Raw genomic sequence first — 461,373 nt, 5'->3', positions numbered from 1 at the left:
CCCGGGCGACATCGGTCAATACTCCCGTTCCAGGAACGCAGAAATCGACGCTGCGGACTCAGGATCGATCAACATCTGATGCCTAGAATGCCACGGCAAATTCCAATGAGGCCGGCATGACAGGCGACGAAGTTCGAGATCAGGCTCAATCCGGTGGCGGCGTGGGACTGTCCGACGAAAACCTTGCGCTCCACCGAAGCGCCATCCAGAGCCGCATTACGTTTCAAGGCCTTGCGACCCCGGCCATTCGAGGGGCTGTCGTGGGACTACTTCCTCGCGGATGTCGAGCTGGAAGCGCGCGCTGCGCGCATCGGGATGCGCGACACGACCATCGGGTCGTACTGCGACACCATACAGTTGCTGCCTGCGGCCGCGATCGTCCGCCTGGATGCAGCGCTTTCCGTCTACTTCCTGCCTCCCGAGCCCGAGAGCGAGGCTCACGTCGATTACCTCTTGCGACCGCTGGACGCCGCGACGGCAAAGCGGATGCGGCAGCGTCGGCATGCCGTTCACGCCATGCAGGCCGTGGCGCAACAGCAGGAAGAGGCCAGAAAAAAAGCGGCTGCGCCGGACGAAGAACTCAAGTCGCAATATTGGCCGTGTCCGCATGCGGCGCTGAGTACCGAGCCCGACGACTTCCTGCTCTGGATCAAGGATCAGACGCCCGACACCTGGCACGTCATCGTCGACAGCTGGGATCACAACAGCGACGATCGGGATAGCGTGATCGAATTGATCTTCGAGCAGCCGAACTGCGACCTCCGCACGGCCGCGCAATACTTTTTCATCGCGGCATTGGGGCTCGCCAACGAGGAGCCGGCGCAACTCAGTTCCGGCTATCGGCGCAAATGGCATCTCATGAAGCGCGTGGCCGACAACTGGCAACGCGGGCATTATCTGCGCAATGAATTGCAGCCCTCAGTTCAGCCGTCCGACGTCCAATACTACGATGAGTTGGTGGCGCGCCGGGAGGCCAGTGGTCGTCCGCTGCCGTGGACAGTGCCCGGACCGAAACTGCGCCGGTTTGGCGGACGGCAGGCGAATTCAGCGTATTTCTACGAGGACTGCCATTTGAGGCTGGGCTTTACGGCTTGGAAACAGCAGCGCGAGCAACTAGGGTGCGGCAGGGACTTTCCGCGCTGTTGCCAAGAATGATCACGCCTCCTCAATTCGACAGGCGCTGCGCCTCGAGGCCGCGGCTGTAACGCGACATCGCAAAGCAGAACACGAAGTAGATCACGCCGACGAACAGCGTACCCCCCGGTCGCTTGGCATCGCCCCGAGGCAAAGCGCCTACGCGGTCAAAGGGCGACCGGACGCTGGACGATGGTGATGACGAGGAGCCCGCGGAACCGAGGCGGCGTCTCGCTTAAAGCGGACTATGGCTCACGGTGTGGCGCATCTGGCGACAAAAGCCCTCCACGAACTGCGCGAGCGCCTCGAAATTGACCAGCAGCCTTTCGGCCTGCTCCCGGTCAACCGATCCAGGGGCAAACGATTCCGCCAGACGCCGCTGGCGATCTGCGCGATCCCGGCACGCTGCGGCCCTGCTTTCGGCAAACTCCAGTTGCTCGTGTCGGCGGCCGAGCTTGTCTTCTTCCTCAAGCAGCCGCTTGTTGAGCATCGATCTCGTGTTGGTTGGAACGTCCGGGCGCTTCAGCAGATCCAGATAGTGGTCGATGTTTGCGCGCGCGGTATACTCGTTCACGTATGTGCCTCCCGCCAGTCGCAGTCTCGGTCGGCGAGGCTTGGCTTCAACATTCAGGAGTTGCTCGATCTCCGCCAGGAGTTGGCGAAGCTCATCGGTCGAAAACCCTTGCAGGGCATCGTGGACCTGGTTTCGGGTACTCTCGGGATAGGAGGCGTTGTCTTCGGCCATTGGCGTACGGCAAAAATCAAGGTAACGCCCTGTCCGGGCCGAACCAAATCAACAAATCAACGGCAGCATTTGCGTTCAGTCCAGATCGAACGACGCCCGCGCGAACAATGATTTCTGTCATCGCGCGCGCTCGCGAATCCAATGGCGCTCAAGATAAGTTACGGGCGGAACATCGCCTAGTGCACTCTGTGCCAGCCGCGCCTTTGCGCCAAGCATCGGCCAAGTCTTGGTTGCCGCATCGTTAAAGCCAGAACAGGCCGCTCCAGAAATCAAAGCACACGGCTGCGGATGCGAACAGGCCGGCACCGAAGGATGCAGCATGTAAGGGAGGCAAGCGACGGAGAATCCGGACCGCTCAGCCGTGCGCGCGCTGCGCCTCGAGGCCGCGGCTGTAGCGCGACATCGCAAAGCAGAACACGAAGTAGATCACGCCGACGAACACATAGACCTCGACGCTGAAGGCCTGCCAGGCCGGATCGACGATCGCGGTCTTGGCGGTGGTCAAGAGATCGAAGATGCCGATGATCAGGACCAGGCTGGTGTCCTTGAAGAAGGCGATGAAGGTGTTGACCAGCGGCGGGATGACGTGGCGGATCGCCTGCGGCAGCACGATCAGCGCGTTCTTCTCCCAGTAGGACAGCCCGAGCGCGTCGGCGGCCTCATATTGTCCGCGAGGCACCGCCTGCAGACCGCCGCGCACCACTTCCGCAAGGTAGGCGCCGGCATAGAGGATGAAGGCGATCTGGGCGCGCAGCAATTTGTCGATGTTGACGCCGTCGGGCATGAACAGCGGAAACATGACGCTCGCCATGAACAACAGGCTGATCAGCGGCACGCCGCGGATCAGCTCGACATAGAGCACGCAGAGCGAGCGGATCGCCGGTAGCTTGGAGCGGCGGCCGAGCGCGACCAGGATTCCGAGCGGGAAACCGAACGCCAATCCGAAAGTCGCCAGGATCAGCGTCACCGGCAGCCCGCCCCAGCGGTCCTGCGTGACAAAGGACATGCCGAGAAAGCCGCCCCACATCAGGCACCCGATCGCGATCAAGGCCGCAGCCCACAGCAGGAACAGCTCCTTGCGCCAGAAGCTGCGGCGGCTCGAGACCACGAACAGCGCAATGAAGATCACGACCGCGAGCGCTGGCCGCCACTGCTCGCTGAACGGATAGGTGCCGAACAGGATGAAGCGGTACTTCTCGGGGATCACCGCCCAGCAGGCGCCGACGCCGCGCAGCGCGCGGCAGGCGCTGGTGTCGTTGCCGGAGACGATCCAGACCGCGTTGGCGATGCCCCATTGCCAGAGGCCGATGCACGCCTTGCCGAGCACGAACAGCAGCAGCAGCGTCATGATGCTCGACGTTACGGACGCGAACAGGTTGGCGCGCAGCCAGGCCACGATCTGGCCGCCGAGCGTGCGCTGCGCGCGGCGCCGGCCGATCGGCAGCGGATCCTGCGGGAGATGTGCGACCGAGCTCATGTCAGCGCTCCACCAGCGCGATCCGCGCGTTGTACCAGTTCATGAACAGGCTGATGCCGAGGCTGATGGTGAGGAACACCATCATGATCAGCGCGATCGACTCGATCGCCTGCCCGGTCTGGTTCAGCGTGGTGTTGGCGATCGAGACGATGTCCTGGTAGCCGACCGCGACCGCGAGCGACGAATTCTTGGTCAGGTTCAGATACTGGCTGGTCATCGGCGGGATGATGACGCGCAGCGCCTGCGGCAGCACGATGTGCTGCAGCACGAAGCTGCGCTTCAGCCCGAGCGCCTTGGCGGCGTCCGACTGGCCGCGCGGCACCGCCTGGATGCCGCTGCGCACGATCTCGGCGATGAACGCCGAAGTATACGTGACGAGCGCGATCAGCAGCGCGAAATATTCCGGCGCCAGGGTCAGCCCGCCGACGAAGTTGAAGCCGCGCAGCTCGGGCAGCATGACGCTCCAGCTTGCGCCCAGAAGCCACGACACCAGCGCCGGCAGCGCGATGATGAGGCCGAGCGCGTAGGGCCAGACCGGCCGCGCCTTGCCATCGAGCATCTGCTGCGCGATCAGGCGGCGCCTGACGATGAGGAAGACGATCACGCCGGCGACCAGCGCAACGAGCGTCCAGCCATTGGCCTCATGCAGCGGCACCGACGGCAGCACCAGGCCGCGGTTGGACAGATAGACCCCGTCGACCGGCTTCCACGCCTGGCGCGCCGCCGGCAGGCCCTGCATCAGCACGTACCAGAACAGGAGTTGCAACAGCAGCGGCAGGTCGCGCAGCACCTCGACATAGACGGCGGCGAGCCGCGCCAGCAGCCAGTTCGACGACAGCCGCGCGATACCGACCAGCGTGCCGATCACGGTCGCCAGCACGATGCCGATGACCGCGACGCGCAGCGTGTTGACGACGCCGACGATGAAGGCGCGCAGGTAAGTGTTCTTTGGCGTGTAGTCGATCCAGCTGTCGGCGATCGGCATGCCGGCTTCACGGCCGAGGAAGGCAAAGCCGGTCGAGATGCGCCGCACCGAGAGGTTATGGACCGCGTTGGACCACAGCCAGGCGACGACGGCGACCGCGATGGCGACCACTAGGACCTGCCAGAACAGGCCTGCGACGCGGGGATCGCTGAGCGAAAGCCGCCAGGGCCGGGCGGGAGGGCGTTTCGGCGTCGATGTCGTCACAGCACAAGGACCCCAGTGAGAAGCGATCTTCTGCCATGCGCAAGAGCGTTTTCGAGCGAAGTGGATACCCGGTTCGCGTGAAGAAGACGCGTCAACCTCAAATCCTGCGCGCGTCATATGTTGCACCAATTTAATATTTGTGCAACATATGTTTCATGGCCCAGGCCCAGCCGAAACCATCGCCCCTGAACGAATTGTGCAGCGCACTGCCGTCGCTGCCGATGCGCTTGCAGGAGGTCGGCCGGTTCGTCGCCGCCAATGATTACGACGCCACCACCCGCTCGATGCGCGAGCTCGCCTCCGTCGCCGGCGCCGATCCTGCCTCATTCACCCGTCTTGCCAAGGCGCTCGGCTATTCTGGCTGGGACGAATTGCGCGCCGCACTCACCGAGGCGCGCCGGCCGGCGCAGGGCTCGCCGTTCTCCGGCCGCGCCAGGAGCCGCCGCGCCGGGCCGAATGCCGATGTCAAACTGGTGCACGACAAATTGGAGGCCGAGGCCGCGGGCCTTGCGCGGATTTCAGCGAGCGCGATCGCGGAAGCCGCGCGTGCGCTGCACTCCGCTGACAGGATCTGGATATCGGGGTTTCGCAGCTGCCGCAGCGTCGCGGAACTGCTGACCTATCAGCTTCGCCTGTTCCGCCCCGATGCCGTGCAATTGGTCGGCGGCTCCGGCCCGTTCGATCTCGACCACGGCGCCTTCCGCTCAGGCGACGCCGTGGTCGTGATCGGCTTTGCGCCCTACACCCTGGTCAGCGTCGAGACGGCGCGCGCGGCGCATCAGGCGCATGCTGCGCTGATCGCGATCGCCGACACCATCACAGCTCCGATGGCCGAAGGCGCCGATCATCTGCTGCTGTTCGAGGCCGCCTCCTCCCCCGGCTTCTTCCCGAGCCTGACCGGCGCGATCGCAGTCGCCCAGTCGCTGGCGGCCGTCGCTTTCACGCTGGGCGGCGCGAGCGCAAAACGCAAGCTGGAGGAGACCGAGGGCCGGCTTGCCGAGATGTCGCAATATTTCGTCGAGAAAGGATGACTGTCATGGCAGCCAACAAGAGCCGCGTGATGCATCGCAGCCTGCGCGAGACCCCGCCGAAAGCGGTCGGCGGCGACGGCGTCTGGCTGATCGCGGAGGATGGCCACCGGATTCTGGATTCCTCCGGCGGCGCCGCGGTGTCCTGCCTCGGCCATCAGCATCCGCGCATCCTGGCCGCGATCGCCAAGCAGGCTTCGAAGATCGCCTATGCCCATACCGGCTTCTTCTCCTCCGAGCCCGCGGAAGAGCTCGCCGAGCGGCTGGTCGGCCACGAGCCCGGCGGCCTCGGCTATGTCTATTTCGTCAGCGGCGGGTCGGAGGCGATCGAGGCCTCGATCAAGCTGGCGCGGCAATATTTCATCGAGCGCGGCGAGCGGAAGCGTGCGCGCTTCATCGCGCGCCGCCAGAGCTATCACGGCAATACGCTCGGCGCGCTGTCGGCCGGCGGCAATGCCTGGCGCCGCGAGCCCTACGCGCCGCTGCTGTCGCCCTCGTTCAGCCATGTCACGCCGGCCTTCGCCTATCACGAGAAGCGCGACGACGAATCGGAGGCGGCGTTCGTGGCGCGCCTTGCCGCCGAGCTCGAAGCCGAATTCCAGCGGCTCGGCCCCGATACGGTCGCGGCGTTCATCGCCGAGCCCGTGGTCGGCGCCACCGCCGGCTGCGTGCCTGCGCCGGAGGGTTACTTCAAGGCGGTGCGCGAGATCTGCAACCGCCACGGCGCCCTGTTGATCCTCGATGAGGTGATGTGCGGCATGGGCCGCACCGGCACGCTGCATGCCTGGGAGCAGGAAGGCATCTCGCCCGACATCCAGGCGATCGCCAAGGGCCTCGGCGGCGGCTATCAGCCGATCGGCGCGATGCTTGCCAGCGGCACCATCGTCGACACCGTGCGCAACGGCTCCGGCGCGTTCCAGCACGGCCACACCTATCTGGCGCATCCGCTCGCCTGCGCCGCCGCGCTCGAGGTGCAGAAGGTGATCGCTGAGGAGAAGCTGCTCGACCAGGTCAAGGAGCGCGGCCGCCAGCTCGAGCAGCGGCTCACCGAACGGTTCGGCAATCATCGCCATGTCGGCGACATCAGGGGCCGCGGCCTGTTCTGGGGGCTCGAGCTGGTCGCCGACCGTGCCACGCGGCAGCCGTTCGATCCCAAGCTGAAACTGCATCAGCGGATCAAGTCCGCGGCCTTCGCCGGCGGGCTCGGCTGCTATCCGTCGGGCGGCACCGCCGACGGCCAGCGCGGCGATCACGTGCTGCTCGCCCCGCCCTATATCGCAACGTCCGGCGACATCGACATGATCGTCGAACGACTAGGCACCGCGGTGGACAGCGCGCTGAAGGATATCGGTCACGGAGCATGATCCGGAAAAACGGGCACCGGTTTTCCCGCGACAAACGCGAAGCGTTCGCGCAGGGATCATGCTCAAACGTTAGGAGGAGGAGGAAAGCATGCTGAGGGGTATCATCACTCTAATCGTTCTCGCCGCGGGCATCGCGGGCGCAAGCGCCGCGACGCTCGACACCGTCAAGCAGCGCGGCACGTTGGTGTGCGGCGTCTCGACCGGCTTTGCCGGATTCTCGGCGCCGGATTCGCAAGGCAACTTCAAGGGGCTCGACGTCGACTATTGCCGTGCGCTTGCCGCCGGCGTGCTCGGCGATCCCGCCAAGGTGCGCTACGTCGCGCTGACCGCGCAGAACCGCTTCACCGCGCTGCAGTCAGGCGAGATCGACGTGCTCTACCGCAACTCGACGCAGACCTTTCTGCGCGGCACCACGCTTGGGCTGCGGCAGGGACCGGTCAATTTCTACGACGGCCAGGGCTTTGTCGTGAAGAAGGACCTCGGCGTGAAGGAGCTGAAGGACCTCAAGGGCGCCACCGTGTGCGTCGCCCAGGGCACCACGCATGAAGTGACGCTCGGCGACTATGGCCGCGCCAACGGCATCGACTGGAAGCCGCTGGTGTTCGACCGCGTCGACACCATGTACCAGACCTTCTTCGGCGGCCGCTGCGATGCCATGACCCAGGATGCTTCCGCGCTCGCCGGCGCGGTCGCGACCGCAGCCCCGAAGGCCGATGACTACGTCGTGCTGCCGCAGACCATCAGCAAGGAGCCGCTCGGCCCGTTCACCCGCAACGGCGATGAGGTCTGGAGCGACATCATCACCTGGCTGCATTACGGCCTGATCGAGGCCGAAGAGCTCGGCGTCACCCAGGCCAATGCCGACGAGATGGCGAAGTCGCAGGTCCCGGCGATCCAGCGCCTGCTCGGCGCGTCTGGCGATCTCGGCTCGCGCCTCGGCCTCGACAACAAATGGCTGCTCGCCGCGATCAAGGCCGGCGGCAATTACGGCGAAATCTTCGAGCGCAATGTCGGCAAGGCCAGCCCCTTGAAGCTCGAGCGCGGCCTCAACGCCACCTGGAGCAAGGGCGGGTTGATGTACGCAATTCCGTTCAAGTGACCGAAGTTACCTCGCCCCGCCTGCGGGGAGAGGTCGGATTGCGAAGCAATCCGGGTGAGGGGGCGCCTCCGCATACCCTCCTCTCACCTGTTACGACGATAGAGCCCCTCACCCCAACCCTCTCCCCGCGAAACAGCGGGGAGAGGGAGAGCAAGAAACATCGATGCGCATCACGCTCATTCACGCCCTGAAACACTCGATCGTGCCGATCGAAGCATCGTTCGCACGGCATTGGCCGGAGGCGCGGCTGATGAACCTGCTCGACGATAGCCTGTCGGCGGACCTCGCGCGCGACGGCAAGCTTGACGAGCGCATGACCGAGCGATTTCTGACCATGGGCCGCTATGCGGCAAGCACCGGCGCCAATGGCATCCTGTTCACCTGCTCGGCGTTCGGGCCGTGCATCGAGGCGGTGGCGCGCGCGCACGCGCCGATGCCGGTGCTGAAGCCGAACGAGGCGATGATCGAGCAGGCGGTGGCGAAGGGCAAGCGGATCGGCCTGCTCTCGACCTTCCCGCCGACGCTGGTGTCGATGCCGCCGGAATTTCCGCCACAGGTCACGCTGGTGCCGAAACTTGCCGATGGCGCGCTGGCGGCGCTCGACCGCGGCGACCGCGCCGAGCATGACCGCATCGTCGTCGAGGCGTCCAAGGAGCTGCGCAACTGCGACCTGATCGCGCTCGCGCAGTACAGCATGGCGCCGGCGGCCGAGCGCGTCGCCGAAGTCACCGGCCGCGAGGTGCTGACGACACCTGATAGCGCGGTGCTGAAGCTAAAGGCGATGCTGGGGGTTTGATCTCCGTCATTGCGAGCCACCCGGTCGGCGCGAAGCGCCGCCGGATGACAGGCTCCGCGAAGCAATCCATTTCACCGCATACGCGGATCGATGGATTGCTTCGTCGCTTCAGCGCAAAATTGCTTCGCAGTTTTGTCGCGAGCTCCTCGCAATGACACAAGGTCGCGGCTCACGCCCCCGCGTCGTGCACGTTCAGATCGACGCCTTGCGGATCCCTAATCGTCGACACCGTGATGAGCGAGATCAGCGACAGCACCGCGATGTAGACGCCGACGCGCCAGGACTGGCCGTAGGTGCCGATGATCCATTGCGCGATCATCGGCGCGAAGGCGCCGCCGAAGATGGCGCCGAGCGCATAGCCGATCGAGACGCCGGAATAGCGCACCTTGGCCGGAAACAGCTCGGCATAGAGCGCCGCCTGCGGGCCATAGGACAGGCCGAGCGCGATGGTGAGCCCGACCGCGCTGACGAAGAACAGCAAGAGGTTCTTGCTGTCGATCAGGAACCACATCGGCACCGCCCACAGCACCATCAGGGTGTAGCCGATCTGGAAGCAGCGCACGCGGCCCATTTTGTCGCCGAGGATACCGCCGAGCAGCGTGAAGATGAACCAGCTCACCGCCGCGAGCGTGCCGATCAGCAGCAGCTGCTCCGACGGCATCTTCAGCGTATTGGCGCCGTAGCTGATGATGAACGCGATCAGGATGTAGCCGGCTGCATTGTTGGCCATGAAGATCAACGCGGTGCGCAGAATCTCCTTGCTGTGATTGCGCATCAGGTCGCGCAGCGGTGCAGAGGATTCCTTGTGCCGCCGCTGCATCGCCTGGAACACCGGAGACTCTTCGACCGTGCGGCGGATCACGATGCCGACGACGATCAGCACGATCGACAGCAGGAACGGAATCCGCCAACCCCATTCGATCATCGCCTGCTTGCCAAGCGTCGCGGTGAGCACCCACAGCACGCCTGTCGCCAGGATCATGCCGAGCGGCGTGCCGATCTGCGGGAACGAGCCGAAGAAGCTGCGCTTGTCGACGGGTGCCGATTCCACCGCCATCAGCGCCGCGCCGCCCCACTCGCCGCCGGCCGAGAAGCCTTGCAGGATGCGCAGGAGAATAAGGAGTGCCGGCGCCCAGGCACCGATCTGCGCGTAGGTCGGCAGCAGGCCGACCAGCGCGGTCGCCGCCCCCATCAACAGCAGCGTGACGACCAGCATGTTCTTGCGCCCGAAGCGGTCGCCGAGATGGCCGCAGACGATGGCGCCTAACGGGCGGAACAGGAATGAGAGGCCGAGCGTCGCGAACGAGACGATCTGCGCCAGCAGCGGATTGTTCGCGTTCATCGGCGCGAAGAACAGCGCGCCGAACACCAGGCCCGCCGCCTGGGCGTAGACGAAGAAGTCGTACCACTCGATGGTGGTGCCGACGAGCGTTGCAGTGAGGACCTTGCGCTCCTCATCCGACAGTTCAGCGCCGCGCGAGCGCGCGGACAGTTCGATGGACATGTCGCCTCCCCAAAACCCGTTCTTGAACCTGTTCTTGGCCGCGCGGGTGTGGTCGGCGGCGATGCGCCTGCCCCGCACGGATGCTGGGCCCGGGATTAGCAGAGGTTTCCGCACCACACGAGCAAAATAGTTGCAGCCGCAACGATATTCGGCGAATTGTGCTTTTGGCCCCGGTTCCCGACCCCGCTACCTCGACCGCGATCGGCGGGCAGCTATCCCGAAACGCCGATTGTGCATCGCAGCAAGATCGCTACGATGCGAGGATTCCCAAGAGGTTGCTAAGTGTCTGACATCAATGCCGATGCCTGGGTTTCCTCAGGCCACCGCCCGATGGGCTTTCCGGAATTCGTCGTCGTTATCGCCTCGATCATGGCGCTGAACCCGCTGGCGATGGACATGATGCTGCCGGCGCTGCCGAACATCCGCTCCGCGTTCCAGATCGCCGATGCCAACCGTCCGCAGATGGTGCTGTCGATCTTCCTGGTCGGCTTCGGCGCCGGCCAGTTCGTGATGGGCCCGCTATCGGACCGCTTCGGCCGCCGCCCGGTGCTGCTCGGCGGCATGACCGTCTACACCATCGCCGGCCTGCTCGCGATCATGGCGCCCTCGTTTGAGACGCTGCTGCTGGCGCGCGCGATGCAAGGGCTCGGCACCGCGGCGACCCGCGTGATCGCGACCTCGATCGTGCGCGACTGCTACGCTGGACGCCGGATGGCGAGCGTGATGTCGCTGGCGATGATGGTGTTCATCGCAGTCCCCGTGATCGCGCCGTCATTCGGCCAGGCGGTGATGCTGCTGACGCACTGGCGCGGCATCTTCGTGCTGCTGATGATCTACGGCGTGATCGCGCTGGCCTGGAGCGCGATGCGGATGCCGGAGACGCTGCCGCTGGAATTGCGCAAGTCGCTGGCGATCCCGGAAGTGCTATCCGCGTTTCGCCAGACCGTCACCAATCGCCAGACGCTCGGCTACGCGCTCGCCGCCGGCGGCGTGCAGGGCTCGCTGTTTGCCTTCGTGTTCTCCTCGCAGCAGATCTTCACCGAGATCTTCAAGCTCGGGCATTACTTCCCGGTCGCCTTTGCGGCCTGCGCGGTCGGCGTCGCGATCGCCGGCTTCCTCAATTCGCGTATCGTCGGCCGCATCGGAATGCGCGTGATCTCGCACGCCGCGCTGACCGGCTTTGCCGTCGTCGCAGGCGCCCTGCTGCTGGCGGTGAAGACCGACACGCTGTCGCTGCCGCTGTTCATGGTGCTGTCGGGCCTGATGATGTTCGCGTTCGGGCTGATGATGGCGAATTTCACCGCGCTCGCGATGGAGCCGCAGGGCAAGATCGCCGGCACCGCCTCCTCGCTGTACGGCACGATCACGACGCTCCTCGGGATCGGCGTCGGCACCACGATCGGCCAGGATTACGACGGCACGCTGGCGCCGTTCGCGACCGGCTTCTTCCTCTGCACGCTGGCCGCGCTCGCCGTCGTCTTGGTGACGGAGAAGGGCCGGATGTTCCGGCCGCATCATCATCCGATTTGATCTTCGTAGCCCGGATGAAGCGCAGCGAAATCCGGGACGCTTTTACCTGCGGCACGAACCCCGGATTACGCTGACCCTGTCATCGGGCGCGCGTTCGCGCGACCCGTTGGCGCCATCCGGGGTACAATTCTGACTGGTTACATCACTGTAGCCCGCATGAGCACAGCGATATGCGGGGCTGCTGTTCCCGGATGTCGCTTCGCTCATCCGGGCTACAATTCTGATTGGTTACATCATCACTGTAGCCCGCATGAGCGGAGCGATATGTGGGGCTACTGTTCCCGGATGTCGCTTCGCTCATCCGGGCTACGATTCTGAGATCGCGTCAGGCTTCGCGAGTCCGTCCGACGCTGCTTTGCGCCCGGGCGGGCGCCACCGCACGCCGCGTCGCCGCGAATCCCTCCATCCCCAGCTGCCACTGCAGGCCCACGATCGCGCCCTTGGTCGGCTGCAGCAGCGCGAGCGCGCTGAACAGCGTGAAGGGCAGCCAGATCGCCAGTTGCAGCCAGGCCGGCGGCGCGTAGTTCATCTCGAGCCACAGCAGCGCCGGCACCACGACGTGGCCGACCACGACGATCACGAGATAGGCCGGGAAATCGTCCGCGCGCTGCGGGGTGAAGTCCTCGCTGCAGACTTCACAGTGATCGGCGACCTTGAGGAAACGGCCGAACAGATGGCCACGCCCGCAGTTCGGGCACTTCATGGTGAAGCCGCGCCACATCGCCTTTGGCAGGGAAACCGTCTCGGTCATCGTCGTTTTCCTTTCGCCGTCGTCCTTGACCTGATCTGGATGATCCATACAATATGCATTCGAGCACCTACAATCAAAGACAAAGCGTCGAATTGCATGGATTGGATCCCTACAGTTTCGGAATGGCACGGCCCGATGTTTCTGCGCATCGTCGATGCGCTGGCCGCCGACATCGCGAGCGGCCGGCTGGTGCGCGGCCAGCGGCTGCCGACCCATCGCGCGCTGGCGTCAGCGCTCGATATCGATCTGACCACGGTGACTCGCGCCTATGGCGAGGCGCGGCGGCGCGGACTGCTCGACGCCCGTGTCGGCCAGGGTACGTTCGTCTCGGAGACCACCGCGCGCGCCGCGTCCGACCTGCCCGCGCCCGTCAACATCGACCTGTCGATGAACCTGCCGCCGCAGCCGGTCGAGGCCAATCTCGACCTGCGCATCGCGCAGGGACTTGCGACCATCCGCTCCGAAGCCGGGTTCTCCGCCTATCTCGGCTACACGCGTCCGGGCGGCACCACTGCGGAGCGCGAGGCCGGCGCCGCATGGCTCGCGCCGCGCGTGCCGCAGGCCTCGGCCGACCGCATCGTGATCTATCCGGGTTCGCAGGCGATCATCTTCAACACGCTGTTGGCGCTGACATCGCCGGGCGATGTCGTGGTGACGGAGGCGTTGACCTTTCCCGGCATCAAGGCCGCGGCGGCGCGGCTCGACGTCCGCCTGGTCGGGGTTGCGATGGACGCCGAGGGCGCGCGGCCCGAGGCGCTCGACGAGGCCTGCCGCAAGCACAAGCCGAAGGCGGTCTATCTGGTGCCGACGCAGCAAAACCCGACCACGGCGACGATGAGCGCGATCAGACGCAAGGCGATCGCCGATATCATCAGCAAGCGCGGCTGCGTCCTGATCGAAGACGACGTCTACGGGCCGCTCGAACCGCAAATGGCGCCGATCGCTACGCTCATTCCGGAGCGCACCTACTACGCCGCGAGCATCGCAAAATGCATCGCGCCCGCCTTGCGCGTCGCCTATCTCCTGGCGCCCGATGCCGCCGCCGAGCAGCGCATGCGCGCCGGCATGCAGGCCACCATGCAGATGCCGCCGTCGCTGATGGTCGCGCTGGTCACGCAATGGCTGCGCTCCGGCGTCGCCGCCGACATCATCCGCGCCATCCGCAACGAGGCCGCGGCGCGCCAACAGCTCGCGGCCCGCTTCCTCAAAGGCGTCAGCTATGCGGCGCGGCCGGCGAGCCACCATCTCTGGATGCCGCTGCCGAAACATTTCGACGGCACCGACCTGCTGTCGCATCTGATGCGCAACGGTCTCGCCGTGGTCGGCGAAGACGCCTTTGCGGCAGGCGATGCCGCGCCGCGCGGCCTGCGCGTGTCGCTGGGTGCGGCACGCAACCGCGCCGAACTGAGCCAGGCGCTGCAGGTGCTGTCGAATGCGGTGCGCACGCCCGTCGGCGCTACCCAAATCGTATAATTCCGGCGATCGCCGGGAATAAACTCGCCCCAAAATGATTATGGTGCGCGGGAGCGCGCGCCGCTAAAACTCTGCGCTCAGGGCATCAGGCAGGGGCAGGCTTTTCAATGTCGTGCTGGTATGATCGGGCAGTCCACCGTGCTGTGCTGTCGCTTCGCGGAGCAGTGACCGCGATCGGTTGTCTTGCAATTGTCATATCAGGCGCGGCGCGCGCCTCCGATGCCCCTGCCCCGGTGCCGGAAAAACTCGAACGCATCACCGCATTCTTTGATAACGAGGTTGCGACAGGAAAGATTCCGGGCGCGGTCATCCTGATCCAGCAGCACGGCAAGCCGGTCTACCTGAAGACCTTCGGCTATCGCGACGTCACGACCAAATCGCCGATGCGGCCCGACACGATGTTCGCGCTGCATTCGATGACCAAGCCGATCACCAACTCCGCCGCGATGATGCTGGTCGACGAGGGCAAGCTGTCGCCGCAGGACCCGCTGTCGAAATACATTCCGGCTTTCGCCGACGTGAAGGTCGCCATTGAACCGGACGGTGGAAACGATCCGGCCAAGGTTGAGCTGGTGCCGCCGATCCGGCCGGTGACCATTGAAGATATCATGCGGCACACTTCGGGCATCACCTACGAATATATCGGTGCCGACTGGATCCAGAAGATCTACCGCGCAGGACATCTGTTCGACGGCAAGTTCGACAACGAGGAATTCGTGGCGCGGCTGGCCAAGCTGCCGCTGTCGCGGCAGCCGGGCACGCTGTGGCGCTACGGCCATTCCACCGACGTGCTCGGCCGGGTGATCGAGATCGTCTCGGGCAAGACGCTCTATCAGTTCGAGAAAGAGCGCCTGTTCGATCCCCTGAAGATGAACGACACCAGATACGTGCTCGATGCAGAGACCGAACGGACAAGGCTCGCGGAGCCGCTGCCCTCGGACACCATCCTGATCGAGGGCGAGAACGACCGGCGCGCGCATCCGGAATGGGAATCCGGCGGCGGCGGCCTGGTATCGACCATCCTCGATTATGCGCGCTTCGCGCAGATGCTGCTCAACGGCGGCGAGCTGGACGGCAAGCGCTATCTCAGCCCCGCAGCCTTCAAGACCATGACGACGGACCATATCGGGCCGGGCTCCGGTGTCGGCCGCGACTATTGGTACTTTCCCGGCGACGGCTTCGGCTATGGCTACGGCATCGCCGTGCGCACCGATCCCGGCATTGCCAAGCCACCGCCGCCCGGCTCGATCGGCGAGTTGAAATGGGACAGCGGCAGCGGCACCTATTTCGGCGTCGATCCGAAGCTCGACATGATCTACATCATGCTCGAGCAGACCCAGAACGAGCGCCAGCGCATTACGCCCGCGTTCCGCAAGCTGGTCTACGACGCGTTCAGCCCGGATTGAGTCCCCACCGTCATTGCGAGCGCAGCGAAGCAATCCATGTCTCCGCATGGGGATAGATGGATTGCTTCGTCGCTTGCGCTCCTCGCAATGACGCGGAAACCTTCCCGCCTTACGACTTGCGCCGAACCGGTTCCTGCCTGCGCCGTGCTGCGGCCGCGATCAGGCTCGCGGTGCATTCGTCGCAGACGAACGCACACCCGTCCGTAAACAGGCCGACCCGTGCATCGAGGCCGATCGCATCGTCGTCGACGATCCCATCGATGATGCCACCGCAACACACGCATTGGTGGTGCGACGCCAATTCCCGTTCCATGACGCGCTCTCCAGCGGACGCGGCTTCCCTCACGCTATATACTATCGTATATATCGCGACGACAAGGCAGGCGGGTGAACAATCCGGTCGGGAACCCTGCAGACAACAACCATCGACCGGAGACGATCGCCAAGAAAATCCTGCCTGGTCCAGCCAGGTTCATCGAGGAAACGCGATCATGATAAAAAACAATGGCGCCGCGGGACGTCCGCGCGCAACGGGAGAACTGCTCAAGATCCGCCGCGCATCGCTAGCGGCCATCATCCTTGCGCTCGGTGCGGCCGGCGCAGTGCGCGCCGAAACAGCTGCGGTCGGCGTTCCCGACAAGAGTTTTCCGGAGAGCGTGACCTCGACTTCCGACGGGACGCTCTACGTCGGCAGCTTCAACCATGGCGGCGTGACGAAGATCTCGGGCGGCAAGGCCGAGCAGCTGGTCAAGCCGGGCGCCGCCGACAGCCGCTCGACGCTGGGCGTGCTCGCCGACGAGAAGAGCGGCACGCTCTATGTCTGCTCCAACGACATCAGCGCGATGGGCGTGGCGGGGCCGAGCGACACCAAGGGCGCCTGGCTGAAGACCTTCGATCTCAAGAGCGGCGCGCCGAAGGGCAGCTTTGCCCTGAGCGATCCGAAATCGTTCTGCAACGACATCGTGGTCGGGGCCGACGGCACCGCCTATGTGAGCGATTCCTTTGCGCCGTTCGTTTATAGCCTGAAACCCGGCAGCACGGCGCTGGCGACGTTCGCGACCGATCCGCAGCTCGCGCCCGCCAAGGACGGCGTCGGGCTCGACGGCATCGCGATCGGCGCCGACGGCAATCTTTATGTCACGACCTTCATTCCGGCAAAACTGTTCAAGATCGAGATGATGGACGGCAAGGCGGGCGCGGTGACCGAGTTGAAGCCGTCGCGGCGGCTCGACCACGCCGACGCGTTGCGTGCCCATGGCGGCAGCTTCCTGCTGATCGAGGGCAACGGCAAGCTCGACAAGGTCACGGTGAAGGGCACCGAGGCTACCATCGACACCATCAAGGATGGCCTCGCCGAGCCGGTCTCGGTGACGCAGGTCGGCGATGTCGGCTGGGTCGCCGAGGGCAAGCTGTCCTACGTGATCGGCGACAACAAGGGCAAGGACCCCGGCCCGTTCAAGCTGACGCCGGTGGCGTTGCCGAAGTAGCGGCGGGCTGGGTTATGCTTCGCAGCAAACTCGGTGTATCTCCCCGGCTTGCGGGGTCGAGACGAGCGAAGCTCCTGTTAGGTCGGGTCGCATCGATAGATGCGATCCGACTCCTCACGGCGTTCGTGCTTAAAGGCCGCGCCGTACTGGATGCCTGTGCGGGGTATGGCACCGGAGAGATGAGAGCCCGCGGCCCCTCCAACACGTCGTCCCTGCCTACTGCGCATTTGCGCACGGGAGCAGGGACCCATACTCCGCGGCGGACCTTGTTGAAGGAATTCGTCGTTCCAGCATCGCCCAGCAATTGTGATTATGGGTCTTTGCTTTCGCAGGGACGACCATGCCGGCACGATTTCTGAATAATGGAAAATTACCACTGATTTGCCCGACGAGTCAAGTTGCCGTGTCCGCCGGTGCCGTGTCCGCCGGCAGCCACCGGCTCCTTTGCATGGGGTTGTTTTCGATATTTTGGCAGTGCGCCCCTGCGTCTCGGCACCGATGCGGTCGCCCCGCCGTCACCACGTCATCCGCTAGATCACATAGAACCCGTGCGTGCCGTCGCGGCGCAGCTGCTCGACGAGGCCGTACTCCCAATCGAGATAGGCCTGCATCGCCTGCTCCGCGACGCCGGTGCCCTCATAGGGTCGCCGGTAGCAGTGCGCGGGATCGGGCCGCGGCACGATGCGCGGCGGGCCGACTTCGAGCCGGCCGTCATAGCCGCCGTCGAGCACATAGACCTCCCAGCCCATCTGCGCGAGCCAGGACGCCGTCATGTCGGCGCGGATGTTTTTGTCGTCGCTCAGCACGATGCTCGCGCCGCGCACGGGCGCGGCCATGTCGATTTCCTGCACCAGCTGGCCGCCGGCATAGTGGCGGAAGCCGGCAAGGTGACCGGTCGTGTATTCCTCGGCATCGCGCACATCGAAGCGATACAGCGTACGGTGTGCGTCCTCGTCCAGCGCAGCGAGTTCATCGATCCCGATGTGACGGACGCCGGCGCGATAGGCGACGTCGCGCGCATTGTCGCCTGCGCCCTCGAACGGACCGATGCCGCCGCGCTTGCTGGCGCCGTGCTCGAGATCGTGCTTCGCCAGCGTCCAGCCGATCGTGCCGTTGCGCAGCGCCCGCACCTTGTTGGGCAGTCCGGCATTGATCAGCGACTGCGTGCCGATGATCGAGCGGGTGCGGCCGGCGCAGTTGACGATGATGGTGGTGTCGGGATCCGGCGCCGCGCCGCCGGCGCGCAGCACCAGCTCGGCGCCGGGCACGCTGACCGAGCCCGGGATGTTCATGGTGGCATATTCGTCGAAGCGACGGACATCGAGGATCGCGATGTTGGCCTTGTCCGAAATCAACGCGGCGACCTCGTCGGCACTCAGCGACGGCGTGTGCCTGCGCGACTCGACCAACTCGCCGAACGCCTTGGCGTAGGAATTGACATCCTCAAACACCTCGTAACCGGCCGCCTTCCAGCCTCCTAAGCCGCCGGCGAGCGCGGCGACATTGCCGTAGCCCAGCGCCATCAACTGCTCCGCGGCGGCAGCGACCAGCCCCTCGCCATTGTCATAAAGAACGATCGGCACGTCCTTGCGCGGCAATCGCAGCTCGGCTTCGAGCGCGATCCGGCCGGCCGCCATGTTGGCGGCAAACAGCGGATGGCCGGTGGCGAATTCCGCCTCATGCCTGACGTCGAGCAACGCGATCTCCCGGCGCAGCAGCAGCGTTGCGCGGATGTCCTGGGGCGTGACGGAAGCAAGTGTCATGGAATGCTGGCCTGACAGAAGAAAACGGCAGGCTTGCTCTAGGCCGAAATCACGTCTCGTCAATAGCTTTAACCGGCCCGCAACCCCGATCTTCACGAGCGGGGGTCCGGGGAACGAAAGCCCGCCATCCCGCTTTGCTCAACCGGGATGCACTTGCTACGTTCCCAATCGGCCCCGTTGGCGCCCGATCAGGCCTTCCGGACAAGAGAAGGTAGCGGGGCCAGCCTGAAGTTCTGGGAGGATGACCATGAGATCCGTCGGAAATGAACCCTTGTCGCGTCACGCCCTCGCCTTCGTGCTGGCCGGCGGACGCGGCAGCAGACTTCAGGAGCTCACCGACAAACGCGCCAAGCCCGCGGTCTATTTCGGCGGCAAGTCACGCATCATCGATTTCGCGCTATCCAATGCGGTGAATTCAGGCATCCGCCGCATCGCGGTGGCGACCCAGTACAAGGCGCACAGCCTGATCCGGCATCTGCAAGGCGGTTGGAACTTCTTCCGGCCGGAGCGAAACGAGAGTTTCGACATCCTGCCCGCAAGCCAGCGCGTCTCCGAAACGATGTGGTATGTCGGCACGGCCGACGCGGTCTACCAGAACATCGACATCCTCGAAGCGCACGGCACCAAGTACATCCTGGTGCTCGCCGGCGACCACGTCTACAAGATGGATTATGAGATCATGCTGAAGCAGCATGTCGAAAGCGGCGCCGATGTCACGGTCGGCTGCCTTGAAATGCCGCGGGCTGAATCCAGCGCCTTCGGCATCATGCATATCGACGAGACCGGCCTGATCCAGTCCTTCCTCGAGAAACCCGCCGATCCGCCACCGATGCCCGGCAAGCCCGACAAGTCGCTGGCCAGCATGGGCATCTATGTCTTCAATTCGGAATTCCTGTTCGACGAGTTGCGCCGCGATGCCGTTGACCCGAACTCGGCCCACGATTTCGGCAAGGACATCATCCCCTATATCGTGAAGCACGGCCGGGCGATCGCGCATCAGTTCAACGATTCCTGCGTCCGCTCCGGCGACGATCCCCGCTCCTACTGGCGCGATGCCGGCACCGTCGATGCCTACTGGGGCGCCAATATCGATCTCACCGACGTGGTGCCCGAGCTCGACCTCTACGATCGATCATGGCCGATCTGGACCTATGCCGAGATCACCCCGCCCGCCAAGTTCGTGCATGACGAGGACGGACGACGCGGCCAGGCGGTGACCTCACTGGTCTCGGGTGCCTGCATCATCTCGGGCGCGTCGCTGCGCCGCTCCTTGCTGTTCACCGGCGTGCACGTCAATTCCTACGCCAATATCGAGAATGCGGTGATCATGCCCTATGTCAATGTCGGCCGCGGAGCACGGCTCCGAAACGTCGTGATCGATCGCGGGGTGAGGATTCCGGAAGGGCTCGTGGTCGGCGAGGATCCCGAATTCGACGGCAAGCGCTTCCGCACCACCGAGAGCGGCATCACGCTGATCACGCAGTCGATGATCGACAGGCTGGGGACATGACGCCCATCCGCGTCCTCGCAGTCGCCTCTGAAGTCTACCCGATCGTCAAGACCGGCGGCCTTGCCGACGTGGTCGGCGCACTGCCGGCGGCGCTGAAGCAGCACGGCGTCACGACGCGGACGCTGGTGCCCGGCTATCCCGACGTGCTCAAGGCGCTGGCTTCGGCGGAGACGCTGCTGCACTGGCCGGAATTCTACGGCGGGCCGATCCGCGTGCTGGGCGGCACGCATGATGGCCTCGATCTGTTCGCGCTCGACGCGCCGCATCTCTATGCGCGGCCCGGCGATCCCTATGTCGGCCCGGACGGACGCGACTGGCCGGACAACGGCATCCGCTTTGCCGCGCTGTCGCGGATGGCGGCGGAGATCGGCCAGGGCGCGATCACCTCCTTCGTCCCCGACATCGTGCATGCGCATGACTGGCAGGCGGGCCTCGCACCCGCCCTCCTGCATTATGCCGGGCAACCACGGCCCGGCACGGTGATGACCGTGCACAACCTCGCCTATCAGGGCCAGTTCTCGCCGGACATGCTTGCCGCGTTCGGCCTGCCGAGCGAATCCTACGCGCTCCACGGCGTCGAATATTACGGCACCATCAGCCTGTTGAAGGCCGGCCTGCAATTCGCCGACCGCATCACCACGGTGTCGCCGACCTATGCGCGGGAGATTCAAAGCGACGAGGGCGGCATGGGGCTCGGCGGCCTCTTGCGCGAACGCGCCGACGTGCTGAGCGGCATCCTCAACGGCATCGACATATCGGTGTGGAATCCGGCCACCGATCCCGACATCGCGGCGCGCTTCAGCTCCGAGCAGCCGGCGGATCGCGCGGTGAACAAGGCGGCGCTGCAGCGGCGCTTCGGGCTTGATCCAATGCCGGATGCGATGCTGCTCGGCGTCATCAGCCGGCTGTCATGGCAGAAGGGCCTCGACCTGCTGCTCGAGAACATTCCGACGCTGCTCGGCGAAGGCATTCAGCTTGCGCTGCTCGGCAGCGGCGATCGCGACCTGCAGGATCGCTACGCCGCGCTGGCGCGCGACAATCCCGGACGGATCGCGGTCGTGATCGGCTACGACGAGGCGCTGGCGCATCTGATCCAGGCCGGCGCGGACGCGCTCGCGGTGCCGTCGCGCTTCGAGCCGTGCGGCCTCACCCAGCTGTGCGCGCTGCGCTACGGCGCGGTCCCTGTTGTCGCCAATGTCGGCGGCCTTGCCGACACCGTGCTCGACTTCGACGAAGTCGCGATCACCGGCGATGCGCCGACCGGCGTCAAGTTCGCACCCGTCACCTCGGATGCGCTCGCCCACGGCTTGCGCAAGGCAAACCTGCTGTTCAACGACAAGGTGACATGGCGCCGGCTGCAGCAGGCCGGCATGGCCACCGATGTCTCCTGGCACAATCGCGCCGGCCGCTACGCCGCGCTCTATCGCGAGCTCGCGACGACGCGGCGCTAAGCCGCCGCGATCAGTTCAGCAGATCGCAGGACGCGACGCGGTTGATGTCGGCGAGGCGCCGGTCGGGATTTCCCTTGAGATCAAGACTTGCGACGAGATCGAGCAGCCGGCCATAGGCGCGGTCGGCGACCGCAACGGGCAGCGGCTCCTCGTCGAAGGTTTCGACGTAGTTGCCGACGAGTCCGCTCAGCAGCCGGCAAACGCCGCGTTGCTCCGGGTCGTCCTTGCTCAGAATCTCGAGTTTTTGCTGGAAGGTCCTGAAGGTTCGCAACCCATGGGGCTGTTGCGAAAGCCAATTGTGCAAATCAGGATACAGATCGGTCATATCAGCCTCTTCAAAATGGAGAAGAAGCTACCGGCTTATACAGCTCATCACGGTTCCGCGCCATCGCGATTTTTGCATGCATCCTCTGCCCTGCCGCGCAGGCCGTGTCATTGGACTGGCACGTCCTGCGATTAAAGTCGCGCGAGGGCCGGCAAGATCCTGTAGCGCGCGATCTCGTGCGGATAGTCGCCGCGATTGGCGAGCAGCACGATGCCGAGCCTGCGCGCCGGCACCAGGCCGACATAGGCTGAGGCGTTATTGAGACCGCCCGGCTTGTCGATCACGGTGATGCCGTCCAGCCGCACATGCTCCCATGCCATCGCCTGGCCGAACTTTTCGTCGACGCGAAAACTCTCCCGCTCGGTCATCTGCAACGCTGCGCGCAATTCGGGATCGATCACCGCGCCGTCGAGGCAGGCGCCCAGCAATATGCCGAGATCGCGCGCCGATGAGAACATCTGGCCGGTGCCTGGAAAATCGTAATAGCGCTGCTGATTGCCCGGCGGACCGATCGCCGTGCCGTCGTGGGAGTAGCCCTGAACCACGCGCTGCATCAGCTCGGGCGCCATCCTCGCGCGGTTGTCCTCGCTGCGGTCCGGAACGAAGGTCGACGTCATTCCGAGCGGATTGAGGATGCGGCTCCCGATCAACGTCGCGATCGGCATCTCATAGCGCCGCTCCAGCACCAGCTGCAGCAGGACATAGCCGGCATGGCTGTAGATGCGCTGCTTGCCCGGCTGCTCTCCTGCCGGCGGCGTCCATGCATTGAGCATCGCGATGAACTGATCACGGCTGAAGGTCCCGACCGGCCATGGCGGATGATCGGTCGGCAGCAGCAGCCCCGACGTATGATTGACGAGTTCGCCGATGGTGACGCGGCTGACGTAGTCGCCGTTGAGCTCGGGCAGATACTTGCCGACCGGATCGTCCAGCCGCAATTCGCCGCGCTCGGTGCCGAGCGCGACCAGCGTCGCCTCGAACAGCTTGCGCAACGAGGCAAGGTTGAACAGCGTGTCCGGGGTGACCGGCCGCTTCGCTGAGTCATCAGCGAAACCGTAGTTGAAGAACGCGACCCGGCCCCCGGCATAGACCGCCGCGGCGAGACCGCCCGGGTCGGTCGCGGTCGCGGTCGGCGCGAGTTCCGTCGTGACGATGTCCCTGATCTGCGCGTCCATGTCGGAATCCGCGCGCGCTACCCCAAGCACGCTACCAGCGACCACGAACAGGACGGCCGCGATCCGGACGGTGAGCCATTGTCTCATGAAGAACGAAATCGGCACGATGTTGCGATGCGACCTGCAGACAATCTGTTCACCATCGATAGATGGCGACATCACGATCCTAGCGGTGGAACCCAAGCGTCCGAATTCACGATTGCGCGTCTTGCGCCGTTACCCGCCCGGCTGGGGACGGGGCGGCCCGATCGCTGTTCCGGTGGTCACTTCCGGAAGCCGCGATCGCGACCGCCCTCCCACTCCAGCCACGGTGCGGGAACTGCAATCGAACTAAAAAATGCGGGACGTTTGAAATGACGGGAGTGGGCTTCGACGAAACGGCAAGATCGGCGCTTGCCGATCGGGCCAAGGATATTTCTGACTTCGTCACATTCCGCTCCCAACCGGGGACGTTTCTTCCTAGCAACCAATTCGTCAATCGAAGGTTGCATAAGCCGATCGGATTCGATTTTCAAGACACGGTCGTCCGCGACGTTTTGTCCTGTTCCAGATGCCGGATGCGCGCGATGACTGTTTAACCATTGGTTAACCATCGATGCGCGGCGCGACACCTATTTGGCGCGCAAGCGGACGATCGACCGCGGCAACGACGCCAACAGCAGCACGAGGCAGACGCACAGAAGCACGATGTCCTTGAACAGGAACTCGCCGGCCAGGTTCCAGGCCATCGGATCGGTCGACAGGCTCCATTTGACCACCCCCGGCGTCGTGAAGAAGAACGACCACGTCACCGCGAAGGTGAAGACGCCCATCAACGAGCCGATCGCCGAGAGAAGCGGGCTGAACGCGCCGGCGACGAGCAGCGCCGCAATGCCGAACTCGGCCACCCCGAGCACATAGGCCTCGCCCCGGAGACCGAACACCGACAGCCACGAGATGAACGGGCTGTTGCTGATGAACTGCGCGATGCCTTGCGCCGACTGCAGCGTGAATTTCTGCATGCCGAACGACACGAAGATCACGACCATGACCCAGCGCAGGATCGCGAGCGCTCGATAAGACCCCTCGCCCTGTTCGGCGATGTTGAACGACAGATTCATGTGGTTGTTTCTTCCCTCGCTGCGGAGCCACCATCGGCCGCTGTCGCGGCGTTCGTGGCAAAACTACGCGGCGCGCCGCGCGTGCGTTACGCGCGGGACAACGTCTCGGCCTTCACGATGATGTGCAGACGAGATGAGGAATAATCGCTGCGAGAGATGTCTTCGGCGCGAAGCCGCAGTGCGCGCCGCGTCGGCCTCACGCGCGCTGGCGCAGCGGCCGCGCGGCGTTCTTTGCCGGCACCGGCATGGTGAAGCCGTACAGGAACAGATCCACCACCATGTCGGCGAACTCCCCTGGATCGATCCCGCCCTTCGGATCGTACCAGGTGTGGCTGAAGTTCAGGATGCCGAACAGCATCATGCTGTAGATCTTCTTGGTCCGCTTGACGATCTTGCCTTCCTTGTCGAGCTTGACCAGCAGATCCGAGACCGTGTCGACGAGTTGGCGCTCCAGCGCCTTGATCGCATCCTGCTCGGTCTCGCCGAGGAACGAGAGGTCGTTGAGGATGACGCGCTGCTCGTCGCTCGAACGCGCATTCAGCGCGACGATGGCCTGGATCGCGGCGCGGAACTGCTCCAGCGTCGTCGCCTTTTCGGCCATCGCGGCTTCGACGTCCGCGATCATCTCGCGGATATGGGCGTCGAGGATCGCGAACAGAATCGCTTCCTTGGAATCGAAATAATGGTACAGCGCGCCGCGCGACAGCTTGCAGGCATCCGCAAGGTCGGCGATCGAGGCACGCATGTAGCCCTGCCGCGCGAACAGGCCGCAGGCAGTGGTGAGAATGTTCCGCTGAATCTCGTCGTAATTCTCTGAGCGCGTCCGCGCCATTGCCGTCTCTCTCATGCACCATCGGCGCCGCCGGAATCGGGCGACTGCCTCTCTCTATACTACCGCCGCCCCACGCTCTCCTCCCCTTTGCGGGCACCATCCACCAGACTCTTCCATCGCCCGTGCGACGAGCGACCTGCGTCAAAAAATAATTTGAACGACCGGTCGGATTATATTAGACTGCCTTCTATCAAGCAAGCGGATTGCGCACGCCGGGAGCAACCCGGCGGCATCGCGGGAGGTTGCGCGTGGATTCTCAGAGGATCGATGCTGTCGTGATCGGAGCCGGCGCCGGCGGGCTGTGCGCCGCGGCGCTCCTCGCCCATGGCGGGCTGCATACGCTCGTCGTCGACGACAAGGACCGGCTCGGCGGACGCGCCTCGACCGAGGAGATCGACGGCTTCAAGGTCAATATCGGGGCGATCGCGATCGAGTTCGGTGGCGTGTTCGAGGAAACCTTCCACACCGTCGGCGCCCCGCTCGACATCCGCGCGCCGGAGCCCGCGAGCTCGTTCTTCATCGACGGCAAGGTGATCGATGTCGGCCGCGGCGGCTGGTCGCTGCTGCTCGGGCAACTGACCAAGCAGGCCTCGCGCATCCTGGAGAAATTCGCCGACGCCCGCTCCGGCAACCTGCCCGACGGGCGGCAATCGACCGAGGACTGGCTGAAGGGCTACACCAGCAACGCCACCGTGCACGCGCTGTTCCGCAATCTCTGCGCGGCGATCTTCGCCTGCAACGCCGCGGAGCTGCCGGCCCGCGCCTTCCTAACCTATTTCACCAGCAAGGGCGCCTTCAAGAAATTCGGCTTCTGCCCGCAGGGCACGATCGGGGTCTGGAACAGCCTCGGCAACGCTGTCAGGCGCAATGGCGACATCTGGCTCGAAACATCGGCGACCACGATCCACACCGCGAACGGCAAGGTCGAAGGCGTCACCGTGCTCAGGAACGGCGAGCGGGTGCGGATCGACACCGATCTCGTGATCAGCAATGCGGGACCGAAGGCCACGGTCGCGCTTGCCGGCAGCGAGGCGTTCCCGGCGGATTATATCGCCAGGGTGAAGAACGACCTCCGCCCAGCCGCCAACATCGTCATCAATGTCGCGAGCCGCGAGCCGCTGATCAATCATCCCGGCATCGTCACCTTCGGCAAGACGCGCCGGCTCTGCAACATGGCCAACCTCTCGGCCACCTGTCCGGAATTGGCGCTGCCCGGCTGGCACCTCTATGTCGCCTATGCCGTGCCGGTGCCCGCGCTCGGCGATTTCGACTCCGATGCAGAAGTCCAGCTCGCGCTCGAGGATCTGCGCGAGCAGTTCGCGAATTTCGACCAGGCCAAAATCCTGTCGATCCGGGTGATGCGCGACGACTGGCCGGCACAACGCAGCTGCGCCGGCTACGATCTGCCGCGCGAGACCGGTATCGGTGGCCTGTGGTGCGTCGGCGATGCGGTGAAGCAATATGGCAATGGCGGCACGCAGGCCTGCGCCGAGACCGCCAAGATCGTCACCGATGCGATCCTCGCCGCGCGCCCGCGCTTATCGGCAGGCCGGGTCTGAGCACGATGCCGACGACCATCCCGCATCCGATGCCGCAAGCAGCGCCAGTCGCCGTGCCAGAGCAGTGCCTGCTCGAATTCCGCAACATCCGGATCGTCTACGACAATGCGATCGAGGCGATCCGCGACGTCTCGATCGCGGTGCCCGAGGGCAACATCGTCGCCCTGCTCGGCTCCAACGGCGCCGGCAAATCGACGCTGCTGAAGGCGATGTCCGGCATCCTCTATACCGAGGAAGGCGTGATCGAGAACGGCAGCATCCGCTTCCGCAATGACGAGGTGCATCGCCTTGCGCCGGACGAACTGGTCCGCTGCGGCATCGTGCAGGTGCCGGAGGGCCGCCGCGTGTTCGCGGCACTCACCATCGACGAGAACCTGCAAATGGGCGGCTACACCAGGACCAGCGCCGAGGCGCGCGAGCGCCGCGACAAGGTGTTTACGCTGTTTCCACGACTATATGAGCGGCGCGACCAGATCGCCGGCTACATGTCCGGCGGCGAGCAACAGATGCTCGCGATCGGCCGCGCGTTGATGACCGATCCCGTGCTGCTGGCGCTCGACGAGCCGTCGCTCGGCCTCGCGCCGCTGATCATCGACCGCATCTATGAGGTGATCGTCCGGCTGCGCGACGAACTGAAGATGACGGTGCTGCTGGTCGAGCAGAACGCGCAGCGCGCACTCGACATCGCCGATTACGGCTACATCCTGGAGACCGGCCGCGTCGTGCTCGACGGCACGGCGGCGAAGCTCACCGCCAATGAGGACGTCCAGGAATTCTATCTCGGCGTCTCCACCGCCGGCCGCAAGAGCCTGCGCGACGTGAAGCACTACAAGCGCCGCAAGCGGTGGCTGTCGTGACCGCGCTGCTCACGGTCGAGAACCTGTCAAAGCGCTTCGGCGGCCTGCAGGCAGTCGCCGATGTCAGCCTGCGCGTCGCGCCCGGCGAGATCTGCAGCGTGATCGGTCCGAACGGCGCCGGCAAGACCACGCTGTTCAACATGATCTCGGGCGTGCTGCGGCCGAGCGGCGGCCGCATCAGCTTCGACGGCATCGACCTCTCGACGATCTCGCCGTGGAAATTCGCCGCCGTCGGTATCGGCCGCACCTTCCAGAATCTGGCGCTGTTCAAGCACGGCACCGTGGTCGAGAACATCCTGACCGGCCGCCACACCCATCTGCGCTCGACCGTGCTCGATGCGGTGTGGTTTTACGGACGTACCCGCAAGGAGGAAATCGCGGCACGGCAACGCGTCGAGCACATCATCGAATTCCTCGAGATCGAGCACATCAGGGACGCCGTGGTCGGCACGCTGTCCTACGGCCAGCAGAAGCGCGTCGAGCTCGCCCGCGCGCTCGCCTGCGAGCCGAAGCTATTGCTGCTCGACGAGATGGTCTCCGGCATGAACCAGGAGGAGACCGAGGACATCGCGCGCTTCGTGCTCGACATCCGCGACGAGCTCGGCATCACCGTCGTGATGATCGAGCACGAGATGCGCATCGTGATGGACATCTCTGACCGCGTCCATGTGCTGAATTTCGGCCGCAAGATCGCCGAAGGCGCACCTGGTGAGATCAGGCGCGATCCGGCAGTCGCGGAGGCCTATCTCGGCGGTCAGCGCACTGACGCGATGACAAAGGCAGGCGCGTGATGTCGACGCTGGACAGCCTGCGCACCGCTCATCCGCCGCTGCCAGCCAGCGCCGCACGCAGTGTGCCCGCAGCCGGCATCGACGCGTTGCAGGCTACGCTTGCGGATGCCGCCATCACCATCCCGCAATTGCTACGGCAGCGCGCCGCGATGCACGGCGAGGCGCTGGCGCTGCGCGAGAAGGACTACGGCATCTGGAATCCCTATTCCTGGCGGCACTATTACGACACCGCGCGCGCGGTGGCGCTCGGCCTGCTCTCGCTCGGCATCAAGCCTGGCGACCGCATCGCCATCGCCGGCGAGAACACGCCGGAATGGTTCTATGCCGATCTCGGCGCGCAGATGATCGGCGCGGTCGCGGTCGGCATCTATCCGACCAATCCCTGGGTCGAGCTGCAATATATCGTCAAGCATTCGGGTGCCCGCATCGTCGTCACCGGCGACCAGGAGCAGACCGACAAGGTGCTGGATGCGATGGCGGGCAATGGCGGCCTGCCGGATCTGGAGGCCATCGTCTGCATCGACATGAAGGGCCTGCGGCATTACCGGCAATCGGAGCTGATGTCGTTCGCCGCATTGTGCGAGCGCGGCAGGGCCTACGCGCAGCAGAACCCGGAGGCCGACGCCACGCTCGACCGCCTGATCAGCCAGGGCGCGCCCGACGACGTCTGCATCCTCGTTTACACCTCGGGCACGACAGGTCCGCCCAAGGGCGCGATGCTGACCCATCGCAATCTCGTCTACGCCGCCTATGCCTACGCCAGGACCGTCGGCATTGCCGACAAGCCGTTCGAGGCGGTGAGCTACCTGCCGCTGTGCCACGTCGCCGAGCGCTGCTACGGCACCGTGACCCATCTGGTGCTCGGCGGCACCGTGTCCTTTGCCGAATCGATCGACACGGTCGCGATCAACATCCGCGAGATTGCGCCGACCTTCTTCGTCGGCGTTCCGCGCATCTACGAGAAGCTGCAGCAGGGCTTTCTGTTTCGCCTCGGCGAGAGCGGTCGCCTGCGCCAGAGCTTCACCAGGGCCTGCCTCGCCTGGGGCCGCACGCTGTCCGACCGCCGACAGGCCGGCAAAGACAATTGGCTCGATCGCGCCGCCTACGGGCTGCTCTATCTCCTGATGTTCCGCAATTTGCAGCGCCATCTCGGCTTCGCCTACAGCCGGCACCGGCTGTGCGCCGGCGCCTCGATCTCGCCGGAGACGCTGCGCTTCTTCGACATCATCGGCCGTCCGGTGTCGCAAGGCTATGGCCTCACCGAAAGTGGCGGCGTCGCCTTCATCCAGACCGCAAGCCATCACCGGATCGGCGGCTGCGGCGTGCCGCTGCCGCAGACCGAATGGAAGTGCGACACCGACGGCGAGATCCTGCTGCGCAACCCCGGCGTCTTCAAGGGCTACTTCCTCGACGAGAAGGCCTCGACCGCCTCGCTGGAGCCCGGCGGCTGGCTGCGCACCGGCGACATCATCGATGTCCTCGACAATGGCGAGATCGCCGTGGTCGACCGCAAGAAGGCGATCATCATCACCGCTGGCGGCAAGAACATCGCGCCGTCCGAGATCGAGAACGCGCTGAAGGATTCCGAATTCATCAAGGAAACGATCGTGGTCGGCGAGGCCAAGAAGTATCTCGGCGCCATCATCCAGGTCGACTACGACAATGTCGGCCGCTGGGCGCGCGACCGGGCGCTCGCCTACACCAACTACAAATCGCTCTCGCAGCTTCCCGAAGTGAATGAGCTGGTCGAGCGCGTCGTCAACGAGACCAATAAGCGGTTCGCCCGGGTCGAGAACATCAGGCGGTTCGCCATCCTGGAAAAGGAGCTCGACCATGACGACGGCGAGCTGACCGCCACCCAGAAAGTACGCCGCGCAATGATCGAGAAGAAGTTCGCCCGTGAACTCGCCATCATCTACCGGGCGGAGGGCTGAATGCAGTATATCATCCAGCTGCTGATCTCGGGGCTCGCGATCGGCGCGATCTACGGGCTGATCGCGATGGGCTTTGCGGTGATCTACAAGTCCACCGGGCTGGTCAATTTCGCCCAGGGCGAGATGACGATGATCACCGCCTATACCGCCTGGACGATCTCGACCACGGTCAGCGGCAATGTGTTCGTCGTCGCGGTGGGCGCGATTCTCGCCGCTGTCCTGCTCGGCCTGATCATCGAGCGGCTCGTGATGCGGCCGATGCTGGGCGAGCCGGTATTCGCGACCGTGATGGTCACGATCGGGCTCGCCGTGATCCTGCGCTCCGCCATCAACTTCATCTGGGACGCCTATCCGCACGGCCTCGACATCGGCATGGGCCGCGGCATCGTGCATCTCGGGGGCATCGGCGTGCGTACCGGGCAGATTGCGGTCATCGCGACGCTGCTTCTTCTGCTCGCCGCGATCTGGGCGTTCTTCCGTTACAGCAAGGTCGGGGTTGCGATGCGCGCGGTCGCAGCCGACGATCGCACGGCGCTGTTGATGGGCATCAGCGCAACAAGAGTTCATGCGCTGGCCTGGGCCGCGTCTTCGGTGATCGCCGGCATCGGCGGCGTGTTCTTCGCGCTGTCTTATGATCTATCGCCGGCGATGTTCCAGCTCGGGCTGAAGGCGTTTCCGGCCACCATCCTCGGCGGCCTCGACGCCGTGCTCGGCTCCGGCCTCGGCGGCCTCCTGATCGGCATCACCGAAAACCTGGCCGGCGGCTATATCGGCTCCGGCATGAAGGAGGTCGCGGGCTTTGCCATGATCATCATCGTGCTGATGATCCGCCCGTTCGGCATCTTCGGCGAACGCGACATCGAGAGGGTGTGATGCGCACCGGCGATTACAAGCAGAGCTACGGCGAACTGGTTGCGCTGATCGATTCCCCGCCGGTGTGGCTATGGTCGGCCGTGTTGCTGCTGGCGCTGATCACCGCTCCTTTTGTGCTGAGCTCCTACGCGCTATCGTTCCTGATGATCATCCTGATCACGGTCACCGGTGCGCTCGGACTCAACATCCTGACCGGCTACACCGGCCTGATCTCGCTCGGCCATGTCGGTTTCCTCGTCACCGGTGCCTATGCCTATGCGGTGCTGGTCTCGAAGTACCACATGCCGCCGCTGGTCGGCTTCTTCGGCGCCGGCGTGGTGCCGGCGCTGGCGAGCCTGATCGTCGGCGCGCCCTCGCTCCGGCTCAAGGGACTTTACCTCGCCATCACCACGCTCGCCTTCTCCTTCATCATCAACACCGTGATCCTGGAGATGCGCTGGCTCACCAACGGCGCACGCGGCATTCAGGTGCAGCGGCCCGAGATCCTCGGCATCAGCTTCGACGGCGACGCGGCCTTCACCTATCTCTGCCTCGGCATCGCGGCACTGACGCTGTTCGCCACCCTCAACATCCGCCGCAGCCGGGTCGGCCGCGCCTTTGTCGCGATCAGGGACAACGACACGGCGGCGCGTGTCATGGGCATCAACCTGCATGCCTACAAGCTGTTCGCCTTCGTTACCTCGGCGTTCATCACCGGCATCGCCGGCGCGCTGTACGGCATCTATCTCTCCTTCGTCAGCGTCGAGGGCTTTCCGTTCCTGCTCTCGATCGAGGCGCTGGCGATCCTGATCGTCGGTGGACTCGGCTCCGCGCTCGGGGCGGTGCTCGGTACCATCCTAATCGTGCTGCTGCCGGAGGCGACACGGATCGTCTTCAGCCTGTTCAGCGCGCAGATGGATGCGACCTTCACGACCGGCGCGCAGGAGCTGAAGAGCATGCTCTACGGCCTCGTCATCATCCTGTTCCTGCGCTTCCAGCCGCGGGGGCTGGTCGGCGCCTGGCACGGCATCAGGCGGGCCTGGGTGCACTGGCCGCTGCGCTACTAATCAAAAAAGACGCAACACCATGAGGAGGAGACAATGATCAGACACCTGGCAGCAGTTGCGCTGCTGCTCACCACGGCCTGTCTCGCGACCGGCCCGGCTACTGCCGCCGATCCCGGCATCACCGACAGCGAGATCCTGATCGGCGACGTGGAGCCGCTGACCGGCCCGCCGGCGCTGCTGGGCGTCGCCGCCTCGATCGGCCACAAGATCGCGATCGCCGAAGCCAACGCCGCCGGCGGCATCAACGGCCGCAAGATCAAATATGTGCTGGAGGACGACGGCTACGTCACCGCGCGAACCATCCAGGGCGTCAAGAAGGTGATCGACGTCGACAAGGTCTTCGCGATGCTAGGCATCTCCGGCTCGGGCCAGTCGATCGCTGTGATGCCGGTGCTGGAGAAGTCCGGTATCCCGACCGTGATCGACGTCGCGCCGGTCAAATTCCTGTGGGAGCCTGCGCGCAAGAACGTGTTCGTGGTCGGCCAATCCTACGAGGAAGGCATCATCCATCTCGTCAACTTCCTCGCCGACAAGAACCCCGGCAAGAAATGGGGCCTGATCACCCAGGACGACGATTACGGCATCACGGTGCGCGACGGCTTCGATTCCGTGGTCAAGGCCAAGAAGCTGAACGTCGTCTACAGCGGCAACTACAAGAAGGGCCAGCAGGACTTCTCATCCGACATGCTGCAGCTGAAGGATGCCGGCACCGAGGTGTTTTTGGCCGGCGGCATCATCGCCGAGAATATCGCGATGACAAAGGAGCTCGAGAAATTGAACATCAAGCCGGTGACCGGCATCTTCTGGCCCGGCCGCATCGAGCCGGTGCTGAAGCTGATGGGCCCGGCGGGCGATGGCATCTACGCGGTCGACTATGTCGAGCCATTCGCCGGCGCGGCGGGCAAGGCGTTCCTGGAGAAGGCCAGGCCGCTGGTGTCGGAGGCCGAGTTCAAGGGCATCAACCGCTACACCATGACCGGCTATGCCGCCGCGAAAGTCTTGATCGCGGCAATCGAGCGCTGTGGCAAGCAGCCGACCTGGGCCTGCACCATCTCGGAACTGGAGAAGACCAGGAATGTCGAGACCGGCGTGATGGCGCCGATCAGCTTCGGTCCCGGCGTCCGCTTCTCCAACCAGAAGCTGCAGATCATGCAGGCCGATGCCGCGACGCTCAGCTTCAAGCCGGTGAACTAGAGAGATGAAGGTCCTGATCGTCTTTGCCCATCAGGAGACGCAGTCGTTCAACGCTGCACTGCTGGCGCGGTCGGTGGCGGAACTGACCGCGCTCGGGCATACGGTCAGGATCTCCGATCTCTACGCCATGCGGTTCAACCCGGTAGCGACCGCCGAAGACTTTGGCGCGCGGCGGTTTCCCGACCGGCTGCAATATGACCGCGAGCAGAAATACAATCTGCAGCACGGGGCGCTCAGCGGCGACATCGCCGCCGAGATCGAGAAGCTGCTGTGGTGCGACCTCCTGATCTTGCAGTTTCCGCTGTGGTGGTTCTCGGTCCCCGCCATCATGAAAGGCTGGATCGACCGCGTGTTCGTCAACGGCGCAATTTACGGCAGCGGCCGCCGCTACGACACCGGCGGCCTTGCCGGCCGCCGCGCCATGGTCGTGACCTCGACCGCCGCCTATCCCGGCATGTGCGCGCCCGACGGGCTGGTCGGTGCGCTCGATGTGGTACTGTGGCCGATCCAGAACGGCATGCTGGCCTATGCGGGCTGCAAGGTGCTGCCGCCGTTCGTGTCGTATTCAGTGAACTTCGTCGACGAGGCCACGCGGCACCGCTATCTCAACGACTATGCCGAACGGCTGCGGCGGCTCGAGACCACCGAGCCGCTGTTCTTCCACCCGCTCGCGGATTTTGGCGAGGACTGGCGGCTGAAGCCGGGCATTGCGGCGCAGACTGTCGGCCAGGGCGCTCGTGCCCAGAAATGACATGACCCGGACGTAGGTCTGCTCCCTCGCCCCGTTCTTACGGGGAGAGGGTTGGGGTGAGGGGCCGCATCCGCAGACGCGCTGCCAGAAACGCTCGTGGAGACTCCCCCTCACCCGGATCGCATCTCACGATGCGATCCGACCTCTCCCCGCAAGCGGGGCGAGGTAAGAAAGAGCGCCGGCGTCACATCCTTTTCGCCACTTCCTCCAGCATCACCTCGGTGGCGCCGCCGCCGATCGTCAGCACCCGCGCGTCGCGCACCATGCGCTCGATCGGGGTGCCGCGCATGAAGCCTGAGCCGCCGTGCAGTTGCAGGCAGCCATGCACGACCTCGTGCAGCACCTCGGGCGACAGCGCCTTCACCATCGAGACCTCACGCAGGCAATCCTGCCCGGCCGCCGCGAGCTCGGCGGCCTGATAGGCCAGCGCCCGCGCCGCCGCCGCCTTCGCGGCAAGCTGGGCGAGCTTCAGCCGCACGCCCTGCTGATTCCAGAGCGGGCCGCCGAATGCCTGCCGCGTCTTCACGTAATTCGTCGTCAGCTCGATCGCCTTGGCGGATTCGCCCGCGCAGATGCCGCCGATGCAGATGCGCTCGTTCTGGAAGGTCTCCATGATGCCATAGAAGCCCTTGTTCTCCTCGCCGAGCAGGTTTTCCGCCGGCACGCGCACGTCCTGGAACGCGATCTCGGCGGTGTCCGAGCAGAGCCAGCCATGCTTGTCGAGCTTGGTCGCCGTGATGCCCGGCGTGTTGCGCTCGACGATGAACAGCGAGATGCCGCGGCTGCCCTTGGCATGCGGGTCGGTCCGCGCGGCGACGATCAGGATGTCGCCATAGACCGCGTTGGTGATGAACATCTTTGCGCCGTTGATCACCCAGCTGTCGCCGTCGCGCCGCGCCCGCGTCTTGAGGCCTGCGACGTCGGAGCCCGCATCGGGCTCGGTCACCGCGATCGAGCAGACCGTCTCGCCGCGGATAATCGCCGGCAAATACTTCTGCTTCTGTTCCGGCGTACCGCGCAAGGAGATGTGCACCGCCGACATGTCGGTATGCACGAGGATCGACGAGGTGAAACCGCCGAAGCTGGAGCGCCCCAACTCCTCGGCGAATACCATCGAGGCCAGCGGCCCCATGTCGGTGCCGCCATGGTCGACCGCGTGGCGCATGCCGAGAAAGCCGAGCGCGCCCATGCGGCGATAGATCTCGCGCGGGATCTTGCCGTCGCGCTCCCACGCCTCGGCATGCGGCACTACTTCCTTCTCGACGAAGCGGCGCACCTGCTCGCGCAGCATGCGCAGCTCCTCGGGCAGATTGGGCTGCTCCGAAAAGTGGAACTCGGCCTCAGTGAGCTGGCGCGGATCCGACGTCATGACGTTCATTGTGGCGCCCTCTCATGGCCGATGTGAAGATGCTTGCGCAAAAAAGCTGCCAGCGATGCGATCGCCTCGCGCGCCTGCGAAATCTCCGGGAACATCTGGAAGACGTGGATCATGCCGTCCCACACCTGGAGCTTGACGTCGACACCGGCAGCCTGCGCCCGGGCGGCCAGTTCCGTCGCATCGTCGCGCACGGTCTCGCGGTCGCCGACCTGCACCAGCAGCGGCGGCAGACGGGTGAGATCGGCATAAAGCGGCGAGGCCAGCGGATCGCGGACATTGCCGTCCTTGCCAAGGTAGTTCTTCGCCAGCGCCAGGATCATCGCGCGCTGGTGGATCGGATCGGCCTCGGCCCTGCTCTGATAGCTCGCGCCGCTCGCGGTAAGATCGGTCCAGGGCGACATCAGCGCGGCGGCGGCGGGCAGCGGCAAGCCACGGTCGCGCGCCGCCAGCATCGCGCACAGCACGAGATTGCCGCCGGCCGAATCCCCGGCGAAGGCGATATCCGCCGGATGCAGCCCCTGATCGCGCAGATATCGATAGGCAATCAGCGCATCCTCGAGTGCCGCGGGGAAACGATGCTCCGGGGCAAGCCGGTAATTGATCGAGAGCACGCGGCAGCCGGATGCATCGGCGATCCGTGCGGCCAGGTCGCGATGCGACGCGACCGAGCCGATACGGAAACCGCCGCCGTGAAAATAGAGGATCACCTTGTCGCGCGATGCGCCCATCGGCACGAGCCATTCGCCGTCGACCCCGCCGGCGGCGACCGGTTGGCGCGTCACCGGCACCGAGCAGCCGGCAAAGGCGGCGTCCCAGTCGTCGCGCATCTGCGCCACCGATGTATCGCGGGTCCAGCCGCGATAGATCGCGCGCAAACGCTCGATCGCGCGATCGACCGGCGTGATTGCGATATCGTCGTCCGCGCTGCCCATTTCAGCCGCCGATGCCCATGCCGCCGGAAACGCCGAGCGTCTCTCCGGTGATATAGGCGGCCTGGTCGGAAGCCAGGAACAGCGCGGCAGCCGCGACCTCCTCCGGCTCGCCGAGGCGGCCGAGCAGCGTTGCGCCGGTCATTGCCTGCAGGATTCTGTCGCCGCCCTTTGCCACCGCCTGCTCCAGCATCGGCGTGCGGATCGGTCCCGGCGCGATCGCGTTCGCAGTGATGCCATAGCGTGCATTCTCCCGCGCGATGCTCCGGGTGAACGAGATCACGCCGCCCTTGGCCGCGGAGTAGACCGCGCCGCCCTTTGAGCCGAGCCGCGCCGCTTCCGAGGTAACGTTGATGATGCGGCCAAAGCCCGCCGCCTGCATCGCCGGCAACGCGGCGTGGGTGCAGGCCAAGACCGAGGTGAGATTGACCGCGATCAGCCGCGCCCAATCCTCCGCCGTGGTATCGGTGAAGAAGGCATGCTGATCGATGCCGGCATTGTTGACGACAATGTCGAATGGGCCGTCCTGCGCCATCACAGCCTGCACTGCCGTGGCATCGCTGACGTCTAATCCTGCAACGCCGGCGCCGGTCTCGCGCGCCAGCTCCGAGGCCGCGGCGACATCGAGATCGGCGATCACAACCCTGGCGCCCGCGCCGGCAAAGCTGCGCGCGATCGCAGCACCGATGCCCCGCGCGCCGCCGGAGACGAAGGCGCGGCGGCCATCGAGACGTCCGAATGGCAAGCTCGCCACCTCAGCGCCCCGTGAATACAGGCTGGCGCCGCTCGATCACCGCGGCGAGCCCTTCGCGTGCATCGGTCATCCCCGAGAGTTCCGCGACGGTGCGCGCCTCTTCCGACAGGCATTGCTCGATGCTGGTGCCGGTGCCGGCCCAGACCAGCCGCTTGGTCGCCGCCAGCGCCTTCGGCGCGCCGGCCGCAAGCTCGCGGGCCAGCGCGAGCGATGCATCGGCGAGCTCGGCATCGGGCACGACCCTGGTGACGATGCCCATCTGCAACGCTTCGGCAGCCGGGATCACCGGGTTGGTCAACAGGATCGACATCGCCCGCCGCAGGCCGACCAGCCGCGACAGTGTAACGGAGACGCCGGCATCCGGCGCCATCGCCACCCGCGTCGCGCCAGCGAGGAACTTTGCCGATTCCGCCGCGATCACGATATCGGAAGCGCAGACCAGGCCGAAGCCGCCGCCGCCCGCCGCAAAGCCCTGCACCGATGATATGACCGGCGCCTCCAGCCGCAGCAATCCAGTCACCGCATTCTGCAGATACGCCGTCGCCTGACGGATATAGTCCGGCAGCTTCTCGCCCTTGGAGGCAAAGGCGCGGACGTCGCCACCGGCGCAGAAATTGGTGCCCTCGCCGCTCAGCAGCACGACGCGCAGATCGGAATGACCATGACAGACCATGATGGCATCGCACAGCGCGCGGAGCAGCTCGACACTCATGCCGTTGGCCGCATCGGGGCGGTTGAGCCGCAGCCGCGCGATGCCGTCGGTGATGTCGAGCAGAACGGGGCCCTTGTCGATCATGGCGCGTTTTCCTCTAGACCAGGAACGAGAGCGTGTAGATCGCCTTGTCGTTGTTGACGAGGATGACCTTCTTGGCGGCCATCCGCAATTCGCCATCGACATGGCGCAACCGGTATTCATTGCGCGCCGCCCACAGCGTGTCGTCGCGCAGGCTCGATTCGAAAATGAGGCTGTTGCTGGCAACCGCGATGTCGCCGTCGTCAGGCTGCTCATCCATCAATTCGATGTTGGAGATCAGCCGTCGCAAATTCGACTGCGGCGTCTGGGTGAAGTGCTTGCCGGTCATCAGCTGCCGGACGCGCAGCGCGATCCGCGAGCGGTTGTCGTAGATGATCGACATCTGCCGTTCCGGGTCGATGTCGGCGCCGTTGGCCGGCACCCAATAGACGCCGTCGTCGGTCCAGAGCTTTTCCCAGGCCTCGTATTGATGCTCGTCCTGCAGCCGCGCCTCGCGATAAAGGAAGGCGGTGATGGCGCTCATCAACGTGGCGCTGCTCTCGCGCGACAGCATCAGCTAGGCTCCATCAACTTGCGATAATGGGTCCAGATGCCGCGCGACGGCACCTCGTCGGTGACGTGGCCGACCGTGAAGCCGAGTTCGTCCTGCCGCTCGCGCTTCTCGCCGCGGCCGAGGAAGATCCACTCGGGATTGCGCGCCAGCACGCCGCGATGGCAGCGCTCGTACATTTCGGAATCGTCCGCCAGCAGGAAGCCGGCTGGGCCGACCGAGCCCATGGTCTGCTGGCGCAGCCTTCGGTTCAGATCGGGCGCGCCCTTGAACTGCAACGCGGTGACGTGCTGCACGCTGTCGTCGACGCCGAGCGGCTGGATCACGAACATCTGGATCTCGGCGATGAACAGGTTCGGGAAGATCATCACATGCGGCGTGCCGTCGATCATGATCTCCCGCGCGGCGGTGTCGCCATGGGCGGCCTTCATGCGCGCCGTGTAGTCCGGCAACCGGTCCTCGCTGGTGCCGAACCAGCTCATCGGCGCGTCGCGCTTGCGGAACTCGGGCCGCAGGTCGATCTCGGTATGGCCGTTGCCGTAGTCGCGCGTCAGCGCGGTCGAGGCTCCGCCATAGAGTTTGCCGATCATGCTGTCGGCGACGCCGAAGATCGAGGTGTGCACGAAGGCCGGGTGATAGCCGTCGCACTCGTTCTCCAGGATGAACTTCCAGTTCGCCTTGACGCGATGCTTGAGGAAGCCCGCCGTGATCTCGACCTCGTTCTCCGGCGAGGTGCGCACCAGCCGGTCGATGGTCTCGGCGGCGCCGCCGAGATGCTCCTTCAACGTCGGGCCATCGGCCGCGAACGAGCCGAACACGAAGCCGCGGTAAGACTCGACGCGCGTCACCCGCCCGAGCGCAAGCTGCGACTTGTCCTGCCCCTCATAGCCGTCGGGGAAGGCATAACCGACCAGGCGGCCGTCATTGGCAAAAGTCCAGGAGTGGAACGGACAGGTGAACGAGCGGGCATTGCCGCGCTCATAGGAGCAGATCTGGTTGCCGCGATGCGAGCAGCGATTGAGCAGCAGATTGACCTTGCCCTGCTCGTCGCGCGTCATGATCACGGATTGCGGGCCGATCGACTTGACGACGTAGTCGTTGGCGTTCGGGACCTCGCTCTCATGCCCGACATAGACCCAGGTGCGGTACCAGATGTTCTTGAGCTCGGCCTCGAAGATGTCAGGGTCGGTGTAGAGCGATCCGTGCACCCGGTCGGGCCGGATCAGCCGTTCCCATGGCGGGACGCCGGTCATCATGTTCATCGCTCCGTCTCCCTCGCCGGCCGCTTGCCGCGGATGTCTATCGGCCATTCAATAATAATCCGACCGACCGTTCGGTGAATTAATAGCATGAGCGCCATGGACCGGCAAGCTTCTTCGTGAGCGTCGCCGCTGGTCGCGGAAGGCGTGCAACGATGCATCCCGGCGGCGGTCGGCGACGAAACCACGCTAGCCCTGCGCCGCACCACCGTCGCGCTCGCGACCCGCGATCTGCTGCAGCATCGACTTCGGCGTCGTCGCAAGCTCGATCTTGAGCTGGTCGCAAATCGCCCGCCGCAGCAGGCGCTCGATCTCGGTCGCAGCATTGGGACTAGCCGCCCGTGCGTGCTCCCCGCTCGCCCAGAGCAGAAGTTGCCCCAGCCGCCGGTCGCCATCGTCGCGCAATGCCTCGATCGCGGCAACGTCGGACGGGCCGCCCTGGATGCGCGGCGTCGAAGGAACCTCCGGATGCGTCATGCTGCCGGCCAGTCGCTCGACCGTCGCGAAAGTATCGTCCTGCAGACGCACTTGCTCGAGCAGCGGCCCGGCCTTCCAGTCGGCTGCGAGCTTCAGCCCGTTCAGCGCGTAGACTGCAGAGAACACCTGCCCGCGAACGAAATCGTCATTGCTGTTCGGCACGACGTGGCTTAGCAGCGCATCGATTATGCCGTCGATCAACCGCTCGAAGGATGCACTCATGCCGCGGCCTCCAATGCGCGCTCGAAGGCCCGCACGATCGAGGGCATCTGGCTTGCCATCACGGCGAGCCGCATGTCGTTGAAGCGATCGACCTCGAAGGCGCGCACCGCGCACATCTGGATCGCTGCCGCCTGATACAGCGCATAGGCCTCGTAGAAGGCGAGGCTCTTGTCCGAGACGGGAATGCCGGAGGCGCGCTGATAGAGATCAATCACCTCCGTGCGCTCGAGCACGCCATAGAGCTTTCGGCTCCTGGCGTTGAAGGTCGGCAGCATCGCCCAGGCCAGATCTTCATGCGGATCGCCCAGGTGCGTGAGCTCCCAATCGAGGATGGCTGTGATCCGCCCGTTGTGCTCGATGAAGTTCCCGATCCGGTAGTCGCCGTGCACGATGGTCCGGCGCGGCGGCCGCGGACAGTTGTCCTGCAGCCAGCGTCCACCCCAGTCGAGCAGCGGATAGTAACGCGCCGTCGGCCGCGCCAACGAGGCGCGCCAGCCGGCGATGGCGCGGACTTCGGCACGTTCTCCGCTGTGATGCCGCGATGCGAATGGCGTCGCATCCGCGTCGACCCGGTGCAGCGACGCGAGGATCTCGACGAACTGCCGGGCGACCGCGCGCTTGTGGTCCGGATCGAGTTCGCTCGCCGCCCAGGGCGCCGGCACGTCGCCCTCGACATGCGCGCAGATGAAGAACGGAAAGCCGATCTCGGCGCCATCCTGTTCTGATGACACCAACGCCGGCACCGGTACGCCGCTGCCGGCCAGCGACTGCAGCGCATAAACCTGGGGCAGCACCGAGTAAGGCGCAAACAGCCCGCTCGGTGGACCGACGCGCAGGATCAGTTTGCGGTCGCCTTCAGCCGCAGTGCGGGCCACGAACGCATAGGTGATCCAGGAGAAACCCGATGACTTGCGGCCGAAGCCCACAATCTCCGTCCGGCTCCCGGATATCCGCGACAGATGCCGCCCGAGTGCTGGCCGCACCGCGTCGTCATTGACCACGACCGGGCGAACAGGCTCCGGCACATCTTGATGGGATCGTTTCGTAGCCTCCGGCATCAATTGACCGACCTCGTATAGCCTTGCCACTTCTCCTCGCGCAGCGCCGACTTCATGATCTTGCCGGAGCCGGTCAGCGGCAATGGCTCGAGGCGGATATCGACAGAACGCGGGCACTTGTAGCCGGCGATCAAGGTGCGGCAGTGCGCGATCACCATTTCGGAATCGAGACTCCTGCCGTCCTTCGGCACGACGATCGCATGTACCGCCTCGCCCCATTGCGGATCGGGCACCGCGATTACGGCGCATTCCTTGACGTGCTCATGCTGGAAGATGGCGTTCTCCACCTCGCCGGAATAGACGTTCTCGCCGCCCGAGACGATCATGTCCTTCAGTCGGTCGACGATATAGACAAACCCGTCATCGTCCATCCAGGCGCCGTCGCCGGTGTGCAGCCATCCGTTGCGCATCACGCGCGCGCTTTCCTCAGGCTTGCGCCAATAGCCGAGCATCACGCCGGCGCCGCGGATCGCGATCTCGCCCACCGTCCCGCGCGGTACCTCATTGCCCGCGGGATCGATGATGCGGATTTCAACGCCTGGCGCTGCCCGCCCCGCCGATTTGCGCTTGCCCGCCAGCGGCCCTTCCAGCGCGTGATACTCCCACGGCAGGATGGTCGCCAGCGCTGCGCTTTCGGTCATGCCGTAGCCCTGGTGAAAGCGCCAGCTCGGCAGCACGCGCATCAGCTTGACCAGCAGCGCGTCGGGCATCGGCGAGGCGCCATATTCGCAATCCTTGACGCTGCTCAGGTCATATGTGCCGAAGGATGGATGATTGAGCATCATGTTGAGCATGGTCGGCACAAACAGGCAGTAGTCCACTCTGTGTTCGGCGATGGTCCTCATCGCGAGCTCGGGCTCGAACTTCGGGATGGTGACGTGGGTACCGCCCACGAGCGTGAGCGCGATCATCGGCGAAGTGCCGGCCAGATGGAACATGCCGGCCGAGTGCAGATACCGGGTATCTTCACGGAACCGGAGCGCATAGATCCAGACCAGCGATTCATAGATGATGTTGGCATGTGACAGCATCACGCCCTTGGGAAACCCGGTGGTACCGCCGGTGTAGAAGATGCCCGCGAGATCGTTGTAGGCGCCGGAGGCGTCCTCGATCGGCGCATGCGCAATGAGTTCGTCATAGCTTTGCATACCGTCGGGCACTTGCCCCTCGTCGAGATAGACCATAGCGGCGAGTGATTTTGTGCCGCGCAGCGCGGACGCAATCTCGGCAAAGGCCTTGTCGACCAGCAATAGTTTTGGCGTGGAATCGTTAATCGCATAGGCGTTCTCGGCGACCGCCCAGCGCGTGTTGAGCGGCACCGCGACCGCACCGGCCCAGGCGATGGCATAGAGCGCCTCGATATAGAGGTCGCTGTTGTGCGCGAGGATGGCGACGCGATCGCCGGCATCGACGCCGAGCCGTCGCAGCCCGCCCGCGGCACAGGCAACGCGATGGCCGATCTCCTTCCAGCTCCGCGACCGTCCGGCGTGGATGGTGCCGGGTGCGTCCTTGCGCAACTGCACCGCCGCTATCAGCGCCTGCGTCAGCTTCATGTTTCCTCCTCAACCGCCATGCGGCCGCGCACGCCTGCGGATGTTTCCGTCACGCATGAGGCCGATACGCCGTCCGGAAATTCCTGTTGATAATCCGGACAGACGGTCTATTATTGCATAGCCGATGCGAGGGGTAAAGCCTTTCAAGGCTTCCATCGCCGGATCAACCAGCCCCGCAAAAGAGGGCGTCATGGGAGGGGAAGATGCGGAAGCCAATCGTCACGCTTGCCGTGTGGGCGTTCGCGCTCGCCGGCGCGCTCGGAACGGCGAACGCCCAGAAGGCCTATGGTCCCGGGGTCAGTGACAGCGAGATCCTGCTCGGCGCCAACGCGCCCTACAGCGGACCGGCATCGATCTATGCGAGCTTCCCGAAAACCATGCTCGCCTATTTCACGATGCTGAACGAGAAAGGCGGCATCAATGGCCGCCACATCAACTTCCTGACCCGCGACGACGCCTATAGCCCGCCCAAGACCGTCGAAGTGACGCGCGCGCTGGTCGAGAACGACAAGGTGCTCGCGATCATGGCGCCGTTCGGCACGCCGACCAACGCCGCGATCCAGAAATATCTCAACAGCAATGGCGTTCCGCATCTGCTGGTGCAGAGTGGCGGCACCCGCTGGAACGATCCCAAGCAGTTCCCCTGGACGACGCCCTACTCGCCGACCTACGTCAACGAGTCCCGGATCATCGCGCGCTACGTGCTGCGCGAGAAGCCGGATGCCAGGATCGGCGTGCTGCTGCAGGCCGACGACATCGGCAAGGACTTTGTGCTTGGCCTGAAGGAAGGGCTCGGCACCAAGGCCGACACCATGATCGTCAAGGAGGCGATGTATCAGTCGACCGAGCCCACGATCGATTCCCAGATCGTGAACCTGAAAGCATCAGGCGCCGATACGATCCTGATCGCCGCACAGAACAAATTCGCCTCGATGGCGATCCGCAAGATCCACGAGCTTGGCTGGAAACCGCTGATCTTCCTCGGCTCGACCGCGAATTCGATCGCCGGCGTGCTGGTGCCGGCAGGCATCGAGGCCTCCACCGGCATCCTGACCACGACTTCCTACAAGACGCCGAACGATCCGGCGTGGGCCAATGACAAGGGCATGACCGACTATCTCGCCTTCGCCGCGAAATATATGCCGGGGATGGATCCGAACGACGTGATCGCGGTGACCGGCTACACCACGGCCCAGCTCGGCGCGATCATCCTGCAGCGCTGCGGCGACAACCTCACGCGGGAGAACGTGCTGAAGCAGGCCACCAATCTCAGCGGCATCGAGCTGCCGATGCTGCTCCCGGGCATCACGATCCAGACCGCGCCGCAGGACTACGCGGCGATCACCGAGCGCCGTTTCGCCCGCTTCGACGGCAAGACCTGGGTGCTGTTCGGCGACATCGTGGGCGCCGGCCCGGCCAAGGACTGATCCCGCGCTACCCATCCGACCGAACCGGCTCAAACACAAGGACAAGAACAATGCTGACAGCCCAGGACGATCTCATCGGCCACCAGACGCCGCAGCCGTTTGCCAAGGCAGGCGGCGGCGATGCAAGGTTCACCGAACGCTACTGGTACACCGCGCATCCGATCGACGGCAGCGAACTGCTGATCGACATCGGGCTCGGCTATTACCCGAACCGCAACGTGATCGACGGCTTTGCCGGCATCACCATCGGCCGGCGTCAGCACAATTTCCGTGCCTCGCGCCGGCTCGGGACCCGTCCGCTGGAGACGGAAGTCGGCGGGCTCAGGATCGAGATCGTCGAGGGTAACAGCCTGCATAGGATCTCGCTCGCCGACAATCCGTCCGGCATCAGCTTCGCGCTCGAATTCAAGGCGAGCTTTCCGGCGGCGCAGGAGAAGCAGAATTTTCGCGAGCGCAACGGTGTCGTCGAGGAAGACCTCGCGCGCGTCTCGCAATTCGGCCGCTGGCGCGGCTGGATCGTCGCCGACGGCAAGCGTTACGAGATCGAGCCCGAGCTGTGGTGGGGGCAGCGCGACCGCTCCTGGGGCCTGCGATCCGAGATGCGCACCGACGAGACCAGGCCGCCGGTCGCGACCCATCGCAATTTCTTCTGGACCTGGTCGATGTTCCAGTTCCCGGAGTCGGCGCTATCGATCTTCATCAAGGAGCGCGCGCCGGGCAAGCCGCATTACCTCTCGGGCACCGAGTTCCACCGCGAAGCCGACGGATCGGTGTCGCATCGCGAGGTGACCTCGCTGGAGCACAAGATCGAGTGGGCTGACGATCCGCTCGGTCAGACCATCGCGTCGGCCGACTTCACCTTCACATTCGATCGCGGCGAGCCGCGCCGCGTCAGGATGCATGGACTGCCGACGCGATTCTATCTGAAGGCCGGCATGTATGGCGGCCTGCAAGGCTGGACCCATGGCGACGACCGCGGCGAGAGCCATGCCGGGCACGACATCTGGAACCTCGACGATGCGGCGACGCGCGCCATCGCACGGACGCTGTCGGATCATGTCGTCCGGCTCGAGAGCGGCAACGAGACCGGATTTGGCATCAGCGAATACGGTGTCGCCGCCGGCTATCCGCTCTATCCCGGACCACAGAAATTCCCAGCGATGTGATCGGAATGGACGGGCAACGCAAGCGCGTCGCGGAAGGCAGCGAATTCACTTGCGATCAATGGGACAATCAGGCAGCCGAGGCGCTGGTCTCGCTCGAGACGATCGCCCCGCTCCGCTATCGCAGCCGCTTCGGCGACGGCAATCTCAATGGCCGGTCCTATGGCGGCCAGATCCTTGGCCAGGCGATGATGGCCGCGACCCTCAGCGCGCCCGAAGATCGTCCCGCCGCGATGCTGCAGCTCCTGTTCCTGCGCGGTGCCGATCCCGGCCGCCGCATCACGTTCGACGCGCAGGTCCTGCAGGACGGTAAGCGGTTCTCCTCACGCCACGTCGTGGGCAGCCAGGGCAACGGGCGCACGGTCCTGAGCGCGCAGGCCACGTTCTGCGCAGCGCAATCGGGTCCGCGGCACGCAGCGCCATTCACCCCCTCAGAGGATCCGGAAAGCCTGCCAGATCTGACCATGATCCCCGACGGGCTGATGGCGCAGTTGCGACCGCTCGGTCCTTATTCCCAGCACATCAAGCCCAGCATGGATTTCCGCATCCCCGAGATCGAACGTCAGCTCTCGGCCGCGACGGCAGAGCCGCGCCTGCGCTTCTGGATCAGATCCAGGCAGCCGCTCACCACTGCTTCTCGCGCCCAGGCCGCGGTGTTCGCCTATCTCTCGGACTGGTGGCTCAACTTCTCCAGCGTCGGCGGCCATCTCGGCGATCTGCAGTCGCGCGCGCCACTCTATCTGTCGAGCCTCAACCATTGCATCTGGTTTCATCGCGTATTTTCGCCTGACGCCTGGATGCATGTCGAAACCGAGAGCCCATGCGCGGATGGCGGCCGCGGGCTGTCGATCGCGCGCGTCCACGACCGTGACGGCGCGATGCTCGCCACCGCGATCCAAGAGACGCTGATGGTCCATCCAGAGGGCGATGCGTAGACGCCACGACGGTTGAGCTGATGCCGCGATCGCGGCTTAGTTGCAGTGCCGAGCTACGGCAAGTTCCACCCGGTGTTGAATCCTGGCAACACCGGCCAACAAAATGAACAAACGTTCAGCTTAGCTCGATCGCGACCACGACTGTGCCGCATCCCTGTCAAATCCTGCCTGCGGGTGGCGCAACAAAAACACTTTGGGGAAAACCTACATGCAGCAGGCACCGCTGGCCGCACGGAGTGCGGAATCGTCTGGATATGTTCTCTACTTCCAGCTCGCCAGCAACGGCACGAGGCGCGCGTGCAGTCTGACGATCCAGGCGGAAAGCGCCAACGAGGCGGCGCGGATCTTTCGCGAGAACTGGGGCACAATCGAATCCATGGCCCGCGACGGCGTGAGCACGGGAGTGGTCGGCAAGACGCCGGTCAGCCTGGCGTTGTCGTGAGGCGCATCGCGCGGCCTACGGCAAACCGTACACCTGAGATGTGACAGGACGACGGCTGCAGCCTTAGGCGACGATCGCACGGCCATTTGACGCGCAGACGCGACAAGCAGGTCACGAGGTTCAGGGCTCGCGCACACGCGCGAGCCCTGTCGTGTCTTAGAATGATTCAAATCCATTCCGGTTAGAGAGATTCAAGTCTGCTCCGGTTCTTTTCGCGCACGCCGACTGCTAGAGGCGCGCCGTGAACGAGTTCGCGTGAATCGGAAGTCCAAGAGTGCCTGTGAATGCTGATGGCCGGGTTGTCGGCGACCGTCGAAATGCCGCCGACAAGGGCCGCACCCATCTGCTGATCGGCGCAGCATTCCTGCTCGCCGATGTCGCCTCCGTGGCGACGCAGGCAAACGCCCGATCGAGCGTCCCGTTGCCGCCTGTTTCGGTCGACCAACCGACGCCGAAGCGCAAGCCGGCCGCCGCGGCAAAGCCGGCGCAGCGAACGCTGGCGGCCGCCGCGGCACGGCAGCGCAGCCGGAATGCCCAACCGGCGCCGCCGACACCGTCGGAGCGCGCGGCAGCTGCCGCCGCGGCGCTCAACGAAGCCAAGCTGCACTACCGCGCGATGCCAAGCCCAACCACGCTGCGCAGCGGCGGCTCGCCGCTGGACACCTCGCAGACGGTCAACGTTGTGCCCGAGCAGGTGCTGAAGGATCAGCTGCCGCGCAACCTCGACGATGCGCTCGCCAATGTCAGCGGCGTCACCCAGGCCAATACGCTGGCCGGCACCCAGGATGCGGTGATGCGCCGCGGCTTCGGCGACAACCGCGACGGCTCGATCATGCGCAACGGCATGCCGCAGGTGCAGGGCCGCAGCCTCAACGCAGCGGTCGAAAGCGTCGAGGTGCTGAAGGGCCCGGCGTCGCTGCTGTACGGCATCATGGATCCCGGCGGCATCGTCAACACGATCAGCAAGCGCCCCGAGCTCTACCAGCATGGTTCGGTGACCCTGCTCGGCTCGACCTATGCCAACTCCAGGACCGGAGCCGACGGCACCATCGACATCACCGGCCCGATCGGCGATGGCGGACTCGCCTATCGCTTTATCGGCTATGGCGTGAGCGAGGATTACTGGCGCAATTTCGGGCGCCATCGCGAAATGCTGGTCGCACCGTCGCTGGCCTGGTACGGCGAGAACACCACCGTCCAGCTCAACTACGAGCACCGCGAATTCATCACGCCGTTCGACCGCGGCACCGCATTCGATTCCGTGACCAAGGCGCCGCTGGCGATCCCGGCGACGCGCCGGCTCGACGAGCCCTTCAACAACATGTGGGGCACCTCCGACCTGATGCAGGCGTCGGTCGAGCACCGGCTGAACCAGGACTGGAAGCTGTTCGCGGCCTACAGCTACAACACCGAGACCTTCAGCGCCAACCAGCTTCGCATCACCGGCGTCAACGCCAAGACCGGCGTCGAGACCCGCAGCAATGACGGCACATGGGGCTCGCTCAGCAATGCCAGCTACGGCACCTCCTATCTGCAGGGCAATGTCTGGCTCGGCAACATTCGCAACGAGGTGCTGTTCGGCGGTGACGGCCAGTACCGCACGATCTACCGCGACGACCTGATCCGGCAGGCGACGCCGAGCTTCAACTTCTACAATCCGATCTATGGGCTGATCACGCCGGGGACGACGGTGTCCGCCGCCGATAGCGCGCAGACCGACAAGCTCGGCCAGTGGTCGCTGTTCTTCCAGGACACGCTGCATCTGACCGAGCGCTTCGCGCTGGTCGGCGGCGTACGATACATGGATTACGACCAGCTCGCCGGCAAGGGCCGCCCGTTCATCACCAATACCAATGTCTCGGCCGACAAGGTGCTGCCGCTCGGCGGCGCCATCTTCAAGCTCACCGACCAGGTCTCGCTTTATGCGAGCTACACGCAATCGCTGAAACCCACCTCGACCATCGCGCCGCTTACCGGCGGCGTCGTGATCGGGTCCAACATCGCGCCCGAAGAGGGCACCCAGTGGGAGACCGGCGTCAAGTTCGACTTCAACAAACAGATCTCCGGCACACTTGCGCTCTACGACATCGACAAGAAGAACGTGCTGGTTTCGCAGCTCAACGCCACGACTGGTATCGTCGAGTACCGTACGGCAGGCAAGGTTCGCTCGCGCGGCGTCGAACTCGACGTCACCGGCAGGCTGACTGACAATTGGAGCATGATCGGCAGCTATGGCTATACCGACGCACGCGTAACCGAGGACCCGACGCTTGCCGGCAAGGCCCTGCAGAACGTCGCGCTGAACACCGCATCGCTCTACCTCGTCTATGATTTCGGCACCACCCTGCCCGGCCGGCTTCGCCTCGGCGGCGGCGCGCGCTATGTCGGCGACCGGCCGGGCGATGCCGCGAACAGCTTCGTGCTGCCGGCCTACACGGTCGCTGACGTGTTTGCGACCTACGAGACCAAGGTCCAGTCGTTCCCGGTCATCTACCAGTTCAACGTCAAGAACCTGTTCGACACGGTCTACTACCCTTCGGCCAACAGCATCCTGACGGTCGCGATGGGCGACGCGCGGCGCTTCTCGCTCTCGGCGACGGTGAAATTCTGATGAGTGACGTTTGGCGCCCAATCAAGGCTGCACTGCTGCAGGTCCATTCCCTGGTTGGCCTCGTGCTGGCGCTGCTGTGGGCCGTGGTCGGCCTCACCGGCGCGACGATGGCCTTTGAGGATGAGATCGAGGCCAGCCTGAACAGTCGGATGATGCGCGTCGAGGCCAGTGCGGCCCGGCGGCTCACGCCGGACGAGTTGATCGCGCGGCTGGCGGCGGCGGGCGATTTCGGCAAGGTCTCGGCCGTGACGATGTCGAGCGATCCATCGGCCGCGGCCCGCATCCGTTTTGCTCGCAGCGAAGGCGGCACGCGGCCGTCCTCGGTCTATGTCGACCCCTATGATGGGCACGTGCTCGGCTCGCCGCGCGGCGAGGACTTTTTCGCAACCGTCCGCAAGCTGCACCGCTGGCTGCTGTTGCCGGGCGACGGCAATGGCATCGGCCGCAAGATCACCGGCTCAGCCGCGATCTGCCTGATCGTGATGCTGATCACCGGCCTCGTGCTGCGCTGGCCGCGTCGTGCGCGCAGCGTCAAGACGTGGCTGAAGCCGAATCTGGGACTGCGCGGCCGCGGCCTGTATCGCTCGCTGCACGCCGTGATCGGGACCTGGGTGCTGCCGGTCTATCTGGTGATGACGCTGACCGGCCTGTGGTACTCGTTCGAGTGGTACAAGGCCGGCGCCAACTGGCTGTTCGCGCGGCCTCAGGCCACAGCCGCGGCGAACGCGATGCAGCCCAAACCGCCGCGCGGCGGCGCGGCTGCAGAGAGCAAGGGTGAAGCCAAGACCGAAACCAACGCCGAGGCAAAGCCGCTTGCCTTCGATCACGTCTGGTCGGCGTTCCTGCAGCAGGAGAACAACAGTTACGGAAGGGTCCTCCTGACCATGCCGGCCGGCGCGGGCACGGCCGTGCGCGTGCGGTCATGGCCGCGGGACTCGTCGCGCGAGGCCGTGCGTGACGAATTCCGTATCGATGCCCTCACCGGCCGCGTCATCTCATCGGATCGCTACGCCGACAAGACGTTTGGCGAACGCGTCCTCGCCAGCGTGCTCGACATCCACCGCGGCGCCATCCTGGGATGGCCCGGCAAGCTCGCCTTCATGCTGGCCGCCGCCATGATGCCGCTATTCGCCGTGACCGGCCTGCTGCTTTATCTGTCCCGTCGCAGGCACCGGCGGCTCGCGCGGCAGCCGGTCGGCCACCTCGTTCCGGGCGAATGAAGCCGTTCTATCAATTTGTCGCTCAGCCGAAATCGCACGCCGCGAGCCGGACACGTAACTCGGCGTCCGTTTCGGCCGCGAGCTCAAGCAATCCACGATAGGGATCGCCCGATATCCCGAGCACGGTAGCGAACGCAGGCTCGGTCTTGAGACCGCCCGCCCTCAATTCCCTGACGGCTCGCCGCAGCCCTCCATCATCAAGCGCAAGCAGCCGCCGTTCGACCTCGAAATGGATCCAGCCTCGTTGTTGCTCCACCGGACGCAGATCACCGTACAGTTCGAACGGCCAGCCGTCGCACACAAAGCGCGCAATCACCGGCCGCGTTCCCGAGGTCCACCGGAAGAGGACGAAATCATCGCGCGCTTGATAGTGAGCCCAAACGATGTCCGCGAATGCGTTCGGGTCGGACGCATGGCAGACGATATCGATGTCGCTGCCGGGCACGGCGAGGCCGAGCGGCAGCGTTCCGACGATACGGGGATCGAACGGCTTCAGCAGTTCCATCACGGCGGAGCTGGTGACGGCGGATGCGTAGTGCCCGACAGTCATCGCGTGGCATGCCCTCAAGATCGCAGCGACGCATTACCACACGGGCGTGGAACGCGCGAACCTCTGCAAATGGCGGGCTCGAGGGGAAGCGGGCCTAAAAAAGTCGCGGGGCGATCTCGACCGCGTTACCGTGGTCGAAAATCGCCCCGCCAAGGCGGACAGGCAAGGCTGCTCGCGCGCCAGCCTGTCCAGCCGATGTCGGAATGATCCGTTCGATCGATTAGCCGAACTGGTTCATCGTGTTGTGGGCGCCGCCCGCCTTGAGGGCAGCCTCACCGGCGAAGTACTCCTTGTGATCGTCGCCGATGTCGGAGCCCGCCATGTTCTGATGCTTGACGCAGGCGATGCCCTGACGGATCTCCGCGCGCTGCACGTTCTTGACGTATCCAAGCATGCCCTGCTCGCCGAAATACTCCCTCGCGAGATTGTCGGTCGACAGCGCAGCCGTGTGATAGGTCGGCAGCGTGATCAGATGATGGAAGATGCCGGCGCGCTTGGCCGAATCCGCCTGGAAGGTACGGATGCGCTCGTCGGCTTCCTTCGCCAGCGGCGTGTCGTCGTACTCCGCCTTCATCAGCTCGGCGCGGTTATACTTGCTGACGTCCTGGCCGGCTTCCTTCATCGCGTCATAGACCTGCCAACGGAAGTTGAGGGTCCAGTTGAACGACGGCGAGTTGTTGTAGGCCAGCTTCGCATTCGGAATGACCTTGCGGATGCGATCGACCATGCTGGCGATCTGCTCGATATGCGGCTTCTCGGTCTCGATCCACAAGAGGTCGGCGCCGTTCTGCAGCGAGGTGATGCAGTCGAGCACGCAGCGATCTGCACCGGTGCCGGGACGGAACTGGTAGAGGTTGCTGGGCAGACGCTTCGGACGCATCATCTTGCCGTTCTGGTTGATGATGACGTCGCCGTTGCGTGCGTTGGCGACCGTCACTTCCTCGCAATCAAGGAAGCTGTTGTACTGGTCGCCGATGTCGCCGGGCTTGTGGCTCACGGCGATCTGCTGGGTCAGGCCGGCGCCGAGCGAGTCGGTGCGGGTCACGATGATGCCGTCTTCGACGCCGAGCTCAAGGAACGCATGGCGGCAGGCGCGGATCTTCGCGATGAACACCTCGTGCGGCACGGTCACCTTGCCGTCCTGGTGGCCGCACTGCTTCTCGTCGGAGACCTGGTTCTCGATCTGCAGGGCGCAGGCGCCCGCCTCGATCATCTTCTTGGCGAGCAGATAGGTCGCCTCGGCATTGCCGAAGCCGGCGTCGATGTCGGCGATGACCGGCACGACGTGGGTCTGGAAGTTGTCGATCTTCTCGATCAGCGCCTTTTCCTTGGCCTTGTCGCCTTCCTTGCGGGCCGCATCGAGCGCGCGGAAGATATCGTTCAACTCACGCGAATCCGCCTGACGCAGGAAGGTGTAGAGCTCCTCGATCAGGGCCGGCACCGAGGTCTTCTCGTGCATCGACTGATCCGGCAGCGGGCCGAACTCGGAGCGCAGCGCCGCGATCATCCAGCCGGAAAGATACAGATAGCGGCGGTCGGTATTGCCGAAGTGCTTCTTGACCGAGATCAGCTTCTGCTGGGCGATGAAGCCGTGCCAGCAGCCGAGCGACTGGGTGTACTTGGTGCTGTCGGCGTCATAGGCCGCCATGTCGGCGCGCATCAGCGCAGCCGTGTAACGGGCGACATCCAGACCGGTCTTGAAGCGGTTCTGCAGGCGCATCCGCGCCACGGCTTCGGCGGTGACGCCGTTCCAGGTGTCCTTGCCCTTGAGCAGCGCTTCGGCCGCCTCGATCTCGCTCTGATACGAAGCCGGTCCCTGGATGGCCCGGTCGCTGATCCCGCGCGGTTGGAAGTTCATGTCCGTGATCCCTTCGGTGACGAAATAACTGCACCATTTGTGACGCGCGGCGTCATCGGGAGCTAGACCTGGCGCGGAAAACTTGTCATAACTTACAAGAAACCGATGTATTGTTGTAAGAACCTTACAAACCTTGGATAAGGCGATGGTAACCTCAAGCGCCCGTTCCGTTTTCATGGGCCCGCGGCTACGCCGGCTGCGGCGCGACCTCGGGCTGACCCAGGCCGACATGGCCGCCGATCTCGAAATCTCGGCCCCCTATGTGGCGCTGCTGGAACGCAATCAGCGCCCGGTGACGGCCGACATGCTGCTGCGGCTTGCCCGCACCTACAAGATCGATCTGGCTGATCTCGCTGGCGATGGCGGTGCCGATCACACCGCCCGCATGCAGTCCGTCTTGAAGGAGCCGATGTTTGCCGACATCGACATCCCCGCGCTCGAGGTCAGCGACCTCGCGGTCAGCTATCCCGGAATGACCGAGGCGTTCCTGCGCCTCTACACCGCCTATCGCGAAGAGCAGCTGGCGCTTGCGGAGCGCAGGGCTCCGGACATGGCGATCGCTTCACCGGGCCAGGAGAACTTTGACGCCAACGATCCCGTTGCGGAGGTCCGACGTTTTCTCGCCGCGCGCCGCAACAATTTTGCCAGCCTCGACGATGCCGCCGAGCGGCTCGTCCACGAACCTTCCGGGCCCGCCGGATTTATCGAGCGGCTTCGGGAGCGACATAAACTCCAGGTCCGCTATCTGCCGCCGAACGTCATGCTGGGTTCGATCAGGCGACTGGACCTTCATCGCAGACAATTGCTGCTGGAGGACTCGCTCGATACCGCGGGCCTCAATTTTCAGCTGGCCAAGCAACTTGCCTATCTGGAACTGGAGGGCGAGATCGGCGCCGCCGTCGAAGCCGGCAAGTTCACGACCAAAAGCGCCGAGCTGCTGGCGCGCCGTGCGCTTGCGGCCTACGCCGCCGCCGCACTCATCATGCCGTATTCGGTGTTCGCGAAAGCGGTCGAGGCCCGCCGCTACGATCTGGAGGCGCTGGCGCGTCAATTCGGCACCAGCTTCGAGCAGGTCGCGCACCGCGTCACGACCCTGCAACGGCCGGGTCTCGAAAAGGGTCCCGTTCTTCCTGATCCGGGTCGATCCGGCCGGCAACATTTCCAAGCTGCTTGACGGCGCCGGCTTTCCGTTTGCAAAGCACGGCGGTGCATGTCCGCTATGGTCAGTGCACGACATCTTCAAGACGCCGCGCCAGATCGTCACCCAATGGCTGGAACTGCCCGACGGACAGCGGTTCTTTTCGATCGCCCGCACCGTGACCGCCGGCGGCGGCGCGTTCGGCGCCATCCGCGTCGAGCGGGCGATCGCGATCGGCTGCGCCGCCGAACATGCGGGCCAGTTGATCTACACGCGCGACGGACAGGGACCGAATGCCGACGAGCCGACGCCGATCGGCGTCGCATGCCGGGTCTGCCATCGGCCGAGATGCGCGGCGCGGTCGGCGCCGCCGATCGGACGCGAGATTCTTCCGGACGATTTCAGGACCTCGAGCGTGCCGTTCGGGTTCTCGGCGGATTGACGAAGTCGATCACCCCTGCGGCCGGTTCGCGTCATACAGCACCCGCACGCGGATCGTGCCGTCAATGGCTTTCAAATCGGCCAGCAGTCCCTCGCCCTCGCCGCCGACCACGTCGGTCTCGAGCACGACATAGCCGACTTCCGGATCGGTCTGCAGATATTGCGCCAGGATATTGATCCCGTGCCGGGAGACCGCGTCGTTGACCTGGCGCATGACGCCGGGAACGTTGCGATGAACATGGATGAAACGGGTGCCGGTCGGTCGCGCCGGCAATTGCACCTGCGGAAAATTGACCGCGCCGAAGGTCGACCCGACATCGGAATAGTCGATCAGCTTGCGCGCAACTTCGCCGCCGATGCGATCCTGCGCTTCTTCCGTCGAACCGCCGACATGCGGCGTGAGGATGACGTTGGGAAGACCTTGCAGCGGCGAGACAAAGCGCGCCTCGTTCGACACCGGCTCGACCGGAAACACGTCGACCGCAGCACCCGCCAGCCGGCCCTCGCGCAGCGCGCTCGCCAGCGCATCGAGATCGACCACGGTGCCGCGCGAGTTGTTGATCAGATAGGCCTCAGGCTTCATCAGCTGGAGCTGGGCGGCGCCGATCATGTTGGCGGTGGCCGGCGTCTCCGGCACATGCAGCGATACGACGTCGCTGGCTGCGAGCAACGCGTCGAGCGATTCGGCGGGCTCGGTATTGCCATGGCGGAGCTTGTCGGTCTGATCAAAATAGATCACGCGCATGCCCATGGCTTCGGCGAGGTTCGACAGCTGCGAGCCGATGTTGCCGTAGCCGACGATGCCGAGCGTCTTGCCGCGCACCTCGCGGCTGCCTTCGGCGGACTTGTCCCAGCCGCCGGCATGTGCGGAGACCGAACGCGGAAAGATCCGGCGGAACAGCATCACGATCTCGGCGATGGTCAGCTCCGCCACACTGCGGGTGTTGGAGTATGGCGCGTTGAATACGGGGATTCCCAGCTTCCGCGCGGCATCGAGATCCACCTGATTGGTGCCGACCGAAAAGCAGCCGACAACGAGCAATCGGTCGGCGGCCTCCAGGATGTCCCCGGTCAACTGGGTCCGCGAGCGAATTCCCAGCATGTGGATGCCCGACAGCGCCTGCCTGAGTTCTTTTGGTCCCAGCGCCTTGGGCAGACGCTGCAGCTCGGTATAGCCGTTCGCCTCAAACATCCGGGCCGCGGATTCGTTCACGCCCTCCAGCAGCAGCACGCGTATTTTGGTCTTGGGAAGCGACAGCATCATCGAGATCCGGATTCGTAAGGTTCGGGCAGATCCTGCCACGAGCGCAGTTTCGACGGATCGCGTGATAGCATGGAAAACGGTCGCGTCAGAAGCCGCCGTGGGCTGCCCGCTCTGCGATTCCCGATGAAGCCTCTCGATCCGCGCATCCAGGCGCGGAGCGGGAACCCGTTCATCAAAGATCCTGGCCAATTCGCCGGCAGAAGCCGCGTTTGCGGCTCCTGGGGCGCTCGAACGCCTGCTCCGGCTCACGGGCCGGAGCTCCATTCGTGCTCAGCGTGGCGCCGAGGGCTATTGTCTGGAGCGGCGGGTTCGCTTCCTCCCCGTTCCGGCGCCGCAAGCCTGCGGCAGTCTCACTGGCAGGGATACCGCCGGCCGTCCTTTGCCTGGAACGTATTCGACGCCGCATCGTACGAGCGATAGCGCTGGGCGCAGGACGCCGCGTGCTGCTGGGCGGCGGCAGCTTCCTGCTGCGCGGCGGCGCTGGCTGCGCCGGCCGCGATGACGCCGCCGATGAGGCCACCGACCAGTCCGCCGACGGCAGCGCCGCCGCCATTGTCATAGCACTGCCCGTAACGGCACCAAACCTTCTCGGTCAACGACGGCACTGCCGCCGCAACGCCGGTACCGTGCTGCAACGGAGCCGAAATGGCGGAGGCCGAAAACACCACGGCACCGGTGGTCGCCATCAAAACAACTTTCACAAAGCGAGCCCTGCGCATCATATCTCCTGCTTCATTGCTGTGGGCGCAGGCCGGCACCTGCGTCCCGATTCCCTCGACTTGGATGAACTCGTCTGGTTCCGGACCGGACGACACCCGGACACGCGCGGCCGGTTACAATTCGCGCGTCAGCCCGCTTCACAGATGGGCGAAGTTCATTGGCCGGCCGCGTTCACGACGCGGCAGAGGTTATCGCCGACACCTGGAGCCAACTGTCCCGGCGGCAAGCTGAAGATCGCATCGACGCGGCTGCCTTTGCCGTCCTTGCGGACGACGACTTGCAGCGTTTGTGGGCGGCCGGATCCGGTGGTGTCCTGCTGGGTGGTCAGCGTGCCGAGTTTCTTGTCGACGTTCACACCGACAAAGCCCTCCGCCAGAACGGCGCGGGACACCTTGTCGAGGGCGGCACCGGGATTGACCGACGGGAAGATCATCCAGGTCTTGTGCGTCATGCCCGTTACCATGGGAACGCCGGTGCTCTGGACGTGATCTGCGCAACCATCGGCCAGCGCAGGCATGGACGAAAGAACTGTAAGCGCGAGTACGCAAGTAATCCTTGTAAGCATGCTTTCATAACCCGTTTGAGTTGGTCGTGACGATTTAGGCCAAATGGGCTACGAGTCCATGGACGACGTCGCATTCCGGATGCAGGCGTTCGGATTGTGGCTAGAGCAGTCGATCGCGAATGCTGTGCATCCGCTGGTGCTCTCGAACGTTGGCGCGGCGGATTGAATCGGAACGTTCGCGCGATGCCGGCGAGCGGATGAGATCAAATGTCAGCTTTCGCGGCTCGATTGCGCGACCTGGATATTCTGTTCGCTATTCGGATATTGAAGAAATTGCGAGAAAGGGCACGCGACCCGAAATCACCAAAGCTGTGCTAGTGTGGTGATGCGGTCTATGCGTGTGGCGGACACCCTGAACAGCGGAAAACCGGTCTGATGGATCGGGCAATCCGCGAAACAGCAATCATCCGATGGTTGGGATTTGATGGTCGAAGACGTACTCGCTGCACCTCCCACGCGATCGGGATCTTCGTTCGAAGAACTCCTTGAAATGCTCCACCCCCACGGGATCAATGCGCATTCCTCGCCGCGGCCTGACGAATCGTTTCGCTGGCATGCGGACATAGCCATCGGCGCGGAACTTGACGTCGTGCGGGCCGATCTGTCGGCCGGTTGGGATTGGCGCTATTCTTACGAGAAATCTGCCGGAGAGCTTGCAATAAGCCTGCTGAATGCCGGCCAGGCCGAAATGCTCATCGCAGGAAAGAGTATCCAGCGGACCCCCTCCGAGATCGCCATCGTGCCCCTTCCGACGATGCAAGCGCAGCGGGTCGAAGCAGTCGATGGACGATACTCAAGCGTCACGCTCACCTTGCATACGGGCGCAGTTACCAAGGTGCTGTCGGCGACGTTCGGGAGCACAGCGCTGGAAGATCTCAATCTGACGCCGATCGTCGACTTGTCGACCGGCGTTGGACAGACCCTTCTTCAGCTTGTCCGCACGAGCACCACCGGTCTGTATGACGGGATCCTGGTACGCTCTCCGAAAGCCAGCGCGCTGCTATCGGAAGCAGCCATACAGCTCATCCTTGAGAACGTTCCTCATCGGTTGACGGACCGGTTGAGCCGCCACCCGCGGGATGCGCCGCCGCGCTACATCAGGCGTGCGGTCGAGTATATGCGGGCCAATCCGCATCTGCCGCTGACGATCTCGGATATTGCCGCAACGGTTGGGGTCAGCAGCCGGTTGCTGCAATTGGGCTTCCGCAAAATTCACGGCACGACGCCGGTCGCCTATCTGCGGCAAATTCGGCTGGAGGCCATCCACGACGAACTGTCGCGACCGGAGAACATGCTCCCGGTCAGCGAAGTTGCCCTGAAGTGGGGCTTTACGCATATGGGCCGTTTCGCTGCGGTGTACCGCTCGGCCTTCGGCCTGTATCCGTCCGATACGGTCCGGCGCGCGCGAGGTTTCTTAAGCTAGGCAGGCGGTTGTCGAGCCAGGCTGCGGCGGATCAGCAAATAGCCGTCCCAGACACCTTGTCGAACAAGTGCGTTCGCTCGAGATCGAGCGCGACGTCGATGACATGATCCGGCTCCGCGGCGACGCCGACCGGCATTTGCGCCGTGAACGCGAATGGGCCGACGGTCCCGATCACCAGAGTGTGCGGCCCGAGCGGCTCCACGTCTTTCACAAGGATTCGGACGGAAGAGCCTGTCGATGCGTCTTGCCGCAACACATGGTCGGGCCGGACGCCGAGCACCACGGGCTTGCCGACGCTGCCGGCATAGGCCGCCTCGCGTGACTTCGGCACTCTCAACGCAGTGCCCGACGGCTCGGTGAAAATGAGCGCGCCGTCGCGGGCAACTAGCTCGCCATGGATGAAATTCATGCTGGGCGCGCCCATGAAGCCGGCGACGAAGAGATTGCTGGGCTTCTCGTAGATCGTGATCGGATCGGCCGCCTGCTCGATGCGGCCGCGGTTCATCACCACGACGCGGTCGGCCATGGTCATGGCTTCGACCTGGTCGTGCGTGACATAGACGATCGTCTTGGCGAGACGGCGGTGCAGCGCCTTGATCTCGGTCCGCATCTCGATGCGAAGCTTGGCGTCGAGATTGGACAATGGCTCGTCGAACAGAAACACATCCGGGCTGCGCACGATGGCGCGGCCGATCGCCACGCGCTGGCGCTGCCCGCCCGAGAGCTGTTTGGGCCGGCGCTGCAAATATTGTTCGAGGTCAAGCACGCGCGCAACGTCGCTGACGGCCTTCTCGATGCTGGCGCGCGATTCCCCGCGCACCTTCATGCCGTAGCCGATGTTCTCTCCGACCGTCATATGTGGGTAGAGCGCGTAGTTCTGGAACACCATCGCGCAATTGCGCAGGCCGGGACGCAATTGCGTCACGTCGCGATTGCCGATGCGGATAGTTCCGCTCGTCACCGCCTCCAGTCCTGCGATCATGCGCAACGTCGTCGTCTTGCCGCAGCCGGACGGGCCGACAAGCACGACAAACTCCTCGTCGGCCACGTTGAGGTCGAGCCCTTCAATGATCTTGTAGGGCCCGTATGCCTTGCTGACATTCTCGATCTCGACGTGCGCCATGGATTCCTTTTCCGTCCCTTCGTCGACGGCAAGTAAAGTCCCGGACGATGCTCGCGCATCATCCGGGACGTCTCGCTGGAAAGCTAGTTCTTCGGCGGAAGACCCATCGCCGCGCGATAGGCCGCGAGCTGCTTGGCCCGGCCGAACTCGTCGGTCAGCCGATTCCACTCCTTGGCCATCGCGTCGAGCGCCGCCTGCGGCGTGGTCTGGCCGGCCAGCGCCTTGCCGAGCTCGATCTCGACCACCTCGGTGTAAGAGAAGTAGCCGGGCAGACGCATGTCGAGCGCGACGTTCTTGGCATTGATGGAGTCGGATTGCGCGCCGAGATATTCCTTGGCCTCTTCCGGCGAGAAGATCTTGCTCCACAGTTGCAGATTGGCCGTGTGCGATTTGCGATAGGGATTGACGCCGCTGCCGCCGGTGATCGCCACCCGGCCCGACACTTCAGGACTTGTCAGTGTCTTGACGAAATCCCACGCCGCCTTCTGGTTCTTGCCGGCCTTCGGCACCGCGATCTGCCAGCCGCCGAATGCCATGAACGGGCCCGGAAGCACGCTCGGGAACTTGTCCCACTTCTTGGTCTTGGCGTTCCAGATCTCGTCCGAACCGGGCAGCATCGCCGAACCGACCTTGCCCGAGATCTTCGACTGCTTCGGGTCCGCGGCGATGACACCGGTGTCGCCCCAGCCGATCGATTCCGCAACCTGGCCGCCGGCCACCGCCGCGTTCACCTCGCCGAACGAGAAATTCAGCGCGTTGGGCGGCCCGAGCTTCGATGCCCTGATGTATTCCTCGAGCCCCTTCACCCAGCCCGGATTGTTGATCTGCGCGTCCATCGTCTCGGGATCGAAGAACATCGCGCCCGGATAGTTCGGATTGTTGGTGTAGGCCGCCGCATGGCTGAAGAAGAACCAGAACTGCTGACCGCCGCGGCGGAAGGCTTCCGCCGTTCCCCACAGCCCCTTGTCGGGCCGCTGGAAGAACTCGGCAATGTCGAGATACTGCTTCCAGGTCTTCGGCGGCGCGAGGTCGTAGCCGTATTTGGCCTTGAAGGCGTCCTTCTCCTTGGGATCGCTGAACAGGTCGGTGCGGTAGGTATAGGTGTGGACGTCGCCATCCATCGACTGCGAGTAGATCTTGCTCTCCCACACCATCAGCCGTTCGCGATAGGCCGGCTCGATATCGTCCCAGTCCTTGCCGGACTGCATCTCCCTCGGCATCTCGCTGAGATAGGGCACGAAGTCCGGCAGCCACGCCGGCGCGAAGCTGACGAGGTCGAACGTCGCGTCCGACGCCGTCAGCGATGTCGCGATCTTCGGATAGAGCTCGGACCACGGGAATTCGACGACATTGACCTTGCCGCAGGTCTTCCTGGCCCATTCGTCCGCGCCGAGCTTGAGCGCAGAGGCGATATACGGCCCGGTCTGCGACGCCACCGTCAGGGTGACGCCGGTATAGTCCGGGCTGCAGGCAGCATTCGCCTGGCTCGCGGCACAGGCCATCGCGAGCGAGGTGGTCAGCATCAGGAACGTCCGTCGCAACATCGTCTAGTCCTCCCTACAAGGTTTTTTGCTATTTGATGGCCCCGAGCAGCAGGCCCGACCGCATCATCCGGCTGAGCAGGCCAGCCATGATCATCATGGGAACGATGGCGACGAGCGCCGCAGCCGATATCGCCCACCATTCGTCGCCGCGCTGGCTGTTCTGTCCCGCCACCAGGATCGGCAGCGTCTGCCATCTGGAATTGGTCAGGAACAGCGCGAACAGAAACTCGTTCCAGACGAAGGCCAGCGTGATCATGAACGTCGCCAGCAGCCCGTTCATCGACATCGGCACCACGATGCCGAAGAAGATGCGCCAGCTCGGCACATTGTCGACCATCGCCGCCTCCTCGACCTCGATCGGCACAGCCTCGAAGAAGTCGCGCATCAGCCAGACGACGATCGGCAGCGAGAAGGCGACGTAGCAGAGCGTCAGGCCGACAAAGCTGTCGATCAGCTGGAAGCCCAGCCGCCCGATCTCGCTGTAGAGCAGATACAGCGCGAAGGCGGTGACGATGGGCGGGAACATGCGCTGGCTGACGAACCAGAACAGGATGTCCTCATTGCCGAGGATCGGTCCGGGCAGCGGCAGGCGGTTGGCGGCGACGGCCACGATCAGCGCGATCGGAAAGGCCAGCAACAGGGCCTGCGGGCGGGTGAACCCGAACGTCGTGTTGAACAGCAGGTAGCCGCCGAGCGCGAGCAGGAAGAACGCGAGGCCCGCGCCGAAGCGGACCTTGAATTCGAAGCGCACCAGCGCATAGGCCGCCATCGCGCCAATCGCCGTGGCGATCGCTGCCGCGGATAGGCCAACGATGGTCGAGTTCAGGAAGGTCCGGAAGAACTCGCCGCGGATGCCCTGATAGAGATCGATGAAGGGCTGCAAGGTCGGCGTGAAGTCGATGAACGGCAGATAGGTCGGCCCGCCGACGACGCCGGGCGGCGTCTTGAATGCGGTCACCACCACCCAATAGAGCGGAAACACCGTGATCAGGCACCAGATGAGAACGCCGGCCGCGACCAGGCGGCGGCGCCATGGCGACAGTCCCGTCAAGCCCTGGCCGCTCATCGGCGCTTCTCCAGATGCGGCCGCAGCAGCGCCAGATAAGTCACGCCGATGATCGTGATCGCGATCAGGAACAGGAAGCTGAGCGCCGATGTGTAGCCGAGATTGAACTTCTTGAAACCTTCCTGATAGGCGAACAGCGTCAGCGTCTCGGTGTCGACGCCCGGCCCGCCGCCGGTCATCACGAACACCGTGTCCATGATCTTATAGCTCTCGATCAGGCGGATGAAGACGACGGCGGCCGAGATCGGCAGCATCATCGGAAAGGTGATGCCCCAGAACTGCTGCCAGGCGCTGGCATTCTCGAGCTCGGCGGCCTCGTAGACATCTTCGGGAAGCGTTTGCAGCCCGGCGAGCATCATCAGGATGACGAACGGGGTCCACTGCCAGACCTCGACCGCGATGATGCAGGCGAGTGCCCAATGTCCATTGGTAAGGAACGGCAGGTTGACCAGGCCGAACTTCGACAGGAACTGATTGAGCGGTCCCATCGTCGGATTAAAGATCATGCGCGCCACCAGCGCGACCGCGACGGGCGCCAGCAGCATCGGCAGCAGCAGGGCGACGCGGAACAGCCGCTCACCCGGCACCCGCGCATTCAGCGCCAGCGCGACGCCGAACCCGATCGCGTATTCCAACCCGACCGCGATCAGCGCAATCAGCGTCGTGGTGAAGAGCGCATTCCAGAACCGCGGCTCCTGCAACAACGCCGCATAATTGCCAAGCCAGACGACGCGCGGCGGGATCGGCGGAATCAGCCGGTAGCTGAGCAAGCTCGTAGTCAGCGAATAGATCAGCGGAAATATCGAGATCGCCAGCACGACGAGCACCGCCGGCCAGATGAAGACATGCTTGATCGGATCATTCCGCATCATCGCAGCATCATCCCCTCAGCAGCGCTTCGATCTCCGCGCGCCGCGGCATCGCGGGCGCGGTGCCCGGCCGGGTCACCGAGATTCCCGCCGTGGCCGCACCGAACCGCGCAGCCTCGAGCGGATCGACGCCGTCCGCGAGCGCCGCCGCGAAGCCGCCGACGAATGCATCGCCCGCGCCGGTGGTTTCGACGACCTTGCCGGACGCGAAGGGCGGCACGTGCAGCGAGCGATCCCGCGCATGGAATAGCGCGCCGCGTTCGCCGAGGGTGATCAGCGCGGTCCCGGCGCCTTTGGCCAACAGGGCGTCGCCGGCGCGGCGGGCGCCGGCGAGGTCGCCCACCGCGATGCCTGTGAGCGCTTCGGCCTCGGTCTCGTTGGGAACGACGTAATCGCACAGCGCAAACAGACCATCGTCGAATTGGATGGCCGGCGCCGGATTGAACACCGTGATGCTGCCGGCGGCGCGCGCGATCTCGAGCCCGCGCCGCGCTGCATCGACCGGCTGCTCGAGCTGCGTCACGAACACGCGGCTGTCGCGGATCGCGTCCGCCACCGCGTCGACATCGGCCGGGCCGATACCGCCCGCTGCACCCGGCACGACGATGATGGCGTTGTCGCCGCGCGTCTCATGGACGTAAATGAAGGCTGCGCCGGTCGGCGCTTCCGCCGTCCTGGCCACGCGCGGCCGGATTCCCTCGGCCTCCCAGGTCTTGATCGCAAGCTCGCCGAAGGCGTCGCTGCCGATCCGCGAGATAAAGCTCACGCCGGCGCCGGCCCGCGCGGCCGCGACAGCCTGGTTGGATCCCTTGCCGCCGGGCCCCATCGCGAATCCCGAACCGGCGATGGTCTCGCCGATCGCCGGCATGTTGCCGGCGCGGAACGCCAAGTCGACGACGAAGACGCCGAGGACGGCGACGCCACTCTTGCTCATCTCGTCACTCCCCGTCCGGCCCGATCACGCCCTTGCTGAACAGGAAGCAGCCGTAGAAGCGCCGCTCGCCCGTCGCGATCACGCAATAGGCCGTCTTGGCCTTCTCGTAGAAAGCGTGGCGCTCGACGCCGACCAGCGGCCATGACCGTCCCTCCGCGCGATCGATCGCGGCCTGCACCTCGCGCTGCACGGGTGGCACTTCCTGAGCCTGGCCGACAATCTCCATGCGGATCGCTGCATCGTCGACAAACGTATCGAGCGGCATCACCGACAGCATCGCCTCGATCGCCCTAGCCGCGCTGACATTGTCGATGCGCAGCAACCGGCCGAGAACTGTCTGCCGCGCGATCGAGTCGGCTGGAAAATTGGTATCGCACACCACCAGGCGATCACCATGCCCCATCGCCCGCAGGGCATAGAGTACGTCGGCATTGAGCAGTGGATCGATGCCCTTGAGCATGTTGCGTCCCTCCCTCGTGTTCAAACTCGCCGGACTCTGACGGTCCGAACCCCATCGATATCACCGTGAGGTGACGTCGCTAGTCACCGTACGGAATCCAGATGTTCTTCACCTGCACCGCGTGGCGGAGCAGGATCGGGCCCTCGCTCGCGGCCTTGTCGTACCAATCGAGCGCGAGGCCATGATCGACCAGCGTCCGTTTGAGATTGCCGATCGACAGCCGTTCGGCGGCCGCTGAGGCGTCCTGCGATCCGAACGCCCAGAGCGCGTCGACATCGTCGTGCTCGGCAAGCACCTTGACCAGCTCGCTGTGATCGCCGGTGACGATGTTGACCACGCCGCCAGGCACGTCCGAGGTCTCCAGCACCTGGTAGAAGTCGGTCGCGGCGAGCGGATGCCGCTCGCTGGGCACGGCGACGACCCGGTTGCCCATCGCAACCAGCGGCGCCACCAGGCTGATGAAGGCAAGCAGCGGCGCCTCGTCGGGACAGGCGACGCCGACCACGCCGATCGGCTCATGCATCGCGAGCGCCACGCCGCGCAGCGGCGGCGCGTGGACGGATCCTTCGAATTTGTCCGCCCAGGCGCCATAGCTGAACAACCGCTCGATGCTCGCATCGACTTCCGCGCGCGCCTTCGCAGCCAACACGCCGGTCATGTCGGCGATACGCCGGGCGAATTCGTCGCCGCGCGCGGAAAGATTCTCGGCAAGGTAATAGAGGATCTGGGCGCGATTATGCGCCGTCGCCCGCGCCCAAGACTCGGCGGAGCGCGCCGCGGCCACCGCATTGCGGATATCCTTGCGATTGCCCTCGCCTGCCTCGCCGAGGCGCCGGCCCTTCGGCGACAGCACCGGACGCGAATAATTGCCGTCCGGGCGCACCTGCTTGCCGCCGACGAACAGTTTCGCCGTTCGATCGATCGGCGGCACATCGAATCCGGCGCTGGCGCCAGAAGCCGTCGCCAGCGGCGATGCCTTGGCCCGCGCCTTGCGCCCGCTCCAGGCCTTCGGCTTGAGGTACTCATACATGCCTTCACGGCCGCCCTCGCGGCCGAAGCCGGACTCGCGATAGCCGCCGAAGCCGACGCTGGCGTCGAACAGATTGGTGGCGTTGACCCAGACCACGCCGGCCAGCAGCTTCGGCGCGATATCGAGCGCCAGACCGATCGTCTCGCTCCACACGCTGGCGGCAAGGCCGTAGCGCGTGTTGTTGGCGAGCATCACGGCCTCGTCAGGGGTGCGGAACGTCATCGCCACCAGAACAGGGCCGAAGATTTCTTCGGTCGCAACCGTCGAGGATGGATGCACGTTCCAGAGCAAGGTCGGCGGATAGAAACATCCTTCCGCCGGGATGGCACCGGACGCCTGATATTTCTCGGCGCCTTCCTTCACCCCGGTCTCGACCAGCGACTTGATCCGTTCGAGTTGTACCGGTGCGACCACCGCGCCCATGTCGATCGCCTTGTCGAGCGGCATGCCGACGCGAAGCGTCTCCATGCGGCGGATCAGGCGCCGGCGGAAAGTCTCCGCGATCCCCTCCTGCAGCAGCAGCCGCGAACCGGCGCAGCAGACCTGGCCTTGGTTGAACCAGATCGCATCCACCACGCCTTCCACCGCGCCGTCGATATCGGCATCGTCGAACACGATGAACGGCGACTTGCCGCCGAGCTCCAGCGTGAGGGACTTGCCGGTGCCTGCGGTCGACTGGCGGATCAACCGCCCGACCTCGGTCGAGCCGGTGAACGCGATTTTGTCGACGCCAGGGCTTTCGACCAGCAGCGCGCCGGTGGCACCGTCGCCGGTCACGACGTTCAACACGCCCGGCGGCAGGCCGGCCTCGGCCGACAGTTCGGCGAACAGCAGCGCGGTGAGCGAGGTGAACTCCGCCGGCTTCAGCACCACCGTATTGCCCGCGGCCAGCGCCGGCGCGATCTTCCACGCCAGCATCAGCAGCGGAAAATTCCACGGAATGATCTGCCCGATCACGCCAACCGGCACCTGATCGGTGAATTCGCGCTCCTGCAGCTGCGCCCAGCCGGCGTGATAGAGGAAATGGCGCGCAGCGAGCGGCACGTCGAGATCGCGGGTTTCCCGGATCGGCTTGCCGTTGTCGATCGCCTCCAGCACGGCGAACAGCCGGGCGTGACGCTGCAGCATGCGCGCCAACGCATAGAGATGACGCGCGCGACCGTGACCGCCAAGCTTTGCCCACGCTGTCTGCGCGGTGCGTGCGGCGCTGACCGCCGCCTCGACATCGGCAGCAGCGCCCTGCGCGATGCGCGCCAGCGTCTTGCGCGTGGCCGGCTCGGTCGTCGTGAGGTGTTTGCCGGCGTGCGGCGCTGTGAACTTGCCGGCGATGAAATGCCCGAACGTGGCGCCATGCCGCGCCAGCCAGGCGCGTGCCTCGCCGTCCGCCTCCGGCGCGGGGCCATACTCCATGGTCTCGAAATAGCTTGCGACGCTCATCGCTGGAGTTTCATCCCACGGGGTGGCGATTGAAGGCCGAATAGTGGCCGGTCAAGTGATGCTCGAGCTGTCGCTCGATATCGGCGAGCAGGCTGGAGGCGCCGATACGGAACAGGTCCGGCTCGAGCCAGTCGCGGCCCAGTTCCTCCTTCATCAGGAACTGATAGTTGAGCACGTCCTTTGCCGTCGAGATTCCGCCAGCCGGCTTGAAGCCGATCTGGTAGCCGGTACGCTCCTGATAGACGCGGATCATCCGCAGCATCGCGAGCGTCACCGGCAGCGTCGCGTTGACGCCTTCCTTGCCGGTGGAGGTCTTGATGAAATCGGCGCCGGCCATCATGCAGACCATCGACGCCTTGGCGACATTGCGCAGCGTCTTGAGATCGCCGGTGGCCAGGATCGTCTTCAGATGCGCGTCGCCGCAGGCGGCGCGGAAATCCTGCACCTCGGCGTAAAGCGCCCGCCAATCGCCGGTCAGCACATGCTCGCGCGTGATGACGATGTCGATCTCCTGCGCGCCGTCGCGGACCGACGCTTCGATCTCCTTCAGCTTCAGATCGTGCGGCACGAGGCCTGCGGGAAATCCGGTCGAGACAGCGGCGACCGGGATGTCCGATCCGCTGAGCGCTTCGACGGCCGTCGCCACGAACCGATGGTAGACACAGACCGCGCCGGTATGCAGCTCACGGCCGGCAAAGCCGAGCCGCTCGAGAAGGTCGCCGCGCACCGGCGCTTTGGCCTTGGCGCAGAGGCGCTTCACCCGTTCGGTCGTATCGTCGCCATTGAGCGTCGTCAGGTCGATGCAGGTGATCGCCTTGAGAAGCCACGCCGCCTGCGCGTCCTTCTTGACCGTGCGCCGGCCCGGCAGGCTCGCAACGCGGCGTTCGGCGGCCGACAGATTGATCCTGATCTCGTCGACCCAATCCATCTCGAGCGCGCGGCCGCTGTTGCGCGGGAGCTGATGCCCGCCGCCCGGGGAAGGCGACTGCGCGGCCAATGGGGACGGATTCTGCATGAAGACGCTCTGCGTCATGGAGGCGCCGTGCGTCCTAGCGAATCGACGAGATCGCCAGATAGACTGAATGTGTCGATCGCAACATGTGATCCTCCCCTGACCTTGCCGCGGGGTTTGCCGACTGCCTGAGGACGACATCGTCCCCGACCTTCGATCAGCCCGCCGGACTGGATGTTATTATTGTAACAAATCGACGTTGATAAACTCACAACATTGTAAGATCATTGTCAATCGGATAAGCAAGCCCGGCGATCAAAATGGCTGAAACATCGAACGCACGACCAAGCGAGACGCGCGTGCAGCGCCTGCAGAGGCTGCGCCGCGCCGTCGAATCGAGCGGCACGCTGCATCTGAAGGACGCCGCCGAGCTCCTCAAGGTTTCCGAAATGACGGTCCGGCGCGATCTCGCCGGGCCGGACGCCGCGCTGGCGCTGCTCGGCGGCTACGTCGTCAATGCGGCGTCGCCGACCGGGGTCAAGTACACGTTCGAGCAGGAGATCGATCAGCACACCCAGGACAAGCGCCTGGCCTGCCGGTCTGCCGCGGCCTCGATCAAGGAAGGCGATACGATCTTCATCGATTGCGGCACGACGATGCAGTCGCTGGCGGACTGCCTGCCGGAGGACCTGCCGCTTTCGGTGATCTGCTATTCGATGAACGTGGCGTCGATCGTCACGCGACGGCCGGCCACGCAGGTGATGCTGATGGGCGGCCTCTACCATCCGTCGTCGCAGTCCTTTGCGTCGGACGACGGCCTATCCTATCTGCGGCGGCTCGGCATCAACAAGGCCTTCATCTCCGCGGGCGGCGTGCACTGGACCCGCGGCGCGAGCTGCTCGAATTTTCACGAGGTCGCCGTCAAGCAGGCCGTCATCGAGACCGCGATGGAAAGCATCCTGGTGATCGACGCCAGCAAGCTCGGCAGCCTCAAGTCGGCGTTCTTCTCCGATATCGGCGCGTTCTCGCGCATCATCGTCGGCGGCGCGGCGTCAGCGGACATGCGCAAGCACTTCCGTAGCCTTCCCGTCGAGTACGTGACCAGCGCAACCTGATCCGAGCGGGGGCTGGCACGCCCGGATCAGGCTGCTCACGATGCGCGGGCTCGCGGGACCACGCATCGCACTCCTGCGGCTCAGTTGCAGGCAGGCTTCGCCTTGTTGCAGGCGTCGGTCAGCTCCGGCGGCGGCTCCTTCTTGAACACCGTCTTGTAGGATTCCAACACGTTGGACTGCGTCACCGGCAGCGACTGCACACCGATCCAGCCGGGCGTTTCCTTGCCGAGCAGCGCGTTCATCATGGCCATCGCTTCGGCGACACCCTGGTCATAGGGGCGCTGCGATCCGGTCGCCTTCAGCGGGCCACCCTTGGCGATCTCGATCGCCGATTGCAGGCCGAGATCGACGGTGGCGACCGGAATGTCGATGCCCTGCGCGCGCATCGAGCTCAGCGTATCGAGCGCCGGCTGGTCCCAGACCGCGAACAGACCCTTGATATCCGGATTGCCGGTGAGGAAGTCGCCCGCGATCTGCGACACCTTCGGCGGGTCGGTGAAGTCGACCTGCTTCATCTTGATGTCGGGACGATTCTTCTGCATCCACTCACGGACGCCCTTGGTGCGCTCGTTGGTGCTGAAATAATCGACGCCGAAATTGACGAGGCCGATGGTGCCGCCCTGCGCGACGCAGGACGCCAGGATCTGGGCCGCGATCAGGCCGTTGCCCTGGCTATCCGCCGAGATCATGGAGGCATATTCCTCCGGATGCTTCAGGCCGGTCGGGATGCTGTCCATCAGCACGAGCTTGATGCCGGCCTTGGCGATCTTCTTGTAGGTCGGCGCGGTCGCCGTGAAATCGACCGGGATCGAGATGATGCCATCCGGATGCTGCTGGATGGTGTTCTCGATATCGGCGATCTGCTTGTCGACCTGATATTCGGCGGACGCGACGCCGGTGACGGTCACACCGTACTTCTTCAGCGTATCGGTGATGCCCTGGATCTGCAGTTGCGCCCAGTCGAGATTGACGGTCTGCATGGAGATGCCGACCTTGAAATGCTTCTCCCTGATCTTGGCGGCATCGGCGTCCGACAGCGCCAGCACTTCGGGCGAGGCGGCCTTCTCGCCGTGCGGCCCCTGACCGACGATCGATTTCGGTCCAAGCGTCGCGAGATCGATGCCCTTGACGCAGGTTGCAGGCACTTCGGCGCGGGCCGAGGCGGCGATCGAAATGGTCGTCGCCGCGATCAACGCGGTCAGCGGCAGGGTTTGTCGCAAGATCGGCTTCATTGTTTCCTCCCGTTTTGGTCGCCGATTGACCGGAGGCCGGCGACCTTGCCCCTACCCTTGCAACGCCTGACCTTGCGGCCCATGCGCTGCACCGTCGTGCTCTAGCGTTTCGTGAAGGCGACCGCGGCCACGATGATCGCTCCCTTGATGACGAGCTGCAGCGGCGAGCTGACGCCGAGCAGCACGAGGCCGTTGTTGAGTGTGCCGATGATGAGGCTGCCGAACAGCGTCCCCAGGATGTAGCCGCGCCCGCCGAACAGGCTGCAACCACCGAGGATCACGGCGGCGATGACGTCGAGCTCCATGCCCTGCACGACGTCGGGCCGCGCGGCGTGCGAGCGCGCGGACAGCACCAGCGCCGCGAACCCGGCCAGCGCGCCGGTCAGCACAAAGGCCGCGGTCGTCACCCACTTGGTGTTAATGCCGGAATACAGCGCCGCGGTCGGATTGCCGCCGACCGCATAGATGCGGCGGCCGAACACGTTATAGTGCAGCAGCAGGATGCCGACGATCATCGCCACCAGCGTCCAGGCGATCGGAACCGGTATGCCCAGGAACGAGCCTTCGCCGAAGATCGCAAAGTAGGTCTCGTTGGTGATGATGACAGGCTTGGTATTGGTCACCATCATCGCCAAACCGCGCGCCATGCTCAGTGAACCCAGCGTCACCAGGAACGACGGGATCGAGAGCTGCGTGGTCAGGATGCCATTGAGCAGCCCGACCAGCGCGCCCGTGCCGAGCCCGGCAACAGCGCCGACGATCCAGCTGTTGTTGATCTGACTCATCGCGAGCGCCGCGGCCATGCCCGACAGCGCCAATGTCGATGCGACCGACAGATCGATCTGGCGCGCGATGATCACAAAGGTCATGCCGACCGCGATGATCGAGACCAGCGTGGTCTGGCGTCCGATGTTCAGGAAATTGTCGACCGACAGGAACCAGGGCGAGGACAGGCTGAACACGACCAGCAGCACCACGAAGGCGATGTACAGCATGTAGGGCCGCTCGCCCCGCAGCAGATTCTGCAGCAGCTTGCGGCGTCGATCGGATCGGGTCGACGAGGCGACGAGGTTGGGCGCGGTCAGTTCGGTCATGCGGGCAGCTCTTGCAATACACCTTGTTCGGAAGCCTGGTAGATCTGCAGCAGATGATGGAGCTCTTCGGCATCATCGATCTCCCCGCGCACCAGCGTTCGCGCCACGCGTCCATCGACGATCACGGAGATGCGGTCGCAGAGCTCGATCAGTTCGACGAGGTCCGACGAGACCACCAGGACGCTGGTGCCGTCGCGGGCGGCATTGCGGATCACGCCGTAGATCTCCTCGCGCGCGCCGACGTCGACGCCAACCGTCGGCTCGTCCAGCAGCAGCACGCGCGGCCGCGGATCATTCCATTTTCCGAACACGACCTTCTGCTGGTTGCCGCCGGACAATGTCCTGACCAGGCTCGAGGCGCCTTGCGCCTTCACCGACAGCCTCGCCACCGCAGCATCCGCACGCCGGGCGGCGGCGCGCTGCTGCATGAAGCCCCAGCGCGAGAATTGCAGAATCCGCGGCAAGGTGATGTTGCGCTCGATCGAATGATCCAGCACCAGGCCCTGCATGTGCCGGTCTTCCGGCACCAGCGCGACGCCATGGTCGATCGCATCGGCCGCGCCGTTCGGCGGCCACGGCCGGCCCTCGATCGCCAGTGTGCCGCTCTCGACCGGCCGAAGGCCGAAGATCGTCTCCAGGATCTCGGTGCGCCCGCTGCCGATCAATCCGGCAAGGCCGTGGATCTCACCCTTCATCACGGACAATTCGACGGCCGACAGGCGATCGTTGGACACGCCCGACAGCGACAGAACCGGCGATGGATCGAACGAACGCGCAACTGCAGGTTCAGCGCGCGACGCCGCGGGCGCCAATCGATCGGTGCCGATGATGGAGTTCACCAGCCGCTTCATGTCGGTCTCGGCGGTGACGAACGTGCCGGCATTGGCGCCGTCGCGGAGCACCGTGACACGCTGCGAGATCTCGAACACCTCGTTGAGCCGATGCGTCACATAGATCACGCCGACGCCGCGGCGCGTCGCCTTGCCGATCGCGTCGAACAGGATACGAACTTCATCCGAAGTCAGGGACGATGTCGGTTCATCGAGGATCAACAGGCGCACCTCGCCCATCAGCGCCTTGGCGATCTCGGTCATCTGGCGGTAGGCGAACGGCAGCGAGCCGACTGCTGCCTTGGTATCGAGGGGAATGCCGAGCTCGCTCAGGAACGCCCCGGCCCTGGCCATCAGTTCGCGCTTGCGGACAAAGCCGAACCGCGTACGCGGCTCGCGGCCGAGCAACAGATTGTCGGCGACGCTCAGCGACTCGACGAGACTGAGGTCCTGATAGACGACGGCGATGCCTGCCTCGCGCGATCTAGCCGGACTGTCGAACGTAGCTGGTTTGCCGGCGATCTCGATCGTGCCGCTGTCGGCCGCGTGGACACCACTAAGGATCTTGATCAGCGTGGACTTGCCGGCCCCGTTCTCGCCCAGCAGCGCGTGCACCTCGCCGGCCCGGACCTCGAGGTTGACGTCGCGCAACGCCCGCACGCCGCCGAAGCGCTTGTTGATGCCACCGACCATCAACAGCGCCGTCGACGGCCGAGGCTCGGCTGCGATCGAACCGGACAATTCCAAATTTTCCTCCCGTCGACCGCGCGCGGCGCTGGTACGATGGTGACATATTGTTATTTTTGCAACTTATCTTGTTATAATTCTATCACATCGGCCGACCTGTCAATGGGAGATCGCGCCGGCGGGCGCTCGAATTGAAGGCGGCGATCGGATCCTGCACCGCCATACGTGCGGCCGGCCTCCGCCAAGCACGATGGCAGCCGGAAGGTTGTGCTAAGCTGCAATTGCTCTCTTCATCAAAAACCAACGCCGGTGAATCACGATGAAACTGAGTGCTGCGATTGCCATCGCCCTGATCTCGTCTTGCCTGCCCGCCGCGGCGCAGCAAGCCGGTGCCGACCTCTACGCGCAACGCTGTGCGCAATGTCACGACAGCAGCAACGCGGCTGTTCGCGCGCCGAGCCGCACCGCGCTGCAATCCAGATCGTTCGACGAGGTGCTTGGTGCGATCACCACGGGCCCGATGGCATCCTTCGCGCAGGGACTGACCAGCGACGAGCGGGCGGCGATCGCCTCACTCGTCACCGGAAAGGCCGCGTCGCTCGTGCCAACCGAGAGCGCAGGCCAATGCGCGCAGAACGAGACCGGCTTTCCGCAGCCGATCGATGGGCCGCGGTGGAACGGTTGGGGCACGGATATCAACAACAGCCGGTTTCAGCCGGCGGCAATGGCCGGCCTCGCGCAAGACCAGGTCCCGCGGCTGCGTCTGAAATGGGCGTTCGGATTTCCTGACACGTCGAACGCCAACGCGCAGCCGGCCGTCGTCGGCGGCTTGCTGTTCGTCGGTGGCGGCGACCGCAAGGTCCACGCCCTCGACGCCAAAAGCGGCTGCACGCGCTGGGCGTTTCCGACCGAGGCGCCGGTGCGGACGGCCATCAGCTTTGCCCCGCTGGACAACGGCCAGCCTGCCATCTTCTTTGGCGATGTGCGTGCCAACGTCTACGCCCTGAATGCCGCGACCGGCAAACTGATCTGGAAGAGCAAGGTCGACGATCATGTGGCCGCCCGGATTACCGGTGCGCCAGTGTTCTATTCCGGCGTCGTCTATGTCGGCGTTTCATCGATCGAGGAGGCTATCGGGTCTCGTCCCACCTACCAGTGCTGTACGTTTCGCGGCAGCGTCGTTGCGCTGAAGGCCGAGACCGGCGCGCAGATCTGGAAGGCCTATACGATTCCCGAGGCACCGCATCCGACACGGGCGAACGCCCTCGGGACCCAGCTGTTCGGTCCGGCCGGCGCGTCGGTCTGGTCCGCGCCGACGATCGACGTGCAGCGCCAGGCGCTCTATGTCGCGACCTCGAACAGCTATGCCGACCCGGCAACCGACACCAGCGATGCCATCCTCGCGTTCGATCTCGCGACCGGCCGAATGCTTTGGCACCAACAGGCCACACCGAAGGACAGCTTCGTCGTTGCGTGTTTCGGCACCGATCAGAGCAATTGTCCGGAAGACCGCGGCCCCGACCATGATTTCGGCCAATCACCGATCCTGGTGAGCCTGCGTAACGGACAGCGCGTGCTGGTGATCGGCCAGAAATCCGGCGTGGTCCACGCGCTCGATCCCGACCACGAGGGCAAGATCCTGTGGCAGACGCGGATCGGCAAGGGTGGCGCGTTGGGCGGGACCGAATGGGGTTCCGCCGCCGACCAGGACCGAATCTATGTCGCCAATTCGGACGTACGATTTCTCAGGGACGGCACGCGACGTCTGAATTCAAGCGAAGGTGGCGGCCTGTTCGGGCTCGATCTTGCGACCGGAAGGATCGCGATGCAGGTGGCGCCGGTGGCCTGTGGCGACCGCCCCCAGTGCAGCCCCGCTCTCTCCGCGGCGGTCACCGCCATTCCCGGCGTCGTGTTCTCGGGCGGCGTGAGCGGCTTCCTGCGCGCCTACGCGACCGATGACGCACGGCTGCTCTGGGAAATCGACACCGCCCGCGACTACGCCACGGTCAACGGCGTTGCGGCCCATGGCGGCGCCATGGACGGACCCGGCCCGGTCGTCGTCGACGGCATGCTGTATGTCAATTCCGGCTACGCGCAATGGAGCGGCCTGCCCGGCAACGTTCTGCTGGCCTTTGAGGTCGGCAACCCCTGACGGGTATTTGCGCCGGCAAGCTGAGCACTACTCGCGGCGGGCTATTCGTGCTTTGATGTCGGACAGGATCAGCCGAGAGGTCCGAAGGGAGACCGTGTGGTGCTTGGTGACGTGCTACGCATTTTCACGTCAGGGGCCGCTTCCCTCGCGCGCTCCAATGGTCCCGAATCGCCGATATCAGGGACCGGCGTCCCGAAATCGACCGACATGGCAGCCGCGCTTCAAATCGATGCGCATGTCGTTGCGCACGAAAAACACAGAAACTATAAGTGCTTGAAAGAATGGTCGGAGTGGCAGGATTCGAACCTGCGACCCCTGCGTCCCGAACGTAAGCAGCAACCGAAAAAATCAACAAAAACAATGAAGGCCGATCCTGATTGACCACTGTTATCGCTGTTTGTTCACTGTGTTTCGGTGGTCAATCGGTGGTTGGCGAAGTCTAATCCCGGACACCAGACCCGCGCACGAGTCTGCCGGGATCACCAGCAGCACAAACGATCAAAAGCATTTGTGGGGAGATACCGGGCGAGAAGCCGGCGGCGATTTGCCTGACCGCCAATCTGAAGCCGCGCTGCGCCCTCCTAGGGCAGTGGCCGCACCAGCAGACGCCCCCGACACGGTCATCGGGCGCGTCGGGGCCGCATTCCAAGCTCGCGCCGTCGGGCGCGCTGACAACGGAAGCAAGAAAGATGACTTCCAGCGTTGCCCGCCGTTCCGCGCCTAAGCAGAACCATTAGGGATTACCCCCGCCCTCGGCTCGCCGAAAATGATAGAAAAAAACTCAGGCAATGCCCTTCGCTATCTCGCGCATTTTCATGCTGCGATGCCATACAATAACGGTAGCGGCCTTGGCGCGGGGAACGCCAAGGCCGCTCTAAACTCCCGGTCGGGGGGCAACCTATCGCGGGAGCTTATGATGACTCCCGGCATTGCCCCTTGTTCCTGGTGCGTCACCCCACCCGCAGATTTTCGGCGGATGTTTTTCCGCGATTGTCCTTCGCTTCGTAGCTGACTTTCGCGCCCTCGTTTAGGCTGCTCAGCCCAGCCCTTTCGACCGCAGAAATGTGCACAAAAACATCCTTGCCTCCGTCATCGGGCTGGATGAATCCGTAACCCTTCGTCGGGTTGAACCATTTCACAGTACCTGTAGCCACAGACAAAACTCCCTTTGGTCCTAATGCGGGAAACCTAAGCGCTGAGCGTCAGGTCCCGCAAGGATAAAGACCGAAACAGCCGTTAGCAAATCAGCAACCAAACCGGCTCACGCTTCTCTGTGGGACGGGACCGATTGGGGAATTCGCACGGTCACGTTTCGGGAGGAACTGGCGCACGGGCCCTGGCGCCGGCTCTTCTTCCTTAACCGTGTGCTAACGAGACAACGGTCAATCGGTCCACGGGCCTGCTAGTCTACGGATACTGGGGATTTCAGGGCCCAGGGCTGGAAGAACAGGGCGCCGCCGGGATGCTGCATTTCAAGCCCGGCGGCTAGTTTCCTTGGGAGGTTAATCGGGGCTGGTGTCATTCGAGCCGCAGAGAAAGCGCCGGCAGCGGCTTATTGCCCTGCTCGCAACCTGTTCGCCCCTTGAGCGGTAGAGCCGGCGTTGAGGCATCCGCGGCAGTCCGGTCCATGAAGTGGATCAGATTAACGCCTGATGACCACTCCACATAACCAACTGCTGCAAAGGCAACTGCTCCCACGATGAGAACACTGAGCACTGAAGCGGCGGCTGCTGACGGCAAGCTTTGGCTGCTGAAAAACGGCATCACGATTCTCCGCCACCGAGTCGCCACCGGTTTGTGCGTGTATTAGGCCGATTAGCGATGATCGAGTGTGAACGGCCTCACATATCACGCGCACTTGATGCCGGAGCGTTCGGCTTCACGTCATTGGCCCGTGGCACAGCCCCTGCAGTTTGCTTGGTGCTGGGGATTTCAGCGTCCCAGTTCAGGAAGGAAACGCCGCCGGGCGTGTATTTTTGAGACCGGCGGCGTCATTTCCGAGACAGGTTTTAATTAGATCCAGTCGGCCACCCAATCAGGCAGACGATCCGAAAGCGGCCTGTCGAGAAGGCCGGCGACCAGCACGGCGAGCGCCACGCCTTCGATGGCACCCTCGGCGAACTCGCCTTCCCTTCCCATTCGAAAAGAAAGACCGACAAAAGCTTGTCACCTTTCGGTGCGCGTTCACCGCCTGGGCCGGATTCTGATTAATGGAACAGCAACGTCGTTTGCATAAGATGCAGTTCATTCGCTGCAGGACGCTCGAAAATGACCGAGTACGTCATCAGGGTAGTTGGGCTTCGCCAGTGGCTCGTGTTTGCCGATCGGCGAAGCATCGCTTTTTGCGCCGACGAAGATGAGGCGGTGAAAGCCATGACTGAACATAGCGCGCGCCGCCGTCGACCACTCAAAACAATGGAAATTGCGCCAAGGGAAAACCCGCCGGCGTGAACTGGCGGGCTGAATGATTTATCTTCGTGATTCGATCACCAGGTGCCTTAATTGAGATTGCAGGCAGCCGTGTTGGTTGGAGCTAAGCTCGTCTCGCGGGAAAACGCCAATTCCGCCGCCGCTCGCACTTCGTCGGGCGATGAGGGGCGGCCAGATCCAATGGCTTTTCAGTTGCGTGGTGCGTGCTGATCGAGCGCTGATCATTGCGCGCCGTAAACAATGCGGACATTTGGCCCGTCGACTTCCGTCATGACTGTGCCCGCATAAAATTCCGGTCGCCCGACAGGAAGACGATTGGGCAATTCGTCTCTTCTGACACAGCCTACTCGTAGCGGGAGGATTACCCGCACCTTCCTGGTACAGCCGGTGCGCACGCTGGCCTAGGTGGCTCGCGGGCATCCCCTCTTCGGCTTGGACATATCGACCACCGCCTTGTTCGACTTGTATCGAGTGGCACGCGTTGTTTTGCAGAGCCTCTTAACGAGCGATCGAGATAATTCGTCAAAAGTATCGAAGCGCTCTATGTTTTGGGCCGCCCGAGATTCTTCGGAGACCCGAAACCAAGGGCCATTAAACAACAGCGATGCCGACGGCAGCAGAAGATAATCGAGGGGCGATTGGTTATTTTCGTCCAGTCTCAAAATAATCACCCACCCCTCTAGCCGGCGCACGCGATTACGCATCATCCAGCGTACCACTCGGCCCCCATATTTGCACCATCTGGCGACCCGAAAGCTGACGTTCTCAGCCCTATTCAACCTCAAACACTTGGCTGAGCGATCAAGTCTAGCAAACGAGCCTGCCCGCTTGAGGGCAACACGAAGACGAGCTGCATTTTGAAGATGAAATTCGACCCATTGCTTGTACGCGGCGAGTTTGTCCCAATAGTGTTGATTGCCCGTGTAGCCAATCAGTCGATAAACGTTTTTAAGCGTGCCGAAATGAACCGAAAACGAGGTGACTGAGGGCATGCCGGGGCACTCGTTGATAATCCTTGAACTCAGCTTACCCTTCTTCATCAGCAGCTTTCGAAGCCTCAGCAGCATTTCCTCCTCTGGGATTTTGATGAGCCGCCGTGCCGCCATAACCTTCTGCACGCGCAGGAACACGTTTCGCTCGACAGTAGGCTCGATGATGCCTTCCTTCCTGATCCAGAGGGACTGTGGGTTACGCGCTCTCTTTGTCTCTAGCTTTTCCGTCGTGCGATTGTAAATGAAAGTACCGATATATGCTTCGTTTCGAAGAAGATCACGTATCGCATTCTTGCACCACGGAGCGCCTCGGCTATTTACAATGCCTCGCCGATTGAGTTCGCGCGCGATACCTCTTGGCGATTTTCCACTCAAATACTGCTCGTAGATCCATCTCACGACCTTGGTCTGAGCCGGCGTTCCCCGGCAAAGTCGTACGCGATCTGACGCCAGAAATTTGCGCTCGCCCCGACCAAGAAATCCCTTTGGAGTTGAGTGTTCGTCTACGACCAGTCGCTGCAATCCATAGGGAACTGAGCCGCCCATCTTGAAGCCTAGCCCCGCCAACCGCAAAGCTCCCGCATGGACCTTACCTGAAAGCTCCCGGCTGTACTCCGCCGCCATCACCCGCTTGATATTTTTGACAATGCTCGACAGAAGGCTGCCATCATTGTCGAATTGCTCGGCGCAATAGGCTACCTTGATGCCTGCCTTCCGACAGAGGAATTCATAGTGCGCGCTCTCGTCGACGTCTTGAAACCGTCCCCAGCGACTAACATCCAGGATCAGCAGGTGACCGAAGTCAGCTTCGCCAGACTGGACGTCACGGATCAGCGCGGTCAAACCGGCTCGCTTCTCGATTTTAAGACCGCTTTCGCCATCGTCGCGGTAGGTGCGAACGAGTGTGAGCCCATGAATGGCGGCGTAAGCTGCGATAACAGCCGCTTGGTTTTCAGTCGAGTATTTCTGGAGGTCAGTGGACATTCGGACGTATTGTGCCGCCCGATGTATCTTCTGTGCTTGAGGTAGATGGTCCTTGCGCACAATGAGCGAGTTGGCCATTGCGCTCCTCCCGAAATGACGATTATCTGCATCATCTCATTCAAGCCATTGAGCGATCACAAAACTAGGACCGCAGCTCGCGCCACACAAGCGATATGGTTGCCTTTGTAGCACCAACCAGATGTGAATTTCCGCGGCTGCCGCGCGGGTTTCGAAGCATGTTCAGCAGGCGCGATCGCAGAGGATAGCGGCCCCAAAAAAGCTGCGCCGTGATTCTCGAAATATCGTGTCCTGGCCGGTCGGCCTAGCCGAACAGGAAGCCTAACAGCGGCTGCAGCGAAAGGTGCGCGCTAACGTGCCCCACGATCGAGGCCGCAAGGCCAAGGCGCCAATAGAGATAGCCCCAGAGCAAGCCGCCGCACCCATGAAGCGCCACTTCGCGAACCCAACTCAGGGGCGTCGGATCAAGAGTCATCAGATACGACAGATAATATAGGGGATAGGCCACCAAGGCAGCCCTGAGGATCGCGCCCCAGTAGCACCATAACCACGGGCGACCGGCGGCGATCGCGAAGAGCCAGACTAACGCGGACATCACGATCAGGCGGAAGATCACCTCCTCGAATACAGCACGCGCCGAGAAAGGTATGATCAGGACCGTCGCTGAGTAACAAGCACCAGCGCGGCCTGCTCTGGCGGAATGACTGTACGGAAGGCCAGTCCATCCGCAATCGCCATGTAGGCGCCGAACACCATGCCGACAACGAGAGCCATCGTGATCGGCCGCCGGCAACCGTGCGGCAATATCTGTAGGCCGAGAGCGCTCCACTGCATTTCTATTTCAGACCCCCAGCAATCGACGCTAGCAAACTCCTACAACCGCCAATGCGTCCCAAGACGAAAAGCCGCTCGGGACCGCGTGAGCGAAGGCAGAAGCTCCCAAGTTTGCCGTTGAACTGACGCCCGGATAATTTCCGCCGTAGAACGCATGCCAGCCTCCGGTTGAGGGGATCGAAGAGAACTCGATGCCATTTGAGCCGGTTGCGGGATTGGCCGAGACATCATTATTCCAGTTGCCAGCATTGATTCTTAACCACGCATGCTGGACGTCGAGATCCCCGGCTACGCCGACAATGTCACCATTGCCCGCTTACTTTTACGCAAGCTCACGTCGGCAATAAGACCGCATAGAGCTCGAGGCGATCGACAAGTGGATCGAGAAGCAGGCCGATGAGCCTTCCCGCCCCCAGGCGATCCGCAGGCTGCTCTAGATCGCGTCGACGTCGTCAACCGCAGTGCGGCCCAAGACTGAAAGCCAACGCCAGCGCGCTCGCGACATGGCCGGCAAAGCAATCGACAAAGTTGCGGACAGCACTGCCAGTTCGGAGGAGCAAGCCGACCGCAAGCGCCGGCTCGTCAAGGGCCCCGAGGAATTCCAAAAGGTACGACGCGATCAAGACGGCGGGAGTCACGTTGGAGAACTGACGGACAAGCGGTATGTGCAGCTCAAGGAGATTCCTCCTGTCGGAGTTCCGGCGCGACATCGCGAGTACCGTGCAGCACCGCACGATCTCGACGCGACGAGTCCCTGGAGCGTATCGCACGGTCGCGAACACGCCCTCGATGGGTTAGTCTGCAAGATGCACCTTGACGCCCGCCGCGCAGCCCTGGCGATGACTCCCAATCTGGGTAATCTGCATATGCTTCGCTCGCATTCACCTATACCAATGTCTATTCGAGCCAGCCACGAAGATGATTGTCATAACGCACGCACGCAATCAATCTGGCTTTATGGATATGTACACTCAAGCTTACCCCTTATGCGAGGAGGCGCAGGAGCGCACATCTGACTTTGGTGCAGCTACCACCTTATATTCCCGTTTGATCGATGACCTCAGTCAGTTGAATTTTGCAGACGCGGATGACCGTCGGGCATTCCCTCCGACCCTACACAGCGTATTGGCACGGCATGGGCTATTCGGGCTCACTACACCAACAGAGCACGGTGGGTTAGCCCTTCCTTTGCAAGAGGCCATCGACCTCATCTCCGCGACTGCATCCTTCGATGTCTCTGCTGCCTCTACCCTCGTGATCCATAACTTTCTGGCCCTGCCCTGCATCGAAGCGGCACCGCACATCCCTGAACAAAGGCAGGTCATGTGGGGCGCAACACGCGGCGATCTTTGCGCTTTCGCTTTAACAGAGCCTGGAGCTGGCTCTGCCCCGCGACATATAGAAGCGTCGGCCTTCATGCATGAAGATAGAGTTCGCATCTCTGGCCGCAAAATCTGGATCGGCCTCGCTGACTGGGCTCGTTGGATCGTTTGTTTTGCGCGAGCCGCTGGTCCCAATGCGAAAGGACGGGTCGTTGGCGTTCTAGTTGATAGGCAGGCTCCGGGCCTAAAGGTCACGCACGAGCATCGCACACTCGGTCTGCGCGGTATTATTCAAAACACCCTAGAGTTCCACGATGTCGAGCTGCCGAGCGCTTACGTGCTCTCTCGCGATCAAGACGGCTGGGGAGCAGCAGCATCTAGTATGAACCGCGGGCGCATCGGTGTGGCTGCTATGGGTCTTGGAGCCCTTGAGCGCGCTATTCAGGTCGCAGCCTCATATGCAAGCCGTCGTCGACTAGGCAAGCTGCGCATGATCGAGAACAGCTATATCGAGCAATCATTTGGACAGATGGTACTCCGACGGGAAGTCGTGAAGGCAATGCTGGGTGCATCCTGCCGACTTGTCTCAGCGCAGGGCGCACCGAACGTCCACCTTGCGTCAGCAACGAAGGTTTTGTCCTCGGAGTGGTGCGGCCTCGTTGCCGATCAATGCGTCCAACTGTTAGGTGGCCGCGGTTACGATGAGGGGACTCCTGTAGCTAAAATCTATCGAGACGCTCGCATTCTCCGCATCTTCGAGGGGCCGACTGAGACGCTCCTATCACATCTCGGCCGCTGCCTTCTCTCTCGAGCCACACGTGACGAAATAGCTGATCTTTTTCTGTCACTTGATGCGGCACCATTCCACGCTGCTGCAATTGAGGAACTCTCTGGACTCAATGAGACAGATGGCGCCGTACTAATCTATGCGGGTTGGCTCACCACATTAGGACTGGCACAAGCCGTCATGTCTACTGGTTCGTTCTCGGCCTCAGATTGTCTCGCGGCTGACCTCGTCAGTTCCGAATTGAACACCCTCCGTACTCGCAAGCCGGCAAGGCTATCTTTCGAAGGCCGTACTCGCGCTAGCAGGACTCTGAATACTTTCCTTCACGACGCAGCTTCTTCCATCCGTTCACCAGTCCTTACAGACGATTACCTCAGATTGGTACAGTATGTTTGAGACCCCATGTGAACGGTTCGAGGATGCTGATCTGGAGACGATCCAACACTCGACAGCGACGAGCTTTCGGTAACACTGACCTAGCAAGATTTAGCGATTTAACTCAGCAAAGTTCATCTCATCGACAGCAAGCCGTTTTTGTCGCGGAGTCAAAACTACCACTCGAGGCTTGGGACAAACGCGCCGCATGATGCGTCGCTGAGGCGAGGCGAACTGGGATGTGTAGTCGCCTGGACAACAACAATTGAGATTGGGCACACTTAGCGACGCGCACACTTCGAGTATCGATTGAACCAAGGACGCACGGCATCCGGCTTATCGGTGCCCCTATTTGTCTAGAGAGGGCCGTGGCGTCGCATCGCTACGCGTGGGCAGTCTCGGATATTCGATCTTTGGCAGCTGCCCAGTTAACGAATTTAGAAACGCTACAATGTCGTTTTCCTCTTTATCGCTGAGCTTCGCGCCGAGCTGGGTCTCACTCATCACGCCAACCGCTTGCTTAAGGCTCCAGGCCTGGCCCGAATGGAAGTACGGTGCCCGCAACGCGACGTTGCGCAACGGCGCGGCGCGGAAAACGTATTCGTCGCTGGCTACCTTGGTAACCGCAAAACGGCCCTTGTCGGCGGATGGCAGCAGCGTTCCGTCCGGCCTTTCAACCACGCCGAACGGGAAGTAATCCTGTCCACCGACGTTGATTCCATTGTGGCAAGACGAGCATCCTTTTTCCATGAATAGCTTTAGTCCCGCCTTCTGCTGATCATCGAGAGCATGCTCATCGCCCTTCAGGTACTGATCAAATGGGGCAGCAGGTGTAATCAGAGTCGCTTCGAAAGCCTCGATCGCCTTGGCGGAATTGTCAAAGGTGACGGGCCTCGCCTCATTCGGGAACGCTTTCTGGAACATGACGACATAGTCGGTCATCGAATTCAACGTGTTGAGCACCCTGTCCGGCGTGGCATTCATTTCGACACTCGCCTGGATGGGGCCTGTGGCTTGCGCCTTGAGATCTGCCGCGCGCCCATCCCAGAACTGCGCCACATTGAACACTGCGTTATAGACGGTAGGTGCCCGACGTGGACCTCGCTGCCAGCCATGACCCACTGACGTTGGACCAGCATCTACGCCGCCCGCGCCAAGGTTATGGCACGTATTGCAGCTAATGATCCCGCTTGCCGATAGCCTCGGATCGAAGAACAGCGTCTTGCCAAGTTCGACCTTTTCGTGGGTGACTGTGTTGTCCTTTATCGCAGGGACGATCGAAGGAATCGGTTTGAAAGCCTCCCTGGCAGCGCTCATCAAATCGTCAGTTGCGCCCGCTGCTGAGGAGACCAGGATCCCAATGCTCAGAACGCACACTTTGTAGACCAGGGAAAGCTCTCGTATCGCTGACTTCTTCATTGCTTGCATTACCAATTTCATAGATGCCGGAAACGGCCAAAAAGCTGCATGCGGCCACACTCGAGGAAAGACACAGCTCCACCAGAAGGACGCCGCAACGGCAGATCTCGAAGCCGGCCGTCTGGGGTGCCACCGACGAACAATGAAGAGGCGGTCAACTACAGCGGTTTTGATCCAGGATCGTCAAACACCCAGCCTCATTCGCCCACCCCTGCACTTGCTGCCGGCGCAAAGACGTCTGCGTGAGATCTGGGTCGTCGAAGCTGTTGATATTGTCAAAGCAATCCATCCGATCCTCCTCTGCCAGATCTAGGCAAATCAAGCCGGACTTGTCAGTCTAGCTAGAGACCTTCCCATGCTATGGGCCTTAGCTGTCGATAAGCTGACGACCCCCGGAACAATTCACAATGTTGGCCTTGCACGGCAACTCTCGTGTAACGCCGTTCGGGTTTTTCAAGCGGGTAGACGGCACAATTACGCGGCAACTGAGCGAGCGCAACACCGCCATTAAGAACCTCAATGCCATGATGTCCCTCAAGGGCCTTGAAGGCGAATAGCTGAGCGGCGGCTGTCACGGTGTTCGCGTAATCGGATGGTGGCAGCTTGATGGCTGAGCAGCAGCGGATGTTGAGGAACGTCGCATTGAGCCGCTTTACCGGCTGGTAGGTAAGCGAACTTCGCTCTCCTAGGTGGGCGTGCGCCGTTCGCGCTCAGCCCTATTTGCAGCCCTGAGTCGCTCTCCAATGTACTCAGAGATATCGTTCATCTCAGCCTGCAAGTCGGCTTCAGAAATATCCTGCTCTTTGGCTGCCTCGACAAGGCGCTGAGTGAGTTCGGCCACATCCTGCGACGCGCCGGGAGTCCGATACTGCTCGACGGCATGAACGCTATTCTCGATCCAGAAGTCGATAAATTCGCGAACTTCACTCACTGTATACCCTTAAGCCAGACCAATGGCCCAGCGTTAACTCCAGTAACGGAACGGAGCAAGGCCGTCTTAGCGGCGTCGGCGTATACCAAGGTTTGGCGGACGCGAGGGAGTGACAATCGAACAGCGGATGGCCGATGATTGAACGTGATCAGAAAAACAAAAGGATTGCCGCAATCGCGATAAGCAAAGGCCGAACAGAACGCTTCCTGCGCTGAAATTAAACTCGCCCATGACACCCCTTCGCCTCGAACACATTGTGGCTTAAATAAAATAGACCATCGTCTATAACGGGTTGTCCCTCCCGCACTTCAGCTCGATTAGATCAAGCTGATCGGAACCTCCGACATTCATAAAGTTCGCCCACCGCAAGTGCCATAAGAGATATCGAGGTGGCGTTGAGGGAGTTGTCAGCGCAGCCAGATGGAAAGTTATCAGCACCGCCGTCCGCTCTGCTCTCAGTAAGCCGGCTGTTGGCAGGTTCCAAGTTGAACGTGGCACGCACCCATCGGTAAGCAGCAGTCCGGCTCGCTTGTCCGAGGAAACTCAGATGTTCAGAGCGGCGAATGAAAGCGAGCGCCCATGGAACCGGACTCGTCATAATTGCCTTGCTCGGTTACATCACGGCCCCAGGAGCACGTCAGCGGGCGATCACGAGGCGGCCAAGCCACGAGCAAGGCGGGCGGATCCAACGGCGAACCTCCAAGAGGCCGACTGAAACTGGCAGTTTTCTCGCACATTGACCTGGGTTATCTCGACGACCTCCAACCGAGAGCCTTCCATGTATATACCATGCCCCTTTCGAGATGACGACCTCGAGAACATTCGAGCGACAATCCGCTGCGCCCGATTGGCCAACCTGATCACGGCCACGTCGGGCGGGCCCCTTGCGACGCCGCTTCCCCTCTTCCTCGATGAGAGCGAAGGCGAGCACGGCACGCTGTACGGGCACCTTGCGAAGCGCAATCCGCAATGGCGCACCGCCACGATCGGAGATGCGATGGCGATCTTTACTGGCCCGGAAGCTTACGTGACGCCATCCTGGTATCCCAGTAAACGACAAGCTGAGCACGTGGTGCCGACATGGAATTACATCGCGGTCCATGCCCATGGGCCGATTGGGTTCTTCGAGGATCCCGATCGCCTGCTTGAGATCGTGACGCGCCTTACGAATATCCATGAAACGTCACGTGCGACACCTTGGGCCGTCAGCGATGCTCCCGTGGATTTCATTACCGCCCAGTTGCGTGAAATCGTCGGCGTACGCATCCCGATCACCCGGGTCGAAAGCAAGCGCAAGATGAGCCAAAATCGCCCCATGCCTGATCGCATTGGTGTCGCCACCGGCCTAGCCGCGAGCAAACTGGCGCGGGACCAGGAAGTTGCGCCTCTTATCCTAGTTCAGGCCTGAGACGATAACATGCATGGCCGTTACCAACAGCGGCGGTCGACACATAGACTTACATGTGCAGTTCTCACAGAGAACAGCGGCATCAGTCTAGCCGTTGCGCCGCTCAAGACATTTTTTTCCTCGTCGCATCAGTGGTTGCTGGCACTAGATAGGATGGGCGACAATTGAGCATTGCTCCAGTCCTCTCAGTGGAAAGTCGTTGAAGCCCCGACTTTCGACTTAGCGACTCAGGTAGAAGCCCATTCGCCTCACTAGCCGGACAGATCACGGAGGGAACACCCCAGTATCAATTGCGCCCGAATTTCACGAGCGGATCAGTCGGCCCGCACTTACCGGACCTTGTAGACTCGTGTCCGTATTCTGACAGAGGCACAATCTCGTGTCATGTCCAGTACAGCGCGCCTAGCACGCGTTCAGACCGTCGAAAGCCCATTCGGCCTTGATGGCCGGCTGGCATGACCATTGCTTCAAGCAAATCGATCCAGAAATAGAGCCGTCAAAGCAGCAATGCTCACGCCCTCCGCCTCCATCTCGCCTCGGAATCACAGTCCGCCCGTCGAGCGCACTGGCGCGCGTTGCTCCCCTGACAACTCTGTATGGGCCTAACCCACTAGGACCGCACCGGACCAACAAAACAGCCAGTCTCGAACACGAGAATATCGCACGATTACTTGTCTAGGTTCACGCATGAAATCCGCCGTTGTTTTCGACTGGAATGGTACGCTGCTCGATGATGCCAATGCCGTGCTGCAAACCATTAATGCAATTCTGAGCCGCTTCGGTCGCGCAGCCGTCGATATGCACAGGCTTCGAGAGGAGTTCGAACTCCCTCTTTCGGTTCTTTTCCGCAATCTAGACATGTCGGAAGATGAAATCGACGTCGTGAATAGTAACGACAGCGCCATTTTCCACGATGCCTACGAATTTTTGGCGCGCAACGCGGCCTTACGCAAGGGCGCACGAAACGTTTTGCTCGCTCTTGATCAGAGATCAGTTCAAACCGTCATCGTTAGCAATCACATTGTTGAACCGATCCGCACACAAGTGCGAAGACTCGGAATCAAGACTCAAGTTAGGGATATCTTGGCATTTGAGAGCCGCGCCACCCAGTTTAGGAGCATGAGCAAGGAAGAACGGCTGCGTTTGTATATGCAGGCCAATGATCTATCCCCAGAAAGAACCGTCATCGTAGGTGACATGCCAGTTGAGACTGAGATTGCCCGCAATCTCGGTCTTATTAACGTATCAATCACGGGGGGATTTGTTTCCGAAGCGCGCCTGTGCGCCGCAGGGCCCGACTACATGATTCATGACCATCATGAATTATTACCGGTTTTGCAAAAGCATTGCATTATTCAGCGCAGTTAAGTGACCATAAGAACACAGCTGAAGATCCGCCGTTCGCCCGATGCTGCTATCCGCTTCGTCTTCACGATCCGATGATATTCGAAGAGTGAGATCGAAAACCGAGTTCTTTTACTCGGTCGAACCGCGGATCAAGTCCGATAGCTCGTGTCAAATATCGCGATCCGCTTAGTGCCATCTGGCGCTACATGTTCGGTCTTTCGCCTGGCATGATGCTTGCTGCAGATCATTCGTTACCAAGGGGCGGGGAAGAAACTGAAAGGCCTTGGAAAAACGACATGAGCACAGCGGCTTTGATCGGTGACGTCATTCCGGGCACCGATGTTGTGAAACGTGCAGCGCGCATCGGTGCCGAAGTCAAAAATATCGAGCTATCGGGCGATCTACCGGACCACACGATCGTCGCAATTAACAGCTTGTTGCTCGAGCACAAGGTAATCTTCTTTCGCAATCAAGGACATCTCAACGACGCCGAGCAGGAGCGCTTTGCCGCTCGTCTCGGAAAGCTAGTGCCGCATCCGATGCTCGGTGCTACCAAGGGAACGGCGTCGCTCCTCGAACTGGACTCCACTCGCGGCGGCGGTCGCGCCGATGTTTGGCATGCCGATGGGACCTTCGCCGAAGCCTATCCCAAGATTTTGGTCTTGCGAGCCGTTGTAATGCCAACGTTCGGAGGCGATACCGTGTGGTCGAACACAGCTGCCGCTTACCTTGACCTGCCGCCCCCGCTACAACGGCTTGCCGATGAGCTATGGGCTGTTCACAGCAACGTTTTCGATTACGCTGGGATCGCGCGCGTCCGTGACGTTGACAAGAAACACTTTGACGATGTGTTCACCAGCAGGATTTTTGAGACTGAGCATCCCGTCGTGCGTGTCCATCCCGAAACAGGCGAGCGGACGCTAGTGCTCGGCGTCTTGGTGAAGCACTTTATTGGGGTGCCCAAATACGACGGACAAAAGCTGTTCGAGCTGTTCCAGTCTCATATCACCGCGCCCGAAAACACTGTGCGGTGGAACTGGTTAGAGGGCGATATCGCGATATGGGATAACCGCGCGACACAGCATTACGCGGTCAACGATTACGGGGACCAGCATCGCGTCGTACGTCGGGCCACGATCGATGGAGACGTGCCCGTCAGCGTGGATGGCCGGAGAAGCGTACCGCGCATGAAGTGATCAACGACCAGCGCCCTCGCATCCGAAAGTGGACAAAGCCTGGCTACCGGAGTTGTTTGGGGCCGGACCTGGGAACGCTAAACGATATCTCAACTGTCGAGAAACCTTGAGCATCACTTCCCTTCGCCAGTGGCCGGTACGTGGCCCTCACGTTTCAGTTTAGAAAACCCTCGATCCGTGGCCATAAAGCGCGCCAACATGGGGGCGATGAGCTTAGTCGGTTCGACCGCTTGACCACCTTGACGCCTAAGGGCTTCTGCATATGCAATGAGGTCACGATGCACGGCCGCCGGCAGCTCCGTACTCACTTTGACCGGCTTATCGTCTGGAAGCTCTGCTATTTTGAGCTTTGGCATGTTGTCACTTTCCATACGGCGCAAGTATGAGGTCACGATTGACCAGAACACGAACCGGAAAGCCAGGTCGCACGGTCAGGGTACGCTGGATGCCGAGACTGCGGCGAACGACCTGCTGTCCCGTTTGATTCAGTGAGTCGGAGGCCCCGTGTCGCAATGCTTGGATAATTGCGCTGTCGTTGCTATTTGTGTCGGAGCCTGCGCCTAGTTCCGTCCCAACAGCTAGAAGCGTCGATAGTGCCGCAGCCTGGAATAGTTCTGCCCAGTGATTGTCGACTTGGTCTTCCAGACCCGCATAGCCTGCGTTATCAGTGCCAGGCTGCCGCTCAAGAACGATAGAACGTCCGTTCGGCATGATCAGCCGCGTCCAAACCAGCAGGACGCGCGACTGACCGAACGTGACCTGACTATCGTACATACCGATTAGACGCGCTCCCTGGGGCACAAGCAGAAAGCGGCCTGTCGGCGTGTCAAAAATATTCTCAGTTACCTGCGCTGTGACCGGACCTGGGAGGTCTGATCGAATCCCAGTGATTAGGGCTCCCGGAATGACCGTCCCAGCCTGCAAGATGTATGGCGAAGCCGGCCCGCTGATGCGGTCCGGGCTGACCGTGCGACGGTCCACAGAAGCGTTCGCGAAGGCAAGCTTCCGGTCCTGACCGTTCTGCGCCGATCCGTCATCGGCAGAGTTCGTCGCGCTTGGAGACGCGACGCGGTCGGTTCCAGCGGCCGCAGCGGCGGGCGCGCGCATTTCACCACCATTGTTCGCAGCGAACAAGCGGCTGATGCGGGCTGCTTCAGTCTCTTGGTCTCGGCGCTGCTGTTCTGGATCTGAGCCGATGGTTGGCGACCGCCCCTGAGCAGCAAGGATCGGCCGTCCAAGGTCCCCGGGGAGTGGCGGACCGAGCAGCGGAATCGATTGGCGTGGAGCGCCCGTGTAGTCCTTCGGCAGCGTCGCGATCCCGTCGGCCACATTATGATGGTCTGTGCTGTAAAGCTCCTCGGCCGCATGGTTTGGGGAGCGGTTACTCTGCAGCGACCACAAAACAGTTCCGCCAATCACGAGCATGATAACCGCGCTCCCGCCGGTCAGAACCTTCCGTGACAACCGTGTCACGCGCGCATGCTCTGCCCTCAAGCGGAAACTTCCGGATTGCCCGTCTCGCGCCTGCGGCTGAGTCGCCTGATCGCGATCGTTTCCGTCCTCGGTATTCATGACGACGGCCTCCCGTCTTTCCTGACAATCCTGACTTTCTGCTGGTGCTCACCGCCAAGCCGCAGTTCGGCAGCCGCGAACAGCCGATCGACGATCAGGAGGTTGCCGTAGGCGCGGTAATTGGCAAGTTCGGTCTTGCCGTCTGAACCGATGATAAAGAGCGGTGGCATCTCGCCTTGCACGATGCCCTGAGGGAATTCGACATAGACCTTGCGGCCGTCGTCATAGACGGCCAGCGGCCGCCACGGCGGGCTGTCGCCTTCAATTGCGTAGCGGGAAATGCGTTGCGCGGGCTCCGGAAGGATGGGTCTCAGAGCGACTGCACGCGATCGTTCGCGCATTGTTTCCGGATAGTACCAGGCAACCGATGGCATGTATGGCCGCTCGCGCGAGCGGAGCTCGATCAGGTAGGTGCGCCGGTCTGTATTGACCACAAGATTGGTCTCGATCGATGCGCGGGTCGGCTTGACGAGGATATGGACCCGGCGCGTATCGCCGCTTCCGCTTTCGGTATCGCCAACGACCCAGCGCACGGTATCTCCGGCGGCGATCGGCCCAGATCCGGTCAGCTGCTCTCCCTCCTCAAGCGCTATATCCGTAATCTGTCCCGGGGCGGCGTAAATCTGATAAAGCGCCCCGGGGCTGTAGGCATAGATCTGCGCTGCGTTGAAATACCCCCGCTTGCGCGGTTCGACCCGGGCTGCGCTGTTTGCCGTCTCAATCCGGCTCACGGGTTCAGGCTCTTCCTTCCCGGCCGCCTTGCCCCCGAGAGCCGGCCTCCAGAGGGGCGGCACGTGTAGCGGTTGCGACTTGTCGTCCGGAGGCGCTGGCGATGCTGGCATCGAAGGAACTTCCGCATCATAGCTGATCTGTGGCGGTATGTAGGTCGCGCACCCACCGAGCGCCGACGAACAAAACAGAAGAGCAGGTAGAAGTGCTCGCTTCGCGGCCACCAGGTCGTACCGACTCGAATTGAACCCACTGCGCACGATAGGATGCTTCGAATAAACGTCAGACGGCGTCTTGGTCACTGACTCAACTCCTTTGACCAGTTGATGGCGCGGACATAGACCCCAAGGGGATTCTTGCGCAGTCGTTCGGCATCGCGCGGCGTCTCGATCACGATCGAGAGAATTGCAGTCCAGCGCTCGGTCGAGCTCAACGAACCGTTGTCGTAGGTGCGTTGAGTCCAGGCGACCCGAAAGCTCTCCGACGACGCGCGAATGACGCTCGAGACATCCACCGAGATTTGGGCCTTCCCCAACTTGGCGAAGGGGTCATTGGTGCGCGCGTAGTCGTTCAGTGCAGCCGCGCCACGATCCGTCGTAAAATCATAGGCCCGGAGCCAATTCTGGCGCAGAACGATGCCGTCGGCTGGCAGGCCTCTGACGTCCTCAATGAAGCGCGCCAGATGGTAAGCGATCTGAGCGTCAGTAGGTTGATAGCCGATGTTGGCCGGCGCAACCCTTTGGGCCTGGCCGAGATGATCCACTTCAACCACCCAGGGCGTGATCGAGCCTTGGCTCGATTGCCAAACAAGGCTACCTGCGAGACCAGCCGATAGCATTAAGCAACCGAAGGCCATCAAGCGCCAATTCTTGGCCTGCGCGCGGGCAGATCCAATGCGTTCGTCCCAAACCTGCGCTGCCTTTTGATACGGCGTAACCGGTTCGGGCATGCGCCCGTAATGAACGGAAGGTCGTTTGAACATCGAAAGTTGCCCTTGAGATCAAGTGATGGGTTTCGAGTCGTGCGGTATCCGCCTTTGAGTGGCCCGCGCAGCGGGTGGCGAGGTGCAATGGCTGCGTGTCAGCGCTCTCCTTCAGACAAATCGACGGAAGAGCCGCTGCCACCGTGATCGCCTGAGCGGACCGCGTGGCCGGCCGCCGACGCACCGTGCCGAATGGTCTCGGCAGGCTTCATGCGCCGCGCCCAATCGGGCTGCCCTTCGGCCGAAGTGCTGGTGGCCTGCGCGCCGGCTTGCCCACCTCCACCAGCCGCAGCCGTTGCACGACGCAACGGGCTCATGGCGGCCGAAGCGCCGGCTTCCGCGACGCCGGCAATGCCGCCGCTGCGGTAGGCCGCTGATGCTCCGCTCATGGCAGCACCGCCACTACGCGCGGCGCCGGCAATCGCGCCGCCAGCGAGACCAGCGCCGCCCGCGGCAAGTCCCGCGCCCGCCGCAACAATGCCGCCGGCAGCAACGCCTGTTCCAATTGCGGCGCCGGCGCCGAGCTGTGGTCCGCCTGACACAAGGCCGTTTGCGATACCCGGACCGAAGATACCGAGGCCGAGCAAGGAGAGTGCCGCGAGCACCAGGGTCATCGCGTCTTCGATGGTCGGCTGGTCGCCGCCGAAGCCGGTGGTGAATTGAGAGAACAAGGTCGAGCCGATGCCGATGATGACGGCCAGGACCAGGACCTTTATCCCTGAAGAGATGACATTGCCGAGGACCCGCTCTGCTGCGAAGGCAGTCTTGCCAAACAAACCAAAGGGAATGAGCACGAAGCCGGCCAGCGTCGTGAGTTTAAATTCGATCAGCGTGACAAAGAGCTGGATCGCCAGAATGAAGAAGGCAAGCAACACCACGACCCAAGCGAACAGGAGAACGACAATCTGGACGAAATTCTCAAAGAAGCTGATGTAGCCCATGAGGTTGGAGATCGAATCGAGCAACGGTCGGCCGGCGTCGAGTCCGACTTGCGCGATCTTTCCAGGTCGCAGGAAATCGGATGCGGACAGGCTTGCACCCGATGCTTTCAGTCCAAGACCGGCAAAGCTCTCGAAGACGATACGCGCCAGGCCGTTCCAGTTGCCGATGAGGTAGGCGAAGACCCCCACGAAGAGCGTCTTCTTGACGAGGCGCGCGGTGATGTCCTCGTCCGTTCCCCAACTCCAGAACAACGCTCCGAGGGTGATGTCGATCGCGGCAAGCGTCGTTGCGAGATATCCGACATCACTCCCCAGCAGCCCGAAGCCGTTGTCGATATAACGCGTGAACGTTTCCAGGAACTGGTCAATGATCCCCGTACCAGTCATGGTTTCCTCGCCTCAGGTGTAGCCAGGTTCGGAGATCCCTGCGGGATACGGCTCTGATCCTTTGGGGCAAGCGTCGAACTGGCCGAGTCATCGTGGGCGGGAGCTACAACGCTGTCTTTCTTGCCAAAGAAGCGGCGCCGGTTTTCGGCCCAAACTTGCTGGCAATGGCGATAACCCGCTGTTTCCTCCGGCGTGACGCCGCGGCAGCGTGCGAGATCGGAGGCGGTTGCATCGGTCGTCTGCCCCGCCTTCGGTGCCGGCAGAGACTCGTCTCCGCTACGCAGTTGAATCGTGCAGGCAGCGACGGCCACTAGGCCGATTGTCGTAAGCAGCGACAGCGCCTTGAATGCCTTTATGTTGGTCATCAGTGAAACATCTGCACGGTCGAGGATTGATAGCCCTGCCCCGGTGTAAGGAACCGCCTGAGTTGTTCTCGTCCTTGATCCTGAGCCGAGGCGCGTTGAGCGGCTTCAAGGCTCTGCGCCCTGCCCTGCGCCGCCACGACAGCAGTAAGATCGGCGAGCTGCTGCGCGTTCAGTGCAAGGATCTGATTGCCAGCCTGCGTTGCCTGCAGCGCGCCGCTGGCACCCTGGCTTGACGTTACGAGTGCGGACGTCTGGATACGATTGGTGTCGAGGTTGCCAACGATGCCGGCCTGGACGCGCAGCGCGTCTTGCGTTGCGGCATAGGAATTCTGCCAGCGCGATTGAGCGTTGGAGATCAGCAACTGGTTCGACTGGCTGCCGGTCGCCGGCGCGTAGCTGGTCGAGAACGCACGATCGATCTGCTGGACGTCGTAGGCGATGCGCTGGGCCTGAGCCAGCAACTGCTGGGTCCGCTGGATCGAGGATTGCAGTTGCTGCAGCGACGAATACGGCAGGTTTGCCAGATTCCTTGCCTGATTGATCAGCATCTGTGCCTCGTTCTGCAGCGAGGTGATCTGATTATTAATCTGCTGGAGCTCCCGCGCGGCCGTCAGGACATTCTGGACGTAGTTGGTAGGATCAAAGACGATCAGCGCCCGTGCGGGCAGCGTAACGCCAAGCAGCAGCGCGAAGGCGGCCGTGGTCGCCAGTAGGCCAAGAGGTCTCATAGCGATTTCTCCAGATTGACGAGATTGGGGATCAGATCTGTCGCCCATGCGACGCCACGGTGCTGGAGCCAAGCCGGCACGAAGCCGTCGGGTCCATACTCGGCCAGGAGCTGCGCGATGGCAGCCTGGTCTGTCTTGGAAGAGGCTGCGGTGAAGGCGAGCGCAACCTCCCCAAGACCGAGTTCGAACATCCGGTTGCCCCGACGCGACTGGCAGTAGTAGTCGCGCTTAGGCGTTGCCCGGCTCAGAAGCTCGATCTGGCGGTCATTGAGGCCGAAGCGGCGATAGATGGCGGTGATCTGCGGCTCGATCGCCCGTTCGTTCGGCAGCAACAGGCGCGTTGGGCAGCTTTCGATGATCGCCGGCGCGATCGCGGAACCATCGATGTCCGAGAGCGACTGGGTGGCGAAGACGACGGACGCGTTCTTCTTCCGGAGCGTCTTCAGCCATTCGCGAAGTTGGCCAGCAAAGTCCTCGTCGTCGAGGGCAAGCCAACCTTCATCGACAATCAGGAGTGTCGGCCGGCCATCGAGACGATCACCAATACGATGGAAGAGGTACGCCAGCACAGACGGCGCTGCAGTCGTTCCGATCAAACCTTCGGTCTCAAACGCCTGGACCGAGGCTTCGCCAAGGCGCTCGAATTCGGCATCAAGCAGGCGACCGGAGGGACCACCCAGACAATAAGGTTGCAGGGCACGTTTCAGAGAGTTCGATTGGAGCAGGACTGACAGGCCCGTCAGGGTGCGCTCCTCCCTCGGCGCCGAAGCGAGAGATGTCAGCGCCGACCACAGGTGATCCTTGACCTCCGGGGTGATCTCGACTTTTTCCCGTGCCAGGATCGCGCCGATCCATTCAGTCGCCCATCCGCGCTCGGAAGGATCATCAATCCAGGCCAGCGGCTGCAGGGCGACGGGTTGTTCACTTCCGTCAGACAATGCGCCGCCGAGATCATGCCAATCACCGCCCATGGCGAGGGCGGCCGCGCGAATCGAACCACCGAAATCGAACGCAAAGATTTGAGAGTTCGGGTAACGCCTGAACTGTAGCGCCATCAGCGCGAGCAGCACTGACTTGCCAGCGCCTGTCGGCCCCACCACAAGGGTATGACCGACGTCGCCGACATGGAGTGAGAATCGGAACGGCGTTGATCCCTCGGTCTTGCCGAACAAAAGCGGCGGACTCTTGAAGTGCAGATCCCTCGCCTCGCCCGCCCACACAGCCGACATCGGAATCATGTGAGCGAGGTTGAGGGTCGATACAGGTGGCTGCCGCACGTTCGCATAGACATGCCCCGGCAGACTGCCGAGCCAGGCTTCGACGGCGTTCACCGTCTCGATCATGCAGGTGAAATCGCGGCCCTGAATGACTTTCTCGACCAGCCGCAGCTTTTCGTCGGCAGCATTGGGATCGCGGTCCCAGACCGTAATGGTTGCTGTGACAAAGGCTTGTCCGATCTGATCCGACCCCAGTTCCTGCAACGCCGCGTCGGCGTCGATCGCCTTGTTGTGAGCGTCGGTATCGAGCAGCGTCGAGGGCTCGTTGGTCATGACCTCCTTAAGGATGGTGCCGATGGACTTTCGCTTGGCGAACCACTGGCGACGAATCCTGGTCAGAAGCTTGGTGGCGTCGCTCTTGTCGAGCATGATCGCGCGCGTCGACCAGCGATATGAGAATGCCAGGCGATTCAGGTCGTCCAGGATTCCCGGGGTCGTCGCGCCCGGAAAGCCGACAATCGTCAGAACCCGAATATTGGCTGCCCCCAACATCGGCTCAAGCCCACCGGTCAGCGGCTGGTCCGCCAACAGCGCATCGATGTACATGGGAATTTCGGGCACGCGAACGCGATGACGCTTGGTCGAAATCGTCGAGTGCAGGTAGGTCAGCGTGTCCTGATCATCGAGCCAAGCGCATTCCGGCATGAACCCTTCAACGAGCTGAAGCACGCGGTTGGTTTGATCGACAAACCCGCGGAGCATGTCGCGAGCGTCGCCCCCAACGGTCCGATCGCGCCCCTCATAGAGCAGTCGCTCCGCCCTGGCCGCTCCCTCCTCTGGCGGCAGATAGAGGAACGTCAGGAAATAGCTGGACTCGTAGTGCGCACCCGCCTCCTCGAATTGTGCCCTGCGCTCGGCGTCGACCAGCGCAGACGCGACATCCGGAAAAGTGTTCGGTGGGTATGCCCCCGCAAAATGGCGCTGCGCCTCCACGAATACGGCCCAGCCCGATCCCAGGCGACGCAAGGCATTGTTCAAACGGCCGGCGACGGCGACAAGTTCGGCCGGCACCGCGCTGTCGAGATCGGGGCCGCGGATTTTCGCCGTCCGTTGGAACGAACCGTCCTTGTTCAGGATGATCCCCTCGCCGGCCAGCGCTGCCCAAGGCAGGAAGTCAGCAAGGCGAGCGTCGGAACGGCGATATTCGGCAAGATTGATCATAACCGGGCGCTCAAGTGTTGAGATGGCTGGGAATGCGCAGATGTCGGCGCACCACATCGACAAAAGCGGGATCACGCTTGGCGGCCCACACGGCAGCCATGTGCCCGATTAACCAGAGGACAAGACCCGCGATCCAGAGCCGCAGTCCGAGTCCAAGGGCTGCCGCAAGCGTGCCGTTGACGATCGCGACCGATCGCGGCGCGCCGCCCATCAGGATTGACTCAGTGAGCGCGCGGTGAACAGGCACGACAAAACCTGCAACCTGATCGTCCATCAGATCACCACGCCGCCGCCGAAGGAGAAGAACGACAGGAAGAAGCTCGAGGCGGCAAACGCGATCGAAAGACCGAACACGATCTGGATCAGCCTACGGAAACCACCTGACGAATCCCCAAACGCGAGCGTGAGTCCGGTCACAACGATGATGATAACGGCGATGATCTTGGCGACCGGTCCTTCCACCGACTGCAGGATCTGATTGAGCGGCTGCTCCCATGGCATGTTCGAACCGGCAGCCCATGCCGGCGCCGACGCCAAAAGAACCATGCCGGAGGCGGCGAGTAGAGCGGCGTCTCGAAGAGCTCGAAATTGCTGACGCATGTCAGTCTCCTGCTGATGAGATGTTGTAGTCGCCGGCGGCACCAAGCCCGGTGACGACGGCGAGCTCGGCGAGCCGACGGTCAGCACCGCGCCCCGCAAGCACGGCAACGAGGTTGATCGTCTCTGCAATCAGCGCACGCGGAACCGTGATGACGGCTTCCTGGATGAGCTGCTCAAGCCGCCGCAGCGCACCGAGTGCGGTGCCCGCATGAATAGTGCCGATGCCACCGGGATGTCCGGTGCCCCAGGCCTTGAGCAGATCGAGTGCTTCGGCACCGCGGACCTCGCCAACCGGGATACGATCAGGACGCAATCGCAGCGAGGAGCGCACAAGATCTGACAGCGTTGCCACGCCATCTTTGGTCCGCAGCGCTACCAGATTGGGCGCCTTGCATTGCAGTTCGCGCGTGTCTTCAATCAGAACGACTCGATCGGAGCTCTTTGCCACCTCGGCCAGTAGGGCATTCGTCAAGGTTGTCTTGCCGGTCGACGTCCCGCCCGCGACGAGAATGTTCTTCCGTGCGGCGACCGCGCTCCTCAGGAACTTCGCCTGCTCCGAAGTCATGATCTCCTTGGCGACGTAGTCGTCGAGCGTAAACACGGCGACGGCGGGCTTGCGGATAGCAAAGGCCGGAGCTGCCACGACCGGAGGCAAAAGACCCTCGAAACGTTCTCCGGTCCCAGGCAGTTCGGCCGAAACTCGCGGCGAACCGGAATGCACCTCCGCACCTACGTGATGCGCCACCAGGCGCACGATGCGCTCCCCGTCTGCCGGCGACAGCGTCTCGCCAGTGTCAATCAGGCCACTCGACAGCCGGTCGATCCACAGCCGCCCATCCGGGTTGAGCATCACCTCGATGATCGCTTCATCTTCGAGGTAGCCGGCAACCGCTGCGCCAAGCGCGCTACGCAGCATTCGCGCGCCGCGCGAATTCGCTTCCGACTGAAAGGATTGGATCGCCAATGTCGCCCCCATCGAATGAGGACCTGCAAAGAGGGTCCTCAGATGGGGATGATTAGAAAAGGCACCGATGGACTTGGCGCAACAAGCGCTTTCGGTAATCGTAGACTGGCGTAGAAAAAGATAGACTGAGAACTGAACTTTTAGGTCTACTCAATCGTATCGCTTCGCCGCGAGTTGCTGCTCACCACTCCGCGTCGTCATCTGCGGGCAGGAGGATGACCGAATTCTCGTACAAGCCAGCTGAGTCGACAGCGTTGGAAACAATAGCTGGCATGAAGAAAGGAATTGATCTCATCCATGAAACAAAGGATCGGCGCCAGGGCAGCGCGAACCAAGCCAACGCTGCGATTTGCAGTGCTACGTTGAGACCGAACGCAACTTGATAAGCTTGGAGGGTCCTATGGCCATCATTTATGGACCATTGTTCCAGGACCAGACCCGTCGCGTATTGGGCCAGAAATGCCCAGCCAAAATGCAAGACGTTCAAGGCCCCGTTAGCGCGACCGGCAAGTTCCGGCGGATAGTAATCCGCTATCACCGCGAAGCTGACCACGGTTGCCGTTCCGACTATCGCGAGAACTGACCAGGGCAAGATGGATGGCAAAGGCACGCGCAGAACCAAGGTTAGCTCCGCTGTGATAAACAGTATTGCGACCACCGCTAATATTGTCTCGGCCCCGAGACCTCTTCGTTTAATGTAATGAACAATCGTACCGAATAGCCAGGCTCCGCCACTAAGTACAATCGACATTATGAACAGCTGTCCTACGAGGCTCGCACGATCGAGACCTTCTACGTCCATCAGCCATGGTGAGGCCCACAATCCCTGCAGAGACCAGGCCGAACCAACGCACGCCGCCGACAGCGGGGCAATACGCCAGAAACGTTTATCGCTGAAAACCGCACTAAGGTTGGCGGACATTGACGGGGTCGAAGGGACAACAGCTCGCTCGGGGACCACGACATAGATGAGCATGGCCGTCGCACCGGTAGCGGCCGCCAGGATCTCAAAGAGTTGCCGCCATCCCATCAAGGTGAGTAGATGCTCGGCGGGAGCCGTGGCGGTTACCGCCCCCAGTGATCCGAGCATCACCATGTAGCCATTAAGCAGGGCAGATCGTTCTCTGGGGAACCAAAGGACTATGGATTTCAGGCCCGCCGTCAAAGCCGCTGCCACGCCCAGCCCGATCATCGCGCGTGCGATCAAGAATGACAGGAAACCCGTGGATACCGCGAACAGTCCAGCGCCCATTGCTGCGAGCAAGAGCAGCGCACTCTGGACGCGACGCGGACCAAAGCGGTCCAGCAAAATGCCAACTGGGATCTGGACCGCCGCGAGAACAAGGAAATAGACGGACGTAAGCAACCCGAGGTCGGCCGTCCCAAGCCCGGTATCCGAACTGAGACGACTGGCAATTAAGGCGTTGATGGTTCGAAACAGATACGAAAGATAGTATCCAGCAGCAAACGGGAAAAATACGCGCCCAGTGAGACGCCATGCCCCTGAAATTTGCATGCTGGCCCTTCTTGCTCCTCAGCTCATTCGAGCCGATAGCGCGTCCAGCTTTTCATGGGCTTGGCTAAATTGCTGCGATCGTGGGCTGGCGTAGAAAAAGAAGGACCGGCGAAATAGTTTATCTACATGGTTCGATCAGGTTTCTTCGGCCGGTTCCTGACGGCCGATATCTTCTGGAATCTCGCGCAGAAAGCTTTGCCCCTTTTGTAAGCGGCGCCCGAGCGCCTCGACAAATCCTTCAAACCGTTCCCGGCCCTTTGCCTGCGCTGCAACCTGCGCATCGTTGGGTAGCGGCGGCGTGATGGTCAGCCAGAAACGGATGAATAGGGCCAAGGTCTCGGCGGTCAAGCCGACGTCACGTTCCAGCCTCTGCATCTGGCGGGAAAGCCGATCCAGGCGACGGGTAAACGCCGCCTCCCGCCTGTCCGCTCCGTCCGGCGACAGAAACGAAGCAACCGCCGCTTCCACAATCGCAGACCGGGAAAGCTTCTTGCGATCGGCGAGCTCCGAGATCTGTTTCCGCAGCTCTGGCGGGAAATAGACGTTCATCCGGTCGCGCATATTGCCTCAGAGCTCCATACCGTCATTCGGGTCCAGGGCGACTTGACGGGCGAAACCGCGCATCTGTTGGCGTATGAGCCGGGATTGACGGACCGCATCCTCGTCATCGTCTAGAACGACAGCAAATTCCTCTGCTGGTGTCGGTTCGGTCGTCTCCTTGGCGATCGCGACGTGATCGGGGAGTTCGGGCTCACGACGGAGTCCGCTGTTCGCCGTGTCTTCCTCGGCTTCCGCAGCTTTGTCAGTTGGACCTGCCGTCGCCTTCAGCGATCCGAGCGCTGACCATCCGTCTGTTCGCAATGATCGGCCGGCCGTCGCCGGATCAGGCGGCGGCAAAACCCGCTCGGTGAACCGCCGATCCTCGTAGTAGCGGACCTTCTTCGCCCGGATCGGCGGCGTACCCGCCACCATGACGATCTCGTCCATCGGCGGAAGCTGCATGACCTCGCCGGGGGTGAGCAGCGGCCTTGCTGTCTCCTGGCGCGAGACCATCAGGTGCCCCAGCCATGGGTTCAACCTATGACCGGCATAGTTCTTCATCGCTCTCATTTCGGTCGCCGTACCGAGCGCGTCGGACACACGCTTCGCTGTCCGCTCGTCGTTGGTCGCGAAGCTGACTCGGACGTGGCAGTTGTCGAGGATGGCGTTGTTTGGCCCGTAGGCCTTCTCGATCTGATTGAGCGATTGCGCGATCAAGAAACTCTTGATGCCGTACCCCGCCATGAAGGCAAGCGCGGACTCGAAAAAATCGAGACGCCCGAGTGCGGGGAACTCGTCGAGCATCATCAGAACGCGATGCCGCCGGTCGCGGGCGTGCAGATCCTCGGTCAGGCGCCGGCCAATCTGGTTCAGCACCAGGCGGATCAACGGCTTGGTCCGAGAGATGTCGGACGGCGGCACCACGAGGTAGAGCGTCGTCGGGTTCTGATCGGCGATCAGGTCGGCGATCCGCCAATCGCACCGGCACGTCACCCGGGCCACTACTGGATCGCGGTAGAGCCCGAGGAATGACATCGCGGTAGACAGGACGCCGGACCGCTCATTCTCGGATTTGTTGAGGAGCTCGCGGGCGGTCGATGCGACCACAGGATGGGCCCCCTGCTCGCCAAGATGCGCAGTGGTCATCATCGTTTTCAGCGTCGCCTCGATCGGCCGCTTAGGGTCGGACAGAAAGACGGCGACGCCAGCTAAAGTCTTGTCCGCCTCGGCGTAAAGGACGTGGAGGATGGCACCGACCAGGAGCGAATGACTGGTCTTCTCCCAATGGTTGCGCTTATCGAGCGAGCCTTCGGGGTCGACCAGAACATCGGCCACGTTCTGGACGTCGCGAACCTCCCATTCACCGCGCCTCACTTCGAGAAGCGGATTGTAAGCTGAGGACTTCGGGTTGGTCGGATCGAAAAGCAGGACGCGACCATGCCGCGAGCGGAACCCGGCGGTCAGTTGCCAGTTCTCCCCTTTGATGTCGTGAACGATGGCCGAGCCGGGCCAAGCCAACAGCGACGGGACGACGAGACCGACACCCTTGCCGGATCGGGTGGGTGCAAAACACAATACGTGCTCCGGTCCATCATGGCGAAGGTAGTCGCGGTCGAGCTTGCCCAGCACCACACCATCCGGACCAAGAAGTCCGGCCGCTCGAACCTCCTCCAGACCAGCCCAGCGCGCCGAACCATAGGTCTCGACGTTCTTGGCTTCACGCGCGCGCCAGACTGACATACCGATCGCTGCCGCGATCGAAATGAAGGTCCCCGACGCCGCGATGAACGCACCCTCAACGAAGACCTGCGGCGCATACGCATCGTAGACGAACCACCACCAGAAGAAGACTGGCGGATAATAGATCTTGAAGCCTGACAGTTCGAACCAGGGGCGCCCAAGCTCCGGTTGCCAGGCGAGCCGCCAAGCCGTCCACTCAGTTGCTCCCCAGATGGCCAGCAAAACGATCAGGCCGACAACGATCACCTGTCCCCAGAGGATCTTGGTTCCGGACATCGCGAACGCCCTTCCGTAACTGATTGGATAGATTGCTAGAGGCCGAGGTCGCGCTTCCGACCAAAGCCCCACTCGATGCTACCGCCGTCCTTCACGACGCCGGTGACGTGTTGGCCGAGCCTCCTTTCGAGTTCGCGCGACCAGGGCACAAGCTGGAAGCCGAGCCCATTATCGATCATGGCGAAACGTCCCGAGGTGAGCGTCAGCCGCTGGCGATACGTGCCTGCCACATGCTCCCCGGACGAGGCCTTCATATGAGGCAGGCCGGCGTCGGCCGAGACCTTTGCTGCTACCTCGTCCAGTTCGCGCCGGCGCAGCGTGCTCAGGAGGTCGCGCTGCAGGATGATGCGTTGGCCCTGCCGCCGCGCTAGGCCCTCCTGGATCAAATGCTCGGCACGGGCTTCCATGGCGTCACGGGTCTCGCGGCCGAATCCTCCCATGGCGAGCGGCATGGGGTCGCGCTCGACCAGCCGGTGGTCGAGCCAGGTTGCCCCCTTCGCGGTGATCTGCTCACCAAGACCGAGATCAGAACGGGTCGCGAGCACCACGGTGGGATGGGGTTCGCCGGCTTGACCGAAGCGTCGGAGTTCGACGATGCCGCCGACCGGCGGTGCGTGGTCGAAAGCCTCGAGCCCCCGGAAGCGCACGTGGTGCGCGCGCCCGTCTGTTCCGTCGATCAGGGCATAGGCCTCGCCAGTCAGTTCGTCGTGCAATCCACGGTCAACCAGCTGTCCGATAATCTGGGACGTCGGCTGTCCGCTTTCGATGACGTAGTCGGCAACGCCGCGCGCTTCCCCACGCTCGGTGAAAACGCGGTGCATGGTCTTGATGATGTCGCCGCGCATGCCGAGGTCGCGCAAGGTACGCTCGGCCTCGAGAGCTACCATCCATTCCCCTGGTGCGGCGGAGGCGGCAAGCCCCATCTTCTGCAGGTGTTGAAGTCGACCGACCATCAGGCGCCGGATCTCGGGATCGGACTTGCCGGGATTCTCCGGGCGAAGATCGATAGTGCCGGTCTCATCGGCCGCCAGCCGGACCTCGCGATCGAGCCGCGTCCATCGTTCCGCCGTAACTTCCCTCTCCAGCGAATTGCGGATTTCGTGCTCCGGTTTTGGACCCAGTTCGATGGCGACCAGTTCCTCGGCGCGTGAGCGCAGGCCCTGGCTGATATAGTCGCGGGAGATCACGAGATCCGCCCCTTCCTCATCTACTCCCCGAACGAGAAGATGGACGTGAGGGTTGTCGGTATTCCAATGATCGACGGCCACCCAGTCGAGCCGCGTGCCGAGATCGGTCTCCATCTGCCTGGCGAGATCGCGGGCAAAGGCCTTCAGGTCGGTCATGTCGCCGGCGTCCTCCGGCGAGACGATGAACTTGAAATGATGGCGGTCGTCCTCGCACCGTTCTGCGAAAGCCGCGCCGTCAGCACGATCGCTGCCGGCATCAAACATCTCGGCCCGCTCACCGCTCCGGGTCACACCGTCGCGTTTCAGATAAGAGAGATGGGCGGCCAGAGGCGCCGAACGGAAGGCACGCCCTTTGTGACGAACCACGCGCGCCTTCACCACGACGCGCCGGGTCGGGCTGAACAATCTAGCGCGACTAAAGGCGAGCCGGCCGCGGCCAAACGTCGAGCGCCCATAGGCCACGGAGCGTCTGCCAGCCGCAGCCTGCCCCGAGGTGTGACCGGCTTTCTTCGCGGCACGTAGCACCTGGTTGATGAAGCTCTTTTGCTTCGGCGCACGGGTACTGCGGATGCGCCCAGGCCGAATGCGCAGGTCACTGTCGCGCACGCTCACGGAACGGCCTCCCAACGATCAAAAGCGCCTACAGTGCCGAAAACGCCTTTGATTGCATTCGTCAAAATGCAAGGCGCGGCACGCGCCCCGACCGACCGGCACGCCGGAACCCAAGCCATGTCAATGGCTTGCGGTTCGGCCGGCGAGCCCCTTTTATCTCGCCGTCCAGCTGTCGTGCTTGTGCGCTCTCCTCGCTCTTTCGCCAATTGCTCGCTGTTGCACGCCATGGCTTGCGAACCTGCCGATATGGTCATTGCGATCCTCCCGCCTTCGACCCAGGGACGAACACACCAATAGGCCGGGGGACCATGGGCGAGACATCGTGCACCGAGATTGCAGCCTTGGCGCCACTCGAAGGCATGAGCTCTGCCGATCGATCGCGCATTCTCGTCAGATCAACCCATGCGACGAACAACGTTTCAGCCGTCGATGGACGCCTGCCGGCGGTCCTCGCCGCAGGCAATTCGATGCCAAGCAGAGTTGCAAGCTTTGCCACATACGCTTGCGTCTCGGCTGGCAAAGCGTCGCCCGCAAGAAGCGCTTCATAGCGAGATGGTCCCGCGTTGTACGCCGCAAACATACCGGGCGAGCCATAGCGATCGAGCAATTCACGCAGATACGCAGCCCCAGCCAGAATGTTGTCGTGTGGATCGTAAGGATTGCTGCCTAGACTATAGCGCTTGCGAAGTTCCCCCCAGGTCGCCGGCATGATTTGCATCAGGCCAATTGCGCCCTTGGGCGATCTGGCATGCACGTCTCCCGCGCTTTCGACGCTCAGCACCGAACGTATCCATGCTGACGGTATCGCAAAGCGTTGTGCGGCTTCGTCGATGAAGCCCGCGAACGGGTGTGTGCCCTGACGGATCGCTGGAAATGCGATCGGCCCGTCCTCAGCTGAAGCAGCATTGCCCGATGCGGTCAGAAGGAGCACCAGGGGCACCACACGCGCGACGGATCGAGCCAAGCAGGCCACCGTGCTCGCGCCCGTCCAGGGTAAAGCTGCTTCGTGCCGGCCGCTCGGCCGGCCTTGACCACCCCTGCGCGCGTCGACCTTGATATCGATCGGAACGGGGGAATGGTCCCGCAATGGACCGAACAAAGGAATGGCGGCGATGTGAACACGTGGAACACGCACGCTCATTCCTCCCGCATCCAGACTGGGAACGCACGTCCGATTACGGCGGAAGCCGGGATAAATCCAAAATATCGACCGTCCAGGGAGTCGCTGGACTGCCAGTTCATCAGAAAGAGTTCGTCTTTGCCGACGACGCGACAGCCCTGCCATTTCGGCAGCGGCCGGCCGCGTCCGTCGCGATCGCGGGCCTCGCCGACTGTAATGTCATCAACCGAAATCGTGAGGCCGGATCTGCAGACAGTCTGTCCGGGCAGCGCGAGCACCCGTTTAAGCATTGGGACGCCGATGGGCAGATAGCCGTTAAGGTCGAGGAAGGTCGCAAGCGGCTCTGGCGGCTGAACGGCGACCAGTTCGGTAACCTGGAAGCCCGTTGCCGGTCGTAAACGATAAAGACCGGTTGGCACGCTCGTCGATGCATTCCAGATGTAGAGAGGAAGCGGCTCCAGAGCGATAGTCCCGACCAGCGCAGCGGCGACCCCAAACGTCGTTGTCAACGTCATCATGCGGCGTCTCATCGCGTCACTCTCCGGCGATGGAGCCACGCCTGGTGGCGGGTTTTCGTGTAGGGACGCGGGTTTTCATTGACGGACAGACGGTTGTGGACGTGATGCCAGTGATCTGGAGCGACGTCGGCGGGATCGATGCTGAGCGCCTCGACTGCGTCGATCATCTGCAGCACGCGTTCGACCTTTGGCCAGCCGGAGAGCCGCAGCAAAATTTCTCCGCCGGGCTTCACATAGGGCACAGTCGAGCAGCGTTGTCCCGGCGCGACCGAGCGCAAGATGTCGATCCGCGAAATGATCGTACCGAAGTCGTTGGAGGTCCAACGGACAAATGCAAAGATGCTGTCAGGCGCGAATGATAGGACGCGCCGATGACGATCAATCTTCCGTTCCTCGACGATACGACCGAACCGAATGCGGTTTTCGATTCGCCTTTCGAGCCACAGCAGTTCCACTTCGGTGAGATCGCTCATGCTACCGCTCCCCGACGCTCGAGCTGGGAGCCGTATGCTTTGAGTGTCGTTAAGCACGCGTGACGCTCCTGAAGGTTAGCAGGACTGGCGCCGCGGCGTTGCCAGTCACCTCTCATGCAAGTCGTGGTCTGATCCGCCAGACGAAATCCGGAGCATTTCCGGGTAATCGGGATACTGACTTGTGGCCCCTCGCCGGCCGCATTGCGGCGACGACGCCTCGCAATGATTCGCGAACGGAGCGCGCGGCGCGCGGCGTCGATCGACGGTGAAAGCGAACGGCGGACTTCTATCCAGGTCCTGACGCCTCGCTGGAGGCGACGAACATTTGCGTGGTGGATGGTGACGGCAAGCTCGTCCGGGGGACGACACTTGAGACGGCCCCTGACGCAATCGAGCTGGTCCTGGCAGAGTGAGGAATCCACCTCAAGCGCGTCGACCTGGAAGCGTTCTCGTACAGCGCATGGCTGTTCACGGCGCTCGTCCAAAGGCGCCTCCCCGCGCTTTGCATCGAGACGCGCCATGCCGAGGCGGCGCTGAACGCGACCTACCGGAACGACACCAAAGATATTGCGCAGATAATGCGGACCGGCTGGTTCCGCGCAGTCCACGTCAGGCCGGAGAGCGTGCAAACGTTGCGGGCGCTGCGGGTCGGGCGGACGGCGCTGCTCGGCAAGCTGCTGGATATGGTGAACGCGATCCGCGACTCGTTGCGCACGTTCGGGCTCAAGGTCGGCGACGTATCGGCAGGCCGCCTTGAAGCCATCAAGCATTGCGCTTGTTAGCCTGACCGCCCATTCTCCAGATTCCGGCATGTGGTGGCTTTGGTGCCAACCACGTATCTCGCCGAGTTCTCCTCGACGAGCGAGCTGCCGCAAGGGAACACAAGGAGTGTAATACGGTGACGCCGATCTTGGCGTTCGCGCGGTACTACGCGCGACCGCATCTGTAGGTTCGAGAAACGAGTTGCATTGCAGGAAAGCGTGGCGCGTGGGAGAGCAAGTGCAAGAGGCATCGCTGCAGACATGGCCTATCTGTTCAAAACGTGCGGATCCACGATAAGAAGTTGGGGTCAGTAGGTTAGTGAAGTGAACGCGGTCGTAAAGCGCGGAGAAACGAGCAATTGAGCTCAATTTCGGACCTCGACAGCAGGAGGATTGGGTTCCCGATGGCACGAGGGTCGCGGTCCTCGATAGCACGAGTTGATTCACAGATTGTTCTTTGAATTTGGAATGAGACCGCGCATGCGCAGGCACGCCGTGAAGGGACCACCAAGCTTCGGTACGAAGTTCAGCCGCTCGGTACCGTTCGGATTGCGCGTGAGTACAAGCTGATAGCCGGGCAATGTCTGGCGTTGGACGATCTGACATACGGCATCGGCAAAGTGCTTGAGCTCCATGAGAATGCCGGACTTGGCATGGAGATCCACAAAGGTCGGGAAGCTCGAGCCGCCGTGGTGGCGCCCACCGTGCTTGCGCACGTGCGAGTAAAGGCGATGGTCGAGTCCGCCTGTCAGGTTGAAATAGGGTGCGACCGATCGTCAGCACGAGCCCGTGATCAACCACACCCGTATAGAACCAATCAGGCAGGATCAGCTCGAGACCAAATGAACGCCCGTTGACATCGACCGTCTCCTTCCACTCGTTGATCCAGGAGCAACGATGCGGTCGCCATTCTGTCGGCTGGCGGATCGAAGTCTGCACTGTCATTGACTGCGGTCTGTCGAGCCCGGTCTTTAGCTGGCCATATTCCCGCGCGCTGGTGTCGCGAGCGACAAAGGTCGAAATCTCGTAACGCGTTGCAGCCATCAGGCGCGACATTTTCAAACCGGTGTCACGGGCTTCGACGATTTGGCGCACGGCCCAGATCGGCACATCTGCATCCGAAATGGCCGCCATGCCGTGTTTCCGCATGGCTTCAACGCGAATTACGATCGTGCCTGCACAGAAATCGATTGGCACGATGCGGTTTGTCTTTGCGCGTGAGAAGAAAGGATAAGCCACGAGATCCTGCGCATCGCGCGGCGCGAGATTGGCAGGATGGGCGCGAAACGGGGCAAGCTGCTCGCGCTCTGAACGGCGGCGGTGCGCCGAGGATTTGCTAATGGACATTGCTTAGCGCCGCTCTTTACCTGCATAAGGAATTGGCGCATGCCGTTTTGCGGGCATTACGGTGCCGGTACCGGGATCGGAAGTCGATTTCTTCTTGCCCAGTTCGGCCCAGGCTGTCAGGTCAGCTACCGAGTAGACCACACGCCCACCGATCTTGTGATATTCCGGGCCGGTTCCGTACGTTCGATGTTTCTCCAAAGTGCGGCCGGACAAACTCAAAAAGCGCGCGGCTTCGGACGTTCGTAGGTAACGCGGCGTCTTACCCGCGTTCGGATCGGACATTTGAAAAGCTCCGTGATCGTCTGGAGCGCGAACGAGGTTCGCCGCGCGTCGACGGCCACCATCGCGGAGTAGCAGCGCTTAGGGGGATGCCGAAGATGACGGAGTGATTTCCGATACCCCTACGGAAGGCCTGTTCGTCCTCGCGCCCGGGCCACAGAAGCTTGCGATAGAAGCCGCCCACCACCGATTGCGCGGGCGAGCGCGGATAGCGGAGCTCGAGCGCTTGCCCCTGCTATTTGGATGATTGATCCCAAGCTTGGGCTTCGCGCGCGCCCGTTCATCGTGCGCCAGAGTAACCGGGCTACATATGCCCGTTAGTCGCCATCAAACGTCAACTCGGCTACTATGACGAACCGACTACCTGCGGCTCCCTGGACCAGATGCGGTGCTCCACCGAATCGACGCGCAGAACCGCAGTCCAGTCATTGGGCGCGACGCACCTGCCCGGCCGCAAGATCGAACCGTAGCCGAGACGCTGAACTTGCGAGAAATGCGGCTGCTGCGATCAAGATCGGCCGCGCTCATAGCGTCGCCGGAGCCGGTAGGATCGTTCGACAACAATAGGAACGATCGCTCGGCTCAGCTCCCGTATAGCGCCGGATTCAAGGAGATCATGGCTGAAAATCCGCGTCCCCGACGATCTACTTATTACGCAGGAGGAGCGAGCGGGTTTAAGCCGCCCAAGCGCTGCGATCTCTCAGCAAGCACTGCCGTGCTCGGACAGATTGCTGAAGCGTCGGGATCGAACTGGGGGCCTGCTCAAGAGCGCCGCGCAGCCTGGCAATCGTAAGCCGCTTCAGGCGAATTGCGAAGCGCCCCGCCGGATGGCGGGGCGCTTCACTCGGCTCAACTCACTCGCCGTTCTTGCGCGGCCGCGACCAGAGGAGGGTGTAGCCTTCGGCGCCTTCGTCGTCGAACAGGTTCGCGTAGATCGGTGCGTTGAAGGAGGGATCGTCGAGCTTGAGCGAGAGGTAATCGCGGCCCTCTTCGGAGCGCTTCGACCAGGCGGCGCCGATCTCGGCCCGGCCCACATAGATCCGGTGGCTGGGGGCGTTGTCGTTTGAGCGGTTGGTCTCGGCGACGATGCGGACGCCCTTGGCTTGCAGGCTCAGGGTGACGATCTCGCCCTGGAAATCGTTACCGACCTTCTTGAAAGAACCGATGTTAGCCATGTCACTTCTCCTGTTGTGTTTCGAGCCCGCGACTACCGCGGCCTCGATGGCGATCTAAAGGCCGGGGACGATCGGCGACGCACCCCTCGCGGGCCGGAGCGCAGCGGAGGACGCCGTTGTGGCGACTTTCTTGCCTCGCGAGGAATGGGCGAAGCCCAGGGGAAGAAAGTCGCATCAACGGCGTTGCGGCTCAGACGATCGAGGCGAAGCCGGTCTTCGGCCAGATCAAGCCATCAAGGAGGCCACGTGCGTCCGCGTGCTGAACCGCAATCTCAAGGAGAAGACTGGCGAATCTCGGTTGAGCTGCACAAGATGTCGGAACGATTCAGCGAAGAGAAAGAAACAATCTGCCGCGAAGGGCGGTATCGTCCACGAAGAACGATCGATAGCGACGCCACGCGCCGCTGCGACCACGTGGGCCGGGCGGAGATCGCCAGCCTGGTCGAAGCGCTCCGAAGAGGGCCGCGATTACCTCTCGCTCCAAGTCCCTTGACCCACATTCAATATGCCGATCCAGGCGAACCCGTTCGACGAGGAAGCTGACGAAGGATCATCCCTCGCGTGCGGCGACCGCAAGAACGGTTGAGACGGTTGCTCCACCAGCCTAGCCGGCTCGAACAGGCGGGCCTCTGCGAGCAAGAACCGTCAAGCGCGTCCACCTCGTGCCGCCAATGCAAAACGCGCCCAAGCAGGCGAAGGCCTCACGCCAGGCCAGCGACGACACCCCGATCTGGGACAGGGCGAACACCACATTGTAGCCGGCGATGGCAGCTGGAGCGGCGAATATGGTCGCAATCACGAGGCGCAGAGTCAGCGATCGGGTAACAGCGAAGGCGACCTCACCGGCGGCAAGTGTCAGCGCGCCGGCCACACTTCCGACGAGCAGCGCGCCGATGACGTCGGCGCCACCGTGGAACGCTATCATCCTGCAAATGAGTGCGACGAAAAACGGCAAGGCATACACTGCCAGCGCGAATATCGCCCAGCAGAACAAGCCGATGCCGAGCGCATTGAGAACAAGCCCAAGGGCGGGCATGGTGGCGGCTCCATTTGCATGGATTTGCAAGTCGCGCCTTCCACCACCACCATGGCGCAACTTCGGATATAAAGTCTGAACGAGGCGGAGTTGCGGCGCGCACAACTCCGCTTTGATGGTAGGAGACAAGAAGACGGCGCTCACGCGCCGCCGAACCTCCAAACGGGGATGCCGAAACGCTTCGCCTTGTCGGCGAGGTTGTCCTGGATCCCTGAACCCGGAAAGTGCATGACGCCGATCGGTAACAGTTCGAGCATGGCGTCATTGCGCTTGAAGGGTGCCGCCTTGGCGTGCTTCGTCCAGTCGGGCTTGAAAGCGATCTGGGGCACCTTGCGACTGGTCGCCCATTTGGAGGCGATCAGTTCGGCCCCTTTGGGCGAGCCGCCATGGAGCAGGACCATGTCGGGATGCTTGGCATGAACCTTGTCGAGGCGATCCCAGATGAGGCGATGGTCGTTGAAGTCGAGCCCGCCGGTGAGTGCGATCTTCACTCCATGCGGCAACATGACCTCGGTCTCGGAACGATGCTTGGCGGCGATGAAGTCGCGGGAGTCGATCATCGCTGCGGTGAGCGTGCGGTGGTTGACCAACGAGCCCGATCGAGGACGCCAGGACGAACCGGTGTGGACCTCAAATCGTTCGATCGCGTGGTCGCGGAAGAGTTCCAGGCAATTTCTGCGCTCGATCAGCGTGATGCCCTCCGCGGTCAGGCGCTCGAGCTCAACCGATCGCACCTCGGACCCGTTCTGCTCTCGCTGGCTCTTGTGCTGCGCTTGTTCATTGTCGTCGAGCTGGCGTTCCATGCGCTCGACGGCACGATGAAACAGGTTGACAGTCGACCAAAGGAGCTCGTCGAGGTCCGGCTCAAGCCGCGTATCGCTCAGAGTGGCAACCAAGGCGTCAAACAGATCGACGACGGCGCCGGCGATCATCTTGCCCTCGGGAAGAGGTCTTGGATCTGGCCGGTCGTCGAAGGGACGATAGCCGAAGAGCTGCAATTCGCTCAGGACGTGGTCGGTCGGAGACTGTGCCGGTTCGATGTCGTCATGGTCGGTCATGGGAAGAGGTCCTTTGCCGGGTTGGCCGCGCCCATCGCGGCCTTCGTAGCGATCACTCAGACGGCGGGCGGAACGGGCCGGCACCCGTAAGCGGCTCGTCCGCCGAAGCCCGGCAGGGCGTAGGCGGAAGCGTCAGGGCCGAAGCGGCAGCGGAGGATGGCGGAGGCCGGCTATTTTGCTTCGCGATGCAAAGCGCGCCGATCGGATCACTGGCGTACCTTCCCCATCGCCTGCGCGCGGCGGAAAATAGCCGGACGCAGCCATTGCCGGACCGGACCGCTTGCCGTCCGATCGCGCTCTAGAAGGCCGTGGTCGCGTGCTCTTCCGGCATTGGCCTAATCTACGACTGACCCATCGCGATCGATCGATGGATAGCGGCTTATTCAGCGGCCAGCGTGGGCGAATGGAGGAAGCGGTCGACGTCTTCTGGTACGAGTTGAAGCCGCAACACTGCTCGGAGGGCCTCACGGCCGAAGATGTGCAGATCTTCATTGAAGTCGCCCAGCCGAGGCGACAATGCGATCGCTTCAACGCCGGCATCTGCCGCGCGCTGGGTGAGGATAGCCTGTACGGCATCTCCGGCGGCATCGGCGTCGCGGGCGATGTAGAGGCGACGTAGCCCGGACGGCAGCAACATGGCCGAAAGGTGATTGGCCGACAACGCGGCGGTCATCGGCAAGGTCGGCAGTACGTAACGCAGCGACAGCATGGTCTCGATGCCTTCGCCCGCAGCGAGCACGTCGTCCACCCGGCCGAAACGCACGGCATTGCCGAGCAGGTCGCCCATCGCCCGTCGTGGCGTGTCGATCGGAGCTTTGCCGAGCCGGACGCGATCAAAGCCGTCTGGATCGAGCCATGTGCGATGCACGCCGGAGATCCGTCCATCGAGATCCGTGACGCGGGCTATCATCGCTGGCCATGTTTCGGTCGGCAAATGCTCGTCCGGTCGATAATAACAGCGTGGGTGGAAGCGCAAACTGTCGCCATGGTGGATGCGGGCTATTCCGCGACGCTGCAAATAAGCTTCGACCATCGTACCGTCGATCGGGCTGGACATGGCAAAGAGGCGACGGGCGGCTTCCTGCGATCCGGCCGGCACTGCTGGATCCACGAGTTCTGGGGCAGGTTGTCGCTCGGAACGAGGTAGCATCAGAAAGCGTCTCGCCTCCCCGGTCACTTCGCGAAAGTCTCGCAAGGCCAGACTTTCGCGGATGATGTCGAGGAGGTCACCATGTTCTCCGGTCGCGGCATCGGTCCACTTACCGGCGGGACCTTTCGGCGACTGCTGCAGCCGTACGAACAACGAACCGCCCGGCGCGTTGTGGACGTCGCCGACCACCCAATACCGTCCCACCCGCTTGCCATTGGAGAGATAGTGCCTGCATACCGCCTCGGCCTCTCGCGCGAGGCGGCGTGCCAATTCAGAGGCATCGCGCGGCATCACGCGGCCTCCCGCCCACCAATGCGCGCAACCGGATAGCTGTCGAGCACCTTCGACAGGATCTCGACGCCGCTTGCGTCCGCGGGCACAAACATCCGCAGCTTCCAGGAGATAATCTCGCCAAAGAGCCCATAAGCCCGCAGACGATCGCGCATGGTGTCGTTGAATCCCGACAGCTCGATGCGGGCTGCGCCCATCACCCGCACACGGCGAAGCTTCAGCCCCTCCGCAAGATCGAGGACGATCTGTCCCTCCATCAGCGCGGCAAAGGCGGCGTCCGGCGCCATCGAAGGCGCATCAGCGGCAAGGACGTTCGCGACCCAGGCGGCGGAGACCTTGCGGCCGATGATGCGTTCGCCCGCATCGGTCTGGAGACGATAGACGCGGGTCGATTCGTTCGGCAGCCGCTTCCAGATGGGTAGTAGCAAGCCCGCCACGATGTGGATCGTACTTTCCGTGAACTCCGGTACCTCGGCGAGTTCCATAAGCCAGGCGGCGGCAAAGCGTTCCCGATCCGCTTCGGCCCAATGGCTTTCCGCCATCATGTCGAGGGCGACGCTGTGCTGCTCCATCGGCCGTACCAGGCGGATGCGCCGCTCGATCTCGCCATCGTCGAGCATGAAACTCGGGGCCGGAAGCTGCACGGCAGCACGGCCCGAGCGCTCATTGAGCAACAGGATCGCGTGATGGTCGGAACGGCGAGCCAGGGCGTCATCGAGACCGATGGGATGATTGCGCTGGCGCTGGACGATGGTGAGCAGCCGGGTCTCCGCACCAGTCCCGGGGTGGGTGTAGATCGTCCGCCGGTCGGTGACGACAAAGCTCTCGGCGCGGAGCGTTTCCAGTCCAATGTCGTAGGTGCCGGAGCTAACCGCGCCCTCGATCCGAGCAGTCAAAAGCTGATCGAAGGCGGTGAACAGAATGTTCTGTAGGTCGATGGTGAGCGCCAGCAAGCGATTGAGGAACGTCGTGATCGGCGGCAGGTCGTCCCTCAGCCCATTGGCATCAGTCAGCTTCAGGCCGGTCGCATCCTCAAATCTCGCGAGCGAGCAGCCGTCGACCTTGCCTCGCAAGAGCAGGACATAGAGTTGACGCAAGGCATCACGCCCGTACTGGCTTTCGAGATTGTCCTCGGGCCGGAACAGGCCCTGCCCTCCGGTCTGGCGCTGACCGCGCGTGATGGCGCCCAGTGTGTCGAGCCGGCGGGCAATGGTGCTGAGAAAACGTTTTTCGGCCTTCACGTCTGTGGCGATGGGACGAAACAGCGGCGGCTGTGCCTGATTGGTCCGGTTGGTCCGGCCAAGCCCCTGGATCGCGGCATCGGCCTTCCAGCCGGGCTCGAGCAGGTAATGGACCCGCAACCGTCGATTCCGGGCTGACTGGTCGGCGTGGTAGCTCCTTCCCGTGCCGCCCGCGTCGGAGAACACGAGGATGCGCTTGACGTCGTCCATGAAGGCCGTGGTCTCCGCGAGGTTCGCCGAGCCAGCTCGGCTCTCGACCACCAAGCGGTCGTGCTTGCGAACGATGCGGCGCGAACGGCCGGTCACTTCTGCGACAAGTTCGGTCCCGAAACGCTGGATGACCTGATCCAACGCCCCGGGAACAGGCGGCAGCGAGGCGAGCTTTTCGATCAAGCGATCGCGGCGGGAGACGGCATCCCTGCTCTCAACCGGTTGACCATCGCGATAAACAGGCCGCGAGCAAAGATGACCGTCCGAGTCGGTGAAGGGCTCGTAAAGCTGGATCGGAAACGAATGGGCGAGATAGTCGAGCACATATTCGCGAGGCGTGATGTCGACCTGGACGTCGCCCCACTCCTCGGTCGGAATCTCGGCGAGCCGACGCTCCATCAGCGCTTCGCCCGTTGACACGATCTGGATCACGGCGGCATGGCCGGCGTCGAGATCACGCTCGATCGATCGGATCAGCGAAGGCGTCTTCATCGAGGTCAACAGATGTCCGAAGAAGCGCTGCTTGGCGCTTTCGAAGGCGGATCGCGCCGCAGATTTTGCCTGCGTGTTCAGCGTCCTGGTTTCGCCGGTGATGTTGGCGGCCCGCATCGCCGCATCGAGGTTGTTATGAATGACGCTGAACGCGCCAGCATAGGCATCGTAGATGCGAACCTGCTCCGGCGTCAGCTTGTGCTCGACCAGCTCGTACTCGATGCCCTCATAGGACAGCGAGCGGGCGGAGTAGAGACCGAGCGCTTTAAGATCACGCGCCAGCACCTCCATGGCCGCCACCCCACCCTCCTCGATCGCCTCGACGAACTCGGCGCGCGTGCCGAACGGAAAGTCGGCGCCGCCCCAAAGGCCGAGGCGTTGGGCATAAGCAAGGTTGTGCACCGTGGTGGCGCCCGTCGCCGACACATAGACCACGCGAGCATTCGGCAAGGCGTGCTGGAGCCTCAGCCCGGCGCGCCCCTGCTGAGAGGCCGCCTGGTCGCCGCGCTCGCCTTTGCCCCCGACCGCATTCTGCATGGCGTGGCTCTCGTCGAAGACGATCACTCCGTCGAAGTCGGAGCCCAACCATTCGACGATCTGCCTGACGCGCGAAAGCTTCTCGCCACGCTCGTCGGTGCGTAGCGTGGCATAGGTGGCAAATAGGATGCCCTCCGAAAGCCGGATCGCCGTGCCCTGGCGAAACCGCGACAGGGGCGTAACCAGCAGGCGCTCCATGCCGAGCGCCGACCAGTCGCGCTGCGCATCCTCGATCAGCTTGTCGGATTTGCTGATCCACACCGCCCGGCGGCGGCCCTTGAGCCAATTGTCGAGCAGGATCCCGGCGACCTGCCGTCCCTTGCCCGCACCGGTGCCATCGCCCAAGAACCAGCCGCGACGGAAGCGGACCGCGTTCTGAGCGCCCTCGCAGGCGGCGGCCACGACATCAAATGTCGCGTCGACCGTCCAGAAGCCTGCCAGCAACTCGCTATGTGCTTCGCCAGCATAAATGACGCTCTCGAGCTGGGCGTCCGACAGAAGTCCATCTGTCATCACACGCGACGGCAGGTGCGGACGATAGGTCGGCTTCGGCGGCGCGACGGACGCCATCGCCGCGGACTGCACGAGTTCGGTCGGATGCGGGCACGATCCGGGAATAAGGATCGACTGCAACCCGTATGTCTCATAAAGGGCATCGGTCAGTCGGGCTTCTTCCGGCGGCGACCACTCGGCTGTCGCGTAGTCGAGCTCCAAGCCTTCTGGCGCCGCGCTTCCCGAGGTGGACGGTGAACACAGTGCAGCGGCGGCGCTCGATTTCGACTTGGCGGATTGACGGCTAAGGTCGGCCGCTACCGACGTCGCGATGGGCAGCCTGGGAGGCACATGCTGGGTCACCCAGTCAAGCAAGGTCCCGACATGGCTCGCCATGCCCAATGAAGCTGGAAAGGCCTTCGGATCAACCGCCGCCAGCTTGTCGATCACAAGCAGCCTTGTGTCCGTTTGTGTTCCATGCCTGGCGTACACGGCGCCGTCAATGGCGGCAGAAAACGCCACCCGACCGCGTTCCTGGAGGCGAACAAAGGCTTCCGTCCATGCCGGATTCTCCGGCGCGAGGCTCGCGCCAACGATCGCGACAAGACGCCCGCCGTCGCAAAGCCGTGCCAAGGCCGAGGTGATGTGCCGGAGGGCCGCGTCCGGCATCGGTCGTTCGACATTCGCCAGCGCCGAGAACGGCGGGTTCATCAAGACGACGCTCGGGGCGACGCTCGCATCGAGATGGTCATCGATTTGGGCGGCGTCGAAGCGGGTGACTTTAGGATTGGCGAACAGATGATCGAGCAATGTCGCGCGCGCCTCGGCCAACTCGTTCAACACCAAGGCGCCGCCCGAAAGCTCGGCAAAGATAGCGAGCAAGCCCGTCCCCGCAGAGGGCTCGAGAACGCGATCGGCGGGCGTCACGTCCGCCGCCGTAGATGCAACAAAGCCGAGCGAAATCGGCGTCGAGAATTGTTGGAGTGCCTGGCTATGCTCGGAACGCCGCGTATGGGTCGGCAGACAGCTCGCGATCCTCGCGAGCATCGGCAGCATGGCGGCCGTCGAGCCAGCGCGGGCGCGCATGGCCGGTCCGAACTTGCGAAGGAATAGAACGGTCGCCGCCTCGCAGACGTCATAGGCGGTCTTCCAGTTCCAGGCGCCGGCCGCGTCCGAGCCGGCGAACGCCGCCGCCATGGCGCTGCGCAAGACGGCGGCATCGATACGACGGCCGCGTTCGAGCTCGGATAGGAGATTCTGTGCGGCGCGGAGGGCGGCGGAGGTGAGACTTGCAGCGGCACGCATCGAGAGCGGCGCGGCGGCGGCGCCGCCGGCGAGAGATTCGGTCATGTCAGTGTCTTTCGGAGAGCGGGAATGGGGCGAGCCGGCTGGCGCTCTCTCTGGACCGTGCCGGCTCAAACCCGTCCCGGCCGCTCTCTGCCTCTCATGACCCGGCCGACCCTCACGGCTCGCCCAAAACCCTCGGCCGGGCGAACAAGGCGAAATGCACTGCCGGCACGGCGTGGGCTAACCCGCCGGCCTCACGGCGTGACCTGAGCGATGAACTCCTCGAGGAGATCGTTGGTGACTTGCCGAGGATTTGATTGGCCGAGATCACAACGACCGCGCCGCCAAAACCATCGGCACGCATCCACTAACAAGCAGAAACGGCCGATACATGCTCCGGCGTCAGCGAACGCCGCACGATGTCCTGAACGATGAATTCCCGCTCATTGGAAAGCCGAAAGCCGGGCACGAAGCCGGGCGCGGGATGAGGATTGCGATGGAAGGCGTGCGAGACGGCCGGAGCCGTCCCGCGATAGGCTTCATTCGGCGGCATCGAGCTGTGGTTCGTCGCCGCCGCCGCCGTCCTCCTGCCCTTGGTTGGCGAGGAATTCGGGGAGCGGGCCAGCCTCCGCCTCCTGTTCCATTGGCGCGGCGGTGGCGTCGACAAGACGCAGCAACTCCGGCAACCAGCCCGAACCATCGAGAAGACGCTCGGCCTCCTTGGCCATATCGGTCTTCTTCAGGTGATCGATCAATTGCGCCGAGGATTCACCTCGTGCCTCCCGCACCGCCTCCAAAATACGAGGCTTGGTGACGCGGCCGAGATAATTATCGACTGTCGGTCTCCAGCCGGATTGAACCATGTCGAGGCCGACGGCGCGTGCCAGCACATCGGCCTGGCGGAGCCGAGAGCTGAGGCCGTCGGCGGAGACACGGCCCTGATTGTAACGGTTGGCCGGCTCATGGACGGCGTTGACCGCAAATGACGCACAGTGAGCGAACAGGGATGCCTGTGCGGCACCGTCAAGGACCGTGAGCGCATCCCACAGGTCGTTCTCGCTCTTGGGCAGCTGCGCCCTCCAGGACTCGTGCCGGGCCTCAACGGCCTTGGCAGACGCGCTTTCCCTGAGCCCGGGGGCTTGAGCGGGAAAGGTCGGCGTGCGCAGTCCGATCTCCAGACACGTGCCGGACGATCCGTGTCGGTAAAAGGCCGTCAGCACGAAATTGTGCAGCACCGCCTGGAACGCGATTGCCGGATTTTCTGCCAGCGCATCGCGCAATGCCAACGTACGATGCGCCGTCAGTTCGGTGATGAGCCGATCCGGCAATGGCCGTGCCACATCCTCATCGCCCTCCTCCGGCTCGCTCGATGCACCGGCGAGCGAAATCGTCGTGCGCTGAACGGACGCGCCGGGCTCCTGCCCTTCAGTCAAGGTTGTATTGGTGCCCTGCTCGCCTTCGACATCGGCCGCAGGCACCTCGTCCTCCGGTCGGAGATAACCCCGATTGACCGAAAGCCGCCCTTCGCCATCGATGCTGACGAAGACGCCCGCCCTGGCCATCTGGTCCGGCTCGAAGACGCCCGGCCGGTCGTTGAACGCTTCGAGCGTCTGCTCGAGTTCGCCGAGCCGCGCGTCCACCTCCTCGGGCAGTTCGTCCGCGCCTTCAAATCTCGTCTGAAGCGCGTCGTATTCCGCCTGGAGAGCATCGAAGCGCGCCTGCTCCTCGGCGTTGAGAGCTGCCGGGTCTGCGTCGAGCCGACGGAGGCCATGGTCATGGCCGTAGGGAAAGCTGGCGGCGGTGACCTCGATCCACTTCCAGCCTTCGGCGGCGATCGTCTCGGCATCCGTCCGCAACTTCTCAGCCACGAGACGCTCCAGCAAAGCGATGTCCTCGAGCCAGCCGCCGCCATCTTCTTCGAACAGATCACGCAGCACCTTGCCGCCGGCCGCTTGATAGGCCGCGAGGCCGACAAATCGGACGCGCTTGTCGGATCCCCGCACCGCGCGCTCGGTCAGAAGACGCCTGATCTGATATGGTTCGTCGTAGCCCGACTTGCTGACGTTCTCCCAGACCTGTTCCTGTCGGGCGTGATCGTCGGTAACGGAGAACGCCATCAGCTGTTCGAGCGACATACCCTCGTCGGCGTAAATGTCGAGCAGCTTCGGGCAAACGGCCGCAAGCCGCAGCCGCTGCTTCACCACGTTGACCGATACGAAGAAGATGGCGGCGATATCCTCCTCGGACCGCCCTTGCTCGTGCAGGGTGTGGAATGCCCGAAACTGGTCGAGGGGATGAAGCGCGAGGCGGTGCACGTTCTCGGCGAGCGAGTCCTCTTCCGCGGTGACCTCGCTACCCATGTCACTGACGATGCAAGGGACTGGCGCCGTCTTTGCCAGACGCTTCTGCGCTACCAGAAGCTCGAGCGCGCGATAACGGCGGCCGCCGGCCGGCACCTCGAACATGCCGGTTTCCTGGCCTTCGCCGTCGAGCACGGGCCGGACGTTGAGACTTTGCAGCAGCGAGCGCCGAGCGATGTCCTCGGCGAGATCCTCGATCGAGATGCCGGCTTTGAGCCGCCGTACATTGTTCTGACTCAAGACGAGCTTGCTGAAGGGAATGTCGCGCGACGGCGACAGCTTGATCTTCTGAACGGCCTTTGCCATGTCAGTTTCTCCGAAAACGGGCGGCCGGGAGCCTCTCTCTCGGCCTCCAACCCGTTCGCGAACAGGCCCACCCTCCTCTCGCTCTCGCTTTTGCAGCGAACGATGGCGATGATTGGCGGCTGCCGCGCTGTCGGAAAACTGGGTCGCGCCCTCGAATCTTCTTGGGTCTCGATCTCGGATGCGATCCGGATCGCCCCTCCGCTTTCGAAGTCGAGGTCGTGGAAGTGCCTCTCCATCGACGACCGGGGGACCATCACCCAGTTTGGGCTGAGACGTGGGCGACCGCTCTACCGCCCAAGCTCCGCCGCGGATCGTCGCCCGCGACGGACATGACCGTTTCCGCGAGAGGGCAGCGCGCGAACTCGCGAACCGGCAAAGCGCAGACGGGCCGAGCCGGAGAGCGCAATCTCCGGCTCGGCCGAAACTACGCCACGCGGTCGAGCAACTTCTTAGCCTTGGCCTCCATGTCCAGGCGGACATCCTGGTGCGGCTTGTCGCGCGCGAGCGCGGTGATGCCTTGCACGAAATCGAAGATGCTTTCAGGCGGGCGGCCTTCCTCCACCAGCACCGCGTCGATCACCTTGCCTGCCTCGGCCCTGGAGAAGCCGCGGCGGCGCAGAAACTCGGTGCGATCCTCATCGCTGCGTGCCACGATCCGCTCGCGGGCGGCTTCGATGCCGTTGACGAAGGGCATCGGTGAGGAGTTGGCGAAGCTTAGCAGTGCCGGGGCTGCCTCGTGAGCAAAGCGGGAGGCTGCGTACTTGGAATGGCGGATGGTCATCTCCTCGAAATCTTCCACGCCCCACAGATTGCGATTTTGACAAACCGCACGAAGATAGAAGCTCGCCATGCCGAGCGTCTTCGCACCAACTTCCGAGTTCCAGCAATAGAAGCCCCGGAAATAGAGGTCGGGCGAGCCGTCCCGGAGACGACCGGCTTCGATCGGGTTCAGGTCATCGACCAGAAACAGGAAAACGTCCCTGTCCGATGCATAGAGGGTCGTCGTATCCTTGGAAATATCGACGCGGGGATTGTAGATGCCACTTGACCAGTCGAGCACACCGGGGACCTTCCACCGTGTATCGCCTGTGCCGTTGCCAGCGATGCGCTGTACGGCCTCAACCAGCTCGTGGTCGTAGATCCTGCCATAGTCGGGACCGGTGACGGCACGAAGCTCCACCCGGTTATCCTCGGTCTCGAGCGTCTTGATCTGCTCGGCCCGATTGGCGGTCAGGCCATATTGCAGGTTGATGGCTGCGAGGGCCGCGGGGAGCTGCCGCAGGTAGGCGGCCGGAGCGCCAACCTGGCTTGCAAGCTGGCCGAAGCTCCAGTGGGTCGGCGCGACTGGCCTGTCCGAGCCGGGCAGCATCAGGGCCAGGCGCTCGGGATCGGCACTTCTTGCCTCGACATGGATGAGCGCGCTTTCGACCACGCGCGTGCGGCTGCGGTCCGTGCGATCGCGCACCGTGCGGGCCAGGTCGTTGAGCGACAGATAACGTTCATCCGCCGGACGGCAGAACCACTCCGAGGACACCCGACCAATGCGCTCGCCGCGGCTGACATCCACTTTGTAACCGCAACTGGCGTTGCGGCCGGCATCAACAATCTGCGTATTCATGGGAGCAATCTCCATGACAGGCGCCGGAAGACTCTCCTCCGACCTTCAACCCGTCATGGCCAGGGCCGCTCCCCTCTGCCTCTCCTATATCGTCAGTCCAACGCCCGCGGCCAAGACCTAACCAGGACCCCCGGCATCCAGTCCCGCCGCAGCTTCCGTCAGGGATGGAAGCCCGCAGGGTGAAAACCCGGCGCAAGGCGGGGTTTCAGCGCCAGCCGACAGCCCGGTCCCGCAGGGAGACGCCAATAAACTCAGCCAACGCCTGCAAAGACATCTAACCGGAATCGAAGGCGGCTTGATAAAGCTGCTCGATCTTCGTGACTTCGTCTGGTGTCAACCGGGAGAATTCGTTGTCACGGGCGCGCTTTGACAGCCGCCCTTCATTCTGTTGCAACAATCCAGGGAGGCTGTTGAGAGTCCGCTCCTGCATGTCGACCATGTTTTCGACACCCGAGCGGAATCTATCGAAGCTCCGCAAGAACCGGGCTTCGCTCGGAAGATCCTGTTCGATGGTCCTCTGCGCGCATGCGTACAGAAATTCCGCGCGCGGCGTTGCGTCGGAGAAGCGATAGAAGTCAGCTGTATCGTTCAAGACGTTGCCGTGTGGGGTCGGCTCGCCTCAGGCGCGTGACGCGGCATGTAGATGCGCCATTTCCCTTGCTCAAGGATGCGGTGCTTTGTTCCGATGGCCGAAAGCACGCGTGGGACCGGGACAGCTGGCAGGCGTCATCAGCGCTGCGCGGCCGGCGGGGATCGCGACCACTGGCAGTCTCAGATCATGAAAAACGCTCACCGGACCTGAAAACTTTGGTCGCATGGGCTCGAACCGTGAAAAACCTTCCCGATCGTGATTTCCGACCGCAATCTCACGAAAAAGCTTTCCCAAGGAAAAATATGCGGAAAATCCCCACAAGCCACGATGCGCGACCCGCCGGCGCCGGGAGCAGGGATGGCGCCATTTGTTGCAGGGCGCGGTACCTCAAGCCAAAATGTAATGTTCGTGCTACGTAATCGTCGAATATGTAGCACGAAGACAACAAATGCCGACTCCTCATAATCCGCCGCCGTTCGACGAGCCATGCGCAAGCTTGGCGCTGACATCGACGACGCCCGCCGAGGCCGGCGGCTGCCGATGGCCGTCGTGGCCGAGCGCGCCTTCACGTTCCGTTCGACCCTGCAAAGAGTCGAAGCCGGCGATACCAATGTCAGCATTGGCATCTATGCCGGCGTCCTTCAGGCGCTTGGTCTGCTCGACGGTCTGAGCCAGATCGCCAACATCAGCAACGATCGCGTCGGACAGGCACTGGCCAGCGCCGAACTGCCCAAGCATGTCCATATCAAACGCAAGCCATCTTCAGGGAGCCTTTCGGACAAACACGAGAGATCAAGTCGCCCTTCTAGGCTGCATGACGTCCATTGATTGGGTCCGGCCCGCAGCGTTCGAAAGGCCCTGTTCCTTCATCGCCAGCCTCTGCCCCGACGAGCCTTGTCGGATGCACGGCACTCATACGGCCCGAAACCTGCGCTGGTCCGGAAGCGAATGCATCGTGCCAGATCGATCCGTGCATGCGAGTGGCCATCCAGCGCCGAAGGGATTCTCGCTGGCTCGTGCATAAAAAAGAACCCCGCCCAGGACCGGGCGGGGCTCTGAAGGATCCGCGTCTCACTCGCCGTTCTTGCGCGGCCGCGACCACAGCAGCGTGTAGCCCTCGCCGCCTTCGTCGTCGAACAGGTTCGCGTAGATCGGCGCGTTGAAGGAGGGATCGTCGAGCTTGAGCGAGAGGTAATCGCGGCCCTCTTCGGAGCGCTTCGACCAGGCGGCGCCGATCTCGGCCCGGCCCACATAGATGCGGTGGCTCGGAGCGTTGTCGTTGGAGCGGTTGGTCTCGGCGACGATACGGACGCCCCTGGCTTGCAGGCTCAGGGTGACGATCTCGCCCTGGAAATCGTTGCCGACCTTCTTGAAAGAACCGATGTTAGCCATGTCACTTCTCCTGTTGTGTTTCGAGCCCGCGACCACCGCGGCCTCGATGGCGATCTAAAGGCCGGGGACGATCGGCGACGCACCCCTCGCGGGCCGGAGCGCAGCGGAGGACGCCGTTGTGGCGACTTTCTTGTCTCGCGAGGAATGGGCTTTAGCCCAGGGGAAGAAAGTCGCATCAACGGCGTTGCGGCTCAGACGATCGAGGCGAAGCCGGTCTTCGGCCAGATCAAGCCATCAAGGAGGCCACGTGCGTCCGCGTGCTGAACCGCAATCTCAAGGAGGAGACTGGCGAATCTCGGTTGAGCTGCACAAGATGTCGGAACGATTCAGCGAAGAGAAAGAAACAATCTGCCGCAAAGGGCGGTATCGTCCATGAAAGAACATCGAGAACGCGCCGCGCGCCACCGCGACCACGTGGGCCGGGCCGAGATCGCCAGCCTGGTCGAAGCGCATTGATGAGGGCCGCGATTACTTCTCGCTCTCATCACCTTACCCCCGCATTCAATATGCCGATCCAGGCGGACCCGTTCGACTAGAAAGGTACGAAGGATCATCCCTCGTGCGTGGCAGACGTGAGAATTGGTTGAGACGGTTTACTCCCGACAGGCGCGGATAGTGGCGACCTCGGTCTCGATCTCGATGCCGCCGAGATGCGGCTTGGCCCGCGTTGTGCTGTCTTGTGCTCGTAGTCAACCGCCGCCGGAACCACGGCGTCTATTCCGGCCGGGTACCACGGCGTCTCGTCAGCAATCGGTGGCGGCAACCAGCGTGCTGGCGGCGGCAGGTAAATACCTGAGCCAGTAATCCTCAATTCTCGGGGCGTCAGCGCCAGAACAGCGCAAGCAACAGGATGACTGGAAGCGGGATGCCCAGGAGCCACAATAGCGCGCCTCTGCCGAATGTCATGGTCAATCCTCCTCCTTTCTAGGCATTCAAACCTCAAACAGGTCCGCGGTTCCAACGGATTGGAACTTACGTAGGAAATTGATCTTGAATCCAAAGTTCGTATTTGAGGAGGTAAACATGGCCGCACGCGCGGTACCGCACGCCTTCTTCGCCTGGACTTGGTCACCTGTCCTGGCGGGCGTATTTGCTTCGTTGGTCGTCCAAATCCTATTGACCATGCTGGGTTTTGGCATTGGCCTACTCGCCATCGATACTCCGACGGCCGCGTCCGCGCCTGCTAGCGCCGGCTGGCCTGCCTTCGTCTGGTGGGCCGTTTCGGGGATCATTGCCGCCTTCGTCGGCGGCGCCATCGCAGCCGCCAATTCGCCCGATCAGAGCGGTTTGGGCCGTGTCGGACATGCCTTGGGAGCGTGGGCGGTTGCGACCGTGATCGTGGTGGCGGCAGCCGCGATGATACCTGCTTCGGCTGCCAGCATCGCGGGCAACCTCGCCGGCCCGAGCTATGCGGCGAACGCCCGCATCGCATATTATTCGAACAACCCGACGCGTGAAACCGTCGGCTCGACGAGCAGGCCGGGAACGCAAGCTCAAATGGAGGAGGCGCGCAAGCACCTCGCCTATACCATGCTTGCCAGTTTCTGCGCGCTTCTGTTGGGCGCTGGAGCCGCCTATGCCGCCGGAATGGCAACCACCGCCCGAGCTGTCGAAGATGCCACAAGACCGGTTACTTGAGAACGCTTAGCTATCTGGCTCCTGTCCGGCAGGCAAGCCGCCAGATCGCCAAGCGCAGCCACGACGTCTGATTCCTCACCGCTGAACTCGACGAGGAAAAGTCGGCGATACCAAGCCCAACACCGTGGCGCATCGCAAGGGCGTCAACTGCAAGAGCGCAAGCTGAAGGAGGTACACATGAGACGCACTATACTAGCAATCGCGTGCATTTTGCTGGCGACACCAGGACTGGCGCAATCCGTCAGTGAGAAGACCGGCGTCAACTCCGTGCTCGGGGTCAGCCCCTCGACGTCCGATTTCGTCAAGCAGGTCGCGATATCGGACATGTTTGAGATCGAGTCCAGCAAGCTGGCGCAGCAGAAGGGCAACGCGGCGGAGAAAGCGTTCGCTTCCCAGATGGTCACAGACCACACCAAGACCAGCACTGAGCTGAAGGGACTAGTCTCCAGCGGCAAGTTGAAGGCCGAATTGCCCAGCGCTCTCGATTCATCGCATCAAAGCAAGCTCGACAAGCTCAAGGGTGCCAGCGGCAACGACTTCAGCTCCGAGTTCAATTCGATGCAGGTCAGCGCCCATAAGGATGCCGTCGACCTGTTCGAGCGTTATGCCAAGGGCGGCGACAATGCGGATCTTAAGAATTGGGCCGGCAAGACCCTGCCGGCGCTTAAGCATCACCTTGAGATGGCGCAGGATCTCGACAAGCCCGCACCTACGGTCGGCGAGGGCAAAAAGTAGCGAAAAAAGGGAACCGCTGGCAGGCGGTTCCCGCTGCGCTGATGCCAAGGAGGCTCCTTGTAAAGACTGCAGACATTTGGGGCAGCAGCTACGTCGATGCCGCCATTGGCACTGGGACATACTGTCAAGCTGGGAAGCGCGCTCATGTCACAGCGGTTTGTTGCCCCCCGCGCCGAGAGCGGCAGGCGGGGCCGAAGATCTTCCGCCACCTCCAGCACGACGCCAAGCGGATGCAATCCGGGCGGGGCGCCGCCCAGACAGAGGAAGATGACACAGCCATTCAATGCGCGCGCCAAATGGGCTGGCCAACGAGCGGCCCGGCTGATTTCTAAGCTGCCTTGCGATTGATCGCGGCTTCCGCCAGCTTGTTTAGCGCGGCGTCGGTTTTCTTTTCCTCCTCAAGGGTCTGCTCAAGGAGCTGGACCGCCGGCTTCATGCCCAGTTGTCCAGCCCAGGCAATCAACGTGCCGTAGCGCGATATTTCGTAATGCTCGACGGCCTGAGCACCCGAGAGAAGGCCGGCATCCAGCGCCGGAGAATCTTCGAAATCCTCCATCACTTCCTCGCCCTCCTCGACCAGTCCGAGGATAGCGGGGCAGGTTTTGCCCTTGGGGGCCTGTTTCATCATTTTGAAAACTTGCTGCAGACGCTGGACTTGTCCCTCCGTCTCGCCGGCATGCTTTTCAAATGCTGCGCGCAGTTGGTCAGAATTCGCGGCCTTTGCCATTTTTGGCAACGCAACGAGTATCTTCCTTTCGGCGTAGTACATGTCCTTGAGCGTCTCCAGGAAGAGGTCTTCAAGTGTTTTATTGCGGCCCGGCATGGTTTCCTCCTCAGTTGTGATGCGAGCCAACAGCGCCTTTCCTCAAAGGTTCCACGAGTGAAGGTCAGCACCCTTTTCGGGTGCAGGCCATGGATGATCTGCAGCAGCCCCACGCCCTCGCACCCGGCGCCTCTTCTCGAAACAGCGTAGCTGAATGGCGTGTGGGATTTCGTCTGCGCCCCAATTGCAATAGGAGCCTTGTAAATCCCACCTGTTGTTCCGAATACATGCGCTGCCAGCAAGAGGGACCGATGCCGTTTTGGGAGTGACAAGCGTCAAAAGGAACTCGGCCATGAGATCACGCTTCCTCATTACGGACTGAATGAAGAAACAGTGCCAACCATCCAACGATCCTATCGGGTTCGCGAATTCGTGGAGCCGCTGGGCTCTTTCACGGTCCGCGTCGATCTCATTTTCCGGCGCACGTACCAAGCCGCTACCGCGATAGTCAACCAGGCGAGGGAGGCGCCGACGAAGACGGCGGGGATGTTGTTGCGTAAGATCAGCGTCGAAAAACCGACCGCAAAGGCCAGCATGCCAAGCGCGCCTAGCGCAGCGCCGGCGGCATCGACGGCGGCGGCCATTTGCCCACGGCGCTCGCCGGCAAGACCCGCTTCGCGCTTGCGGCGGATTTCGTGCTTCTCAATCAGCGTCGCGCTCGCGCAGAATATGGCTGGAAGGGCAAGAAAAACGCCACCGATGACTGCTCCATAGCGACTGCTGATGAGGCCGGTAAAGACGGTCGCAGCGCCGCCGAGCGCGAAGCGGACAAGATATTCGTACCAACGGCCTTGCTTGAGAGATGACGGCGAAAAGCGAATCGGGCTCACGTCTGACCTCCGGTGAAGCTGAGCAACCCGAAGGCCGCGACCAGCCAAATGACCAGTGACAGCAACGTGGCCGTCAACGCTCGCAGCTTTGTGCGGACAAGCAGATGGCAGACGACGACACTGTAAATGGCAAGCGCAATCGCTCCCGCACTCATTGCCTGGGCTTGCAAGGCGGCGTAGTTGACCCCGTGCTGATACAGCGCAATTCCGAGCGTGGCGAGTGCTACCGAGGGCGCCGCTCCGAACAGGCCGGCGAAGCTCTTTGGACGCAGAACATCCCCCAGCATCGCGAAGGCCGATACGACGGCGCCGCCGAGAAGGAAGCGGATGACGTACTCGGTCATTTGGATTTCTTCCAGAGTTTCAAGAGCGGCCCGCCGGTCCCATAGACCGGATCCTTACGCGGCGCCGAAACCTTCGGAATGGCTTTCAGCGCCCGCTGACGGTCTTCGACGCTCGTGCACTCGTCGTATGTACCGGTCGGCGGGTATGCCCCGATGACGAGGAACTCATCGCCCGCGGAAAGGCACTGATGGCCTGTGCCGGCGGGAAGAACCGCGATGTCCCCAGCCTTCAGGGTGAAGATCTTCCCTTTGTTGCCGCCGAACCGAACGCGGCCCTTGCCGCGCGCGATACCGAGCACCTCATGGATCCTGGAGTGATAATGCACGTAATCGTAGATGCCATCCCGCCAGCTATCTCCCCATCCGTTCGCTTCAAACAGGTCTTCGATCACGGCCGCAGCGTCCAGGCTCTCATCGAAAGCGACGGCGTTTCGATAGATAATGAGCGGCCATCGCGGGTGATTTGGAATGAGACCTTAAAGCGAACCGTAACAGGCTTTCGCGCTCGCGCGAGATCCACAGCCTTCCGCTTGCCGGGGCGCTTCAGACCGGTTGCGCGCTCCATGTATCCCTTCAGGTCTTCAAGAGTCGGCATGATCATCCTCCTTTGAAATTCCGTTCGGGTAGCCGGTCCATAGCCTGAGGACCCGTTCAAGAACCGCCCCGAGCGCGAAGCCGGCAACGACATCGCTCGTCCAATGGGCAAGGATCACGATTCGGGTGAGCGACAGCCCGACCGCAATCGCGCGGATCGCCCGCCGGAGACCGGCCGGCAACTCGCTCGCCGCCGATGCCAGCGCGCCCATGTGCAGCGCATGGCCTGAGGGAAAAGCATCTTTTCGTTTGCCGGAAAGCGAGACGCCATGCATATGCCCAATCACCGTCCGACGATCCGGCCGAGTTTGGTCGAATACGAGTTTTAGATCATGGGGCAGCAGCGACGCAGCGACCGTCACTGGCAGAGCATGGTTGCCCGCTCGCCGCAGCGGCGCCTCACGCCCACGGGAAGCAAGCCAGCCGGCGGCTGCCAGGACCAGAAGAACCTTCTCGTCGGCGCCCCAGGTCAGGGCGCGCGCCACCTGCTCCGGAGCAGGCGCCGTGTTGCCCGCTATAGAACGCGCGATGACGACATCCGGTTTGGTCGGTCGGACAGTAACTGAAACGCTTGGCCTGTGGCCCAGGCGCCTTGGCGAAAATCTAGCTATCTGGAACATGTCGCAAAGATCGGAAAGGTAAGTACCTTTCCCAACGCTCCGCGCGCCGCCAAGGTCCTCTGTCAAATCCAGACTTCCAAACGGCGAAGCCTAACGGCGAATTTTGCGGGCGGGAGTTCTACGCCAATAGGAACAAACGACCTGCAGCCCGCCTTCGCCGCTTTTCTCCGGCTTCGGCGGAAGCCTGAGAAGGCCGCATCCGCCAGTTGTTCCGGGCTGCTGCACAAAGTGCGGCAAGTGACGCATACCAAAAGCGGAGTGAACTTCTCCCGCGGGCCCGATGGTCCCCTGCGCGGCGAAGAGCCGACTTGAGGTCTTCCCTGCTTTCTCCCAGCGCCTGTCTTCGGCCTCGATGCGCTCTTAATGCCGCGCGCTCGGCCTCGAGGGCACCCGCCTTCTCCTCGTGATCCCGTCGGGTCCTGTCCATTTCCGCCTGCGGCTTCGCGGCCCTCTCCCACCTCTCACGCACCTCGGCGCACACCTCGTTTGCCCGGTGCCGCTCGGTCTGTCACCGTCGCTGCTCCTTCGAGCTCCTGCGCCGCCTTGCGGGTTTCCTTGCCGCTGATCCCAGGAGCGTTCGTTTCTTCGGGTTCGCCCAAGATCCGCTCGCCTCCGCCGGCGCCTCCGCCCCCGCCGAGATCTGCCGGCGAAGCGAGAGGCGAAGCGAAGCGGCCATTCGATCAGCAGGAACGCGAGCACGGTGCCGGGCTTCGGTCGCGGCGACCACGTCTGCGACTTCCATCTCTTTCGCGACACTCTAGTGCAGCGATCCCCCCCGTCCCAGGACTCGAACGCCGCTCATCGATGGCGCGGCAATCGCCGCGTCGTAGACTCCGCGCGACGTCTGATGAATCCCTCGGCATAAGACCGGTCGAACCCACCAGTGACGAATGGCCGGTGCCGCTCCCGCGTCAGGAACGACGCCGCAATTAGACCGTTCAACATGCGTTGCGACGTTATCCCAAGTGAGGCGCCAAGGAGCGTACCTCTCGTCGAGGACCGCTGATCCGCGAAGTTATCGGCGCCCTATCTCCGCAATCAGTGAACCCGATTTCCTCAAAAGTGATCGTGCCCTCGCCGGTGCCACGTGGTGCGCGACGGTGATTGCGGAACGAGCTGAAAAAGCGGCCGCTGACACGGAATTTGGTCTGGTAATCAAACTGCAGAAATCGCTTGAACCTCACGTTGCGTCAGGGCGTAGACTTGAAACTGTCGGTCACCTTTCAGCAAATTTTGGAGACGGATGTAGCACGAAATGGAGTCATCGAATACTTGCGCGATCGTGAATGCTCCTCAACGGATGCACGGTTAAGACAGGCCCTTCTTGGATCTGCATTAAGTCACGGCGACGATCTGCAAATTAGCCAAAGACTTTCCTCGCATGAGGCAACATAATTCGGGCGCGGTAAAACAATTGCGAGGTCGCGAGTCTTGCTGCTGTCTCCAGCTAACACCTAGCCTCGAGATGGCAGAATTGACGTCTGCTGATGATCGGGCAGGTCACATCCATCAGCCGCGCAAGACTTCCCCTCATCGTGAGCAGAGTACCGCAAGGTCACGCGTCGATACGGATGTATTGTACCGCCACACATGAGATGGTCACTTCGCGAATTTACCCGAAATCTCCTAAACGATGACCACATACGAGAGATACTGAAGCAGCACCGTTCGTACTCTCACGCGAACGGCGCAAGCGGGCGGCGCGGCGTCATGCCAATCATCGTTCTGTTCACAAGCAAATCAATACAGGAGACATGTATGAACCTAGTGAAGACAACCTTAATCGCATGCGGCCTTTCGGCTCTCCTTGCATACCCCGTCATTGCGCAGAGTCTCGCCGCTGATGCCAAGGCTCGCAAAGGCATGCAAACTACGAGCATTCAGAGCGGCATGAGCGACGATGAGGACTCGTCGCCAAAGCTCAGGACACCGGGCGCAAAACTGGGTAGGAAGTCGATCAAGGGCGCAAAGAAACCCCGGCGGCAACCGCAGGACAAGGATACACTTGATGAATTCCCGACCAGCAATACGCCAATAAGTGACAAGCGGCACTGACGCGAAGCCCGGTCCGGACAAACCTTCGGTCGCGCGCCGCGGCCGGAGGTTCAGCTCACATCTAGGCCGGCTATCGACGTTGCAAATGACGGGGCACGCACGTCGATTGGGACTGCCAGATCTTGATCACTGGCTTCTTGCATGAGGACCGATACCTTGCGATCTCGTACGACCGCGTCGGGTTACCGACATGCATGTCCGGGAGCGCCCAGGCAGGTAGCTGACGTGGCCTGAAAAGGGAGCACGTCTTTTCCATCGTTCTATTTTGTTTGGCACGCTGATTGCTGAGCCGCGCATGGCTTGGTTGCTCAATGACGGCCCTCAAGCCGCTTCGTAGCGCAAGTGCGGGCGGCTTCTGCCGAGCCGCTGCACGCTTTTCCGTGGTGTCGTCCCGGGCGCCGCGCTTCTTGAGCTCATGGTCTACCTGTGAAGAGGCTCCGCAGCTGACTGTCTGGCACGCGAGTTGCTGGGAGACGTCTGGGCTTGGCTCCTCATACATTCGCGCCCCCAAGAGAGGGCTAAGCCTCCACCCAGACTAGCGCGGGTGGTCCCCCCAAGCCGCCCGCGCGCATTTGCCTCAGCCGAAGGTCTTGCGAGATCGGCCGTGCGCACCGCGGAGATCATTGTCATGATCGTGGACAGACCTTGAAGCCCCCCATCGCGGTTCTCATAAGCCAACCAGTCGCGCTCGCTTAGGTCGCCCCGCGCGAACAGGCCAAGTTGGTTTGCGGATTCGGCGCTCACCTACGACAAAGACGGGTTTGACGACGACGATTCTGAAATGTGATGGGCTTAGATGAGCCCGCAAAGGCGCATAATACGTCTTCAACAAACGGCGGCGGCGACCGGCTCAGTCTTACCCGCATGGGGTACGACCAAATGCCCGGCGGCGGTATTCCGCGCAGGTGGACATCATGCAACAATGTCGCGCGGCGATCAGGATGGAAGAGCGCGTCAATCAAGGTGAGAGAGTTTCGCCGGGCTCGTGACGTAGGGAGGGCGTAGCCCGACCGGAGTTACGAGCCCGGCGTCGGCGCGATCCGCGAGGGACCGCGCCGACTGGTGATCGCGGCCGGCAGGTTATGCAAGTGGTTCTTCCGCCAAGAGGAATCACTCGCTTGCCCGGCCGACACATCACAGATCACCAAATGAGGCTCTACATGAAGTACCGTCAGACCGATAGCCCGCCAGTGGCGGCGGCCAAGGCGTCATTCAGTGCGTCGACCGCCTATCGGATCGAGAGAGATCCCCGACTTCCATCGCAAAAGAAGGCTCCCCGCGGCCGGCGACGACCCGACCCGCTGAGCGACGTGTTCGATACCGAGATCGTCCCGATCCTGAAGGCGGCACCTGGCTTACGCCCGGTGGCGGTCTTCGAGGAGATGCTCCGACGTCATCCTGATCTCGGCACCGGTATCCGTCGTACCCTGGAACGTCGTATCCGTGCCTGGCGGGCGATCCACGGCGAGGAGCAGGAGGTGATCTTCCGCCAAACCCACGAGCCCGGCCAGCTCGGCCTCTCCGACTTCACCGACATGGGCGAGTTGGGTGTTACGATCGCGGACACGCCGCTGGATCATCGTCTGTATCACTTCCGTTTGGCCTATTGCGGGTTCGAGCACGCCCACGTCGTGCTTGGCGGCGAGAGCTTCGTTGCCCTGGCCGAAGGCCTGCAGAACGCTCTCTGGTCGCTCGGTGGGGCGCCGCGGGAGCATCGGACCGACAGCCTGTCGGCCGCATTCTGCAATCTCGATCGCGATGCACGGGACGATCTGACGCAGCGATACGAGGCCCTTTGTGCCCACTACGGCATGCGTCCCTCCCGCAACAATCGAGGCGTCGCCCACGAGAATGGCTCGATCGAAGGGCCCCACGGTCATCTCAAGCGAGCAATCGCGGACGCCTTGCTGCTGCGCGGAACTGTCGACTTCGACGATCTTGCTACCTATCGCGGCTTCATCGACGAGATCGTCAGCCGCCGCAACGCCCGCAACGCCAAGCGAATCGATAGCGAGCGCGTGGTGTTGCAGGAGCTGCCCGATCGCCGGACCTCGGACTACGAAGAGGTGATCGTCCGCGTGACGTCATCGGGCGGCTTCACCCTACGCAAGGTGTTCTACACGGTGCCATCGCGCCTGATCGGTCACCGGCTGCGGGCGCGGCTCTATGACGATCACCTCGACGTGTTCGTCGGTGGCACGCACCTCCTGACCTTGCCGCGCGGGCGACCGCATCCCAATGGCAAGTACGATCAGGTCGTCGATTATCGGCACGTGATCCATTCCCTGCGGCGCAAGCCAATGGCGCTTCTCAATCTGGTTTATCGAGACAGGCTGTTCCCGCGCGAGGGCTATCGGAGAACCTTCGACCGATTGCGCGAGCGCTGGCCGGACAAGAAGGCCTGCCGGATCATGGTCGATCTTCTCGCGCTCGCTCATGAGCGCGGCTGCGAGGCCGAACTCGCCGATCAGCTCACGGCCGATCTTGACGCCGGCCGACTGCCCGAACTCAACCGGCTGCGCGCTCACTTCGCTCCCGACCCCGCCCACCTGCCGAACGTCGTGGTGCAGCTCGCGCCGCTTGCCACCTACGAATGCCTCATCGGTACCGCCGAGATCGGAGGTGACGCATGAGCGTGGCCAACACCGTTGATACCGCGCGCCTCAATCTGTTGCTCAACGAGCTCCGGCTGCCAGCCATCAAGGTGCTGTGGGCGCAATTTGCCGAGCAATCCGACAAGGAAGGTTGGCCGGCGGCCCGCTTCCTCGCCACCGTTGCCGAGCACGAGATCGCCGAACGCGGTCGCCGGCGCACCGAGCGCCATCTCGTCGAGGCGCGGCTGCCAGCCGGGAAGACCTTCGACAGCTTCGACTTCGAGGCCGTGCCGATGATCTCGAAGGCGCAGGTGATGGCGCTCGCCGCCGGTGACAGCTGGCTGGGCAAGGGCGCTAATTTGCTCCTGTTCGGGCCGCCCGGCGGCGGCAAGAGCCACTTGGCGGCAGCTATCGGCCTGGCCCTCATCGAGAACGGATGGCGTGTCCTCTTCACCCGCACCACCGATCTCGTCCAGAAGCTTCAGGTGGCGCGGCGTGAGCTCAACCTCGAGGCGGCCGTCAGCCGCCTTGATCGCTTCGATCTCCTGATCCTCGATGATCTTGCCTACGTCACCAAGGACCAGGCCGAGACCAGCGTGCTGTTCGAACTCATCAGCGCACGCTACGAGCGCCGCTCGATGCTGATCACCGCCAATCAGCCCTTCGGCGAATGGAACAAGGTCTTCCCGGACCCCGCCATGACGCTCGCCGCCATCGATCGTCTCGTTCACCACGCCACCATCGTTGAGATGAACGTCGAGAGCTATCGCAGGCGCACCGCGCTCGAACGAAAACGCGGTCCGGGACGCCCGCCCTCGCACGCGACACCCAAAACTGTCGCTGATTGACGCTCCGCGACAATCAGAGCTCAACAAAACTCTTGCGCGCGACAATCTGCGCGGCAATCATCACTCCGCCGCGACACTGACTCGCCATCCAGATTGCCGCGCCTTCCCATCCAGATCGACGCGCTACATGCAACAAGTTGAGAGAGCCTTGGTTTGCTGAATCGCGATAGACTGCACAGATCAGTGAAATTACCCCTCGTCTGCTTCCCAAGGTGCGCATCTGGTCTCCGAAAGCGACATCGAACTTGCTCTTGACTTCGTCCGGGCTCGGGCCGCGGGACCAGTCGAGGGCATTTTTGGGCCGGGCTCGATGACGTGGCGGATCGACCGGGAAGCCATCACCTTTTTGGGCGCCGGTCGCGCCTTGCTGCTTCAGCTGGCGCATCCCTGGGTCGCCGCGGCCGTCCTCGAGCACTCGCGGAGCTTTGCGGATCCGATCGGTCGCTTCCATCGAACTTTTAATGTGGTGTTTACGATGGTGTTCGGCTCGCTCGACGCGGCTGTTACCGCTGCCCGGCACCTGCACCATCGCCATACCATGATCGTCGGCCGTCTGCCCGAAGCAATCGGTCGGTTCGAGAGCGGCTCGCCCTACCGCGCCAACGAGGTCGCAGCGTTGCGCTGGGTTCACGCGACGCTCGTCGACACCGCTCTGACCGTCCACGACCTGATCCTGCCGCCATTCTCCGTCGAAGAGCGCGAGCGCTATTGGGCCGAAAGCCGGCTGTTTGGGGCGTTGTTCGGGCTGACGTCGAGCGACTTACCGGCGGATTGGGATTCATTCGCGGCCTACACCGCGGGGATGATGCAATCAGATACATTGTCGGTCAGCACCGCCGCACGCGAGGCGGCCCGACAGATATTCACCGGTTCACGACCATGGTTGCGTCCGCCGCGCTGGTACCAAACCCTCAGTGCGGAGCTGCTGCCGGACCGATTGCGCACCGGCTTCGGATTTGACTTGGACGAACGCGACAGGAGGGCCGCAGAGCGTGCCGTCGCGCGGATACGACGCATCTATCCCAAAATACCGACCCAGCTTCGCTACGTCGGCCCTTACCAGGAAGCGCAAGCGCGACTGCACGGAAGGCGGCAGCTGGGCTGGACAACGCGGTGCCTCAACAGGGCTTGGATAGGGCGCCCCCAGTTGGACGACCGCTGGAACAGGTGAAGCTCTCCGACAGCCGCGGACCTTCGGATGCGGCCGACCGCCGCCTGCCGCGATCCCAACCTTACCGGATCGAAATCGGACTTCTCATCGGCGAGTCCCAACAACGGTGGGTTCGGGCGAATGCTCGCAGCTTTGAAGTTATATCCAGTCCTGAGTTCGCCCCTGACTTTGGATTTGCCCGGTTGGGCGATGGATGGCAACGGGAGCTGGCGCGGAGCGCTCCGCATAGCGCACGCCAGATCCCGTAGCGGTTGGCAGTTGAAGGCGAACTCGAGGCGTCTACCATCCGGACTGCGAGTGTGGTCGTGCATCCGGCGAGCCCTCGAGGAAGAGCCCTGCGCCGCAGATACCGGCCAGGAAGTGGAGGCTAAAGCCGATCTCGGAGCGCCACTCCCGCAACGCCGCTCACGCTGGAAACGGTGCCCGCATCGTTGCCCGCCTCGGCGCACGCAAGCGATTTTGCGGCGATCGCCAGCCGTTTTGACGGCTCTTGGACGCCAGCCTCCGCTAGGCTGCCGGCGTCGCCAATCGCAATGCTCAAGCTGGTTCTGATCATGCTGCTGGTGATGATGATACCGGCATCCAATCGTCGGCATGTCGACGAGCTGATTATCATCATGGTGCCGCTGATGATCGGCGCCGGATATGCCGGAGCCGTTGTTGCCGGACCTGGCTGCTAGACTCTCGCGGCGCTGTTTTTCCTGGCGAAAAGAGGCGCCGCGCGTCCACCACCTCTCTCGGAAGCATCCTCAATGTTCTGCGTCGAACGAGAGGTGAGTAAAATAGTTGGCCACCAAACCGACCAGTGGCGCGAATTATCAATCAGATGGTTGCAGCAGCGCCCAGCTGTGAGGCTCAAGCTAAATGATCTCAAAGTACCGCCGACGTTCAAAGTCGGTGACCCGATGTTGAACGGCTTCCCATTCCCAACGGCGGGAGCAAGAAAAGGCTTCAACAAACCTTTCTCCTAAGACATCAATGGCTGCCGGAGATTGTGCAAACCGGTATGTTGCCTCTGACAGACTTTGAGGAAGTCTCCCGGATGGAAGGCAGATCTCCGCGCCTGCATCGCCGACGGTCGAAGCCGGGAGCGCCGCATTTGTCTCGATACCCAACATGCCCGAGCCGATGGCGGATGCGAGAGCGAGGTATGGGTTCACGTCTGCCCCAGGCAGCCTGTATTCGAGGCGATGTGCAGACGGCCCTCCCGGGATGACCCGTACCGCGCAGGAGCGATTGTCAACTCCCCAGCTCGGGCAAATTGGTGCCCAGCAGCCAGGTACCAATCTCTTATAGCTATTGACGTTCGGCACAGCGAGCACACAGAAATCATTCATGTATTTCAGTTGTCCCGCGATGAATTGCGTCATGAGCTTCGAGACGTTGCGAGACGCGTCACCATCGTAAAAAGCGTTCTGTCCATCGGAGGACACCGAGATGTGAATATGGCCGGACTGTCCGGGCCATTTCTCGGAGACCTTGGCCATGAATGTAGCCATCATGCCTCGGGTTTGCGCCCAGGCCTTTATCATCGACTTGAATATGATTGCTCGATCGGCAGCTTCCAGGGCATCACAATGATGAAGTGACGCTTCGACCACGCCAGGTCCTGTCTCAAAGTGCAGCCCGCTGAGAGGTATTCTGGACTTCTCACAAAGCGACAGGATCTCGCCGAACAGATCCTGGTGCGCGAGAGAACGCGCAATCGAGTAGCCGAACGGGCCCCGCGTGAACGGAGCCCATTTGTCAAACGGCTTGTCCTCGATCGCATCAGCGTTCTCCTTGAACAGCATAAACTCAAACTCGAACCCGGCAGTGCAGTCGTACCCGTGGTGAGCAGACCTACGCAGGACCCTACGCAGAATGCCGCGCGGACAGACGGTCTCATGCGCGCCCATAAACTCGGCGAGGTAGAGATAGTGATCGCCGACATAGGATACTGAACGGCCGGTACTTGAGAGAATACGCAGATCGGCGTCTCCGAATGCCGACAGCGGCTTTTGCGTGAAATTCACCGGAATGACCCGGTCGGAACAATCCCAAGCAAGCACCGCTTCGGAGAACTTGATGACCTTGTCCCCACCCGAGAGATCTTCTCGGAGAACGTGTTTGCCTCGAAGAATGCCATCGAAGTCGCTGACACCGATCATCGCGGCGGCGGTTGAATTCGCGCAACTTGCCCGGCTGTCGGTCACTGGTTTGCTTCCTGCGCCACCAAATCGAACACCTGGTTCATCCGCATCGCGCGCAATTGGCGATAGTCATCCTCGAGCTGGATCAAGTCGTTGTTCACGAGGTACACAATGCCTGGCGTCGACGCCAAGTCGATCGTCGGAACCAGTTCTTGACCTATCGGAACGAATGCAATGGCATCCGCGAAGCTTGGGAGCTTGCGGATTGCATCGAGCCCGGAATAACCGGTCACGACGCCGCCCATGTCGGAAATCAGCGAGACACACAGGGCATGAGCCTGCCGCCTGTAGACCCCGCGTCGCCTCATATACTCGGCAAAGCCCTTGGGATCTGCGTAGCGCCAAGCCGTGAGCGTCAAATGGTTATGGCCCAAAGCCATCGTCCGGGCTTTCGCCGACATGGTTCCTTGCAGCCTCGCTCCGAAGTCGACCAAAACCGGTCCCCGACCATCGACTATGATCTCGGCATGAGCGGGCCCGTCGGCAATCCGAAGCGCCCGCAACGCACGAACAAGATAGTCCGACAGCTCCTGAACGATTGGCTCCTTACCACCCAGCAACCGCTCGAGCGAACAGACCGACGATGCTCCCTCGATAGGGACGGTGTCATAGGTCCAGGCCTCCGTGACGAAGGCATCTCCGTCGATCGAGACGGCATTTACGGTATATTGCTGGCCGTTTATCTTTTCCTGCGCAAGCGCCAGTTTATTGAACGCTCCGACCCGGTTCGTCTTGCCGACGATGGCAGTTACAGCGCGCTGAACATCAGTATCCGTCGAGCAGAAGAACACGTCCTCGGTGCCTGTGCTGTTCAGTGGCTTGATCACAATCTCATTGAAATTCTCCGCACGCTTCCAGCTTGCGATCTCTCCAGCATTGTCGGACACCACTTGCCTGATCGATCGCACACCTGCCGAGGCCAACGCTTCGCAAAGGCGCGATTTGTCGCGCCGCGCGGCTGACAAGGCGGTCCCATTTGAGGGTAGGCCCAGCCGCTCCGAGATGGAATCGGCCAACTCAACTCCGGTCTCGCACCCCGCTATGACGAACTCCAGCTCCCTGCCATGGAGAGCCTTAAGGTGATATTCGACGATCTCCTCGCACGCCATGTGCTCGGGCGGACGAATGACTTCATCATACAGATCCGCATTGAAATGGGATTGGAAGATGGTTGGAATCTGTGCAGCCGACATCACATGCACTGTTCCAATTCCATACTGCTTGAATTCTTCCGGCAGAAATCGGCCAGTCGAATACGCGTCGACGATTACACAATTCCGTTCGTTCATGCGGACCTCCGGTACTGCAAGCAGACATTGCCGACGGCGACAGCCGTAATAAGAACATTTCCAACGAACGTATGTGGCGACGGCACGATGCGAGAATCAAAGTACTGAAACAGGAACGTGACGACAGGAGCGGTGGACAGGACCATGTTGACCGTGAAGGGCTCCACGCGGCGAATGCCCTCCTGGATCAGGAACAAAGGAATAATGATCGTGGATAGCCCAATCGTTGCGAGCGCAAGCCAATGCTGCGAGATCTCGAGCGCGATGGAGGAATGGTCGACCAGTCCCAGCAGCAAAAGGATCGTACCGTAAAACCGATGCGCCAACACTTGTCGACCGGAAAATCCGCGGTCGAACAAAAGCTTGACGAGTATGTTAGTCAGGGCGAGCGACAGGCCGGCCACGATCGCCAAGATGATACCGAAGGACGATCGAGCTCCCCATGCCACACCAGCGTTGCCGGTTGCCGAGATCCAGATCATATAACCACCGATCGCCGCGATCGTGACGCTCACGACGATATCGGATGCCGGAGGGACGCCCTGCCGCCTGATCAGCGCGTTCAACCACACCGTTGCGGCGGGTCCTAACGCAACCATGAAGGCGACGACGATCGCAGGCTCGGCGTATTTCAGGGCGATAAACAACCCAATCCAGCTGATTGCGGTCACGATATTGAGCGAGACAAACACCAGGAGCGCCGACTTGGCGACCCGGGCCGTTGCTCCCTCGTGACCGGCCAGGAGATTGAATGTCAGACACACCGCGGCAAAGGACACAAGGAGAGCAACGAACACATCCGCCTGCTGAAAATACGATGCCGCATAAACCTCGCCTGCCGCGCTCAGGACAACATAAAGCGCCACAAAGAGAACTCCCAGAGCGAAGCGTCCTGTCAATTGCCCGCCCTTCCCCTGCCGGTGGCGCGCCGCAGCGCGTCCCCCGAACCATGCTCGTGCACCGGTTCCCAGAGACTCGTCCTTCGACCTAAGCGGACCGCGCTTGGTTTGAAACGTCACAATCCGCCTCTAGTGTTTCTTGGCGTGGCAATACGCAACGCACGCTTCTCCAAATGCCGTGAACAGCCGCCCGCTCAGGGGATCGGTTGAGACGTGCCATTCGGGGTGCCATTGCACGCCGATTTGCAGCGTCGGCGCGCCAACGACGGAAGCGGCTTCGACCAGACCGTCAGGCGCCCACGCCTCCGGCCTCAACGCGCTGGCAAGCGCCTCTATGCCTTGATTGTGCAGGGAGTTCACTTGCACTTCGGAGGCGCGCGCGATCGGAAAAAGCGCACCGTCGGAGCATACCCTCACGCTGTGCGCGGCATCGTACTGGCGGTCTCTTGGACGATCCGGCTTCTCGCCATGCATCAGGGCACTTCCCAGCCTCCATTCCGCCAGCGATGGATGGAGTGTGCCGCCGAAATAGACGTTAAGCTCCTGCAGCCCCCGGCAGATGCCCAGGATCGGCATTCCGATCGCGATGGCCCTATCGATGGCTACCGCAGACAGCCTGTCCCGTGGGCGGTCGCGGATACCATCCTCAACATCCTGCTGATCGGCTGCTGGATGGGATGCAGGCGCTTTCAAGACGGCCGGATCAAGATTGGATTCATCTCCTGTCAAGACGAGGCCGTCGAGCGCGTTCATGATCGCCCGGGTGGCATCGCCCCGCGCATCTTCAGCGTCGATCGTCGGCAATATGACGCAGGCCACGCCCGCATGATGAAGGAGAGCCTTGACGTATTTGCGTCGTAGCCAGTCGCGATGCACGCCATCGACCAAAAGTCGGTTCGAGGTGACGCCGACCACGGCGCGGGCTTCGTCTGACCGTTGCAATGTCACGCCACCTGCCCCTTTGCATGGCCATCGGCCACCGACTGCTCATACAAGCGTCGATTTCGCTCCTTCAACTGAGTCATAACACTGGGTTGACCTTGCGGCCCCTTGACGAAGAGCCCTCCCCAGCTCGCGGCAACCTTTGCGTAACCCGGATCCTGCATCCGGATCTTCTGGGCTTTGTGCAAAAGCCAGAACGGGATGCCCGGCGACAGGTGATGCTCGAGGTGGTACTCATCCAGATTCTGTCCAAGGATGGCGCGCTCGAGGAAATTCCCTTTCCGGTTCCTGGTCAGATAGACGTTCTTCGTTTCGGTCTCGCACATCGGCGAGTGCTCGGCGAGTTCGACAAACCACCCGAGAACCTGAAACGTGGTGAGATAGGGCACGATCCAAAACAGGATCACGATGTGGAGCAGCCCAAGAGCATATGATCCGCCCAGGATGCTGATCCAGAAGAGATAGAAGCCATACTTGTCGACAAGGATGCCTGAGCGGCTCTGGTCCTCGGCATCCGTGATCGAAAACCGATTGGTCCAGAGATACTTCAGATAGGCCAGTGTCGCGCCGCCGAATATCGGCTTCCAGATGATGTTGAAGGCGTACCGCTCGGGAGGCTGGACGTCGTAAACACCATTGGCCATGAAGAATTTCAGGTCGGGATCCTTCTCCGGGTCGCCGAGATACGGATGATGCAGATAGACATGCGAGATCCGGTAGGCCCAGTGGCGCTGGAACAGGGGATAGGCGGCGAACAGAATGCCGAGGACATAGTTCCAGGTCGTGTTCTTCGCGAGCGTGCGGTGAGCCGCATCATGAGCGATCGTCGTCAGACCGCGCTGGTAGGCGCCGATCAGAAGGACGGCCACCGGGTACAGCCACCAAGAGACGCAGACCGTCGCGAGCGTGCAAGCGGCAATCACAGCGTAATCTTTGGCGATATAGACCATTCCCGTTACATTGTCGGGCCTCAGTTCTGAGAGTTGCCTGTTGATCTCGCGGCTGAACTGAACCGCTTCATAACGGGACGACCTCAGTTTCCAAGCGTCTGTCTGATTCATGAGAACCTCTTCCTGATCGCCTTACAAGTTGTCAGATTGCGGAAAGCGCCCTGTCCAGATCGCGCACGATGTCGTTGACGTCTTCGATGCCGACGCAAAGCCGGATCGAACCGCCAAATATGCCGGCGGCTTCGCGCTTCTCCCGCGGAACGGTGGTGTGGGTCGTCGAAACAGGATGCGTCACGAGCGTCCGGGCATCCCCCACATTCGAAACGTGATACATCAGGTCCACGTTCTGGATGAACTTGCGCCCGGCCTGTTCGTCCTCCACCTCGAACATGACCATCGCGCCGTGTCCGTATGCGGGATTGAGCGTCTGGTCGACGGTTTCCCGGTCGGCTCCTTCGAACAGCCCCGGGTAGAAGACACGACGTACTTTCGGATGCGCCTTAAGAACGTCGGCCACGATCCTGGCGTTTGCGCAGTGCTGCTTCATGCGAAGGGGCAGCGTTTCAAGGCCCTGGATCAGCTGAAAGCTCGCAAAGGGGGCAATGGCCGCGCCAGTGTCGCGCAACCAGGTCATGCGAGCCTTCAGAAGAACCTCGCTTTTTCCGAGATCGTCGACATCTTGCAAGGCGTTGCGCCAGATGATCCCGCCATGCGCTTCGTCAGGACTGTTGAACAATGGAAAGCGGGAGGCTCCCCGGTAGCTGAACTTGCCGTTGTCAACGAGCAGACCGCCCAGCGTCGTGCCGTGGCCGCAGATATATTTCGTGGCGGAGTAGGTCGTAATCGCCGCACCGAGATCTGACGGCCGACATACCAGCGGGGTCGTCGTATTATCCACGACCAGGGGAACGCCGTGCTTTCGGCCGATCTCAGCCAGCTGTTTGACCGGAAGCGGAATCAGACAGGGGTTTGAAATCACCTCTCCGAACAGGCAGATCGTGCGGTCATCGATGGCACGTTCGAAAGTCTCGGGCCTGCGAGGGTCCGCCGTCCTGACGCTGATACCAAGACGCTTTAACGTGTTGTGGAGCAGGTTCCACGTATTGCCATAGAGGTACGGTGAGGCGACGACATTGTCCCCCACTTCTCCGCTTGACAGGTTGACGATGGCAAGGAACGTCGCCGCTTGACCCGATGCGACCGCGAGCGAATCACGTCCCATGTCGACCGCGGCATACCTTCTTTCCAGCGCACGGGTCGTCGGATTGATGATCCTCGTATAGGTGAACCCATCCGCCTTGACGTTGTAGACATCCGCAATGTGATTCAGATCGCCATCGAGTTCATAGGCCGTGTTCTGATAGATCGGCACTGCGACAGCTTTGGTCACCGGATCACGTCGGTAGCCCGCGTGCAGAACAGCAGTTTCGGCAGAGAACGGGAGCTGCGAGGTCCTTGCGAACGGCGATGACGTCTCGATGCGGCGCTCGCAAGCCTCCCGGGCCGACGCCGCCCCCGCGCACGGAACCGGACCGGACCGAAAGTATGTACGAAAGGCACACCCCAATTGCTCGATCCAACTGGGTTGGATCTCGCCAATGCAACCGACCCGAAAACTCCGCGTCGCGAGGTGCAACTTCGAGTAGATATAAAGGTTGTGGGCCGCCAAATGGCGATATAGCCCGTCAAATCCTTCCTGATCGGCGATGCCGGATGGCGCACTGAAGGCGACGCAGACCGGCGACTGCAAGTCGGCAGACAGCAGGGGAGACACTACCCCTTCGAGTTCTTGGACGAGATCGTCTCTAACCTTCTCATACCTGCGGCGCCGGGCATCGATGCCCTCCCCCTCCAGAATCTCCAAGGCCCTCGTCGTTGCCTGAACGATGTGGGTGGGCGGGGTCGATCGCCACTCACCGGAGCGCTCGAGCGAGAGCCATTGGTCTCTCACGTCGAGCACAAACGACCTCGGTTCTTGGACTGCGTTTTTTAGCAGCTCGCGAGACGCGATGACAAAAGCGACCCCTGGCGGCCCTTCAATGCACTTGTTGCTCGACGTCACCAGGACGTCTATCCCACCACAGCTCAGGTCAATATCGATCGCGCCAAAGGAGCTCATGCCATCGACGATCGTCTTGATACCACGCCGCTTCGCCTCTTCGACGATCGCGTCCAGCGGATTGACGATTCCGGTCGTCGTCTCGCAATGCACGAGACATAGGTGGGTAATGCCGGGATTTCGCCTCAGATGCTCAGCAACTTCTTGGGGGTCCAAAGGCTCGGTAGCTCGTTTGACAAGCTTCAGCGCGTCGACGCCCCACAGCCGCAGGATCTTGAAGATGCGCTCGCCATAGATGCCGTTTATGCAAACGAGCGGCTTGTCCCCCTTGGACACGAACGAGGACAGAGCAGCCTCCATTGCAAAGGAGCCGCCTCCCTGAATAGGGACTACGGAATAATCCCCGGCCTTTCCCAGCAGATTGAGCATCAGCCGCCTCATGCGGGCGGTCACTTCCTTGAACTCGCAATCGCGCGATGCGAGATCGAGCTGCATCTGGCTCCTGACCGCCAGCGAAAGCGACAACGGACCAGGCGTCAACAGAGAGCGCTGTCTTGTCACACTATTCCCCTTAAGTTGTTTTCGTCGCGAATCTGGAGGGGTGCCGCGACTTGAGTCACCTTGCGTGCAGCCCCTCGCGTCATCTGCTATTGGGCGAAGCGCCATCGGCGCAGACGCGCTTCGCTTGACAACTCATCGAAAATTCGGCCGATCACGACATGCACATCAATCCGCAGATGCACAGCGATGCCCGCACGGCGCCAAGGCCCCATCGATATCATTCAGTTTTCCTAGGAATTCGCTCTGCCGCCGCATTTGCGCACCGAGGCGGCGCGAAGCGCAACTCTTGTCCAGCCGTCCTGCATGCAACGATCCAGCGTCTTCAACATCTTGCCTAGCAAGCTAGACGTGTCGGCTGATCGGCTTACGGCCGACCTGTGCCATCCAGGCGAACGTTGAAGTTCAGATAAAAGTGCACGTCGGACCGATCGCACGCGGATGTCAATTCGCGCGTGGCGCCCGTTATGCGTGCCGCTGCTGACGCGCCGGATCCTGCGTGAGGCTTGAGACATTCGCATACTGTCACTCGCTGGAGAGTTCGGGACGTTGACGACCTTTGCCGTCTATTTTCAGATCGTACAACTTGACGTTAGGTGCGTTTCAACCCTCTTCCGAACTCTTCTCATGTGATTTTTTCTAACGTGCACATCCGCGCGGAGCGATAAGCGAAGGCTGGCAGAAGATTGCAGGGAGCGGCGGCAAGCTATGCTCAGAGTGTCCACAGTGCGACGTCAGGGGTGAGGACGTTCTGCCGCGAGGATTTGGCTCGATTCACGTCGCGCCCTCGCCGAACTCCAGATCGGGATACAAGTTATCCGCCTTTGCTACTTTCCTTGAAGGTCGATGCCTTGGAAGTGCCTGCCACCGCTCTACATGTCCGCCATCATGTCATCATTGCGTCTGAACGGGGGGTCCCCTGTCTCGTCCAGTCAGGCTCGGGCTTGCGATTGGCGGGACCTTTTGCAGCGATCAGCTCGACAACTTTTGCTGAGCCCCGGCGGAGCAAACCGCCGAGTGCGGGGCGAGCCATGCGAACAGATCGACATCGTTGCTGTCTGCAGCAATGCTGCGATGGTTTCCCAGTGTTGTCCGCTGTCGTGGACCGGAGAGAGGCTATTCTTTCTCGTAACTATTTGGGGCCTGATCCCGCGCTCGTCGCCGAGCTCGATGCGGCCGTTGGTGGAGGAAACGCTCGAAGAAGGCGCGGCGCGCCCAATGCCCCCAAAATATGAGGCACATGCTTACGTGGGGAGAATAGTCGAATGCGATCTGACGCATTATGCGAACGGAAGGTGGTGGTGACCAAAATACTGCGTTGGGATGTCGCCGGAGACCCGGGGACGATGGAGCTCACCACCAAAGAGCTGTACGTGAGGGACTTCGAAGCCTGTACGTAACGTGCCCTAAAATGCTGGCCTAGGTACTGGGGCGGCACGCTGAGACAATCGCCAACGCTGCCTGCACCGCTTGGTCTTTCTCCTCGTAAGGAATTCTGGCCAGTCAGAACACTCCAGCCGAATTCACGCAGTAGAGCCTCTAACTGATCAGATCCGGCACTAGACCGGGTGAGTTGCACGATCTTCTGATCAGACCAGCGCGACAACCTTCTGAAAACCGACACTTTTCCCGATCTAGATCTCCTCAAACAGTTCGTCCAGATAGCGCACCAAGCGCTCGTGCCTGGGTCTTGCCAGGGATCTTCCAGCCGCGGTTTGGAATCCCGACGCCAGCTTGAGCAATTTGGTGTCGAAATGATCGACTGCAAATTTCCTGTCGTCATGCGGACGATTTCGAGCGCGAGGATCGCCGACGTCATAAAGCGACCGCCTTAGCCGACCTGCAAGGTGAAAGCATCGGGCCACCCCAATCATTCCGATTGCGTCTAACCGATCGGCGTCTTGAACGATCTTTGCCTCTAACGTTCGAGGAGGCACGTTTGCGGAGAAGCTATGGGCCTCGATTGCATGCGCAACGGACTCGATAGCGCTTGCCGAGAAGCCTTGTTCCCTCAGCAACTTCGACGCTTTATCGGCCGCGTGCCGAGATGCTTGAAAACGAAAGGGAGAATTCTTCTCAACCGCTGCGCAGTCGTGAAGAAGGATGCTAGGAACCAGGATCGTGAGATCGCCGCCCTCGATCGCCTGTATTGTTCGCGCGTTCTTCCAAACTCGTAGAGTATGGCTAATGTCGTGCGAGGCATCGTCCTCCCGCGGAATATGGGGAATCAACTGGCTGGCAAGTTGCTCAAGCGGTGCGAAAGCACTTGCGATCGTGTTGGGGGCCATGATCGAACTTTCACTGACCGATGGGTTGCTGTCCTTCGCATCCGTAGCAACCTCGACAGGCTTGCTGCACGCTCCGCACGGCCAGGCGTGTCAACACAATTGGATCCGAATTGCCTTGTGCGGCTAGAGTTAGTACTTTTTCCGCGATGCATGCCTTCAACGAAGACGTCCGCCTTGCTTCGGGCACCATCGCGACGGCATCATCCAGAACACCTCTCAACAAAGCACACAGTTTAGCTTGCGGGGTCATGACGCTAATCCACCAAGGAAGCTCTCTCCGACGTCAGCTTCGGCTCGCCCAACCAATGGTCCCTAGAAAGCCCCGTGGAAGAGTTCGATGCGCCGGCTTCAATGAACGGGAGGAAGTCTTAGGCACGACCACCGAGTACAAGAAATTTGATTCGGCAATGTGACAGGGTTCCAAGCTACGGATATTTGAGGTGTATCTCGCCGAGTGGAACCGTGCGTCGCGAACGTACGTATCATCGCTGCGCTACTCGCAAGCGCTTGCACGCCGGGTTGACGACATGCCCGTTCGAAAGCCGACACGGCATGAGGTGCAAAAGCGCCTCGTCTTGCTCCTCGTCGTCGTTATATGACTAACATGGCCCGTTTTTGCCAAGCTTAGGCACGGCTTGGAGAAAGCCCCTTCGTGACGCAACTCGCACGAGCGGCGCACCGCGTCGGTGCGCTTTCCTTGAGCACGATAGCCCGCATCTCTTTGAGGTCGGACCGTCTGGCACGCGAGTTGCTAGGAGTGTCGCGTGGACTTGGCTTCTCATACATTCACGCAGCCCCCGAGATGGCCAAGCTCAACAAACGCGGGCGGCCTCTCCTGGCCGCCCGCACGCCTTTCCGTCTGCGCATCGACGGCTCGCTAAATGGCTTTGGAGAAGGCCGAAGAGGCGCGTAGGAAATGGTCTCAGGGAAAGACCGCAACCAGCATTGTGCTTTCCGCTTGCGAAGCTTGAACTCCCTGCCCAAATCGTCGCCTGATCCGGTTCGTTGCAGGCTAACTCCGCGTTCCTTCATGGACAACCAGTTAAGCCAGTTGCGAGAGCATATTTGCGCGGCCGCGTCGTCATAGTGTCTGCTTGACCAGCTCGAGCTGAAGCGCGGCCAGAACGCTGATGCCATCGCGGTGTTCGATGGCCTCGCCCGCAGCCTGCGCGGCTTGTACCAGGGCGGCCTCTTTGCGTTCGGTCATCAATTTGTCAGCTTCGATCTGAGTCAGCAGCTTTTCACGCTCATCCGCCGCCAGCGCGGCAGCATCGTCGCTGTTGGTATCAATCAATTCGTTCACCTTTTCGGTCAAGGTGTCACGAAGGACCCAACAGAGCAGCCCAATTACATCGGGAACCTGGCCAGATGCCCTGCCCACAACCCGCGTGTCCGCACCGAGGACGACAGCCGTCAGATCGTGCTCCTGGAGGATGAGCGGCCATTTGATCTCACGCGCGTTGTCATCAATCATGGCTAAGATAGACGGCGCTCCACGTTCCGCCAGTCGTGCGATCAGAACCGCCGCGTCTTGCTTCTTTGCCTCACTGGGAAATGGCGCACTGCGAATCCGGTGCGCATCGGCTTCGAGCTCGCCAAGACGCAGGCGCAAGCGCTTGAGAGCCATACTGATCGGCTCGTCGCGCCCTAAAATCTCCGACAGCGCGATTTGTGGGATCGAGGTAAGACGCACGCCCGACCGCAGGCCACTGCGAGCCAGAAAGGCCCGGCAGCGTGACGCCAGGCTCTCGCAGTTCCGCATGCGGGCAGCAGCAGTCGCCTCCCGACCGATGAGGCAACGCAACTTTTCAGCGAATCCGGCGGCTTGCACGTCCAAGTCACGGATTTGCGCTGCCTCCTTGTCCGCGACGGGGCCGCCGGCGGTGCGGGCCAATATCAGCTGTTTGCGGCGGGTCTCGACGCGGTGAAGCTCGGCACGAGTCGCTCGCATTTCCTCATCAAGCGGCGACCACGTTGAGCGCGCGTCCCCTGCACGATCCACAATCGCCTCGAACCGCCGCCGGGCGCCCTCATCGGGCAGCAGGTCGATAGGGTCGATTTGAAAGCAACTTTTGCAACCTATGTCGTCATTCACGCGTCGTCTCGCAGCGGTTATGTGTCAGATACCCCGGTTTCGCTGGCAATGATTCGTAGTAAGTAATTTTTAATGCTTTCACCGCCGATTGCCGTCAGCGCAATTCCAGCGCGATGGCCCCAGCTTGGAGCGCTGACGGTACGGCGTCCTTGGTTTCAGCGGCCCCAACCGTTCGCCCGCAGCGCTTTCGTATACAGAGCATTTGAATCTCTCACGGGTGGGCGCAGGTCGATTTACGAATCTAACCGGGCCAGAATCGGATCTGGAACGAAGCGAAATCATGAGTGCGGTGGTTTTGTCTCCGCGCAGAGAGTCAAGCGCCAACGACCGCTGAATCCCATCGGCTTTCTATATCCGAGACCCCTGCCTCGCCCTCGGGCGGCCGTACCCCATCCGTTTGCGTTACGCGTACTGTGCACGGATCTCCTGTGCGGCCGCGGCGATCGAGAGGTGAGATATGGCAAATCTGCCCAACATCGCGCCCGCCGCAATGACCCACAATGTCCGAGCCGGGCGCCGGCCGGGCGATCGCGCGGGCCGTACGACAACCAGTCCTGGGCCATCGCCAACTCTGGCGACTGCATTTGCCACGGTGAGCTGAAATCCGAATGGAGGCTACCGCGGGAAATTGGGAGTTGGGCCATGAGTGAACATAGTCGGAGCCGCGATGGCCGCCCCTGAACCGCTCGTTTCCGCCCCCGATCAATGTGTTGAGATTGGATTCGGAAACTCGGGTCGTCGAAACTGTAATATGCTAAGCGAGGTAGCTGACGAAAAGCTGACGCGCAGCGCGCTAAGCGTCTGTGGCGCCGCGTTTTGCAGCCAAGCTGCCGTGATCGCTAGTACAGCGTTCTTGCGAGACAACAGGCAGGTGCGGCATCGAGCTTCCGGTGTCGAGAGAATATCACGTGACAGCTGGTCCTGGTGCCTGCCCCGTCTTTCGATCAAACTCACGAGCGATCGACACTTCGTGGCCGAGCTGCGCGATCTCGTACTTTATGTCAGGGCGCTGGAGTATCTCGTACAGGTTTCAAACTCCAAGCGCTGGACTGCAGCCAGCCGATGCTGGCGATGCTTCCGCACCTGTGTTCAATTCCCCGCGGCTTCAGCCGGGCTGACGTCGTCATCCAATCTCGGTAGCCACAGGTTTGATAAGGGGAGCCAACGCCATACGCGCAAGAAACAACGTGAAGCGAAAACTCAAGTTACTGGAAGCCCGACTTCTTCTCTGGCCTTTGTCCTGGCGTCGTAGATCCTGACCTGGAGCATCGGACGGCGCTTCTTGAGCTCCTGCGCTCCTGCAAAGGCCCCATCTCTGGTCGCAAATTCGGTTTTCAATTGACCGTCGATTTCCAGCACATAACCGGAGGCCGGCAATCGACGTGTGGACGCGACCATTTTGTTCCTTAGAGCATGAGTCCATTGATGCCCGTGCTTAACCCGAGTCGCCTTGGCCGGGCCAGCGGCTTGGTGAGGGGCAATCTTGCTAAATCGACGGTGAGATACGAGGTGATAGGTCCGACAACCACTAACCGCCAAGAATGTCGCGCGCCGCCAAGACATCGATTACAGCTTGGGCCATTTGCTCAGGCGTCTGCTCCACGGTCCTGAGATGAATTTCAGGTCTTGTCGGCGCTTCGTAGGACGCATCGATGCCGGTGAAGTTCTTGATCTTACCGGACTTCGCCTTTGAATAAAGACCTTTGGGATCGCGCCGCGCGCATTCTTCGATCGGCGTATCGACAAAGACTTCGACAAACTCCTCCTTACCGACCAGACTGCGCACCATATCTCGTTCGGCCCTGTGAGGCGAGATGAACGAACAAATGACGATCAAGCCACTGTCCGCCATCAACTTGGCAACTTCCCCGGTACGCCGAATGTTTTCCATGCGGTCGGTCGCGGAGAAGCCGAGGTCCGCGCTTAATCCGTGCCGCAGGTTGTCTCCATCCAACAGCATGGCATGCCGAGACATCGCAAACAGCTTTTGATCGACGATGTTGGCAATTGTCGACTTTCCCGCGCCGGACAGGCCGGTAAACCAAATGATGCAAGGCTTCTGGTTCTTGAGAGTGGCCCGCTCCTTGCGTCCCACTGCAAGGGGTTGCCAAGCGATGTTGGCAGCTCGCCGCAGTGGACATGCGATCATCCCGGCTGCGACCGTGCGGTTGGTATATCGGTCGATGACGATAAATGATCCGGTCTTGCGATTGATCCCGTAAGGATCGAACGCCGCGGGCAGTGCGGTTGAGACATTGCAGAAGCCGATCTCGTTTAGGCCAAGCGTCCTGGCTGCCAGGTGCTCCCGCGTATTGACGTCGATCCGATAATTGATCGCAGTAATGCTGCCGGCTGTGGTCTGCGATCCAATGCGCAGGATGTAGTTGCGCCCGACAGCGAGTTGGTCCTCATCCATCCAGATCAGATGAGCGGCGAATTGATCGGCGAGTTCCGGTCGCTCGGTCGGGCATGCCAGGAGATCGCCGCGGCTGATGTCGATTTCGTTTTCAAGGGTAAGCGTGATTGCATCGCCCGCCTCGGCGCAAGGCAGATCGCCGCCTTGAGTCACAATCCGCCTGACGCGCGCGGTCCGTCCGGACGCTGCGACGACGATCTCGTCTCCCACCGAAATGCTTCCTGAAGCTACGGATCCGGCGTAACCTCGAAAATCCAGGTCCGGCCGGTTCACCCACTGGACCGGAAAGCGGAAGGCCTGCCGGGAGCTGTCGGAGCAGATCCGAATGCTCTCGAGCTGGCCGAGCAGGCAGGGACCATCGTGCCAGCGAGTGTTGCAAGAGCGGTTGACGACATTGTCGCCGTACCTGGCAGAGATCGGGATCGGGACGATCGTATCGAAGCCGAGATCTGCGGCAAAGGCCACATAGTCGGCGACGATCCGATCAAAGGTCTCTTTGCTGTAGTTGACGAGGTCGATCTTGTTCACTGCCAAGACGAGGTGACGGATACCAAGGAGCGAACAAATGAACGAGTGCCGCTTGGTTTGGACCAGCACGCCCTTGCGGGCATCGATGAGGATGATGGCGAGCTGGGCGTTTGAGGCGCCAGTTGCCATGTTGCGGGTATACTGCTCGTGGCCGGGTGTATCAGCCACCATGAACGAGCGCCGCTCCGTCGCAAAGAAACGATAGGCCACATCGATCGTGATGCCTTGCTCTCGTTCGGCTTCAAGCCCGTCGACGAGCAGCGCGAAATCGATCTCACGGCCGGTAGTGCCGTGCTTGGCGCTGTCTCGTTCCAACGCCGTCATCTGATCCTGGTAAATCATCTTGCTGTCGTGCAGCAGCCGACCGATCAGCGTGGATTTCCCGTCATCCACTGAACCGCATGTGATGAATCGCAGCTGGTCCTTTGGCTTGGCTTGGACAGATTCCGTTATTGGTTTGGCAAGCATCAAAAGTAGCCTTCCCGCTTCTTCTTCTCCATCGAAGCGGCTTCATCGGCATCAATCAGGCGGCCCTGGCGCTCCGATACTGTCGCGGTCTGCATCTCTGCGACAATGTCTTCGATCGTTGTCGCATCGGATTCAATAGCTCCGCTCAACGGATAGCATCCCAGCGTGCGGAAACGGATCATCCGCATTTGCGGCGCCTCGCCGGTCAGAAGCGGCAATCGCTTGTCGTCGATCATGATCATCGCGCCATTTCGACGCACGATCGGTCTTTGCTTTGCGAAGTAGAGCGGGACGACCGGAATCTTCGCGCGCATGACATATTCCCAGACGTCGAGCTCAGTCCAGTTCGACAGTGCAAAGACCCGCATGGTTTCGCCCCGGCGAATCCGAGTGTTGAATAGATTCCAGAGTTCCGGCCGCTGGTTACGAGGGTCCCATACGTGCCCTGCCGAGCGGAAGGACAGAATCCGCTCTTTTGCGCGGCTCTTTTCCTCATCGCGCCGGGCACCGCCAAAAGCAGCATCGAATTCGTGGAGGTCGAGCGCCTGCTTCAGGGCGTCTGTCTTCATCACCTGGGTATGAAGCGCGGAGCCGGAGTCGATCGGATTGATCCCGCGCTCAATGCCCTCCTTATTTACATGGACGATTAGGTCGAGGCCGAGCCGCTTGGCTGTGGCGTCCCGGAAGTTGATCATCTCGCGGAACTTCCAGGTCGTGTCGACGTGGAGCAGGGGAAAAGGCAACTTTGCGGGATAGAAGGCCTTGATCGCAACGTGCAGCATCACGCTCGAGTCTTTTCCGATCGAATAAAGCATGACCGGCCTTTTGAACTCGGCGACCACGTCACGCATGATTTCGATCGATTCAGCTTCGAGACGGCGCAGATGTCTGGGCAGCATATGTTCTTTTCGATGCAGAATCGCTGTTCTTTGCCGGTCTACGGCTGCAGCCCCGATGAGAGATACCGGTGGCGAAAAAACTGCTCGCCATGACGCACGGTTAAGGTCAAGTGCGAGCGCAACCAGGAGCCGCATAACCGAGGGCGTTTCACCGCTGATGCGGTCATAACCTGCGCCAGCCATCCGGCGCGGAGATCAACCCGTCGCGGGCTCAGTACTAGCTAAATAAGCCAGCGTGTTTTGATCGCAAGCATCCAGATCACCCTAAGGCATATTGAGGACCTGCTCAAGACGTTCGATCTCGCTGCGTAGAACTTTGATTGCCGCGTCGCGATTTTGAATGGCATCCAATCCCGCGGCGCGCTCAGCTTCTGAGGTCAACAGCGCGTGTTGCAACCGAGCCGCCGTTGAGTCCGCCAGCCGCAGATCCTCCTCGACGTTGGTGTCCGACAGATTTTGCGTCTGCCGCACTATGGAGCTATTGGATGCGGAACGACTGCGCAAATCCCGCCAGGTTTGGAATATCCGGCGATGGAGTTCGGTAACCTCTCCTCCCCTATCCACCACGCCGGCTTGCTGCGCATGCAGCAGCTCCTGCTCATATCCGAGCTCTATCAAAAGCTCGACCCCGATCAGGTCGGTCACCGTTTGCATCTCTTCAGCGCTCAATTGGGATTGCCATGCTTTGACAGAGCTTTCGTCGACCGCGTTTCGCTCCAGGATTTTTCGGTCTCCGAAGCTGCTGGATCGAAGATAATCTGCTTGTTCCATTCCCGCGGACGCGGCGACCGCTGGATCACAGCCAAGCGCCACCAATAGACGCCGGACTTCCTGATCGGGACGCGCCACGAGCGGTTCGTATTTTATTAGCTGCGTCCGCGGCCGAGCGCGGTGCGCGGCGAGCCTGGGAAGGCCAAGAACCAGATCGGCTAGTGACGATATAACGACAGCGGGCAGGCGGAGCATGAGATCAGCGAGAGCAGATACGCTGACCGGATAGGAGTTTTCTGCCCGCAGCGGGATACCCCACGTTGATTTCAGTGAAGCGGCGATGGCATAGGGATTGCGCATCAGAAGGATGTGTGGCGCCTCTGGATAGACAGCTTCAAGAAATTCCAGCGCCGTCCAGTAGCGTGGTGTCTTGTCTATGATGATGCGCTTGCCCGCTGCCGCCAGATACTGGCTGTACGCAGTGTCGGCAAAGGCCCGGCAGACCAACGTGCGATCTATCCGTCCCAAAAATTCGGATGTGGCAGCCTCGATCAGCGGGGATCCTGCCGGATGTCGCTGATCGACCCTGCCAAATGCCTCAAGTGCCAGCATAAACCAGGGCTCAGGCGGAGCCACAATGTCAGGATGGTGCTGGAGCAAGTGCGCCAGGAGTGTCGTCCCGGATCGCGGGAGGCCGAGAAGAAAGCAAACCGCAGGAGAACGGTCGAAACCATCGCTCATAGTTCAGACCCTCATTAAGCGTCCCCCCCGCCGCAGCACTCGTTCGATTGAGCGAGTAGCGCCGGCCGTGAGATCACGTGAGGCGGTCGCTTGCGCTGAACGCATCACCTGAGAAGATTTGCGCTTGCAATTGATCTTGAGAGCTGTTGACTTCGGCGACTTGGCGGGATCACAGAAGCATTTCGCTGTCCCCATTGCTCACACAATTAAATCGAAGTCAAAGGTCAGCTCAACTCTATGAAGATTGGCTACCGACATGGGAAGGTTGGGAAGAACTATACGGGACGTTTACTGGAAAAATGCCTGCGCCTTAGGGACGTGTTACGTCGGCCACGTAAAATGCGACGTGCGTCTCCGCGATGCTCGGCATGCCCCAGAGAAATTCGGCAGGGAACGGACAGGTCGCCAGTGAAGCAAGAAGCAGACCATAATCGCGGCTATCTCACTGGCAGGCGCAGCGATCCGACCGGCGTGCAGCATCGATCCGACGCAAGTTGCCCGTGAATGCCGCTGCTGGACTCCGAGCAGCTACGGCTTTCTTACGCACGCTACCCATCCGTCCGGACCGTACCAAGTGTTTGATTTGCTTGCTCTTACGGCGTTGTACCTACTGCCAATTCGCGCTAAGGGAAGCCGGTGAACGATGGAACCTGACCTACGATGCCGCCGGATTTGCCCGGTCTAGCCAGCGCGCTTGAAAGTGTCTCTACTGAGGGACTGGAGCCGGCCCGGCCGTTCATGTGGGAGATCAGGTCGATCAGTGCGTGTCTCGAAGAGCTTGCCAGATTCCGAGCTTATGTGCTTGGCATCACTGGGCCACAGTGGATGATCCTGATGGCAGTGGCCTACTTAGGCAAGGAAAATGGTGTCTCCGTCAACCTGGTGTCAAAGTTGATGCACGTCGACCCTTCTTTCGTCACGACGCACTCAAAGGTACTAGAGAAAAGTGGATTCCTGCGGCGTAAGCACTGCGCGAGCGATGCTCGGGTCGTGCAGATGACGCTGACGGCCAAAACTCGCAAGCGCCTATTGACTTTGGCGCCGCAACAGCAAGGACTGGACGAGCTCGCTTCTGATGAATTCGGGGTAAGCGGATCAAACGAGTTCATTACCAAGCTGGCCGCGGTCAGGCATCGTCTGGAGAAGGTTCGCCGTGAGAGCGTCTCCGGCCTTCCGAAGACCAAACGCACGACCGTCAGAAATGACGCTCCGTAGCCATGTCAACGCTTCCAGTTTTCGAGTCATTCCTGAAGCAGCGCGGACGAAGGTGGTTGTGGTCCGTTTATACGGCCGAAGGTGCCCGCGTAATGACGGGTTCAGGACGGAGCCGCTCCGCCGCCAGCTATCAAGCCAATCGCGCGCTGTTTCTGTTACTGCTGGGTGCACCGTATCGTTCCGAAGTTCGAGCGACCCGGCGGGCCCGGCCGGGTACGCTTACGCCCAAGCCGTAGCCCCCATGATCTTCGAGTAACACCCACTCGCAAGAATGCTCATCGGCCACAGCCAATGGCCCAGCGGAGACGCGTCTTGATTTAAAGAATCGACCTCAGGCCATTACGCAACTTTCTCCTTGGTCAGCCGAGAGGAGCCGATCACAGTAACAACAGCTGAATTTTGCACTTAGGCAAACCGGCCAGGAAGTGCGTATAGGCTTAGTTTCGTGATGTAGCCAGTTTATGCCGAGATGGCAGCAACTACCAGGCTCCTTTCAAGGCTTCGTCAAAGATGCCGCGCGCTGGAGGCCGACCGCAATCGTGAAGCTGTAGCGAGCACTGAGTGAAATGCTCATCTCTCTGCAAATCTCAATCCTGCGCCCCCACAAAACCGCGAGCGGACCACCGATCACGGACACACGTTCTGCGCTGTGCCGGCGAAACTCCTTCGAGCGACAGGCCGTTGGTGACGCAAACGACAAGTTCTTGTCGGATCAGCTGCTGGAACTCTGCCACCTCATCAGTCCAAGGCGCTCAGGGCCTCTGGCAGGAACACACCGGGAAGCACACCAGACGTTCACGAAGAATGCAGGCTGTACTCACCGAGCACGCAGGCTTCGACACTTCACATTATAGCGCTTCACAACCTACATTCTCGGTATCAGCAGCAACGATCGCGCAATGAAATCAAGGGAAATCAGCTCTGGGCTCGAAGTTTGTTCCTTCAGAAGTTGGGCTATATTCATGGCCGGAATTACTGCGCTTTAAACAGCGACCGGTGCCGGGCCAGGCAGGATTCGAGCCGCATACCGTTCTGCGGAAATCCGCGAAGCGCAGTTGCGACACAAATCCAACAGCCAATAAGGGCGGCCCGGGAGCCGCCCTACTGACCAATCACCAGCACATTCCATAAGCTAACGCTGATGTCCCAATCCGATGCCAAGATGCAGGGCCTTCTGGCGTAGCGCACCGACAGAGCGTTTGGTCATTTTTGATATCTTTGTGACCGGCGTTCGAGCCTTTGAATGGACCTTGAGCTCTTTGATATCTGCCTTGGTCCACTCGCGCCGCTTAACGCGTTTCTTGGTTGCTTTTTTCACAATGAATGCTCCTTTTGAGAGGAGCGGCTTGTAACATAGTTTTTTCAAAGCGACGACCGTAAAAAAGAGGCAACATAGCACTCGCGCAAAGATGCAAGCTCGCTCATATGTTCAGAAGACAATATCTCAGGTATTAACGACGGCTGGCCGGTTGTAACATTTCGTGGAGGTTTGGTATCAAGAGACTTCGCCACAAGTTGACGAATGCAGCTCTCCTCATCGACGCACAGCGTTCGAAACCAAGCAGGTTATAGCAAGTCGTTGAAAACTTTTGACAAGCAAATTGCGATTAGTCCGAGAACTGCTCAGGTTCGAGGTTTGAATCGATCTTAGAGGGATCAACCATGCAAGTCCCTGTGAGACACCGTCGCGATCTCTTATAATGGTCGCTCCCGCCACAGTCGGAAAGCTGATCGTCTAGCTGCAGAGTTTCGTTTGCGCTGATCGAGGCAACCGGATCGGATCTCGTCTTCCATTGCGGATCTCGACAACCTATCGAAGTGGTACAATCCTCTCGCATGAACAGCTTTCATTTTTCTTGACGTAGCGCGAGAGCGGCAAAACCATCATTTGCACTCGCAATGATCTCTTAGAAAGAGAGATTTCGGACGACGTCGATATCGACGGCCAGCGCTTTTGGCTCCAGTCGCCACACTCGTCCAAATTCGAGCGTTCCTCGTTGTCCGACGGTCGACCTTGCTGGAGAATGCGACATCGCCGGCCCGATTGATTACGCGATCGAGATAGCGGTGATCGATGAGACTGCAGCTAATGGGACGTCGTGGGCGAGGCAGCGGCTGAAGCCGCGACTGCAGCTATCGTGGTCTCGGACACACAGCTCGCCATCGATAGCCGGACAGACCATCGAGCAGCCTTTGTTGATCATTGAGCGCATTGCTTTTCTCAACAAGCTGCTTGCTGTCCGACTTCGCGACTCGCATGTTCTCGCCAGTTGCGGCAGTGGCCGACTGGATGCGCGAGCTAGCACTCGCGCGGACAGCGCTGACGACCGCTACAACGAATGCCCTGGTCCATTTTCACTATCTGGATCGGCACAGACGGTTCGTTGGGCTCTTCATCGGTGATTGCGCGCCAAGCCGCCCCGTCGAGATCGTCATACTGACCACTCTTCAGCGACCACAGAAAGCCCAACAGGCCGAAGAAGCCGAGCGAAAGAGCTAGCGGAACCAGATAGACCAGGACTTCCATCAGGCCGCCTCGCTTCTTCGTGCCCGTAGCGCATTCAGCATGACCAGTACCGACGAACCTGACATAGCCGCAGCGGCAATCAGCGGCGTCACCAAGCCGGCGATCGCAATGGGCACAGCCAGGAGGTTATAGACGACCGCAAGCCAAAGATTCTGCCGCATCAGTCGCAGCGCCCTGCGCGAGCCTCTGACCGCCGTCATCACGGGCTCGAGACGCTCACCGAGGAAGACGACATCAGCGACTGCCTGGCTCATATGGGTGGCAGTGACAGGCGACATCGATGCATGCGCTGCAGCGAGCGCGGGCGCATCGTTCAAGCCGTCGCCGACCATCAACACCTTGTGCCCCTGGCTGGTCAGGTCTTCGATCCGAGCGACCTTGTCCGGCGGCGAGACGTTGGCGCGCCACCTTTGAATGCCGAGCGTCTCGGCGGCCCGCCGGACAGCTGGCTCACGATCCCCCGAAACGATCTCGACCATGATACCAAGGCACGCGAGGCTCGCGACGACCTCGGCTGCGTCTGGCCGTATCCGTTGCCGGACGGCAAAGACGTGCCTGACGTCGCCATGGCTGAACGCGACGACGGAGGCCTCAGGATCACGGCACAGGATCTCGTTCGCGAGGCTGTCGACACCGCAGAAGGCGGGGTGGCCAAGTCGGATTGGCGCTCCCTCATAGTAACCGTGGACCCCTCGTCCCGGCTCCTCTTCGATATCGGCGAGCGGCTCGCTTGCACCGGCAGTTCGTGCGACGGCGGCGGCGATCGGATGGCGGCTCGCCAGCGCGAGCCGGCCTGCCAATTCGATGACATGGTGGGGAATAGTAGCGAGGTTGGCAACATCGAGCTCAGGCAGCGTCAGCGTACCGGTTTTATCGAAGATCACTCGGTCCACCTGCGCAATACGCTCGATCGCATCCCCCGCATTGAGCAGCACGCCGGAACGGAATAGTGCGCCGGAGGCCACGGTCTGCACCGCGGGGATAGCCAGGCCCAGCGCGCAGGGGCAGGTGATGATCAAGACTGCGATCGCGGTGACGACCGAGTCATGGAAGGCGACGCCGGAGGCCAGCCAACCAAGCATCGTCAGCAAGGCCGTAGTGTGAACGATGGGCGCATAGAGCCGCGACGCGCGCTCGGCGAGGCGCAGATAGCGCGAGCGCGCTTGGAGGGCATGATCAAGTAGCCTGGAGATCTCGGCAAGCAGTGTGCCGTCCGAGGCCGTCGCCGCGCGGACGCGCAGGGTGCCGGATCGGACCAATGTGCCGGCGAACACCGCGCTGCCTGGAGCCGCAATCGCCGGCAAGGTCTCGCCGGTAACGAGGCTTTGATCGACCTCGGAGTGTCCCCCGATCACGCTGCCGTCGACGGTACAGCACTCGCCGGGTCGGACCAGCACGATATCTCCCGGTTTGATCGCCGCCACAGGAACGGTTCTGATTTCGGTAGGACTTATGAACTTCGCTGCAGTTTCCGCCTTTAGTGCAGCAAGGTTGCTGGCGAAGGCGCGGGTGCGCCGCCTCATGTTCTGGTCGAGATAGCGGCCTGCGAGCAGGAAGGCGATCAACATGATTGCCGCATCGAAATAGGCGTGCTCGGCATGAGCGATGGTCTCGATCACCGAAGTTGCCAAGGCGAGCAGGATCCCGATGCTGATCGGCACGTCCATATTGGCTCCGCGTGCCCGAAGCGCCGCAAAAGCGGAAGAGAAGAACGGTTGTGCACAATAGGCCGCCGCGGGCAGGACGATCAGCGCGGAGAGCCAATGAAAGAAGTCGCGCTGCTCCGGCAGCATGTCCGAGACATTTCCGGACCACACCGGGATCGACAGCATCATCACGTTCATTGCGGCAAAGGCGGCGACGCCGAGCCGTCGCAACAAGCTCTGCGCCCTTTCCGCCTCCAACGTCTCCGCACTGTCCCGCTGGAAGGGATACGCCCTATAGCCTAGTTCGGCGAGCCGCTTGACAAATAGCGCTGGATCGAGCGCTCCAGCCTTCCATTCGATCACCAGCCGGTTTTCGGTAAGGTTCACGCGTGCCGAGGTCACATCCGGAATGCTCGACAAATTGCGCTCGATCTTGCCCATGCAGCCCGCGCAACTGATGCCCTCTACCGCGAGGTCGAGTTGGACGAGGTCCGCGCCCGCCCTTTTCAGAAAGTGAGAAAAATCGATGTCTTTCTGCATGGGGCATGTACTCTCAGTTCAAGACGACGCGGTTTTTCGATACAAACATGCGGCGGCCACCGGCGTCGCCTTCGATCACGAGATCCCACTGCCCGACGGCGACGCCCGAGGCGCTGCCCCGGAAAGTTCCAACATCGGCCTGCGAGACATCAATCGCCCGATCGGCCCGGCGGTCGACCGGGCGCTCGAGCCGGGCCATGAAATTCACTCCAGCGACAGGCGCGCCTGCGCGGTCGCGCGCTTCAATCGCAAGCACAGCTTCACCGTCTGGCCGCCGGTGGATATGTACCTGAACCTGCCAACGTCGCTCGTTCTGCTGTCGTGCCGCGATGATCTCACGCTCATAGGTGAGGCTAGCGCTATAGGCGCTGTCGACCTCTGTCCCCGGCAAGGTCGTGATGGCAAAGCGCATCATTAGCATATTGGCGCCAATCACGGCCGAAAAGAAGGTGAGAAGGGCAATCAGGACGAAGCGTCCGGTGATGGGCCGCGCGACGCGAATTGATGCGGTCATGGTCAGATCCGGTCAGTGCTGGCTAGGGGAGAACGAAATGATCCATTGCGGAAGCGACCTCGCCAAGGCCAATATCGGTGACCCGAAACCTCACCGGCATCGAGTGTCCTGACTTGTCGTCAACCGGCGCTGTCAGCAGTACACGCAGTTCTGTCGTAGTATCGCGAGCCAAGACGATCATCGGTCGATCCACGGTCACGGAATCGGCGCCGACGACGTGGACGGACGTTTCGGTTGGGCCATCGACGTCGATCGCGATCACGCGATCGACGCCGCGCTTGTTGAGCAAGCGCACCGTATAGCCGTTGCGAACCGAACCGTCGCTGAGCTTGACCGCCACGGGATTACGGTCGTGTAGGATGCTGAGATCGAGCAGAGTTCTCGACGATAGCCCATAAAGCATCACGGCGCAGACGACCACGATCAAGGAAGCATAGACGAGCGTGCGCGGGCGTACCGGCTTGAATAGCTCCGGCTTGCCGTCCATCCGACGCTGAATATTGATGTCGTTGTCATAACCGATCAAGCCCGTGCTGCGCCCGATCTTCCTCATGACGGCATCGCAGGCGTCGACGCACAGCCCGCACTGGATGCAGCCCAGCTGGGCGCCATTGCGGATGTCGATTCCGGTCGGGCAGACCGCCGCGCATTGATTGCAATCGATGCAGTCGCCGGCCCTTTCGCCGCGCGCGCGCAGATCGAATGATTTCTTCAATGAGCAGCGCTGCTCGCCGCGATCGTATTTGTAGGTGACATTGAGCGCCCATTCATCGGTGAGCGCGGCCTGGATGCGCGGCCAAGGACACATATAAACGCAAACCTGCTCGCGCATGTAGCCAGCCAGCAGATAGGTCGAAGCGGTCAGGATCCCGATCCAGATATAGGCAATTGCTGGCGCTTGGAACGTTGCCAGATCGCGCACCAAGGTCGGCGCGTCGGCGAAGTAGAGCACCCAGGCGCCGCCGGTCCACCAAGCGATCATCAACCAGATCGCGTGCTTCAGCACGCGCTTCGCCGCGCGCCCCATCGTCATAGGGCGTGCGGCGGCCTTCAGCCGCTCGCGACGGTCGCCCTCGAGCCAGCGCTCGACCGCATGGAACAGGTCGGTCCAGACCGTTTGCGGACAGAGATAACCACACCAAATCCGACCGCCCAGCGCGTTCATCAGGAACAGTGCAATGGCGGCAAGCACGAGCAAGCCGGTGAAGTAGTACAGCTCCTGCGGCCAGAGCTCGATGAAGAAGAAGTAGAACCGCCGGTTCGAGAAATCGAGCAACACCGCCTGGTCGGGAGCGCCAAGGCCACGATGCCAACGCACGAATGGCAGCAGATAGTAGATGCCCAGACACACCACCATCAGCCGCCATTTGATGGTGCGGAAAGTACCGCGGACGCTCTGCGGATAGACCCTCCTACGGGCTACATAGAGTGGCCCATCCTCGTCGATCACCGGGTCATCGCGCGAAACGGTCTTGTTCACGGCAGGTTTCATGACGACCTTACATCGGACGCGGGTGACTCACGTTGATCCGGGCCAACGGCGCCGCAGGTATTGCGGCGCACCTCGCCTATTGTCCGCCGCCGAGTGAATGCACATAGACGGCAAGTGCCTTGACGGTGACGGGATCGAGCCGCCGGCTCCAAGCCGGCATGATGCCGGCGCGGCCATAGCTGATGGTCTCGACCAGCGTCTCCTCATCCGAGCCGTACAGCCAAATCCGGTCAGTCAGATTCGGCGCGCCGAGTGCCTGATTGCCCTTGGCGTTCTCGCCATGACAGACCGCGCAATTCTCGGCAAAGATCCTTGTGCCGGCCGCAGCATCGAAATCGGCTGCCGTGGTCAGGCCTGACAGCGATCGCACGTAATTCGCTACGGTGACAATCTCGGTTTTCGTGAGGATGCCGTCGCGGCCGAAGGCTAGCATTTGTCCCTCATGCGCCTTCGCATGTCCGGAACGTGCGCCGAACTGGATGGTCTGCAGGATCTGGTCGAGCGATCCGCCCCACAACCAGTCATCGTCATTGAGGTTCGGATACCCCTTGGCACCCGCGCCGCCGCTGCCATGGCAGGGCGCGCAATTGTCCGCGAACACCGTCTTGCCGCGCCCCCGGGCCAATCCCAGCAGGACCGGATCCTTCTCGATCTCGGTCAGAGACGCCTTGCCGAGCATGGCCATCTTCTCGCCGCGCAGCTTCTCAAGACTGGCAAGGTCATTGATGACGCTGGCGCGGGTCGAATAGTCAAACACGCCGGTCGTGTAGCTTGAGAGGAGTGGCCAGGCCGGATAAACGACCCAGTAGCCCATGGCCCAAAGGATCGTGGCGTAGAAGCTCAAAATCCACCAGCGCGGCAGCGGTGTGTTGAGTTCCCTTATACCATCCCATTCGTGCCCCGTCGTGGAGCGGCCAGAGATGTGATCGATATCGATGTCGTTATGCTCGGTCATGATCTGTCAGTCCCGGCGCAGCGGCATGCGCGCTGCAGAATCAAAACGCCTCTTGTTGCGGGGCCACAGCGCGTAAACGACGATGGCTACGAAGATGCCGACGAACAACGGCGTCCAGAGCGTCACGACGAAGCTTGAAGCCAGGCTCTCGATGGAAATAATGGCTTTCATCCAAGGATCCTTCAGCGCAGATTGGCTTTTTCGTCGTAGAGCTTGAAATCGATCAATGTGCCGAGCATTTGCAGGTAGGCGACAAGCGCATCGAGTTCGCTCGGATTGCCGGTCCCGCCGTCGAAATTGCGCACAGCCGCCCTCGGATAGCGCTTTTGGAACGATGCGACGTTCGGGCTGTCAGGATCGAGCTGCGTCTTCAGGTCAGCGACAGCGTTCTTGATCTGGTCCTCGGTATAGGGGACACCGACCGCCCGATTGGTGCGCAGATGTGCGACGATGTCGGCCAGGTCGATCTCCGTGTTCGCCAGCGACGGATAGCCTGGCATCACCGATTGCGGCACGATGGCGCGCGGATTGTTCAAATGCGTGACGTGCCATTCATCGGAATATTTCCCGCCAACACGCGCGAGGTCCGGGCCGGTCCGCTTCGAGCCCCATTGAAACGGGTGGTCATACATGCTCTCAGCGGCCAGCGAGTAATGTCCGTAGCGCTCGACCTCATCGCGTAGCGGCCGGATCATCTGCGAGTGACAGAGATAGCACCCCTCACGTACGTAGATGTTGCGGCCGGCAAGTTCGAGCGGCGTATAAGGCCGCACACCGTCCACCGCCTCGATCGTGCTCTTGAGGTAGAACAACGGCGTGATCTCGACCAGGCCACCGACCGCTATCACGGCAAGGATACCTGCGATCAGGATGATCGAGTTCTTCTCAAAGATCTTGTGTCGGTTCCAGAGCGACATGCGATGACCTATTCTGCGGCCTGGAGCGCTTGAGCGTCCTGGATTTGACCGGCTTCCTGTGCATTCACCGTCATCCAGAGATTGGCGGCCATGATCAGCGCGCCGATCAGGAACAGTGCGCCCCCCGCGGCACGGATGATGTAAAAAGGATGCATGGCCTCGACCGACTCGATGAACGAGTACTCGAGGAAACCAAGCGAGGTGTAAGCGCGCCACATCAGCCCCTGCAGGATTCCGGACACCCACATCGCGGAGATGTAGAGCACGATCCCGATCGAGGCGATCCAGAAGTGCCAGTTGACGAGCTTGAGGCTATATAGCTCGCGATTCCAAAGCCAGGGAATCAGACAATACAGCGCGCCGAATGATACGAAGCCGACCCAGCCCAGCGCGCCTGAATGCACGTGGCCGACCGTCCAATCCGTGTAATGACTGAGCGAATTGACGACCTTGATCGCCATGGTGGGACCTTCAAACGTCGCCATGCCGTAAAAGGCAACGGAGACCACGAGCATACGCAGCACCGGGTCGGTGCGCAGCTTGTCCCAGGCGCCCGAAAGCGTCATCAGGCCGTTGATCATGCCGCCCCAGGAGGGCATCCACAGCATGATCGAGAACGTCATGCCAAGGGTCTGCGTCCAGTCCGGCAGCGCCGTGTAGTGTAGATGGTGCGGACCAGCCCAGATGTAGAGGAAGATCAGCGCCCAGAAGTGGATGATCGACAGACGATAAGAATAGACCGGGCGCTCGGCTCTTTTTGGAATGAAGTAGTACATGATCGCGAGGAAGCCGGCGGTCAGGAAGAAGCCAACCGCGTTATGGCCGTACCACCACTGAAACATGGCATCCTGCACGCCGCCCCAGGCGATGTAGGATTTCGAACCGAACACCGACACCGGCAATGCGGGATTGTTGCCGAGGTGGAGCACTGCAATGGTGACAATAAAGGCGAGATAGAACCAGTTGGCGACGAAGATATGCGGCTCTTTCCGTTTCAACAGTGTCGCCAGGAACACAATGAGATAGGTTATCCAGACGATGGTGAGCCAGAGATCGGCGTACCACTCCGGCTCGGCATATTCCTTCGATTGGGTGATACCGAACAGATAGCCAGTGCCCGCGATCAGAATGAAGAAATTATAGCCAACGACCACAACCCATGGCGCAAGATCGCCAGCCAGGCGGGTACGGCAGGTCTTCTGCACGACGTAGAACGATGTCGCGATGAGCACGTTTCCGCCGAACGCAAATATCACAGCCGATGTGTGCAGCGGGCGCAGCCGGCCGAAGCTCGTCCAGGGCAGATCAAAATTCAGTGCAGGCCAGGCAAGCTGCGAGGCGATCAGCAAACCAATGGAAAAGCCTGCAATGCCCCAGAACATCGCAAGTACCGAGGCGAATTTGATCGGACCAAGATTGTAGTTCGGTCGGCCATTGATCTGGGCCGGCGGGAGTTGCGCCGGCCGTTCATAGTATCGGTTGAGGATGACGGCTGCAGCGATCAGACTGGCGGCAGAAGCCAGCAATGCGTGGAACGTAAAGGCAGAATCGTGCCCCATCGCCCCGGCGATATAGAAAACGAATGCAGAAACTGCGAATGCCGACATCAGGCCTGCTTCACCCATCGTGGTGGATTTCGAGGCGGAGGATGGGCTTGTCATGGCTAGGCCTTCCTTGAACGCGGGATGCTTGGGGAGATCATTTCCGGCGAGCTAAGCGATCGGGCTCATCAATCGCGAAAGCGCTGCGGGCGGCCGTCATCGACCTCACGACCGAGCGCGCGCAGGGTGTGTTCGTTGGGGCAGTCTTTCAGCGGATTTCGATGCATACCAGCTTGGAGGTCGGCGGCGCAACGTCCTTTGGCCGGACATAGGCCGCACACCCGCTGCAGATCGCGCAACACGTCACCATGGCAGGCGGCAAGCGCATGTTCGGAAAAACCAGCAAGCGCGAGGCGCTTGCGCAAGAGTTCGGAAGCGCTCGGACTCTGCGCCAGGGTTCGAAACGCGGACGTTGACAGATTAAGCTCGCGCGCGATCGCATCGATGTCCTGCGGGCTCAAGTAAGCAAGCTCGGACTTTCGAGACAGACTCGCTCGTAACCGGCCAAGCAAGCTCCTAAACCGCCAAGGACCACCGATATGTGCAGGTTGGCTGACCATGTGTCATATCCCTCGAAGCAGCCATAGCTGCAGGAGGCAGATTTGTTTTTGACCTGCATCAAATTTGACCAACGTCGGAGCAAATCATTCGATCCGGATCGCCCTGCCCGGGACGATGCTCTGCGGAGCAGCGCACCCAGCTGGCTGAGCGACGGGCCGGCAAGAGTTGCGGCAAGGTCATTTCGTATTCCTGCCCCGGGCAACAGGACGCCTGCTACATTGGCAACAACATCGCGAGCTTGTCGACGCTCGGAGCGACGTTTTACAAGATCGCGCTTGAACTCGGGGATGGAACATCGGCGCTAGCCGAGTTCAGGCTAGCCGGCCCATGAAGGAGGCAATGCAGACGGGGCTCGAAGCTCCATCGCATCGGCGAAAATGGTCCAATCGCGGACCCCCTTTTGCTTGCAGAAGTCGGTCTCCGCCTGGAGCGCAGCAGCACTCAGCGATGCAGCATCGACCTTGAACGCCGCCTGACACGCACGATGCTCGTGGCCCGTATCGTCGCAAACGGTCTTAATGAAGCGAACGTTAAATGAAGGCATGACTACCCTCTTTTTAGGTGGGTTTACTCATCCTTGCCTATTCTGCCATTCGTGCCAGGAGAGCATTTGATTTGCCTCAAGCAGCATCCCAAATTATTGGCCACAGCCAGACCTGCGCCCCCGTGATCGCAAGCAAGAAAGCGAAACGGCCCCTGTCTCGCTCCTGACGGCCCACCCTGCCGCCGCAACGGCAAAGCCAATGATCAGACTCACCGCAGCCAAGGTTTCGAAAAGGCTAAGGTTCAGGGCTTCCGCACCAAAGCCGACGGCTGCGATCAGCGCCGGCAAGGCCACCGACAATGCGAGGCGAGCAATCAATTTAACATCTCCTTCCCGCCTCTCACATCTCTACTGACAAACGTTGTCACGGTGCGGTGAGCGTGGGGTGTACTTCAACATTCGCATGATTGCGCGTCCTGCATTTTGATTTCCATCAACTCGGCTGCATTCAGGTTTGTCGGGACTGAAGCGCGGCCTAGCGAGCCACCCGCGATGGAACATGCTTGCCCATCCTGACCACTCGCGGCGGCCGCGCCGCCGTCCATCGTTCCAGACGCGCATCGCGCTTTTTTTGACTTGGATCAATACTTCCACGGCTAGCTGCCGATAAAAACATTATCCCAGTCATAGGTCAGACACATGGCTCACAGAACGACTTGGCGCCCCATGATCGTTTCGTGCCCAAATAGAGGCGACCGGGTTCAAGGACTGCTGCCGGACGACGCAGCCGAGCCCGCCAACGACCTGCACCAGATCACCTGCATCGCTTGCGATGGTGTCCACTTTATCGACCCGCGGACCCTCGGAGCCGAGCGCAGCTAGCCATCCGCGCGCCCCTCCAATTAATGCCATGGCCAGGAGACGACTCGCCAACAATGGATGTTCGACATGACAGGCCTCGGCAAACTTTCTCCTGCGGCGGGCACAATTGCAGGATGGTCCGGATCAGTTTGATCAAAAGCGGAAAACCGCCTCGCAGCCGCCAATCCCGATATTTGCGAGAACGTCAAGCAATGCCTTTGCCAAGAGCACCGAGGCGACGATCTCCGCAATCGAGACCGCACGCGGCGTGTGCGATATTGGGCTGCAGCTGTTCCCGCGGCTGGACAAGCGATGGCGCCCGGACTGTCTGGAAGGTGATTGAATTTGTCAGTCGGCAGCGATGAACACCGTCCAGGGCGTAATAGCAACGTGACCTGGGAGCGGATCGAGACGGCGCCCTTCGATCGGGACCTGGAGATTGGCGTGATCGAGGGTAATACCATTCATCGGCTGGTCTTCCCCTGCCGCCGGATCTTCGGCGGCTGGATCAGAGCGACGAGCGGGGAGCACGTCGCTGTGCAGCCCACGCATTGGCGCATTTGGCTCAAATAACGATCGCGCCTTCCTGCACAATATATCGACCGTAAATCGGCACGCGTCTGCCTTCGGTGGTCTCCTGCGACCAAACGATGTAAGTTCGATTGAATGAGAGGGTCTACCGGCAGATATGTCCGACCACATCTGGTATCGTTATGGCACTGCGGCGGCAGCCGCCGCGCTCGCCCTCGTGCTCCGCGCAGCGTTAAATCCGTATCTCGAGGATCGCTCATTTACGATCATCTACCTTCCGGCGATCGTTTTTGCCGCTTTCGCCGGCGGGCGCGGACCGGCGAGCTTCGCTACCCTGCTCTGCCTTGTCGTCAGCGTCGCAGTACTTGGGAAAGGCCTCATCACCGTTTCCGCGAACACGATCGATATTGCAGCCTTCGCGGTACTTGGTCCCATGCTCGGCTTCATGGGCGACCGGCTGCGGCAGGAATCGGAGCAGGCGCGGTATCGGCAGGCCCATCTGCAATCGATCCTGGACACCGTACCGGAAGCCATGATCGTGATTGACGAGAAGGGCATCATTCGCTCGTTCAGCGCCGCGGCTGTGCGTTTATTCGGCTGGATGCCGGATGACGTGGTTGGAACGAATGTATCCAAGTTGATGCCGCAGCCCTACCGATCCGAGCACGACCGCTACATTGAACGTTATCTGACCACCGGCGAGCAGCGCATCATTGGCGTCGGGCGCATTGTGGTCGGCGAGCGGAGCGACGGCTCGACCTTTCCGATGGAGCTTGCCGTCGGCGAGGCCAAAGTGCGCGGCGAACGCTTCTTCACCGGCTTCATCCGAGACCTGACCGAACGGCGGGCGCAGGAACGCAGGCTCCAGGAGTTGCAGTCTGAACTCGTCCACGTGTCTCGGTTGACCGCCATGGGTGAGATGGCATCGTCCATCGCCCATGAAATCAACCAGCCGCTCTCCGCCATCACGAATTACATGCGCGGCGCAAAAGTTCTGCTGGCGGCAGACAAGCCAAACGCCAGTCGCATCGGTGATGCACTCGAAAACGCTGTCCAACAGGCTCTGCGCGCCGGCGATATCATCAAGCGCCTGCGGGAATTTGTTGCCAAAGGCGAGACGCAGCATTCTGTGGAAAATCCGCTCACGCTTCTTGAAGAGGCTGTGGCGCTGGCCCTGCTCGGCGCCAAGGAGCAAGGCGTGCGGGTAACGATGCGCAGCGATCGCGAACTGCCGTCAATGATCGTAGACAAGATCCAGATCCAGCAAGTCGCGCTGAACCTGATACGCAATGCAATCGAGGCGATGGCTTCCTGTCCGCGCCGCGAATTGACCGTCGGAGTTAGCAAGGTCGACGGTCTCGCCAGGTTCACCGTCGCCGATACGGGTTCCGGCATCAGCCCTGATGTTGCCGACCGCATGTTCCAGCCCTTTGTCACAACAAAGGAGCACGGCATGGGTGTTGGACTATCAATCTGCCGGACAATCGTCGAATCCCATGGCGGTCACATCGTCGCGGAAGCCAATCCGGGCGGAGGCACGATCTTTCAGTTCACGCTGCCATTTGCGGAGGTCGGTGAAGAAGCATGACTGCGCGGCGCATTCTTGTGATCGACGACGACGACGCGATGCGGGATTCTTTGGCCTTTCTGCTTGATATTAGTGGTTTCTGGGTAGCAACCCACGAGACGGCGACCGAGTTTCTCAATGACATCGCGAGCGGTCCAGTCGACTGCGTCGTATCGGATATCCGCATGCCAGGCATGAGCGGCCTTGAACTGGTGCGCAAGCTGAAGGCCGATCGCATCGACTGTCCGGTCGTCCTGATAACCGGTCATGGTGACGTATCGCTGGCGGTTGAAGCGATGAAGGCGGGTGCGGTCGATTTCATCGAGAAGCCGTTCGAGGACGAGGTACTGTTGCGCGCCATCAACGCCGCTTTGGAAGCGCGGCCTATGAAGCCAGCCGATGACGCAGCGAAACTGCAGGCGGAAGCCCGCCTTGCGGACCTCTCTTTGCGCGAGCGTGACGTCCTGCGGGGACTATTGGCCGGCAAGATCAACAAGGTAATCGCGCACGATCTTGGCATCAGCCCGCGAACGGTCGAGGTTTACCGTGCCAACCTCATGGCCAAGACCAGTGTACGCAGCATGTCCGAGTTGATGCGGATCGCCATTGCCGCCGGACTCTAGCAGGGTCGCGAGCACGCGCTATAAGCGACGAGCGTTGGTGCGGCAGATCTTAGACGAATTTGTCGATAAATGATCCTCAATCGCGTGGGCGCGGAGCGCATTGCCCGGCAAAGACTTGCGCACAGGCCAGGACCACAGACCGGCAATGACGAAAATCAAGGCGGGCCCGGCGAAAGGTGCACGCGCACGTCGCGCTGGCGTCCGCCCACCCCTGTCCTCGCATGTCGCTGATTGACTTTCAGCAGCAGTTGGAGCATTGGCGCAACCGGCTCGACCGCAGCCAACCAGCGGCGCATCAGATTCCGTTGCAAGCTGGGCGCTCCTCTCGCTGCATCTGTTTTCGAACATGAATTTCGAGCAATGGACGCATCCACGATCTCCGGCCACCTCAATCCCCCTCATCTGTGCAGCAAAACTCGCTCTGCACGAATCGTGCAGGATTCATGGTTGACATGACCGATGCAACACATGCCATGCTGGCTCTACTTGGCATCGGACCTGCACGAACTGTCCGTCGCCGATTTGATCTTGCCTCGACAAATCAACGACCGTGCATGAAGCAGATCAAATGCGCGGTCAGATTTATGCTCCGATGGGCAGCAATCCTTTCACGTCCGGAGAACCGCAATGTTCGGGAATATATTGGTCCATCTTCCCACGGAGCTCCCGGTACGGGCTACGGTGAACGGTTCGATTTCCTTCGCACAGATCACGGGCGCGCACCTTGACGCTATGGCAATCGGTTACGAGAGGACCATTATTCCGCTCGCTGCACTCGGCGGGGCGGCCGTTACTTCGGTCTTTGAAATCGAGCAGGCGCATGCGCTGGAGCGAGCCGAAGCGGCGCTTCGTATCTTTGATCTGCAGGCGAGGAGCGCCGGCATTTCCTATGCAAGCCGCGCCCTCAGTGCACTTCCAGCGGAGGCACGTCGAAGCATCTGCGCCAGCGCGCGCGTGCACGACATGACGATCGTCACACAGCCCCAGAGCGGCTACGACAGCTATGACAACGTTATTCCCAAGGAGATCCTGTCCCAGGCCGGCAAGCCAGTTCTGTATCTGCCAAGCGTCTTCCACGGCGCTCTTTCGGCCAGAAGGGTCGGGATATGCTGGGACGGCAGCCGCCCTGCGGCCCGCGCGTTGCACGACGCGATGCCGCTGCTGCGCGAAGCCGGCGCGCTGACCATCATCGCGATCACTTCTGCCCACAAGATCCCGGCAGAAAGTTCCACCGAGCACTTGGAACAGTATCTTGCACGGTCAGGGCTTCCTGCAAAGGTCGTGTCGCTTCCAGCATCCAAGTCGGTGCACCGCGCACTCTTGTCGCTTGTCGCGGACGAAAGCCTCGACCTGCTGGTGATGGGCGGATACGGCCGCTGTCGGCTGCGCGAAAGGCTGCGCGGGGACCTCTCAGCAGACCTGCTTCGTGCAAACTCCGTCCCGGTCTTGATGTCACACTGAAGGCAAGAATTTTCGACGCGACATGCCGCTGGTTGCGGTCTGAACGCGGCCAGTCACCGGCGGAGGGAGGCACCGGCCGACCGCCGATCTGAAGAACAGGAGCGCCGGCTGTTTGGCTTTCGTGCACCCGCCCTCGCTCGCGAGGCGTAACCGCTGAGCATGCGCCGCCGTTTTCGAATATTGCACCTACGCTACCGATCTCGATGAGCGTGGACAATCTTGTCACCGCTCTACCCGACGATGTCCGAGCTCAAGCTGAACGACCGGTAACCCGGCATGCAGCTTTCCAATCCAGACGCAGCCCGGTCGACTTTGAGCCGTGTTCGATCAACCAAAGGGCTGCGCCGCACGTATTCTTACGTATAAATACTTAGTGGGTTCTACTTAGGGGAAACATCCAAATTTTCCACTTCGTTGGAAACGGCCAATCTGCGTCCTATCGACGTTTCGAAGATCGAGTCCGCCATGTACGTACAGGCCGCGAGTATTCACGAGATCAGCCATCATCCGAGCAGCGTCTTGCGTGGCCAGCCTCGTACCTATGGACCGTTTGGTATGGTTGCGACCCCGATGCGGTTCGCCCGCAACAGCGAGATCTATGGCGAGGACGAAGCAGCGGAATACCTATATCAGGTGGTATCGGGTGCTGTGAGAAGCTACAGGATTATGGTGGATGGACGTCGTCAGATTGGCGCGTTTTATTTGCCCGGTGACATCTTCGGCTTTGAGGCAGGAGACAGCCATATCTCTTCGGCGGAGGCGGTCTGTGAAACGCACCTTTTGACGGTGAAGCGCAGTGCCCTCATCGATCGCGCCAGCCACGAGAGCGAGCTCACACGGCAGCTCTGGGATGCGATGGCGCTTGAACTCCGCCGCTTTCAGGAACATCTGATGCTCCTGATCAGCAGCGCTGAAGAGCGCGTCGTGACATTCCTGCTCGATATGTCACGCCGCGCGACGAAGAACGCTGCGATCGAACTGCCCATGTCGCGGCAGGATGTTGCCGATTACCTTGGTTTGACCATCGAAACAGTTTCACGCACGCTCACTCAACTTGAGCAGAATGGCGTGATCGCGCTGCCGACTTTGCGCCGAATCGAGCTACGGAGCGACAAACTGTCCAGCCGCTTTGCGCAGGATCTGGGGTAAGCTCGAGAGGCGCTGGGAAATACGCAAACCCTAAGCATCGAACGTCCGACAAATCGCACTGCACGACGGACGCCCGAACCTCTGCTTGGGCGATCTAGATGGATGCAGGATCGGCATTTACATTGTTCCTCCGTGGAGCACCGCAATGATCATCGATCTTTTGCTTCGAGAGCATCGCAACATTGACCTGCTTCTGGTCGCCCTCCAACGCGAATTGGAGATTTTTGAGCATGGGATCCGTCCAGACTATGAGGTAATTCGCGCGATTATCAGCTACTTCGAGGTTTACCCGGAGGTGTACCATCATCCTCAGGAAGACCTGATTTTCTCCAAGCTTAGAACTCGCGACCCGGACGCGGCTGCAATCGTCGGCGATCTCGCGCACGAACACCGGGAAGTCATCGACCGTCTGCATCACTTCGCTCAAGCTATCGATGGTATCCTCGCGGATCGTGAACTCGTTCGGCAAGACGTCAGCAACATCGTACGCGACTTTATAATGCGGGAGCGGCACCACATGATGTGGGAAGAACGAGACTTCTTCCCCGCCGCCGTTAAGGCTCTATCGGCTGAGGATTGGACCGAAATCGCATCCGCCCGCACCAATGACGGGGATCCGTTATTCAGCAAGACAGCGGAAGCGACATCCGATGCGCTAAGAGCGCATATTCTAGAATTGGAGCAAGAAGCTGAAGCCGAACGGAGCTCGGTCGCGTTTTCGTCCGCAATGGCCGGCAAGCCGCCAGATGGCGCCAAAGCCGATGGACCGTAGTTGATCGCCGACGTGTCACGATGGGAAGTGGACGTCATGATCGTCCTGTTGAAATGAAGATGATAATCTTCCCGGCGCGCATACGCTGCGCACGGCCGCCGAAATCCATACACTCCGGGTCCGGCAGGTTCCATGACCTGTGCGTCGCTAGGGTAATGGCAATATGGCTTGGCCTACGCCACGCTGATCACGCGCCAAACGAACCCCACGCCGACCGATCGGAATGGATGGTTGCGGCCGCTCGTCGAGCGCTCCGGCCAGCACAGGGAATGACCTTAACCGATTGCGGCTCGGTTCGCTGACCGGATTTGATCACCAACGAACTACAGAGGCCCGCGCGGATAGATGCTGCTCATTGCGGCCGGGCGAGCGCCTCATTGCGTCCCAAAGTGCGATGCATACGCCACGGGCATGCCCTACCAATTTCGGCATGATGGCCACGATCGTCCGACGCGATATTTGAGCCAGCGCAAAGCTTATCTGCTGCGTGTCCGGTAATCTGGCCCAAGGAGGAAGAAAGGCATCCGAATGCGACCGGACTTGGCAGACTCCTACGGGCAGCACCGGCTGCCACGCTACACCAGCTATCCGACGGCCCCCCATTTCTCAGCATCGGTTTGCGAATCCGACTACCAAACGTGGCTCAAGTCGTTGGACGCCCAGCAATCCGCATCGATCTACGTTCACGTGCCGTTTTGTCGAAAGATGTGCTGGTATTGTGGCTGCCACACGTCTGTCACGAAACGCCAGGAGCCGATCGCGATCTATGCAGCGGGACTGCGGACTGAAGCTTACCTCGTTGCAGAAACGTTTGGTCGACGGCAACCGATCTCTCATATCCACTTCGGGGGCGGTACCCCGACGATCATGACACCTGAAGCATTTGCTGATCTCGTCGGTTCGTTGCGCCATTCCTTCGCTGTCCTGCCCGATGCGGAGATCGCCGTAGAGATCGATCCACGCACGTTGAGCGAGCCGATGGCCGAGGCGCTGGGCTTTTGCGGGGTCACCCGGGCGAGCCTTGGTATCCAGAGCTTCGATCCAGTTGTTCAGCACGGCATCAATCGTCTGCAGAGCTTCGGACAGACCGCGACCTCGGTCGATCGGTTACGCCGCGCCGGCGTCGGCCGGATCAATTTCGACTTGCTCTATGGCCTGCCCCGGCAGACGGTCGCTTCGTGCCTCGACACCGTCGCCAAGTGCCTCGAGCTTCATCCGGACCGGTTTTCGGCCTTTGGCTACGCGCACATTCCTTCGTTCAAGAAACATCAACGCAGGATCGATGCGTCCAGCCTACCCGACAGCGTCACGCGCCACCTCCAGGCCGAAACCATCGCGGGAGCTTTGGTGGATGCTGGATACGTTCGCGTAGGCGTCGATCACTTCGCCTTGCCGAACGACAATCTCGCCTTAGCGAGGCAGGAAGGCGGGCTGAGGCGCAACTTCCAGGGCTATACTGACGATTGCGCTGACGTCCTCATTGGTCTGGGCGCCAGCGCCATCGGCCGTATGCAACAGGGGTTTGCCGCAAACGCGGTCTCGACCAAGGACTACCTTGCTCGCATCTCCCAGGATCGGCTCGCCATCGCAAGGGGCTATCTACTGACCGATGACGATCGCTTCCACGCCGAAATCATCGAGCGAATCATGTGCGACTTTGCGGTTGATCTTTCCGAGACATCCCGTCGTTACGGCCGAGATCCGAGATTAGCCGTTGTCGATCATTCTCGTCTCGGCAGCCTTATCGCCGATGGCGTCGTGGCGATTGATGATGGCCGGCTCACTGTAGCCCAGGGCGCAGAGTTCCTGGCCCGGTGCGTCGCATCAGTCTTCGACGCTCACCTCCTTAGGTCCGGCGCTACACATAGTCATGCGGTCTAGCGACTAAGCGAAACCCAGCGTTTCAGAATCCGAGCTCAGTATCCCCGCAACTGGGCTATGCTTTAGGATGACGACCAATCACACCGCTGAAGAGCACGCCGATCGGCATCCCGTTCGCCGCTCGTCTGCCAAGCTGTACAAGATCTCAACCAAAGCTTGGAACCCGCGGACCCAAGACTGGCGTAAGCAGGGCCTGCATCAATAGCAAGCCCGCTCATTCTTTTTCCGTCGGCAGTTTCGTATAGTCGCGTTGATCTAGCCCACCGTTTCCGGCAGGAACGCCTACCAAGGTGCGCTTTGGTGCCGGCCCATGACGGCCCGACTACCGCCCACGTCGCTCAACTCGGCAACACGTTGCGAAAATACTCATCAGCGACAAACCTTAGTGTAGATTTTTAATCCCAGGCAATATCGGCGGCATACCACGGCATAATTGAGCTCCGCTGAGCTTTTGTTTTAACTGTGGTCAGATTTTCGGCGGATGCCCTCGCCGTGATCGAACCATCGGCTGTCCTCCCTCCGCCGATGGACGTCGGTGCGATGCATAGAGCGTCGCTCCTCCCGGACACACTTCGCCCGGCCGCTAAAGGCGGCCGGGCTTTTTCGTTCCCCAAGTCCCCTCACGATCACCGACTGCGCAAAGTCCCACAAGCGATCGGCTTTCTCGACGAGAGACAACAGGCCAAGGCTCAACGGTCGACGGGAGCGGATCCAGCGCGCAGCTCGCGGGCGGCAGCGACCATGTTGACCAGTGCTGGGCGAACCTCCTCCCATTTCCGCGTCTTCAGGCCGCAGTCCGGATTGACCCAGAGCTGCGAGTCCTGCAGCCGCTTGCGAGCCAACGCCATGAGTCCCGTCATCTCGCTTGTCTCGGGCACGCGAGGAGAATGGATGTCGTACACGCCCGGCCCGATTTGATTTGGATATTTGTAGTTCCGAAACGCGTCAAGCAATTCCATCTTCGAGCGCGAGGTCTCGATCGAGATGACATCGGCGTCCATTGCAGCAATCGCATCGATGATGTCGTTGAATTCCGAGTAGCACATATGGGTATGAATCTGGGTTTGATCGGCGACGCCCGATGAGCAGATGCGGAAGCAATCCCCGGCCCAGTCGAGATAGGCCGCCCACTCCGATCGACGCGGTGGCAACCCCTCGCGCAGCGCTGCTTCGTCGATCTGGATCATGGTCGCACCCGCATTCTCGAGATCCCTGACTTCGTCTCGGATCGCGAGCGCAAGTTGGCGGCAGGCCTCGCTTCTGGGAATATCATCGCGAACAAACGACCAGTTCAAAATCGTTACCGGTCCGGTCAACATCGCCTTCATCGGCTTGTTGGTTAGTGATTGCGCGTAGCGCCACCAGTCCACGGTGATCGGCTTCGGCCGCGAGACGTCGCCAAACAGGATCGGTGGCCGAACGCAGCGCGAGCCATAGGATTGTACCCAGCCGTTTTTGGTAAATGCGAAGCCGGCGAGTTGCTCGCCGAAGTACTGCACCATGTCATTGCGCTCAAACTCGCCGTGCACGAGCACGTCCAGGCCAATGTCCTCCTGCCAACGGACAACACGCGCAGTCTCCTCCTTGAGAAACTTGTCGTATTGCCCGTCGCTCATCGAGCCTCTCGCGTGCGCCGCGCGGGCATTACGCACCTCTGCGGTCTGCGGAAACGATCCGATCGTCGTGGTCGGAAACGCCGGCAGTTTGAAGCGCTTGCGTTGGATCTCGGCACGGCTGGCAAATGGGCTGACGCGCCGTCGCATGGTCTGATTGATCGCACTCATCCGGACGGCGACATTGGCGTCACGGATCTTCGGGGAAGTTCCGCGGCGGGTGGTAACGCGCTCCGATTCCGCAAGAGCGTCGGCAACATCCTGATCGCCTGCGAGTGCCCGTGCCAAGGTCGCAAGCTCGCGAATCTTCTGAACCGAGAACGCAAGCCAGCTCTTGACATCGGAGGCAAGTTCCGTTTCGAGTTCAACATCGACCGGCACGTGAAGCAGCGAACAGGATGGGGCGATCTGTACGCGATCCTTGCCGAGCTTCGCAATGGCGGGATCGAGCCGCTGGCGCAGCGCCGACAAATTCGTCCGCCACACATTGCGACCGTCTATCACGCCGAGTGACATGACGAGTTCACTTCGCCCGGCAGCAATGATCTGATCCAATAACTCCGGCGCCCGAACCAGATCGACATGCAGGCCGGCAACAGGTAGGCGCAAGGCGGTGTGAAGATTGTCGCCAAGGTGGCCAAAATAGCTGGCAACCATGATCTTGATGGCCGGCCCTTCCTTGGCGAGCCGGTCATAGGCATGCAGCAAAGATTTTTTTGCCCCCTGATCCAGATCAAGGACCATACAGGGCTCGTCAAATTGAACCCATTCTGCTCCGCGTTTGGCCAATTCCTGCAGAACCTTGATATAGATCGGTATCAGGTCATCCAGGAGTGACAGTGGCTGGATCGCGGGATCCGCACTCTTGCCTAGCTTCAAGAAAGTGGCCGGACCGATCAGGACAGGGCGCGTCTGAAAGCCAAGGGCCTTGGCTTCCTCATACTCCTCGATAGGCTTGCGAGAGGAGAGTCTGAAAGTCTGCCCCCGATGAAATTCCGGAACCATGTAGTGGTAGTTGGTATCGAACCACTTGGTCATCTCCTGCGCGGGTGCGCCATAGCCGCGAGGTCCGTGACCGCAACTCGCATCCTGACTGCCGCTTTGTGAACCGCGTGCCATGGCGAAATACGTCTTGAGAGAAGCAGGCTCGGCTTTCGAGGCATAGACTTCCGGGATGGCGCCGACCATGACACTGGTGTCGAGCACCTGATCGTATAGCGAGAAATCGTTCGACGGAATGATGGTGACACCGAGGGATTTCTGGCGCGCCCAGTTCGCCGCACGTAGGCCGGCTGCGTCCTCGAGCAATTGCTGTTCGCTGATTCTTCCGGCCCAATAGCTTTCGAGCGCGAGTTTAAGCTCGCGTCTTGGACCGATGCGCGGCGTTCCGAGCGTGGCAACCGGAAGCGAGAGAAGAGACATAGCGTTAACCCCATGTTGGGGGCAAAGGCCATGGCGGACGCAGGCAGGAGACGTCGCGCGAGCGACGGCTGCTTGGCGCACCACCGGGACACCCCGCCCGTGGACGAACATATTGTCGGGGCAGGTCTCCTGGCTCGCGGGTCATCGCCACTGTCCGGCCTTCCCGAAGCCGCGCAGGCTTCAGTGACTCTGTTGGACAGCGGCTCGCCGCTCACAGTTGCGGGGGCAGCGCCGGCATCACCGGCTTCCCTCTTAGCTCCGGATCAAGCAGGAACCGGAGCACCTCGACGACTTGGATTATCGGCAAGACAACTCCGCCGTCAACCTCTCAAATTGATGCTGCGACGTCTCCTACGTGTTGACGATGCACGGCCACTCTTGATCGCGACGTTGAAGCCACTCTCCAATCACAGATATCGGGGTGACCATCTGCGAGGCGCGTTGGCGTCGGACCGCGTGTCAGATCATGGAAGAGACGAATGCGGCCTGGGCGATGAAGGTCACGGTGCCGAGACAGGACGCTCTTCACGCGATCCAGCTTTCAAACATTCATCGAGCACCCTTCGATAAGTCCCCCTTTCTCCACCAACAACCAGTGTGAATAGGCGCGCTATACGCTAAATCCGCCGGCATACTCAGCGAGCATGTTGATCTACGACCAATCCTGGTAGGCGCCATGCGGACGTTTTTTGGCGATACTGCGAAAAGTAAGCATAGTGAATCACCAACGAAAAGAGTAGCTCGCAATGAAAATGGCTGTTTGGAGTGCCCTCGGCGTCTTTGCTGCTGCCGTCTTTGCGGTCGGCCTGTTCGGGTGGATAGCAAGGCCACTTATGAACCCGGCCGTCAGACAGATGCTCTCGAACGTTTTGAGCAGTTCAAGCCGAAGCTAGCTCAACCCGAGGGGCTTGGCCTTCTTGCCCGGTCGGTACGACTGCATGGAAGCGCGGCTCTTCCAAATGTTGACTACGGCGACGAACTGATAGACGCCGGTCACGAAGCGGGCCATCACGCGAGCGGCGAATGTCGTCGTCCCATCGTCTGCCTGACTTTTGAACTTGCGAGCGCCAATTCCTAATCGCTCGCCGCTGATGGGCGGCTTCGCCTCGTTGTGGCCATAAAGCGCCTTGCACAACCGGTTGAGGCACTCTCGACCTTGGCAGCAGCGGCAACGACCCCGGACCACACCGGTTCGATGGCGGCAAACCTGCACTCAATTGTCGTCTGGCTTCTGGCAGCGAGGCTTTCAAAACTGCGCTGCTCGGAGATCCAGTGCGTGACAGGAATGAGCCACGAAAGTCGCTGCGAATAGGCTTAATGGCAACATAAATAAGGTGCGCAGGTCGGGAAGTCGACAAAGGCGGCACAAATCTGGTGCGAACTGCCTGCTATTGCCTGGCACGAAGAATGCAAGTCCTCGCTTGCCCAGGCTTCTCCTCCTGGGCTGGTCCAGCATTGCAAGTTGAAGCTTTGGCTGACCACTGAAGTTAGCGGCGCGTGACATCGAGGGACAGCGCCTGCTTGCGCGGGACATCAGCAGGTGCTCGCGTCACGTTGCCGCTAACTTCTAGCGATCTCGTAGAGCACGTCGAAGATTGTCCGCTTTGGAATTGACGCGTGGATGAGAACCAGATGGGCCGGCAGCAATGAAGAGAATGTCTGGAACGCGCGTGCTTTGGTTCTGTCTCGGTCGATCGCTGATCTGCCTGGCCGGGCTGGCAGCGACAAACAGCAACGTTCGCGCCAACGACAGCGCGCTTGTCGAAAGGGTCAAGTCAACGTGGCGAGCGCAAGACGGCGAGACTATAGAACAAATCATCTCCAAGGTCTCGAAGGTGGCTCACTTCGTCCCTCGGTCGTGGGGAGTCGCTGAAGGAATTGACCGAACAGAGTATGTGTACTTTTCGTGGACCAGGCACCAAGACAACAAATCAGACGAACAGTACGCAATCACTTGGAAGATCGCGACCGACGGAACGATCAGACTTGCGTCGCCATATGCCAAGCCGATTGAATTGGGCTGGCGCGCCTTTGCGCTCTCGTTGATCGCCAGTGAGGTCACCGATGGCGAAAGGGACGCAAATCTTCGCTTTCTGCACGATCCTGTTAACTTCAACTTCGTAACGACCGCACAAGGCAAGCTCGGCAATCTTCTGCGGCACGGCCGGTGCCATATCATTGAGCCCGTTGCGGTGGATTACGCGGCGAAACCGAATGACAAACCGACGAAAAAGGGTGATCTTTGGCGCGTTCTGCTTTTGGTGAACTGCAAGATCCCAGGGCCCCATTATTTTACTCGCAACGGCGTCATCGCTTTCGAGAAAAGCGAAGGACAAGATTGGGAGCCTCAATCTTTTTTTGCCAAACGTATCGCAGCCTTTCCTGCAGGCTCTTGGTTCGATCGCATAGAGCCAAATGAACGAGAAACAATAGAGAGGGCGCGAAAGGCCTCGGCCAATGATCGCACAGAGCAAGATCGCGGCGCAGCTCCTTGACGCTGAGCGCCTCTGAGTAGCGGCCAAAGCAAACACGCTCGGAAACGTTGACGTGTGCTGTTCTGTCTTTGCAACAGACCGGCAGCCTCTCTCGCAGCTTGTCACAGGAAAAGGCACACAGCACTGTTGCTCGCGGCCCATTGTGCGAGAAAATCGATGCTATGATCAGACGACCACGTGCCGGCTTACGAGAACCGATTTAGCCTTCCCCGCACATACGCAGTGCGCGGACGCCAATCTACGACGAGGCCAGCTCGAAATCCCATTCTGCAGCGGACTTCGCCCAGCAGGCGTGCGCGCAGCGCATCGCTTCAACGGAAAATGGCACCCGCAGGAGCGTGAGCATAGCGACGCCGAAGGCGGCACGCGGGACCGAGTGCAGCGACGAGACCGGTTAAATGGGTACCCGGGAACGGGGCAGTGATAGCGACGCCGGCATTCTTGATGGCGGCGGGCGCCTTTCCCGAGTACCCCCGGCGAGGAGCTCCGCAGCCGTGCGCAATGGATGGACCGTAGACTTGAGACGGAGGATCTAGATTTCCTCGGGCGCATTCGTCTGCGCGTCATGAATCCTGATCTGAAGCATGGGAAAGCGCTTCTTTAATTCTTCCCTACCCGCCCGGGCGCCGTCTCTCGTTGTAAACTCGGCTTCGAGTCGGCCGTCCACTTCAAGCCCGTAACAAGAGACCGGCAATTCACGGCTGGCTGCAACCATTTCGTTCCCATTGTGCAGTGAGGTGCTTGAGAACGATGCGTAATGAGTCGCCCAAACCGCACCAGGGTAAGCTGCTCGAGTGCGATGACGCATGTCGTGGATTGATGCCTCGCACTGGCTGGCGCCTGGGATGGGAATTCGTCCAACCAGGCGGCGCATGCACGATCAAGCCATCGGCTTGACATAGCTACCCTCCCAGCTACCCTGGGCCACGCGCACCTCGTGCTGAGCCTCATGGTATCTGCCCTCCGACTATTCGGGCCAGTTCAACGCAAGACCGTTGCGCACAAGCAATTCAGCAAGATCCCGTCCGCGACCAAACAGGTCGTGACGGTGCCCACAATACCGGTGGAGGTTGAGCGGAACACAGTTGGTGGAGCGCTAGACGTCGCAAGCTGTTGAGAAATGATAGCGAACAAATCACGGACGAGCGCCGGCGAAATATTTCGCGGCACCAAGGCGACGGGGCCATCTTATTTCTTGTTCGACGGCCGCCACGCAGTCGGTGAGCGTGGCCGTGTGGTTATGCGCTCGAAGATCGCCAAGGTCGTCACCGACCACAGAGAGTATCCCACTTTCGAACACCTTGCAGGAGGAATTGACAGTGCTCGATTCCATGATATCGACCGCTCTTGGTTTTTACCGACGCTCACGGCGGAGCGGTAGGATCCGGTAAGACGGGATTGAGCTCCTCTTGCTCAAGCGTCTTTGCTCCGTCCCCTGCTAAATAGGCCGCGAGCACCGCAATACCGGAGTCTGGTGGACACCGCGCCGGAGCGGCCTTCCTCAGCGGCACCTGCCCCGATCTTTCGGCGATTTCGACACTCATGAGGTGGGGTCGAATCGGACGTCCGACTGCGCGCTCGATCGTGTGGAATATCCACGTCCCATCCGGATCAATGTCTGACCAGTGGAAGATCGGCGTGTTTCCAGACACCATTTGCGTAATCGCGCGCAGCGCCTGCTGGGTGGCGAGAGAGGGGTATCCGCCCACGTACATCGTCACTCCCTCTCGATCTGGATCGGCTTCGGCGACATGTCTGTTGAAGCTCGCGAAATTTTCGATGGTGAGAAGGTAGGCTGGTGGCCGCCGGAATCGGATGCGATCCGCCTCCTTGGGCGGGATGCCTAGATAGCGTGGAGAAATCTGGGACAAATCGGCGCCATCGAGATCGATCCTTCCGGCGATGAGAAGCGGTGGCGCGAAGCGCTCCAATCCGATCGTGCGCAGCGCCTCGCGGGGCCGCGCTCCGGGCGGGAGCTCGAGGATTCCGCCAAGAAGTCGGACGACCGCGCCTTCGATGCGTTCGAGGGCTTTGCTATCGCCGACCGTTCTTCGCGAGAAGGTCCGATAATCGACATCCAAATGCCTATTCTCCAGAATTGCTTGGGCGAGGGCGAAGGCGTCGCGGAGCTTGTCCACATCGGATGAGGCGAACCCGTGCCAGCTCTTGGCTCGCCCCCAAGTTTCCGCTATCGCGGCAGCCGCTTCCACCAAGCGCCAATCCAGCGCGATGTCCGCACAGAGGCGCCTACCAGCCTCTTGGGCGATCTGAGCGGCCGGAACGCGTCCGAGATAGTGGTAGAGCGCGTCCGCGGTTTGAAGTCTGACGTGCACAATCTGATCCCGCCTGGTTCCGCGTCCCCTTGCGAGACTAACGGCGCCGACCGCCTCGGCCCGCGCGATCTGCCTCAGGAAGACGTCCGCAGCCACCACGTTGGGAAATGCGTCATAGTCGGGATGTGCGATGGGGTTGGCGGTCCCACCTTCGTAGCGATCCAGCAGATCGTTCAGTAGTCCGTTCGCCTCACTGAAACGACGCACCATGGCTACTCGGCGGCCAGACGTGCGGCAAGGTCGTCGGCGGTCATCAGGTCCGGATCGATCGCACGCAGTTCGCGCTTGGCCTTTTCCTTCAACGAGACGACCGTTGCCCTCGACTGCTCGCCGATGCGATCGACCTCCACGATGGTGTCCATATGCTCTAGCACCGCGACCCGCTTCTCGAAAGGCGCGGCAATCACAAACTGCAGGCCGAGATTCTTATAGAAGCTCATCATCTGGCGCTGGTTCTTGCCGTCCATTTTCGAGAAGACCTCGTCGAACATCGCAAGCGCGAAGCCGGCCGGCTTGCCGGCGCGACGCTCGGCACTGCCGTAGACGGCCGCAAGCGAGGCGCCGATGGCGACGTAAATTGGAACCTGTTGTTCAGCACCTGATCCGGTGCCACGGCGCTGCTCCCAACGGGTCGAGCGGCCGGTACCGACGTCTTCCATGTGGATCTCGAAGGTGTAGAAATTTCTGTAATCCTCGAACTGGGTGAAATCCTTGTCGGGATCTTCGAGCAGCGCTTCGAGTGCCAGGATCGTGTCCTTGTGGGGGAAGTCATCCGATACGTCTCCGCGGAAGAGCATGTCGAGCGCCTCGGGAGAGGTCTTGCCGATCTCGATGATCTTCAGGATCGGCTGAAATTCCACCACCTGGGTACGGTGAAAGGAGTATCGTTCATTGTGGAAGGGGTGCGCGTAGAGGCTGCGGTTCAGCGACTGGAGCTCCCGCTCCATCTTTCCGATCCGAGCCGAGAGCGCATTAATGAACTCACCTCGCAGTAACATGGACGCTTTCTCGGCCGCGTCCCGCGCCTGACGTTCGTACTGCCGCAATTCGTTGGACTCTATCTCCTCGATTAACTGCGCCATCCATGGCTTGACCTCCTGAAGAGGCTCGCTCTCGATGCCGATCTGGGAGCTGACGCCGAAATCGTCGAAATAGCCGTCCAAGAACTCGCGCACCTGCCGTTCGATCCGACCGCGCTCGTCGTTCGCCGCGTCGGCGTCCTTGACGGCCTTCTCAGCCATGCTGCGATGCCGGTCGGCCTCGTTCTTGTGAGCGCGGGCATCAAGGCGCGCCCGATATATCGGCCGGCCTTTTGACGCAGAGTAGAGGGGCAGATTCTTGACGAAAAGCGACCAAGCGATCTTCAGATTGAGCTCGGAGCCGGGTACGTTTTCGCCGTCACCGAGCCTACTCTTCGCCGCCCGGACGTCGCCGTCGTGTTTGTTGAAGGCAGTCTGCTGAGTCTCGCGCTCGGCGATCCTTCGGTCCTTCAGTTGCTGCTGGGCACGTTTTTTCTGGCGAAGACCGCCGTCGCCGGCGTCGTCCAGAGCCGCGAGCTTCGCTTGAGCATCTGCCATCTTAGCCTGCACTGCGGCGAAGGCCGCAGCGCAGGTCTTCAGATCGCCCGCGGGCGCGTCGCACAGGGCTTTCAGCGCCATGAACGCGCCGTCAGCGATCTCGGCTTCCTTCGCGGCCTGGCGTAGCGATACTTCCAGCTCGTCCGCCTGCTCGTGCAGCGCGCGCAACGCGTTCGCCTGGGCAGCCTTGCCGATCTTGTGCTCCGAAGGCTCGATTGATCGATGGGTGCGGACCAGGCCATCGTCGTAGAGGCCGTCCTTCATGATGGCGCGGCCCGGCCTGTTGAACTGGTCCAGGGTGTCCGCAAGGCGCACGGAACCATACCGGCGCATGATAAACGACAGCGCGTCCGGATCCTCCGTGCGGAAGATCGAAGGAAACGTTCCTGGCTCTGGCTTGGCCCTGAATTGCTCCAGCTTGTTAAGGCTCACCAGGGACGTGCGCCGGAACTCGCGCCGCCCTTCCTTGAAGATCGCGGTCGCATCGCCGATATGCGGCCTGTCGACGAACACCGCATCCCGATCGCGGCCAAGAAGCGCTTCAGCGGCACCCGTCCAACCCGGCTCGGCGACCTCGATCAGTTCGCACAAGACGCGTGGCGCCATGCCTTTTTGACGAAGCCGGAGACATAAGCGCTCGGTGTCCGGCTCGAGGTGCGCGCGCGCCCCTCCCGAGGCGTGCTGCCGGACCCGCTCCAGCAAGTCATCCCGCTGGCTACGTAACTGCGAGGCTTTTGCGATGACCTCCTGACGCGCTTCGTCGATCTTCGCGAGTCGTTGCCCTCCCAAGATTGTCAGGGCGTTTTCGGCCGCAACCAGTTCGTCGGAAACGGCCCCAACCGAGGCGGCACCTACAGCGGCAAGCAGCCGGTCCACGGCCGGAATGAAATCGTCGAAGCCGCGCCCGCCCATGGCACACAACGGTTGCAGGCGCCGGATGGTGTCGATGCGCGCCTTGAAATCAGCTGCAGCGCGTTGCGCGGACTGCTCCGCCACCGCGGCGGTCTGCTGCAGCGACTTCCTGCCAGTCTTGGCGTCGTGTTCGGCGATGGCCTCGGTAAGCCGTTGCAGCTCATCGTCGATCGCTCTGATGTCTTCATTCAAGAATTTCAGTTCGCCGCCCGCGGCTTCGCGCTGCGCGCTCGCGAGCCGGAGCCTCACCCTGAAGTCACGGTTGATCGCGCGGGCGGCAAGCCACTCCGCGCGCTTGCCAATCCACTGCTCGCGGAACTTGGTCTCCAGTGCCTCTTCCAGCGCCGTCAGAATAGCCTTCAGTTCCTTCAGTGCCTCCAGCTTGAGGCGCATCTTCCGGATCGTGTCGCTAATGTTGCGGTAGGTCTGAATCGACTCGCGCAGTTCCTTGATACCGATCGGGCTGTCCTCAAGGATGTAGTTCCGCACGAACTGCGTGGCTGTCTGGTTGTGGTCGAGCGTCATGGCGTTGACGATCGATTTCTGCAGCGCGTTGGCGTTCTGTTCGCCATACGGCGAGTGCGGCAGGAGATGGCGCATATACTCGCGGACATAATCGCTCGCCCGATCGCGGTGATTGACGAAATTACCTTCGCCGACGGCGCAGATGATTCGGGCGCGCGCGTCCTCCCATTGCGCTGGAAATAGTGCCTTTCCACGCTGTTCGATGAAGTCATTGGACGTGAGCACCGCGCCGACCGCGATGAACAGCGCGAGCACGGTCTCTCTACTGTCGGACTTCCGGGCTTCGAGCGCCATGCCGATGGTGACGGAAGGCCGCGCTCCGTCCGTGTCTTCAAAACCGAGCGCGATGTAGGTGCGCGCCTCGTCGCGCCGGCGCTGATCCTCGCCGAGCGTGCCGAGGCAGTAGTCGACGACGCTGCGCTTCGAGCTGCCGCGCGATCTTCCGCCGTCGCCGGCAACCGCGTTCAGGCGCAGGAAGCGTCGGTTGCCACCGGTGAGGACGACCTGCGCCATATCGAGGATCGTCGATTTGCCGGAGCGGTTCTCACCTAGCACGCCCACGTGAGCGGTCACTTCGATGTCGGCAACATCGAATAGGTGCCAGTTCACCATAGTCAGGTGGCGCAGTTGCATCATGCGTCATCTCCCGCGACCTGCGGAAAGCGGGCTTCCTCGCTTTTGACGTAGCGCTCGAGCCTTTGGAGCGCGTCACCGCCGCTGATCAGCTTGATCATCGGCCGGATCCTGACCTCCCAGTCCTGCTGTTCGTCGTCGAAGTCACCGATCTCGACAAGACTACGCTGGGCGGCCTCACGCAGAATGTCGCGGAAGCGGGCTGCGGAGATGGCGCCGCCCCCACTATGCTGCGCCATCTCCCGGTACCGATCGAAGAGGTCGTTCAGCGTCGCGACGACCACGGCTCGGTCCTCGACGGCCCCGACGTTCACTTCCTGCTGCCAGTACGCGGCCAGCACGAGCATAACGATGGTTTCGTCGAGCTTCATCCGGGGCAGCGGCACGTCCTCGTCCATCGCGACGATCCCTGCCCACTGCGCCTCCGGATCGCGATGGACGCGATAACCGCAACTGTCGAAGAAGCCGTCGACCACGTCGCGGAAGCGGCCATCCATCATCGTGTTGTAGACCGTCCCGGTGCGAGGGTCCCCGGCGAACACGAATTGTCGTCGCAGCAAGAAATGCAACGCCTTCCGAAGATCGGCCGCCTTCTCCGCGCCGGCGGAGCGCTCGATGTTGTCAAATTCGCTAAGCATGGACTGCTCTGCCTTTCGCCGTCGTACCCGATCGTCTGACCACGAAGTTCGCGCACCTGAGCCACTCGCTATCGTGCGGAGGCGTGTCGGGGCTTGGCTCCAGATCGAAGCCAGCCGCGATCTGCGCCGGCACGTCGCCGGTTAGCGCATAACGTCGGGCGCAGTCGAAGGCGAGGAAATCGTCAACGGTGCCGATCTGCATGAAGCGCGCCTCCTTGGTCGCGAACGGAGGAACCTGCCCCTCGAGGAATCTTTTGACGTCCTCGGGGCGCGGCGCGATGCGAGCGATGTACTCCAGGCGAAGCTGCTTCCGCAGTTCGTAGAGCGGATCCGACGGCGGCCCGGCGAGTTCTCTTGCCTCGACAGGGCGGCGCGGCTGTCTAGCCGGCGCCTGATGGTGTTCAGACCAGGGCGACCGCAGTGGCTCAATGTTCCATTCGACGGTTGCCTCGTCGTGCCTGCCCTTGCGGAGCAGAGCGTCGAGCCGCCGCACCAGGTCGCCGGCGCGCCCGACGAGTCCCTGTGCTCCACGCTCGGCGTACTTGATAGTATTTCGAACACGTGCCTCGAGTTGTCTGCGGAAGGTCTCGATCCGATCGAACATCTCGCCGATCTGCTCGAAGATGCTTTCGATGGCCAACAAATCGTCAGCCGCAGCCATCCGGCCCTCTTCGAGATCGGACGCCATGCTTGCTGCGGCGTATTCCTCGGCCAGCACCTGCATCGTCTCGGACGTGTAGGAAATTCTGCGAGCAAGATCCACGATCGCGTCGCGAAAGCGGTACGGATGGTTGACGGTGAGGATGGACTCGAAATCCTTCAGCAGCAGCTGGTCGACGAACTCCTCGAAAAAGGCTTCCAGGCGGGTGCCCACGGTCTTCGATTCCATGACCGTCCGTCGGATACGCTTGAGGTCAGCCAAAATGGCCCGCAGACTCTTGGTGAATTGATCGGCCTGATTGCGCGCCTCGCGGACGGCGAGTGCGGCCTCGCGTTGCTTGCGGTCGGTAATCTCGGGTGTGAGCTTTTCAACGGCTTCCAAATTAAGGCGGATTTGCACGATCAAGCCGCCGAACCGCTGGGAGAGGTCCTTATTGAGGCTCGCCAGACGCTGGATCACGAGCAGGGGTCCCATGGCCATGTCCACGGTCACCCGAAGTCCGTACTCCTCCTCCTCGAGCCATCCCCATGCGACGAGCCGCGTGTAAAGTTGGCGCGCCAGGCCGAGCGCCTTGTCTCCCTTCTCGGATGTGAGTGCGACGTCGACCTTGCGGATGCGGCGGCGCCGCGCTGAGATCATTTCAGGCAGCGCGCCGAAATCGTCGCCGTCGTCCCACAAGGCGGGGTTTGCCCGCATGACGTCGTAGATCGCGTGAATGACCTGCTGCGGCGCAGGGAAAGCGGGCGCGCCCGAGAAGAAGCGCTCATGAAGATCCAGCAGACATGCCGCGTAGAGATGTTTGTGGTCCCGCGAAAAGGCCAGGAACGCGTCGTCGTGCAAATGGCGAAACAATGCCAATCAGAAGCTCCATCAATCGAACATGCCCGAGCCAGATCGGAACAAGCTAATATATTGAAAATCCTATTGAACTTTTGATGCGAGGACCGGGAGGTACAACTGGCGGTGGGCGATCGTTCTGTTTATGTTCGAATATAACGTCCTGAGAACGTACTGTCGAGGGCTTCACCGCAGTCCACGTATCCGCCTCGTTCCAATGCCGGGACTTTCGAAGACCCCGCTGAGTTCGAGGACCTGCTACTTGGCGGCTCGTCCCTGCCGCCATCACTTTATAACGTCGTAATATCAAATACTTGACCCGAGTCTGGAAATACGCCCCTGCTCAGGTACCTAAGCATGGATACCTATATACCCGAACAGAAGTACCCATGGCCTACAACATCGAGGACCGCGAGACCGACCGAATCATTCGCGAACTCGCCGCACTCAAAGGCAAGCCGATCCTCGATTGCGTTCGCGAGGCTTGCGAACATGAAATTCAGCGTGAGCGCCTAAAGACGCCGCTCTGGGACCGGCTGCAACCGCTGCTCGATCGCATCGCCAGCGCTCCCAAAACCGGTCTGACCGCCGACAAGGCGTTTTTCGACGATCTGTCCGGTGATGTCTGATGATGATCGATGCCTCAGCCCTGGTCGCGATCTTGCTGCGCGAACCGGACGCGGCTGAGCTCGTCATGGCAATTGCCGACGCCAAGGCGCCGTTCGCCTCAGCCATCGCAGTATATGAAACGGTCTGTGCTCTCACGCGCGTCAACGCATGGGGTGCGCCGGAAGCGGAGGCCGCAGTGCGGGAATTTCTCGACGCCGCATCCATCCGCGTGTGCGCGATTGCCGACGGCATGATATTGACCGCCGCTATGGCGTTCGGTCGGTTCGGAAAGGGGCGACATCTTGGCGATTGTTTCGCCTATGCCTGCGCCAAGACCTATCGCGCGCCACTGCTGCACAAGGGTGACAACTTTCCGCGAACCGATCTCGAGCTGGTCCGCAAGCGATAAGCTATTGGCAACTTCTGTAAGATTGCATCGATGATATGGCGACCATCCGCGGTGTGGAGATGAGCACCATCGCCAAGCGCGATCTTCATCTTGAAGCGCATGTTGCGTGAACAGATGCCAGCGCGGATCCAAGTCGATAGATCGTGGGCCGCAAAGAGAGTGACCGCGAACGCGCTGTAAGCCAGGTTCATTTGCTTTGATGGCATTCGCTTTCCGGGAGCAACTCGGTTGGCTTTTCGACTACACCGACGCCGGGCGAGTTCAACGCTCCGCCGATGACTTTCCTGCTGGGGTCAAGCCCTTTGCGGTGCGCGCCTACTGAGAGAGACGGTCGAGGCCGGCATACCGCAACACTTATCCTGGAAGAAATCGCTTGAACCTCACGTCACGTCAGGGCGTAGGTTGGAAATCACAACCAAGATTTCACCAACCAACGCCGAACGATGCAACACAGGCCAAATAGCAGACATGGTGCGATCAAGCAGGCGAATGTAGCGACGCCGGATTGCACGTGGTGTTGAACGGATGGACCAAGAGAGAAAGGCCGTCGGGATGAAACACCGCGCAATGATGGCTGCATTGCTCGCTGTCATCACATCTCCGGCTTGCGCAGCGAAACTCAGCGGCCCTCCGCGCATCGTCGACGGCAATACGATTGAGATCGAGCAAACTAAAATTCGGCTCTCGGGCATCGACGCGCCAGAGACGGATCAGATTTGCCTCGACGCCCACGGTCAGAAATGGGCTTGCGGCATCGCTGCTCGCGATGAGCTTATCAAGCATTCGAACGGACGAACGTGGGATTGTCATACCACCGGGCGAGATGAGTACGGCAGGTCACTCGGGAGCTGCTTCATCGCAGGCGAGGACGTGAACGCGTGGATGGTACGCTCGGGTTGGGCACTATCATGGGGTCGAAATATCCATATCTACGCCGTCTATGAGGTTGTGGCGAGCCATGCCTATGCCGGCCTATGGTCGGGGGCGTTCATCACGCCTTGGGACTGGCGTCACCGCAACAATGGAACGATCATCATTGGCGCGAGCTCGGTACCGACCGATGCCCAGGAGCTCCTGCTCGGACCCGCTTTGGCATCGGACCCGCCCTCACCCGAGTGTCTGATAAAAGGCACTGTGGGCGGCAACGGCGAGCGCATCTATCACTTGCCCGGGCAATTCGGTTACGGACAAATCGACATGACGAAGAAGCAGGGTGAACGCTGGCTCTGCAGCGAAGCGGAGGCTGAAGCCACGGGATGGCGTAAAGCCGCGCGATAAGGCGACACACATGCATGCCGACCATTCCCCGAATATATCTTGCGCGCTCACGATAAAGCCTTCGCGCCGGTCACTTTTGCTGTCGCTGTTGGCGTTTTCGGCGGTTGGCATGCGGCTTGGCGACAACATAGTTGACGCGAAGGAAGCAAAAAGGCCACCCAAGCCGGATAATATGCTCACGCCGGATGCTGCGCTGAGGCGGCTAGTCGAAGGTAATGACCGGTTTGTCCAGGGCACATCACTAGGCGGCGATTTCAAGCGCGAGCGTCAGGCTTTAGTCGATGGACAAAATCCATATGCGGCGGTTCTGAGCTGCGCCGATTCTCGCATAGCGCCTGAACTTGCCTTCGACAGCGGGCTTGGTGACCTGTTTGTCTGCCGCCTCGCCGGCAATTTTGCCAACGATGACACCCTCGCCAGTATGGAATACGCGGTCGCTGTGCTGAACACGCCATTGATCTTGGTACTCGGGCACGATCGTTGCGGCGCGATAGACGCCACGATCAAGTCGCTCAACGACGAAAAGCCGGCGCCGGGACATATTCCATCGCTCGTCGCTGCGCTTGCGCCTGCGGTACGGGAATCCCACCAGCAAACCGGTGATGCGTTCGCCAATGCCATCCGGCAGAACGTAGTCGATAACGTCGATAAACTTAAATCGGCAGGCCCGGTTCTGAACGCGGCAGTTGAGCAGAACAGACTAAAGGTAATCGGTGGTCTGTACCGGCTCGACACCGGCAAGGTCGATCTGCTGAACTGACCCTGGCACCTTCGCAGCCGTTTGAATGCCTAACGCTGCTTCGGTTGAGTCCGCGAAATTCGCTCGTCCATCGATAAATGCACCGGATGTGATCCGCTCCACAAATTGACATACAATTTCGGAATATCTTTTTGTATGCGCGAGCTCTTTATCCTCCTCGTACTCTACCTACTTATGTTGGCAACGCGCAGCCAGCACCAACATAATTTCCTGTCGTGACCGACAGTTCCATGCCTTCGGTTAACGCCATAGCCAACAGTTGACTGAAGCCGCAGATGCGCGGCAACGGATGTTGGGATATAAGCGCTACTCTCGGCGAGGGGACAACCCTCAAAATAGCCTCGCCGGATCATCCGTCATGGCATCGAAACAGATCGGCCCGTTCAGGGTGCCCGGCTCAGCTGGGGCTGAAAATCACATATAGCAGAATTACGACCGCGACGGCTGCCCATCCGGCTGATGTAAGGAACACTGTTGCTCGCGACGGCATCGGACTGTCTCTCCTGCATCAACTAACGAAGCGAGTGCCAGTCTTGGAAACGAAGCATCGCTGGATTCGCTTTAAGACCATACCTTGCATCCGCAATAAACCGGAACTTTTCGCACGCGACAATTGCGATTACCGGCTAGAACGCAGAAAAGTCCTCTGAGCCTTCGCTGACACGCCTCGAGCCTGGCACCCAAGGATCGATGGACGCCTTGAGAATGCCACCCAAAGAGCGCTGGTAGCGCTGCGTAGCTGAGCCTTGTCAATTTGCTTTCCGAAGTGCTCCCTTCAAAAAGGAGCATCTGCGTGTGTCGGCGCGGACTTTTGAAGACCGTTTTGCCGATCCCGTAATCATCTTGCGCGGCCGCATTGCACGCCCCAGGTCTCTTCGACCAACGCATCGATCATGTCGGATACATCATCCTGCCCGACGTTAAGTGTCAGCGAAATCCGCAACCGTGCCGTTCCCACAGGCACCGTTGGCGGCCGTATCCCACGGATATCAAAGCCACGCGCCTGGAGTGCAGAGGCGAGCCGCATCGTGCGAGCGTTGTCGCCCACAACATAAGGAATAATCTGTGAGTTCGAAGAACTCGCGCGACCGCACACAACGAGCTGCCGATGTGTAAAGTTGACCAGATCGATTAGACGTCGTTGCCGCTCAGGCTCCTCCTGCAGGATTAAGATCGCCTCTCGTACCGCGACGGCCATTAGGGGGGATGGCGCGGTGGCGAAAATGAATGGACGGCACCGATTGATCATGAAGTCGCGCAATACGCCGGAAGCCGTGACAAGCGCGCCCGCCGCGCCCAGCGCCTTGCCGCAGGTGTGGATTACCAAAAGATTTTCGCGCCCCTCATAGGGCGCGGTGAGCCCCCGTCCCTGCTCGCCGTAAACACCTGTGGCATGAGCCTCGTCCACAACTAGGAACGCCTCGTAGCGCTCGGCGATTGCGACCAGATCTTTAAGCGGCGCGAAGTCTCCGTCCATACTATAGAGGCTCTCCACCACGATCCAGACGCGCCCCTTGCCGCCCCTGGCTCGCCAGTCGCCAATCCTGTCTTCGATCGACTGGAGGTCATTATGTGTGCTTATCCGGAACTCGGCTCGGCCCGCTCGTGCGCCTTCATGAATGCTGGCATGTACGAGCGAATCGAGAACAAGCAAATCGCCCTGCTGCGGCAACGTCGTTAGAACAGCAAAATTTGCGATGTAACCGCCGCCGAGGAACAGCGCCGTCTGCGTTCGGAAGAACCGCGCCGCCTCCGCTTCAAGAGCTTCGTGCTCCTCACAATTACCGCGCAGGAGCCGTGACCCGCCAGCTCCGATCGGCGTGCCGGCATCGAGCGCGGTGCACAGGGCTTTCTTCATACGAGGCGCGCTTGCCAGCGCCAGATAATCGTTTGAAGCAAAATCGGTCCCTGTGCGGGGCTTGAGGCCGCGCAGCCGATCATCTTCTTTCAAGGCTTCTAGGGCTGCGACATAACCATTAAGCGGCGTATTCATTGACCAATTATCCTAACGCCTGCAGCAGGGCGCGATCAATCGAGCCTTCGTGGCACAGATCTCGGATTGTCTCACCGGGAAGCGACGGATCTGCAAGCCAATCTAAGCGCACCGGCCGAAGAGGCCGGGCGCCTTCCAGTCCATCGGTAATAGGATCCCCGTTCGGCGAACAAGCCTCATGCTCGGCTGCCTCTCGCTTCTAACCGTCGCGATCAAGGCACCAGGATCGCTCAGCGGCGCCATCAATCGCACGCCCTTGACTCGTCCCATAACGTGAATGAGCAAGCAGGACGAGCATGCCGACGCAATCCTCGACACGGTCGCCCATGCCGGTGACGCCGACGCTACTCACCTTGATACCTCACGCGGAGACATCTGCGCCCCAATTGCCCGCACCAAAAAGCCCCCTTCCAAACGCCCGCCGAGAGAGTGAACCAGGTATGATGCGAACCATCCCACCCTCGCGTAGCTATGTTGGCAGATCGCGCGTCCTCATGCGTGCGCAAACTTCGTACAGAGCGGACGAGCGTACGTTCGCTCGGCGAGTGTGATCGAATCGTATCATAAGCGCACGCTGCGGACCCCGGGGCTCGCGAGACGATACCCAACTTCGGCGCGCCAAATCACTGATCTCCTCGGCGCGCGTCGCGGCAGCCGCGCACAAAGCGATATGCGAGTAGCCAAATTCATCGTGGACCAAACCACACCCGAACTTGGCCGGATGTGCGTCGTCCGGAAAACGGGTGCGAGCTTTGTACGAAACGGACGAATGCACATTGCTATCACCGTGGACGTGCTCAAAGTGGACCACAAGAGTAGTCCTGAACCGTCCGCGTCATGGTCATCGGACGCGAATAGTCGAGCCGTTCCGCGATGGCGGGCTCAAGTAGTAACAATTATAGTGCTCCATGCCACTGGGCGGTACAATAAATCCCTTACGTAAGGTCCGTTCCGGACATAGGAGACCGGCGACATGTACGGGCACGTCGCGCGTGCCAACATCGATCGCTATCTCAGCGTGCTCTACAGCACTGATCTCACCCACCATGAGCGACAGGCGGTCACGAAGTTGTTGCTCGGCGAGTTGGACAAGCTCGGTCATGACCCCGCGCAGCTAGAGTTTGCCGAAAAGCGAGCCGCGAACGGCCGCGAAAGGGTGAACCACGCCAGGCGCCTACGCGAATCCTATGCACTCGGCACAACAGAACGCGAAGAATCGGATAGGTTGTTGGTAGCGGTCGAAAGTCTTCAAAGCCTGCTGGATGCTTTTATCGTGGCTTGCACGAGTTCTCTGGGCAACTGAGACGGCGACTTGATCGTAAAAATGACACCAGGTGCGGCACGATATCGACTTGATCTTCGTCACATTCCTGCTTGTCCATCGCTTCTAACTCTAGCTCAAGTATGGATCTCCATGGCGGAGATCGAATTTGCTGACTGCGGCTTTATGTCGTGAACCGCTATCCGCGGGATGAAATCCACCAAAATCGACGCTGCAAGGCCGCTATCAAGCGTCACCTGAGACCAAATTGCATTCAAACACCGCGCTTAGTGAAAGATAATGGTGCGATCAAAAGCGCCTCGTTGGCGAAATGGACCAGGAGCAGCACATGACCTGTCATTTCTACCGACTGCTTTACCGATTCCTCATGCGCGCATATGCCGAAACACTGTTTCGGCGTAGCAGGCACGAGAAGCAGGAAAGACTCTAGCTGCAGTGCAGCTTGATGAGGCTTGGGAGTGAACTACGACAATCCGACCACTGGTCCAGCGCAGCGGGGCAGCCGGTGCAGGACGTGGCCGAAGCCATCTTCAGTCCCATCTGAGGATGCGGAAAGGCGTGCTGCCGAGAACAGCGCGTTAGGCCGCAACAAGCGCCGCCGAGCCGGCGTTGCGAGAGGATGTGCATCGGCATCCACAAACAACATGAAGAGGCGTGAGGAGCACGCAACCAGCGGTGTGCCGGCAAGCGGCAATAACGCGCCCCTCATCGGCAAAACCTACGGTCGCGCGCTGCAGCCGGTGTGCGGCGCCGACGCGATCATCGTTCGCGCCTCCTGTGAGGGCGGCGACAATATTCTTCCAGCGAACCGACGGTTGAATGGCATACGTGCTCGTCGGCGCTGCGATGAAATTGGGGCCGGTGATACTGCACGCCGGCCGGGGCCCCAGAACGATCATTGGTCGGCTCAAAGAGACGGCCGGCAAGTAAGAGAAGCTCCTGCAGAAGACGACAAACGTCGGATCGCGGGATGCGGCACGAATCGTATGTTGCTGCCCGAATGCCCTGCATCACGCAGGTGCACGATGATCGATCGTGCACATAATTTACGCACCGCGCCTTATGCATCGCATGACAAATGGTCCCGCTCCGGCGGGCTTTCACTGCCTATCCTCTGCCACTTGAATAGATCAACAAACGCCTTCGCCAGGGCGTCGGGCGATGTCGCACCACGCGAAAGTTTAGCGAAGTCGACGGCCTATCCTGACACTCTTCACACAAAACAGGCTGAAGAGGAGAATCAGAACGCCCGCGCGTTCGAGTAGACTTGAACCGAATGTGCTTGAGCTGGCTACGGGAACAATACACACGTTTGCTTTGCAGTGCGTAACCGCTCCCAAACCAAGGTCACAGCGGCGCTGCGGTTGGACGTCTGTCCCACGTACTGCGCGAAATACGCGCACAGAGGCTCGATCTAGAACCCAATACTCCTACCGATGGCCTCCAATGCTCCGCACTGACGCGAAACCACCTGGCAAGCGATAATAATCACTGCGCAGCTGTGTGGAGGCATTGAAAAGTTCGGCGAGATCGAGTTTCGGTCGTTCAGCTTCTGCGACGCAAATCGTTTCGCGCTTAGAGATCTCGCGCATTTGTCCGATTCGTACAAAGTTTGCAGCTGCCAGCCAGCCCACCCAATCAATAACGCCGCGCAAGCAGTGCGCTGGGGCGAATAGGTCTGAGGCAGCCTTTAGATTATCCGATCGTTAGCGTCCACTGCGGCACGATTGGAAAGGCGATTCTACTGCGATTGGAGATTGCAGATATCACGCCGGTGCTGGAGACCATTCCGGCTTTGTGCGGCGCTGCCTTTGCTATGAGGCGCAAGGCGACGGAAGCAGTCGATCACTTTCAATCAAACTCGATCGAAGCATCTCATTTCACAGCCACGTCAGGATCTGAAGGCGATATCGCGACAGGAACATCCTTGTGATCCCTACCAAGATCAAATCATGGTAGATCATCATGAGTTGATATGAGCGATTCACTCAAAGCCCAGGCGCATAGTACCGACGGCATCACGGCGCCGCTGCGGCACGCGACCTTCAGGCGCATCTGGCTTGCGAGCCTCTTGTCTAATGTCGGTATCCTGATTCAAGGCGTTGGTGCCGCCTGGGCCATGACGCAGATGACGTCGTCGGCTGACAAGGTCGCGTTGGTGCAGACTGCACTCTTACTGCCAGTGATGCTGATATCGATGCCAGCCGGGGCGATCGCGGATATGTATGACCGCCGTATCGTGGCGCTGGCCTCCCTTGGATTGGCGCTCGCCGGGGCGACCGGGTTGACGTTAGTCGCCTGGCTTGGCTTGGCCACGCCAAACCTCTTGCTGATGCTATGCCTCGTTGTCGGCAGTGGTATGGCGCTGATGGGGCCGGCCTGGCAATCGTCGGTTAGTGAACAAGTTCCGCTGGAAGCACAGCTGCCTGCGGCCATCGCGCTGAACGGCATCAGCTACAACATTGCGCGGAGCGTAGGTCCGGCAATCGGCGGGGTCGTGGTGGCAACTGCGGGTGCAGTGGCGGCATTCGCGCTCAACACGTTGCTCTATCTGCCGCTGATTATCGCGTTGTTGCTCTGGAAACGTATGAGCGCGCCCGCGCGCTTACCGCCTGAAAGATTGAGCCGGGCGATGGTGTCTGGCGTACGCTATATCAGCAACTCACCGTCGATCAAGATCGTGCTGGCCCGCAGTCTGGTGACCGGCATCGTTGGCGGTGCAATCACCGCTCTAATGCCGCTTGTAGCACGCGATCTCTTGCATGGCGACGCCCAGACCTACGGCATCATGCTTGGCGCTTTTGGTCTGGGTGCGGTGGTCGGCGCATTGAATATCACCGAACTGCGCCGGCGGTTGAGCGGCGAGGCGGCGGTCCGCGCCTGTGCGTTGTCCATGGGCGCAGCGATGGCTGCGGTTGGGCTCAGCCGCGAACCGGTGTTGACCGCAGCGGCACTCGTCCTGGCGGGAGCCGTGTGGATGATGGTGTGGGCGGTATTCAACATTGGAGTGCAGTTGTCAGCGCCGCGCTGGGTGGCCGGACGCTCGCTTGCAGCTTATCAGGCGGCGAGCTCAGGCGGGATTGCCGTCGGCAGCTGGGGTTGGGGCCGTCTGACCGACGCGGCCGGGGTCGAAACCGCGCTGCTGGTGTCGGCCGCCCTGATGCTCGCCTCACCACTCATCGGCCATTGGCTGCCCATGCCCCGTATCGGCGCGCGGGGTGAGGAGCCTGAGCCGCTCGCCGATCCTGAGGTGCGACTCGCCTTGACCGGACGCAGCGGCCCGCTCGTCGTCGAGATCGAATACCGAGTTGCACAGGAGAATGCGAGAGCGTTTCATAATGTGATGCAAGACGTGCAATTGTCTCGCCAGCGCAACGGCGCCTACGGCTGGTCGATCGCGCGGGATATTGCCGATCCGGAATTGTGGACCGAGCGCTATCACTGCCCGACCTGGCTCGACTACTTGCGTTCGCGGAACCGCTCGACGCGGTCGGAACGCACATTAGAGCAGCGGGCCATTCACTTCCACGTCGGCCCTGCGCCGGTACGGGTCCGTCGCATGCTGGAAAGGCCGTTCGGCTCGGTACGCTCGAACGACGACACGACCGAGTGCGCGGCCGGCGAAATGGGAGCGGAGATCGCAAACCCGCCAAAGGCACTCCGTAGCCGGCCACTTCGCCCCATCAAGTGAGCCAGCTTGCGGGTAGGTTGGGCCGGACGAGGGTAATCGACACGCATCACACGAAAAAACGGTACCCAGCATGGACGCTCTGTACACTGCTCTCGCGACAATCGGCGAGAGCGTCGAACCGAGAAGGCGACAATCGTGGGGAGATTTCCGGCGAGAGCAACGAAAGGTTCGCGCTTTTGTACACTCTTTTTCAAAACTCACGCTTACTGCAACTTCGGTGGCTTCGTAGTCGGCCAGCCGTACATCTCAAGCATTTGGCCGCGTCATCGAGCTGGTCCGGCAGACACACACTTTCTTGGGTTAGGAGCGTCAGCTTTGCCCAAGGCGCATTTCTCCGCTTTTCTTGTGCCGAACTTCAACAAAGTAAGGCCGAATGACGCCGCAAAAATGCAGCGTCACCCGGACAACGCAGAAATGGCGCAACCAAAAGCCGCATAATTTGCTTGCGAAGCTCAAAGTGACGAGCTGCCGCTCCGATCTCTTCTTAGATGGCATTCGAGGGTGATTCATGGGCAATCATGACCTTGTCTCCGGTAGCCTCCTCGCGCTGACCGCAACCAGCTTGGCGCTACTCTGCTCGAGCCTGCTCGTCTTTGCTTTCATTTGAGACCGTGCTGGTTGCCTTGCGCGCGCTATCGAGGGGATCACGCCGTCGGAGCATGAAGTGTTTGTATGCCTCCAAGGGACAATGTTCGCGCACGACCTGAACGATCGTCTCTGCTTTCGGCTCGACCGACCGCTTGGTCTAAGAGGCGGCGCTTCAGACGCGACAAGCTCTGTACGTTCCGGATTGATCTATTCCTTTCATAAACGCTCGGTTCAGTTAGTGTCCAGCAAGACAACGCCGTCATTGAGATAGTGGGCGGTATGGGATCGGACGCGCGGCGAAGATGAGACGGGACGGAGAAGTTTGCGTTATCGTTGCCTATTCGCATGCGAGCCGGCCCGTTCCCCTGCTGGAACGACATCGTCATGTACTGTTTCTGAGCGATGGACTGTCTGCCGACAACTCCCGAACCTGGTCTCATCAAGTCAAGATGGGCTCCTGCGCCCTCGTGGCGGTGCAATCGAACTGTTTGATGCGCGATCATGACTTTATCTCTGGTTGCTTCCTGGCACCAAGCGCCGCGGGGGTCCCCTTGCTCTGCTCGAGCTTACTCGCCGTTGCGTTCACCCTGTGAGGACCACCCCATGAAATCACTCAAGCTGATCGGCTTTGCACTTGGAGCATCGATTGCAATGTTCACCGCAGCGTTGGCTGAGGAAATCACCATCGCCGTCGCCGGACCAATAACCGGGGGCGAGTCTGCCTTCGGGCGGCAAATGAAGAACGGCGCCGAGATGGCGGTAGAGCAGATCAATGCTTCAGGCGGCGTACTCGGCAAGAAGCTCACCCTCGACATCGAGGACGATGCCTGCGATCCCAAACAGGCGCGATCGGTAGCGGAAAAGGTCGCTGCCGCTAAGATCCCGTTCGTTGCTGGGCACTTTTGCTCCTCGTCATCGATCCCGGCCTCGGAAGCCTATGCGGATGGCGGTGTACTGCAAATCACGCCGGCTTCGACCAACCCGCTATTCACCGAGCGCAAGCTGTGGAACGTGGCGCGCGTCTGCGGCCGCGACGACCAGCAGGGGCAGGTTGCCGCCCGGTACATCACGAAGCACTTCAGCGGCAAGAACATCGCGATTCTAAATGACAAGACCACTTATGGTAAGGGACTCGCCGACGAGACGAAGAAGGCACTCAACAAGGCCGGCATCGCTGAGAAGATGTACGAGTCCTATAACAAGGGCGACAAGGATTTCAATGCGATTGTCTCGCGACTGAAGCATGACAGTATCGACCTCGTCTATGTCGGCGGCTATCACCAGGAAGCGGGCCTTATCCTGCGCCAGATGCGCGATCAGGGCCTGAAGACCGTACTCATGTCGGGTGACGCGTTGGCTGACAAGGAATTTGCCTCTATCACCGGCGCAGCTGGAGCAGGTACGCTCTTCACCTTCGGACCAGATCCACGCAAGAAGTCGACGGCAGCTGCGATCGTCAATAAATTCAAGGCCAAGAATATCGACCCCGAAGGCTACACGCTCTATACTTACGCTGCAGTGCAGGTCTGGATGCAAGCCGCAACCAAAGTCGGCACCTTCAACCCAAAGAAGGTGATGGACACGATCAAAGCGGGCTCTTGGGACACTGTGATCGGCACACTGGAATACGACGCCAAGGGTGACATCAAGCAGCTCGACTATGTCGTTTATAGGTGGGACGACAAAGGCGGCTATAGCGAGACTAACCCGACCGCGTTCTGACCCATCTTAGTGCGAGACATCAAAGAGCGCCCTCAGGAGGCAGGATGGTGATCAATGTCGATCGATCGACTGCTCCAAGGCAGCAAGCTACGGCCGGAAGAAATTGAATGTCTGAACTCAGCCTATGCACGGGCCCTGCGCTCGCTCTGCTTGGTTGATCGAGACGACCCTATCGCAGAAATCATCGCCAAGAAGGTCATCGAGGTTGGCAAAAGCGGGCTTGGCGATCCAACAGAGATATCAAAGCGCGTCATCGAGCAGCTTGGTGTCCATAGACCGCCATCGGTCTAAAGCGGGCACACACATGCGCAGTTTCGATCCTATTCCCGCTCGACTAGCCTGCCACGGGTTCAACGCTCACGGGCTGGACTCAATGGGAGCCGATAACTTGGTTCAGCGCAGACGTTTTAGCGGCGGGCACGATGAGGGGTCCCTTCGCCGGACTGCAGTCATCGGTTTCGGCTTACGGAGAGTTTCGACTGTCGGACCGCGCGACGCGCGTTAGCTCAGGCACCCATCGTTCCACGAAGATGTTCGACTGGCAATTGCGGCCCCGCCCCATGGAAATCAAGGGCGGGGCCGCTCCCCCTCCCCCCCGGGGGACGCCGCGCTGCCGATGACAACGGAAAGTCTAACTGCGATCCCCTGTCATTTATCTCATACGCCCAAGCGGCTCACCTGCACTGTGGATTTCGGTCCTCGGTATTTTCCGCGACGTGCCGCAAGACCAGTTGAGAAAGCTGCACAACTAGATCTTTGAGACGGGCTATTTCCTGCCTGCACCGCGCCAACTCACATTCTTCTTCTGTCACTTTCAATGCTTCATGGCGGTCCCTAGCCGCATGACTCATGTTGGACCTCAATCCGAGCAGGTAGTCACGAACGACGGCTCAAGCACATCCCACGCCCCGAACTGTACTAGAAAGCCCGTATTTTTACGCGAGTAAACACTGTACGCAGCGATCCAAAGATCTCGCTACCTCGGCCCAGTGTGCCATTGCGGCTACAGATCCGAGCGAATCGTACAAAATCTCGCCTGGCATGACGGCACGCAATAAAGCTTTGTTCCTCTTCGAGTCCGCGCTTGCGCGAGGAGATCTTCAATTGCCCGGCTGATCCGCGGCTCACCAACCTAGAAACCACGCTCTATCTTGGGCCGCTTCGATTGCCGCTCCGTCGGAACCTTTCGCAGTCATATTCCATAGTTTTCGAAGGCTCCTCAGTGCGGCGGCGGTTCGCATCACGCACGCAGTTTTATCTCGCAAGATGTCCGCGCCCTCCTGGGCTGAACGGGGACCATTCACTCGCACTCCCAATTGAGAGGAATGGCGCACCGACTACGCCGCGCGATTGCGCCAACCCCATAGTGGGAATTGAGTTGGTTTGGAAAATGTCAGCCGAGCCAACGTCAGCAAAGCGCTCCTGAACATTGAAATCTTTCGCTTTGGGCGACTGGGGCTGTGCGCTGACGGGATTGCGCCGTCATCAAAAGGAACCGTGCAGAATGGTCGCGAGCCACGCAACTGGTGAGATAGGTGTCAATAGGTCGCGCACCCCGGCGATAGAATGGGTATTGCTTGCCGCACCAAAAGCTCATTGCGCGCCTGCGCGGCGTCGTCGTCACAGAACTTCGTCGCTGTAGTGATCTCCGCGGAGGGTACGACAAGTCGTGCGGGCGAAATCGCTCAAATGTTCACGTGTACAAGCCCATTCACCAAAGCAGATACGACACCGCACCTTGCGGATCTTGGATGACTTAGCTGCATGTAAGAGATCGGGAGCTTGGATTTTCATGGTGCACGCCGCAGCTCAAGCGACTTGATTCGCACCTAGCGTCACGTTGTAGCATTTTAAAGCAGGACGCGAAGGGTCCCGGGCAAACTGGCGGGGCTGCTCCGGCAGAGGCGAGACAATGACACGGTCGACGCTACTTTAGGAGGATCTTCGAAATCATGCCGATTGAATGAGCGACGATGACAGATGATCGCGGGCTGTCAGTGCATTCGGCGAATATCGCCTTGGTAAAAAGGGAAACTACGCCAGACTTTTCGACATCGATCCTTTCGTGTTTGGAATTTGCGGTGAATGCTTTGCCGCAAATAACCGTCGGCAGCCCTCCCTCTGTCGACGGGAGCTGGCGCGACGAGTCTCGTTCGCCCAGACTAACTTCCGCCCGGCTCTCAAAATGAGGCCGGGCTTTTTTTGCCGCATGATGTGCGGCTTTGGTGTTCCTGCTAGCCGGCGCCTGATGAGTTGCGAAGAATTCGGGAGATCAATAGTCTTGGCGGACTGCAAAATGCGAGCCGCACGGCCTTTTGACGACGCATAATCAAAAAGCTCGCGAGCACCCGCTCATGGTGCAAACACGTTTTCTCACCCACATCAGGAAGGTTAGCTGGATTTGGACAACTGCCTGATCCCATTGTTCTATTCGATGGTGTCGCGGCTTCTGAAGAGCCATTAGTCATATTCATGCGGTTGCGACCTGGATGGTCTTGAATCGTACGTAGCGTCACATTGTACGATCTTGCGGTAGTTCGCAATGATACGCAGCAGTTGATCAGCTGAACGAAGCCAAACCGGACAGTCTTGGGTAATCGTGCAAATGCCGCGCGTTCATCGTTGGCTATGCCAGCTGTCTCAGGCAGCCGGTCACTGATGAATGGGGCTTTGATTGCGCATCGTCGATATTTGTTGCCAAAGGTGGGATTATGAGGGCCGATATCGTTGATGTATGCGTGATCGGGAGTGGTGCCAGCGGCTCGACCGTTGCATACGAGATCGCCCAGCACGGTTTGCGAGTGCTCCTCCTCGAGGAAGGTCGGTCGCTTCCTCCCGACGCCTCGCTGGCGAGCGTCCAAGATGGTATGGATACCGCGCTGGTGAAGTCTGCGGCAGGTACGTTGACGCCGTTTGGACGTCCCTGGACCGTGTGCGCGCTCGGCGGCGGAATGACTTTGTACGCCGGAATAGCCTTCCGCTATCGGACCATCGATTTTGACGCGCGAGCGCACGTGGCCGGAGACGCGCTTGACCCTACCTGGCCGATCAACTACGCCGAATTACGCCCGTTTTACGAAGAGCTAGAAGGGCGCATGGGAGTGGCCCGCCTAGCCGGGGAAGACCCATACGAACCACCGAGCGATCCTCCCGTTCTGCCCCCGCATGACTACAGCGCGAAGGGGCGGCTGATCGCCGATGCCGGCGGACGCCTAGGCCTACTACCTTTTCCCACCCCATTGGCTATCAACTCCGTACCCTATCGTGGCCGGCCAGCCTGCCATTGCAACGGAACTTGCAACGAGCATCTGTGTCCTACCGGCGCGCGGGCCGACGCACGCTCGCCATTCACAGATGTCGCGCTGCCGCCAGGCGCGCTGACAGTTGCACTCGGCAGCAAGGCTGTGCGCATCGATCTGGCTAACGTCAGCCGCGCGGATTCCGTGGAATGGCTGGATACTCTCAGGCGACAACGCGCTCGGATCCGCGCACGCTGCGTGGTACTCGCCGGCAACGCAGTGCAGTCTGCCGCCCTACTGCTAAGGTCGGCTCAGCGGGCGGCGCCCAACGGCATCGGCAACGCCTCCGGCATGGTCGGCAGTGGCATCTCGTTTAAAATCAGCGGCTACGTGTCCGGTAGCACCGCAATAAGTGCAATGCCCGCGCGCCCGGCCGGTGGCCCATTCTCCACCGTTGCGATCTCCGATCACTACCTGGACGAGGATGCTCCTTCGGGACTCGGCGGAATGATCTACGAAGCGAGTCGGGTTGAGCGCACGGACCGCGACGGAAAGATAACACTACGGCTGCACTTCCTGGCGGCCGACCAACCCATGCGCAACAATGCGGTCCGACTTGCCACCAGCCTGGATCGGCTGGGTTTGCCAAAGATCATTCTCGATTACTGGACCCATCCGCTGGACAAACGCCGATTAGGCTATTTGTGCCGACGTGCGTCGAACTTGCTGACGGAGGCCGGTGTGAAACAAGTCGATTATCAGGATTCCAATTATCAGTTCGGCAGCGGACATCTGCATGGCGGCTGCCGTGCCGGTGTCGATCCGACCCAATCCGTGGTCGACCGCTGGGGCCGGGTGCATGACATCGACAATGTCTATGTCGCGGATGGCGGCTTCTTTCCCTATTCCGGAGGCGTCAATCCGACATTCACCATTCAGGCGAACGCGTTACGGATCGCTCGAAGAATAGTCACGCAGCTCGCCTAAGGGCATGATTATCAAACGGAGAGGGCTCATGTCCAACGCCAGCCCGACTACCACTGTGGCCGTGACCGACGCGCACGGATCAGCACTACGCCGCGCGTTGCGCGTCACCGCGTCGGAGAAGTGGGATCTCAATAGGCGTTTTCCGGTCGTATTGACGCGCGCCTCGGGTGCGCATGCATGGGACATCAATGGAAGGCAATATGTCGATTTCACCTCCTGTAGTGGTGCTGCGCCGCTCGGAGCCGGATACGAGCCGGTCGTGGAGCACGCAGCCGCCGAGATGCGCCGTACCGGCGGCATATTGCCCGGCCCCCTGTCCGGGCACCGGATCGAATTGGCCGAGCGGTTGGCGGAGATCTTCCCCGTCGCGGAACGTTCAATGTTCTTCCGCACGGGATCCTGTGCGACCACCGCCGCCGTCCGCCTTGCCCGCTCATTCACAGGTCTGAACCATGTGCTTACCAGCGGATATCATGGCTGGCACGACTGGCAGTTGCAGGACCGGCCCGAAATGGGGCTACCCAATCGGGATCGAGACAGCGTGGATTTCCGCTACAATCTAGACTTGCTCGACGAGCTAGCAAGTGTCCAGCGCGTCGCCGCGGTGATCATCACTCCGGAAGTCAACTTCTTCCCGCCCGAATACCATCAGGAATTACAAAGGCTGGTGCATCGGCACGGCGCCTTGCTCATACTTGACGAGGTGATGACCGGATTCCGCTACGGCATTGGCGGCTACCATATGGCGGTCGGCATCACACCCGATCTGATCACGCTAAGCAAGGGATTGGCCAATGGAATGGCGCTGTCCGCAGTCGCGGGGCGCGCGGACGTACTCGCCGCCGCGGAGAAGACATACATGGGCAACACTTACCAGCGCGAGGTTACCCCGTTCGCAGCCGCGCTAAGCACCCTGCACGCGCTGCGCGACGGGACCTTGCTGGCTCGGATGCGCGAGGTTGGCGATCAACTGATCAAGGGGCTTAACGAGGTCTTCGCCAGACAACAGGTCGCAGCATGGGCATTCGCCTGGCCGACTATGTTCGATGTCGTATTTGCTAACGCCGAACTGGGCCACGCCTTTTTCCAGGAGATGTGGGCGCGGGGCTTTCTTATGCAGTACGGCGGCCGCTTCATGCCGTCGGCGGCGCTATCCGGCGCCGATGTGCAGGCGGCCATCGAAGCTGCTGGAGAGGCTCTGCCGGCGGCGCTGTCCCGCATGGAAAACATCGGCAGCGACCCGGATCCAGTCGCAGCCGCTGTACGGTTCGCCAGGGACCATTTCGTGGCCACTCCGGGGGCGGTTCGGCGCTGGTTCACCGCACCCGGCTGCGGATGAGCACGCATTTTCCAACGGAGAACACGGCCATGCCGCTGCCCAATCCATTTTCCACATCCCCGGTGCTGCTCGGCGGCGAGAACCGCTCGGGCACCACGTTGCTGAGCATCGTGCTGGATTCGCATCTGGCTTTGGTAGTCGGGCCGGAGATAGACTTCCTCGAACCACTCAATCTCGGTCCGCACATCTTGCGCGCGATCGACCTGCTGGCGCCCGGCGATTTCCGGGTCGCGGGCATGACCAAAAACACTGTCGACCCGTTCTGGTATGATGGGGTGCATTTTGTGGTCCAGTGCCGCCGATTCGGCCTCGACTTCGATGATATCCGTGAATTGGTCAGCAAGGTGATGGCCGAGACGGGCGACGATATTGTTTCGTTCGCCGCCCGATGCCGCCTTATCAACGAGATCGGCGAGTTGCGCCGAGCACGTAGCGGGGCCCAGCGCTGGGGCTTGAAACTACAGCGTAAGATCGCCCGAACCGACGACTTCGCCCGGCTGTGGCCGCACGCACATTTCGTTCATATCGTGCGGGACGGCCGCGACGTTGCCGCCTCTCATCTGAATACCGTTCCTGATTGGGGATATCGAACGGTTGCCGACGCCGCGCGCGGTTGGCTCAAGGTGGTATCCCAGCCGCATCGAATTGCGCCGCCTGGTCGTTATCTCGAGGTGCGTTACGAGGATCTTGTAAGCAGTCCCCGTCCCACTCTGGCCCGAATTCTGGATCACCTCGGCCTGCCTTGGGATGAGGCCGTGCTACGTCACGCTGAATACGAGCACGTATTGTTCGAGCAACCGCACGGCCATCCGGCGGCCGAGGCTGCGGGCAAGCCGCTGCACCAAGGCAGGATCGGTCGTTACGTCCAAGATCTGACGCGAGCCCAGATCGAGGAGTTCGAGCAGATCGCCGAAAGTGAGCTGAGCCGACTGGGATATTTGTCGGTTCGCAGCCTGTCTGGCGACGCGTGAGCCGCCCGCGCCGGTTCGTCCCGCTGCGCGGACTGCGACGAAGCCATCTTGCGTTGCTCGTCGGCCAAACTATTTCGCTGCTGGGCTCCAATGTAACCATGCTAGCGCTGCCGCTAACCGCAATCACCTGGCTGGACGCTGGCCCGACGCAAACGGGATTGCTCTTGGCCTGCGGTCGGGCGCCGTACCTGGTGGTGAGTCTGTTGGCGGGGGTCATTGTGGACCGCCTCCCGCATCGGCGGATCCTTTTGACCGCCAATCTGGTGATGGCGGCGACGCTGGCCACGATTCCCTTGTTCGCCAGCCTTGGACATCTTGGACTGGTTCAGTTGTACATGACAAGCATGCTGGTTGGGATCGCCGCAGTGATCGCTGACGTAGCTTATCTGGCGTGCATACCCACCGTCATCGACCGCTCAGAGCTGGTTCGGGCGCAGAGCTCATTGGAGCTCAGCCAAGCGGGCGCGATGGCGGCAGGTCCGTTCCTGGCCGGTTGGCTCGTCAACGAATTCTCCGCCCCGACCGCGATACTGGCGGACTCGGTTTCGTTTCTGCTTGCCGCCGCGTTGCTGTCGCTGGTGCCGATGCGTCGCGCTCGGTGCTCAGAGGCCGCATCGAGCGCGGTGCTCGGACAAGTGGTAGAGGGGCTGGCGAGCGTGTTCGGCAATCCGATTTTGAGGGCAGTCACGTTGGCCAGCGGCACATTCATCTTTTGGCACAACGCGTATTCTGCGGTCTTTCTGCTGCATCTGACCAAGGATCTCGGGCTCGACAGCCGGGTCGTCGGCATGGTGCTCGGCATCGGCGCGCTTGGTGGAGTGATCGGCGCGGCTATCTCACCGCGGGCGGGCCGGGCAATTGGCCTCGGCCCAATTTTAATGATCGGTTTGGCGGTGAGCGCCGGAGGAATGAGCTTGACGACCCTGCTCACCCAACCCTCGTGGGCCGCAGTTGCATGCGTGGCACTTTCCCAATTCATTCTGTGGATCGGCCAAGGGATTTACAACGTGCAGCAGGTTCCCATTCGATATGTGTTGGTGCCGCAGCACTTACAGGGCCGGGTCAATGCGAGTATCCGCAGCGTGGTGTGGGGACTGGCCTCATTGGGTGCGCTGGCTGGCGGCGCGGCCGCCGCTGCAACGAGCCTGCGTACCACATTGCTCGCGAGCAGCGTGCTTGGCACGGCCTCGATAGTGTGGATTTTGCGGTCGCCGCTGCGCCACACGCGCAGCTTGCGTCGGTGACTGCGAGGGACCCGCTGATGGACATCAAAGAGTTCGGCGATCTTGATCGGCGGCCAGGCCGGCTCATGGTGTGGCGAGTCAACGTCCCCGACCCTATCAGCTGGCGGCCTGACCCGCGCCGCCCGTCCTATGTTCAAGAGGAACATCTTCGCTCTGCGGACGACGGCCGACCGGGTTGGCTTGGCGCAGCATTCGACTTGCCTGGCGAGTTCAACGCCGCCGCGCTAAGCAAAGCGATCCTCGGCTGGGTCAACCGGCACGAGGTATTACGCAGCCGCTTGACCAAGGATGGGTCGGCAATTCATCGCACAACGATTGATCCGGGCGCGGTGGCGCTTGAGAAAACCGTAGTGGGTGACCGCGTCGATGGCGACGATTTTGCTCAGCTCCTGGAAAAGCTGTTTGACGCGGAGACCACCGCGCTGCGCTGGCCGGCGTATGTCTTTGTGACGATCAGCCGGCCGACATCCACGAGCCTCCTGCTCGCCTGCGACCACTCTGTTAGCGATGCCTACTCGATGGCCTTGGTACCGTATGAGATCCGCGAACTGTACACAGCCGCGATCCATGGAATGGCCCCCCAGCTGGCAGCGGCGCACAGCTATCTGGATCACGCCGAGGCCGAACGAGAGCGAGTGACCAGCCTAACCGATGACCATCCCGCTATCGGCCACTGGCGCGAGCTGATCGCGGCGAACGGCGGTCAATTACCCGACTTTCCGCTAACATTCGATGTGCCGGAGGGTTCCTTGCAGCGCAGCGGACAAATGTGGCTGCTCGATGCGGCTGGGGCATCCGAATTCGATCGCGGCTGCAGGGCTCAGGGCGGAAACACGGCGACGGGAATTTTCGCCTGTCTGGCGCTGGCAGGAAAGACACTGGCGAACCAACGACAATTCCACGCCGTTGCGCCCTTTCACACCCGGTACGATCTGCGCTCGATGCGTTCGGTTGGATGGTATGTCGGGATGAGTCCGGTGAGCTTCCGGGTGGCCGATACGTTGCCTGAAATCCTGCACGCCGCCCGGCTCGAGCTAAAGCGCGCCAAGAAAACAGCTCAAGTGCCGTTTTCGAAGGCGATGGAGCTGCTCGGCACCACACTGCGCGACCGTTTCATGGTATCCTACATGGACAATCGGACGGTGCCTGGGTCGGACTGCTGGCCCGACTGGCGGACGAGATTTCTGATCAGCCGCAGCTCTGATGCTTGCGAGACGTACCTATGGGTCAGTCGCTGGCAGGACGGGATTTCCGCGAATTTCCGCCACCCTGGTACCGCCACCGCGCGAAGCGCGATGGATCACTATCTTGCTGAAGTGGCTGCACAGGCCCATCTGATCGGCCGCGCTCATCCACCACCGCAACTCTCCATCGACTGACGAAGGTGGCTGAAAGTCGACCAAGAACCGCCTTGGCTACAATCAGATGATCCCTGCTTGGGTGATCAGAAGCGAGGTCAAATCTAGGAGATTCGATCAAACCCTGCCTAGAGCGACACCTCCAGGGAGGCAGACGCAAGCATACGCCCTATCCGCTCTATGTTTTTGGTTTGGACGACTTTCTCACGGGTGGCGCGAGCGATCAAGATGAGTCGCCCGCCCAAGCCAGACAATTCTCATTCCTGACAGCAACAGGCACAGTACCGACCTGTATGTCGGGTTTACAACGCCGATCAACTGCGAGCTAGCATCCCCATTTCGTGCTTTTCTGAATTGAGTTTAGCGATGGCACGGTCGTTGCAAGTCTTCGTTCAATGAATGGATTGGCTTTCCGCATGGATCGGATGTTTTTTGGTCTCATGTGCTAATGCAGTTGTATTCGCAACGTGATGACGCAGAGGTTCTCATCGACGATGCTTTCTACCAGCAACGCGGAATACAAGCTGCAACTGACGAAGACGACCAGCTCGCTAAACTCACCTCGCTGGGCGATTGACTTGGGCTGAACAGGAATGCTTCAGCATGCTTTCTCATCGGCATAACAACAGCACTAAGCGCACAATCGAAGTGGCGAGTCTTAAGGATCTACGAGAACTGATGCAATTGCTCTGGCATTTATTCAAAACAGTGGATCGGCTCCCTAGAGGGCCGGAGCACGCAGCAGCAGTTCAGACGATTAAGCGCTTAGAGCGTCGGCTGGCAGTGCTGGTTCATGCATCTGAGAAGGCTCGAGCTGCTGGCCCCGGGGTCGCTGACCGTGGCGAGCTCGCTGACTAAAGACTATCTGACCATCACAAAGACCGTCGAGAGATCCTACCTATGCGAGCGTCGCCAAGACTGCATGGCGAGCGGAGATGTGAAAGAAATGTTCAGAGCGCACCTATCCGGACCACCGCATCGTTTTGCTTGGTAATCGGCCGTCGTGCAGCGGCACGCTGGAGAGAATACGCAGCAAGCCTTCCAGAGGTGTATGAGGGGCGGATAGGTGGCAGGCGCTAAAGGCGCGTATTCCTGAGCAGTATATCACCTTCCACAGCCCGGGGATAATGGGCCGCCACCTCGAACGACGGTAATAGATCAAGAATGGCTTGCATCGACAGCTGCCCTTCGTAGAGCTCTCTATCGCTATATTCCGTGTAGATGAATCGCGTGTTGCTCAAGGTCTGCATGCCGCCAGCGATGACGTCGGCCTCCGCGCCCTGGACATCCATCCAGATGCAATCGACCGTATTCACCTTAGCGTCGCTGCACCAATCGTCCAGCCGTCGGGTTTCAACCGAGAACGGGCGATCGAACCGAACCCAATCATACTCGGTAAGATGGTTTTTCGGCCGGCGTATTGAGCCGGAGAGATCCCATTCTTTTGCATCTCCATCCGCATTGCTTGGATGGAAATCGATCGTTCCGTTTCGATCACTGATCGCGATTTCAAGCAGCTTCACCTTCGCGAGGGAAGGACCCAACTTCTTTTTGAAGCGCGCGACCGCCCGAGGGTCCGGCTCAAAGCAGTAAAGCTGAGCTTGTGGGCACAGGGTAAGAAAATGCTGCGTATCGGTTCCGTCATTGCAACCGATATCCAAGATGACCGGATTCGGCTTCTGAAGAAGTGAGATGATGTGCTGATGTACTTCTACAGACGACGACACAGGTTGTTTTTCCATTGGCGCGGAGATCGGTTGAATTCGTCTTCAAATCCGCAATCACACGCCAGACGCTTCGGCACAACGTATATCAACGTATATAATCCATATGCCGGTCCTATCCCCTTGATCAGTCAGCGCTATTGAAATGCCGTCGACACCAACCAGGCCGGCCGCATAGTTGCTCCCAGCCGAATTCGTATGAGCAGATTTGGTCTGCGGGCCGACAACGAAGATCCGTGGAAAAGCTACGGAAAGAGACTTTCCGCGCTCGATTGCCGTCCATCCGTCGATCGTCCTCCGGGTTCTCGTGAATGGCCAGACCTTGCTGCGCCAGCGCGCACGATTTTGCCAATGCGCCGGCGGTACACTCGAGCTTTTGACGAAACGCAATGTCAGATTCGTAACAGCTTGGCGAGCTGTGTACATGAAGGCGTTTGCTTCCGGACGAATGAACGCGCCGGCCGAGTGCGAGATTCAGCAGAATGCAGGCGGATTACTCCGCTCATCTCTGGCCTGGCTCTTGCAGTAATTGGGCTATTCACAATGTGCCCATCTCTACTCGTTCAAATGCTCAGGAGGCTTGCATGAATTTCCGTCCGCTTCACGACCGCGTCGTGGTCAAGCGCATCGACGCTGAAGAGAAGACAGCTGGCGGCATCATCATTCCCGACACAGCCAAGGAAAAGCCCTCGCAGGGCGAAATCGTAGCGGTTGGCCCAGGCGGCCGTGACGAGGCCGGTAAGCTGATTCCGATCGACGTGGAGGTCGGCGATCGCGTGCTGTTCGGAAAGTGGTCAGGCACCGAGGTCAAGGTCGACGGTCAGGAGCTGTTAATCATGAAGGAGAGCGATATCATGGGCGTTCTCACCGATGTGTTTTCCAAGAAGAAAGCCGCCTAGTCCAGCGCTCCCACCGCTCAGCCCTGACGAGCGCCTTGCCGGGCGTATCGCAGGATGAGGAATTACACTGAGGAATTCGATTATGTCAGCCAAGGAAGTCAAGTTCGGCGTAGAAGCGCGAGACCGCATGTTGCGCGGTGTCGACATCCTCGCCAATGCCGTGCAGGTCACCCTCGGTCCGAAGGGCCGCAACGTGGTGCTTGAGAAGTCGTTCGGCGCTCCCCGCATCACCAAAGACGGCGTCGCCGTCGCCAAGGAAGTGGAGCTCGAGGAAAAGTTCGAGAATATGGGCGCCCAGATGGTGCGCGAGGTTGCGGCCAAGGCGGCGGACGCGGCCGGCGACGGCACCACCACGGCGACCGTGCTTGCGGCTGCCATCGTGCGCGAAGGCGCTAAGTCGGTCGCCGCCGGCATGAACCCGATGGATCTGAAGCGCGGTATCGACCTCGCGGTCGAAGCCGTCGTTGCGGACCTCCAGAAGAACTCGAAGAAGGTCACCTCGAACGAGGAGATCGCCCAGGTCGGCACCATTTCGGCCAACGGCGATGCCGAGATCGGCAAGTTCCTCGCCGACGCCATGAAGAAGGTCGGCAACGAGGGCGTGATCACGGTCGAGGAAGCCAAGTCGCTCGAGACCGAGCTCGACGTCGTCGAGGGCATGCAGTTCGACCGCGGCTACATCTCGCCCTACTTCGTCACCAACGCCGACAAGATGCGCGTTGAGATGGACGACGCCTACATCCTGATCAACGAGAAGAAGCTCTCCTCGCTGAACGAGCTGCTGCCGCTGCTCGAGGCCGTGGTGCAGACCGGCAAGCCGCTGGTCATCGTCGCCGAGGACGTCGAAGGCGAAGCTCTCGCCACTCTCGTCGTCAACCGCCTGCGTGGCGGCCTGAAGGTCGCGGCCGTCAAGGCTCCGGGCTTCGGCGATCGCCGCAAGGCCATGCTGCAGGACATCGCGATCCTGACCGGCGGCCAGGCCATCTCGGAAGACCTCGGCATCAAGCTTGAGAACGTCACGCTCAACATGCTCGGTCGCGCCAAGAAGGTGATGATCGACAAGGAGAACACCACCATCGTCAACGGCGCCGGCAAGAAGGCCGACATCGACGCCCGCGTTGCCCAGATCAAGGCGCAGATCGAGGAGACCACCTCGGACTACGACCGTGAGAAGCTGCAGGAGCGTCTCGCCAAGCTCGCGGGCGGCGTCGCGGTGATCCGCGTCGGCGGCGCGACCGAGGTCGAGGTGAAGGAGCGCAAGGATCGCGTTGATGACGCGATGCACGCGACCCGCGCGGCTGTCGAGGAAGGCATTCTCCCGGGCGGCGGCGTCGCCCTGCTCCGTGCCTCCGAGCAGCTCAAGGGCCTGCGCACCAAGAACGACGACCAGAAGACCGGCGTCGAGATTGTGCGCAAGGCGCTATCTTGGCCGGCTCGGCAGATCGCGATTAACGCCGGTGAAGATGGCTCGGTCGTGGTCGGTAAAGTCCTAGAGCAGGATCAGTACTCTTACGGCTTCGACGCGCAGACTGGCGAGTACAGCAACCTTGTCTCCAAGGGCATTATCGACCCGACCAAGGTCGTGCGCATCGCGGTCCAGAACGCCTCCTCCGTGGCGGCGCTCTTGATCACCACGGAAGCGATGGTTGCCGAGCTGCCGAAGAAGATCGCGCCCGGTCCCGCCATGCCTCCGGGCGGCGGCATGGGCGGCATGGACTTCTGATCGGCCTCTCAGAGGATCGACCGATGGAACCCTGGCAGCAATGCCAGGGTTTTTCGACTTCGGGCAGGCCTGTACCCGCGGGGGCTATTGCCAGCCGGAAGCTGGTTCGGCGACTGGCCCAGAAAAACCCGACGGCGAAACCATCGAGCCATTCATATCAGCGCCTAAGTTAGCTAGCCTGACGTCTTCGGGCGCCGCTCGGCCTTGAGCAGAGTGAATGGGCCTCAGCATAGCGGCGGATGAACACGTCAGGTATGCTACGGAAAGTCCGCTGATTGTGTCCCACCTCGTGCCGGAATGCCTTTTACCGATCAACCACTGACTATTGATGCCGTTCCATGAGAACATGTCCTCCGATCGCAGATTTCGCGACCTCTCAATTCGAAGCCAACGGTCCAGATCGATCCAAGGATCTGGTGTGTGTCAGGGAGCAGAGCCGAGAACGCTCTGGACGAAGCCACGAGCGATGTACATTTACTATAGCGTTGCGCCAGCCAAGCCGCGGACCTCGACACTCGGATGGACAACGTTTCTTCCGAACAGGGTGCTTGGCATTGTCGCAGCTATCTAACCAGGACAGTTGTGGCGTCGTGCCGAGATCCTTCTTGGGAAAGCAGGGGCATCTAGCGGTGGCCAGGAATAAGTACGGCTCAGGCGATAGGAAGTCGCTGCCGAGGACACCGCTGGCTAAGTAACGGATGCGTCACGAGAGCGGTCGTTACTCGAATTTCCTTCAGGTGTGGACGATCGATCCGGCTGATCGAGCTTTGGAGAAATAGCGTCGACAAAGTTCTCTGGTAGCGCCTTCATTAGTCACAACGCACCAATAAGATCACGTAAAGACGGCCCCACCGAGGGGTTCAAGCCAAGCGCGCCGAGCCGCTGGTCGTCGAAATCACGAAATGAAAATAACCCCGCGCTGCGCTCGCATCATCGGAATGAATTTGGGTTCCGGAAATGACGCGTGTGAATTTCAGCGAAGAAGCGTCAACGTCCCGACCTGATGGGTATCACGATCCTGCCCTTTTGTTTGCTCACCGGTTCCGGCTTTCAAAATCCAGCAGGATCTTCGCGAAACATCGGTTTGGACGAGCATGCTATTAGTCGCATCCTCTCTGCAAAAGCGGGAAATAGCCCCATAAAGCCGCTCGCTATCATCTGTAGGCAGGTGCGATCGTTGTCGCAAGCGCTGACGACCTCGTCCGGATTACTGGAAGGCGGCCGCTCGCGAAGGGAGCGTCGGCACTCTCGGCCCGCCAATGAAACGCCGCGAATTTACGGCCGTTCGCAACTTATTTGCAGATCATCACTCGTTGTATGTAGATCAAGCCGACGTGTCAGCCAAGGCTTTCACTGAGCGACTTAGCGGGAGCTTTCGCCGATGGTAGCCATGGATCCGGACATCTTCGCGGATTTGCTCGCTGACCGAGCGTACGACACGTTTCTTCCGCCAGTTCCTGTTGAGATCGATTGGAATGCAACTGCCTCGAGGAACGACGAGAAGGTCGTTCCGTTCGTTCAGGTAGACGTCGTACATGGAAGTCCTCTCTCCGGCTGAACATAGGCCGAAGCTCAGACTCTTTGGTGACTTGGACGACACAGTCTCGAGAAAGTGCACAAGGGCTTTGCTTTCGGCACGCCGAAGGCTGCGCAGTACGATTTCAGCCTCATCGTAAGAAGTGGAGCGAAGCCGAAGGAACACTCCGCGCTGCGACACCGTCTCGATCGTCGCGAGCCTCAGCTCTCGGTTTGGCACGGCCGTATGCTCGTCGTTGCCTCACCGGGCCGGCAAATGACGGTAGCATTCCTTACTGCTTGCTTGCCGCCTGACGCCGACGATCTAACATCTGTGTTCGGTATCTTGACCAGCTATTTTCTGATGACTCTTTTTGAAATGGAGGAAGTTGCAGACATCAAAATGTTGTATGTCGTTCAAGCGGAAGCCATACGCCGATATATGGTTCACGAGGAAGAGCGGATCGAAGGCGAACGCCTGGAACCCGTTCGAGCAATCTAACCGAACATAGTCATCCGTGCGCACCACCTCCCGAACAGCAATGCCGCAAAAATCATAGTATTCGCGGCGAGCCAACGTTGCCGTCTCGCTCGTCGAAAAGAGCGACAAAGCTAGATCAAATGGCGTTTTACAGACCAGCGTCAGAAAGTCGATCGGCGCATCCATCGTACCAAGAAAATTAAATGGCAGTATGCAAAGCACCCTTTCCTCATATCGGCGCATTATCTCATCGACCAGCCGTGTTCTTTTGAAGAACTTTCCGGCCTCACAACGGATCACTGCTCCTCTCCTGCTCTTTAACCGGCGCACACGAGGTGGACTTATATCGATGCCAAGATAATCGTTGTCGTCGTTTTTGATGCCGATAAGGCGATAGCCGCTACAACCTACTTCTATGATCAACTCGTATCGGGTCGCATCCAGAAGATCGAGGTAGAACAGTTTCTCGCGGCGGTGGAATCGACGCACCTCGGCGGTGAAATAGGTCGGACGCATGAGGCGTATGCCTTCATCGCCTAGATAAATCGCCCGATTGACTTGCTGGGATCGGCGAGTGGAGGAGTTCACCGGTGCCTCATATCATTTCGTTCGGATGAGACGTAAAGTCTGCGGCATCGCCGTCCGATGCCTGTGGTCAATTCATCGCTCAGCATTTTCGCGGATGACGCCATATCTCCCACGGTTTGCTCGGGGCAAATGAGGTCCACCACCGTACCTGGCCGTGTCCAATTCTCGTCCAGGTCAGTTACATCAATGGTAATAATATCCATCGAAACGAACCCGACGATAGGGACGCGACTCCCACATATGAAGACATGCCCTCGATTGCCGAGCGTACGCGGAAATCCATCGGCATAACCAATAGCGGCCGCCGCGATCCGCATCCGCGTCTTCACGGTGTAGGACCTGAAATAGCCAATGGCTTCTCCGCGCTCGACTACACGGGATTGGATGATTTTCGTTCGTAGACGGACAACTTGCTTTGGTTTGAAATCGGGATCATCGGACGTCGAGAAGCCGAATATTCCCCCGCCCGCTCTTATGAGATCAAAGTGAAATTCATATCCGGCAAGCAGTCCCGCCGAATTCGATAAAGAAAGAATCGCATTCGGGAACAAATGGGCAAGTCTACGAAACCGATTTAGTTGTTCGAGGCAGACCTCGTTTCGCCACTCTGCACAAGCGAGCTGGCTCATGAACAGCACGACAGGCATTTCCGATAACCCGCTTCCATTCCCGGCGATCGTGTCCAGCTCATCAATGGAAAAGCCCAACCGAGACAGGCCCGTGTCGACATGAATTCCTGCTGGCAGCGCGCGATTCCGAAGCCGGCAATGCCGAAGCCAAGCCTCCAATTGCTCCCTGCTGTTGAGAATTGGCAGCAAATTGTGCTGCTCGGCCGCCAGTTCCATGCCTGGCATAGCGCCATGGAGCATATAGATCTTTGCGAACGATGGCACCTCATCGCGCAGGGCAATGCCTTCCTCCACATCGGCTACGAAAAAGTGCGCGCAGCCGAGCGAAGCCAGGAAGGGCGCGATCCGTGCCGCGCCAAGACCGTAGGCATCGGCCTTGACAACGGCGCCGCAAGCGCTGCGAGGCGCAAGCGCCTGGCACTTGCGATAATTGGCTTCAATGGCGCTGAGATCGACGATCATGGTCGATCTCGACGTCTCGCGGCCAGCAGCTGCAAGATCATGCTGGGGATCGGCTTCCATACCATTCGTATCTGGCATTTGTCTTCTCATCACGGCACGCCGGGAAACTATCGATGGTGAGAATACAGGGATCCTATTGCGTCTTCCGCACACGCCGGTCCGAAGCGAAACCCGTTACCTGATCCGCCGCCAATGACATACAGTCCGGCGACATCTTGAGCCGGACGAGAGAACGGGACACCATCGTCTGAATAGCAATCGCAAAACACACGCGCTGATGTCACCGCAGGCATGTCAGGGGAAAACCATTTTGCCAGGATTGCGGTGGCTCGCGCCAGATCGTCCGAACTGACCTGCAGCCCGCCGGCGTCAGGCCTCACATCCCATTCTTGCGATGTGAAGCTGAACAGCCAATACCCCTCCTCGATCATGGGAATGAGGAACGCGTAATCATCGAACAGGCCGATCATTGGACAGTTCGCGGTAGGACGCGCCGCCAAGTGAAGCGCAACGACCTTTTTTACTCGTAATCGCGGCTCGTCCGCGAGATGCGCGCGCAACGGTGATCCTTGAAGCCATGGACCGATTGCCAGAATGGCTCGCCTTGCCGAGCATTCGGTATCATCGGAGGCCTGAAGAAGGATACGGTTTGGTCCCTGCCGTATCCGTTCGATAGATGTGCCCTCGCATATCGAAATTCCCCCGGCTTTGAGCCTTTGGGCCAGATCCTGAAGAATGGAACGGACCGGGCAGTAAGACCCCCGATCCAGCATCACGGCCATCTCGTCGGGAACCAAAAACCGCGGCAGCGAGGAAAGCCTCTCTGTGAGCGCGAAGGATGCTGATGGGATGGTATCGCCCACGCAATTCATCTGAGCGAGTTCTCCTGGATGACGCGTCAACCAGAACACGTCACAGTTGCGACCATCGGGCCACCGCCCATCGGGATAGAGCTCTCGCCAAATCTTCGAACCGCGATTGAACAGGCTTCTTTCCTTTTCATTACGGCCGATGTTAATCTGGATTCCTGGAGCAAACCCGCTGGCACCTGCCCCTACGGTCTCTCGTTCGAAGATGACGATTCTGTCCCGAGGATTACTACGCGCTGCAATGAAGGCGGCACTCAGGCCCATGACCCCGGCTCCAATGACCGCCAGGTCATGAATGCTGTCGGTCATCGGGCCCGCTCCCAGGCGATGGACAAAGCGCTCAGAACTTCGCCACCACGATTTTCAAGATAGTGGGTTCGATCTGGCTGCAAAAATACCATATCGCCGGCCTTGATAGCCAACTCTCCGTCATCCGTTATCACCCGCCCATGGCCGCTCGTGATGCGCCAGATTTCGCAGGACGGATGGGAATGAGGCGCCGACACCGCGAACGGATCCAGTCGGAATTCGATGAGTTCGACGGGACAAGCGGTCTCGGAATCTCGGACGGGCTGCAAGACTACGCCGGGACTATAGACCGTCATTTCACCCAGGATCATCAACTGTGCATTCTTCATCGTATACTCCGAACGACTATCGGCCGGTCCTGACGTGGCGCAGACCTGTTCGCCGGTCAGCAGGAGGCCTCGGGATCAACGCCATCCCACCTGACGGCACCGGTTGCAGGGCCGCAGTCGTAAGCTACGCGGCCGATGATTGAATTGAGGATCAGCGAAGCACGCCAAGGAACCAGGCTCAGATTTGTATCGGCGATGCCATGCTGAAAGCGTGCGCCGTTCTGGACGTACAAACGACACTTTCCGGGACCGTCAAAGCGCGCCGAGAACTGCTTGTCGACCATGATCTCTTGGGAGCCACCTGGGGCATCTAAGACCGTGAGCCGACCTGCGATCGGCTTTAGAAACGAAGGGATTTCGGTGCGATAGCCTGTCGCTAGGACGACAATGTCTGCGACAAGCTGTGAACAAGCGCCCGTCTCCTGGTGGCGCAAGCGCAAGCGAAAAGGAGAGACGCCGAGCAAGTCCTCAGCCGTCGTGGCCACGCGTATTTCTACATGCTCTGGATAGGACCGCTTATGAACTTCGCGATCGTACAGTGCATTGTAGATAGCGCGCAGCGTCGAGCCATTGACGCCGTCGCTGGCCAATATCTGTCGCTCAAGACTTTCCTTTCGGGCCGCCGCACTCTTGTCAAAGAACCAATCACCATGTTGCGGAAAGAACCATTCATTGACGAAAGGACTGTCTTCGAGGGCGAATATGTTTGCGCGGCATGTCACCCAGGTCAGAGTTCCCAACGGACCGCACGCACCACCAAGCAGGTGAAGAAATATTTCGGCCCCGCTTTGGCCGCCGCCTACGACCACAACGCGCTTGCCGGAAAGCTCACGCCGCTGCAGGAGAAGGGCACTACCGTGAAACACCTCATTTGGCGGTGCATTACGGCCCCACTCGGGGACAGACGGTACCCTGCCAACACCAACCACAATCGTACTGGTTTGGTAATTGCGGCAACCCGTTGTGATATTGAAGAGCTCGCCGCGCAATTCGACTGCGGTAACGTGCACGCCAAATCGAATGTTCGGCAGCTTCGCCGCCGCCCAGCGCAAATAGTCTTCAAATTCACTGCGGCTGACAGACGCCAGTCCCCGCACGATAGCTTGATAAAGACGCCTTTTATCATGCAAATAGGCGAGGAAGCTGTATGCGCTCGTTGGATCCGCCGGCGTGACCAGGTCTTTCAGCGGGCTGGTTTGCATGACCGAGCCTCCTATGAGCAGGCCGGGATGCCACCTGAGCGTCTCCGAACTCTCGAGGATGTTCAAGGAAACTTCCGGAATTGGAGTTGCGAGCGCTGCCAAGCTCAGATTAGCCGGACCCGCGCCGATCGCGACTACGTCATGGTTATGGCTTTGCTTGGACATCCCGTGATTCTCCGCAAGAAGCTGGTCAGTGCGCCCGGCCGGCCGAGAACACCTGTGTCGTAAGAATTACGGCATTGGCGACGACAAGCATCATCATGCTCATCAGAAGATGATCGAAGCTGCTGGCCTTCACGATTTGTGCCGCGATGCTCGGAAATCCGAATAAGCCGACGAAGTAGGAGAGCGTGAATACCTGAGACGCAATGGCCAGGGGGGTCCCATCCCGGTCGGCAAGATCGACGGCCATGCTGTTCAGCGTCGAATAGCTTAGACCGTATCCCAGCGCGAACACCATTGTTCCGATGATGTAGATCGCTGTACTGTCTACATTGACGAAAAGGATCAACAGTCCCGCAATGGTGCACATGAAGAGCACCGCGACCGCGCGTTCAATGCGGACTTTTCCAATAATCGGTGCCACCGCAAATCGCATGAAGACGGCTGTCAGCGTGAAGACAAGAAAGAACGTGTCGGCAGATTGCGCCCGCGACGCGGCGTAAAGCGTTTGGAACGTGAAAAGACCGGCGAAAACGCACCCCCCCACGCCGATCATGATGATCGGATAGCGCGTGCTCGATCTGAAGATCTCCATCACGCCTTGCAGGGTGAGACCTACATTCGGCATCCTCGGTTGAGAAGCGTGGGCGCCCCTCCTGCCTGCAAGCTCGAAAACGGTCGCGGCGACAAGACATGCGGCGGCGAACAGGGCATAAACTGCAATATAGGATCCTGCAGTCTCCGCGACGGCGCGCGCGAGAGGAGCAGCAAGTCCGATACCCAGCATTTGAGACCCTGAAAGCAGGGTAAGATACTTGATCCGAGCCTCAGACCGCACGTGCCTCAGGACTTCAAGCGGCGCCAGCATATAAAAGCCAGACCACCCAACGCCGAGAAAAAATCCGCCTGCGTAAGCGAAAAGCGTCGAAGTTGACGCGGACGCGAAACATGCCATCGCGATCGTCATCATCACCGCGGCCGCGCTGATAGTTCGCGTCAAGCCCACTGAATCCGCGATCCGGCCGACGAGGAGCGAACACAGTATTGTCGCGATCGTACCGGTCGATATGACGGCGCCAGCGGTCGTGGCGCTCTGCCCAATGGACCTCAGGGCATCCACGAGGAAGAAGCTTGAGCCATAGGATGTGGCCAGGCTGATACTGCCAAGCATGAATGGGATGGAAACTTGCAACGGGACTGCACTGGGCAGTTTGTCCGCAGGAGCAATGTTTGCGGCGCGTGTCATGCTGCAATCTTCCCCGGAAGGCATCGTTCAATATCCGCAACCTCCAGCCTGCGCCCACCGATCTGCGGTGCGGTCCCGCATCGTTGGAATGAAGGCGTCGATGCGCGTGCAGCGACGGGATGTGCGCCATGACCGAGCCAGCGCCACAAGGCTCCTGCTATCTTGGGCATCAGCGGCCAAGCCAGTATGCTGAATCCCATAAGCCAAGTGTAGGCGCACTGATGGTCCGGCGCGCCATCAAGATGATCGACCCAATCGATAACCGGCCTCGACGCTTGTGATACGCGTAGATGATCGAGCGAAAGCGCGGCGCACTGTTTTTCGTAGAGCCCATCCAGCGTGGCCATCATCGCGCCATCGACGTGACATCCAGCGAGAGCCGGCATCGCGTTTATGGATTCCGTGCAGCGGTCGATGGCCGCTGATATCCTATCGAGAACTGCATTGTAACGATGGACCAGCTGTTCTGGCACCAAATCGGTTTCAGCTTCTTCCGGGCAGATTTCGGACAAGTACACTCTAAGTACATCGACGGATATATTCGGAATTCTAGCGATGTCACCTGCCCAGATCACGTGCCCGCGACTGGTCGAGAACTTCGATCCGTTCAGCCGAAGGAAGTGATTAAAGAAAATTCGATCGAACGAGCGAAACGAGTTCTGGCCTAACGCGCATCCAGTAACTCCGACAAGCATCGGAATGGTGTTATCGATACCGGTACCGCCGATGAGGAACGCATCGGACTCGCGCGCAAAAGGACTTGGCTTGCCCGCGTCCTCCGTGTCCTTTTGCCCGCAATAGAGAGAGTGAGCGTAGAGTAACGAGGAGTAGCTAAACAATATCTGCTGGGTGTCGAAATGCCGCGACTTCCAGGCCAACCCGTGGAGTCCCGGCACGGTCAGCCGCATTTGCTGTCCTTTGCGCGCGACATATCGATGTCCTATCTCCAGAAAGCCGGCTTCGATGGCAGTATCGTCCCAAGCTCGTAGAAGCAGGTCCTTTTCCGGAATTGAAAGGAACGCGGAAATATTCTCCGGCCACTCGACAATCCGCCCGCGCCTCGATAACGGATTCAACGCTTCCTCGGGCTCGAAATGATGTCCACACCGTTCGCAGAAGAAGCTACCTGCTGCGGCCAGGCACACCGGACAGGTGGCACCGAACCAGCCTCCGATGCAGAACCGCTCTTCTCGTGGTGTGGCGGCAGAACCCGCATCGTCCATTGGTAAGTGGACCGCGGAGAAATGTAGCGAGCCCGCTGCAGATAAGGCGCCCATGAGCGCGTTGCCGACTTTCGAAAAGCGCCGCAGATTCCTGCCATACGCCGGATCATCGAAATGATCGAAAACGATACCTACCGAGGCGAGATCCTCGACGATTTTCGTATGGAAAGCGTGGGCTAAGTCGGACGGATCGACGTTCTCACGGGCCGCTCGAACAAGGACATGATTCTCGAAACCGTCGGTCGTCAGTCCCGAACGGACATGATGGCCCGCTCTCTTGAGGTGCTTCTGCACAATATCCATTCTGAGATACGGCCCCGCGGCATGGCCCAGATGTGCTCTGCCATTGGCTGTCAAGTTGACGGGAGATACGTACACATCGACGGGACGCGCATTCGCTACGTTTATCCGTGAGATCGTCGGGCTTCTTCTCATATCCGCACGAGTGACTTCTATGAACAGATATCTGGAGCGTCCAATCAAGTGCCCCGACATTGCCTCTGGAAACACCAAGGCGCACGCGGCTTGCGGGCTCGTGGACGCGATCGGGCTGCGTATTTCGAACTGCGCTTCAGACGGCGAAGACCTGCATCGTTCTGTTCGAGATTTCAGTGCAGACGACGCTCTTTCGCTGGATACTCGACGTATCGCTCCACCACAGCTAGCAACATAGGTAATCTCCTGCTGACGCTGTGAATGAAGCAAGCGGCGCGCCAACTGAAGTCGCTGTTCTGCGCGCTTTCTCAGGGCCTGAGTACGTCAGCTTTCCGACATTCGTCATGAATCGCAGACGCGGCTTCCATATTTCCGACAATGCGTTGACGGCGGCCTCGAGTGCCCTCCGGTCGACGACGTTGGGATCGAACTGCTCGGGGCCCATAGGCGCATTTGTTTGTGTTCCGGATGTGAGCGTAGCCCTGAGGCCCATTTGATTGGCGCTCGACGTCTATTTTGAGCACGTCGCGCGGTTGGGTCGCTGATGGCATCGAGGTATTCGCTTTAGCCCGGCGCACCGCCGACATCTTCCGGAGGACAGCGGCCGCCGGCCTCAAGCAAGAGGGAAAGTCCGTTGTCGTGTAGTTGAACCACTTATCGAGCTTGATCGCGAGCGTGTGGTGGCCACCCTCGGTAGGGCTCAGCGGGACAGCTTTGGCATTTTGAACAATTCCTCAGCCATTGATTAAGGCGCGGGGACATGGAGGTTCCCCGATTTTGAAGCGCGGCTCGTGTCGGATTTACCGTTCGTTCTGGTAGTGGAAGACGACGAACCGCTCCACGAAATCCTTCGCGAGGCCCCAAAAAGGCGGGCTGGGCCTTCTGACGGCCGCGTCGAAACCCAACACCGATGATGGGCTAGCGTTGCTGTCCTCCGCACGAAGAAAGTGGATGCCTTTGCCGTAATCCGATCCAGCAGCTCATTTCCGGGACATCCCAGAGCCGTTCGACCCAATCATTAATCGGTGCTGCGGTGCCGGCCGATTGGCGACGAGGTGGTCGAGATGCAGCGGCACGGGCCCGGGCCACTCTCATTGTGCGGATGTCCAACCAGGATCCGCGTAGCATCCACCACAAATACGCACAATCGGAGCCGTTCTGCTGCTGGGTCAAGCGAGCTGGCTGCAGCCGGCGGCGCAGTCTCTGCGAGCTGTTCCGCAACGGTGCTGTTGCGTGATCCGGCGGAATCGTAGTCATGAGCAACCACCCGTTCATGCGCGTGGCGATCCAGCAGGAGTGGAGACCAATGGGCATTGTCACCTAGACCGTCGTCATTCAATGACAGAAACAAAAGCTGGCTGTGTCGTTGCCATTCTGGTCGGGGGATGTCCCGATCGGTGTTGAACTACGTCGGGCCGACGCTGCCGGAATGAATGTTACGCGGCCCTCGTGACGTGGGCAACGGGCTTGATCGTCATGCGATCGTAGTGAGCTTGAAGGGCCGCACGCAGAACCGACAATTGCTTATGCGCCTTCAATCGTCGAAAGCCCTTGTTGGCCTCGATCATGCCGGCCGCGACCCATCGCAAGGCCATACCGGCATCCCGCCAGCGTTTGACGTTGCGCGTGACGCGGCGAATGGTGCCCATCATGTTCTCGGCGATGTTGGTACAGGCGAGCGATCGACGAAGTTCCTTCGGCAGCTTCAACCGGACGACAGTCAGGATTTCGTCGAGGCCTTCGAGGATGCTGGCCGCGACGCCGGGCCATTGCTGGTCGAGTCGACGCGCGAGATTGCGGATCAATTTTTCAGCCTTGTCGGCGTCATCGAGCTTCCAGGCCTGGCGCAGCACCCGACGGGTGGCCGCATGATGCTGTTTCGGCAGGCGTTCCATGATGTTGCGCGCCTTGTGGATCTGGCAGCGCTGGATCGCAGCGGCCGAACCGAAGGTGCGGCGGATCGCCTTCGACAACGCTTTCGCGCCGTCGGCGATGAACAGTCTTGGCACCGTCGGGGCGAGCCCGCGCGAGACCAGGTTGTCCAGCAGGGCCTGAACCGTTGCGGCATTCTCGGTCGCCCCTTCCACCAGAGCCAGCGGATGCTTGTTGCCTTCGCCGTCAACCCCGATCGCGGCGACCAGCACGAGATCGTCGCCGAGATGCAGCCCGTCGATTTGGACCACCAGAAGGTCGAGCGCGGACAGATCGGTAGCCATGAAGTCGGCCAGCCGCGCCGCCGACAGCGCTACGAACCTCCGCGAGGCCGCCGACTTCGAAACCCCCGATCCGGGCGGTGCCGGCACGTCACCCTCGGGCAGCCGGACAGCGCGGCCGAACCGGCGCGTCGACACATTGATCAGCATCAGGTTCATCGCCCAGCGACCGAGCCAATCCTCCTGCGCCGCCGTTTCCCAGCTCGGGATCGTGACCTCGCGGCCGTCCACGCCCCGGACCCGCGGACGCTCGACCTCGATCTTGCCGCCGTGGAAACCGATTCGTCCCCGCGTTCGGCCCCAACGGTGCGCCCGCCGCGCCGCGTCGCGACCGTGGCGCGGCCCGCAGGCCGCCGTGACATCCGCCTCCATCATCGTGCCGAGCGCCTCGATCCCTGCCGCAAGGCAGAACCGATCGAAGCTCGCTCGCACTTCCGCAAACGCGTCGTCCACAGCCCCGATCGCCGGCCAACCAGCCGGTGTGATATCTCTCGTCATGGCGTTGCTCTCCTTTGTGGAATCAGCACCCCGAGCCTACCGGCTCAAGGTGGTCAACGCCGACCTCTTCAGAAATTCAACAGAACCCGGGACATCCCCTTCTGGTCGTGGACAATCCCCATTGAGGTTCCCTGAAGGTCATTTCGCTGCCAGCAGATGACTTTGCTTGGGCTCAACCAGCCGCGTCTGCGCAGCAAGAAACTGATCATGCCTCGCAACTGCTCGTGCAGCAGAGCGTAGTCGGCCGCGATATCGTCAGCTGGCAAATCCGTGGCGCCGTCAACGAAGCCGGCATCGGCCAGGGCTCCCGGGTACAAACCCCGATTTGAAACGTTTGACATCACAAGTCGTGCGGTGTCGACGGAAATCGAGCACAGATCCAGCACTGCGATGGATTGTCTGACGGGAGCCGTAGCAGTCTATAGTGACGTGGATCATGGCATCTCCTCCATAACCGAGCCAGATTGCCCGGCGTCTAGCCCGCCACCGGCGCAAAGATAGCCGTGCAGCTCGCTAAGACAAGCATCCGCGCTCTTGAGTTCGCGCCGGTCCTGTGGGGCAATCGTGAGATTGGCGAGCTTATACACAGGATTGCGCTGCTCCATCAGCTTTGTGATCATCTCGTCCCGGTCTGCGGTTTGTATTTTCGGACGGTTGGTGTCGTGTCGCAGGTTGCGCCTGATCACGTCCTCGTTGGTATTAAGCCAGATCGAGACCGCCTTCTCGCCGACACGACGGCGGACTTCTTCGGACATGAAGGCTCCGCCACCGGTTGCGAGCACCAGCGGCCCCCGATCGAGCAGACGGCAGATCTCATTCGCCTCGAGATCCCTGAAATGCGCCTCGCCGTCCTCCGCGAAAATCCTGGTTATGGACTTGCCAGTCTTCGCCTCGATCTCTTTATCGGAGTCGACGAACGTCAGCCCCAGCTGCTTTGCGAGTGCAGGTCCCACAGTGGATTTCCCGGCCCCCATCATGCCAACGAGCACGATCGGGCGGTTGTCGAGGGCGCCAACAATCTCTGTAGCGCGTGCCGACCTCGCTGCGCGTGTCGGCCGGGTCACGTTCGACACACGAGCAGGGCGAGCGCTAACGCGATTGCCGGCTTCGGCTTCCCAATGGGGGATCTCTGCGGCACCCTCGGGGATGACAACCCTGTTGCACGCCCCTCGCACGCGCTCCAGGAGCTGCTCGGCTATAGACTCATCCGGGGGCTCTTCGCTCCCTCGCTGCAGCCGTCTGAGCTTCTGCAGCTCCTTGTACGTCTCATGATTGTCGAGCTTGGCCTTGTAGCTGTCTGCCGTGTGAAACTCGAGCTCAAAACGGTAACCGCCAGGCGTGCCGAACACTGTCTTGATGCCAGCGAAGGTCCGCGATCGCGTCCTGAACCAGTTAGTCGTGCTGACCTCGCTATACCCGCTCTCCTCGAACGCTAGAATGGCTTTCTTGAAGGCACGTGTAAAATCCCTGTCAGAGAATTCGAAGACGTGGCGTACAGCGTTGTTGAAAAGCTGGACGCCGGCCTCAGAGCTGGCCTGGATTCCGGTGAGCTCGTCTGTCATTGAGCTTGGCGATCTAAGACGCTTAGCCAAATGGGGCATCTTCACCTCGATGCCGGCCCCCTTAAGGGCTTCGGCAACCGCCTTTGCCGTCCGCGTGATGTCCTTCTCTTCGGCTTGAGCGCGGGACGCCTCCATTTGGGCGCGCTGTGCCGCCTCCTCGCGAGTCAACGTGATTGTGGTTGCGACATCTTCGGTAGCAAGCGTTAGATCCGAGGATTCGCGCAGAATCCCCCGCTCGGCAGCGAGCTTGATCGAGGCTTGCATGATCGAAGCCGCCAGCGTCGGATTGTCCTTGAGATCCTCCAAGGCCGCATCGACATCGAAACGACCTTGGTTGAGGGTAGCCGCCAAGCTCTTGGTGTATGGAGCCGACTTCAACCCGGGTGTCTCTTGCAACAGGCGCTGAAGCTGCCTGCTCTTGATCATAAAGGCGTAAGCGCCAGTGTCGGATTTGTAGGCGTCAGTTCCGACTTTGATGCCGATGCTCAGCAGGTTTTTTGCACTTTGCACGAGGTCGTGCGGCATGTAACCATCCGGTCGGGGCTCGATGCGCGTAGGGTAACGATCGACCAGAAGCTGGACGCGGTCCCGTGGGTGAGCCGTTGCCGGATAGGTCTCGGCAAGCGGCGGAAACAGCTCGCAAAGCTCTTGGCTCATTGCGAGCTGTCTCTCACTCGCAGTAGCGGCTGTTTCGGGCAGGAGTTCGGGCGGGACTTGCTGGTCGAGACCAGCCGCCCACGCCTCGAGTTCGGTGAGAAGCAACTCGGCCGTCTCGCGCGCGACGGGATGGTGTGCCAGCTCAATGTCGTGCCGCGCCTTCTCGAGCTTGTCCCGGACGTCGTGAGCACTAACCTGTTCCTGCTCCAGCAAGCCGCGAATGTCTCGCTTGAGCTCTCGGTCAATGCCTTCGTACATGCCGAATATGGCACGTTCGGCAAACCACTGCCGGGCTTCATCTGATTGAGCCAGAAAGCCTCGCTGCAGGCCGGTATAGGTTTCCAGAACGTTCCGCGTGGCGGCGAGAATCTGGCTGGCGCGACCGAAATTATAGCGACCGTCCTCAATCGCCGGGGTATGGGATTTTGGCGGCTTGAGCGAGCGGAGGCCGCTAGCTTGCTCCTCTTGGTCGAATTGCCTGACATGCTCGTAAAGCTGCGGCCGGTCGGCAATGATAATGGCCGTATCGCCATCGAAGTCGCCGTCGAGTTTTTTCTGTTCATCAGGCGGGATGGCAACCAGGGACCCCGGAGCGAAGATCTCAGTGGCCTGCAGGATCCCGATACAATCGAGCGCGCTGTCCGCCGTTACGCGGTCCTTGCCCTTGATCCAGCTCGAATGGCACTTGACGTCCTCGGCGGACATCACCAAGCCACGGTCGGCGAAGTCGGCCGGCCACATTTCATCCGGCACCACGATCAGAAAGCCCCTTGGCGAAGAAAGTCGGATCATCGACTGCCAGCTTCTCCCCCGACTTCTGGGCGACGTTGAAGCTGTATTGTATGGTCACGCACTGATCGAGAAACGCCGCAGTCGGGTCCCCGTCCGCAGCTGACCTGACGCGATCGGGGGCGAACGGGCGGAGGTTGGGCTTGTCGTAGGGCGATCGCCCGATCAGCACGCCACCACCGGTCAATGTTTCGCTCTTGAGCCTCGGCACATGCAGACAGCCATCAGCGGATGGGACGGCGACGGCGCCCGGACCATTGATATTCGCGGCTGTTACGACGCGAAACAGCTCCTCCGACGTCAGCTCTTGCTTTACCCGACTCTCAAGCCAGCTCATCGCCTTCCGCCGGGCCTCATCCGCTACTTGCTCGCTGCGCGGATAATGTTGCAAGGCCGACGCTGGCAGGGATGCTCTCCTTCCCTCGGCAAAGGCCTGCACGCGGTCAGGACCTTCCTGCTCGCTGGCGCGGCAAACAGCTGGCATAAGCTTGGCCAGCGAGGCCCGGATGAAGCCGCAGCCGTCGTGCGGTCGCAATGCAATGGGTCCGGCCGCCCCCCTCAGCTGGAAGGGATGCTCCTCGTTGGCAGGGCGGTCAGGCAGCAGCGCCAGTTTGAAGGCGCCTTCCAGCGCGGAGTCGTGGGGTGATAGACCTTTGATCGCCGGCGGCGCCGCAAAGCCTCTGCGCTGAGTATAATAATAGGCCTCTTTGAAAGGGGCCCACGCGCGCGACAGCTGCTCGAATGCTGTACCCGGCCCGGTTTCGGCATAGGGAATCGCCAGCAGCTTTCCCCCCGAAAGCTTTGCTTGCTCGTCTGGGGCGCGGGTCGCAATTTGAGACACAGTTAATCGTGGCGGCTTTAACTTGCTGCCGCCGAACAAGTCAATCCGGTATGGAATACCGTTTACATTTACCGTACGCGCCAGCATGAAGGCGCTCGGGGGTGCCGGCAATTGTACCGCGACGACGGGCAGGGCCCCCGAAGTCAGGCGATGGAAAATCGAGTACCGCGTCTCCGGCTCCGTGGCCAACGGCCGCCCATGCATGTCCACGACCGGCAACTGCATCAGTCCCGCCTCACCTTGCGGAGACCTCGGAGCGTGGTCCATGGCTCGCAATACCTGGTGCACGTCGAACACCGACGGAGGACGTTGCGCCTGGATCGCCGCCGCATCCTGCTCCATGAATAAGTCCAGCGCATCCACTGGACTATCCGCCTCGATCTGCGCAATCAGATTCCAGCTCATGCTGGACAGATCGTCTTGAATCAGGTCGCGAGCGCTTGCCAGGATCTCTCTCGTGCCGCGCTGCAGCTCTTTCTGCCTGGCCCGTAAATTTGCCCCGTTGCCCTCGACATAGGGTGACCTGAACAATCTCTCCAGCGCCGCACGGGCCTTGAGCGTCTGATAGATCGATAAAGCGGGGCTCCGGCTCGCAAGGGGCCCACGGCTCCGCTCCGCATCGCCCGCGTTCAGATGCGCCTTGATCTTTTGCTCGAGCACGGGCTGAAGGTCGTTGAGCACGTTGAGGGCCTGCCTGCGGTGCCAGCGCAGTGGCTTCTCTGGGCTGCGCGCGAGCGGCAGCAGAGCAGCACTCAGATTACCCATAGTTTCAAGGTTGTTCTCGGCGGAAAAACCAGGAGCTGAACGCAATTCAGAGAGCCGACTCAAGCCTGTCGGCGCGAGCAAACCGAGATCATCGAATAGGCCAACCTTACCCAGCGCCTTGAAAATGTTCGTGATGCTCAGAACCTCAGCCTTCAACAGGCGATCATTATCATAGTGCAGGTAGTGGGCGAGCTTGTGTAACCGATCCTTCGGCAGAGCAGCATCCGTAATCTCCCCACTCTCCTCCGCCCTCATGATCGTTCGGGACAGAGCGTTGGCGAGCATCGCCAGCTCAGGCGTGGTGAACACACTAAATCGCTGCGCTCCAGCTCCCAATTCGCGCGCGATGTCCATGGTGGACTGACAGCATATCGGCTCCCCAGGCCACTTGCTGAAGCCGTTCAGAAGGTTCGCCACTGCCTGCGGAGAGAAATTGGAGAGCTGATGCTGACGGGTTTCCTGGGCGATTGCCATTGTTGCTTTGAGACAATCCTCACTCTCCGGCCATTTGCTGAAGCCGTTCACCAGGTTCGCAAAGTTCTGACGATTGAAATCGGAGAGTGCAAACTCATCGCGCGCGCCGCGGCGGAGGACCTCACCCGCAATGGCAAACGCAGCCTTGCGACAGTCCGGCGCCTCCGGCCACTTGCTGAAGCCGTTCACCAGGTTCGTCAATCCCTGGGGGGTAAAATCAGAGAGTTCGGCGCGGCGAAGGACCTCATGCGCGATCGCGCAGGTCGCGCCGCGACAGTCCGGCGCGTCCGGCCACTTGCTGAACCCGTTCACTAGGTTTGCCAGTGCCTGCGGGGCAAAATCGAAGAGTTCGGCGCGAAGGACCTCACGCGCGATCGCAAACGTGGCCTCGGGACAGTCCGGCGCGTCCGGCCATTTGCTGAAGCCGTTCACAAGCATCGCCAAGTGCTGGTCGCTAAAATGCCGGGCACCGCGACGAAGGATCTCACCCGCGATCGCAAACGTGGCGCCGCGGCAGGCCGACGCATCCGGCCATTTGCTGAAGCCGTTCACCAGGTGCGCAAAGTCCCGATGATTGAAACCAGAGAGTGCGAACTCACCGCGCGCGCCGCGGTGAACGACCTCACCCCCGATCGCAACCGTAGCGTCGCCACAGTCCGGCGCGTCAGGCCACTTGCTGAAGCCGTTCACCAGGTTCGCAAGCTCCTGCGGAGTAAAATGAGAGAGCTGGGTGCCGCGGCGAAGGACCTCATGTGCGATCGCAGACGCGGCCTCGCGGCAGTCCCGCGCGTCCGGCCACTTGCTGAAACCGTTTACCAGATTAGCGAGGTGCTGGTGGGAAAAATGGGAGAGTTCGGCACGGCGAAGCAGCTCACCCGCGATCGCAAACGTCGCCGCGCGACATTCCGGCGCGTCCGGCCACTTGCCGAAGCCATTCACCAGGTTCCCCAGCTCCTGCGGAATAAACTGAGAGAGCCGGGCGCTGCGGCGAAGGACCTCACCCGCGATCGCAACCGTGGCGCCGCGACAGTCCGGCGCATCCGCCCACTTGCTGAGCCCGTTCACCAGGTTAGCCAGTTCCTGGTAGGTGAATTCAGAGAGCCGGACATGGCGGTCGCGGCGAAGGACCTCGCCCGCGATCGCAAACGTGGCGTCGCGCGTATCCGCCTCGTCCGGCCACTTGCTAAAGCCGTTCACCAGGTTGGCCACTTGCTGGTGAGTGAGTTTAGAGAGCGAGGCATAACGGTCGCGGCGAAGGACCTCACCCGCGATCGCAAGCGTAGCGTCACGACAGTCACGCGCGTCCGGCCATTTGCTGAAGCCGTTCACAAGCATCGCCAAGTGCTGGCTCTCAAAATGCCGGGCGCCGCGGCACAGGACCTCGCCCGCGATCGCAAGCGTAGCGTCACGACAGTCACGCGCGTCCGGCCATTTGCTGAAGCCGTTCACAAGCATCGCCAAGTGTTGGCTCTCAAAATGCCGGGCGCCGCGGCGCCGGACCTCGCCCGCGATTGCAAGCGTAGCGTCACGACAGTCCCGCGCGTCCGGCCATTTGCTGAAGCCGTTCACCAGGTTAGCCAGATTCTGGTGATTGAATTCCGAGAGCCGAGCACGGCGGTCGCGGCGGAGCACCTCACTCGCGATCGCCAATGTGGCCTCGCGCGGGTCCGCCTCGTCCGGCCACTTGCTAAAGCCGCTTACCAGAATCGCCAGTGTCTGCGGCTCAAAGCCGGACAAAGTGAACTCACGGCGGCGAAGAACCTCAGACGCGATCGCAAACGTGCCGTCGCGACAGTCTGGCGCGTCCGGCCATCTGCTGAACCCGTTCACAAGCATCGCCAAATGTTTCTGCTCAAAATCAGAGAGCTCGCTGTTGCGGCCGGCACGACGGACCACGCGAGCGATAGCTTCCGTGCCCTCACGAGTGCCCGCCTCCTGCGTCCACTTGCTGAAACCGTTCACCAACAGCGAGAGATTTTGGTCACTCGCCCCGGCAAGTACCTTGGGTTCATCGCGACAAAACTCAGCGATTCTGATGACTCCATTGCGGCATGTCTTCGACTGCTGTTGCCGACCGAATGATGTCGCGAACAGCGCAAGAGCAGCGGGCTTGAGTTCGCGCATTAATGTATTGGAAAGCTGCGACACCCGAGATGCCACCGCCTTGCAAGCTTCAAGGCCTTCCTGACCGCCAGCCTCGCGAGTCACAGCGTTGCATGCCGTGGCGTGGCCGAAGGATTCCCTGCGGCGGATATCGTCCTCGAAGTGGGTAACAAATTGGCTTCTGAACTGGGCGGCAGCCTTTTGCATAAAGGCCGCATGGATCTTCTTGTCCGCCCGCTGCAGCCGCTTGTCGTTTTCCACCACTGCACGTGAGAATTGGGCAATGTCGCGAGCGAAATAAATGGCGTCCAGAGCGGCGTTACATTGCTGTTCTGAAATCGCGGCTTGCCTGCCCTGCGGGGCGACATAATCCAGGCGCCGCCGCTTTGGCGCTGCCTCCAGGTCCGATATAGATTGCCCGTGCGAGGAAGAGGCACCTCGTGAACTCCCGGGCTGTTCGGCACGGCGGCTCTCGGCACCGGAACGCGACGCACTTTCTTCCCAATTTGGCGCGCCGCGATGCGCCAAATACCGCAAAGCTGGCTCGTCGACATGCGTATTCACGGAAGGATCGGTTGACGTGCGGCGTCGGGCATCGCTGGCCGAAGTCGGCGTTCGGGCCGAGCCCGCAGTCAGGTCCTGATTTTCAGAGCGCAAGCCCTGTAAGACAGAACTGAACTTCGAGCGATCGTTTCCGCCGCCAAGATCTGCTTCAGGGCTGGACCAGTCCATCTCTGATCCGCGGGCTTCCTTCGCTCTCCAGTCGGCTCTCGTCAAAATCAATCTCCCATGCGAGCTAGAATGCGCCGATTCCGACGGTGGCATAGAGGCCTGCGGCGTCGGCCCCAACGACTTTTGCTTCAGAGCGGAGCCCCTTGGCCGCGTTGACAGGACGTCACTCGCCACTAACCTGACGTGCGAGTCAGCTTTGTACGATTGTGCGCTCTAGCGCCGAAGATATGCCCTGGACCTGACGGAAATCTGATTAGCGTACAGCCGACTCGGGATTCATCGGAGTAGTTTCGTTGGATTGGTTAAGCCGGATGAGAGTGGTCATAGGCGGTTTGACTTGCGCATGCGCGACGCCATTAGGCTGGCCATCACCGGCTGGTGGTCTTCGACGAACGGGCATCAACCGTGTCCGCGCCATAAGTTGTTTCAGCAGACGAGCGTGTCAGGGCTTCGACGGCGTCAATCGGTGGATTCGGTCGGTCAGGATCGTCCGGCCTAGGTTCCGGGCGCCATTCACAGCGGACTCGCCGCTGATAGTCGGCTTGGTGACATCGGTTTTGGCGGCCACGATTTTGTGCCTCGCCCTCGAACTGTCACCCTGGCCGGCATCGTCGGTGTCAGGCAGGAGACCCAAGTGGCCCGGTCTCTCGACCATTCGGCCGGGAGCGGATTGAGAGCCGTGGCTGGAGACCCTGGGGATCCACCGCCGTCGATCTGGTTAAAATCCATACAGCTCTCCTTCTGTTTTGAGAACATAATCTCTTGCAGATCCGCCCGGCTTTTACTGCCACCAGTTCAGTCATAGGCCGCATCAATCGAGAGACGAGAGCCTATGCTAAGAGGCTTGGCTTTCGAAAAGCTGACGAGGGGGCAAGCCAAACGCACGCTGCAATTGTGGATCACGGCAAAGGTGACGCCGCAGATGCGCGCTTCCCGAAACGAAGTCCAGGCCGTTTGTGATTTCTCGAAGCCGAACACGCTTTCACACCAGAGGCCGTGGTGCCTGACAGTTCATCCCAAACGTGCCGGAGTGTCAGCATAGCAGCCAGGAACATTAGTAGTCCAAGGAATGCACGAGTTATCCGACGTCCGATATCTCGCGGCGAAGCAAACGGCTGGATGGGCTACCTATCGATGTCGGGCGGCCGCTATATCAACGTGCCTTCATCTTCGCGGCCGCCATGAGCTCCATTACAGCAAATTGTCGCATGCTAAAGGAGGACGCAGCTATCAGTGCGCCCCCCACTTCAACGGGGCGCGGCCGCTCTCGATTCGGCTCGGTTCCGCGAAAACCGGGAAGGACACGGGCACGGTCGGAACGGCCGATTGAAAGCCCGATGCTCAGGTCATCCTTTGTGTGACGACCGTCGATATATCATGTCCATTCAGGTTGCTGTAGCGGTCGGCGAGGCTTTTGAACAGCTCACCCATTTGGTCCGACCGAACGGTAAACTCACCATAATTGGGATCAAAGAGCGTCGTCATTCCATTCGACGTGGACGTTGCCATAGTGTGTGCGCCACCTGCGGCGAACCGTAAGCCGAGTAAATAAATCGACGGGTCGGCGGTGACTTCGTTCACTATCTGGGCAATACGCGAAGATGAGCCAAACCTATATCGCGTCTGTTCGTCAGCTGGCTCCAAACCCGCTTCGCGCAGCATTGTGCTTTTTGCCTGAAGGTTGTGAGAACCTCCCGCCCTGTCGTTTCGCAACTCAGTCTTGATATCTTCATACCGCCGCTGCCGCACCGCCGCCGAGGCATGGTTTTCAGCGCCCGGGCGCAGCGCGCCCATTCGGGATGCAGGGCTGCTGTGCTGATTGCGGAGCCACTCCGCTGCCAAACCGACGCAGATGCCGTTGACATTGGCCCCGGGCAATTCAGCCGTCCTGTATTGAAACAGGTGACGAATCGGCCTCCCCGGAGAGGACGGATTGGAATCTGAGGACAGAGAGGACGTGCTGGGGCTCGAGGAGCCCGGGCTGTAAACGTTTGCGTCTGAGGTATGAGGCCTGCTGCAGCAGAGTCCCATTCGGTCAGACAACTCCTCAGGCGGCAAGCTCTCTCGTTGCACGCACTCGGTAAGCGCTTGCGCAAAGCTACCAGTGTCAGCGGACTGATTTGATTCGTCGGCCTGATCAGAGCGTATCGATTGGCCACCAACTCGATTATACATGATGGTTCGCCTGTCTCTTCAGCGTACGTTTAGTCTAAAGCGAGTGCGGGGAGCTCACGCCCTGCCTACGAATGATATTGCTGCAAGCTGTCGACGAGCTGACGAACTGATAAGCTTTGGAAGAGCGTCGCACTCGAGCCCGATTATTCGGCGAGCCCACGCTTCAACCGCCGCTTCCGATTTCAGACGCAGGGCAGCGGCCGACAAGCACGCAGTTCTGGCCGGAGTGGTTGCCCCCGCTGAAAACAATCATCATCCCGCCCGCAATGGCACGGGCTGCTCCAGCACATGAAACATCTCTTGCGTCCACTTTATAGAGCACTCCCGCGTGGTGTGCGGATATCAGAGGCAAGACTTCCGCACTTGCGACTGGCGGAAAGCCCCGACATGTCCGCGGCCCCCTGCCTTCCGGCGATGCAGAACCAACCCAGCGGCACCGGCTCGGATCTTTTCTTCAGGAAATCGTTGTCCTCGTCATGCCGTTGCGCTCATTCGTGAGAACAATATTGCCGCTTCGGATGGCTCTAACCCGACGATGCCCACAAAGCTTGCTGGCGGCATCGGGATGTCCCGATGGATTGGTTTCCACAGATGCAGACAATACCTACTGTTATTGACATATTGCGAATGCGGCGGATGCAATTGCATCACGCATTCTTCTTCGTTCCAAAATAGGTCCTTTACGAAGCACATCTCCTCCCAGTTTGGACAACGCCGCGGCGTCGAGACAGCGACGTGCTCCCAGCTAGGACGAACTAATCCACTGATTTTGAGCTCACACCCGCAAGGCCCCTGCACAAGAAACAGGCCATGAGGGCCCGATCCGGGCACACTGGCGAACCGGCCGTATTTTACCCGGCCGGCCTCCAGCTTCTCTATAATCTGCGCTCGCACGCCCCCTCCTTTGCTTCCCGGTTCGCCTTGAAGTCCACATAGATGACATTGTCCGGAAGCTGATGAACTGGCGCCAGCTCAGTCCGCAGCGCAGCATTCCAGAACCACTTTTCAGCGAACCATCTGCTGAGAAAGCCGCAGATGTTCATCATTACTTGCTCCCCTACTATCGGTTTTCGGATGAGAACCAGATGAATGCTCTCACGGACGCTGAATACGGGCCCTGCACGCTCCGCTCCATGCGACACAGCCTACAGATGGATTTCCAAGCTCATCGCAACCCGATGGGCGAGCCCGCCGAACAACTCCGTCACGAAGTCGAGCCGCCTCACGCGCGCCCACCGCCGAACAGAGCCTGCCTTAGCAACAGCACATCTGCCTTTGGGCCTCTGACTCCTCAAAAACAATCGTTCATTGGCTGCCCGTTCGGATCATCGGACGATCTGCTCGAACATATGAAGCGGTCCGATAGCGGCCCATCAACTCGTGGCCGATGAATCGATTGTCATCCTGGCAGCTCTTTATGATCGCCTCTGATGCTTGCTTGTTCATCTCATTACGGCTCGCAAACCACGTGGCCAACGCGTGACAATTCCAGGGCTGCGCCTCGGCGCCGTACTGCCATGTTGTACCCGATAGATCGCAGCACCCGCTTCTCGCCGCGTGTGAAACAGTGCCAATGCGTCATCTATGTGACGATGCTCGAGCCGTATGAGCGCTAAATCGGCCGAGCTCGCATTAGAGTAAAGACGGCCGGCCACCGGAAATATTGGGGCTAATACCATCAAGTTCTTTCGAGCGCTTCTTCGTAAGGTAGCCGTCAGGGAAGATGACTAGTCCATCTCATCGACTCTCAACGTCGACCATCGCCGCTCCTTCAGACTATCAAGAGATGCAAATCCTAACGCACTGTCGCCAGTATAGCGCTGGTGGCGCATTCACTCTACCGGCTAATGTTTGATTTCAGGCATCGATGTCGCAAACTCTACTACAGGCAGATAATCCATTGCACCGGAGCCGACGGACATCATTTTTTCTGTGTCAAAAGAGGGCGCAACACCTCTCCGGTCATGGCATACTGATTGCTCTGGTGACGAGACACCAAATCAACAAGACGCGTTGTATCCAGGGCCAATTCACAACGCGACGTAGGTCTTGATTCGTAACGCCCCGCCTGAGCTGACGAAGCGCGATCCAAATAACCAAGCCGGATGCCTGTCACGCGGCAAACAGCTTCTCGATTCTCGATCCTTGAAAGAACACCGCGAACTCATGAATGACACGAGACTTCTAAAGAAACGCGATTCTTCGCGTGCCAGCGCGTCGTGTGGTGAATGATGCATTGGCGCACACCAAAGCAACCCATGACGAGGCAATACGTCGCTGATTTCGGCTCTTTGCAAGCGCAAAGGCGGTGGAACCTGTGGCCGCTGGTCGGGCTGCTCTTAAATGCGCTGCTCTGGGCCGGTATCTACTGGATCACTACAGCGCTCCTTTGAGCGAACGGACGCGATGCACTGGCGACAGTCACGATGAACGAGGTGGCGCACATGCGCTTCTCGAAGCCTTTTTGGGCCCGCACTGATCCAATCAGTGCGGGGGATGGAACAGACGCGCCCTCAGTTTGACAGTTGAACTCCGTTTTTAGGCAAGCTCCAGGGCGACACTTAGCGCAACTACCTCGCACCCCGTCGGGCCTTTCCGACGCAAACGTAATAGCGGACGCAAGAGGATGACATATCGGGATCGGCGAAACCGATGAGCCCATCAACATCCTGCCACGAGTCCATCAGTATCCTGCCTGGAGTGACGTCGGCTATTACCGACCAGATCCACAACTGCGGGCGGACAAGTGCTCTGCGAACCCACGCACACGAATGGCAACAAGAATCGGGCGATCGGTGTCCACTGTGTCGCGATTAGCAGATCCCACACAGCCACCTCGTCTCCCCCCGGGATCCCGACCCACGCTGTGCAGATCTGCGCATACTGCATACAAGCCAGCAACCGGCATTGCCCGGCGCTGAGCATCATCGCCCTCATAATGAATTGCGAGCCGATCGGCGGGACCGGTCGTCGAAGCGAAGTGAGTCCTCACAACTCTTAGTCGGGCCAACTATCGTCGGCGGTTCGGCGCGCTTGCCAGTCTTGGGCCCGCCGAGCGAGCTTGTCGTATTCCATCGCGATCTTAAGAAGCCTATCTCTGGGTCTTCCGTAAGCGAGTGCTTCCGCTTTCTTTCGCGTTGCTTCAGCTCGGCCCCGCCAGTGATCGGGTTCGTAGAGTTTGCTTTTCGGATTCATGGTGGTCAGCATGCAATCCGCAGATCAAGGAAATGCGACGCTAGAACTCCGTACAATTACGTAAGACCGAGGCGCACGGCCACGGCACAATCGACAGCAGCATCCCTGGTTATGCGCTGACACTCACGCCGTCCCGGCCTCACGCAAATCCCTCGTTCAGTGATACGACCTGCCATCTTCCAACCGAGACGCTCTCTCGTAGCGTCGGTGTAGATCATCCAGAACATCTTTAGCTGGCGCCCACTAAGAGGCTTGAACCGCACGCTGCGTCAGATTGTACGATCCTCGACAATTGGGACCGTCTTCGACAATCTAGCCGCTTCCTGACAGCGATGATTGCTCACCCGGCGCGTTCTCCCCGGTTAAAAGGTCTCCTTCGCCTGATGCAAGGACGACAATCGCAGCCTCACCGACTTGAAAGGATATCATGACTGAAAGCCAACGGATCGCTTTGGCCTCGCTCCTCAACGCTACCTACGGCGCGATCGCTCTTGCTGCCATATTGACAGCTGCAATTCCCGATCCCGTGCATGCGCGCGATCAAGCGCCGACTGAAAAGGAGAAAGAGGCTTGCATGGAGGACGCGTTCCGCCATTGCAGCAACCACATACCGGATCGCGTCGCCATCATTTCATGCCTCAGATCAAAGCAAGCGAGCCTCAGCCGGCAGTGTCGATATGTGGTGTCAGGTCGCGACAGCGGCACCAAAAGCAGCGATTCGAAGTGAGGATTGATAACTGAGCGGCATTTCCGTTAGCACACCGGTCGAACGGGATCTCCAGGCCACCCCAGCAATCTGAGAGCAAATGAGCGCGGCCGATCGTGAGTGGCACTTGCGCTCGCGGTTGACGGGGGCAGCGGCGTTTCGCCCGAGCAATCGCTCTCCGCGTTGCTATAGCTCAAACGATAGAACCCTATGCTAAGTCGAGGTACGCGTTTGATCCTCGGTTCGCGTTTAGACGGCCGCATTCTTGGACGCGTATTGAGTTCGTCGGCCGACGATTTCGCGTTGATACGACGCCGAATCGAGAACTTGACCCTCACGTAGCGTCAGGTTGTAGCGTCGCCGAGTGACCCACAGCTTCACTGCTCGTTTCATTCAATGAGGCGTCTGTTCCTCGCGAACGTGCCGCTGCCGCAAAGCCGCCGCCACCGATGACATGCCTCCTCAACGAAAGTCCCGGTCGAGCGCGAGCGCCTGAGGTCTGGACAGGAATCGTGTAAAGTTCGATGGAAGCGCTCAAATCGATTATTGGCAAAGTTGCTAGCGGCGCCACTCTGAGTCGGGAGGAGTCCGCGTTCGCATTCGACGGTGTGATGTCGGGTCGCGCAAGCCCCTCGCAGATCGGCGGCTTACTGATGGGCTTGAGGGTCCGCGGCGAAACAGTCGAAGAAATCACCGGCGCGGCCTCCGCAATGCGGAAGAGAATGCCGTCCGTCGAGGCAGGATGCGACCCCATTTATATCGCCAGCACGAACGACACCTCTTTGTGTGCGGTCAACGTGTGGACCTGCGCCTCCTTCATCGTCGCGGGAGCGGGCGTTGCTGTCGCAAAGCATACCAACTGCGCTGCGTCTCTAGGTTCGGGCAATACTGCAGACGTCCTCGCGCGCATCGGCGTGAAGATCGATCTTGAGCCTGACGCCGTTATGCGTTGCGTGCGCGATGCCGGCATCGGCTTCACGTTTGCATCGGCCCACTATCCGGCAATGCAGCGCGTAGCCCAGATCCGAACCGCGCTTGGCACCCACACTATCTTCAACCTCATTGGCCCTCTGTCGAATCCGGCCAGGCTTAAGCGTCAGGTTGTTGGGGTCTGCTCTCGTGAATGGGTACAGCCTCTGGCGTACGTGTTGAAAAATCTTGGCGCCGAGTCGGTGTGGGTGGTTCATGGTTCCGGTGGACTCGATGACATAACCCTCGCCGAGCCGACCTTTGTTTCCGCGCTTGAGGCGGGTACAGTCCGCACCTTCGAAGTGAGGCCGGAGGAGGCCGGATTCCCTCGCGGCCTTAGCAAGGCACTGGATAGCGGCGATCCCGACAACCTCGCGCTGCAAAGCATACTCGATGGCGCACCAGGTCGAATTCGCGACGCCTCACTTTTTACGGCTGCGACTGCATTGATCGTGGCCGGCCGGGCTTCGACGCTGCAGGAAGGCGTAGCGATTGGGCGAGAATCGCTTGATCGCGGCGCAGCAGCCGCTCGACTTAAGCACCTGATTGCGGTTTCCAACGCGTGACCGCTGAGTCTGTCGATGTTCCAATCCTCCGACCAAGGACGACATGCACAAACGTCAGAGATCGCAACCGCTAACGTGCGTCCCTTCCGCGCGGTTCGAACAGCATGCGGCGCCTGCCCGCCAAATTATCGCAATTCCCGTCAAGTATCATGGCGTGAGAGGTACCCTTCCGCTTTGGCGAAGGAGCCAGCTGCAACACGTCGTTGCGTTCGGGCCGCATCAAAGTGCGCGCTGCGCCTCAAAGGAGATAATCGATGACGGCCCCGCAGGACATGGAAGCGCTCGGCTCCATAGCACTGATCGAACACATCATTCGAAAATTTCGGGAACTGATTGACACAGATAGTTCAATTCCGTCGGAGCTGCGGGGCGCGCTACACGCTACGCTCGACGAGCATCTTCTTGATGCAAAGAAGCGTGTCCTCTTAAAGACACATTAGCATCAGGCTGCGACCAGAGGCGAAGAGCATCAGCACGGCGCCGACAACCGGATCATCCGCATGCGCTCGCGGGAACATCCGGCCGCAATCGCCTCGCCGATTCATGAGCGATGGGCAGGCTCTTTGCCGGACAGATCGGCGCGTTTTCTCGTTGGTCGCCCCTTCAAGACAGGTGGCGGCAGCTCTCATTTCGGCCTGCTATGGCTACGCCCCGCGCGATACCGTCCCGCGCGTCACCCTGGTGGCTGACGCTGTTGAGCAGTAGCGGATCTCCATGTGTGTTCGCTTCGGACGCACAGTTCCGACATCGTGCATCAATGTCGAACGCGACCGCAAGCACGCGGATTGACGCTATGGAAATGTAATTTTCGCAAGTATCGAAAATAGCAACAGCCACTATTCGCCCCAAAAGCGCCAGCCCACGACAATCCCTCAAGACTATTGCTTCAACACCTACCAGCTCTGGTAGCTCCGTTATGGGGAGCCGCGTAGCATCATCCACTGCGGCAACATCAAGCCCAGAGGGACATCCGACTTCCTACGGCTGCGCCCTGACGGGCGTTCACGCTGGATCCTGGCGCAATTGAGTGGAACAAGTGATGTACGTCGCATTGGAAGGCATCAGATAATGTCCAGCAACCCGTTCGAAGCAGCGATGATACTCGACGGCATCCGCCGCTGGGTCGAGGTCGAATCTCCGACGGAGCGGCCGGATCAGGTCAACAAACTTGCTGATCTCGTGGCGGAGGGCTATCGCGACTTGTCGGCTTCCGTTGAGCGCGTTGCGGGACGTGACGATCGAGGCGATCATTTGATCGCGCGTTCGTCCTGGGGCCAGGGCGTGCCAGGCATCCTGGTGCTGAGTCATCTCGACACCGTTCACCCGATGGGATTCATAAAGCGCCTGCCGTTCAAGGTCGAGGGCGATAAGGCATTTGGGCCCGGTATTTACGACATGAAGGGCGGCGCATATCTCGCTTACCATGCATTTCGGCAGATTTGCGCCGATGATGTTCGCCCGCCGCTGGGCATCACCCACATCTACGTATCCGACGAAGAGATCGGCAGCCCGACTTCGCGGGCGTTAATCGAGGCAGAAGGCCGCAAGGCCAAATATGTGCTCGTGACCGAGCCCGCGCGCGACGGCGGCAAGATCGTCACGGGCCGCAAGGGCATCGCCCGCTTCGACGTCTTTATCAGAGGCACGCCGGCCCACGCCGGCGCGCGTCCTGAAGATGGCTGCAGCGCAATCCGCGAACTCGGCAATGTGATCCAGGCTCTTGAGACGATGAACGATCTTCAGCGCGGGATCACAGTCAACGTCGGTGTGGTCCGCGGCGGCACCAGGCCGAACGTAATCCCCGAGGACGCTTATGCGGAAGTCGACATGCGGGTGCCGACCTTGGCTGACGCCCACAAGTTGGTACCGACGATCCTCGGCATTAAGTCGCGCACCAAGGGCGTCACGGTGAAGATCACGGGCGAGTTGAACCGCCCGCCCTATGAGAAGAGCAGCGCCGGCGCGGCGCTTTATCAGCACGCCAAGGAAATCGCCACCGAGCTCGGCTTCAAGCTGCACGACGTCTTTAGCGGCGGCGGCTCGGACGGCAATTTCACCGCGGCCCATACGGCGACCCTGGACGGCCTGGGTGTCGACGGCAAGGGTGCCCACACGCATTACGAGCAGCTTTACATCTCGTCGATTGAGCCGCGTGCCCGGCTCCTCTATCGCCTCTATCAGACGCTTCAATGATCTCGACCGGCGGGAATTGCGACGCCTACGGACAAAGAGCTGCCCTACTATCAGGCGCACGTTATCATACACTTCCGCCGGAAATCGGCATCGTCTCGCCGGCGCGGGACGGATGCGACTGAATCATCCAATGATAGTGCAACGGTCAGACCGAAATCCGTTGCGGCGCTGACGGGAGCCTTGGATCGCGAAAGCATGGACCCTGCAAGGGCGCTTATCGGCTGCGAACATATGCGGCGACTTTCTGATGCAGATCGCGGTGCAGAATACGCTCGAGGCCGTAGCATTCCGCACTAACCTCAGAGTATTGGCGGACTAATGCTGGCAAGCAAAAGGGCTTGAATCAGACGTAACGTTAAGTTGTACGATCTCGAAACTGGCACGAGGTCTCTTCTGCCGCCGGGATTGTGAAGGATTGCGAATGTCTGGCTTGATGAGAACCAAGTCACAGTGGTTGATCATGATCCCCATCTCAAAGAGCCAAGCGGCTGAGACAGCTGTGCAGCGAGGCCTGATCGCGTCGCGACGTCTCGCAGGCAGTCGCAGATGGCCCGGTATTCCAGAAGTGGTACTAACGGGCTGTCTCAGGCTGCCCAATCTGAGGACTCGTGAAATCAGAGGCGATCAACCTAAACCTCGCTGCCGACTTCTTGCAGGGGACCGTTGCCTCCCAAATCTCAAGACTGACGGCCGGCCACAGTACCAAAGGCAGTCAAGAAGCAGCTTTTCGCTCCATCCACGCCAGCTTCCCGCGCTGGCACGGCGTCCGCACGCACGAGAGCCCATGCGGCGGCAAGGATTTTCAAGAGATTTGAGCTGCAAGCGTCGTTCGGTCTGACCGCTGCGACTTCGGAAGAGATTGCCTGGTATTCTGGAGCAGCAAGTTGAAAGAGCCTGACGGCGCCAAGCAGGTCCTGCTAGTTGACCATATTGAAGGCCAATGCCGGGCCATTGTCGGCTTCAAAGATGACGATCCAAGATCGGCATACATGTGCGGCGAGCCAGTTTATCAAAGACCAGGCAAGAAGCAGTCATCGTGGTGCGCCTATCATTACGGACAGATGCACGCGACTGCCGTCGATCGGCACGGGGTGACTGATCGAGTGGGCGACATACCTAAACCGGTATCGATTGCTCGTAACCCATGACAGCCATTAAGACCCCCGCTGTTCTGCAGAGGCCGCGCGCTAATAGCCAGGGTCAGTCAGCCCGGAATGACGCGATCGAGACCTGTTCGATGCAATGCCGAGCTTCGGTTCAATTGCATCGGGAGAAACATTTAAGCAGACAATCATTAGGATCGCGGCACATTGGTTCAACGGAATGCGGCGCAAAGCCGCCTTACGCTCACCGCCTCTGCGCAATCCGCCGTATCGAGTTCATCGTTCTTCATATCGCGGTGTCTACTGACCGTATCAAATGCTCGGGAGATCGGCGTTGCCTCGGATCCTAATCATGAATGCCGGTACGTCACAAATGTCGGGGGACGGTCTGACAGCAGCTCAAATCTCCTTTACCGCCAACTCGGCTTCACGCTCAGCATGGTTTGCACAGGAGGGCGACCTTATAATCTCACCGGTTGCCATCCGGCCGGACTTGTTGTCCTTCATTGGCGCGACGCTCGATTTCGATGCCTCGAGCCTTTCGCTTCTTGTGCCTGAATGCGGCGGTACAGCCAGCGTTCTTGATGATTGCACGCTGCTGTCAAATATTGTTGTTGAGAGAATCAACAGCCACCTTCGGAAGAAATCGTCCTGGAGAATATATCCCTGCTATCCTAGTGAAGGCGTCGCGCGCTTGGCGGCACTGCTGCGTATTCCACAGAGCGGGAGCGAATTCGCTCTGCAGCGGGGGCCTGATCTATTGAACCGCAAGAGCCACTTCCGTCAATTGGCTACAAGTGTCGGACTTCCGTTGCCAAGCGGGTGCGTAACCACGAACTCAGACGATCTATTGCGGGCGATTACCTCGCTGAGGTCTGAGACCGGCAACGTAATCGTCAAGTTGGACAATGGAGCCGGTGGGGTCGGAAATGTTATCCTGACCGGTCACGACAGCGGTCCATTACCTGGGGCACGAGATACCAGGCAGATTTCTTGGCCGTCGTTTAATCCAGAAGCACTTTGGTCTGAGATGACCACAGCATCGTGCAAGACACTGGTCGTGGAATCGTACCACTTGGCTCGGTCTCCCTTCTATCTCGAATACGAAATCGAGGAGGACGGTTCGATCGCCTTCATCAACAGTGGAAGCATTCGTCTGCGTCGAAGCAGCGACCAATCCGAAAGGTCTCTCATTTGGACGGGACTTGAGCTGCCAAGCGATCTGAGAAACGAACAATGGCTGGCTGCCCAGACGCACGCCTACCGATTTGCGGAGCTCGCGCGAGGCCTCGGATACCGCGGAATGATCAACATCGATGCCATTTTCACGAGCGATGGGCGGCTGCTATTTAATGAGGCGAACGGGCGGTGGGGTGGAGGCTCGGTGTTACACAACATTGCCGTTCGGCTGCTGGGTTTCGACTACTCTGGATTCTACGTTATTTCATCCGTCAGAAATGTTCGATCACGCTCTCTTCAAGCGGCACATGACCTTTTCGTCAAGGAACGCTTTCTGTTCGACCGCAAGCGCAAGGATGGCGTGATCCCGCTTGCTGCTGATGAGGATGCAGGCACGGTCGAATGCCTCGCAATTGCGCGCGATCGGGCCGCATCACGCGAGCTACAGCACCGACTATTGACAATGAATTGAACGAGATCTCAACGTACCCTCTTGCGTCGATTGCGAACTCGCTCGTGTAGCCACTCGCTAAGACTGGTCGCAATCGATGCACAATTTCGTTCATGGCGCACGGAGTTTGCAGTCTAGAGAGATGCCATCGCGGATAATTTCCGCGAATACGGCATCGTCGCGTGCACGTCGAAAGCCGTCCCTCGAGCGCGATCGTCGAGCGGAATGTTGTGACCACTTCCGCATCGAAGCGACCAACATCAGATCCTGCAGCCGCATGGTCTTCGAGAACGCGGCGTCAGTATCGGCCGGAATCAGTTCCTCGGCCAGGAAGGCCTTGAGCGGCAGATCGGTGAGCGCCATTTGGCCGCAAGCCGCTCGACCGAAACGTCAGCGCCGATGCCGGCGAGCTGATCGTCCGACCGCTCGAGCCGTCACCTTGGCCATCAGATCCCTGAGGTCGGCAACGCCAACGACGTCTCCCTCCGGTGACGGCCGCCTTGTCGGGTTAAGTCGAGTGCTGTGTAACAGTCCTTATGGACAGCAATAAGTGCAGTGCTCAGGTTGAACGGTTCGAGGTTGTTGAGACTGGCCGGCGTCGTCGCTGGACCGATGACGAGAAGCTCAAGATCGTTTTGGAGAGTTTGCAGACATCGCGCGCCGTCTCATCGACGGCTCGGCGATATGGAATTTCGCGCTCGCTGCTGTTGACTTGGCGGCGATCGTTTGGGACCCGGGCGAGCGGTGACGAACAGCCTCAGCCCGGCTTTGTGCCGGCGATGGTGATGCCGGACCCACCTCCAGCGCGGTCGACCGTTGTGGCGACGCCGGCGAGCGGGCGCATGGAGATTGTCGTCGGCAAGGCCTATCGTGTGATCGTGGACGCCGGCGTTGATATGACCGCGTTGTCTCGCGTGTTGGACCTTCTGGAGCAGCGATGATCCCGATCGCAGCCGGCGCGAGAATCTGGATCGCGACTGGTCACACCGACATGCGCAAAGGCATGCAAGGCCTGGCATTGCTGGTGCAGGAAGGCCTCGGGCGCGATCCTTTTGCCGGCGACGTCTTTGTGTTCCGCGGTCGCGCCGGCACGCTGATCAAGGCGCTTTGGCACGACGGGGTTGGACTGTCGCTCTACGCCAAGCGGCTGGACCGTGGCCGCTTCATCTGGCCGGCGACGGTGGACGGCGTGGTGTCGCTGACCGCAGCTCAGATGGGCTATTTGCTGGAGGCGATCGACTGGCGCAACCCTCAACACAGCTGGCGGCCGCAGAGCGCGGGATAGGCTGCGCAAAAATCCCGTGAGATTGCAAAAAACCCGCGCCAAATCGCGGCTTTTGTGATTCCATCGGGGCATGGGTGATAGTCCCGAGAAGCTGCCGGAAGATATTGAGGCGCTGCGTGCGGCGTTGCTGGCAGCGCGTGCCGAACTCGCCAGCGTTCGCGCCCAACAGTCCGATGACCAGGCGCTGATCGCTCACCTGAAGCTGCAGATCGAAAAGCTGAACCGTGATCGTTATGGCCCCTCGCTCGGAGCGTACCGCAAGGCTGCTGGATCAACTTGAACTGACGCTGGAGGAGCTCGAGGTCTCAGCGACTGAGGACGAACTCGCCGCCGAAATCGCTGCCGCTCGGACCAGCAATGCGACCACCGTGGCGTCGTTCACCCGCCAGCGGCCGTCCCGCAAACCATTCCCGGATCATCTGCCCCGCGAGCGCGTGATCGTACCGGGGCCGACCTCGTGCGCCTGCTGCGGCGGTTCGCGGCTGTCCAAGCTCGGCGAGGACATCACTGAGACGCTGGAGGTGGTCCCGAAATCCTGGAAGGTGATCCAGCACATTCGGGAGAAGTTTAGCTGCCGGGATTGCGAGAAGATCAGCCAGGCGCCGGCGCCGTTCCACGTCATCGCTCGCGGTTGGGCCGGCCCGAGCTTTTTGGCGATGGTGCTGTTCGAGAAGTTCGGCCAGCACCAGCCCCTGAACCGGCAAGCTGAGCGCTATGCCAAGGAGGGCGTGCCGATCAGCCTGTCGACCCTGGCCGATCAGGTCGGTGGCTGTACGGTCGCGCTGAGGCCATTGTTCCAGCGCCTCGAAGCCCATGTGCGGAGCGCCGAGCGACTGCACGGCGACGACACCACGGTGCCGGTTCTGGCCAAGGGCAAGACCTCAACCGGCCGGATATGGGTCTACGTCCGCGACGACAAGCCATTCGGCGGGCCGGCACCACCAGGGGCGGTGTTTTACTACTCACGCGATCGTGCCGGCGAACATCCTCAGACGCATCTGGCCAGCTACAGCGGAATCTTCCAGGCCGATGCCTATGGCGGCTATGGCAGGCTTTACGACCTGGGCCGCAACGCAGGTCCAATCCTGGAAGCCGCCTGCTGGGTCCATGCCCGACGGCCGTTCTTCGTGATGGCTGATCTGGCGGAGAATGCGCGCCGCAAGGTGCAGGGCAAAAAGCCCGCGGTGATCTCGCCGCTGGCGCTGGAAGCAGTCCGCCGGATCGACGCCTTGTTCGAGATTGAGCGAGGCATCAACGGCCAGACGCCTGAACGGCGCCGGGCCATCCGCCAGGAGCTCAGCGCGCCGCTGGTCGCCGATCTGGAAGCCTGGATGCGGGAGCAACGCGCCAAGCTCTCACGGCGCAACGACGTCGCCAAGGCGATGGACTATATGCTCAAGCGCTGGGGCGCGTTCACCCGCTTCCTCGACGACGGTCGCATCTGCCTGTCGAACAACGCCGCCGAACGAGCCGTGCGCGGTATCGCCCTCGGCCGCAAGTCCTGGCTGTTCTGCGGCTCCGACCGCGGTGGCGACCGTGCCGCGCTGATGTACAGCCTGATCGTCACGGCCAAGATGAACGACGTGGATCCACAAGCCTGGCTCGCCGACGTCTTGGCGCGCATCGCCGCACATCCAGTCCAAAGGCTCGACGAACTGCTTCCGTGGAATTGGCGTGACCGAAACAAGCGAGCCGAAAAGGCAGCCTGAGTGACCGCTACGCGGTCTTCACCGGATGCTTACCCAACGACTGTCCCTCCGATGGTTGTCCTGTAGGGCATGATCGTTGGTTATCCCTGGATCAAGGCGAGCGCTTCGGCATGAAGCCGCGGCGTTGCGGTCGCCAGGACGCGCCCTTCCGAACGAATCGAGAGCGGGCATCCCTCCCAATCGGTGATGCAGCCGCCGGCGCCCTGCACGATCGGCACCAGCGCCATGTAGTCATATGGCTGAAGCCCTGTTTCGAGAACGATGTCACAGTGTCCCGACGCAAGCAGGCCATAGATGTAGCAATCGCCGCCGAAACGGCGCATCCGCGCAGCTCGCGACAGCCGCTCGAATGGCCCCATCTCGCCGTTGCGGAACATATCAGGCGATGTAGTGTAGAAGCGCGCGTCGGCGACGCTCTCGCATGCGCTGGTCCGCGCCAATCCATCGCCGAACCGCGCCACACCGGGCTTCGCCACCCACCGCTCACCGGTAAAGGGAACGTCGATCAGGCCGCAGAACGGCTGCTGCTGATGGGTCAACGCGATCAGCGTGCCGAACAAGGGAAAGCCGCTGATAAAGCTCCTGGTGCCGTCGATCGGGTCGACGATCCAGGTGAACGCGCCGCCAGGCTTGGCTCCGATCTCCTCGCCGATGATGCCATGCTCCGGAAAGCGCGCCTCGATCCTTTCCCTGAGACGCAACTCGACCGCTCGATCGGCGATCGTCACCGGGCTCGCATCGGACTTGGCGGCGACATCCAACGGCGTGCGGAAATAGGACAGCACGATGGGCCTGACCGAATCGGCGAGCTCGGCAGCGAATGAGAGATAGACGTCGGCATCGTCTGCCGTGACGGCGTGCTGGGCCATTACAGCGCCTTCATGAACAACGGCCATCGCGGATCGCGGATGAGAGAGTGCGTCCGCCTGCGTTTCCAAATGCTTTTTCTGCAGAAATCGAAATCCAGCTTTGAGATCCGGTCTGCAACATCGTACCTGTGCTCCACTTGATGTCCGCGAGCGCCTCGTGGACGATGGGACTGCTCTTACGCCTGCAGGAATTGAAAACCTCAACCGCATCGATGCGGCGTGTGCCTTTGCAGATCGCCATGCTCGGCTATCTCACCCGCACACGTGATCATCCTCCAAAAAACATCACCTGACCGAGTATGATCGGTGATGGGACCCCGTGGGATTCCCCAGGCACTCTTCGCGCCTGACTAACCCAGGCCCCCTGACCAAAAGCTGACGGCCGCGATCAATTCCGCGGATTCCGGACCTTTCGCGGGCGTGATCCACCACAATCAACTTAAAACGAGATGCGCCGCAAGCGTCCAACTTGTGAGGGTTTTCCAGCCGCGCAGCCAGTCTCTGTCCAAGCCCCTCCACCAATCGTCGTGACTTAGTGAACCTTGCCGCCGTTAGGTTACGGCAGCGGCTGCGAGTTCAAAACTGAAGGGCTGGCCGTCAACAATAAGGGCGACTTCGCCAACCTCGGTTGGCTTTTTGCGATTTCAGCCTCCGCAACGAGGCTGCAATCACGTCCGGAGTTATCCGCATCGGATGCGTACGTCGAACACACGTCCTCAATAGCGGCTGTCGCGTGCCATGGAAAACTGCCCCCCATATTGCCTCAGATGACAATGTTACCGAAGCGCCCCCCTGTGTCTCCTGAAGCAGCCGCCGCGAGCGGTTTCCGGTTCCGAACGCCACGCCGTCCCGCCGACGGTGCAGACCAAGTCGTGCCGTCCTGTTCGTACGGCTGTATGTCCGACTGTGCCGAGAAGGTGCTTTCCTTCCACACTCGGCGCCCCGTGATTGCTAGCTAAGCCACGTCAATTCAGGGTTTGACGTTGCCATTATCGACGAAGGGTGTCAGGCGTTGTCAGCATGAGGCGCACCGCAAATATGGTGTCGGTCCGCAACGGATCCTCTCGGCGGTTCGCCCGTCGTCAAGCCATTCGGCCAATCCGGCTCATAGACCACCAGAAGTGCTTTCGATGGTCCTTCGGTTTACGCCATCGCGTTTTGAACAGAAGTAGACCAGGGATCGGCGCTCACCAGTATGCACAGGTTTCACCTCGTGGCGGAGCTTACACGTTGTGACCAGCACGGCTCCAAATGGCGGTCGGAATACCTGCTGTTCGTAGGCGCTTGGATATACCACGAACTCCCCCCCTTCGAAGTTCTTCGCGAGTTGCACAATCACGGAGTACTCGAAATCGGGGTCGCTCGCAGCATCCAAATGGATGCCAACAAAAGAACCAGGAGGCATCCGATGCATTTGGCATCGGCGAATGACAAAATCTGATGATGCTCCCAATATTTTTTTCAGTACGAAGCTGCGGTCTTTTCTTTCGAGGAGTTCGATAATCTGCCCTGGGGCTGCACCATTCGCGTTGCTGGGAGGGCGACCCGGCGGGTCTACGCGCACGCGTTTTACGAAGACATTGTGCGAGTCGCCGGCATCTCCTTCCCGCACTTCTTCCTCCGGAATCTCAGTCTGCAGCTGATCGATCCTTGCCAGGTCATCTTGGGTGAACAAAGTCTGCGGACCGATCACCACCGTGCCCTTCACCAACAGCTCTATGCGATATTTCGTCAGATGTTCCTCTGAAAGCAGGCGGGGCTTTTCATTTGCTGCGCGCGGCATTCGTGGTCACTCCAAGGTGTGATCTTCAAGACGGTATTCCAAGCTGCCTTCATGCATTGAGCTGAGCGCTTGCTCCCATTGCTCGCCATCGAAGTCGTCTATTCTTGTGATTTCGATGGATTTTCTATCTAAACATCGAACATTGACACTGAATCCAGAAGGGTTCGATCGCGGCCTATAGAATGGCTTTACGCCGCAAAACCGACAAAACGTGTGCCGGGCGATATTCTTATTGAACTGGTAGGTAGTGAGGGATTCTTCGCCGCGCTCTACGCTGAGCTTGTCACCAGCCACGAGCAAGTGCAGAAATCCAGACATTCTACAGATTGAACAATTGCATCGAACTACCGAGACCTCTCGCGGCGCCCGGACGCGGAACTTGACGGAACCACAATGACAACGGCCGTGATGCTCGATCTCCGCTCGGCCATCTCCCTCAGATGGGGGAATTCGAAGTAGGTCGCGGCACCACTGCACGTTGAGCCGATAGGCTTGATCGAACTCGCCCATGAAGCGAACACGACGGTCGACCGGGACGAGCTCGCGGACGAGCCGGCTTGTCATCTCTCCGTGATATTTCTCTGCGGGATCGTCACCGCCGACATGGCTCCGGAAGTATTCGAGATCGCCGGCCTGCACATCAAAGATCCTGGTCAAAGTGGACCACAGTGCCTGGATCATTTCCGCAGCATGTAGCTCAAAAGCGACCATGTAGGCGCAACGGATTAGAAGATCTTTCGATGACAACCCATCATAGAGGCAATGCAGGTAGCGCTTCGTCGTGGCGCTGTAGTTAGGCTGTATTGCTCGGCCGAGTAATCGCGACGCATCTTTTCTAAGCAGGTTCGAGTGGAAGCTTTCGGTAGCCAGAATTTCAGGTAACGCCGCCTTACCGCCCTGGAGAAGTCGGCCATAACCGCCGGTCTCATCCCAACAGATGAAGTTGGCGACCACGCTGGTCAGCTCAATATCCCTGGTAACGTCCCGATTGCGATGCATTACGTCGAATATGAGGTTCTTTTGCGAGCCCGCCTGCAGGTACGGGAACGCCTGTGACATCGCCAGGTATTCAGGCAGCAGGCTCACAACCTGTTCTTCGGACATCTCCGCAGTGAACGGATGCGGGCCAAACCGAAGTCGTGCTTGCTCAGTCAAGTGCTCACAAAATATCTGCGAGGGCTGATCTTGTTTGAATTGAGATGCTTGAGAAGACCTCATTTGGACCCTGTTATGAGGAGAGAACGATCATTCGAGCGAGGCGGCAAGGGCTAGCGGCAGCGAGATCAAATAGTTCGCTGGTTCGACGTTTTTGGCCGCATCAAATCGTGGCGCCCCCCGCAATCTTCGCAGTATCGGCTTTTGCCTGATGGGCTTGGCCCGTTCATGAGTGTATCGAAGAAAAGCGCCGCCCAGTCGAAGCGGCGCCGCGCTGACTTCCGATCCACAAGCAATCCGATGCTGGAGTAACCCGCGCGCCACTCATCGCTCGCAGAGTCGTGGTGAAATACGGCGGCTGCCTGGCGCGAGGTCCTCAAAACCAAAGAGATTGCCGCCGGCTTTGGCTCGTTCTGCGTGCATTCCTTCGCCATCCTGTGTTCTTGCACGCTTGCAGCAATTGCTGTGCCAATCCGACACTGCTCCATAAGTTCCGAGCACGTTGAGAGAACCCTCGCGAGACTCCTCGTTGCAAATGTCTTGAAGCTGACAGGACCCTGCACGCCGGTCAGAAAACGGACAACGAAAACGGATATGCTTCCAATCCACGGGGCATGGGCTAATAGACCGAGAAAGACTGCTTGAGGACCGTCTCCTACCCGCCAAATGAACGCCGGGCGTCACGGCTGTTTGAACTTCATCTCAAGTCAGGTTTGGCGACCGCCGAAAATATGCCCGAAAGACAAGGCGCCTTCCGGTCGGTCGCTAATGTCTTGAACGACAAAGTCACGGCCTGATAGCAATTGGGCCGGCGTAGGGTTTGCCGCGACCGGCCTTCGACTGGGAAGGAAACTCGCGGTGTCACAAATGTTCGTTCAGCACGCCTCTGTCAAATCGCGTCTTAACGCGATCCTCCGTGCGACCAGCGGCAATTTCCTCGAGCAGTTCGGCTTTTTCCTATTTGGCTTTTATGCCACCGCCATTGGGAACGCTTTTTTCCCGCAGAGAGCGAAACCGCCTCGTTGCTTAACACGTTTGGCGTGTTCTGGCTGGGCGCCTTAATGCGTCCGGTGGGCGCGATTATGCTGGGCGCCTATATTGACAGGATTGGCCGTCGCCAAGGCCTGATCATTACCTTGTCGATCATGGCAGTCGGCACCGTGATTATCGCCTTCTGTCCGAGCCATGCGACAATCGGGATTGCCGCTCCCATTATCGTTCTAACCGGACGGCTGCTCCAGGGCTTTTCCGCCGGCGTCGAGGTCGGCGGTGTTTCAGTCTATCTGGCAGAGATCGCAACCCCAGGCAATCGTGGTTTCTACACTTAGTTCCAGTCGTCCAGCCAGCAGGTCGCGATCTTTGTCGCGGCGATCGCGGGTTACCTGCTGAACGAATCGATGCCGGTGGAGGCCGTGGCCTCCTGGGGTTGGCGAATTCCTTTCTTTCTCGGCTGTCTTATCGTCCCGCTCATCTTCTTCCTTCGTCGAACGCTGGAGGAAACTCCTGAGTTTCTGGCGATGAAAAAGCATCCCGCAGCAGGCGAGGTCATTGCCTCTGCGCTTGCGAATTGGCGCACCGTCGTCCTCGGGATGATGATGGCCATGCTGAGCACGGCGCCTTCTATTTCGTTACCGTCTACACGCCCACGTTCGGCAAGACCGTCTTGAAGCTGTCCACCCAGGATGCGCTCTTGGTGACACTCCTGGTCGCCGTGACCAACTTCATCTGGAATCCAATTGGCGGCGCCCTCTCCGACCGTATTGGCCGTAAGCCAGTTCTGCTCGCCATTGCTAGCCTTGCCTTGATGACGGCCTATCCGGCTTTGAATTGGCTGGTGAGCGCTCCCACTTTCGGCAAAATGTTGTCAGTGGCGATGATGTTCTCTTTCTACTTTGGCACCTACAGCGGAACTATGCTGGGCGCTCTGGTTGAGATCGTACCTGCGCATGTGCGCACAACCTGCTTCTCCCTGGCCTTCGCACTCGCGGCCGCCCTGTTTGGTACTTTCACTCCACTTGCCTCGACTTGGCTCATTGAACGAACTCATGACAAGGCTTCGCCCGGGTTCGATGTTTGCAGCCGCACTCAGCGTGATCGCTGCACTCACGATCTATCGAGGAACTTCCAAGCCATCGAGAGCCGTGCAGCCTTTGCGCCCCGAACCGCCCGACAGCGCTTTAGGCGTGCAGGCCGCATCGCGCTAGCGTGTTGCTCTCAGTCGCTGACTGCCGGTCTTCGTTTACGACAAACTCATGCCGGGCTCTGCCACGACGCCTAGCAGTCACCTTACGGCGCGTGTAGTGTTATTGCCGCGGAATGCTTGACCGCTGAAGAGGGATTCGCAGCCGTCAGTCGGCAGCGGCCGATCGTCCTATCAGCATTTCCCGGCCGAAGCGCGGAGGCGAATTCTCGCAAACCTCCTACGTGAGGACGGCACGGCTGAATGTCGCCGCGTTTCATGTCCGACATCTTTCTCTGACAGTTTTCAACGGGTCGTATCGCTGCCAAAAGCACAGCTTTTCGCTCGTTTCGTGCTGGCCCAGATCCTGCATCGCGTCCAATTGCGAGACGAGATGAGCGGCGCCAGGATGAGAGTCATGATTGCGCTATTGATCCATTCATCGACGGTGGGATCCGACGATGGCGATTGGCGAAGTCACGCGAACGGAACCGTGCGAACGTCGGTCGTGCCGCCGGCGCTATTCCTGGAGGCAAGTCTACGCTCCACGACGCGTGCGGCAACACATCGATACCAAGCGATACTTGTGCGGGGGTCTGCTGGCAACCAACGACATTTGGCGCCGCTTGCGCGAATCGGTGCGACTTCGAGCTGACCCACCACGCCACATCGCGGGCCTGCGCAAATGCAGTTTCTGAAATGAGGTACCTACACGTGCTCGATCGACTGGATACTCACACTTTCAAGCTGCATCCGCAGCGCGACGCCGTGCTCAGCGAAGTGCATGCGCGTCCGTTTATGCAGCTTATTCCACCATTCAAGGTGATCCACTACGCGTTTCTTGCGAAGGGCGATGCGGCGGCAAGCGATCGCCGCGGCTTCGTCGCATTTTGTCGGGATCGCGACCTTCCCTCACCGCAGGCCTCAGCGAAACATCACCAGATTGATATCGGACCTGTGACGCTTCGTTGGGAACAGCATGCCGAGTTCGCCACCTTCACGTGGATAGTCAATAGTCCGGCCGATCGCCAAGCGGAGGGCGCCCCGGGCGCGGTTCACTCCCTGATGCTAGCGTTGCGGCAGGAAGGGCAATTGCTGGTCGCAATCAAGTTGGACGTAGAGCAAGACGCCTGCCCATTGACACGGGCGGAACAACTTTTCGACAAGAGCAGCCTGGCTATGGCCCGCATAAAGGGCGGAAAAAGTGTCATGGCTTCTGATTTTCGCGTTGACCAAAATGGTTTCACCAGGATTCTTGTCTGCGACCTCGGCTTGACGCCGCACAATCTCGGCGCGTTGGTGCAGCGGCTGCTTGAAGTCGAGACATATCGTCCGCTGGCGCTGCTCGGTCTATCGACAGCTCTTGAGCTCGGTCCATTCGTCGATCGCATCGATAGACGTCTTGGCGAGGTACTCGAAGAAATGCAGGGCGCGGAGGGATTGAAACTCAACAACCATCTACTTGCCGAACTGACCTCGTTGGCCGCCTCGTTTGAGCGCGGTGCGACCGGAAGCCTGTTTCGGTTCGGCGCTAGCCGAGCTTATTACGAATTGGTCCAATCCCGTTTATCTATCATCGAAGGCAGCGAGATCGCGGACTATCCGACCTGGTCGTCGTTCCTCGCGCGCCGGGTGGCACCTGCGATGCGAACTTGCGAGACGACTGCGGATCGCGAGGCAACCCTGTCGGTCAAGCTGGCGCGTGCCGCTGATCTGTTGCGAACCCGCGTTGACGTCGAAATCGAACGCCAGAATCGGGACCTGCTGCATGCTATCAATGAACGCGCTGGGCAGCAGCTTCGGCTGCAGTGCACGGTAGAGGGTTTATCAGTCGCGGCGATAGGATATTATGTGGTCAGCCTGTTTGGCTACCTTGCCAAGGGAGCGCATGATGTCGGACTTCATGTAGAGCCCTCTTATCTAACCGCAGGGTGCGTGCCGATCGCCGTCGGTGTGATCTGGCTGGTCAGCTACAATACTCGCAAGAGACATCTCAAGCACCGCGACGAGCCGTCCGCCATGCGTGAGTAGGCACTCCTTTCAGCTATTAACGGGAGAACTTAGCGACGTTAATCCCCTGGCCGCCGGACGCGCTCCCTCGTACCGTCAACAGTGCGCAAATCCGACTTTGGCCAATTGCTGCGGTAGGATCGAAGATGCTGCTGCCGTCTTCCGCAAGCTATCAGTCCGCCCGCGATACGACCGGTAGCATGACAGATTATCCCCTCTCCCAGGGCAGTGATGGACCGACGGGGTGCCGCTAAATTGCATCGCTAAGACTGGCTGTAGGCGACATTTCCGGATCGGCAGGCGAGACCGCTCAGGTTCGGCGAAGAAAAATCTCGTTCTCCAGGCCAGGTGGTCCCAGCATGCCCGTGTAGTTCACACCCGAAATTGTCAAATTCGTCTCCGGCTGTGAGCGCTCGGCAGCACGTCATGCAAACGCATTCCTTCTTTGAGGTCTGGCGGCGCCCATTGGTCGCCGTGCTGCCAGCCCGTTGGGAGATCCAGCTCTGCATCGGGGACCCCGGGCACCGAGCGCACCGCGTCATATGGTGCGCCGGAGCTCGAGCCGCCTACGCCCCACAGCGGCGAAGGATCTGGTTTATTAACGCTGTCGGTTGGCGAATGTCTGGGTGAAGCAAATATCTCCAAAAGCTTCGCCGTGTCGAAGCTTTCCACTGGCGAGAGGCCAGCTTGACCCATACTCGGCCAAATCCCCTCCGGATCGACAATTTGCACCGGCGACGGAACGGCTGGATCTGGCTGATTCACACTGTCCAATGGGGATCCGACAGGCGAAACGAGCATCTCCCGAAGCGTCGCCGTGTTCAAACTTTCAGCCCGCAACTGATCCGGATCATCCGAGGCATCCCGAAGCCCCGCTGAGTTTTGGAGTGGCAGCGAGGGGACCGGTTGATCTTCCAGTAACCGCCAAAGTTCCTCCGGTTCGAAACTTAACTCCGGTGACGCGACGGCCGGATCATCCTCCGCGTGCCAAGGGGTGGCCCTACCGGAAGCGCGCTCCGCGTTGCGGTAATCACGAACCATGCCCAGCCCGCTGACAATGCTGCCGTTTCCGGGAAACCGCTCTTTGGCAAGTTTGACCAGCTCCGGATATTCCAAATTGGTCATTCGTTGGCCATCTGCGTTGAGCGCCCCAGCAAATCTGAGAAGATTTTTGACGTAGACGTTGATGGCCTTCTTGGGACGCGCGCTGGTACGAGCCGCAGCCTCAATGAGGCATTTGTCTTCGGCGGCGGGAGCCTGATCTTCACGAGGTCGGCGTGCAGCTAAGATGCCAGGCTCACGATGCTCGCGAAGCACCAGCAATGCGGCGTCCATTTCATTGTCATTACCGAACATCCCCTTGGCGTGGACTAGCAGCGCGTTGTGATCGAGCGCGGCCATCGCTTGCCCCTGAGACTCGAGCGATTTCGCCAGCCTACGAAGAACACGATCATACTTCTCGGCTGTGAGCGGTGCCCATCCCCGGCGTGCCGCAGCTGCCTGAACCGCGCCGTCGATCAGAATCTTGTCTTCCGCAGGGGGGACATAATGTCGATCTCCATCGGCCACCCTAGGCTCGCGATATTTGTGAAGCGCCCCCAAGGCGTGGCGCATTTGCTCGTCGGCGGGAAAGTACAACCAAGCGTGGTCAAGCAGGGAAGTCTGATCGAGACCGGAAATGGTCTTGCCTCGGCAGACAAGATCATTCCCAAGTTTTCGTAGAGAAAAGGCATAGTTCCGAGCCGTTTGCTCCTGCAGATTCCTGCGCACAGCGTCTGTTTCAACCGCCTCTATGAGACTCTCATCTTCGCTGGATAGCTGAGGATAGGTCGGGCGCGGAGTATCCCGGGCGACGGCGGCTTCGGCCGCCTCACCCAGTCGCTGCTCAAAATCCGTTTGCCCAGCTTCGTTCGCTTGCGCCCCCTGAGCTGCCTGCTGTCCCCCCAACAGATGATTGGAACTTCGCGGGCCCGAAGAGAATGGGTCGCAGTTTCTCGGGTCCATGGCGGTCTCATCCGTTTTAGGGAACTCAAGAAGCAGATATCACCTGCTACCCGTGACTGCTGATGAAAAGCTGACGAGCCCGAAGCCTCTGATGAGAAGCTTAGAAAGGCATTCCTTTATGTGCGTCTGTTTTCTCGCACGGTCCGCTTGACAACCGGCATAAAGCCCATCTCGAGGCGACGAAGCTTGCCTTGACCGCTCGGCAAGAGCTGATTGATGGAAGCGGCCGCGATGGCGAATGCCAAGCGGGTGATCCCGATCGCCGCGACGAGCTCGCGACGGAACCGAACGCGAACTCAACGGCACCTTCTCTGAGCGGGCAGCACCGGGCAGGTTGCACATTCTCAGTCAAGGCAGCAGGTAGGCGAGCACGGCCCGCTTTCGCATTTGGATCGGTGGTGAATTGCAGCCGGGCTCGTCAGCTTCTCGACAGCCAGCGCGAGCAGCATAAGCCGTCGAGCGTGGCGGACCGGACTACGACTAGTGTCCTGAACCAAAAGTTCATGGCATTTTATGCCTTGGCGGGCAGATTGTAAGCGCAGAAGCGTTCGATTGAGCCGAGAATGTCGTCAGCTGATTTGGTCCATCGGAACGGCATTGGGTCAGCGTTGTGATGGTCGATGAAGGAGGCAATCTCGGCCCGTAGCGCCGCCACACTGCGATAGATGCCGCGCCTAATCTTACGCTCGGTGATGAGTGCAAAGAAGCGTTCGACCTGATTGAGCCAGGATGAACTGGTTGGCGTCAGGTGGACGTGCCAGCGCGGCCTCTTTGCCAGCCAGTTGCGGATCAACGGCGTCTTGTGGGTTGCGTAATTGTCCATGACGAGGTGGACGTCCAGATCGTCTGGAACCGCAGCTTCGATCTCATCGAGAAACTTGCGGAACTCTTTGGCACGATGGCGTCCATAGCATTTGCCAATGACCCGGCCGGTTGCGACGTCGAGGGCGGCAAACAGCGAGGTGACGCCATGGCGTTTGTAGTCGTGACTACGGCGCGCCGGCTGGCCAGGTCGCATGGGCAGCATGGGCTGGCTGCGATCCAGCGCCTGGATTTGCGACTTCTCATCGACACACAGTACGATGGCGCGCTCGGGCGGAGCTACGTAAAGGCCGACGATGTCGCGAACCTTGGCGACGAAGTCGGGGTCGGTTGAGAGCTTGAAGGTCTCCAACCGATGCGGCTGCAAGCCGAAAGCGCGCCATATACGCTGTACTGTTGAGACTGACAGCCCGCTGGCCCGCGCCATGCTGCGCGAACTCCAGTGGGTGGCCCCGGGAGGCTGGGTCTCAAGGGTGCGAACGATCACCGCCTCGATCCGGGCATCCTCAATCGTGCGTGGCGTCCCCGATCGCGGACTCGTCCCAAAGACCTTCAAGCCAATGCTCGGAGAACCGCCGCCACCATTTGCCGACCGTGTCGGGATCGACAGCCAAACGGGCCGCCACGACCTTGCTCTGCTCGCCCTCAGCACAGGCCAGGACGATCCGAGCCCGCAGTGCCAACGCCTGAGCAGTGCTTCGACGCGACGCCAACGATGTCAACTCAGCACGTTCCACCTCATCAAGCTCCAGCGGAGCAAAGCGCCGACCCATCGCCAATCCTCCCCAAATCAGGAGAGTCCGCTATCATCGAGTCGATTTGGAGTCCGCCGAACTTTTGATTCAGGACACTAGAGCATTTTCCACATGATGTGGATCATCTGGTGTATCCAGCATGCCTAGAGTAGTTGGCACACATCTGCGGCGCAAACGACTTGACGAGTTTGCCGATGAGTTTGAGCAGGGCTTGGACCGTGCGGGTGGCGCCTTTGCGCAGCGCAGCTTTCAACCGGGAGAAGGCCTGTTCGATTGGATTGAGGTCGGGCGAGTAGGCCGGCAGATAACGCACGCGGGCGCCGACAGCCTCGATCGCCTCGCGGACACCGGCGATCTTGTGAGTGCGCAAGTTGTCCATGAAGACGATGTCGCCCTTGCGCAAGGTCGGCGCCAGGACTTGCTCGACATAAGCCAGGAACGAGGGCCCATCCATTGCACCGTCGATGACATAGGGCGCCGTGAGGCCATCGATGCGCAGCGCGGCGACAAGCGTCAGCGTCTTCCAGTGACCATGGGGCACGCCAGAGACGAGGCGCTCACCGCGAGGAGAGCGCCCATAGTGCCGGACCATCTTCGTCGTGACCGCAGTCTCGTCGATAAAGATGAGGCGCGGTGCACGCAGCTTGGGCTGCTCGGCTTTCAGCGCGGCACGCTCGGCAGCGACGTCAGGTCGATCCTGCTCGGCGGCGTGCAGTGTTTTTTTTGAAGGTGATGCTGTGACGGTCGAAGAAACGCCAGATCGAACCGATGCCGGCCTTTTGCTTTCTCTGAGAGCGCAGACGCGCGCGGATCTCCTCGAGCGTCAGGTCCGGCTCCGCGGCGATCAGCTCGATCAGCCACTGCTTGTGCTGCTCCAACGGCGAGCGGCTGTGCCCGGTGCCGGGCTTGGCCTCAACGTTTCCGGTCTTCCTCCAACGATCCATCCATCGGATCGTAGTCGAAGCGCCGAGATTGAGAATGCGCGCAGCCTCACGTGCGCTTTCGCCGGACTCAACAAGCTCAACCGCACGCACCCTGAGGTCCTTGGAGTATCCCTTCGCCATCGCATGCCCCGCATGTTGTCGCGGGCAACACCGAATCTGATTTGCGTGCCCGTGGGAATCCCCTTTGACTGTTCCGATTCACCTCAACTGGAAACCGCTCTAGCGTGGGACCGGCCCAGTTTCGGCCAACTCGACGCATTAGGCCGCCGGAGGCATACCTCGCGCTGAGGGCGCCGGCGTGAGGACGGCGCCAATCTCGCCTGAATCATCAGCGCCAAGCTCTCCATGCCTCCGCGCTTGTCGGAGTGAGGAGGGACGCCAGGGCGTTGACGCGTTCGGGATTTTTCTCACCAAACTCTCAAGATCAAGCATCGCGGGCTAATGCGGCAAGATCGGTCTCGAGCTTCGGCTGTTGCTTGAAGATTGCGTCAATCAATGCCTGTGCGGGCTGCTCGGCGGTCTCAACCAGCGCTGCTTTCTCGGCGCGCGCAGAGGGTGCGAACACTCGCTTCACAACGGTCGGCGAACCCTTGAGACCGCATTTGGAGACGTCCTCGACGCCGGCATCATGCGCGCTCCATTTCACAATCGGCGCACGCGCAGCCCGCAGCGCATCCGCCATTGCGCCGCGCCGAATCTGGTTGGTAGCCTCCAGCATGGTGACAAGACAGGGCAGCCTGGTATGCAGCACCTGGACACCACCTTCGGAGCGCCGTTCCGCTTCAATCGTACGCGCTGCGAGATCCAAGGATCTGACCTTGGCGACGTAGGTTAGCTGCAGCACGCCAAGTCGCTTTGCAATGCCGGGACCGACCTGCGCGGTATCGCCGTCTATGGTCTGTTTGCCGGTAAAAATGAGGTTCGGCGGCCCGTATTCCTTACCAATCTTCCGAATCGCTGTTGCCAGTGCATACGTTGTGGCTAGGGTGTCGGAACCCGCAAAGCAACGATCGGTCAGCAGAACGGCACGATCCGCGCCAAAGGTCAGCGCTTTTCGCAAAGAGTCTTCGGCCGATGGTGGCCCCATTGTAAGCACGGTTATCTCGCCGCCGAAACGATCGCGCAGCTCCAGCGCGGCCTCGAGCGCGAACAGGTCATAGGGGTTGATGATGGTAGGCACGCCCTGGCGCATGATCGTATTGGTCACGGGGTGCACGCGGATCTGCGCAGAATCCGGGACTTGTTTGATGCAGACGACAGTGTGCATGGAATTGCTCCAAAAAGTTCGACAGCTGCGAACGGAACAGCAAATGTTATACCATCGCGCCTATTTTTGGATTTCTCTAGGAATTTCGAACATTTATATGGGAGAATGCGGCCCACTCTAGCTCGCTGCTCCGGGCGAAAGAGTACCGACGCGCGTCGGAGCTGCGACAGCGCCATCCAGCTACGAATGTCGGGTGAGTGACGCCAAGACCGCTTGCGAGATCACCTCCGTCCATCAGGCGCAGGCAGAATCGCGATGCGCACGGACAGGTGGCTCCGGCGAGGTGGTCCGCCGTGGCCAAACCTCGAGGGGGCGAACGCCTTGAGTTCCTGCCGCGATCGGAAGCTTCGCCGGTCTAGAACTGGCGCGCGCCGGCGTCGGAGAGATCACCTTTTTTGATTTCGACATGGTCCAACCGGCAATAGCCTGCGGGATCTTCCCCCCTTGAGAACGGAGGCATCCTTCTGGGCTGGCGTTCGGGAGAAGATTATATCGTCGTCGATCTCTGCGGTCCCGGTCCACTCGCACTTCAACGGACGGCATTGTTTGTTGCCGGATCACAAGTGGCAGATGGCCGAGATCAAAAGCGCATTCGAAGCGAGCGACGGCGATCTCGACTATCTCGGCGACTGGCAATCGCATTCCAGATGGCGCAGCTGAGATGAGCGATCTCGGTTCGGCGACGCTCTCGCGGTTAGCTCGAATCGTGACTGCGCCGCAGATGCTAACCGTCGCTGGTAGTCAAACAGACTGGACATTCCTCGATGCTGGAAAGGGGAAATCGTCCGTCCGTTGTTTCGGCGCAGATTGATGGCCACCCCGGCAGCTCGAATCCCCCATCTAAGGTCGTGAACCCACATGCGGCTCCGCGATGTAAGTGAGCCGAGCTCCATAAGAGGCCATCCCTTGATTTATCACGACATGTGACGCACATTAAGCGACACATGTCGCGAGACCACCATGACAGCGGCCGCTGAAAAACCTGTTGGGAACGTGCCGGGCAATGACCTGCAAAAAGTGGCCGATCTGCTCGGCGGACCCCGTATCCTGTCGCGCCGCATCACAAGCGCCCTCGACGCCCATGAACTTCTGCTGGACGGACTGCCTGGATCCGCGCTGAGCCACTTCGTCCGCCCACCTCCTCTTCATTCAAACAGCTTCGCTGGAAAAAGCCTTCGGAATGAGCCTTCGCACCTTTCAGCGGCGCAAGGACGCTCCGGACAAGCCGCTCAGCCAGGAGCAAAGCGGGCGAACCTGGAAGTTTGCCGAAATTCTGGCCAAGGCCACGGACGTGTTCGGTTCGCAGGAGGAGGCCGAGCAGTGGCTCGAGCGTCCGGCCATCGGTCTTGACCAGCGCCGCCCGATTGACCTGCTCGTCACGCCGGCCGGCGTCGAACTCGTTGAACAGTACCTTACGCGCCTCGCCTACGGTGTCTATGCGTGACGTCTTCCGTAGAGCCATTGGGAGGCGGCAAGCTCATCGCCTGGCGCCTCGATCCGGCACGTTACGCGTCGACCTGGGATAGTGGCGAAGGCGCTTTCCTGGCCGGCGGCCGGTGGAACAGCATAGGCGTCCGCGTCGTCTATTGTTCTCTCGATCCGGCGACAGCGATCCTGGAAGTCGCGGTTCACAAAGGCTTCAAGACGCTCGACACAGCGCCGCACGTACTGACCGCGCATCATGTCATCGACGTGTCCGACGTTCACATCGTTCGCCCCGCCGACGTTCCGAACGCCAACTGGCTGCTGCCCGGAATCCCGGGCGCTGGACAGCAGGCGTTCGGTGATGCGCTCCTGGCCAAACACCGCGCGGTGTCCAACCACAGCTGGAATCTTCGACCCGACCAAGGCGAAAGGCGCGTACCAGTAGCACATTCAGGAAGCGTTCGCACTCGATACGCGTCTTCATCCTCGACCATCTAGGTCCTGATGGCTTCATGGCAGCGACCGCCGCACACCAACGAACGACAGTCTGGTGTTATTGCCGATAATGGCGCGTTGTCGCTTTCGAACCCACTCTAACTTGGAGACCATCGGCGAATTTATAGGCTTGTCCAGGCTCGGACAGTGGGCCGCCTTTCCGACTTGCACCACCGAGTCGATCTCTGTATTGCCACCGCCGCTCGCCCCGCATGTCACTTGTCGCCCGGATGCGGACGCGAGGCACTGCGCGCGCGTCTGGTACATGCAATCGCCGGGATATCCGACGCCTCTCCCCTGCATGCACCATGGAAATCTCGAGTTCTCGCCGGAGTAACAGTTACGTATCCCGCGATCCCAAAGGCCAACGCAGCAAACAACAGAGACACGCGCATTGGTGGCTTCTCAGTTCGACGCCCGACCGTTCCAAAGGAGCGAACGACCCGTAGTTCCCCTTAGAAGCTCATTAAAGATGGCTTGATGCTGCTGGCAGCGGACGCTGGGGTCAGCAATGAGGAGATCGCCGCGAGCGTCGGGGTTCGCGGCTCGACGGTGATCTGCCTACGCGCCGTGCATGCTTCGCCCGAGTCCACGGCCTACGATATCCGACACCTCTCAGACTTGCTCTAGGTTCTACGTTAGGCGTCACGCGCCCGCAAATCCTTTTCTCCCCAGCCTCCCTCCGGCTCGCACAGCAATCTGCCAAAGCACGATTGATCGACCTCAGAGAGGTGGCGAATCTCGTCCCAATGCCGCATTAGGCAATCAATTTGGGCAACTTTGAATTTGGAGAAAGCTAGCTCCACCACACCTTTGTCATCGGTTCTGATGGCTACTCCAGCAGGCCAGGCGTCTGTTCCACTTAGGATGCGGGTGTTTACCACCATCGGAATGACGAAGGGCGCCCCGTCATTCAAGCGGCTGGTGTCGACCATCGCTTGTCTTGATCGAGCAGAGCAAAGATTTCGTCGGCCGCGACCGGCCGACCGATGAGGTATCCTTGCACTTCGTCACAATTGGCTTTTCGCAAATAGTCGAGCTGCTCGGCGGTTTCGACGCCTTCGGCGACCACGCCGATCTGCCGGTCCTGCGTCAGTGTGATGATTGATTTTACGATCGCCGCGCTCTCTGGTCGGCTCAACATGTCTCGTATGAAGGACTGATCGATCTTGATGCGAGTGTAAGGCAGTTTCAGTAAATAGGTCAGCGACGAATATCCCGTCCCGAAATCGTCAAGTGCCACCGTCACTCCCAATTGTAGGAGTGCGTTCAGGATCGATGATGCCGGCGCGTACTTCGAGATCAGCATCGATTCGGTTATTTCGATTTCGAGACGATGAGGAGCAACTCTGGCTTGGGAGAGGGCCTGCACGATTGTCTCAAGGATGCTGACGTTATGGAACTGAGCTGCCGAAAAATTCACGGCGATCCTGAGGTCAGACGGCCAGTTCGACAGCGTCGCGCAGGCGCGTCGCACCACCCACTCACCGATTCCGTGGATCAGTCCGGTCTCTTCGGCGATTGGGATGAACTCGGTCGGGGAAATTACCCCACGGACGGGATGCCGCCAGCGCAGCAAGGCCTCAAAGCCGGTGACGCGGTCCGTTCGAATATCAAAGAATGGTTGGTAAAGAAGGAATAGCTCGTCTCTGTCGATCGCGAGCTCCAGATCCTGCTGCAACGCTCTGTGCTCGTGCGCTGATTTGTCATCGGAGATCTCATAGAAACAGATCGTTCCCGGACCCGCTTGCTTGGCGCGATAGAGCGCAATGTCGGCATTCCTCAGGAGCTCATGAGGTACGTCGCCATCGCGCGGCGCCATTGCGATGCCGATGCTGGTCGCTCCCGCGATCTCACATTTTTCGATGGCGAATGGTTCGGCGAAGGCGCCGACAAACCGCTCGGCGACTTCGAAGGCATCCTCAACCTTGGTCAGATTGGTCATAACAATGGCAAATTCATCGCCGCCGATGCGCGCAACAGTATCAGTCTGCCGTACGCATCGCTGTAGTCTCGCCGCGGTCTGCACGAGAAAGTCATCGCCAGCGGGATGGCCGAATTTGTCATTCACTTCCTTGAAGCGATCGAGGTCGAGGAGAAGAACCGCGAACTCCTCGCCCGTGCGGGCGAGCCTGTTGAGGGCACCTTCGAGGCACTCATTGAAGGCAAAACGGTTCGGCAGTTGGGTCAGCGGATCCCGTCGCCCCCTCCTTTCGGCCTCCAGTTGAGCAATCGTGCGTCTGGTAAACGCGAAGGAATTGGCGAAAACGCCGGCAGGAGTACGAAGCCATAGGCCACGACCAGAATAGCGACGAGCAGATAGGCGAAATCGTCGTTTCTGCCGAGGCAAATTGCGGTACCCACAAAGATCGGAGCCGTGAACGCAACTGCCGCCACCGGAATCGTGGCGAAGGCGAATGCGCCACCTGCAAGCATTCCAGAGCAGAGACACGTTATGACGAGCTGCCCGCCATTGGAGGCATTCGCGAAGAAAGCCACCGGCACAATTGCCCAGGCAGTTCCGAGAACCAGCGCATTCCGTACCAACCGGTGCATGGCCTGGCGCGACACGAACTGGGGCTTCGTCATCAGTCGTGATGAACGCGCTTTCAGGCCTATCGATAGCGCGCCGCAGACGACAGTCGCCGCCCAGATCAGGGCAACGTTTCTGTCTGGCGAATGCCAAAGCGCAATGGCGAGTACGGTCGCATTGACAGGCGTTGGCCATCATGATGCCCAGCGAATAGCCAAGCACGAGGGAGACCTGCTCGGCACGAATGTATCCTGCAACCGTTTCATCGGTGGCCGGCCCGCCAAATGCCGCCAATTCTCCGGCTAGGAGCTTCGAGAGCCAGGAGCTCAGATATGCTCGCATTCAGGGACCCCGCAGGACTGGTTATAACGTTTGGCGCCAGCTCCGGAAGGTCGCGGCAAATCTTTGACAAAAGATAAACTCTTGATTGTACCAGCCGCCTAGCGCCGCCTGACGGCGCGCAGGAATCATTGCTGAGGGTTTGGCCGGTTACTGCGCAACTCCGTTCGTTTCGTACAGACCTATTGCTTTGATAGATCGCTAGTTCGAGTTAACTCGCGTGATGACAGCCTCAGCGCCATCTGGATGAAACAGCGAGGTGTGAGATCGATCGGGCTCGACCAAGGTTTGGCGACGCGCGCATTCCGCGGTTGAGCCGCTTGCCCCGACGACCTTCTCTTTGCGTGGCCCTCGCAGTTCGCTGTCTTACTGCACTGCACGCCAGCCAATAAGTTTCGGCAGAGGTGCCGTTGATCCCTTTTGTTCGATCGAGCCAGCCTCCTCGACCCGTCGGTCCACGCAATCAAAACTCGACAACCCGGTTGGATGCCCGCGCAGCAAAAAGAAACGCAGGACATCTGGAGCTGATCGCCGTCAGTTGACGCCGCGATGACGCTTTCTTTCAATTTCAATGACCGCGCGCAAAACTGCCCGACATGCCTCGTCGTCGCTGACGGAGCGTCCCTTTCGTACAAGCCTGAGGCTCACCACATCCGGGCTAGGCGCTCTCGCAGGCCATCCAAGCCGACTCTTTCTTGTCGCGACAGGACACTGGCCTGGGAGCGTCGCCATGCCGAGTATATCGACCAATTCCAGGAACCGTTTGTCCGAAAAGCGCTCGTTCGGCTTCGAGCGCTAGGAGAGACCGCGCCGTGCTCGCGGCGAGCCTTATTGGGGCCGCTTCGAACACCAGCACGAAGCCGCCACCACGCTCCGGGACATCTCGGCTGGTCCGGCGCGGGTCTTATATTTGGACTAGCATTTCAGTTGCGGTCTCGCGCTAAGGAGCACCGACCTCCTATGCACACAAAACGCGAACCCCCATGAGCTAGCTCGCCGTCAGCTTGATAAACACACGCCTCACTTCATCATCGCGTCAGTCTCTGCGCGAAGGCTTGGCGCGACGCGTGAATAGAACATGTGGCCGCCCCGATAGACCACGAATTTGACCCGCCGCTCCGAGGCGAAGGGTAGCAACTGATCGAGCGCCATCTTCGAACCGAAATAGGGCGTAATAAGATCGAACAGACCGTGCCCGATCAACACGTTCATCTTCGCGTCCCTCGCGAGGATCTGGCGCAGTACCGATAGCGACTGCGGGGGCACTGCCCTTGCGGAAGCTCCAGTGCCGCCAGACCGCGCCGTTGAGCAGTGGAACCGTCCGGTCGCCAGTTGAGCCTGCGCGTCAGGACATCAACGGCCGCGCACATAAGCTTGGCCGGCTTTCTTTCCTCAAGGATCGCAAGAAGTCAAATACCCTCAGCCAAGATGACATGCTACCTAGAAAGGCAGAATGGTTGCTGCCGGAACATCGGGCGAACTGTCTATTGTTGGGCAAGGAGTTCGTCGAGCGCGCGAGTGAGTTCATCTACATCAACGTCATCGTCGCACGACTCGGTCGAGATACTTACAACGCTCTCGTCATCGCCATCCTTGGCATCCCATGATTTAGAAAGGTACAGTTCAGGTTTATTTGCACGCTGCCATTCACCATCAGCATTCCTAGTCCACTTATCGGGACGCTGGGCAGGATCAAGCACCATGTTGGCTTCATCCACCTCAACAAAACCCATCGCCGCGAGGCGGGATCGCGCTTCCAGACTGACCGGAGTGGAATTGATCAATGGTCGCTCGCCATCGCGCCGAAGTTGACATTCCAGCAGAATATCCCCCGCGTTGTCGACAAGCGGATGACTAAGCCGAAGAGCTGTGGTGGATGTGATTTCAGTTCGCCCGGGAAACAGTTCCCGCCACTTTTCGCCTTCGAATACCTCATTCATCTGAAATCCAGCTTCTGTCCTTAGAAGCCCAACGCTTTCGTTGCCTAACTCATAGCTGAAATATCGAGCGTCGTCGGTATGTCTTCTGGCCGTACCGGTGCCCTCAGCCAGACTTGCCGTACGCGCAGCTTTTGAAGATACGAAAGGCGAGTACTCTTGTGAGTTCGCCGCGATATGCTTGATTTCAGCGCCATGAAAATCCTTCATTTTGTCTTTGAATTGAGACCTTGTGATCTCGATGACAGGAGGTCGCTGAGCGAGGAAGTACGACGGTGCTGCCGCCGCAGACGAACTAGCGTTCGGATTCGGCGTCGACTGAATGTCTGCAAGCACGTCCACAAACCTCGGGGTATCTGTATCAGGTTGCGCGGCACTGTTTACTGAGTACTCGATTTCACCAATTTCCCTTGCATGCGAGAGCGATTCGATACTCGACGAGCTGATAGTCCGGTTATGCATGGTAAGTCGTACTGGAGCCATTCCGAGTCCGGCCGCAAACAACGAGCTGAGACTGTACAATATGACGCGACGCACGATTCAAGCCCCTTCGATGGTTCATTGCGTGAAAACTTGCGGCTCAACCCTGAGCTCCGTCAGTCGTCGGTGGCGGTAACCGTCGATCCTCGAGCATCTTTGATTGCTTCTCCGGCGTTTAGGATGCGCCGTTGATAGGGATCCTCCTCCCACATTCGGTCGGAGATATCCCAGATCCACTCCTCGAACGGCGAGATCGCAAATGCAACGAAGCGACGGCTATGTCCGAAGTCAAAGTTAGTGCCTACCGCGCAGGCGCGGAAGAACTCCGCCAAGCGCAGTGCTTGAGTGACTTTTTGTCCCGTCGACGATTTCTCTCTGAAAATCGTTGCGGTTTTCGCGATTTCGTAATTGAGGGGCTGACCGCTTGATACGACTCGAACAAATGCAATTCGTGCCCCATCGTCGCCACGGCGTCCAACTTTCTGGACGAACCGATGATCGCATTCTGTCCTCACGTTCAGCGAGGGTAAAATCAGGGACTCGATGGTGCGACGGGATGATCTGTGAACTTGAGGCTGGACGGCAGAACAACATGCGTCGAGCCATCATAGAGATAATGGATCGTCTTGGCGCCGGTCTCTTGAACGATATCGCAGAGCCGCGCTTTGCTGGCGTCCAAGGGCTGGTGGCCGTAATCGTTGTAGGGACCAGGTATCCCCCAACGGACCTCACCAGCGAAGAACTCGAAGAGGTGGCTATTCGTCCAGCCAAATGCCGCCTGAAGCATCAGATGTAGCCTATCAAGGAGCAGGTGACGGGTACAACAAGGCGACGCATCAAAAGCCCAAAACCTGAAACGGTTAAACGTTATACTCGGGCGCTTCGTCAACCGTAACAGCGGAAGCCTCCGGCGATCCGAAGGGCGGTGATCGCGGTCGGGCACGGGATCGGGCGGCAATTGCGAGTTGGTTTCGTTTGTTGGCCCACGGGTCGCGCCGTCTCCGAATGGCTCGAAATAGAGTGAGATTAACGGCCTGCCGGCGATTCCCTGCTGAACGCATCCAGCAATGCTATTACGTTTGCCTCATGCGACAGCTTTCGGGCGCGCAGAGCAATGAGGCCGCACGCTGCGTCATGTCAGCGTGCCGCGCGTCCAATCCGCTGTGATCCCCCGCTCAAGCCGCGTTCAGCGCCTGCGCGAGGTCCGCGATCAGATCGGACGGGTTCTCGATCCCGATCGACAGCCGGATGGTGGAATCGAGCACGCCGATCTTTTGGCGAATGTCGGCGGGAACGCCGGAATGGGTCATGGTCGCGGGCAGGCTCGCGAGCGACTCGGTGCCGCCGAGGCTCACCGCCAGCTTGAGGATTTGCAGCGCATTGAGGAATTTCACCGCCGCCTCCTTGCCGCCGACGATGTCGAACGAGAAGGTCGATCCCGCGCCCAGGCATTGTCTCGCGAACACCAGCCCCGAGGGCGAGGCCTGCTCGTGATGACCGAGATAGTGAACCCTGGCGACCTTGGGGTGGTCTCGCAGATAGCCCGCCACCAGGCACGCATTCGCATCGGCCTTTTCCATGCGCAGGCTCAGCGTCTCCAATGAGCGGTTGATCATCCAGCACGAATGCGGATCGAGCTGGGTGCCGATGGCGCCGCGCAGCGCCTTGATGCCCTTGATGATCGCCCTCGATCCGAGCGCGGCGCCCGCGATCAGGTCGGAGTGGCCGCCGACATATTTCGTCAGCGAATACAGCGACAGGTCCGCACCGTGCTCGATCGGCCGCTGAAACACCGGGCCGAGCAGCGTGTTGTCGCAGGCGATGATCGGCGTGTGTCCCTGGGCCTTGCCGATAGAATCGGCGATGCGGCGGATCATCGCGATATCGACCAGGCCGTTGGTCGGATTGGCCGGGGTCTCGATCAGGATCATCGAAACCCGCCCCCTCCCCATCGCCTCCTCTGCGGCCTGCCTGACGGAGGCTTCATCGATGCCGTCAGCAAAGCCGACCGCGCCGATCGACAGGCGCGCCAGCGTGTTCGTCAGCAGGGTCTCCGTGCCGCCATAGAGCGGCTGGGAGTGCAGGATGACGTCGCCGGGCCGGACGAAGGCGAGGATCGTGGTCGCGATCGCCGCCATGCCCGAGGAGAACAGTGCACAGCTGTCGGTGTGCTCGTAGACCGCGAGCCTGTCCTCGACGATCTCGCTGTTGGGGTGGTTGAAGCGCGAATAGACGAGGCCCGCCCCCATGCCTTCCGGCGGCTCACGCCGGCCGGCGACGTAATCGAAGAAGTCCTGGCCGTCTTCGGCGGTCTTGAACACGAAGGTCGAGGTCAGGAACACCGGCGGCTTGATGGCGCCCTCCGACAATTGCGGATCATAGCCATAGGTCAGCATCAGGGTTTCCGGATGCAGCATATGGTTGCCGATATGGGTCTTCGACGGGAACGGTTTTACCATGGTTGCCTCGCTGTTCCGATGCTCGCCGCGCGTTGCGGGCCGAATCGGTGGTACACTGGTGCTCACAAAATCGAGCCTGTATGCAGGTTTGCCGGCACCTGCTCCGGCAGCGGATTTCCAGACAGATCTAACTCGGCACCAGCGCTCAACTGCGTCAGTGGGTTTCGGGTAGGCTGGTTAGCTGGTTGCGCCTAACGGCGAGAGTACGGAGCATAGCGGGTAAGCCCTCCTGCGGACTCGTCAATTGATTGTCGCTGACCTCGAGATACTGGAGCGCATCAGAGAGGATCTCCGGCAGATTCGGCAACTCATTGTAGCTGACGTCGAGAAACTGAAGCGCAGGAGGAAGGGCCTCAGGCAGGCTCGCTAGTCGGTTATCACTCGCGTTGAGATAAGCGAGCACGGCCGGAAGGGCGAGCAAGTTGGTCCGCTGGTTGTGACTGACGTTCGGCGCCCGAGGGTGGCGGGCAGGCTAGCTATCGGGCAGTCTGGTTAGCCGGTTGAAGGAAACGTCGATTTGCCTGAGGTCGGTCGAAAATCTGGGCAGACTGGTCAGGGATAACGATCCGAGATCGAGATGTTGATCTCTCTCGGAGAGATTTAATCGCGTTAAGGCTTCTTCTCGATCCTCGAGTGGGCCCACGTCCCGTTCGGCAGCCCAATTTTCAACCGTCTGGTCTTGGTCGCCCTCCGCATGAGCTGAATCTGCCGCGTCATAGCTTGTCAGCACTCCGTCCCACTGCGCCCCGGCCTCGTTTTCCTGCCCCTCTCGTTCGTTCGAAGGGACCCCATCGCCGCACAGAATCTGCCCTGCCTCAAAGGGATCCATTCCATACTCCCTTGCCAGGACCGAGTAGACTCGGTCCACTACGATACGTTGTAACCTCTGAAGCACTTACCTGTCGGTAAGCTGACGAAGAAGCTTACGATTACTCACATTTTTGAGTCAGAGTTTCGCTGCCGTTGCGATATCGATGAATCGCGATAGTCCGCGCCACACGATCAGATTCCCTGGTTGCGCATCGTTGGCGCGGGCGAGATAGCCGCCGAGCCTGGCGATCTTGATGAGATAATGCGACAATGTCTTTCGTTGGGTGCTGACTGGATCTGTCTTTAACGAGCCGATCAAGCGATTGGATTTCAGCTTTGGTCAGCGCAAATTCCGGTGAGACATTTGGCGCTGAACGATTGAGCATCGTCATCCAAAAAATGCGCCAGCTCACAATGCAGAACAGTGAGATTAGATTCGTCAATCGCTGAGTAGTCCGCAGTTGCGAGTCCTCTGCCCTCCAGCCGGATTTGAGTATCTGTGGAAGACCTCAATCTTCCATCGCAGAGAATATCATTCGAGTTTCTCGATCGCACCCCTCGCGATTGCACCGGAACATCGGTCAGGAGTTTCCATTCAATCTTCTTTCTGTTCTTTGGCGCTCCTCTTTCATCAGCGTGGATCACTGTCAAAATCAAAGCGGGATACCGCGACGGCTTGTCAGCGCTTCCCGAACGACGATCAGGAAAGCCGCGCACCGCAATTGCGCAGAGAAATTGTTGCTCCTCGGTGGCTACTACACCTCGCAAATGAGGCCGCGATGAAATTGACTGGCCGCCGAGCCAGAGCCCACGGCGGGATAGCAAGCAAGTATTTGCAGCCAGAAGCGCTAGAATAGGTTGACAGATACTGCACTTTGCGCGAGTAATGTTACTACGCACAACTACCATGGCCCGTAAGTGTGGAGTGTGCTCATGGCCGAAGTTCTCTTCCGCGCGGGAATCGTCGCGTTAGGACTTAGCCCGATCGCAATAACAGCCGTTATCCTGCTTATTTGAAGGGTTGCAGCAACCTGCCCGCGCCCCACGCGGGCTGGTAGATGGCCCCAGCAACTGCCTCCACCGGCCCCCAAATAGTTGCTGGGGCCGCTCATAAAGAGGCGGCTCGGTTGGCGGAGTCTCGGCTTAAAGGCCTCGCAGGGCGGCTTGGCGTATCGCTGCCGACCTTACGCAAGGTCGAAACGGGTGACGCTGGAATGACCTCGGGACATTCCTTACCGCTCTATGGCTTCTCGATCTGTCGCCAGACTTAATAACTGCGCTTGATCCGGCAAGGACGAAATTGGCCTGACACGCGAAATGGCCGGGGTGCCGAAACGAGCCAGACCAGCTGCGAACATGAATCTTGACCAGCTCTGTATGCTACGTCTTCGCGCACTACGCCTTCATCATCAACCACTACGAACCCGGTGATCGAATCTTCCTTATTGGCTTTAGTCGCGGTGCTTACACCGTCCGCAGCCTGGCGAACTTGCTTATGCTTTGCGGGGTACCGACCAAGACACCAACAGGTCCCCTAATGCGCTTCCGGAAGCAAGTGGACGACATCGCTACGGAGGTCGCTCGTCACGGTGGTGCTTGAGCATGGCGCCGGATATCCACGTGATCAATATGCAGCTGAACGCTTCGAGCAGGCGATTCGCGAGAAATATGGAGTGCCGGCGCTGCCGGCGTTCGCCCGCTTGGAGGCGTTCACGAGCGCCAGCGAGAAGGCAAAACAATCAGGCGCCAGCGCCGTCATCCCGGCCAGCGCCCCAAACTTGCCTATTGCACGGATGATATTTTGCTGGGGCTCAAGCGCCTGGTGGAACGCGAGGGCGCCATTTTCGCGCGATTGATCAACGACGATCCCGAGTTGCCCTGTCGGTAACCGTGGCTCACCATTTTGGCAACCTCTCAAAGGCCTATCGGTTGCTCGGTCTCGTCCGCCTGAAAGATAAGCCTGCGCGATTTGGCTTGCGACGACGATAGCTGGCGATACTACTCATGTGCGCGACGAGCCGCTCAGACATTGACCGCTTAGTTGCTTGGACCGGCACAGCGCCGAGCATACATTCAAGCGCCTCCCGCGATCTTATTCCATATACGAGGCGCTCCAAACCCTGAGGGCCCGGGGTGCCAGACTGGTATCGGCTAATTTGCTCCAGGACTTGCCCACTTCGATCCAGCGGCATTTCCGCGCTGGCAAGGTCTCCAGCATTTTTTGGGCGATGGGTGCAAGACTCGCAGCTTCGGAGTTTGGGGCAAGGCCAGCATCTTCAAGGATTTTCACAGCGGCCTCTTGGGATCGCGTCCACGCTGCTTCGGTGAACCTCCTCTCCGAGAAGTACTCAAAACAGGTGCGAAACGTCAGAGCGCGGCCGATGATCTTATGGTTTGGTAGCCCCGTCTCACTCAGCCATCGGCGCAAATGGTCACACCACTCCTGGCTGCTGAAATCGAGAAGATTGCCACCTTCGAAGATCAAAAGCGCCGCCATGCCGGCGATTTCGCATCGCACGTCTTCATCTTGTTTTTCGAACCAGTCGCGGATTGCTTGCAAGGGCGTCCTCGGCCGATTTACGGCCCATATCTTTGTCGCGCCGGTCCGATTGAACGGGACGACGTTTTCCAGTGGGGGCATGCGCGGCCAGGGCTTCCCCTTTGCGTCCCATAAGACCCAACGCTCTGCGATCGCCTTTGCTTCTTCCGGCGACCTGGTTCGCCAAAGCTCCTTGAGCGCCTCGTCGACGTAGTATGAAACATCCGCCTTCAGGCCGCATATACGCGCGATTGCTGCGAGGCGTCCGGCGTCAAGGAGCCGGGCCGCGAAGTTGTTCTCTGCGTTCATTTTCCGAGGTCTTTCGCGCCCTCTCCAGCGCGTCCCGCTCATTCTGCTCTAAACACACCACGAAACGCTATTCACGCCGTTGGAAGTTAGCGGCAACGTGACAAGACGCCCGTCGGTATCGGCCGAGCAGACGCCCTCTTGATTTATGTCACGCGCCGCTAAACTCAGCGGCCAGCCACGGCCTCAACTTGCAATGGTAGCCAAGCCTGGAGAAGCCCCTAGGCATAGCTAGGGTTTGCATTCTTCGTGCCAAGCAATAGTCGACAGTTCGCACCATGCTGTGTTGGCTTTGTCTGCTTTCCAACATACTAAGGTCTCAATCCTTGCAGTCGAGCCTGTCCGTAGCAGACTGTTGTCGATGCCGCCGTCTCCATCGAGAGCTATGCGTCCAAATTCCAGTTTTCCGCCGCTCGCTGACTTCGCGAAGGAAGTTAATTATCTAGTGCACGAAGCGTCGTACGAACCCGGTCTGGACGCCGTTGTGAGAGCCATTACACCCGCGCGGATACTGTGGGCCGCATCGCAGCGATGGCGAACGTGAAAACACTTGTTCTCAATCATTTCGTGCCTGCGGGTGATAACAACGCGGCACCCGACGTATGGAGGGAAGCGGTTCGGACGACAATGGAGGCAACATCGTTGTCGGAAGAGACCTGCGTCAGCTTACGCTGTAAGTGAGAGGCTGGAGGCATCTACACTGGCCCTTTTTCAACTCCGCATGAAGTTCGGGCTCGGGCTACGCATGCCAGCATAACAAGGGACATGAACACGGCGAATCGGGATAGGGGGAGTCTCGCGACTCTCCCACCGGGTCACCGGCGGTCGCCCGCCCCCGGTTCCCACAGAACGTGGCGTGCGGATTTCCCGCACCGACGCTCTTCGACAGTTGGTTCACAGCACTGCAAGCGCTTGCAGCTCCCGATAAGGGAGGCGCAGCTTAGGCTTCAGCAACGGTGTCCGTTCTTTGATTTGGTTGAAGGCGTCCCAAGTGAGGCGTCGTCCTGCCCAGCTGCGGCTGCGCAGCATTCCGCGCCAGTAACGCTCCACGGCCCGATAGACTTTTACGAGGCTCCGGAGATTTCCGGCGACGCCGTAATAGCCATAGTGGCCGCGCAGGACGAGGTTGATTTCATCGGCCTGGTCACTGATCTTGTAATGCCGTATTTGCCGCATCAGCTCCTGCAGAGACATAAGGCTGCGCTTTAGCCGAGATTTCTCGGTGCGCATCCCAACCTTGAAGTTGCCTTTTTGGTTTCGCGTGCAATAGAGCGTCAGCCCCAGAAAGTAGATTGTTTCCGGGCGGTTTCTACCGCGTTTGCCCGCATGTCTTTGCGCGAACCGACCAAACTCGACCAACTTGGTCTTGGTCGGCTCTAGAGTGAGGCCGAACTTCCCCAACCGAAGACGCAAGGCCTCCTGTACGCGGGTGGCGTCCGATCGATATTGGAAGCAGATCACAAAGTCGTCGATATAGCGCACCAGTCGGGCTTCGCCCCGCAACCGACCCTTCACCACGCGTTCGAACCAGAGGTCGAGAACGTAATGAAGGTAGAGGTTGCTCAAAAGCACACTGATCGATCCGCCTTGTGGCGTTCCTTGTTCGCTCGGGTGCACCGCTCCGTCTTCCAGGATGCCCGCTTTCAACCAGCGCCGGATCAAGCTGATCAGGCGCGGATCACCGACTCGATGTTCGACAAACCGGAGGACCCGATCATGATCGAGACTCCCGAAGAAGTTCTTCAAATCCGCCTCCAACACCCAGCTGATCATGCCGCCGGCGATCACCTCATTGAGGGTCGCCAAGGCATGATGGGCGCTGAGCTTCGGCCTGCCGCCGAACGAGCAGGGTAAGAAGTCCTGCTCGTAAATAGCGGCCAGCACCTCAGCCGTGCTGCGCTGGAGCGCCCGGTCGGCGACAGTTGGAACCCCGAGGGGGCGCTTCTCCGTCTTACCGGGCTTGGGGATATAGACCCGCCGAATGTTCGGCGCCCGATATCCCTGGCGATGGATGGATTGGAGCATTGGCCCTATCCAGTCCTCGAAGCTCTCCTTCGCCGCCTCCACCGTCTGTCCGTCCACCCCGGCGGCGGAGCGCTTCGGAATCTGTAATAGATTCTTTTGCACTCGGTCGCGCGTGATGTGATGGGCCAACGAGGTGAAGCGAAGATTTGTCTCGCGCCGAGCTTTCACTGCTATTTGTTCAAGTTTCGTTTCCATGGTCAGCTGATCTTCTCTTTGCATAGAAGGCCGTAACTCCCATTGAATGGAGCCCATGTCGCCCAAGAACAATTCAACTACCGCTGACCGCTTCCCCATGTGGCCGGCTCTCCCGTCCTCGGAGTACTATCGGTCAGTCTGACTTCCACCCGGTCGTCAGACCCTTCTCACCTCAGCGGCTTGGCAGGTCTTACAAGCTTGCGCTTGAACCGGATGGATCTCCCTTGTTCACGCTGCTTCCTTTGATTGCATGCTGGCGGTACGAACCCCGGGAGCACCTCTGACCGCTCGCGTTGTCGCGGCCTGCGGTTCCGCCTTCCCCTTTGAGAGACAGGGTCGGCTACTCCGATCATGTTCGATTTCGGGGCTATTTTCCCGTTCACTTCATTCCGGCCTACAACCTCCCTGTCTACGCTTCGCAACGGCCGTTACCGGACGCCACGCAAGACTCGGTTCGCGGCTGCTCGCTAGGCTTTGCCGCGGCCGTCATCTCAGACGGCAGACTTCAACGCGCTTGCAAGGCGCAACTCCCACACCACCGTACATACGGGTCCGTATACGGCGGTTCACCGGATTAAGCGCGAACGGTTTGTTTTGCGTCCGCGCCAGAGGCTCAGATAGTGGTCTCCGTCGTGTCGGCTTCGGCCCCTTTGAGCGGCGCCGTCCGGGCTTCACCCTTTCCCGCCGCTCCAAAGGCCAGTGACCTGGATTTCAGCCGCATGGCCGGCTCGAGGCTTCCACATCCAAACGTCTTTCCAGCGTTCGGGCCTTCAGCGAAACTCGTTCCGCCTACTATGCCGTCTGCTGACTTCTCCGTCGCGATCACGGACCTTGCGGCCCGCTCAGTCCGGTCGCCCGGACACGCCGAAGATCTCCCGAGGTAAGTTCGACCGCCTTCCCTGCACGCCCGCCGGATTTACCACCCCAACCTTTGATGACTGTGGACTTTGCGATCATTGGCTCGCTCGTCCGGTTGGGTAGGCCTCGTTATCCGGTTTTTGTCCATCGGGCCGCAGGTTTGCTCCACGCTTCCTTCAGACCCCACCTCGCGATGACGCCCTTGCGCTTCGCTAACCCTTCGCCGCCATCAGGCTGGGTAAAGGACTTCCACCTCCAAGCTGTCGAACATGCTCGGCACACCAAGAAAAAACCCCGGCATTGGTGCCGGGGCTCTGTAATTCTCGTATTGTTCGATGCGGCTGGATCAGAAGTCCATGCCTCCCATGCCGCCCATGCCGCCGCCCGGGGGCATGGCCGGGCCGGCTGCGGCTTTCTTCGGCAGCTCGGCGACCATGGCCTCGGTAGTGATCAGCAGCGCCGCCACGGAGGAGGCGTTCTGGATGGCGGTGCGCACGACCTTGGTCGGGTCGATGATGCCCTTGGACACCAGGTTGCCGTACTCGCCGGTCTGCGAGTCGAAGCCGTAGGCGTACTGTTCCTTCTCGAGGATCTTGCCGACGATCACCGAACCGTCTTCACCGGCGTTGATCGCGATCTGGCGAGCGGGAGCCGACAGCGCCTTGCGCACGATTTCGACGCCGGTCTTCTGGTCGTCGTTCTTGGTGCGCAGGCCCTTGAGCTGCTCGGCGGCACGGAGCAGAGCGACGCCGCCGCCTGGGACGATGCCTTCTTCGACAGCCGCACGGGTCGCGTGCATCGCGTCATCAACGCGATCCTTGCGCTCCTTCACCTCGACTTCGGTCGCGCCGCCGACTCGGATCACCGCGACGCCGCCCGCGAGCTTGGCGAGACGCTCCTGGAGCTTCTCACGGTCGTAGTCCGAGGTGGTCTCCTCGATCTGCGCCTTGATCTGGCTCACGCGCGCCTCGATGTCGGCCTTCTTGCCGGCGCCGTTGACGATCGTGGTGTTCTCCTTGTCGATCATCACCTTCTTGGCGCGACCGAGCATGTTGAGCGTGACGTTCTCGAGCTTGATGCCGAGGTCTTCCGAGATGGCCTGGCCGCCGGTCAGGATCGCGATGTCCTGCAGCATGGCCTTGCGGCGATCGCCGAAGCCCGGAGCCTTGACGGCCGCGACCTTCAGGCCGCCACGCAGGCGGTTGACGACGAGAGTGGCGAGAGCTTCGCCTTCGACGTCCTCGGCGACGATGACCAGCGGCTTGCCGGTCTGCACCACGGCCTCCAGCAGCGGCAGCAGCTCGTTCAGCGAGGAGAGCTTCTTCTCGTTGATGAGGATGTAGGCGTCGTCCATCTCAACGCGCATCTTGTCGGCGTTGGTGACGAAGTAGGGCGAGATGTAGCCGCGGTCGAACTGCATGCCCTCGACGACGTCGAGTTCGGTCTCGAGCGACTTGGCTTCCTCGACCGTTATCACGCCCTCATTGCCGACCTTCTTCATGGCGTCGGCGAGGAACTTGCCGATTTCGGCATCGCCGTTGGCCGAAATGGTACCGACCTGGGCGATCTCCTCGTTCGAGGTGACCTTCTTCGAGTTCTTCTGGAGGTCCGCAACGACGGCTTCGACCGCGAGGTCGATACCGCGCTTCAGGTCCATCGGGTTCATGCCGGCGGCGACCGACTTGGCGCCCTCGCGGACGATCGCAGCCGCCAGCACGGTGGCGGTGGTGGTGCCGTCGCCGGCCGCGTCAGCGGACTTGGAGGCGACTTCGCGCACCATCTGGGCGCCCATGTTCTCGAACTTGTCGTCGAGCTCGATCTCCTTGGCGACGGTGACGCCGTCCTTGGTGATGCGGGGGGCGCCGAACGACTTCTCGAGCACGACGTTGCGGCCCTTCGGACCGAGGGTGACCTTCACGGCGTTGGCGAGGATGTCGACGCCGCGCAGCATGCGGTCGCGGGCGTCGACGCCGAATTTGACTTCTTTGGCTGACATATTGGTTTCCCTGAGTGTTTAGATCGGTCTCCCCCTTGGCGAGGCGCCCGGCAGGCGCTCCTCAGGGGTGAGCGGTGCGAGCGGTTGGTTAGGCGGCCTTCTTCTTGGAAGCGGGGACGTCGAGCACGCCCATGATGTCGCTTTCCTTCATGATCAGCAGGTCTTCGCCGTCGATCTTGACCTCGGTGCCCGACCACTTGCCGAACAGGACGCGGTCGCCGACCTTGACGTCGATCGGGGTCAGTTTGCCGCTCTCGTCGCGGCCGCCGGGGCCGACGGCGATGACTTCGCCTTGCGAGGGCTTTTCCTTGGCACTGTCCGGAATGATGATGCCGCCAGCAGTCTTCTCTTCAGCGTCGATGCGCTTGACCACGACGCGGTCGTGAAGCGGACGGAATTTCATGCAGTCCTCCTAAGCGTTTGCACGAGTTAGAGATTTTCAGATGTTAGCAATCGATGCCCATGAGTGCTAGTTTCGGGCCGAGCTGAGATAGGATAGGATTTTTGCGGGAGCAAGGGACTCTGGCAGAAAAAATAGGCAGCTCACGTCGAATGCGACCCAGTACATGGCGCGCGTCGGCTTCGAATATTCGACGGATGTCGGCAGCCGGCTCCCGCGAGACGGAGCTCCAGCCTTCGCGCATCGATCTGCCGCCGCCCACCCCTTCTCCAGTCGTGCTCGCGGTGAAGGATGCGGCGCCTTACCTTCCGGAGCCTCGCGACGTGATCAGATTCCTGCTTGGCCACCGAGTGACGCAAACTCACATTTCCCGCGGCTGCCCTCGCATCCCTGTCCTGTCCGCATTATTACGATTAACTCCCTGTTTGCATTGGGGATCGGGCGATTTTAAGCTTTACTCGCGTATGGAGCCCCCTTGTCGCCTAAGAACAGCTCTGACGAGGTCGCACAGGCCTTCCGTCTCTTAACAGCCTTTCGTGCGCTCTGAACTTCTGCCGACGCGTCGACGCGTCATCGAGATAGTCGAGTCTATGTCAGCGGACATCGAACCCCGGACCATTGCTCACCCATCGGTCGACCAGAGCAAGTCCTGAGAAAGGCGCGGCGGGCAATTCCTAGAGAGCTGCCATTGTGTCGCACTCGACGAACGAAAACTCTTAGTCTTGCCAAGACCCGGCGGCGGCATGGACCGCTGAAGTGATTTGCCAGATTGTAGCTGCATCGAGTTTGGCCCCGCAGGAGCCATGCTTTCAAAGGTTCAACCTGGCAGGCTTACGGCCGCCCGAGGGGCGCGAGCGAGCAAAACCTGCATGGCCGATCTCAGCCGGACGCGCCCTCCGGCTCGTCGGCACTACTATGCGGAGAGGAACCATTCGTGGCGAGGATACGTGCAGATTACAAGCGAATGTGCTGAGCCGCCTCAACGACAGTCCTACGATTCAACGACCTACTGTCGATCAGAAGGTCACACAAATCTTGCCAAAATGGGTCCCTTCGCGGAGAAACGGCTCGGTAGGCCCGAGCAACTCTCGTGCGCGCAGAGTAGAATCGGCCATTTCACCGGAAGAAGCGGAAAGACGGTCTACCACGATCGGCTCTTCAATTGGCAGTATTCGCACTTGACCGGGCTGTGAGAGGGGAACGCTTCCTTTTTCCGACCGGTTGGAAGAGAGGGCGAGGGCCGCAAGCTACCCTCTTCGTGGTTTGGGCCAACTTGTGCCTGGGCTTACGCAAATGGTGCGTCGCGTTTTCCTCGGATGTCACCATTACCGCAATGCGTTCGCGATTCTCCGGGCCCGACTTGCCCGGAAGCCATTGTTTCCAGCTCGCTTTTTTCTAGCTCTGCAGTTGGCACGACAGTTGCTGTGTTAGATTCACGATCTCTCCCCTTCGGAGATGCGCATGCAAAGTATCCTCTGGATCAAGCAGCTCTCGCTACTGTGCGTATCTCCAGTTGCACCTTCAGCGCGGGGATCATCTGCGTCACGGGTTCTTCATGTGCGCTGGACGTCTCCAACGCACCTGCGCAGGCGTCCGCCATCATGAAACGGTCACCGTGCTGCTCGACGGCCGCATCCATGAGACCATCCAAGAAAGCAGCATCAGCGAATCGCTCACGGTCCCACTCGCAAGGGGAGTAAGAAGAATGACGCTGCTGTTGGGTTCGGCGGCAAGTAGAGGATTGATGTCAGCACCGTATGGGCCGAGCGGCGCACCGCCTGGTTCACCAGCGCTCTCTCTCAACTGAATCCCGAACCGCACGTTCAGCATCTCCACGAAGGACAGGAACAGAAGCTCCGCTCTTTGACGGCACGATTGTGCCGGCACAGCTTGGAGAAGGATAACAAACTCCGGGATCAGCGTGACGCAAAGCGACGTGGGCGTCCCTAAGCTCTCATGAAGACAAAAGGTAAGAGTGCAGGCCATGGAACGGAATTTAACTCGCCGTGAAACAAGCGTCACTCCACACATTGATAGTCCTGAATGGGCCTGCAAGGCTACGATCGTGGATCTTTTTAGTTTCACCGAATGCGCAAGCCAGACGCATTCGCTCAAAGCGCTGTTCGATCTCCTGGTAAACTTTGCCACGAAGGAGGGATTCAGTGAAGTTGCCTACGGGACGCTTAATTTCGACGCGCCGCTCCAGCTTAGCGAGTGTCCACCGCCCACAGTGGCTGTGAAGTGGCCACCCGAGTGGTGCGACCGATATTTCAAACGCAAATACCATATGATCGATCCGGTGGTCCGGCGAACACCGACGCTTTCGCGACCGTTCCTTTGGGATCGTCTCGCTGATCACTATCAACTTCAGCCCGACGAGAAACGCGTACTCGACGAGGCGAGGGACGCAGGCCTGAAGCATGGGATGAGCGTGCCACTATTTGGTCCATTGGGGCAAGTATCGGTTGCGTCCTTCGCATCACCCTTCGATGACGCTGATCCTCAGGATCGCATCGGCCATCTAAACACACTAGCCTGGCACTTTCACATCGCCTATCGCGAGATTGCTCGCCCCTCTAGCAGCGGCGGTGACAAACGGGTTGCACTTTCACAACGCGAGATCACCTGTCTGCGCTGGGTGAAAGAGGGCAAATCGTCATGGGCAATCGGGAAAATCCTAGAAATCAGCGAGAATACCGTCAATTTTCATATCAAAAACGCTATGCGAAAACTGGGGGCGAGCAGACGGACCCAAGCGGCCTTTACGGCTGATCAACTCAATCTTCTCTGAATTCGTCTAATGGAGTGACTCACCGACCGGCTAAGATGCTCCGCCATAATAAATAACTGCCTTGGCCCCGCACGTAAGGACAGCCCCTTCGACCGGATTTCCTCTGCATGATGAGAAATTGATAACAATTTCTTGCGCAAACGCGAGCTCCGCTTGTGTTTACTTCATCATCGCTTCGACCTCTGTTTGAAAAGCTTGGCGCGCGAGGCACCTCGCGAATAGAACATGTGGCCTCACGGAAAACACGACAAGTTTAAGCGCAGTGCCGAGGGGCGGCTGAAAACCCTGAAGGGTCTAACACTCTGCAATGCGGGACTCTTCTCAGAACGGTTCAGACTCAAGCCGCTCCGGGAAACGCCGGGACTAAACACCTAGCTCGCTGCTCCGGACGAAAGAATACCGACGCGCGTCGGAGCTGCGACAGCGCCATCCAGCTACGAACGCCAAGTGACTTGCGAGATCACCTCCGTTCCCAACAGGCGCGGGCAGAATCGCACGATGCTCATAACTGAAACCTCTTGCCCTGGAGCGAAGCCGACCCAATTCCCACGTGGTCCTGATGCTCCCGCGCTCAAGATGGACCGCCGTCGCACGTCGCCTTACCAAACCGGCATCGCAGGCGAGTTGATCCTGTCACGCATGGTAATCTGCCGCCGAGGCCGGACGCGCCTCCGATTCGATCTCATTGGATGCGTCCCCGAAACCCCATTGTCCTCTCACGGGACCGCGCTTCAGAACCGTTTAATCTCGATTCCGTACTTCCTCAGCGCGTAGCCGATCTGGCGCGGCGTTAGTCCGAGCAAGCGCGCGGCTTTTGCCTGCACCCAACCAGATTTTTCCATGGCCGCAATGACCCGCTCGCGATCGGCCATCTTTGCGCCACTTACGAGAACTGTGCCGGGAGGCGCCGGCGAGGCCAGTTCGCTGCCGACGGGCGGGACCAGCGCAGCCGCTTCAGACAGCGAAGTGATCGGCTTGACCGGCACGGGCACGGTCGGTGCCGGCTGGACTGTCGCCTCCTCCGATGTACTTTTCCAGAGCATCGCGGAAAGGCACTGACCATGGCAACATGCAAAGTCATTTCTCACGATCGATGGTCCGGACGACAGGGTCGCGGTGCGCTCGATACAGTTCTCGAGCTCACGGACATTGCCTGGAAAGCCGCAGTTCATCAGCACATCGATCGCACTCGCCTCCAAGGTCAGCGCGCGGCCATTCTCGTTGTTGAAATTCCTGAGAAACTCGCCGGCCAGCAGCGGAATGTCACTGCGTCTTTCGCGCAGCGGTGGCAGCAGCAAGGGAACGACGCTGATGCGATAGTAAAGGTCCGCGCGAAACTCGCTTCTTGCTACAGCCTCTTCAAGGTTCTTGTTGGTCGCAGCGATAACTCGAACATCGACTTTGATAGTCTGGTTGCTGCCGACCCGTTCGAACTCCTGCTCCTGCAGGACGCGCAGCAACTTCGCCTGGAACGGCGCTGAGATCTCGCCTATCTCGTCAAGAAACAACGTCCCTTTGTCAGCAAGCTCGAAGCGCCCCTTGCGCAAGCTGAACGCGCCAGTAAAGGCACCCTTCTCATGACCGAACAATTCGGATTCCAGCACCGTCTCGGGGAGCGCCGCGCAATTCAGCTTAACGAACGGCCGCTTGGCGCGGGAAGATGATTCGTGAATGGCCTTGGCTACAAGTTCCTTTCCGGTACCGGATTCGCCGCGCAGCAGAACCGTGCTGTTCGATTTGGCAACGACTGCGATCTTCTCGAGCAACCCGCGCAGCGCCGGGCTGTCGCCAATGATCCCGTGGATCGGCAGCTTCTTACGCTCCCTTGGCGGCTGCCTAAGCTCGAACAATTGCTTTTGCAGACGGTCCTTCTCCGTCATCAGCCGCTCGCGGTCGCAGGCGACCAAGCGATGCAGCCTCACTGCCTGTCCCACTAGGTTGGCGATCATGGCGAGCAGCCGCGCATCATAATCGAGCCGGAGGTTCGACCTATCGTCACGGACTCGGTCGACCGTCAACGTACCCACGACTTTGGGGTCAATCCGGATCGGAACTCCGATGAACGACACCGGCATATTTTCCGAAGCCCCGAGCACTTCCAGGTCAGCTGCGCTGAACGCCGATTCCGCTGCCACGTTCTCGGCGACAAGAGGCCTGTCGGTCACAACGATCTGGTCGATTGCCTTCCGCGGCAGGCGCATCCGGTAGCGTTCGTCGCTGCCTTCGCTCCAACCGGCACCCACCGTGATGTCCGGCATCCCGTCATCGTCGAACAGTGAGACGATACCATGTCGCATCTGCACGAACGATTGCAGAAGCCCCACGACGTTGGCCAACGTGACTTCGAGCCGGCAGGGAGCGGTGAGTACCTTCGATATCTCGAAGATGCCGGTCAGCGCGCTTTCGCCCAGCGGCTCGCCCGAGAGCTCGCGCTCCGTCTCCGCGTGAGAGGCAGGTCTTTCGCGCGCGGAAGCAATATGCAGCATGAGGCGGTCTCCGTTTTCTTGATCATCCTCCCTCTCAACTTGTTCAAGTTTACGAACTTCGTTTTGCATGTCATGCTCAGTCTAGGGCTACGAGTTGACGAGATGACATAGAAGCGTAACACCTTCATGGCACGACGGTAACTCTAAGGTGCCGTGATTTCACTTTTTCGGAATGGGTGCGTGACGTAGCGTGGAACAAGAGCTTCAGAGCTGAAACTCAAGACAGCTGCGTTGCCAGCTTGCTCGATTCACAGATGTTGCCCACCATTGATCGGCACCTCGGCGCCCGTGACATAGCTTGCGGCATCCGAACATAAGAAGAAGATAACCTTGGCCACTTCGTCCGGCGTTCCCACTCTGCGCAGCGGAATGTTTGGCACGAGACGCGCTTCCGTATCGGGCGACAACATGTCCGTCCTGATCTCGCCAGGCGCGATTGCATTCACGCGAATACCATGCGGCGCGTAATCGTGGGCCATTTCGCGTGTGAGGCTCGCAAGTGCAGCTTTCGACGTCGCATAAGCGCTGCCGGCAAATGGGTGCACCCGCGAACCAGCGATCGATGTCACGTTGACAATCGACCCTGATGCGGCCCTTAACTTGTCAAATAGACCCCGCGCTAGCAGGATCGGGGCTACCAGATTCAAATGGAACACCCTCATCCAGGTTTCGGTTGACGTCGACAACGAGGTCAGCCGGTCTCCATCTGGCGTCTTCGGCGAGATGCCGGCATTGTTCACTAGCGCGTGCAAAGGTGCGCCCGCCAAACGTTCCCTCACCTCAGTGATCAAGCGCGGCAGCGCTTGATGATTGCTGAGGTCGACCTGGACATGATCCTCGCGCCCGGACCCCCACGGGCACCGCTCGCCGTCGAACGGCTGCCGCGCGCAAGAAATGATGCGCCAGCCTGCCTCCGAAAACAGCTTGGCGGTGGCATGACCGATTCCACGCGACGCCCCGGTCAGCAACATCGCCTTTTGTTCACCACGATGGACGCGGGCTTTATCGGCGTGAAAGGGACAGCTCAAATGTGTCTCAGGCAGCGGACCTGCGACTAGATCGTCATTTGGTAGATCGAAGCCCACGCCCGCGTCCCCTCCTGTAGCGCCGCTGGCAAACGCGTAGCAGGATTTGGGCCACTACGATGCACGCAAAGACGCTCCGGTTTTGCGTCCTAATGTCGCGCATGCCAAACGCTTGGCGGACTCGAGACACGGCGCGTGCGCTTTACGACAGCGATAGTGCATCGCCCACAGTCCTGAGTCTACTCTGTCTACTGTTCAGACCAACACTCAGTCGCGCTCTTGTGATCGCCGAGCCGAGGGATGTAGCGGACAAACAGCGCCCGTCACTCGTCGCTACAACGATCATTCAGGATGGCGGAGATGCCGGTCGTCTTTGTGATCCGAAACCTTACGCGACACCTCAATACGCCAGGTATCTCGCATCAAGAAGCTAGACTGAGACTAGGACGCTGAATGGTCCAGCCCGATACCGTAGTCCCGAAGTGCTGGTCAGCGCGAGCGAGTGGCCGGCGGCTGCAAAGGACCTCGCCGGCTCGACGTCGGACCATTCGATAACTTAATCCGCCAGCAGCCACGAAAGCCTTTCAGCTTCGGCCCGCGCGTGTCGAAGCCGAGGCCCGATGCCCACCTGTCTAACGCGGTGGCAGTGCGCTACGGCCACTCTTGTCGAGTTCGAGCTTCAGCGGATGTCTTCCGACCGCCGCATCTTTCTTTTCTCCAGTGCAAGGGGTCGCTGGAGTGTCGGTTTTAACAAGCAGTTGCCGCGCGGAAAAATACCGGCAGCACTGCTCGATGCAAAAAGCGGCCATCAGGTCGATGAAACGGGTTACAACTTTCATGAAGCCACGAGCTCTTGTGATGGCTCCTCAATCAAGATCAATCGGCTCGGATCGTTCAAATCAAACTCTATCACGCGCGGCGCACAGAGGCGCGCATAACGTGTGAAGGCGCTCGTCGGCGGAAAACGGATCACAGTGTCGCATCGCGCAAGGAGATACATCTCGATTAGGGCGGAAACGCCGCCCTCGGCTCCGAGTGCCGCACTATGCAAAGGCCCGGCTTGAGGCGCCTGGAAGCGCTTTGGGATCGTGAAGACATCGGGAAACAGTGCTGACACCTTCTCAAGTACGAGCGCGCTGTCCGTGCACAGGAATGCCCTGATCGGTTTTGCATGCGGCAACGCCTTCGCCTTATCAATGGCATCACAGACCTGTCGCAAGGCGCGCTCCGGATCAGCCCAGTAGGGCGCATGCCCCATAATATCTTCGCCGTTGCCGTGCCGGACGTGAATGCCGATCACGCTGTACGGGTCAAAGTGCTCACGGAAGATGGCATCGATCCGCGTCCGCACTTCGGATCGCGGCTTGATACTCTGAAAGATCTCTCGTTCGGCTTCCTCATCGCAGCGCCACATCAAGCAGGCGTCACATACGACCGTATTTGCATCGCAATCTTGCTCGCTTTGAAACAGTTGATCGAGTTCGTCGCGTTCCCGGAAAATCTGCTCATCCGGCCGATAGACGCAGTCAAAGGTCGGCCTATTCCACCATGCCGGGAAGAACGGCCCCGGAAATGAGCGCTCATTGATCTGGTCGTCGCAGATCACCCTTACACCGCCAATCTCTTGAACTGGTTCGAAGAAAACCGGAAACGCGTTGGTGAATGGTTGATCGAGATAACAGGACCCGCGCCAATCGATGACCAGGTTCCGTCCGGTCCGCTGCGCAAAACGCCAAGCTGCTGCCAACGACCACAGACAGTCGCCCAACCCGGTACGTCGTCGAGAAACAACGAAGCGATCATTTTGCGCACTATCAAGCATTTGCGTTACGTCCTGAGCAAGAGATATCATCGGAAACACCTCACATGTGATCTTGGCCGATGTTATGGTCGGCAGTTGCGCTGCTCGCGATTTGCGTCGGTAGAACTTCATGGCAGCGCTATCCTCGTAGCGGGTGCTCTCAGCGTTTTGTCTCTTGTCTCTGTTCAGAACGGTTGCGCCGATATATCCGCTTTCAGCCGAATGCCTATTGTCTCCTAATTATCTGAGAACTGGTGGAGTGCTTGACCCGCTTGAGGTGCTGCTGTTCGACGTAGTGATCACACAGCTACTCCGCGCGAGAAGCGTAGTGCCACCCTGCGAGAAATTATGGGGCAGCTCGGGCGAGGTTTCACAGATCCTGTCTCCCAGACACAACATTGCGCTCTCCGTTTTGATCATCTCAGGAAGGCCAACCGCCGCTCCACCTACGTCGCCTGTACTATCACGATCCGCCATCCAAGCGGCCCAGGCACTCAGCCAAGGCAACGGCGAATTCCGCCCACGCGCCGGCCACTCTATTGGAGTACCGAGCGTCGCGCACTGATCGACCGCACCGACGCACAGCTGCTTGATATCATCATTGACCATTCCGGTGGCTCCTTCGCGCCGCCTGGACCGGTGCAGCGAGCCTGTCAATTCGTCAGCGCAGGAGGCGGCGTCGAAACAATGCTGTCGACACAAAGAAGGGCAACACCGCGTATATGCAAAGCGCACCGACATGGACGGCAACGCCGCCGCTGACCGCGCGCTCAAGCATCGCTGGGCGAATGAGATCGACCGAATGTGCGAGCGGCAGCAAGCCCGCGACGTGCTGAAAGGAACTCGGCAGCTGGCTGTTCGGAAAGACCGCACCACACAGAAACACCATGGGTGTAATGATGAGCGTCTGGTAAAATACGAAGTAGTCGTAACTTGGCGCAAGAGATATGACGACCATGGCCAGGCTGGCGAAGACGAGGCCGGTAAGGGCGACCGTCGGCATCACATACAAAACGGACGGCCAGGAAGCATAACCCAGCACGGCAGCGACTATCCCGATTGCAGTTCCGGCCAGAATGGACTTAGTGGCCGCCCAGACCAATTCGCCCAGAACAATATCGCCAAGCGTGAGCTGTGTTGATAGGATTGCTTCCCAGGTGCGATTGGCGCCCATCCGGGCAAAGGTCGCATACATGGTTTCAAAGGTCGCGGATGTCATGGCGCTGGTCGCGACCATGCCCGCCGACAAAAATGCGATGTACGAGGTTCCCTCAACGCGGCCCACGATTAGCCCGAGACCAAAGCCAAGGCCAAACAGGTTAGTTATGGGATCTGCGAGGTTGCCGAGAACCGATGCAAGCGCGACTTTCCTCCATGCCAGGAAGTTTCGACGCCATACCGCGATCCAATTGTACGCGTTAGCGGGCATCAGCGCGGCAAAACTTTCACCCATCTCTCATTTCTCCATCTCGCGTCCGGTTAGCCGCAAAAACACGTCTTCGAGATTCGGCGGCCGCTGCAGAATGCGAAGGCCCGCTCGCCCGCGCAGTTGCACACGTACCTGCTCCGGATATGGTGCATAACAGAACAGCGTCTCTCCACTCACTTCGATGTTCCGCGCGTAAGGTCTGATCAACTCAGTGAGCTCATGCGGATCACCGCCATAGATCTCGATCACATCGCATCCGATATGCTCGTCGATCAAGGCTTCCGGCTTTCCTTCGGCGATCATGCGTCCACTCTCGAGCACGCACAGCCGATTACACAGGCGTTGCGCCTCTTCCATGAAGTGAGTAGTCAAGAGGATCGTCTTGCCGCGCGAAAGCAGGACACGCAGGCGTTCCCAGATCAGGTGACGGGCGTGCGGATCAAGACCAGTCGTGGGCTCGTCCATCACGAGCAGATGCGGGTCATTGATAAGAGCACGCGCCAGCGTGAGCCGCCGCTTCATGCCACCTGACAGTGCAGCGACGCGCACGTCCGCTTTGCTTTCAAGACGCGCAAACTCCAGCAGCGAAGGTACAACCGCCTCGATCTCGCTGGCGCTCATGCCGAAGTAACGGCCGAACATCCGCAGGTTCTCTCGTACAGTGAACTCCAGTTCAAGGTTATCGAATTGCGGCACTACGCCGATGCGCATACGTGCGACGCGAGCCCGCGCAGGCACAGCCGCGTCAAGCACTGTAATCTTGCCGGCATCCGGCGAGATCATACCAAGGAGCATACGCGCGATCGTGCTCTTGCCGGCTCCATTCGGCCCGAGCAGGCCGAAGCATTCTCCGCGCGCAACCGAGAACGACAGTTCGTCGACAATGATCTTGCCGCCAAATGACTTTCGTACGCCGGAAAGGTCGATTGCCGCGGTGGACATGTTCATCTTAGGCCGACAGAAGCCGTTCAGCCGACGTTGTCTTTCCTACGAGCGTTTTGGTCCAAAGCAGACCGTCGCACCACACATGCTCGACGCGTCCCCATTGGCAGGCGGCGGCGGCATCCGGGAAGAATCCTCGTCCGTTCAGGTTGGCACTCGTATTGCAAAGCAGTGGAATGCCCGTGAGCTGCTCAAATTCGACGAGGAGCTCTGCGATTTTGTGCGGAGAGTTGCGGGCGACCGTCTGCAGCCGCGCGGAGCCATCCAGATGGACGACGGCGGGGACCTTATCGCGCCATTCCGCCCGGGTCTCGTGATCGAACAGCATATAAGGATCTGGCGTGCCGGGGCTGAAGATCTCTGGCGCCCGATCCTCCAGGCAAATCGGCGCTACCGGCCGGAAGTGCTCGCGACGCTTGATGTCGTTGAGATGATCTTTCATTGTCGCCGACGTCGCTGCCGCAAGAATGCTTCTGCCACCCAATGCGCGCGGCCCAAGCTCGGCGCGTCCCGAGAGAAATATCACGGGCTTGTTGTCGGCGAGTATGGCCGCGAGTTCTCGTAGACTGCACGGCGCAGCCTCCCATTCCGACTGAATCTCGCCGGTCTGTAGCGCCGGGCCGCTGTAGACTGACCATTCGAGTGGCCCGAACCCATTTTTCGCTGCCATCGCACCGCAGGCAGCGCCGATCGCCGAGCCGCTGTCATTTGGAAACGGCGGCACCCAGACCTCATCGAACAATCCCGTCGCGCGAAGCGCACTATTCCACTTGATATTGAGCCCACACCCCCCGGCGACACACAGGTTTCTCGCGCCCGGAAGCGACGAGTGCCGCAGCAGAACCATCGCGATTTCCCGGACAAGAAGACGCTCCAGGAACACATGAAACGACGCCAGAACGTCCTCCGCACGCTTGCCCGTCACGCGCGGCGCGCTCGCCTCAAAAAATTCGTGCACAGCCGCAAGCGACGCCTCCGCATTATTGATATCGGCGCGATAGCGACGCGCCTGCTCCGTGTCGGCCGCGAAGCGCTTTTCGTAAAGGTCCTGAAACACCGTCACGATGGATTCGTCGACAGAGCCAAGCGCGATATAGGCCATCAGCTTGCCGGCGATGCCCAAGTCCCAATTGGTGCGGTTCGGCTGCCTGTAAGGCCCGAAATGAAGGCCAGCGGCAGCATAAGCATGACCGATCATCGGAAACAGGCACGCGATGAGCCGCGCACCGCGCGGCTCGACATAGTAGAGACGTGGAAAAATACAGCCATCCCACACCAGACAAAACGCGGGTTTTCCGGCGCCGGCAAAGGGGCTGGTGCTATAAGCCGACGCGACGTGGCCCGTCACGTGGGGGTAACTCTTATAGGGAAATACCTTGCCACCGAGGATCAGGCCGTAGCCGTCGACGGAATCAAGAAGGCCCTCGGCACGCCGCTCGACATATGGCGCCCCTTTCAGCGCGATCGGAACCGCCCCACTCAGGACCTGGAATTGCGACTCAATCTCCCCATCCCAGCCATCGATGACGAACTGATCAATATCTCGAGGGTCAAGGCCGTGTTCGGCCAATGCGAGCACGACTGCATCGAGGTTATCGACGGATTGGTAGCGTGGGCTGTTGGCGCGCTTCTCTTGCTCGGTGCAAAAGACAAGCTGCCCGTCCTCGACGACGGCAATTGCGCCATCGTGTGTTAACTTAATGCCGCAGATGCGCATACGAACCCCTGACCTAATGACCCAAATTTGGTTGTTCTGACGAGTTAGTCGGCTTCCGGAACAGGACAAGCAAACAGTCTTCGTTGACCGACTCAGTGTAGCAATGCAGACGCTCGACCTCGATCAGACTCTCTTTGAAGAGAGCAATCACCGTTTCCGCGCCGGCAGCATGGCCCCAGCGTCGACACGTGGCATCACGTGCCGATCCGAACACCAGAGCGCCATTTGGTGCAAGCAGACCCGCCAGATTGCGGATGGCCGCGTGCATCTCGACGACGTCCTTGAGGTAGTAGAGAACCTCGGCTACGACGATCAGATCGAACCGCTCGGCAGTCGAGAACTGCTTAATGTCGCAGGTTCTCCACCTGATATGTGACCATCTCTTGGTCCGTTGCCGCGCCCGCTCAATCGCCTGTGGCATGACATCCACCACGGTGAGCTGTTGGCAGTGGGGCGCCAGCATTTCGGTGAATGCGCCGGCGGCACATCCGACCTCGAGTGCATGAGCAACATCCCCGTTGCAACGCGAGATCCGGAGCATTTGCACATAGCGCTCCTGCTCGAACGAATTGCTATCGAGACGCCATGGATCGTCGACAGCCAACTCGCGTTCCAGTAGCTGGTAGTTGTTGTTGTCCGGCGTCATGGGCCTTCAACCTACTTGTAGGCGCTCGATCGATCGTGACCGCAAATCTCGATCGCGGCCACACTCGATGGAAGGTGCGGACGCTCGGACTTGCGAATTGCACCGGAACTCGCCCCGCTTCTTGCAGCGCCTATTGCGGCGGTCGTGTGCGGGACCGCAGCCTTCTTCTCTGCTTCGCTTGTCACGATGACCTTGCGCGACAGCCAGTCGCTATTGCTCAATGTACAGAGCGCATAGGCCTTCAGCGGCAGCAAAAGAAAGATGTTGATGGGTGTGTGGAGCGAGAAGCCGAGAAACCGCATATCGCGAGCACGGAATGCCGCCACGCTGCAACGGACCATCGTCATTGCTGCAATCGTCAGTACTGTCCACCAGGCCACTGACCCCGCGATGACAAACTGTGTGAGTGCAGCCAGCGACGACACGGCGAGAAGCAAGGGGCCGAGATTTTGTCCGACGACATCTAGCGTCAGATAGCCATCGAGCTCGGGGAGCAGACGCAATGCCAGAAACGTGTCCCGAAAGGTACTGCGGGCCCAACGAAGTTGCTGTCGCAGATATGGCCCAAGGCTGTCGGGCACCACGGTAGCCGCGATCGCGTCGGGAACATACTCGGTTCGAAATCCAGCCTTGAGCATGAGGATCGTTAGATGACGATCCTCGCCGAAATCGCTTGGCTTTCCACGGAAGAATTGCGTTTCGTATTGATCAAGCAGCATCGCGAGCGCCGAGCGCCGATACATGGCACATGGGCCACAGCAGCACATCACCGCACCGAATCGAGCTTGGGCCGCCCGCTCCTCGTTGCAGGCCAGCCAGTATTCCATATCGATCAGCTCGGTCAGCCAGGTTTCGTTGCGATTGCTGGCCACCAATTGGCCCATGGCCGCGCCGACTTCGGGGTGCTGCATCTTCAATACAAGCTTCGTTACCACGTCAGGGGCAAGTATCGTATCCGAGTCGACGTTGAGCACCAGATCGCCGGAAGAGTTGCGTATCGCTGCAATCTGCGCCTTGCGCTTTCCGACGTTCTTGGCAAGCAAAATGACGCGAAACCTCGGATCGTTCGCATAGATTGCATGTACAGGCGCCACAAGGTCGCGATTTGCGGATCCGTCGTCGACCACGTGGACCTGCAGCATTCCAGCGTAGTCTTGGCTTGCAAGCGACGCGAGGCATTCAGAGAGTGTGTCTGGATCCTCGTTGAAACACGGCACGATGACATCTACGCTGGGCAGAGCCACCTCGGCTTGTCCTAGATCGTCGTGCAGCTGCGAGGTATTGGCCGGCTGAGCGTAAAGCGCTTGCGCGCTCTTGTAGACGGTCGAGAGCAGCGCATAAGACGAAACGGCGACAGCGCTGGTTGTAGCGAGCAGGTCCATTGGGTGCCAATTTTTTCAGTGAAGTTGAGGAAGCGGATGGATTTCGAATCCGCGCAGCTGGAGTGCCGGAATCAGATATGACAGCGCCCTCACCGTCTGATCGCGCGATGTGGCATCCGTGCACGATATCGCCTCATCCGGAGGATATCCGTCGTGCAGGAGCACAATTGCACCCGGGCGAACGGCCGCCATCACTGAGTTCACGATGCTATCGACCCCGGGGCGCGACCAATCTCTTGGATCGACCGACCAATGCACAGCTGCGAGCCCTGCCTTGGCTGACGTAGCAAGCACGTCTTCGGTCCATATGCCGTAGGGGGCCCGCATGTGCCTGGGCAACGCCTGCGGACATGCCAATCGAATGGCCCTGCTCGCCGTGAGCACCTCATTGTGTACCTCCGCCGGTTCGCATCTGGACAGATCCGGATGCGTCATCGTGTGGTTTGCAACTTCGTGCCCTTCGGCGATCATTCGCCGAATGAGTTCAGGCTGGTCGGCCGCGTACGTGCCGATAACGAAGAACGTCGCCGGCACCCGATGATGGGTCAGCAAATCGAGGACGTATGGCGTGCAGAATGGGTTGGGCCCATCGTCGAAGGTCAAGTAGACCGAGCGACTTCCGTTGACGCCACCGTAGTCGCACCGCGCAGCAGATTGGCGGATGAGTTCGTTCACAGCTCGGGCCCGTTCCGATCGATAACCGTTCCAGCCGGCCACTCGTCGATTGAGCGTCCAACCGGGAACACCACCACGAGCACGTCTTCGACGCGGATCGGCGACAAATTGGGGTAGACATCTGGCTGGGTGGAACGGACACGAACGCCAGACATGAGGGTTGCTAATCCCTGCCTTCCGACCAGCCTGGTAAAATGCTTCTCAAGCGCGGGCCGGACCGTGCCAAAACCGAATGGCACCCCTAACTCATGCAGCACAGGATACATCACGCGCATCGAGTGGCTGATTCCAAGCCCCTCAAGATCGGGACGCACGGCATATAGTCCAAGTTCGGCCACGAGAAGGTCGATGCCATCTATCTTGATGAAGCGGCGTAGTAGACCGACATGAGCCGCAACGCCGCGCGCGTCGTGACCGATGATCCGGACTTCAGGCCTTGCACCGGCCCAACTCCGATTGCCTTCGAACGGCTGCGCATTGAACGCACCGGTCGGCCCGTAACTCTTACGGAAGAAGTCGGCAAGCTCGGTATGATCGGCGAGCTGCAGCTCGTTTTCCCAGCGGCGGCTCCACTGCACTTGAGTGCGCGCGGAAGGCGCTTCGGCAGTCCTGGATGCGGCAATATTCATGGCGGACTTCCCTGCGCCAGTGGCGGTGAGAGCGGAGAGCTCATCGATGGCGCGCCCAGCTGGCGCCAGATCAAGTTCGGTCCTATGCATCTTCGACACGCCTTGTACTGCGATGGATAGGCGCGCCATTTGGTCAGCCGCCGCAACTATTTGGCATCCGCAATCTGCGCACGCCGATTGGTCGCGACACTAAGGTGAGGCTGAGCGGGCCCTCAAGTGTACGCGGGTAAACCGCCGATATGGAAAGGGTTGGAACACACATACGAAGGTTTAGCGGGACCTGCCTGCGATCGCAGCGCGTGCTTGTCGCACAGGGAAACGGCGCAACTCGCATGTGGCAGCAACACCCACTGCTCACACCGATTCGGCGGCCACTCGCACGTCCAGGAGTTCTTCTTCGAGCTCGCGTGCGACCAGCAGCCATCGTGGTATGCCTAATTCATTTTCCAAACTGATGTTTGCTATCCAACATTCCGCAATTTGGTAAAATCGATTGTTTCGATAGAACACATCCATACGATGGATAGACTCACAAATGCGGTTCAAGGGACTTGATCTAAATCTTCTCGTTGCGCTCGATGCTCTAATGACCGAGCGCAACCTCACAGCGGCGGCGCGCAACATTAATCTGAGCCAGCCCGCTATGAGCGCCGCGATCGCGCGGCTGCGCAGCTACTTTCGCGATGAATTGTTTACGATGAGAGGTCGCGAGCTCGTCCCGACGCCCGGCGCTGAGGGGCTTGCAGGCCCCGTTCGCGAGGCCCTGCTGCACATCCAACTCTCGATCATCTCTCGTGAAGCGTTCGACCCGGCTCAGTCGAGCCGACGCTTCAGAGTCATTCTCTCTGATTTCATGACAATCGTGTTTTTTCGGAGGATTGTCGATCGTATCGCGCAGGAGGCGCCTACAGTGCGCTTCGAATTGCTGCCAGTTTCCGATGAGCCTGGTGAGTTGCTCCGCCGCGGCGAGGTCGACTTTCTCATTCTGCCGGAACTGTTCATGTCGAGTGCGCATCCGAAGGCGACGCTATTCGATGAGACCCTCGTGTGCGTGGGATGCCGCACGAACAAGCAGCTATCGCGGCCACTTACTTTCGAGAAATACAATTCTATGGGGCACGTTGCTGCCAAGTTCGGACGGGCGCTGAGGCCCAACCTCGAAGAATGGTTTTTGCTCGAGCACGGCTTGAAAAGACGGATCGAGGTCGTTGTGCAGGGCTTCAGCCTTATTCCGCCCATATTGCTGGATACGGGCCGTATAGGGACAATGCCGTTACGTCTTGCCAGACATTTCGAAAAGCGAATGCCCTTACGGATCGTGGAGCCACCGCTTCCCCTGCCTTCATTCACCGAGGCAGTGCAGTGGCCTGCATTCCACAATACCGATCCGGCGAGCATTTGGATGCGGCGGATCTTGCTGGAGGAGGCATCCAACATGGCATCTGGGCATCGGGAACCCACAGCGCGCAGGCGCGGCTAGCTTCGCCACAAGCCGCCCCCCGGCAGTAGAACAACCCCTACCCGATCATCGGCGGGCTGGCCGGCTGTCTCATTTCAGCGTCGCGTACAGCCACGCTGCAAAATGCGCGCGTGCGGCGGCAATGGACTGCCGGCTCGCGCACGTAATGATCTCGCAAAATGTTGTTTACTACGCCTGTCCTGCGGGCACGATCCGGCACCGTCGCGGAAGGACTCACGTCCTCGGATACAATGATATTTGATGGGGCCAATTTAACTGCTTGAATCCGACACTGCGTCAGGTTGTAGTTTCGTCTCCTGACTAACGCTGCGCTGGTGGACGTCGATGGGTCGCATCGGGCGAACTCACGAATATGCGCGATAGGCACGGCACTTCGGCTGGCAACTCGACCGGGCCGAGTTGCCAGTGTGGCCCAGGATCGACGGAGCTCGATCAGGTTGGCGCCCAACGGGTCCAGAGGTAGGTCGGAGCCCGGTCGCCCTGCCGGACATTCTGCGATGATCCGCGAGCTTTCTTTTCGCGATCGCGCCAGAGGAACGAAGTTGATTCGGGCGAGCCAGTGCTGCCGCTTCAGATGCAGCCATTGCCGCTCATTGTATGCACTGTAAAGACGATCGCGTCGGATAGTTGGATATGCGTTTCAAAGGCCTGGATCTGAATCTTCTCGTTGCCCTCGATGCTCTTATGACTGAGCGCAGTCTTACCGCAGCAGCACGCAAGATCAACCTCAGCCAGCCGGCCATGAGCGCAGCCGTTGCTCGGCTGCGCTCCTACTTTCGCGATGAGATGTTTGCGATGAGGGGCCGGGAACTTGTCCCTACCGCACGCGCAGAAGGACTGGCGGGTCCCGTTCGCGAGGCTCTGATGCACATCCAACTGTCCATCATCGCTCGCGACGCGTTCAATCCGGCGCAATCGACGCGGCGATTCAGGATCGGTCTTTCTGACTTCATAACGGTCGTATTCTTCCGACATGTCGTAGAGCGCGTCGCACGAGAGGCACCCGCCGTCAGCTTCGAACTGGTGGCGCTCACGGATGAGCACGATGAGCTTCTTCGGCGTGGCGAGGTTGATTTTGTTATCCTGCCTGAACTATTCATGTCTAGCGCGCACCCACGGATAGCCCTGTTCGAGGATAGGCTGGTGTGTGTGGGCTGCAGCACGAACGGGCAGCTGCAGCGACGGCTTACATTTGATCGATATATGTCAATGAGCCACGTTGCGGTTAAGGTCGGAGTTGCGCGCAAACCTCCCATCGAGGAGTGCTTTTTGCTCGATCGCGGCCTCAACCGGCGCATCGACGTTCTCGTGCAGAACTACGGCATGATTCCGCCCATGCTGGAGGGCACGAGCCGCATAGGGACCATGCCATTCAGGCTCGTTAAGCATTTCGAAAGGATGGTGCCTCTTCGGATTGCCGAGCTTCCGCAGTCATTCCCCTCCTTCACCGAGGCGGTCCAATGGCCAGTCCTTCACAATAGCGATCCGGAGAGCATCTGGATGCGAGAGATATTGTTGCAGGAGGCGGCACGCATGACATCTGTACCTGACGAGTGCTCCATGATCTCCGCTTCGGGACAAGCGGATACTGACAGAAGCTTGGCGAGAGCTGCCTCGCGTCCATCGTAAGGACCCTTTGCAGGCTACGCGAATCTCCGCCTGCATGTTTCGGCAGCTGAATTTTAGACTACTCTACCGACGCTCATTCTTTGCTCATGAACGTCCCGCGGCTTCGCTGCCTCAGCCGCCAACACGACGCTGTTGTGAGACTCTCACCTGAGGATCGCCATCGACATGCGGGCGACGGCTCAAGCCGCCTGTCGCGTGGTTTTAGAGGGCCGCGCATCAGAGACGAAGCAACACACGGCTGATGCTCACTTGAGCCAGGCCCTACACAACACTGCCTCGCCCAGCAGCCATATATAGATGAGTAAGATCAGCTCGGAGCTCGCCGTCCACTCTCAGAGCTAGTAGGGCTCCTCACGGCCGCAGCCGATTCGCTTTCGCCGAGCCGCACAGCCCTCACACCGATCCGTTACGGAGGTGGCGGGACTCGCTCGTGCGATTCTGCAGAACACCGCGCACCTGTGTTGCCTTGTCGCATCACCTTAAAGTGCATCGCACCTTCATCGCTTTGCGTCGCCAGTCTGACTTCTTTTGGCCCTACCGCGGCCAAACGTCTTGACGACGTGCGCTGCCTTGGCGCAATGACAACAAGGAGCTGATCGTTGGAACAGTACAGAGGCGTATTCGATCCGGAAGAACTTTCTGTCTTAGGAAGCCTCTTTGACGGCGCAATCACCGCGTTACCGCCATCGATGCGAACTTCTGAAAATCGCACAGCCGTTGCCAAACTCATCTTGGAGCGTGCAGAGATCGGCGAGTCTGGACTGGCACGCCTGATGAACTTGTTGATCACCATTTCCCCTCAGGGTTGATCGCCAGCCATTCTGAGGATAGTCACCATCTCTTACGCTGGAATAGAAGACGATCCAGCTAGAGCTTTGAAATAGCTTGAATCACACGTGACGTCAGGTTGTAGGCTTTGAAATTGAACAACATGAGCAAAGCTACACCACGTAGGCGTCGATGGCGCATTGGCGAACTTGCAGAGGCGACCGGAGTGACGGTACGCACGCTGCATCATTATGAGCATACGGGACTCTTAGCCGCATCAGAACGCACTGACGGCGGTCACCGGATGTACGATCGCGAAAGCGTTCAACGGGTTCATCAGATTCGAGCGCTACGTGAGCTTGGCTTCTCCCTCCACGAAATCCGGAAGGCTATGGAGGGCACGACTTCACTGATTGATCTCCTACGCAAACATTTGGAGCGGATCGAACTTCAAGTCGCTCGAGCAACCCTGTTGCGAGATCGTTTACGTGACATGACCACGGACAGTGAGATCCAGGTGAGTGTAGACGAGCTGCCTGCCACCTTGGTAGCCATGTCTCGGGTTGAGACGCGTAACCAAACCTCGCGATGCACCTGTAAGCTGGTCGCCGAGCGCGACGAGCGGTGGCGGCGGATTCGCGACGAGCTGCGCGATTGTATGGATAGAGGCGAACATCCCTGTGGTGAGCGAGCAAAGGCTGTCGCAGTTGCAGCGCGGTTGCTAATCGGCGAAATCGCCGGAGCTGATTCACGCGTTTCGACGATCCTCAAGGTCCTTGCGCGGTTGAGCGCCCCGCGCAGTCTGGCGGGTTGGGATCCCAGTCTCATGCAGTATCTCGATCTCGCCCTTGCCGGCTTGGAAGATCAGCCGTACTGACGGCATGGCCCAGGCACGCGCGGAATTGTCCCTTGGTCTTGGCCATCTAGATGAGAGCCGTTGACGCCTCGTACACCAGCTCGAGGCGCGACGGCCGAGTGCGTGGCTCAACCGAACAGATCTTCCCGCCTGGCCCCCCCGAGCCTCCCGCCGCCGCCATGGTCAGACGCATCCTCAAAAAGCGCTTGAACCGCACGTAACGTCACATTGTAAGCTCTGGTTGCGGTGTGGCCGAGCTGACGTGCACGAGTTCGCTCAGCAACCGCATCGACGTCCGGAGACAAGTCGGACCGCCAACGCAGGCGGCTCACTTCAGGTGAACATTGGAGCTCTACAATGTTGGGTAGGCGCCACGCTTTGGCTGCAAGTGCAGCGCTGCTTTTCAGCGCTCTTGCCTCGACCACGCGCGCCTCCGACGTCAATATTGCGGTGGCTGGTCCGATGAGCGGAAGCAGCGCTGCGTTTGGCGCACAAATGCGCGATGGCACGGCTGCCGCCGTCGAGGCATTGAACGCATCGGGCCAACTTCCAGATAGCAAGCTGATATTGACTGTCGTCGACGACGCATGTGACCCCAAGCAAGCCGTCGCAGTGGCGAACAAGCTTTCAGCAGAGCGCGTGCGGCTGGTCGTTGGTCATTTTTGTTCTTCTTCGTCGATTCCAGCCTCCGACGTCTACGACGAAGCGGGCATTCTTCAAATGTCACCTGGTTCGACAAATCCTAGGCTGACGGAGCGTGGTCTTAAGACGGTATTTCGGATCTGCGGCCGCGACGACCAACAGGGCCTCGTTGCAGCAGAGTACATTCGCAAAAACTACCATAACGAGACAATCGCAGTGCTCGATGACAAGAGCACGGCAGGCAAGGGCATTGCCGACGTGGTCGCGGCACAGCTTCAGAGGTCAGGTGAGACCGTCATTCGACAAAGCTATGTGGCGGGTGAAAAGGACTATGCTGCGCTGGTCTCGAGGATGAAGAACGGGGGGGTGCGGGTCGTCTATATCGGCGGATATCATACCGAAGTTGGACTGATCGTACGCCAAGCGTCAGAAGCGGGTGCGGGCCTCACCATCATGGCGAACGATCCGCTGATGACCTCTGAATTCTGGGCCATTACCAGCAGTGCCGGAAATGGCACGTTGTTCACCTTCATGGACGACCCCACCAAGAATGCCAACGCGGCCGGCATCACGGCCAGACTTAAAGCTGCCAACCTCTCCGCCGAGGGCTACACGCTTTACGCCTATGCAGCCGTCCAAGCATGGGCAGAGGGGGTGAAGCGGGCCGGCTCGTTCGATGCTCGACGGGTCGCCGACGCCCTTCGTTCGCGCCCGACCGATACCGCAGTCGGCCCAGTTCTGTTTGATTCCAAGGGAGACAACGCGGCTCCTGGGTTTCGCGTTTACCGGTGGCGCGACGGGCATGTCGAAGCTGTTGAGCAGAACTGATCGGGGCGATGCGTAGCCTCCCACAATTCACCCGAGGACACAGATGATGAGACACCCTGACGACCTTAGTGCAGCGATACTCGGGTGCTCTCTTATACTCGCGGCCTTCGGAGCATTTTTTGCGCTCGCTGCGGCTCTCGCACAGCTGCCTGACGTCGATCCGCAGGCAGATGAGTTACGACAGATGATAGACAAATAGTACCCGTGCCAACCTTCAGCGTTGCTACTCGACCTTGCCAAGCTAGTCTCGATCAGTTCGATGCTTGCCCCCTTTGGTTCGCCGGATCTTTCTCAAATAATCCTTCCATGCCTTCTGCAGCGGCTAGGCGAATGGCGGTTCAGTCACAGAACTTAGCCATGAAATTCGATTTGCAGCGACAATTTGCGCGATTGAGCGCACATGCTGACAAATGCACTTGCGCGCTCCAAACTATGGCCATTGCCGGGCCGTGCGAAACACCGCGAACTGCGCACAAGACGACCAATTGGCGTTCCAGCCAACCCACTCTCCACGCGACGCGCGCCAAACTTGTCTTCAATGAGAACTCATTGTCGCTATCCGCCGGCTTAGTCGAAGGCTTGTTGCTACCCTTGCACAGCAATGCTGTTCTGCAAGGAAAGGATCTACCTGGGGGCGAGCCGCCGCCAAGCCGCCCGGCGCCACGTACAAATCGGCGCTATTTACACGATACAGAATATTTTCAACGTCGGTGTGATCCGCCAAGCTATCGGTGTCTGCATCTTTGGGCTCCGCTTTGCCAAGGACAACCTTCGGCCTATCCGGCCTGAAAGACGGGAAGTTGCAGCAGACTTCATTGAGCTCGAACCTTCTGGAGTACCTTCCGACCCAGGTTTCGCCCTGGCGCGCGGCAGATGACCTCTTATTGGGCATTTGCTCCAGCTGGCGAGCAACTCTTGCCGCAACAAGGGCGGACAGATGAAGCGATCAAGATTCACCGAAGAGCAGATTATCGCGATATTGAAGGAGCATGAGGCTGGTGCGAAGGCGGCCGACGTAGCTCGCAGGCACAGGACCTCTGAAGCGGAGATCTACAATTGGAAAGCCAAGTTTGGCGGCATGGACATTTCTGCGGCCAAGCGATTGAACGCCCTGGAAGAGGAGAACGCGAAGCTAAAGATGCTACTGGTCGAGCACATGCTCGGTGTGGCGGCGCTCCGCGAGCTTCTGCCAAAGTAGTGATCAGGACTGCAGATCCTCATGGGACCCAATCACCTCGTGCTAGCCCAGCCACCATACCCCAATGAGCGGATCAAGAGCAGTCAAATACCGGGCAAGCCGTCTTTGAGCGCCGCGGCACCAGGCAACCCAGGACTCCTGGTCCAAAAACGGAGATGATCAAGTGAAAAGCAGCCCTCCTTCAAAACTAACGTGCGGAATCTTTGACCATTTGGACGACGACGGCCGCGATGTCGCGCGACAATACGAAGATCGCCTCAAATTGGCGGAGGTGTGCGATTCCCTGGGCTTCTACGCGTATCATCTGGCCGAGCACCATTGCACACCACATGCTAGAGGGCCGTCACCAAATCTTTTTTTATCTAGCGTCGCGCAGCGCACTCAGAGACTGCGCGTTGGGCCGCTGGTCCTGTTGCTCAATCTCTATCATCCCTTGCGCGCATTCGAAGAGATCTGCATGCTTGACCAATTGAGCGGCGGCAGACTTGAGCTCGGCATCGGACGCGGTTCGCTGCCGACTGAATGGGGCTATTTCGGCGTCAGCGCGGACGCGGCGCCAGAGCGTTATGAGGAGGCCAGCGAAATCCTGAATGCCGCGCTGAAGGGGCACACGCTATCCTATCACGGACGCTTCTTTGAGCTGAGCGAAATACCTTTGACCATGAGGCCTCATCAGCATCCACATCCGCCGACCTGGATCACGAGCAATCGGACGGAGTCGGCAGAGTGGGCTGCTGCAAATGGCGCCAATCTGGCGTGCCTGGGCCGCTCCTCAGCGGTCCGAAACATTACGGATGCGTTCCGCTCCCAGCGGGCGCGCATTGCGCCAACGGACGATCGGGAGCCGTTTCTTGGTTTGCTCCGCATGGTCGTGATCGCGCAGTCTGACCGAGATGCCCATGTAGCGGCGGAATTGGCTTACCAGCGATGGCTGGAGAGCTTCAAGTTCGTTTACGAGCTGAACGCCATTCCGACGCCACCCACCCTACCGCTGACCTTCGATGCAGCGCTCGATAGCGAATTATGCGTCGTCGGAACGCCAGCTTCCGTCCGACGACTCCTTCTTAGCCAGATGGAGGAGGCAGGTGCCAACTACCTACTTTGCCAGCTTGCCTTCGGGAACCTTCCGTTGGAAGCTTCTCTATACACCGCAACCACAATCAGATCTGAAATCATCGCTGGCTTTGGCTGACAATCACTATCCGATCTTGCCACCTCAAAGGAGCTGCGCGACGACGTTTATCTATGATCGGCCGTCCTGCAGAACGGGCGAATTCAGATCTCCTGCCTTACTCAGCAGGAGGTCCGCAGACCCATGAGGACACGGTCGCATCGATCACCCGCCATGGCGGCCGGTCTGCCGGTGTCGCCGAGGTGACGTGAACTGGCTTGGAGAACGGCGGCATGACAAGCCGGCTCGATTCGCATGCGGTTGGCATTGTGCGTCATCGAAGAACAGATCCGCCACGATCGAGTATGCTATCCGCCGGTTGGATGCGTCCCATCAAAACTTTCGATTTTACCGGTTTTAACCAAATGTCCCATAGTCGATCGCAGATTTCCGGAAAACATCCTTCGCGAACCACGTGTGACAATGGAACCATTTTGCTTTGAGCATGGTTGCAGGGCAACTCCACCCGCCCGTGTCTGCCCCAACGATCCCTCCCTAGCCCGCAAACCCCGGCACGCGCCGCCCACGTTTGGTTGGATGGCAGATCGCAACGTCACGCGGGCAATCTACCGCTTAGTCGCTAACCTAATTGTCATCATGCTAAAGGCGCCCGAGAAGATCAGCTCTCACGAACTCTTATTGGCTAGGGTCCATGCGTGCGCCGGCTAGAATTCCAATAGGCGACCTGCTCTCGCAGCCAAGGCGAACCGGACCTATCGCCTCGACCCTCCTGCCCGCGCGATCAACCTGGCGCTGTGACGGCTCGCAGACGATACAGGGCCGTCAGCGATCTGACTGCCGGATTTGCAAGGCATATTTTCTCAGGCCACGACGAAGCACGGCAGTCGATGTGTGTGGCAGGACCGGCCACACAGTATCACTGCGCGCTCCCCTAAGTCGTCGTCGTGGGGGATCCTTACTGGGCTCGCCGGCTCAGTGCTGCTCGTCGCCGGCAACCCTCACTCGCGTCCTGCAAACTTGTACCGTGGTCATGTCATTTTATGCACCGCCCTCGACCGACTGCAGCAGGGTACAGCTTTCTGCAGCCGCAACTCGTTCTAGCCATGCGCCTGCAGCCCCGCTAACGGGACAAACGACGCATTCTCTTTACTCTGCCTAGCGCGCTTTTCATTACTCTGGAGCAACACCATGGAACTTGATCCTTCCAATTCACGCATAGAAGACCTGACGCACCGCATCGACCTGCAACTTGACATCGTGGCCGCCCTCGTCGGCGAGGACGGTAACGGGTTCGAGGCGGTCAGACTGCTCAATGCACACACAAACGAAATGATAAATGCGGAGCTAGCGCTCGGTCAGCTCGCCGATGCGAGGGCCAGCGGCTGCAATGGCGACGGGCAGGCGGCGCGGATACTCCGAGACCGCGGCGTCTATCATCCAGAAGACCTCCAAATTTTGGGACGCCTTTTCGATCAAGCGGTGGCGGCCTTACCTGAGGCTCTGCGCACCCCTGCCAACCAGTTGAAGATCGCCACCCTGATTCTCTCCCGTGCAGCGGAGTGAGATTCTATTTCGAGTTTTCCGTCGGTTGACGGCGCGATCAGGGTCTGATCAGAGTTGGGGCACGGCGTGCTGCGGTTTAACGTACCCAGCACCGCAGCAAGCCTCAGATTGAATTTACGTATCGTCGCGCGGAGCGCGTCGCCTCCACTGCTTTTTCCGTTTGCCACCGGATTCGAACCGATCCCGTCGCACTAAGCGATCTTGCGCGGGAGAGGACCCGTTTGCCCCTCGATCTCAACTGGGCTTTTCCTGTATCAAGTACTTCATGGCTATGTATTCTGTATGCCGCAGCCAACCCGACGGCGGATAGCGAATGAACGCAACGCATGTGGTGACGTGCGGGCAAGGCCTTCTCGTCCGATCGAGTGTTTGACGCTTGGCTCAATGGTTTGGCACTCACTTTGCGGCGGCATTGACCCTTACCCCACGATCTACACTCCACGACGTCTTGCAGGGCGACACGAACCAGATCATCACAATTGCCCTGCACCTCGTCACCACTTCTCTACTGCATTCCACAAGACGCACACTTCAAACCATCGGTTACGCGCAGGGATTGAACAGCAGAACGACGGCCACGCCGCCGACATATGTCACAAAGCGAACAAATCCTGTCCGGAATGCGTCCCGCACTTAGAAGATGACATCGTACAAAACGGGTAATGTACCAAACGGACAGCACTTGGCTTCGACCCTTCTTAGCTCGAGGTTGCGCATGCGGTGAACGGTCTTTCCTCAGCTTCGACTGTAGCGTCGTTTGGTCCGGACCGATTTTCTGATTTCTTCGAGCCACTACTGACAGCAGGCAATGCGGTAATCAGCAGAGAAGCGCGCGACAACGCATACTTGCCGTCAAATGATTCAGAATCATTCGAATTGAAGCGCGCACCACCACGTTCGGTCATCCGCGCTTCAACAAGCATCTATATAAATTCGCTCGCAGCGCCGAGATCAGCTCGACACGGGCGAGCGCGCCTACGGATCCGACCTCTTGACAGCTGGATAGATCACGGGCGCTCGGTGTTTTGAACAAATTACTTCTTTGTATTCAGGATATCGCAGGAGTTTGAGATGGCTCAGATATCATCCGAGCAAGTGCAGGCGCCAGAGGTTCTCGTAAGCACCGCATTTGATAAGGCGTGGCGCTTTGTCGAGAAAGATCCGCTCCTGGCGCACAATCACAAGGCAGTGCTTCATAGTCGCTTGCGAGCCTCCCTGGAGTGCTCGATAAGAAACGGTGAACGGAATGCCTTGCATCTGGCAAACGAGGCGATACGCAACTTGCGCGCAGAATTGGCATTTTCGACCAAACAGTAGGGTAGCTCCCACCACTATAGGAACGATGGGCTACGTGACAGCTCTCCCTCATCGAAGCGCCATGTGAGCAATCTCAATATATCGTGGTCGAAGTCCTCCTCCAGACCATTCTGCTTCGCTGAACCGCGCCCTCGACTAAAGCTGCCGGTACAAAGCTCCTGACGCTACGATACCAGTCAGCCGGGCCATGATCGTAGACCGCCGACAGCAAGATGAGTTCGTCGTCCCCGGGAATGCTTTATCAGCAGGACCTAAATTTCGACGAAATGCTTGAACAGCGATCCGCCTGTAAGTTGTGTGCAGCTTGCGCTTCGAAGCTGAGTGATGCGGATTAGGCACGTCAGACGGGCGGCATCGCATCGCAGGCCATCATCAGCAGAAGGGAGACGCTGGGCGATTCGTGGCTTTCAGTTCATTCAGCACTGCTTGGTCCGCAAATGCCTTCTCGCTGTTTGCGCCTCACCGATCGGAGCATCCTGGTCAGGTCTACGCACTACGACGGTTGCACGCCAAAATCAACAATCTGACGCGGCGTTCGATTTAACTCATTTCTTCCGAAACAATGTGGTGCTGCAGTTACAGCAATTCGCGATGATCTTGTTAAGACGCATCGCGCCGGGCGGCATCAAAAGGAACGACACTCGAATGAAGAATTTGCTGGTTCTGACTGCAAGCATCGGCGCACTCACTGCGGCCGCTCCCGCATTCAGCGCGGATTTCGCCGCGCAGCCCGTCAACATCAAGGCGGCACCGCAGCCGGTCGTAGCCACAATCAACGACTGGACCGGCTACTATATCGGTATCAATGGCGGCTGGGGATCGAGCCACAATTGCTGGGACTTCAACGGCATCACTCCCGAGGGTTGCCATAATTCGACTGGTGCTACCGTTGGCGGCCAGATCGGCTATCGCTGGCAGATCTTCAAAACGGTCTACGGCATTGAAGGTCAAGGCAACTGGGCTGACTTCAGCGGCTCCAATGTCAGCACCGCCTTCCCGGCAGACATCATTGGCACCAAGACAGATGCTTTCGGCTTGATGACCGGCCATGTCGGCTATGCGTTCGACCCCGTGCTGCTCTACGTCAAGGGCGGTGCTGCAGTGACCAGCAACACTTATCACGTCAACTCAGTGGCTACTGCGACCGAAATTGCCAGAAACAACGATGTGCGTTGGGGTGGCGCCCTCGGTGCCGGGATCGAAGTCAGCCTCACTCCGAGTTGGTCGGCTGGCGTCGAGTATGACCATTTGTTCATGCAAGGCAGCAACGTAACCTTTCCAACAGCGGTAGGCGGTGATCGCGTCCACCAGGACATCGATCTCGTCACAGCGCGGCTCAATTACAAATTCGGCCCGGCGTTTGGTCGATAGCAACCTCCACGCGCTTGCGGTAAATCGTGAGCCCCGACCGTCGGTCGGGGTTCTTTCTTCAAGCGCTCGTGTCACATCCGCCGATACCTCGCGATGTCCGACTCGAGCAGTCCGAGCCAGATCATCGGCCGGATGGCCCCTGGTTACTGGAACTCCGGGCCTGGCGGTCCAAGTCACGATCCGACACTTCGATGGTTATCGAGCTTCATAATCTGACGCTGGGTCTTAGCGTCGTGCGTGCAATTCCGATAAATATTGTCCAGCTTTAGACTTGCCGGAAGCTGCGACAACAATTCTGATAGCCGCCGGTGCTTGCTCAAACGAGTTGGGATTTCAAAGAACATTGAGGCGTATTGCCAGAACGATCGCTTGGATCCGGCTAGTGGCGCCAAGCTTTCGCATCGCATTCTTGATATGAAAATTGACTGTATTCTCGCTGATTTCCAGGATCATCCCGATTTCCCATGACGATTTTCCTTCCGCCACCCATCGCATGCAGCTGATCTCCCGCTGCGACAGTGCCACTTTTTTATCACCGCCATCGTTGCAGGGACGTGCGATCTCACCATACGCGGTGTGAAAGTGCCAGGCCAATGCATTGAGATGACCGATGCGATCCTGAGGATCAGCGTCGTCCGACGGAGATGCAAACGACACTACAGATACTCGGCCTAGCGGCCCAAACAACGGCACGCTCATGCCATGCTTCAGGCCCGCCTCTCTGGCTTCGTCCAGTACGCGTCTCTCGTCAGGTTGAAGTCGATAGTGGTCGGCCAGTTGATCCCATAAAAACGGCCTAGAAAGCATTGGCGTCCGCCGGACCACCGGATCGATGGTGTGGTACTTGCGTTTGAAGTACCGGTCGCACCAGTCTGACGGCCATTTCACGGCCACGGTCGGGGGTGGATACTCCGCCAGGCGAAGGGGCTCGACGAAGTTGAGGGCGCCGTAGGCAACTTCACTGAAGCCCTCCTCCGTGGCGCAGCTGACAAGTAGCTCGAATAGCGCTCTGAGCGAATGCGTCTGTTTTGCGCATTCAGTAAAGCTAAACAGGTCCATAGCGGGCGGCTCAGGACGACTATCCCGGTCGGTGTCGCGGCTTCCAATTGCGCTTGTTTCAGGTAGAGCCAAGTTCAATTCCATGCCCTGAATTCCTGGGTTTGCTCTTTGTAAAGTCTGGAGCGCATGCTGCCGAAGGAGTCATCCCGAATTCGATGCCCTACACCAACTGCGATGACGTGATCGTCCCCCGCCAAACAGCTAAGGTGCGGCCTATCCTTCGTTCGAGGCCGAACTGCACGACGCTCACCGTAGCGTTCACCTCATTCAATATGATCTACCCGGCTCGCAGGCGACGCGCTGCCGAGATTGAAGATCGCGGCGGGGACGGCCATGTTGATGGTCTGCGTTCGCGAGGCACAATTGACCTACTGATGCCGCCAGGGACGGAAAGTAAGAGCTCTGGTTTGGCGGGCGTGCGCGCGCTACGGCTTGAAGTCGGTCAGGCGGCTCTCCTAACGATTCAGTCGGCGGTACGAGCCACCCAGGCCGGCCCGCTGCGACATCAGCATAGATCCGATTCGATTGTGCAAGAGCGATGTCCAGCTCAAGTGAGGCTTCGCTGCCGCTTGAGCGCGAGCTCGGGCAGACCCTAGATGCTGAACTTCGCGAGCCAGGTGAGCTAGAGCACGCAACCCCGCTCGCGGGTGCTCGCTTCGACCTGCGTGGCGTCCCCGTCGATGCACTGCTCGCCGACGCAGAAGACAACGGCATCATTTTTCCTCCCCGTCTTGCGAGTCGGCATCGCTTTTCCTTGGCTGGTCCTTCGCCTGTCCACAACGTCGAGGGTTCGGGCGATGAGCAACACGCAGCAGCCGTCGCAAAAGGAAATTTGCTAGCATCAGCCGACGGCCTCTGAGAGGCTTGGTCGCGTAGGGTCGGCGCGAATAGATCGAAGGGACAAATAGCAACCGCGTCAGGGGCGCAACGGGAGATACGCGAAGCCACAAGAGCTGCTTGACGCAGCGGACACTTTGCATGCGCATCTCCAAAGGCGGGAGAGGACCTGGTGTGGGACCAGCAAGTGCCATACCAACATTTGGTTTTCAGAAACCGGCCGCGGAATCAATGACTTGAAAGAGTGGGCAGCTCTCCTTATCGCGCATTGAAGCAATCATGACATCGGGAGGACATCCGACAGACCATTTGCGCGAGCCCCGGCACCAGTTGACCTCATCAAGGAAAATATAGCTCGCACGGCAGCCGCTCCGAGACGCTCTTGGCTTCAACCCGTCAATACGCTCAGCCCAGCGTCAACATTCTGGTGGAAAACACGGCGAGTGGCCGATCAGAGATGACGAAAAAGCAGGTCAGATGACGACCTGGCAGGTGCAGCGGCTCGGAATGCAACGGTTGACGTCAAGAACGACCGAGAGCATAGCCCGTCCGACGAGGCCTTGTCCGTCGACCGGAAACTACCAAGGTCTCGCGCTACCCAGTCAACTACAAGGCTTAACGATTGATTGAGACGATCGCCACATGGCAATCGTGACTGGCTATAGGTCCGGTCGCGCGCACTCCAACTAAAACTCGGTTGCAAAGCAAACGTCCCGACAGGAAAAACAATTGCGCCTCGCCCTGGCGGGGCTGTCGCAACCAAGGCGAAGAGCTTCGCCGAGAATCGGTGAGATGTTTTCTCTGCTTCTGGCGATCATCTCACTGCTCTATACGACCGTTGGTCAGGCGGGGGGTACTGCATTCCTGGCGCTGATGGCTTTTGCTGGTCTGCCATCGACAGAGATGCGCCCAACGGCGCTTGGTCTCAACATTGTGGTCGCGACATATTCTACGTGGGTTTTCAACCGCAACAAAGTAGTTGACTGGATAATGCTGCGTCCGCTTCTGCTTTCATCGATGCCAACGGCGCTTGTCGGGGGTCTCGTGGTGCTCGGGGAACACATTTACAAGACGCTGACCGGGTTTGTCCTTCTTCTGGCAGGCGTCGTGATGATCGTTCGGCACGGACGCACCGCCGAACGCGGTTGCGAAACTCGGCTCTGGGGAACCTTGAGCATTGGAGCAGTCATCGGCCTCGTTTCCGGGCTGACAGGCGTAGGCGGCGGAGCGTTTCTCGCCCCGACGCTCATCGCACTGAATTGGGCATCACCTAAGCAGACCGCCGCGCTGTCGCCGCCTTTTATCCTGGCTAACTCCGCTCTCGGCTTCGCCGGAGTTCTTTTCACCGGCCAATTTCCGGCGCCGGATTTCGGGCTTTATGCAATCGCCGTACTGGCGGGTGCCGCGGCAGGAACAGTTATCGGCCTGAAATGGATGAGCCAGACAACCGTAAGGTTCATCCTCGTGGCGGTTCTGCTCATCGCCGGCATCCAATTGGTGCGCGCTTGAAACTCTCACGTCTTAGTTTTCACACCGGTCAGGTCGAGATTCAACTGATGCAATTGCGCGGCTCTCTCGAAGAATCGATAGCCGCTAAAGCGATCGCAAAAAACAAACGAAATGAAAGTGCAGAAGCACAGCGCAAATATGTAGGACGTTGTCCAGGTGTGAGGAAGCCAGCCGGGCTCTCCTTCGCGGTCGCCGGCGCGCGAAACCGGGTTGTGGAGAGCCGCTTGTACTCGGCGACGGGACGCCTCCGAACCAAGGCGCCCCGACGCACTTGCCGGGCTTGGAAGTGCGCCGGGCCCGCCCCAACATCATCAGTACATCCGTGACGATGCTCGCGGCAATGAGACAACCAGCGTGGCGGAATTGAGGCCCATCCATTCTTTTTGCTGATTCCGCTCGATGTCGCCCACCATTCCGGAATGATCTCGCCCACCGTTCCGATTTGATGTCGCCCACCATTCCGAGATGATCTCGCCCACCATTCCGGGATGATGTCGCCCCGGGGTGACGAGGCCTCTTCTGGCTCCGATACGGTCCCGCCTTTCGGCTTTGCGAAGGGGGACCTGGATGCCGACGGAGAGGTTTGCGATGCGCCATGTGCGCGATGTGATCAGATTGAAGTCGGCCGGGATGCCGACCCGCGAGATTGCGCGGCGGGTGGGGACAGCCCCTTCGACGGTGCGGTTGACGATCCACCGGTTCGAGGCAGCGGGGCTGACCTGGCCATTGCCCGACGACATCACCGACGCTGCGCTGGAAGCCCGGCTGTTCGCCAGCGCGGGAGCCGGTCCCGGCACCCGGCGGGGCCATCGCCGGCAGGCCGAGCCGGACTGGGCGGCGGTACACCGCGAACTCCGGCGCAAGCATGTGACGCTGTCGATCCTGTGGGACGAGTACATCGCGGGCGAACCCGGCGGGTATCGTTATTCGCGGTTCTGCGAGCTCTACCGCGCCTGGGAAGGCCGCCTGTCGGTGACGATGCGCCAGTCGCATACGGCCGGCGACAAGCTGTTCGTCGACTATGCCGGCGACGGCGTGCCGGTGGTAATCGACCGGTTCACCGGCGAGCGACGCGCCGCGCAGATCTTCGTCGCGGTGCTCGGCGCATCGAGCTTCACCTACGCGCAGGCGACTTGGACGCAGGGGCTCGCCGACTGGATCAGCGGCCACGTCGGCGCCTTCGAGGCGATCGGCGGCGTGCCGGCGCTGCTGGTGCCGGACAATACCAAGGTCGCAGTGATCAAGGCCTGCCTCTACGACCCGCAGATCAACCGCAGCTACGCCGACATGGCGGCGCATTACGGCACCGCCATTCTGCCGGCCAGGCCGCGACGGCCACGGGACAAGGCGAAGGTCGAACAGGCGGTCCTCATGGTCGAGCGCTGGCTGCTCGGGCGGCTGCGCCACCGCACCTTCCACAGCCTCGCCGAGGTCAACGCAGCGATCACCGAGCTAATGACCCGGCTCAACGAGGAGCGGCCGATCCGGCGGCTCGGCGTGACCCGCCGCAAGCTATTGGAGGAGATCGACCGGCCGGCGCTCAAGGACTTGCCGGAGAGCCCCTACGTGTTCGCCGAGTGGCGGATCTGCCGGGTCAGCATCGACTATCACGTCGAGGTCGAGGCGCATTACTACAGCGTCCCGCATCGCTTCGTCCGCGCCGAGGTCGAGGTGCGCTTCACCGCCCGCACCGTCGAGATTTTCCACAAGGGCGAGCGGATCGCCGCGCATCAGCGCATGAGCGGCAACCACAAGCACACCACCGTGCCGGAACACATGGCGTCCAGTCATCGGCGCTACGCCGGCTGGACCATCGAGCGCATTCGCAAGGAGGCCGCCACGATCGGGCCGGCCACCGCGGCGCTGTGCGACCTGATCCTCGATGAGCGGGCGCACCCGGAGCAGGGCTTCCGCGCTTGCCTCGGCATCATCCGGCTCGGCCAATCCTACGGGCAAGAGCGGCTCGATGCTGCCGCCATGCGGGCGATCGACATCGGCGCGCGCACCTACGGCTCGGTCAAATCGATCCTTGCCAACAACCTCGATCGGCGTCCTTCACCCAAGCGCCCCGCGGACAACGCGCCGGTCCTTCATCCCAACATCCGCGGGCCACGCTACTACAACTAGGAGATCACGCCTTGCTCACGCATCCGACCCTCGATCAACTCCACGCGCTCGGCCTTCATGGCATGGCCAAGGCCTTTGCCGACATCGAAGCCGGCGGCGATGCCGCAAGCCTCGGCCATGCCGAATGGCTCGCGCTGCTGCTCGAACGCGAAGCCTCGCTGCGACGCGACAAGCGGCTATCGAAGCGGCTGCAATACGCCAAGCTGCGCCAACAGGCTTGCGTCGAGGACATCGACTATCGCACCCCGCGCGGCCTCGACCGCAGCCTCCTGACGATGCTGGTCGAAGGCCAATGGATCGACGATCACGCCAACCTGCTGATCTGCGGGCCCTCCGGCGTCGGCAAGAGCTGGCTCGCCTCGGCGCTCGGCAACAAGGCCTGCCGCGACAATCGCTCCGTGCTCTACCAGCGTGTCCCGCGGCTGTTCACCGACCTCGCTTTGGCGCGCGGCGACGGCCGCCACCCGCGGCTCCTGCGGGCGCTCGGCCGCATCGATCTGCTCATCCTCGACGACTGGGGCCTCGAGCCGCTCGACGCCGCAGCCCGCCACGACCTCCTCGAGATCCTCGAGGACCGCTACGGCCGCCGCTCCACCACCGTCACCAGCCAGCTCCCCGTCGATCAATGGCACGCGCTGATCGGCGATCCCACCTACGCCGATGCCGTCCTCGACCGCCTGGTCCACAACGCCCACCGGATCGATCTCAACGGCGAGAGCCTGCGGCGAACCCGCAAACCCGATCGAAAGGCCTGAGCCAGTGGCGCTGTGGACATGCCGCTGCGCTTGGACAACGCAAAGAGCGTTGCCCACATGCCCACAGCAGACCAACAGCAGACGAAGAAGGGCCTCAAGCCGCGATTCAAGGTTGACCCCGCGGCTTCACCGATGCCAGAAACCAAACAGCCAGAACGCCTCGCGCCCCGGGCGACATCAAATCGGAATGGTGGGCGAGATCATCTCGGAATCCTGGGCGAGATCAAATCGGTACACCCGGGCGAGATCATCGGAATCCGCACTTTTGACGTGGCGTCTAAAATGGTTTCATGCGCGGCTCCAAAGGACTTGAATCTCACGTAGCGTCAAGTTCTATGATCTCGCACTTGTCGGCGCCATCCAACAGCAACTTACTGTCCATGGCATCGCCAGCCGGACGCATCCTGCTCGCGGCATTTCATCCGAGAGGTGCCCCCTCGCGGGGAAGAGGAGCGACAAGCCGCTCGGCCCATCGACTGCACTGAATGGTCCCTGCGAAGTTCCTGCGCGCAGGTTGGTCGAACTAGCGGCTATCGGCCATGTGCTTGTGAGAAGTTCATCCTTCGCACGAGCATCCAAACGTGGATGTCTCTCACGCCAACCTCGGTCCCTGATAAGTTGGCAATGATATCGAGAACGTGATCGAGATGTCGCGACCAAGTTTGAGCAAGTTGACATAACGCAAAGACACAGCAGAGCGCATGGTTCAGCTTCAGGTCTGTATGAGCACGGGAACGAAGCCTTGCAGACCGCACTCCTGAACAAGTATTGCGATGCTCGCCTGCCTTGGTACACAGTCTACCCAACTGTACCGGATTTCTCCACGACCATCGGCGCCGAGACTTGTGAGACTTGGTTGAGACGGCTGCCGCCGGATGAACCCGTATCGCTCTATCTCCATGTCCCTTTCTGCCAATCGATCTGCTGGTACTGCGGCTTTCCCACGAGCCTTATTCGCAGCGAGCGGCCAATTCGCAATTATTTGGCGGCGCTACGGGAGGAGATTCGTTTGGTTGCAGACCAACTGCCGCGCGCCCTGCCCGTCCGCGACGTGCATTTCGGCGGCGGAACACCGACCAGCATTGCGCCAGTCGATTTTCTAGCTCTGATAGAACTCCTACGTCGCTATTTTGCCTTCAGTAAGTCGGCTGCCATCGCCATCGAAATCGACCCGCGCGCGTTCACGACAGAGATGGCGGAAGCCTTGGGGGCGGCCGGCGTGAACCGCGCGAGCATCGGCGTGCAAAGCTTTGACCCCGTGGTCCAAAAGGCGGTCAATCGGCTCCAAAGCGAGGCCCAGGCGGCTTCTGCAGTCGAAAGCCTTCGCCAGCATGGAATAAGCCGCATCAACTTCGACCTGCTCTTCGGACTGCCGCATCAGACGGTGCAGTCCTGCGTGGACTCGGCGAGGACGGCTGCGGCCATGCGGCCCGACCGGCTCGCGGTTTTCGGCTACGCCCACGTTCCCTCCTATATGAAACGTCAGCGCCAGATCAATGAGGCGGCGCTGCCTGACAATATTGCTCGAGCCGAGCAAGCCGCGGCCGTGGCAGATACGCTGGTCTCCGCCGGCTACCACCAAATCGGGCTCGACCATTTCGCCTTGCCAGACGACGAGCTAGTGCTGGCCCAGAAAGCTGGTCGGCTGCGCCGCAACTCGTTGGGCTATTCGGCCGATACCTGTAAAACTGTGATCGGCTTTGGTCCGTCAGCCATCGGGCGTCTCCGTGACGGCTACGTCCAGAACGAGGTCGTGACTGCTTCCTATAACCAGCACATCAGAGCAGGTCGTCTGGCTATGTCGAAAGGATACTGTCTCACTGAGGAAGATCGGCTGCGGGCTGCAATCATCGAGCGCTTGATGTGCGATTTGCAGGCCGACGTGCCGGCACTGTGTGCAGCCCACGGATTTGATCCGATCGCTTTTCTTGATTCAGCTGATCGCTTGGAAATGCTCACTGAGGACGGGATAGTGGAGATCCAGGACGGTTTCATCCGCGTCAAGCAGGAGCACCGTTTTGTCATCCGCGCTGTGGCTGCCGCATTCGATGCTCATCTCGACCGCACACCCTATTAGCAAAGCCAAGGGATGTGAGCAGATCCAAAGCGTGGCGCTCCTCGCGAACGAGTGACCGGAAGAAGCGCTGCAGGCAGACGCTTAAAGGGAAGATTTAAATTCGGTTCAAATACCGAGAGATGCGGATCGAAATAAAGGGAATCTGCTGACTAATCGAACTCTCGACAGGTACTTGGCGCCGCCACGGCAGCTGGTGGAAACTTTAAGATCCGCGTCTAAGGCATCTTTGCCCTGGCTCGGAGATATTGAGAAAACTTGGTCGCACGCCGACTAATGCGGCACCGTTTCTTTGTTGCTAGAGCGGTTTCCAGTTGAGGTGAATCGGAACAGTCAAAGGGGATTCCCACGGGCACGCAAATCAGATTCGGTGTTGCCCGCGACAACATGCGGGGCATGCGATGGCGAAGGGATACTCCAAGGACCTCAGGGTGCGTGCGGTTGAGCTTGTTGAGTCCGGCGAAAGCGCACGTGAGGCTGCGCGCATTCTCAATCTCGGCGCTTCGACTACGATCCGATGGATGGATCGTTGGAGGAAGACCGGAAACGTTGAGGCCAAGCCCGGCACCGGGCACAGCCGCTCGCCGTTGGAGCAGCACAAGCAGTGGCTGATCGAGCTGATCGCCGCGGAGCCGGACCTGACGCTCGAGGAGATCCGCGCGCGTCTGCGCTCTCAGAGAAAGCAAAAGGCCGGCATCGGTTCGATCTGGCGTTTCTTCGACCGTCACAGCATCACCTTCAAAAAAAACACTGCACGCCGCCGAGCAGGATCGACCTGACGTCGCTGCCGAGCGTGCCGCGCTGAAAGCCGAGCAGCCCAAGCTGCGTGCACCGCGCCTCATCTTTATCGACGAGACTGCGGTCACGACGAAGATGGTCCGGCACTATGGGCGCTCTCCTCGCGGTGAGCGCCTCGTCTCTGGCGTGCCCCATGGTCACTGGAAGACGCTGACGCTTGTCGCCGCGCTGCGCATCGATGGCCTCACGGCGCCCTATGTCATCGACGGTGCAATGGATGGGCCCTCGTTCCTGGCTTATGTCGAGCAAGTCCTGGCGCCGACCTTGCGCAAGGGCGACATCGTCTTCATGGACAACTTGCGCACTCACAAGATCGCCGGTGTCCGCGAGGCGATCGAGGCTGTCGGCGCCCGCGTGCGTTATCTGTCGGCCTACTCGCCCGACCTCAATCCAATCGAACAGGCCTTCTCCCGGTTGAAAGCTGCGCTGCGCAAAGGCGCCACCCGCACGGTCCAAGCCCTGCTCAAACTCATCGGCAAACTCGTCAAGTCGTTTGCGCCGCAGATGTGTGCCAACTACTTTAGGCATGCTGGATACACCAGATGATCCACATCATGTGGAAAATGCTCTAGTCGTGCCCGCGGGAAGATCAGCCGCTCGCGCCTCCAAAGTCCGCAGGCGCGAACAATGCGATTAGTTTACGATACCAATCGTCGGATAAAATATTGACAAATCCGACATTTTGTATCACAATACTAGCATGCTATCCTTCCCTAAGACCCAGCAGGATCGCGCCATAACCCTACTGAAGAAGCAGGGGATGCTTCGCCTTTCTGAATTTAAGAAGGCGGGCATTACGGCGGCAACCGTATCCCGAATGAAGGAGAAGGGACTCGTCCTTCAGCTCAGCAGGGGACTGTACCAGCTTCCAGACGCCTCGTTCGACACCCATCATGTCCTGGCTGAGGCCGCCAAGCTCGTCCCAAGAGGCGTTATCTGCCTCACCTCTGCGCTGGCGTTTCACGGACTGACTGATACGATTCCATCGCTCGTTTGGATGGCCATCGGCTCAAAGGATCGGCTGCCGCGAACCGATACCCCGACCATCCAATTTGTGCGTTTCGGAGAGAAGGTTCTGACCTCTGGCATTACAGAGCACAAGATCGAAGGCGTACGGGTACGCGTCTACATTCCTGCCAAAACAGTAGTCGACCTATTTCGTTATCGCCGGAGCGCCGGAAAGCGGTATCGAAAGAGTCCCGGCCTCAATCTCGCGCTCGAGGGCCTCAGAGAAGCCCTGCGACAGCGCCAAGCGACCCCTGCCGAGATCGCCCGGTACGCAAATGAAGCTGGTACCTGGAAGGTCGTTCAGCCGTATCTTGAGGCTATGACGACCAATGCCTAAGAAGCCAACACCTCTGATCAAGAACATGGGCGCGTCGGTTCGGACGCGGTTGCTCAACCTCTCAAAGGAGCGTCGTCAGCCATTCGATCTGCTGCTCAACAATTACGTTCTCGAGCGACTCCTTTATCGCCTGAGTCAAACCAAGCACTGCGACCGTTTCATTCTGAAAGGAGAGATGCTGCTTACGAAGTGGTTCGAAGATCCGCTACGCCCGACAAGAGACCTGGACTTTCTGGCCACTGGCAAAGACGATCAAGAGGATATGGTCCGCATCTTCCAGGAGATCTGCATGGTCTCCCTTAATGATGGCGTTGTCTTTGAATCGAACAGCGTAAAGGTCCACCGTATCCGTGAAGAAACCGAATGCGGCGGGCTGCGCATTACAGCCAACGCTACGATCGAAACCGCCAAAATTCGGATCGTGATTGATATCGCCTTTGGCGACTCCGTTGAGCCGGGTCTTCAGGAAATGGATCTGCCCGTTCTCTTGGACTTCCGGGCGCCACATCTCCGGGCCTACGCCCGCGAAACGGTTATCGCCGAGAACTTTCAGGCGATGGTTATGTTGCGTCGCGCCAATAGCCGCATGAAAGACTTGTATGACGTCTTGGTTTTATCGCGCAACTTCGAATTCAAGAACGACAAACTCCCACGAGCCATCACCGCGACATTCGCTCGACGGAAGACTGAAATTCCTCCAAGTGCTCCGGATGCGCTGACAACTGCGTTTGCGGAAGACCCAACGAAAATTCAGCAGCGGAATTCATTCGTTGAAGACGTTGCTTTTCGACCCGGCACGCTCGCTGACGTGGTCAAGGACCTATCCGCATTCCTGATGCCTCACGCGTCGGCGGCACGCTCGCTCGGTAAGACAGGATTAGCGTGACTGGGCAGCCCACCGCCGCCAAACGTGGCTGGCTCCGCGCAGCAACTCGAGGCAATCGCGTCGGCTGGACTGGCGGGACCGAATTTCATGCCGCTTCTTCTTTTTCTTTGGGGGGCAAGCGCAGCTGCGCGGTGATCTCGGCCATGATTGCGACCGCGATCTCCGACGAGCGGCTGCGCGCGCAGGGCGCCAGGGACAGCGAGCGTCAAGGCTCGCCCGTCTTCTGTCCAGCGATCACTGGCGCACCTCCGACGGAAACAGGCCCCTGTGGTTTGGACCTCTCGACGTGCTTCTTGGCCGGACTCGAAGCAGCTTGTGCCGGCGACGAAGAAATAACGGAGGGATCGGAAGCGACAGGTGCTGGAATCTGCAAGGATTCAATCCGCGAAGTCAGCACCGTGATGCGATCTAAGATCCCTTTAAGATCCTTCCGCTGAGCATCGATGAGGCGACTGAGTTCCGCAATATCCTCGCTCGCCTTCTGCTGCGCCCAACGTATCTCGGTCAGGGATGTCCTGTCCTCCGGTGATAGGCCCGCCGCCGAATCGGCGAACCCGGCTGGCGGCGTCTCGACAACCCTTGCGAGGCTCCCTCCAAAATGGGCTGCTGCTGAACACAAGCCGACGAGGACAACCAGAAACATCAAACCCCAGCGAATGCGTTTTGACGTGCCGTATAATAGCGGCCGCAAATCGGAAGCGGCCGCCTGATCAATCATCTCCATTGTCCCCTACCCGACTATCCCCGTTTCGACAGGCTTGTTTCCTTGACGCGAGAGATGGCTGAAGTCACGACTCCCAGCAAAGCGCGGCCGCCGACAACGTCATTCTTCGCAAACTCGCTGCTCCGATGAAGCGGCTCATCTTGTCCCAGGCAAAGCGAACAGATGATGCGGGTTCCTGCATCATAGGGCCAGCGGTAAGAAATAGTCCTCCTCTTCACGGTTATGGTGCAGCATTTTCGCATCATTCAAGAGAACCTTGCAGGTTTTCTTACCCTGCCGGCCGTTGATGTGAACCGACGCTATTTCCCTTCAAAGTCTGCCTCTCGCCTTTCCGTGCTGCCGAGACCGGCAACTTCATGGCCGACCGCTGCTCAAGGCGCACCAACCGGCGCCCAAGCTACCTCGCCATTGGAGCGGGAAGCATTGGACATGGCCAACTACCAATTCTGGCAGGTTGATGGAGACGACGGACAGATGGCAAGCGTGGCCCACCAACGCCGTGCGTCACAGGTCTAGGAACTCGGAATGCATCCCAAATTTTCCGCGCCGACGGAGCGGGCGGACTCACCAACAGTTTGCCCACGGCCACGAAAGTAGCCCGAAACCGGATCCCTCCGATCTCCAGGGCTCAATCATGGACGTTGAGACAAGATTTTCGCGGGCACAGATTAGAGGTGACCTCGCCGGGATTACGAACCTCCTGCCCGTACGGCGTCGTGCCGCGCCTCAGAGGCCAGCGCTTCGACGCCGCTCTGGCCATTGAGGCCGGCTTTCAATCTGTTCATGGCTCGCAAGAGAGGACACGAAGTACACTGTGGGTGATTGCTTTATTGCGGTGACGACGCCTCAAACATCTTCGGCTACGGCCGCACTTGCCTGCAGCTTGCGATCAAGCGAGACGCAGCGGCGCCTTACCGCCGCACTTTCGCTCGCGGCTTGTCTGGTTGGCATGCCTGTCTTGGCACAAACTGCCGACGAGCGTGATGCCAAAAACAACGCTGCGGCACAAGTTGCCAGGAGGAAAGCGCCGACAGCCCACGACATGGCCACAAAGCTCCGGGTCGGCACGGTCAATGAGCCAGTTCAACTTCGTGCCTCCGCGCTGGCATCAGCTCCCAACCTGCCTCTCATCAAGCGCGACAGCTCCGATCGAAGCGCCCAGACACGAACGCAAAAAAGGATCGATCCCTTCGCACGCTTCGATACTTTCCGAGAAAAAGGGATCTGGCTCAACATAGCCGGCCCTGCCGACACGGTTGATCAGGACAAGAGCGGCGTTAGATCCGCGCTGGCAGACGTTGGCATCGGCTATATCGGCTGGACGCATAACATCTTTGCAAATAACCAGCTGCCGAATGCGGCGAGAACCAGCATCGCGAACCAGCTCTACATGGGGCAGAATCCGACGTTTGCTACGGCGAACTTCCTGATCGTCACCTATGATCTCAGCCGGCTTGGCATTCCCGATGGCCAGATTGTCGTGGGTGCCGAGCAGCAATACTGGACATGGAAGCGCCCGGGGCCGGATCGAGTGGGATTGAATACACTCGCATATTATCAAACCTTCCTCGACAGGAAGTTCGAACTCAAACTTGGCTATCTCCGAAATGCGAATGAGTTCACCGGCACGTTGTTCGCAGGCATTTCAGGATCAAATATGTTTGCCTTATTCCAAGCAGGAATGAGCACCAACGCCGCACCGACTCCCGCCGTCAACCTGAAGTACAATCTTGATGATCACCTGTACAACAAAGTCTCCATGCAGCGCTCCATCAGTCCAGACGGTTCTTATGCCGAGATAACAGAGAATCCGAGCGGCCTGAACTGGAGCACGGCCAACACAGGTATTCTTTTCGTTGATGAACTTGGCTACAAGAGCAAGGCCGCTCCCGGCGTACCTGACACGTGGCTGCGGGCGGGCGTTGGTTTCAACAGCGGCCATTACAAGAATTTAGCAGATCCGGATCAACAAAGGCAGAGCGGGAATAACTTTCATTACATCGCCGCTGACCGGCAGCTCTGGCAGAGTGACGTTGAGGGGACGCCATCTCGCGGCATCTATGGCGGATTCTCGATCATGGGAGCTCCGCCTGATCTCAATAGGATCAGCCGGTATTACGAGCTTCGTCTTTATGCGAAGGGGCCTTTTGATAGCCGACCTACTGATCTGATTAGTCTCGTCGCGAGCAACACCGCCTGGAGCAAGGTTGCAGTGGATGCGGCCTTGGCGAAAGGACAGCTTGCGCATCGCGATACAACTGCAATTACAGGAACATACATCGCGCATCTCGCTCCAGGGATATATGCAACCCTTGGACTGTCATACATCCATAATCCGACAAGCATCACACATACGGCCCAAACGGAGCACGCGTTAGATCTGTTGGTGTCTACGCTGATATTCTTCTAGTTCGTCGAGGAAGCCATTAATTCGGCGCACAACCTGATTCGTCAAAATTACGCGCCGTTTCTGTCACCGCACCGGCTGGAGGTCGCAAGGAGCGACCCGAAGGTCGGCTCTCCAACGACTAAAGAGCATCGTGACCAGATGTCGGCTAGCTTTGCTTGCGCGCGGCCTGACCCGCGAGGGCGCGGGATGAAGTTCCTAGAATGAACTGAGACAGACAGGGAATGTCGCGCGCTGACCGGCGCACCACTAGCGAGACGAGAATAATCGCTCCGCCAAGAAGTCCCGCCTCAGCCAACTTGGTTGTGAGATCTGACGGTTCTGCGTACTGCATCGAATCCATGAGACGAAATACCGTCCCCTGAATCAAGTACAGCACTAGGTGGTGTGGACTCTAAGGATTCCCTTTTAGGCGCAAATCAGATTCAAGGCTGCTTTTGGGGAGGCCGCCTTGGGTGTGATGGACCGCTTGGTATTGAGCGACGCGACATGGGAGCGGATGGCGCCGTTGATCATCGGCCGGCCTGACCAGAAGGGTTCGACCGGACGGGACAACCGGATGTTTGTGGAGGGCGTACTTTGGATCGTGCGCACTGGCTCTCCCTGGCGTGATCTTCCGGAGGTGTTTGGAGACTGGAACAGCGTGTTTCGGCGCTTCAGTCGATGGAGCATCAAGGGGGTCTGGTGGCGCATATTCGAAGCGATGTCCGGTGATCCGGACTTCGAGTATCTGATCGTCGACTCCACCATCGTCCGGGCGCACCAGCACGCCGCTGGGGCGAAAAAAGGGGGTCTGAAGATCAGGCGATCGGTCGCTCGCGCGGTGGCCTGAGCACCAAGATACATATGGCCGTTCGCGGCCTGGGATGTCCCGTACGGTTCAAGCTCACCGCAGGTCAGAAGAGCGACGTACCGCAAGCCGCCGAATTGATCGAGGGATTACCTGCCCAGGTCGTCATGGCGGATACGGCTTATGACGCCGATCACTTGCGCCAGGCGATCGCTGCCAAAGGCGCGCTCGCCGTCATCCCCAACAACCCGTCACGTGCGCTCAAATATCCGCTGGACAAGCATCTCTATGCACAGCGTCATCTCGTCGAATGCTGCTTCTCAAAACTCAAGCAGTTCCGCCGCGTCGCAACCCGCTTCGAAAAGACCGCCCGAAATTACCTGGCCGTCGTTACTCTCGCAGCCATCGTCTTATGGATGCGATAAATGTCCACACCACCTAGTGTGCTCTGTCCTATTTCCACGGCGATAAAGCGGACCACTGGGTTTGAGCGGCCAAATCTCCCGCATTGGAGGAAAAACTCAATCATGAGCGCCGAAGCCTCTGCAGAGCCGAAAAACATCAGAAGCACATTCTTCGCCGACTGCATATCTTGAACCAGGGCGAGATTGTTGTAGACGTAAGTGTCTTTGCGCCAAGCTAGAAAACATACCAGCGCCACTATGGACAGAGTCACGGTCCAGAGCAGCCTGTAAGATCGCGTTGCTCGCCCACCAGTCTCTCGATTGCGCAGCTGAGAAGCCCAGGCAGAAGAACGGGTAAGTGTACTTTATGAGATGAAATATGGAGAATGTCAGAGGCGCAAGCACGACCAGTACGACTGATACGAATAGGGTCAAGGGCGAGCAACGATCGAAGATCGAAAGAATTTTTACGAGAAGAAAACAAACGAACGCTGCCCAGATAAACCAGTATGCGCCGGCGACATCATTTAGAAACAGCAGAATCTCGCCTGTTGCGTCAGGTGCGCCGGGAAGCACGGCAACCTTTGCTATCTCCGGAGAGCGTACCAAAACAGCATGGGCAGCAAGAGCTGCGTCGCCCGATCGCCGACGGATTGCGTCAACGACTTTCGCAACAGAGCGCGGCAAGAGAGGTATCCACTTATCGCCATAAAGAGAGGCATGTGGAACATGTAGATCCATTTGAAGCATAGCGAATCCCAGAAGCCTTCACCTCGGTAAAGGATGTATTGGATCAGGTGACCGACGATCACCAACACGATCAGCACTCCCTTGGCGAAATCCAAGGCAAGATCGCGATCGTTTTCCTCTGGCGTGCCAGGCACAGCCGATCGGGTTACATTTAGCGATGCATGAATCATTGGCCGCTGCGGCTTTGCTCCAGGGAGTTCGATCCAAGCGATGGTCGTGGAGGCAATTGCCAACTGGAGGCTGCGCTCGGATAGCTGGCTGATTGCAACGTACTGCAAGGACCCTTAATTGCGGCAAACGCCCGGCCCGAGCATGAAGGATGTCAACGTCTCTCAGAGAAGTTCGGCTTGGCCATCGCGGATAGGCTGTCGGCAAACTCGTATTGTTGGCGAGCTCCCCCACATTCTTTTTGCGATTGCGATCGTCTGCGCTCCGCGCTGTGGGCGTCGAGCACGAATAGGTTCGAACTGTTGCGCTTATTGAGCGACTGATTGATTGGCGGGCGATTTGTGAAAGCCTGAGAGATGGAGCACAAAATCCACCGAGCTTGATTGATTCTGAAAGGGGCGGCTGGACTGCTCCGGCCATGCCCCTTCCCTACTTCCAATGATAGGCCGTGCTGTTGAACGCGCGCGCAGAGCCCGCCCGGGCCTGAGATTTGCAGCCGACCTACGTCCCTCAGCCAAGCTCAGGATGAATGCGAACGCGCCGGCGCCCCTCGCTTTCGACCAACTCGCCCCGGTAAGGCACGCCGCGGATGTCGAAATAGGTCGGGCGTCCGGCCTCCGGCATGATGCGCTGGCCCTCGAGGACGCGCACAAGGTAGGGCGGAAGGAACCGTTCGCGATGCTCCCATCCGCCGCGGATCAGATACCCAAGGTCCACCGCACCTTCACGAGGCTGACTGGCTCCGACCATCTGCGGGGGCTGATGGAGCAGCTCGGATGGCCCGGGTTGGTTTAGCTGGCTTGCGCGCGGGTGATGGATCAGGCGGACATCCCGGCGCCCTCCTGGTCCGAACGTGGCCGAGTAGCGCTCATCGTTGATCATAAACTGACTTGGCCCGAACTGGTTTGGCAGCAGATTGATGTTGCCCAGGACGTCAACCAAGACGTCTTCAGCCGCCTGGGAGCCGTGGCGCCAGTCCGGCCCAACGATGGCCCCAATGTCCCGCAGTCCCTGTACGGCCCCCGAGGGTCCAGCGAACGAGGGCGTTCCGCCAAATTCGGGTGCCGGCACTGAACGTGCATCGTCACGCAAGTCATGCGGTGTAGGCGGATCCAGATCAATCAGGGGATTGAGACCGCTGTAGATGTTTGACGACCGAGGCCTGACGGACGACGGTGACCCACCTTCTTGCATATGTTGCCCGAGCCAATCCCAAGCGCCTTGGCTCAAGCTGGCTGGAGTTGCAGGAAGCCCGAGCGGTAGATCCGGCTGTGGAGCCCAGCGAGGCGCCGATGAGGCTGGTCCGTGGGCCTGCTCGCTCGTCCAATCCCACGCAGCACCGCTGGGGGAGGCTGGCATTAAGGGACGCTGCTGCGAGGGACCGGCCTGCGAAATGTGGTACGGCGCTGGCAGTGATGAGCTCGGTCCGTGGATCTGCTCGCCGAGCCAATCCCAAGCTCCCGCGCTCGGCGTGGCAGGCGTCGCCGGCAGTTCCTGCGGCAAGTGCGCGTGTGCAGCGCCTTCGCCAGCAGGCTGCCCACCGTCCTCAGGATCCAATCCGAGCGCCCTGTTCGCCTCAAGGATTTGCTGGTAGCGCCCAAGCCTGAGCAAATCGGGGTTGATTTTACTGTCCTGGGTTTCTTGCTTGTACGCCTCGACGTCCTGTGCGAGCTCTGGGGTGAAGAGCCGGTCAGCCATCGCGGGCCTGTGGTGCGATCGCAGCCAGTCACTCAGCCTCGAAAGGCGACGCGCCTGACGATCGGCTGTCTCCGGCTCGACCCTGCCTGTCGCCCTTTCCGCTGCGGCCCACATGCGGATGAGTGTTGCGTCCGCAGGATAAGGTTCCAGACGGCGGATGTCGGCGAACAAGGTGTTTCCGGCACCGACCTCCCGGAGCTTTTTCAAGGCCGCCTTGATGCGCCTGCCGCGGTCATTTGCATACGTCTCCACATCTGCATCAAGCTCAGCTTCCAGCTGATAGTTTTCCACCTCCGGATTTTCCAGTTGCGCGTTTTCCAATTCGCGGCGAATTCGATCGGCTATCGATGGCCTGCCGTTCGCACTCAGGCGCGCGCTCAAATGGCGCAGATCGGCTGCCGCATTCTTGATGGTGCCATCGCTCAGGTTGCCGGCCGCTCTGTTTCTGAAATCCGTTATGAGCGTCTCGTCCGCCGCAGGGACTGGCCCTCCGCGAGCCCGGCCCGGCTGCCTGGCATGATCCACTCGAAATTTCGTTGAGAAGACCTCAGGCTGCGTCTCCTTACGCGACGACTTTTCGCTGCTGCTCCCCCCGAGGGCTTTGCCCACTCCCGACTTGAAGCGCGACCATAGTCCGCGGCTTTTGCCACTCTTGGCCTGAACCGCGGACTCCGAATCCGGCATAGAGCAGCGCGCACTGCTGAACAGATCATCCTGCAGACTGAACTGCGGCAGTTGCGCCGAGGCTCCGAGTTGAATACGGGGAATGTCGACGATGCGGCGAGTCCCGCCGAGCGCGCTGTCCCTAAGAGCGGCATGCGGTGGTATCCGCATCGAGCCGCCGAAATCGTCCCGCCGGACCGCCCGACCGCCTCTCGCAGGAGCCCGATCTTGTGAAGCTGAGGGTACATAGCTCGCGTCAGATGAATCGAGCTGCAAATCCGCCATCTGCCGCTCAAAGTTGCCTTGCTGGCCTGCGTTGCCCCTTCGTTGCCCTGCCCGCTCCTGTTGGGCGGCGTACTGCTCCATCCAGGCTCCTGAATCGAAGAATGGGTCGACTGGATCCATCCTGCTTTCCTTCCAATGGTAGAGGTCCTGCACAAGCCGGCCGAAGTTCGAACTCCGGTCAGGCGGCAGCAGTTTCGGCGACAATCAGATCCGCGATCTGTGCGGCCGCAAGCTTTCGAAAAGCTGACGAGATCAACGTCTCGCCCCAAGCAGTCGCGATCGCGTAGGTTCTTCTGAAAGATGCAACATAAAGCCTGCCTGCTGTGGCATCGCAGCCTGCCTGCTGTTCAGCCGCCGCGGATAGTCCGCTCGAATCCAACAAAAGCTTACGTCGCCGTCGTCCATGCTGGGACGGCGTCATGGCGTCAAAACGCCTTCTTCGAGAACGTGTCTTTATGTCCTATCTTGGTGGTAGCCGGACAGCCAATCTGTGGCATCTCCGAAGAACGCGCCGAGCGACCATTTCGCGGCTTCGCTATCGGTCAGTTGATGAGAGTGAGGCTCACGGCCTGCGGGATTGGCCCCGATGCCGGAAGATTTGTATTCGGCATAGTTGGCGGCCCTCAGTTTATTGGTTTGGCCCGGAGTCCATTCGCGCCAGCCTTCCGCCATGACCGGTGCATCCATCTTCGTCGACAGGAAAATCACTGTAGCGTAAGGGCGCCAAGGCCGGCCAAGCGCAACATAGCCCGCGGCGGGATCGGCAGTCAGCCTGCAATGGTCGAAAACATAGGCGCTGTCCTCGTCCGGCGTGCCCTTGCTCTGTGCGGTATACACGACCGCTTGATTGGCCAAGCCGTGTAACTCACCTGCCGGAAATAGGCCTTGGCATTCCCAAATATGAAATCGACATGCCCCTCGATGTAGCAGCTCCGGAAGTATTGCCGCGACATTCGGCCGTTCGGCCCCTTGCTGGCAAACAGGGTGTCCTGGGCACCGAGCAGGCGGACGCGGGTGATAACGTCCCTGTCTCCGGTAACCGACAGCGCCACCGCCTGCGAAGATGAATTGGCCGGATTCAGCGCGTAGTCGTTTTGGATCGTGAGATTATCGAGCCGGAAATCATCACCGGAGGCGTCCAGCGTCGCAGAATGAGCGGTTCCTCCGACATTGATCGCCCCGTCGCCATACACAATGACCGTATCGTCCGGCCTCTTGCCGGAGCCCCTAATATGAACGCCAGATTTAGAGACCTTGACCTTCTCGCGGTAAATGCCGGGCGCGATTTGGATATCCCCGCCTTGGGCCGGTAATGCGTCGATGGCTGCTTGAACGGAGTGATAGGCCGCCCTCTCGGCACGCGAGACCAAAAGTGGCTGAGCATGGGCCGTCGAGATGCAGACATATCCGGCCAGAACCGCAGCGAACAGCACAGAAACTCGCATTGGCGCGCTGCACGCTCCATGCAGTCGGTACAAAGTGCCGCGGCGATACGGCAGCTGAGTCTGGTCAATACGTTTCCTCACCGATCCGGAACTCGCGCGCGACTAACGGAAATGTCCGACCGCGCCAAACCCCGTCGGTCGTCCGCCATGAGGCGTCAGCGTCGTAGCCTTTTATTCCAGGAACTCAAAGCCGCATCAAAGGGAGATCTGACCGGCCTAAAGGTTCGGCATGCACTTACTCAATACGGTCGCGGAATGCTCTGGCACATCCCTCCCATCCGCGCGACAGCTGTCCTGTGGCTCGCCCGGGCAGAGGCGGCGACACGTCAGAATGATCGGCCGTCACATTGGCATGCTCGAGCTGCCAGGTAGCGGTGTCGGCAAACCGAACATCCTCGAGCACCACATCAAGGGCGTGCCTATCGTCGACTCCACGCATCAGCAGCGCACCATTTTCGCCATGCACATGGCGCAGAACAATCTGGCGATAGACCGGAATTCTCATGCCTTGGGCACGTGGATCGTATTTCGTGTCGAACGCGACCGGCCATCGGTTACCCCGCAGACATACGTTCTCATAAGTCACTCGCTCGACCAGGCCGCCGCGACTGACATCGCTCTTGATGCGCAGTCCAGATGTCGTTCCGTCCAGGGTCAGGTTGCGCACCAGGATGTCGCTGGCACCGGAATTCACTTCGCTGCCGATCGACATCCCGTGCCCCCAGCCGAAATAATTGTCAGTCACGGAGATGTGGCGGGCGGGGCCATTGTCGCCGGCCTTGATGGCCACGTTATCGTCACCGGTGCGGATGAAGCTGCGGGTGATGGTCACGTCCTGGCTGGCGCCGGGGTCGATGCCGTCGGTATTGCGGGCATCGGCCGGTGCATCGATCGTGAGGCCCCAGAACGTGGCACCTTCGACCCGGTTCATCGCGACATGAAAATTGGGCGCATTGCGCAAGGTGACGCCAGACACCGTGATGTCCTGCGCATGATCGATCTGGATCAAACGCGGGGCGTTTTGGTTGCCACCCTCGGCTTGCGCCCGGCGGGCCAGTTGCCACCAGGATTCAGCGTTGCCGACCATGGGTGCACCGCCCTGGCCATCGATGATGCCGTCGCCATAGATGCCGCCGCCGCGTGTCTTGGAGAAACTAATGAACGGCCGGCAACCGTCGCCCTTAGCCCCGATCCGCCCACACTGTCCGCGGCCCTTGTCGTAAGCAGCCGGTTCGGGGATCGCGAAAAGCGTTGCACCGCGTCCGATCCATAAGGTCACGCCCGATTTCATCTGGAGCGAGCCCGACCGGAACTCGCCACGCCCCAGATAAACCGCAGCACCGGCGGGGCAATTGTCGATGGCATCTTGCAGCCTGACCGTGTCGTTCTTGCCGGACGGCACCGGGCGGTCACAGACCGTGCGAGGTGCAACAGGCTCAGTGACGGTGCGGCGATCTTGCGCTTCTGCTTCGGAGCAGAGAACCATGAAGGCGACGGTGAACAATAGGACCCATTCACGAAAAAGCTTTGTCATCGACCTCGTCTCTTTGCCTCTTCGCGTGATTGTCTGACCTGGGTTGAGCGTCGGCCGATCGGCCAGCCGCTTGCTCTCACTGGCCCGCGCAAGATGACATTTATAAGACCGCAAAGGAGAGCGTGGGCCTCACTATTGTCAGCAAGACTGCACCTCTTGACGCACCGAGGCAGAGTCGAAGCACCATGTCAGGTGTCGCTTCGTGAGCGAGGGCCAATAATAAACCAAGGGAGGAGGCGCCGTGAGCTCTGGAAAACTCAGGTCCCTGAAAGGAACGCGAAGCAATCAGGCCGCTCAATGGCTATGCTCGTGATTGAATAACCGAGCCCCGGCACTGCATTTGTCCGAGATCGAACAGCGTTGTCGGCAACACTTCTAAAAGAGATAATTTCAGGCAATCCCCGTCGCTAGGACCCGGAACACGAGACTGTCTATTGCGCGCGGTGTGATCGACGTCAATGAAACTGGTTGCCAGGTCAAAAATTTATCGAATGCCTCCGAGCGAGCAGCTCAGAGAGAAGTTGCTTTCAGGTGCGACGAACCGAGCGGATGCCCACCGCTGAGCGCAGCTGATACGACACGTTGCCGTGCGGCGGTGGCCCCCCTAAGGTCTGTACGCTTTGTACGGATGATCTTTTGCACCGTTAGCCGCACTGGCCGAATTTTGGATAGCGCTTTGGCTGCGGTGTGATATTGCGACTACAATGATAGAACCAATGCAAGTTCGTGATTCTTGTGCGGAATAATGCTACGAGCGCTAAACCTTCCAATTGAGTCAATTCGTACCGTTGTAGCCATTTCTGAGACGGGCAGCTTGACCAAAGCCGCGAGCAAGCTCGGGCTTAGTCAGCCTGCGGTGACCGCTCAAGTAAAACGCTTGCAGGGATTGATTGGCGGGCAACTGTTTGTCAAAACGCCCAACGGCACAACCGTCACCAGCCTTGGCGAACTCGTCCTCCGACAGGCCCGCATAATACTCGAGGCCAACGATCAGATGTTAAGGCTCGCTGGTCATGGCAACGCTACCGTACATCGGGTTGGCCTCAGCAATTTCTTTGCTCAAGGACTTTTAGAACGAGCCGGCAGCGATGACTTTTCGGATCCCTTTATTTGCGCGGATCACTCCAGCACGATCCGCAAGGGCTTGATCGAGGGCTACATAGACGTAGCCTGCATTTTCGCTACGGACGTAGATTCCGATCTTTCAAAAATTGTCCTTGAACAACGGGCATTTCCGGCCACCTGGGTTCGCTCGCACGAATTCGTTCTCCGTCCGGGTACTCCTATTCCGATCGTAACGCTTCCTGACCACGATTGGATGATCGGTCCACTGGATAGGATGGGATCCGCTTACAGGATTGTTCTTCACACCACTGACCACTTGGTGAGATTGTCAGCCGTGCGACTTGGCTTGGGCTTGACTGCATTGCCTACGTTCTGCGTGCCGGACGATTTAGTTCAATCGCCAGAATACTACTTACCAGCATTGCCTGATCTCAGGGCTGTCATTTGTGCAAGGCCGGGGCTACGAAAGGAAGTTGCGGCCAAGCTTGTGCAGAGGGTGAAGCGAATATTCGACGACCAACAGTATCAACCCAGTATACTCGTTCGGTAACAACTTCGTCGATCGCTAGAGATCTCGGCCACGGATCGACCTCAGGTCGGAATCGACCATCGTTCCCAATACACACGGACAACTTGTCGGATTCCATTGACATAGTTTGCTTGACACGTCGCCGTCCGCAGCATGCTCTCATCGTGCTCTAGCTATCGGTTGGCAACCGGCGCAGCACATCATCAGCCTCCAAATCGGCAGGTTCGTCACGGAGCAAGCGTTGGAATTCCAATGAGGGAAACGGCTCCGGATCGAAAGCGAAATCCCCTCGATCGATAGAGGCGACCACTTGGCTGTCCAGCGGATCCGCCTCCAATTGCGCGGGTTCATCATCCAGCAGTTGCCGAAGCTCCCCTGGAGGGAACTGTTCGGGATCGTAGATAACCTCCTCTAAGTTCAGCTGGACAGGGGGCAATTGGCGGCTGACCTGATCCGCCCCTGACGTGATCGGTTCGTCCTCCAGCAGTCGTCGAAGCTCGCCAGGAGGAAACTGCTTCGGATCGAAAGTGAACTCCCATGGATCGATGAAGATGGGCCGGCTGGTGATTTGATCGTCGCGCCGATCCTGAAGCTCCTGATGCAATCTTTGAAGCTCCTCTCGGCTTGCGGACACCGGCGAGTGCGTTGATTCATCATTCAGCAGTCGCCTCAGCTTCGCCGGGCGGCCAGTGAAGTCCTCAGGATCGAAATTCAGCTCGTCCGGATCGCCGGCAATCGGCTGCGGAGACCGTTGATCTCCAATCAGTTGGCGAAGTTCCTGTTGCCGCCGCAAAAGCTCTGGATTGTCCGCCATGATAAGCGGTTCGTCTGCTTCATCATCCAACCACTGCCGAAGCTCCTCTGGTACGACATCTAATGTCGGCGGCGCACTAGCCTCACCCCCAGCCTGTTGAAGCCCGCTTGCCGCCAAAGACCCTTGCTCCGAAGCTCCTGAGGCATTCGCCTCCCGATACTCACGAAGCGACCCCCAGCGAAGCAGTCATTCTTTTCCAATTTTTAGGGAAAACTTCCTGAACGTAATCGAACAGCGCACCATCACTGGTCCCAGCAAGCGTCATGTCTCGGGTCCCAAGGCTGTTCGACAATTTTCGGAGAATCGAATCATGGTGCTGGACAGTGGTCGAAGCCCAATGCTTGCTCTTGATGCCATCCGCTATGATGCTTTCAATGAGCGGCCTGTCAGCCTCGGTCGAAGCAGTAGGTATGCGCCCAGTAACAATGGCACCATCTGGGGCGTCCGGGGCACGTCTGCTAGCAGATGAACCGCCACGATGTTTTTGAAGGGCCCGCAACGCAATACCCACATGCTTGTTCGTCTTGAAGACCGAACTGGAGAGGTGGTTCAAGGCAACATCATCACTCCCTTTGAGCGACTGGCCGCGCTCCCCGAGATAATTCGCCGCCTTGTAGAGCATCTGGGTATATTTCTCGGCCGTCTCCGATGAGAGGTTCCGGCGTTTGGCAGTGCCCTTGACGACAGCGTAAATGTAGTCGCGATCCTCGATAGACACGTTGGGAGGAGGTTTACGGCCGGGCCGCCGGTCGAGCATCGCCGTAACGGCCGATCCCGCCGCTTGCAATTGCCGTTCAAAGACCTCTTGTTCCGGCCGCAGATCTCCCGAGACGTCTTGTTGTACCGGTGAAGACGCTGCCACACTGGATAGGTGACGATCGTGCGGGTCCACGCTTGCCTCACGTCCACAGTCACTTAAGCTTTCGAGAACCTGACGGAGCCGTGGTTTGTGCCAAGTGGCATTCGTCGCCCGCTCTATCGTTGGTCGCCGCAAGCCGAGCAATGGCCGCGATCAGGAGCGCGGGCAACATGGCGACCAAATTGACAAGCCTGATGCCGGAGAGATCGTTGCGAGAGGTATGCTCTTTCAGGCCTTCCAGCGCCGCTGACACGTGACGCCCACGGCGTCCAGAGCCGATTTTCCCAGCCTGCAACCTTATGAGTCCGGCAGGAAGATAGATTTCAGTTCCGGCTCGATCAACCATTTGACCACTATCGCGATGCGATCGTTGATAGCGGGCACGTTTAAGCGAGACGGAAGCCCGCGCCCAACGGAACCTCTCAACCATAAAATATTCCATCGTGCTGATTCCATGACGTGTCATTATTTCAGCAATTGTTGAAAGAGCTCGTTTTAGGATGAAAATGTTCATATTTTCGAATTCGGCCGAAAGGATATTCGTTGAGGTCCAAGATCACATAAGACGCTAGGTCTCGGGGCGGTACTGATAGTTGGCGTTCGGCGATTAGTGGCGCCGAACGAGCATCGCTTATCACGCATACAGCAGCGATATGAGCCGCAGCAATTTCTCGTCGCGACGTTTCGACATTTAATGATCGCGCATAACGCAGACCGCCGGCACACGAATTTTAGTCGCGCGGGTCGTCCACTTGGAAACGGATCCCTTGCTCCGGCAGGAGGGCGATGGCGTCTTCATCGGCAGCCCCTCAGAGGATGTCGGCATCCGCTTGCACGTCCTTGGACCAGATCGGTTCGGAACTGCCAACAGAGACCGAGTTGAATGTCCTCTATCGCATAGTGGACACGCTGCTGGCTTTACGTGACGTTCGCGTCTCGACTCGTTGGTCAGGTGGCGGGCTTCCGGCCCAAGTTCTGCGCGACATGTTGCGCTTTCCAACGGAGCGCAGGAAAGGCTTCGATGCGTTTTTTTACATCGTCGTTTACAGGAAGCGTATCGACTTCGATGCTTCCGCGGTCGTAGAGCGCGTCGAGGAAGGCCAGCTCCCTGTCATTGTGCTTGAAGAGCGGCGCCAGTCTTTCTTGACATTCCGCTAGGATCCGGTCGCACCACTTATTGGGGCTGCCCTCCGCCTCGAACATGCCGTTCTTGACCACGGACAGCAGCTTGTTGTTCAGGTCGTTGAGATCGTATTTGTAGTCCTTTAGCGACACCGTGCGCCAATCCAGATCTCGGGATGCGGCGCCGATCGCAAGCGCTCCGACCTTAACTTGGGCCCAATCGATGTTATCGCTCTGCAGTAGCCTCCAGGCGTCGTAGAGATCGCGCGAAGCCCGCCGGGCCACCAGGGCAACGATCTTGCCGGCGGCGATTTCGTGGAGGTCGACTACGCCGACATTCCTCGCTTCGTAGTCGCCAAGCTTTGCGGAATTCATCCTCTCCCAGCCGAAGAACGGCGTCCGGAAGAGATAGTTCACGTCCACTTCCAGCGTGCCTGGCCGCCGATAGGCCGAGATGTACCTGAAGCGCCACTTGCCGCCGGCGTGTTGACCGGAAGGATCGCGGCCGATTTCGTAACCCTTGCTCTGCAGGAGCGCGGGAAGGCGCGTGTTGATGATCTTGGAATCCCGCAGCATGGCTTCTCTATCCGCGGCACCGACGTAGTTCAGATCGATGTCGACGGAAAGCCGGTCGAGTGCGAGATAGAACAAGTTAAGCGCGGTGCCGCCTTTGAGTGCGAGCAGCTTCCCGAGCTCGCGGTCATTCGCGATCTGGTGGAGCACGTCGATCAACCGGATGACGCGCTCGATCGAGGCCGGTTGGAACGAGACATCGGTGGCAATCTTTTCGAGGCGTTCGAGCGAGATCACGGCATCATCTCCGGTGACATCCCTTCGAAGGACGGGTTGAGGAAATCCGAAGGCAGGACGACGTTCCAGGCTTCAATCGCATGGCCTTTGGCGTCGCTTCCCAGCGCGGGCCGCGGTGCCGGCGGGGCGGCACGCTTCAGTTCGTCTAGTACCTGCTTGTCGACGAAGAGATCGTCTTTCCGGCTCTCAAGCCAGGCACCGCACACGCCGACGAGCGTCTGGTTGTCGCGACCGAGCGCGAACTTCGCGAATTTGCCAACGTCGAACGCCTTGACGCTGTGGAGCGCGTTTGCGAGTTCCTCGACGCCGCCGGTCAGGTCCGGGCGATCAATGCAGTCGACGAGTGTTCGCTCGACGCCGGTCGCGATAACGTCGAGACCGCGGCGATCCATCGTGATCGTGCCAGACATTTCCTCGGAGCGACGGCGCAGCGAGGCGGGTTGCGCGACGAACCTGACGGGACCAACGAGCGTTTTTATCTCGCCCGGGCGACCTCCGCTGAGGAGTTGGGTCTGAGACCTTTCCGAATAGGCGAGCCCGTGCAGTTCGAGTGCGGTGTGGTACGCGACGACACCATCGGCGCGTATGCGCGATGCGACCAAAATCCGGTCGGGATGGAAGTTCGCTGGATTCAGGTGCGGCGGGACGAAAGCATACACACCTGGCGCGACGTGGCGTATTCGTCCTGAGGCGGCGTGGTACTTAAGCAATGAGTCGGACGACGAGAGTGGCTGGCCGGGAGATACGGTTTCGCGGAACTCGGTCCGGGTGAAGACCGGATGTGAAGATAGAAACCTTTCAACCTTCCCTTTCGGTCCAACCATCGGTGCGCTCCTTAGGGTATATTATACCCCAGGTATTACAACGCGCAAGGAAAAGTGCATTTCAATGCATGATTTAAGGTATATAATACCCTAAACTCTACAACAATAAGCGCGGCGGAGTTCGAACCGGAGGTGCTGTCCGTACTTAAGTCCCGGTGTCCTAGATTGAATTTGAGAGTGTCCTAGTTCGGATTAGGCGACGGAAACTGTAGCTTGGCCGTTGTTCTCGGTAGGACTACTAAGCCGCCCGATCGATGTTCTGCCCATGTCCGGCCTTTGATCCAGATTACAGGATTTAATCTTGGAGAACGAACCAGGGGAAACGGAACGTGATACGCTATCGCTATCACCGACCGAGGCTCTGCCCGTAGGCGTCGGTGGCTGAGAGACTGAGAGCGCTCCCCCCTGCATAGGTGATGGAGCGCGGCCATGCCCGACCACCTTCAATCAGCGTATCGCGAAATGCAGGTTCAACATTTGGAGCAAGCGGAACGGCACGTTGCGCAAGGCGAGAGACACATTGCCGAGCAAGAGGAACGTATAGAGCGGCTCGCCGGTCATGGTCACGACCTGAAGGAAGCTAAGAAACTGCTCGATAACTTTTACTCGTGCCAGGTACTGCACGTTTAGCACCGGGACCGCATCCTCAGAGAACTGGGAGAGTAAAGGCCGCCTCAGTTGGCGGCCAATTAGCGCGCGATAAATTTCCTAGCGTGGCACAAACTGCACTTTGGTTTGCCGAATATCCGGAGTTAGACTTCAACCCCACGCAGGGGTTGTGTCATGACCAAATGACCTACTTTGTAGGGCGACCATTGTGGTGCTGGGACTGTGCCCAATTGCTATCGCTGCGTTTGCAATATTCATGTGAGATCGAGACGCCTCAGTTGGCGGCCTCTTTCAATATGGGGGCGGTTTTTCTGTGAGGGTCACCAACGGCTTCTCAAAGAAACTAGATCACCATGCCGCAGCCGTGAGACTGTACGTGGCTCACTATAATCTCTGCCGTACATGAGGCGTTGCGCACTACGCCAGCAGTCGCGCTTGGTATTGCTGAGCGCGTGTGGACTATCGGGGATTTGCTGGATGCGGTGTTGCCGCTGGAGCCGAACCGGCCTGTCCTAGTAACGCGCAACTTCACTGTGATTGAGGGAGGTCGCGATTAAGCGACCTCACTCGTCATGAGTGGCGGCGTGATTGAACGCCCCTAGCGGCAACCACGCGAATGAACCGCGCCACATGGTACGGTGAGTAGTTGCCGCGACAACCTCCGGACCTTGCATAGGCCTATGCCACTTTTCCCGAATGGTTCCGCAAGGTCCCCGGTCCTAATTCAGCTCCGTGGACCGCCTTCTAATTATCGTCAGCCGAGCCACGACGGCCGCTTCGGTACGGCCGATCTTCTGCGCGATCTCGCGCTGCGTTAGCGCGGTCTCCCGGATCAACTGCAACAGCTTTTGCTCTTCCTCAGCGGACCATGATCCTGCCGGCATGGAACTCTCCAAAATTATTCCGTGATGAAATGTCAGTAGGAATTGCAGATTCCGTGAACCGCGTCTGCCCGGTGTTTTCCGGGTTGTCCTAATTTGTTCTTCCGAGTGTCCTAACTAGTCGACCGTTAAGAAGCCGGATTGAGCTGAGCTGGACAGTTGAGCGTGCGCCAGAGCGAGACCAACAACAGGCGCAAAAGTTCTCTGAACCAGGCGAGGATGCGACGGAGGTTGTGTCCGACGGCGGAGAGAACGACGTTGGCGGCATCGCCGGCGCGGCCCTTGAGGTAGCACCGGCCGAGGTGTCCTTCGGCTTTGAGGTGTCCGATGATGGGCTCAATGGCGGAGCGGCGGCGCAGCTCACGCTTGATGGCGCCGAAAACACCGCGCTTCTGGCCGGAGATGAAGACGCGGCGGGGATTTTGCGCGTCGTGGCCGCGGTAGCCCTTGTCGACGTAGGCCCGCTCGATCGCACAGCCGGTGAGTGTCTCGGTGCGGTCCATAACATCCCGCAACGTGTGACCGTCGTAAGGGTTGTCGGGCAGCGACCTGGCATGCAGCACGAACAGGCCACCGGGGGCGCGGCGATTGTTGGTGACGATGGAGGCCTTTACGCCGAACTCATAAGGTGCGGCGGCCTTGCCCTTGCCGATGCACTCCACCTCCGGGGCATGGAAAGAATAAAGCTTGAAACCGCGCTGGCGCTGCTGCTGCGAGCGGATCTGCGAGGCCCGGCCAAGCGGGAGGGCGAACGCCTCCTCCAGTGTCGCCTCGCCCTCGATCTTGCGGCGGATGTCGCGGATGATCCGCCCCAGCCGGCTGCGCAGGATACGCAGCTGCCGCTGATGCCGGTTGAACTGTTTGGCATGAGCGTAACGGCCCGCCATCATCGCCGCGCTTTTGGCCACGCGACAATAGGATTGCCGCAGCTTGACCCCGTGCTTCCTCGCCAGGCGGTTCAGCCCCCGGATCGCTGCATGCAGCAGTTTGGCGTCGGTCGGGAAGCTGATGGCCTTTGGTTGCACTGTGGTGTCGACCGTGACCCGCTTGAGGTCCTGGCTGCGTAACGCACCGGTCTCGTGCGCCACCCGAAGGCTCTCGGCCAACAACTGCTCCAGCTTGTCGCCGAGCCGCTTGCGCCAATGGCTCAGGTCCGAGCGCTCGTGCGGGAAAACGTGCCGGAAAAACTCTTCGCCGGTGAAGAACTGGAAGTACGGATCGTGCACCCAGCGCTCGCACACCCCCTCATCGGACAGCCCGTAAATGTGCTTGAGCAACAGCAGCCCGATCATGAAGCGGGTCTCGATCCCCGGCCTGCCGTTCTCGCTGTAGAGCGGGGCGATCTCGCCGTCGATCCAGTCCCAGTCGATCTTGCCGGCAAGCAGAACGAGCTCGTGCTTCATGTTGATGATCTGGTCCAGCCGTGCCCGGAACAGATCGTTCGATCCCGTCGTCTTGTGCTTCTTCGGCCGCATCATCCCTCCGGTGCACCACAGAAGCACGGTTCACAGCGGAGAGGAATCCACAAAACGAATTTGCAAGGTTTGCGGCCATCAAGCCTCAAATCCCTGCAATCTCAAACGCCGTCAAATCCCAAAAACAGACTCCCGCTCAATCGCTTACAGGCTTGTTCACAGGCGACTAACTAGTGGCTCTGCACAGTGATTATGACTCTTTGGAAGTCGCGGGATAGGCGCGGCCCATTTTGGTGCGGGCCTTGTCTGTTATGAACATCCATTTGATGCGAGAGCGGGCGGCATTTCGCTTCCGTTCCCAAGCGGCGATTTCGCGGCGCAACCGCTTGGGGGCGTCGATTCTGCGATTGAGGCACTGGCCCCGCAGGACGCCGATCTCGATCTCGACCATGTTGAGCCAGCTTGCGTGCTTGGGCGTGTAGTGGAACTCGAGCCGCCGCAAAATCCGCCTGGCTTCGGCGGGCGGGAAGGCCTGATACAGGGCGCCGGCGGAGTGGGTCGATAAATTATCCTGGACGACCCGGATGATCTCGGCGTCGGGATAATGGATGTCGACGAGGTCGCGCATGCAGGAGGCATAGTCTTCAGCCGCGCGCCGCTCAGTGACTTTGACCTTGCGCCAGGGACGATGCACGTCGAGGAATACGAAGAGATTGACCGTGCCGTTGCGACGGTACTCGTAATCGTAACGTTCGAGCTGGCCGGGCTCGGCCGGAATCGGTTGACGCGCCTCGCCGATGAGCTGCACCGGGCTTTCGTCGAAGCACACCACCGGCCGCTTGGGATCTGGCGCCTCGGCGTAGAGGTCGAGCACGTCCTCCATACGGGCGACGTATTCGCCGTCGATCTGCGGAATGCACCACATGTCCCTGCGCCAGGGCTTGAGGCCATTTTCGGCCAGGCGCCGCCGAACCGTCTCATGCGACAGGCTCTTGTGTTCGGTGAGCTTGACCATCGCACCTGCCAGCAGCTCAAGCGTCCAGCGGGCCCGGCCTTCTGGCGGACTGGCGCAGGCCGTCGCCACCAACAAGGCTTCTTCCTTGACCGTGAGTTTGCGCTCCGCTCCGGGCCGCGGCTCATCGCTCAGCGCCCGCTCCAGATTGCCTTCCACGAAGCGGCGCTTGGTCCGGTACACGGTCGAGCCGCCCACGCCGACGCTCCGCGCGATCTCCTCATCGCTGCCGCCGGTGTCGGCAGCCAGCAAAATCTGCGCGCGCTTGAGCTTACGGGACGCATGCTTGCCGCCGCTGAGCAGCGCCTTGAGTTCCGTGCGCTCGATTTGGCTGAGGTCGACCCGATAGCGTACATTCATGGCATGCCTCCGTGTTCGAGGCACGCACCAACAACTGAATCGGATGGCCGGCGTGAGTCCTTCGGCAAAACCCTTCACGCCCACACAGGGGCAGTACCTGGCCTTCATCCACCTCTACACGCGCCTGCACCGCAGACCCCCGGCCGAAACCGACATGCGGGAATACCTCCGCGTTAGCCCGCCCTCGGTTCACCAGATGGTGCTGACGCTGGAACGGGAGGGCCTCATCAGACGGCAGCCAAGGACCCCTCGCAGTATCGAGGTCCTCGTTGATCCAAAACACCTGCCGGAGCTACTCTGACCGCCAGACGCAACCCGTCAAAATCACTGTGCAGAGCCACTAGGATAGCACCGAACCAGATGTGCTATCAGCCGAAGGCGAACCTGGCCGGCGCTGTTCGCCGATCAGCATGAGGTCCGGATGGTCATCTTTGCGCCGGCTCCAGGGCGGTCTCGGCTCATGCTGCCTCCATCCGTCGCATCGGGACTGCGGCGTTGCGCCGGATCGGAGCGACAGCAGCGCGCAGCCACCTCCCGCGCGTTTCAGGCAGGTGCACGCTGGCCTCCCCCCGCAGCGTCGCTGCGGTAGCGTCTGGTCGAAGTCTGGTAGTACTGCGCACGGATGGCCGCCGTGGCCTCGATCAACGGTCCCCACGGCGCGGGAAAGCGTTCTTCCGCCATCACCCGGTGCAGCATGCGCGTATGGCCGGCCAGTTCGTCGTTGAGGAACTCCATCACAGGCATAGCCGGAAAACGCTGCAGCAGCAGGATCGCCGCGTTGTCGGCCTCGCCGGCCGACCTGTCCTTGTCGCGTCCGTGCAGATCGTTCTGCAAGCGCCCTATCACGGAGATGAGCCGCAGGACTTGGCGAAACGCCGGACGCGCGCGCAAGGTGGCCATGTCCAGCCCCCAAAGCAACGACAGGCAGCAGAACACGTTCGCGTAAGCGATCGAATCGATGCCGTTGTGCAGGTACTCGGCGTAGGACCAGCGTTCCGCCCCTGCCGCCTGCGCGTGTCCGGCGCGCAGCGCCGCGCAGTAGCGCCGGGTATCGACGAGAAGTTGAGCATAGTCGCGAGGATCGTAGGCGAGCGCGGCCAGCGAAGCGCGCAGCACGGCGCAGCCCTCGAATCCGGGGAGCGCGCACGGCACGCCCTGCCCCAGCGCCTGCTCTACCGCGGCGAGCTGCTCCGGCGCGATCAGGCCAAGGTCGTTGCAATCGTCGAGCCAGAACAGCAGCGCCAGTTCGCGATAGAACGCCACGATCAGCGTTTCGTCCTGCGGATCGCGGCCGGTGCGGGCGCTGGTGTCGCGCAGGTTCGCCTGGATGCGCTGCAAAATGTACTGGCCACCCCTGACCGCTTCCACGGCATGCTCGTCGGCGAAGGCGGTCAGGGAACGCCCCCACTCCAGCACCTGCTGCAGCGCGCGGGCTGTCTTCATCATTGCGCCGCTCCTGCTTCCTCGGTCAGGACGCGCTGCCCCCAACGAAGCGCCAGCAACAAGCCGGCGAGTTCGGCAACGCGCACGACGCGGGTGGGGCAATACAGTTCCTTGCCGATCCAAAGCGGCGTCTGCGGCAATGCACGCGCCGCATAGCGGGCGAGCATCCACTCCAGCGCACGCGCCACCGTCTGCGCGATGCGCCGGCGCCCTGTCGGCTCTTCGCTCCCGTCCATTACGGACAACGCGAACAACGCGTAGGCAGTTTCCTCGAATGTGGACGCGCGACCGGCGCCCCAGCCGCCATCGTCGCGCTGCGTCTGCAGCAGCGCCGCCAACGCGCGCTCGTCACGCCAAGGCTTGCCTTGCGCCAGCGCAGCGGCCGCATGCGCGGTGGGATACAGCCACGAAACGTGCCATTTTTCGTTGTCCCATAGACCGTGCCGGTTGCGATTGGCTTCGACGTAGGCGCTGGTGCCGAGGGCGGGCTTTCCCGACAGTCGCAACGCGTGCAGGGCATGGATGTTGGTCGACACCGAGGCATTGCGCTCGCCGGGGAAGGTGACGAACAGCTCGCCGGTTTCGAAATGGCGCAACGCATCGACGGCTGGGTCACGGCCTGCAAGGCGCAGGACGCACAAGGCAACGGCGGTGTCGTCCGCATCGGCCGCGAAGTGCAGGGCCGGCCCCAGACCGCGCGCGTCCAGGCGGGCGTCGAGCTGCGCGACGATGACGCGCACAGCCTCGGCGAGCGCGGGATGCGCGAACAGCCCAGCCAGATGCAGCGTGTACAGCGACCAGCATGGCTCGAAAACATTGATCGGCCAGACGTTGGGAACGACACCTTCGATGCCGCTGCGCGTCGCCCGCGATGCCGCCTGCAGATACGCGTCGGCGCGCCCGACCTGCGGCGTGCTCCCCTGTATCACGGCGTGCGCACGCCACGCGGCGGTCGCTGTCGGACTGATGCCGATGCTGCCGTCCTGATCCGGGCATGCGGTGGTCGGCGACCTCCCCCAGGCTTCCCAGGAGTGCAGCAACGGATGGCCGCTCGGCAGCCTCGCCATTGCCCCAAGCTTGACCAGGCGCGCTTGCCGCAACGGCAACAGAGCGGGGTGGCGCGGAAACGCCACGCCGCCCGGCAAGGATGCGGCCTCGTCGCATAACTGCGGCAGGATCAGCTCCGCGCCGATCGGCGCATCTTCCGGCACCGCATGCGCGTAGGGATCGGGCTGGCGCTGGAGGAATCGGATCGCGGCCTGGACTGCGTCGGCAGCGCCGGGAAGATGATCGGCCCGCTGCAATGCCAGCAACGCCGCCCAGGTGGGCGCATGGCGGAACAGCGGGAAGTCCGCGCTTCCCCATCCGCCATCGCCCTGTTGCTGCGCGATGAGCCACGCGTATGCGTGCTGCCGACAGGCGACGTTGCCGTGGAACTGCAGAGCTCGCGCCGTGTCGTAGACGGACGGGCCGACGCTGCCGCCATCGGTCATCTCGCACAGCAGGTGGCGCAATTCGGAAAGGATCTGTTCGGACAGCGCGTTCACGCAGGATATTCCTTCTGCAGACGGTCGACGAAAGCCAGGATCCGGCAGATGCGGCCCGTAGCCAAAGGGCCGCCTAGGCTTGCACAGCGCCTCCGTGGACGCCCGTGCTTGGCGAAGAATAGCGATCTCGGACTCAGACACGGTGCAGCATGCACCGCTGCCGCCGGCCGATCGCAGCGGCAAAGGTGCCGCTCCATGCGAGCGGGCGCTTATGCGCATGGCGCGTGCTTGAACAGATACGCATCGGCCCGCTGCAGCATTTGCGCTAGCCGTTCCGAACGCGGCCCCAGCGCGGCGATGGCCTCCCCGGCATCGCGCAACAGGTCCGGTACGAACTGGCGCGCTGCCTTTAGCCCCATGATCGACGCACAGGTCGGCTTCTGCGCCGCTGCATCCTTGCCAGGAGTCTTGCCCAGCGTCGCGATATCCGCTGTCGCGTCGAGAATGTCATCGATCACCTGCAAGGCCAGCCCGAAACAGGCGCTGTAGCGATCGAGCGCATGGTACAGCGCAGCGTGGGCGGCATCCTCTGCTATGGCGCATAGCGCGCCCATGCGAACGGAGGCGCGCACCAGCGCTCCGCTCTTCATCCGGTGCATCGCCAGGACCCTGTCCAGCGCGACGTGCTTTCCAACGAGCGACAGGTCCATGGCCTGCCCGCCTGCGGCCCCCTCGGCGGACACGGCCTGCGCCAGTTCGCGCACGAGCGCGATGCGCTTGTCGGGCGGCGCATCCAGACTCGCCAGGGTCAGGAAGGCGTGCGCCTGCAGCGCATCACCGACCAGGATAGCAGTGGCTTCGCCGTACTTGATGTGCACGGTCGGAAGGCCGCGGCGAAGCACGTCATCGTCCATCGCGGGCAGGTCGTCGTGCACCAGGGTACAGGCGTGCATCATCTCGATGGCGGCACCGATGTCGTCCAGCGCGTGCGCCGGCGCGTCGGCCAGTTCGCCGGCAGCCAGACAGAGCAAGGCGCGGATGCGCTTGCCGCCTTGCAAGGTGGCGTAGCGCATCGCCGCCATCAGTTCGGTCTCACCGTCGTCTTCGGCGCAGAGAAGACCGGCCAGCGCCTGTTCGACCCGCTTTGCGCCGTCCTGCATCCAGATCTCCGGCAGCAGTCTGCCGGATGCACCGGGCGCCTGCGGGTCCAACGCGCCGAGGGCGGAAACGCCAGCTCGGCGATCCTGTAGCGTGGAATCGGTCTGCTTGTTGTTCATGTCCGCGTACCTGACAGGAGATAGCCACGCCGAGCCGCGGCGGTATTGCCGGCGTCGCACGGAAGCGCGCTGCTGCAGTAATGCGCGCGTCGCTGGCGCTGCTGCCGGGTCCTGCAACGCCAGCTCATGAGAATGCGATGCGGCTAGTCATGGACGGATGTGCGGTCGGGTAGTAGCGCCGGCCTTTTTCGACGGCGCTCAGCAACCGCGGCCGCACTCCGGCCTTGTGCATGGTCAGCGCCAAGGCAATGGAGAACTGCACCAGTTCCAGCCATGCCAAATGGTAGCCCATGCAGACGTGTGGGCCGGTACCGAACTGCAGCATGTCCGTCGGCCGGATCGGCTCGGAGCGTTGCAGCCACCTCGCCAAGCGGAACTGATCGGGCGCCTCGTGCAGCCGCGCCGAGGTCGAGAAATGCAGCAGCGGAATGCACAGATCGGTGCCCGCGGGAATGCGCCGTTGGCCGAGTCGCAATTCACGCAGTGCGCGGCGCACCAGGAGCGGCGCCGGCGGATGCAGGCGCAGCGTCTCGCGGAACAGCGCCTCGGCGACCGGACACTGCGCTAGGTCGGCGTGCCGGGTCGGTACCGCGCCCACACGTTGCGCCTCCTCGACCAGGGCGTCCCACACGAGAGGCTGCCGCGCCAGCTCGATCACCATCCATGCCATCGTCGAGGCGGTGGTGTCGTGACCACCAAGCAGCAGCAAGCGGATATTGGCGACCAGGACGTCATCGGAGAGCACATCGTCGCTGCGATCAAAGGCGCTCACCATGTCGTTGATCAACCCGGTGCGCGCGGCGTGTTCGCGCGCGGCGCGGACGAACTCGCGCAACCGCGCGTCGATCCAGTCGCGGGCGGCGCGGCCGCGCCGCAAGGGCAGCCCGGGCAGGTCGAGCGGGGGCGCTATGATCAACTGTAGCAGTTGCTGGTACTTGCGATGCCATCCTGGCAGCTCCTGCGTGGGGATACCCATAAGGCTGAAGATGAGCTTGAGCATCAGGTCGCCGGTTTCGCGTAGGATGGCTACCTCGCCGCGGTCGCGCCACGCCTGCACTCGCGCCTCGATGATGGGCGCTAACAGGTCGCCGATGCTGGCCTCGGTCAGTCCCGTTGGCAGGAACGCCGCCTGGATCGCATCGCGTGCCTGCCGGTGCGCGCCGCCGTCCTGTGCGACCAACGTTCCGCGGAACAGTTCGGGCGCGATTTCTTCAATCAGCGCCGAGGTCACGTCCTTGTGCCGGAGCAGTCCGAACGCATCCGGATCCAACCAGGTCATCATCTGTCCGACAGGGCCGAAATCCAACCAGAAGTGGCTGCCCAGAGTCCGTTCCGCGTGCCGCAGCAGGCGCGGCAGGTTGCAGACGATCGCGGGAAGATGCCCGATCATGGGGAAAGCGCCGGACACGACCGGGATGTCGTGCCGCAGCCGATGCCGACGGTTCAGCGGGTTGAGCAGCATGTCCATCAGCAGCGCCGGGACGCGTCCGCTTCGGCTGTCTTGCCGGAAGGCCGCGCGGCGCGGCTGTTGCCCCCATCGGCGTACGTCGGCACATGCGCCAGCATGCCGCCGTCGATGCACACGACCTGGCCAGTAATGAACGCAGCATCGTCGGAGAGCAGGAACGCCACCAGCGCGGCCACGTCGTCGGGGCGGCCGACGCGCGGCAGGAGCTGGTGCTGGCGCAGATGCCATTGCGTGCACTCGTCCAGCTTGGCGAGGAGACGATCGGTCATGATGAGACCCGGAGCAACCGCGTTGCAGCGGATCTGCGCATGACCGTACTGGGTAGCAAGCGAGGCCGACAGCATGTTCATCGCCGCTTTCGACGCGGCGTAGGCTGTCAGTGCGGTGTCACCGCTAAGCCCCTGGCACGACGACATGTTGATAATCGCGCCACCGCCACGGGCGATCATCCGCGGGACGGCCTGCCGGCAGCAGAGCAGCGTGCCGCGAAGATTGGTCGCCATGGTCTGATCCCAAACCGCCAGGTCCAAGTCGAGGATCGCGCGGTCGCGCGGCGTCAGATCCATGGCGCTCGCGTTGTTCACCAGCAGGTCGACCCCACCGAAGTGCCGCTCCGCCGTCGCGAACAGCGCTGCCACCGCCTGCGCATCGGCGATGTCCATGGCGAAGGCCAGCGCGTGGCCCGCTTCGGCCGCGATCTTTGCGGTGCAGGCGATGGCCGCCGAGCCATCAATGTCGGCTACCACCACGCTGCCGCCCTCGCGCGCGATAGCGATGGCGCACGCCTTGCCGATACCGGCGCCGGCGCCGGTCACTACGGCCACCTTGCCTTCAAACCGTCCCATCGTGTCTCCCTGGATTGCGTTGGTCTTTCGCGGCATGCCGCTCGGCCTCCGCCTGTGAAGGCGCAGGGTCGGCGTTGGCGCTCTCGTCGTCACCAGCGTCGCGTTCGATGAGCCGAATGGCGGCGACCGGGCACTGGCTGGCCGCGAGCCGCACGGCGGCGTGCAGCGCCTGCGGGACGGTCGTCACGCACACTTCGGCCACGCCGTCCGGTTCGCGCTGGCGAAAGGTCCCCGGCAGCGTCAGTGCGCACTGCCCGGTGGTTCCGCATAGATCCTGGTCGACCACGACGCGCATCTCAGTCCGCCTGCGCATGCAGCCGCACCGGCAGCGCGCGGAACGTCTTGAGGAACGCGGAGGGCTCCCTGGTCGGCTGCCCGGCCAATGCCAGCGTGGGGAAGCGCGCCTGGATCCGCGGCAGGCTCTCGGCCAACTGCACCCGGGCCAGTTGCGCACCGAGACAGAAGTGAATGCCGTGGCCGAAGCTCAGCATGATCTTCCCGTCGCTCGACATGCCTGGACTGGTACCGTAGAACCGCGCGGGATCGAAGCGATCGGGATCGGGGAAGGCGTCGGGGTCGCGATTGCCGGACGCGATCAGCACGCGCACATCCGCGTTCTTCGGGATCACCACGCCGCGCAATTCGATGTCATGCTGGGCGATACGCGGAATGGAGCTGAACATGGCGGGCGCATCGCAGCGCAGGACTTCCTCGACGAAGGCCTTCACCCCCACGGCGTCTTTCTGCAGCCAGTGCCGCTGTTCGGGATACGCCAGCATCGCCAGGATCGCATGGTCGATGGTCGCAGCAGTGGTGGCGAACCCGCCCAGCAGCATGCCCCACAGCATGCTGATGAGCTCCGCATCCGACAATGTGTCGGCATCGTCGTCGTGTGCGCCGACCAGCATCGACACGATGTCGCGGCGGGGATCGGTGCGCTTGCGTTGTATGAGATCACCGAAGTAGGCCTGCACCTTGGCGCTGGCCGCGTCCGCCGCGGTCAGCTGGGGATCGCTGGCGTGCGGGCTCAGGCCTTCCAGAATGGCGCCGACGCTGGCGGAGAGGGCGAACACGTCGTCCTGGGGCATGCCGAACAGTCCGGCGAAGACCAGCATGGGCAAGGCCAGCGCGAATTCCCGATGCAGGTCCACCGCCTCCCCGCGCTCCAGCGCGGGCGCCACGCCGTCCAGGCGCGCTGCGACGATGCGCGCGATGCTCGGCCGCAGCTTGTCGATCTGGCCGATGGTGAAGTCGCGCGAGATCAGCCTGCGCAGACGCGTATGGGTCGGCGGGTCCTTCATCGCCAGCGTGGACGCCAGCAGATTGAGCGACAGGCTGGTCGCGGCACGCGGGAAATAGCGCGCCAGTTCGCCCGGCGCAGGTCCCCGAAACGCATCGCCCGTGGCCTCGAGCGCCCAGCAGATGTCGGCATGGCAGCTCAACAGAAAGAGGCCTGACGCCGCGCGATGCACTGGATCGTGCTCGCGCAACCACCGCATGAACGGATACGGGTCGTGGATGCACGCTGGCGAAGCCAGTTCGGCAAAGGCGTCGCGGCATGCTGCCGTGGTTTCTTGCACGTCCATCTTGATTACCTGTTGGCCGGCTGATCCGACCGGCGCGTGCCAGGCGCGCCGGCAATTGCGAAACAAGATCGCGATCCCCGGCGGCCTCCCTGCATCACCAGAGCACCGGCAACTCCTCGAACCCGCCAGTGATGATCTCCTTGCGCAACCGCAGTTCTTCGGGCGCCACGGCCAGGCGTAGCGCGGGAAAGCGCTGGAAGATCGAACCGAACACCACCTTGAGTTCCAGCCTGGCCAGCGCCGCGCCGATGCAGGCGTGCGGCCCGCAGGAGAACGCCAGGTGCGGCTGCTCGTCGCGTCCGATGTCGAAGATTTCCGGGTCGTCGAAATGGCGCAGATCGAACGACGTCGACGGCAGGCCGACCAGTACCTTGCTCTCCGCGGGAATATGCACGCCCGCGATGGTCACATCGGTCCTCGGATAGCGCATGATGCCGTCCCAGCCGGCACCTGGCGGGTACATGCGCAGGATTTCCTCCACTGCCTTGTCCACCAGGGATGGATCGCCGACCAGGCGTTCGCGCTGTTGCGGATGGCGGAACATGGCCAGCAGGCCGAATTCGATCTGCGCAGCGGTGCTCTCGTGTCCCGCCACCAGCATGCCGGCCGCGAGGCCGAGAGCCTCTTCCTCGCTCGCCTTGCCTTGGTCGACCGCCGCGAGCAGATCCGTCAGCAGGTTGTCGCCCGGATACTGGCGCTTGTCCCGCATCTTGCCGCGAATGTAGGCGCGCAGTTCCTCCCAAGCCAGGCGCGACGCGCTGCGCGGGCCGCTTTCATGCTGGTGCGTCATCACCTCGTCGGACAGGTTGGCGAAAAAGGCGTGATCCTCGTAAAGGACGCCAATCAGGGCGCTGATGACCATGGCCGGAAGCGGAAAGGAGAGGTGGCGTCGCAGGTCGGCGGGCTGGGGCTGCGCCGCCAGCGTCTCGAACAATTGCGCGGCGATCGCCTCGACCTGCTGCGCCAGCAGCGTCAGCCTGCGGTTGCTGAAGGCCGGGGCCACGATCCGGCGTAACCGGGCATGCTCGTCGCCCTCGTGCGAGACCAGCCAACCCGGCGAACCGAGAATCACCGAATCCGGGGTGAATGCCACCGGCGGCATTCCCGCGGGCCGGAACGCCGCGTCGGACAGCACCGCCTTAGCCTCGTCATAGCCTGTCACCCACCAGCCTTCGTGTCCGGACGGGAAGCGCACGCGGTGGATCGGACCGTTGGCGCACAGCGCCAACATCTCGGGCGAGGGCGCGATGTGATCGACGCGCCACATCGGCAGCGTCGGCAGGGATGGTTCAGACATGGTGGACTTCACTCTCTAAGCGATGGAAGGGCGGAAGGTGACCGGCAGACGCCGCCGTAGACGAAGTCCTTCGCGGCGATCGTCAGCGACAGATCCTCCAGCAGCACGAGCGGCGCGAGGAAGACGCATCGCAATTCCAGGCGCGCCAGCGCACCGCTCAGGCAGAAATGCGCCCCTAGCCGAACGACAGGTGCATGTTGTGCCGCCGCATGATATCGAACCTGTCGGCATCGCCATAGATCGACTGACCGTAGGGATTGGTGAAGGAGGCTCGAGGTACCCGCCACCGACTTGTCCGCCAATATTGCCTCCGGACCAGTCGCACACTTCCGGTCGCAGTTTCACTGTGGCTCCCAAAGGAAGAACTCTAGACCGCATCCAACGCTTCCCTGCATTTTCTCGGTCCACAACCGAACGCCAAGTCATCGCCATAGCAAACCGTCGGAACAGACCAAACGCGAACAGCGACGCGCACCGTGTCCGTCCCGAAGACCATCACACTGTGATTGGTGATGATGCCAAGAACAGAGCAAATCGCGTGCCGAGCTGAATTCGCAGGCTCAGCTGGCACTTTCTAGTGGCGCGTAGTGTCAGGTTTCTGGCATTGAGTCTCAATGCCGACAACCGGCGCAGCAAGTGCCCGACAAAGGCCCGCTCTCGAGCTGAATGTGCGGGGCGGGCCTTGCGCGATATCAAGCATCCGGATTGGCTGCAGCAGGTGTGGTTCGCCGGAAACCACTCCGGTGTCGGCGGTAGTTATACGAGAAATGAAGCCCGCCTCTCCGGCATCTCGCTGGGTTGGATGACGCATGCGGCCGAGAATTTTCCCGACCGCAAGGCGCCCAGCCGCTTCGGCATCATCGCCGCGTCGCGCCGGTCGGTTTTATCCCGATCCCCGGCCTTCATCGGGATCGGGGGCCACCACGATGCAGTTGTGCCCCCAGTCCCGTCAGTTGTCGATGCAGGCCATATCCGCAGGGACCGGCTTCGTAGCAAAACTTACCTGCCGGTCATCCTTGCCAAGCTTCTTCGCCAGCTTGTCGATCTGATTGGCGCGATTGGGGATGCTCTCCAAGTTACGAACTTCCCCGCCGCGCATCCCTTCGGCCACCGCAACCGAAATCGTCGCCTTGTGCACATCCAGCCCACGAAAATGCTATCGTTCATCAGGCCCGCTGCCCATGCTTGCGGCTCGGCGCCGGACCATCCGGCGTAACCCTCGATAGGAGCTTGCCGCGGGGCGGGCCGCCCGTCACCTCAGGGGCGAACATCGGGTCTAGTACGATTTCGATGTTGTTGGTGGTGGGTGCGCAATGAGCAAACGTATACGCGTCTTCGATCGCAACCGGACCGGGAGCGAGCGACACTATGTGAAGGTAAAGGTTCACGCACCGCCGACGGCTTCGCCGGGCTTGAGCGGTCACGGGGGACGAACCGTCTCCCCCGTGGCGAACTCGGCTTGTCCCGGTGCAACTCCACAACGTTTAACGTGCCGGGAGATGCGGGTCAGCCAGCCCGAGGCTCCGAGCTGAAGTCCGTACGGCCTTGGGACGAGACTGTCGAATCCAAATGCCGGATCTGAGCATCGGACGGCGCGCTTGGAGGGATACCATTATCGCGCCCCCCGTGCGAACCAGACGACACGTGAGCCGGAACAGACAGGGACGGCGCGGCTTCCGAGGCCGGCCACATACTCCAATCAAAGTTGAACGGCATCTGCGACGATGAGGTTGACGTTGACCGGACTGTCTCCTGCCCTGTCCGTTCTGCCTCCTGGAGTTGCGCCGGCGGGACCACTCCGGACCAAGGTGGGCTTCCTTCGATCATCTCCAGCTGATTCAGACCGTGAGCATCGGGAAGGATCGGCGGCCGAGTGATCACGCGCCCCTGCTTACCGTGCTGCGCGCTCGCGTCGCCGCGGTACGTCGCGTAGTCGTGCCCGTGCGCCGCCCATGCGCGCTGCGTGATTTGATGAGCGAGGCTCGTCGTCGGCGCACCGCCCTCTGAATTGGCGCCTTCGTTCGACTGCTGCTCGACGGCGCGGCCTTGCGGATGGCCGAGCATCTTTTGGCTCTTGGCCGGCCTCAACTCTTCGATCTCATGCTGGTCGTTGAAGAGGAGCTCCTCGCCCGGCGGGAGGTCGCCGATGTGAAGCTCATCCATCAACTCATCCGCGGACCACTGGCCGTCGTGCCCTCCATTCAACGGACGAGACTGTCTAAAATCGAGTGCAGGCTCTTGGCGCGTGGATGGCTCAAGGGACGACGGACCGACTTCATCGGCCATCTCCAACAAAGACTCCGGAGTATCGCCTAGCGGGGGGAGGACTTTGGGCCAATTGAAGCCTCCCTGCGGCGCGCGTTGCTGCCAAGCGGCTTCCCATGCCCTCGGCAAGCCTGTGATCGGCGCCACTCCGCCCGTCTGCTGGCAGGCTCTGAGCCGATCGAGAGCCATGAGGAGGAGCCGTTTCCGACCCGTGTCGAACGAGGTGGCATCTTCGTCCAGCGACTTGTCACTGAGGCGGGCAGCAATTCCCGACTTGTTGTTTGCAAAAAGCCACCGGCTGAATCTGCGAAGAGGACGAGCATAATTCGTCTTCGCGGTGATCTCCTGGTACCCCGCCTTGACGAGAGCGTCTTCAAGCTCTGAAATTAGGGACATATCTTCGGGATGGAACGGAGGACGGACGAGGTCTCTCGCTCCATCACGGAGATGGTCGAGTGCGGCGCCGACCGCTCTGTGACCACCGGCATCCTTGTAGCGCTTGACGTCTTCATCCAGCGAGTCGTCTTCGTTCCACGCTTCTTCGTAAAGCCGAGCAGCAATGGCTGGCTTGTTGTGCTCACGCAGGTAGTGACTGAAATCGGTAAGAAGACTTGCATAGGTCGTTGCAGTGCTTGAATTCCCTGTGGTCGCAGCTTTGCTCTTGTACTCTTTGATGAGTGCCGTGTCCTCGGGATAAGCTGTCAGGTCCGGCCGGCCTTTTACCGGTGCGATTCCACCCATTGACTGGGAGGTTCGGAGATGAGCGAGTGCCGTGCGTACGTTGGTGGAACCACCCTTTCTTGTGAACTCCTCGGAATCATCGTCGAGCGATCCATCGTCAAGTCGAGCAGCAATGCCGGGCTTGTTGTTCTTGAACAACCAGCGGTCAAAGCTGAGAAGCCGATCTACATTGGCTTTGGCAGTGCTGTCGGCGGCGTTGCCCTTGAGAAGCGCCTCCTTGAGCCCCAGGATCAGGGGTAGATCTTCAGAATAAAGAACTTCGCCGCGACGACCTGGCAAACCCCAACCTGATTGATCCGCCTGCAGCGCCGGGTCGCGCCGGAACGCCTCATCGCCTCCAGGAGGCGGCATTACGCTGTATGCGTACCCCGCATCATGCTCATTGTTGATGAGAAATTCTTCGTCCGGCGGGAGGTTGTTTCCGTCAAGTTCAACCGGCAATTGGTCGGCCTGCTGGCTATCGCGAGGCCAGTTCAACCGAACGGATTCGTTGGAGCCTGGTGCCTGTTGGTGGCGCGCGGTTGGCTCAAAAGACGAGGATCCGGGTTCGTCTATCTCTTCCAATGGCAGATCACACTCGTGACCGGTTGCAGGAAGGACTTCTGGCCAGGTCATACCGCCCTCCGGCCCGCTGTGCTGCGCCTCTTCATTGCCAATGCGCCTCGACTTGATCAGGGCCGCGTCCTGGACGTCCGGATTAGGAGAACTATTGCGCGTGAGTTCCAGCATTCGGGTGCCCGCAGGCGACCTTAGGAGATTGTCCAATGCGGTTCCGATCGTCCTGTGACCGTCGGCAACCGCCATATAAGAGCTGGCGTCATTCACGAGCGACTCGTGACCTAGCCGGGCAGCAATTCCCGGCTTGTAGTTCTGGCGCAGGTAATGACTGAAATCGGCGAGAAAATTTGCATAGTTTGCGGCGCTAGGTCGAAGTTCAGTCGCTTTATACTCCTTGATGAGGGCCGCGTCCTCAGGATACGGATTGAGGACAACGCGGCCTGCGAACGGCGCGATTCCGCCTGCCGACTGAGATGCGCGCAGATGACCAAGCGCCGTATGGACCATATGCTTCCGACTGTTGTCAAAGGCCGCGACATCGCGGTCCAGAGTCATGTCATTAAGCCGAGCAGCGATTCCCGGCTTGTTGTTTTTGACGAGCCAACGCCCCAATCTGAGAAGACTACCTACATTTCCCTTCGCGGTGCTTTCGCAGGCTCCGGCTTTGATCAAGGCGTTCTCAAGTCCCAGAACAAGCGACGCATCCTCGGAATAAACGGGGCTGTTGCTGCGACCTACCAAAATCCTGTTCGATTGACCCGACCACGGAGGCGAGTCGGCCGGCACGGCCGCAACGCTCCGAGCGGCCGAGACCTGCCTTAGCACGCGCCTCCCTGAACTGCCCGCTTCGCTCGGCTGTCGCTCAACGGCTATTAGTTGCCGATCTTCCAGAATCCTCTGCCTCTTCGCAGGCCTCGCATCGGGCGCGTCCTGCTCATGATTGAAGAACACCCGCTCGACTGGCACCAGAGCGCTCCCGTCGAGCGCATCCATCTCCCCGTCCCAAGTCCATTGCTGATCGTGGGGCAAGCTCAAGTCACCCGCTCCGGAATTCGCTATGTCGAAATGGTGTGCGGTTGTCTCAAGAGACGGCAAGAAGCTTCGTTCGTCTATTGTCGCCAAAGGTGGATTCTCGGGATCTTGCGCGGCAAGGATTTCCGGCCAGTTGGCAGTCTCCTCCGAGACGTCGTGCCCCGCAGAGACATCCCCGACGCGGCTCGGCTGCGCGAGAAATGACTCTTGGAGGTCAGAAATGGGTGGAATATGGCGTCGGACTTCCATCGCTCGGACGCCGGGCGGAGACGCCAGCAGATGGGCAAGTGCGGCACTCGCTTTTTGGCGACCACCGAGGCCCGCCTCCTTGTAACGTTTGGCATCTTCATCCAACGTTGCATGGCCGAGCCTCGCGGCAATGCCGGGCTTGTTGTTGTCACGCAGATAGTGGCTGAAGTCGATAAGAGCCGTTGCATATCTCCTGGCGGTCTCTGTTCGTGCTTCTTTCTTGTACGCTTTGATGAGCTCCGCGTCTTGAGGGTAAGGATTGAGGTCGACGCGGCTGGAAATGCGGACAATTCCGACAGCAGATTGGGAGGCACGCAGATGCCTGAGCGCCGTAAGCACGGCCCGCTCCCCGCATTGCCTGAACTCCTCGGCATCTTTGTCGAGCGACTTGTCATGAATCCGCGCAGCAATCCCGGGCTTATCGTGCTTAACAAGCCAACGGCCCCATCTGAGAAGACAGCGTACGTTATCCGTCACGGTGCGATCGGCGGCGCCAGCCCTGATCAGTGCCGGCCTCACCGTCTCGATGAGAGCCGCGTCTTCCGAATAAAGGGGGTCCCCGCTTCGTCCGACGAACGCCCAAGTTGATTGGCTTGGCGGCTGCGCCGAGGGATCGAGCATCGCTCCCCCGTCGTCGCCATGCGGAGGCGGGATGTATGGGGGTCCACTCGTCCGCGTCGGCCGTTGCGCCTCCGATGCCGATACATCGATTTGCGTAAGCGCCTCGGGAAGCGATGATGGGCCAGCTTCGTCCATCATGCGACCAGGCAGGTCCTGCTCGTGATTACCCGCTCGAATGACTTCTGACCAGCTGGCAGATCCCTCCAATGCGCTAGGCTGCGCAGCGATGTCCCCAGCGTGGCTCGGCTCGATGAGACCTGCCTCTTCGAGAGCAGGAACGGGATTAAGGTAATGCCTAAGTTCGATCACTCGGGCGCACGCCGACCCTTTGAGATGAGCCAGTGCGGCACGCTGCGCTTGCAAGGTCGCTACACCAATTTGCGGAGGTCGATCGATAGGCGAAGATGGGTCGGTCTCGTCCACCATGCCAGCAAGCAGATCCTGCTCATGACCTTCCACAGCGAGGATCTCTGGCCAGTTAACAGCAGCCTCCGACGCGCTGCGCTGCGCAGCTGCGACATCAACGAGCCCAGGCTCGATGAAGATTGCGCCTTCGGGATCAGGGACGGCAGCGATATGGCGTCCATGCCCCCTTGTTCGGACGCCTGTTGACGACCTTAGAAGATGAGCCAACGCGGCGCCGATCTTCGGGTTGCCACCAGTCGCCTTATAGTCCTCAGCGTCTCCATCGAGAGACTGGTCGCCAAGTCGGGCAGCAATGCCCTCCTTGCAGCTTTCACGCAGGTATTGACCGAAGCTGCGAAGAGCACCCGCATAGACCCTCGCGGTGTCCGTCGCCGCGTCATTTTTGTACTCTATAATAAGGGCCGCATCCTCCGGATAAAGAGTGAGGTCGGCGACACCCGCAATCGGCGCGGCCCCGCCCGCCGACTGCGACGTCCGCAGATGATCCAGCGCCTTAGGCGCGCGCTTGGAACCACCCTTGCTGATGAACTCGCTGACATCGTTGGTCAGCGTACTGTTATTAAGACGACCAGCAATCGGCCCCTTGTTGTTTTCGAAGAGCCAGCGAGCCAAGCTGAGAAGATGACCCGCATTGCTCTTGGCGGTCCGTTCGGCGGCCCCGCCCTTGATGAGAGCCTCCCGAACCTCCTGAATAAGGGGCACATCTTCGGAATGAACAGGCCGCTTGCCACACCCTATCAAAACTCCGCTTGAGCGCGCCGGCTGCAGCGGCAAGGCAGCCGGCACAGCCTCGCTGCTTACTCCCTGCGATGCCGTCGCGAATTGTTGCCCGCTGACGTCCATGATGGATTGCGCATCAGATGCTGATCCACCCGATTGATGGGTGAGGAGCTGCATGGGCCTGCGAGCGGGCGATCTGGTGACCTCGCTCAGCTGGCGCTCAAAGGCCGCCGAGTCGACCAGAGAGGCGTCTTGCGAGCCGACGTTGTCCGATTGTCGACGCATCGGGTTCGTTGAGGTGAAGTCCATCCGCTCTCGCTTTCGAAGATGAAGGTTGGGGCTCCGGCGTATGCTGGTCTTGAGCCGCACATCGAGGGCATTTATGGGTTCAGCCGGGTTGAACCGCGCACCAGGGTCATGGGGCCCAGCATGCCGTCGCCAAGCTCCCCAAGCAGGGGTTGCTCCGATGTTGTTCCATTGCGATCCACTTCAGCCGACTGGAAACCTACGCTGGTTTGCTAGGAGAAATAGCTGTCGGGAACCTGACGGACGCAATGCTCTTCCTAACCGCAGCGTGAGAGAGAAGCCGGCAGCGTCCCGCAAACATGCGGACCATACTCAACCCTACGGCATTGATATCGCCCAAGCTATGGCGGGCATTGTGCTGCAACGAAAAGTACTTCTTGAGCGCAACGTTCAACACTGAGCTGCTGAATATCATGACTTCATTCAGATGCAGGAACGAGACCTTGATCTCTTCATCCTCGAAGAACTTTATAGCGGTAACGGCTTCGATGACTGGTTTGTGGAAAAGTCGGGCTCAAGGGTTTCCGGTGCGAAAAAGCCGAATTTCGGTTTCTGCAAAATCCAGCGCGAAGTGGGCGAAACCGACGTGCTCGCGGTCTTCTCGGAAAATTTCGAATCCGTTGCTGTTCTTATTGACGTTAAGATTGCCGCCGATTTCACAGAACGCCGGGCAAATCGTTACCATGAGTGCGTGTTGAACGAACCCGCTCCGCGGGAGGGCGAGGCCATTTATCTGAGAGGCATCTGTTTGAGAGGATTGGGCCGCAAGTCCGTTCCTCTTAATCCAGGAGTGCCTCATGGCCACGATGAGTTCGAGCCCGCTGCGCCGCCGCATGATCGAGGATATGACGCTGCGCAACTTATCACCGTCGACGCAGCAATCCTATGTGTACGCGGTTGCGAACTTTAGCCGACACTTCGGCCGATCACCTGACAAGCTCGGCCTTGAGCAGGTGCGCGCGTACCAACTGCACCTGATCGGGTTGAAGCGGTCGTGGACTCACATCAACCAAGTGACGTGCGCGTTGCGCTTTTTCTATGCGGTGACGCTCGGGCGCAAGGAGGCGATTGAGAACATTATTTCGGCCCGCGAGCCGATCAAGCAACCGCTGGTGCTGAGTGCGGAGGAAGTCGCCCGTTTCCTGGAGGCTGTACCGGCCCTGCGCGACCGCGTTGCGCTGGTGACGGCCTACGCTGCCGGGCTACGGGTCGGCGAGGTCAGCCGCCTGAAGCCCAGCGCGATCGACAGCAAGCGCATGCTGATCCTGATCACCGCCGGCAAGGGCGGCAAGGATCGTTACGTGATGCTGTCGCCGCGGCTGCTTAGCATCCTGCGATCCTACTGGTGTCTGGCCAAACCGCGCCATTGGCTGTTTCCGGGGCGCAATCCGGACGATCCGGTGAGCGTCGCCACGCTGCAAGAGGCTTGCCGCAAAGCTCGGCAACATGCCGGCCTCGATAAGCGGGTGACGGCACATGTTCTGCGGCACAGCTTTGCTACTCACCTTTACGAGCGCGGGACTGATATCCGGCTCATCCAAGTCCTTCTTGGCCATGCGCGATTGTCATCGACGGAGCGCTACACGCAAGTCGCAACCAATCTGATCGCACGGGCCAGAAGTCCGCTCGACGATCTCGACGCACGATTGAGATCTCGGCCCGAGTAGGTGCCCGGCGCACGTCCGGCGTTCGAGGTGGCGGACATCTTCCGCCAGCACGGCGACGCGTTCCGCGTCGCCCACGCCGGGCACCTCAGCCGATCCCAGCTGCGCGTGATGGGCGCCATCGAAGCGTGCCGGACTGCCGCGCTCGGTGGTCACGTCGAGTGCTGTGTCGACTGCCGGCACCAGCGGATCTCCTACAATAGCTGCCGCGACCGTCATTGCCCGAAGTGCCAGAGTACGGCAGCCCGCGAGTGGCTCAGCGCCCGCGCTGCCGACCTGTTGCCGGTCGAGTACTTCCATGTGGTGTTCACGCTGCCGGCGCCGGTGGCGGCGATCGCCTATCACAACAAGGCGACCGTCTACGCGATGCTGTTCGAGGCAGCGGCTGAGACTTTGAAGACGATTGCGGCCGACGAGCGGTACCTCGGCGCTGAGATCGGTGCGATCATGGTGCTGCACACCTGGGGCCAGACGCTGACCCATCACCCGCACGTCCACTGCATCGTGCCGGGCGGCGGGCTGTCGGCGCACGGCGATCGCTGGATCGCCTGCCGACCGGGCTTCTTTCTGCCGGTGCGCGTGCTGTCGCGTCTCTACCACCGGCTGTTCCTGGAGAAGCTGAGGGCTGCTTATCGTGCCGACAAGCTGCCTTTCTTCGGCAATCTGAAGCACCTCAGCGATCATTCAGCGTTCGATACAGTCCTTACGTCGCTGCGCCGCATCGAATGGCTGGTCTACGCCAAGCGACCTTTCGCCGGCCCCAAGCAGGTTCTAGCCTATTTGGCTCGCTACACGCACCGCGTTGCCATCTCCAATCACCGGCTTCTCGCAGTCGATAATGACGGCGCCACCTTCTCTTGGCGCGACTATCGCGACGGAGCACGGATGAAGTCGATGACGCTCGCGGCCGACGAGTTCATACGCCGGTTCTTGTTGCACGTCCTGCCCGATGGTTTCCAGCGCATCCGCCACTATGGATTTCTCGCTAACGGGCATCGCCGTGCCAAGCTCATGCTGATCCGTCGCTTGCTTGCGGCAACGCCACCTTCGATTGCTGATCAGGCGCCCGAGCAGCAGCCTGCGTGCGCAGTCGCAGACACATCCGAACGACCGCCATGCCCCTGTTGCGGAAGCCGCATGGTCGTTATCGAGATCCTTCCCGGACCTCGTCGGGGTAATCTGACGCCGGACACCTCATGAACCCAATCGCGCACGATAGTTTTCGCCGATATCACTGCTACCACGCTCTGGCCGACAGCGGGTCGGTGCTCGCCCAGCCATGCTGCAATTGCCGTTGCAAGCACGATTCCGCTCTTATTGCACACCGAGCCGGCCGAGCCGACTCGGCTGCGCACCAATCTGTGCATTTACCCATCCCCAACTGATCGCGGATCGCGCACGTCTGCGGCGCCCTCAATCCCCATAACCGCTTGAGCTCCCGGCCCGCGGCTTCGTTCAACCCGGCTTGAGCTGCGTCGCGCTCGTGCCTGGGTCGCGCATCCTCAAGCGCGACCCAGCTCAACCCTAAAAATTCCAGAGCATCGTGATCACCATTTCCAGCTGATCGTGATCGCTATTTCCAGCGATCGTGATCGGGGACAACGGGGAGGTGCGCACCGCTGACAGTCTGCAACCGGGGTAGCTCGGTCTTTTGCCTAAACCGCAGAGGATCGAGATGCCGACAGAGAGACTGTCCATGCGCCACATTCGCGAAGTTCTACGCCTGCACTTTAGCGTCGGCATGTCGCAACGCGCCGTTGCCCGCAGCCTCGGTCTGGCCAAGGGCACGGTCAGCAAGTACGTGAACCGAGCCCGCCGCGCCAGCCTGACCTGGCCTTTGCCGCCGGAGCTGGATGACGACGTCCGGCTCGAGAACCGCCTATTTCCACCGCCTTCCGATCGGCCCAACGACGAGCGTCCGCATCGGGATTGGGCGCTTGTGCATCGCGAGCTGCGGCGCCCGAACGTCACGCTGATGCTGTTGTGGGAGGAGTATTGCGACGCAAACTCCGACAGCTTCAGCTATGCGTGTTATGTTGCGGCCGGATTTATGTTGTCGCTGCTGAGCGAACCAAGGATTTCGCCAACTCTCCTCGGCTCGCTCCGCAACGTAAGAGTGTGACCTTTCGGCCTACAGAGCCTTCAAGAAGGCCATCAACGACGGGAGAGAGGGTTGTCGAGGCGGCGGCCTCAGGCTGCTGATATCGACCCTGTCTAACGCCTCTGCTTTCATCTCCAGGTCGACTTCAACATAGATGTGCGTGGTGTCTAATGACACGTGGCCCAGCCAAGCACGGATCGTGTTGATGTCGACGCCGGCGCGCAGCCTGCACGGCCGTTGTGTGCCGAACCGTATGTGGGCTCACGCGCTTCATCGCCAACGTCGGGACCGTTTCGCCCGCCATAGCGGCATATTGCGTCACGAGACGGTGTATTCCGAAGCGCGTCAAAGGTTGGTTCGTCCGCCCGAGAAAGACCCCTTCACTTTTGTTCCGGTCGGCTACAAGGCGAGTCAACGAGGTTGCCGTCGTTGACCACAGGGACAGATTCTGATCTTGTTTCCCTTGCCGAGAAGCCGCACTGACGGGGACGCCCCCAGTTGGAGATTGCCGACCGTCAATTTTGCTGCCTCATCGGCGCGAGCACCGCTGTTGTATAGGAAAAGCAGCAGAACATGGTCGCGCACCCCAAGACTCGTGCGTCGGTCAAGTTGGTTTAGCAGCGCGTCCATCTCGGCCTTTTCGAGGTATCCGATCGCTGTCTTGGCCGTCTTCTTGAACGGCACTGCCCGTATCTCGGAACACCAGGCCAAGTGGACCGGCGAACGCGTCCCGATAAAGCGCGCCAGTGAATGGATGGTCGCCAGCCGTTGGTTGCGGGTAACCTCGCTGCACTGGCGATCGCGCTCCAGGTGGTCCAGGAACTTGCGGACGACTTCCGGCGTCAACTCTTCCACGTCATGCGATCGATGGCGCAGCCTCCCTGCTTGCTGGCAAACGGCAGCAACAATGTCAGCGTGTCGCGGTAGCTGGCTTCGGTGTTGTGGGAAAGATTGCGCTCGGCGACCAGATGTTCCAGCAAGAACCGCCGGATCCACGGACCAAGCAGGCTCTTATCCTTCATGGTCGGCCTCCATCGCGTACAGAGCAAAGCGCTCGCTGGCCGCCTGGAGGAGATCCGGCGTCATCTGCAAACAGCGCTGGGTTGAACGGCTATCGATGTGGCCAAGGTAGGTTGCGAGTTGCGGAAGTAGTCGCTGCACCTCCTGGCCGGAGCGATACCATGCGATCACCCGGTGCACCGCGGCTGTGTGGCGAATATCGTGCAGCCGTGGAGGTCGAGGTTCGCCGACAGGGCAACTGAGTCCGGCGGCTCGGCGGACATGCTGAAACCAGGAGATGACCCGCACATAGTGCCAGGGTCGACTGCCGCGCGTAGTGAATAATGGAGATTCTTGTCCGCGCGGCAACCCTGATGCCTTGACAGCCGCGACCTTCAATCCGGCCCGCAGCCTGTTCACGACAAGCGTGGCAAGCGCCTCACCTTCCACGTCTTCGGCGATCATAAGCAAGGGCTTGCCGCTCTGCACGACCGCTTCCAGCAACGGCAGCATCGGTTGCAACACCGCAGCAAATTCGATGAGATTGCAGGCCGGCTGCGATCAGCGGCCGGTGCAGATGTCTGGGATCAGTTGTTCAACGGTGCGCGGCCCCTTCCTTTCGATGGGGGCGGCACGTTAAGGATCGATCAGCCGAAACGATGAAAGCCGCGAGATGGTCGCTGAATGTGTTCTTCCGGGTGGCCAAAGATTGGCTGCCATTGGAATCATCTGGAGAGAAGAGAAAGCTACGTTCACGATGAAGAGGGAGCGATGGCGATCCTCCAATGGAATGACGAGAGAAGAGCGACGTGATGGACAGCTGCACGTTCAGGAGAGCTCATTAACGGTCAGACTATTTAGTCAGAAAGCGCGGGTATACGAAGGCGCCTTGATCATTTCGGCGTCCTTTTCGCTAACGGCTTCAGCGCGAACAACTCGTACCACGAGGCGCGCTACTTGTTTGGTTATGCTTGCGACTATCACTTTTGCCTTTTCGCCATCGAGCAGAAAGCGGGCATGTTGCGACAACATGTCCTTTGCATTTGCAAATCGCCTCTGATCGGCAACGTTCAGCGCTAAATCGCGATGTTCCTGCGAGATAATTGTGGGGCGTCGGAACATGAGCTGGCGACCAATTCCGCTCTTTGGCTCGCCTAGATGTGGGAAGGCATCGACACGCGGTGTCCACAACTGAGCTGGTCACTGAGAAGCGCGGATTGAGTACGACATCGAGCAGATTGCTTTTTTTGGCGAAGGCCCAGCGCTTCAAATCTGTGATTCACCACCTCGCAATGTTGCCGCCCTGAAGAAGGCACTGGCAGCCGAGCACGTGATGCCTTTGGAGATCGCAGCTGAATGCTTGGCGCTAGGTGTCAGAAGTTGTTCTGTGTTTGAGAATGGAGTATGTGCCATGGTCCTTCTGAGCACCCGAATCCTGGAAATCACCAAGAAATTGCGGGAAGGCGTGCGATTGCTGAGGGGGTCTTTTGCATCTTGGAAAGCGGGCTGCCGTCGAGCTGTAGCGTCTTACCGAGCGAAGAAAACTCCTGCGCGCGACGTGAGAGTTAGAGCTGCGGTTGAGCAGGTTCGGAGCGGCGAAACCATCGTGTCCAGCGGAGTTGCGGCAGCCAACCGTCTCGGTTGGACGACGCAGGTCGTTGTTCGGGAGGTTTATCTAAGGTACGGTCTTTCGCGTGAGCCTTACATCGGCAAGCAGATGGTGGAACTCAAGCATGCGTCCGGTTTGCAGCTAGTGCTTGCAAACGGTGGAGCAGGTGCGGGGGTCCGCGGCGCTTGCCGGGGCCGCGCCAAGGCAAGACAAGCGCTGCGGTCCGTCAGCCAGAAACTCACTCCGGCTGAATCGCTCGGGCACAGCGTGCTGCAGGATGACGCAAGTCAAATGGCTCTTTCCGCGAACTTCGACAGTGATCTCGCCGCCTTTCGCGCTTCGGATGCTGGTCCAGTTGGTCGACTTCCATCGTCGCCTTAGGGAGCTCCCGCATGAGCCGAGCAGCGCCGGCTTCTAGATTGGTGATCCGTTGCACTTGCTGCGCACGCAAATTCTCTCGGCGCCGGCCGCACGCAGAGGCAAACTGCAGTACGCCTACTGCAGCAAAGGTGGCATCAGAGGGTGAGGCCGCGATCATTGAGCACCTTGTCTCTTAGAGCGCCCTTGATCTCACGGGCGATTTGTTTACGAACTGCGGCACCCAATTCCCGCTTGGCATCCTCGACGAGGCCAGCTTCAGCCTCTGTCAGGCCTCTGTCGGCCAGCTGTTGCTCAAGTCGGCTGTCGAACTCGTTCCCCATTGCAGCAATGAGCTGGTCCTGCGCCATGGCGTGGTCTTCGGGTGCGATGCGACGCACCACGTCGTCCCAAGGTTGCCAGTCCACCGCCAAATAATCGGCGAATTCCGCCGCCTCCCTGTTCCGGACGGATGTCTCTGCGAAATCAACGTCAGCGTCGGTGACGCCGGAGACTTCAAAGAAGCGCATGTCCGGCGCGACGTGCTGCAGTCCCAGCCGTTCGCGTAGCTTGTTTTGATAAGCAAGAAAGACCTCAATGGCGTCGATGCCTTCGACGTTGTTGCCCGAGCCTAGCGACTGAACCTTCTCGCGCGCAATTCTCTCCAGCGCGTCCAGGCGGAACATGACCCGGCCCAGATCGACGAGATCGGGAAGTCGAGCCTTGTCGTTATAGGCGCCGTTCTCGACGTCTGCGATGAGGCGTGCGGTCTGCATGCCGTTCCAGGTCAAAGTTCTGCGATCCTCGCAGCTCTGGTTGGCGTCCAGGGCCAGTTGGAAGTAGCGCGTAACCAATTGCGGGTTTTTCGCTGCCCCCCGCAGATCATTGGCCACCGACTGCCGGAATTCTTCATTCTCAGCGTTCACGGAGTCGAACAGTTTGCCAAGGAAGAGCGCGTATTCCCGGGCGCCCGGCTCTTCAGCAACGCTCTGCCAAACCGCCAGGACCTCTTGATCGCCGTCCTGTGGATTGCCCCGGAGCCAGTCTGCGACCGTTTCAATGAGAGCATCGGCCTCTTCATCGTCTGTCCCGGACCATTCACTAACGTCATTGCGTGGAAGGTAGACGGTCGGACCGACATAGCCTTCGGCGCTTAGGACTGTATCCAGGTTCGTCAGCACCTGTTCGGGCAGCGGATTTTGAGTCGCATATATCCTGCTACTGGCGCCTAGCCGCGTCAGCAGGTCCTCGGGCAGGCTCGTCAACTGGTTTTGGCTGGCGTCGAGAAGCTCCAGTGAAGCAGGGAGGGCCTCCGGCAAACGCGTTAGTTCGTTTTCGCCGACGTCGAGATACCGGAGCCTGGCAGGAAGAACCTCCGGCAGATTCGTCAACTGATTGTTGCGGGCGTAGAGAAGCCGGAGCGAAGCAGGGAGGACCTCGGGCAGGTCTACCAATTGATTGTAGTTGAGGTCGAGAAACTGCAGCGCAGCAGGTAGGACCTCAGGCAAGTTCCTCAGCCGGTTGGAGCTCGCGTCAAGACCTCTGAGCTCGGTCGGAAGCGCGGGCAGGCTGGTCAGCTCATTGCCCCTAAGGTCAAGACGCTGGAGCGAAGGAGGGAGGCTATCCGGCAGACTTGTAAGCCGATTGAAGCCTACATCCAGGACGACGATGGCGTTCGGAAGTGGAGGTAGGCTAGTAAGCCTCAACGCTCCGAGATTCAGTCTGGCGGCCTCACCCCGAGCGTTCAGTCGTCTTACAGCTTCTTCCCGATTCTCAAGCGGGCCCGTCTCCGATTCGGTAGCCCAATTCTCAAGCACCTCGTGGTCAACGTCCTCTGCATGGGCTGAGCCCCCGGAGTTTGCTGCGTAGCCTGTCAGGAATGCGTCCCACTGCGCCTCCGGTCCGCTTTGCTCGGCCTCTTGTCTGGAAGATGTAGAACGGAAGAAGCCTCCGCCGCCGGGCTGAATTTGTCTTCTCTCAAAAGGATCCATCTTACCCTCCTTACGAAACTGAGTAGACTCAGTCACGGTGGCATGCTCTAGCACCTAAGATACTTAGCTTTCGAAAAGCTGACAGACTGTCCAGCGCGGCGGCGATGGCCGCGTTCGCCTCGGCCAGCGAGAAGAAGGTCTGTCGGCGAAGCCGCCCCAGGATGTAGGTCTGGGCAAAACGCACCCCGGCTTCCACTTTTGCCTTATCCCGGGGTTTCGCCATCATCCCGTAGCTGCGATTGATTTCAGGATCGTAGAACGAAGCCCTGTGCACGCCGGACTTCAAATTGTCGGGAACGATTAGGCGTGGCACCCCGCCAAAGAACCGGAACATGCGGACATGGGCCTCGATCCAGTCCGGAAGTGTCTGCGTCCAGGTCGCCTCGGCGTAAGTATAATTTGAGGCGCCAAGCACGGCGACGAAGATTTCCGCGTCGCGCACAACCCCGGTTTCGCGATCGACGATCATGATTTCCTTGCCGGAGTAACAACAAAGACCTTGTCACCGGCCGGATGGTCCTGTCGCATCGTCGGAGACAGACGCCGCTCGAACTCCCGGAATAAATCGCAGAACCGCGAAATATGTTCACGATTACATATTAGAGAGCGTTTTTAGATTGGCGGCGCGCAGCACCCAACATGGGCACTCGCGAGGGGCACCGGTAATCTAAAAACGTGTTGGACGAAGCCGCGGGCACGCTGCTGCAGCTATGGGTGTTGAATCACTGCGCCGTTGTTTGTGAACGTCGTGATCTGGACTGGAGACAAGTCCAAAGCGGACATTATCACGAAAGTACTGGGTGGAAGCGAGATCTGGGAAGCGAAGTAGCCGAAAATGCGAAGCGCCGGAGGTTTGACGTCGGAAGAACGACAACAGGGTTCAGGCGGCGGCGGTGGTGGTGCCTTAGGGATTGGGCGCGGCAGCAGCTCCAGCGGGCTGGTCGCCGCGCAGACTTTGTTCGTGGCTATCCGGAGCTATTGCGCGGTTGTGGACAGGCTGCGATGGCCAAGCAAGAGCTGGATGGTGCGAAGATCGGTGCCGGCCTCGAGTAGATGAACGGCGAAGGCATGCCGCAGCGAATGCGGTGTCACGGGCTTGGCAAGGCCCGCTAACCGATGCGCCTTGCTGCAGGCGTCCTGCACCGCGTTGGTCGATATCGGCTCGTTGGGGATACCGCCGGGAAACATCCACGTGCTCGGCCGGACGGCGCGCCAATAGTCGGTCAGTGTCTCCAGCAACCGTGCCGAGAGCATGACGTAACGGTCCTTCTTCCCTTGCCTTGATCGACGCGTAGCACCATCCGCCGTCGGTCGATGGCCCCCGGCTTTAGGCGTACCGCTTCGGAAATGCGCAGACCGGCGGCGTAGCATGTTGTCAAGATCACTTGATGCTTGAGGCTCTCCACGCAGCCGAGGAAGTGCAGTACCTCTTCGGGGCTGAGGATGACGGCGAGCGTCTTGGGCGCCTTTGGACACGGAATGATAAGGTCGAAATCCCATTCGAAGCCGAGCGTGATACGGTACAAGAAACGGAGCGCTGAGACGGTCACGTGGATCGACTCGGCGCCAACTTCTTCTCGTTCGTCAGATAGACTTGGTAGGCGCGGACATCTTCCGGCCCAAGCAAAGCCGGCGACTTCGCAAAATGGCGGGCGAACTGCGAAAACTGCAGCAGATAGGAATCCTGCGTATACGGTGACAAGTTGCGGATCTGCATGTCGTTTATCATGCGTAACCGAAGCGGGGTCATTGAAGGCTCCTTGGCAAAAAAACGAAAACTGTCCGAGGGCAGCAACGCCATCTTGCTCGAAGCCAAGCCTATGAACGCTGCAAATTACGTCTCACCATGGCACGCCAAAGCAGTTACACTTGCTTCAGCCGCATTCCTTCATCCGACGATGGGCCACTCTTGCCGAGTGTTCTGCCGCGGAGCGGCTTCGTCCAATTCGCGTTATGTTGCGGCCAGATTTATGTTGTGCAAGGAGCGATAATTGCGGGGAGCGTGAACACTGTGGGCATTGTTCACGCAACATAATTCGACGTCTGGGTAGCGAACCATTTGTCCAGTGGAGGCTCGCTATGGAGTCGTCCGTGAAGATCGGCTAAGCAATTGAGCTAGAATCGCATTTGTCGTTGCGGACTGTTTTGCGATTGCAGGATTGCGCCCTTGCTGGTGAGCTTCACCTCGTCATCGGCAAGGATTTCGAAGCCATCCCCGTTACGCTTGCGGATGGCGCGATGCCTGAGCGAGCGAAGACGGATGCTCGTCTTCGCCCGGGTAACGAACAAAGCCTTGCTATCATTGATCTTCTGCCACCAGTCGAAACGGCAATAGCCCTTGTCAAACACATAGGTGGTGGCGGGCTGGATTGGGGTCTGTCGGCCGATCTCGATGTCATTGACGTTCGCGGCCGTCATCTCGACGCAGGTCGGGACATCGCTCCTTGGGTCGTAGACGACATGCAGCTTCATGCCGCGGATGCGGCCGTTCCACGTCGCCCAACTGCAGACCTTGCCGAGCGGGATCGGACTGGCGTCGATCAGACGCACCATCTCCATGCCTTCACTCCGCAGCTGGCGACGCGCCATCGCCGACAGCGCCGCAAAGGTTTGCGCGAAAATGCCGATCGGACGGCGGGCATTGGCATCGGACAACGTCGAGCGCGACAGCTTGCCGGTTCCCAAGTGATAGTGATGCTGCGAATTGGCGTTGAAGCCAGTCACCACCCCGCGCAGACTGCTGTTGCCGCTAAGCTGGGCATAGATCAGCGCCACCAGATGATCCCAGCTCCTGAACGACTTGTCGTAGGCATCCCCGTCCAGACGATCCACAACCGTCTGAAACTGCCGTCGATTGATCGGTTCAAGCAGCCTTCCAAAAATGCTACCGCGATATCGCATGCTCGGCCCTCTGTGTCTCGACAACCAGAAAAGACCGATTTGCCTCGGTCCTGCCGAGCATGCACCGCGACACAGTGAATCATTCCCCGGACACCCCTGCATGCTCCGGAGGTGGAGTGCATCGGCAAGGGTAAGGCCAGCGCTCCTTACGAGTTCGGGGTGAAGGCCTCCATCGTCACCAACAACCGCCGTGCTCCTGGGGGCCTGTTCGTGCTGCACGCCAAGGCGCTGCCCGATAACCCCTACGACGGTCACACCTTGCGGGACGCCATCGACCGCACCGAGACACTCACCGGCTGTGCGATCGAGCGCGCCTATGTCGACAAGGGATACCGCGGCCACGACGCGCAAGATCCCCGTCGCGTCTTCATCTCCGGCCAGAAGCGCGGCGTCTTCGGTGTCATCAAGCGCGAGCTGCGCCGCCGCTCCGCCATCGAGCCCATCATCGGACACCTGAAGGCCGAAGGTCACCTCGGCCGCTGCTACCTCAAGGGCCGCCCAGGAGACGCCGCCAACGTCGTCCTCTCAGCCATGGGCCACAACTTCCGCCGCATCCTCGCCTGGCTCAGGAAGCTCTTGCGCTTCATCCTGATCGCTCTTTGGCCCGCCTTCGCAACCCCAGTCGCCCTCGACCCCGCTTGACGGACGACTACCGAATTTATGCCACGTGCAATGGTGACGCGCCGAGCGCCTCCTGCCGATTGCCGATGCCGCATCTTCATGAAGGCGACGGCAGCAGAGCGCTGAATCGCCGAAGCCGCAGCGTTGGAGAGCAACTGCTGGCGGAAGACTCCATTGCTACCGATTGCGATGCTATTCGTCGCATTATTTGCGGAGAATGCGAATTCTCGAATTCTCCTAGCGGACATCTATCCGGCCATGAATAGGGCAAAGATAGAGCTGTAGTTGACATTAAATTGCTGGTATTGCTACAAAAATGAGCACTCACAAACCGGACAAAGAACCGGCCAAATCAGCGGTCCCAGACAGAGGTGAAAGCACCGGCCTGATGGAACCGATGCTTGTCTCCGAAAGCTCGGGACGCCGAACCCAGCTCGCCGACCTCTCGGTCGAACTGGCGGCAAAGTCGGCCGCTTTCAGGCACAGCCTGCCCAGGGGTGTTCTGATCTCCCTGGCTAGGCTCGTACGTTCGATGAATTGCTACTATAGCAACCTGATCGAGGGGCACGACACTCACCCGATCGATATAGAACGCGCACTCAAGCACGACTACAGCGCCGACCCCAAGAAACGCGACCTGCAAGAGGAAGCCATCGCCCATATCGCCGTCCAGGAGTGGATCGATGAGGGAGGCCTCAATGGTCGCGCGACGATGCAGGACGGCATCATCGAAGTCCATCGCCGCTTCTGCGAGTTGCTCCCGACAGACCTGCTTTGGGTCGAGAATCCGGACACCAAGGAACGTGTCGAGGTCGTCGCTGGCAAGCTGCGCGACCGCGACGTTGCGGTGGGCCGCCATGTGCCGGTCAGCCCGGGCGCCCTGCCGCGCTTCCTCACCCGCTTCGAGGAGTCGACGCAATCGTCGCCTCGGCCTGCGCCCACCACCGCCTGCTTTGGATTCACCCGTTCCTGGATGGAAATGGCCGCGTTGCGCGGCTCATGTCCTATGCCATGCAGCGGGAAACGCTCGACACCGAGGGCTTTTGGTCCATCGCGCGCGGCCTTGCCCGCAACGAGGCGACCTACAAGCAACATCTTACTGCCTGTGACATGCAGCGCCGCAACGATCTGGACGGTCGCGGCACGCTAAGTGAAGAAGCATTGGCGGAATTCGCGATCTTCTTTCTGCAGACCTGCATCGATCCGGTCACCTTCATGCAAGGGCTCGTGCAATCCGATCATCTCCGCAACCGCATCCTGATCTGGGCCGAAGAAGAAACACGGGCCGACCGCCTGCCCCAAAAATCAGGAGCCATTTTGGAAGCGATCCTCTTCCGTGGTGAACTTCCGCGCGGCGATGCCGCTGCTTTACTGCAAACAAGCGAGCGCAGCGCCCGCAGGGTTACATCGGCCCTCCTTGAAGCGGAAATTCTAACCTCCGAAAGTCCGCGGGCGCCGCTACATCTCGCCTTCCCGGCGCGGCTCGCGTCGCGTTGGATGCCGGGACTGTTTCCCAGGTAGGATTGCGCGGCAATGACAGCGAGAAATCAATTACCTCGCATGGGCCGGGCGAGCGACCCGCTAAGGCCGGTAAAACGGCTTCGCTGTCACGATCTTTACCAACTCGCTTTGCGCGAGGGAGTAATGTCGCCGTAGTGCTCACCTAGCGTCTCACTTCGCCAGTCCTCAAATCACGTCCGGGAGTGCCGCGGCGCATCATTATTAGGTGCGGCGATAAGCGATGCCAGATTTCAAGGTCATTGCTCGCCTGCATTTCGACGAACAGACCATGTTCGTCGGTGCGAATAACACGCCCAGCGGTATCAGATGTGGTCGCCAAGACAGTCTTGGGTCTCTCGGTGAGCTGGCGCCGCACAAGACCTCCATCGCCGTCCCGTAGAAGGAATGCGAGGAGAACACGTCGAGGCAGAACTTGTGCAGCGCCGATTGGAGGGCGATGGAAGGCGTGGTCGCCAGCTTGTCGCGCAGCGCCAGCGTGCGCTCCTCCGTAAGCTCGGTCAGGACGATCCGGCAGCGTCTTTATCGTATCATCATCCTTGCGATCGGCCGAGCCGTGCGGCCGATCAGCTCAATGCCAATAACTTGCTTCGACGGCGGCGTACTCATCTGCTGATGCCTTTATAAAGGAGAGAGATTTTTCTGCGGATATCGAGTCCGACTACGCGATCGTCTGGCATCGGCTTCGCGGCACACAGCGCCTCGCCGTAGGTCTGCGAACAGGATAAGCTAAGGCACCCCGCCCCACAGGCTACCGGGCCGGAAGGCTGGCGACTGCTGACCATCCGATAGGACCTCGTGCGGCTCACCTCCAAATGTCGATGATCCAAAGTCACTTCGGCGCGCTCGGCTCGACAGCATCCCCGACGGGAGACCGATGACGTAGGCGTGACGGAATAGATCGGAGCCAATGTCGTTCCGTCCGAGCGCCAGCAGCTACGCTGCGGCTTCGTCAGCTTTTCGAAAGCTTGCTCTGGTAGGATGTCTGCTTAGGTGATCTTGGATGTGAGGCAACGTGGACCCGCACAATTGTGACCCATCAAATGTAACATTTTGGTCGCAGGTGCAGCATGCCACCTCGGAACAGCAGCATGAGGGTTCGGCGAGACAAAAGGCGTTTGAGCCGTTCTTGGCGACGGCGCTCCCAGCCAGCACCGGTACCTGTCCTCATCAGTCTGAAGACCGGCGCCGAATTGATGACGCGACTAATAATGCTGCGGCTCGGAATGATTAAAAGCAGTATCTACCGAACGTCGCCGATCGCGGGCATGTTCTCCGCTTTCGACGTCAAGCGTTTGATCCGCGCAATCAGCAATCCTATCGCTCACGTCAACGAATTCTAATAACCGAACGATGAAGGCGCCGTTGAGCAATCTTCGCGTTTGCTGCGAGCCGGCTGCTCGCAGCGCGATTCCGCCCAAGGCCCCCTCAGAGGACGACGAAAGTTTCATTGAAATGGTGACTCGTGCCAATAGGCGCAGCGAGACCGCCCTTGACCAGCATCGCCCTGCCCTTCGCAGATTCTCCGAGGCGCTTATTCTAGAGGGCCAGACGATATCTGGACTGGACCACGACTCGCGGATCAGGTCCGCTCGGAGGCTGTTCCCGCGCGACAAAAATCTCATCTCCGCGTTAAATTTGTTTCGTGCTGCGGAGCTCTGCGCTAAATTTGGTTCGTGATGCGGAGCGCGCCTTCCGGTCCAGGCGCTTCTTCGAGCGGGCAGCTGAGCATTGCGGCCTTGACCGAGTAGTCTTCTGTAGTCATTTGCACGGCTACGGTCGGGTTGGGCGACACGGCACGTGACCACCTATTGCACTTAAGAGCATGTCGCTCTGATGGAAACTCGCTGTTGCGGTGGCGTTGGAACCTACCGTCCGACCTAGCTGGGACGATCGGCTCGCTCTGTCCGAAATCAGATGACGGGCGATATTCAGGTACGGCGCATCGGCGCCGACGAAGTGGATAAGCGTTTGGAGCGTCTCGCCGACATCCTCATTGACTGCGTCGTCACGGCCAGTCGCTCAGCTTTCTGCCACCGCTAACTCGACGACGTGCGCTGGCGTATTGGCGTAGCATCGCGGACGCGGTCGTTTGCAATGGATGCGTAGCTGCGGAAGATGGTGCAGGTCGGATTGTTGGCACAACCCACATGGTACCTGCCGCGTCAATTGCATCGCGCTCGAGTCGTCAAAATCCTGGTTGAAGGAAGTGCACGCCGTCGCAGCATCGGTCGCCGGCTGCTCTCGGCTGTCAGCGAGTTAGCACGAAAGGAGGGAAGACGTTGTTGACGCTCAGCACTACCACAGGTTCTGCTGCCGAGCGTCTTTACGCCAGCGAGGGATGGCGGCGGGAGGGTATCATACCCGGGTGTGTCCTCGCCCCTGATGTGCGAGCCAGGCGAACGATCGCCATAAACTTTCGTATCGTTTCGCACCCCCCTTGAGGTGCCCAATCTTTACCAACGTCCAATTGAGCCGCTGATCACGATCCTCTTAGCTGCATGTGCGACTGGCCACAGCGAGATCTCATTCGTCTTCGCGGGCGTCGTCAACTGATAGCTAATCAGGAGGTCGCGAATTCTATTTTTTATGGGAATGGCGGCCTTCGCCGAGACGTGGATGGAGATACTGATGGAACCATTCGAGCTTGCGTGGTGCGAGTTCGAATACCAACGCGCTCTCAGATGCCTCGAAGAGAGGGAGAACAGGGCGGACGACGCCTGATCCCAGATCGTGGAGATTCAGTCGGTTCTAATCCGTCATGCGAGAGGACCTGTGGGCCAAACTCTATGACAGCGCACGGCAACGCACGCCAAGAGCGGCGATACAGCGGTCGAAAGCTCGCCCACGGTCCCACTCAGAAGACCTCACCAAGCAGCGTAAAGGCGGCTTCGTGCACGATGCACCGATGGGTTACAAGACCGTCCGTTCGATTGCGGAAGAGGCAATTGTCGTTGCCTTCCGCAAGTTGTGAACCGCAAATTTATCGAGAAGACAGTGCTTGCACGGGCAATTTGTTGCCGTGACTTAATCAGAGCTTGGGCTTGACTGATGAGGCTGCGCGAATCTATATGCGCGTCGCAACAGAGTTCTGACCAAATTCAAAGCGACGCTCCGGATTTGAGCTTCAAGGCGCTTCTCGCCAGGTCGCCGGCTCATCCGGCAGTGCACGAGCGAGCAAAACACGCCCGTTAAAGGAAAGAAAGCAGCGGTTCAAGTGCTGACGGGCGACTTTTGTTATGCGAACATCGTGGGCGCGATGCACTTTGCCCAACGGCCAGCAACACTTCCAAGATAAGCCGGAGCGAAGGGCTACACAGTGGAGCCAGGGCTAGTCGCCTGCGTTACCTTGCACAACATCAGCCGCACGGTTTTCCCTCTGACCGATCAACGAACGCGCGAACGAGCTAGGGTATCGATTGCTTTAGGGGGTGACTGCTGATCTTGGATCTTGGAGGGCTGTCCACTTCATTCGGCCGCGAATACGCCACCCCGATTAGATTCTTAGAAATAAATAACTCGAACGAAAACGTGCGATTTGTCTTGGACACGTGTCCTGATCGCGCAAAGATATCAATTTCCACGTCCTGGAACTCAAGAAACTGGCCATCCATTGGAAAACACACCTTATATACCGCCTCTTTCAAAACGAAGAGATCCCGCCGCTTGAGCGTGTGTAGATCGTACATTCGCTGCTCATGAGGAGTGGCAATCAATTTGATCAGGTTTTCCGGCAGAGGTTCATTAGGCTCAATGTCGACGCCGAGAGCTGCAATGCTTTTCGTCCCTACAATAGCGGCGGCTGCTACTGTATCGTGGTGCGCCAAAGATCCGACCACGCCGGTTGGCCAGATCGGAACACCCGAGCGCGTCTTCAAGATCGCCATTGGTGGGAATCCCAATCGCTCAAGAAGTGTTCGGGCAGCTACTCTTGCGGCAGCGCTTTCGCGGCGGACTTTGGGAACGGCGCGTCCCATAGACATGACTTCGGAAGCGTACATTCGTCGCAGCGTTCTATCGGACGGATGCCGACCATGATGTTCTGTTGATCAATCGTAAAAATCTCCACTGTTTGGTCCCGCTAGCTTTTCGAACATCTTAGTGTCGATCAGAGGGGCGGCGGCCGCCCACATATGGACCGTTTCTGACCTGCGCCTGAATATGATCCGGAGGGAGTTAGAGTCTCGGGAGCTTTTGCAGAGAGACCGAAGTCTGGCCCACCGAGCCGCTTGCCGACTTGTGGGTTATTTGGGGCTCGAGACCGATCTTTGAACTCAGAATTTTTTCGAGAGAAAGTTCTTGTCTATTTAACAGTCCCGCTGAGCGCCCTTGAAATGGCCCGAGCCAGAACTTGCCGGCTTTCTGGATTGCTCACCATTGTCGCGTGGTTGCCCGGCATCGATACCGCATGATAAGTCCCAACCCTTGTTTGGCGAGTGCCTTGCGATGCAGTTGTTCGTCAGGTGGTAACCCAGGGCTGACAAGAAGCTCACTGCCATAAACTGATGTATCTCAATCGGGAGCGACGGAACTCGGCACGATTGTAGCGCCCGGTGAAATCTCGCGGCCCTTTGATACACCGAAACATCGCTGTGGAGATCGTGATCTGGAGGTAACACTCCTTTTGCTGCGCCTTTTCGAGCACTCAGAAATGGAACATTGCTCCTTGTATCCTTCGAAAACCTCGCCGTATTCATCGCGCAAGATTCCGCAACTCTCCAGAATAAATTCTCGAGCCAAACTGATCTGTGAAGCGTTTGAAGAATCTGCAGGCGAACTAACATCGATGAACGCCATAAATGATACAACTTCGTCGATGCTCAGCAATCGCTCGACAATTGCATAAGCCAGGATTGCACCTGATGAGTATCCAGCAAAGCGGTATGGGCCCCGTGGCTGGATCTCTTTAATCGCAAGGATCGCCTCTGCGGCCATCGCCTCAAGAGTTCGTGAATAAACGTCATTGAAGGGCGGCCACGGCAGAGCGTAGACGGGGCAATCTACATCCATTTCCGCCACCAAACCGAGGACATAGGAACAATCTCCAAAACCTTTGGGGACAAAGAACAGCGGTGGCTGCGATCCGGTTGATCGAACGGAAATTATGACCTGCCACTGAACTTTCATCCAGCGGCAGTTAGAGTCTCGGTGGTTTGTACGCCAAGTGGCGCGGGTGGAGCAACGGACGATCGGCGGAGCTGGTCGGGGTTGCGCAGCCGAGCGTCCGTTGCGGTGAGAGTGGCGGCGTAGGCCGCGGGCGTGAGGTATTGCAGCGAGGAATGAGGTCGCTCGCCATTGTAGTCGGCGACCCATGCCGCGAGTTCGGTCCTGGTGTCGTTGAGATCGAAGAACAGCGTCTCATTGAGGAGCTCGTCGCGCATCCGGCCGTTAAAGCTCTCGACGAAGCCGTTCTGCATCGGTTTGCCCGGTGCGATGAAGTGCCAGTCGATGCCGGTTTCCTTGCACCAGGCGAGCATGGCGTTGCAGGTGAGCTCGGTGCCGTTGTCGGAGACGATCAGGCTGGGTTTGCCGCGGCGAGCGACAATCGTCGTCAGTTCCCGCGCCACACGCCGGCCCGAGATCGATGTGTCAGGAATGGCGCCCAGACATTCCTTGGTGACATCGTCGACGATGTTGAGGATGCGGAAGCGTCGTCCATTGGCGAACTGGTCGTGGACGAAGTCCAGCGACCAGCGCGCATTCGGCTTTGCTTCCACCAGGATCGGTGCCCGGCACCCCATGGCCTTGCGGCGAGCCCGCCGCTTGCGGACCGTCAGCCCTTCTTCCCGATAGATCCGGTAAATGCGGTTGATCCCTGATGGCTCGCCCTCCCGCCGCAGCAGGACGAACAGTCGACGGTAGCCGAACCGTCGGCGCTCGTGAGCAAGGTCGCGCAGCCGGGCACGAAGATCCGTATCCGGAGGGCGGCAAGATCGGTAACGGACCATCCTCCGATCCGCGTCGACGATCGTGCAGGCCCGTCGCTCCGACAGGCCCATCACGGCCTTCAGGTGCGCCACAGCGGCGCGCTTGGTAGCCGGCCCTACCGTTTTTGACAAAAACTCGCGCAGTGCTGCCGCGTCGAGCATCTGCTCGACCAGTACCTTCTTTCAGCTTCGCGTTCTCTTCCTCGAGCGACTTGAGCCGCTTGGCTTCGGACACTTCCATGCCGCCGAACTTGGCCTTCCAATTGTAGATCGTCGCCTCGGAGATCCCCGTGTTTGTGAGCCAGGTCTGTTGTCGTCGCTCCAGCCTCACGCTCCTTCAACACTGAGATAATCTGCTCTTTCGTGAACCTTGCTCGCTTCATCTGTCCGTCCTTGCTCAGGCCGGACTCTAACTCCATCTGGAGGTAATATTCAGGGGCAGGTCAATTACTCCGGGCTACTGGGCCGTGGCTCCACATGAATCTTTGATGCAAATTCCTTGAGAACAGGGGTTTGGAAGAGGTCGGCGGCGCTAAAGCTCAGCCCAAATTCTAATGCTCGACTGAGCATCTGCACGGCCAGCAGCGAGTGGCCGCCAAGTTCGAAGAAGTGGTCGTGGCGCCCGATGCGCTCGACACCGAGAAGCTCGGCCCAGATCCGCGCCAGCGCCGTCTCGACCGCGCCCTGCGGCGGCTCATAGGCCGCCAGCGCATAGGCTTCATCGGCCGGCGCCGGCAGCGCGTTGCGGTCGAGCTTGCCGTTCGGCGTCAGCGGCAGCGCCGCGATCGGCACGAACGACAGCCGGCACCATGTAGTCCGGCAGCCGGCTACTCAAGTGCGCGCGCAAGGCGCCCGCAAGCCCGCCTCCATCGCCCTCACCGGCCTCCGGCGCGCCGACCACATAGGCGATCAGATGCTTGTCGCCGGCGCGGCTCTGGCGCGCCACCACCACCGCCTCGCGCACGAAGGCGTGCTCGCAAAGCTTTGCTACGATCTCGCCCGGCTCGATGCGGTAGCCGCGGATCTTCACCTGGTCGTCGTTGCGGCCCAAAAACTCAAGATTGCCGTCCGGCAGATAATGCCCGAGGTCGCCGGTCCGGTACAGCCGATCACCCTCGACAAAGGGACTGGCGATGAACCGCTCGGCTGTCAGTTCAGGGCGTTCAAATAGCCCCGCGCAACCCCCGCCCCGCCAATGTAAAGCTCGCCTACCGCACCAAACGGCACAAGCGCGCCATGGCCATCCAGCAAGTACACCCGCGTGTTGGCGATTGGGCGCCCAATGTGAGGCATCTCGGGCCAACATGACGGATCAGCTGCAAGGTGGTGCTCGGAAATGACGCTGATTTCCGTGGACCCAAATTGATTGATCAATCTCGCGTTCGGGTGTGCCTCGAAGAAAACCTTAAGCAGTGCAGTGGCCTAATCGTTCGCCGGCTGTATAAAGCTCTCTTAAAGAGGGTAGCTGCACGCGCTGCGTGCTTCAGACTTCTGCAAGATGATTCAATGCCACGAATGGGAGGAAAAGCCGCTCGATCGCCTCCCGCTCTACAAACTCCAGCAAGTCGGAAAAGCGCCTCCGGGTCTCTTCCCGCAGGAGTACAAGTACTCCGCCGTCCTTCCAACAAATGAATAGTTCCTGGCAGGACACATCGAAGTTCAACGTCGCGAACTGAAGTGTACGCAGTTTTGACGTGCCAAACCCCGCCAGCGAATTCACAAGCGATCCGTGGGACATTTCGACGCCCTTGGGGATTCCCGTGGATCCTGAGGTGTAGATCACATAGGCAAGATGGCGGGATGTGAGCCCAAGCGTGCGCGGGTCAGGGTCCGAGGGCGGCCGCTCGCACCAGGCCCGGGTGCCAGTTTCCAGATCGACCACGCTGACATCGGCGAGTGCCTCGCCGCCCAATGCGGTTCGACCGGCGGCATCGCAAAGCAGCAGTTGCGGTGCTGCATCGCCGACAATCTGCCGCAGTCGCGCCGGTGGATAAGCTGGATCCAGCGGCAGATAGGCACCGCCCGCCTTCAGGATCGCCAAGACACCAACCACCATCGCCACGCTGCGTTCCAGGCAGATCGCCACCGGCTGGTCTGGCTTGACCCCGAGCTCGATCAGATGATGCGCCAGCCGGTTGGCCCGCGCATTGAGTTCGTCATAGCTCAATCTCTCCTTCTCATGGACCACCGCCACCGCCTCCGGTGCCTTTTGCACCTGCGCCTCGAACAGCTCATGGATGCGCAGCTCCGACGGATACGGCGCCTCCGTCCGATTCAACTCCTCCAGTAGATACGTGCGTTGGTCGGTCGACAGATTGTCAATGCGGCCGACCGGCTGTCCCGCATCGGCCTTGCCGTCATGTAACAAAGTTTGCAGATGCTGCGTCATGCAGTCGATCTTCGCCTTGCTCAATATGTCGAGCCTGCCGGGTCGTTGAGCTTGTGGCGCTCGGCTCCGTTAAGGGGCGGGTTGAAGATGCTGACGAGGATCAGGTCCTTGTCCCGCCCCCCGCGCAGAAGATGCTTGTCATGCTTGTCAAGCACATACAGGTCGCCCGAACGAATGGAGAAGACATTGCCGTCCATGTCCTCGACCTCGCCCTCTCCGGCGATGCAGTAGCAGGCTTCGAGATGATTGCGGTATTGCAGAAGCGAAACGGTGTTAGCGCGGACCACAGTGTGGCAGACGCTAAAACCCATGCCGTCCTTCTCCGTCAGAAGGCGGTGGCTCGTACCATTGCCCCAATCGACGAAGTGATCGGTCGCTTCAACATCGTGCAGGCTACGCACAATCATAGCGTTCGATTGCCGGATACGGTAAATTCATTGTTGCGGCAGCTGGAGGTCGTTGTACTGACCGGCAAGCGCGGCTCCCGCGCACTGCCGAAGCATCGGCTGCACCCAAAAGGCCTCCCGAGCCCTCGCCGGCGTCTAGACAAAGATATCGGCGTAAGGGTATTCCGCAGCCGCGTCGACGGCGTGCATGTACCACCTTGATGTTCCCTCTTCTTCGCGGTGCCGCCGCCTGCCTTGGTATGGTCGAGAATGCTGCTGGTGATGTTGCCGGCCAGACAAAGCGTTTCCGATCGCAGATTTGGCAAGTTGTTTCCTTCCTTCACTGTGCCTCGCGGCACGAATACAGCACCGCAGCCTCTCAGCGAACTGGAGCGAACCTCATGCCATGGTCGCACACAGATAAGAGATAGTGGCTGTTTGAGCTGGCTAGCGAGCGGAAAGGATTTGGCAAGGCAATGAAGCCAATCTGACAAACTGACAAGATATGGCCGGATGCGAGCAAGTCTGCGAGGGAGAACCGGTCGGACAGTGTCGGCTGACCTTTATCGTTGAAGATCCAACCATTGCCGGTGGCTAAGACTTCACGCTTTCTACTTGGCGCGTTCGAGCGGTGCGCGCGACGTGGAACTGTACCATCGTCGCGTCGAGCGACAGCGCGATCATCAGCAGCGACTTGTCTTCGACGAAGAGCGCTTATCCTTTTTTGATGCGAGCTTCTTCATGATTGACGCAATCCAGAGCATTGCGGCTGGCGGAATTAAGGACACACACGTTTCGCTCCTCTTCGACGGGATCTCTTACTGAGTGATTGTGCTTTCGCTCAGCTATGTTCGCTGCGCACTTAAGGAGGCGGCATGAGCCGACCGCTGCCCTCGGCGAAATCAGCTGCCGCCCTGGCATGCAGCCTCGCTGAATCGAATACCGGCAATTGTGTATGTTCGGGGCCGATGAGAAGACCAATCTCCGTGCAGCCAAGGATGAGCGCGTCGGCGCCTCGGTCGCGACCTCGCGCAATGATGTCGATAACTTCCTGGCGCGAGTGATCAGAAACCGTGCCGCGGCACAGCTCATTGAAAATGACAGCGTGGATCCGGCTGCGCTCGTGCTCCGCCGGTATGACCGGCGAAAGGTCGAACCGCTGCCGCAGGCGATCACAATAGAACGGCTGCTCCATCGTATAGCGCGTCCCAAGCAAGAGTGGTCGCTTGACGAAAGCGGCGAGCAGGGCCGCAGCGGTCACATCGACGATGTGGATGAGCGGCACACTCAGCTCGGCAGCAACGATGTCGGCAATCACATGCATCGTATTGGTGCAGATCAGGATGCAGCCGGCGCCTGCATCGACCAACTGTCGGGCGATCCTCGCCAGATAAGCAGCGGCTTGCCTCCATTCTCCCGCCTCCTGAAGAGCGACGATATCGCCAAAGTCAACAGAGCGAAGCAAGATGTCTGCCGAGGCGAGACCGCCGCGGCGCTGACGGACGATTTCGTTGATTTCCTTGTAATAGATGGCCGTGCTTTCCCAGCTCATCCCTCCGATCAGCCCAATGGTTTGCTGCACTTTACGATCTCCACTTGATGTGAAGGCGACACAGGCGTGCCGCGCCTTCGGCGGCAAATAGTCGGCGTTGTTTCTCGCAATCTCAATGGAAATGCAAAATCAAAGGCCTTATCTCTGACGATGGCAAAAACTCTTCTCACCCGAGCTGCGAAGCCGGCTGAAAGGGCATGGCGTTGTGCAAACAATTCGGACAAGTTGCAGCTCGGTGCAGCAACTCCCGTCAGTGCGTTTGCCGGATCGAGCGATCTTTCGGTGTCCGCCTGTTGGCGGCACATCAAGCACAGTGGAGGACAGCGGTCTGATCGACGCATCGCCCTGATTGACCGACGCAAAAACCAACGTACCGATGACTGTGTTCATGGGTGTGCGCCGTCGCATCACTCGACGGCCGGCTTGAGGTGCGGCTCCTAGCGGGTCGGGGGGAACATCCGCGGAGCGCCTGCCGGCAATTGGGCTGGAAAACGACAGATGGTTTAGCCCGCAGCGGATCCTGCTTCCATTCGGCCCAGTCATACGAGATCACTGGGCCGGTCTTGAAGCTGGTCTCGCCGGTCCGCATCCAGTCTTCGTCCAGTTTCACAAGCAGGCGGCCACTCGCGATGCCGACGATCGCCGCCTTGTTCGGCAGATCGAGCTCGACCGGCCCCGCCGCACCGAACAGCACATACTGGCGCTCGAAGCCGTTGATCCGACGGGCGACGCCGCCGGTCACATGGATCCGACCTTCACCAAGCACCATTGGCACGATTCCGAAATCGGTGCGCTGGCCACGAAAGACTTCGCGCGCCTGATCGAGCGGCTGAGCGCGCTTGAGCTCCTTCAACTCGAAAGCGTAGCCGGCCTCGGTCGTGATCCCCTCGCCCCGATCACTAGCAACAAGGACAGTGTCACGATCGAGCCAGCTGACATGCTGCTTGCCCTCTGGCAGCTCGAATCCACCTGTAACAAAGCTTTTGGCGTCACGATCGAATTTGCGTATGGACACGGCGCCCTTGCCGCCATCGGAAAGTTGGATGAGGCAGCGGCGCCCGAAGCAGCTGCGCCCCTCGTAGACCCAATTCTTTTTCTCGGCGGCAGCGAGGGCATCAATGTCCAGGATGGTCTCCCACCGGGGATCCTCCCCGCGATAACTCTCAAGGCTGGCGCGCCGCCAGATGCCGCGCACATGGCTCTCGTCCTGCCAGAAATTTTCGAGATCTTGTCGTCCAAGCGAAACGTACGGAATCCGGTGTTTTGCCTGGAGGATGGTTAGCGCGTCCCGGTAAAAGCGATCATAGCGAGGATCCGAGTGCGGCGAGCCGAGCGTCTTTTCGTTCTCGGCCTGCGCCCAGGCCAATGCGCGCGGCCCCTCGGACTCATCGAGCCAGAGAAACGGATCGTCCGCCGGCGTCGCAGCAGACTGCCCGTGGAGCTGCACGACTGTCAGACATATGATCGAGAGCAACCAGGCGCGCAGAACGGATTTTTTCATTGTCTTATCCTCGGACGGGCACACACAGGGCGAGCTTGCAGGTTCTTGCGACTGGGCGACAGTTGTGAAATTCGTGTTGCGAGCGTGCACGCACTATGTCGCGCCGCCCGCACCTCGACTGTGCAAGCAGCATGCCGTCTGGAAAACAGCAATTTCTGACGCGTCGTACCGCATCGCCAGGTCAGCTTCCCGACATTGGGTCTGAAGCTGACAATCTGGTGTGGAAATCGGCGGCGCTGGATCGCGGCGGGGCTGCTTCTCGCTTGCGCTCGGACAGAGCGCGCAAGCTGTCAGCCGCCGGAGTGTTGGCGCGTTCGGCGCCCAGCCTTCGCTGAGTTGAACGCGCCATAGTTCGGTCTGCCGCGAAGCGACGCGCTAGCGTAAGCGAACCCTTTGGCTCGTCTTATGGTCCAGACGCAACTGGTCCTTCTGCCATCCCCACGTTCGATATGACCCAGACGCTCGCGTGCCTGTCGACACAACTTCCTTTGGCGTCACAGAGATGATCCGACACAGACCCGGGATTTACCAATTTACGCGAATACCGAGCTTTCCGTCGTAGGCGTAGGTGTTGCCTTCGAAGCGCTGCTGGTAGGAGGCGTTGGCGAACAGCGTGGTGAAGCTGTTGATCTGGCCGTTGATACCGGCGTTGAGCTCGCCCCAGCTGCCGCCGAGGCTAGAGCGGAACGGGATGAAGCCGGTGTCGGAGGAGAACTGGGTCATCGGGTTGCCGCGGAACTCGTGCCAGACGTTCGGCCGCAGCGATGCGGTGATGGTGCGGGCAAAACCGCCGACCCATTCGTCGTCCAGCGACCATGTCCGGCCGAACCGCGCGCCCACCCGTGCCGCCAGCGAATCGACATCGGCAAAGCGGATCTGGGCGGCGGCATCCTGCGCGCCGGAGAGGTCAATGTTCTGGTACACGAGCTGCGCCTGCGGCTCGATGAAGTAGCCCTGCGGCAGGTTGAAATTGCGAGCCACTCAGCGCCCGAGCCCCGACGGCGCTCGAAGTGGAAGCTGGCGAGGCGGTCCTCCGCGCGCGCCAACGAGCGCTGCGAACGCAGGCATTGCGGCGGGGTCGTCGACCTCGCCTTTGGCGAATGCCTGCGCATACTGTTCCGTCACCGCCGCATCGAACGTGATTGGCGCGCGCGTTCGTAAGCCCGCAGCGGCACGCTGCGGCCCCTCAGCAAGAGACTCCGATAGGCCGTCCCTTGAATTCCGACACGGAGCGCGACCCGCTTTGCTCACGCAAATCCGTGCCTTGGCAGGACACCTTCCCGCTTCGTGGGTCTCGGCTAGGCGCACCGGGCCGAATGATGTCCGATCTCCATCCTTTCGCCGCCGACAGATTGCTGTGCAGTGTCAAGCCGAAGTCCCGCGGCCCCTCCCCTTCGCCGGTGCCGTGGCCAGCAATCGTCGCGCTGCTGCTGTCCGGAGACATCAAGGTCGAGCTCCTTCGGATCTCGGCGAGCATCTGGTGTTCAAGGGCGGCACATCTTTGTCGAAAGCCATCGCCCCGGCGAAAACGAGGCGCGGCCGGACAAAGCTACTGCGGCCAGGATCGGTTTCATGGCTCGTCCTCCACTTCCCACCGGTGATGCTCAGGCAAGGTCCAGACTGACCGGCGCGAGACGGCAGGCTCGGAACGGGGGAACCGCCCGGTCACCTCGCTGCCGCACTTGCAACATCTAAAATGATCTCGGGCCGTGCGAGCATGTCCTTATGGGGGCCGACGGTCGCACCGCACTTCGGACAGTTCACCAGCAGATCATTCGCTTCGGAGCATGGCGAGAACTCTTGGACCTATGCCCATGGCTCAACAGCGGCGATGCAGCCGTTCCCGCTCATATTCCGGAACCCTGCTTCCCAGCGAGCCGTTGAAATCGCGCTACGCTGTTCGGAGGCACGGTGCCCAAGGCCGGTACGAAAGAGATCGCAAGGCTGCTGCGCGAGTACGCGCAGCGGAGCGCGCTGCGCGGCGATAACCCCTACCGCGCGAAAGCCTATTCCCGGGCAGCCGACAGCCTGGCTGCGCTCGCCGTCCCTATCGATCGTCTCATCGAGGAGGACAGGCTGACCGAGATCCCTGGGGTCGGCCAAGCCATCGCCGACATCGTAACCAAGCTACACCGCACCGGCACGCACCCGAGCCTGGAGAAGCTCCGGCAGGACATCCCCGCCGGTGTCCTGGAACTTTTAAGCGTGCCCGGCCTTCGACCCGAAAAGGTGCTGCGGCTCTACAGGGACGTGGGCATCACCTCGCTTGCCGAGCTGGAGCAGGCCGCAAAGGAGGACCGGATCAAGCGAGCCAAAGGGCTCGGTGCGGCATTGCAGACCAAGATCTTGCAGAACCTGTCGATCGCCAAGAGCGGCCACGGTCGGCTGCACCTGCATCGCGCGGCCCTCCTACTCGAACATGCGCAGGATTCCCTCCGCAAAGCCCGCCCCGAACTTAAGAGGTTGACCATTGCGGGCGACTTTCGGCGCGGCTGCGAGCTAATCGGAGATCTGGCCATTGTTGCGGAGGCACCGAGCAGCGGCATGGAGCCGGAATTCGTCGACACCACGGGGCTGCAGGTTCGCCTCGCCGACCGCAGGCACTTTGGGGCTGTCCTGCTGCACGCCACAGGCTCGCCCGCCCATTTGGAGCAGCTTCGCCAGCTTGCGGAAGAGAAAGGAATGCGCCTTGAACGGAACGGGCTGCACAAGCAACGCAGCGTGGTCGCTGAGAGCGAGGAAGCAATCTATCGGGCGCTGGGGCTGCCCTTCATCGAGCCCGAACTGCGCGAGGGACGCGGCGAAATCGAGCGTGCTTTGAACGGAGAACTGCCGAAGCTGGTAACCGATCAGGACTTGCGAGGGATCCTGCATTGCCACACGGAGGCCTCCGACGGAACCGAGACCCTCGAGACGATGGCGAAAGCCACGCTGAAGCGAGGTTTCGAATATTTCGGCGTCGCTGACCACTCGAAGTCGGCGCACTACGCCGGCGGCCTCTCAGTGGAGCAGATCAAGAAGCAGCATCGGGAGGCTGACCGGCTTAACAGCAAGTTCGGCAAGGATTTGCGGATCCTGAAGGGCATCGAATCCGACATCCTGGCCGACGGGTCGCTGGACTATCCGGACGATGTGCTCGACAGCTTCGATTTCATCGTCGCCAGCATCCATGGCCGCTTCAAGCTGGACAGAAAGGCACAGACGGAACGCCTGCTGCGCGCCATCGGCAATCCCTACACCACCATCATCGGGCATATGACCGGCCGCCAGCTTCAGCGCCGGCCAGGTTACGAAATCGACGTCGAAAAGGTGCTGCGCGCCTGCGCCAAACACGATGTCGCCGTCGAGATCAACGCCCATCCGTGGCGTCTCGACCTGGACTGGCGATGGCACCAGGCGGCGCTGGAGTTCGGCTGCATGATGAGCATCAATCCGGACGCGCACTCGATCCGCGAGCTCGACCACATGCACTGGGGCGTCGAGATGGCTCGCAAAGGCGGCGTACCGGCGGACCGGGTCCTGAACGCCATGACGCTGGCCGAGATAACCCGTCATCTGAAGCGGAAACGGCGAACTTTGTCCCGGGCGGCGTAGCGGCAGAGGCTGCCTGCTCACCCGCCCTATCGACTTGACCGAACGGTAAGCCGGCCGCTTGAGCACAACAGGGAGAAGAAGAGGAAGGCACCGACAGCAGTGCTGCCTCCGTGAGCTTCATTGACGCCGTTGCGAGCTTCTCGCTCTCGTCCTCGAAAGTTGCCTTATCGTATTGAACCGTGCGAGTTGCGCCCGCGCTGGGGCATTGGCGAGGAATTCGTCGCGATTTCCACGTTGAACCGATCGGACGCGGCCCGGGAAAAAGGCGCGTGGTGGCCGGCATCGAAAGCCGTCAGTACCTGAAAGTGTTCCTGTCCGGGACCGACGATACGGAAGGGCTCTGATGAATGCGCAGGGGTTTCGAGTCCCCCTCGGTAAGGAAGCCCATCAAATCACCCCAGAACATGGCCTGGGATGACTACCGCTATCCGTCCAATAGCGTCGCGCGGCGGCAAGGACGTCGCGATCGGTGGGCTAGGAACATGGCCGCGTCTTCCGGAGTTGCCATTGGCGTGACTAAATAAGGGAGGGAAGCGAGATGGGACGAGGCGTTTTGCTTTGGCTTTTGGGCGTGCCAATTCCTGTGATCATCCTGCTGTGGTTGTTCTTTGGGCACTGACTACGGCGTAATTGCCGGGCGACGTGCACCAACCCAGTCTACCGGCTCATTGGGGCCCATTTCGGGTGGCACGTCAACCGATCGAATGATCGAGCCCTGCCTTTCAAGGCCGTGCAATTAAACCGCGGCTCGAGATCGGACGATGCATCCCGTCGTGCTATCGCTGCGTCTAGCCGGACATTGTGGGAGCCCCGATAATCTTTGCAGAGAACAATGATGCGAGTTGCGCCTGTTTCTCGCATTTGCCGAGCGTGATTTTGGCCGGATAGTCCTTCATGCGCGTGATTACACCGCTCGCTGCAGCGCCCCGCGATCCCGCGAGCGTTAGCGCATGGGTGGCAGCTTGGCACACAAGACGTCGGTCAAACTCGTCAGTGCACGCGCGTTGGCGATGCGGACCAATAAGATTTCAGCCATCGGCGGCCCACAAAGGCGGCCTGCCGCGACTGCTGCGCTCAGAGTGGCGCATTTTCGGGTGACCAGGGCTGCCCTCGCGTCTCACGCTCGGACGTCTCTGAGCCCGGCACCAGAGTGGCCTCGTCGGCCTTAGCTTCCTGGGCCGCGCCTTCTGCCTGTTTAGAAGCCTCGTCGGCCGCCGCATCGAGCGCGCGCTCGCCGATCTCCTTGGCGCCTTCGACCTGCTCCGATGCCAGATCCTGGGCGCGGTCCTTTAGGCGGTCGCTGGTCTCGCCCATGAGACGATTTTCAGCTTCAGTCGCCGGCAGCAAGGCGCCCACCAGCGCTCCGACGGCGATCCCCAGGCCGGTCAGCAGCATCGGCTGTTCACGGCAGAAATCGAGGAAGGTGCTGCCGGTCTGCAGGGTTCGTTGCCCTGCGGCCTTGGTTGATTCCGTGATGGAAGATGCCGTCCGCCGGGCTGTGTCCGCGACTGCATCGTACCCGGCTGCAGCGCTACGTTGGACGGAATCCTTCGCCGACCCGGCCGTGTCCCGCACTGCTTCGGCTGTCTCGGAAGCGGTCTGTTGAGCGGCGTCCGTCATCGAGCCCGCCATATCGCGCAGCCGGTCTCCTGTCTGTGAAGCCGCCCGCCTGGCGTCCTCGGCAGTCGACCTCAGGCCCTCGGCAGTGTCGCTGCCGACCGCAGAGGCCTTATCGCTCCATTCGGTGCCTTTTTCAGCCGCCGACTTGCCGGCCCTACCGGCCGCATCACGCACGCTGTCCGCAGTATCGCTGACGGCATCGCGAAGGCGCTCCTCCGTGCGGCGCATGAGCCCATCGGTCGACCTGCCGCCCAGCATCAGCCATGCCAGGCTTGCTCCCATGAGGACAAGCGGCATCGGATTGCGAACGGCCTGGTCTCTCAGGTTGCGGGCGAACGCCGCGCCGGCGCCGTCGATCACCCTGTCTGCGAGTTGATCTAGGACATGCCCAGGCGTCATGCAGGCGCGCAATTCATCCAGGGTGCTGGCAATCTGCGCACGTGTTTGTTCGGCCTCTTGTCAAGCTGCTCGGCGTGGCTCATGATCCTGACTCACCTGTTCCTTCGCCACCGAGGCGTCCCGTTGGAGCTGGTGGACGGTCTTGCGGGGCACGACGTTTTCGATTCTAAGGCGGCTGATGCCGACCAGAAGAAGTATGATTCCGAGTATCAGCGCGATCCCGCCCACCAGCAGGGCTGACCAGTAGGAGGCCATGCCATAGCGCTCGGAGAGCGCCGCAACGCCGGCCTGGAGCAGGATAACGAGAGCAGGTATCAGCAGCACAGCGCCGCCGACGATGAGGCCCAGGCCTCTGCCGATGCTGGCCATGTTCTCCGAGACCTCTGCGCGCGCGAGCTGCGCTTCCTTGCGCAAGAGGACCGTGAGCTGGGAGAATAGATCGCCGATGATTTCGGGGACGGAACGTGAGTGCGTGGGGTCATGGCGTATTTCCTCCCCGTGAGGGGTCCGCCGAACTTTTCAGAAACCGCGAGATCGCAAATCCGGCGAGCGCCGCGCCACCAAACACTGCCAACGGTTCCTTCCGTCCGAAGTCGTTAAAGGTCCCGATGAGGTCCCGTAGGCTGCTTTCGCGAAGCGCACCCGCCCCCTCTTCGATGCGGGAAGCGGCCGCGTGCGCAAATTCGGCGGCCTTGGGCATTTGCTGTTGAAGTTCGTCGGCGGCGCCGTGGACGGCTTGAGCCACCTGCTCGATCTGGCTTGCGCCTGCCTGCTTTTGCCGCCCGGCCGCGTGTTCTGCCTTTTGTTCTGCCTGCGTGGTTGCGTCTGGCATAGTCGAAATCCCTCGTGTGCAGCCGCCCTTGACCGCGCGGCCGCAGTCGCATTTGTCCCTTCCTCTTCCACAGAATCCAACATGATGACGCTTTCGATGTTCCTGGCCCGAAAGAGAAACGTGTAGGCAATCGTACTTTCTCTGTCCAATTGATCGACGGAGGGGCCTGCGACCGCCATGCTGTGAAATCCGACACTTTGTGCCGGAACTCCACCACGTCTGCGCCATGCGGGATCGAGCTGACTTGCAATCGAAGTTAAGCGGGACTTGGTGTAGCGGAAGCTCGGCGGCAGCTGGAAGAGGACCCCCCCATGCGATCGCCAAGAATATCGGCGGCCTTCCCGAAGTCCCGGATAAGCGTCTTCACGCCCTTGAACTCTTTAATGTGCGTGATGAGCTCGCAGCCCTTTACCGTATATACAAACTCTCTGCTCCCGGGCGGGCGGCGCCCTGCCTGCACGTTCGCGGGGGTAGGCCACGAGTAAAATGAGGCATCAACTCAATCGTGTCGAATGCAGGCCTGCGGCAGGAAGCGTAGAACGAGTCTCGCCATTTCCAGTAGCGCCAGCCCGAGCACCCGATATGGGCAACTTTGTCGCACTTAACGACGCCTTCGAACCGCTCGCCCGTATCTTCAGCCAGATCTTGCGCATCTTCTCGGCCCGCCCGATGTTGCTTTCGCGCGGCTTCTCCCTCCGCAGTCGCCTCCGCTCGTGCCGCTAAAGCCGGTGATTTTATTGTACGATTTGCGAGGGCAGTTACTTTCCGGAATACGTAACGCAGGAACGGTCGGTGACGGTTCCTTGTTGCCGGAAGTACCCGGACCAACTGGAATTGCACCAATGGACGTGGATGTACTTGTGGTCGGCGGCGGCCCCGCCGGATTAAGCGCCGCCTTAGTCTTGGGAAGATGCCGGCGGAACGTTTTGCTCTGCGACGATCAGCAGCAGCGCAACCGCGCCTCGCAAGAGATTCACGGGCTCCTCGGATCCAACGGCCGCTCGCCCGAGCAATTCCTGCAGAATGCGCGGGAGGAGCTTGCCGGCCATGGGACCGTCTTGATCCGCCAGAGCCGGGTCATGAAAGTCGATCCTTCCGACGGCGGATTCGGGTTTGTATGCGCCGACGGGACCAGTGGCATTGCCGCAAAAGTTCTCCTAGCGACGGGGCTTATCGACGAGCTCCCGCAGCTTGTGGGCGTCGACGCCTTTTATGGCATTTCTGTCCATCACTGCCTCTATTGCGACGGCTATGAATATGCCGGCAAACGGCTCGCCGCCTACGGCAAGGGGGACAAGGGCGCGGATCTTGCCGTAATGATGACGCACTGGGTCAAGGACGTGGTGTGCTGCAGCGATGGCACGGAAGTCAGCGGGGAAGCCGTCTACCGGCTCAGGCGACACGGAATACTATTGCGCAGGGATCGCATCCGATCGCTGGAGGGGGCGAAGGGTGCTCTTGCAAAGATCAATTTCGAGAGCGGATCGCAGCTTGCGTGCTCCGGCATGTTTTTCTCGACCGGCTGCCGCCAGGCCTCCCATCTTTCAGAGCACCTTGGCTGCAAGCGTGACGTAAAGGGCGGCGTCATCACCGACCCGGTCACGGAAGAAACCAGCGTGCCGGGGGTGTATGTCGCGGGTGACGTCTCGCGCGACGTCCTGCTCGTGGCGGCCGCCCTCGGCGAAGGCGCGAAAGCGGCGGTCGCCATCAACAAGGCCTTTCTCAGGCGCGAGGGGCTCAGCGAGTAGCGGGCTGCCTTGCCGACCACCTAGCCTGTCGTTCAGCTTTCGCCGGTACTCGTCCTCATCATTAGCGCGGCGTTCCACGAATACGATATCTTTTTCAATCGCCGAAGCTCTCTTCATGTCATGCTTCGCGCATCCTCGCTTCGCTCATGTCTGTAGAGCAAGGCCGCGACAAACAGGTCGCCACTGAGCCGCCCTCACTCTGGAGCGAGCCTGTAGATCGGGTGTGAGGTTGAGTTCCTCGAACGGCCTTTGCTACTTTTCATGGAGTGCGGCCGGTACAACTTCCGCTCTCGCGTCCGGAACAGCCGCGACTAATCTCATAACGTTGACGAGGCTTGGCTAAGGCTAGCCAAGTCTGCTTCGCCGCCGAGCGTCCTTTTTGGTCACTTCAGCGATGGTGAACGGACTTACGAATGTCTCTGCCATCAATGCCTAATCTGGCGAACTGATGCGACTGCAATAATTGGCAGGAACGAGGACGTCGAATTGGCTCTGTGTGTCGGCCGCTATAGCAGAAGCCAGGTAGTTGAAGATTCGCGAAAGCGAGCATTTGGCTTTCGCTTACCAAGGGTGTGTTGCCGGTGCAATCTGGTAAGGTAAGTAGTTGCATTTTGTTCAATGATTGCCTGCATCTATCGATATGAGAAGGGCTTGCGATGCCCACCATCGAGAAATTCCGCGAAGAGGCTGAGGCTTAAATCGCCAGGGCATCCAGACAGTGGCGGCCGGCTGCGACAAGGGTCGTATGTTCGCGCTTGCACTCTGTGATCCCCGCTTCATGGGCGATCCCTTATCGTACCCCGCGCGGCCTTGACCGCAGCCTCTTGACGATGCTGGTCGAAGGCCAATGGATCGACGACCACGCCAATCATTTGATCTGTGGCCCGTCCGGCGTCGGCAAGTGCTGGCTCGCTTCGGCGCTCGCCAACAAAGCCTGCCGCGACAATCGCTCCGTGCTCTATCAGCGCGTCCCGCGACTATTCAGTGATCTGGCCTTGGCGTGCGGCGACGGCCGCCACCCGCGTCTACTGCGCGCACTCGGCCGTGTCGATCTGCTCATCCTCGACGACTGGGGCCTGGAGCGGCTCGACGCCGCGGCTCGCCACGACCTCCTGGAGATTCTCGAGGACCGCTACGGCCGCCGCTCCACCATCGTCACCAGCCAGCTCCCCGTCGATCAATAGCACGCGGCTGATCGGCGACCCAACCTATGCTGATGCCGTCCTCGACCGGCTGGTCCACAATGCTCACAGGATCGATCTCAAGGGCGAAAGCCTGCAGCGAACCCGCAAGCCCGGCTGAATGGCCTGAGCCAGTGGCGCTGTGGACATGCCGCCGCGCTTGGACAACGCGAAGGGCATTGCCCACATGCCAACAGCAGGAGCAGCAAAAAACGAGTCCTTCGAGCCGCGATTCGAGATTGACCACGCGGCTTCGCCGATGCCAGAAACCAAACAGCCAGAACGCTTGGCGCCCGGGCGATATCAAATCGGTACACCCGGGCGAGACTCATCGGAATCCGCATCCAGGGCTGAAACAATACGAAATGAAAATTATCTGCCCTATTGTTCGGATGTCACTACTTTTCTGATTCCACTAGCTAAACGCATATGCGGTCAGGCTAGCGACGAGAACCAAGGCGCTCAGCGCGGTAACAGACGCAAATGTCCGCTCTACTCCATTCATGCGTTCCATGGTTTTAAGCTCCTCGTCAGGAAGCCGATCGTCGCATTGTGCAGCACCGGAGTCGTTAACCTTCGTGAATCGCGCGCCGTAATTTTATTGTGTCGCTTGGCTTTCTTGAGAGATCCCCTTCCAATTGCTTGACCATCGCTATTGGCCATCGACCTTCATGTCCCACAATTGCAATGCGCAGCCCATGGACGTCATCTAGAAAGACGTGATCAATCGTACCGGCTTTCCCATCGGACAAGACGACCCCCTTGCCCACCAACTCTTTTTCGGAAGCATGCAGTTCGGAGAGGATGTTTAGCGCGCGTTTGCTGCAGTCAAAATACTCGTTCATGAGTACGCAACTATCCTGATAAATGTAATCTGAAGCCGCGATCAATTTTCGCATGGATTCGAGCGACGGCCGACGATGAGCGCCAGGCTGGAAGATAAGTTTTCCTATCATGCGGGCGCCGCGTCATTAGCACATGTGAAACGCGCTTATGGAGGCCAGCCGATTTTTTCCTAGGCGCCAGACGGGCGAGGAACAATCAGCTTGGCAGCGCGTCGGTTGAGGGCCCCCAGCCGGTCCAGGCGCCCCCCGACTGCTGGAGGAAAACCCGTATCATTCGGGTTGGCGGCCCCCAGGTTGGGGCCGCTTTCAATTGGCCGGGGCGCCAGAGCCCTGAACGTGATCGCATCGATTGACAGTGAAATGGCAGCTGCCGCGGCCGGCGAGCAAATCAGCGGGCTAATTTCACAGGTAGTGATTGCAATGAATTTGGTCGGGCGCCTGATGCGAGGCCGGTAGTCTAGGACAGCAAGTTGAAAGGCCCCGCACAGAGAGGGAAAGATGGCCCTTCGCCGAGAAGCTGACCACAAGCGGAGATCTTAGCAGAGCGGCTGACAAACAAGCCGGCAGAGATTAGCAAAACCGGCTCCTGACACCTACCTTCCGGGCATGAAAATTCGAGTCCTGCTTGCCGACCCTTGGAAAGGTGGTCCCAGCCGGCCGGGGGCGCGTAAACCAAGTATCCATCTCTCGGCTATGCCCAGGCGGATCAGGCCAATGTCTGAGATCGAAGTCTACACGGGCCGCTACGAACGCGATCATGGCCCCCCGTCCGGACGTCAATGCTGGTAATTTACCCTTGTCTCGGAGACCGGAGTCTCCTCTACGAAGTCAAACTCAGCGGCCAGCTGATTTACCCCGCGACGCTGGAGCGAGCCCGAGCGACGGCGGCGCAAAGAAACGCGTAATCGTGGGGCCGTAGCCATGATCGGGGAGCAGTGACGCTGCTCGAGTCGCCATTGCGCTATTGGAACGTCAGAACCCTGCAGCTGTTTGTCTGGAACAGGTTGGGACCGCGAACGTGGCAGACGAGCTCAAATATTCGGCGCACCGACTAGTGATCATCGAGCAGCCTGGCGGCGGTTTCCTGGTCGAGATCACGCCTCTCGGGGGCGGACATACCGTCAGGACGATGACCTATCAGCGTACGCAGGAAGCGATCGCTGCCGCGAAGAGGACCATCGACAAGCATCCCCAAGACAGGCGATCTGTCAATCCGACCGGCTCTTGAAGCGGCTTCCGGCTCATTGAGAGGGACACAGCTACAACTCGGGAAAACGGTCGAGCAGCATTTGAGCCCGGTGAGAATCCATCCCCCGATGTCGATGCGGTTGCGCATTACACACCCTGCGCTAGGAAGGATCCGGCAACCGGCACTCTCATAATGCGTCCCCCCGCAACTGATCGGGACGCGGCCGGCGTTTTTGAATAAACGGCAGATGCCGCCTTTGGCTATGTTGCGCGAGCGCTGATTTTCACAACAGCGGGTCTTAATAGCACCTCCGGCATGCCCGGCTTGTTCACCGGCGAGCGGCAGTCTCATTGGCTGCTAAAATCCTGACGAGCCGTCTTCGTGAATGGAATGAGGCACCTAGTACGCCCAGAGCCGACGCATTGATCTTGCAAAGTGGCGGGTACCGCCGATAGGAAATAGCTCGCGCTCGGGGACCAATTGATGGGCGATGCAAGGACATCGCTATGAGCACCGATCATCTCGCTGCAATTGCGATAGCTATTTGTAACGCTGGTGCAGGATTGGCGGCTTCCATTCCATCAGCTCGCTAGCCTTCGATAAGCAATCCACTACGAGCGACTGGCGACGCGAATAGCCGAATACGTGGATGCTTTCGCGCCTCAATCCGGCGGCTAAACAGCCCCCCAATCGAGGTACCCACCGCCCTGCCGCGCCGACCAAACCCCAGCAGCACTTGGACGATCCAAATGGAAGAACGGCCTCAGCCCCGCGCGGAGGCCGTTTCTTTTAGGCCGACAAGCAAGTGAGGACGCCCCATCGCGATACTCCGCGTTTGGGAGGCCCTTAAACTATGCAAAAGCACGCCCAGCTTATTGCAGTCTAAAAATACCAGCGTAGTGCGGCATGGATCGCAATACCGGCAATCTGCGACCGCGAAGTTATCGAGGAACATCGCGGTCCCGCCAATTGTTATCTAAGCATCATCGGCAACTATCAATTGGGCGCCGGTGGCTGAGAGTGTCGTGCTCCCGATCATCCGCTGGCGAAGCAGGCATTTCACCGCCGCCGCTACGCACAATTCCTCCAATGCGCGGAGAACGGCCGATGGCTTCAAACATCGCGACCAGCCTGATCACAAAGCTAACTGTCTCCAACCGGCTCGACAGCGATGACATTCAGTCACTTCAGCAGCTTCCGATCCAGGAACGCCAAGTCCCGGCTCAGCACATTATTGTCGCCGATGGCAGCCGACCAAAGGAATGTTGCCTTCTCGCCGAAGGATTTGCGTACCGTGCAAAAATCACGCAGGACGGCAAGCGGCAAGTCCTCTCGTTGCACATTCCCGGCGAAATACCGGATCTGCAGAGCCTCTACCTCAACGTCATGGATCACGATTTCACGACGCTGACACCCTGCACGCTTGGCTTGATCCCTCATGAAGCGATCAAGGCCCTGTGCAAGCAGCGCCCGAATGTGACAGGTGCGCTTTGGCGCGAAACGCTCATTGACGCGGCGATTTTTAGGGAATGGATCGTCAATGTCGGCCGCAGGTCCGCGGACGAACGTATGGCCCACCTTTTCGCCGAAATCCATCGTCGATTGAGGGCTGTCGGTCGAACGAGCGACGGTGATTTCAACTTCCCTATTACGCAATCCGATCTTGGAGATTGTCTCGGACTTTCGACGGTCCACGTCAACCGCACGCTGCAGGAACTGCGGCAACAGGGTATCATGCAAGTCGAGCGGCCACACTACCGGATTCTGGACCACGATAAATTGGAAGAACTGGCCGGATTCGATCCGACTTATCTTCACTTGCCGCCGGCCGCCTAGCTCGAACGGGAGGCGATGCGCTTGGCGGCGACGTCAATCTGATTGGGTCTTCCTCTCGCTTGATCACGATCGACCAACGGTTGGACTTGTCGAGGTCGAAATTGGGACTCGATACCGCGAGCTGTCATGACGGCCTTCTGCCAAGCACCATCGTCATTCAGCAACTCCTCCTCATCGGAATCATCAAACCGATGGTCATTCGAAATGGGGAATGCTACCTGCTGATGAATGCTCAACCGCGGGCGGAGACTCGAGTTTCGCGCGCTTCAGGTGCTGGTTCATATCTAAGCCCCGTTTCGTCAAATTGGTGCCAAGTGGATCCAAGTGCTATTGGGCACGGCAGCGGCTAGAGTTCTGGCCGTTCCTGTAAAACGACCCGTCCCCCCCGAGAGCAACGCCGGAGCAGTCCTGCATTCCATTGTGACGCCGAACAGCGGCTGGTCGATAATCCGGTGAATTCTCCGGGACTAAAAAATTCGAAATGAAACGATGCGAAGGATCGCTCCACGCCGCGGACAAATCGAGCTCGCTATTCAACTCGTGCGCTGTTGTCGTCCGGCGAAGAGACCATACACAAAGAGCACGATGATGGCACCGACCACGGCGCCGATGAGTCCGGCACCCTCTCCGGGATGGTACCATCCCAGCGCCTGGCCGAGGTAAGTGGCAACGAAGGCGCCGACGATGCCGAGAATGGTCGTAAGGATGAATCCAGAGGGTTCGTTGTCACCTGGCATGATGAATTTCGCGATCACCCCCGCAATAAAGCCGATGATGATAGTCCAAATGATGCTCATTCTCCGCCCCTCTTACATGAGGGTTATGAAGTGCCTACCCGTCCCTCAAACGTATACTTGTCGACTGCTCGGGGTAGGTCGCGCGACAGCCTTGCGAGTATTTCTTTTTGAGAGAGCCCGGTTTCCTACTCTAGCTTGGTCAACACATCAGAACTAACTGCTTTCTGCAGTTGCGCGGGCGGAATTTACTTGTTCGGCCTCGAGCTGATCCAGGATTAGCCGCATCGCCGGGGCGGGTTTGGCTGCACTTCTCCAGCAGTTCGCCATTCCTCATTGAAGCAGCCTCCTGACTCCAGCGCCGCTTAGCATGCCCCTCAGACCAAGTAGCCCCCAAGGGGCTGTTGGGAACCGGGAGGCTCCGAAGAGCTCGGTCCGGGCGCCTTCATCGGTTCGGCCAACTTCTCGCGGTTCTGATATCCAGCGATGGCGAGCAGTCCGAGAAGTGCAGTCATGGATGGCATTCCGCGACCCATATTACGACTCCTAGTGGCTCTGCACAGTGATTTTGACGGGTTGCGTCTGGCGGTCAGAGTAGCTCCGGCAGGTGTTTTGGATCAACGAGGACCTCGATACTGCGAGGGGTCCTTGGCTGCCGTCTGATGAGGCCCTCCCGTTCCAGCGTCAGCACCATCTGGTGAACCGAGGGCGGGCTAACGCGGAAGTATTCCCGCATGTCGGTTTCGGCCGGGGGTCTGCGGTGCAGGCGCGTGTAGAGGTGGATGAAGGCCAGGTACTGCCCCTGTGTGGGCGTGAAGGGTTTTGCCGAAGGACTCACGCCGGCCATCCGATTCAGTTGTTGGTGCGTGCCTCGAACACGGAGGCATGCCATGAATGTACGCTATCGGGTCGACCTCAGCCAAATCGAGCGCACGGAACTCAAGGCGCTGCTCAGCGGCGGCAAGCATGCGTCCCGTAAGCTCAAGCGCGCGCAGATTTTGCTGGCTGCCGACACCGGCGGCAGCGATGAGGAGATCGCGCGGAGCGTCGGCGTGGGCGGCTCGACCGTGTACCGGACCAAGCGCCGCTTCGTGGAAGGCAATCTGGAGCGGGCGCTGAGCGATGAGCCGCGGCCCGGAGCGGAGCGCAAACTCACGGTCAAGGAAGAAGCCTTGTTGGTGGCGACGGCCTGCGCCAGTCCGCCAGAAGGCCGGGCCCGCTGGACGCTTGAGCTGCTGGCAGGTGCGATGGTCAAGCTCACCGAACACAAGAGCCTGTCGCATGAGACGGTTCGGCGGCGCCTGGCCGAAAATGGCCTCAAGCCCTGGCGCAGGGACATGTGGTGCATTCCGCAGATCGACGGCGAATACGTCGCCCGTATGGAGGACGTGCTCGACCTCTACGCCGAGGCGCCAGATCCCAAGCGGCCGGTGGTGTGCTTCGACGAAAGCCCGGTGCAGCTCATCGGCGAGGCGCGTCAACCGATTCCGGCCGAGCCCGGCCAGCTCGAACGTTACGATTACGAGTACCGTCGCAACGGCACGGTCAATCTCTTCGTATTCCTCGACGTGCATCGTCCCTGGCGCAAGGTCAAAGTCACTGAGCGGCGCGCGGCTGAAGACTATGCCTCCTGCATGCGCGACCTCGTCGACATCCATTATCCCGACGCCGAGATCATCCGGGTCGTCCAGGATAATTTATCGACCCACTCCGCCGGCGCCCTGTATCAGGCCTTCCCGCCCGCCGAAGCCAGGCGGATTTTGCGACGGCTCGAGTTCCACTACACGCCCAAGCACGCAAGCTGGCTCAACATGGTCGAGATCGAGATCGGCGTCCTGCGGGGCCAGTGCCTCAATCGCAGAATCGACGCCCCCAAGCGGTTGCGCCGCGAAATCGCCGCTTGGGAACGGAAGCGAAATGCCGCCCGCTCTCGCATCAAATGGATGTTCACAACAGACAAGGCCCGCACCAAAATGGGCCGCGCCTATCCCGCGCCTTCCAAAGAGTCATAATCACTGTGCAGAGCCACTAGTGGGGTTCGACAGCTCAAACTCAGACGACCAGGTTCTGTTCCTAAGAGACCGACATTTACTGCAGCTCTTGCACCATTCCGTCCGCTTAGGAGGCTGGATGCAGTTTTGTTAGGTCGCCGAAGCGACATCTTTCGTCGCTCGGGCGCTCTGGATATTGACCATCAATTGATTCGCCATCTCCTGTAGGCGCTGTCGATCTCGGTCGGCGAACTCTCTCGGCTTGGTATCGATTACGCTGAGGCAGCCTACAACGTGGCCGGATGAAGTTCTGAGCGGAGCCCCCGCGAAGAAGCGGATGCCTCTCTCCAGCACACGAGGATCATCGGCGAAGCGGGGATCCTCGTTGACATCCTCAGAAACGAGCACATCGTCTGAAGCAACCACATGAGCGTCGAGGGAGCCCTCGTGATTGCCCTGCGGAGCTGCTTGAATGTCCTGGAGGCGGCTGTCAGCGATGGTTGGCTGAATATCATCGACAAATGACACCAGCGCGATCGGGACCTCGAAGGTCTGCGCAATCTTCCTGGACACCTCATCCACGGCTTGACGTGTTGAATTGTCCAAGCGGAGGCTGCGCAGCGCGGTAAGCTGTGCCTGCTCGGCGTCAGCCGTGACCTGAGGCGTATCGCCGCGGGCTGGCGCGCGACCTATCCATGCTTCGACCTGCTCAGTGCAGGCTTTGAGCGAGGCGAATACGGCGTGGGCCGCCATCTGGTTCTTGAGCTCTTCCGTCTGATCAGTCCCGGCGATCAAATTCCAGCAGCAGACGGCTAGCTTCACATGGGGGGCCCGCCGGCGCAGGCGACGAAAGATATAGCGGGCATAGACCTGTGGCTGCGGGTGAAAGTAGGACAGGCACACCACGTCGACCCCCTGGAGATCAAGCTGCCCCAATGCTTCCCGACTGACCACGATCGGCGGCAAGACCTTGGCGGCGATGTTGTGCTCGTGAAGTACCTGCGCGAGCATCTCCGCCGCTGCATGATCAAGCTCCGTGCGTCCTGCGAGACAGAGAACGCATGGTCGCTGCGTCCCGTGATCCGCGTCTACGTTTAAATGCGCTTTCTCGTGGATATGGTCGTCAACCTCCTGCACAACGGAGATAGCGGTATCCGCGACAAGACGCCGGTAGTTTGTGTCGATGCTGCTGCGCTGACGATCGTTCTCCGCCAAACGAAGGGCTGGAATGCCTACGTTATCGTACAACTCGCGTGAGGAGCACTCGTCGACATAGCTCTCGGCGAACTCAACCGCCTCCTCCAGGTTGCCAGCCAATAATCGCTGGTAGAGCTGCTCCTCTGGAGCGAGCACAGGGTCGCTGCCAAGAAGCACGCCCAAGAACTCCAACTGCGGAACATAGCGCCCAATGACGACAAGGCAGACAGTTAAAGGTGTCGCCAGGAACAGCCCGACAGGTCCCCACAGCATCGTCCAGAAGATGGCGGCGATAATGATTGCAAGTGACGACAACCCTGTGCTGGAGCCGTAAAGCCAAGGCTCGATAACATTGTTACTGATGAGTTCAGCCGTAACGAACAGGCCGACCACCCAAAACAGCATCGTCCAGCCGGGATCGACGGCGATCGCCAAGGCCACCGGGAATATAGCAGCCAGAAAAGGACCGAGATAGGGAATGAATCGAAGTACCGCTGCAAGTAGTCCCCAGAGAATCGCGTTCGGTACGCCGACAAAGTAGAGCGCAATGCCGATCGGCACGCCGTAACTCAGGTTAACTACGAGCTGCATCAACAGATAACGGCTGAGCCGGCCCGCGGCGTCGTTGATGGCCTGAGTGCTCTTCTGAAGGTCCCCGGCTCCTGCCAATTTAATAAAGCGATCGCGCAAGTCTTCGCGCTCGAGCAGCACGAAGATCACAAAAATGACGACGAGCCCGGACGTAGCGAGGGGCGCCAGCAACGGACCTATGACAGAGCGGATGAGCTCCAGCGGTCTTGGCTGCGGCGGCTCCATACGCACGGTGACGGGCTCCTGATGCTCCCTGCCGGTGCCAAGCCGGGACGGCGCGGCCCCCGATTTTTTCTTATTCCCCGAGATCTCTCTGCCAAGATCCTGCATCGTCGTGGTAACTGTGTCGACAATACCCCCACCTGGCGCAGAGCTTTGCAACGAGTGGATCTTCTCGGTGATGGTCGTTTGATAATCGGGGAGGTTGGTAGCCAGCTGGACCAGTTGACGTCCCACGACCAAGGCAACACCTGCAACCACGATAAAGGCAATGGAAACGGCGATGAGTACCGCTGCAACACGGGGTACTTTCCAGCGCCTTAGCCAATTAACCAAGGGCGTGAGAATGAAGCTGAGCAGAATGGCAAGAGCGAAAGGAACGAAGATTTCGCGGCCGAGATAGAGGGCTCCGATGGCCAGGACGATGCCGCCGGCCGTGAGCATTGGCGAGGACGCGCCTTGCGCGGCCGGCGTTCTTTGCGGCGGTGGGGCAGCCAGCTCGACCATAGGAGCGAGCCTTTCAATAAGGTTCAGGACAGGTCAACCGCGAGCCGACGCGTTTGGATCCAATCGCAGCACTCCGGCCGGTCGTACTGCCTGGGCCGGTAGCCTCCAGGCTCAAGCCGACTGAAGGGATAACCGTGATCCGCTCAATACCAACGATTTCTCGGGCCTCCGCCCGATCGACTCCCCTCGCCGGGGCACCTCATTCAGTCCTTGGGTCGAGCACCGCCGACAGGCGCTGCAGGAAGATTGCCTGTCCCCCAAGGATATTCACGCGCGCGGCAGGAGTGTTGAGCCACTCGGCTCGTTCGAGCTCCAGATAAATACGAAGCTTACCTGAAGGCGGGGGCCATTCCATCTCGAAGGTGTTGCTGCGAATATCCGCGGAATCTGGATCACCCGCCACAGCCCACACGTAAACGATCTTGCCCCGAGACAGATAAGCCGCCCGCTTGACGCGTGTCCGGTTTCCTCGGCGAACTCGCGCCGGGCTGCAGAAAGCGGTGACTCGCCGGGCATGATGATGCCCTTCGGAATCGTCCAAGCTCCCTCGTGCTTGCGCCGCCAGAAAGGCCCGTTCGGATGCCCGAGCAGGACCTGAAAGACATTTGCGTGATGGCGGAAAGCAGAAGACCCCGCACTTTGTGGTCTAGATGAGGTTGCCGTAGACATGGATGAATCTAGAGCGGTGACTAGTCCGCTTCATACCGGCCGAAACCGCGGTCACAAACAAGATATGATGAGCCCCGCCAGAGCAGATACCGGGACAGCTTGCAAATGGAACGTAGTGTGCTCCGCACGACGTTCATCTTCTCTCGGACTCAGGCGTCCACCAGCAAAACACGTGTTCGGGACGCGACCGCTTTGGCGGTCGGCGTTGAAGATCGACCGAAGATTATCTTCGACTGATCTTGCGGGCGAGGGCGAGCACACTGCGACTGTCATTTGAGAAAGGTTAAGGTTCATGCTGTCAGTCGCCAGGACTTGCCACATCCGCAGGTGACGCTGCGCCGGAGTTCTGGCTAAGGTCTGCACGCCAAGCGACCGACGAGGCGTCGGCCGCTCCAGCAAAGTGAAAAGCCCGCTCCGGTCTCTTGTGATCACCAGGCTGCGTAGAACGGGCTGCCCCATCCGCCGTAAAAGCGCGGGCCATAATACCCCCTCCACGCGTAGGGCCGGTAATAAACCCGGGGCCGATAATACCGAGGGCCATAATAGCCATAGTAGCCCGGATAATAGCCTGGACCGTAATAGTAGGGCGAAGCTGCAGCGGCTCCAAAGGCCAGTGCACCAGCCGCAAGTCCGAGACCGATACCCGGGCCCCATCCGCCGTGCCAACCGCCACCCCGCCATCGCGCTTCCGCAGGTGCAACAGTTGCGGCAGAAATCGCGGCGACCGTCAGTGCGGCCAAAGCGATTTTTCGCATTGCATTCCTCCTTCAACAATATTGAGCGACAATGCAACTTCCACAAACCGGTTCCTAAAGCGGGCTGGACCTAAAACCAGGCACCGGAACTCCTCTGCAACGATACATTGCCGCGCGTTGCCGCCAACTGCAGCGACGGGTATTTCCTCTGCATCCGCAGGCGAAGTTCCCACGGAAGCATATCTCTGCGACAGTAAGGCGGCCTCGGGTCGGCGGGCAGACTCAACAGCTTCATGGATCAGGCCAGATATCGAATTCGCGAAAATTTCGCGCGGCTTTTTTAATCGGGCCGACATTGCGAGCGAGCAAGTGTCCCGCATGCTTCATGCTCGGCAGTCGTGTTCGTTCCACCACCGAGCTATCGCCCAGGTTTGCTCGTCCCATACTTTGGTGGGAAGGTCCGGGACGGCTATGCGGACGCTGAACGCCCCGGTCGTCATGTCGTGAAACCATTCCGTGGCAGCGAAGTCGAACCCGAAGCTTCCGGCATGACGGATCGGAAAGCCGGCCAGGCCAAGATCTCTGCTCATCTCCGACGCCGCTTGCCTTGCCTCTTGTTCGTCCAAGGGCCGCCTGCATCTGAGCAACACGTAAAGGCCATGCGCGAAATTCGTTTGCCTCACCAGATCGCCAAGCGCCTGACGGAAGAAGTGAGCAGTACGGCGGCTGTTGCGGATGATTGCAGCCACTCTCCTCGTGGTCAGCGACCGATATTCGGGGCTGCCGACATAAGGCGGGAAGTGGGCCGGTAGCGCTGCGCCGCCGAGCAGCCTGACTGCGTTGCGCATCTCATCGGGCAGGTTTCGGAGAGGCGATCGAACCCAGAGATCGGCCTCCGCGGAGCGGACGAAGGTCGTAGAGCCCAATCGTCCATACTCGACGCCGAGCGAATCCAACTTTGTATGGCTTCGGATCATGGCCATGGGCACTCCGCACCTGCGGGCCTTCCGTAACGCGCGCGCGATCTTGCCGGAGCTACCGGCGAGACAACTGTTATCGAAGATGCAGAGGTCGAATTGCGCCCAGGGTGAGCGCAGACAGGCTTCAAAATCCTTTGCCGATGCGCAGGAATCCAGAAGAAGGATGCGGTGCGACGCGCCTGAAGCGGGCGCGCCCAGAACTTCTACGGCCGTGATGCTCTTCAGGTGCCTAGCGTACGCTTCAACGAACTCCAGGGTCTCTCCGTACGTCCCTGGCAGCGACACGATATCCGCTCGATCGAACAAGTGCGACGACGCCAAAAGCAGGGCAGATATGGAGGCCATGCCAGAAGACGTGTAGACGGTCTCCCATTCGATATCTTCGCCGAGATCATAAAAGGACGGGCCAGCCACGTCGAGATCGGCGCGCTGGTAGTCGTACCGGAAGTCGAACGGGCTATCGAAAGATTTCTTGCGATGCGACCAGGCGGTTTCGGTCGTGGTCCACTCTGTTAGATCGTGTTGAGCTCTGATGGCCGCCGTGAGCTTGAACTTGAGTGCGATCGCTTCATTGATCGACTTCGGAGTTGGCGGCGCAAAGGAGTGGTCAAGACAGGCGTCCAGCAACTGAAGCTCTTCATGCTTTCGACGCAGATAGGCTTCCATGGTCTCCATAAGCCCTTCAACGTCCGGCATTGACCTTAGCTCCTATTGCGTGAGCCGCTGCAGTGGTGGTCAATTTCGGCAGCTAATTGCGAGGTTACAGACGGCGCTATGTTTCACCTGCTCCATTGTGCGTTGCGCACGCTTCTTGTCTGGACACCATCTGGGGATGGACGCCCCATGACCGAGTGATCGTCGGCGAGCTGGATCCCAGGGCGTCGTCGATGAGCTTGCTAAGCTTAGGGTCGATGTACTCGAGATAGCAATGGTCGCGATCCGAGCTGATGGCGACGTGGTGCCGCTTCGAAGGCTCTCAAGGACCTCTCCCTCCGCCCGACGGTCATAGCCGGGACAGTGCGCCCGATCTGAAGGGAGCTGGGATGGCGTCTCGGAAGCCTGGCAGGTTCTACAGCATTGAGCTCTGGCACCATCGCCAGGACGCCCCAGCGGACCCAATCTTGATCCTCCGAAGAAGCATGATGCGGCTCGGCTATTGCAGCCCATGACAAGCCAATCACCATTCATTTTTTGTGTGTCCCAACTGCGACATGTTTATTCGGCGCTCGAGAATGCAGTTCAATCCCGGTAAACGCTTCCGGATCTTTCTAATGCCGGGGAAGTGGCAGTCAGGCTCATCGCTGGGCGCGCTGCCGGAACAGTCTGAAGCAATGATGTTTCCGCATCATGAGTATCCCCCAGGATGGTAGCCTCCCCGGCCGCGAGGAACCACTAATCGGTTGGGCGTCGGCGAGGCCTGCGCGCTCCTGTCTTGCCCTCGGCAGTGTCTTCGGCGACCACCTTAGCGCGTTCCTCGCAGCGCGTGCGCAGATCCTCAAGCTCGTCAGCGCTCAGATGCTCGATTCCGACGAAACTATTCTGCACCATGCCCGTCCGTATTAGCTCGTCCAGCTTCACCTGAATAGCAGCACTGTCGCGGTTCTGCGAGTTCTGGATCAGGAAGACCATCAGAAAGGTCACGATTGTCGTTCCGGTGTTGATGACTAGCTGCCACGTATCGGAGAACTTGAACAGAGGTCCAGTAACGGCCCAGACGACGACTACCGCGAAAGCCAGGACAAACGTCGATGCCCGGCCGGCCGCTTGGGAGGCCTGGTTTGCGATTGATGCGAACAGTCGACGGTGATGTCGTTCGCTTTGCTTCTGTGACATTCCTTTCCAACGCGCCGGCCCCGCTGAAGTTCAGCCCCATCACGCTCAGCCGTCCGTCGCGAAGGCGGCAGAGATTCGCTCTGCGCCGAACAAATAAGGTGACGCGGGTTGGCAGCCTGGCGCGTGGCCGCCATACCGAGCCAACGAGGCTACGGCTTGCACCGATATCGTCGAGCTCTTCGTTCGAACGATGAAGAAATCGGTTATCCAAGCGGCCGACTAAGCTCTAGCAGGCCGTTGAAGAACTCAGCCGCGTTCGCAAACGAAGGCTGAATCGTCGCCATTGTGGATGTAGAAGTGGCCAACGAGCCTGCCCGCAGTGCCGATCATGGCCCATCCGCGACCACAGGACGGATCATTCTCGTCGTGCCCCTCCCATGAGAACTCGGCGCAGGCCGATCCGTCGCGGGTGCCGTAGCGAGCATCCAGGAAGCCCTTGAGAGCCCCAAACGCTATTTCGCCATCGGACTTGCCACGGAAGGTGAGATGCGCCTCTCCGACAAGATCGAGGAAGTCGCTGTCCCAGTTGTCCATTTCGACGATGCGCCAGCGGCCGGCAAAGGCCTTGGCAAAGCCGGGCACCTTGGCCATCAACCGGTCTCCGCGATCAACTTGGGCAGCCGCACCAGATTGTAGGCGGCCGCAGCGAAGGTAAAGGCCCATCCGACCCGATCACGGCCACGGAATCTGGTCTTCTCTTGCCCGGCGACCGTCTTGATCCAGCCGAATGCCTCCTCAATCCGCTTGCGGATGCGCTGGCTGACAGCATAACCGCCGTGCCGGGTCGTACGCCCGTCGATCGCAGAGCTACGGCCGCCGGTATTCTGCGCAACATGCGGCGTCACGTTCATCGAGCGCAGCTCGTTGACGAAGTCTTCTGCATCGTAGGCTTTGTCGGCACCAAGCGTGATCGCTGTCGGTCGATCGGCACGAGGCTCGATCATGTGCAGCGCGGCCACCCGTTCGGCATGCCCACCGGCCTGCGTCAGGCAGGCGTCGACCAGCAAGCCGTGGCGGTTCTCCATCAGCCCGTGCCCGATGAAGCACAGCTTCGTCTCCTTGCCTTTCCCCTTGCGGTAGAGCCTGGCCTCCGGATCGGTGGTCGAAGCATGGGTGTCGTTGGAGCGCTTCTGGCCATGGAAGTTCGCTTCAGCATTGCGCCCGCCGCCTTGGGCCGGCGGCTCGCCGGAGCTATCCTTCGGTTTGACGCTCTTCATCGAGGCCCAGGCCTCGATCAGCGTGCCGTCGACCGAGAAGTGATCGCTCGACAGAAGCTTCTTCACCCTGGGCTGCGCCAGCACCGCCGCCAGGAACTTCGCCGCGATGTCGCCTTCCAGCAGCCGGTCGCGGTTCTTCGAGAATACCGAATGGTCCCAGGCTGCATCGTCGACTCCGATTCCGACGAACCAGCGGAACAGCAAATCATATTCCAACCGCTCCATCAGAAGTCGCTCCGAGCGGATCGAATAAAACGCCTGCAACAGCATCGCCCGCAGCAGCTTCTCCGGCGGGATCGACGGCCGTCCAATCGGCGAATAAAGGGCGGCGAACTCGTGCTCCAGCGCCGCCAGCGCCTCGTTCACGATCGTCCGGATCCCTCGCAGCGGATGATCACGCCGCACCCTTGCTTCCAGGTCGACGTAGCTGAACAGCTCGCCCGTTCGATTGTCGCCGCCGCGCACGCACCATCTCCGAATCTCGTCGGAGCCAATGAATCATGATCCTCGGTCGGCGGCGACCGCCTTTTTTCAACAGCCTGCTAGTTCCACGAACGGGTGCCCCTCCGGCCTAGACTTAGGTGGTAGTCAACCGACTAGACGATGCGCAGACCGCATCCCCGCGCCTAGGCTTCTCCCGGCCTTTGAGATCTATCTTCCTGCCGCCGTACTGCTCGTCATTAGGATCATGATATCACAACGTCGGTCACGGACGCGATGGCGCTTTGATTGCTTGACGCCCGCATCCGCGACGAGCCCCATGGCAGTCAGCTTGCGCTTCACTGCTTCCCCGTTCAGATAGTGATCGTGATCGCCGTATACTGTTGACTATTGCTTAGCATGTAGCCAGCCCGGGTCCTAAGTGGCCAGAGCCAGCTCACATAAGTGATTGGCTTGGACGACCAACGGTCAATCCCAAGATGAGTCGAACCGGCAAGGAGCTGTTTGCCTTCGCTTCCCAAGAAACCGACCGTAACCTGCGGCGGCCCCCAACTGCTGCGGGACAATCAGAACTGGTCTATTAACATGCGATAAGGCACGAGCGACGAAGCCAGCCTGCCTGCGGTTGAGTAACGCACTTAGCAACCAATCGAATTGACGTTCATTTGTCCTCGGCAATTAGCTAACCAAAGGACAAAAAGATGTTGCGAGTCTTTGCTATCATATCCACGGCAGCTCTGCTGAGCTCAGCACCTGTCTCGGCGCAAACGCCACCGGCGCAGAGCGAGCCAAACAATAGCGCCGTCAATCGGTCGGGTGAAAACAACTCGAACGAACCCGTGGCGGGTCGAAACAGCTTTACCGAGGGACAAGCGAAGTCACGGATCGAAGCTGCCGGTTATTCCGGCGTTTCCGACCTCAAGAAGGACGATAATGGCGTCTGGAGAGGAAAGGCCACCAAGGGAGGCAAGCAGACCGAAGTCAGCCTGGACTTCCAGGGCAATGTGAACCCGGCGAACTAGAAAGGAAGACCAGCATGACCACTACAATTTCTCGCCTCTATGACAACTATGGCGACGCTGAGCGTGTCGTCCAGCAACTCGAGCAGAGCGGCGTCCCCTCCTCCGATATCAGCGTCATCGCAAACAATGGGGAGGGCTGGCACGGCCGGGATGGCAAAGTTGATCGGGACCGCGACGGGGTTGACGACCGAGCAGAAGGAGCGGGCGCAGGTGCGGGCATCGGCGCAGGACTGGGCGGAGCTGCAGGATTGCTCGCTGGCCTCGGCCTGCTCGCAATTCCTGGCCTCGGCCCGGTCGTCGCTGCCGGATGGCTCGTCTCCACCGCGGCCGGTGCTGCCGCGGGCGCCGCAACGGGCGGCGTCATCGGCGCCTTGACTCAAGCGGGCGTTCCGGAAGAGGAAGCCTCGCAATATGCCGAGGGCGTGCGTCGCGGCGGAACGCTCGTCTGTGCACGTGTCGACGAACAGGATCGTGGCCGAGCAGAAGCTGTGCTCGATCAGTCGTCAGTCGACATCAGCAAGCGCACGGCGGCATGGCAGCGGTCTGGATGGAAGGGCTTTGATCCTGCGGCGCAGCCACTCAGCAGCGAGCAGATTCAGCGCGAGCGCGAACTCTATGGCGAAGGAACCGGAATAGGTCGCTGACGCGCGAACCTCGTTTCCCAATTCGCCGACCGAAAGCCCCGACGTATGTCTCCTCAGCGTCGGGGCCTTTTCGCTGCAGTAGGAGGAACGATCTCAAACGCGTTCTGTTTTCCAGTCTGTTCTATTAAAAACAGGAAGGAAACGATCAAATGAAAATCGCAAAACTCGCCTTGGTCACTGCGTTCATGGCCGGCTCAATTGCTGCAGCCAGCGCACAGGGCGGTGGTGGTGGTGGTGGCAGTGGCGGTGGTAGCGGCGGCGGAAACTCACCGGCGGCGACCACCGGTCAAGGCGCGTCCAGCAGCCCCAGCGCTGCGAATCCCGGCGCAACCCAGAATGACCCAAAACTGAAGGAAGGCACGACGGACAAGAGTGGCTCGATGTCGAAGGATCACATGAAGAAATAAACCGCGAGGCGGAAGTAAAGCAGCGGTCTCAGCATGCCTTACTGGGGCCGTTTCTTTTTGCTTCCCGACGACCAAGTCCGACGTGCCCGGTGGCGCCCGCGGCGTTTGCGCTCGCTGTGTCGATTGCCGGGGCGCGATCCGACGGAGCTATTGCCAAGCGTCTAATTGGCGCTTCTGGTCAGCCAAGGTGCCCCCCGACTGCCTGGAGGAAAACCCGTATCGCTCGGGTTGGCGGCCCCCTGGTTGGGGCCGTTTCAGTTCACTGCGGAAAGCGCGAGCGGTGCTTGTCCAAAGTTGATCGCAACGATTCACATAGTTCAATGCGGAGCACACCATCCTGCAAGCCAATCGGTGAACTCGCGTTTCACAGGTGGATGGTTGCAATGGAATTTATTGGACGCCCGATGCGAGGCCGGTTCCTCGTTCGGCAAAGAAGCATTGGCTGGATGGTCTACGACAGCGAACTCAAAGGACCGGCCCAGATAAAGAAAGATGGCCCCTTTGCCGAGAAGCTGACCAAGGAACAAGCCGAGATCATAGCGCAGGCGCTGACGAACCAGATTCGTGCGAGATCGGATGATCCTGCGCAATTGCGGTGCGTCAAGGCCGCTATAAACGCGCGGTGAAAATGATCGTCCGGAGGGGGACCATTGTTCATCATCGAACTCTTGAACCCTGACGCGTTCTCGGGAACAGGCAGCATCATCCTGCTCGAACTGACGGACGAGGATTCCGCGATGCGAGCCGCCCGAAAGATCGCTGCCGAGACAGGACGCCGCGTAACCGTGCGGAAAGAAGACATGCAAATCATTGGGACTATATCCGCGCCCACGCCCCATTAGATCCGAGCCGAGCGGCGAGGCCGGTCATCTAAGCCCTGTCCGTAGCGGGTGAAGATGTCGTGTTTTTGTAGCTCGTGATCTGTCGCCTTCGTTTCTGATTTGCAGGGGAGCCGGAAGGCGTGGACGGGTCCGCCGCGTTGTCATGCCATGGATAGGGCGGTCTGGTCAGCCCCGTGGGTCGGTTTCTTTGTTCGATTTGAAGCCCGTTTCTCCGTCCCGACCCGCGCCTTCTCGACGGCGGCGCGCGCAGGAGCGGTCAAGGACGCGCGCTTGCGCGCCCGCCAGGGCTTGTCCTTGACGGCTCCGAGCACGCTGCCAGGCTGAAGCGCGTCGGGGCTGATCTGCTGTCCGTTGGCGCTAAACATCGCCAACCGATGCGGTCCGAGGAACACGCTGACGGTGCCATCGGGATACTCATGGAGGCGCACCACAGCCTTGACGAAGTGAGGCCTGAGCCGGCTCTGCGGCAGCTGCAGCCGCCGACCGTTCCATGCAACGGTATTGTCGTTGGCGACGGTTCGCTCCTCGATCACGCACAGCGCCTCGCGCCAGGCCTCATGCCGATCGGCCACGAATGCCGTGCCTTCCTGTTCGGGCTTGATCGCAAACGCGGCGTTGTGCCCGGGGATGTAATGCGCCTTCAGCCACGCGTTGGCAGCCTCAACCGTCGTGATCCCGGCAAGCCGCAGCTCCTTCGGCAGCCGATCCTGCAAGGTGCCGAACACCCGCTCGGAGCGCCCGCGCGCCTGCGGCGAATAGGCTGCGATATGCTCGATCCCAAGATGCGACAAAGCCCGTCCCACCTGGGTTTGTTGCGTCTTCGAGACCTTCTCGCCAGCTTTTGGGGTCAGGAAATAATGGCTGCCGCGGTCGGTGTAGAGCGCGCAGAACAGGCCATGCTCGCCAATCACTTCGCGCAAGGCCTGGAAGGTCGAGGCCGTTCCTTCTTCCTCGACCAGCACCATCGAGTAGATCTCGCTGGTCGCATCGTCCATCGTGACGATCAGGTCCCTCGCGGGCAAGCCTTCGATCCAAACGTGGCGCGATCCGTCCTGGTGCAGCAGCATGCCCCGAAGCGGCCGCCGCGGCCGCTTCTTGCGGTGCGCCGAACGCTTCGGAGCCTTCCGCACCAGCCCCGCCGCGTGCAGCGCCAGCTTCGTCACCGTATAGCCCAGCACATAGTCGTGCCGCTTTTGCATCTGCTCGTGGAAGTGCTTCACCGTGAAGTCCGCGTACTTGTCCCGGTACAGCGCAAGCATCCGTTCCAGCGCCTCCTCCGGCGCCCGGTCAGCGGACGATCTCCTCGCCCGAGCCAACGCTGCGCTGGGGTTGCCCAAGCCCGACACGTTTCTGGGACGAAGTCACCATGAGCCGATTCCGCTTCCGAACGAGCGTGATTTCGGGATCGAATGAGCATCGGTTGATTGCTGGCGCGAGGCCTTAACTCCGAGTCTTCCTGGCGCCGAACTGAGCCGACACACGACCAGCTTGCGGCCCAGCGAGACGGTACTGATGCCAAGGCGCCCCGGCACGAAGCGGGCCCGCGGATCGCGATCCTCGCTCCGATATCGATAGCCCGAGCCTGCCTGGCGGGCGGAACCGAGTTCCCTCGCCCGGCCTTCTCCAACGTCACATCTATCGAGGCCCATGATCTGGCGTTCGAGATCGCGGACGCCAATGCGAGGGTCTATGCGGCCATAGTGAAGGCGGCCGAACTGCTAAGCGATCCGGTACCCGACACCTTTTTGGGCCGAGCCAGGTTCAAGGTCCCCTCCCGTATGACAGCGAGCCGCCCAATTGGCGGACCCGAAGTCTAAGATCTAGCCAGCGAAATTTTTGCAACCGACAACGAACCGGATTATTAACCCGGCACCACCGGCCGAGGCTCTGCCCGTAGGCGTCGGTGGCTGAGAGACCGATCGTGCTCCCGCCTGCATAGGAAGGGAGCGCGACCATGCCGGACCACCTTCAAACAGCGCACCGCGAAATGCAGGCTCGCCACTTGGCGGAAGCCGAGCGGCACATTGCCGAAGGCGAGCGACACATTGCCGAGCAAGAGGAATTGATCGAGCACCTCGCCCATCACGGGCATGATCTAGCGGAAGCGAGGAAGCTTCTGGACAACTTCTATTCGTGTCAGGTTCTGCACGTTCAGCACCGGGATCGGATCCGAAGAGAGCTGGAAAACTAGTGGAAACTGACGGCCGGCAGTGACCTGTTGGAAAGGGCCCCAGCTGTGAAAGCTGGGGCCAAGTTTGTAGCTGGGCGTCTAGGTGCCGGTAGCGGTGCGGCACCGAACAGGGCGATCAATGCCAGTGGATGCGCTTCGTTCCTATGGAAAAAAGGCCCTGACGCATCCGGCGCTGCAGCGATGGACGCGCTGTCCTGAACGGCGCAAAGGCCGATTATCCGCAGTGCTTTTTTTGAATGGATGTTCTTGACACCGCCAAATCACGTTCTAATTCCATTTCCGCGTGGGTCATCCATTCAGCGTGCCGGTGCCCTGGACCCCAGTCGGGTCCAGGGACAAACGGGCACCGCCGTTCGTGCCCGGTGCTTCTCAGACCCATCACTAGTGTCCCGAGTCACAAGTTCGCATCATTAGATTCGGGTTAGAGTCGCATCGCTGTGGCATTGCTTTGCAGGGCAACAGCGATGGAGCATTGGATGGCGCGGCTGGCACCCCTGATCCTAACCGAGAAGGAGCGGACTGAGCTGAAGGCGTTGGCAGGCCGCCGCAAGACGGCCGAAGCCCCTGGCGTTGCGGCCCGGATCATTCTGGCCTGTGCAGAGGGCAGCCAGAACAAGGAGGTGGCGGCGAAGCTCGGTGTGATCGAGACCACGGTCGGCAAGTGGCGCAGGCGCTTTGTGCAGGAACGCGTGGAAGGCCTGCGCGACGAGCCAAGGCCGGGAGCCCGCGGACGATCGATGATGCGCGCATCGAAGCTACCATCGTAAAGACCCTGGAAAGCCTTCCGAAGGATGCGACCCACTGGAGCTCGTGCAGCATGGCAAAGGAAAGTGGGCTGTCGGTCTCAAGCGTGCAGCGCATCTGGCAAGCCTTCGGTTTGCAGCCTCATCGGATCGAGACGTTCAAGCTCTCGACCGCCCCGGATTTCGTGGCCAAGGTGCGCGATGTGGTCGGCCTCTACGTCTCCCCGCCCCAGCATGCCGCGTCCTGTGTGTAGACGAGAAGTCCAAAATCCAGGGCTCGACCGCAGCCAGCCGATGCTGCCGATGCGCCCCGGTCAGGTGGCGCGGCGCAGCCATGACTACACGCGCCACGGCACGACCTCGCTCTTCGCGGCGCTCGACATTGCAACGGGCAAGGTTATCGGCAAATGCTTTGCCCGCCATCGCGCCTCCGAGTTTCGCAAGTTCCTCGATGAGATCGAGGCTGCCGTGCCGTGCGGTCTCGATGTCCATCTCGTCATGGACAACTACGCCACGCACAAGGCCCCACTGATCCGCAGCAGGCTCGCCAAACGGCCGCGCTGGCATGTCGATCTCACGCCGACCAGTTCGTCCTGGCTCAATCAGGTCGAGCGCTTTCTTCGCCCTCATCACCGACAAGAAGATCCGGCGCGCCGCCGATGATATCCTCGCCTCCATCGAGCGCTTCTGCCGTTACAATACTCAAGCACAACAATCGTAGTGTCGCGAATTTCTGGTTCAGGACACTAGCTAAGACGCTTGTCACAAAGGAGGAAACGAGACTTGTAATATAGACAGTCGCCGACTGGACTGGCCTTACTCTCCGAGTGCTTTGCGGATCTCGTCTCGGTGCTGAACAAACAGCGCCTGACTTGCGTTGAAGCTATCCAGTATCTTTCTAGCGTCCGTTACGTTCTGGCCCCGGTTGGCCATCCTTCCAATCCGTTGCTCTTGTTCAGCGATGCGTCGTTCGCCTTGAGCTACATGTCTTTCAGCCAGCTCCAGATGGCGAAGCTGCATATCGTGAAAGGGTGATCGAAGCGGACCAACCATGGCGGCGCCTCCGTCCTTGATGCAGGCGGGAGCGCGCTCGGTCTCTCGGCCACCGGCGCCCGCGGACTGTGCCTTGGCCGGTGATCGCGGATCATACCACGCTTTCATGCCGTCCCTCATTCATTCTACCAAGATAATATTCCTTGACCTTGGTCAAGGATCGGAACGACCGAGCGGGACATTTGATCTGTCAGAAATCGTTTAGAGAGGTGCGAAGCAAGTCAAAAACCCGGACCGCGGATTCCGCCAATTGAAGTCCGGCTGGCTCGGAAACTGAATGGTCGCAATATTGCCGACGCCTCACACCGCTCCCAAGCACTGCCGCCGAAACGGCCGAGCAATTGTTCGGCAGTCCGCCGTTGGCATCGGTTTCGCCTATCGTTGCCAATGGGCATTCGGGGGGTTCGCCAGGGGCGGCTTTCCCCAAACCAGGCATCTGATCGGATCGTGCTCCTGCTGTTGGCTGCGGCGGATATAGCAATCGTCGTTGCAGCGAAGGGTTGGCCAGTCTGACCACAAGCCGAGCGGTCCTCATATAGGAACCATTGTAGGAGCCGGAGGTTCGGCCCGAGCAACCAAGAACGCTTTCGCGCACTGGAAGCGCTGTCGGGTCGGCCCCGACTATCATATCGAGATCGACGGACACTGGTATTCCACGCCGTATCGGCTCATCCGTGAGCTCGTCGATGCGCGCATTGACGACAGGACGGTCGAGATCTTCCACAACGGCCGCAGGATCGCCAGCCACGCTCGCGCGCCCAACCGGCGGGGCCACACCACCATCACCGACCACATGCCCAGCGCCCATCGGCGCTACGGCCAATGGACGCCCGCCGGAGTGATCGCCGCCGGCGAGCGGATCGGTCCGTCGACCGCCGCCTTCTTCCAGGCCGTGATCGCGGCCCGGCCGCATCCCGAGCAAGGCTTTCGCACCTGCCTCGGCATTCTGTCGCTGGCCAAAAGCTACAGCGCCGAGCGCGTCGACGCGGCCTGCCGGCGCGGCATTCTGATCAAGGCTCGATCCCTCGCCTCGATCCGCTCCATCCTCCAGAACGGCCTGGATCGCACCTTTCTCGACGAGCCCTCCGAACCCCAACCCCTGCGCCACGGCAACATCCGCGGCCGGGATTATTTCCACTAAAGCCAAGGAGACCTGTATGCTCAACCATCCACCCACGAACGCCTGATCGAGCTCGGCTTGAGCGGCATGGCCAAGGCCTTCGAGGAGCAGCGCCGATCACCTGATCTCGAAGCCTTGCCGTTCGAAGATCGCATCGGCCTGCTGGTCGACCGGGAAGCCGCGGAACGCGACACCAGGCGGCTCACCACGCGCCTCAAGCTGGCCGCGCTCCGCCAGAATGCCTGCGTGGAGGACGTCGATTTGCGCACGCCGCGGGGTATCGACCGGGCCGTCTTCGCCAAGCTCGTCAGCGGCGACTGGATCGATCGCCACGAGAATTTGCTCATAACCGGAGCGACCGGATTGGGCAAAAGTTGGTTAGCCTGTGCCCTCGGCCACAAGGCCTGCCGCGACAATCGCTCGGTTCTCTATCATCGCGTCCCAAGATTGTTCGAAGCGTTGGCGCTCGCGCGGGGCGATGGACGTTATGCCCGCCTGCTCAAAACCCTTGGCCGCGCCCAGCTTCTGATTTTGGACGATTGGGGATTGTCGGTGCTCACCGCCGCCGAGCGGCGCGATCTACTCGAAGTCCTCGAGGACCGCCATGGCCGCGCCTCCACCATCGTAACTAGCCAACTCCCTGTGGACACATGGCACGAAGTTATCGGAGACCCAACCTACGCCGACGCCGTCCTCGATCGCCTCGTCCATAACGCTCACCGCCTCCAGCTGGCCGGCGAAAGCATGCGAAAACGCAACGCCAAAACCATCACCCTTGACGCGCAGCCAGAACGCTGACTCTATCACCGCCTCGGCCGGAGCGGGCTGCTCACGATCGTCTGAATTCGGCGCTCATGATCGCGCGAAATCGCTGCTCACCATCAGTGAAATATGCACTTCAATCGGAGCAGATCCGTCACGTTCATCGTATTTCTTGCGGTGTCCGGGATCGTCTGGACCTGCGTCGTGGTCGTGCTCAGTGTTGGCCTGCTGCGCCGAATACGCACAGTAGACGCGCCGCTCGAACTTCGTATTCCTTTCGAGACACGAGCCGGGCAAATCATTCTCGGGCTTGGCGCTGCCACCACGTTGATCGTGCTCGTCCTATCCTTCGTGAGCTATGCCGGCCAGCGCACGCTGTTTGCTAGGGATCCGGACGCCCTGACGCTCAGGATGGTCGGCCATCAATGGTGGTGGGAAGTTCACTACGAGGCCGACAGCCCGCATAACAGCTTCGCCACGGCAAATGAAATCCGCATTCCGGTTGGCAAGCCGGTCAAGGTGGAGCTCGAATCCGCTGACGTCATCCACAGCTTCTGGGTTCCAAGCCTCACCGGCAAGATGGACCTGATCACCGGGCAAACCAACGAAATTCAGTTTACAGCCAAGAATCCTGGCATCTATCGCGGCCATTGCGCGGAATTCTGCGGCTTGCAACACGCCCATATGGCGTTTGCGGCAATCGCGCTCCGGCCCGAGGAATTCGAGCGTTGGCGCGAACACGAAAACCAGAGCGCAACCAGCCCGACTGACGCGCTAGCCAAACAGGGAGAAGAGCTGTTTCGCAGCCGCGGATGCGCGCTATGTCACACCGTTCGCGGCACCCTGGCAGGCGGCCAATTGGGTCCTGACCTCACCCATGTCGGAAGCCGAACGACGATTGCGGCCGGCACGTTGCCGCAAACAGCGGCGACGCTGGGAGCTTGGATTGCCGATCCGCAACACATCAAACCCGGCAATCTAATGCCGAGAATGCCGCTGCAATCGGGAGAGCTGATCGCGATCATTCAGTATCTGGAGCAGCTCAAGTGAGCATGGCCGCCGAGCAAAGAGAAATACGCGACGACAACCTCCACGGGCTGCAACTTGCAGCGCGGCTGCAGAGCATCTGGCGGACGCCATCGGGACTGATCGGCGCGCTGATGTCGGTGGATCACAAGATCATCGGACGCCGCTACATCGTGACGGCATTCGCCTTCCTGGTCCTCGGCGGAGTCCTCGCGATCCTGATGCGTATCCAGCTGGCCGGTGCCGAGCAGCGTCTGCTTTCGCCAGATCTGTACAATCAGGTCTTCACGATGCACGGCTCGACGATGATGTTCCTGTTCGCCGTTCCGGTGATGGAAGCCTTCGCGGTCTACCTGGTGCCGCTGATGATCGGCACCCGCAACATTGCTTTCCCGCGCCTCAACGCCTTCAGCTACTGGATGTTCTTGTTCGGTGGCTTATTCCTTTGGATCTCCTTCTTCTTCAACGTCGGGCCCGACGTCGGCTGGTTCGCCTACATACCCCTCTCCAGCCTGCAGTTCACCCCAACCAAGCATGCGGACGTCTGGGCCCAGATGATCACCTTCACGGAAGTCGCAGCGCTTGCCGTTGCCGTCGAGCTCATCGTCACGGTCTTCAAGCAGCGCGCTCCCGGAATGACGCTTGACCGTATCCCGCTGTTCGTTTGGGCGATGCTGATTACCGCTGTCCTGGTAATGTTTGCAATGCCATCGATCATGGTCGCATCCACCTCGCTCATACTTGATCGCCTGGTTAGTACCCACTTCTATGACCCCTCTTCAGGTGGCAATGTGCTGCTGTGGCAGCATTTGTTCTGGTTCTTCGGGCATCCGGAGGTCTACATCATCTTCATTCCGGCAACGGGCATGGTGTCGATGATTCTCGCCACCTTCCCGCGCAGACCCGTAATCGGCTATCCCGTGATCGTTCTCTCTCTGATCGCAACGGGATTTCTGTCGTTCGGGCTTTGGGTTCACCACATATTCGTGACCGGACTGCCCCAGCTCGGGGCCGGTCTCTTCACTGCGTCAAGCATGTTGATCGCCGTGCCAAGCGGCCTGCAGATATTCTGTTGGATCGCGACGTTGTGGGATGGCCGCCCGGTGTATCGGACGCCACTGCTGTTCGTGCTCGGATTCATCGTGATCTTCGTGATTGGCGGCCTGTCCGGCATCATGGTGGCGTCGGTCCCGATCGACACCCAGGTCCATGACACTTACTTCGTCGTCGCTCACTTCCATTATGTTCTGATCGGCGGCGCCGTTTTCCCACTTATCGGAGCGGTCTACTACTGGTCTCCCAAGATCTGGGGAAGGATGCTGAGCGAGCGGCTCGGCCGCTGGAACTTCTGGCTCGCCTTTTTTGGCTTCAATATCGCGTTTTTCCCAATGCACATTCTCGGTCTGATGAGATCGAGCGCGAGCAAGGGATGCCGCAGATGAGGCCGGCTCAGTGACCGCCTGGATGCTGGTAGGGAATCGGCATAGCCATCCCAGAGCAGCCCGTCCCAGGCGACGACACCCTCCTCCTGCTTGACGCCATAATCATGATATAGCGGCTCCCAATCAATTAACTGATCGTTGGGGCCATTGTGCACGCGACAAGGCACTTTGGAGGCGAACGTGTTCATCGGGTTCATGCGGCCTTAGGTTCGCTTTTTTGGTAAGCGTCAATCGCTCGGTTGGCGAGCATAAGCTGACGCCGTTCGCCGGCCAAGGCCATTTTGCCGACCGTCATGACGAGGAATTGGCTTGTCTCGTAGCCGTTGGTTATCTCGCCGCTGCGCTCAAGGAATTCCCAAGCGATCTGGACCGCGTTTTCAACGACAACATGTACGCTCTCACTCATGCTGTTAGAATGCTGAGCAAAAGGCGTTCGTTCCTAAAGCGGAAGGGCCCCCGCCGGATAGGGGGCCCTTCGAGAACTTGGAGGAGGAGACACTCCAAGCCCTATGGGGTCGGCGGTTGAAGTCCCGCCGAGGAGACCCAATCGTCAATGTCTGCGGCAATCTCCGCTGTGCGAGCTCGCTTGAGCAGGCTGTCCCGCTCAATACCTGCCGGCATGGTGGCCGCTCTGCGAGCCAGCTCACTGGCAAACGCAGCCAAGCGGTCTTGGAGTGATGTTGTTTGCTTCGCTCGATTTCGATTTTTCGTCATGACGCGCTCCTTGGTTTGAAAGCGGGAGCGTCGTTGCTCTCCAGATTTTTGAGCAACATAACTGGCGTCGAGATTTGCGGCGACAACCTAAGTTTATTTGCGAAATAATCCCTGAATCGCGCGCAGCAGGCCTTCGGAGGTGATGTCGCGATACCCGGTTTTCGCTTTAAAAAGAGGCCCAACCCATGTCGCCCTTGGCTTTCTGAGTGGCTTACTCAATTTGCTCTTTGGCAACGAGAATGTCCACCGCCTTGCGAATCTTATTTGATGTCGTGCGGCGGCCTTGCGGATGGCGATCTCGGCGCAGCGGCCAAGTGCCGGCCTGATCCACCATTCCGATCCGCAGCGTTCAATGTGCCTCGGCGCACTACCGCAAGCTGATGCAATCCGCCGGCCTCAGGGCGTCGATGAGCCGCAAGGGCGACTGCTATGACAATGCTCCGATGGAGAGCTACTTTCAAACGCTCAAGACGGAGCTCGTCCACCACAGGCACTATGCAACACGGGCAGAAGCCACACGGGATATCTTGCCTATATCGAGGCTTCTACAACTCGGACTCGTCGTCACTCCACCGTCGGCTTTATCAGCCCGATCGAGATGGAGCTAAAAGCAGCTTAACCCTGTACATTTTTTTCGGGGGAAGATTAAGGATATTGACGTGCGGCAGGCGCCCTTCTTCAAGTAACTCCATCATTGGGGGAACCTCAAATGAAGGACATGAAGGCGCATTTGGAGAAGCTTCGTGTCGAGGCGGAAGAGTGCGAACTAATCAGCAAGCTCGCGACCAACGCGGCGAAGAAGGCCTTGTTCGCTAAGCTCGCGGCACATCACCGGACACTGGCCGAGGAGGTCGAGCGGACCATGAAGACGTCAAATTCTTAGAAACAACGTAAGCGGCAAAGAGCCCCCGTCTGGCGGAGTGGGTGAGCGATCGGCGATCGGCCGCTGAGTTTGTGAGCGGATGTGAGCTTCTAGTCTGCGTCCTTAGTTCTGGAACTAGAACCTTCCATATGATCGAAGCGGTCGCCGACCGTCTTGAGAAAGCGCCGCGGCAGCTTCGCCGACGCTGGTCGGACGTAGGGCCGCAAGTCGCGACAGAGGCGCTGGAGCTTCGCGCGAGCGTGTCGGCGATTGCCCGGCGGATCGGCATTCACCCGGCGCTGCTATTCGCGTGGCGCTGCAATGCTTGGGCGAGCAGCATTGTCGCTCCCGGCACTCGAGTTGCGCGAGTGTGGTGGCATCTGTGTCAGGCGCGGTGATCGAAATTGCTAGTAGCGAGGTGGATCGTGCGCGCCGGCGTGGACGTAGGCGAGGCGCAGTTGCAGCGGCTGATCCGGGCGGCACGTTCGGCATCCCCTCGAAGGTATACTTGGCCAGCCATCAGTTGACCTCCGCAAGGTTATCGATGGGGTTGCTGCGCTGGTACGCGAATTGTACAAAGCTCCACTTGCTACCGCCCGTATAAATTACCGGGATGGGCTCTAAATTTCCAAAGAAAATGCCCCAGCGAGGGGGTCCAGCTGGGGCCTAGTTTAGGCTTTTTGTCGGGCGCGCGTGAGCTGCCCCTAGCGGCAACCACGCGAATGGACCGCATAAGCATGGTACCGGACATAGTCGCTGGCACAACTGTATGCCCGCGCATGGGCCTATGCTTTAATTTAATTCCTGTGATGTATTCCAAGAATCGACCCCGGCACTCTTGGAGGATGCTAAGGCCCTCCTCGTTCCATTGCTTGCCGAGCCGCCGCTTCGGTAATCGGGCCAGCTCCTCTGGGCCTCAACAACTGTCCTTGATGAAGCCGACCTGCCCAACCGGTGGATGATCGAATCTAAGCGGGAGCCAGTCAATTAACTTGTGTGAATCAAAGGCAAAGGAAATCGTCCGGATGCTTAACGGTCTCGCGAATATGTTCCAGCAGATTGAGGACTGACAGCGGAGGCACGGTCTTTAGAACCACTCACGGTGCTAAATCGACGTCTAAATCGTGAGGAATGGCCTAAAGTCGCCGGCAGTCTCGGGAAGGTCGTAGGCTCGATCGTGGACAAAAAACGGAGTCGACAGCTCCAAATACGACAGAAGCATGGCGAGCTGTATCTGGCGTGGTGTCCGACATTCAGCTTCGAACAAGTGAGGCGAAGCGACAATAACGCAAAATACACTTGGCCTGAGAGGTCGCAACATTGAGCCGGTTCGCACTGTGTAGGAACTCCATGCCCGCCGCGCATCGGAATGGCTCGACGTCATGGAGTAGATGACGATCGGCGCCTCTTGCCATTGAAACTTGTCTACGTGCCGATGCGAACGCCAGGAACGCGCTCTTGCAGCTCGAAAACCTGCGCGTTGTAGCGTGCAATGATCAGCACATCGTCCAGCCGCACCGGCGCCTTGCCGATCGAGTGGCTGACCGGTTCCAGCCTGCCGTCGCACTACGCCATGGTAGGAGATATCCGCCGGACGCTGATTTCCTGGAGCCCGGCGGTTTTCGTCGGCTTCAACTCCATCCGCTTCGACGAGGAGATGCTGCGCCACGCGCTCTTCCAGTGCCTGTATCCGGCGTATCTGACGAGTAATCATCGCAACTGCCGTGCCGATGCGCTCAGTCTGGTGAAGCCGCCGATGCCGTATCGCCTGCGCAGCTGGTTGTGCCGGTCAGCGAAGAAGGGCGGCGGACATTTCGCTTGCAACAGCTGGCGGCGGCGAATGGCGTCGCCCACGCTCGGGCACACGACGCGATGTCCGATGTGCTTGCGACGCTCGAACTGTGTCGATTGGTCTATCAAAGGTCTCCGGAGTTGTGGCAGCGCTTCGTGCGCTTCTCAAACAAGACCGCCGTCGCGGATTTCGTTGAGGCCGAAGACGGCTTCGTGTTGACCGAGGTTTTCGGCGGCCAAGCCTATCATACTCGTCTGCATCGGCAGGGATCCGATCAAGCCAATGGCCGGCTTTGCTTGAGTCTCAACGAAGACATCGGCCGGCTTGCCGCGATGAGCGACCTCGAACTGCAAGTTCATCTGACGCACAAGCCGAGTCCGATCCGTCGCTTCAGGATCAATGCCGCGCCCACGCTGACGGCGTTCTACGACGCTCCCGAGCATATGCTGGATGGCGGTTCGATCGGCGCCAAGACCAGGCCCGTCGCATGAAGACGGACACCGGTCTGCGCGCGCGGCTTGTGGCTGCTTACACGGCCGCACGCGAGCCCTACGCTTTGTCTCCGCACATCGAAGAGCGCATCTATAACGGCTTTCCCGGCCCTGCTGACGAGGCACGCATTGCCGCGTTCCACGATGCGCGATGGGAGGACCGCTTCGTGATCGTCCAGGGTATGGAGGACGAGCGACTGCGCTGGTTCGGGCTCCGGTTGATCTATTTCGAAGCGCGCTCGGTTCTCCCCGAGCCTGCTCGATTGGAGGTCGAGCGCTACTTGATAGATCAGATGACAGGCGACGGTTCGGGCTGCCTCACCTTCGATCAGGCGATGGTCGAGACGGAAAGGGTGCTTGGCGAGTTCGCCGGTCCAGACGATCTTCTGATCCACTATCGCACTCATCTGCAGGATCGATTTGCGCGGCTTGAGGCCTATCGGACACGGCTGGTCGCCTGAACCGACCGGTTCGGGGTGGTCTGACTTTCGCGCATCTGAAATGCGGGGAAGTCTGTGACGATCCTCCTGGTCGGTGAGAACATTGACAGGCGGCGCGCCCATGCCCAAGCGTCGGCAGGCGAGCTAATTCAGCTCGTCCGCGGGGTCTATGCCCAGGCCAATGCCGATGTCGACACGGCGGTCTTGGCCCACGCCGTGCGCATCGCACATTATCTCTACCCGGCCGCTTATCTCTCGTCCGCCTCAGCCGCACTCCTGCGGCCGACCTCTTACGGTCGGCTTTTCCTCAGCGGACGTCGCAATCAGCGCAACCGGATTCGTACTCTCGAAATCGTCCAGAACGAGGCGCCGGCACATCCATCGACGGCGCCTGCAATCGTAGGCGACGATCAGGGCGAGATCAGGATCGAGGGGTCGTCGCCGCGCCAGCGGTTCCTGGAAGCTTTCCGCCTCCGAAGCGAGCACGCCAGTGCCATCACCGACGAGCTTCGCGCGGACATGGCTGCGCGGCTGGTCGAGGAGTTTGGATCACCACAAGCGGCGGCGGACGCGCTCTGGGCTTTGGCTCGCGAGAACGGATGGTATCGCGAGGGCGAGGGCGCCGAGCGCTACCTGACGACACGCTCGGCGGTCGGCAAGCCCGCCGCGAACAAGGCGGCGCTTGAGCGGATCGTGGCCTGGCATGGCGAGCCCCTCGGCCGCCTGACGCATGACGGCTTCGAATGGCGCTGGAAGGCCGCGGCAAATGCGGCGCCGTCGCTCGTCCGCCAGACGGCGCCCGGCAAGCTGCCAGCCTGCGACCAAAGGCGGCGCCCTCGAGAAGGCTGTCGGCAAGGACGGAGGATCGGTCAAGATCCAGAAAGTCGACGGTCAATTTCAAGAAGAGTGGACTTATCCGCGTGCTGCCGATCCCAAGAAGTCGCCGGGCTAATTCGTATCCACCTCCCGGCACTTCAACGAAAGCAATCCGCATGCTTCGCACGATCGACGAAGTCATGGCCGATCTTCCACCGGCCCAGCAGGAAGAAATCGAGAGACGATGTTACGCGTTGCATCAAACTCTGCCAGTCCCGCGGCGCGACAAAGCGCCAGGCGACCCGCCTGCGGCCAAAAGCATAGGCCCTCGCTTGCCGCGCCATCGATAACCTATCGAGACTTCCTCGCTCTCGCCAACCTACCACCGCGAGGGCGTGAAGCCGTGATCGTCATCGTCACCAAATAGACGCTCCGCCTCGAAACGATCCTCGATCGCCCGCGGGGATAGGCGAGCCTCGCGCTGCGCCAAGTGCTCTATGGTTCAAGCCAGAAACGCCAACAATCTGGGGCTCGGTTCGGCCGAAACCTCTTCGGTAAGCATGGTGATGAGACGACGTAGTCGGTCCAGTTCATCAAGTCCGGAGAGAGAAGCGCGCTCAGTCCGTTGGTGCGGCGATCCTCAATATGTTTGACGCGCGCAGCGAGTTCGCGACGACGACGCTCTTCCTCAATCCTCCGCTGCTCTACCTCCCGCCTGAGCCGTTCTTCAGTTTTCGCCGCAGCAAGTACTGCAAGGCCTACAGCTATGTCGCTGGCCATAACTCCAGCCGCTGAACCTTGGTGTCGCGGAAACTGCGGCGTGGTGCGGTGCCCCGGAAGACATACACCTGCTCGAACTCAACGAGAGCTGGCCGGTTGGATGGGTGGTCCCATTCAGGAAAACGAGGTCTGTCGGAGAATACATCGTCCCAAGATGTCGATTTCCACTGATAAGAGAAGTGACCCAGTCGGAGGGCATTTTTCCATCGAGAACTATCAATGGAAATCCCGGGTCACTTCTCGACGGAAATCAACAGTCCGTAACACCGACGAAGAGGCGGACCATGATCAATCCTGCTGGTCCATTGTGGCAATAGGCAGAGATGCCCCCCCGGCTCCGATTAGTTGGTCGCACATCGATCTTTGGCATCACGCTTCCTCCAACCTTCGCAGACGAGCCTTGATCCCATTGCAGATGCTGTCAGCGACTTCGGCAGGAAATGCTTTCGGGAGCGACGCGGTGACCTGTTCGACTGCTACTGGCGCCTGCGTACGCAGCTCATCGAAGATCGTGGTCACGAGTCCCGCGCCAATCCCTGCCTTAGCGGCGGTCTGAACAAAATGGCGAGGCATGACGCCGTCGACGACGTAGTGGCGGCTGTCGCCGACCGCCATGGCCAGCTTCATCTTGTTACGGTTGATCTGGCCTGCGTCGAGGCTGGGCTGCGCTGAGATCACATCGTAGAGCGGGGTCATGCGGAAGCGGCCGCCCGGAGAGAGAAAAACGCTGAAATTCTTGGCGTGACCATCCGTGGCACCGAGCAGCCAGAAGGCAATTGCGGCCTTCAGAAACGTCGTTTGATCTGCCTCCGGCTGATCGCTTCCCTTCAGCAGATTGAGAATAGCCGGAATGCCGGGCCCGCCATCGGATTCGTATTTCAAGGACGGCGGCACGGACCAGGCCTGGCAGCAATCCTCCTGGGGCAAACGCAGGAGACGATTGTCACCGGTCCAGCGGCGGTCGAACCGCTCGACCACGAGCACGCGGTTGCCTTCAAACTCCTCGATGGCGATGGCGGCGCTCGGAAGTCCAAGAGCGGCTGTCAGCTTGAGGCAGAAGAACTCATTCTCGACGCTGTAGGAAAGATCGATGCCGTTTGGCAGTCGGCCAATCTGCGGTTTGAGGATGTGCGTCGTGGCCGTAGTCGCCAGCGGCTTGTACCAACGCCCTTTCCAGAACAGGAGTGCGGTCTTTTCCTGGGCGCCGGCGATCGAGATCCGAAAGTCCTCGTCCTCACCAAGCCCAAGGGGGGCCGATGCAAGGTCGCCGAGAAGCCGGGCGATTTCCTTGTCGTCAACGGGTTTGCCGTCGACAGCGCCGGCGGCGCCAGGTTCGATGCCGTCCGGCAAGAATTGCAATGCGCCGACGCAGTCCCGTCCGACAGCAGCGAGTAGGTCGTAAGCGTCTATGCCCTGAGCGTGGACGCGCTCCGCCATGCGGCGGCGGATGGGCGTGCTGTCGGGCAGGAGGTTGTCGAAGACGGCGACGACAGGGGCACCGATATAGCGGTCCTCACGCAGAGGCAGAGATAGCGACACGGGCAGCGCATGCTCCCAGGCAAGCCAGGACGGATCGTACTGAAAGTCGATTGCGCCGCTGGATTGCCTGTTGAGGCGCCCGACAAGACGGCCGTTCAAGAAGACGTTGAGCGGGATATGCCGCCGCGGGCGGGCCATCAAAAGATGTCCTCGATCTCAGCCGGCTTTGCCTTTGTCCTAGGACGGATAACGAACTCCAGGTCGAGCGCTGCGAGAATGTCGCAAAGCGTTCCGAGCTGAGTCCCGGGCGCGCCATTCTCGACGGCCGAGATCGTTGCCTGCCGTAGCTTTGTCTTGTCCTTGATGCTGGTCTGGTTCAGACCAAGCTTGCGGCGTTGTCGGCGGATGGCATCTCCGATTTGCTTAGGCGTTCGGGCGATCTGATCCACGGATTACCTCTCTGGCATGCTATATACGCCCTAGAGGATAAATGTCAATATACGCCTTAGAGGATAAAAATATGCATACCTTCTAGCGTATAAAACTTATAAATACGCTTTAGCGTATAGCAGCCCTCCCAAGAGCTCTCGCTCCTCATATCCCCTGATCTCGCGATAACGACGAACGGTGTCCTGCAAGTGCGCGCGTTTACCGATTCGGTTCGAGGAGAGCACCCACAAACATGGCGCTATCTCGAGCTGACAGCTCGACCACGGCAAGGCTGTCCTCCAGGAGCTCCAGGCAAGCCCTGTCAGGAATTTCATCGTTTCCGTTCATCACGTCATCACCGCTTTCGCACTCCGACACCTATACATTGACCGTCCCATCCATCCATCCGCTCCATCGAACACCGAAGCAAGACCGAAGGCGTCGCGCCTTCGCAATACTCAATGAGTACAGTGGAGTCGGACCGACCGAGAGGATTGGATTGACTACCATTTCCCGTGAGGCACTTTACGATCTTGTTTGGACAGAGCCGGTGCGCACGATTGCTCAGCGCATGGGTGTCTCCGATGTGTGGCTGAAAAAGTGCTGTGCCAAGGCTGACATTCCCGTACCGGACCGAGGCTATTGGGCAAAGCTCCGCGCCGACAAGAAGGTCATCCGCCAGAAACTGCCGCCACGGTCACCAGGAATGGCGACAGTCGTGACGATCGGAACCGGCCCGCGCTCGTATCCGTGGCCTCCCAATCCTGAGGCTGACTTGCCGCACCGCGGCCGACTGAACCCACGTTCGCCGAATCTATCGAAGCTGTTGCTGCCAGAGTCGACCAGTCACTCGGGAAGATCCGTTTCATGCGTGACCTTGGATCGGCCCATAGTTTGATCCGCCATCTGCTCGACGAAGATGCGTTGCATCGTCTGAAACCCAGCGATGCTCCGTACAAACTCCGTTACAGCGAACCCTTCTTCGATAACCCTTTCGAACGGAGACGGCTGCGGATTTTGAACAACCTGTTCCTTGTTCTGATCAAGGCCGGCCACCAGCCTTGGCTTGGCGAACAGGCCCGCAATATCGGTGTGACAGTCGGCAGCCAGAAGATCTCGTTCACGCTTGACCACCCCAGGGCCAGGACGCAGGCCAACGAACGAATGCAGACACCGCATGAAGCTTACGAAATCCTGCGGCTGGAAATCTCAGCCACCGGGGATTCCTGGACAGATGATCACAGCGGCCGCATCGAGGATCGGCTTAGAGAAATCGTCCTGAAGCTAACAGTAGCCGGTGAAGTCCAGTACCGGCCAACGCCCACACCGCCTATGAACACGCATGCCGACGCCGTGCCGAGATGGAGCACAGGCTGGCCGAACAATGCGCTGAGGTAGCCCGACTTGCGCGCGAGAAGGCCCTCAAGGCGGAAGCGGAGGAACGCAAAACATTGCTTCGAATGGCAGCCGACCACCGTGCCGCCCAGGATATTCGCACATTTGTCAAAGCCGCGATGGCGGCCTTCGGTAAGAACAAGGCGATGGAAAGAGCCGCCACAGACTGGGCGGCTTGGGCCTTGGGAGTCGCAGACCAAATCGATGATCGGCAAAGTGACCCTCCATCTAGTTGAGGAGCTCAATCGCTGCGATCGATCGAACCTGGTTGTGCGTCGACGATCAGGGATCTTTCAGACAAACGAGCCAGCCCTCGCAAAGCAAGAAGCACCTAGCTTTTGAGCATTTCGAGCGAATGATGTAGAGCTATCGATGACTGAACGTGCTCTGAGAACTCTCAGCGTAACGCCGATCCATCTCAGCGTCGCCACCCACATACCGGGCAAGCATTCCCCTCGAAATTCCCCGAATGTCCTCCGGCCGCCTCAGCGAGGGTACGCTGCGCAACTGGCGGTCTTATAGAATTGGTCCATCATTCATCAAGGTTGGCAAGGCGATCTTGTATCCAGTTGAGGAGTTGAACCGTTGGGACCGGTCAAACCTCGTTTCATGCAAACGAACGAGATCTTATCCGCTTGAAGCCACCGAGATCGGGATCGCAAAAATTTAGTCGCTTCCCGACCTTCACGGTCGCTTCCTTTAGCGAAGCAGCGAAGTGACATGTCCCTCCTCTGAGCAGGATGGTAACCAACATAGATGGATTCGGATCCGTGCTACAACGTGATCGTAGCATCTCGAGCGGGCCGCTGCATGACATCTCGGGTTTATCACGATCCGTAACGAGGAACGGACCCCAATCACATACCCCTCTCGAACTTAGGAAATCACTAGAAGCTTGCTTCTAAAAGAGATTCTTCCTTTAGGTATGTTGATGCACAACCATCCGGCCTCAGATGCTCCGCCCGCTAAGGCGGCTTCGCTTTCACGTCACTTTGCGAGAACGTATTGTTTCCGTGGCACTCGCCCAGCGTCTCACTTCGCCAGGCTTCGGATCGCGTTCGAGCAAGCCGCCAGCGCATCGTTATCACTTGCGGCAACGCATGCGCACATCTGCTGGCTTGTTGCGCACCAGCGTGCGGTTCGGGCCGAACCCGCCCACCGACAATATGGTGCTGCCTCCAGTTCCGACTTCTCGCGCAATGAACCATACGAGTTCACCGATCTGCGCTCACTGGCCATACTGATTTCGTGCTCTGGCCATCTACATTCGCGCGCAGCGGGCGACATACCGTTCGTGCGACGCTGCTGCGGAGCGAGGGTCATTGCTCGTGAGCCGGATCTTTCCTCGCGGTGGCTACGAGATACCGAATGGCACCAGGAGAGCCGTCTTCGCGAAGCTGGTCTGCAGCCGGCGGACCGAACTAATGCTGACCTCGCCTTTGGATCGCTGAGCTTTGCCAAGTAGCAAATTAGCCCTGCTCTTTCATGACCGAGCGCCGCCGGAAATCCTCGTGCAATAAGCTCAGCGCCGCGCGTTCGTCTTCGTGCTCTCTGCTTCTCCTTGGATGGCGATTTCAACAAGCGCTGCTGCGACCCGTGTCTCATCCGGATGCTTCGATGTCAGCCTTGAAACCATTGTCAGGAAGCTGACGCGACACAGTTTTACGAAACTCCTTCGAATATGGGAATTCAGTTTGGCGCGCGGTTTTGCTTTGTCGGGTCATCATCACCAATCGTCGTGCGGTGATCTTCGGGACGACCTCGCCATGCGTTACCGCCTGTCTGGTCTACTCCGACGATTTGTCGTGTGGCGATACTTAATGAGCGGGCTCGTGACCCGGGAAAGAGAAGGCAATCTTTGATGCGAGCTGGCGTTTTTCTTTTTGGGACCATGACAATTGCGCTCGTCGCAAGCGGCGTAGCCAAGGCGCACCAGTCAGAAGCGACACTGCCAAGGGCGGTGTGGAATTGGTCGGGCGGCTATATTGGCGGACACGTCGGCGGAGGGTACGGTCGAACCTCCTTTAGCAATCCGTATGGTCCATCAATTTATGGCGGCGTCGTCGATACCCCGGCGTTCCTTGCAGGTGGCCAGATCGGCTACAACTGGCAGAATAACAGCTGGGTGTTCGGCATCGAGCTCGATGTCAGCGGCGCTGTCTCCGAGGGCACAAATACATGCCTTGCCCCTTCGGGCTTCGTCGTGAGCGCAAACTGCAAGGCAGGTCCGAGTCTCTTTGCCACCGGACCGGTCGCGTCGGTTACGCCTTTGGAGCACTCGGGCATACGCTTGCCTATCTCAAGGCGGGCGTAGCCTGGCAAAACAATCGAGGCGACGTCGTCAACAACCTTGAAGGCGGCGGCTTGCCGCAGGAGAAAACCCATTTCGACTATGGTCGCCTCGGTGGCGTCATCGGGCTCGGCGTCGAGCGAGCCCTGACGCCTGCATGGTCGGTGAACGTTGAGTATGACTATCTGCATTTTTGGCGGACCAGGTGTCGCGACCGCTGCGACAGTCCAGTTCCCGTCTGCAATTCTGCCGCCGAACACAACCAATCTGTCCAGCAACTATCACATCGGAAAGATTGGTCTGAACTACCATTTCGACGCCGACCGGCAGGCGACGCACTGGTCCGATACGTTGCCATACGCGAAGGCACCCGTCAGCGTGCCGCCCGTTCCCTACGTGACCGGCTGGTCATTCGAAGGCGGCTCCCGGCTCTGGCTCAGTCGGGGATGATTCCAATGGGACGCAGTGCCCCATGGCGGATCTCAAGATCCCAGCATGCTCTTATCGAGGCTCACTTATCACGGACTGGACGGACTTTCGGGAGAGTTATTCGGCCGCCTTGAGAGCCCCTGGGGTGTGTTCCTGAAGAGCAATATTGGCCTCGGGCAGTTCAACAAAGGAAACATGAACGATGAAGATTGGGGCGGCTCGTATGTCAACACGGTATCAGGGCAAGCAAATGGAAGGTTCACATATTACACGGCCGACGTCGGTTACGATTTCTTGCGCGGTACCGACTACAAGTTCGGCGGATTTGTAGGCTGGACCTATTACGGCCAGAGCTCGGACTCGAGGGGATGCGTGCAGATGGCAAATCCCCTTACTTCATGTCTTAGCTCCGGTGACAACAGGGTCATCGGCGGCGAGGATACTCAATGGAATGCGCCCCGGATCGGCATGAGCGCCGAAATCATGTTGACCGAGCGTTGGCGCGTGAGCGCTGATGTCGCGTACCTGCCGTGGACCGATTTCAAGGGGCGCGACTATCACCTCTTGCGCGACTTGACCACTTTTGCTGAACAACGCGGCAACGGTGGCGGCGGAGTCCAGATTGAAGGCGTGTTGTCCTACTTCATCACCAACAACATCAGCATCGACGCCGGCGCCAGAATGGGCGCCGGCCCCTTAATATGTCGGGCTCGTGCTTTGACAGCGTCGAGCGAACGAGTGAGGACCCGGTTTATCAGCATGGAGTTATTGTTTGAAGGTGCTGCGGTCTTTGCGGCGCGTCATTGCAAGCCGCAATGCGCTGAGCGCGGGCCGATTATTCTGCGGCGGCGGGCCAGCGCTGGGTACCGACGTTGTGAGGCCAGAGCGTTCAGGGCGATGCGGTGGCATACCAGCGCTAACCGGGCCGGGCTCTCAACTCCTCGACGAGCCGCCGGAGCTGTCCCGCCAGCATCTTTAGATTGCCGGTCAGCTGCGAGGATCGGCACAAGTGCATCACGGAAAAAGATCGCGGCCCGGGGGTGACTCGTAAGCGCCATCTCTCAATTTAGGACGGGCGAATGGGTGACCTCCGTACCGGCCGGTCAGCGCAATCTCGAGCTGATTTCTCTGGCTGACCAACGCGCCGTTCGTAATTGGCGGCCAGCCGCAACAAGCGCACCTTGATGAATGGGTCAGCTTGCTCGGCAAGTTCCCGCACGGTCCGCGCCCTCTCTCTACAAAACTCGTCGTCCATGACATCCTACCAGATATTGCCTCGCCGATAATGCCAGTTGAGAAGCGGGACTGCATATGAACGAGGTTACACTGCAAGATATTTTCCTAAGTGGTTGGGAAGCAAGCGCTCGCCTCATTCAGCAACGAGCGGGACGGCGTCCTTGTCCTTTCCGCCAGACGACTTTGCACGAGCAGGTCCTGTTCGGCGGAACGACCACCGTGAAGCGCTCAGAAGCGGCGAGGACACCGCCCTTCAATGCTCCGCTCCTCTGATGCCTCCAGGCTCGGCCGTGACAGGGGCCAAATCTGTCATGACATTAGCAACGGCTCACGCGCAGGGCTTTCTCCGACCGGAAAAGACAATCGTTCCGGGCCCATCAAGAGGAAATGTAGATTTGATCGATGCTGCGCGAGGACGATGGCATTTTTGCCAAGTTAAGTGCCGCGCCGCCTCGTCCCCGGTGCGGGTCCCATTTAAGGCAACCCTGCTTCATGCTGTCCGTCGACTAGATCGACCTTTCCTGCGGCGTCGCCGCGAGCTCGGATGGCGACTGCGGGGAGCAATAAGTGAATTTGTTGCATCCGTGACCGCTTGCGCAACGACTTCGCTGAATGAGGGATCGATGGTCGATCGAAGCAGCTCTCTTTGATCGGCGACGGCCTTTTCGAGCGCAGACAGGAATTGCCGGCCCTCCTGCGTGATTTCCCAGCCGAGAGCGTCACGAACGACAAACCTCGCCGAAAAGATATTCAGATCCGGCGCATGTTCGGCCAACCGCTTCATGCGATCGGTCCAGTCGCGGCCGCTGTTCATCAAGATCTCCACGGCGCGTCGGACTTCGGCAACAGAGGCCCGCCCGGTGGGCTGACCGGCCAGCACTTTCAGGACGGTCAGCTGGAACGACACTTGCCGTGTCTCCGATGGGCTGTGTGGTGCAGTTCCCCTACAATGGATCAAGGCTTGGGGCGCATCGTCAACAGCATGGCGCCGTTAACCTCAACTATATTGGCTAACCCGGCGCGCCGGCGTCCTGAAATCGCTCGCCGGCTCATGCGCGAGCGGTCCTCGCGCGGGCAAAGATGTCAGCGCCGCAGGCTCGTATCGTCCATAACGGACACATTCCCCTCGGTGAGCTCCTTCAGAATCGACAGCACAAGCTTTGCGTCGGCGGGTGCAGTAGGTTGCTGTGAGACATGCGCGGCGTACACCTCCTGGCCCGCTGGGCAGGAGTGTACGGTTCGGACCATTCATGGCACCGAGGATATTGTGTCAGGTCCACTCTGCACCAAGGCGAGCAGAATCCGGAACTGCTTGGCACCGGCGAGCAGTGCCTTGATTGAACCTGCCACGGGGCTTGCGGCAAAGCCTCAGTTGGAAGCGACGGTCGTAAAGCCGACCGCCCGTCGCACCAGACACGAGGCATCGCCGGACAGGGGCAAGATCACAGGTTGCAGAAGGCAGCCCGGAGGCGCACGTCAATCAGCCAACCCGAAGATCCTCAGCTGACGCCTTGCCCGAGCGCCCGGCCTTGAGCTCGTAACTGACCCGAGCCCCCTCTTCGAGGGTGGTGTAACCGGCCTTTTCCACGGCACTGATGTGCACGAAGACATCGGCACTTCCGTCCTCCGGCCGAATAAAGCCATACCCTTTGTTGGAATTGAACCACTTCACAATACCCATTGCCACGGCGGCATCTCCATCAGTGAACGTTCGTGATCTAGCGAAGAGTCTCGCGGCCATCAAGATGGGCGGCAAAAAGACGCTCGTCCGCTGCGGAAGTCACGCCCTCAGCCTTTTGCCCGATGACCAAAGTGCCGACACGCACACACACCTCTTTGGTACGGCGGCCGACAGCAAGACCCTGACGTCGCAGAACCTCGCTTCAGGGAAGCGGGATCCGGATGGGCGTTCAGCCCGCGGCTTAATCATCGCGCGCCACCTTGTTACATGATAGTTGCAGAGCCGACGAAGTAGGATGCGCTTCCGGAGCCGAGCTGGAGCGAATGCTGCGATCTCCCTTGCAGAACCAGGCGACGGAAAACTCCTTTGCGCAGCCCGGCGCAGGATCAGCAATCCGCACCTCTGTACGAAACGTACACTCGCTCTTGCCATTACAGGCTTCTGCAAGCGCATCCGTGGTGTTGCCGCGCGCTGACATCCAGCGGCAATTGCCGCCATACGTGCCGGAGACAACAGAAATACCAGATTGCGTGATGGCATTCCCGGTCGCATCCCGCAGTGCATACGCGGCGGCCGCACCGACAAGTGCGGCAAAGCCGACGGTTCCCAATCGCACCAGGAGCCTGCGCTGTTCCGCCGAGGCTGCCTGATAGGCACCGCGAATTCGCCTGCGGGCCGGTACCTCAAAGCCGAAATGCAGCAGGATCGCGGCGCACGTCGCCAGGGCGAAAGCAAGAGCGAGCGCACCGAGGTGGCCAAGCAGTTGGCTCGCGGTTTCCCAACGCACCACCGGAAAACGCCGGAAGATGATGATGTGTATAAGATAGAGGGCAAAGCTGGCCTCGCCCAGGAAGACAAGCCACCTTGCTGACAACAGAAGTCCTGCAGTGCTGCTGGGCTGAGCCGCCGCGACAAGGATGAGCGCAACCGGCGCCGCCAGGGCGATATTGTTGCGTGCAATATCGAACAGGCTCATGGAAGCGCCAAATGGCGGCTTGTGGGCGGTAAACCAGAACACCCAAGCAATCGCACAGACGCCAACAACTGCCGCGATGTCGAGCAGAGCGCGAGACGGCCTGAAATCCTGCGCCAACCACACTTCATGAAGCCTTGCCAAGCAACAGCCAAGAATGAACTCCCACACCCTGGAAAACGGCGAAAAGTAGAGAATCCAGAGGATGAGCGTGTTCTTCCAGTTCGGCAGAGCCGCCTCCGTTCCATAGGCATGAAGCGCAAACAGATTGATGCGGCCCTGCAGCATGAGCACGGTAAGGTCAATGCCAAGCTCGATTGCGACGGCTCCAATGGCGCAAACAACCGCGGCGGACACAGTTCTGATCCGCGCAAGGAGAGGGCAAACGAGCGGAAAAACGAGATAGAAGAACCATTCGGTGCTCACCGACCAGGAGACGATGCCGACCTCTTCGTACTGCCAAACGGGGGCGACACCGGCGACATTTGCGAAAAACCAGCTTTGAACCATCCCGAGTTGAAACGGGACGAGGTGCGTTGAGAATCCTTCGGCCGGCGCCTTGGTTCCAAGAAGCCACGGCCAGACCATCGGTCCGGTCAGTAATTCGATCAGAAACAGAACAACGAACAGAGGATAGATTCGCGCTATGCGCGCCACGAGAAAGTCCGGGATCGCTTTCCGTGGGCTGCCCACAATCGAGCTGCCATAGTTATACTGAATGACAAAACCACTCAGGGTGAAGAAGATGGACATCCCGAGCAGGCCGAGTGTCCCGACGCTGATATCAAGTCCGAGACTGGGTCCCTGCAGGAACAGGTTGCCGCCGTGCGACAATGCCACCGCTGCTGCCGCGACAAACCGGATACCGGTCAGCGCGGGTATCTGCTTTACCATCGATGTCGCTCGTCATTTGCGAGGTGGGTACAAATCCTGGCGATCGATGGCACCAAAGGCACGCAGCTGGACAGAACGCTAAAGGCAAGAACGACTAATCGCATCGCGCGAGCGAGCCATGCGATCAGCCAAACTCCTTCGGAAGCTCAAATCGGTTATCAGAGCGCCTGCGGAGCTTACTGGGCATCCGGCTAGCGCCGAAACTCTGCATTCTGGTAGGGCTGCTCGGATCAAGGCCGCCAATCCGACCGGCTCCGGCCCAAGCTACGGCCCTGACCAATGACTGCCATATCTGAACCGCGCCATTGTCTCACCGGAATGCTTCTTGAATGGGCGTGGCAAGCCAATTTGCTCCCGCTGCCAAGAAGGCGGGCGCAAGGTACCCGATGAAACTCCAGCTCAAAGCAACGCGCTGTGATTCGTGACTTGCAGCCTCACAACGGGTCGATGCGCCAGGCCACGTCCTTTGGGAGAGAATGCGAAGGCTATCATCAACAGCCGCTAGTGGCTCTGCACAGTGATTTTGACGGGTTGCGTCTGGCGGTCAGAGTAGCTCCGGCAGGTGTTTTGGATCAACGAGGACCTCGATACTGCGAGGGGTCCTTGGCTGCCGTCTGATGAGGCCCTCCCGTTCCAGCGTCAGCACCATCTGGTGAACCGAGGGCGGGCTAACGCGGAAGTATTCCCGCATGTCGGTTTCGGCCGGGGGTCTGCGGTGCAGGCGCGTGTAGAGGTGGATGAAGGCCAGGTACTGCCCCTGTGTGGGCGTGAAGGGTTTTGCCGAAGGACTCACGCCGGCCATCCGATTCAGTTGTTGGTGCGTGCCTCGAACACGGAGGCATGCCATGAATGTACGCTATCGGGTCGACCTCAGCCAAATCGAGCGCACGGAACTCAAGGCGCTGCTCAGCGGCGGCAAGCATGCGTCCCGTAAGCTCAAGCGCGCGCAGATTTTGCTGGCTGCCGACACCGGCGGCAGCGATGAGGAGATCGCGCGGAGCGTCGGCGTGGGCGGCTCGACCGTGTACCGGACCAAGCGCCGCTTCGTGGAAGGCAATCTGGAGCGGGCGCTGAGCGATGAGCCGCGGCCCGGAGCGGAGCGCAAACTCACGGTCAAGGAAGAAGCCTTGTTGGTGGCGACGGCCTGCGCCAGTCCGCCAGAAGGCCGGGCCCGCTGGACGCTTGAGCTGCTGGCAGGTGCGATGGTCAAGCTCACCGAACACAAGAGCCTGTCGCATGAGACGGTTCGGCGGCGCCTGGCCGAAAATGGCCTCAAGCCCTGGCGCAGGGACATGTGGTGCATTCCGCAGATCGACGGCGAATACGTCGCCCGTATGGAGGACGTGCTCGACCTCTACGCCGAGGCGCCAGATCCCAAGCGGCCGGTGGTGTGCTTCGACGAAAGCCCGGTGCAGCTCATCGGCGAGGCGCGTCAACCGATTCCGGCCGAGCCCGGCCAGCTCGAACGTTACGATTACGAGTACCGTCGCAACGGCACGGTCAATCTCTTCGTATTCCTCGACGTGCATCGTCCCTGGCGCAAGGTCAAAGTCACTGAGCGGCGCGCGGCTGAAGACTATGCCTCCTGCATGCGCGACCTCGTCGACATCCATTATCCCGACGCCGAGATCATCCGGGTCGTCCAGGATAATTTATCGACCCACTCCGCCGGCGCCCTGTATCAGGCCTTCCCGCCCGCCGAAGCCAGGCGGATTTTGCGACGGCTCGAGTTCCACTACACGCCCAAGCACGCAAGCTGGCTCAACATGGTCGAGATCGAGATCGGCGTCCTGCGGGGCCAGTGCCTCAATCGCAGAATCGACGCCCCCAAGCGGTTGCGCCGCGAAATCGCCGCTTGGGAACGGAAGCGAAATGCCGCCCGCTCTCGCATCAAATGGATGTTCACAACAGACAAGGCCCGCACCAAAATGGGCCGCGCCTATCCCGCGCCTTCCAAAGAGTCATAATCACTGTGCAGAGCCACTAGGAGGTCCTGTGCAGCAGTGGAGCGCACAAGGTGCCCATCCTCGTTATTCCTTGCGGCGAGGATCATTTACATCGCGCCACCAGCTCGCCAAGGCCGCTGAGTGAGATCGCGATACCTGGACGCATCTCGAAAACAAGGGCGCAACTTTGCGTCGGCAAGCCCAGCCGGTCCGAGCCGGGCGTTCAATCTTTTTGACAGCGACTGACAAGAAATCTCGCTGCGGATTGGTGCAGCAATTCACTATTCTTTCCCTGCACGACTGGCCGCGCTTTCGCTTGGGTCTGGCGTGCCAGAGAAGGAAAGGAACACGTGATGAAAAAGAAGATCGCCGAGATCAAGACCACCATCCGTACCACCACTCCGTACACGGGTACGCTCTAGGCTGGTGCGATGATGCCTTGAATGCGTCTACCTGATCAGAGCATAGCGGCATTGGAGGGTGGTCCTTTCGACCACCCTCCTTTGTGACAGTTCGGGAGAGTACAATGGTCGATTTGATCCAGCAGCGCGTTCTTCCAGCCATATCATCATCTGTCGAGCTCAGTCCGATTACGATTTTGAAGGTAGAACCGGGCATGGCTCCGGTACCGACGATCAAATCGGCACTCGCGAGCTCCAATTCTAACTTCTCTATCACTGACGGCGACTGGCGGACCGGCGGCTATCTTGCCGGGCTGCAAGCGCTCATCGACGCCGAACTGAGGTGGGCCAAAGAGAATAAGCCAAAACTGGTTGAGACGGCACAACAATCCTTGAAGCGGCTATTCCCTCTTCTCAATAGCGACGCCTTTACCGTGCCGAAGGATCTCACCAATACCTCGAGCAAGGAGGAGCGTACCCGCTTCTATCATTATGAATATCAAAACAAGCTCCTGGTCGGACTAGCCGAATTCCTGATCAAGTGCGCCCAACAGCTCCACGAACGTCACATCATCGTCATCGACCGAGCGGCGGCCCTGTCCGGCTCGGCCAAGAATCTGATCAAGCTACTCGTCAGGCTGGACGACAATGCGCGGCTGTTTCGGTTTGTCCTGATCGATTACGAACAACGCCTCTATTTTCCGGAGGCCAGCGAAGTTCATTTCGGCAGATATAGCTCGCAAGAGCTGGGCACGATCCTTGATCGAGACCTACCTGCCGAGAAACGACGGAAGATCTATGAGGCAAGCGGAGGCAATCCGTTGATTGCGGAAGCCTTGAGCAAATGCGCGGCAGCAGGATTACCAGTCGTCGGCTATCTCGATCCGACCGCGACCGTGGATCTCTATCTGGCGAGCCTCAACACCGGGGAACGGCATAGCCTTCTCAAATCTTACATTGAATCCGATTGCACCACGCCCGATCTGATCGCGCAGCGAAACTATGCAATCTTCGAGCAGGCGACCGCAGATCATCTGCACGAGCAGTTGCACCGCGCTTGCCTGGACCGCTATTTGGCCGGCGAGGCGCCGCTCGTGATGCTTCATGCGCTGGCGATAAGGGACAAATTCAAGCGCCTGGAACTACTTGCAGAGCCGAGCCAGATCCTTCAAAGCATCGGCCTGTATGATCTCTGGTTTAGCTACTTCGGAGAACTTGTCGCCGACCCTGCGCTTCGCACTTACGGCTCGGGCGATGCTCCGGTGAACGCCGCCTTCATCAACGCGGCTTTTGTGCTGTATTCGCTTGGCTGCGGGCGGGTGTCGGTTCCCTATCTGGATGAATTCTACAAGACCTTCCCGAAGAGCCGATACACGCCAACGGTTCTCTACGCCCAATCAATGACCTATGGACGCTATCAGCAGCCGGTCAACCTCACGGTGGCCGAGGAGTATGCGGTGCGAAATCTGGAAGTTATCGAGCGTGATTTCAAGAACCACGACAAGTACGATTACATCAAGGTGTTTGCAGAGAACGCCTATGCCTACATCAAGGCGAAGCAGGAAAAGTATCAAGAAGCCCTCGCCCTTTGCGCGGAAGGCCTCGGCAAGATGCTCAAGGTGTATGGCGACGAGCGCTTCAGGCTTCACCAGTCGATTCTGATCTACAACACCAGCCAGGTCTATGAACTCGTCAACGACCTTCCTCGGGCTGAGAAGCAGTTGCGTGAGGCAATTGCCTACGATCCCTATTATGGAGAGTATCACAATGACCTGGGTAACCTGCTTTCGAAAGTCGCCGGCAGGGACGCTGAGGCTCTCGAGGCATATGCACGTGCCGTTGAGCTTTGCCCGCCCTATTACGAAGCTCATCTGAACAGGGCCGCACTTCGCAACAGAATGGGAGATGCCGCGGGCGCCCTGGCCGATCTCGACAGAGCACTCGTCATCAAGCCGAATGAATGGCGAGCTCACTTCGAGAAGGGCAACATCCTACTGCGGCACGATAGGCCGAACGCTGCTCTGGAGTCCTATCTGGCGGCAGCCGAGATCAATCCAAACAATCCCGATTTGCAGAGCAACCTCGGCCTTGCCTATTCCGAGCTTGGCAAGGCGAAGGACAGCATCGAGCACTATCTTCGGGCCCTTGGCCTTAATCCTCGGCATGCGCCCACGCACAACAATCTCGCCATCGAGTACTTCAACGAGGGCCGGCCCGACATATCGCTGAACCACGCCACCGTCGCTGTCGAGATTGGGGGAGATCCAGACTACCTCCTCACTCGTGAGCACATCCGGACAAGCCTGCAAGCTGATCTGGCTTCGCGGCGGGACCAAGCTTCTGCGTCTTCCGCCCGGTCATGAGCATGCCGCTCATGTGCATTCCTTGCCGTCAAAGCCGAGCGCCGCGCGACAGGATCGCTAGGGAAATGGGTGCTGCACCTCAAAGCTTCGGCGGGGTCTAGCGAGCGCTGTTTAAGGCAAGCGGTGGAACTCAGGGCTCACCGGCAAGGGGAACGCGTCGGCCGGCATCTTCTGGCGATGACCGAACTCCGCGAGGAGGTTGATAGGTGGGTGAGATGTCTTTTGCCAAGCCGCCCTATTGCGAGAGGGTTCGTCGTCCCCTTGTGGTCTCATCGCACCGATGTCGCCGAACTAGACCAATGCCATTCATCTTTGGCTTTGCGTCAAGGGATATCCACTCGACGATGCTCGATGAGCTGGGTCAACGATGAGTGGGGCGAGCACACGGCAGTTCGTCTATCTCTCGCATTTGATCATCCAGATTGGCGGCTGGGCGTTCCGAATCGGCATCCTGATCGGCCTTCTGCAATCCGGCATGAGCGCTGCGGGTATAGGCATTGCGGTCACTTTTGCGCCTATCATGCTCGGAAGCCTCTTCCTGTCGCCGCTGGTCGACAGAGGCGATCCGATCTCAGCCATGATGATCGTCAATGCGGTTCGCGTATGCGCGCTGCTCGCCATCTTCGGCACCGGCGAAGCCGATTCATTTCTGAGCTATGCAGCAATGGCCGTCCTCAGCCTGGTTCAGCCCGTCTACTTATCTGCAGAAGTTTCCTTCTTCCGTCGTATTACGTCGGAAGACGGCATGATCTCGGTGCTGCGCAATATCGCCAATATCGACTGGCTCACCTATCTCTTGGGAATGTTTGCAGGTGCCATGCTCTCCGATCAATTGCACTTGCCCGGCGTTTTGGTCTTCAACATATCGGCGATCATCTTCTCCTTTATCGTGCTCCTTGGCATCAAGCAGCAGTTCAGAAGGACACCGGCAGTCCTTGAGGCGCGGCCTTCGGGTACCATCCTGGACTTGGCACCACTTTATCCCGCATTCCTTGCTGTCATTCTGCTCAATCTCGGCGCCGGCATCATCAATGTCTATCCCGCGATACGTGCCACAGCTGACGGGGTCCTCGATAAGAGCGTGCTACTGACGATCGTGATGAGCAACGGCGTTTTTGCGTTGCTGGGCGCGCTCGCCGTCAAGCCGATCTTCGAGCTGTTGGGGGCCTTGCCAACCATCGCTGGGGCCGCAGTGCTGCTTGCGGCATCCCTTGCAATGATGTCACTCGATGCGGGTCTGCCTATGACAATCGTTTCCAGCAGCGCGATGCTTGGGTTTGGCCAAATATTTGCGGCTGCTGCTCACGCGCACATGGTGTCTTCAGTGGCTCCCGACCGAGCCGGTCGCCTTTCAGGGCTATTTCAGTGTTGCACCTATAGCGGCGTTGCGGGAAATGGTATTGCTTTGTCGGTTTTGGGTGATCGGCTTGCTTTGGGCATGGTTATCCTCCTATGCGCGGGGAGCGCATTTTTAGCATTTGCGGTTGCGACCTTCGCCGTGGTCAGATCGAGGGACTCTGAAACTTCATGTCCTGGCGATCGCTAGATCAGGGGTCCACATCATGCCATGGGATCAGCTGTTCCTTTTAGAGCGCCCGTTTTCAGATCCGACCCTGCCAGGACAGCAATTCTATTGCTGGCACTGCTTGCTGCTGGAGGGGTTGCTGTCCGCATTTCCAGGCTGCGCTGCGAGGCTCGACGTTCGTCGGATTTCCTGGGCGAGGCCACGAGCCGCGCTCATCGAGAGGCTTGGGCAGGATCATCAGTCCGCGCCAGTTCTGATTTTAGAGCAGGGAAGCTCTTTAGAAGAGAATGCGAAGGTCGCGAACGGCCGCGCCTATGTCGACGAACCATTTGCAATCCTTCATCTTCTGGCCGCGCGCCACGGATTTCCGGCGCCCTACCCTGGAACCGTCCGCACCTTGTAGGCCCATGATGGCCGTCAACGACTTGATGCCAGTACGGGCCTATCCGGTCGCTTCGAGTGAGCGGCTTGCTCGATCTGCCGAGTTGGGACTTCGAAGGGCGATGGCTGATCGTCCCGGCTCATTATTTCTGACAGCGCCCAGCGCTCAAACTGTTTGACAGCCGCGTTATTTCGCGCGTGCCCATTGACGAACATATAGATTGAGCGATTGACCGGCACGAAGCCAAATGGGGCGACAAGCTCTCCTTTCTCAAGGTTGCTTCTGACCAGGATTTGCGAGGATATCGCGGCTCCCAGCCCACTTTTTGCCGCCTCCATAGCCAAGGAAAATGAATCGAACACGACCTTGCGAGATCCCTGCAAGCATATTGCAGCTGCGCTGGCCCATTCGCTCCAGGCGTCCAGCCTGTCGGCCTCGTGCAACAGAGAGATAGAGCGAATATCTTTCGGATTCTTGATCCCCTCGAGCGTGGCAGGCGCGCAGACTGGGCCAATCATCTCATTTGAAGCGTGCACCTCGCGGATAGGAAGCGGCCACTTCAGCCGGCCGCTGAGAAACAACACATCCAACGCGCCAACAGCGAGCACGTCAAGATCGACTTCGGTTTCAAAGAGAAGGTCAACGTCCTGATAGAGTTGGAGGAACCGACCGATACGGGGCAACAGGCCGTGCGACAAAAACGTGGTTGAGCTCCCGATCACCACGGAATGTCCTGCATGGCGCCTTCGTAGCTCGTAGCATCCTTTCTCGAGCACGGTGAACGCGCTCGCACAGCTGCGCTTGAGCTGTTCGCCGTCGGATGTCAGCCGCACGCCCGAACTATGGCGAACGAATAGTCTCCTGCCGAACCAATCCTCAAGAAGGCGCATCTGATAGCTTACCGCGCCGGTCGTCATGTTGAGCCGCTCGGCCGCCCTTGAGAAGCTTGGAAACTCGCTGACCGCCTCAAACAGATGGAGGCTTTTCAGGATCGGTAACTTGCGCATCTTTCTTTCCTGCCTCTAGCTTCGATAGCCGTCGTGCAGCCTTGCTGTGTGCTCCGATTTCCTCGAGCACGCTAACCGCGATCACTGACTGCCGGGTCCGCGCACGAATGAGACCTCTTTCGAGATTGGCCCGTGCCGGAGAACTCAACGCCTCCCTCCCTGCCCGGTCGGATCTGCGTCCCTAGGCACAACTCGCTTCGATATCCAATCAGATACACCGTTCATTGCGGCACGATTTGTCCAGAAGCTGGAACGGAGCTTGAAGCTTGGAAATCGCAATTCATGAGCCAGTCTGCCTCAGCAATATTTCGACACTCGCCGGCGAGGCGCCTGGCCGGCCATATTGCACGACGAGCCGAAAGTTGAGGCAGATCGAAGACCCATGGCCGCGTGGGAACTGCTTCGGTTGCCCCTTAAGTCCGTAGCGTCTTGCTCGTCGATTGGCTGTTCAATGTATTGCGTCCCATTCCAGCTTGATGAATTCAGTCGGTTTCTCAGAACAAAGCCGCCTCGACGCATAGGTGTATTCAAGGGCCAGTCGACGCGCAACTTCGATGAAATTGGCCGCGGCGCTGTGCCCCCCATCGATGTTCTCGTAGTAGAAGTAGGGCTGGCCCAGCGCGGCGAGCTTTGCTGCGGCCTTGCGGCCGTGCGCGGGATGCACGCGATCGTCCTTGGTGGAGGTGAGAATCAAAGGAGCGGGATAGGTCTTGCCCGGTACCAGCTTCTGATAGGGTGAGTAGGGCTCGATCCACGCGCGCTGCTCGGGAAAAGCGGGATCGCCGTACTCGCCGATCCAGGAGGCGCCTGCGCCCAATTTGGTATATCGAAGCATGTCAAACAGCGGCACCTGGATGATCGCCGCGTTGAAGAGCTCGGGACGTTGGGTAATTGCGGCGCCGACGAGCAGCCCGCCCTGGCTGCCACCTATTACCCCGAGCCGCCACGGGCTTGTGATCTTGCGGCGGATCAGGTCCTCGGCAATGGCGATGAAATCATCCCACGTCGTCTGCTTCGTTGCCCCTTGGGCAGCTTGATGCCATTGCGGGCCAAACTCGCCGCCCCCACGCAGATTCGCAACGACATAGGCATTGCCCTGCTCGAGCCAGAGCCGTCCGACGGGTCCGAGATAGGAGGGCAGAAGCGAAGCCTGGAACCCGCCATAGCCATAAAGAAGTGTCGGAGTGGCGCCGTCAAACCTTGCGTTCTTCGGTCGCACCAGAGAATAGGGAATTGACGTGCCGTCACGCGAAGTCGCTTCGAACTGCTCTATGACATGGTTGGACGCATCAAAAGCGGTGGGGGTCGTCTTTAATTCCTCAAGCCTTTGAGTTTTGGCATCAAAATACCAGACCGACGTTGGCTTGAGATAGCTTGAGACGGCGAACATCGCCTGGTCCGCGTCATCGGAGGTGGCCGACACGCTGACATTTGTATGTTCCGGCAGCGGGATCGGCGTCGCAGACCAGGCTCCTTGATCGTACTTGTAAACGAACGCTCTGCTTTGAACGTTATCCAGGATCGTCAGGATCAAGAGGTTCTTTGTGAAGCTTAGCCCGCTCAGGGCCTGACGAGGCCTAGGCTTGAAGACAAGCCAGGCTTTGGCATTCAGCGGATCCTGTTTCCATTCGCTCAGGTCATACGAAATCAGCGAGCCGGCACTGAAGCTGACATCACCGGACGGCGTCCACGCCTCTTCAAGTTTCACAAGCAGGCGATTGCTCACGAGGCCTGCGATCTCTGCTTTCTTCGGCAGATTGAGCTTGACGGACCCATCGGGGCGGAAGAGCACGTACTCATGCTCGAAAAACCCGATCGCGCGGATGGCCCCGGTCGCATGGACATGACCTTCGCTGTCACGAAGTACGAAGGGTCCCGCCGAAACATCGGTGGGCGCACCCCGAAAGATCTCACGCGCCTCGCTGAGCGGCTGGGCGCGTTTGAGCTCTTTCACCACAAAGGGGTAGCCGGCCTGCGTCAACGAGCCCTCGCCCCAGTCCCGTGCAACAAGCAGGGTGTCACGATCGATCCAGCTGACGTACTGCTTGCCCTCTGGAAGATAAAAGCCGTCCGCAACGAAGGCCTTGGCCTCGCGGTCGAACTCGCGTATGGACGCGGCATCCTTGCCGCCGTCGGAAAGACTAATCAGGCAGAGCCGCTCTTCAGGCGGAAGGCAGTTGCCACCTTGAAAGACCCAATTCTTGTTCTCGGCGACAGCCAAGGCGTCCACGTCGAGGATGGTTTCCCACTGTGGATCCTGGCTACGATAGCTCTCCAGCGTGGTGCGCCGCCAGATGCCGCGCACCTGCTTCTCGTCCTTCCAAAAATTCTCCAACCCGCGCCGTCCGAGCGAGACGTATGGAATTCGATCCTTGGCTTGCAAGATGGTGAGCGTCTGCTCGTAGAAGCGTTGATAGCGATAATCTGATTGGAGCACGCCGAGTGTCTTCTCGTTCTCGGCGTGGGCCCAAGCCAATGCGTCTGCCCCTTCGATCTCCTCAAGCCAGAGGAATGGATCATCAGGCGGTGCCATAGGTGTTCGCTCCTGTGAAAGCGCGGCGGAGGTGAAGCAGGCAATCGAAAGCAGCGCTGCGGAGAGGACTAACGTGTTCATGGACTTGCTCCGGCTGAGGTCGAGGGCCACGCTGGCTCGGCACGTCAAGCAGGAGATATGGAAAGTACGCAACGCATGACATGGCTCGGCTCGCGCTACCGCCTCGTGGACCATCCATTGCAAGCTGCGTGCCGGCTCAAGAGCCGCAAGTTTCAGCCGCTCAGGGCTGTACGACCATGTCCGCTTGCCGACATTGGTCACCAAGCAGACAGCGCATTGTCGGCAGGCTCCTGAGCTGTCTGGCAGCAGCAGGATTATCGGATCTTCACCAGCCTGGAACGGAACACCGGGACGTTCCCACGCCCGCAATCGTAACGCTTACCTCCAAATATGAGGTACGTTCTTCCGGGCTGGTCGGCGGGCAGATTTGTCGACGGAGGTCATCGCGACAAAGAACAGCGCGTTGATCAGCAGCCAGATCGCGATAAAGCTAAGGGCGGTGTGCATGGCAATCTCCAATTGCTGACTGCGCATCGTCTGCCGAGACGTTCCGCTCATCTTGCGGGCGGCTGCGCGGCCCGCAAGAACCGTCTCAGCCGCCAAGTCTATATTGTGCCTCTGTCCTGCTACACAAGCCCGTCATCCGCCGTGCTGTTCCGCTCGCCCGGTCAACCCTCCGCCGCACCAGGCTCTTGTTCGGGACGACCACCAATCGGAGGTGTGTCGAGCGGCAGATCCCAGAGTCTGTCCTGGGTATGTATCAGTGAGGCCTCTAACGCCTCATAGGCCTTCTTCTCGTCTTCAAAGGCCGCCTCCTTCAACGCGGCATCCGCGGGGTCGATCTCGTTATACGTGGCGAGCGCCTCGGCATGCCTTCGGAACAGCGGCATTTGAGCCTCGTTGGTCCAGCCGAGTCCGAGACGGTGGAACTGATCAGCCGGAACGATGACCCGGCTTTTGTCGAGTTCTCGAACATTGTCCGCCGACCAGTCGTGAATGGTGAAAGATTCGATTTTATCCATCATCGACCGCCAGCGCGCTGCACGCTCCTCAAGCGGCATGTTGGCGGCCTTCGAAATAGCGGCTGCGATCTCTTCAGGGTGGTTCGGATCCACCAACAGCGCCTCGTTCTCGCTGAAATCTTCCGCCGCACCGGCAAACTTGGATAGCACCAGCACGCCGGGATCCCGCGGATCTTGTGCAGCAACATATTCCTTCGCCACCAGGTTCATGCCGTCGCGCAACGGTGTCACGACACCAATCTTGGCAGCCCGGTAAAGACGCGCGAGTGCAGCCTGGCTGAACGAGTCATTCGTGTAGTGGATTGGCCTCCACTCGTCCGTGCCATGCTCGTTATTGACGTGATTGATCGCGCTCTCCACGTCGTCTTTATATTTCTGATACTGCTCGACGTCGGCGCGTGAGGACGGCGCGATCTGCAACAGTGAGATGCTGTGCGGCTCGGTCGTCAGAAGCTGATTGAGGCCTTCGACCCGTTTGTCGATACCCTTGGTGTAATCGAGCCGATCGACGCCGATCGCGAACTTGGCGCCCTCGAAGTTTTGCAGGAGTGACGAGACTTTTTCTTGCTCCGCAGGAGAAAGATCTGCCGCTAGATACTCCGCGAACTGCTTGGGATCGATGCCGATTGGGAACTTTTGCAGTCGCGTCTGGCCGCGCTCCGTGGTCACGACGCCATCCTTGCTCTCGAGCCCGAAATGGGTTTTAAGGCCGGCCACGAAATTGTTCAGGTCCCGGTTTGTCTGGAAGCCGAGCAGATCGTATTTCAGCATCGACTTCATCAGTTCGCGATGATTGGGCACGCGCTCGATCATGTCGGGCGCCGGCCACGGCGTATGGAGGAAAAAGCCGGTTGGCCGCTCGATACCAAGGTCATGCAAGGCAGCCCCAAGCGGAAGCAAATGATAGTCATGAACCCAGAATGCGTCCCGATCTCGGACGTCGAAGGCCGCACGCGCAATAAAGTCGTTGATGTTTCGATAGCTTTCATAATCCTCGTCCGAGCCCGACATCTGGCCCGGCAGGGAGTGCAAAGCCGGCCACAGCGTCGAATTGGAAAAACCTCGATAGTAGCCAGGATAGTCCTTGGCCGGCAGCTCGAGCCTGGCCACCTCGCCTGCACCGGTCTTCACCAGTGGCAGGGGGTGCTCGGTCCCGTCGCCGCGGTTTTCAGAGGACCCAATCCAGAGCGCGCCGGAGCGCTGCACGACCGGCTCGAGCGCCGCGGCGAGCCCGCCGGTCTGAGGTTTGTTGGGGTCAAAGGGTGCAACGCGGTTCGAAATGACGACAAGCTTCAAATCAGGTTGCTGGTTGACCGCATCGCGCCGATCCACCTCGGCCGAGACAGCAACATCGGAAGGACCTGCATCGGCTTGTTCGTTCAGCTCCTGTGGTATCTCGTCAAGGTGCTGGTTAAAGGCCGGCTGGTCTATGGTTTCATCTAGCTGAGTGACCTGAGATGCACTGCCGGAACCCGAACTTGCCGCGTCGAGAGTGTTATGGATTCGAACCATTGTGTAACTCCGTTTGACGATGCTTCCGTTTGATGCAGTTCGCAGATCAGCCCCGAGATATCTCCACTTCGCCAGGTTGGCAGGCCCAGCTTTCGGCAAGCTGACCAGCCGCCAAGCAAAATAGCCACATCGGTACCGTCCAGGACTACGGCACAATCGTGGCGGATGAGGCACAGGGTTTTCGATGCCTCGCTTCTCCGAGCGACTCGATGGCATGCCATCCCATGGCGACTTCACGAAGCCCGTTGCCCACTCGACGCTCAACGGACTTGGATGCGCTCTTGCAAAAACATCGATCACATGACTGTGGCCAACAACCGCTCTTCACCCGCGGGATTTGGCAAGCGAAGGCGAGAGCCCCACGATGATAATGTCGCGGCCCGTCTCAAATCAAAGCTGGCCAACTGCGCACCTCGCCATCGGCTCTGACGACGTTCGCCTCTGCAGCTCTTTTCGTCCGCCGAACGCTTGACAGTCCAAGGGACCCAGACGCGGATAAACCGACTCCTTGCGCTCGTCTCAAGACAGCAAGGAGGAATACAAAGCTGGCGCAGTACCGGAAAAATAACCAAGATCGCGTGAACGTCCGGATCATCCAAGTTCCTCCGCATCCACGGTTAGAGACGACAACCTGAGTTCTAGTCGACTACCAATCCTCGTAGTTGATTGAACGACAGAGGCATGTCACCGTCATTGACGAACGCTGGCTGGTCAAACCGCCTAAGGAATTGGCATGGAAGATCAATCACAATCTGCTTTCACCAACGTTGCACGCCCGGGTTTACGCCAGCGGCGAACTCACCTTCCTCATGCAGACGCATGACGGTTTCTCCCGCCGCGCGATCGCTGAGTGCGGTGACGTGAAGGGCCTCTGGGCAACGGGTCTGTCGATTACGTGCTCTCTGGGTGCCGATTAGATAAAGAGTGGATCGTTGGCTCAAGCTAACCGCCCGTCTTTGTCGATGGTGATGGCGGCTTCACGAATTTCAACAAGGCTCGTATACTGGCATGCACACTCCATCACGCGGTGCAGCCGTTGTTGCGTTGGAGGACAGCTATTTTCCTTTGCGACGCTCGACGAGGCCGTCGAACGAACTGCTAAGATAAGACGAAATGGCCCGACCTGAAGTGCGGTTATCTGCCTGAGCTGCGATATGATGCCTTTCATCCACACGACGACAACGATCCCGTAGGACAGCTCACATGAAATTGCCGCTATCCGATCCAGCGCAGACGACGCACAGCACCTCACGTGGACAGTACAGTGAAGTGGCGCAGCAGCTCTTCCGCCAGTCTCCAAATTTTATGCCATCCTTCGGCACTCCCTCGCGACTTAGCGGCCATCCAATCACCGAAACAGTCAAAAGAACGATGAACAGCTTCAGTATGAGCAGGTCGTCCTCGTGTAGCGGCAAGCTGGCGCCGCAGCACTGACATGCCAAATTTGACGGAGGACCTACATGCTGGCGCAACGAACAACCTTGTTTAGATCCTCGGACACCGCCGCGGCCTGGACCGCAACCAAGGCGACTGCCTCAAGTTCCGATCAAATTATTGATTTGACTGCCGAAGAGATCCGAAGTGACATTGCGCCAATGGTGCGCGAGGGCACAATCATTGCGATCAATCGCAAGATCAACGGCGGCACCAAAACAGCCCACCCGACAGAGCTGCGACACGCGATCGCTCGCAAAATTTCCACGGAGACAGGTCAAACTTGGTCGGCGGACGAAGTGGCATTAACTGGCGGCTCCAAACAAGCTCTCTTTAACGTTGCAATGGTGCTTCTCAATCCCGGGGACGAGGTGCTCATCCCCGTCCCACATTGGACTGCTTTCCCCGCACACATCCGTCTGGCTGGCGGAGCCCCAATCTTCATCGAGACAAGGGATAACAACTACGTACCGACGCTTTCAGATCTAACTGCGGCAGTTACATCAAAGACTAAAGCGATCGTTGTCAACACCCCGAACAATCCAACGGGTACGATTTACAACCGGGAAGCTCTTGCTGATATTGCCGAGCTTGCTATCGAGCGGAATCTCTGGATTGTGTTCGACGAATGCTATGGGGCTTTCGCCCATGCCCCGCACATCCACCATCCAATCGTTTCGGTCACTCCTCCCGCACGCGTTCGCACCCTGATCGTTAATTCTTTTTCCAAATCGATGGCTCTGACCGCTTGGCGAATCGGCTATCTCGCTGGCCCAAAAGCAGTTATCAGCGCAGTGCAAGCGCTCCAACGCGATACGACCTACAATCCGAATGTCATTGCACAGCATGCATTGCTCCACCATTTGGATTCCGGTGATTATGCCTTCCAACAAAAACTTCAACGTCAGGTTCGTGAGGCGCGAACGCTTGGGCTCTCGATCCTGTCGACGCTGCAGTCAATCCCCCAACCTGCTGCCCAGGGCGGGTTTCACTTTTATCTCGATCTCAAGGGCTGGCTACGGCGCGCAAAGGGCCCTGGCCCCGCATTCAACGCTGAGGACGTCGCTAACATATTATTGATGGACGCTGGTGTCGCGACAGTTTCGGGCACCGTCTTTGGTGATCCAAATGGGATCAGACTTTCTTACGGCGTCGATCTTGGCTCGCTCGACAAGGGCTTGCGGCGTCTGTCCGCAAGTCTGAACACCTGGAACTGAATTATTGGTCCTTCGGCGCGCTTGGAATTGCAGAGGGTTAGCATTATGGCTGCCGGCGTCATCGTCCTTGCGACGACGTCGGTTCACGCCTGCGGCCGCTGATAGATCTGCGACCCAAGCCACTCGTCGAAGCCAACGGCACACCGACCCTGCACAACGCCCTCCGAACCTGGAGGCAGTTGGCGCTGACTAGATGACGATCATCGCAGGCTTCCGCAACGACGCCAGGTCAATGCGTGCGGCAGCCGCGTCGGCGGGCTTGAGATCAACTACATCGAACCTATAGTTTTCGATCGCACCGGCAGGCTATTCCCTGTGGCTGGGCGTGATACGCTCCCTTCTAGAGACCGCTGCCTCCTCGAGAGAGACGTTTTCTTCGAACAAGGTGCATTGCGCCGACCTGCTCGGCCACGTGATCGATGTGGCTGCAGTAGCTCCCCTTGATGATCCGATGGAAGGCTCTGCAGTTCTTGAAGCCATAATCCTGTCACGGAAGGTCCACGGCTTATCAAAGCTATGAATCTTCCACGATTTTCGACCCTGACTCTCAAGGTGCTAAGATCCTTCCAGGCCTTCACGATGTCATCGGGTCCGGAGCTGCTCAGCCTATTCGAGTGCTTCTTGCCTAATTGGGCGGGGGTTCGTAGCCTACAGTTCGCAGCGACGCGACGATCTCAGGTGGTGCGAAATCGCTAGCACCGACGATCTGCGCACCGCAGAGCGCTCCTTTTCATGTCCAATGCCCTCGGCCAATGTATGACCAAGTGCGCATGGTAAGCTTCGAGGTAGTATGCCTTGCTAAACAGCGGCCCCGTCCGCTTACGTCCGACATCTTCCAGATCCGGTTCCCGCCCATTGTGGGCCATAGCCGTTTCCTGAATGTTGTGACTGCCCGGACGCCAAAAAAGCCAGCGTGACGGGCCTGGACGGGAGCTACTTTTGGTGGGGCACTCATCGTATATGTAGAGAGGCGGCTGGCATGACGATCCGGATTGAACTTTTGCAGCCAGCGATCTGCTCTCAACGAGACCACATGCGAGGCTGGATCTATCAGGAAATCGACATCGAACCGTTCATTCGATGTGTCGATCTGCGCACTATATATCTTCGTTATTCAGATTGCCTGTCGCTTGCGGCTCTTGTTAGGCAAGCGGGACTGCACGAGGGAATATGGCAGCATACGATGACGTTTGGATTGAAAGCACGCAAATAGGACGCGCCACAGTTTAGAGATCTAATACATCCTAAGGCCGCGCCAAATCCTTCATGTTGTACACACGTTTGTTGACCGAAATTGCAGCTACACTAGGTTCAGTCCAGCACCAGCGAGACGATCGCGGGCAATGAAATCCGCAAGACCGTTTCGGCTTCAATCCGAATGAGCTTCAGCATGGTGGCAACGCCATAAGTGCGGGACGGCTTCGGCTTCCGACAAGCAAGTGACGTCTCCGATCTCAGAAAGGTTGCTTTCGATGCGTTGCCGGAGTTGAGCAAGATTGCCGGCATGTGTGCCCCTGCGTGTTGAGGGCGAGAGCTTCGGCAGGACAAGTGAATCGCGTGCCACCCGATCTTTCGGCAGTTTCTGTCCGACATTTCGAGCTCGGGCGGATGGGGAATGCGCTGACACCAGCCGACATCTACCGGCCTGCATGCCGGCCGATTGATCAGTCTGATTCGGTGGCCTTGCGGGCCAGCTATGCTATCGCTTTCCGCGTTTGCTGGGTACAAAATCCTTGCCGACCGACGCCGCGCGCGGATCGAGGAAGCAATGCAAAATCGCCGGCTTGCGCGAGGCGAGTGCTCGCTCGAAGGCGGGGGCAAAATCCTCGGTGCGCTCGATCCTCTCTCCATGGCCGCCGAAGGCCTTGGCATAGAGTGCGAAGTCAGGGTTCTTCAGCTGCGTTCCGAACACGCGGCCTGGATATTCGCGCTCCTGATGCATGCGAATAGTGCCATATTGGCCGTTGTCGATGACGACAACAATGAGCGCTGCTCCATATTGCGTGGCGGTCGCAAACTCCTGGCCGTTCATCAGGAAGCAGCCGTCGCCGGCAAAGGCGACGACAACGCGGTCGGGGTAGTGCCGCTTCGCCATCACGGCGGCAGGCACACCCGTAGCCCATCGAGCCCGAGGTCGGCGCAAGCTGGGCGGCGAATGCATGGAAACGATGGTGGCGATGCAGCCAGCCGGCATAATTGCCAGCGCCGTTGCAGACGATCGCATCCTTCGGCAGGCGGTCGCGCAACCAGGCGACTACCTGGCCATATTGGAAAGCGCCCGGCAGCTCGCGCGGCGTATCGGTCCATCGCAGGTAGTCCGCATGGGCCTTCGCCGGTTCACTCTTCCAGGCAGGCACAACATCCGGTCTGAGCGTGCCGACGGCTTGCGCAAAAGCGACAGGAGTCGCCTGAATCGCCAGCGCCGGCTGATAGATCTGGCCGAGCTCCTCGGCGCCGGGATGGACGTGAACCAGCTGCTGCGTGGGCGAGGGGATGTCAAGCAAGGTATAGGACGATGAGGGCATTTCCGTCAGCCGGCCGCCGATCAGAACGATCAGATCGGCGCCGGTAATGCGTGCCTTCAGGCGTGGATTAGGGCCGATGCCGAGATCGCCCGCGTAGTTCGGATGATCGGCGTCAAACAGCGAGGCACGGCGGAACGAGGTCGCGACCGGCAGATCGAAGCGCTCGGCAAATTGCGCGATGCTCTTACTGGCGGCTTCATCCCAGCTCGAGCCGCCGAGGACGACGATCGGCGCTTTCGCGCTCGCAAGCATCGCGCCGAGACGATCGATATCGGAGGGCGCAGGCCACGTGATTGCGGGCTCGACGCGTGGGCCATCACTGACGGCCGCCGTCTCAGTGAGCATGTTCTCGGGCAGCGCGACCACCACGGGACCGCGGCGGCCTTGCATGGCGACACGGAAGGCGCGCGCGACTAGCTCCGGAATGCGATCGGGGCGATCGATCTCGACAACCCATTTCGCCATGCTGCCGAACACGGCCTTGTAGTCGAGCTCCTGGAAGGTCTCGCGTTCGCGCATGCCGGTGTCGACCTGTCCGACGAACAGGATCATTGGCGTGGAGTCTTGCATGGCAATGTGCACGCCGTGGCTGGCGTTGGTAGCGCCCGGGCCGCGGGTCACGAAGCAGATGCCGGGCTTTCCGGTAAGCTTGCCATAGGCCTCCGCCATCATCGCCGCACCACCCTCGGCGCGGCAGATCACGACGTCGATCGGGCTGCCATGCATCGCATCGAGCGCAGCGAGATAGCTCTCGCCGGGCACGCAGGTCACCCGCTCCACGCCCTGTGCGATCAATTGATCGATCAGAATTTTCCCGCCGGTACGCAGATTTCTTTTGGCCCCGTTCGATTGGCTCATGGCAGCTCCTTGAAGGCATTGGCGACGCTTCCGATGGCTTCGCGCAGTATGTTTGTCGCCGTGGCGCAGAGGACCCTTTAGGCGCGGGCGAGATCGGCGCCATAATCGGCAGCGCTTTTTCTCGGCGATTGGTGTCTTCTTCGCCTTCACGATGCTCGGCAGCAAGGCATAGCGCGGCTCGTTAAGGTGCAAATTGGTGGTAACGATTGCCGCCCCTTGAGCTTGACGGTCTGCAGGACACCGCCGACCTCCCGCATGACCTTGAAGTCGGATCTTTCTCATACTGCTCGCGAAAGGACGGTATCAATAGCGAGCAAACAAGACGATATCTCAACATTCGCTCATATACACACAGAATAACCAGTGATGCAGCGAGATCAGAAGAGACCCTTCCTTAATGTCATTGCAGCAGATGCAGTTGGCGCAGCGCCGCGACAGCATTGCTGCTCTTGAATCTACCATTGGCCGTACCATTCTCGTGAAGGAACGTCTAGAACGAGAAACGCAAATGCTAGTACGATACGTACGGAAGCGAAGCGCTGCCGACGCAATCGATGTGATGCCCGTTTGATGTGCCGCTTAGATAGATGTCTGGATCGTGATCTTTAATCAATCGCGGCCCGAAAGGGCTTCCTCCCAGACTTGGCTGCTGGCTCGAAAGGCCGGCGGCCTTTCGTCCGGATAGCTCGAATTCAGAGTGCCCGCTTTAGTTGAGCGTTTGACCCCACAGTTTCAGACAGTGCACTTGCGCGGGCTTACTGCCGTCGCTTGAAGTAGTGGCATCCAGGGTTCAGGCTCATGCGAGCGTGCTTGACGTCGGATCGCATTCAGCGCCCGCCACCACGCCCTGATCGTGCAAGCGCCCGATGGCCGCACCATCCAGGCCCAGGACCTCGTGGAGCCTCGTCGGTATGAGTGCCCAGCAGCGCGGTCGGGGCGGTGGGCTCGCGCTCCAAGCCAAACGCGCGCACCGCCGTACGAGCGGCGATGTGCTGGCCGATACCGGGCGTGTCGATGCGCTCGAACACCGGGTTGCTCGCGGCATTCACACGGGAGTCGCTGGCCAGCAATTCACCCACGGGGCCATAGCGACCCCAGGTGGCCTTGTGCACATCAGCTCTCGTTCGGCCTGCTCGCGCGTCCGCGTAGCGAACCAGGGCTCAACCAGTTCGGCGATGGCATCGCGCGTCTCAAAGCGCTGTGCCTCGTCGGACATATCGAGGCCAGTGCGCTGTTCCAGCTCCCTCACACCTTCAGCGATACCGCGGGCGGGACACCAGCCCTTTCCACTGTCCGGCCGAGATCGCAGCAACCATGCTGGCCGTCGGGGGTGCCGCGTGGCGTCCAGGAGAATGCCCTGCGAGCCGATGCCAACCGTGGTGCCAATCAACGAGCGGAAGGCGGACGAGGTCTGGCACACCTCGATGGCGGCCAGCACCTCTTCTTGAGTGGCCTGGCCCAAGCCGCCACAGGCTTCGGGAATGGTTATGCCGCACAGGCCCAGATCCTTCATGCCCTGCACGATGTGCGACGGGATCTCATCGGTCTCGTCGACCTCGCGCTCGGCGGGCACCAACACCTCGCGCACGAAGCGGCGGATGCCGTCGAGCAAGGCTTCCAGCATCGCAGCGTCGCGGATCATGCCAAGACCTTACGGCGTCGGGCGCGACAGCGTCGCGGCCAGCGCCTTGATATCGACGGGCGGCTTGCCGCGCGCGCCCAGCAGGATCGGCGCACCCTGGATTGAACGAATCATCTCTTCGGCTATGTCCTCACCGAAAGGACAGCGGCGCAGCACGACGTCTTTCATCACCTCGACAAAGATGCCCCCACACCCCGAACATCGCGACAGGGCCGAACACTGGGTCACGCTGGATGCCAATGATACCTCAATGCCGCTGGCGAGTTGCGCAGCCACGCGCACGCCATCAATGCGTGCCTCGGGCGCCGCGCGCTTTGCGCGTTCGATAAGCGTCGCGAAGCCGTCGCGCACCGCACCCGCGCTGACCACGTTGAGGAGCACTCCGCCGATTTCGGACTTGTGCAGGATGTCGGGCGAGGGGATTTTGAGCACCACCGGGAAGCCCAAAGCCTCGGCGGCGGCCACTGCGTCGGCGGCCGTGGCACAGGCGCGCTCGGGCGCGACGGCGATGCCGGCTTCGGCCAGCACGCGCGTGGCATCGGCCTCGCTCGTATGCTGGCAGGCAAAGCCATCTGCGGCATGGCCGGAGGCGGCAGGCCAGGCCGGCGTGCGAAGGCCTCGCCGAACCGGCCCATGGCCTCGATGGCGGCAACGGCGCGCGCCGGGTCTTCGAACACCATGAAGCCGTCGGCCTCATACTGTTGCACTCGCTTCTTCGACACCAGGATGGAGAGCACGAACAAGCGGTCCGGGTACTTGTCGCGCACCGCCTTGAGCTGCACGCGCAGGCCTTCCGTGATAGATGGGGGCCTCCACCGTGTAGTAAAAAAACCGAGCACGGACTGGTAACCGCCCTCCTTGACTACTGCCTCGGTGAAGCGGTCTGCGATTGATAGGTCGTTCATGAATTGTGCAGTGCAGTCGACCGGATTGCGCGGCGCAGCGAAGGGAATCAGTTCCTTTAGATGCAGCTGAGCGGCCCCGCATCTCGGGCATAGGCAGGCCTGCCGCCTCAGCTGCGTCGGAAGCGATGACACCCGCGTCTCCGCTC

The 461,373-nt window shown here is 60.4% G+C and carries 357 protein-coding genes, 30 pseudogenes and 1 riboswitch (1 of these 388 only partly in view); of the genes and pseudogenes, 149 read left to right on the top strand and 238 right to left on the bottom strand.

What is annotated here, in order from left to right; genetic code table 11:
- Positions 1-183: 183 nt before the first annotated feature.
- Entirely contained in the window at positions 184-1,155 is a 972-nt protein-coding gene (locus ACVMB1_RS03410) for a DUF4274 domain-containing protein (protein WP_253640467.1), read from the top strand.
- 214 nt (positions 1,156-1,369) lie between these two features.
- On the opposite strand, the gene ACVMB1_RS03405 is transcribed toward ACVMB1_RS03410, so the two are convergent.
- The 3 genes from ACVMB1_RS03405 to ACVMB1_RS03395 all read right to left on the bottom strand — a co-directional run bounded on the left by ACVMB1_RS03405 (position 1,370) and on the right by ACVMB1_RS03395 (position 4,545).
- A complete protein-coding gene (locus ACVMB1_RS03405; protein ID WP_141343099.1) occupies positions 1,370-1,879 on the bottom strand; it encodes a hypothetical protein in 510 nt (169 codons plus the stop codon).
- Positions 1,880-2,234: 355 nt separating this feature from the next.
- Positions 2,235-3,356 (bottom strand): amino acid ABC transporter permease, encoded by a 1,122-nt coding sequence (locus tag ACVMB1_RS03400; protein WP_057018832.1) that lies wholly within the window; start codon positions 3,354-3,356, stop codon positions 2,235-2,237.
- 1 nt (position 3,357) lies between these two features.
- Positions 3,358-4,545, bottom strand: a complete 1,188-nt coding sequence (locus ACVMB1_RS03395; protein WP_375162627.1) for an amino acid ABC transporter permease — start codon at positions 4,543-4,545, stop codon at positions 3,358-3,360.
- Positions 4,546-4,700: 155 nt separating this feature from the next.
- Here ACVMB1_RS03395 and ACVMB1_RS03390 point away from each other — a divergent pair, with 155 nt between their 5' ends.
- The 4 genes from ACVMB1_RS03390 to ACVMB1_RS03375 all read left to right on the top strand — a co-directional run bounded on the left by ACVMB1_RS03390 (position 4,701) and on the right by ACVMB1_RS03375 (position 8,832).
- Positions 4,701-5,576, top strand: coding sequence for a MurR/RpiR family transcriptional regulator (locus tag ACVMB1_RS03390; RefSeq protein ID WP_141343097.1), 876 nt, complete (start codon positions 4,701-4,703; stop codon positions 5,574-5,576).
- 5 nt (positions 5,577-5,581) lie between these two features.
- Entirely contained in the window at positions 5,582-6,937 is a 1,356-nt protein-coding gene (locus ACVMB1_RS03385; protein WP_141343096.1) for an aspartate aminotransferase family protein, read from the top strand.
- 88 nt (positions 6,938-7,025) lie between these two features.
- Positions 7,026-8,036 (top strand): amino acid ABC transporter substrate-binding protein, encoded by a 1,011-nt coding sequence (locus ACVMB1_RS03380; RefSeq protein ID WP_141343095.1) that lies wholly within the window; start codon positions 7,026-7,028, stop codon positions 8,034-8,036.
- Positions 8,037-8,199: 163 nt separating this feature from the next.
- Entirely contained in the window at positions 8,200-8,832 is a 633-nt protein-coding gene (locus tag ACVMB1_RS03375) for an aspartate/glutamate racemase family protein (protein ID WP_057018837.1), read from the top strand.
- A gap of 169 nt (positions 8,833-9,001) precedes the next feature.
- On the opposite strand, the gene ACVMB1_RS03370 is transcribed toward ACVMB1_RS03375, so the two are convergent.
- Positions 9,002-10,336 carry an MFS transporter gene (locus ACVMB1_RS03370; RefSeq protein ID WP_253624209.1) on the bottom strand — a complete coding sequence of 445 codons (1,335 nt, stop codon included), beginning with the start codon at positions 10,334-10,336 and terminating at the stop codon, positions 9,002-9,004.
- A 330-nt stretch (positions 10,337-10,666) separates the two neighbouring features.
- On the opposite strand from ACVMB1_RS03370, the gene ACVMB1_RS03365 reads away from it, so the two are divergent.
- On the top strand, positions 10,667-11,866 hold the full coding sequence (locus ACVMB1_RS03365) for a multidrug effflux MFS transporter (protein WP_256528113.1): 1,200 nt from the start codon (positions 10,667-10,669) through the stop codon (positions 11,864-11,866).
- A 325-nt stretch (positions 11,867-12,191) separates the two neighbouring features.
- On the opposite strand, the gene ACVMB1_RS03360 is transcribed toward ACVMB1_RS03365, so the two are convergent.
- Positions 12,192-12,617: a DUF983 domain-containing protein gene (locus ACVMB1_RS03360; protein WP_057018899.1), complete on the bottom strand. Its 426-nt coding sequence runs from the start codon at positions 12,615-12,617 to the stop codon at positions 12,192-12,194.
- Positions 12,618-12,752: 135 nt separating this feature from the next.
- Here ACVMB1_RS03360 and ACVMB1_RS03355 point away from each other — a divergent pair, with 135 nt between their 5' ends.
- A complete protein-coding gene (locus ACVMB1_RS03355; protein WP_246786812.1) occupies positions 12,753-14,090 on the top strand; it encodes an aminotransferase-like domain-containing protein in 1,338 nt (445 codons plus the stop codon).
- A gap of 107 nt (positions 14,091-14,197) precedes the next feature.
- Complete coding sequence (locus ACVMB1_RS03350; RefSeq protein WP_253640469.1) at positions 14,198-15,496, top strand: serine hydrolase domain-containing protein; 1,299 nt, start codon at positions 14,198-14,200, stop codon at positions 15,494-15,496.
- Between the two features lie 109 nt (positions 15,497-15,605).
- On the opposite strand, the gene ACVMB1_RS03345 is transcribed toward ACVMB1_RS03350, so the two are convergent.
- On the bottom strand, positions 15,606-15,809 hold the full coding sequence (locus ACVMB1_RS03345; RefSeq protein ID WP_141342433.1) for a hypothetical protein: 204 nt from the start codon (positions 15,807-15,809) through the stop codon (positions 15,606-15,608).
- Positions 15,810-15,987: 178 nt separating this feature from the next.
- Between ACVMB1_RS03345 and ACVMB1_RS03340 the strand changes: the two genes are divergently transcribed.
- Positions 15,988-16,983, top strand: a complete 996-nt coding sequence (locus tag ACVMB1_RS03340; RefSeq protein ID WP_456848291.1) for a hypothetical protein — start codon at positions 15,988-15,990, stop codon at positions 16,981-16,983.
- 530 nt (positions 16,984-17,513) lie between these two features.
- On the opposite strand, the gene ACVMB1_RS03335 is transcribed toward ACVMB1_RS03340, so the two are convergent.
- The gene (locus ACVMB1_RS03335; protein ID WP_141342431.1) at positions 17,514-18,746 is read right to left on the bottom strand and encodes a rhodanese-like domain-containing protein; all 1,233 of its coding nucleotides are present in this window, start codon (positions 18,744-18,746) and stop codon (positions 17,514-17,516) included.
- A 247-nt stretch (positions 18,747-18,993) separates the two neighbouring features.
- On the opposite strand from ACVMB1_RS03335, the gene glgC reads away from it, so the two are divergent.
- Both glgC and glgA read left to right on the top strand, forming a co-directional pair.
- Positions 18,994-20,256, top strand: a complete 1,263-nt coding sequence (gene glgC, locus ACVMB1_RS03330; protein WP_057018901.1) for a glucose-1-phosphate adenylyltransferase — start codon at positions 18,994-18,996, stop codon at positions 20,254-20,256.
- Positions 20,253-21,707 (top strand): glycogen synthase GlgA, encoded by a 1,455-nt coding sequence (glgA, locus tag ACVMB1_RS03325; RefSeq protein ID WP_141342430.1) that lies wholly within the window; start codon positions 20,253-20,255, stop codon positions 21,705-21,707. Before glgC ends, glgA begins: the two co-directional genes overlap by 4 nt.
- A gap of 10 nt (positions 21,708-21,717) precedes the next feature.
- Here glgA and ACVMB1_RS03320 read toward each other — a convergent pair whose 3' ends face one another.
- The 4 genes from ACVMB1_RS03320 to ACVMB1_RS03305 form a co-directional block, all read right to left on the bottom strand.
- Complete coding sequence (locus ACVMB1_RS03320; RefSeq protein ID WP_050387887.1) at positions 21,718-22,032, bottom strand: hypothetical protein; 315 nt, start codon at positions 22,030-22,032, stop codon at positions 21,718-21,720.
- A gap of 131 nt (positions 22,033-22,163) precedes the next feature.
- Entirely contained in the window at positions 22,164-23,294 is a 1,131-nt protein-coding gene (locus ACVMB1_RS03315; RefSeq protein WP_082653927.1) for a serine hydrolase, read from the bottom strand.
- Between the two features lie 524 nt (positions 23,295-23,818).
- On the bottom strand, positions 23,819-24,307 hold the full coding sequence (locus ACVMB1_RS03310; protein WP_076829046.1) for a DUF417 family protein: 489 nt from the start codon (positions 24,305-24,307) through the stop codon (positions 23,819-23,821).
- A 196-nt stretch (positions 24,308-24,503) separates the two neighbouring features.
- On the bottom strand, positions 24,504-25,139 hold the full coding sequence (locus tag ACVMB1_RS03305; RefSeq protein ID WP_076829047.1) for a TetR/AcrR family transcriptional regulator: 636 nt from the start codon (positions 25,137-25,139) through the stop codon (positions 24,504-24,506).
- 248 nt (positions 25,140-25,387) lie between these two features.
- On the opposite strand from ACVMB1_RS03305, the gene ACVMB1_RS03300 reads away from it, so the two are divergent.
- The 8 genes from ACVMB1_RS03300 to ACVMB1_RS03265 are packed head-to-tail and all read left to right on the top strand — an operon-like array spanning position 25,388 to position 34,144.
- Complete coding sequence (locus tag ACVMB1_RS03300) at positions 25,388-26,698, top strand: phytoene desaturase family protein (protein WP_246786809.1); 1,311 nt, start codon at positions 25,388-25,390, stop codon at positions 26,696-26,698.
- Between the two features lie 5 nt (positions 26,699-26,703).
- On the top strand, positions 26,704-27,555 hold the full coding sequence (locus tag ACVMB1_RS03295; protein WP_141342427.1) for an ABC transporter ATP-binding protein: 852 nt from the start codon (positions 26,704-26,706) through the stop codon (positions 27,553-27,555).
- Entirely contained in the window at positions 27,552-28,346 is a 795-nt protein-coding gene (locus ACVMB1_RS03290) for an ABC transporter ATP-binding protein (RefSeq protein ID WP_141342426.1), read from the top strand. The genes ACVMB1_RS03295 and ACVMB1_RS03290 overlap by 4 nt, the downstream gene beginning before the upstream one ends.
- Entirely contained in the window at positions 28,346-30,280 is a 1,935-nt protein-coding gene (locus ACVMB1_RS03285; protein WP_456848289.1) for an AMP-dependent synthetase/ligase, read from the top strand. The genes ACVMB1_RS03290 and ACVMB1_RS03285 overlap by 1 nt, the downstream gene beginning before the upstream one ends.
- Complete coding sequence (locus ACVMB1_RS03280; protein WP_141342424.1) at positions 30,281-31,153, top strand: branched-chain amino acid ABC transporter permease; 873 nt, start codon at positions 30,281-30,283, stop codon at positions 31,151-31,153. It begins immediately after the preceding gene.
- Complete coding sequence (locus ACVMB1_RS03275) at positions 31,153-32,199, top strand: branched-chain amino acid ABC transporter permease (protein WP_253640475.1); 1,047 nt, start codon at positions 31,153-31,155, stop codon at positions 32,197-32,199. Before ACVMB1_RS03280 ends, ACVMB1_RS03275 begins: the two co-directional genes overlap by 1 nt.
- Before the next feature lie 33 nt (positions 32,200-32,232).
- Entirely contained in the window at positions 32,233-33,393 is a 1,161-nt protein-coding gene (locus tag ACVMB1_RS03270) for an ABC transporter substrate-binding protein (RefSeq protein ID WP_159109514.1), read from the top strand.
- 4 nt (positions 33,394-33,397) lie between these two features.
- Positions 33,398-34,144: an NAD(P)H-dependent oxidoreductase gene (locus ACVMB1_RS03265; RefSeq protein WP_057018852.1), complete on the top strand. Its 747-nt coding sequence runs from the start codon at positions 33,398-33,400 to the stop codon at positions 34,142-34,144.
- Between the two features lie 184 nt (positions 34,145-34,328).
- Here the strand turns inward: ACVMB1_RS03265 and ACVMB1_RS03260 are convergent, their stop codons facing one another.
- The 9 genes from ACVMB1_RS03260 to ACVMB1_RS03220 all read right to left on the bottom strand — a co-directional run bounded on the left by ACVMB1_RS03260 (position 34,329) and on the right by ACVMB1_RS03220 (position 43,078).
- Positions 34,329-35,522 (bottom strand): acyl-CoA dehydrogenase family protein, encoded by a 1,194-nt coding sequence (locus ACVMB1_RS03260; protein ID WP_092083745.1) that lies wholly within the window; start codon positions 35,520-35,522, stop codon positions 34,329-34,331.
- Positions 35,519-36,454 carry an alpha/beta hydrolase gene (locus ACVMB1_RS03255; protein ID WP_141342420.1) on the bottom strand — a complete coding sequence of 312 codons (936 nt, stop codon included), beginning with the start codon at positions 36,452-36,454 and terminating at the stop codon, positions 35,519-35,521. Before ACVMB1_RS03255 ends, ACVMB1_RS03260 begins: the two co-directional genes overlap by 4 nt.
- A gap of 1 nt (position 36,455) precedes the next feature.
- On the bottom strand, positions 36,456-37,205 hold the full coding sequence (locus tag ACVMB1_RS03250) for an SDR family NAD(P)-dependent oxidoreductase (RefSeq protein WP_057018854.1): 750 nt from the start codon (positions 37,203-37,205) through the stop codon (positions 36,456-36,458).
- Between the two features lies 1 nt (position 37,206).
- Entirely contained in the window at positions 37,207-38,001 is a 795-nt protein-coding gene (locus ACVMB1_RS03245; protein WP_141342419.1) for an enoyl-CoA hydratase/isomerase family protein, read from the bottom strand.
- A gap of 13 nt (positions 38,002-38,014) precedes the next feature.
- Positions 38,015-38,512, bottom strand: a complete 498-nt coding sequence (locus ACVMB1_RS03240; protein WP_038387409.1) for an aromatic-ring-hydroxylating dioxygenase subunit beta — start codon at positions 38,510-38,512, stop codon at positions 38,015-38,017.
- Positions 38,512-39,771, bottom strand: coding sequence for an aromatic ring-hydroxylating oxygenase subunit alpha (locus ACVMB1_RS03235; protein ID WP_057018905.1), 1,260 nt, complete (start codon positions 39,769-39,771; stop codon positions 38,512-38,514). The genes ACVMB1_RS03240 and ACVMB1_RS03235 overlap by 1 nt, the downstream gene beginning before the upstream one ends.
- Before the next feature lie 186 nt (positions 39,772-39,957).
- Positions 39,958-40,467, bottom strand: coding sequence for a hypothetical protein (locus tag ACVMB1_RS03230; protein WP_141342417.1), 510 nt, complete (start codon positions 40,465-40,467; stop codon positions 39,958-39,960).
- The gene (locus ACVMB1_RS03225; protein WP_159109513.1) at positions 40,464-41,492 is read right to left on the bottom strand and encodes a phosphotransferase family protein; all 1,029 of its coding nucleotides are present in this window, start codon (positions 41,490-41,492) and stop codon (positions 40,464-40,466) included. The genes ACVMB1_RS03230 and ACVMB1_RS03225 overlap by 4 nt, the downstream gene beginning before the upstream one ends.
- Before the next feature lie 32 nt (positions 41,493-41,524).
- On the bottom strand, positions 41,525-43,078 hold the full coding sequence (locus tag ACVMB1_RS03220) for an acyl-CoA synthetase (RefSeq protein WP_141342415.1): 1,554 nt from the start codon (positions 43,076-43,078) through the stop codon (positions 41,525-41,527).
- Positions 43,079-43,281: 203 nt separating this feature from the next.
- On the opposite strand from ACVMB1_RS03220, the gene ACVMB1_RS03215 reads away from it, so the two are divergent.
- From ACVMB1_RS03215 to ACVMB1_RS03190, 6 genes are all read left to right on the top strand, one after another.
- Positions 43,282-44,505, top strand: coding sequence for an ABC transporter substrate-binding protein (locus ACVMB1_RS03215; RefSeq protein ID WP_141342414.1), 1,224 nt, complete (start codon positions 43,282-43,284; stop codon positions 44,503-44,505).
- 50 nt (positions 44,506-44,555) lie between these two features.
- Entirely contained in the window at positions 44,556-45,671 is a 1,116-nt protein-coding gene (locus ACVMB1_RS03210; protein WP_057018861.1) for a hypothetical protein, read from the top strand.
- A gap of 5 nt (positions 45,672-45,676) precedes the next feature.
- On the top strand, positions 45,677-46,603 hold the full coding sequence (locus ACVMB1_RS03205; protein WP_141342413.1) for an acyl-CoA thioesterase: 927 nt from the start codon (positions 45,677-45,679) through the stop codon (positions 46,601-46,603).
- A 208-nt stretch (positions 46,604-46,811) separates the two neighbouring features.
- Positions 46,812-47,045: a hypothetical protein gene (locus ACVMB1_RS03200; protein WP_159109512.1), complete on the top strand. Its 234-nt coding sequence runs from the start codon at positions 46,812-46,814 to the stop codon at positions 47,043-47,045.
- Positions 47,046-47,325: 280 nt separating this feature from the next.
- Entirely contained in the window at positions 47,326-49,656 is a 2,331-nt protein-coding gene (locus tag ACVMB1_RS03195; RefSeq protein WP_456815230.1) for a TonB-dependent siderophore receptor, read from the top strand.
- Positions 49,656-50,876 carry a PepSY-associated TM helix domain-containing protein gene (locus tag ACVMB1_RS03190; protein ID WP_141341620.1) on the top strand — a complete coding sequence of 407 codons (1,221 nt, stop codon included), beginning with the start codon at positions 49,656-49,658 and terminating at the stop codon, positions 50,874-50,876. The genes ACVMB1_RS03195 and ACVMB1_RS03190 overlap by 1 nt, the downstream gene beginning before the upstream one ends.
- Before the next feature lie 22 nt (positions 50,877-50,898).
- Here ACVMB1_RS03190 and ACVMB1_RS03185 read toward each other — a convergent pair whose 3' ends face one another.
- The gene (locus ACVMB1_RS03185) at positions 50,899-51,426 is read right to left on the bottom strand and encodes a DUF4269 domain-containing protein (RefSeq protein ID WP_141341623.1); all 528 of its coding nucleotides are present in this window, start codon (positions 51,424-51,426) and stop codon (positions 50,899-50,901) included.
- A gap of 220 nt (positions 51,427-51,646) precedes the next feature.
- Complete coding sequence (locus ACVMB1_RS03180; protein WP_141341625.1) at positions 51,647-53,284, bottom strand: isocitrate lyase; 1,638 nt, start codon at positions 53,282-53,284, stop codon at positions 51,647-51,649.
- Positions 53,285-53,429: 145 nt separating this feature from the next.
- On the opposite strand from ACVMB1_RS03180, the pseudogene ACVMB1_RS03175 reads away from it, so the two are divergent.
- Positions 53,430-54,864, top strand: a pseudogene (locus ACVMB1_RS03175) (helix-turn-helix domain-containing protein).
- A 9-nt stretch (positions 54,865-54,873) separates the two neighbouring features.
- Here the strand turns inward: ACVMB1_RS03175 and serA are convergent.
- The 3 genes from serA to ACVMB1_RS03160 all read right to left on the bottom strand — a co-directional run bounded on the left by serA (position 54,874) and on the right by ACVMB1_RS03160 (position 57,298).
- Positions 54,874-56,127 (bottom strand): phosphoglycerate dehydrogenase, encoded by a 1,254-nt coding sequence (serA, locus tag ACVMB1_RS03170; protein WP_141341631.1) that lies wholly within the window; start codon positions 56,125-56,127, stop codon positions 54,874-54,876.
- 350 nt (positions 56,128-56,477) lie between these two features.
- A complete protein-coding gene (locus ACVMB1_RS03165) occupies positions 56,478-56,813 on the bottom strand; it encodes a BA14K family protein (protein WP_246786756.1) in 336 nt (111 codons plus the stop codon).
- Positions 56,814-57,001: 188 nt separating this feature from the next.
- The gene (locus tag ACVMB1_RS03160) at positions 57,002-57,298 is read right to left on the bottom strand and encodes a hypothetical protein (protein ID WP_229192252.1); all 297 of its coding nucleotides are present in this window, start codon (positions 57,296-57,298) and stop codon (positions 57,002-57,004) included.
- 538 nt (positions 57,299-57,836) lie between these two features.
- On the opposite strand from ACVMB1_RS03160, the gene ACVMB1_RS03155 reads away from it, so the two are divergent.
- Positions 57,837-58,835, top strand: a complete 999-nt coding sequence (locus tag ACVMB1_RS03155; protein WP_229192253.1) for a helix-turn-helix transcriptional regulator — start codon at positions 57,837-57,839, stop codon at positions 58,833-58,835.
- Positions 58,836-58,866: 31 nt separating this feature from the next.
- Here the strand turns inward: ACVMB1_RS03155 and ACVMB1_RS03150 are convergent, their stop codons facing one another.
- The 8 genes from ACVMB1_RS03150 to deoC form a co-directional block, all read right to left on the bottom strand.
- Positions 58,867-59,958 (bottom strand): ABC transporter ATP-binding protein, encoded by a 1,092-nt coding sequence (locus ACVMB1_RS03150; RefSeq protein WP_076829077.1) that lies wholly within the window; start codon positions 59,956-59,958, stop codon positions 58,867-58,869.
- An 83-nt stretch (positions 59,959-60,041) separates the two neighbouring features.
- Positions 60,042-61,481, bottom strand: a complete 1,440-nt coding sequence (locus ACVMB1_RS03145) for an extracellular solute-binding protein (RefSeq protein ID WP_456849873.1) — start codon at positions 61,479-61,481, stop codon at positions 60,042-60,044.
- A 49-nt stretch (positions 61,482-61,530) separates the two neighbouring features.
- Entirely contained in the window at positions 61,531-62,568 is a 1,038-nt protein-coding gene (locus tag ACVMB1_RS03140) for a carbohydrate ABC transporter permease (RefSeq protein ID WP_057018873.1), read from the bottom strand.
- Positions 62,565-63,440 carry a carbohydrate ABC transporter permease gene (locus ACVMB1_RS03135; RefSeq protein ID WP_141341639.1) on the bottom strand — a complete coding sequence of 292 codons (876 nt, stop codon included), beginning with the start codon at positions 63,438-63,440 and terminating at the stop codon, positions 62,565-62,567. The genes ACVMB1_RS03140 and ACVMB1_RS03135 overlap by 4 nt, the downstream gene beginning before the upstream one ends.
- Before the next feature lie 7 nt (positions 63,441-63,447).
- A complete protein-coding gene (locus ACVMB1_RS03130) occupies positions 63,448-64,371 on the bottom strand; it encodes a ribokinase (protein WP_141341641.1) in 924 nt (307 codons plus the stop codon).
- A gap of 4 nt (positions 64,372-64,375) precedes the next feature.
- The gene (locus tag ACVMB1_RS03125) at positions 64,376-64,831 is read right to left on the bottom strand and encodes an RbsD/FucU family protein (protein WP_141341644.1); all 456 of its coding nucleotides are present in this window, start codon (positions 64,829-64,831) and stop codon (positions 64,376-64,378) included.
- 79 nt (positions 64,832-64,910) lie between these two features.
- Positions 64,911-67,298 carry an aldehyde dehydrogenase family protein gene (locus ACVMB1_RS03120; RefSeq protein ID WP_141341647.1) on the bottom strand — a complete coding sequence of 796 codons (2,388 nt, stop codon included), beginning with the start codon at positions 67,296-67,298 and terminating at the stop codon, positions 64,911-64,913.
- Between the two features lie 10 nt (positions 67,299-67,308).
- Positions 67,309-68,313 (bottom strand): deoxyribose-phosphate aldolase, encoded by a 1,005-nt coding sequence (deoC, locus tag ACVMB1_RS03115; RefSeq protein ID WP_141341685.1) that lies wholly within the window; start codon positions 68,311-68,313, stop codon positions 67,309-67,311.
- A gap of 257 nt (positions 68,314-68,570) precedes the next feature.
- Here deoC and ACVMB1_RS03110 point away from each other — a divergent pair, with 257 nt between their 5' ends.
- A complete protein-coding gene (locus ACVMB1_RS03110) occupies positions 68,571-69,365 on the top strand; it encodes a DeoR/GlpR family DNA-binding transcription regulator (protein ID WP_057018878.1) in 795 nt (264 codons plus the stop codon).
- A gap of 80 nt (positions 69,366-69,445) precedes the next feature.
- On the opposite strand, the gene ACVMB1_RS03105 is transcribed toward ACVMB1_RS03110, so the two are convergent.
- The 3 genes from ACVMB1_RS03105 to ACVMB1_RS03095 form a co-directional block, all read right to left on the bottom strand.
- Entirely contained in the window at positions 69,446-70,597 is a 1,152-nt protein-coding gene (locus ACVMB1_RS03105; protein ID WP_141341650.1) for a substrate-binding domain-containing protein, read from the bottom strand.
- Positions 70,598-70,698: 101 nt separating this feature from the next.
- Positions 70,699-71,691 (bottom strand): ABC transporter permease, encoded by a 993-nt coding sequence (locus ACVMB1_RS03100; protein WP_253624233.1) that lies wholly within the window; start codon positions 71,689-71,691, stop codon positions 70,699-70,701.
- A complete protein-coding gene (locus tag ACVMB1_RS03095; RefSeq protein WP_253640478.1) occupies positions 71,688-73,268 on the bottom strand; it encodes a sugar ABC transporter ATP-binding protein in 1,581 nt (526 codons plus the stop codon). Before ACVMB1_RS03095 ends, ACVMB1_RS03100 begins: the two co-directional genes overlap by 4 nt.
- Positions 73,269-73,527: 259 nt before the next feature.
- Between ACVMB1_RS03095 and ACVMB1_RS03090 the strand changes: the two genes are divergently transcribed.
- Together ACVMB1_RS03090 and ACVMB1_RS03085 are read left to right on the top strand one after the other, a co-directional pair.
- The gene (locus tag ACVMB1_RS03090; RefSeq protein ID WP_057018881.1) at positions 73,528-75,360 is read left to right on the top strand and encodes an outer membrane protein assembly factor BamB family protein; all 1,833 of its coding nucleotides are present in this window, start codon (positions 73,528-73,530) and stop codon (positions 75,358-75,360) included.
- 99 nt (positions 75,361-75,459) lie between these two features.
- Positions 75,460-75,741 carry a hypothetical protein gene (locus ACVMB1_RS03085; protein WP_141341660.1) on the top strand — a complete coding sequence of 94 codons (282 nt, stop codon included), beginning with the start codon at positions 75,460-75,462 and terminating at the stop codon, positions 75,739-75,741.
- 569 nt (positions 75,742-76,310) lie between these two features.
- Here the strand turns inward: ACVMB1_RS03085 and ACVMB1_RS03080 are convergent.
- The 3 genes from ACVMB1_RS03080 to ACVMB1_RS03070 all read right to left on the bottom strand — a co-directional run bounded on the left by ACVMB1_RS03080 (position 76,311) and on the right by ACVMB1_RS03070 (position 77,499).
- The gene (locus tag ACVMB1_RS03080; protein WP_028336518.1) at positions 76,311-76,514 is read right to left on the bottom strand and encodes a cold-shock protein; all 204 of its coding nucleotides are present in this window, start codon (positions 76,512-76,514) and stop codon (positions 76,311-76,313) included.
- Between the two features lie 364 nt (positions 76,515-76,878).
- Positions 76,879-77,124: a hypothetical protein gene (locus ACVMB1_RS03075; protein WP_141341663.1), complete on the bottom strand. Its 246-nt coding sequence runs from the start codon at positions 77,122-77,124 to the stop codon at positions 76,879-76,881.
- Between the two features lie 249 nt (positions 77,125-77,373).
- Complete coding sequence (locus tag ACVMB1_RS03070) at positions 77,374-77,499, bottom strand: hypothetical protein (protein ID WP_456848287.1); 126 nt, start codon at positions 77,497-77,499, stop codon at positions 77,374-77,376.
- 129 nt (positions 77,500-77,628) lie between these two features.
- On the opposite strand from ACVMB1_RS03070, the gene ACVMB1_RS03065 reads away from it, so the two are divergent.
- Positions 77,629-77,811: a hypothetical protein gene (locus tag ACVMB1_RS03065; protein ID WP_141341666.1), complete on the top strand. Its 183-nt coding sequence runs from the start codon at positions 77,629-77,631 to the stop codon at positions 77,809-77,811.
- A gap of 380 nt (positions 77,812-78,191) precedes the next feature.
- Here the strand turns inward: ACVMB1_RS03065 and ACVMB1_RS03060 are convergent, their stop codons facing one another.
- Together ACVMB1_RS03060 and ACVMB1_RS03055 are read right to left on the bottom strand one after the other, a co-directional pair.
- Complete coding sequence (locus ACVMB1_RS03060; RefSeq protein WP_063790129.1) at positions 78,192-79,844, bottom strand: recombinase family protein; 1,653 nt, start codon at positions 79,842-79,844, stop codon at positions 78,192-78,194.
- A 244-nt stretch (positions 79,845-80,088) separates the two neighbouring features.
- Positions 80,089-80,400, bottom strand: a complete 312-nt coding sequence (locus ACVMB1_RS03055) for a hypothetical protein (RefSeq protein WP_456848285.1) — start codon at positions 80,398-80,400, stop codon at positions 80,089-80,091.
- Between the two features lie 1,136 nt (positions 80,401-81,536).
- Here ACVMB1_RS03055 and ACVMB1_RS03050 point away from each other — a divergent pair.
- A complete protein-coding gene (locus ACVMB1_RS03050; protein ID WP_253587690.1) occupies positions 81,537-83,123 on the top strand; it encodes an acyl-CoA dehydrogenase family protein in 1,587 nt (528 codons plus the stop codon).
- 327 nt (positions 83,124-83,450) lie between these two features.
- Here the strand turns inward: ACVMB1_RS03050 and ACVMB1_RS03045 are convergent, their stop codons facing one another.
- Positions 83,451-84,521 (bottom strand): cytochrome-c peroxidase, encoded by a 1,071-nt coding sequence (locus tag ACVMB1_RS03045; RefSeq protein WP_456849871.1) that lies wholly within the window; start codon positions 84,519-84,521, stop codon positions 83,451-83,453.
- A 407-nt stretch (positions 84,522-84,928) separates the two neighbouring features.
- On the opposite strand from ACVMB1_RS03045, the gene ACVMB1_RS03040 reads away from it, so the two are divergent.
- Entirely contained in the window at positions 84,929-85,078 is a 150-nt protein-coding gene (locus ACVMB1_RS03040) for a hypothetical protein (protein WP_456848283.1), read from the top strand.
- A gap of 128 nt (positions 85,079-85,206) precedes the next feature.
- Here the strand turns inward: ACVMB1_RS03040 and ACVMB1_RS03035 are convergent, their stop codons facing one another.
- Entirely contained in the window at positions 85,207-85,452 is a 246-nt protein-coding gene (locus ACVMB1_RS03035) for a hypothetical protein (protein WP_057018885.1), read from the bottom strand.
- A 778-nt stretch (positions 85,453-86,230) separates the two neighbouring features.
- Here ACVMB1_RS03035 and ACVMB1_RS03030 point away from each other — a divergent pair.
- From ACVMB1_RS03030 to ACVMB1_RS03020, 3 genes are all read left to right on the top strand, one after another.
- On the top strand, positions 86,231-86,860 hold the full coding sequence (locus ACVMB1_RS03030; protein ID WP_456848281.1) for an FMN-binding negative transcriptional regulator: 630 nt from the start codon (positions 86,231-86,233) through the stop codon (positions 86,858-86,860).
- Positions 86,861-87,547: 687 nt separating this feature from the next.
- On the top strand, positions 87,548-88,228 hold the full coding sequence (locus tag ACVMB1_RS03025) for an HAD family hydrolase (RefSeq protein ID WP_456848279.1): 681 nt from the start codon (positions 87,548-87,550) through the stop codon (positions 88,226-88,228).
- A 275-nt stretch (positions 88,229-88,503) separates the two neighbouring features.
- Positions 88,504-89,403 (top strand): TauD/TfdA dioxygenase family protein, encoded by a 900-nt coding sequence (locus ACVMB1_RS03020; protein ID WP_456848277.1) that lies wholly within the window; start codon positions 88,504-88,506, stop codon positions 89,401-89,403.
- A 113-nt stretch (positions 89,404-89,516) separates the two neighbouring features.
- Here ACVMB1_RS03020 and ACVMB1_RS03015 read toward each other — a convergent pair whose 3' ends face one another.
- From ACVMB1_RS03015 to ACVMB1_RS02930, 18 genes are all read right to left on the bottom strand, one after another.
- Positions 89,517-89,759, bottom strand: a complete 243-nt coding sequence (locus ACVMB1_RS03015; RefSeq protein WP_057018909.1) for a DUF2274 domain-containing protein — start codon at positions 89,757-89,759, stop codon at positions 89,517-89,519.
- A gap of 4 nt (positions 89,760-89,763) precedes the next feature.
- Positions 89,764-90,975, bottom strand: a complete 1,212-nt coding sequence (locus ACVMB1_RS03010; RefSeq protein WP_456848275.1) for a TrbI/VirB10 family protein — start codon at positions 90,973-90,975, stop codon at positions 89,764-89,766.
- Positions 90,972-92,006: a P-type conjugative transfer protein TrbG gene (gene trbG, locus ACVMB1_RS03005; protein WP_069279438.1), complete on the bottom strand. Its 1,035-nt coding sequence runs from the start codon at positions 92,004-92,006 to the stop codon at positions 90,972-90,974. The genes ACVMB1_RS03010 and trbG overlap by 4 nt, the downstream gene beginning before the upstream one ends.
- Positions 92,003-92,686, bottom strand: a complete 684-nt coding sequence (trbF, locus tag ACVMB1_RS03000) for a conjugal transfer protein TrbF (RefSeq protein WP_057018890.1) — start codon at positions 92,684-92,686, stop codon at positions 92,003-92,005. The genes trbG and trbF overlap by 4 nt, the downstream gene beginning before the upstream one ends.
- A gap of 98 nt (positions 92,687-92,784) precedes the next feature.
- Positions 92,785-94,014 (bottom strand): P-type conjugative transfer protein TrbL, encoded by a 1,230-nt coding sequence (trbL, locus tag ACVMB1_RS02995; RefSeq protein ID WP_456848273.1) that lies wholly within the window; start codon positions 94,012-94,014, stop codon positions 92,785-92,787.
- Positions 94,011-94,379 carry a putative entry exclusion protein TrbK-alt gene (gene trbK-alt, locus ACVMB1_RS02990; protein WP_456848271.1) on the bottom strand — a complete coding sequence of 123 codons (369 nt, stop codon included), beginning with the start codon at positions 94,377-94,379 and terminating at the stop codon, positions 94,011-94,013. Before trbK-alt ends, trbL begins: the two co-directional genes overlap by 4 nt.
- Positions 94,379-95,107, bottom strand: a complete 729-nt coding sequence (gene trbJ / locus ACVMB1_RS02985; RefSeq protein ID WP_456835483.1) for a P-type conjugative transfer protein TrbJ — start codon at positions 95,105-95,107, stop codon at positions 94,379-94,381. Before trbJ ends, trbK-alt begins: the two co-directional genes overlap by 1 nt.
- Positions 95,104-97,545 carry a conjugal transfer protein TrbE gene (gene trbE, locus ACVMB1_RS02980; protein WP_456848269.1) on the bottom strand — a complete coding sequence of 814 codons (2,442 nt, stop codon included), beginning with the start codon at positions 97,543-97,545 and terminating at the stop codon, positions 95,104-95,106. Before trbE ends, trbJ begins: the two co-directional genes overlap by 4 nt.
- A gap of 10 nt (positions 97,546-97,555) precedes the next feature.
- The gene (locus ACVMB1_RS02975; RefSeq protein ID WP_456848267.1) at positions 97,556-97,819 is read right to left on the bottom strand and encodes a VirB3 family type IV secretion system protein; all 264 of its coding nucleotides are present in this window, start codon (positions 97,817-97,819) and stop codon (positions 97,556-97,558) included.
- Positions 97,819-98,145, bottom strand: a complete 327-nt coding sequence (locus ACVMB1_RS02970; protein ID WP_092090260.1) for a TrbC/VirB2 family protein — start codon at positions 98,143-98,145, stop codon at positions 97,819-97,821. The genes ACVMB1_RS02975 and ACVMB1_RS02970 overlap by 1 nt, the downstream gene beginning before the upstream one ends.
- Before the next feature lies 1 nt (position 98,146).
- Positions 98,147-99,061: a P-type conjugative transfer ATPase TrbB gene (gene trbB / locus ACVMB1_RS02965; RefSeq protein ID WP_176937267.1), complete on the bottom strand. Its 915-nt coding sequence runs from the start codon at positions 99,059-99,061 to the stop codon at positions 98,147-98,149.
- Positions 99,062-99,290: 229 nt separating this feature from the next.
- Positions 99,291-100,625 (bottom strand): MFS transporter, encoded by a 1,335-nt coding sequence (locus ACVMB1_RS02960; protein ID WP_456848265.1) that lies wholly within the window; start codon positions 100,623-100,625, stop codon positions 99,291-99,293.
- 135 nt (positions 100,626-100,760) lie between these two features.
- The gene (locus tag ACVMB1_RS02955) at positions 100,761-101,186 is read right to left on the bottom strand and encodes a ribbon-helix-helix domain-containing protein (RefSeq protein WP_456848263.1); all 426 of its coding nucleotides are present in this window, start codon (positions 101,184-101,186) and stop codon (positions 100,761-100,763) included.
- A gap of 6 nt (positions 101,187-101,192) precedes the next feature.
- The gene (locus ACVMB1_RS02950; RefSeq protein ID WP_456848261.1) at positions 101,193-103,181 is read right to left on the bottom strand and encodes a conjugal transfer protein TraG; all 1,989 of its coding nucleotides are present in this window, start codon (positions 103,179-103,181) and stop codon (positions 101,193-101,195) included.
- A gap of 35 nt (positions 103,182-103,216) precedes the next feature.
- On the bottom strand, positions 103,217-104,980 hold the full coding sequence (locus ACVMB1_RS02945) for a relaxase/mobilization nuclease domain-containing protein (protein ID WP_456848259.1): 1,764 nt from the start codon (positions 104,978-104,980) through the stop codon (positions 103,217-103,219).
- 250 nt (positions 104,981-105,230) lie between these two features.
- Complete coding sequence (locus ACVMB1_RS02940) at positions 105,231-106,121, bottom strand: lytic transglycosylase domain-containing protein (RefSeq protein WP_456848257.1); 891 nt, start codon at positions 106,119-106,121, stop codon at positions 105,231-105,233.
- Positions 106,118-106,630 carry a S26 family signal peptidase gene (locus tag ACVMB1_RS02935; protein WP_092090266.1) on the bottom strand — a complete coding sequence of 171 codons (513 nt, stop codon included), beginning with the start codon at positions 106,628-106,630 and terminating at the stop codon, positions 106,118-106,120. Before ACVMB1_RS02935 ends, ACVMB1_RS02940 begins: the two co-directional genes overlap by 4 nt.
- On the bottom strand, positions 106,627-107,091 hold the full coding sequence (locus ACVMB1_RS02930) for a DUF2840 domain-containing protein (protein ID WP_456848254.1): 465 nt from the start codon (positions 107,089-107,091) through the stop codon (positions 106,627-106,629). The genes ACVMB1_RS02935 and ACVMB1_RS02930 overlap by 4 nt, the downstream gene beginning before the upstream one ends.
- A 578-nt stretch (positions 107,092-107,669) precedes the next feature.
- On the opposite strand from ACVMB1_RS02930, the gene ACVMB1_RS02925 reads away from it, so the two are divergent.
- A complete protein-coding gene (locus tag ACVMB1_RS02925) occupies positions 107,670-107,873 on the top strand; it encodes a hypothetical protein (protein ID WP_456848252.1) in 204 nt (67 codons plus the stop codon).
- 422 nt (positions 107,874-108,295) lie between these two features.
- Here ACVMB1_RS02925 and ACVMB1_RS02920 read toward each other — a convergent pair.
- From ACVMB1_RS02920 to ACVMB1_RS02870, 11 genes and pseudogenes are all read right to left on the bottom strand, one after another.
- A pseudogene (locus ACVMB1_RS02920) lies at positions 108,296-109,199 on the bottom strand (replication initiator protein A).
- Between the two features lie 3 nt (positions 109,200-109,202).
- Positions 109,203-109,481, bottom strand: a complete 279-nt coding sequence (locus tag ACVMB1_RS02915; RefSeq protein WP_456848250.1) for a helix-turn-helix transcriptional regulator — start codon at positions 109,479-109,481, stop codon at positions 109,203-109,205.
- An 851-nt stretch (positions 109,482-110,332) separates the two neighbouring features.
- Positions 110,333-110,653, bottom strand: a complete 321-nt coding sequence (locus tag ACVMB1_RS02910) for a DUF736 domain-containing protein (protein WP_456848248.1) — start codon at positions 110,651-110,653, stop codon at positions 110,333-110,335.
- Between the two features lie 604 nt (positions 110,654-111,257).
- Positions 111,258-111,833, bottom strand: coding sequence for a hypothetical protein (locus ACVMB1_RS02905; RefSeq protein WP_456848246.1), 576 nt, complete (start codon positions 111,831-111,833; stop codon positions 111,258-111,260).
- The gene (locus ACVMB1_RS02900) at positions 111,830-112,747 is read right to left on the bottom strand and encodes a DUF2493 domain-containing protein (protein WP_456849869.1); all 918 of its coding nucleotides are present in this window, start codon (positions 112,745-112,747) and stop codon (positions 111,830-111,832) included. The genes ACVMB1_RS02905 and ACVMB1_RS02900 overlap by 4 nt, the downstream gene beginning before the upstream one ends.
- A 379-nt stretch (positions 112,748-113,126) precedes the next feature.
- On the bottom strand, positions 113,127-114,188 hold the full coding sequence (locus ACVMB1_RS02895) for a DUF7146 domain-containing protein (RefSeq protein ID WP_456848244.1): 1,062 nt from the start codon (positions 114,186-114,188) through the stop codon (positions 113,127-113,129).
- On the bottom strand, positions 114,188-118,510 hold the full coding sequence (locus ACVMB1_RS02890; RefSeq protein WP_456848242.1) for a strawberry notch-like NTP hydrolase domain-containing protein: 4,323 nt from the start codon (positions 118,508-118,510) through the stop codon (positions 114,188-114,190). The genes ACVMB1_RS02895 and ACVMB1_RS02890 overlap by 1 nt, the downstream gene beginning before the upstream one ends.
- Positions 118,511-118,814: 304 nt before the next feature.
- Positions 118,815-119,000, bottom strand: a complete 186-nt coding sequence (locus tag ACVMB1_RS02885) for a hypothetical protein (protein ID WP_456848240.1) — start codon at positions 118,998-119,000, stop codon at positions 118,815-118,817.
- Positions 118,987-121,113, bottom strand: a complete 2,127-nt coding sequence (locus ACVMB1_RS02880; protein ID WP_456848238.1) for a ParB/RepB/Spo0J family partition protein — start codon at positions 121,111-121,113, stop codon at positions 118,987-118,989. Before ACVMB1_RS02880 ends, ACVMB1_RS02885 begins: the two co-directional genes overlap by 14 nt.
- A gap of 424 nt (positions 121,114-121,537) precedes the next feature.
- Positions 121,538-122,731: a DUF932 domain-containing protein gene (locus ACVMB1_RS02875; RefSeq protein ID WP_456848236.1), complete on the bottom strand. Its 1,194-nt coding sequence runs from the start codon at positions 122,729-122,731 to the stop codon at positions 121,538-121,540.
- 274 nt (positions 122,732-123,005) lie between these two features.
- Complete coding sequence (locus ACVMB1_RS02870) at positions 123,006-123,323, bottom strand: hypothetical protein (RefSeq protein ID WP_456848234.1); 318 nt, start codon at positions 123,321-123,323, stop codon at positions 123,006-123,008.
- A 448-nt stretch (positions 123,324-123,771) separates the two neighbouring features.
- On the opposite strand from ACVMB1_RS02870, the pseudogene ACVMB1_RS02865 reads away from it, so the two are divergent.
- Positions 123,772-124,151, top strand: a pseudogene (locus tag ACVMB1_RS02865) (hypothetical protein).
- Positions 124,152-124,394: 243 nt separating this feature from the next.
- Here ACVMB1_RS02865 and ACVMB1_RS02860 read toward each other — a convergent pair.
- On the bottom strand, positions 124,395-124,715 hold the full coding sequence (locus ACVMB1_RS02860) for a DUF736 domain-containing protein (protein ID WP_018458991.1): 321 nt from the start codon (positions 124,713-124,715) through the stop codon (positions 124,395-124,397).
- Between the two features lie 990 nt (positions 124,716-125,705).
- Here ACVMB1_RS02860 and ACVMB1_RS02855 point away from each other — a divergent pair.
- Together ACVMB1_RS02855 and ACVMB1_RS02850 are read left to right on the top strand one after the other, a co-directional pair.
- On the top strand, positions 125,706-126,353 hold the full coding sequence (locus ACVMB1_RS02855) for a hypothetical protein (protein ID WP_456848232.1): 648 nt from the start codon (positions 125,706-125,708) through the stop codon (positions 126,351-126,353).
- A gap of 177 nt (positions 126,354-126,530) precedes the next feature.
- Complete coding sequence (locus ACVMB1_RS02850) at positions 126,531-127,088, top strand: DUF4142 domain-containing protein (RefSeq protein WP_456848230.1); 558 nt, start codon at positions 126,531-126,533, stop codon at positions 127,086-127,088.
- A gap of 328 nt (positions 127,089-127,416) precedes the next feature.
- On the opposite strand, the gene ACVMB1_RS02845 is transcribed toward ACVMB1_RS02850, so the two are convergent.
- The 6 genes from ACVMB1_RS02845 to ACVMB1_RS02820 all read right to left on the bottom strand — a co-directional run bounded on the left by ACVMB1_RS02845 (position 127,417) and on the right by ACVMB1_RS02820 (position 130,299).
- Positions 127,417-127,911 (bottom strand): YciE/YciF ferroxidase family protein, encoded by a 495-nt coding sequence (locus ACVMB1_RS02845; RefSeq protein WP_141343394.1) that lies wholly within the window; start codon positions 127,909-127,911, stop codon positions 127,417-127,419.
- A gap of 353 nt (positions 127,912-128,264) precedes the next feature.
- The gene (locus tag ACVMB1_RS02840; RefSeq protein WP_456848228.1) at positions 128,265-128,741 is read right to left on the bottom strand and encodes a DUF3147 family protein; all 477 of its coding nucleotides are present in this window, start codon (positions 128,739-128,741) and stop codon (positions 128,265-128,267) included.
- A complete protein-coding gene (locus ACVMB1_RS02835; RefSeq protein ID WP_456848226.1) occupies positions 128,738-129,085 on the bottom strand; it encodes a DUF3147 family protein in 348 nt (115 codons plus the stop codon). The genes ACVMB1_RS02840 and ACVMB1_RS02835 overlap by 4 nt, the downstream gene beginning before the upstream one ends.
- A complete protein-coding gene (locus ACVMB1_RS02830; protein WP_456848224.1) occupies positions 129,082-129,477 on the bottom strand; it encodes a cupin domain-containing protein in 396 nt (131 codons plus the stop codon). The genes ACVMB1_RS02835 and ACVMB1_RS02830 overlap by 4 nt, the downstream gene beginning before the upstream one ends.
- Positions 129,474-129,680, bottom strand: a complete 207-nt coding sequence (locus tag ACVMB1_RS02825; RefSeq protein WP_456848222.1) for a hypothetical protein — start codon at positions 129,678-129,680, stop codon at positions 129,474-129,476. Before ACVMB1_RS02825 ends, ACVMB1_RS02830 begins: the two co-directional genes overlap by 4 nt.
- Entirely contained in the window at positions 129,667-130,299 is a 633-nt protein-coding gene (locus ACVMB1_RS02820) for a phosphatase PAP2 family protein (protein ID WP_456848220.1), read from the bottom strand. The genes ACVMB1_RS02825 and ACVMB1_RS02820 overlap by 14 nt, the downstream gene beginning before the upstream one ends.
- A gap of 1,758 nt (positions 130,300-132,057) precedes the next feature.
- Here ACVMB1_RS02820 and ACVMB1_RS02815 point away from each other — a divergent pair.
- The 3 genes from ACVMB1_RS02815 (at position 132,058) to istB (ACVMB1_RS02805) (ending at position 135,796) form a co-directional block, all read left to right on the top strand.
- On the top strand, positions 132,058-132,354 hold the full coding sequence (locus ACVMB1_RS02815; protein WP_456848218.1) for a hypothetical protein: 297 nt from the start codon (positions 132,058-132,060) through the stop codon (positions 132,352-132,354).
- A 1,118-nt stretch (positions 132,355-133,472) separates the two neighbouring features.
- Positions 133,473-134,987, top strand: a complete 1,515-nt coding sequence (gene istA, locus ACVMB1_RS02810) for an IS21 family transposase (protein WP_456794397.1) — start codon at positions 133,473-133,475, stop codon at positions 134,985-134,987.
- Positions 134,984-135,796, top strand: a complete 813-nt coding sequence (gene istB, locus ACVMB1_RS02805) for an IS21-like element helper ATPase IstB (RefSeq protein WP_225649550.1) — start codon at positions 134,984-134,986, stop codon at positions 135,794-135,796. Before istA (ACVMB1_RS02810) ends, istB (ACVMB1_RS02805) begins: the two co-directional genes overlap by 4 nt.
- Positions 135,797-135,809: 13 nt before the next feature.
- Here the strand turns inward: istB (ACVMB1_RS02805) and ACVMB1_RS02800 are convergent, their stop codons facing one another.
- On the bottom strand, positions 135,810-136,181 hold the full coding sequence (locus tag ACVMB1_RS02800; RefSeq protein WP_456849957.1) for a hypothetical protein: 372 nt from the start codon (positions 136,179-136,181) through the stop codon (positions 135,810-135,812).
- Between ACVMB1_RS02800 and ACVMB1_RS02795 the strand changes: the two genes are divergently transcribed.
- Entirely contained in the window at positions 136,107-136,967 is an 861-nt protein-coding gene (locus tag ACVMB1_RS02795; RefSeq protein WP_456848216.1) for an oxygenase MpaB family protein, read from the top strand. The genes ACVMB1_RS02800 and ACVMB1_RS02795 overlap by 75 nt on opposite strands.
- A 431-nt stretch (positions 136,968-137,398) precedes the next feature.
- Positions 137,399-137,647, top strand: coding sequence for a hypothetical protein (locus tag ACVMB1_RS02790; RefSeq protein WP_456848214.1), 249 nt, complete (start codon positions 137,399-137,401; stop codon positions 137,645-137,647).
- 180 nt (positions 137,648-137,827) lie between these two features.
- On the opposite strand, the gene ACVMB1_RS02785 is transcribed toward ACVMB1_RS02790, so the two are convergent.
- From ACVMB1_RS02785 to noeE, 13 genes and pseudogenes are all read right to left on the bottom strand, one after another.
- Positions 137,828-139,162, bottom strand: coding sequence for a glutamine synthetase family protein (locus ACVMB1_RS02785; RefSeq protein WP_456848212.1), 1,335 nt, complete (start codon positions 139,160-139,162; stop codon positions 137,828-137,830).
- Positions 139,159-140,448, bottom strand: coding sequence for an ATP-grasp domain-containing protein (locus tag ACVMB1_RS02780; protein WP_456848210.1), 1,290 nt, complete (start codon positions 140,446-140,448; stop codon positions 139,159-139,161). Before ACVMB1_RS02780 ends, ACVMB1_RS02785 begins: the two co-directional genes overlap by 4 nt.
- Positions 140,445-141,314 (bottom strand): EamA family transporter, encoded by an 870-nt coding sequence (locus ACVMB1_RS02775; protein WP_456814050.1) that lies wholly within the window; start codon positions 141,312-141,314, stop codon positions 140,445-140,447. Before ACVMB1_RS02775 ends, ACVMB1_RS02780 begins: the two co-directional genes overlap by 4 nt.
- Positions 141,315-141,476: 162 nt before the next feature.
- Complete coding sequence (locus ACVMB1_RS02770) at positions 141,477-142,262, bottom strand: gamma-glutamyl-gamma-aminobutyrate hydrolase family protein (protein WP_456848208.1); 786 nt, start codon at positions 142,260-142,262, stop codon at positions 141,477-141,479.
- Positions 142,263-142,291: 29 nt separating this feature from the next.
- Positions 142,292-143,350: a dhydrorhizobitoxine desaturase gene (rtxC, locus tag ACVMB1_RS02765; protein WP_456848206.1), complete on the bottom strand. Its 1,059-nt coding sequence runs from the start codon at positions 143,348-143,350 to the stop codon at positions 142,292-142,294.
- 31 nt (positions 143,351-143,381) lie between these two features.
- Positions 143,382-145,793 (bottom strand): 2-aminoethylphosphonate--pyruvate transaminase, encoded by a 2,412-nt coding sequence (locus ACVMB1_RS02760; protein WP_456848204.1) that lies wholly within the window; start codon positions 145,791-145,793, stop codon positions 143,382-143,384.
- 1,106 nt (positions 145,794-146,899) lie between these two features.
- Positions 146,900-147,071: pseudogene (locus ACVMB1_RS02755) on the bottom strand (IS66 family transposase); the annotation flags it as partial.
- 419 nt (positions 147,072-147,490) lie between these two features.
- Positions 147,491-148,144 (bottom strand): HD domain-containing protein, encoded by a 654-nt coding sequence (locus tag ACVMB1_RS02750; protein ID WP_253587719.1) that lies wholly within the window; start codon positions 148,142-148,144, stop codon positions 147,491-147,493.
- A gap of 1,081 nt (positions 148,145-149,225) precedes the next feature.
- Positions 149,226-150,239: a hypothetical protein gene (locus tag ACVMB1_RS02745; protein WP_456848202.1), complete on the bottom strand. Its 1,014-nt coding sequence runs from the start codon at positions 150,237-150,239 to the stop codon at positions 149,226-149,228.
- 1,200 nt (positions 150,240-151,439) lie between these two features.
- Positions 151,440-151,637 (bottom strand): hypothetical protein, encoded by a 198-nt coding sequence (locus ACVMB1_RS02740; RefSeq protein ID WP_057018768.1) that lies wholly within the window; start codon positions 151,635-151,637, stop codon positions 151,440-151,442.
- Between the two features lie 130 nt (positions 151,638-151,767).
- Positions 151,768-153,651, bottom strand: a complete 1,884-nt coding sequence (cysN, locus tag ACVMB1_RS02735) for a sulfate adenylyltransferase subunit CysN (RefSeq protein WP_456848200.1) — start codon at positions 153,649-153,651, stop codon at positions 151,768-151,770.
- Positions 153,651-154,550, bottom strand: a complete 900-nt coding sequence (cysD, locus tag ACVMB1_RS02730; RefSeq protein WP_456849866.1) for a sulfate adenylyltransferase subunit CysD — start codon at positions 154,548-154,550, stop codon at positions 153,651-153,653. The genes cysN and cysD overlap by 1 nt, the downstream gene beginning before the upstream one ends.
- A gap of 264 nt (positions 154,551-154,814) precedes the next feature.
- Positions 154,815-156,002 (bottom strand): nodulation protein NoeE, encoded by a 1,188-nt coding sequence (gene noeE, locus ACVMB1_RS02725; RefSeq protein WP_253587722.1) that lies wholly within the window; start codon positions 156,000-156,002, stop codon positions 154,815-154,817.
- Between the two features lie 660 nt (positions 156,003-156,662).
- Between noeE and ACVMB1_RS02720 the strand changes: the two genes are divergently transcribed.
- Positions 156,663-157,217 (top strand): MarR family winged helix-turn-helix transcriptional regulator, encoded by a 555-nt coding sequence (locus ACVMB1_RS02720; protein WP_456848198.1) that lies wholly within the window; start codon positions 156,663-156,665, stop codon positions 157,215-157,217.
- Positions 157,218-158,349: 1,132 nt separating this feature from the next.
- Here the strand turns inward: ACVMB1_RS02720 and ACVMB1_RS02715 are convergent.
- From ACVMB1_RS02715 to ACVMB1_RS02665, 11 genes are all read right to left on the bottom strand, one after another.
- A complete protein-coding gene (locus tag ACVMB1_RS02715; RefSeq protein ID WP_075968370.1) occupies positions 158,350-158,535 on the bottom strand; it encodes a hypothetical protein in 186 nt (61 codons plus the stop codon).
- 981 nt (positions 158,536-159,516) lie between these two features.
- A complete protein-coding gene (ccoS, locus tag ACVMB1_RS02710; RefSeq protein ID WP_069276025.1) occupies positions 159,517-159,744 on the bottom strand; it encodes a cbb3-type cytochrome oxidase assembly protein CcoS in 228 nt (75 codons plus the stop codon).
- Positions 159,744-161,930: a heavy metal translocating P-type ATPase gene (locus ACVMB1_RS02705; RefSeq protein ID WP_069276026.1), complete on the bottom strand. Its 2,187-nt coding sequence runs from the start codon at positions 161,928-161,930 to the stop codon at positions 159,744-159,746. The genes ccoS and ACVMB1_RS02705 overlap by 1 nt, the downstream gene beginning before the upstream one ends.
- 13 nt (positions 161,931-161,943) lie before the next feature.
- The gene (locus ACVMB1_RS02700; protein WP_069276027.1) at positions 161,944-162,444 is read right to left on the bottom strand and encodes a FixH family protein; all 501 of its coding nucleotides are present in this window, start codon (positions 162,442-162,444) and stop codon (positions 161,944-161,946) included.
- Positions 162,445-162,466: 22 nt separating this feature from the next.
- A complete protein-coding gene (ccoG, locus tag ACVMB1_RS02695) occupies positions 162,467-163,936 on the bottom strand; it encodes a cytochrome c oxidase accessory protein CcoG (protein ID WP_256558515.1) in 1,470 nt (489 codons plus the stop codon).
- Between the two features lie 76 nt (positions 163,937-164,012).
- A complete protein-coding gene (gene ccoP, locus ACVMB1_RS02690; protein WP_069276028.1) occupies positions 164,013-164,891 on the bottom strand; it encodes a cytochrome-c oxidase, cbb3-type subunit III in 879 nt (292 codons plus the stop codon).
- A 6-nt stretch (positions 164,892-164,897) separates the two neighbouring features.
- Positions 164,898-165,062 carry a cbb3-type cytochrome c oxidase subunit 3 gene (locus ACVMB1_RS02685; protein ID WP_057018760.1) on the bottom strand — a complete coding sequence of 55 codons (165 nt, stop codon included), beginning with the start codon at positions 165,060-165,062 and terminating at the stop codon, positions 164,898-164,900.
- An 11-nt stretch (positions 165,063-165,073) separates the two neighbouring features.
- Complete coding sequence (ccoO, locus tag ACVMB1_RS02680) at positions 165,074-165,808, bottom strand: cytochrome-c oxidase, cbb3-type subunit II (RefSeq protein ID WP_069276029.1); 735 nt, start codon at positions 165,806-165,808, stop codon at positions 165,074-165,076.
- 8 nt (positions 165,809-165,816) lie between these two features.
- Complete coding sequence (gene ccoN / locus ACVMB1_RS02675) at positions 165,817-167,433, bottom strand: cytochrome-c oxidase, cbb3-type subunit I (protein WP_456814043.1); 1,617 nt, start codon at positions 167,431-167,433, stop codon at positions 165,817-165,819.
- A 104-nt stretch (positions 167,434-167,537) separates the two neighbouring features.
- Positions 167,538-167,870, bottom strand: coding sequence for a hypothetical protein (locus tag ACVMB1_RS02670; protein ID WP_069276031.1), 333 nt, complete (start codon positions 167,868-167,870; stop codon positions 167,538-167,540).
- Between the two features lie 416 nt (positions 167,871-168,286).
- Positions 168,287-168,514 (bottom strand): hypothetical protein, encoded by a 228-nt coding sequence (locus tag ACVMB1_RS02665; protein WP_456814042.1) that lies wholly within the window; start codon positions 168,512-168,514, stop codon positions 168,287-168,289.
- A gap of 1,489 nt (positions 168,515-170,003) precedes the next feature.
- Between ACVMB1_RS02665 and ACVMB1_RS02660 the strand changes: the two genes are divergently transcribed.
- The 6 genes from ACVMB1_RS02660 to hemN (ACVMB1_RS02635) all read left to right on the top strand — a co-directional run bounded on the left by ACVMB1_RS02660 (position 170,004) and on the right by hemN (ACVMB1_RS02635) (position 177,299).
- A complete protein-coding gene (locus tag ACVMB1_RS02660) occupies positions 170,004-171,434 on the top strand; it encodes a PAS domain S-box protein (RefSeq protein WP_069276033.1) in 1,431 nt (476 codons plus the stop codon).
- Positions 171,431-172,036, top strand: coding sequence for a response regulator FixJ (gene fixJ / locus ACVMB1_RS02655; protein WP_069276034.1), 606 nt, complete (start codon positions 171,431-171,433; stop codon positions 172,034-172,036). The genes ACVMB1_RS02660 and fixJ overlap by 4 nt, the downstream gene beginning before the upstream one ends.
- A gap of 627 nt (positions 172,037-172,663) precedes the next feature.
- Positions 172,664-173,497 (top strand): universal stress protein, encoded by an 834-nt coding sequence (locus ACVMB1_RS02650; protein WP_456848197.1) that lies wholly within the window; start codon positions 172,664-172,666, stop codon positions 173,495-173,497.
- Positions 173,498-173,962: 465 nt separating this feature from the next.
- Positions 173,963-174,646, top strand: coding sequence for a helix-turn-helix domain-containing protein (locus ACVMB1_RS02645; protein ID WP_245313758.1), 684 nt, complete (start codon positions 173,963-173,965; stop codon positions 174,644-174,646).
- A gap of 145 nt (positions 174,647-174,791) precedes the next feature.
- On the top strand, positions 174,792-175,418 hold the full coding sequence (locus tag ACVMB1_RS02640; protein WP_253587724.1) for a hemerythrin domain-containing protein: 627 nt from the start codon (positions 174,792-174,794) through the stop codon (positions 175,416-175,418).
- 528 nt (positions 175,419-175,946) lie between these two features.
- Positions 175,947-177,299, top strand: coding sequence for an oxygen-independent coproporphyrinogen III oxidase (gene hemN, locus ACVMB1_RS02635; protein WP_253587725.1), 1,353 nt, complete (start codon positions 175,947-175,949; stop codon positions 177,297-177,299).
- A 689-nt stretch (positions 177,300-177,988) separates the two neighbouring features.
- On the opposite strand, the gene metE is transcribed toward hemN (ACVMB1_RS02635), so the two are convergent.
- Positions 177,989-180,334, bottom strand: coding sequence for a 5-methyltetrahydropteroyltriglutamate--homocysteine S-methyltransferase (gene metE, locus ACVMB1_RS02630; RefSeq protein ID WP_069276038.1), 2,346 nt, complete (start codon positions 180,332-180,334; stop codon positions 177,989-177,991).
- Positions 180,335-180,436: 102 nt separating this feature from the next.
- A riboswitch (cobalamin riboswitch) is annotated at positions 180,437-180,636 on the bottom strand.
- 512 nt (positions 180,637-181,148) lie between these two features.
- Between metE and ACVMB1_RS02625 the strand changes: the two genes are divergently transcribed.
- Positions 181,149-181,412, top strand: a complete 264-nt coding sequence (locus tag ACVMB1_RS02625) for a hypothetical protein (RefSeq protein ID WP_141713270.1) — start codon at positions 181,149-181,151, stop codon at positions 181,410-181,412.
- 568 nt (positions 181,413-181,980) lie between these two features.
- Positions 181,981-182,829, top strand: a complete 849-nt coding sequence (locus ACVMB1_RS02620; protein ID WP_456814041.1) for a nodulate formation efficiency C protein — start codon at positions 181,981-181,983, stop codon at positions 182,827-182,829.
- Positions 182,830-184,193: 1,364 nt separating this feature from the next.
- Here ACVMB1_RS02620 and ACVMB1_RS02615 read toward each other — a convergent pair.
- From ACVMB1_RS02615 to ACVMB1_RS02600, 4 genes are read right to left on the bottom strand one after another with little or no spacing between them, the layout of a single operon-like run.
- Positions 184,194-185,372: a Wadjet anti-phage system protein JetD domain-containing protein gene (locus ACVMB1_RS02615; RefSeq protein ID WP_456848196.1), complete on the bottom strand. Its 1,179-nt coding sequence runs from the start codon at positions 185,370-185,372 to the stop codon at positions 184,194-184,196.
- Between the two features lie 2 nt (positions 185,373-185,374).
- Positions 185,375-188,812 (bottom strand): SbcC/MukB-like Walker B domain-containing protein, encoded by a 3,438-nt coding sequence (locus tag ACVMB1_RS02610; RefSeq protein WP_069276045.1) that lies wholly within the window; start codon positions 188,810-188,812, stop codon positions 185,375-185,377.
- On the bottom strand, positions 188,809-189,447 hold the full coding sequence (locus ACVMB1_RS02605; protein WP_057018746.1) for a DUF4194 domain-containing protein: 639 nt from the start codon (positions 189,445-189,447) through the stop codon (positions 188,809-188,811). The genes ACVMB1_RS02610 and ACVMB1_RS02605 overlap by 4 nt, the downstream gene beginning before the upstream one ends.
- Positions 189,440-190,966: a Wadjet anti-phage system protein JetA family protein gene (locus ACVMB1_RS02600; protein ID WP_069276046.1), complete on the bottom strand. Its 1,527-nt coding sequence runs from the start codon at positions 190,964-190,966 to the stop codon at positions 189,440-189,442. The genes ACVMB1_RS02605 and ACVMB1_RS02600 overlap by 8 nt, the downstream gene beginning before the upstream one ends.
- Before the next feature lie 368 nt (positions 190,967-191,334).
- Here ACVMB1_RS02600 and ACVMB1_RS02595 point away from each other — a divergent pair, with 368 nt between their 5' ends.
- The 4 genes from ACVMB1_RS02595 to ACVMB1_RS02580 all read left to right on the top strand — a co-directional run bounded on the left by ACVMB1_RS02595 (position 191,335) and on the right by ACVMB1_RS02580 (position 194,001).
- Entirely contained in the window at positions 191,335-191,574 is a 240-nt protein-coding gene (locus ACVMB1_RS02595; protein ID WP_069276047.1) for a type II toxin-antitoxin system VapB family antitoxin, read from the top strand.
- Positions 191,574-191,963 (top strand): type II toxin-antitoxin system VapC family toxin, encoded by a 390-nt coding sequence (locus ACVMB1_RS02590; RefSeq protein WP_253587733.1) that lies wholly within the window; start codon positions 191,574-191,576, stop codon positions 191,961-191,963. Before ACVMB1_RS02595 ends, ACVMB1_RS02590 begins: the two co-directional genes overlap by 1 nt.
- A 525-nt stretch (positions 191,964-192,488) precedes the next feature.
- On the top strand, positions 192,489-193,241 hold the full coding sequence (locus ACVMB1_RS02585; RefSeq protein WP_069276049.1) for a thermonuclease family protein: 753 nt from the start codon (positions 192,489-192,491) through the stop codon (positions 193,239-193,241).
- A gap of 10 nt (positions 193,242-193,251) precedes the next feature.
- On the top strand, positions 193,252-194,001 hold the full coding sequence (locus ACVMB1_RS02580) for a carbonic anhydrase (protein WP_069276050.1): 750 nt from the start codon (positions 193,252-193,254) through the stop codon (positions 193,999-194,001).
- Positions 194,002-194,839: 838 nt separating this feature from the next.
- Here ACVMB1_RS02580 and ACVMB1_RS02575 read toward each other — a convergent pair.
- The gene (locus tag ACVMB1_RS02575; protein WP_069276051.1) at positions 194,840-195,994 is read right to left on the bottom strand and encodes an 8-amino-7-oxononanoate synthase; all 1,155 of its coding nucleotides are present in this window, start codon (positions 195,992-195,994) and stop codon (positions 194,840-194,842) included.
- Between the two features lie 973 nt (positions 195,995-196,967).
- Between ACVMB1_RS02575 and ACVMB1_RS02570 the strand changes: the two genes are divergently transcribed.
- The 9 genes from ACVMB1_RS02570 to ACVMB1_RS02530 all read left to right on the top strand — a co-directional run bounded on the left by ACVMB1_RS02570 (position 196,968) and on the right by ACVMB1_RS02530 (position 212,436).
- A complete protein-coding gene (locus ACVMB1_RS02570) occupies positions 196,968-197,297 on the top strand; it encodes a hypothetical protein (RefSeq protein WP_253587734.1) in 330 nt (109 codons plus the stop codon).
- 1,954 nt (positions 197,298-199,251) lie between these two features.
- Positions 199,252-200,967 carry an MFS transporter gene (locus tag ACVMB1_RS02565; protein WP_069276054.1) on the top strand — a complete coding sequence of 572 codons (1,716 nt, stop codon included), beginning with the start codon at positions 199,252-199,254 and terminating at the stop codon, positions 200,965-200,967.
- 1,191 nt (positions 200,968-202,158) lie between these two features.
- Positions 202,159-203,277, top strand: a complete 1,119-nt coding sequence (locus tag ACVMB1_RS02560; protein WP_069276055.1) for a branched-chain amino acid ABC transporter substrate-binding protein — start codon at positions 202,159-202,161, stop codon at positions 203,275-203,277.
- Positions 203,278-203,331: 54 nt separating this feature from the next.
- A complete protein-coding gene (locus ACVMB1_RS02555) occupies positions 203,332-203,568 on the top strand; it encodes a hypothetical protein (protein ID WP_456848195.1) in 237 nt (78 codons plus the stop codon).
- 2,420 nt (positions 203,569-205,988) lie between these two features.
- The gene (locus ACVMB1_RS02550; RefSeq protein ID WP_456848193.1) at positions 205,989-207,503 is read left to right on the top strand and encodes an FAD-dependent oxidoreductase; all 1,515 of its coding nucleotides are present in this window, start codon (positions 205,989-205,991) and stop codon (positions 207,501-207,503) included.
- Positions 207,504-207,531: 28 nt separating this feature from the next.
- Entirely contained in the window at positions 207,532-208,842 is a 1,311-nt protein-coding gene (locus tag ACVMB1_RS02545) for an aminotransferase class III-fold pyridoxal phosphate-dependent enzyme (RefSeq protein WP_456814037.1), read from the top strand.
- Positions 208,843-208,871: 29 nt separating this feature from the next.
- Positions 208,872-209,813 (top strand): sulfotransferase, encoded by a 942-nt coding sequence (locus ACVMB1_RS02540; protein WP_456848191.1) that lies wholly within the window; start codon positions 208,872-208,874, stop codon positions 209,811-209,813.
- 53 nt (positions 209,814-209,866) lie between these two features.
- On the top strand, positions 209,867-211,057 hold the full coding sequence (locus ACVMB1_RS02535; protein ID WP_301322371.1) for an MFS transporter: 1,191 nt from the start codon (positions 209,867-209,869) through the stop codon (positions 211,055-211,057).
- A 17-nt stretch (positions 211,058-211,074) separates the two neighbouring features.
- Complete coding sequence (locus ACVMB1_RS02530) at positions 211,075-212,436, top strand: condensation domain-containing protein (RefSeq protein ID WP_253587737.1); 1,362 nt, start codon at positions 211,075-211,077, stop codon at positions 212,434-212,436.
- Positions 212,437-213,491: 1,055 nt separating this feature from the next.
- Here the strand turns inward: ACVMB1_RS02530 and ACVMB1_RS02525 are convergent.
- Positions 213,492-214,157, bottom strand: coding sequence for an FkbM family methyltransferase (locus tag ACVMB1_RS02525; RefSeq protein WP_253587739.1), 666 nt, complete (start codon positions 214,155-214,157; stop codon positions 213,492-213,494).
- 566 nt (positions 214,158-214,723) lie between these two features.
- Between ACVMB1_RS02525 and groES (ACVMB1_RS02520) the strand changes: the two genes are divergently transcribed.
- Entirely contained in the window at positions 214,724-215,038 is a 315-nt protein-coding gene (groES, locus tag ACVMB1_RS02520) for a co-chaperone GroES (RefSeq protein WP_057018727.1), read from the top strand.
- An 82-nt stretch (positions 215,039-215,120) separates the two neighbouring features.
- A complete protein-coding gene (groL, locus tag ACVMB1_RS02515; RefSeq protein WP_069276060.1) occupies positions 215,121-216,761 on the top strand; it encodes a chaperonin GroEL in 1,641 nt (546 codons plus the stop codon).
- 1,840 nt (positions 216,762-218,601) lie between these two features.
- Here the strand turns inward: groL (ACVMB1_RS02515) and ACVMB1_RS02510 are convergent.
- From ACVMB1_RS02510 to ACVMB1_RS02445, 14 genes are all read right to left on the bottom strand, one after another.
- Complete coding sequence (locus tag ACVMB1_RS02510) at positions 218,602-219,345, bottom strand: hypothetical protein (protein WP_245313760.1); 744 nt, start codon at positions 219,343-219,345, stop codon at positions 218,602-218,604.
- Complete coding sequence (gene alr / locus ACVMB1_RS02505; RefSeq protein WP_253587743.1) at positions 219,342-220,514, bottom strand: alanine racemase; 1,173 nt, start codon at positions 220,512-220,514, stop codon at positions 219,342-219,344. The genes ACVMB1_RS02510 and alr overlap by 4 nt, the downstream gene beginning before the upstream one ends.
- Before the next feature lie 29 nt (positions 220,515-220,543).
- On the bottom strand, positions 220,544-221,614 hold the full coding sequence (locus ACVMB1_RS02500; RefSeq protein ID WP_069276063.1) for an NAD(P)/FAD-dependent oxidoreductase: 1,071 nt from the start codon (positions 221,612-221,614) through the stop codon (positions 220,544-220,546).
- The gene (locus ACVMB1_RS02495; RefSeq protein WP_069276064.1) at positions 221,611-221,943 is read right to left on the bottom strand and encodes a cupin domain-containing protein; all 333 of its coding nucleotides are present in this window, start codon (positions 221,941-221,943) and stop codon (positions 221,611-221,613) included. The genes ACVMB1_RS02500 and ACVMB1_RS02495 overlap by 4 nt, the downstream gene beginning before the upstream one ends.
- Positions 221,944-221,999: 56 nt before the next feature.
- Positions 222,000-223,310: a lysine N(6)-hydroxylase/L-ornithine N(5)-oxygenase family protein gene (locus ACVMB1_RS02490; protein ID WP_069276065.1), complete on the bottom strand. Its 1,311-nt coding sequence runs from the start codon at positions 223,308-223,310 to the stop codon at positions 222,000-222,002.
- Between the two features lie 25 nt (positions 223,311-223,335).
- A complete protein-coding gene (locus ACVMB1_RS02485; protein WP_245313761.1) occupies positions 223,336-224,553 on the bottom strand; it encodes an MFS transporter in 1,218 nt (405 codons plus the stop codon).
- The gene (locus ACVMB1_RS02480; protein WP_256558788.1) at positions 224,550-226,211 is read right to left on the bottom strand and encodes a class I tRNA ligase family protein; all 1,662 of its coding nucleotides are present in this window, start codon (positions 226,209-226,211) and stop codon (positions 224,550-224,552) included. The genes ACVMB1_RS02485 and ACVMB1_RS02480 overlap by 4 nt, the downstream gene beginning before the upstream one ends.
- Positions 226,212-227,647: 1,436 nt before the next feature.
- The gene (locus ACVMB1_RS02475; RefSeq protein ID WP_456848188.1) at positions 227,648-228,922 is read right to left on the bottom strand and encodes an IS256 family transposase; all 1,275 of its coding nucleotides are present in this window, start codon (positions 228,920-228,922) and stop codon (positions 227,648-227,650) included.
- 68 nt (positions 228,923-228,990) lie between these two features.
- Positions 228,991-229,263 (bottom strand): hypothetical protein, encoded by a 273-nt coding sequence (locus tag ACVMB1_RS02470; RefSeq protein ID WP_456848186.1) that lies wholly within the window; start codon positions 229,261-229,263, stop codon positions 228,991-228,993.
- Between the two features lie 93 nt (positions 229,264-229,356).
- Complete coding sequence (locus ACVMB1_RS02465; RefSeq protein WP_456848184.1) at positions 229,357-231,933, bottom strand: shikimate kinase; 2,577 nt, start codon at positions 231,931-231,933, stop codon at positions 229,357-229,359.
- A complete protein-coding gene (locus ACVMB1_RS02460; RefSeq protein WP_456848182.1) occupies positions 231,884-236,845 on the bottom strand; it encodes a hypothetical protein in 4,962 nt (1,653 codons plus the stop codon). The genes ACVMB1_RS02465 and ACVMB1_RS02460 overlap by 50 nt, the downstream gene beginning before the upstream one ends.
- Positions 236,846-238,186: 1,341 nt before the next feature.
- Positions 238,187-238,876, bottom strand: a complete 690-nt coding sequence (locus ACVMB1_RS02455) for a YopT-type cysteine protease domain-containing protein (RefSeq protein WP_256558789.1) — start codon at positions 238,874-238,876, stop codon at positions 238,187-238,189.
- Between the two features lie 618 nt (positions 238,877-239,494).
- Entirely contained in the window at positions 239,495-239,818 is a 324-nt protein-coding gene (locus ACVMB1_RS02450; protein WP_420866004.1) for a DUF7694 domain-containing protein, read from the bottom strand.
- A gap of 77 nt (positions 239,819-239,895) precedes the next feature.
- The gene (locus ACVMB1_RS02445; protein ID WP_253603399.1) at positions 239,896-240,066 is read right to left on the bottom strand and encodes a hypothetical protein; all 171 of its coding nucleotides are present in this window, start codon (positions 240,064-240,066) and stop codon (positions 239,896-239,898) included.
- Positions 240,067-242,642: 2,576 nt separating this feature from the next.
- Here ACVMB1_RS02445 and ACVMB1_RS02440 point away from each other — a divergent pair.
- The 6 genes from ACVMB1_RS02440 (at position 242,643) to ACVMB1_RS02415 (ending at position 249,403) form a co-directional block, all read left to right on the top strand.
- Positions 242,643-242,942 (top strand): hypothetical protein, encoded by a 300-nt coding sequence (locus ACVMB1_RS02440; protein WP_245313956.1) that lies wholly within the window; start codon positions 242,643-242,645, stop codon positions 242,940-242,942.
- A gap of 503 nt (positions 242,943-243,445) precedes the next feature.
- A complete protein-coding gene (gene trpD, locus ACVMB1_RS02435; protein WP_069278734.1) occupies positions 243,446-244,456 on the top strand; it encodes an anthranilate phosphoribosyltransferase in 1,011 nt (336 codons plus the stop codon).
- Positions 244,457-244,710: 254 nt separating this feature from the next.
- Positions 244,711-244,896, top strand: coding sequence for a hypothetical protein (locus ACVMB1_RS02430; protein ID WP_057016764.1), 186 nt, complete (start codon positions 244,711-244,713; stop codon positions 244,894-244,896).
- Positions 244,897-245,524: 628 nt separating this feature from the next.
- The gene (locus ACVMB1_RS02425; RefSeq protein WP_253587748.1) at positions 245,525-246,649 is read left to right on the top strand and encodes a M20 family metallopeptidase; all 1,125 of its coding nucleotides are present in this window, start codon (positions 245,525-245,527) and stop codon (positions 246,647-246,649) included.
- Between the two features lie 884 nt (positions 246,650-247,533).
- The gene (locus tag ACVMB1_RS02420) at positions 247,534-247,797 is read left to right on the top strand and encodes a hypothetical protein (protein ID WP_141713529.1); all 264 of its coding nucleotides are present in this window, start codon (positions 247,534-247,536) and stop codon (positions 247,795-247,797) included.
- 307 nt (positions 247,798-248,104) lie between these two features.
- Positions 248,105-249,403 (top strand): preATP grasp domain-containing protein, encoded by a 1,299-nt coding sequence (locus tag ACVMB1_RS02415; protein WP_245313955.1) that lies wholly within the window; start codon positions 248,105-248,107, stop codon positions 249,401-249,403.
- A gap of 90 nt (positions 249,404-249,493) precedes the next feature.
- On the opposite strand, the gene ACVMB1_RS02410 is transcribed toward ACVMB1_RS02415, so the two are convergent.
- Entirely contained in the window at positions 249,494-249,745 is a 252-nt protein-coding gene (locus ACVMB1_RS02410) for a hypothetical protein (RefSeq protein ID WP_069278732.1), read from the bottom strand.
- A gap of 173 nt (positions 249,746-249,918) precedes the next feature.
- Here ACVMB1_RS02410 and tnpA point away from each other — a divergent pair, with 173 nt between their 5' ends.
- From tnpA to tnpC, 3 genes are all read left to right on the top strand, one after another.
- Positions 249,919-250,323 (top strand): IS66-like element accessory protein TnpA, encoded by a 405-nt coding sequence (gene tnpA, locus ACVMB1_RS02405; RefSeq protein ID WP_456848180.1) that lies wholly within the window; start codon positions 249,919-249,921, stop codon positions 250,321-250,323.
- Entirely contained in the window at positions 250,320-250,667 is a 348-nt protein-coding gene (tnpB, locus tag ACVMB1_RS02400) for an IS66 family insertion sequence element accessory protein TnpB (RefSeq protein WP_038388978.1), read from the top strand. The genes tnpA and tnpB overlap by 4 nt, the downstream gene beginning before the upstream one ends.
- A gap of 70 nt (positions 250,668-250,737) precedes the next feature.
- Positions 250,738-252,376, top strand: a protein-coding gene (gene tnpC, locus ACVMB1_RS02395) for an IS66 family transposase (protein ID WP_456848178.1) whose coding sequence is annotated in 2 segments (ribosomal slippage) — positions 250,738-250,905 and positions 250,907-252,376 — 1,638 coding nt in all. Because the reading frame shifts where the segments join, the coding sequence is not laid out codon by codon here.
- A gap of 80 nt (positions 252,377-252,456) precedes the next feature.
- On the opposite strand, the gene hisN is transcribed toward tnpC, so the two are convergent.
- The 3 genes from hisN to ACVMB1_RS02380 all read right to left on the bottom strand — a co-directional run bounded on the left by hisN (position 252,457) and on the right by ACVMB1_RS02380 (position 256,183).
- Complete coding sequence (gene hisN / locus ACVMB1_RS02390) at positions 252,457-253,245, bottom strand: histidinol-phosphatase (RefSeq protein ID WP_456848176.1); 789 nt, start codon at positions 253,243-253,245, stop codon at positions 252,457-252,459.
- Positions 253,246-254,350: 1,105 nt separating this feature from the next.
- Positions 254,351-255,028, bottom strand: a complete 678-nt coding sequence (locus tag ACVMB1_RS02385) for a 2OG-Fe(II) oxygenase (RefSeq protein WP_253603402.1) — start codon at positions 255,026-255,028, stop codon at positions 254,351-254,353.
- A 6-nt stretch (positions 255,029-255,034) separates the two neighbouring features.
- The gene (locus ACVMB1_RS02380) at positions 255,035-256,183 is read right to left on the bottom strand and encodes a GFA family protein (protein ID WP_245313954.1); all 1,149 of its coding nucleotides are present in this window, start codon (positions 256,181-256,183) and stop codon (positions 255,035-255,037) included.
- A gap of 867 nt (positions 256,184-257,050) precedes the next feature.
- Between ACVMB1_RS02380 and tcuC the strand changes: the two are divergent.
- Positions 257,051-258,387: pseudogene (gene tcuC, locus ACVMB1_RS02375) on the top strand (tricarballylate/proton symporter TcuC).
- Between the two features lie 689 nt (positions 258,388-259,076).
- Complete coding sequence (locus tag ACVMB1_RS02370) at positions 259,077-260,393, top strand: DUF3422 family protein (RefSeq protein ID WP_456848175.1); 1,317 nt, start codon at positions 259,077-259,079, stop codon at positions 260,391-260,393.
- A gap of 366 nt (positions 260,394-260,759) precedes the next feature.
- Here the strand turns inward: ACVMB1_RS02370 and ACVMB1_RS02365 are convergent, their stop codons facing one another.
- The 4 genes and pseudogenes from ACVMB1_RS02365 to ACVMB1_RS02350 form a co-directional block, all read right to left on the bottom strand.
- Entirely contained in the window at positions 260,760-262,376 is a 1,617-nt protein-coding gene (locus ACVMB1_RS02365; RefSeq protein ID WP_141713527.1) for a hypothetical protein, read from the bottom strand.
- Positions 262,377-262,887: 511 nt separating this feature from the next.
- Positions 262,888-263,971: pseudogene (locus ACVMB1_RS02360) on the bottom strand (IS630 family transposase).
- Positions 263,972-264,074: 103 nt separating this feature from the next.
- Positions 264,075-265,017 (bottom strand): IS630 family transposase gene (locus ACVMB1_RS02355; protein WP_456835514.1). Its coding sequence is split into 2 segments (ribosomal slippage): positions 264,075-264,677 and positions 264,679-265,017, totalling 942 coding nucleotides; the frame shifts between segments, so codons are not numbered across the junction.
- A 304-nt stretch (positions 265,018-265,321) separates the two neighbouring features.
- Positions 265,322-266,164 (bottom strand): electron transfer flavoprotein subunit beta/FixA family protein, encoded by an 843-nt coding sequence (locus ACVMB1_RS02350; protein WP_057016774.1) that lies wholly within the window; start codon positions 266,162-266,164, stop codon positions 265,322-265,324.
- A gap of 960 nt (positions 266,165-267,124) precedes the next feature.
- On the opposite strand from ACVMB1_RS02350, the pseudogene parS reads away from it, so the two are divergent.
- Both parS and ACVMB1_RS02340 read left to right on the top strand, forming a co-directional pair.
- Positions 267,125-267,608: pseudogene (gene parS, locus ACVMB1_RS02345) on the top strand (type II RES/Xre toxin-antitoxin system antitoxin).
- A pseudogene (locus ACVMB1_RS02340) lies at positions 267,605-268,094 on the top strand (RES family NAD+ phosphorylase). Before parS ends, ACVMB1_RS02340 begins: the two co-directional pseudogenes overlap by 4 nt.
- 5 nt (positions 268,095-268,099) lie before the next feature.
- Here ACVMB1_RS02340 and ACVMB1_RS02335 read toward each other — a convergent pair.
- The 10 genes and pseudogenes from ACVMB1_RS02335 to ACVMB1_RS02290 form a co-directional block, all read right to left on the bottom strand.
- On the bottom strand, positions 268,100-268,351 hold the full coding sequence (locus ACVMB1_RS02335; protein ID WP_253641395.1) for a DUF3551 domain-containing protein: 252 nt from the start codon (positions 268,349-268,351) through the stop codon (positions 268,100-268,102).
- A 371-nt stretch (positions 268,352-268,722) separates the two neighbouring features.
- Positions 268,723-269,019, bottom strand: coding sequence for a hypothetical protein (locus ACVMB1_RS02330; protein ID WP_069280000.1), 297 nt, complete (start codon positions 269,017-269,019; stop codon positions 268,723-268,725).
- Positions 268,998-270,959, bottom strand: a pseudogene (locus ACVMB1_RS02325) (putative bifunctional diguanylate cyclase/phosphodiesterase). Before ACVMB1_RS02325 ends, ACVMB1_RS02330 begins: the two are co-directional and overlap by 22 nt.
- Before the next feature lie 1,017 nt (positions 270,960-271,976).
- Positions 271,977-272,335 (bottom strand): annotated as a pseudogene (locus ACVMB1_RS02320) (peptidase S10); the annotation flags it as partial.
- 105 nt (positions 272,336-272,440) lie between these two features.
- A complete protein-coding gene (locus tag ACVMB1_RS02315) occupies positions 272,441-273,355 on the bottom strand; it encodes a hypothetical protein (protein WP_245314070.1) in 915 nt (304 codons plus the stop codon).
- Positions 273,356-273,489: 134 nt separating this feature from the next.
- On the bottom strand, positions 273,490-273,705 hold the full coding sequence (locus ACVMB1_RS02310; RefSeq protein WP_253587752.1) for a hypothetical protein: 216 nt from the start codon (positions 273,703-273,705) through the stop codon (positions 273,490-273,492).
- A 200-nt stretch (positions 273,706-273,905) separates the two neighbouring features.
- On the bottom strand, positions 273,906-274,160 hold the full coding sequence (locus tag ACVMB1_RS02305; protein ID WP_253587753.1) for a plasmid pRiA4b ORF-3 family protein: 255 nt from the start codon (positions 274,158-274,160) through the stop codon (positions 273,906-273,908).
- A gap of 388 nt (positions 274,161-274,548) precedes the next feature.
- Positions 274,549-275,832, bottom strand: a complete 1,284-nt coding sequence (locus ACVMB1_RS02300; protein WP_456848172.1) for a cystathionine gamma-synthase family protein — start codon at positions 275,830-275,832, stop codon at positions 274,549-274,551.
- 472 nt (positions 275,833-276,304) lie between these two features.
- Positions 276,305-276,661 (bottom strand): hypothetical protein, encoded by a 357-nt coding sequence (locus ACVMB1_RS02295; RefSeq protein WP_141713651.1) that lies wholly within the window; start codon positions 276,659-276,661, stop codon positions 276,305-276,307.
- Positions 276,662-276,778: 117 nt separating this feature from the next.
- Entirely contained in the window at positions 276,779-276,913 is a 135-nt protein-coding gene (locus tag ACVMB1_RS02290; protein WP_256558518.1) for a hypothetical protein, read from the bottom strand.
- Between the two features lie 1,125 nt (positions 276,914-278,038).
- Between ACVMB1_RS02290 and ACVMB1_RS02285 the strand changes: the two are divergent.
- Positions 278,039-278,315, top strand: a pseudogene (locus ACVMB1_RS02285) (phospholipase effector Tle1 domain-containing protein); the annotation flags it as partial.
- 419 nt (positions 278,316-278,734) lie between these two features.
- On the opposite strand, the gene ACVMB1_RS02280 reads toward ACVMB1_RS02285, so the two are convergent.
- The 5 genes from ACVMB1_RS02280 to ACVMB1_RS02260 form a co-directional block, all read right to left on the bottom strand.
- Positions 278,735-279,490, bottom strand: a complete 756-nt coding sequence (locus tag ACVMB1_RS02280) for a hypothetical protein (protein WP_069280007.1) — start codon at positions 279,488-279,490, stop codon at positions 278,735-278,737.
- Positions 279,491-280,381: 891 nt separating this feature from the next.
- On the bottom strand, positions 280,382-281,707 hold the full coding sequence (gene ltrA, locus ACVMB1_RS02275; protein WP_244558912.1) for a group II intron reverse transcriptase/maturase: 1,326 nt from the start codon (positions 281,705-281,707) through the stop codon (positions 280,382-280,384).
- A gap of 1,204 nt (positions 281,708-282,911) precedes the next feature.
- Positions 282,912-284,561, bottom strand: a complete 1,650-nt coding sequence (groL, locus tag ACVMB1_RS02270; RefSeq protein WP_456835515.1) for a chaperonin GroEL — start codon at positions 284,559-284,561, stop codon at positions 282,912-282,914.
- Positions 284,562-284,649: 88 nt separating this feature from the next.
- Entirely contained in the window at positions 284,650-284,964 is a 315-nt protein-coding gene (groES, locus tag ACVMB1_RS02265; protein ID WP_069280009.1) for a co-chaperone GroES, read from the bottom strand.
- A 1,477-nt stretch (positions 284,965-286,441) separates the two neighbouring features.
- Positions 286,442-286,600 carry a hypothetical protein gene (locus ACVMB1_RS02260; protein WP_456848170.1) on the bottom strand — a complete coding sequence of 53 codons (159 nt, stop codon included), beginning with the start codon at positions 286,598-286,600 and terminating at the stop codon, positions 286,442-286,444.
- Between the two features lie 345 nt (positions 286,601-286,945).
- Between ACVMB1_RS02260 and ACVMB1_RS02255 the strand changes: the two genes are divergently transcribed.
- Entirely contained in the window at positions 286,946-287,752 is an 807-nt protein-coding gene (locus ACVMB1_RS02255) for a LuxR family transcriptional regulator (RefSeq protein WP_256558520.1), read from the top strand.
- A 731-nt stretch (positions 287,753-288,483) separates the two neighbouring features.
- Here ACVMB1_RS02255 and nifA read toward each other — a convergent pair.
- The 11 genes from nifA to ACVMB1_RS02200 all read right to left on the bottom strand — a co-directional run bounded on the left by nifA (position 288,484) and on the right by ACVMB1_RS02200 (position 300,484).
- Positions 288,484-290,307 carry a nif-specific transcriptional activator NifA gene (gene nifA, locus ACVMB1_RS02250; protein WP_069280011.1) on the bottom strand — a complete coding sequence of 608 codons (1,824 nt, stop codon included), beginning with the start codon at positions 290,305-290,307 and terminating at the stop codon, positions 288,484-288,486.
- 179 nt (positions 290,308-290,486) lie between these two features.
- Complete coding sequence (locus tag ACVMB1_RS02245) at positions 290,487-291,323, bottom strand: SDR family NAD(P)-dependent oxidoreductase (RefSeq protein ID WP_069280012.1); 837 nt, start codon at positions 291,321-291,323, stop codon at positions 290,487-290,489.
- A 572-nt stretch (positions 291,324-291,895) separates the two neighbouring features.
- Positions 291,896-292,102 carry a hypothetical protein gene (locus ACVMB1_RS02240; RefSeq protein WP_141713652.1) on the bottom strand — a complete coding sequence of 69 codons (207 nt, stop codon included), beginning with the start codon at positions 292,100-292,102 and terminating at the stop codon, positions 291,896-291,898.
- Positions 292,099-293,115, bottom strand: coding sequence for a nodulation protein NodZ (locus ACVMB1_RS02235; RefSeq protein WP_276327028.1), 1,017 nt, complete (start codon positions 293,113-293,115; stop codon positions 292,099-292,101). The genes ACVMB1_RS02240 and ACVMB1_RS02235 overlap by 4 nt, the downstream gene beginning before the upstream one ends.
- A 610-nt stretch (positions 293,116-293,725) precedes the next feature.
- Positions 293,726-294,517 (bottom strand): ABC transporter permease, encoded by a 792-nt coding sequence (locus tag ACVMB1_RS02230; protein WP_069280013.1) that lies wholly within the window; start codon positions 294,515-294,517, stop codon positions 293,726-293,728.
- A 3-nt stretch (positions 294,518-294,520) separates the two neighbouring features.
- Positions 294,521-295,441: a nodulation factor ABC transporter ATP-binding protein NodI gene (nodI, locus tag ACVMB1_RS02225; RefSeq protein WP_245314072.1), complete on the bottom strand. Its 921-nt coding sequence runs from the start codon at positions 295,439-295,441 to the stop codon at positions 294,521-294,523.
- 1 nt (position 295,442) lies between these two features.
- The gene (gene nodU, locus ACVMB1_RS02220) at positions 295,443-297,152 is read right to left on the bottom strand and encodes a nodulation protein NodU (RefSeq protein WP_069280014.1); all 1,710 of its coding nucleotides are present in this window, start codon (positions 297,150-297,152) and stop codon (positions 295,443-295,445) included.
- A 13-nt stretch (positions 297,153-297,165) separates the two neighbouring features.
- Complete coding sequence (nodS, locus tag ACVMB1_RS02215; protein WP_069280015.1) at positions 297,166-297,798, bottom strand: nodulation methyltransferase NodS; 633 nt, start codon at positions 297,796-297,798, stop codon at positions 297,166-297,168.
- Positions 297,799-297,809: 11 nt separating this feature from the next.
- On the bottom strand, positions 297,810-299,180 hold the full coding sequence (gene nodC / locus ACVMB1_RS02210; RefSeq protein WP_081334889.1) for a chitooligosaccharide synthase NodC: 1,371 nt from the start codon (positions 299,178-299,180) through the stop codon (positions 297,810-297,812).
- A gap of 15 nt (positions 299,181-299,195) precedes the next feature.
- Complete coding sequence (gene nodB, locus ACVMB1_RS02205) at positions 299,196-299,855, bottom strand: chitooligosaccharide deacetylase NodB (protein ID WP_069280016.1); 660 nt, start codon at positions 299,853-299,855, stop codon at positions 299,196-299,198.
- On the bottom strand, positions 299,852-300,484 hold the full coding sequence (locus tag ACVMB1_RS02200) for a NodA family N-acyltransferase (RefSeq protein ID WP_456814028.1): 633 nt from the start codon (positions 300,482-300,484) through the stop codon (positions 299,852-299,854). Before ACVMB1_RS02200 ends, nodB begins: the two co-directional genes overlap by 4 nt.
- Before the next feature lie 535 nt (positions 300,485-301,019).
- On the opposite strand from ACVMB1_RS02200, the gene nodD1 reads away from it, so the two are divergent.
- The 8 genes and pseudogenes from nodD1 to ACVMB1_RS02160 all read left to right on the top strand — a co-directional run bounded on the left by nodD1 (position 301,020) and on the right by ACVMB1_RS02160 (position 310,580).
- On the top strand, positions 301,020-301,964 hold the full coding sequence (gene nodD1, locus ACVMB1_RS02195; protein WP_069280017.1) for a transcriptional regulator NodD1: 945 nt from the start codon (positions 301,020-301,022) through the stop codon (positions 301,962-301,964).
- A gap of 633 nt (positions 301,965-302,597) precedes the next feature.
- On the top strand, positions 302,598-303,593 hold the full coding sequence (gene nodD2, locus ACVMB1_RS02190) for a transcriptional regulator NodD2 (protein ID WP_092083568.1): 996 nt from the start codon (positions 302,598-302,600) through the stop codon (positions 303,591-303,593).
- Positions 303,594-304,192: 599 nt separating this feature from the next.
- On the top strand, positions 304,193-304,402 hold the full coding sequence (locus ACVMB1_RS02185; protein ID WP_081334890.1) for a hypothetical protein: 210 nt from the start codon (positions 304,193-304,195) through the stop codon (positions 304,400-304,402).
- Between the two features lie 122 nt (positions 304,403-304,524).
- Positions 304,525-305,238 carry a MerR family transcriptional regulator gene (locus ACVMB1_RS02180; RefSeq protein WP_176731412.1) on the top strand — a complete coding sequence of 238 codons (714 nt, stop codon included), beginning with the start codon at positions 304,525-304,527 and terminating at the stop codon, positions 305,236-305,238.
- A gap of 336 nt (positions 305,239-305,574) precedes the next feature.
- A complete protein-coding gene (locus ACVMB1_RS02175) occupies positions 305,575-306,687 on the top strand; it encodes a branched-chain amino acid ABC transporter substrate-binding protein (protein ID WP_456814027.1) in 1,113 nt (370 codons plus the stop codon).
- Positions 306,688-307,624: 937 nt separating this feature from the next.
- Positions 307,625-307,882: pseudogene (locus tag ACVMB1_RS02170) on the top strand (transposase); the annotation flags it as partial.
- A gap of 166 nt (positions 307,883-308,048) precedes the next feature.
- Positions 308,049-309,077, top strand: coding sequence for an LLM class flavin-dependent oxidoreductase (locus ACVMB1_RS02165; RefSeq protein ID WP_057021389.1), 1,029 nt, complete (start codon positions 308,049-308,051; stop codon positions 309,075-309,077).
- A gap of 1,128 nt (positions 309,078-310,205) precedes the next feature.
- Positions 310,206-310,580, top strand: coding sequence for a NolY (locus ACVMB1_RS02160; protein WP_069280023.1), 375 nt, complete (start codon positions 310,206-310,208; stop codon positions 310,578-310,580).
- Positions 310,581-311,278: 698 nt separating this feature from the next.
- On the opposite strand, the gene ACVMB1_RS02155 is transcribed toward ACVMB1_RS02160, so the two are convergent.
- Positions 311,279-311,503, bottom strand: a complete 225-nt coding sequence (locus ACVMB1_RS02155; protein WP_253587760.1) for a hypothetical protein — start codon at positions 311,501-311,503, stop codon at positions 311,279-311,281.
- A 148-nt stretch (positions 311,504-311,651) separates the two neighbouring features.
- On the opposite strand from ACVMB1_RS02155, the gene ACVMB1_RS02150 reads away from it, so the two are divergent.
- Together ACVMB1_RS02150 and ACVMB1_RS02145 are read left to right on the top strand one after the other, a co-directional pair.
- Complete coding sequence (locus ACVMB1_RS02150) at positions 311,652-311,897, top strand: hypothetical protein (RefSeq protein ID WP_081334891.1); 246 nt, start codon at positions 311,652-311,654, stop codon at positions 311,895-311,897.
- 645 nt (positions 311,898-312,542) lie between these two features.
- Positions 312,543-313,268, top strand: coding sequence for an outer membrane protein (locus ACVMB1_RS02145; protein WP_069280024.1), 726 nt, complete (start codon positions 312,543-312,545; stop codon positions 313,266-313,268).
- A 333-nt stretch (positions 313,269-313,601) separates the two neighbouring features.
- Here the strand turns inward: ACVMB1_RS02145 and ACVMB1_RS02140 are convergent, their stop codons facing one another.
- Complete coding sequence (locus tag ACVMB1_RS02140) at positions 313,602-314,327, bottom strand: helix-turn-helix transcriptional regulator (protein ID WP_069280042.1); 726 nt, start codon at positions 314,325-314,327, stop codon at positions 313,602-313,604.
- 1,629 nt (positions 314,328-315,956) lie between these two features.
- Here ACVMB1_RS02140 and ACVMB1_RS02135 point away from each other — a divergent pair.
- From ACVMB1_RS02135 to ACVMB1_RS02105, 7 genes are all read left to right on the top strand, one after another.
- Positions 315,957-316,673, top strand: coding sequence for a sulfite exporter TauE/SafE family protein (locus tag ACVMB1_RS02135; RefSeq protein WP_253603415.1), 717 nt, complete (start codon positions 315,957-315,959; stop codon positions 316,671-316,673).
- A gap of 588 nt (positions 316,674-317,261) precedes the next feature.
- Complete coding sequence (istA, locus tag ACVMB1_RS02130; RefSeq protein ID WP_083715045.1) at positions 317,262-318,800, top strand: IS21 family transposase; 1,539 nt, start codon at positions 317,262-317,264, stop codon at positions 318,798-318,800.
- Positions 318,801-318,811: 11 nt separating this feature from the next.
- Positions 318,812-319,555 (top strand): IS21-like element helper ATPase IstB, encoded by a 744-nt coding sequence (istB, locus tag ACVMB1_RS02125; protein ID WP_076828398.1) that lies wholly within the window; start codon positions 318,812-318,814, stop codon positions 319,553-319,555.
- 742 nt (positions 319,556-320,297) lie between these two features.
- On the top strand, positions 320,298-321,632 hold the full coding sequence (gene hemN / locus ACVMB1_RS02120; protein ID WP_069280026.1) for an oxygen-independent coproporphyrinogen III oxidase: 1,335 nt from the start codon (positions 320,298-320,300) through the stop codon (positions 321,630-321,632).
- Between the two features lie 398 nt (positions 321,633-322,030).
- Positions 322,031-322,973 (top strand): IS630 family transposase gene (locus ACVMB1_RS02115; RefSeq protein ID WP_456848168.1). Its coding sequence is split into 2 segments (ribosomal slippage): positions 322,031-322,369 and positions 322,371-322,973, totalling 942 coding nucleotides; the frame shifts between segments, so codons are not numbered across the junction.
- Between the two features lie 154 nt (positions 322,974-323,127).
- Entirely contained in the window at positions 323,128-323,772 is a 645-nt protein-coding gene (locus ACVMB1_RS02110; RefSeq protein WP_069280027.1) for a type IV toxin-antitoxin system AbiEi family antitoxin domain-containing protein, read from the top strand.
- Complete coding sequence (locus ACVMB1_RS02105; RefSeq protein ID WP_456814025.1) at positions 323,765-324,658, top strand: nucleotidyl transferase AbiEii/AbiGii toxin family protein; 894 nt, start codon at positions 323,765-323,767, stop codon at positions 324,656-324,658. Before ACVMB1_RS02110 ends, ACVMB1_RS02105 begins: the two co-directional genes overlap by 8 nt.
- Positions 324,659-324,743: 85 nt before the next feature.
- Here ACVMB1_RS02105 and ACVMB1_RS02100 read toward each other — a convergent pair.
- Both ACVMB1_RS02100 and ACVMB1_RS02095 read right to left on the bottom strand, forming a co-directional pair.
- Positions 324,744-324,824, bottom strand: a pseudogene (locus ACVMB1_RS02100) (XdhC family protein); the annotation flags it as partial.
- A 39-nt stretch (positions 324,825-324,863) separates the two neighbouring features.
- Positions 324,864-325,376: a hypothetical protein gene (locus ACVMB1_RS02095; RefSeq protein WP_253587763.1), complete on the bottom strand. Its 513-nt coding sequence runs from the start codon at positions 325,374-325,376 to the stop codon at positions 324,864-324,866.
- Positions 325,377-326,331: 955 nt separating this feature from the next.
- Between ACVMB1_RS02095 and ACVMB1_RS02090 the strand changes: the two genes are divergently transcribed.
- Positions 326,332-327,792: a carbohydrate porin gene (locus tag ACVMB1_RS02090; protein WP_456849864.1), complete on the top strand. Its 1,461-nt coding sequence runs from the start codon at positions 326,332-326,334 to the stop codon at positions 327,790-327,792.
- Between the two features lie 145 nt (positions 327,793-327,937).
- On the opposite strand, the pseudogene ACVMB1_RS02085 reads toward ACVMB1_RS02090, so the two are convergent.
- A pseudogene (locus ACVMB1_RS02085) lies at positions 327,938-328,171 on the bottom strand (nodulation factor fucose acetyltransferase NolL); the annotation flags it as partial.
- 69 nt (positions 328,172-328,240) lie between these two features.
- Between ACVMB1_RS02085 and ACVMB1_RS02080 the strand changes: the two are divergent.
- Positions 328,241-329,004 (top strand): IS5 family transposase gene (locus tag ACVMB1_RS02080; RefSeq protein ID WP_139481326.1). Its coding sequence is split into 2 segments (ribosomal slippage): positions 328,241-328,576 and positions 328,579-329,004, totalling 762 coding nucleotides; the frame shifts between segments, so codons are not numbered across the junction.
- A 14-nt stretch (positions 329,005-329,018) separates the two neighbouring features.
- On the opposite strand, the pseudogene nolL reads toward ACVMB1_RS02080, so the two are convergent.
- From nolL to ACVMB1_RS02055, 5 genes and pseudogenes are all read right to left on the bottom strand, one after another.
- Positions 329,019-329,903 (bottom strand): annotated as a pseudogene (nolL, locus tag ACVMB1_RS02075) (nodulation factor fucose acetyltransferase NolL); the annotation flags it as partial.
- Between the two features lie 508 nt (positions 329,904-330,411).
- Complete coding sequence (locus ACVMB1_RS02070) at positions 330,412-332,667, bottom strand: hypothetical protein (RefSeq protein ID WP_253603422.1); 2,256 nt, start codon at positions 332,665-332,667, stop codon at positions 330,412-330,414.
- Between the two features lie 58 nt (positions 332,668-332,725).
- Complete coding sequence (locus ACVMB1_RS02065; RefSeq protein WP_253587770.1) at positions 332,726-332,968, bottom strand: hypothetical protein; 243 nt, start codon at positions 332,966-332,968, stop codon at positions 332,726-332,728.
- 32 nt (positions 332,969-333,000) lie between these two features.
- A pseudogene (locus tag ACVMB1_RS02060) lies at positions 333,001-333,992 on the bottom strand (pectinesterase family protein).
- A gap of 235 nt (positions 333,993-334,227) precedes the next feature.
- The gene (locus ACVMB1_RS02055) at positions 334,228-335,526 is read right to left on the bottom strand and encodes a glycoside hydrolase family 28 protein (RefSeq protein ID WP_069280032.1); all 1,299 of its coding nucleotides are present in this window, start codon (positions 335,524-335,526) and stop codon (positions 334,228-334,230) included.
- A gap of 745 nt (positions 335,527-336,271) precedes the next feature.
- On the opposite strand from ACVMB1_RS02055, the gene ACVMB1_RS02050 reads away from it, so the two are divergent.
- Positions 336,272-337,141, top strand: a complete 870-nt coding sequence (locus tag ACVMB1_RS02050; protein ID WP_301322241.1) for a LysR family transcriptional regulator — start codon at positions 336,272-336,274, stop codon at positions 337,139-337,141.
- Positions 337,142-337,289: 148 nt separating this feature from the next.
- Here the strand turns inward: ACVMB1_RS02050 and ACVMB1_RS02045 are convergent, their stop codons facing one another.
- From ACVMB1_RS02045 to ACVMB1_RS02010, 8 genes are all read right to left on the bottom strand, one after another.
- Positions 337,290-337,964, bottom strand: a complete 675-nt coding sequence (locus ACVMB1_RS02045; protein WP_069280033.1) for a hypothetical protein — start codon at positions 337,962-337,964, stop codon at positions 337,290-337,292.
- A 130-nt stretch (positions 337,965-338,094) separates the two neighbouring features.
- Complete coding sequence (locus ACVMB1_RS02040; RefSeq protein WP_253603430.1) at positions 338,095-338,826, bottom strand: hypothetical protein; 732 nt, start codon at positions 338,824-338,826, stop codon at positions 338,095-338,097.
- 19 nt (positions 338,827-338,845) lie between these two features.
- Complete coding sequence (locus tag ACVMB1_RS02035; RefSeq protein WP_253587775.1) at positions 338,846-339,307, bottom strand: hypothetical protein; 462 nt, start codon at positions 339,305-339,307, stop codon at positions 338,846-338,848.
- Positions 339,308-339,741: 434 nt separating this feature from the next.
- Positions 339,742-340,725 carry a nucleotidyl transferase AbiEii/AbiGii toxin family protein gene (locus ACVMB1_RS02030; RefSeq protein WP_069280035.1) on the bottom strand — a complete coding sequence of 328 codons (984 nt, stop codon included), beginning with the start codon at positions 340,723-340,725 and terminating at the stop codon, positions 339,742-339,744.
- Positions 340,722-341,549, bottom strand: coding sequence for a type IV toxin-antitoxin system AbiEi family antitoxin domain-containing protein (locus ACVMB1_RS02025; protein WP_069280036.1), 828 nt, complete (start codon positions 341,547-341,549; stop codon positions 340,722-340,724). The genes ACVMB1_RS02030 and ACVMB1_RS02025 overlap by 4 nt, the downstream gene beginning before the upstream one ends.
- 447 nt (positions 341,550-341,996) lie before the next feature.
- On the bottom strand, positions 341,997-342,173 hold the full coding sequence (locus ACVMB1_RS02020) for a hypothetical protein (protein ID WP_176731411.1): 177 nt from the start codon (positions 342,171-342,173) through the stop codon (positions 341,997-341,999).
- A 994-nt stretch (positions 342,174-343,167) separates the two neighbouring features.
- Entirely contained in the window at positions 343,168-344,514 is a 1,347-nt protein-coding gene (locus tag ACVMB1_RS02015; protein ID WP_069280586.1) for an IS5 family transposase, read from the bottom strand.
- Between the two features lie 190 nt (positions 344,515-344,704).
- A complete protein-coding gene (locus ACVMB1_RS02010) occupies positions 344,705-345,826 on the bottom strand; it encodes an IS630 family transposase (protein ID WP_253587778.1) in 1,122 nt (373 codons plus the stop codon).
- On the opposite strand from ACVMB1_RS02010, the gene ACVMB1_RS02005 reads away from it, so the two are divergent.
- Entirely contained in the window at positions 345,825-346,127 is a 303-nt protein-coding gene (locus ACVMB1_RS02005; protein WP_456848166.1) for a LexA family protein, read from the top strand. The two genes, ACVMB1_RS02010 and ACVMB1_RS02005, sit on opposite strands and share 2 nt — an antisense overlap.
- A 242-nt stretch (positions 346,128-346,369) precedes the next feature.
- On the opposite strand, the gene ACVMB1_RS02000 is transcribed toward ACVMB1_RS02005, so the two are convergent.
- The 8 genes from ACVMB1_RS02000 to ACVMB1_RS01965 form a co-directional block, all read right to left on the bottom strand.
- Positions 346,370-347,272: a terpene synthase family protein gene (locus ACVMB1_RS02000; protein ID WP_069279847.1), complete on the bottom strand. Its 903-nt coding sequence runs from the start codon at positions 347,270-347,272 to the stop codon at positions 346,370-346,372.
- Positions 347,269-348,816 carry a hypothetical protein gene (locus ACVMB1_RS01995; protein ID WP_253587782.1) on the bottom strand — a complete coding sequence of 516 codons (1,548 nt, stop codon included), beginning with the start codon at positions 348,814-348,816 and terminating at the stop codon, positions 347,269-347,271. Before ACVMB1_RS01995 ends, ACVMB1_RS02000 begins: the two co-directional genes overlap by 4 nt.
- A 209-nt stretch (positions 348,817-349,025) precedes the next feature.
- Positions 349,026-350,033: a polyprenyl synthetase family protein gene (locus ACVMB1_RS01990; protein ID WP_069279845.1), complete on the bottom strand. Its 1,008-nt coding sequence runs from the start codon at positions 350,031-350,033 to the stop codon at positions 349,026-349,028.
- Positions 350,034-350,157: 124 nt separating this feature from the next.
- Positions 350,158-351,501, bottom strand: a complete 1,344-nt coding sequence (locus ACVMB1_RS01985; protein ID WP_069279844.1) for a cytochrome P450 — start codon at positions 351,499-351,501, stop codon at positions 350,158-350,160.
- Positions 351,501-352,346 (bottom strand): SDR family oxidoreductase, encoded by an 846-nt coding sequence (locus ACVMB1_RS01980; protein ID WP_069279843.1) that lies wholly within the window; start codon positions 352,344-352,346, stop codon positions 351,501-351,503. Before ACVMB1_RS01980 ends, ACVMB1_RS01985 begins: the two co-directional genes overlap by 1 nt.
- Complete coding sequence (locus ACVMB1_RS01975; RefSeq protein WP_069279849.1) at positions 352,333-352,641, bottom strand: ferredoxin; 309 nt, start codon at positions 352,639-352,641, stop codon at positions 352,333-352,335. Before ACVMB1_RS01975 ends, ACVMB1_RS01980 begins: the two co-directional genes overlap by 14 nt.
- A 1-nt stretch (position 352,642) precedes the next feature.
- Positions 352,643-353,932 (bottom strand): cytochrome P450, encoded by a 1,290-nt coding sequence (locus ACVMB1_RS01970; RefSeq protein ID WP_253603437.1) that lies wholly within the window; start codon positions 353,930-353,932, stop codon positions 352,643-352,645.
- Between the two features lie 94 nt (positions 353,933-354,026).
- Positions 354,027-355,229, bottom strand: coding sequence for a cytochrome P450 (locus tag ACVMB1_RS01965; protein ID WP_069279842.1), 1,203 nt, complete (start codon positions 355,227-355,229; stop codon positions 354,027-354,029).
- A gap of 577 nt (positions 355,230-355,806) precedes the next feature.
- Between ACVMB1_RS01965 and ACVMB1_RS01960 the strand changes: the two genes are divergently transcribed.
- Positions 355,807-356,445: a phospholipase effector Tle1 domain-containing protein gene (locus tag ACVMB1_RS01960; protein ID WP_456848164.1), complete on the top strand. Its 639-nt coding sequence runs from the start codon at positions 355,807-355,809 to the stop codon at positions 356,443-356,445.
- Positions 356,446-356,735: 290 nt separating this feature from the next.
- On the opposite strand, the gene ACVMB1_RS01955 is transcribed toward ACVMB1_RS01960, so the two are convergent.
- Positions 356,736-362,150 carry a hypothetical protein gene (locus tag ACVMB1_RS01955; RefSeq protein ID WP_456848162.1) on the bottom strand — a complete coding sequence of 1,805 codons (5,415 nt, stop codon included), beginning with the start codon at positions 362,148-362,150 and terminating at the stop codon, positions 356,736-356,738.
- A gap of 424 nt (positions 362,151-362,574) precedes the next feature.
- Between ACVMB1_RS01955 and ACVMB1_RS01950 the strand changes: the two genes are divergently transcribed.
- The 4 genes from ACVMB1_RS01950 to ACVMB1_RS01935 all read left to right on the top strand — a co-directional run bounded on the left by ACVMB1_RS01950 (position 362,575) and on the right by ACVMB1_RS01935 (position 365,933).
- Positions 362,575-363,057 (top strand): hypothetical protein, encoded by a 483-nt coding sequence (locus ACVMB1_RS01950; protein ID WP_456814020.1) that lies wholly within the window; start codon positions 362,575-362,577, stop codon positions 363,055-363,057.
- Positions 362,945-363,814, top strand: a complete 870-nt coding sequence (locus ACVMB1_RS01945) for a tyrosine-type recombinase/integrase (RefSeq protein ID WP_081335036.1) — start codon at positions 362,945-362,947, stop codon at positions 363,812-363,814. The genes ACVMB1_RS01950 and ACVMB1_RS01945 overlap by 113 nt, the downstream gene beginning before the upstream one ends.
- Entirely contained in the window at positions 363,815-365,011 is a 1,197-nt protein-coding gene (locus ACVMB1_RS01940) for an IS91 family transposase (protein ID WP_456814019.1), read from the top strand.
- A gap of 496 nt (positions 365,012-365,507) precedes the next feature.
- The gene (locus ACVMB1_RS01935; RefSeq protein ID WP_176731254.1) at positions 365,508-365,933 is read left to right on the top strand and encodes a sigma factor-like helix-turn-helix DNA-binding protein; all 426 of its coding nucleotides are present in this window, start codon (positions 365,508-365,510) and stop codon (positions 365,931-365,933) included.
- Positions 365,934-366,323: 390 nt separating this feature from the next.
- Here the strand turns inward: ACVMB1_RS01935 and ACVMB1_RS01930 are convergent, their stop codons facing one another.
- The 4 genes from ACVMB1_RS01930 to ACVMB1_RS01915 form a co-directional block, all read right to left on the bottom strand.
- Positions 366,324-366,767: a tyrosine-type recombinase/integrase gene (locus tag ACVMB1_RS01930; RefSeq protein ID WP_253603449.1), complete on the bottom strand. Its 444-nt coding sequence runs from the start codon at positions 366,765-366,767 to the stop codon at positions 366,324-366,326.
- Positions 366,755-366,934, bottom strand: a complete 180-nt coding sequence (locus tag ACVMB1_RS01925) for a site-specific integrase (RefSeq protein WP_176731253.1) — start codon at positions 366,932-366,934, stop codon at positions 366,755-366,757. The genes ACVMB1_RS01930 and ACVMB1_RS01925 overlap by 13 nt, the downstream gene beginning before the upstream one ends.
- Entirely contained in the window at positions 366,924-367,424 is a 501-nt protein-coding gene (locus tag ACVMB1_RS01920) for a hypothetical protein (protein WP_456849955.1), read from the bottom strand. The genes ACVMB1_RS01925 and ACVMB1_RS01920 overlap by 11 nt, the downstream gene beginning before the upstream one ends.
- A gap of 348 nt (positions 367,425-367,772) precedes the next feature.
- The gene (locus ACVMB1_RS01915; protein ID WP_069275652.1) at positions 367,773-368,033 is read right to left on the bottom strand and encodes a hypothetical protein; all 261 of its coding nucleotides are present in this window, start codon (positions 368,031-368,033) and stop codon (positions 367,773-367,775) included.
- Positions 368,034-368,244: 211 nt separating this feature from the next.
- On the opposite strand from ACVMB1_RS01915, the gene ACVMB1_RS01910 reads away from it, so the two are divergent.
- Positions 368,245-368,901 carry a DUF6088 family protein gene (locus ACVMB1_RS01910; RefSeq protein WP_375167293.1) on the top strand — a complete coding sequence of 219 codons (657 nt, stop codon included), beginning with the start codon at positions 368,245-368,247 and terminating at the stop codon, positions 368,899-368,901.
- A 134-nt stretch (positions 368,902-369,035) separates the two neighbouring features.
- Here ACVMB1_RS01910 and ACVMB1_RS01905 read toward each other — a convergent pair whose 3' ends face one another.
- The 4 genes and pseudogenes from ACVMB1_RS01905 to ACVMB1_RS01890 form a co-directional block, all read right to left on the bottom strand.
- Complete coding sequence (locus tag ACVMB1_RS01905) at positions 369,036-370,868, bottom strand: NEL-type E3 ubiquitin ligase domain-containing protein (protein ID WP_253587806.1); 1,833 nt, start codon at positions 370,866-370,868, stop codon at positions 369,036-369,038.
- 64 nt (positions 370,869-370,932) lie between these two features.
- A pseudogene (locus ACVMB1_RS01900) lies at positions 370,933-371,447 on the bottom strand (IS21 family transposase); the annotation flags it as partial.
- A 300-nt stretch (positions 371,448-371,747) separates the two neighbouring features.
- Positions 371,748-372,618: pseudogene (locus tag ACVMB1_RS01895) on the bottom strand (site-specific integrase); the annotation flags it as partial.
- Positions 372,619-373,031: 413 nt separating this feature from the next.
- A pseudogene (locus tag ACVMB1_RS01890) lies at positions 373,032-373,769 on the bottom strand (IS4 family transposase); the annotation flags it as partial.
- 99 nt (positions 373,770-373,868) lie between these two features.
- Here ACVMB1_RS01890 and ACVMB1_RS01885 point away from each other — a divergent pair.
- Positions 373,869-374,411, top strand: a pseudogene (locus ACVMB1_RS01885) (IS5/IS1182 family transposase); the annotation flags it as partial.
- 331 nt (positions 374,412-374,742) lie between these two features.
- On the opposite strand, the gene ACVMB1_RS01880 reads toward ACVMB1_RS01885, so the two are convergent.
- The gene (locus ACVMB1_RS01880; RefSeq protein WP_210185738.1) at positions 374,743-375,249 is read right to left on the bottom strand and encodes a hypothetical protein; all 507 of its coding nucleotides are present in this window, start codon (positions 375,247-375,249) and stop codon (positions 374,743-374,745) included.
- Here ACVMB1_RS01880 and ACVMB1_RS01875 point away from each other — a divergent pair.
- From ACVMB1_RS01875 to ACVMB1_RS01860, 4 genes and pseudogenes are all read left to right on the top strand, one after another.
- A pseudogene (locus tag ACVMB1_RS01875) lies at positions 375,165-375,383 on the top strand (Fic family protein); the annotation flags it as partial. The gene ACVMB1_RS01880 and the pseudogene ACVMB1_RS01875 sit on opposite strands and share 85 nt — an antisense overlap.
- 6 nt (positions 375,384-375,389) lie before the next feature.
- On the top strand, positions 375,390-375,911 hold the full coding sequence (locus ACVMB1_RS01870) for a hypothetical protein (protein WP_245313722.1): 522 nt from the start codon (positions 375,390-375,392) through the stop codon (positions 375,909-375,911).
- Positions 375,912-376,131: 220 nt separating this feature from the next.
- Positions 376,132-376,290, top strand: coding sequence for a hypothetical protein (locus tag ACVMB1_RS01865; protein ID WP_176731252.1), 159 nt, complete (start codon positions 376,132-376,134; stop codon positions 376,288-376,290).
- A 1,535-nt stretch (positions 376,291-377,825) separates the two neighbouring features.
- On the top strand, positions 377,826-377,951 hold the full coding sequence (locus ACVMB1_RS01860) for a hypothetical protein (protein WP_276327036.1): 126 nt from the start codon (positions 377,826-377,828) through the stop codon (positions 377,949-377,951).
- A 1,364-nt stretch (positions 377,952-379,315) separates the two neighbouring features.
- On the opposite strand, the gene ACVMB1_RS01855 is transcribed toward ACVMB1_RS01860, so the two are convergent.
- The 8 genes and pseudogenes from ACVMB1_RS01855 to ACVMB1_RS01820 form a co-directional block, all read right to left on the bottom strand.
- Complete coding sequence (locus tag ACVMB1_RS01855) at positions 379,316-379,885, bottom strand: 4'-phosphopantetheinyl transferase family protein (protein WP_456848160.1); 570 nt, start codon at positions 379,883-379,885, stop codon at positions 379,316-379,318.
- A 535-nt stretch (positions 379,886-380,420) separates the two neighbouring features.
- Positions 380,421-381,035, bottom strand: coding sequence for a thioesterase domain-containing protein (locus tag ACVMB1_RS01850; protein ID WP_253587808.1), 615 nt, complete (start codon positions 381,033-381,035; stop codon positions 380,421-380,423).
- Positions 381,032-382,218: pseudogene (locus ACVMB1_RS01845) on the bottom strand (IS3 family transposase). The gene ACVMB1_RS01850 and the pseudogene ACVMB1_RS01845 overlap by 4 nt, the downstream one beginning before the upstream one ends.
- Before the next feature lie 64 nt (positions 382,219-382,282).
- Positions 382,283-382,627 (bottom strand): phosphopantetheine-binding protein, encoded by a 345-nt coding sequence (locus ACVMB1_RS01840; RefSeq protein ID WP_069275751.1) that lies wholly within the window; start codon positions 382,625-382,627, stop codon positions 382,283-382,285.
- Positions 382,554-382,886: an AMP-binding enzyme gene (locus ACVMB1_RS01835; RefSeq protein ID WP_176731258.1), complete on the bottom strand. Its 333-nt coding sequence runs from the start codon at positions 382,884-382,886 to the stop codon at positions 382,554-382,556. The genes ACVMB1_RS01840 and ACVMB1_RS01835 overlap by 74 nt, the downstream gene beginning before the upstream one ends.
- Before the next feature lie 98 nt (positions 382,887-382,984).
- Positions 382,985-383,209 (bottom strand): AMP-binding protein, encoded by a 225-nt coding sequence (locus ACVMB1_RS01830; protein WP_253587810.1) that lies wholly within the window; start codon positions 383,207-383,209, stop codon positions 382,985-382,987.
- Positions 383,210-383,318: 109 nt separating this feature from the next.
- Positions 383,319-384,224 carry an AMP-binding protein gene (locus ACVMB1_RS01825; RefSeq protein ID WP_176731260.1) on the bottom strand — a complete coding sequence of 302 codons (906 nt, stop codon included), beginning with the start codon at positions 384,222-384,224 and terminating at the stop codon, positions 383,319-383,321.
- 20 nt (positions 384,225-384,244) lie between these two features.
- The gene (locus ACVMB1_RS01820) at positions 384,245-384,631 is read right to left on the bottom strand and encodes an ectoine synthase (RefSeq protein ID WP_253587814.1); all 387 of its coding nucleotides are present in this window, start codon (positions 384,629-384,631) and stop codon (positions 384,245-384,247) included.
- A gap of 594 nt (positions 384,632-385,225) precedes the next feature.
- Here ACVMB1_RS01820 and ACVMB1_RS01815 point away from each other — a divergent pair.
- On the top strand, positions 385,226-385,435 hold the full coding sequence (locus ACVMB1_RS01815; RefSeq protein ID WP_069275755.1) for a hypothetical protein: 210 nt from the start codon (positions 385,226-385,228) through the stop codon (positions 385,433-385,435).
- 37 nt (positions 385,436-385,472) lie between these two features.
- Here ACVMB1_RS01815 and ACVMB1_RS01810 read toward each other — a convergent pair whose 3' ends face one another.
- The 3 genes from ACVMB1_RS01810 to ACVMB1_RS01800 form a co-directional block, all read right to left on the bottom strand.
- Positions 385,473-386,192: an aspartate/glutamate racemase family protein gene (locus tag ACVMB1_RS01810; protein WP_081334949.1), complete on the bottom strand. Its 720-nt coding sequence runs from the start codon at positions 386,190-386,192 to the stop codon at positions 385,473-385,475.
- A gap of 274 nt (positions 386,193-386,466) precedes the next feature.
- On the bottom strand, positions 386,467-387,663 hold the full coding sequence (locus tag ACVMB1_RS01805) for a prolyl oligopeptidase family protein (protein ID WP_253603454.1): 1,197 nt from the start codon (positions 387,661-387,663) through the stop codon (positions 386,467-386,469).
- A gap of 525 nt (positions 387,664-388,188) precedes the next feature.
- The gene (locus ACVMB1_RS01800; RefSeq protein WP_069275757.1) at positions 388,189-388,644 is read right to left on the bottom strand and encodes an autotransporter domain-containing protein; all 456 of its coding nucleotides are present in this window, start codon (positions 388,642-388,644) and stop codon (positions 388,189-388,191) included.
- A gap of 930 nt (positions 388,645-389,574) precedes the next feature.
- Between ACVMB1_RS01800 and ACVMB1_RS01795 the strand changes: the two genes are divergently transcribed.
- Entirely contained in the window at positions 389,575-391,257 is a 1,683-nt protein-coding gene (locus ACVMB1_RS01795) for a helix-hairpin-helix domain-containing protein (RefSeq protein WP_253587820.1), read from the top strand.
- A 1,074-nt stretch (positions 391,258-392,331) separates the two neighbouring features.
- Here ACVMB1_RS01795 and ACVMB1_RS01790 read toward each other — a convergent pair.
- The 5 genes and pseudogenes from ACVMB1_RS01790 to ACVMB1_RS01770 all read right to left on the bottom strand — a co-directional run bounded on the left by ACVMB1_RS01790 (position 392,332) and on the right by ACVMB1_RS01770 (position 394,568).
- On the bottom strand, positions 392,332-393,237 hold the full coding sequence (locus tag ACVMB1_RS01790) for a hypothetical protein (protein ID WP_253587822.1): 906 nt from the start codon (positions 393,235-393,237) through the stop codon (positions 392,332-392,334).
- Positions 393,238-393,321: pseudogene (locus tag ACVMB1_RS01785) on the bottom strand (hypothetical protein); the annotation flags it as partial. It abuts the gene before it with no gap.
- 15 nt (positions 393,322-393,336) lie between these two features.
- On the bottom strand, positions 393,337-393,723 hold the full coding sequence (locus ACVMB1_RS01780) for a phage holin family protein (protein WP_456849862.1): 387 nt from the start codon (positions 393,721-393,723) through the stop codon (positions 393,337-393,339).
- Positions 393,724-393,754: 31 nt separating this feature from the next.
- Positions 393,755-394,108, bottom strand: a complete 354-nt coding sequence (locus ACVMB1_RS01775) for a hypothetical protein (RefSeq protein ID WP_069275760.1) — start codon at positions 394,106-394,108, stop codon at positions 393,755-393,757.
- A gap of 256 nt (positions 394,109-394,364) precedes the next feature.
- Positions 394,365-394,568 (bottom strand): DUF72 domain-containing protein, encoded by a 204-nt coding sequence (locus ACVMB1_RS01770; RefSeq protein ID WP_141713229.1) that lies wholly within the window; start codon positions 394,566-394,568, stop codon positions 394,365-394,367.
- 382 nt (positions 394,569-394,950) lie between these two features.
- On the opposite strand from ACVMB1_RS01770, the gene ACVMB1_RS01765 reads away from it, so the two are divergent.
- Entirely contained in the window at positions 394,951-395,856 is a 906-nt protein-coding gene (locus ACVMB1_RS01765) for an NAD(P)/FAD-dependent oxidoreductase (protein WP_069275761.1), read from the top strand.
- A gap of 713 nt (positions 395,857-396,569) precedes the next feature.
- A pseudogene (locus ACVMB1_RS01760) lies at positions 396,570-397,158 on the top strand (ATP-binding protein); the annotation flags it as partial.
- A 448-nt stretch (positions 397,159-397,606) separates the two neighbouring features.
- Here ACVMB1_RS01760 and ACVMB1_RS01755 read toward each other — a convergent pair.
- Positions 397,607-397,882: a photosystem reaction center subunit H gene (locus ACVMB1_RS01755; RefSeq protein WP_069275785.1), complete on the bottom strand. Its 276-nt coding sequence runs from the start codon at positions 397,880-397,882 to the stop codon at positions 397,607-397,609.
- A 1,018-nt stretch (positions 397,883-398,900) separates the two neighbouring features.
- Between ACVMB1_RS01755 and ACVMB1_RS01750 the strand changes: the two genes are divergently transcribed.
- A complete protein-coding gene (locus ACVMB1_RS01750; RefSeq protein WP_253587825.1) occupies positions 398,901-399,110 on the top strand; it encodes a hypothetical protein in 210 nt (69 codons plus the stop codon).
- 1,068 nt (positions 399,111-400,178) lie between these two features.
- Positions 400,179-400,907, top strand: coding sequence for a Crp/Fnr family transcriptional regulator (locus ACVMB1_RS01745; protein WP_069275763.1), 729 nt, complete (start codon positions 400,179-400,181; stop codon positions 400,905-400,907).
- A gap of 533 nt (positions 400,908-401,440) precedes the next feature.
- Here ACVMB1_RS01745 and ACVMB1_RS01740 read toward each other — a convergent pair.
- Together ACVMB1_RS01740 and ACVMB1_RS01735 are read right to left on the bottom strand one after the other, a co-directional pair.
- Positions 401,441-401,704: a GlsB/YeaQ/YmgE family stress response membrane protein gene (locus ACVMB1_RS01740; protein WP_069275764.1), complete on the bottom strand. Its 264-nt coding sequence runs from the start codon at positions 401,702-401,704 to the stop codon at positions 401,441-401,443.
- Between the two features lie 526 nt (positions 401,705-402,230).
- Complete coding sequence (locus ACVMB1_RS01735) at positions 402,231-402,488, bottom strand: LexA family protein (protein ID WP_253587780.1); 258 nt, start codon at positions 402,486-402,488, stop codon at positions 402,231-402,233.
- Between the two features lie 43 nt (positions 402,489-402,531).
- On the opposite strand from ACVMB1_RS01735, the gene ACVMB1_RS01730 reads away from it, so the two are divergent.
- A complete protein-coding gene (locus tag ACVMB1_RS01730; RefSeq protein ID WP_069280104.1) occupies positions 402,532-403,653 on the top strand; it encodes an IS630 family transposase in 1,122 nt (373 codons plus the stop codon).
- 129 nt (positions 403,654-403,782) lie between these two features.
- On the opposite strand, the gene ACVMB1_RS01725 is transcribed toward ACVMB1_RS01730, so the two are convergent.
- The 6 genes from ACVMB1_RS01725 to ACVMB1_RS01700 all read right to left on the bottom strand — a co-directional run bounded on the left by ACVMB1_RS01725 (position 403,783) and on the right by ACVMB1_RS01700 (position 412,005).
- Complete coding sequence (locus tag ACVMB1_RS01725; protein WP_069275765.1) at positions 403,783-406,146, bottom strand: AI-2E family transporter; 2,364 nt, start codon at positions 406,144-406,146, stop codon at positions 403,783-403,785.
- A 267-nt stretch (positions 406,147-406,413) separates the two neighbouring features.
- Entirely contained in the window at positions 406,414-406,662 is a 249-nt protein-coding gene (locus tag ACVMB1_RS01720; protein WP_245313733.1) for an NUDIX domain-containing protein, read from the bottom strand.
- A gap of 1,231 nt (positions 406,663-407,893) precedes the next feature.
- Positions 407,894-409,165, bottom strand: coding sequence for a hypothetical protein (locus ACVMB1_RS01715; protein WP_456849860.1), 1,272 nt, complete (start codon positions 409,163-409,165; stop codon positions 407,894-407,896).
- A gap of 717 nt (positions 409,166-409,882) precedes the next feature.
- Complete coding sequence (locus ACVMB1_RS01710) at positions 409,883-410,323, bottom strand: low affinity iron permease family protein (protein ID WP_069275768.1); 441 nt, start codon at positions 410,321-410,323, stop codon at positions 409,883-409,885.
- A 246-nt stretch (positions 410,324-410,569) separates the two neighbouring features.
- A complete protein-coding gene (locus ACVMB1_RS01705; RefSeq protein ID WP_057019377.1) occupies positions 410,570-410,914 on the bottom strand; it encodes a hypothetical protein in 345 nt (114 codons plus the stop codon).
- Complete coding sequence (locus ACVMB1_RS01700; RefSeq protein WP_069276043.1) at positions 410,914-412,005, bottom strand: IS5 family transposase; 1,092 nt, start codon at positions 412,003-412,005, stop codon at positions 410,914-410,916. The genes ACVMB1_RS01705 and ACVMB1_RS01700 overlap by 1 nt, the downstream gene beginning before the upstream one ends.
- Before the next feature lie 677 nt (positions 412,006-412,682).
- On the opposite strand from ACVMB1_RS01700, the gene ACVMB1_RS01695 reads away from it, so the two are divergent.
- The 5 genes from ACVMB1_RS01695 (at position 412,683) to ACVMB1_RS01675 (ending at position 414,896) form a co-directional block, all read left to right on the top strand.
- Positions 412,683-413,003 (top strand): PepSY domain-containing protein, encoded by a 321-nt coding sequence (locus tag ACVMB1_RS01695; RefSeq protein ID WP_069275771.1) that lies wholly within the window; start codon positions 412,683-412,685, stop codon positions 413,001-413,003.
- A 14-nt stretch (positions 413,004-413,017) separates the two neighbouring features.
- Complete coding sequence (locus tag ACVMB1_RS01690; protein WP_069275772.1) at positions 413,018-413,647, top strand: hypothetical protein; 630 nt, start codon at positions 413,018-413,020, stop codon at positions 413,645-413,647.
- Between the two features lie 149 nt (positions 413,648-413,796).
- Positions 413,797-414,054 carry a hypothetical protein gene (locus ACVMB1_RS01685; protein WP_456848158.1) on the top strand — a complete coding sequence of 86 codons (258 nt, stop codon included), beginning with the start codon at positions 413,797-413,799 and terminating at the stop codon, positions 414,052-414,054.
- 383 nt (positions 414,055-414,437) lie between these two features.
- Complete coding sequence (locus tag ACVMB1_RS01680; RefSeq protein WP_141713231.1) at positions 414,438-414,680, top strand: hypothetical protein; 243 nt, start codon at positions 414,438-414,440, stop codon at positions 414,678-414,680.
- A 24-nt stretch (positions 414,681-414,704) separates the two neighbouring features.
- Positions 414,705-414,896, top strand: a complete 192-nt coding sequence (locus ACVMB1_RS01675; RefSeq protein WP_069275774.1) for a hypothetical protein — start codon at positions 414,705-414,707, stop codon at positions 414,894-414,896.
- 140 nt (positions 414,897-415,036) lie between these two features.
- Here the strand turns inward: ACVMB1_RS01675 and ACVMB1_RS01670 are convergent, their stop codons facing one another.
- The gene (locus ACVMB1_RS01670; protein ID WP_309144982.1) at positions 415,037-416,242 is read right to left on the bottom strand and encodes an ISNCY family transposase; all 1,206 of its coding nucleotides are present in this window, start codon (positions 416,240-416,242) and stop codon (positions 415,037-415,039) included.
- 608 nt (positions 416,243-416,850) lie between these two features.
- Between ACVMB1_RS01670 and ACVMB1_RS01665 the strand changes: the two genes are divergently transcribed.
- On the top strand, positions 416,851-417,087 hold the full coding sequence (locus tag ACVMB1_RS01665; protein ID WP_069275777.1) for a hypothetical protein: 237 nt from the start codon (positions 416,851-416,853) through the stop codon (positions 417,085-417,087).
- A gap of 476 nt (positions 417,088-417,563) precedes the next feature.
- A pseudogene (locus tag ACVMB1_RS01660) lies at positions 417,564-418,551 on the top strand (IS630 family transposase).
- Between the two features lie 95 nt (positions 418,552-418,646).
- On the opposite strand, the gene ACVMB1_RS01655 reads toward ACVMB1_RS01660, so the two are convergent.
- The gene (locus ACVMB1_RS01655) at positions 418,647-418,991 is read right to left on the bottom strand and encodes a hypothetical protein (RefSeq protein WP_245313727.1); all 345 of its coding nucleotides are present in this window, start codon (positions 418,989-418,991) and stop codon (positions 418,647-418,649) included.
- A 475-nt stretch (positions 418,992-419,466) separates the two neighbouring features.
- On the opposite strand from ACVMB1_RS01655, the pseudogene ACVMB1_RS01650 reads away from it, so the two are divergent.
- The 4 genes and pseudogenes from ACVMB1_RS01650 to ACVMB1_RS01635 all read left to right on the top strand — a co-directional run.
- Positions 419,467-420,024, top strand: a pseudogene (locus tag ACVMB1_RS01650) (Mu transposase domain-containing protein); the annotation flags it as partial.
- Between the two features lie 16 nt (positions 420,025-420,040).
- Positions 420,041-420,801, top strand: a pseudogene (istB, locus tag ACVMB1_RS01645) (IS21-like element helper ATPase IstB).
- A gap of 168 nt (positions 420,802-420,969) precedes the next feature.
- On the top strand, positions 420,970-421,815 hold the full coding sequence (gene coxB, locus ACVMB1_RS01640; protein ID WP_245313728.1) for a cytochrome c oxidase subunit II: 846 nt from the start codon (positions 420,970-420,972) through the stop codon (positions 421,813-421,815).
- Between the two features lie 2 nt (positions 421,816-421,817).
- A pseudogene (locus tag ACVMB1_RS01635) lies at positions 421,818-423,200 on the top strand (cbb3-type cytochrome c oxidase subunit I); the annotation flags it as partial.
- A gap of 226 nt (positions 423,201-423,426) precedes the next feature.
- Here ACVMB1_RS01635 and ACVMB1_RS01630 read toward each other — a convergent pair.
- Positions 423,427-423,639: a hypothetical protein gene (locus ACVMB1_RS01630; RefSeq protein ID WP_456848156.1), complete on the bottom strand. Its 213-nt coding sequence runs from the start codon at positions 423,637-423,639 to the stop codon at positions 423,427-423,429.
- Positions 423,640-424,656: 1,017 nt separating this feature from the next.
- On the opposite strand from ACVMB1_RS01630, the gene ACVMB1_RS01625 reads away from it, so the two are divergent.
- From ACVMB1_RS01625 to ACVMB1_RS01600, 6 genes are all read left to right on the top strand, one after another.
- Positions 424,657-424,830, top strand: coding sequence for a hypothetical protein (locus ACVMB1_RS01625; protein WP_176731263.1), 174 nt, complete (start codon positions 424,657-424,659; stop codon positions 424,828-424,830).
- A 128-nt stretch (positions 424,831-424,958) separates the two neighbouring features.
- Positions 424,959-425,207: a transposase gene (locus ACVMB1_RS01620; RefSeq protein WP_081334944.1), complete on the top strand. Its 249-nt coding sequence runs from the start codon at positions 424,959-424,961 to the stop codon at positions 425,205-425,207.
- A gap of 1,420 nt (positions 425,208-426,627) precedes the next feature.
- Positions 426,628-427,092 carry a hypothetical protein gene (locus ACVMB1_RS01615; RefSeq protein WP_245313729.1) on the top strand — a complete coding sequence of 155 codons (465 nt, stop codon included), beginning with the start codon at positions 426,628-426,630 and terminating at the stop codon, positions 427,090-427,092.
- A complete protein-coding gene (locus ACVMB1_RS01610) occupies positions 427,089-427,553 on the top strand; it encodes a hypothetical protein (protein ID WP_245313730.1) in 465 nt (154 codons plus the stop codon). Before ACVMB1_RS01615 ends, ACVMB1_RS01610 begins: the two co-directional genes overlap by 4 nt.
- Before the next feature lie 54 nt (positions 427,554-427,607).
- Positions 427,608-428,672: a hypothetical protein gene (locus ACVMB1_RS01605; protein ID WP_210185735.1), complete on the top strand. Its 1,065-nt coding sequence runs from the start codon at positions 427,608-427,610 to the stop codon at positions 428,670-428,672.
- Positions 428,673-428,993: 321 nt separating this feature from the next.
- Positions 428,994-429,143 (top strand): hypothetical protein, encoded by a 150-nt coding sequence (locus tag ACVMB1_RS01600; protein ID WP_176731264.1) that lies wholly within the window; start codon positions 428,994-428,996, stop codon positions 429,141-429,143.
- 354 nt (positions 429,144-429,497) lie between these two features.
- Here the strand turns inward: ACVMB1_RS01600 and ACVMB1_RS01595 are convergent, their stop codons facing one another.
- Positions 429,498-430,805: a type II toxin-antitoxin system HipA family toxin gene (locus ACVMB1_RS01595; protein ID WP_069275779.1), complete on the bottom strand. Its 1,308-nt coding sequence runs from the start codon at positions 430,803-430,805 to the stop codon at positions 429,498-429,500.
- The gene (locus tag ACVMB1_RS01590; RefSeq protein WP_069275780.1) at positions 430,805-431,056 is read right to left on the bottom strand and encodes a helix-turn-helix domain-containing protein; all 252 of its coding nucleotides are present in this window, start codon (positions 431,054-431,056) and stop codon (positions 430,805-430,807) included. Before ACVMB1_RS01590 ends, ACVMB1_RS01595 begins: the two co-directional genes overlap by 1 nt.
- 847 nt (positions 431,057-431,903) lie before the next feature.
- Here ACVMB1_RS01590 and ACVMB1_RS01585 point away from each other — a divergent pair.
- The 3 genes from ACVMB1_RS01585 (at position 431,904) to ACVMB1_RS01575 (ending at position 436,194) form a co-directional block, all read left to right on the top strand.
- The gene (locus tag ACVMB1_RS01585) at positions 431,904-432,434 is read left to right on the top strand and encodes a hypothetical protein (protein ID WP_141713234.1); all 531 of its coding nucleotides are present in this window, start codon (positions 431,904-431,906) and stop codon (positions 432,432-432,434) included.
- A gap of 2,175 nt (positions 432,435-434,609) precedes the next feature.
- Complete coding sequence (locus ACVMB1_RS01580; protein WP_245313731.1) at positions 434,610-435,284, top strand: outer membrane protein; 675 nt, start codon at positions 434,610-434,612, stop codon at positions 435,282-435,284.
- Positions 435,217-436,194 (top strand): omptin family outer membrane protease, encoded by a 978-nt coding sequence (locus tag ACVMB1_RS01575; RefSeq protein WP_245313734.1) that lies wholly within the window; start codon positions 435,217-435,219, stop codon positions 436,192-436,194. Before ACVMB1_RS01580 ends, ACVMB1_RS01575 begins: the two co-directional genes overlap by 68 nt.
- A 682-nt stretch (positions 436,195-436,876) precedes the next feature.
- Here the strand turns inward: ACVMB1_RS01575 and ACVMB1_RS01570 are convergent.
- The 4 genes from ACVMB1_RS01570 to ACVMB1_RS01555 all read right to left on the bottom strand — a co-directional run bounded on the left by ACVMB1_RS01570 (position 436,877) and on the right by ACVMB1_RS01555 (position 440,736).
- A complete protein-coding gene (locus ACVMB1_RS01570; RefSeq protein WP_141713236.1) occupies positions 436,877-437,293 on the bottom strand; it encodes a hypothetical protein in 417 nt (138 codons plus the stop codon).
- 573 nt (positions 437,294-437,866) lie between these two features.
- Complete coding sequence (locus ACVMB1_RS01565; RefSeq protein WP_057016816.1) at positions 437,867-438,073, bottom strand: cold-shock protein; 207 nt, start codon at positions 438,071-438,073, stop codon at positions 437,867-437,869.
- A 235-nt stretch (positions 438,074-438,308) separates the two neighbouring features.
- Complete coding sequence (locus ACVMB1_RS01560; RefSeq protein WP_456848153.1) at positions 438,309-439,934, bottom strand: acyltransferase family protein; 1,626 nt, start codon at positions 439,932-439,934, stop codon at positions 438,309-438,311.
- A gap of 544 nt (positions 439,935-440,478) precedes the next feature.
- A complete protein-coding gene (locus ACVMB1_RS01555; protein ID WP_253587780.1) occupies positions 440,479-440,736 on the bottom strand; it encodes a LexA family protein in 258 nt (85 codons plus the stop codon).
- A 43-nt stretch (positions 440,737-440,779) separates the two neighbouring features.
- Between ACVMB1_RS01555 and ACVMB1_RS01550 the strand changes: the two genes are divergently transcribed.
- The 4 genes from ACVMB1_RS01550 (at position 440,780) to ACVMB1_RS01535 (ending at position 446,572) form a co-directional block, all read left to right on the top strand.
- Entirely contained in the window at positions 440,780-441,901 is a 1,122-nt protein-coding gene (locus ACVMB1_RS01550) for an IS630 family transposase (RefSeq protein WP_069280104.1), read from the top strand.
- Positions 441,902-442,406: 505 nt separating this feature from the next.
- Entirely contained in the window at positions 442,407-444,644 is a 2,238-nt protein-coding gene (locus tag ACVMB1_RS01545) for a tetratricopeptide repeat protein (RefSeq protein WP_456848151.1), read from the top strand.
- Positions 444,645-445,011: 367 nt separating this feature from the next.
- Entirely contained in the window at positions 445,012-446,190 is a 1,179-nt protein-coding gene (locus tag ACVMB1_RS01540; RefSeq protein WP_456848149.1) for an MFS transporter, read from the top strand.
- A 16-nt stretch (positions 446,191-446,206) separates the two neighbouring features.
- Positions 446,207-446,572, top strand: a complete 366-nt coding sequence (locus ACVMB1_RS01535; RefSeq protein ID WP_316398909.1) for a DUF3088 domain-containing protein — start codon at positions 446,207-446,209, stop codon at positions 446,570-446,572.
- A 14-nt stretch (positions 446,573-446,586) separates the two neighbouring features.
- On the opposite strand, the gene ACVMB1_RS01530 is transcribed toward ACVMB1_RS01535, so the two are convergent.
- The 4 genes from ACVMB1_RS01530 to ACVMB1_RS01515 all read right to left on the bottom strand — a co-directional run bounded on the left by ACVMB1_RS01530 (position 446,587) and on the right by ACVMB1_RS01515 (position 452,646).
- Positions 446,587-447,558, bottom strand: a complete 972-nt coding sequence (locus ACVMB1_RS01530; protein WP_456848147.1) for a LysR family transcriptional regulator — start codon at positions 447,556-447,558, stop codon at positions 446,587-446,589.
- A 448-nt stretch (positions 447,559-448,006) separates the two neighbouring features.
- The gene (locus ACVMB1_RS01525) at positions 448,007-450,172 is read right to left on the bottom strand and encodes a prolyl oligopeptidase family serine peptidase (protein WP_456848145.1); all 2,166 of its coding nucleotides are present in this window, start codon (positions 450,170-450,172) and stop codon (positions 448,007-448,009) included.
- Positions 450,173-450,490: 318 nt separating this feature from the next.
- Positions 450,491-450,715, bottom strand: a complete 225-nt coding sequence (locus ACVMB1_RS01520) for a hypothetical protein (protein WP_456848143.1) — start codon at positions 450,713-450,715, stop codon at positions 450,491-450,493.
- A gap of 65 nt (positions 450,716-450,780) precedes the next feature.
- Positions 450,781-452,646, bottom strand: coding sequence for an alpha,alpha-trehalose-phosphate synthase (UDP-forming) (locus ACVMB1_RS01515; RefSeq protein ID WP_456848141.1), 1,866 nt, complete (start codon positions 452,644-452,646; stop codon positions 450,781-450,783).
- Positions 452,647-453,308: 662 nt separating this feature from the next.
- Here ACVMB1_RS01515 and ACVMB1_RS01510 point away from each other — a divergent pair.
- Both ACVMB1_RS01510 and ACVMB1_RS01505 read left to right on the top strand, forming a co-directional pair.
- Complete coding sequence (locus ACVMB1_RS01510) at positions 453,309-453,563, top strand: hypothetical protein (protein ID WP_456848139.1); 255 nt, start codon at positions 453,309-453,311, stop codon at positions 453,561-453,563.
- A 543-nt stretch (positions 453,564-454,106) separates the two neighbouring features.
- Positions 454,107-455,297: an aminotransferase class I/II-fold pyridoxal phosphate-dependent enzyme gene (locus ACVMB1_RS01505; RefSeq protein WP_456848137.1), complete on the top strand. Its 1,191-nt coding sequence runs from the start codon at positions 454,107-454,109 to the stop codon at positions 455,295-455,297.
- Between the two features lie 1,311 nt (positions 455,298-456,608).
- On the opposite strand, the gene ACVMB1_RS01500 is transcribed toward ACVMB1_RS01505, so the two are convergent.
- From ACVMB1_RS01500 to ACVMB1_RS01480, 5 genes and pseudogenes are all read right to left on the bottom strand, one after another.
- Positions 456,609-456,803: a hypothetical protein gene (locus tag ACVMB1_RS01500; RefSeq protein WP_456848135.1), complete on the bottom strand. Its 195-nt coding sequence runs from the start codon at positions 456,801-456,803 to the stop codon at positions 456,609-456,611.
- A gap of 193 nt (positions 456,804-456,996) precedes the next feature.
- Positions 456,997-458,680, bottom strand: a pseudogene (locus ACVMB1_RS01495) (thiamine pyrophosphate-binding protein).
- A 1,045-nt stretch (positions 458,681-459,725) separates the two neighbouring features.
- Positions 459,726-460,322, bottom strand: a complete 597-nt coding sequence (locus ACVMB1_RS01490) for an acyl-CoA dehydrogenase family protein (protein WP_456848133.1) — start codon at positions 460,320-460,322, stop codon at positions 459,726-459,728.
- A gap of 9 nt (positions 460,323-460,331) precedes the next feature.
- Positions 460,332-460,862: pseudogene (locus tag ACVMB1_RS01485) on the bottom strand (acetate--CoA ligase family protein); the annotation flags it as partial.
- Between the two features lie 472 nt (positions 460,863-461,334).
- Positions 461,335-461,373, bottom strand: the 3' end of a protein-coding gene (locus ACVMB1_RS01480) for a hypothetical protein (RefSeq protein ID WP_456848131.1). It continues 648 nt past the right edge of the window; 39 of the gene's 687 nt are visible here — the last part of the coding sequence; its start codon lies off the right edge, out of view; it ends in the stop codon at positions 461,335-461,337.

This window comes from Bradyrhizobium sp. USDA 4504 (assembly GCF_054063995.1).
The sequence above is the reverse complement of the archived record's forward strand: the minus strand, read 5'-3'. Positions and strand labels throughout refer to the sequence as shown.

What these genes read in the sequence shown, in the direction of transcription:
- ACVMB1_RS03405 (WP_141343099.1), bottom strand. Translation starts at nt 1,879, where the DNA reads ATGGCCGAAGACAACGCCTCCTATCCCGAGAGTACCCGAAACCAGGTC.
- ACVMB1_RS03400 (WP_057018832.1), bottom strand. Translation starts at nt 3,356, where the DNA reads ATGAGCTCGGTCGCACATCTCCCGCAGGATCCGCTGCCGATCGGCCGG.
- ACVMB1_RS03390 (WP_141343097.1), top strand. Translation starts at nt 4,701, where the DNA reads ATGGCCCAGGCCCAGCCGAAACCATCGCCCCTGAACGAATTGTGCAGC.
- ACVMB1_RS03385 (WP_141343096.1), top strand. Translation starts at nt 5,582, where the DNA reads ATGGCAGCCAACAAGAGCCGCGTGATGCATCGCAGCCTGCGCGAGACC.
- ACVMB1_RS03380 (WP_141343095.1), top strand. Translation starts at nt 7,026, where the DNA reads ATGCTGAGGGGTATCATCACTCTAATCGTTCTCGCCGCGGGCATCGCG.
- ACVMB1_RS03375 (WP_057018837.1), top strand. Translation starts at nt 8,200, where the DNA reads ATGCGCATCACGCTCATTCACGCCCTGAAACACTCGATCGTGCCGATC.
- ACVMB1_RS03370 (WP_253624209.1), bottom strand. Translation starts at nt 10,336, where the DNA reads ATGTCCATCGAACTGTCCGCGCGCTCGCGCGGCGCTGAACTGTCGGAT.
- ACVMB1_RS03365 (WP_256528113.1), top strand. Translation starts at nt 10,667, where the DNA reads ATGGGCTTTCCGGAATTCGTCGTCGTTATCGCCTCGATCATGGCGCTG.
- ACVMB1_RS03360 (WP_057018899.1), bottom strand. Translation starts at nt 12,617, where the DNA reads ATGACCGAGACGGTTTCCCTGCCAAAGGCGATGTGGCGCGGCTTCACC.
- ACVMB1_RS03355 (WP_246786812.1), top strand. Translation starts at nt 12,753, where the DNA reads ATGTTTCTGCGCATCGTCGATGCGCTGGCCGCCGACATCGCGAGCGGC.
- ACVMB1_RS03350 (WP_253640469.1), top strand. Translation starts at nt 14,198, where the DNA reads ATGTCGTGCTGGTATGATCGGGCAGTCCACCGTGCTGTGCTGTCGCTT.
- ACVMB1_RS03345 (WP_141342433.1), bottom strand. Translation starts at nt 15,809, where the DNA reads ATGGAACGGGAATTGGCGTCGCACCACCAATGCGTGTGTTGCGGTGGC.
- ACVMB1_RS03340 (WP_456848291.1), top strand. Translation starts at nt 15,988, where the DNA reads ATGATAAAAAACAATGGCGCCGCGGGACGTCCGCGCGCAACGGGAGAA.
- ACVMB1_RS03335 (WP_141342431.1), bottom strand. Translation starts at nt 18,746, where the DNA reads ATGACACTTGCTTCCGTCACGCCCCAGGACATCCGCGCAACGCTGCTG.
- glgC (WP_057018901.1), top strand. Translation starts at nt 18,994, where the DNA reads ATGAGATCCGTCGGAAATGAACCCTTGTCGCGTCACGCCCTCGCCTTC.
- glgA (WP_141342430.1), top strand. Translation starts at nt 20,253, where the DNA reads ATGACGCCCATCCGCGTCCTCGCAGTCGCCTCTGAAGTCTACCCGATC.
- ACVMB1_RS03320 (WP_050387887.1), bottom strand. Translation starts at nt 22,032, where the DNA reads ATGACCGATCTGTATCCTGATTTGCACAATTGGCTTTCGCAACAGCCC.
- ACVMB1_RS03315 (WP_082653927.1), bottom strand. Translation starts at nt 23,294, where the DNA reads ATGAGACAATGGCTCACCGTCCGGATCGCGGCCGTCCTGTTCGTGGTC.
- ACVMB1_RS03310 (WP_076829046.1), bottom strand. Translation starts at nt 24,307, where the DNA reads ATGAATCTGTCGTTCAACATCGCCGAACAGGGCGAGGGGTCTTATCGA.
- ACVMB1_RS03305 (WP_076829047.1), bottom strand. Translation starts at nt 25,139, where the DNA reads ATGGCGCGGACGCGCTCAGAGAATTACGACGAGATTCAGCGGAACATT.
- ACVMB1_RS03295 (WP_141342427.1), top strand. Translation starts at nt 26,704, where the DNA reads ATGCCGACGACCATCCCGCATCCGATGCCGCAAGCAGCGCCAGTCGCC.
- ACVMB1_RS03285 (WP_456848289.1), top strand. Translation starts at nt 28,346, where the DNA reads ATGTCGACGCTGGACAGCCTGCGCACCGCTCATCCGCCGCTGCCAGCC.
- ACVMB1_RS03280 (WP_141342424.1), top strand. Translation starts at nt 30,281, where the DNA reads ATGCAGTATATCATCCAGCTGCTGATCTCGGGGCTCGCGATCGGCGCG.
- ACVMB1_RS03275 (WP_253640475.1), top strand. Translation starts at nt 31,153, where the DNA reads ATGCGCACCGGCGATTACAAGCAGAGCTACGGCGAACTGGTTGCGCTG.
- ACVMB1_RS03270 (WP_159109514.1), top strand. Translation starts at nt 32,233, where the DNA reads ATGATCAGACACCTGGCAGCAGTTGCGCTGCTGCTCACCACGGCCTGT.
- ACVMB1_RS03265 (WP_057018852.1), top strand. Translation starts at nt 33,398, where the DNA reads ATGAAGGTCCTGATCGTCTTTGCCCATCAGGAGACGCAGTCGTTCAAC.
- ACVMB1_RS03260 (WP_092083745.1), bottom strand. Translation starts at nt 35,522, where the DNA reads ATGAACGTCATGACGTCGGATCCGCGCCAGCTCACTGAGGCCGAGTTC.
- ACVMB1_RS03255 (WP_141342420.1), bottom strand. Translation starts at nt 36,454, where the DNA reads ATGGGCAGCGCGGACGACGATATCGCAATCACGCCGGTCGATCGCGCG.
- ACVMB1_RS03245 (WP_141342419.1), bottom strand. Translation starts at nt 38,001, where the DNA reads ATGATCGACAAGGGCCCCGTTCTGCTCGACATCACCGACGGCATCGCG.
- ACVMB1_RS03240 (WP_038387409.1), bottom strand. Translation starts at nt 38,512, where the DNA reads ATGCTGTCGCGCGAGAGCAGCGCCACGTTGATGAGCGCCATCACCGCC.
- ACVMB1_RS03235 (WP_057018905.1), bottom strand. Translation starts at nt 39,771, where the DNA reads ATGAACATGATGACCGGCGTCCCGCCATGGGAACGGCTGATCCGGCCC.
- ACVMB1_RS03230 (WP_141342417.1), bottom strand. Translation starts at nt 40,467, where the DNA reads ATGAGTGCATCCTTCGAGCGGTTGATCGACGGCATAATCGATGCGCTG.
- ACVMB1_RS03220 (WP_141342415.1), bottom strand. Translation starts at nt 43,078, where the DNA reads ATGAAGCTGACGCAGGCGCTGATAGCGGCGGTGCAGTTGCGCAAGGAC.
- ACVMB1_RS03215 (WP_141342414.1), top strand. Translation starts at nt 43,282, where the DNA reads ATGCGGAAGCCAATCGTCACGCTTGCCGTGTGGGCGTTCGCGCTCGCC.
- ACVMB1_RS03210 (WP_057018861.1), top strand. Translation starts at nt 44,556, where the DNA reads ATGCTGACAGCCCAGGACGATCTCATCGGCCACCAGACGCCGCAGCCG.
- ACVMB1_RS03205 (WP_141342413.1), top strand. Translation starts at nt 45,677, where the DNA reads ATGGACGGGCAACGCAAGCGCGTCGCGGAAGGCAGCGAATTCACTTGC.
- ACVMB1_RS03200 (WP_159109512.1), top strand. Translation starts at nt 46,812, where the DNA reads ATGCAGCAGGCACCGCTGGCCGCACGGAGTGCGGAATCGTCTGGATAT.
- ACVMB1_RS03190 (WP_141341620.1), top strand. Translation starts at nt 49,656, where the DNA reads ATGAGTGACGTTTGGCGCCCAATCAAGGCTGCACTGCTGCAGGTCCAT.
- ACVMB1_RS03185 (WP_141341623.1), bottom strand. Translation starts at nt 51,426, where the DNA reads ATGACTGTCGGGCACTACGCATCCGCCGTCACCAGCTCCGCCGTGATG.
- ACVMB1_RS03180 (WP_141341625.1), bottom strand. Translation starts at nt 53,284, where the DNA reads ATGAACTTCCAACCGCGCGGGATCAGCGACCGGGCCATCCAGGGACCG.
- serA (WP_141341631.1), bottom strand. Translation starts at nt 56,127, where the DNA reads ATGATGCTGTCGCTTCCCAAGACCAAAATACGCGTGCTGCTGCTGGAG.
- ACVMB1_RS03165 (WP_246786756.1), bottom strand. Translation starts at nt 56,813, where the DNA reads ATGGCGACCACCGGTGCCGTGGTGTTTTCGGCCTCCGCCATTTCGGCT.
- ACVMB1_RS03160 (WP_229192252.1), bottom strand. Translation starts at nt 57,298, where the DNA reads ATGACGCACAAGACCTGGATGATCTTCCCGTCGGTCAATCCCGGTGCC.
- ACVMB1_RS03155 (WP_229192253.1), top strand. Translation starts at nt 57,837, where the DNA reads ATGGTCGAAGACGTACTCGCTGCACCTCCCACGCGATCGGGATCTTCG.
- ACVMB1_RS03150 (WP_076829077.1), bottom strand. Translation starts at nt 59,958, where the DNA reads ATGGCGCACGTCGAGATCGAGAATGTCAGCAAGGCATACGGGCCCTAC.
- ACVMB1_RS03145 (WP_456849873.1), bottom strand. Translation starts at nt 61,481, where the DNA reads ATGCTGACCACCTCGCTCGCGATGGCCTGTGCCGCGAGCCAGGCGAAT.
- ACVMB1_RS03140 (WP_057018873.1), bottom strand. Translation starts at nt 62,568, where the DNA reads ATGAGCGGCCAGGGCTTGACGGGACTGTCGCCATGGCGCCGCCGCCTG.
- ACVMB1_RS03135 (WP_141341639.1), bottom strand. Translation starts at nt 63,440, where the DNA reads ATGATGCGGAATGATCCGATCAAGCATGTCTTCATCTGGCCGGCGGTG.
- ACVMB1_RS03130 (WP_141341641.1), bottom strand. Translation starts at nt 64,371, where the DNA reads ATGAGCAAGAGTGGCGTCGCCGTCCTCGGCGTCTTCGTCGTCGACTTG.
- ACVMB1_RS03125 (WP_141341644.1), bottom strand. Translation starts at nt 64,831, where the DNA reads ATGCTCAAGGGCATCGATCCACTGCTCAATGCCGACGTACTCTATGCC.
- ACVMB1_RS03120 (WP_141341647.1), bottom strand. Translation starts at nt 67,298, where the DNA reads ATGAGCGTCGCAAGCTATTTCGAGACCATGGAGTATGGCCCCGCGCCG.
- deoC (WP_141341685.1), bottom strand. Translation starts at nt 68,313, where the DNA reads ATGCAGAATCCGTCCCCATTGGCCGCGCAGTCGCCTTCCCCGGGCGGC.
- ACVMB1_RS03110 (WP_057018878.1), top strand. Translation starts at nt 68,571, where the DNA reads ATGGCTGAAACATCGAACGCACGACCAAGCGAGACGCGCGTGCAGCGC.
- ACVMB1_RS03105 (WP_141341650.1), bottom strand. Translation starts at nt 70,597, where the DNA reads ATGAAGCCGATCTTGCGACAAACCCTGCCGCTGACCGCGTTGATCGCG.
- ACVMB1_RS03100 (WP_253624233.1), bottom strand. Translation starts at nt 71,691, where the DNA reads ATGACCGAACTGACCGCGCCCAACCTCGTCGCCTCGTCGACCCGATCC.
- ACVMB1_RS03090 (WP_057018881.1), top strand. Translation starts at nt 73,528, where the DNA reads ATGAAACTGAGTGCTGCGATTGCCATCGCCCTGATCTCGTCTTGCCTG.
- ACVMB1_RS03075 (WP_141341663.1), bottom strand. Translation starts at nt 77,124, where the DNA reads ATGCCGTTTTTCAGCAGCCAAAGCTTGCCGTCAGCAGCCGCCGCTTCA.
- ACVMB1_RS03070 (WP_456848287.1), bottom strand. Translation starts at nt 77,499, where the DNA reads ATGGGAAGGGAAGGCGAGTTCGCCGAGGGTGCCATCGAAGGCGTGGCG.
- ACVMB1_RS03065 (WP_141341666.1), top strand. Translation starts at nt 77,629, where the DNA reads ATGACCGAGTACGTCATCAGGGTAGTTGGGCTTCGCCAGTGGCTCGTG.
- ACVMB1_RS03060 (WP_063790129.1), bottom strand. Translation starts at nt 79,844, where the DNA reads ATGGCCAACTCGCTCATTGTGCGCAAGGACCATCTACCTCAAGCACAG.
- ACVMB1_RS03050 (WP_253587690.1), top strand. Translation starts at nt 81,537, where the DNA reads ATGATTGTCATAACGCACGCACGCAATCAATCTGGCTTTATGGATATG.
- ACVMB1_RS03045 (WP_456849871.1), bottom strand. Translation starts at nt 84,521, where the DNA reads ATGAAGAAGTCAGCGATACGAGAGCTTTCCCTGGTCTACAAAGTGTGC.
- ACVMB1_RS03040 (WP_456848283.1), top strand. Translation starts at nt 84,929, where the DNA reads ATGTTGGCCTTGCACGGCAACTCTCGTGTAACGCCGTTCGGGTTTTTC.
- ACVMB1_RS03030 (WP_456848281.1), top strand. Translation starts at nt 86,231, where the DNA reads ATGTATATACCATGCCCCTTTCGAGATGACGACCTCGAGAACATTCGA.
- ACVMB1_RS03025 (WP_456848279.1), top strand. Translation starts at nt 87,548, where the DNA reads ATGAAATCCGCCGTTGTTTTCGACTGGAATGGTACGCTGCTCGATGAT.
- ACVMB1_RS03020 (WP_456848277.1), top strand. Translation starts at nt 88,504, where the DNA reads ATGAGCACAGCGGCTTTGATCGGTGACGTCATTCCGGGCACCGATGTT.
- ACVMB1_RS03015 (WP_057018909.1), bottom strand. Translation starts at nt 89,759, where the DNA reads ATGCCAAAGCTCAAAATAGCAGAGCTTCCAGACGATAAGCCGGTCAAA.
- ACVMB1_RS03010 (WP_456848275.1), bottom strand. Translation starts at nt 90,975, where the DNA reads ATGAATACCGAGGACGGAAACGATCGCGATCAGGCGACTCAGCCGCAG.
- trbF (WP_057018890.1), bottom strand. Translation starts at nt 92,686, where the DNA reads ATGTTCAAACGACCTTCCGTTCATTACGGGCGCATGCCCGAACCGGTT.
- trbL (WP_456848273.1), bottom strand. Translation starts at nt 94,014, where the DNA reads ATGACTGGTACGGGGATCATTGACCAGTTCCTGGAAACGTTCACGCGT.
- trbK-alt (WP_456848271.1), bottom strand. Translation starts at nt 94,379, where the DNA reads ATGACCAACATAAAGGCATTCAAGGCGCTGTCGCTGCTTACGACAATC.
- trbJ (WP_456835483.1), bottom strand. Translation starts at nt 95,107, where the DNA reads ATGAGACCTCTTGGCCTACTGGCGACCACGGCCGCCTTCGCGCTGCTG.
- trbE (WP_456848269.1), bottom strand. Translation starts at nt 97,545, where the DNA reads ATGATCAATCTTGCCGAATATCGCCGTTCCGACGCTCGCCTTGCTGAC.
- ACVMB1_RS02975 (WP_456848267.1), bottom strand. Translation starts at nt 97,819, where the DNA reads ATGGACGATCAGGTTGCAGGTTTTGTCGTGCCTGTTCACCGCGCGCTC.
- ACVMB1_RS02970 (WP_092090260.1), bottom strand. Translation starts at nt 98,145, where the DNA reads ATGCGTCAGCAATTTCGAGCTCTTCGAGACGCCGCTCTACTCGCCGCC.
- trbB (WP_176937267.1), bottom strand. Translation starts at nt 99,061, where the DNA reads ATGCTGCGTAGCGCGCTTGGCGCAGCGGTTGCCGGCTACCTCGAAGAT.
- ACVMB1_RS02960 (WP_456848265.1), bottom strand. Translation starts at nt 100,625, where the DNA reads ATGCAAATTTCAGGGGCATGGCGTCTCACTGGGCGCGTATTTTTCCCG.
- ACVMB1_RS02955 (WP_456848263.1), bottom strand. Translation starts at nt 101,186, where the DNA reads ATGCGCGACCGGATGAACGTCTATTTCCCGCCAGAGCTGCGGAAACAG.
- ACVMB1_RS02950 (WP_456848261.1), bottom strand. Translation starts at nt 103,181, where the DNA reads ATGTCCGGAACCAAGATCCTCTGGGGACAGGTGATCGTTGTCGGCCTG.
- ACVMB1_RS02940 (WP_456848257.1), bottom strand. Translation starts at nt 106,121, where the DNA reads ATGAGCGTGCGTGTTCCACGTGTTCACATCGCCGCCATTCCTTTGTTC.
- ACVMB1_RS02935 (WP_092090266.1), bottom strand. Translation starts at nt 106,630, where the DNA reads ATGAGACGCCGCATGATGACGTTGACAACGACGTTTGGGGTCGCCGCT.
- ACVMB1_RS02930 (WP_456848254.1), bottom strand. Translation starts at nt 107,091, where the DNA reads ATGAGCGATCTCACCGAAGTGGAACTGCTGTGGCTCGAAAGGCGAATC.
- ACVMB1_RS02925 (WP_456848252.1), top strand. Translation starts at nt 107,670, where the DNA reads ATGCGGACCGGCTGGTTCCGCGCAGTCCACGTCAGGCCGGAGAGCGTG.
- ACVMB1_RS02915 (WP_456848250.1), bottom strand. Translation starts at nt 109,481, where the DNA reads ATGTCCGATCCGAACGCGGGTAAGACGCCGCGTTACCTACGAACGTCC.
- ACVMB1_RS02910 (WP_456848248.1), bottom strand. Translation starts at nt 110,653, where the DNA reads ATGGCTAACATCGGTTCTTTCAAGAAGGTCGGTAACGATTTCCAGGGC.
- ACVMB1_RS02900 (WP_456849869.1), bottom strand. Translation starts at nt 112,747, where the DNA reads ATGACCGACCATGACGACATCGAACCGGCACAGTCTCCGACCGACCAC.
- ACVMB1_RS02895 (WP_456848244.1), bottom strand. Translation starts at nt 114,188, where the DNA reads ATGCCGCGCGATGCCTCTGAATTGGCACGCCGCCTCGCGCGAGAGGCC.
- ACVMB1_RS02890 (WP_456848242.1), bottom strand. Translation starts at nt 118,510, where the DNA reads ATGACCGAATCTCTCGCCGGCGGCGCCGCCGCCGCGCCGCTCTCGATG.
- ACVMB1_RS02885 (WP_456848240.1), bottom strand. Translation starts at nt 119,000, where the DNA reads ATGCCGCCGAATGAAGCCTATCGCGGGACGGCTCCGGCCGTCTCGCAC.
- ACVMB1_RS02880 (WP_456848238.1), bottom strand. Translation starts at nt 121,113, where the DNA reads ATGGCAAAGGCCGTTCAGAAGATCAAGCTGTCGCCGTCGCGCGACATT.
- ACVMB1_RS02875 (WP_456848236.1), bottom strand. Translation starts at nt 122,731, where the DNA reads ATGAATACGCAGATTGTTGATGCCGGCCGCAACGCCAGTTGCGGTTAC.
- ACVMB1_RS02860 (WP_018458991.1), bottom strand. Translation starts at nt 124,715, where the DNA reads ATGGCTAACATCGGTTCTTTCAAGAAGGTCGGCAACGATTTCCAGGGC.
- ACVMB1_RS02850 (WP_456848230.1), top strand. Translation starts at nt 126,531, where the DNA reads ATGAGACGCACTATACTAGCAATCGCGTGCATTTTGCTGGCGACACCA.
- ACVMB1_RS02845 (WP_141343394.1), bottom strand. Translation starts at nt 127,911, where the DNA reads ATGCCGGGCCGCAATAAAACACTTGAAGACCTCTTCCTGGAGACGCTC.
- ACVMB1_RS02835 (WP_456848226.1), bottom strand. Translation starts at nt 129,085, where the DNA reads ATGACCGAGTACGTCATCCGCTTCCTTCTCGGCGGCGCCGTCGTATCG.
- ACVMB1_RS02825 (WP_456848222.1), bottom strand. Translation starts at nt 129,680, where the DNA reads ATGCCGACTCTTGAAGACCTGAAGGGATACATGGAGCGCGCAACCGGT.
- ACVMB1_RS02820 (WP_456848220.1), bottom strand. Translation starts at nt 130,299, where the DNA reads ATGTTCCAGATAGCTAGATTTTCGCCAAGGCGCCTGGGCCACAGGCCA.
- ACVMB1_RS02815 (WP_456848218.1), top strand. Translation starts at nt 132,058, where the DNA reads ATGAACCTAGTGAAGACAACCTTAATCGCATGCGGCCTTTCGGCTCTC.
- istB (WP_225649550.1), top strand. Translation starts at nt 134,984, where the DNA reads ATGAGCGTGGCCAACACCGTTGATACCGCGCGCCTCAATCTGTTGCTC.
- ACVMB1_RS02795 (WP_456848216.1), top strand. Translation starts at nt 136,107, where the DNA reads ATGACGTGGCGGATCGACCGGGAAGCCATCACCTTTTTGGGCGCCGGT.
- ACVMB1_RS02800 (WP_456849957.1), bottom strand. Translation starts at nt 136,181, where the DNA reads ATGCGCCAGCTGAAGCAGCAAGGCGCGACCGGCGCCCAAAAAGGTGAT.
- ACVMB1_RS02780 (WP_456848210.1), bottom strand. Translation starts at nt 140,448, where the DNA reads ATGAACGAACGGAATTGTGTAATCGTCGACGCGTATTCGACTGGCCGA.
- rtxC (WP_456848206.1), bottom strand. Translation starts at nt 143,350, where the DNA reads ATGAATCAGACAGACGCTTGGAAACTGAGGTCGTCCCGTTATGAAGCG.
- ACVMB1_RS02760 (WP_456848204.1), bottom strand. Translation starts at nt 145,793, where the DNA reads ATGCAGCTCGATCTCGCATCGCGCGATTGCGAGTTCAAGGAAGTGACC.
- ACVMB1_RS02750 (WP_253587719.1), bottom strand. Translation starts at nt 148,144, where the DNA reads ATGGCCCCCAACACGATCGCAAGTGCTTTCGCACCGCTTGAGCAACTT.
- ACVMB1_RS02740 (WP_057018768.1), bottom strand. Translation starts at nt 151,637, where the DNA reads ATGGTCGCGTCCACACGTCGATTGCCGGCCTCCGGTTATGTGCTGGAA.
- cysN (WP_456848200.1), bottom strand. Translation starts at nt 153,651, where the DNA reads ATGCTTGCCAAACCAATAACGGAATCTGTCCAAGCCAAGCCAAAGGAC.
- cysD (WP_456849866.1), bottom strand. Translation starts at nt 154,550, where the DNA reads ATGCTGCCCAGACATCTGCGCCGTCTCGAAGCTGAATCGATCGAAATC.
- noeE (WP_253587722.1), bottom strand. Translation starts at nt 156,002, where the DNA reads ATGAGCGATGGTTTCGACCGTTCTCCTGCGGTTTGCTTTCTTCTCGGC.
- ACVMB1_RS02720 (WP_456848198.1), top strand. Translation starts at nt 156,663, where the DNA reads ATGCCGCCGGATTTGCCCGGTCTAGCCAGCGCGCTTGAAAGTGTCTCT.
- ccoS (WP_069276025.1), bottom strand. Translation starts at nt 159,744, where the DNA reads ATGGAAGTCCTGGTCTATCTGGTTCCGCTAGCTCTTTCGCTCGGCTTC.
- ACVMB1_RS02705 (WP_069276026.1), bottom strand. Translation starts at nt 161,930, where the DNA reads ATGCAGAAAGACATCGATTTTTCTCACTTTCTGAAAAGGGCGGGCGCG.
- ACVMB1_RS02700 (WP_069276027.1), bottom strand. Translation starts at nt 162,444, where the DNA reads ATGACCGCATCAATTCGCGTCGCGCGGCCCATCACCGGACGCTTCGTC.
- ccoG (WP_256558515.1), bottom strand. Translation starts at nt 163,936, where the DNA reads ATGAAACCTGCCGTGAACAAGACCGTTTCGCGCGATGACCCGGTGATC.
- ccoP (WP_069276028.1), bottom strand. Translation starts at nt 164,891, where the DNA reads ATGACCGAGCATAACGACATCGATATCGATCACATCTCTGGCCGCTCC.
- ACVMB1_RS02685 (WP_057018760.1), bottom strand. Translation starts at nt 165,062, where the DNA reads ATGAAAGCCATTATTTCCATCGAGAGCCTGGCTTCAAGCTTCGTCGTG.
- ccoO (WP_069276029.1), bottom strand. Translation starts at nt 165,808, where the DNA reads ATGTCGCTCTGGAACCGACACAAGATCTTTGAGAAGAACTCGATCATC.
- ccoN (WP_456814043.1), bottom strand. Translation starts at nt 167,433, where the DNA reads ATGGGTGAAGCAGGCCTGATGTCGGCATTCGCAGTTTCTGCATTCGTT.
- ACVMB1_RS02665 (WP_456814042.1), bottom strand. Translation starts at nt 168,514, where the DNA reads ATGCCTTCATTTAACGTTCGCTTCATTAAGACCGTTTGCGACGATACG.
- ACVMB1_RS02660 (WP_069276033.1), top strand. Translation starts at nt 170,004, where the DNA reads ATGTCCGACCACATCTGGTATCGTTATGGCACTGCGGCGGCAGCCGCC.
- fixJ (WP_069276034.1), top strand. Translation starts at nt 171,431, where the DNA reads ATGACTGCGCGGCGCATTCTTGTGATCGACGACGACGACGCGATGCGG.
- ACVMB1_RS02650 (WP_456848197.1), top strand. Translation starts at nt 172,664, where the DNA reads ATGTTCGGGAATATATTGGTCCATCTTCCCACGGAGCTCCCGGTACGG.
- ACVMB1_RS02645 (WP_245313758.1), top strand. Translation starts at nt 173,963, where the DNA reads ATGTACGTACAGGCCGCGAGTATTCACGAGATCAGCCATCATCCGAGC.
- ACVMB1_RS02640 (WP_253587724.1), top strand. Translation starts at nt 174,792, where the DNA reads ATGATCATCGATCTTTTGCTTCGAGAGCATCGCAACATTGACCTGCTT.
- hemN (WP_253587725.1), top strand. Translation starts at nt 175,947, where the DNA reads ATGCGACCGGACTTGGCAGACTCCTACGGGCAGCACCGGCTGCCACGC.
- metE (WP_069276038.1), bottom strand. Translation starts at nt 180,334, where the DNA reads ATGTCTCTTCTCTCGCTTCCGGTTGCCACGCTCGGAACGCCGCGCATC.
- ACVMB1_RS02620 (WP_456814041.1), top strand. Translation starts at nt 181,981, where the DNA reads ATGAAGAGAATGTCTGGAACGCGCGTGCTTTGGTTCTGTCTCGGTCGA.
- ACVMB1_RS02615 (WP_456848196.1), bottom strand. Translation starts at nt 185,372, where the DNA reads ATGGTGCGTCGTTTCAGTGAGGCGAACGGACTACTGAACGATCTGCTG.
- ACVMB1_RS02610 (WP_069276045.1), bottom strand. Translation starts at nt 188,812, where the DNA reads ATGATGCAACTGCGCCACCTGACTATGGTGAACTGGCACCTATTCGAT.
- ACVMB1_RS02605 (WP_057018746.1), bottom strand. Translation starts at nt 189,447, where the DNA reads ATGCTTAGCGAATTTGACAACATCGAGCGCTCCGCCGGCGCGGAGAAG.
- ACVMB1_RS02595 (WP_069276047.1), top strand. Translation starts at nt 191,335, where the DNA reads ATGGCCTACAACATCGAGGACCGCGAGACCGACCGAATCATTCGCGAA.
- ACVMB1_RS02590 (WP_253587733.1), top strand. Translation starts at nt 191,574, where the DNA reads ATGATGATCGATGCCTCAGCCCTGGTCGCGATCTTGCTGCGCGAACCG.
- ACVMB1_RS02585 (WP_069276049.1), top strand. Translation starts at nt 192,489, where the DNA reads ATGGACCAAGAGAGAAAGGCCGTCGGGATGAAACACCGCGCAATGATG.
- ACVMB1_RS02580 (WP_069276050.1), top strand. Translation starts at nt 193,252, where the DNA reads ATGCATGCCGACCATTCCCCGAATATATCTTGCGCGCTCACGATAAAG.
- ACVMB1_RS02575 (WP_069276051.1), bottom strand. Translation starts at nt 195,994, where the DNA reads ATGAATACGCCGCTTAATGGTTATGTCGCAGCCCTAGAAGCCTTGAAA.
- ACVMB1_RS02570 (WP_253587734.1), top strand. Translation starts at nt 196,968, where the DNA reads ATGTACGGGCACGTCGCGCGTGCCAACATCGATCGCTATCTCAGCGTG.
- ACVMB1_RS02565 (WP_069276054.1), top strand. Translation starts at nt 199,252, where the DNA reads ATGAGCGATTCACTCAAAGCCCAGGCGCATAGTACCGACGGCATCACG.
- ACVMB1_RS02560 (WP_069276055.1), top strand. Translation starts at nt 202,159, where the DNA reads ATGAAATCACTCAAGCTGATCGGCTTTGCACTTGGAGCATCGATTGCA.
- ACVMB1_RS02555 (WP_456848195.1), top strand. Translation starts at nt 203,332, where the DNA reads ATGTCGATCGATCGACTGCTCCAAGGCAGCAAGCTACGGCCGGAAGAA.
- ACVMB1_RS02550 (WP_456848193.1), top strand. Translation starts at nt 205,989, where the DNA reads ATGAGGGCCGATATCGTTGATGTATGCGTGATCGGGAGTGGTGCCAGC.
- ACVMB1_RS02545 (WP_456814037.1), top strand. Translation starts at nt 207,532, where the DNA reads ATGTCCAACGCCAGCCCGACTACCACTGTGGCCGTGACCGACGCGCAC.
- ACVMB1_RS02540 (WP_456848191.1), top strand. Translation starts at nt 208,872, where the DNA reads ATGCCGCTGCCCAATCCATTTTCCACATCCCCGGTGCTGCTCGGCGGC.
- ACVMB1_RS02530 (WP_253587737.1), top strand. Translation starts at nt 211,075, where the DNA reads ATGGACATCAAAGAGTTCGGCGATCTTGATCGGCGGCCAGGCCGGCTC.
- ACVMB1_RS02525 (WP_253587739.1), bottom strand. Translation starts at nt 214,157, where the DNA reads ATGGAAAAACAACCTGTGTCGTCGTCTGTAGAAGTACATCAGCACATC.
- groES (WP_057018727.1), top strand. Translation starts at nt 214,724, where the DNA reads ATGAATTTCCGTCCGCTTCACGACCGCGTCGTGGTCAAGCGCATCGAC.
- groL (WP_069276060.1), top strand. Translation starts at nt 215,121, where the DNA reads ATGTCAGCCAAGGAAGTCAAGTTCGGCGTAGAAGCGCGAGACCGCATG.
- alr (WP_253587743.1), bottom strand. Translation starts at nt 220,514, where the DNA reads ATGCCAGATACGAATGGTATGGAAGCCGATCCCCAGCATGATCTTGCA.
- ACVMB1_RS02500 (WP_069276063.1), bottom strand. Translation starts at nt 221,614, where the DNA reads ATGACCGACAGCATTCATGACCTGGCGGTCATTGGAGCCGGGGTCATG.
- ACVMB1_RS02495 (WP_069276064.1), bottom strand. Translation starts at nt 221,943, where the DNA reads ATGAAGAATGCACAGTTGATGATCCTGGGTGAAATGACGGTCTATAGT.
- ACVMB1_RS02490 (WP_069276065.1), bottom strand. Translation starts at nt 223,310, where the DNA reads ATGTCCAAGCAAAGCCATAACCATGACGTAGTCGCGATCGGCGCGGGT.
- ACVMB1_RS02485 (WP_245313761.1), bottom strand. Translation starts at nt 224,553, where the DNA reads ATGACACGCGCCGCAAACATTGCTCCTGCGGACAAACTGCCCAGTGCA.
- ACVMB1_RS02480 (WP_256558788.1), bottom strand. Translation starts at nt 226,211, where the DNA reads ATGAGAAGAAGCCCGACGATCTCACGGATAAACGTAGCGAATGCGCGT.
- ACVMB1_RS02475 (WP_456848188.1), bottom strand. Translation starts at nt 228,922, where the DNA reads ATGACGAGAGATATCACACCGGCTGGTTGGCCGGCGATCGGGGCTGTG.
- ACVMB1_RS02470 (WP_456848186.1), bottom strand. Translation starts at nt 229,263, where the DNA reads ATGTCAAACGTTTCAAATCGGGGTTTGTACCCGGGAGCCCTGGCCGAT.
- ACVMB1_RS02465 (WP_456848184.1), bottom strand. Translation starts at nt 231,933, where the DNA reads ATGATCCGACTTTCTTCGCCAAGGGGCTTTCTGATCGTGGTGCCGGAT.
- ACVMB1_RS02460 (WP_456848182.1), bottom strand. Translation starts at nt 236,845, where the DNA reads ATGGACTGGTCCAGCCCTGAAGCAGATCTTGGCGGCGGAAACGATCGC.
- ACVMB1_RS02455 (WP_256558789.1), bottom strand. Translation starts at nt 238,876, where the DNA reads ATGGGACTCTGCTGCAGCAGGCCTCATACCTCAGACGCAAACGTTTAC.
- ACVMB1_RS02445 (WP_253603399.1), bottom strand. Translation starts at nt 240,066, where the DNA reads ATGATGAACATCTGCGGCTTTCTCAGCAGATGGTTCGCTGAAAAGTGG.
- ACVMB1_RS02440 (WP_245313956.1), top strand. Translation starts at nt 242,643, where the DNA reads ATGACTGAAAGCCAACGGATCGCTTTGGCCTCGCTCCTCAACGCTACC.
- trpD (WP_069278734.1), top strand. Translation starts at nt 243,446, where the DNA reads ATGGAAGCGCTCAAATCGATTATTGGCAAAGTTGCTAGCGGCGCCACT.
- ACVMB1_RS02430 (WP_057016764.1), top strand. Translation starts at nt 244,711, where the DNA reads ATGACGGCCCCGCAGGACATGGAAGCGCTCGGCTCCATAGCACTGATC.
- ACVMB1_RS02425 (WP_253587748.1), top strand. Translation starts at nt 245,525, where the DNA reads ATGTCCAGCAACCCGTTCGAAGCAGCGATGATACTCGACGGCATCCGC.
- ACVMB1_RS02415 (WP_245313955.1), top strand. Translation starts at nt 248,105, where the DNA reads ATGAATGCCGGTACGTCACAAATGTCGGGGGACGGTCTGACAGCAGCT.
- ACVMB1_RS02410 (WP_069278732.1), bottom strand. Translation starts at nt 249,745, where the DNA reads ATGGCGCTCACCGATCTGCCGCTCAAGGCCTTCCTGGCCGAGGAACTG.
- tnpA (WP_456848180.1), top strand. Translation starts at nt 249,919, where the DNA reads ATGGACAGCAATAAGTGCAGTGCTCAGGTTGAACGGTTCGAGGTTGTT.
- tnpB (WP_038388978.1), top strand. Translation starts at nt 250,320, where the DNA reads ATGATCCCGATCGCAGCCGGCGCGAGAATCTGGATCGCGACTGGTCAC.
- hisN (WP_456848176.1), bottom strand. Translation starts at nt 253,245, where the DNA reads ATGGCCCAGCACGCCGTCACGGCAGACGATGCCGACGTCTATCTCTCA.
- ACVMB1_RS02385 (WP_253603402.1), bottom strand. Translation starts at nt 255,028, where the DNA reads ATGCCGCGCGCAGCAAATGAAAAGCCCCGCCTGCTTTCAGAGGAACAT.
- ACVMB1_RS02365 (WP_141713527.1), bottom strand. Translation starts at nt 262,376, where the DNA reads ATGGACCCGAGAAACTGCGACCCATTCTCTTCGGGCCCGCGAAGTTCC.
- ACVMB1_RS02350 (WP_057016774.1), bottom strand. Translation starts at nt 266,164, where the DNA reads ATGCACACTGTCGTCTGCATCAAACAAGTCCCGGATTCTGCGCAGATC.
- ACVMB1_RS02335 (WP_253641395.1), bottom strand. Translation starts at nt 268,351, where the DNA reads ATGTACCAGACGCGCGCGCAGTGCCTCGCGTCCGCATCCGGGCGACAA.
- ACVMB1_RS02330 (WP_069280000.1), bottom strand. Translation starts at nt 269,019, where the DNA reads ATGGTCGACACCAGCCGCTTGAATGACGGGGCGCCCTTCGTCATTCCG.
- ACVMB1_RS02315 (WP_245314070.1), bottom strand. Translation starts at nt 273,355, where the DNA reads ATGCATAACCGGACTATCAGCTCGTCGAGTATCGAATCGCTCTCGCAT.
- ACVMB1_RS02305 (WP_253587753.1), bottom strand. Translation starts at nt 274,160, where the DNA reads ATGCTTCAGGCGGCATTTGGCTGGACGAATAGCCACCTCTTCGAGTTC.
- ACVMB1_RS02300 (WP_456848172.1), bottom strand. Translation starts at nt 275,832, where the DNA reads ATGGTAAAACCGTTCCCGTCGAAGACCCATATCGGCAACCATATGCTG.
- ACVMB1_RS02295 (WP_141713651.1), bottom strand. Translation starts at nt 276,661, where the DNA reads ATGGATCCCTTTGAGGCAGGGCAGATTCTGTGCGGCGATGGGGTCCCT.
- ACVMB1_RS02280 (WP_069280007.1), bottom strand. Translation starts at nt 279,490, where the DNA reads ATGAACGCAGAGAACAACTTCGCGGCCCGGCTCCTTGACGCCGGACGC.
- ltrA (WP_244558912.1), bottom strand. Translation starts at nt 281,707, where the DNA reads ATGGAAACGAAACTTGAACAAATAGCAGTGAAAGCTCGGCGCGAGACA.
- groL (WP_456835515.1), bottom strand. Translation starts at nt 284,561, where the DNA reads ATGTCAGCCAAAGAAGTCAAATTCGGCGTCGACGCCCGCGACCGCATG.
- groES (WP_069280009.1), bottom strand. Translation starts at nt 284,964, where the DNA reads ATGAAATTCCGTCCGCTTCACGACCGCGTCGTGGTCAAGCGCATCGAC.
- ACVMB1_RS02260 (WP_456848170.1), bottom strand. Translation starts at nt 286,600, where the DNA reads ATGGATGCGGCCGTCGAGCAGCACGGTGACCGTTTCATGATGGCGGAC.
- ACVMB1_RS02255 (WP_256558520.1), top strand. Translation starts at nt 286,946, where the DNA reads ATGGAACGGAATTTAACTCGCCGTGAAACAAGCGTCACTCCACACATT.
- nifA (WP_069280011.1), bottom strand. Translation starts at nt 290,307, where the DNA reads ATGCAAAACGAAGTTCGTAAACTTGAACAAGTTGAGAGGGAGGATGAT.
- ACVMB1_RS02240 (WP_141713652.1), bottom strand. Translation starts at nt 292,102, where the DNA reads ATGAAAGTTGTAACCCGTTTCATCGACCTGATGGCCGCTTTTTGCATC.
- ACVMB1_RS02235 (WP_276327028.1), bottom strand. Translation starts at nt 293,115, where the DNA reads ATGATATCTCTTGCTCAGGACGTAACGCAAATGCTTGATAGTGCGCAA.
- ACVMB1_RS02230 (WP_069280013.1), bottom strand. Translation starts at nt 294,517, where the DNA reads ATGGGTGAAAGTTTTGCCGCGCTGATGCCCGCTAACGCGTACAATTGG.
- nodI (WP_245314072.1), bottom strand. Translation starts at nt 295,441, where the DNA reads ATGAACATGTCCACCGCGGCAATCGACCTTTCCGGCGTACGAAAGTCA.
- nodU (WP_069280014.1), bottom strand. Translation starts at nt 297,152, where the DNA reads ATGCGCATCTGCGGCATTAAGTTAACACACGATGGCGCAATTGCCGTC.
- nodS (WP_069280015.1), bottom strand. Translation starts at nt 297,798, where the DNA reads ATGACGCCGGACAACAACAACTACCAGCTACTGGAACGCGAGTTGGCT.
- nodC (WP_081334889.1), bottom strand. Translation starts at nt 299,180, where the DNA reads ATGGACCTGCTCGCTACAACCAGCGCTGTCGCCGTTTCGTCTTATGCG.
- ACVMB1_RS02200 (WP_456814028.1), bottom strand. Translation starts at nt 300,484, where the DNA reads ATGAATATTGCCGCATCCAGGACTGCCGAAGCGCCTTCCGCGCGCACT.
- nodD1 (WP_069280017.1), top strand. Translation starts at nt 301,020, where the DNA reads ATGCGGTTCAAGGGACTTGATCTAAATCTTCTCGTTGCGCTCGATGCT.
- nodD2 (WP_092083568.1), top strand. Translation starts at nt 302,598, where the DNA reads ATGCGTTTCAAAGGCCTGGATCTGAATCTTCTCGTTGCCCTCGATGCT.
- ACVMB1_RS02180 (WP_176731412.1), top strand. Translation starts at nt 304,525, where the DNA reads ATGAGCAAAGCTACACCACGTAGGCGTCGATGGCGCATTGGCGAACTT.
- ACVMB1_RS02175 (WP_456814027.1), top strand. Translation starts at nt 305,575, where the DNA reads ATGTTGGGTAGGCGCCACGCTTTGGCTGCAAGTGCAGCGCTGCTTTTC.
- ACVMB1_RS02160 (WP_069280023.1), top strand. Translation starts at nt 310,206, where the DNA reads ATGGAACTTGATCCTTCCAATTCACGCATAGAAGACCTGACGCACCGC.
- ACVMB1_RS02155 (WP_253587760.1), bottom strand. Translation starts at nt 311,503, where the DNA reads ATGCTTGTTGAAGCGCGGATGACCGAACGTGGTGGTGCGCGCTTCAAT.
- ACVMB1_RS02150 (WP_081334891.1), top strand. Translation starts at nt 311,652, where the DNA reads ATGGCTCAGATATCATCCGAGCAAGTGCAGGCGCCAGAGGTTCTCGTA.
- ACVMB1_RS02145 (WP_069280024.1), top strand. Translation starts at nt 312,543, where the DNA reads ATGAAGAATTTGCTGGTTCTGACTGCAAGCATCGGCGCACTCACTGCG.
- ACVMB1_RS02140 (WP_069280042.1), bottom strand. Translation starts at nt 314,327, where the DNA reads ATGGACCTGTTTAGCTTTACTGAATGCGCAAAACAGACGCATTCGCTC.
- ACVMB1_RS02135 (WP_253603415.1), top strand. Translation starts at nt 315,957, where the DNA reads ATGTTTTCTCTGCTTCTGGCGATCATCTCACTGCTCTATACGACCGTT.
- istA (WP_083715045.1), top strand. Translation starts at nt 317,262, where the DNA reads ATGCGCCATGTGCGCGATGTGATCAGATTGAAGTCGGCCGGGATGCCG.
- ACVMB1_RS02110 (WP_069280027.1), top strand. Translation starts at nt 323,128, where the DNA reads ATGCTATCCTTCCCTAAGACCCAGCAGGATCGCGCCATAACCCTACTG.
- ACVMB1_RS02105 (WP_456814025.1), top strand. Translation starts at nt 323,765, where the DNA reads ATGCCTAAGAAGCCAACACCTCTGATCAAGAACATGGGCGCGTCGGTT.
- ACVMB1_RS02095 (WP_253587763.1), bottom strand. Translation starts at nt 325,376, where the DNA reads ATGATTGATCAGGCGGCCGCTTCCGATTTGCGGCCGCTATTATACGGC.
- ACVMB1_RS02090 (WP_456849864.1), top strand. Translation starts at nt 326,332, where the DNA reads ATGCCTGTCTTGGCACAAACTGCCGACGAGCGTGATGCCAAAAACAAC.
- ACVMB1_RS02070 (WP_253603422.1), bottom strand. Translation starts at nt 332,667, where the DNA reads ATGGATCCAGTCGACCCATTCTTCGATTCAGGAGCCTGGATGGAGCAG.
- ACVMB1_RS02065 (WP_253587770.1), bottom strand. Translation starts at nt 332,968, where the DNA reads ATGACGCCGTCCCAGCATGGACGACGGCGACGTAAGCTTTTGTTGGAT.
- ACVMB1_RS02055 (WP_069280032.1), bottom strand. Translation starts at nt 335,526, where the DNA reads ATGACAAAGCTTTTTCGTGAATGGGTCCTATTGTTCACCGTCGCCTTC.
- ACVMB1_RS02050 (WP_301322241.1), top strand. Translation starts at nt 336,272, where the DNA reads ATGCTACGAGCGCTAAACCTTCCAATTGAGTCAATTCGTACCGTTGTA.
- ACVMB1_RS02035 (WP_253587775.1), bottom strand. Translation starts at nt 339,307, where the DNA reads ATGAACATTTTCATCCTAAAACGAGCTCTTTCAACAATTGCTGAAATA.
- ACVMB1_RS02025 (WP_069280036.1), bottom strand. Translation starts at nt 341,549, where the DNA reads ATGGTTGGACCGAAAGGGAAGGTTGAAAGGTTTCTATCTTCACATCCG.
- ACVMB1_RS02015 (WP_069280586.1), bottom strand. Translation starts at nt 344,514, where the DNA reads ATGCGGCCGAAGAAGCACAAGACGACGGGATCGAACGATCTGTTCCGG.
- ACVMB1_RS02005 (WP_456848166.1), top strand. Translation starts at nt 345,825, where the DNA reads ATGGCATGCCTCCGTGTTCGAGGCACGCACCAACAACTGAATCGGATG.
- ACVMB1_RS02010 (WP_253587778.1), bottom strand. Translation starts at nt 345,826, where the DNA reads ATGAATGTACGCTATCGGGTCGACCTCAGCCAAATCGAGCGCACGGAA.
- ACVMB1_RS02000 (WP_069279847.1), bottom strand. Translation starts at nt 347,272, where the DNA reads ATGATGAAGACAGCCCGCGCGCTGCAGCAGGTGCTGGAGTGGGGGCGT.
- ACVMB1_RS01990 (WP_069279845.1), bottom strand. Translation starts at nt 350,033, where the DNA reads ATGAACAACAAGCAGACCGATTCCACGCTACAGGATCGCCGAGCTGGC.
- ACVMB1_RS01985 (WP_069279844.1), bottom strand. Translation starts at nt 351,501, where the DNA reads ATGGACATGCTGCTCAACCCGCTGAACCGTCGGCATCGGCTGCGGCAC.
- ACVMB1_RS01980 (WP_069279843.1), bottom strand. Translation starts at nt 352,346, where the DNA reads ATGGGACGGTTTGAAGGCAAGGTGGCCGTAGTGACCGGCGCCGGCGCC.
- ACVMB1_RS01975 (WP_069279849.1), bottom strand. Translation starts at nt 352,641, where the DNA reads ATGCGCGTCGTGGTCGACCAGGATCTATGCGGAACCACCGGGCAGTGC.
- ACVMB1_RS01970 (WP_253603437.1), bottom strand. Translation starts at nt 353,932, where the DNA reads ATGGACGTGCAAGAAACCACGGCAGCATGCCGCGACGCCTTTGCCGAA.
- ACVMB1_RS01965 (WP_069279842.1), bottom strand. Translation starts at nt 355,229, where the DNA reads ATGTCTGAACCATCCCTGCCGACGCTGCCGATGTGGCGCGTCGATCAC.
- ACVMB1_RS01955 (WP_456848162.1), bottom strand. Translation starts at nt 362,150, where the DNA reads ATGGACTTCACCTCAACGAACCCGATGCGTCGACAATCGGACAACGTC.
- ACVMB1_RS01950 (WP_456814020.1), top strand. Translation starts at nt 362,575, where the DNA reads ATGCAGGAACGAGACCTTGATCTCTTCATCCTCGAAGAACTTTATAGC.
- ACVMB1_RS01945 (WP_081335036.1), top strand. Translation starts at nt 362,945, where the DNA reads ATGGCCACGATGAGTTCGAGCCCGCTGCGCCGCCGCATGATCGAGGAT.
- ACVMB1_RS01935 (WP_176731254.1), top strand. Translation starts at nt 365,508, where the DNA reads ATGCGCCACATTCGCGAAGTTCTACGCCTGCACTTTAGCGTCGGCATG.
- ACVMB1_RS01925 (WP_176731253.1), bottom strand. Translation starts at nt 366,934, where the DNA reads ATGAAGGATAAGAGCCTGCTTGGTCCGTGGATCCGGCGGTTCTTGCTG.
- ACVMB1_RS01920 (WP_456849955.1), bottom strand. Translation starts at nt 367,424, where the DNA reads ATGCTGCCGTTGCTGGAAGCGGTCGTGCAGAGCGGCAAGCCCTTGCTT.
- ACVMB1_RS01915 (WP_069275652.1), bottom strand. Translation starts at nt 368,033, where the DNA reads ATGTTCCGACGCCCCACAATTATCTCGCAGGAACATCGCGATTTAGCG.
- ACVMB1_RS01910 (WP_375167293.1), top strand. Translation starts at nt 368,245, where the DNA reads ATGCCTTTGGAGATCGCAGCTGAATGCTTGGCGCTAGGTGTCAGAAGT.
- ACVMB1_RS01905 (WP_253587806.1), bottom strand. Translation starts at nt 370,868, where the DNA reads ATGGATCCTTTTGAGAGAAGACAAATTCAGCCCGGCGGCGGAGGCTTC.
- ACVMB1_RS01880 (WP_210185738.1), bottom strand. Translation starts at nt 375,249, where the DNA reads ATGGCGGCCCACCGCAACGTCGCGGTCGCGCAGCTTGCCAGCGACGAC.
- ACVMB1_RS01870 (WP_245313722.1), top strand. Translation starts at nt 375,390, where the DNA reads ATGTCCTATGCCATGCAGCGGGAAACGCTCGACACCGAGGGCTTTTGG.
- ACVMB1_RS01865 (WP_176731252.1), top strand. Translation starts at nt 376,132, where the DNA reads ATGCCAGATTTCAAGGTCATTGCTCGCCTGCATTTCGACGAACAGACC.
- ACVMB1_RS01860 (WP_276327036.1), top strand. Translation starts at nt 377,826, where the DNA reads ATGACGGGCGATATTCAGGTACGGCGCATCGGCGCCGACGAAGTGGAT.
- ACVMB1_RS01855 (WP_456848160.1), bottom strand. Translation starts at nt 379,885, where the DNA reads ATGGGACGCGCCGTTCCCAAAGTCCGCCGCGAAAGCGCTGCCGCAAGA.
- ACVMB1_RS01850 (WP_253587808.1), bottom strand. Translation starts at nt 381,035, where the DNA reads ATGAAAGTTCAGTGGCAGGTCATAATTTCCGTTCGATCAACCGGATCG.
- ACVMB1_RS01825 (WP_176731260.1), bottom strand. Translation starts at nt 384,224, where the DNA reads ATGACGCAGCATCTGCAAACTTTGTTACATGACGGCAAGGCCGATGCG.
- ACVMB1_RS01820 (WP_253587814.1), bottom strand. Translation starts at nt 384,631, where the DNA reads ATGATTGTGCGTAGCCTGCACGATGTTGAAGCGACCGATCACTTCGTC.
- ACVMB1_RS01805 (WP_253603454.1), bottom strand. Translation starts at nt 387,663, where the DNA reads ATGAAAAAATCCGTTCTGCGCGCCTGGTTGCTCTCGATCATATGTCTG.
- ACVMB1_RS01775 (WP_069275760.1), bottom strand. Translation starts at nt 394,108, where the DNA reads ATGCCAGACGCAACCACGCAGGCAGAACAAAAGGCAGAACACGCGGCC.
- ACVMB1_RS01765 (WP_069275761.1), top strand. Translation starts at nt 394,951, where the DNA reads ATGGACGTGGATGTACTTGTGGTCGGCGGCGGCCCCGCCGGATTAAGC.
- ACVMB1_RS01755 (WP_069275785.1), bottom strand. Translation starts at nt 397,882, where the DNA reads ATGAACGAGTATTTTGACTGCAGCAAACGCGCGCTAAACATCCTCTCC.
- ACVMB1_RS01745 (WP_069275763.1), top strand. Translation starts at nt 400,179, where the DNA reads ATGGCTTCAAACATCGCGACCAGCCTGATCACAAAGCTAACTGTCTCC.
- ACVMB1_RS01740 (WP_069275764.1), bottom strand. Translation starts at nt 401,704, where the DNA reads ATGAGCATCATTTGGACTATCATCATCGGCTTTATTGCGGGGGTGATC.
- ACVMB1_RS01735 (WP_253587780.1), bottom strand. Translation starts at nt 402,488, where the DNA reads ATGGCCGGCGTGAGTCCTTCGGCAAAACCCTTCACGCCCACACAGGGG.
- ACVMB1_RS01730 (WP_069280104.1), top strand. Translation starts at nt 402,532, where the DNA reads ATGAATGTACGCTATCGGGTCGACCTCAGCCAAATCGAGCGCACGGAA.
- ACVMB1_RS01725 (WP_069275765.1), bottom strand. Translation starts at nt 406,146, where the DNA reads ATGGTCGAGCTGGCTGCCCCACCGCCGCAAAGAACGCCGGCCGCGCAA.
- ACVMB1_RS01720 (WP_245313733.1), bottom strand. Translation starts at nt 406,662, where the DNA reads ATGCCCGGCGAGTCACCGCTTTCTGCAGCCCGGCGCGAGTTCGCCGAG.
- ACVMB1_RS01715 (WP_456849860.1), bottom strand. Translation starts at nt 409,165, where the DNA reads ATGGAGACCATGGAAGCCTATCTGCGTCGAAAGCATGAAGAGCTTCAG.
- ACVMB1_RS01710 (WP_069275768.1), bottom strand. Translation starts at nt 410,323, where the DNA reads ATGTCACAGAAGCAAAGCGAACGACATCACCGTCGACTGTTCGCATCA.
- ACVMB1_RS01705 (WP_057019377.1), bottom strand. Translation starts at nt 410,914, where the DNA reads ATGGCCAAGGTGCCCGGCTTTGCCAAGGCCTTTGCCGGCCGCTGGCGC.
- ACVMB1_RS01695 (WP_069275771.1), top strand. Translation starts at nt 412,683, where the DNA reads ATGTTGCGAGTCTTTGCTATCATATCCACGGCAGCTCTGCTGAGCTCA.
- ACVMB1_RS01690 (WP_069275772.1), top strand. Translation starts at nt 413,018, where the DNA reads ATGACCACTACAATTTCTCGCCTCTATGACAACTATGGCGACGCTGAG.
- ACVMB1_RS01685 (WP_456848158.1), top strand. Translation starts at nt 413,797, where the DNA reads ATGAAAATCGCAAAACTCGCCTTGGTCACTGCGTTCATGGCCGGCTCA.
- ACVMB1_RS01680 (WP_141713231.1), top strand. Translation starts at nt 414,438, where the DNA reads ATGGAATTTATTGGACGCCCGATGCGAGGCCGGTTCCTCGTTCGGCAA.
- ACVMB1_RS01665 (WP_069275777.1), top strand. Translation starts at nt 416,851, where the DNA reads ATGCCGGACCACCTTCAAACAGCGCACCGCGAAATGCAGGCTCGCCAC.
- ACVMB1_RS01655 (WP_245313727.1), bottom strand. Translation starts at nt 418,991, where the DNA reads ATGAAAGCGTGGTATGATCCGCGATCACCGGCCAAGGCACAGTCCGCG.
- ACVMB1_RS01630 (WP_456848156.1), bottom strand. Translation starts at nt 423,639, where the DNA reads ATGAGTGAGAGCGTACATGTTGTCGTTGAAAACGCGGTCCAGATCGCT.
- ACVMB1_RS01625 (WP_176731263.1), top strand. Translation starts at nt 424,657, where the DNA reads ATGAAGGACATGAAGGCGCATTTGGAGAAGCTTCGTGTCGAGGCGGAA.
- ACVMB1_RS01620 (WP_081334944.1), top strand. Translation starts at nt 424,959, where the DNA reads ATGATCGAAGCGGTCGCCGACCGTCTTGAGAAAGCGCCGCGGCAGCTT.
- ACVMB1_RS01610 (WP_245313730.1), top strand. Translation starts at nt 427,089, where the DNA reads ATGAAGACGGACACCGGTCTGCGCGCGCGGCTTGTGGCTGCTTACACG.
- ACVMB1_RS01600 (WP_176731264.1), top strand. Translation starts at nt 428,994, where the DNA reads ATGTTTGACGCGCGCAGCGAGTTCGCGACGACGACGCTCTTCCTCAAT.
- ACVMB1_RS01595 (WP_069275779.1), bottom strand. Translation starts at nt 430,805, where the DNA reads ATGGCCCGCCCGCGGCGGCATATCCCGCTCAACGTCTTCTTGAACGGC.
- ACVMB1_RS01585 (WP_141713234.1), top strand. Translation starts at nt 431,904, where the DNA reads ATGCGTGACCTTGGATCGGCCCATAGTTTGATCCGCCATCTGCTCGAC.
- ACVMB1_RS01580 (WP_245313731.1), top strand. Translation starts at nt 434,610, where the DNA reads ATGCCTTGCCCCTTCGGGCTTCGTCGTGAGCGCAAACTGCAAGGCAGG.
- ACVMB1_RS01575 (WP_245313734.1), top strand. Translation starts at nt 435,217, where the DNA reads ATGCTCTTATCGAGGCTCACTTATCACGGACTGGACGGACTTTCGGGA.
- ACVMB1_RS01560 (WP_456848153.1), bottom strand. Translation starts at nt 439,934, where the DNA reads ATGGTAAAGCAGATACCCGCGCTGACCGGTATCCGGTTTGTCGCGGCA.
- ACVMB1_RS01555 (WP_253587780.1), bottom strand. Translation starts at nt 440,736, where the DNA reads ATGGCCGGCGTGAGTCCTTCGGCAAAACCCTTCACGCCCACACAGGGG.
- ACVMB1_RS01550 (WP_069280104.1), top strand. Translation starts at nt 440,780, where the DNA reads ATGAATGTACGCTATCGGGTCGACCTCAGCCAAATCGAGCGCACGGAA.
- ACVMB1_RS01545 (WP_456848151.1), top strand. Translation starts at nt 442,407, where the DNA reads ATGGTCGATTTGATCCAGCAGCGCGTTCTTCCAGCCATATCATCATCT.
- ACVMB1_RS01540 (WP_456848149.1), top strand. Translation starts at nt 445,012, where the DNA reads ATGAGTGGGGCGAGCACACGGCAGTTCGTCTATCTCTCGCATTTGATC.
- ACVMB1_RS01535 (WP_316398909.1), top strand. Translation starts at nt 446,207, where the DNA reads ATGCCATGGGATCAGCTGTTCCTTTTAGAGCGCCCGTTTTCAGATCCG.
- ACVMB1_RS01530 (WP_456848147.1), bottom strand. Translation starts at nt 447,558, where the DNA reads ATGCGCAAGTTACCGATCCTGAAAAGCCTCCATCTGTTTGAGGCGGTC.
- ACVMB1_RS01525 (WP_456848145.1), bottom strand. Translation starts at nt 450,172, where the DNA reads ATGAACACGTTAGTCCTCTCCGCAGCGCTGCTTTCGATTGCCTGCTTC.
- ACVMB1_RS01515 (WP_456848141.1), bottom strand. Translation starts at nt 452,646, where the DNA reads ATGGTTCGAATCCATAACACTCTCGACGCGGCAAGTTCGGGTTCCGGC.
- ACVMB1_RS01505 (WP_456848137.1), top strand. Translation starts at nt 454,107, where the DNA reads ATGCTGGCGCAACGAACAACCTTGTTTAGATCCTCGGACACCGCCGCG.
- ACVMB1_RS01500 (WP_456848135.1), bottom strand. Translation starts at nt 456,803, where the DNA reads ATGCCGGCAATCTTGCTCAACTCCGGCAACGCATCGAAAGCAACCTTT.
- ACVMB1_RS01490 (WP_456848133.1), bottom strand. Translation starts at nt 460,322, where the DNA reads ATGATCCGCGACGCTGCGATGCTGGAAGCCTTGCTCGACGGCATCCGC.